The 457,312-nt window shown below is 61.0% G+C and carries 404 protein-coding genes, 3 tRNA genes, 7 pseudogenes and 2 riboswitches (1 of these 416 cut by a window edge); of the genes and pseudogenes, 220 read left to right on the forward strand and 194 right to left on the reverse strand.

What is annotated here, in order from left to right; translation table 11 throughout:
- Positions 1-259: 259 nt before the first annotated feature.
- From PspS04_RS10275 to PspS04_RS10290, 4 genes are read right to left on the reverse strand one after another with little or no spacing between them, the layout of a single operon-like run.
- The gene (locus PspS04_RS10275; protein ID WP_159994987.1) at positions 260-724 is read right to left on the reverse strand and encodes a response regulator; all 465 of its coding nucleotides are present in this window, start codon (positions 722-724) and stop codon (positions 260-262) included.
- Positions 721-3,048 (reverse strand): ATP-binding protein, encoded by a 2,328-nt coding sequence (locus tag PspS04_RS10280; RefSeq protein WP_159994989.1) that lies wholly within the window; start codon positions 3,046-3,048, stop codon positions 721-723. Before PspS04_RS10280 ends, PspS04_RS10275 begins: the two co-directional genes overlap by 4 nt.
- Positions 3,045-3,698 carry a response regulator gene (locus PspS04_RS10285; RefSeq protein ID WP_159994991.1) on the reverse strand — a complete coding sequence of 218 codons (654 nt, stop codon included), beginning with the start codon at positions 3,696-3,698 and terminating at the stop codon, positions 3,045-3,047. The genes PspS04_RS10280 and PspS04_RS10285 overlap by 4 nt, the downstream gene beginning before the upstream one ends.
- Entirely contained in the window at positions 3,695-4,882 is a 1,188-nt protein-coding gene (locus PspS04_RS10290; RefSeq protein ID WP_159994993.1) for a sensor histidine kinase, read from the reverse strand. The genes PspS04_RS10285 and PspS04_RS10290 overlap by 4 nt, the downstream gene beginning before the upstream one ends.
- 174 nt (positions 4,883-5,056) lie before the next feature.
- Between PspS04_RS10290 and PspS04_RS10295 the strand changes: the two genes are divergently transcribed.
- On the forward strand, positions 5,057-5,575 hold the full coding sequence (locus PspS04_RS10295) for an SgcJ/EcaC family oxidoreductase (protein WP_159994995.1): 519 nt from the start codon (positions 5,057-5,059) through the stop codon (positions 5,573-5,575).
- Between the two features lie 217 nt (positions 5,576-5,792).
- On the opposite strand, the gene PspS04_RS10300 is transcribed toward PspS04_RS10295, so the two are convergent.
- On the reverse strand, positions 5,793-6,089 hold the full coding sequence (locus PspS04_RS10300) for a hypothetical protein (RefSeq protein WP_178112608.1): 297 nt from the start codon (positions 6,087-6,089) through the stop codon (positions 5,793-5,795).
- Between the two features lie 650 nt (positions 6,090-6,739).
- Here PspS04_RS10300 and PspS04_RS10305 point away from each other — a divergent pair.
- The 7 genes from PspS04_RS10305 to hutH all read left to right on the forward strand — a co-directional run bounded on the left by PspS04_RS10305 (position 6,740) and on the right by hutH (position 14,193).
- On the forward strand, positions 6,740-7,522 hold the full coding sequence (locus tag PspS04_RS10305) for a transporter substrate-binding domain-containing protein (protein WP_159994997.1): 783 nt from the start codon (positions 6,740-6,742) through the stop codon (positions 7,520-7,522).
- Between the two features lie 55 nt (positions 7,523-7,577).
- A complete protein-coding gene (locus PspS04_RS10310; RefSeq protein ID WP_159994999.1) occupies positions 7,578-8,306 on the forward strand; it encodes an ABC transporter permease in 729 nt (242 codons plus the stop codon).
- Complete coding sequence (locus PspS04_RS10315) at positions 8,303-9,013, forward strand: ABC transporter permease (protein ID WP_149630897.1); 711 nt, start codon at positions 8,303-8,305, stop codon at positions 9,011-9,013. The genes PspS04_RS10310 and PspS04_RS10315 overlap by 4 nt, the downstream gene beginning before the upstream one ends.
- Positions 9,014-9,029: 16 nt before the next feature.
- A complete protein-coding gene (locus tag PspS04_RS10320) occupies positions 9,030-9,794 on the forward strand; it encodes an ABC transporter ATP-binding protein (RefSeq protein WP_159995001.1) in 765 nt (254 codons plus the stop codon).
- A gap of 119 nt (positions 9,795-9,913) precedes the next feature.
- Positions 9,914-10,669, forward strand: coding sequence for a histidine utilization repressor (gene hutC, locus PspS04_RS10325; RefSeq protein WP_257792323.1), 756 nt, complete (start codon positions 9,914-9,916; stop codon positions 10,667-10,669).
- Between the two features lie 303 nt (positions 10,670-10,972).
- Entirely contained in the window at positions 10,973-12,664 is a 1,692-nt protein-coding gene (gene hutU, locus PspS04_RS10330; protein WP_159995005.1) for a urocanate hydratase, read from the forward strand.
- Positions 12,661-14,193 (forward strand): histidine ammonia-lyase, encoded by a 1,533-nt coding sequence (gene hutH / locus PspS04_RS10335; RefSeq protein ID WP_159995007.1) that lies wholly within the window; start codon positions 12,661-12,663, stop codon positions 14,191-14,193. The genes hutU and hutH overlap by 4 nt, the downstream gene beginning before the upstream one ends.
- Positions 14,194-14,439: 246 nt before the next feature.
- On the opposite strand, the pseudogene PspS04_RS27740 reads toward hutH, so the two are convergent.
- From PspS04_RS27740 to hisC, 3 genes and pseudogenes are all read right to left on the reverse strand, one after another.
- Positions 14,440-15,369, reverse strand: a pseudogene (locus PspS04_RS27740) (hypothetical protein).
- Positions 15,370-15,448: 79 nt separating this feature from the next.
- Positions 15,449-16,186, reverse strand: coding sequence for a histidine utilization repressor (hutC, locus tag PspS04_RS10345; protein WP_159389959.1), 738 nt, complete (start codon positions 16,184-16,186; stop codon positions 15,449-15,451).
- On the reverse strand, positions 16,186-17,322 hold the full coding sequence (gene hisC / locus PspS04_RS10350; protein WP_159995011.1) for a histidinol-phosphate transaminase: 1,137 nt from the start codon (positions 17,320-17,322) through the stop codon (positions 16,186-16,188). The genes hutC (PspS04_RS10345) and hisC overlap by 1 nt, the downstream gene beginning before the upstream one ends.
- Positions 17,323-18,059: 737 nt before the next feature.
- Between hisC and PspS04_RS10355 the strand changes: the two genes are divergently transcribed.
- From PspS04_RS10355 to PspS04_RS28095, 4 genes and pseudogenes are all read left to right on the forward strand, one after another.
- The gene (locus PspS04_RS10355; RefSeq protein ID WP_149630891.1) at positions 18,060-18,407 is read left to right on the forward strand and encodes a RidA family protein; all 348 of its coding nucleotides are present in this window, start codon (positions 18,060-18,062) and stop codon (positions 18,405-18,407) included.
- Between the two features lie 12 nt (positions 18,408-18,419).
- Positions 18,420-19,655: an NAD(P)/FAD-dependent oxidoreductase gene (locus PspS04_RS10360; protein WP_159995013.1), complete on the forward strand. Its 1,236-nt coding sequence runs from the start codon at positions 18,420-18,422 to the stop codon at positions 19,653-19,655.
- Positions 19,656-19,866: 211 nt separating this feature from the next.
- A pseudogene (locus tag PspS04_RS28090) lies at positions 19,867-20,952 on the forward strand (cache domain-containing protein); the annotation flags it as partial.
- A gap of 93 nt (positions 20,953-21,045) precedes the next feature.
- Complete coding sequence (locus PspS04_RS28095) at positions 21,046-21,813, forward strand: methyl-accepting chemotaxis protein (protein WP_442966640.1); 768 nt, start codon at positions 21,046-21,048, stop codon at positions 21,811-21,813.
- Between the two features lie 243 nt (positions 21,814-22,056).
- Here PspS04_RS28095 and PspS04_RS10370 read toward each other — a convergent pair whose 3' ends face one another.
- From PspS04_RS10370 to tnpA, 8 genes are all read right to left on the reverse strand, one after another.
- Positions 22,057-22,725 (reverse strand): RraA family protein, encoded by a 669-nt coding sequence (locus PspS04_RS10370; protein ID WP_159995017.1) that lies wholly within the window; start codon positions 22,723-22,725, stop codon positions 22,057-22,059.
- Positions 22,726-22,762: 37 nt separating this feature from the next.
- Positions 22,763-23,542: an amino acid ABC transporter ATP-binding protein gene (locus PspS04_RS10375; protein ID WP_162530198.1), complete on the reverse strand. Its 780-nt coding sequence runs from the start codon at positions 23,540-23,542 to the stop codon at positions 22,763-22,765.
- Entirely contained in the window at positions 23,539-24,207 is a 669-nt protein-coding gene (locus tag PspS04_RS10380; protein WP_162530199.1) for an amino acid ABC transporter permease, read from the reverse strand. Before PspS04_RS10380 ends, PspS04_RS10375 begins: the two co-directional genes overlap by 4 nt.
- A 2-nt stretch (positions 24,208-24,209) precedes the next feature.
- Positions 24,210-24,602, reverse strand: coding sequence for an amino acid ABC transporter permease (locus PspS04_RS10385; protein ID WP_202982082.1), 393 nt, complete (start codon positions 24,600-24,602; stop codon positions 24,210-24,212).
- 95 nt (positions 24,603-24,697) lie between these two features.
- Complete coding sequence (gene ltrA, locus PspS04_RS10390; protein ID WP_342792459.1) at positions 24,698-26,464, reverse strand: group II intron reverse transcriptase/maturase; 1,767 nt, start codon at positions 26,462-26,464, stop codon at positions 24,698-24,700.
- A gap of 115 nt (positions 26,465-26,579) precedes the next feature.
- A complete protein-coding gene (gene tnpC / locus PspS04_RS10395) occupies positions 26,580-28,106 on the reverse strand; it encodes an IS66 family transposase (RefSeq protein WP_150762972.1) in 1,527 nt (508 codons plus the stop codon).
- 83 nt (positions 28,107-28,189) lie between these two features.
- Positions 28,190-28,525, reverse strand: coding sequence for an IS66 family insertion sequence element accessory protein TnpB (tnpB, locus tag PspS04_RS27745; protein ID WP_017279403.1), 336 nt, complete (start codon positions 28,523-28,525; stop codon positions 28,190-28,192).
- A complete protein-coding gene (tnpA, locus tag PspS04_RS10405) occupies positions 28,522-28,854 on the reverse strand; it encodes an IS66-like element accessory protein TnpA (RefSeq protein ID WP_223441328.1) in 333 nt (110 codons plus the stop codon). The genes tnpB and tnpA overlap by 4 nt, the downstream gene beginning before the upstream one ends.
- An 87-nt stretch (positions 28,855-28,941) precedes the next feature.
- Between tnpA and PspS04_RS10410 the strand changes: the two genes are divergently transcribed.
- Positions 28,942-29,331, forward strand: a complete 390-nt coding sequence (locus PspS04_RS10410; protein WP_237234983.1) for a DMT family transporter — start codon at positions 28,942-28,944, stop codon at positions 29,329-29,331.
- 28 nt (positions 29,332-29,359) lie between these two features.
- On the opposite strand, the gene PspS04_RS10415 is transcribed toward PspS04_RS10410, so the two are convergent.
- The 8 genes from PspS04_RS10415 to PspS04_RS10450 all read right to left on the reverse strand — a co-directional run bounded on the left by PspS04_RS10415 (position 29,360) and on the right by PspS04_RS10450 (position 39,073).
- Complete coding sequence (locus tag PspS04_RS10415) at positions 29,360-30,787, reverse strand: tyrosine-type recombinase/integrase (RefSeq protein ID WP_159995021.1); 1,428 nt, start codon at positions 30,785-30,787, stop codon at positions 29,360-29,362.
- Positions 30,788-31,289: 502 nt separating this feature from the next.
- Positions 31,290-31,679, reverse strand: a complete 390-nt coding sequence (locus PspS04_RS10420) for a hypothetical protein (protein ID WP_159995023.1) — start codon at positions 31,677-31,679, stop codon at positions 31,290-31,292.
- 64 nt (positions 31,680-31,743) lie between these two features.
- Complete coding sequence (locus tag PspS04_RS10425) at positions 31,744-32,538, reverse strand: SDR family NAD(P)-dependent oxidoreductase (RefSeq protein ID WP_159995024.1); 795 nt, start codon at positions 32,536-32,538, stop codon at positions 31,744-31,746.
- A 59-nt stretch (positions 32,539-32,597) separates the two neighbouring features.
- Positions 32,598-33,836, reverse strand: coding sequence for a thiolase family protein (locus PspS04_RS10430; protein ID WP_159995026.1), 1,239 nt, complete (start codon positions 33,834-33,836; stop codon positions 32,598-32,600).
- A 171-nt stretch (positions 33,837-34,007) separates the two neighbouring features.
- Positions 34,008-35,564 carry an AMP-binding protein gene (locus PspS04_RS10435; RefSeq protein WP_159995028.1) on the reverse strand — a complete coding sequence of 519 codons (1,557 nt, stop codon included), beginning with the start codon at positions 35,562-35,564 and terminating at the stop codon, positions 34,008-34,010.
- Between the two features lie 21 nt (positions 35,565-35,585).
- On the reverse strand, positions 35,586-36,716 hold the full coding sequence (locus tag PspS04_RS10440; RefSeq protein ID WP_159995030.1) for a saccharopine dehydrogenase family protein: 1,131 nt from the start codon (positions 36,714-36,716) through the stop codon (positions 35,586-35,588).
- 40 nt (positions 36,717-36,756) lie between these two features.
- The gene (locus tag PspS04_RS10445; protein WP_159995032.1) at positions 36,757-38,037 is read right to left on the reverse strand and encodes an acyl-CoA dehydrogenase family protein; all 1,281 of its coding nucleotides are present in this window, start codon (positions 38,035-38,037) and stop codon (positions 36,757-36,759) included.
- A gap of 61 nt (positions 38,038-38,098) precedes the next feature.
- Positions 38,099-39,073: an NmrA family NAD(P)-binding protein gene (locus PspS04_RS10450; RefSeq protein ID WP_159995034.1), complete on the reverse strand. Its 975-nt coding sequence runs from the start codon at positions 39,071-39,073 to the stop codon at positions 38,099-38,101.
- 161 nt (positions 39,074-39,234) lie between these two features.
- Here PspS04_RS10450 and PspS04_RS10455 point away from each other — a divergent pair, with 161 nt between their 5' ends.
- The 8 genes and pseudogenes from PspS04_RS10455 to PspS04_RS10490 all read left to right on the forward strand — a co-directional run bounded on the left by PspS04_RS10455 (position 39,235) and on the right by PspS04_RS10490 (position 52,800).
- Positions 39,235-40,089, forward strand: a complete 855-nt coding sequence (locus PspS04_RS10455) for a helix-turn-helix domain-containing protein (protein ID WP_159995036.1) — start codon at positions 39,235-39,237, stop codon at positions 40,087-40,089.
- Between the two features lie 182 nt (positions 40,090-40,271).
- On the forward strand, positions 40,272-42,938 hold the full coding sequence (locus PspS04_RS10460) for a helix-turn-helix transcriptional regulator (protein WP_159995038.1): 2,667 nt from the start codon (positions 40,272-40,274) through the stop codon (positions 42,936-42,938).
- A gap of 175 nt (positions 42,939-43,113) precedes the next feature.
- The gene (locus PspS04_RS10465; RefSeq protein WP_159995040.1) at positions 43,114-44,277 is read left to right on the forward strand and encodes a thiolase C-terminal domain-containing protein; all 1,164 of its coding nucleotides are present in this window, start codon (positions 43,114-43,116) and stop codon (positions 44,275-44,277) included.
- Positions 44,278-44,345: 68 nt separating this feature from the next.
- Positions 44,346-46,175: a DUF1302 domain-containing protein gene (locus PspS04_RS10470; protein WP_159995042.1), complete on the forward strand. Its 1,830-nt coding sequence runs from the start codon at positions 44,346-44,348 to the stop codon at positions 46,173-46,175.
- 33 nt (positions 46,176-46,208) lie between these two features.
- On the forward strand, positions 46,209-47,570 hold the full coding sequence (locus tag PspS04_RS10475) for a DUF1329 domain-containing protein (protein WP_159995044.1): 1,362 nt from the start codon (positions 46,209-46,211) through the stop codon (positions 47,568-47,570).
- Positions 47,571-47,647: 77 nt separating this feature from the next.
- The gene (locus tag PspS04_RS10480; RefSeq protein ID WP_159995046.1) at positions 47,648-48,712 is read left to right on the forward strand and encodes a WD40/YVTN/BNR-like repeat-containing protein; all 1,065 of its coding nucleotides are present in this window, start codon (positions 47,648-47,650) and stop codon (positions 48,710-48,712) included.
- A 38-nt stretch (positions 48,713-48,750) separates the two neighbouring features.
- Complete coding sequence (locus PspS04_RS10485) at positions 48,751-51,186, forward strand: efflux RND transporter permease subunit (RefSeq protein ID WP_159995048.1); 2,436 nt, start codon at positions 48,751-48,753, stop codon at positions 51,184-51,186.
- A 71-nt stretch (positions 51,187-51,257) separates the two neighbouring features.
- Positions 51,258-52,800: pseudogene (locus PspS04_RS10490) on the forward strand (AMP-binding protein).
- A gap of 4 nt (positions 52,801-52,804) precedes the next feature.
- Here PspS04_RS10490 and PspS04_RS10495 read toward each other — a convergent pair.
- From PspS04_RS10495 to PspS04_RS10560, 14 genes and pseudogenes are all read right to left on the reverse strand, one after another.
- A complete protein-coding gene (locus tag PspS04_RS10495; RefSeq protein WP_159995050.1) occupies positions 52,805-54,073 on the reverse strand; it encodes an anaerobic sulfatase maturase in 1,269 nt (422 codons plus the stop codon).
- Positions 54,074-54,131: 58 nt separating this feature from the next.
- Complete coding sequence (locus PspS04_RS10500; RefSeq protein ID WP_159995052.1) at positions 54,132-56,495, reverse strand: arylsulfatase; 2,364 nt, start codon at positions 56,493-56,495, stop codon at positions 54,132-54,134.
- Positions 56,496-56,574: 79 nt separating this feature from the next.
- Positions 56,575-57,051 carry a 2,4'-dihydroxyacetophenone dioxygenase family protein gene (locus PspS04_RS10505; RefSeq protein ID WP_159995054.1) on the reverse strand — a complete coding sequence of 159 codons (477 nt, stop codon included), beginning with the start codon at positions 57,049-57,051 and terminating at the stop codon, positions 56,575-56,577.
- A 291-nt stretch (positions 57,052-57,342) separates the two neighbouring features.
- Entirely contained in the window at positions 57,343-58,767 is a 1,425-nt protein-coding gene (locus tag PspS04_RS10510; protein ID WP_159995056.1) for a DUF1254 domain-containing protein, read from the reverse strand.
- Between the two features lie 74 nt (positions 58,768-58,841).
- Positions 58,842-59,654 (reverse strand): transporter, encoded by an 813-nt coding sequence (locus PspS04_RS10515; protein WP_159995058.1) that lies wholly within the window; start codon positions 59,652-59,654, stop codon positions 58,842-58,844.
- Positions 59,655-59,678: 24 nt separating this feature from the next.
- Positions 59,679-60,137, reverse strand: coding sequence for a glycine zipper 2TM domain-containing protein (locus tag PspS04_RS10520; RefSeq protein WP_159995060.1), 459 nt, complete (start codon positions 60,135-60,137; stop codon positions 59,679-59,681).
- Positions 60,138-60,199: 62 nt separating this feature from the next.
- Complete coding sequence (locus tag PspS04_RS10525) at positions 60,200-60,877, reverse strand: DUF3313 domain-containing protein (RefSeq protein ID WP_159995062.1); 678 nt, start codon at positions 60,875-60,877, stop codon at positions 60,200-60,202.
- A 151-nt stretch (positions 60,878-61,028) separates the two neighbouring features.
- Positions 61,029-62,507 (reverse strand): DUF1254 domain-containing protein, encoded by a 1,479-nt coding sequence (locus PspS04_RS10530; RefSeq protein ID WP_159998782.1) that lies wholly within the window; start codon positions 62,505-62,507, stop codon positions 61,029-61,031.
- 95 nt (positions 62,508-62,602) lie between these two features.
- Complete coding sequence (locus tag PspS04_RS10535) at positions 62,603-63,880, reverse strand: OmpP1/FadL family transporter (RefSeq protein WP_159995064.1); 1,278 nt, start codon at positions 63,878-63,880, stop codon at positions 62,603-62,605.
- A gap of 288 nt (positions 63,881-64,168) precedes the next feature.
- Positions 64,169-65,197: an AraC family transcriptional regulator gene (locus tag PspS04_RS10540; RefSeq protein ID WP_159995066.1), complete on the reverse strand. Its 1,029-nt coding sequence runs from the start codon at positions 65,195-65,197 to the stop codon at positions 64,169-64,171.
- A gap of 463 nt (positions 65,198-65,660) precedes the next feature.
- Positions 65,661-65,876, reverse strand: a pseudogene (locus tag PspS04_RS27750) (4-cresol dehydrogenase); the annotation flags it as partial.
- A 51-nt stretch (positions 65,877-65,927) separates the two neighbouring features.
- Complete coding sequence (locus tag PspS04_RS10550) at positions 65,928-66,470, reverse strand: histidine phosphatase family protein (protein WP_159998784.1); 543 nt, start codon at positions 66,468-66,470, stop codon at positions 65,928-65,930.
- Positions 66,471-66,539: 69 nt separating this feature from the next.
- Positions 66,540-67,595, reverse strand: coding sequence for an SDR family oxidoreductase (locus PspS04_RS10555; protein ID WP_159995068.1), 1,056 nt, complete (start codon positions 67,593-67,595; stop codon positions 66,540-66,542).
- A 3-nt stretch (positions 67,596-67,598) separates the two neighbouring features.
- A complete protein-coding gene (locus PspS04_RS10560; protein WP_159995070.1) occupies positions 67,599-68,018 on the reverse strand; it encodes an ester cyclase in 420 nt (139 codons plus the stop codon).
- A gap of 116 nt (positions 68,019-68,134) precedes the next feature.
- Here PspS04_RS10560 and PspS04_RS10565 point away from each other — a divergent pair, with 116 nt between their 5' ends.
- Positions 68,135-69,022 (forward strand): LysR family transcriptional regulator, encoded by an 888-nt coding sequence (locus PspS04_RS10565; RefSeq protein ID WP_095169178.1) that lies wholly within the window; start codon positions 68,135-68,137, stop codon positions 69,020-69,022.
- An 84-nt stretch (positions 69,023-69,106) separates the two neighbouring features.
- Here PspS04_RS10565 and PspS04_RS10575 read toward each other — a convergent pair whose 3' ends face one another.
- The 6 genes from PspS04_RS10575 to PspS04_RS10600 all read right to left on the reverse strand — a co-directional run bounded on the left by PspS04_RS10575 (position 69,107) and on the right by PspS04_RS10600 (position 75,976).
- Positions 69,107-70,135 (reverse strand): LacI family DNA-binding transcriptional regulator, encoded by a 1,029-nt coding sequence (locus PspS04_RS10575; protein ID WP_159995074.1) that lies wholly within the window; start codon positions 70,133-70,135, stop codon positions 69,107-69,109.
- Between the two features lie 75 nt (positions 70,136-70,210).
- Entirely contained in the window at positions 70,211-71,710 is a 1,500-nt protein-coding gene (locus PspS04_RS10580) for a glycoside hydrolase family 32 protein (protein WP_159995076.1), read from the reverse strand.
- Complete coding sequence (locus PspS04_RS10585; RefSeq protein ID WP_159995078.1) at positions 71,707-72,852, reverse strand: ABC transporter ATP-binding protein; 1,146 nt, start codon at positions 72,850-72,852, stop codon at positions 71,707-71,709. Before PspS04_RS10585 ends, PspS04_RS10580 begins: the two co-directional genes overlap by 4 nt.
- 27 nt (positions 72,853-72,879) lie before the next feature.
- Positions 72,880-73,722 (reverse strand): carbohydrate ABC transporter permease, encoded by an 843-nt coding sequence (locus PspS04_RS10590; RefSeq protein WP_095169173.1) that lies wholly within the window; start codon positions 73,720-73,722, stop codon positions 72,880-72,882.
- A complete protein-coding gene (locus PspS04_RS10595; RefSeq protein ID WP_095169172.1) occupies positions 73,719-74,681 on the reverse strand; it encodes a carbohydrate ABC transporter permease in 963 nt (320 codons plus the stop codon). Before PspS04_RS10595 ends, PspS04_RS10590 begins: the two co-directional genes overlap by 4 nt.
- A 20-nt stretch (positions 74,682-74,701) precedes the next feature.
- Complete coding sequence (locus tag PspS04_RS10600) at positions 74,702-75,976, reverse strand: ABC transporter substrate-binding protein (RefSeq protein WP_095169171.1); 1,275 nt, start codon at positions 75,974-75,976, stop codon at positions 74,702-74,704.
- Positions 75,977-76,145: 169 nt separating this feature from the next.
- Between PspS04_RS10600 and PspS04_RS10605 the strand changes: the two genes are divergently transcribed.
- Positions 76,146-77,711 carry a carbohydrate porin gene (locus PspS04_RS10605; protein WP_159995080.1) on the forward strand — a complete coding sequence of 522 codons (1,566 nt, stop codon included), beginning with the start codon at positions 76,146-76,148 and terminating at the stop codon, positions 77,709-77,711.
- A 104-nt stretch (positions 77,712-77,815) separates the two neighbouring features.
- Positions 77,816-78,733, forward strand: coding sequence for a carbohydrate kinase family protein (locus tag PspS04_RS10610; RefSeq protein ID WP_159995082.1), 918 nt, complete (start codon positions 77,816-77,818; stop codon positions 78,731-78,733).
- 64 nt (positions 78,734-78,797) lie between these two features.
- Here the strand turns inward: PspS04_RS10610 and PspS04_RS10615 are convergent, their stop codons facing one another.
- From PspS04_RS10615 to PspS04_RS10640, 6 genes are all read right to left on the reverse strand, one after another.
- A complete protein-coding gene (locus PspS04_RS10615; RefSeq protein ID WP_159995084.1) occupies positions 78,798-79,778 on the reverse strand; it encodes a peptide ABC transporter ATP-binding protein in 981 nt (326 codons plus the stop codon).
- Positions 79,778-80,746: an ABC transporter ATP-binding protein gene (locus PspS04_RS10620; protein ID WP_159995086.1), complete on the reverse strand. Its 969-nt coding sequence runs from the start codon at positions 80,744-80,746 to the stop codon at positions 79,778-79,780. The genes PspS04_RS10615 and PspS04_RS10620 overlap by 1 nt, the downstream gene beginning before the upstream one ends.
- Before the next feature lie 10 nt (positions 80,747-80,756).
- Positions 80,757-81,668 carry an ABC transporter permease subunit gene (locus tag PspS04_RS10625; protein WP_159993742.1) on the reverse strand — a complete coding sequence of 304 codons (912 nt, stop codon included), beginning with the start codon at positions 81,666-81,668 and terminating at the stop codon, positions 80,757-80,759.
- A gap of 11 nt (positions 81,669-81,679) precedes the next feature.
- On the reverse strand, positions 81,680-82,690 hold the full coding sequence (locus tag PspS04_RS10630; protein WP_159995088.1) for an ABC transporter permease subunit: 1,011 nt from the start codon (positions 82,688-82,690) through the stop codon (positions 81,680-81,682).
- Positions 82,691-82,896: 206 nt separating this feature from the next.
- Positions 82,897-84,498 carry an ABC transporter substrate-binding protein gene (locus PspS04_RS10635; protein WP_159995090.1) on the reverse strand — a complete coding sequence of 534 codons (1,602 nt, stop codon included), beginning with the start codon at positions 84,496-84,498 and terminating at the stop codon, positions 82,897-82,899.
- 261 nt (positions 84,499-84,759) lie between these two features.
- The gene (locus PspS04_RS10640) at positions 84,760-85,326 is read right to left on the reverse strand and encodes a helix-turn-helix domain-containing protein (RefSeq protein WP_095170098.1); all 567 of its coding nucleotides are present in this window, start codon (positions 85,324-85,326) and stop codon (positions 84,760-84,762) included.
- Between the two features lie 159 nt (positions 85,327-85,485).
- On the opposite strand from PspS04_RS10640, the gene PspS04_RS10645 reads away from it, so the two are divergent.
- Entirely contained in the window at positions 85,486-86,703 is a 1,218-nt protein-coding gene (locus PspS04_RS10645; protein ID WP_159995092.1) for a M24 family metallopeptidase, read from the forward strand.
- Positions 86,704-86,807: 104 nt separating this feature from the next.
- Here the strand turns inward: PspS04_RS10645 and PspS04_RS27755 are convergent.
- Positions 86,808-87,012, reverse strand: a pseudogene (locus PspS04_RS27755) (OprD family outer membrane porin); the annotation flags it as partial.
- Positions 87,013-87,261: 249 nt separating this feature from the next.
- Here PspS04_RS27755 and PspS04_RS10655 point away from each other — a divergent pair.
- Positions 87,262-88,320 carry an aromatic ring-hydroxylating oxygenase subunit alpha gene (locus PspS04_RS10655; RefSeq protein WP_159995094.1) on the forward strand — a complete coding sequence of 353 codons (1,059 nt, stop codon included), beginning with the start codon at positions 87,262-87,264 and terminating at the stop codon, positions 88,318-88,320.
- A gap of 87 nt (positions 88,321-88,407) precedes the next feature.
- Entirely contained in the window at positions 88,408-89,358 is a 951-nt protein-coding gene (locus PspS04_RS10660; protein ID WP_159995096.1) for a PDR/VanB family oxidoreductase, read from the forward strand.
- A 9-nt stretch (positions 89,359-89,367) separates the two neighbouring features.
- Here PspS04_RS10660 and PspS04_RS10665 read toward each other — a convergent pair whose 3' ends face one another.
- The 4 genes from PspS04_RS10665 to mhpT form a co-directional block, all read right to left on the reverse strand.
- Positions 89,368-90,084 carry a GntR family transcriptional regulator gene (locus tag PspS04_RS10665; RefSeq protein WP_095170102.1) on the reverse strand — a complete coding sequence of 239 codons (717 nt, stop codon included), beginning with the start codon at positions 90,082-90,084 and terminating at the stop codon, positions 89,368-89,370.
- An 86-nt stretch (positions 90,085-90,170) separates the two neighbouring features.
- Positions 90,171-91,421 carry an OprD family porin gene (locus PspS04_RS10670; RefSeq protein WP_095170103.1) on the reverse strand — a complete coding sequence of 417 codons (1,251 nt, stop codon included), beginning with the start codon at positions 91,419-91,421 and terminating at the stop codon, positions 90,171-90,173.
- A 66-nt stretch (positions 91,422-91,487) separates the two neighbouring features.
- Positions 91,488-92,822: an MFS transporter gene (locus tag PspS04_RS10675; protein WP_159995098.1), complete on the reverse strand. Its 1,335-nt coding sequence runs from the start codon at positions 92,820-92,822 to the stop codon at positions 91,488-91,490.
- 494 nt (positions 92,823-93,316) lie between these two features.
- Positions 93,317-94,534, reverse strand: a complete 1,218-nt coding sequence (mhpT, locus tag PspS04_RS10680) for a 3-(3-hydroxy-phenyl)propionate transporter MhpT (protein WP_095170105.1) — start codon at positions 94,532-94,534, stop codon at positions 93,317-93,319.
- A 332-nt stretch (positions 94,535-94,866) separates the two neighbouring features.
- Between mhpT and PspS04_RS10685 the strand changes: the two genes are divergently transcribed.
- A complete protein-coding gene (locus PspS04_RS10685) occupies positions 94,867-96,189 on the forward strand; it encodes an OprD family porin (protein ID WP_159995100.1) in 1,323 nt (440 codons plus the stop codon).
- A gap of 48 nt (positions 96,190-96,237) precedes the next feature.
- Here the strand turns inward: PspS04_RS10685 and PspS04_RS10690 are convergent, their stop codons facing one another.
- On the reverse strand, positions 96,238-96,726 hold the full coding sequence (locus PspS04_RS10690; RefSeq protein WP_095170107.1) for a MarR family winged helix-turn-helix transcriptional regulator: 489 nt from the start codon (positions 96,724-96,726) through the stop codon (positions 96,238-96,240).
- Between the two features lie 211 nt (positions 96,727-96,937).
- Between PspS04_RS10690 and PspS04_RS10695 the strand changes: the two genes are divergently transcribed.
- The 5 genes from PspS04_RS10695 (at position 96,938) to PspS04_RS10715 (ending at position 104,424) form a co-directional block, all read left to right on the forward strand.
- The gene (locus PspS04_RS10695; protein ID WP_095170108.1) at positions 96,938-97,768 is read left to right on the forward strand and encodes a p-hydroxycinnamoyl CoA hydratase/lyase; all 831 of its coding nucleotides are present in this window, start codon (positions 96,938-96,940) and stop codon (positions 97,766-97,768) included.
- A gap of 108 nt (positions 97,769-97,876) precedes the next feature.
- Positions 97,877-99,325 (forward strand): aldehyde dehydrogenase, encoded by a 1,449-nt coding sequence (locus tag PspS04_RS10700; protein WP_159995102.1) that lies wholly within the window; start codon positions 97,877-97,879, stop codon positions 99,323-99,325.
- Positions 99,326-99,474: 149 nt separating this feature from the next.
- The gene (locus PspS04_RS10705; RefSeq protein ID WP_159995104.1) at positions 99,475-101,358 is read left to right on the forward strand and encodes a feruloyl-CoA synthase; all 1,884 of its coding nucleotides are present in this window, start codon (positions 99,475-99,477) and stop codon (positions 101,356-101,358) included.
- 8 nt (positions 101,359-101,366) lie between these two features.
- Positions 101,367-102,608, forward strand: coding sequence for a thiolase family protein (locus tag PspS04_RS10710; RefSeq protein WP_159998786.1), 1,242 nt, complete (start codon positions 101,367-101,369; stop codon positions 102,606-102,608).
- Positions 102,609-102,669: 61 nt separating this feature from the next.
- Positions 102,670-104,424, forward strand: a complete 1,755-nt coding sequence (locus tag PspS04_RS10715; protein ID WP_159995106.1) for an acyl-CoA dehydrogenase family protein — start codon at positions 102,670-102,672, stop codon at positions 104,422-104,424.
- Between the two features lie 6 nt (positions 104,425-104,430).
- Here PspS04_RS10715 and PspS04_RS10720 read toward each other — a convergent pair whose 3' ends face one another.
- Positions 104,431-105,507, reverse strand: a complete 1,077-nt coding sequence (locus PspS04_RS10720) for an aromatic ring-hydroxylating dioxygenase subunit alpha (RefSeq protein WP_159995108.1) — start codon at positions 105,505-105,507, stop codon at positions 104,431-104,433.
- Between the two features lie 40 nt (positions 105,508-105,547).
- Entirely contained in the window at positions 105,548-106,501 is a 954-nt protein-coding gene (locus PspS04_RS10725; RefSeq protein ID WP_159995110.1) for a PDR/VanB family oxidoreductase, read from the reverse strand.
- Positions 106,502-106,773: 272 nt separating this feature from the next.
- On the opposite strand from PspS04_RS10725, the gene PspS04_RS10730 reads away from it, so the two are divergent.
- Together PspS04_RS10730 and PspS04_RS10735 are read left to right on the forward strand one after the other, a co-directional pair.
- The gene (locus PspS04_RS10730) at positions 106,774-107,244 is read left to right on the forward strand and encodes a MarR family winged helix-turn-helix transcriptional regulator (protein ID WP_159995112.1); all 471 of its coding nucleotides are present in this window, start codon (positions 106,774-106,776) and stop codon (positions 107,242-107,244) included.
- 137 nt (positions 107,245-107,381) lie between these two features.
- Positions 107,382-108,317, forward strand: a complete 936-nt coding sequence (locus PspS04_RS10735) for a LysR family transcriptional regulator (protein WP_159995114.1) — start codon at positions 107,382-107,384, stop codon at positions 108,315-108,317.
- On the opposite strand, the gene PspS04_RS10740 is transcribed toward PspS04_RS10735, so the two are convergent.
- Positions 108,302-108,748 (reverse strand): GlcG/HbpS family heme-binding protein, encoded by a 447-nt coding sequence (locus PspS04_RS10740; RefSeq protein ID WP_159998788.1) that lies wholly within the window; start codon positions 108,746-108,748, stop codon positions 108,302-108,304. The two genes, PspS04_RS10735 and PspS04_RS10740, sit on opposite strands and share 16 nt — an antisense overlap.
- Before the next feature lie 11 nt (positions 108,749-108,759).
- Positions 108,760-110,109, reverse strand: coding sequence for a metal-dependent hydrolase family protein (locus PspS04_RS10745; RefSeq protein WP_159995116.1), 1,350 nt, complete (start codon positions 110,107-110,109; stop codon positions 108,760-108,762).
- Between the two features lie 50 nt (positions 110,110-110,159).
- Between PspS04_RS10745 and PspS04_RS10750 the strand changes: the two genes are divergently transcribed.
- Positions 110,160-110,462 carry a nuclear transport factor 2 family protein gene (locus PspS04_RS10750; protein WP_159995118.1) on the forward strand — a complete coding sequence of 101 codons (303 nt, stop codon included), beginning with the start codon at positions 110,160-110,162 and terminating at the stop codon, positions 110,460-110,462.
- Here the strand turns inward: PspS04_RS10750 and PspS04_RS10755 are convergent.
- Positions 110,442-111,599 carry an alpha/beta hydrolase family protein gene (locus PspS04_RS10755; RefSeq protein WP_159995120.1) on the reverse strand — a complete coding sequence of 386 codons (1,158 nt, stop codon included), beginning with the start codon at positions 111,597-111,599 and terminating at the stop codon, positions 110,442-110,444. The two genes, PspS04_RS10750 and PspS04_RS10755, sit on opposite strands and share 21 nt — an antisense overlap.
- 59 nt (positions 111,600-111,658) lie before the next feature.
- On the reverse strand, positions 111,659-112,621 hold the full coding sequence (locus PspS04_RS10760; protein WP_159995122.1) for a LysR family transcriptional regulator: 963 nt from the start codon (positions 112,619-112,621) through the stop codon (positions 111,659-111,661).
- A 277-nt stretch (positions 112,622-112,898) separates the two neighbouring features.
- Between PspS04_RS10760 and PspS04_RS10765 the strand changes: the two genes are divergently transcribed.
- The 13 genes from PspS04_RS10765 to PspS04_RS10825 all read left to right on the forward strand — a co-directional run bounded on the left by PspS04_RS10765 (position 112,899) and on the right by PspS04_RS10825 (position 128,548).
- Complete coding sequence (locus tag PspS04_RS10765; protein ID WP_159995124.1) at positions 112,899-113,828, forward strand: VOC family protein; 930 nt, start codon at positions 112,899-112,901, stop codon at positions 113,826-113,828.
- Between the two features lie 9 nt (positions 113,829-113,837).
- On the forward strand, positions 113,838-114,179 hold the full coding sequence (locus PspS04_RS10770; RefSeq protein ID WP_159995126.1) for a Rieske (2Fe-2S) protein: 342 nt from the start codon (positions 113,838-113,840) through the stop codon (positions 114,177-114,179).
- A gap of 155 nt (positions 114,180-114,334) precedes the next feature.
- On the forward strand, positions 114,335-115,459 hold the full coding sequence (locus PspS04_RS10775) for an FAD-dependent oxidoreductase (RefSeq protein ID WP_159995128.1): 1,125 nt from the start codon (positions 114,335-114,337) through the stop codon (positions 115,457-115,459).
- Between the two features lie 56 nt (positions 115,460-115,515).
- Positions 115,516-117,213 (forward strand): DUF1302 domain-containing protein, encoded by a 1,698-nt coding sequence (locus tag PspS04_RS10780; RefSeq protein WP_159995130.1) that lies wholly within the window; start codon positions 115,516-115,518, stop codon positions 117,211-117,213.
- A 12-nt stretch (positions 117,214-117,225) separates the two neighbouring features.
- Complete coding sequence (locus tag PspS04_RS10785) at positions 117,226-118,614, forward strand: DUF1329 domain-containing protein (RefSeq protein WP_159995132.1); 1,389 nt, start codon at positions 117,226-117,228, stop codon at positions 118,612-118,614.
- 61 nt (positions 118,615-118,675) lie between these two features.
- On the forward strand, positions 118,676-119,770 hold the full coding sequence (locus tag PspS04_RS10790; RefSeq protein WP_159995134.1) for a YCF48-related protein: 1,095 nt from the start codon (positions 118,676-118,678) through the stop codon (positions 119,768-119,770).
- 4 nt (positions 119,771-119,774) lie between these two features.
- Complete coding sequence (locus PspS04_RS10795) at positions 119,775-122,249, forward strand: efflux RND transporter permease subunit (protein ID WP_159995136.1); 2,475 nt, start codon at positions 119,775-119,777, stop codon at positions 122,247-122,249.
- A complete protein-coding gene (locus tag PspS04_RS10800) occupies positions 122,239-123,486 on the forward strand; it encodes an MFS transporter (protein ID WP_159995138.1) in 1,248 nt (415 codons plus the stop codon). Before PspS04_RS10795 ends, PspS04_RS10800 begins: the two co-directional genes overlap by 11 nt.
- A 13-nt stretch (positions 123,487-123,499) precedes the next feature.
- Complete coding sequence (locus PspS04_RS10805) at positions 123,500-124,081, forward strand: cupin domain-containing protein (RefSeq protein ID WP_159995140.1); 582 nt, start codon at positions 123,500-123,502, stop codon at positions 124,079-124,081.
- The gene (locus PspS04_RS10810) at positions 124,078-125,061 is read left to right on the forward strand and encodes a fumarylacetoacetate hydrolase family protein (protein ID WP_159995142.1); all 984 of its coding nucleotides are present in this window, start codon (positions 124,078-124,080) and stop codon (positions 125,059-125,061) included. Before PspS04_RS10805 ends, PspS04_RS10810 begins: the two co-directional genes overlap by 4 nt.
- A gap of 10 nt (positions 125,062-125,071) precedes the next feature.
- A complete protein-coding gene (locus PspS04_RS10815) occupies positions 125,072-126,070 on the forward strand; it encodes an NAD-dependent epimerase/dehydratase family protein (RefSeq protein ID WP_159995144.1) in 999 nt (332 codons plus the stop codon).
- Positions 126,054-126,848 carry a cyclase family protein gene (locus PspS04_RS10820; RefSeq protein ID WP_159995146.1) on the forward strand — a complete coding sequence of 265 codons (795 nt, stop codon included), beginning with the start codon at positions 126,054-126,056 and terminating at the stop codon, positions 126,846-126,848. The genes PspS04_RS10815 and PspS04_RS10820 overlap by 17 nt, the downstream gene beginning before the upstream one ends.
- Before the next feature lie 56 nt (positions 126,849-126,904).
- On the forward strand, positions 126,905-128,548 hold the full coding sequence (locus PspS04_RS10825) for an arylsulfatase (protein ID WP_159995148.1): 1,644 nt from the start codon (positions 126,905-126,907) through the stop codon (positions 128,546-128,548).
- A gap of 33 nt (positions 128,549-128,581) precedes the next feature.
- Here PspS04_RS10825 and pobA read toward each other — a convergent pair whose 3' ends face one another.
- Positions 128,582-129,766, reverse strand: a complete 1,185-nt coding sequence (pobA, locus tag PspS04_RS10830; protein ID WP_095170112.1) for a 4-hydroxybenzoate 3-monooxygenase — start codon at positions 129,764-129,766, stop codon at positions 128,582-128,584.
- Positions 129,767-129,935: 169 nt separating this feature from the next.
- Between pobA and PspS04_RS10835 the strand changes: the two genes are divergently transcribed.
- The 7 genes from PspS04_RS10835 (at position 129,936) to pcaC (ending at position 136,427) form a co-directional block, all read left to right on the forward strand.
- Complete coding sequence (locus PspS04_RS10835) at positions 129,936-130,787, forward strand: helix-turn-helix domain-containing protein (RefSeq protein WP_095170113.1); 852 nt, start codon at positions 129,936-129,938, stop codon at positions 130,785-130,787.
- A gap of 32 nt (positions 130,788-130,819) precedes the next feature.
- Positions 130,820-131,749, forward strand: a complete 930-nt coding sequence (gene pcaQ / locus PspS04_RS10840) for a pca operon transcription factor PcaQ (protein WP_095170114.1) — start codon at positions 130,820-130,822, stop codon at positions 131,747-131,749.
- A gap of 116 nt (positions 131,750-131,865) precedes the next feature.
- A complete protein-coding gene (gene pcaH / locus PspS04_RS10845) occupies positions 131,866-132,585 on the forward strand; it encodes a protocatechuate 3,4-dioxygenase subunit beta (protein ID WP_095170115.1) in 720 nt (239 codons plus the stop codon).
- A gap of 12 nt (positions 132,586-132,597) precedes the next feature.
- On the forward strand, positions 132,598-133,200 hold the full coding sequence (gene pcaG / locus PspS04_RS10850; protein ID WP_159995150.1) for a protocatechuate 3,4-dioxygenase subunit alpha: 603 nt from the start codon (positions 132,598-132,600) through the stop codon (positions 133,198-133,200).
- Between the two features lie 65 nt (positions 133,201-133,265).
- Positions 133,266-134,615, forward strand: coding sequence for an MFS transporter (locus PspS04_RS10855; protein ID WP_159995152.1), 1,350 nt, complete (start codon positions 133,266-133,268; stop codon positions 134,613-134,615).
- Positions 134,616-134,652: 37 nt separating this feature from the next.
- On the forward strand, positions 134,653-136,014 hold the full coding sequence (locus PspS04_RS10860; protein ID WP_159995154.1) for a 3-carboxy-cis,cis-muconate cycloisomerase: 1,362 nt from the start codon (positions 134,653-134,655) through the stop codon (positions 136,012-136,014).
- A gap of 23 nt (positions 136,015-136,037) precedes the next feature.
- On the forward strand, positions 136,038-136,427 hold the full coding sequence (gene pcaC, locus PspS04_RS10865) for a 4-carboxymuconolactone decarboxylase (RefSeq protein ID WP_095170119.1): 390 nt from the start codon (positions 136,038-136,040) through the stop codon (positions 136,425-136,427).
- A gap of 16 nt (positions 136,428-136,443) precedes the next feature.
- Here the strand turns inward: pcaC and PspS04_RS10870 are convergent, their stop codons facing one another.
- Positions 136,444-137,667 (reverse strand): MFS transporter, encoded by a 1,224-nt coding sequence (locus PspS04_RS10870; RefSeq protein ID WP_159995156.1) that lies wholly within the window; start codon positions 137,665-137,667, stop codon positions 136,444-136,446.
- A gap of 155 nt (positions 137,668-137,822) precedes the next feature.
- On the opposite strand from PspS04_RS10870, the gene PspS04_RS10875 reads away from it, so the two are divergent.
- Complete coding sequence (locus PspS04_RS10875; protein WP_159995158.1) at positions 137,823-138,749, forward strand: LysR family transcriptional regulator; 927 nt, start codon at positions 137,823-137,825, stop codon at positions 138,747-138,749.
- A 122-nt stretch (positions 138,750-138,871) separates the two neighbouring features.
- On the opposite strand, the gene PspS04_RS10880 is transcribed toward PspS04_RS10875, so the two are convergent.
- A complete protein-coding gene (locus tag PspS04_RS10880; RefSeq protein ID WP_159995160.1) occupies positions 138,872-139,507 on the reverse strand; it encodes a TetR/AcrR family transcriptional regulator in 636 nt (211 codons plus the stop codon).
- A gap of 84 nt (positions 139,508-139,591) precedes the next feature.
- Between PspS04_RS10880 and PspS04_RS10885 the strand changes: the two genes are divergently transcribed.
- Positions 139,592-140,239: an NAD(P)H-dependent oxidoreductase gene (locus PspS04_RS10885; protein WP_095170139.1), complete on the forward strand. Its 648-nt coding sequence runs from the start codon at positions 139,592-139,594 to the stop codon at positions 140,237-140,239.
- On the opposite strand, the gene PspS04_RS10890 is transcribed toward PspS04_RS10885, so the two are convergent.
- The 3 genes from PspS04_RS10890 to PspS04_RS10900 form a co-directional block, all read right to left on the reverse strand.
- Positions 140,217-141,119 carry an amino acid ABC transporter substrate-binding protein gene (locus tag PspS04_RS10890; protein WP_159995162.1) on the reverse strand — a complete coding sequence of 301 codons (903 nt, stop codon included), beginning with the start codon at positions 141,117-141,119 and terminating at the stop codon, positions 140,217-140,219. The two genes, PspS04_RS10885 and PspS04_RS10890, sit on opposite strands and share 23 nt — an antisense overlap.
- A 45-nt stretch (positions 141,120-141,164) precedes the next feature.
- Positions 141,165-142,511 (reverse strand): putrescine-ornithine antiporter, encoded by a 1,347-nt coding sequence (potE, locus tag PspS04_RS10895; protein ID WP_095170141.1) that lies wholly within the window; start codon positions 142,509-142,511, stop codon positions 141,165-141,167.
- Positions 142,512-142,598: 87 nt separating this feature from the next.
- Positions 142,599-143,270: a class I SAM-dependent methyltransferase gene (locus PspS04_RS10900; RefSeq protein WP_095170142.1), complete on the reverse strand. Its 672-nt coding sequence runs from the start codon at positions 143,268-143,270 to the stop codon at positions 142,599-142,601.
- A gap of 153 nt (positions 143,271-143,423) precedes the next feature.
- Here PspS04_RS10900 and PspS04_RS10905 point away from each other — a divergent pair, with 153 nt between their 5' ends.
- On the forward strand, positions 143,424-144,086 hold the full coding sequence (locus tag PspS04_RS10905; protein ID WP_159995164.1) for a hypothetical protein: 663 nt from the start codon (positions 143,424-143,426) through the stop codon (positions 144,084-144,086).
- Between the two features lie 92 nt (positions 144,087-144,178).
- Positions 144,179-145,948 (forward strand): SulP family inorganic anion transporter, encoded by a 1,770-nt coding sequence (locus tag PspS04_RS10910; RefSeq protein ID WP_159995166.1) that lies wholly within the window; start codon positions 144,179-144,181, stop codon positions 145,946-145,948.
- A 21-nt stretch (positions 145,949-145,969) separates the two neighbouring features.
- On the opposite strand, the gene PspS04_RS10915 is transcribed toward PspS04_RS10910, so the two are convergent.
- Complete coding sequence (locus PspS04_RS10915) at positions 145,970-146,161, reverse strand: hypothetical protein (RefSeq protein WP_095170145.1); 192 nt, start codon at positions 146,159-146,161, stop codon at positions 145,970-145,972.
- A 213-nt stretch (positions 146,162-146,374) separates the two neighbouring features.
- Here PspS04_RS10915 and PspS04_RS10920 point away from each other — a divergent pair, with 213 nt between their 5' ends.
- Positions 146,375-147,385, forward strand: a complete 1,011-nt coding sequence (locus PspS04_RS10920; RefSeq protein WP_159995168.1) for a GlxA family transcriptional regulator — start codon at positions 146,375-146,377, stop codon at positions 147,383-147,385.
- 21 nt (positions 147,386-147,406) lie between these two features.
- On the opposite strand, the gene PspS04_RS10925 is transcribed toward PspS04_RS10920, so the two are convergent.
- The gene (locus PspS04_RS10925) at positions 147,407-148,150 is read right to left on the reverse strand and encodes an outer membrane beta-barrel protein (RefSeq protein WP_095170147.1); all 744 of its coding nucleotides are present in this window, start codon (positions 148,148-148,150) and stop codon (positions 147,407-147,409) included.
- A gap of 264 nt (positions 148,151-148,414) precedes the next feature.
- Positions 148,415-149,302, reverse strand: a complete 888-nt coding sequence (locus PspS04_RS10930) for a LysR family transcriptional regulator (protein ID WP_095170148.1) — start codon at positions 149,300-149,302, stop codon at positions 148,415-148,417.
- A 147-nt stretch (positions 149,303-149,449) separates the two neighbouring features.
- Between PspS04_RS10930 and PspS04_RS10935 the strand changes: the two genes are divergently transcribed.
- The gene (locus tag PspS04_RS10935) at positions 149,450-150,223 is read left to right on the forward strand and encodes an SDR family NAD(P)-dependent oxidoreductase (RefSeq protein ID WP_159995170.1); all 774 of its coding nucleotides are present in this window, start codon (positions 149,450-149,452) and stop codon (positions 150,221-150,223) included.
- Between the two features lie 42 nt (positions 150,224-150,265).
- A complete protein-coding gene (locus PspS04_RS10940) occupies positions 150,266-151,564 on the forward strand; it encodes an MFS transporter (protein ID WP_159995172.1) in 1,299 nt (432 codons plus the stop codon).
- A gap of 239 nt (positions 151,565-151,803) precedes the next feature.
- Here the strand turns inward: PspS04_RS10940 and PspS04_RS10945 are convergent, their stop codons facing one another.
- The 3 genes from PspS04_RS10945 to PspS04_RS10955 all read right to left on the reverse strand — a co-directional run bounded on the left by PspS04_RS10945 (position 151,804) and on the right by PspS04_RS10955 (position 154,494).
- Positions 151,804-152,865 (reverse strand): YkvI family membrane protein, encoded by a 1,062-nt coding sequence (locus tag PspS04_RS10945; protein ID WP_095170150.1) that lies wholly within the window; start codon positions 152,863-152,865, stop codon positions 151,804-151,806.
- A gap of 81 nt (positions 152,866-152,946) precedes the next feature.
- Positions 152,947-153,327 carry a RidA family protein gene (locus tag PspS04_RS10950; RefSeq protein WP_159995174.1) on the reverse strand — a complete coding sequence of 127 codons (381 nt, stop codon included), beginning with the start codon at positions 153,325-153,327 and terminating at the stop codon, positions 152,947-152,949.
- 30 nt (positions 153,328-153,357) lie between these two features.
- On the reverse strand, positions 153,358-154,494 hold the full coding sequence (locus PspS04_RS10955) for an NAD(P)/FAD-dependent oxidoreductase (RefSeq protein WP_159995176.1): 1,137 nt from the start codon (positions 154,492-154,494) through the stop codon (positions 153,358-153,360).
- Positions 154,495-154,680: 186 nt separating this feature from the next.
- Between PspS04_RS10955 and PspS04_RS10960 the strand changes: the two genes are divergently transcribed.
- Complete coding sequence (locus tag PspS04_RS10960) at positions 154,681-155,304, forward strand: helix-turn-helix domain-containing protein (protein WP_095170153.1); 624 nt, start codon at positions 154,681-154,683, stop codon at positions 155,302-155,304.
- A gap of 13 nt (positions 155,305-155,317) precedes the next feature.
- Here PspS04_RS10960 and PspS04_RS10965 read toward each other — a convergent pair whose 3' ends face one another.
- The 3 genes from PspS04_RS10965 to PspS04_RS10975 all read right to left on the reverse strand — a co-directional run bounded on the left by PspS04_RS10965 (position 155,318) and on the right by PspS04_RS10975 (position 158,609).
- On the reverse strand, positions 155,318-155,746 hold the full coding sequence (locus PspS04_RS10965; RefSeq protein WP_159995178.1) for an N-acetyltransferase: 429 nt from the start codon (positions 155,744-155,746) through the stop codon (positions 155,318-155,320).
- A gap of 1 nt (position 155,747) precedes the next feature.
- A complete protein-coding gene (locus PspS04_RS10970; RefSeq protein WP_159995180.1) occupies positions 155,748-156,467 on the reverse strand; it encodes an SDR family NAD(P)-dependent oxidoreductase in 720 nt (239 codons plus the stop codon).
- A gap of 249 nt (positions 156,468-156,716) precedes the next feature.
- Positions 156,717-158,609, reverse strand: a complete 1,893-nt coding sequence (locus tag PspS04_RS10975; protein ID WP_095170156.1) for a sigma-54-dependent Fis family transcriptional regulator — start codon at positions 158,607-158,609, stop codon at positions 156,717-156,719.
- 333 nt (positions 158,610-158,942) lie between these two features.
- Here PspS04_RS10975 and PspS04_RS10980 point away from each other — a divergent pair, with 333 nt between their 5' ends.
- From PspS04_RS10980 to PspS04_RS11000, 5 genes are all read left to right on the forward strand, one after another.
- Positions 158,943-160,019, forward strand: a complete 1,077-nt coding sequence (locus PspS04_RS10980; protein WP_159995182.1) for an ATP-NAD kinase family protein — start codon at positions 158,943-158,945, stop codon at positions 160,017-160,019.
- Between the two features lie 2 nt (positions 160,020-160,021).
- Positions 160,022-160,999 carry a thiamine pyrophosphate-dependent dehydrogenase E1 component subunit alpha gene (locus tag PspS04_RS10985; protein WP_159995184.1) on the forward strand — a complete coding sequence of 326 codons (978 nt, stop codon included), beginning with the start codon at positions 160,022-160,024 and terminating at the stop codon, positions 160,997-160,999.
- 34 nt (positions 161,000-161,033) lie between these two features.
- A complete protein-coding gene (locus tag PspS04_RS10990) occupies positions 161,034-162,053 on the forward strand; it encodes an alpha-ketoacid dehydrogenase subunit beta (protein ID WP_095170159.1) in 1,020 nt (339 codons plus the stop codon).
- The gene (locus PspS04_RS10995) at positions 162,050-163,162 is read left to right on the forward strand and encodes an acetoin dehydrogenase dihydrolipoyllysine-residue acetyltransferase subunit (RefSeq protein ID WP_159995186.1); all 1,113 of its coding nucleotides are present in this window, start codon (positions 162,050-162,052) and stop codon (positions 163,160-163,162) included. The genes PspS04_RS10990 and PspS04_RS10995 overlap by 4 nt, the downstream gene beginning before the upstream one ends.
- A gap of 90 nt (positions 163,163-163,252) precedes the next feature.
- Positions 163,253-164,317 (forward strand): 2,3-butanediol dehydrogenase, encoded by a 1,065-nt coding sequence (locus tag PspS04_RS11000; RefSeq protein WP_237235009.1) that lies wholly within the window; start codon positions 163,253-163,255, stop codon positions 164,315-164,317.
- Between the two features lie 18 nt (positions 164,318-164,335).
- Here the strand turns inward: PspS04_RS11000 and pdxR (PspS04_RS11005) are convergent, their stop codons facing one another.
- A complete protein-coding gene (gene pdxR / locus PspS04_RS11005; protein WP_159995188.1) occupies positions 164,336-165,832 on the reverse strand; it encodes a MocR-like pyridoxine biosynthesis transcription factor PdxR in 1,497 nt (498 codons plus the stop codon).
- 150 nt (positions 165,833-165,982) lie between these two features.
- Here pdxR (PspS04_RS11005) and PspS04_RS11010 point away from each other — a divergent pair, with 150 nt between their 5' ends.
- Complete coding sequence (locus tag PspS04_RS11010; protein WP_159995190.1) at positions 165,983-167,182, forward strand: benzoate/H(+) symporter BenE family transporter; 1,200 nt, start codon at positions 165,983-165,985, stop codon at positions 167,180-167,182.
- Positions 167,183-167,237: 55 nt separating this feature from the next.
- Here PspS04_RS11010 and PspS04_RS11015 read toward each other — a convergent pair whose 3' ends face one another.
- Both PspS04_RS11015 and metH read right to left on the reverse strand, forming a co-directional pair.
- Positions 167,238-167,669, reverse strand: a complete 432-nt coding sequence (locus tag PspS04_RS11015) for a glycine zipper domain-containing protein (protein WP_159995192.1) — start codon at positions 167,667-167,669, stop codon at positions 167,238-167,240.
- Positions 167,670-167,762: 93 nt separating this feature from the next.
- The gene (gene metH / locus PspS04_RS11020) at positions 167,763-171,473 is read right to left on the reverse strand and encodes a methionine synthase (protein WP_159995194.1); all 3,711 of its coding nucleotides are present in this window, start codon (positions 171,471-171,473) and stop codon (positions 167,763-167,765) included.
- 154 nt (positions 171,474-171,627) lie between these two features.
- Between metH and PspS04_RS11025 the strand changes: the two genes are divergently transcribed.
- Both PspS04_RS11025 and nfuA read left to right on the forward strand, forming a co-directional pair.
- Positions 171,628-173,919 carry a fatty acid cis/trans isomerase gene (locus PspS04_RS11025; RefSeq protein WP_159995196.1) on the forward strand — a complete coding sequence of 764 codons (2,292 nt, stop codon included), beginning with the start codon at positions 171,628-171,630 and terminating at the stop codon, positions 173,917-173,919.
- A 138-nt stretch (positions 173,920-174,057) separates the two neighbouring features.
- Positions 174,058-174,642 (forward strand): Fe-S biogenesis protein NfuA, encoded by a 585-nt coding sequence (gene nfuA / locus PspS04_RS11030; protein ID WP_045057579.1) that lies wholly within the window; start codon positions 174,058-174,060, stop codon positions 174,640-174,642.
- Positions 174,643-174,838: 196 nt separating this feature from the next.
- On the opposite strand, the gene cobM is transcribed toward nfuA, so the two are convergent.
- The 4 genes from cobM to PspS04_RS11050 form a co-directional block, all read right to left on the reverse strand.
- Positions 174,839-175,585 (reverse strand): precorrin-4 C(11)-methyltransferase, encoded by a 747-nt coding sequence (cobM, locus tag PspS04_RS11035; RefSeq protein WP_095170167.1) that lies wholly within the window; start codon positions 175,583-175,585, stop codon positions 174,839-174,841.
- An 82-nt stretch (positions 175,586-175,667) separates the two neighbouring features.
- The gene (locus PspS04_RS11040; protein WP_159995198.1) at positions 175,668-176,081 is read right to left on the reverse strand and encodes a cobalamin biosynthesis protein; all 414 of its coding nucleotides are present in this window, start codon (positions 176,079-176,081) and stop codon (positions 175,668-175,670) included.
- Complete coding sequence (locus tag PspS04_RS11045) at positions 176,078-176,782, reverse strand: CbtA family protein (protein ID WP_159995200.1); 705 nt, start codon at positions 176,780-176,782, stop codon at positions 176,078-176,080. Before PspS04_RS11045 ends, PspS04_RS11040 begins: the two co-directional genes overlap by 4 nt.
- Positions 176,783-176,793: 11 nt before the next feature.
- Positions 176,794-176,979, reverse strand: a complete 186-nt coding sequence (locus PspS04_RS11050; RefSeq protein WP_159995202.1) for a CbtB domain-containing protein — start codon at positions 176,977-176,979, stop codon at positions 176,794-176,796.
- Between the two features lie 99 nt (positions 176,980-177,078).
- A riboswitch (cobalamin riboswitch) is annotated at positions 177,079-177,304 on the reverse strand.
- Between the two features lie 1,065 nt (positions 177,305-178,369).
- Positions 178,370-178,580, forward strand: a riboswitch (cobalamin riboswitch).
- Between the two features lie 99 nt (positions 178,581-178,679).
- Between PspS04_RS11050 and cobW the strand changes: the two genes are divergently transcribed.
- The 4 genes from cobW (at position 178,680) to PspS04_RS11070 (ending at position 185,371) form a co-directional block, all read left to right on the forward strand.
- Complete coding sequence (gene cobW, locus PspS04_RS11055) at positions 178,680-179,747, forward strand: cobalamin biosynthesis protein CobW (RefSeq protein WP_095170367.1); 1,068 nt, start codon at positions 178,680-178,682, stop codon at positions 179,745-179,747.
- Positions 179,748-179,750: 3 nt separating this feature from the next.
- Complete coding sequence (gene cobN / locus PspS04_RS11060) at positions 179,751-183,581, forward strand: cobaltochelatase subunit CobN (protein ID WP_159995204.1); 3,831 nt, start codon at positions 179,751-179,753, stop codon at positions 183,579-183,581.
- A gap of 117 nt (positions 183,582-183,698) precedes the next feature.
- On the forward strand, positions 183,699-184,706 hold the full coding sequence (locus PspS04_RS11065) for an ATP-binding protein (protein WP_159995206.1): 1,008 nt from the start codon (positions 183,699-183,701) through the stop codon (positions 184,704-184,706).
- Positions 184,631-185,371: a vWA domain-containing protein gene (locus PspS04_RS11070; RefSeq protein WP_159995208.1), complete on the forward strand. Its 741-nt coding sequence runs from the start codon at positions 184,631-184,633 to the stop codon at positions 185,369-185,371. The genes PspS04_RS11065 and PspS04_RS11070 overlap by 76 nt, the downstream gene beginning before the upstream one ends.
- A 198-nt stretch (positions 185,372-185,569) precedes the next feature.
- Here the strand turns inward: PspS04_RS11070 and PspS04_RS11075 are convergent, their stop codons facing one another.
- Positions 185,570-186,646, reverse strand: coding sequence for a GGDEF domain-containing protein (locus tag PspS04_RS11075; protein WP_159995210.1), 1,077 nt, complete (start codon positions 186,644-186,646; stop codon positions 185,570-185,572).
- 234 nt (positions 186,647-186,880) lie between these two features.
- Between PspS04_RS11075 and PspS04_RS11080 the strand changes: the two genes are divergently transcribed.
- From PspS04_RS11080 to PspS04_RS11090, 3 genes are read left to right on the forward strand one after another with little or no spacing between them, the layout of a single operon-like run.
- The gene (locus tag PspS04_RS11080; protein WP_095170372.1) at positions 186,881-187,270 is read left to right on the forward strand and encodes a RidA family protein; all 390 of its coding nucleotides are present in this window, start codon (positions 186,881-186,883) and stop codon (positions 187,268-187,270) included.
- A gap of 20 nt (positions 187,271-187,290) precedes the next feature.
- Positions 187,291-188,055: an IclR family transcriptional regulator gene (locus tag PspS04_RS11085; protein WP_095170373.1), complete on the forward strand. Its 765-nt coding sequence runs from the start codon at positions 187,291-187,293 to the stop codon at positions 188,053-188,055.
- Between the two features lie 35 nt (positions 188,056-188,090).
- On the forward strand, positions 188,091-189,308 hold the full coding sequence (locus tag PspS04_RS11090; RefSeq protein ID WP_159995212.1) for an amino acid deaminase: 1,218 nt from the start codon (positions 188,091-188,093) through the stop codon (positions 189,306-189,308).
- Positions 189,309-189,487: 179 nt separating this feature from the next.
- Here the strand turns inward: PspS04_RS11090 and PspS04_RS11095 are convergent, their stop codons facing one another.
- The 13 genes from PspS04_RS11095 to PspS04_RS11155 form a co-directional block, all read right to left on the reverse strand.
- On the reverse strand, positions 189,488-189,763 hold the full coding sequence (locus PspS04_RS11095) for a peptidylprolyl isomerase (RefSeq protein WP_095170376.1): 276 nt from the start codon (positions 189,761-189,763) through the stop codon (positions 189,488-189,490).
- A gap of 41 nt (positions 189,764-189,804) precedes the next feature.
- Positions 189,805-192,351: a PAS domain-containing hybrid sensor histidine kinase/response regulator gene (locus tag PspS04_RS11100; RefSeq protein ID WP_159995214.1), complete on the reverse strand. Its 2,547-nt coding sequence runs from the start codon at positions 192,349-192,351 to the stop codon at positions 189,805-189,807.
- A gap of 96 nt (positions 192,352-192,447) precedes the next feature.
- On the reverse strand, positions 192,448-194,403 hold the full coding sequence (locus PspS04_RS11105) for an acetoacetate--CoA ligase (protein ID WP_159995216.1): 1,956 nt from the start codon (positions 194,401-194,403) through the stop codon (positions 192,448-192,450).
- Positions 194,404-194,449: 46 nt separating this feature from the next.
- On the reverse strand, positions 194,450-195,223 hold the full coding sequence (locus tag PspS04_RS11110) for a 3-hydroxybutyrate dehydrogenase (protein WP_159995218.1): 774 nt from the start codon (positions 195,221-195,223) through the stop codon (positions 194,450-194,452).
- 7 nt (positions 195,224-195,230) lie between these two features.
- On the reverse strand, positions 195,231-196,622 hold the full coding sequence (locus tag PspS04_RS11115; protein ID WP_095170380.1) for a GntP family permease: 1,392 nt from the start codon (positions 196,620-196,622) through the stop codon (positions 195,231-195,233).
- Positions 196,623-196,898: 276 nt separating this feature from the next.
- Positions 196,899-198,317 carry a sigma-54 interaction domain-containing protein gene (locus tag PspS04_RS11120; protein WP_095170381.1) on the reverse strand — a complete coding sequence of 473 codons (1,419 nt, stop codon included), beginning with the start codon at positions 198,315-198,317 and terminating at the stop codon, positions 196,899-196,901.
- A 139-nt stretch (positions 198,318-198,456) separates the two neighbouring features.
- Entirely contained in the window at positions 198,457-200,037 is a 1,581-nt protein-coding gene (locus PspS04_RS11125) for an ABC transporter ATP-binding protein (protein ID WP_095170422.1), read from the reverse strand.
- 92 nt (positions 200,038-200,129) lie between these two features.
- Positions 200,130-201,152: an ABC transporter permease gene (locus PspS04_RS11130; RefSeq protein WP_095170382.1), complete on the reverse strand. Its 1,023-nt coding sequence runs from the start codon at positions 201,150-201,152 to the stop codon at positions 200,130-200,132.
- Positions 201,152-202,213 carry a microcin C ABC transporter permease YejB gene (locus PspS04_RS11135; protein ID WP_095170383.1) on the reverse strand — a complete coding sequence of 354 codons (1,062 nt, stop codon included), beginning with the start codon at positions 202,211-202,213 and terminating at the stop codon, positions 201,152-201,154. Before PspS04_RS11135 ends, PspS04_RS11130 begins: the two co-directional genes overlap by 1 nt.
- Entirely contained in the window at positions 202,213-204,081 is a 1,869-nt protein-coding gene (locus PspS04_RS11140; RefSeq protein ID WP_159995220.1) for an extracellular solute-binding protein, read from the reverse strand. Before PspS04_RS11140 ends, PspS04_RS11135 begins: the two co-directional genes overlap by 1 nt.
- A gap of 135 nt (positions 204,082-204,216) precedes the next feature.
- Positions 204,217-204,498, reverse strand: coding sequence for a peptidylprolyl isomerase (locus PspS04_RS11145; RefSeq protein WP_008369704.1), 282 nt, complete (start codon positions 204,496-204,498; stop codon positions 204,217-204,219).
- Between the two features lie 129 nt (positions 204,499-204,627).
- On the reverse strand, positions 204,628-205,509 hold the full coding sequence (locus tag PspS04_RS11150) for an esterase/lipase family protein (protein ID WP_159995222.1): 882 nt from the start codon (positions 205,507-205,509) through the stop codon (positions 204,628-204,630).
- Positions 205,510-205,705: 196 nt separating this feature from the next.
- Positions 205,706-206,773 (reverse strand): 3-deoxy-7-phosphoheptulonate synthase, encoded by a 1,068-nt coding sequence (locus PspS04_RS11155; RefSeq protein ID WP_159995224.1) that lies wholly within the window; start codon positions 206,771-206,773, stop codon positions 205,706-205,708.
- A 629-nt stretch (positions 206,774-207,402) separates the two neighbouring features.
- Between PspS04_RS11155 and PspS04_RS11160 the strand changes: the two genes are divergently transcribed.
- From PspS04_RS11160 to PspS04_RS11185, 6 genes are all read left to right on the forward strand, one after another.
- Positions 207,403-208,161, forward strand: a complete 759-nt coding sequence (locus PspS04_RS11160; protein ID WP_159995226.1) for a carbon-nitrogen hydrolase family protein — start codon at positions 207,403-207,405, stop codon at positions 208,159-208,161.
- On the forward strand, positions 208,154-208,597 hold the full coding sequence (locus PspS04_RS11165) for a GNAT family N-acetyltransferase (protein ID WP_159995228.1): 444 nt from the start codon (positions 208,154-208,156) through the stop codon (positions 208,595-208,597). The genes PspS04_RS11160 and PspS04_RS11165 overlap by 8 nt, the downstream gene beginning before the upstream one ends.
- Positions 208,598-208,733: 136 nt before the next feature.
- The gene (gacA, locus tag PspS04_RS11170; protein ID WP_071555134.1) at positions 208,734-209,375 is read left to right on the forward strand and encodes a response regulator transcription factor GacA; all 642 of its coding nucleotides are present in this window, start codon (positions 208,734-208,736) and stop codon (positions 209,373-209,375) included.
- 1 nt (position 209,376) lies between these two features.
- Positions 209,377-211,200, forward strand: a complete 1,824-nt coding sequence (gene uvrC, locus PspS04_RS11175) for an excinuclease ABC subunit UvrC (protein WP_095170423.1) — start codon at positions 209,377-209,379, stop codon at positions 211,198-211,200.
- Positions 211,201-211,232: 32 nt separating this feature from the next.
- On the forward strand, positions 211,233-211,793 hold the full coding sequence (gene pgsA, locus PspS04_RS11180) for a CDP-diacylglycerol--glycerol-3-phosphate 3-phosphatidyltransferase (RefSeq protein ID WP_095170389.1): 561 nt from the start codon (positions 211,233-211,235) through the stop codon (positions 211,791-211,793).
- A gap of 63 nt (positions 211,794-211,856) precedes the next feature.
- Positions 211,857-211,932 (forward strand) — tRNA-Gly (locus PspS04_RS11185).
- Positions 211,933-212,025: 93 nt separating this feature from the next.
- Here the strand turns inward: PspS04_RS11185 and PspS04_RS11190 are convergent.
- The 3 genes from PspS04_RS11190 to PspS04_RS11200 form a co-directional block, all read right to left on the reverse strand.
- On the reverse strand, positions 212,026-212,484 hold the full coding sequence (locus tag PspS04_RS11190; RefSeq protein WP_159995230.1) for a GNAT family N-acetyltransferase: 459 nt from the start codon (positions 212,482-212,484) through the stop codon (positions 212,026-212,028).
- Positions 212,485-212,618: 134 nt separating this feature from the next.
- Complete coding sequence (locus tag PspS04_RS11195) at positions 212,619-214,358, reverse strand: dipeptidase (RefSeq protein ID WP_159995232.1); 1,740 nt, start codon at positions 214,356-214,358, stop codon at positions 212,619-212,621.
- 172 nt (positions 214,359-214,530) lie between these two features.
- Complete coding sequence (locus tag PspS04_RS11200; protein ID WP_159995234.1) at positions 214,531-216,849, reverse strand: glycoside hydrolase; 2,319 nt, start codon at positions 216,847-216,849, stop codon at positions 214,531-214,533.
- 214 nt (positions 216,850-217,063) lie between these two features.
- On the opposite strand from PspS04_RS11200, the gene PspS04_RS11205 reads away from it, so the two are divergent.
- Both PspS04_RS11205 and PspS04_RS27455 read left to right on the forward strand, forming a co-directional pair.
- Positions 217,064-217,534, forward strand: coding sequence for an anti-virulence regulator CigR family protein (locus PspS04_RS11205; protein WP_095170393.1), 471 nt, complete (start codon positions 217,064-217,066; stop codon positions 217,532-217,534).
- A gap of 99 nt (positions 217,535-217,633) precedes the next feature.
- Positions 217,634-218,143, forward strand: a complete 510-nt coding sequence (locus PspS04_RS27455; protein WP_162530189.1) for a hypothetical protein — start codon at positions 217,634-217,636, stop codon at positions 218,141-218,143.
- A gap of 104 nt (positions 218,144-218,247) precedes the next feature.
- Here the strand turns inward: PspS04_RS27455 and PspS04_RS11215 are convergent, their stop codons facing one another.
- The 9 genes from PspS04_RS11215 to PspS04_RS11255 all read right to left on the reverse strand — a co-directional run bounded on the left by PspS04_RS11215 (position 218,248) and on the right by PspS04_RS11255 (position 229,135).
- On the reverse strand, positions 218,248-218,475 hold the full coding sequence (locus PspS04_RS11215; RefSeq protein ID WP_095170395.1) for a hypothetical protein: 228 nt from the start codon (positions 218,473-218,475) through the stop codon (positions 218,248-218,250).
- Positions 218,476-218,601: 126 nt separating this feature from the next.
- Positions 218,602-219,588 (reverse strand): LysR family transcriptional regulator, encoded by a 987-nt coding sequence (locus PspS04_RS11220; protein WP_159995238.1) that lies wholly within the window; start codon positions 219,586-219,588, stop codon positions 218,602-218,604.
- Positions 219,589-219,637: 49 nt separating this feature from the next.
- The gene (locus PspS04_RS11225; protein ID WP_159995240.1) at positions 219,638-220,987 is read right to left on the reverse strand and encodes an amidohydrolase family protein; all 1,350 of its coding nucleotides are present in this window, start codon (positions 220,985-220,987) and stop codon (positions 219,638-219,640) included.
- Positions 220,988-221,170: 183 nt separating this feature from the next.
- Positions 221,171-222,571 carry an NCS2 family permease gene (locus PspS04_RS11230; RefSeq protein ID WP_095170398.1) on the reverse strand — a complete coding sequence of 467 codons (1,401 nt, stop codon included), beginning with the start codon at positions 222,569-222,571 and terminating at the stop codon, positions 221,171-221,173.
- Positions 222,572-222,649: 78 nt separating this feature from the next.
- On the reverse strand, positions 222,650-223,288 hold the full coding sequence (locus tag PspS04_RS11235) for a glutathione S-transferase family protein (RefSeq protein WP_159995242.1): 639 nt from the start codon (positions 223,286-223,288) through the stop codon (positions 222,650-222,652).
- Positions 223,289-223,300: 12 nt separating this feature from the next.
- On the reverse strand, positions 223,301-225,013 hold the full coding sequence (locus tag PspS04_RS11240; RefSeq protein ID WP_159995244.1) for a Rieske 2Fe-2S domain-containing protein: 1,713 nt from the start codon (positions 225,011-225,013) through the stop codon (positions 223,301-223,303).
- Complete coding sequence (locus PspS04_RS11245; protein WP_159995246.1) at positions 225,010-225,885, reverse strand: aromatic ring-hydroxylating oxygenase subunit alpha; 876 nt, start codon at positions 225,883-225,885, stop codon at positions 225,010-225,012. The genes PspS04_RS11240 and PspS04_RS11245 overlap by 4 nt, the downstream gene beginning before the upstream one ends.
- A 234-nt stretch (positions 225,886-226,119) precedes the next feature.
- Positions 226,120-227,904 (reverse strand): IlvD/Edd family dehydratase, encoded by a 1,785-nt coding sequence (locus PspS04_RS11250; RefSeq protein WP_095170402.1) that lies wholly within the window; start codon positions 227,902-227,904, stop codon positions 226,120-226,122.
- A gap of 49 nt (positions 227,905-227,953) precedes the next feature.
- The gene (locus tag PspS04_RS11255; RefSeq protein ID WP_159995248.1) at positions 227,954-229,135 is read right to left on the reverse strand and encodes a fumarylacetoacetate hydrolase family protein; all 1,182 of its coding nucleotides are present in this window, start codon (positions 229,133-229,135) and stop codon (positions 227,954-227,956) included.
- A 113-nt stretch (positions 229,136-229,248) separates the two neighbouring features.
- Between PspS04_RS11255 and PspS04_RS11260 the strand changes: the two genes are divergently transcribed.
- The 6 genes and pseudogenes from PspS04_RS11260 to PspS04_RS27760 form a co-directional block, all read left to right on the forward strand.
- The gene (locus PspS04_RS11260) at positions 229,249-230,229 is read left to right on the forward strand and encodes a LysR family transcriptional regulator (RefSeq protein WP_159995250.1); all 981 of its coding nucleotides are present in this window, start codon (positions 229,249-229,251) and stop codon (positions 230,227-230,229) included.
- A gap of 97 nt (positions 230,230-230,326) precedes the next feature.
- The gene (locus tag PspS04_RS11265; protein ID WP_159995252.1) at positions 230,327-231,907 is read left to right on the forward strand and encodes an aldehyde dehydrogenase (NADP(+)); all 1,581 of its coding nucleotides are present in this window, start codon (positions 230,327-230,329) and stop codon (positions 231,905-231,907) included.
- 91 nt (positions 231,908-231,998) lie between these two features.
- The gene (locus tag PspS04_RS11270; protein WP_159995254.1) at positions 231,999-233,381 is read left to right on the forward strand and encodes an MFS transporter; all 1,383 of its coding nucleotides are present in this window, start codon (positions 231,999-232,001) and stop codon (positions 233,379-233,381) included.
- On the forward strand, positions 233,378-234,118 hold the full coding sequence (locus tag PspS04_RS11275) for an SDR family oxidoreductase (RefSeq protein ID WP_159995256.1): 741 nt from the start codon (positions 233,378-233,380) through the stop codon (positions 234,116-234,118). Before PspS04_RS11270 ends, PspS04_RS11275 begins: the two co-directional genes overlap by 4 nt.
- 39 nt (positions 234,119-234,157) lie before the next feature.
- Positions 234,158-235,006 carry an ureidoglycolate lyase gene (locus PspS04_RS11280; RefSeq protein WP_095170408.1) on the forward strand — a complete coding sequence of 283 codons (849 nt, stop codon included), beginning with the start codon at positions 234,158-234,160 and terminating at the stop codon, positions 235,004-235,006.
- Between the two features lie 181 nt (positions 235,007-235,187).
- Positions 235,188-235,286: pseudogene (locus PspS04_RS27760) on the forward strand (GNAT family N-acetyltransferase); the annotation flags it as partial.
- 9 nt (positions 235,287-235,295) lie between these two features.
- Here PspS04_RS27760 and PspS04_RS11285 read toward each other — a convergent pair.
- The 6 genes from PspS04_RS11285 to PspS04_RS11310 all read right to left on the reverse strand — a co-directional run bounded on the left by PspS04_RS11285 (position 235,296) and on the right by PspS04_RS11310 (position 242,011).
- Complete coding sequence (locus PspS04_RS11285) at positions 235,296-236,030, reverse strand: UTRA domain-containing protein (RefSeq protein WP_159995258.1); 735 nt, start codon at positions 236,028-236,030, stop codon at positions 235,296-235,298.
- A 71-nt stretch (positions 236,031-236,101) separates the two neighbouring features.
- Complete coding sequence (gene pnuC / locus PspS04_RS11290) at positions 236,102-236,728, reverse strand: nicotinamide riboside transporter PnuC (RefSeq protein ID WP_095170411.1); 627 nt, start codon at positions 236,726-236,728, stop codon at positions 236,102-236,104.
- Between the two features lie 35 nt (positions 236,729-236,763).
- Positions 236,764-238,953 (reverse strand): TonB-dependent siderophore receptor, encoded by a 2,190-nt coding sequence (locus tag PspS04_RS11295; RefSeq protein WP_159995260.1) that lies wholly within the window; start codon positions 238,951-238,953, stop codon positions 236,764-236,766.
- Between the two features lie 126 nt (positions 238,954-239,079).
- On the reverse strand, positions 239,080-239,952 hold the full coding sequence (locus tag PspS04_RS11300; protein ID WP_159995262.1) for a sulfurtransferase: 873 nt from the start codon (positions 239,950-239,952) through the stop codon (positions 239,080-239,082).
- Positions 239,949-241,112, reverse strand: a complete 1,164-nt coding sequence (locus PspS04_RS11305) for a phosphotransferase enzyme family protein (protein ID WP_159995264.1) — start codon at positions 241,110-241,112, stop codon at positions 239,949-239,951. The genes PspS04_RS11300 and PspS04_RS11305 overlap by 4 nt, the downstream gene beginning before the upstream one ends.
- Positions 241,112-242,011 carry an ABC transporter substrate-binding protein gene (locus PspS04_RS11310; RefSeq protein ID WP_237234984.1) on the reverse strand — a complete coding sequence of 300 codons (900 nt, stop codon included), beginning with the start codon at positions 242,009-242,011 and terminating at the stop codon, positions 241,112-241,114. Before PspS04_RS11310 ends, PspS04_RS11305 begins: the two co-directional genes overlap by 1 nt.
- Before the next feature lie 428 nt (positions 242,012-242,439).
- Between PspS04_RS11310 and PspS04_RS11315 the strand changes: the two genes are divergently transcribed.
- Complete coding sequence (locus PspS04_RS11315) at positions 242,440-242,949, forward strand: hypothetical protein (RefSeq protein WP_162530200.1); 510 nt, start codon at positions 242,440-242,442, stop codon at positions 242,947-242,949.
- A 184-nt stretch (positions 242,950-243,133) separates the two neighbouring features.
- On the opposite strand, the gene PspS04_RS11320 is transcribed toward PspS04_RS11315, so the two are convergent.
- Positions 243,134-243,724, reverse strand: coding sequence for a helix-turn-helix domain-containing protein (locus tag PspS04_RS11320; RefSeq protein ID WP_371917607.1), 591 nt, complete (start codon positions 243,722-243,724; stop codon positions 243,134-243,136).
- 53 nt (positions 243,725-243,777) lie between these two features.
- Positions 243,778-243,939, reverse strand: coding sequence for a hypothetical protein (locus tag PspS04_RS27505; RefSeq protein ID WP_174244572.1), 162 nt, complete (start codon positions 243,937-243,939; stop codon positions 243,778-243,780).
- A 305-nt stretch (positions 243,940-244,244) separates the two neighbouring features.
- On the opposite strand from PspS04_RS27505, the gene PspS04_RS11325 reads away from it, so the two are divergent.
- The 7 genes and pseudogenes from PspS04_RS11325 to PspS04_RS11355 all read left to right on the forward strand — a co-directional run.
- Positions 244,245-246,296, forward strand: a complete 2,052-nt coding sequence (locus PspS04_RS11325) for an ATP-binding cassette domain-containing protein (protein WP_442966641.1) — start codon at positions 244,245-244,247, stop codon at positions 246,294-246,296.
- A 14-nt stretch (positions 246,297-246,310) separates the two neighbouring features.
- The gene (locus PspS04_RS11330) at positions 246,311-247,360 is read left to right on the forward strand and encodes an ABC transporter substrate-binding protein (RefSeq protein WP_401130464.1); all 1,050 of its coding nucleotides are present in this window, start codon (positions 246,311-246,313) and stop codon (positions 247,358-247,360) included.
- Complete coding sequence (locus tag PspS04_RS11335) at positions 247,357-248,277, forward strand: homocysteine S-methyltransferase family protein (protein ID WP_159995270.1); 921 nt, start codon at positions 247,357-247,359, stop codon at positions 248,275-248,277. The genes PspS04_RS11330 and PspS04_RS11335 overlap by 4 nt, the downstream gene beginning before the upstream one ends.
- On the forward strand, positions 248,274-248,741 hold the full coding sequence (msrA, locus tag PspS04_RS11340) for a peptide-methionine (S)-S-oxide reductase MsrA (protein ID WP_159995272.1): 468 nt from the start codon (positions 248,274-248,276) through the stop codon (positions 248,739-248,741). The genes PspS04_RS11335 and msrA overlap by 4 nt, the downstream gene beginning before the upstream one ends.
- A 1,325-nt stretch (positions 248,742-250,066) precedes the next feature.
- Positions 250,067-252,628, forward strand: a complete 2,562-nt coding sequence (gene nirB, locus PspS04_RS11345) for a nitrite reductase large subunit NirB (RefSeq protein ID WP_159995274.1) — start codon at positions 250,067-250,069, stop codon at positions 252,626-252,628.
- Positions 252,628-253,005: a nitrite reductase small subunit NirD gene (nirD, locus tag PspS04_RS11350; RefSeq protein ID WP_095169042.1), complete on the forward strand. Its 378-nt coding sequence runs from the start codon at positions 252,628-252,630 to the stop codon at positions 253,003-253,005. Before nirB ends, nirD begins: the two co-directional genes overlap by 1 nt.
- Positions 253,002-253,148, forward strand: a pseudogene (locus PspS04_RS11355) (CBS domain-containing protein); the annotation flags it as partial. The gene nirD and the pseudogene PspS04_RS11355, both read left to right, overlap by 4 nt.
- Positions 253,149-253,165: 17 nt before the next feature.
- Here PspS04_RS11355 and PspS04_RS11360 read toward each other — a convergent pair.
- The gene (locus tag PspS04_RS11360; RefSeq protein WP_159995276.1) at positions 253,166-254,512 is read right to left on the reverse strand and encodes an OprD family porin; all 1,347 of its coding nucleotides are present in this window, start codon (positions 254,510-254,512) and stop codon (positions 253,166-253,168) included.
- A gap of 157 nt (positions 254,513-254,669) precedes the next feature.
- Between PspS04_RS11360 and PspS04_RS11365 the strand changes: the two genes are divergently transcribed.
- The 4 genes from PspS04_RS11365 to PspS04_RS11380 all read left to right on the forward strand — a co-directional run bounded on the left by PspS04_RS11365 (position 254,670) and on the right by PspS04_RS11380 (position 262,052).
- Positions 254,670-255,833 (forward strand): DUF1624 domain-containing protein, encoded by a 1,164-nt coding sequence (locus PspS04_RS11365; RefSeq protein WP_159995278.1) that lies wholly within the window; start codon positions 254,670-254,672, stop codon positions 255,831-255,833.
- Between the two features lie 376 nt (positions 255,834-256,209).
- The gene (locus PspS04_RS11370) at positions 256,210-260,337 is read left to right on the forward strand and encodes a DUF1592 domain-containing protein (protein ID WP_159995280.1); all 4,128 of its coding nucleotides are present in this window, start codon (positions 256,210-256,212) and stop codon (positions 260,335-260,337) included.
- A 2-nt stretch (positions 260,338-260,339) separates the two neighbouring features.
- Positions 260,340-261,710, forward strand: coding sequence for a DUF1552 domain-containing protein (locus PspS04_RS11375; RefSeq protein ID WP_159995282.1), 1,371 nt, complete (start codon positions 260,340-260,342; stop codon positions 261,708-261,710).
- Positions 261,711-261,863: 153 nt separating this feature from the next.
- Complete coding sequence (locus tag PspS04_RS11380; RefSeq protein ID WP_237234985.1) at positions 261,864-262,052, forward strand: hypothetical protein; 189 nt, start codon at positions 261,864-261,866, stop codon at positions 262,050-262,052.
- A gap of 1,156 nt (positions 262,053-263,208) precedes the next feature.
- Here the strand turns inward: PspS04_RS11380 and PspS04_RS11385 are convergent.
- From PspS04_RS11385 to PspS04_RS11435, 11 genes are all read right to left on the reverse strand, one after another.
- On the reverse strand, positions 263,209-264,003 hold the full coding sequence (locus PspS04_RS11385) for an ABC transporter ATP-binding protein (RefSeq protein WP_095169047.1): 795 nt from the start codon (positions 264,001-264,003) through the stop codon (positions 263,209-263,211).
- An 11-nt stretch (positions 264,004-264,014) separates the two neighbouring features.
- Positions 264,015-264,776 carry an ABC transporter permease gene (locus tag PspS04_RS11390; RefSeq protein ID WP_159995283.1) on the reverse strand — a complete coding sequence of 254 codons (762 nt, stop codon included), beginning with the start codon at positions 264,774-264,776 and terminating at the stop codon, positions 264,015-264,017.
- A 9-nt stretch (positions 264,777-264,785) separates the two neighbouring features.
- Positions 264,786-265,547, reverse strand: a complete 762-nt coding sequence (locus PspS04_RS11395; RefSeq protein WP_159995284.1) for an ABC transporter permease — start codon at positions 265,545-265,547, stop codon at positions 264,786-264,788.
- A 285-nt stretch (positions 265,548-265,832) separates the two neighbouring features.
- Positions 265,833-268,304: a TonB-dependent receptor plug domain-containing protein gene (locus tag PspS04_RS11400; protein WP_159995285.1), complete on the reverse strand. Its 2,472-nt coding sequence runs from the start codon at positions 268,302-268,304 to the stop codon at positions 265,833-265,835.
- Positions 268,305-268,373: 69 nt separating this feature from the next.
- On the reverse strand, positions 268,374-270,650 hold the full coding sequence (locus tag PspS04_RS11405; protein WP_095169051.1) for a TonB-dependent receptor: 2,277 nt from the start codon (positions 270,648-270,650) through the stop codon (positions 268,374-268,376).
- 263 nt (positions 270,651-270,913) lie between these two features.
- Entirely contained in the window at positions 270,914-271,972 is a 1,059-nt protein-coding gene (locus tag PspS04_RS11410) for an ABC transporter substrate-binding protein (RefSeq protein WP_095169052.1), read from the reverse strand.
- A gap of 67 nt (positions 271,973-272,039) precedes the next feature.
- Positions 272,040-273,083, reverse strand: a complete 1,044-nt coding sequence (locus PspS04_RS11415) for an ABC transporter substrate-binding protein (RefSeq protein ID WP_159995286.1) — start codon at positions 273,081-273,083, stop codon at positions 272,040-272,042.
- Positions 273,084-273,103: 20 nt separating this feature from the next.
- Positions 273,104-274,264: an LLM class flavin-dependent oxidoreductase gene (locus PspS04_RS11420; RefSeq protein WP_159995287.1), complete on the reverse strand. Its 1,161-nt coding sequence runs from the start codon at positions 274,262-274,264 to the stop codon at positions 273,104-273,106.
- Positions 274,265-274,757: 493 nt separating this feature from the next.
- Positions 274,758-276,608 (reverse strand): ABC transporter ATP-binding protein, encoded by a 1,851-nt coding sequence (locus PspS04_RS11425; protein WP_159995288.1) that lies wholly within the window; start codon positions 276,606-276,608, stop codon positions 274,758-274,760.
- Positions 276,601-278,382, reverse strand: coding sequence for an ABC transporter ATP-binding protein (locus tag PspS04_RS11430; protein WP_159995289.1), 1,782 nt, complete (start codon positions 278,380-278,382; stop codon positions 276,601-276,603). The genes PspS04_RS11425 and PspS04_RS11430 overlap by 8 nt, the downstream gene beginning before the upstream one ends.
- A gap of 111 nt (positions 278,383-278,493) precedes the next feature.
- Positions 278,494-279,741, reverse strand: coding sequence for an acyl-CoA dehydrogenase family protein (locus PspS04_RS11435; RefSeq protein ID WP_159995290.1), 1,248 nt, complete (start codon positions 279,739-279,741; stop codon positions 278,494-278,496).
- A gap of 331 nt (positions 279,742-280,072) precedes the next feature.
- On the opposite strand from PspS04_RS11435, the gene PspS04_RS11440 reads away from it, so the two are divergent.
- From PspS04_RS11440 to PspS04_RS11470, 7 genes are all read left to right on the forward strand, one after another.
- Complete coding sequence (locus tag PspS04_RS11440) at positions 280,073-281,128, forward strand: ABC transporter substrate-binding protein (RefSeq protein WP_159998790.1); 1,056 nt, start codon at positions 280,073-280,075, stop codon at positions 281,126-281,128.
- A gap of 15 nt (positions 281,129-281,143) precedes the next feature.
- Positions 281,144-281,875 carry a class II aldolase/adducin family protein gene (locus tag PspS04_RS11445; RefSeq protein ID WP_095169058.1) on the forward strand — a complete coding sequence of 244 codons (732 nt, stop codon included), beginning with the start codon at positions 281,144-281,146 and terminating at the stop codon, positions 281,873-281,875.
- A gap of 109 nt (positions 281,876-281,984) precedes the next feature.
- The gene (locus PspS04_RS11450; RefSeq protein ID WP_159995291.1) at positions 281,985-283,178 is read left to right on the forward strand and encodes an LLM class flavin-dependent oxidoreductase; all 1,194 of its coding nucleotides are present in this window, start codon (positions 281,985-281,987) and stop codon (positions 283,176-283,178) included.
- 11 nt (positions 283,179-283,189) lie between these two features.
- Positions 283,190-284,755: an ABC transporter substrate-binding protein gene (locus PspS04_RS11455; RefSeq protein WP_159995293.1), complete on the forward strand. Its 1,566-nt coding sequence runs from the start codon at positions 283,190-283,192 to the stop codon at positions 284,753-284,755.
- Positions 284,748-285,806, forward strand: coding sequence for an ABC transporter permease (locus PspS04_RS11460; RefSeq protein WP_159995295.1), 1,059 nt, complete (start codon positions 284,748-284,750; stop codon positions 285,804-285,806). Before PspS04_RS11455 ends, PspS04_RS11460 begins: the two co-directional genes overlap by 8 nt.
- A gap of 10 nt (positions 285,807-285,816) precedes the next feature.
- Positions 285,817-286,656, forward strand: coding sequence for an ABC transporter permease (locus PspS04_RS11465; protein ID WP_095169062.1), 840 nt, complete (start codon positions 285,817-285,819; stop codon positions 286,654-286,656).
- Positions 286,653-288,461 (forward strand): dipeptide ABC transporter ATP-binding protein, encoded by a 1,809-nt coding sequence (locus PspS04_RS11470; protein ID WP_159995297.1) that lies wholly within the window; start codon positions 286,653-286,655, stop codon positions 288,459-288,461. Before PspS04_RS11465 ends, PspS04_RS11470 begins: the two co-directional genes overlap by 4 nt.
- A 1,673-nt stretch (positions 288,462-290,134) precedes the next feature.
- Here PspS04_RS11470 and PspS04_RS11475 read toward each other — a convergent pair.
- The 6 genes from PspS04_RS11475 to PspS04_RS11500 form a co-directional block, all read right to left on the reverse strand.
- On the reverse strand, positions 290,135-291,226 hold the full coding sequence (locus PspS04_RS11475; RefSeq protein ID WP_159995299.1) for an LLM class flavin-dependent oxidoreductase: 1,092 nt from the start codon (positions 291,224-291,226) through the stop codon (positions 290,135-290,137).
- A gap of 20 nt (positions 291,227-291,246) precedes the next feature.
- Complete coding sequence (locus PspS04_RS11480) at positions 291,247-293,829, reverse strand: TonB-dependent receptor (protein ID WP_159995301.1); 2,583 nt, start codon at positions 293,827-293,829, stop codon at positions 291,247-291,249.
- A gap of 120 nt (positions 293,830-293,949) precedes the next feature.
- Positions 293,950-295,533 (reverse strand): ABC transporter substrate-binding protein, encoded by a 1,584-nt coding sequence (locus PspS04_RS11485; RefSeq protein ID WP_159995303.1) that lies wholly within the window; start codon positions 295,531-295,533, stop codon positions 293,950-293,952.
- A gap of 4 nt (positions 295,534-295,537) precedes the next feature.
- Positions 295,538-296,746, reverse strand: coding sequence for an LLM class flavin-dependent oxidoreductase (locus PspS04_RS11490; protein WP_159995306.1), 1,209 nt, complete (start codon positions 296,744-296,746; stop codon positions 295,538-295,540).
- Between the two features lie 15 nt (positions 296,747-296,761).
- Positions 296,762-297,985, reverse strand: a complete 1,224-nt coding sequence (locus PspS04_RS11495; protein WP_159995308.1) for a lipase family protein — start codon at positions 297,983-297,985, stop codon at positions 296,762-296,764.
- 21 nt (positions 297,986-298,006) lie between these two features.
- A complete protein-coding gene (locus tag PspS04_RS11500) occupies positions 298,007-299,080 on the reverse strand; it encodes an ABC transporter substrate-binding protein (RefSeq protein ID WP_095169923.1) in 1,074 nt (357 codons plus the stop codon).
- A gap of 332 nt (positions 299,081-299,412) precedes the next feature.
- Here PspS04_RS11500 and PspS04_RS11505 point away from each other — a divergent pair, with 332 nt between their 5' ends.
- The 9 genes from PspS04_RS11505 (at position 299,413) to PspS04_RS11545 (ending at position 309,050) form a co-directional block, all read left to right on the forward strand.
- Entirely contained in the window at positions 299,413-300,486 is a 1,074-nt protein-coding gene (locus PspS04_RS11505; RefSeq protein WP_159995310.1) for a sigma-54 interaction domain-containing protein, read from the forward strand.
- 140 nt (positions 300,487-300,626) lie between these two features.
- Positions 300,627-301,217, forward strand: coding sequence for a peroxidase-related enzyme (locus PspS04_RS11510; protein ID WP_159995312.1), 591 nt, complete (start codon positions 300,627-300,629; stop codon positions 301,215-301,217).
- Between the two features lie 236 nt (positions 301,218-301,453).
- Entirely contained in the window at positions 301,454-302,230 is a 777-nt protein-coding gene (locus tag PspS04_RS11515) for an ABC transporter ATP-binding protein (protein WP_159995314.1), read from the forward strand.
- Complete coding sequence (locus tag PspS04_RS11520) at positions 302,227-302,949, forward strand: ABC transporter ATP-binding protein (protein ID WP_159995316.1); 723 nt, start codon at positions 302,227-302,229, stop codon at positions 302,947-302,949. Before PspS04_RS11515 ends, PspS04_RS11520 begins: the two co-directional genes overlap by 4 nt.
- Positions 302,950-303,057: 108 nt before the next feature.
- The gene (locus PspS04_RS11525; RefSeq protein WP_095169929.1) at positions 303,058-304,272 is read left to right on the forward strand and encodes an ABC transporter substrate-binding protein; all 1,215 of its coding nucleotides are present in this window, start codon (positions 303,058-303,060) and stop codon (positions 304,270-304,272) included.
- Positions 304,273-304,345: 73 nt separating this feature from the next.
- Positions 304,346-305,233 (forward strand): branched-chain amino acid ABC transporter permease, encoded by an 888-nt coding sequence (locus PspS04_RS11530; RefSeq protein ID WP_159995318.1) that lies wholly within the window; start codon positions 304,346-304,348, stop codon positions 305,231-305,233.
- Positions 305,234-305,235: 2 nt separating this feature from the next.
- On the forward strand, positions 305,236-306,240 hold the full coding sequence (locus PspS04_RS11535; RefSeq protein ID WP_095169931.1) for a branched-chain amino acid ABC transporter permease: 1,005 nt from the start codon (positions 305,236-305,238) through the stop codon (positions 306,238-306,240).
- Between the two features lie 86 nt (positions 306,241-306,326).
- Entirely contained in the window at positions 306,327-307,595 is a 1,269-nt protein-coding gene (locus tag PspS04_RS11540; RefSeq protein ID WP_159995320.1) for an OprD family porin, read from the forward strand.
- A gap of 279 nt (positions 307,596-307,874) precedes the next feature.
- Complete coding sequence (locus tag PspS04_RS11545) at positions 307,875-309,050, forward strand: integrase core domain-containing protein (protein ID WP_159993658.1); 1,176 nt, start codon at positions 307,875-307,877, stop codon at positions 309,048-309,050.
- Between the two features lie 832 nt (positions 309,051-309,882).
- On the opposite strand, the gene PspS04_RS11550 is transcribed toward PspS04_RS11545, so the two are convergent.
- From PspS04_RS11550 to PspS04_RS11560, 3 genes are read right to left on the reverse strand one after another with little or no spacing between them, the layout of a single operon-like run.
- Positions 309,883-310,491: a TetR/AcrR family transcriptional regulator gene (locus tag PspS04_RS11550; RefSeq protein ID WP_095169634.1), complete on the reverse strand. Its 609-nt coding sequence runs from the start codon at positions 310,489-310,491 to the stop codon at positions 309,883-309,885.
- Complete coding sequence (locus tag PspS04_RS11555) at positions 310,478-311,329, reverse strand: 3-hydroxybutyryl-CoA dehydrogenase (RefSeq protein WP_095169739.1); 852 nt, start codon at positions 311,327-311,329, stop codon at positions 310,478-310,480. Before PspS04_RS11555 ends, PspS04_RS11550 begins: the two co-directional genes overlap by 14 nt.
- Before the next feature lie 14 nt (positions 311,330-311,343).
- Positions 311,344-312,528, reverse strand: a complete 1,185-nt coding sequence (locus PspS04_RS11560) for an acetyl-CoA C-acyltransferase family protein (protein WP_159995322.1) — start codon at positions 312,526-312,528, stop codon at positions 311,344-311,346.
- Between the two features lie 176 nt (positions 312,529-312,704).
- Here PspS04_RS11560 and PspS04_RS11565 point away from each other — a divergent pair, with 176 nt between their 5' ends.
- The 7 genes from PspS04_RS11565 (at position 312,705) to PspS04_RS11595 (ending at position 320,636) form a co-directional block, all read left to right on the forward strand.
- The gene (locus PspS04_RS11565; RefSeq protein ID WP_159995324.1) at positions 312,705-313,748 is read left to right on the forward strand and encodes an AraC family transcriptional regulator; all 1,044 of its coding nucleotides are present in this window, start codon (positions 312,705-312,707) and stop codon (positions 313,746-313,748) included.
- A 90-nt stretch (positions 313,749-313,838) separates the two neighbouring features.
- The gene (locus PspS04_RS11570; RefSeq protein ID WP_159998792.1) at positions 313,839-315,677 is read left to right on the forward strand and encodes an amidohydrolase; all 1,839 of its coding nucleotides are present in this window, start codon (positions 313,839-313,841) and stop codon (positions 315,675-315,677) included.
- Between the two features lie 82 nt (positions 315,678-315,759).
- On the forward strand, positions 315,760-317,049 hold the full coding sequence (locus PspS04_RS11575) for an NAD(P)/FAD-dependent oxidoreductase (RefSeq protein WP_159995326.1): 1,290 nt from the start codon (positions 315,760-315,762) through the stop codon (positions 317,047-317,049).
- Positions 317,050-317,074: 25 nt separating this feature from the next.
- Positions 317,075-317,632, forward strand: a complete 558-nt coding sequence (locus PspS04_RS11580) for a helix-turn-helix domain-containing protein (RefSeq protein WP_095169638.1) — start codon at positions 317,075-317,077, stop codon at positions 317,630-317,632.
- Between the two features lie 23 nt (positions 317,633-317,655).
- Complete coding sequence (locus tag PspS04_RS11585; RefSeq protein WP_159995328.1) at positions 317,656-319,002, forward strand: glutamine synthetase family protein; 1,347 nt, start codon at positions 317,656-317,658, stop codon at positions 319,000-319,002.
- 225 nt (positions 319,003-319,227) lie between these two features.
- Positions 319,228-319,301 (forward strand) — tRNA-Cys (locus PspS04_RS11590).
- A 375-nt stretch (positions 319,302-319,676) separates the two neighbouring features.
- Positions 319,677-320,636, forward strand: a complete 960-nt coding sequence (locus PspS04_RS11595; protein ID WP_159995330.1) for a DUF4365 domain-containing protein — start codon at positions 319,677-319,679, stop codon at positions 320,634-320,636.
- Between the two features lie 340 nt (positions 320,637-320,976).
- On the opposite strand, the gene PspS04_RS11600 is transcribed toward PspS04_RS11595, so the two are convergent.
- From PspS04_RS11600 to PspS04_RS11640, 9 genes are all read right to left on the reverse strand, one after another.
- Positions 320,977-323,136 (reverse strand): KAP family NTPase, encoded by a 2,160-nt coding sequence (locus PspS04_RS11600; RefSeq protein ID WP_237235010.1) that lies wholly within the window; start codon positions 323,134-323,136, stop codon positions 320,977-320,979.
- Positions 323,137-323,370: 234 nt separating this feature from the next.
- Entirely contained in the window at positions 323,371-324,438 is a 1,068-nt protein-coding gene (locus PspS04_RS11605; protein WP_159995332.1) for a tyrosine-type recombinase/integrase, read from the reverse strand.
- Between the two features lie 2 nt (positions 324,439-324,440).
- Positions 324,441-324,707 carry a DUF4224 domain-containing protein gene (locus PspS04_RS11610; RefSeq protein ID WP_159995334.1) on the reverse strand — a complete coding sequence of 89 codons (267 nt, stop codon included), beginning with the start codon at positions 324,705-324,707 and terminating at the stop codon, positions 324,441-324,443.
- A gap of 159 nt (positions 324,708-324,866) precedes the next feature.
- On the reverse strand, positions 324,867-325,109 hold the full coding sequence (locus tag PspS04_RS11615; protein ID WP_159995336.1) for a pyocin activator PrtN family protein: 243 nt from the start codon (positions 325,107-325,109) through the stop codon (positions 324,867-324,869).
- The gene (locus tag PspS04_RS11620; protein ID WP_159995338.1) at positions 325,106-325,480 is read right to left on the reverse strand and encodes a hypothetical protein; all 375 of its coding nucleotides are present in this window, start codon (positions 325,478-325,480) and stop codon (positions 325,106-325,108) included. Before PspS04_RS11620 ends, PspS04_RS11615 begins: the two co-directional genes overlap by 4 nt.
- A complete protein-coding gene (locus tag PspS04_RS11625) occupies positions 325,477-325,752 on the reverse strand; it encodes a phage antirepressor KilAC domain-containing protein (RefSeq protein ID WP_159995340.1) in 276 nt (91 codons plus the stop codon). The genes PspS04_RS11620 and PspS04_RS11625 overlap by 4 nt, the downstream gene beginning before the upstream one ends.
- A gap of 10 nt (positions 325,753-325,762) precedes the next feature.
- Positions 325,763-326,137, reverse strand: a complete 375-nt coding sequence (locus tag PspS04_RS11630; protein WP_159995342.1) for a hypothetical protein — start codon at positions 326,135-326,137, stop codon at positions 325,763-325,765.
- Positions 326,134-326,334, reverse strand: coding sequence for a hypothetical protein (locus PspS04_RS11635; protein ID WP_159995344.1), 201 nt, complete (start codon positions 326,332-326,334; stop codon positions 326,134-326,136). Before PspS04_RS11635 ends, PspS04_RS11630 begins: the two co-directional genes overlap by 4 nt.
- Positions 326,335-326,471: 137 nt before the next feature.
- The gene (locus PspS04_RS11640; protein WP_237234986.1) at positions 326,472-327,263 is read right to left on the reverse strand and encodes a LexA family protein; all 792 of its coding nucleotides are present in this window, start codon (positions 327,261-327,263) and stop codon (positions 326,472-326,474) included.
- Between PspS04_RS11640 and PspS04_RS11645 the strand changes: the two genes are divergently transcribed.
- From PspS04_RS11645 to umuC, 37 genes are all read left to right on the forward strand, one after another.
- Positions 327,252-327,449: a hypothetical protein gene (locus PspS04_RS11645; protein WP_159995346.1), complete on the forward strand. Its 198-nt coding sequence runs from the start codon at positions 327,252-327,254 to the stop codon at positions 327,447-327,449. The genes PspS04_RS11640 and PspS04_RS11645 overlap by 12 nt on opposite strands.
- Before the next feature lie 140 nt (positions 327,450-327,589).
- Complete coding sequence (locus PspS04_RS11650) at positions 327,590-328,078, forward strand: phage regulatory CII family protein (protein WP_159998798.1); 489 nt, start codon at positions 327,590-327,592, stop codon at positions 328,076-328,078.
- Positions 328,071-328,277, forward strand: a complete 207-nt coding sequence (locus tag PspS04_RS11655) for a TraR/DksA C4-type zinc finger protein (RefSeq protein ID WP_159995348.1) — start codon at positions 328,071-328,073, stop codon at positions 328,275-328,277. Before PspS04_RS11650 ends, PspS04_RS11655 begins: the two co-directional genes overlap by 8 nt.
- Positions 328,274-330,976: a bifunctional DNA primase/polymerase gene (locus tag PspS04_RS11660; protein ID WP_159995350.1), complete on the forward strand. Its 2,703-nt coding sequence runs from the start codon at positions 328,274-328,276 to the stop codon at positions 330,974-330,976. The genes PspS04_RS11655 and PspS04_RS11660 overlap by 4 nt, the downstream gene beginning before the upstream one ends.
- Positions 330,977-331,304: 328 nt before the next feature.
- Entirely contained in the window at positions 331,305-331,781 is a 477-nt protein-coding gene (locus PspS04_RS11665; protein WP_237234987.1) for a hypothetical protein, read from the forward strand.
- A 176-nt stretch (positions 331,782-331,957) separates the two neighbouring features.
- Entirely contained in the window at positions 331,958-332,308 is a 351-nt protein-coding gene (locus tag PspS04_RS11670) for a phage holin family protein (protein ID WP_159995352.1), read from the forward strand.
- Between the two features lie 135 nt (positions 332,309-332,443).
- Positions 332,444-333,007, forward strand: coding sequence for a hypothetical protein (locus PspS04_RS11675; protein ID WP_159995354.1), 564 nt, complete (start codon positions 332,444-332,446; stop codon positions 333,005-333,007).
- A 4-nt stretch (positions 333,008-333,011) separates the two neighbouring features.
- Positions 333,012-335,036 (forward strand): phage terminase large subunit family protein, encoded by a 2,025-nt coding sequence (locus tag PspS04_RS11680; RefSeq protein ID WP_159995356.1) that lies wholly within the window; start codon positions 333,012-333,014, stop codon positions 335,034-335,036.
- Position 335,037: 1 nt separating this feature from the next.
- On the forward strand, positions 335,038-335,244 hold the full coding sequence (locus PspS04_RS11685) for a phage head-tail joining protein (protein WP_159995358.1): 207 nt from the start codon (positions 335,038-335,040) through the stop codon (positions 335,242-335,244).
- Positions 335,244-336,725: a phage portal protein gene (locus PspS04_RS11690; RefSeq protein WP_159995360.1), complete on the forward strand. Its 1,482-nt coding sequence runs from the start codon at positions 335,244-335,246 to the stop codon at positions 336,723-336,725. The genes PspS04_RS11685 and PspS04_RS11690 overlap by 1 nt, the downstream gene beginning before the upstream one ends.
- Positions 336,722-337,873, forward strand: coding sequence for a head maturation protease, ClpP-related (locus tag PspS04_RS11695; RefSeq protein WP_159995362.1), 1,152 nt, complete (start codon positions 336,722-336,724; stop codon positions 337,871-337,873). The genes PspS04_RS11690 and PspS04_RS11695 overlap by 4 nt, the downstream gene beginning before the upstream one ends.
- Positions 337,870-338,214 carry a head decoration protein gene (locus PspS04_RS11700; protein WP_159995364.1) on the forward strand — a complete coding sequence of 115 codons (345 nt, stop codon included), beginning with the start codon at positions 337,870-337,872 and terminating at the stop codon, positions 338,212-338,214. The genes PspS04_RS11695 and PspS04_RS11700 overlap by 4 nt, the downstream gene beginning before the upstream one ends.
- Before the next feature lie 61 nt (positions 338,215-338,275).
- Positions 338,276-339,271, forward strand: coding sequence for a major capsid protein (locus tag PspS04_RS11705; protein WP_159995366.1), 996 nt, complete (start codon positions 338,276-338,278; stop codon positions 339,269-339,271).
- A 2-nt stretch (positions 339,272-339,273) separates the two neighbouring features.
- Entirely contained in the window at positions 339,274-339,588 is a 315-nt protein-coding gene (locus PspS04_RS11710; protein WP_159995368.1) for a head-tail joining protein, read from the forward strand.
- Positions 339,585-340,247 carry a hypothetical protein gene (locus PspS04_RS11715; RefSeq protein WP_159995370.1) on the forward strand — a complete coding sequence of 221 codons (663 nt, stop codon included), beginning with the start codon at positions 339,585-339,587 and terminating at the stop codon, positions 340,245-340,247. Before PspS04_RS11710 ends, PspS04_RS11715 begins: the two co-directional genes overlap by 4 nt.
- Positions 340,240-340,770, forward strand: coding sequence for a hypothetical protein (locus tag PspS04_RS11720; RefSeq protein ID WP_159995372.1), 531 nt, complete (start codon positions 340,240-340,242; stop codon positions 340,768-340,770). The genes PspS04_RS11715 and PspS04_RS11720 overlap by 8 nt, the downstream gene beginning before the upstream one ends.
- On the forward strand, positions 340,767-341,369 hold the full coding sequence (locus tag PspS04_RS11725; protein WP_159995374.1) for a phage baseplate assembly protein V: 603 nt from the start codon (positions 340,767-340,769) through the stop codon (positions 341,367-341,369). Before PspS04_RS11720 ends, PspS04_RS11725 begins: the two co-directional genes overlap by 4 nt.
- A 43-nt stretch (positions 341,370-341,412) precedes the next feature.
- Positions 341,413-341,661: a hypothetical protein gene (locus PspS04_RS11730; RefSeq protein WP_159995376.1), complete on the forward strand. Its 249-nt coding sequence runs from the start codon at positions 341,413-341,415 to the stop codon at positions 341,659-341,661.
- Between the two features lie 2 nt (positions 341,662-341,663).
- Positions 341,664-341,990, forward strand: a complete 327-nt coding sequence (locus PspS04_RS11735; protein ID WP_159995378.1) for a GPW/gp25 family protein — start codon at positions 341,664-341,666, stop codon at positions 341,988-341,990.
- Positions 341,987-342,967 (forward strand): baseplate assembly protein, encoded by a 981-nt coding sequence (locus PspS04_RS11740; protein ID WP_159995380.1) that lies wholly within the window; start codon positions 341,987-341,989, stop codon positions 342,965-342,967. Before PspS04_RS11735 ends, PspS04_RS11740 begins: the two co-directional genes overlap by 4 nt.
- Positions 342,964-343,686: a phage tail protein I gene (locus PspS04_RS11745; protein ID WP_159995382.1), complete on the forward strand. Its 723-nt coding sequence runs from the start codon at positions 342,964-342,966 to the stop codon at positions 343,684-343,686. Before PspS04_RS11740 ends, PspS04_RS11745 begins: the two co-directional genes overlap by 4 nt.
- Positions 343,683-344,549 carry a phage tail-collar fiber domain-containing protein gene (locus PspS04_RS11750; RefSeq protein WP_159995384.1) on the forward strand — a complete coding sequence of 289 codons (867 nt, stop codon included), beginning with the start codon at positions 343,683-343,685 and terminating at the stop codon, positions 344,547-344,549. The genes PspS04_RS11745 and PspS04_RS11750 overlap by 4 nt, the downstream gene beginning before the upstream one ends.
- A 5-nt stretch (positions 344,550-344,554) precedes the next feature.
- Positions 344,555-345,304, forward strand: a complete 750-nt coding sequence (locus PspS04_RS11755; protein ID WP_159995386.1) for a hypothetical protein — start codon at positions 344,555-344,557, stop codon at positions 345,302-345,304.
- A gap of 8 nt (positions 345,305-345,312) precedes the next feature.
- Entirely contained in the window at positions 345,313-345,777 is a 465-nt protein-coding gene (locus PspS04_RS11760; RefSeq protein WP_159995388.1) for a hypothetical protein, read from the forward strand.
- 66 nt (positions 345,778-345,843) lie between these two features.
- On the forward strand, positions 345,844-346,167 hold the full coding sequence (locus PspS04_RS11765) for a hypothetical protein (protein ID WP_159995390.1): 324 nt from the start codon (positions 345,844-345,846) through the stop codon (positions 346,165-346,167).
- Positions 346,168-346,231: 64 nt separating this feature from the next.
- Positions 346,232-347,401 carry a phage tail sheath subtilisin-like domain-containing protein gene (locus PspS04_RS11770; RefSeq protein WP_159995392.1) on the forward strand — a complete coding sequence of 390 codons (1,170 nt, stop codon included), beginning with the start codon at positions 346,232-346,234 and terminating at the stop codon, positions 347,399-347,401.
- Positions 347,402-347,413: 12 nt separating this feature from the next.
- Positions 347,414-347,923: a phage major tail tube protein gene (locus tag PspS04_RS11775; RefSeq protein ID WP_159995394.1), complete on the forward strand. Its 510-nt coding sequence runs from the start codon at positions 347,414-347,416 to the stop codon at positions 347,921-347,923.
- 46 nt (positions 347,924-347,969) lie between these two features.
- Positions 347,970-348,266, forward strand: a complete 297-nt coding sequence (locus PspS04_RS11780; protein ID WP_159995396.1) for a phage tail assembly protein — start codon at positions 347,970-347,972, stop codon at positions 348,264-348,266.
- 130 nt (positions 348,267-348,396) lie between these two features.
- Complete coding sequence (locus PspS04_RS28000; protein WP_202982083.1) at positions 348,397-352,938, forward strand: phage tail tape measure protein; 4,542 nt, start codon at positions 348,397-348,399, stop codon at positions 352,936-352,938.
- Positions 352,939-352,947: 9 nt separating this feature from the next.
- Positions 352,948-353,793, forward strand: a complete 846-nt coding sequence (locus tag PspS04_RS11790; protein WP_159995398.1) for a phage tail protein — start codon at positions 352,948-352,950, stop codon at positions 353,791-353,793.
- Positions 353,768-353,974 carry a tail protein X gene (locus PspS04_RS11795; protein ID WP_159995400.1) on the forward strand — a complete coding sequence of 69 codons (207 nt, stop codon included), beginning with the start codon at positions 353,768-353,770 and terminating at the stop codon, positions 353,972-353,974. The genes PspS04_RS11790 and PspS04_RS11795 overlap by 26 nt, the downstream gene beginning before the upstream one ends.
- 60 nt (positions 353,975-354,034) lie before the next feature.
- Positions 354,035-355,078 (forward strand): phage late control D family protein, encoded by a 1,044-nt coding sequence (locus PspS04_RS11800; RefSeq protein ID WP_159995402.1) that lies wholly within the window; start codon positions 354,035-354,037, stop codon positions 355,076-355,078.
- Between the two features lie 37 nt (positions 355,079-355,115).
- Positions 355,116-355,664 (forward strand): glycoside hydrolase family 19 protein, encoded by a 549-nt coding sequence (locus tag PspS04_RS11805; protein ID WP_159995404.1) that lies wholly within the window; start codon positions 355,116-355,118, stop codon positions 355,662-355,664.
- Complete coding sequence (locus PspS04_RS11810) at positions 355,661-356,182, forward strand: lysis system i-spanin subunit Rz (RefSeq protein ID WP_159995406.1); 522 nt, start codon at positions 355,661-355,663, stop codon at positions 356,180-356,182. The genes PspS04_RS11805 and PspS04_RS11810 overlap by 4 nt, the downstream gene beginning before the upstream one ends.
- A 150-nt stretch (positions 356,183-356,332) precedes the next feature.
- The gene (locus tag PspS04_RS11815; protein ID WP_159995408.1) at positions 356,333-357,127 is read left to right on the forward strand and encodes a DNA adenine methylase; all 795 of its coding nucleotides are present in this window, start codon (positions 356,333-356,335) and stop codon (positions 357,125-357,127) included.
- 123 nt (positions 357,128-357,250) lie between these two features.
- Positions 357,251-357,676: a LexA family protein gene (locus PspS04_RS11820; RefSeq protein WP_159995410.1), complete on the forward strand. Its 426-nt coding sequence runs from the start codon at positions 357,251-357,253 to the stop codon at positions 357,674-357,676.
- Positions 357,669-358,946 (forward strand): translesion error-prone DNA polymerase V subunit UmuC, encoded by a 1,278-nt coding sequence (gene umuC, locus PspS04_RS11825; protein WP_159995412.1) that lies wholly within the window; start codon positions 357,669-357,671, stop codon positions 358,944-358,946. The genes PspS04_RS11820 and umuC overlap by 8 nt, the downstream gene beginning before the upstream one ends.
- Before the next feature lie 414 nt (positions 358,947-359,360).
- On the opposite strand, the gene PspS04_RS11830 is transcribed toward umuC, so the two are convergent.
- The 6 genes from PspS04_RS11830 to PspS04_RS11850 form a co-directional block, all read right to left on the reverse strand.
- The gene (locus PspS04_RS11830; protein ID WP_159995414.1) at positions 359,361-360,542 is read right to left on the reverse strand and encodes a hypothetical protein; all 1,182 of its coding nucleotides are present in this window, start codon (positions 360,540-360,542) and stop codon (positions 359,361-359,363) included.
- A 69-nt stretch (positions 360,543-360,611) separates the two neighbouring features.
- On the reverse strand, positions 360,612-360,821 hold the full coding sequence (locus PspS04_RS11835) for a hypothetical protein (RefSeq protein WP_159995416.1): 210 nt from the start codon (positions 360,819-360,821) through the stop codon (positions 360,612-360,614).
- 420 nt (positions 360,822-361,241) lie between these two features.
- A complete protein-coding gene (locus PspS04_RS27510) occupies positions 361,242-361,400 on the reverse strand; it encodes a hypothetical protein (protein WP_174244573.1) in 159 nt (52 codons plus the stop codon).
- Positions 361,401-361,439: 39 nt separating this feature from the next.
- Positions 361,440-361,976, reverse strand: a complete 537-nt coding sequence (locus PspS04_RS11840) for an N-acetyltransferase (protein WP_159995418.1) — start codon at positions 361,974-361,976, stop codon at positions 361,440-361,442.
- 484 nt (positions 361,977-362,460) lie between these two features.
- Entirely contained in the window at positions 362,461-363,606 is a 1,146-nt protein-coding gene (locus PspS04_RS11845; RefSeq protein WP_159995420.1) for an AlbA family DNA-binding domain-containing protein, read from the reverse strand.
- A gap of 535 nt (positions 363,607-364,141) precedes the next feature.
- Positions 364,142-364,351 carry a hypothetical protein gene (locus PspS04_RS11850; RefSeq protein ID WP_159995422.1) on the reverse strand — a complete coding sequence of 70 codons (210 nt, stop codon included), beginning with the start codon at positions 364,349-364,351 and terminating at the stop codon, positions 364,142-364,144.
- Between the two features lie 455 nt (positions 364,352-364,806).
- Here PspS04_RS11850 and PspS04_RS11855 point away from each other — a divergent pair.
- Positions 364,807-364,893: transfer RNA gene (locus PspS04_RS11855), tRNA-Leu, on the forward strand.
- 475 nt (positions 364,894-365,368) lie between these two features.
- Complete coding sequence (locus PspS04_RS11860) at positions 365,369-367,495, forward strand: TonB-dependent siderophore receptor (RefSeq protein ID WP_159995424.1); 2,127 nt, start codon at positions 365,369-365,371, stop codon at positions 367,493-367,495.
- Between the two features lie 467 nt (positions 367,496-367,962).
- Here PspS04_RS11860 and PspS04_RS11865 read toward each other — a convergent pair whose 3' ends face one another.
- Complete coding sequence (locus PspS04_RS11865) at positions 367,963-368,841, reverse strand: LysR family transcriptional regulator (RefSeq protein WP_095169714.1); 879 nt, start codon at positions 368,839-368,841, stop codon at positions 367,963-367,965.
- Positions 368,842-368,973: 132 nt separating this feature from the next.
- On the opposite strand from PspS04_RS11865, the gene PspS04_RS11870 reads away from it, so the two are divergent.
- From PspS04_RS11870 to PspS04_RS11920, 11 genes are all read left to right on the forward strand, one after another.
- Positions 368,974-369,852, forward strand: a complete 879-nt coding sequence (locus PspS04_RS11870) for an alpha/beta hydrolase (protein WP_159995426.1) — start codon at positions 368,974-368,976, stop codon at positions 369,850-369,852.
- 126 nt (positions 369,853-369,978) lie between these two features.
- Entirely contained in the window at positions 369,979-371,547 is a 1,569-nt protein-coding gene (locus tag PspS04_RS11875) for an ABC transporter substrate-binding protein (protein ID WP_159995428.1), read from the forward strand.
- An 11-nt stretch (positions 371,548-371,558) separates the two neighbouring features.
- Positions 371,559-372,500: an ABC transporter permease gene (locus tag PspS04_RS11880; protein WP_159995430.1), complete on the forward strand. Its 942-nt coding sequence runs from the start codon at positions 371,559-371,561 to the stop codon at positions 372,498-372,500.
- Positions 372,497-373,366 carry an ABC transporter permease gene (locus PspS04_RS11885; RefSeq protein WP_095169718.1) on the forward strand — a complete coding sequence of 290 codons (870 nt, stop codon included), beginning with the start codon at positions 372,497-372,499 and terminating at the stop codon, positions 373,364-373,366. Before PspS04_RS11880 ends, PspS04_RS11885 begins: the two co-directional genes overlap by 4 nt.
- Positions 373,367-373,368: 2 nt before the next feature.
- Positions 373,369-375,000 carry an ABC transporter ATP-binding protein gene (locus PspS04_RS11890; RefSeq protein ID WP_159995432.1) on the forward strand — a complete coding sequence of 544 codons (1,632 nt, stop codon included), beginning with the start codon at positions 373,369-373,371 and terminating at the stop codon, positions 374,998-375,000.
- A 130-nt stretch (positions 375,001-375,130) separates the two neighbouring features.
- Positions 375,131-376,411, forward strand: coding sequence for an OprD family porin (locus tag PspS04_RS11895; RefSeq protein WP_095169720.1), 1,281 nt, complete (start codon positions 375,131-375,133; stop codon positions 376,409-376,411).
- A gap of 67 nt (positions 376,412-376,478) precedes the next feature.
- A complete protein-coding gene (locus PspS04_RS11900) occupies positions 376,479-377,996 on the forward strand; it encodes a serine hydrolase domain-containing protein (RefSeq protein ID WP_159995434.1) in 1,518 nt (505 codons plus the stop codon).
- Positions 377,993-379,318: an aminotransferase class III-fold pyridoxal phosphate-dependent enzyme gene (locus PspS04_RS11905; protein WP_095169722.1), complete on the forward strand. Its 1,326-nt coding sequence runs from the start codon at positions 377,993-377,995 to the stop codon at positions 379,316-379,318. Before PspS04_RS11900 ends, PspS04_RS11905 begins: the two co-directional genes overlap by 4 nt.
- Positions 379,319-379,332: 14 nt before the next feature.
- Entirely contained in the window at positions 379,333-380,751 is a 1,419-nt protein-coding gene (locus PspS04_RS11910; RefSeq protein ID WP_159995436.1) for an aldehyde dehydrogenase family protein, read from the forward strand.
- 119 nt (positions 380,752-380,870) lie between these two features.
- Complete coding sequence (locus PspS04_RS11915) at positions 380,871-381,251, forward strand: hypothetical protein (RefSeq protein ID WP_237234988.1); 381 nt, start codon at positions 380,871-380,873, stop codon at positions 381,249-381,251.
- A 130-nt stretch (positions 381,252-381,381) separates the two neighbouring features.
- Entirely contained in the window at positions 381,382-382,113 is a 732-nt protein-coding gene (locus tag PspS04_RS11920; RefSeq protein ID WP_159995440.1) for a CPBP family intramembrane glutamic endopeptidase, read from the forward strand.
- Positions 382,114-382,186: 73 nt separating this feature from the next.
- Here PspS04_RS11920 and PspS04_RS11925 read toward each other — a convergent pair whose 3' ends face one another.
- Positions 382,187-382,591, reverse strand: a complete 405-nt coding sequence (locus PspS04_RS11925; RefSeq protein ID WP_159995442.1) for a MerR family transcriptional regulator — start codon at positions 382,589-382,591, stop codon at positions 382,187-382,189.
- 74 nt (positions 382,592-382,665) lie between these two features.
- Here PspS04_RS11925 and PspS04_RS11930 point away from each other — a divergent pair, with 74 nt between their 5' ends.
- Together PspS04_RS11930 and PspS04_RS11935 are read left to right on the forward strand one after the other, a co-directional pair.
- Positions 382,666-383,736, forward strand: a complete 1,071-nt coding sequence (locus PspS04_RS11930) for an SDR family oxidoreductase (protein WP_159995444.1) — start codon at positions 382,666-382,668, stop codon at positions 383,734-383,736.
- A 99-nt stretch (positions 383,737-383,835) separates the two neighbouring features.
- Positions 383,836-384,735 carry a DMT family transporter gene (locus tag PspS04_RS11935; RefSeq protein WP_159995446.1) on the forward strand — a complete coding sequence of 300 codons (900 nt, stop codon included), beginning with the start codon at positions 383,836-383,838 and terminating at the stop codon, positions 384,733-384,735.
- Positions 384,736-385,093: 358 nt separating this feature from the next.
- Here the strand turns inward: PspS04_RS11935 and PspS04_RS11940 are convergent, their stop codons facing one another.
- Positions 385,094-385,717, reverse strand: coding sequence for a glutathione S-transferase family protein (locus PspS04_RS11940; RefSeq protein WP_027618193.1), 624 nt, complete (start codon positions 385,715-385,717; stop codon positions 385,094-385,096).
- Between the two features lie 292 nt (positions 385,718-386,009).
- Here PspS04_RS11940 and PspS04_RS11945 point away from each other — a divergent pair, with 292 nt between their 5' ends.
- On the forward strand, positions 386,010-386,909 hold the full coding sequence (locus PspS04_RS11945) for an alpha/beta fold hydrolase (protein ID WP_095169726.1): 900 nt from the start codon (positions 386,010-386,012) through the stop codon (positions 386,907-386,909).
- Positions 386,910-387,015: 106 nt separating this feature from the next.
- Positions 387,016-388,230, forward strand: coding sequence for an aldose 1-epimerase family protein (locus tag PspS04_RS11950; protein ID WP_159995448.1), 1,215 nt, complete (start codon positions 387,016-387,018; stop codon positions 388,228-388,230).
- A 27-nt stretch (positions 388,231-388,257) separates the two neighbouring features.
- Here the strand turns inward: PspS04_RS11950 and PspS04_RS11955 are convergent, their stop codons facing one another.
- Positions 388,258-388,806, reverse strand: coding sequence for a YdeI/OmpD-associated family protein (locus PspS04_RS11955; protein ID WP_159995450.1), 549 nt, complete (start codon positions 388,804-388,806; stop codon positions 388,258-388,260).
- A gap of 223 nt (positions 388,807-389,029) precedes the next feature.
- On the opposite strand from PspS04_RS11955, the gene PspS04_RS11960 reads away from it, so the two are divergent.
- Positions 389,030-389,746 (forward strand): class I SAM-dependent methyltransferase, encoded by a 717-nt coding sequence (locus tag PspS04_RS11960; RefSeq protein WP_159995452.1) that lies wholly within the window; start codon positions 389,030-389,032, stop codon positions 389,744-389,746.
- Positions 389,747-389,850: 104 nt separating this feature from the next.
- Positions 389,851-390,075, forward strand: a complete 225-nt coding sequence (locus PspS04_RS11965; protein ID WP_095169730.1) for a hypothetical protein — start codon at positions 389,851-389,853, stop codon at positions 390,073-390,075.
- Positions 390,076-390,133: 58 nt separating this feature from the next.
- On the opposite strand, the gene pdxR (PspS04_RS11970) is transcribed toward PspS04_RS11965, so the two are convergent.
- Complete coding sequence (pdxR, locus tag PspS04_RS11970; protein WP_159995454.1) at positions 390,134-391,534, reverse strand: MocR-like pyridoxine biosynthesis transcription factor PdxR; 1,401 nt, start codon at positions 391,532-391,534, stop codon at positions 390,134-390,136.
- A gap of 87 nt (positions 391,535-391,621) precedes the next feature.
- Here pdxR (PspS04_RS11970) and PspS04_RS11975 point away from each other — a divergent pair, with 87 nt between their 5' ends.
- The 4 genes from PspS04_RS11975 to PspS04_RS11990 all read left to right on the forward strand — a co-directional run bounded on the left by PspS04_RS11975 (position 391,622) and on the right by PspS04_RS11990 (position 393,761).
- Positions 391,622-392,068: a GNAT family N-acetyltransferase gene (locus PspS04_RS11975; protein WP_159995456.1), complete on the forward strand. Its 447-nt coding sequence runs from the start codon at positions 391,622-391,624 to the stop codon at positions 392,066-392,068.
- Positions 392,065-392,685: an FMN-dependent NADH-azoreductase gene (locus PspS04_RS11980; protein WP_159995458.1), complete on the forward strand. Its 621-nt coding sequence runs from the start codon at positions 392,065-392,067 to the stop codon at positions 392,683-392,685. Before PspS04_RS11975 ends, PspS04_RS11980 begins: the two co-directional genes overlap by 4 nt.
- Before the next feature lie 28 nt (positions 392,686-392,713).
- Positions 392,714-393,145 (forward strand): carboxymuconolactone decarboxylase family protein, encoded by a 432-nt coding sequence (locus tag PspS04_RS11985; protein ID WP_159995460.1) that lies wholly within the window; start codon positions 392,714-392,716, stop codon positions 393,143-393,145.
- A gap of 115 nt (positions 393,146-393,260) precedes the next feature.
- Positions 393,261-393,761: a DUF2867 domain-containing protein gene (locus PspS04_RS11990; RefSeq protein WP_159995462.1), complete on the forward strand. Its 501-nt coding sequence runs from the start codon at positions 393,261-393,263 to the stop codon at positions 393,759-393,761.
- Positions 393,762-393,768: 7 nt separating this feature from the next.
- Here PspS04_RS11990 and PspS04_RS11995 read toward each other — a convergent pair whose 3' ends face one another.
- Positions 393,769-394,203: an Lrp/AsnC family transcriptional regulator gene (locus tag PspS04_RS11995; RefSeq protein WP_095169736.1), complete on the reverse strand. Its 435-nt coding sequence runs from the start codon at positions 394,201-394,203 to the stop codon at positions 393,769-393,771.
- Positions 394,204-394,342: 139 nt separating this feature from the next.
- On the opposite strand from PspS04_RS11995, the gene PspS04_RS12000 reads away from it, so the two are divergent.
- Positions 394,343-397,390, forward strand: a complete 3,048-nt coding sequence (locus tag PspS04_RS12000) for an aminotransferase class III-fold pyridoxal phosphate-dependent enzyme (RefSeq protein ID WP_159995464.1) — start codon at positions 394,343-394,345, stop codon at positions 397,388-397,390.
- A gap of 248 nt (positions 397,391-397,638) precedes the next feature.
- Entirely contained in the window at positions 397,639-398,169 is a 531-nt protein-coding gene (locus PspS04_RS12005) for a glyoxalase superfamily protein (protein ID WP_095169738.1), read from the forward strand.
- Between the two features lie 933 nt (positions 398,170-399,102).
- Here PspS04_RS12005 and PspS04_RS12010 read toward each other — a convergent pair.
- Positions 399,103-400,353, reverse strand: coding sequence for a 2-aminoadipate transaminase (locus tag PspS04_RS12010; RefSeq protein ID WP_159995466.1), 1,251 nt, complete (start codon positions 400,351-400,353; stop codon positions 399,103-399,105).
- Between the two features lie 370 nt (positions 400,354-400,723).
- Here PspS04_RS12010 and PspS04_RS12015 point away from each other — a divergent pair, with 370 nt between their 5' ends.
- The 4 genes from PspS04_RS12015 (at position 400,724) to PspS04_RS12030 (ending at position 403,657) form a co-directional block, all read left to right on the forward strand.
- Positions 400,724-401,512: an ABC transporter substrate-binding protein gene (locus PspS04_RS12015; RefSeq protein ID WP_095168529.1), complete on the forward strand. Its 789-nt coding sequence runs from the start codon at positions 400,724-400,726 to the stop codon at positions 401,510-401,512.
- 63 nt (positions 401,513-401,575) lie between these two features.
- Positions 401,576-402,223: an amino acid ABC transporter permease gene (locus tag PspS04_RS12020; RefSeq protein WP_159995468.1), complete on the forward strand. Its 648-nt coding sequence runs from the start codon at positions 401,576-401,578 to the stop codon at positions 402,221-402,223.
- Between the two features lie 10 nt (positions 402,224-402,233).
- The gene (locus tag PspS04_RS12025; protein ID WP_095168526.1) at positions 402,234-402,893 is read left to right on the forward strand and encodes an amino acid ABC transporter permease; all 660 of its coding nucleotides are present in this window, start codon (positions 402,234-402,236) and stop codon (positions 402,891-402,893) included.
- Complete coding sequence (locus PspS04_RS12030; protein WP_095168525.1) at positions 402,890-403,657, forward strand: amino acid ABC transporter ATP-binding protein; 768 nt, start codon at positions 402,890-402,892, stop codon at positions 403,655-403,657. The genes PspS04_RS12025 and PspS04_RS12030 overlap by 4 nt, the downstream gene beginning before the upstream one ends.
- A 91-nt stretch (positions 403,658-403,748) precedes the next feature.
- Here PspS04_RS12030 and PspS04_RS12035 read toward each other — a convergent pair whose 3' ends face one another.
- Positions 403,749-404,399, reverse strand: a complete 651-nt coding sequence (locus PspS04_RS12035; RefSeq protein WP_159995470.1) for a histidine phosphatase family protein — start codon at positions 404,397-404,399, stop codon at positions 403,749-403,751.
- Between the two features lie 114 nt (positions 404,400-404,513).
- Between PspS04_RS12035 and PspS04_RS12040 the strand changes: the two genes are divergently transcribed.
- Both PspS04_RS12040 and PspS04_RS12045 read left to right on the forward strand, forming a co-directional pair.
- Positions 404,514-405,254 carry an AzlC family ABC transporter permease gene (locus PspS04_RS12040; RefSeq protein ID WP_095168523.1) on the forward strand — a complete coding sequence of 247 codons (741 nt, stop codon included), beginning with the start codon at positions 404,514-404,516 and terminating at the stop codon, positions 405,252-405,254.
- The gene (locus PspS04_RS12045; RefSeq protein WP_095168521.1) at positions 405,251-405,577 is read left to right on the forward strand and encodes an AzlD domain-containing protein; all 327 of its coding nucleotides are present in this window, start codon (positions 405,251-405,253) and stop codon (positions 405,575-405,577) included. The genes PspS04_RS12040 and PspS04_RS12045 overlap by 4 nt, the downstream gene beginning before the upstream one ends.
- A 29-nt stretch (positions 405,578-405,606) precedes the next feature.
- Here PspS04_RS12045 and PspS04_RS12050 read toward each other — a convergent pair whose 3' ends face one another.
- The 6 genes from PspS04_RS12050 to PspS04_RS12075 form a co-directional block, all read right to left on the reverse strand.
- On the reverse strand, positions 405,607-405,816 hold the full coding sequence (locus PspS04_RS12050) for a hypothetical protein (RefSeq protein ID WP_159995472.1): 210 nt from the start codon (positions 405,814-405,816) through the stop codon (positions 405,607-405,609).
- A gap of 142 nt (positions 405,817-405,958) precedes the next feature.
- A complete protein-coding gene (locus PspS04_RS12055; RefSeq protein ID WP_159995474.1) occupies positions 405,959-407,233 on the reverse strand; it encodes an OprD family porin in 1,275 nt (424 codons plus the stop codon).
- A gap of 113 nt (positions 407,234-407,346) precedes the next feature.
- Positions 407,347-408,735, reverse strand: a complete 1,389-nt coding sequence (locus tag PspS04_RS12060) for a tripartite tricarboxylate transporter permease (RefSeq protein ID WP_159995476.1) — start codon at positions 408,733-408,735, stop codon at positions 407,347-407,349.
- The gene (locus tag PspS04_RS12065) at positions 408,732-409,202 is read right to left on the reverse strand and encodes a hypothetical protein (protein ID WP_159995478.1); all 471 of its coding nucleotides are present in this window, start codon (positions 409,200-409,202) and stop codon (positions 408,732-408,734) included. The genes PspS04_RS12060 and PspS04_RS12065 overlap by 4 nt, the downstream gene beginning before the upstream one ends.
- Before the next feature lie 58 nt (positions 409,203-409,260).
- Positions 409,261-410,178 (reverse strand): hydroxymethylglutaryl-CoA lyase, encoded by a 918-nt coding sequence (locus PspS04_RS12070; RefSeq protein WP_159995480.1) that lies wholly within the window; start codon positions 410,176-410,178, stop codon positions 409,261-409,263.
- A 2-nt stretch (positions 410,179-410,180) separates the two neighbouring features.
- Entirely contained in the window at positions 410,181-411,470 is a 1,290-nt protein-coding gene (locus PspS04_RS12075) for a hydroxymethylglutaryl-CoA reductase, degradative (RefSeq protein ID WP_159995482.1), read from the reverse strand.
- 136 nt (positions 411,471-411,606) lie between these two features.
- Between PspS04_RS12075 and PspS04_RS12080 the strand changes: the two genes are divergently transcribed.
- Together PspS04_RS12080 and PspS04_RS27770 are read left to right on the forward strand one after the other, a co-directional pair.
- Positions 411,607-412,977, forward strand: a complete 1,371-nt coding sequence (locus PspS04_RS12080; protein WP_159995484.1) for an aminotransferase-like domain-containing protein — start codon at positions 411,607-411,609, stop codon at positions 412,975-412,977.
- A 106-nt stretch (positions 412,978-413,083) separates the two neighbouring features.
- Positions 413,084-413,446, forward strand: coding sequence for a hypothetical protein (locus PspS04_RS27770; protein ID WP_237234989.1), 363 nt, complete (start codon positions 413,084-413,086; stop codon positions 413,444-413,446).
- A 28-nt stretch (positions 413,447-413,474) separates the two neighbouring features.
- Here PspS04_RS27770 and PspS04_RS12090 read toward each other — a convergent pair whose 3' ends face one another.
- The 3 genes from PspS04_RS12090 to PspS04_RS12100 form a co-directional block, all read right to left on the reverse strand.
- On the reverse strand, positions 413,475-413,675 hold the full coding sequence (locus PspS04_RS12090) for a hypothetical protein (RefSeq protein WP_159995486.1): 201 nt from the start codon (positions 413,673-413,675) through the stop codon (positions 413,475-413,477).
- A 285-nt stretch (positions 413,676-413,960) separates the two neighbouring features.
- Positions 413,961-414,437 carry a hemerythrin domain-containing protein gene (locus PspS04_RS12095; RefSeq protein ID WP_159995488.1) on the reverse strand — a complete coding sequence of 159 codons (477 nt, stop codon included), beginning with the start codon at positions 414,435-414,437 and terminating at the stop codon, positions 413,961-413,963.
- 236 nt (positions 414,438-414,673) lie between these two features.
- A complete protein-coding gene (locus PspS04_RS12100) occupies positions 414,674-416,011 on the reverse strand; it encodes an MFS transporter (RefSeq protein ID WP_095168505.1) in 1,338 nt (445 codons plus the stop codon).
- Between the two features lie 252 nt (positions 416,012-416,263).
- Here PspS04_RS12100 and PspS04_RS12105 point away from each other — a divergent pair, with 252 nt between their 5' ends.
- From PspS04_RS12105 to PspS04_RS12145, 9 genes are all read left to right on the forward strand, one after another.
- Positions 416,264-416,569 carry a hypothetical protein gene (locus PspS04_RS12105; RefSeq protein WP_143501192.1) on the forward strand — a complete coding sequence of 102 codons (306 nt, stop codon included), beginning with the start codon at positions 416,264-416,266 and terminating at the stop codon, positions 416,567-416,569.
- Between the two features lie 180 nt (positions 416,570-416,749).
- On the forward strand, positions 416,750-416,929 hold the full coding sequence (locus PspS04_RS12110; protein WP_159995489.1) for a ribbon-helix-helix protein, CopG family: 180 nt from the start codon (positions 416,750-416,752) through the stop codon (positions 416,927-416,929).
- Between the two features lie 643 nt (positions 416,930-417,572).
- Positions 417,573-417,806, forward strand: a complete 234-nt coding sequence (locus PspS04_RS12115) for a hypothetical protein (protein ID WP_159995491.1) — start codon at positions 417,573-417,575, stop codon at positions 417,804-417,806.
- Between the two features lie 95 nt (positions 417,807-417,901).
- Positions 417,902-418,135 carry a hypothetical protein gene (locus tag PspS04_RS12120; RefSeq protein ID WP_095168498.1) on the forward strand — a complete coding sequence of 78 codons (234 nt, stop codon included), beginning with the start codon at positions 417,902-417,904 and terminating at the stop codon, positions 418,133-418,135.
- Between the two features lie 14 nt (positions 418,136-418,149).
- A complete protein-coding gene (locus PspS04_RS12125) occupies positions 418,150-418,848 on the forward strand; it encodes an alpha/beta hydrolase (protein WP_095168497.1) in 699 nt (232 codons plus the stop codon).
- 279 nt (positions 418,849-419,127) lie between these two features.
- Positions 419,128-421,959: a xanthine dehydrogenase family protein molybdopterin-binding subunit gene (locus PspS04_RS12130; RefSeq protein WP_159995493.1), complete on the forward strand. Its 2,832-nt coding sequence runs from the start codon at positions 419,128-419,130 to the stop codon at positions 421,957-421,959.
- Positions 421,952-422,491, forward strand: a complete 540-nt coding sequence (locus PspS04_RS12135; protein ID WP_095168494.1) for a (2Fe-2S)-binding protein — start codon at positions 421,952-421,954, stop codon at positions 422,489-422,491. Before PspS04_RS12130 ends, PspS04_RS12135 begins: the two co-directional genes overlap by 8 nt.
- Before the next feature lie 2 nt (positions 422,492-422,493).
- Positions 422,494-423,741, forward strand: coding sequence for a c-type cytochrome (locus tag PspS04_RS12140; protein ID WP_095168493.1), 1,248 nt, complete (start codon positions 422,494-422,496; stop codon positions 423,739-423,741).
- A 1-nt stretch (position 423,742) separates the two neighbouring features.
- Positions 423,743-424,714, forward strand: coding sequence for an XdhC family protein (locus PspS04_RS12145; RefSeq protein WP_159995495.1), 972 nt, complete (start codon positions 423,743-423,745; stop codon positions 424,712-424,714).
- Between the two features lie 45 nt (positions 424,715-424,759).
- Here PspS04_RS12145 and PspS04_RS12150 read toward each other — a convergent pair whose 3' ends face one another.
- The 7 genes from PspS04_RS12150 to PspS04_RS12180 form a co-directional block, all read right to left on the reverse strand.
- On the reverse strand, positions 424,760-424,990 hold the full coding sequence (locus tag PspS04_RS12150; protein WP_095168489.1) for a hypothetical protein: 231 nt from the start codon (positions 424,988-424,990) through the stop codon (positions 424,760-424,762).
- 245 nt (positions 424,991-425,235) lie between these two features.
- A complete protein-coding gene (locus PspS04_RS12155) occupies positions 425,236-426,888 on the reverse strand; it encodes an ABC-F family ATP-binding cassette domain-containing protein (protein ID WP_159995497.1) in 1,653 nt (550 codons plus the stop codon).
- Positions 426,889-427,032: 144 nt separating this feature from the next.
- Positions 427,033-428,070, reverse strand: a complete 1,038-nt coding sequence (locus PspS04_RS12160; RefSeq protein WP_159995499.1) for a DNA topoisomerase IB — start codon at positions 428,068-428,070, stop codon at positions 427,033-427,035.
- A 67-nt stretch (positions 428,071-428,137) separates the two neighbouring features.
- Positions 428,138-429,226, reverse strand: a complete 1,089-nt coding sequence (gene modC / locus PspS04_RS12165; protein WP_159995501.1) for a molybdenum ABC transporter ATP-binding protein — start codon at positions 429,224-429,226, stop codon at positions 428,138-428,140.
- A gap of 3 nt (positions 429,227-429,229) precedes the next feature.
- Entirely contained in the window at positions 429,230-429,910 is a 681-nt protein-coding gene (gene modB / locus PspS04_RS12170) for a molybdate ABC transporter permease subunit (protein ID WP_159995503.1), read from the reverse strand.
- Positions 429,911-430,678, reverse strand: coding sequence for a molybdate ABC transporter substrate-binding protein (gene modA, locus PspS04_RS12175; RefSeq protein ID WP_095168480.1), 768 nt, complete (start codon positions 430,676-430,678; stop codon positions 429,911-429,913). It lies immediately after the preceding gene.
- Positions 430,679-430,925: 247 nt separating this feature from the next.
- Positions 430,926-431,990, reverse strand: coding sequence for an NAD(P)H-dependent flavin oxidoreductase (locus tag PspS04_RS12180; RefSeq protein WP_095168478.1), 1,065 nt, complete (start codon positions 431,988-431,990; stop codon positions 430,926-430,928).
- Positions 431,991-432,155: 165 nt separating this feature from the next.
- On the opposite strand from PspS04_RS12180, the gene PspS04_RS12185 reads away from it, so the two are divergent.
- Positions 432,156-432,614 carry a GyrI-like domain-containing protein gene (locus tag PspS04_RS12185; protein WP_159995505.1) on the forward strand — a complete coding sequence of 153 codons (459 nt, stop codon included), beginning with the start codon at positions 432,156-432,158 and terminating at the stop codon, positions 432,612-432,614.
- Here the strand turns inward: PspS04_RS12185 and ada are convergent.
- From ada to PspS04_RS12205, 5 genes are all read right to left on the reverse strand, one after another.
- Positions 432,611-433,672: a bifunctional DNA-binding transcriptional regulator/O6-methylguanine-DNA methyltransferase Ada gene (gene ada / locus PspS04_RS12190; protein ID WP_159995507.1), complete on the reverse strand. Its 1,062-nt coding sequence runs from the start codon at positions 433,670-433,672 to the stop codon at positions 432,611-432,613. The genes PspS04_RS12185 and ada overlap by 4 nt on opposite strands.
- An 85-nt stretch (positions 433,673-433,757) precedes the next feature.
- A complete protein-coding gene (gene alkB / locus PspS04_RS12195) occupies positions 433,758-434,435 on the reverse strand; it encodes a DNA oxidative demethylase AlkB (RefSeq protein ID WP_159995509.1) in 678 nt (225 codons plus the stop codon).
- Complete coding sequence (locus PspS04_RS12200) at positions 434,425-435,189, reverse strand: 2OG-Fe(II) oxygenase (protein ID WP_159995510.1); 765 nt, start codon at positions 435,187-435,189, stop codon at positions 434,425-434,427. Before PspS04_RS12200 ends, alkB begins: the two co-directional genes overlap by 11 nt.
- A gap of 110 nt (positions 435,190-435,299) precedes the next feature.
- Positions 435,300-435,470, reverse strand: coding sequence for a hypothetical protein (locus tag PspS04_RS27515; RefSeq protein WP_095168470.1), 171 nt, complete (start codon positions 435,468-435,470; stop codon positions 435,300-435,302).
- Positions 435,471-435,504: 34 nt separating this feature from the next.
- Positions 435,505-435,807: a DUF1883 domain-containing protein gene (locus PspS04_RS12205; protein WP_095168468.1), complete on the reverse strand. Its 303-nt coding sequence runs from the start codon at positions 435,805-435,807 to the stop codon at positions 435,505-435,507.
- A gap of 209 nt (positions 435,808-436,016) precedes the next feature.
- On the opposite strand from PspS04_RS12205, the gene PspS04_RS12210 reads away from it, so the two are divergent.
- The 4 genes from PspS04_RS12210 (at position 436,017) to PspS04_RS12225 (ending at position 438,497) form a co-directional block, all read left to right on the forward strand.
- Positions 436,017-436,367: a hypothetical protein gene (locus tag PspS04_RS12210; RefSeq protein WP_159995512.1), complete on the forward strand. Its 351-nt coding sequence runs from the start codon at positions 436,017-436,019 to the stop codon at positions 436,365-436,367.
- Positions 436,368-436,607: 240 nt separating this feature from the next.
- A complete protein-coding gene (locus PspS04_RS12215; RefSeq protein ID WP_095168465.1) occupies positions 436,608-437,255 on the forward strand; it encodes a c-type cytochrome in 648 nt (215 codons plus the stop codon).
- Entirely contained in the window at positions 437,252-438,175 is a 924-nt protein-coding gene (locus PspS04_RS12220) for a c-type cytochrome (protein WP_095168464.1), read from the forward strand. The genes PspS04_RS12215 and PspS04_RS12220 overlap by 4 nt, the downstream gene beginning before the upstream one ends.
- A gap of 91 nt (positions 438,176-438,266) precedes the next feature.
- Entirely contained in the window at positions 438,267-438,497 is a 231-nt protein-coding gene (locus PspS04_RS12225) for a hypothetical protein (RefSeq protein ID WP_095168462.1), read from the forward strand.
- Positions 438,498-438,508: 11 nt separating this feature from the next.
- Here PspS04_RS12225 and PspS04_RS12230 read toward each other — a convergent pair whose 3' ends face one another.
- Positions 438,509-438,790 (reverse strand): hypothetical protein, encoded by a 282-nt coding sequence (locus tag PspS04_RS12230; protein ID WP_159995514.1) that lies wholly within the window; start codon positions 438,788-438,790, stop codon positions 438,509-438,511.
- Positions 438,791-438,927: 137 nt separating this feature from the next.
- Positions 438,928-439,116 carry a hypothetical protein gene (locus tag PspS04_RS12235; protein ID WP_159995516.1) on the reverse strand — a complete coding sequence of 63 codons (189 nt, stop codon included), beginning with the start codon at positions 439,114-439,116 and terminating at the stop codon, positions 438,928-438,930.
- A gap of 211 nt (positions 439,117-439,327) precedes the next feature.
- On the opposite strand from PspS04_RS12235, the gene galU reads away from it, so the two are divergent.
- Positions 439,328-440,167 (forward strand): UTP--glucose-1-phosphate uridylyltransferase GalU, encoded by an 840-nt coding sequence (gene galU / locus PspS04_RS12240; RefSeq protein WP_095108460.1) that lies wholly within the window; start codon positions 439,328-439,330, stop codon positions 440,165-440,167.
- Between the two features lie 129 nt (positions 440,168-440,296).
- The gene (gene gorA, locus PspS04_RS12245) at positions 440,297-441,655 is read left to right on the forward strand and encodes a glutathione-disulfide reductase (protein ID WP_159995518.1); all 1,359 of its coding nucleotides are present in this window, start codon (positions 440,297-440,299) and stop codon (positions 441,653-441,655) included.
- Here the strand turns inward: gorA and PspS04_RS12250 are convergent.
- Positions 441,652-442,704 (reverse strand): DNA-binding protein, encoded by a 1,053-nt coding sequence (locus tag PspS04_RS12250; protein ID WP_159995520.1) that lies wholly within the window; start codon positions 442,702-442,704, stop codon positions 441,652-441,654. The genes gorA and PspS04_RS12250 overlap by 4 nt on opposite strands.
- A 260-nt stretch (positions 442,705-442,964) precedes the next feature.
- On the opposite strand from PspS04_RS12250, the gene ahpC reads away from it, so the two are divergent.
- Positions 442,965-443,528 carry an alkyl hydroperoxide reductase subunit C gene (gene ahpC, locus PspS04_RS12255; protein WP_095168453.1) on the forward strand — a complete coding sequence of 188 codons (564 nt, stop codon included), beginning with the start codon at positions 442,965-442,967 and terminating at the stop codon, positions 443,526-443,528.
- A 121-nt stretch (positions 443,529-443,649) separates the two neighbouring features.
- Positions 443,650-445,212, forward strand: coding sequence for an alkyl hydroperoxide reductase subunit F (gene ahpF, locus PspS04_RS12260; protein WP_095168451.1), 1,563 nt, complete (start codon positions 443,650-443,652; stop codon positions 445,210-445,212).
- A gap of 598 nt (positions 445,213-445,810) precedes the next feature.
- On the opposite strand, the gene gloA is transcribed toward ahpF, so the two are convergent.
- Complete coding sequence (gene gloA, locus PspS04_RS12265) at positions 445,811-446,338, reverse strand: lactoylglutathione lyase (RefSeq protein WP_095168449.1); 528 nt, start codon at positions 446,336-446,338, stop codon at positions 445,811-445,813.
- Positions 446,339-446,537: 199 nt separating this feature from the next.
- Here gloA and PspS04_RS12270 point away from each other — a divergent pair, with 199 nt between their 5' ends.
- On the forward strand, positions 446,538-447,098 hold the full coding sequence (locus tag PspS04_RS12270) for a DUF4946 domain-containing protein (RefSeq protein WP_159995522.1): 561 nt from the start codon (positions 446,538-446,540) through the stop codon (positions 447,096-447,098).
- Between the two features lie 162 nt (positions 447,099-447,260).
- On the opposite strand, the gene PspS04_RS12275 is transcribed toward PspS04_RS12270, so the two are convergent.
- Complete coding sequence (locus PspS04_RS12275; protein WP_237235012.1) at positions 447,261-448,457, reverse strand: ISL3 family transposase; 1,197 nt, start codon at positions 448,455-448,457, stop codon at positions 447,261-447,263.
- Between PspS04_RS12275 and PspS04_RS27775 the strand changes: the two genes are divergently transcribed.
- On the forward strand, positions 448,368-448,556 hold the full coding sequence (locus tag PspS04_RS27775) for a hypothetical protein (protein ID WP_237235034.1): 189 nt from the start codon (positions 448,368-448,370) through the stop codon (positions 448,554-448,556). The two genes, PspS04_RS12275 and PspS04_RS27775, sit on opposite strands and share 90 nt — an antisense overlap.
- 56 nt (positions 448,557-448,612) lie before the next feature.
- Here the strand turns inward: PspS04_RS27775 and PspS04_RS12280 are convergent, their stop codons facing one another.
- From PspS04_RS12280 to PspS04_RS12290, 3 genes are all read right to left on the reverse strand, one after another.
- Complete coding sequence (locus PspS04_RS12280) at positions 448,613-448,975, reverse strand: histone-like nucleoid-structuring protein, MvaT/MvaU family (RefSeq protein ID WP_095168446.1); 363 nt, start codon at positions 448,973-448,975, stop codon at positions 448,613-448,615.
- Between the two features lie 222 nt (positions 448,976-449,197).
- The gene (locus PspS04_RS12285) at positions 449,198-450,757 is read right to left on the reverse strand and encodes an EAL domain-containing protein (RefSeq protein WP_159995524.1); all 1,560 of its coding nucleotides are present in this window, start codon (positions 450,755-450,757) and stop codon (positions 449,198-449,200) included.
- A 115-nt stretch (positions 450,758-450,872) separates the two neighbouring features.
- The gene (locus PspS04_RS12290; protein ID WP_159995526.1) at positions 450,873-451,745 is read right to left on the reverse strand and encodes a LysR family transcriptional regulator; all 873 of its coding nucleotides are present in this window, start codon (positions 451,743-451,745) and stop codon (positions 450,873-450,875) included.
- 78 nt (positions 451,746-451,823) lie between these two features.
- Here PspS04_RS12290 and PspS04_RS12295 point away from each other — a divergent pair, with 78 nt between their 5' ends.
- On the forward strand, positions 451,824-452,765 hold the full coding sequence (locus PspS04_RS12295; protein WP_159995528.1) for a DMT family transporter: 942 nt from the start codon (positions 451,824-451,826) through the stop codon (positions 452,763-452,765).
- Between the two features lie 247 nt (positions 452,766-453,012).
- Complete coding sequence (hppD, locus tag PspS04_RS12300) at positions 453,013-454,089, forward strand: 4-hydroxyphenylpyruvate dioxygenase (protein ID WP_159995530.1); 1,077 nt, start codon at positions 453,013-453,015, stop codon at positions 454,087-454,089.
- A 63-nt stretch (positions 454,090-454,152) separates the two neighbouring features.
- Here hppD and rarD read toward each other — a convergent pair whose 3' ends face one another.
- The 3 genes from rarD to PspS04_RS12315 form a co-directional block, all read right to left on the reverse strand.
- On the reverse strand, positions 454,153-455,034 hold the full coding sequence (gene rarD / locus PspS04_RS12305; protein WP_159995532.1) for an EamA family transporter RarD: 882 nt from the start codon (positions 455,032-455,034) through the stop codon (positions 454,153-454,155).
- A 75-nt stretch (positions 455,035-455,109) separates the two neighbouring features.
- On the reverse strand, positions 455,110-456,123 hold the full coding sequence (locus PspS04_RS12310; RefSeq protein WP_159995534.1) for an aldo/keto reductase: 1,014 nt from the start codon (positions 456,121-456,123) through the stop codon (positions 455,110-455,112).
- A gap of 113 nt (positions 456,124-456,236) precedes the next feature.
- Positions 456,237-457,312, reverse strand: partial view of an MFS transporter gene (locus tag PspS04_RS12315; protein WP_095168434.1) — the 3' portion only. It continues 235 nt past the right edge of the window; the window shows 1,076 of its 1,311 coding nt (coding positions 236-1,311); the start codon falls outside the window, past its right edge — the gene reads right to left on this strand; its stop codon occupies positions 456,237-456,239.

The raw sequence follows: 457,312 nt of genomic DNA on the forward strand, positions 1-457,312 counted from the left end.
CTGTCTATTGAGCGTCCCTGGATCACTCGCACCGTTCAAGCGCAATATCTGTCCAGAGCACCCGAATCATCGTGCCACCCGCTCGAGTCTGAAGCGGCTGAAACGGGCGATAGCCCAGGCTGTGTGAAAACGCATACACCGTTTTGAAGTCTGCACTGCTACGTAAAGTCTGCCAGCGTTTGGTTGGAAACGTAGCTCAAGGATCGTCTGGTGCCGCTATCCCCTCTGCGATCCACAGGGCCCATCGCCGACGCGGCGTTCAGTTGGATGACTTTGAACTCCGCCTTTGCAGCAGATCGATCTGATCCGCTGGCACCAAGGTGCGCAAAGTCTTGTAGAGCACACGGGTTTCCAGCAAATTCCACACCCGCAGCATGGTTTCCAGAGCATCCAGTGGTTTGCTGATGAAGTCCTTGGCTCCCAGGGCCAGGGCGCGCAAGCGGGTGTCGCGGGTGGCGTCGGCGGTGAGCACCAGGATCGGCAAGTATTCACCGCTCGGGATGCGCCGGTTGAGTTGTTCCAGGACGGCAAAACCGTCGAACTCGGGCATGTGCAAGTCGAGAATCACCAGGTCCGGCTCGAAGCTGTTGAACAGCTCCAGAGTCCGCAGCGGCTGGGTGCTGCTCAGCACGTTGGTCAGTCCCTCGCGTACCAGCAGTTGCTCTACCAGATCGAGGTTGGGGCGTTGGTCGTCGATGATCAGAATGCGCAGGTCGGTGTTCACACGGGCTCCGGAAAGTACTGGTCGAGGTGTGCGAGAAACGAAGGAATGTGAATCGGTTTGGTTAGCACGGCTGTCGCGCCCGCGTCGCTCAAGGCCAGACGCGTGAGGTCGCTGGCGTCGGCGGTGATCATCAGCACCGGGGTGGTTCGGGTGATTGCGGACTGGCGCAAGCGCTGCAGAACGTTCAGCCCGTCGATGTCCGGCAGGGAGACATCCAGCAGGATAAGCTGTGGCGCATGTTGGGCGGCCAGATCCAGCCCCAGTTGCCCTTGCATGCTTGAGAGCAGTTTTATCCCCGGTCGCCGTTGCAGCACGGTTTCGATGAGCGCGAGGCTGGAGAGGTTGTCTTCGATGCACAACATCTTGCCCTGAACTTCGGGGCCTGCGAGTGCAGGGATTAGCGATCGGTTATCAATTGGCGCAGCGGCTGTCCCGGCGGTTTCCTGCAAGCGTACAGACGGTAGCTCCAGGGTAAATCGGGAACCGGCGCCGGGTTGGCTTTGCACGGTCAGGCTGCCATTCATCATTTCCAGCAGGCTTTTGCTCAACGCCAGGCCAAGGCCGCTGCCTTCCACATTCGGGTCGGTTTCAAGACGCTCAAACGGCTTGAACAGTTGACCCAGGCGATCAGCCGCAATGCCCTTGCCGGTATCGCTGACCGACACATGGATTCGTTGCTGATCAATCTTGACCTCGATGCTCACCTGACCCTCAGGCCGGTTGTACTTGATGGCGTTTGATAGCAGGTTCAGCAGCACCTGAGTCAGGCGTTGTCGATCGGCGACGATCCCGCTGTCAGCGGCCAGCATTGGCAGTGGCGTCAGATGAATGCCGGCGTCGGCGGCCATCGGCGAGACCAGTGTCAGGGCTTCTTGCAGGGCGATCGCGAGGGGCACGGATTCGATGTTCAGCGGCAGGCGTCCGGCTTCGATTTTGGCAATGTCCAGCACTTCGTTGATCAAAGTCAGCAGGTGCTGTCCGGCACGCAGGATGTGACTGATCTGCGCCTTTTGCCCGGGGAGCGAGTCCATGTCCAGAAGTTGCGCAAAGCCCAGGATCGAGTTGAGCGGGGTCCGCAGTTCGTGGCTCATGCGCGACAGGAATTCGCTTTTGGCCCGGCTGGCGCGCTCGGCTTCTTCGCGGGCGGTCCGCAACGCAATCTCGGCCGCGCGGCGATCGGTAATGTCTCGGGTGATCTTCGAGAACCCGCGCAACGCGCCGCTGCTGTCGTATTGCGCGGTGATCACCACGCTGGCCCAGAAGCGGCTGCCATTTTTGCGAATGCGCCATGCCTCTTCCATGTAGTGCCCGTTGCGAGTGGCCTCACGCAGGGCCATCTCGGGATGCTGCGGGCACTCTTGCGCCAGGTAAAACACCGAGAAGTGTTGGCCGATGATTTCCTGTTCCGTATAGCCTTTGATCCGCTCGGCGCCGGCGTTCCAACTGGTGACATAACCCTGGGTGTCGAGGGCAAAGATCCCGTAATCCTTCACGCCGTCGATGATCAGCCGCAAGCGTTCTTCATTGTCGCGCAACGCTCGCTCGCGTTCAGCCAGCAGTAAGCCGGCCTCCACCAGACGAGTGCCCAACTGACCAATCTCATCGTTCTCTGGCCGTTGCGGCCGCAACGGCTGCCCGAGAGCCAGGCGTTGGGCATTGCCCTGGACTTGCTGCACCCTGGCCACGATCCCTTTGGACAAAAACAGCACCGCCACGATGGCACCGAATAGTCCGCAGAGGGCGGCCAGCAAGGTTGAGAACAACAGCCGCTGGCGGGTCGCGTATGCCGCCGCAGTACGTTCCGCCAGCAACGTGTCCTCAAGGGTGAGCATGGTGCTGATGTGCTCGCGCAATTCATCGAGGATGTATTTGTTATTGATCAGGATGGTGGTGATCGACTCGGATTTTGCCTCGCTATCGCTGAGCATTTGCTCCAGGCCATCGATTTTGCTGTTGATTAGTGGCGTGATGGCGGTGAGTTGTGCACGTACCCGTTCATCACGAACGTTGCTATCGAGCCGGCGCAGGGCAGATTGGATCAGGGGCTTGGCTTTCAGATAACCCGGCAGGAAATCTTCCCGATGTGTCAGCAGATAACCGCGCACGCTGGCGGCCGCTTCGGCGAGCAATGTGTGCACGGTCTGGATATCACCTTGCACCAGCAATACCCGGCGCACGTCTTCTTCGGCACGGGCGGTCTGGCGCTCGGTGATGTAGATCAACACCAGTGACAGCAGCAGGACCACCAATGGCAGGGAAATCACCACCAGTGCCTTGCCCCGTAGCGGCAGGTCGGCCCAGCGTCTGGCGTAAAACACCCTCATTGTTGAGTCACCAGGCCCAGAGCAATGCCACGGACCGCCGCCTGGGTTCGATCAGCCGCCCCGAGTTTTCCGATGACCCGTTCGACGTGGGCTTTTGCCGTGCCGGTGGTAATTCCCAGTTTCTCGCCGATCAGACGGTTGCTCATGCCGTTGGCCACCAACCCAAGCACCTGGCGTTCTCGGGCAGTGAGGTTTTCGGTGGGGGTGCCGCCACTCGCATTACGCTCGGTCATGCGTCGTAGCAGACGGGCGCTGACGGAGCTATTGAGGGCTTCTTCACCGACGGCGACGCGCTGCAGGGCGTCGATCACTTCGGCGCGGCTGGCGTCTTTGAGCAGGTAACCGACGGCGCCGGCACTCATGGCCGCTTCCAAGTGGTCGGGGCTGTCGTCCATGGTGAATATCACCACTTTCAGGGCAGGCAGGCGTTGCTGAAGCAGGCGTGCGGCGCCCAGGCCGTTGAGCAACGGCATGCGGATGTCGAGGATCACGATGTCCGGCAGCAACCGTTCGCACAACTCGACTGCTTCCTGACCATCGCGGGCCTGACCGACCACTTCGAATTGCGGGTGACCCGCCAGCAAGGCGATGAAACCGGTGCGCGTGACTTCATGATCATCAGCGAGCACGAGACGTAAGACGTGGGTCATTGGGGTGTTCCATCGAGGTTCGCGGGCACGCCGACGTGCAGTTGGGTGCCGCAGTTGATTGCGCTGACGCAGGTGAGGCGTCCACCCAACAGGCTGGCGCGTTCCTGCATGGTGGAGAGGCCCAGATGTCGAGCGTTGTCGGTATCGAGTTGTAGTTCGGTGGAAGCAAAGCCTTTGCCGTTATCGTCCACCCGCAGCAAGGCCTGACCTTCGTGCAGTTCCAGCCCCAGCTGTACCTGTTTGGCGTGCGCATGTTTGAGGATGTTGTTGATCGCTTCCTGGGCGATCCTGAACAAACCGATCTCCACCTGACTGGGAAAACGCGCCTCGCAACGTGCGATCCAGTGCACGCTGATTCCGGCTTCGCGCAGCCGATCGGCTTCTTTGTCGACAGCCTTGAGCAATCCGAAATCGTCGAGCACCGTCGGGCGCAGGCCGCCGATCAGTTGCCGGCCTTCAACCACGCAATGCTGGGCCAGCGCCAGAATCGCCTGCAAGTCCGCCCCGAGGGTGTCCGGCAATGTCGGGCAACGGCCGGCAAAACCTTGCAGACGCTGGTGCAATCCGGCGAGGGTTTGGGCCAGGCCGTCGTGCAGGTCATAAGCAACGCGTTTACGTTCGTCTTCTTGTGCGCGAAACAACCGGTTGACCAGGTCCGACAGGGTGCGATCCCGGTTCTTCAGCGTCGTCAGCAATCGGTCGTTTTCAAGGTGCGCGGCCAGCAGGGTGGCGAGCAGTTGCAAGGATTCGCTGTCTTCATTGTCCGGCGCCCGCAGACGCAAGCTGTTGGCCAGCACCAGGGCGCCAAAGGCATTCCCATCGCCACCGCGTAACGGCACCCGCAGCACATTGGGCAAGGATTCCCCTGGACGGTCCTGCCAGTACGGCGTGCGCATTGCGCGGTCGGCGACGACCTCCAGGCTGTTCAGTCGATCACTACTGCCATGCCGGGCGGTGGTGCTGACAAGCCCGTCGGTATCCCACTCCAGCAGCAACCCGTGGTCCATCGCGAGGAAGGCGCAGGCCCGAGCCAACACTCTCTCGCGCATGGCGTCCGGGACCAGTCGGGTCAACTCCTGTCCGGTGTCCACCAACAGCCGCAGGCGCGCCGCGCGACTCTCGGATTGTCGATATTGGGTACGGATGGCCAAGGCGCTACCGGGGTCGTGTGGCGGGCTTTGCATGCTTCGACTCCGGCGTTGAGACAAGCGCCGCGGGCGCAGGGGAGGTCATTAAACCTTGTTAACCGTACCGGGCGCCATCTGCCAAATGGCATAGATAAATGACTCCGGTTGGCCGATGTCGGGTGGCTGGCGAATTGGCAAAGTGTGCTCAACGACCACCACTGGAGTATCGCAATGAAATTCAAAACCCCGGCCATCGCCCTGCTTTTTGCCTTGAGCGCACCGTTTGTTCAAGCAGCGGAGACGGCCCCGCATGTTTACCGCACTGTGGCAGAAGCGCCTGCCAACGTGAAGGACCGTGAGATTGCTGGTTTGTTTGACCGTTGGAACAGCGCGTTGCAGACCGGTAACGTTCAATCGGTGGTCGACCTCTATGCGCCGGACGCCGTGTTGCAGCCAACGGTGTCCAATCAGGTGCGCACCACGCCGGACCAGATCAAGGACTACTTCGATCACTTCATGGCGCTCAAGCCGGTGGGCCAAATCAACTACCGCGAAATCCGCCAGCTGGGTAGTAACGTGGCCATGGACAGCGGCGTCTATACCTTCAGCCTGACGGAGGCGAGCGGCAAGATCCGTCAGGTGCAGGCACGCTATACCTTCGTCTACGAACAGGTCGACGGTCAGTGGAAGATTCTCAATCACCATTCTTCGGCGATGCCTGAAGCGCAAGTGCAACACGCTAAGCAGTAAGCGGATCGATAGAGGGTTTATTCGCAAATGTCCACGCCCTGTGGGTGTGGATATTCAGCCCTTCGACCCGTCACGCGAGCTTGAAAGGCAAAATCCCATGTAGGTCAGAATGAGCCAACTCCTGACCTCCAAGTGTTGCGTCTTTTTCCCGCCCGATGATTACGCCACCGACGTTTGCAGTATCTCAATCCATAGCGCGCCTTTGCCCGACACCGTTTCACCGACAAGTTTCAAAACGCTGTTGTTGCTGACCGCGTAAGTGCCGACTTTTTCGCTTTTCTAGCCCGTCACTAGCAACCAGCGCCCGTTGGGTGAAAAAGGCGATATTGCGTGGCTGCTTCTCTTCCACCGGATAGTTCTCAAGAAAGCTCAAGCCGCCTGTTGAAGGGTTCACCGCGGATGCTGATGCCGAACTGCTGGTGCGCTCGGTAAGCCCCATGATGGCGGCTTCGAGAGCCAATTGATTTTGATTGATCTTGTACAGTAGGGAAGGGAGTAAGTTTGCGTTCGACATTGTGGTTCCTCCGTGGAAGAGGACAGCGTAGAAAAGGGTCTAGAAGGTCGTGCATGGCTCCGCAATCGTTAAGTCATGGACCAAGTGTTTTTTGTTTGAGTACATAAAAGGCCCGATAAGGGCCTTTTATGTTGCTGGTTAGTGTGCCCAGCCAAATTCCTATTGAAGGCATTAAGCTCGATAAAATGGAATATGCTGTCGCAGCCTTTCATCCCAGCAGCGATGAGAGCAAAGCCACGTAGATAGATGGCAGTAGGCCTTGCCTGGTGCTCACAGGCCAAACCTGGAGTCAAAGCGAATTCACCTACCTTCTTCAAGCTATCGCCTGGGAAGCCGCCCACTGACGATCGGGGCACTGAGGGGTAGTTGACCGTCAGGGTTTTGCTCGTGTCGAAGACGCTTCAATCAGCCGTATTCCCGGCACTATACGGCCTTCATCACGCGTCTTGAGGCAGTCGACCAGATAAATGGCTGCTTGATTGCCTATGCCTGTCTGTACAAGTATGTATTTGCGCGTTAGAGTCGACCACGCGTCTCGACACGTTTATCCGCAAATGGGGGGCTGTGTGTGTTCTGTGCAACGACACACGTGCTCCATAACTGTACTCGTGCGCCACAAGCGCTTCTGTTGGTTCTTAGGAATAAAAACAATGAAAAAATCTATTTTGACCCTTTCAGTATTGGCTCTATGCGTGGCTGCTGGCTCTGCCGTGGCCAAGGAGTACAAGGAGTTGCGCTTTGGTGTCGACCCCTCTTATGCGCCCTTCGAATCCAAGGCCGCCGACGGTAGCCTGGTGGGCTTTGATATTGATCTGGGTAACGCGATTTGCGCTGAACTGAAGGTCAAGTGCAAGTGGGTAGAAAGCGATTTCGACGGCATGATCCCCGGCCTGAAGGCCAACAAATTCGACGGCGTGATTTCTGCCATGACCGTGACCTCATCGCGGGAAAAAGTCATCGACTTCTCCAGCGAATTGTTTTCGGTGCCCACTTCGTTCGTGTTCAAGAAGGGCTCTGGCCTAAGCGAAGACATCACGACGCTGGCTGGCAAGACCGTGGGCTATGAACAAGGCACCACCGAGGAGGCCTACGCCAAGGCCGTGCTGAACAAGGCCGGGATCAAGACCCAGGCCTATTCCAACCAAGACCAAGTTTATTCTGACTTGGTGACTGGTCGCCTCGACGCCTCAATTCAGAACATGCTGCAAGCTGAAATGGGTTTCCTGAAGTCCCCGCAAGGCGCCGACTTTGAAGTCAGTAAGCCAGTCGATCACGAGCTGCTGCCAGCGAAAACGGCGATGGGTCTCCTCAAAGGCAGCACCGAGCTCAAAACCCTGGTGGACAAAGGTATAAAGGCGCTGCACGACGACGGCACCTACGCGGCCATCCAAAAGAAACACTTCGGTGATCAGAATATTTACAGCGGCAAATAACGACGCTGCGCCCATTCGCGGATGGGCGTTTTCCTGATTTACGAAGGGCTCCCCAATGTTAGAAAACATATTGCAGATGCTGGGGCTGTCAGGCTTCAGTCTCAAGGGCTTCGGCCCGCTGTTGCTGCAAGGCTCCTGGATGACTGTCAAGTTATCCTTCCTTTGCTTGCTGCTAAGCGTGGTCTTGGGCCTGATCGGTGCCAGTGCCAAGCTTTCAAGGTCGGCACTGTTTCGCGTCCCCGCGCAGGCTTACACCACGCTGATCCGTGGAGTGCCGGATCTGGTTCTGATGCTGTTGATCTTCTACAGCCTGCAAACCTGGCTGACCAATCTGACCGCTGCCATGGGTTGGGATTACATTGAGATCAATCCGTTCAGTGCCGGTGTGATAACTCTAGGCTTTATCTACGGGGCGTACTTCACCGAGACTTTCCGTGGGGCGATCCTCGCTGTGCCCCGTGGCCAGATGGAGGCGGCCACTGCTTACGGCCTGACCCGTGCCCAGCGTTTCCGCTTCGTGCTGTTCCCGCAGATGATGCGTTTTGCTTTGCCGGGTATTGGCAACAACTGGATGGTCATTCTCAAGGCTACCGCGCTGGTCTCGATCATTGGTCTGGCCGACTTGGTCAAGGTGGCTCAGGACGCGGGCAAGAGCTCCTATCAACTGTTCTTTTTCCTGGTGCTGGCTGCCTTGATTTATCTGGTCATCACCACCGCATCGAACTACGTCTTGCGCCGGCTGGAAATCTTCTACGCCGCAGGCACTCGGGAGGCCGTGCGATGATCGAGCTACTGCAGGAATACTGGAAACCCTTCCTCTATAACGATGGCTACCACATCACCGGGTTGGCGATGACGCTGTGGTTGCTCAGTGCCTCGCTCTTCTTCGGTTTCGTGATGTCGGTTCCGTTGTCGATTGCCAGGGTTTCGACCTGCGTTTGGGTGCGCTGGCCGGTGCAGTTCTATACCTATTTGTTCCGTGGCACGCCACTGTATATACAGCTGCTGATCTGCTACACCGGCATTTACAGCATCGCAGCGGTGCGTTCCCAGCCCATGCTCGACGCATTCTTCCGCGATGCATTGAACTGCACCATCCTGGCCTTCGCCCTGAACACTTGCGCCTACACCACGGAGATTTTCGCCGGGGCGATCCGCAACATGAACCACGGTGAAGTCGAAGCAGCCAAGGCCTTTGGACTGCGCGGCTGGAAGCTATATGCCTACATCATCATGCCGTCTGCACTGCGCCGTTCGCTGCCGAACTACAGCAACGAAGTGATACTGATGCTGCACTCGACCACCGTAGCGTTCACCGCCACTGTGCCGGACATTCTCAAGGTCGCAAGGGACGCCAACTCGGCAACGTTCCTGACTTTCCAGTCGTTCGGTATCGCCGCCGCGATTTACCTCGCAGTCACTTTCTCTCTGGTTGGCCTGTTCCGTCTGGCTGAACGCCGTTGGCTGTCTTTCCTCGGCCCGGCTCATTAATTCAGGATGTTTGAACATGTACAAATTGACCGTTGAAAACCTGCATAAAAGCTATGGCAACCACGAAGTGCTCAAGGGCGTTTCGCTCAATGCCAAGACAGGCGATGTGATCAGCCTGATCGGCGCCAGTGGATCGGGCAAGAGCACCTTCTTGCGTTGTATCAACTTTCTGGAAACGCCCAACGACGGTGCCATGGGCCTGGATAACCAGCCAATTCGCATGATCCATGACCGCCACGGCATGCATGTGGCCGACGCAGATGAACTGCAGCGTCTGCGCACGCGCCTTGCGATGGTGTTTCAGCATTTTAACCTGTGGAGCCACATGACAGTGCTCGACAACATCACGATGGCCCCGCGCCGGGTACTGGGTGTCAATAAGAAGGATGCAGAGGAACGGGCTCGGCGTTACCTGGACAAGGTAGGTTTGCCGTCCCGCGTCGCCGATCAATACCCGGCCTTTCTCTCCGGCGGGCAGCAACAGCGGGTTGCTATTGCCCGGGCGCTGTCCATGGAGCCGGAGATCATGTTGTTCGACGAGCCGACTTCGGCACTGGATCCGGAGTTGGTGGGCGAGGTGCTTAAGGTTATCCAGGGGTTGGCCGAAGAAGGCCGAACCATGATTATGGTGACCCATGAGATGAGCTTCGCGCGCAAGGTGTCGAACCAGGTTTTGTTCCTCCATCAAGGGCTCGTGGAAGAGCAGGGTTGCCCTGAAGATGTCCTGGGCAATCCCAAAAGCGAGCGCCTTCAGCAGTTCCTCAGTGGCAACCTGAAGTAACCGGAATGCCTTCGAGCGACTGTTGGGTTGCTCAGATGCTCCTTCGCATGCGCTCTGCCCACTCGGTCGTGCGTTTGCGGTGGGAGGAGGCCGCTGTCCAGTTTGAGGAGGAGAGCCACGTGCCGAAGAAATCCAGGATTTTTCCTTCGCGGGTCGATCAACTCAGTGATTCCCCCGCGCCGCTCTATGCACAAGTCAAGCAGATGATCACCCAATTGATCTTGAGTGGCACCTGGTCGGCTCACGAGCGTATACCTTCGGAAAGTGAACTGGCTCAGGAACTTGGATTGAGTCGCATGACCATAAGTCGCGCTCTTAGTGAGCTCACCGCCGATGGTGTGTTAGTGCGCATGCAAGGAGTGGGGACGTTCGTAGCCGAACGCAAAGGTCAATCGGCTTTATTTGCCGTCAACAACATTGCTGATGAAATCAGCGAGCGTGACCATTACCACCACTGCAAGGTGATTCTCCTATGCGAGGAGGGGGCTAGCGCTGACCACGCCTTGTCGCTGGAGATGCGCGAAGGGCAGCGGGTGTTTCATTCTCTGATCGTGCACTACGAGAATAATGTGGCGGTGCAATTGGAGGATCGCTATGTGAACGCGGCAGTGGCTCCGGATTATCTGCGGCAGAATTTCGTGATGCAGACGCCCTATGCCTATCTTTCGAAGGTCGCTCCTCTGACTGAGGGTGAGCATGTGGTCGAGGCGATCCTAGCCGACGAGGAGGAGGAGTGCAGGCTGTTGCAGATCACACGTCATGAGGCGTGCTTGTTGATTCGTCGGCGGACTTGGTCTGGCTATCAGTCTGTCACGTCTGCGCGCCTGATTTTCCCGGGTTCAAGGCACCGTCTGGTGGGGCGATTCGGTGCATGACTTGGGGCTGACCCTGTCGCGCTTAGCGGCCGCGCGCGTCAATTCCCTGCCATAACCTGCGACAGCGCAGGACTGTCTAATTGCTGAATCCCATTACTTCGCTGTCTAGCCACCTCTTCAAATAGCCTTGCCCTTCATCTGCAATAGGCACAACCCCGGTGGATGAACGGGTCACAAAAAGACCAATTACAGGTGAGTAAAATTTTGCTTGATTATGGTTGTATATACATGATTATATTTATGTGCAATCTGTAGCGCTAAACCAATAAATAGGCTGAGAAAGTCATTTCGAGAGGATTACCGGTGAGCAAGCCATCCCATTTCCGTAATGTCGAAATCCGCGCCGCGCGTGGTAATAAGCTGACCGCCAAAAGCTGGCTGACTGAAGCTCCACTGCGCATGTTGATGAACAACCTCGACCCGGAAGTGGCCGAGAACCCAAAAGAACTGGTGGTTTACGGTGGCATCGGTCGTGCGGCGCGTAACTGGGAGTGCTACGACAAGATCGTCGAGAGCCTGACCAACCTGAACGACGACGAGACCCTGCTGGTGCAATCCGGCAAGCCGGTCGGCGTGTTCAAGACCCACAGCAATGCCCCGCGCGTACTGATCGCCAACTCCAACCTGGTGCCACACTGGGCGAGCTGGGAGCACTTCAACGAACTCGACGCCAAAGGCCTGGCCATGTACGGCCAGATGACCGCCGGCAGTTGGATCTACATCGGCAGCCAGGGCATCGTCCAAGGCACCTACGAAACCTTCGTCGAAGCCGGTCGCCAGCACTATAACGATGACCTCAAGGGTCGTTGGGTGCTGACCGCAGGCCTCGGCGGTATGGGCGGTGCCCAGCCGCTAGCTGCGACCCTGGCCGGCGCTTGCTCGCTGAACATCGAATGCCAGCAAGTCAGCATCGATTTCCGTCTGAATAGCCGCTATGTCGACGAGCAAGCCACTGACCTCGACGACGCGCTGGCCCGCATCGCCAAATACACCAAGGAAGGCAAGGCGATTTCCATCGCGCTGCTGGGTAACGCGGCGGAGATCCTGCCGGAACTGGTCAAGCGTGGCGTGCGCCCGGACATGGTCACCGACCAGACCAGTGCCCACGACCCGCTCAACGGTTACCTGCCGGCCGGCTGGACCTGGGAAGAGTACCGCGCTCGCGCCAAGACCGAGCCGGCTGCCGTGGTCAAAGCCGCCAAGCAATCGATGGCGGTGCACGTCAAGGCGATGCTCGACTTCCAGAAAATGGGCATTCCGACCTTCGACTACGGCAACAATATCCGTCAAATGGCTCAGGAAGAGGGCGTCGAGAACGCATTCGACTTCCCGGGTTTCGTACCGGCTTACATCCGTCCGCTGTTCTGCCGTGGCATCGGCCCGTTCCGCTGGGCTGCACTGTCGGGCGACGCCGAAGACATCTACAAAACCGACACCAAGGTCCAAGAACTCATTCCGGACGACGCCCACCTGCACAACTGGCTGGACATGGCGCGCGAGCGCATCAGCTTCCAGGGTCTGCCGGCACGTATCTGCTGGGTGGGCCTGGGCCTGCGCGCCAAGCTCGGTCTGGCGTTCAACGAAATGGTGCGCAGCGGTGAATTGTCCGCGCCCATCGTGATCGGTCGCGACCACCTGGACTCCGGTTCGGTTGCCAGCCCGAACCGCGAAACCGAATCGATGCAGGATGGTTCCGATGCCGTGTCCGACTGGCCACTGCTCAACGCTCTGCTCAACACCGCGAGCGGCGCGACCTGGGTTTCCCTGCACCACGGCGGCGGCGTCGGCATGGGCTTCTCCCAGCACTCGGGCATGGTGATTGTCTGCGACGGTACTGACGAAGCGGCCGAGCGTATCGCTCGCGTCCTGCACAACGACCCGGCGACCGGTGTCATGCGTCACGCCGATGCGGGTTACCAGATCGCAATAGATTGCGCCAAAGAGCAAGGCTTAAACCTGCCAATGATCACCCCTGTTAAAGGAGCCAAAGCATGAACACACTCAACATTATCCCAGGCCAACTGAGCCTTGCCCAACTGCGTGATGTCTACCAGCACCCGGTGAAAATTACCCTCGACAACAGTGCTTCGGCCCAGATTGAAGCCAGCGTTGCCTGCGTGGAACAGATCCTCGCCGAGAACCGCACCGCCTACGGTATCAATACCGGTTTCGGCCTGCTGGCCTCGACCCGCATCGCCACCGACGACCTGGAAAACCTCCAGCGCTCGTTGGTTCTGTCCCACGCTGCCGGTGTTGGCGAGCCGATCAGCGATGCGCTAGTCCGACTGGTTATGGTGCTCAAGGTCAACAGCCTGAGCCGTGGCTTCTCCGGCATTCGCCGCGTCGTTATCGAAGCGCTGATCGCATTGATCAACGCCGAGGTTTATCCGCACATTCCGTTGAAAGGTTCGGTCGGCGCATCCGGCGACCTGGCGCCTTTGGCGCACATGTCGCTGGTGCTGCTGGGCGAAGGCAAGGCCCGCTACAAAGGCGAATGGCTGGAGGCGACCGAGGCGCTAAAAATCGCCGGTCTGACTCCACTGACACTGGCTGCCAAAGAAGGTCTGGCGTTGCTCAACGGCACGCAGGTGTCTACCGCATACGCATTGCGTGGTTTGTTCGAGGGCGAAGATCTGTTCGCTGGCGCACTGGCCATTGGTGGTTTGACAGTTGAAGCAGTCTTGGGCTCGCGCTCGCCGTTCGACGCTCGCATCCACGCCGCTCGTGGACAAAAAAGCCAGATCGACACCGCTAGCGCTTACCGTGACTTGCTGGGCGAGCGCAGTGAAGTCTCTGACTCGCACCAGAACTGCGGCAAGGTTCAGGATCCGTACTCCCTGCGTTGCCAGCCACAAGTCATGGGCGCGTGTCTGACACAGTTCCGTCAAGCCGCCGAAGTGTTGGTCGTCGAAGCTAACGCCGTCTCCGACAACCCGTTGGTGTTCGCTACCGAAGGCGATGTGATCTCCGGTGGTAACTTCCACGCCGAGCCTGTGGCCATGGCTGCTGACAACATGGCATTGGCCATCGCTGAAATCGGTTCCCTGAGCGAGCGCCGCATTTCGCTGATGATGGACAAGCATATGTCGCAACTGCCGCCGTTCCTGGTGGCTAATGGCGGCGTGAACTCCGGTTTCATGATCTCCCAAGTCACCGCAGCGGCGCTGGCCAGTGAGAACAAGGCACTGGCGCATCCGCATTCGGTAGATAGCCTGCCGACTTCCGCGAATCAGGAAGACCACGTGTCCATGGCTCCAGCAGCCGGCAAGCGATTGTGGGAAATGGCTGAAAACACTCGTGGCGTGCTCGCTGTAGAGTGGCTAGCTGCGTGCCAGGGCCTAGACTTGCGCGAAGGTCTGAAGACCTCGGCGAAGCTGGAGCTTGCCCGCACCAGTCTGCGCAGCAAAGTGGCCTACTACGAGAAAGATCGCTTCTTCGCGCCGGATATCAACGCGGCGAGCGAGCTGTTGGCTTCCCGTTGCTTGAACGAATTGGTGTTGCCGAAGTTGCTGCCAAGCTTGTAATCGTGGGGAGGGGCCTTTGGCCCCTGTCTCGGGTGAGCTGAATTGGTCGAGTCATTCCACACATTAGCTACAATGTTTATGCAGTTTTTGCTCTACAGCTATTGGCGACAGGCAGTCGTTGTAGCTGTGGAGCTTTTTTGCGTTTGTAGTACATGAAAATTCACGACAGCCATGGCCTGAGATTTTTGAGTCTCAGGGAGATGCCTATGACGGCCGCATTTTCGCTGAAGCGCTGTTACAGAATCTCTAAACGCCCGCCCGTTCCACCGGCAAACCTTGCGTCGGATTGTTGGCAGCAAGATCGAAGCTCTTGGCATTAGTTTCATCTGCCTGCTTGCCAAGCCTCCATCCCAGGCAGCCTCAGAGCAATGCGGGCACTCTACTGACAACTGCAAGCAGGCCGCCAACTTGGCCCAGCATATCAAGCGCACTATTGACCCAACCGCTAATGGCATCGACTGCGCGATAAACGACGGTATCGATGATGCTGTTGGCCTTGTATTTACTCTCGGCGTCGAGTGGCGCGAAGAGCATCTCCCGGCCCGGACGGGCGAAGGCATATTCGTCGATGCGACGCACGGTCATTAGGACAGTGAGGATGATACAGCTTGGCGCCAGCGCGAGCTCAATCAAGCCGATGCATATCAGCAGCGGCACGATCGCCAGAAGCATGCGCCCCCCAACCTCTCCGCCAAGCGGCCAGTCAGGAATAGCTGCGAGAATAGGGCGCCAGCCTGGACAATGAAGTCGATGATTCCGAATACGCGAATCTGAGTCAGCAGTATCTGACCTGTCTATCCCCGTTGGCCGACTAACAACGCGCTGAGTGTAGGCCCTACCAGACCGCCAACATTGGTGTCAGCCGCAATGAAGGCAGATGCGCGTCCGGCTTGCACGCCGTCGAATACGTCCGCATTAGGCTCCCGGCGACCGAGACGTAGACTCAGTCGACGGAGTGTGGCCGTGTCACTTGGGAATTGAGCCAGGCAAATATGGGAACTGCGGCGAGCATAATGAAGAGGGTCGTGGTAAGCAGCCATTGAAAATTCTTCTTTCCCCGCCTTTATGTCAATGGATTCGCGAATCCGGCGCAGAATGAAGTAGTCAGTGAGGAAGCAAAAAACAGCAGGAAGAGACTGAGGTTGCGTCGAGCAATTCTTGATATTCGGCGTTGATACCCTGGCTCAACGGAGCTGCAGGATTGACGTTTTCATCCCATATCAGGATGGTTCAAATCATCAAGAGCCTTCAAGCCTCAACTGTCTCTGTGCGCCCCATTTACTGGCAGGCGGCTGCCTAGTCGATAGCGTGAGGACGGATGTACTAAACGTACATAGGTGACGATTTTGCTCTGACTCCAGGTTCGGCGTATGAGCACGAGGCAAGGTTCATTAGCATCGATTTGCATGTGTTTGCTTTCTTCGTTGCTGGGGTGACAGGCTTCGACGATGTGTTCCATCTCGTCGGGCTTGATGACCCGCAACAGGTACTTGGCCGGTTGCAGGTGCTCGCCAAAATCTTGTTTCAGAAATTCTGGCACCAGCTCGGGATTGACGTAACGATCCTCGAGTTGCACGGGTACACCTTCTTCGCTGTGAACACAGATCAGGTGGAAAACTGAAGAACCGGTGGTCAGGCCCAATGCGGACGCCACCGGCATTGAGGCCGATTCGCGCCCCAGGTGCAGGACGCGGCAGGTATAACTGTGACCTCGAGCAAGGATCTCGTCGGCAATGTTGGTGATACGCAGCAAGTTTGATTGCGGTTTGCTTTCGGCTACGAACGTGCCAACGCCTGAAATCCTGACCAGATGACCTTCTTCGGTCAGTTCGCGTAAGGCCCGGTTGACGGTCATGCGCGAAATGCCCAGTTCTTGCACCAATTGGTTTTCTGAAGAAATCAGGTCACCAGGTTTCCAAACGCCCGCGCGAAGTTGGTCTTGCACATAATCCTTTGCACGCCGGTAGAGCGCCTGTGGTGCATTTTTGATCATTAGTCAGCCCGTGTTTCGAGTGCGGCAAGGACGCTTGCCAGTGCGTGTAGGAAAAGGTCGTTATCCTCACAGCTTCCGACAGAGACGCGCAAGTACTCAGTGTATCCAACTTCGCGCCACGGTTTGATAATAACCCCTTCACGCAGCAGTGCTTGGTTGATTACTTCGGCCGGATAAGGTGTGCTAAAAAACAGAAAGTTGGCCAAGGACGGTGCGGTCGTAATGCCTTGCTCGTGCAGTGCCACTTCCAGCCGCCGGCGTTCGCTGGCGACATGGGATAGGCAGGCGTTTAGATGACCATCATCTGCCAGCGCCGCAATCGCTGCAGCTTGTGCCACGCTGTTGACGTTGAACGGGGTGCGCAGGCGGTTAATAAGATCTGCCAGCAGTGGATCGCTGACGATACCGTAGCCGATGCGCAAACCTGCCAAGGAATAAGCCTTGGAGAAAGTCCGCAGCAGGATAAACGGTTTGCCACTGGTCTGAATCAAACCGAGGCAATCCGGGTACTCGGCCTCCCACTGCGCGTATTCGTAATAGGCCTCATCAAACACCAGTAGACACTTCGAGGGCAATGCGTCGAGCAGCTGCTGCAACTCGTCGGCGCTTAAGGTGCAGCCGACCGGATTTGACGGGCATGAAAACATCAGCACATGGGTGTGGGGGGTGAGTGCAGCGATCATTGCCGCTACGTCGAAGGTGCCTCTGTCGGTCATGGGAACACCTACCACCCGGGCACCGGCTGCCATTGGGTATATGAAGTGCAACCCGAAAGATGGCACCACGGTAACTACTTCGTCATCGTGGTCTAAAAACACCCGGCTGATGACGCTCAACAAATCTTCCGAGCCGTTGCCGAACACCAATTGATTCTCGGGTACGTCGAGCTTTTCCGAGAGTGCAGAGCGTAATGCCTGGCAGCCAGCATCGGGGTATAGCGCAATTTCGCTGCAAGCTCGAGCCGTTGCGGCGCTAACGGCGGGTGCTGTGCCCATCGGGTTTTCGTTGCTGCCTAGTTTGGCGACGCGAGTCAGGCCGAAACGCTTGCGCACAGTATCCGAGGCAAGGCCGGCGTTGTAACTGGCCAGTTCGCGCACTTCTGCGCGGGCAAGCAGGTTCAAGTCATTGGCATTCATACAGGGCTAACCTCATTAGTGTCTTGCTGGAAGGCATTACGATCTAGGTGGTTCTGCAGGAGTTGCTGCAGACGCGGCTATTCGGCGTTATGGCTGATCTCGTACGGCTGTTAGTTGAATGGGTCTGAGCGGTATCAGTACATTCATGAGTAACATCCTTGGGAATCAGGATGAGTACGCAGCAGACATCTGTGTGTGCCTGTATATACCAGTAAGGCAAAATGCAGGCCAAAATGTCTGAGCTGCTCTTGATTCCGCAGTACAGGCCTGTTCCTAGCGGAGTAGATCAGGCTGATGATCGCTGCCTTTTAGCCTTGTGTAACCAATGGTTGCGCTAGAGTGTTACCCATGATGCCTGGTGGGGGAAAACGAAACCTTGAGTATCGGAGCACCTAAGGTGTCCTAATCGCGAGAGGAGGGTAAGTCGCTCTACCTCAGGCCAATGACGTATTTTTGATCGAGCGGCATGGTAAATGCTTAATCTTGTATATACAGGATTGGTATTTCAGGCTAAAACATACATTCACCCCTCCTGAACGTATGAATCAACGAGTCGACATGATCTCAAGCAGCTGTTCGCTCCTGATCTATGTGTCCGGCGTCCGCGAGGGGGATTACATGCTCAAGCGTATGCATGACTCAATGGCCTACCGTAAAAACCGCAGAAGTCGAATCGATGATTCACAACCGGTGCTCGTTGATGGGCGCCTCCTTGAAATACCCAAGAGAGAACTGCCATGACCGTTAGCAATCTGCCCTTTTCCAAAGTCCGCCACAGCCAGGGCCTGGTTTTTTTGTCTGGCGAATTGCCGTTTGGTGAGGACGGTAGCTTTCCTGAAGGTATCGAAGCGCAAACGCGTTTGACCTTGACGCGTATTGCCCAGACGCTGGAAGCCGAATCGCTGTCGCTGGATGATGTTGTCAGCGTTACCGTGTACCTGACCGACCGGAGTAATTTTGCCGAATTCAATCGGGCTTATGCATCATTCTTCACGACCAACCTGCCAGTGCGCGCGACCGTCTGCGCCGGCCTTGTGGTCGATGCATTGGTCGAGATCAGTGTCATCGCGCAACAGCGTGCTTGATTAGGAGGTAGCGTGAACGAAAAACAAGTGGTGGTACTGGGGGCCGGCATTGTCGGCGTATGCACGGCGTTGCATTTGCAACGCCGTGGCTGCGCGGTGACGCTGGTGGACAAAGGTTTGCCGGGGCGTGAAACGTCGTTCGGCAACGCAGGCATCATTCAGCGTGAGGCCATTGAGCCCTATGCGTTCCCAAGGGATCTTGCCAGCCTGATAAACGTGGCAACTAAACGCGACATTGGCGTTAACTACCATCTGCGCGCAATGCCTGAATACGTGCCTGCCTTGGTCAGGTATTGGGCCAACTCCGCGCCTAGGCATTACCAGGCCATTGCAGATGCCTTTCGCACGCTGATTGAGCACTCGATCAGCGAGCACTCGGAGTTGATTGAGCAAAGCGGTTCGCAAAACCTGATCGTGCGCAAAGGGTGGATCCAGGCTTTTCGTAGCCCAAAGCAATTCGATGAGGCGGTGGAGCGTGCGGTACGCGTGAGTGCACACGGCGTGTTGTCCGAGCCTCTGGACGGTGTTGCGCTCAGACTGGCGGAACCAGCGTTAAGCGATGCGTTGGTGGGGGGCATTCATTGGCTGCAACCCTGGACGTGCATTGAGCCGGGTGAGTTGGTGCAGCGTTATGCCGATCTGTTCGTGCGTGAAGGTGGGGAAATTGTGCGCGGCGATGCGCGCTCGTTGCGTCAGTCGGGAGCCGGCTGGAGCGTCGCCACCGATTCTGGATCGGTCGGCGCGTCGCAGGTGGTTGTGGCGTTGGGCCCTTGGGCTCACGAACTGCTTGGCGAGTTGGGCTACCGCATTCCGTTGTTCGTCAAGCGTGGTTACCACGCTCACTTTGCCGATGGCGCAACATTGAGCCGCCCGGTGCTGGATACCGAACAAGGCTACATGCTGGCGCCGATGAAGCGCGGTGTCCGCCTGTCGACGGGGGCAGAGTTCGCCAGCCTAAGTGCGCCGCCAACACCGGTGCAGTTGGCCAAGGCCGAGCGGGCCGCACGGCAGGTATTAGCGTTAGGCCCCCAAGTGGAGCGCACGCCATGGAACGGCGCCCGACCCTGCACGGTAGACATGAAGCCGGTGATCGGCGCGGCGCCCTTGCATAAAGGGCTCTGGTTCAATTTCGGCCATGCTCATCAGGGGTTTACGCTAGGCCCGGTCAGCGGTCGACTGCTCGCAGAATTGATGATGTGTGAGACGCCAGTGGTCGATCCGGCACCCTTTGCTCCAGGGCGTTTCTGAGCTGAGTAGTGGTGCATGAGCCTTCTCGCCTATCTCCGTCGGAGTGACGGGCGAGAACATGCCTGTCGGGAAAATTAACACTGATTTTTATCTACGGACGCAGCACGTGCAGATTTCGTGGCAGTGGTCGTGGGCGCTGTTCTGATTTCAGTCGGTGTATCCGTTCCATCGGCTCGCCCTAAAATAATTATAAATACCCGCTGGAGAAGTCATGAACATCAAACAGAAGCTGACATGGGTATTTGCCGCCATCGCCTGCCTTCCGGTGATTCTGGTCGCGGTGCTCGTCGTATTGAACTTGCGCAGCGCAGCACAAGCGAATTTCCTGGATAGCAGCGGCCGTGAAATTCGTCAGATCGACAACGGCATGAAGCAGTTCTTTGAAAGCATCCGCCAAAACGTCGAATACCTTGCCAAGGATCCTCGGATTGCCACCGTCAAGGGATTGAAAAACTATACCGCTGCCAATGCTGAGCAAACCCCTGTGACCGAAGCCGATCAGCGACTCCAGGCTGTTTTCGATCAATTTGCCGAGACCCATCCGACCACCGCGTCCATTTCCTTGGGGCTCAACGACGGCGGTTTTGCCGGTTGGCCCGACGACCAGAAAATGGCCAGCTACGATCCCCGAGTGCGTCCTTGGTACAAGACCGCCATGGCGGCCGCGCCAGGCTCAACTGTGCGCACGGGCGCTTACTACTGGGCGCCTGATGACATGGTGCTGGTCAGCACGGTTCGCGCTTTCGCCGATGCCAGCGGCAACCCGGTGGGTGTTGTCGGCGTGGATGTCTCGCTCAAACAACTGACTGAACTGGTTAAAACCATCAAACTGGGCGACAGCGGATACCTGATGATGGTTGAAGCCAATGGTAACGTTCTGGTCGATCCCGCCAATGCCAAAAATAGTTTCAAGCCCCTAGCCGATCTGGGCCCTGGCTATACCGAGCTGGCAAATAGTGGCGATGGCATGACTCAGGTGGAGATCGATGGGGTGCCGTACATGGTTAATGTGGTCAGTTCCGAAAGCCTGGGCTGGCGCTTTATTGGTCTGATCAAGCGCGATGAAGTCATGGCTCAGGCCACCAGCCTGTCAGGGTTGATCGCGCTGATTGCCGCTGTGTTAGCCGTCATCTTTGCCATCGTCGGCGCGAGTTTCGCGAGCATGATTGTTCGACCGATACGTGGCGTTGCCGATGGCCTGCAAGAAATAGCCGAAGGGGAAGGCGACCTGACTCGCGAACTGGAAGTGCGGGGCAAGGATGAAACGGCGACATTGGCGGGTTTGTTCAACCAGTTCCTTGGAATGATTGCGCAACTGATGCGGCGAATCGGCAGCGCTTCTTCAGATCTGCAAGAGGTTGCGGCGGACACCAGTCAAGTGGCCAGCAACATGAACAACGCTGCCGTTCGACAACGCGAAGCGGTTGAGTTGGTAAGTACTGCGTTCAACGAGATGGTCGCGACCTCCAATGAAGTGGCGCGCTCTTGCAGTCAAGCGGCTTCAAGTGCGGACGTTGGTTATCGAGAAGTGCACGACGGACAAAAGCACATCGGCGAAGCCACGGGTAGCGTCCTTAAACTGAGCGATGATCTGCAACAGTCGGCGCGGACCATGCAGATGCTCGAGCAGGACAGCAAGAACATCAACACCATCCTCGATACCATTCGCTCTATCGCTGAACAAACCAACCTGTTGGCGCTCAATGCCGCCATTGAGGCTGCCCGCGCCGGCGATCAGGGTCGCGGATTTGCGGTGGTGGCCGACGAAGTACGTGCCCTTGCGCGACGTACTGCCGACTCAACTGGCGAGATCGACAGCTTGCTCGGCAATCTGGCGCGACGAACGCAGGAAGTGACACAACAGATGCAGAAGAGTCTACAGGCTTCTCAAGGCAGTGTTGAATCTATCCAGCAAGCGCGCGACAGCTTCGACAAGATTCTTGGTTCGGTGGACTTGATCCGTGACCAGAATGCTCAGATCGCCACGGCAGCAGAAGAACAGCATCAGGTGGCCGAAGACATCAACCGGCATATCGCGCAGATTCATGCCGATGCCCAACTGGTCGAAGAATTCGCACGCTCGGCGCATGCGGGATCGGGTCACTTGACGAATATTTCTGGTCAACTGAAGGGGCTGGTGGGGCGCTTCAAGTTCTAGCTTGTCTTAATTTGTGCGCAGCCACGACAAGTCATGCAAAGGGAAATATAAGGAGCTAAGAATAGGCAGGGAAGTTGGATATGGTCAGGAGACGATTCTCCGGCGTGCCTGCATGGGTTCAACATTGAGCTGTCACCGGTAGAGTTCGAACAGCACTCCGGAACGAAGATTTAGGGTGTCTAGAAATCCGGGACGATTCAATCTGAACCGCGATCTAAGCGCCCCTGAACGTAAACAAGTTAGCTACTCAATCGAACAGCCGTTACGAGTCAGTAATTCGTCTACCCACTTCCGGTCTGACATGCCGGCTTTGATCTGCGCCATCAACTCAACTTCATCATTATGTTTTTTCAGTGCCAACGCGTGTACTTCGACGTCGTGACGCGCCACGCTGACTACGCCGTCGGCATCACCACAAACCAAATCACCTGGGAGAATTACCATTCCGTTTAAGGCGATGGGTACATTGACCTCTCCAGGCCCATCCCTGAACGGCCCTCTATGGGTCACGCCCAAGGCGAAGACTGGAAAACTGCCAGCCAGCAGCTCTTCGCTGTCACGGATCGCACCTGAGATAACTAGCCCGCCGAGTTTGCGGTGTATTGCATGTGCGATCATCAGTTCGCCGATTAAAGCGTTGGTCAGGTCTCCACCGGCGTCTACCACCAAGATGTCGCCTGGTTCCGCCATGTCCAGTGCCTTGTGTACCAACAGATTGTCCCCCGGCCGTGTCTTGACGGTTAGCGCTGGGCCGACCATGCGTGGGCCTTTATAAAATGCCCGAAGATCAGCACTTCCGGCCGTCATACGCGCCATGCAATCGCTGATATTCGGGACGGGCAGGTTGCGAAAAGCCTCCACCCAATGCGGCGAGACTTTTTCGCCGCCTGCTTTGATTCTGAAACCGATCATGACTCGCTCCGCCAAAGTGGCTGACACAGGGTGCTTTTCAAAAATCGTTGCGCGCGTGATAACTTCGCAGAAATTGCTGTAAACGCGGCTCTTCGCTTTCCTTTAGCACCTGCTGCGGCGTACCGAACTGAACGATGCACCCTCCGTCCAAGAACGCGACTTTGTCGGCGGCTTTACCGGCGAAGCCCATCTCGTGTGTGACCACCACCATAGTCATACCTTCGTTGGCGAGATCGCGCATCACTTGTAGCACTTCGCCCACCAGCTCCGGATCGAGCGCCGAGGTGGGTTCGTCAAATAGCATCAAGGCCGGATCCATGGACAAAGCTCGCGCGATAGCGACACGTTGTTGTTGGCCGCCAGACAAAGCCGCTGGATAATTCTCGGCTTTTTGCGCCAAGCCTACTCGCTCAAGCATTCGCAGTGCCTTGGAGTGCGCATCGGTTGCATTCATTTTCTGAACGCGCAGCAACGGCTCTGCAACATTTTCTACTGCGGTCATGTGCGGCCAAAGGTTGAACTGCTGAAACACCATGCCTATGCTGCGGCGCATTTCCCGCAGCTCGCGGGCGGCCATGAGTTTGCGTTTACCGCCAGTATCTTGGTAGCCGATTATTTTGCCACCGATGGTGATTGTGCCTTTGTCATAAGTTTCGAGAAAATTGATACAGCGCAGGAGAGTGCTTTTGCCCGAACCACTTGGGCCGATCAGACAAATTACTTCGGAGCGCTGGACGTCCAGGCTGACATTCTTAAGCACTTCAAAATCGCCGTAGCTTTTGTGAACATTGGCGATGCTTATCAAGAAATCACTCATGCGCTTCTCTTCATATTCAGGTGCTGATTGATATGGCGTTCGGCACGTTGACCCAAGCGGGAAAAAATTTCGATCAGTAGCCAGTAGCCTAGGGCCAACTTCAGGATCGACTCGAACGAGGCAAAGGTTTCTATCGCCATTTTCTGAACCTCGAAAGTCAGGTCGGCCACAGTGATGATCGACAGCAGCGCAGTTTCCTTACATACGTTAATGATCATGTTTATCAGTGCGGGCGCCGCTGCTGTGAGAGCGCCGGGTAGGGTTACCCGACGTAGAATGGCGAATGGCGTCATAGCCAGACTTTGGGCGGCCTCGACTTGGCCTTTCGGAACCGCACTGAAGCCGCCTCGAAAAATTTCAGCGAAATAGGCGCTCCCGTGAACGATCAGCACCAGTATCCCGGCTGACAATGGATCAAGCATCAAGCCAATGGATGGGCCACCTGCGTACATGATGAAAATCATAACCAGCAAAGGTAAACAACGTAGCGAATCTACATAAACTTTGACTGCCGCGCGTACCGCGAACGAACTGGAACGCTGCAGTAGGGCGACACCTAGCCCGAGCAGCAAACCGCCGATGGAGGCAATGACCCAACTGGCTAAGGTGATCCATAGGCCATGGAGGATTGCAGGCAGATAGGAAAGAAAAGTCGCTAATTCCATAATTATCTCCTCGCCAGCTTGCGTTCCAGCAGCGAGCTGCAGAACGAAAGAATCAGGTTTGTAATCAGATAGAACGCACCCGCAGCGAGGTAGAACTCCATCGGACGATATGTGCTGGCGGCGAATGTCTGGCTAACTCTGGTAATTTCAGCCAGCCCCACCACTGACACTAGCGAAGATGCTTTAACCAGCATAATCAGCTCGTTGGTGATAGCCGGCATCGACAGCCGCAGCATTTGCGGAAGCAACAATCGTTGCCAGATCGACAACGGTGCGAAGCCCAATGCCAAGCCTGCTTCGACCTGCCCTTTGGGGATCGCGGCAAGTGCACCACGTAGAATTTCGGCGATGTATGCGCCCCCCACCATACCCAGGGCGCAGATCGCCGCGACCAAGGGCGAAAGATCAATTCCGGCGTAGGGGAGGAAGTTAGGTCGCGGTAGGGACGGCAGTTACCTGCCGCCCCCCGCACAGATCCGTACGTGCGGAACTACCGCATACGGCTCCTGCCTCGGGTATGTGACGCGAAGCGATCCTCAGGGTAAGGATGTGCATTTCTGGGTCTAGGTATGTAGAAGTCAGCAAGGCGTCCATAGCGTGACCATTGAAGCCTATTACGCTGGCTACGACGTGTGAGGGCTTGCCGCCATAGACGGCAGACCGCCGAACGAAAACCACCCAGACGTATCAGGTTTCCCGGCACCGCGTGGTAATTGAAGTAACCGCTCACCACCCGAGTGAGCCATTGCCCTTGAACCCGGATGGGTTCATGACGTCGACGTTTCAGCTCATCCCGAATGGCCAGCAGCGTCGCACGCATTCGCTTCTTGACCGTCAGTCGCAGTATTTGAAAGCCACCGTTTCTGTTGGTACTACAACAGTGTGTGAAGCCCAGGAAGTCAAAGGCCTGCGGTTTACCTAAACCTCGCTTCCTACGATTTCTCGCAGCAAAACGACCGAACTCAATCAGTCGTGTTTTCGAGGCGTTGAGCGATAAACCGAACTTGGCCAACCGTTCCTGCAACTGCACCAGAAACTGCTGAGCCTGCACTTTCGTCCTGAACCCCACCACGCTGTCGTCCGCGTAACGCACCACAATCACATCGCCACGGGCATGCCGCTGGCGCCACTGCCTTGCCCACAGATCCAACACGTAGTGCAGATAGATATTCGCCAACAATGGCGATATCACTGCGCCCTGGGGAGTCCCCTTGGTCGCAGCCACCCTACGGCCATCTTCCATAACACCCGCTTGAAGCCATTTGCAGATGAGCCCGAGCAGGCGCCGGTCTGCAATCCGGTGTCCCAGAAACATCAGCATCCATTCATGATCGATCTCATCAAAGAACGACGTGATATCCGCATCTAATATCCAGTTCACCTTCTGGCCTTTGAGCGCGACCGTTAAAGCATCCAGCGCATCGTGCTGGCTGCGTCCCGGCCGAAACCCGTACGAGAATCCTAGAAAGTCTTCTTCATAGATCGCATTCAGAACAGTAACAACTGCCTGCTGTACGATCTTGTCCTCCAGAGAGGCAATGCCCAGCGGGCGTTGCCTGCCATCGGCTTTGGGAATGTAGACCCGCCGCGATGGCGTTGCTCGATAGGCTCCACCGTGGAGCCTTGCGTGCAAATCGGTTACCCGCTGGAGAAGACCTTCCTCGTAATCCCGCCACGACATGCCGTCCACGCCTACCGCTGCATCGCGGCGCAGGGCATAGAAACTCTGCGCCAATAACTGCGGTGTGATGTGGTGCAGCAAAGCCGTGAACTGCATGCCCTTGTTCCTTCGGGCTGCTTCACGTACACCTTCAAGTCCCATCGACGCGCAACTGATCCGGCTCAGTGTCCGGGGCGCGGGAGGCTTGTTGGTGTTTCCCTTGGCTACGTCCCTTTCCTCCACTATCTCCGCAGGGCCAAGCCCTTTGTTCGATGGCTTCTCAGGTACTACGGACGTATCCGACTTCTCGGCGGCGTAGACAGCAGGGTTACGGCTTTTGGCCTTTCCTGCTCCGCCCGGTGCTTGCGCACCGGGCGCCGCTGAGATCTCCCAGTTTCCGTGCGAAGGACTTCCCGACGTGCACAGGGTCTCCGACCGCGCGGGATCAGAGCATGACTGGCGTATAACGCCATGCTCCGTATTGCCTTCTGCTTCGCTTAACAGCATCGGCATCCCGAATTCCTGATTACGCGGCTCAATGGCTGGCCCATCGGTTTCCCCTGTCAACGCTTCACCCCGCACCTCACGGTGCAACATGCATGACTCGGGGCCTGGTTGATTCGCCATTTCTTACCAGTATCGAACTTTCATCGACTATCCTCCGCCAGCTTTAACTGGCGCACTAAGCGTCCGCCAAACACACCTTGTGTGATTAAACGGGCGCCCACCTGTGCGGCAACAGCTCGGTTATCTCACTCGCACGCTGCGTCGGCAGGCGTGTAAGAACATCCTTCAAGTAAGCATACGGATCATGTCCGTTGAGCCGCGCCGACTGGATCAAACTCATGATCGCCGCCGCACGTTTACCGCTGCGTAACGAGCCCGCGAACAGCCAGTTCGAGCGCCCAAGAGCCCACGGCCGGATTTGATTCTCGCACCAGTTATTATCGATGGGCACAGCACCGTCATCGAGATAGCGCGTCAGCGCTATCCAGCGTTTGAGGCTGTAATCCAGGGCCTTGGCGATGGCCGAACCCTCAGGTACAAGCTGTCTTTGGGCGGTCATCCAGGTATGAAGTGCGTCGGCGATTGGCGCTGCTTTTTCCTGCCGTATTCGCTGTCGATCACCCGGTTCCAGCTCGCGGACTTCTCGTTCAACTTCGTACAAGGCCGCGATGTAGTGCAGCGCTTTTTCGGCGATCTGGCTCTTGTTGGTCGCATGCAAGTCGAAGAACTTTCGGCGGGCATGGGCCATGCAGCCGATCTCCGTAACGCCCAGTTCAAAGCCTGCCTTGTAGCCGGCAAAGTCATCGCAGACCAGCTTGCCGTTCCAACTGCCCAGGAAGGCTCGGGCATGTTCGCCAGCGCGGCTTGGGCTGAAGTCGTAAACGACCGCCGCCAGGTCGGAGAACTGACTGGTGGCATAGGCCCAGACATAAGCGCGATGAGTTTTTTTAGCGCCAGGCGTCAGCATTTGTACCGGCGTCTCGTCGGCGTGAACGATGCCGTGCGTCAGCACGGCTTCGCGCAGCGCATCGACTAGTGGTTGGAGTTGCACGCCGCAGTTGCCCACCCACTGCGCCAAGGTCGAACGGGCGATGGGCAGCCCGGCGCGACCGAAGATTTTTTCCTGACGATACAGCGGCAAATGATCAGCGAACTTGGCCACCATGACATGGGCCAGCAGGCCTGCGGTCGGTATGCCTTTGTCGATGACGTGCGCCGGTACCGGCGCCTGGATTAGCGTTTCGCACTGCTCGCAGGCCCATTTCCCACGGATGTGACGCTCGACGGTGAACACGCCGGGCGTGTAGTCGAGTTTTTCACTGGCATCTTCGCCGATGCGCTTGAGAGCACAGCCGCACTGGCAATGGCTGTTGTCCGGCTCGTGATGGATCAGCGTGCGAGGAAATTGCGGCGGCAGCGCTGCGCGCTTAGGTTGCTGGCGCACTTTGGCTTCGACGGGTGTCGGTTGCAGCGCCTCAAGCTCGGCTTCGATAGCGGCAATATCAGTATCGATCAAATCGTCGAGCAAGCTGGCCTGATCTGGACTTAGTTGCTCGCTGCGTTTGGCAAACTTGAAGCGCTTGAGCAGCGCGATCTCGTGGGCCAGCTTCTCGTTGACCGACTTTTGATGATTGATCTGCTTGTCCATCGTCTCGACGCGCTGGATCAACTGCGCCGCCAAAGCACGCAGTTCTTCAGGGTTTAATTGATCGAGATTCGGATGCGAAGTCATGCCGCCGATTTTGCCAGAGAGGGCTATGGGCGGCGATAGACTGATGCGCCAATTGCGCTGGCAAGCAGGCCATGGCAGGCGAGTTAGAGCACCGTGATGGCTCCTCCGGAACCGACGCGTTGCCAAGGTAAGCCGAGCACCAAGGCTTGAAGTTGCTCTGCATCCAGCTCGACTTCAGAACCGTGCCGCACGCCAGGCCAAAAGAAACGTCCTTGATTTAAGCGCCGGGCAGCAAGCCAAATCCCCAAGCCATCATGCACCAGCACTTTCATGCGATTGGCACGACGGTTGGCAAACAGATAAGCACAGTGCGGCTTCGCCGCACCGAACACCGCCACGACCCGCGCCAGCGCAGTTTCAGTGCCGGCGCGCATGTCCATGGGCTCGGTGGCGAGCCAGATGGAGTCGATGCGGATCATCGCAGCAGGTCTCGCAGGAAAGCAGAGCACGCCGCTGCATTTTCTGCCGGCCAACTCACCACGACTACGCCTTTTGAATGCGGCACTTCGATTCGGATCGTGGCAGGAAGGGCCTGATGCATCGGCAACGGCGGCGATGTCTTGACCGGGATGAAGGCGGTTTGAAGTGTCAGGCTTTTCTGCGCATGCACGCGTATCCATTTATGGACGAGGTTGGCGTTGAGGTTGTGGGTCAACGCGACATTGGCAATCGAGGTGTCAGGCTGCGCGCATTCGGCGATGACCTGGGCCTTGAAGGACTTTGAATAGGAACGGCGTTCTTGTGGCATAGGCGTCCGCTTAAAAAGGCTAAAAATGGTGTCCACTTAAATTTAGGTGGACACCATCGCCTCAAGCGACGGTGTCAGGAAGGTGTGTTGCCCGGACGGTTACGGATCTATTCACTGCTTGGCAAAACTGTCGCCGATCCGCTGGCAACCACAGCCGGCAATTTTCTGCGCTCGATTCCCCCGGTCTTGATTGCAAGTTTGCCGTTTCTCTCAGCGCTGCGTTGGGATCTGCTGGGGATATTTTATGCGGTTCTTTCCGGCGCGCTGGCGTCGGGCGTTGGCTACGCGGTCTGGTACGTCGCGGTGCGTTATCTTGCAGCGTTTCAAGCCGCGACGGTGCAGTTGAGCGTGCCCATCCTGGCTTCGCTGGCTGGTATCGTTTTTCTGGGGGAAAGCCTTAGCGTAAGGATGGTGTTGGCATCCGTCGCTGTGCTGGGGGGTGTTGCGTTGGTGTTGGGCGGCAAACAGCACGGCTAGTTGTCACCGGATGACGATGCCAGGAAAATCACTGCTGCTTTTCACCTGATGAGTATCCTAGTTCCTCTAAAGAGTCCTGGCCGATTATGATATCGGTGAGCTTCTCCCCCAGCAGATTCCAAGCTTCTTTTTTCTCTTCGGCATAATCATGGTGTAAGTAGTGACGGCGGACCCGGGAGCCTGCCAGCACGTGGTTCTGACAGCGGTCTATCACGTCAAGGCTTATGCCACAGGCTTGCATCATGGTCGCACCCGTTCGTCTCAAGTCATGGGGTGTCCATTCTCCATTGGCACCACCGGACAGCACCAGGGTGTCATCATGTCGGCGACGTGAAAGCGGCTTGCGATTTTTGAAGCGTGATTGGCGGTCTCCCACCTGTTTGCTGACGACCTTGAGATCGACATGACCATCATGATGCTTTGCGGGAAAGCACCATTGAGAGTTTCCTGTCAGCAGCCGAAGCTTGCTGAAATAGTGGATCGCAAACGCAGACAGGAACACGTGGTGGTCTTGTTTTCTCCCCCGGCTACCTTTGACGTTCGCCACAGGAATAAACCAGACACCAGTTTTCAAATCAATGTTTTTCCATTCGGCCTGAAGCAGTTCACCGATCCGGCATAACGTTCCCAAGCAGATCCAAAGCGCAAGTTGGGTCTCCGGCTTGAGTGGGCGAATCCCATCATACTTTTCGCCGGCAGGTAGTGCTGCATAGTCCGCAGTCATTTTTTGAAAGCGTTGGTTTAATTCTTGAAGTTCGATAGAGGAGAGGATCCGAGTTCGCTCCTCCTGATAGTCACTGGGTACAAGCTTGTTGATTTCGACCAAGTCTGCTGGGTTTCCATCAATCAGCAATGTTCGCCATGGCTGGCGTTTCTGCGCCCATCCAAACATCTGAACGATATCCGAAAAAAGACTGATGGCCTGACGAGTGGCGCCGCGAGCCATTACAGATCGCACCAGGCTCCGCAGGTCATGCTCATCAATTGAGCTGATGACTTTTGAGCCTAGGGCGGGGTAAAGATCTTTCGCGAATTTTCTCCGTAGCTCGGCATTACCATCCTTGCGCGCCACACCATCGCGAAGCCATTCTCCCGCGAGGTCTAGCAGCGTTAACTCCTTGGATTTTCGCTGGGCGGCTTCTGCGAGTTGCGCAGCCAGCTCCGCTTTCAGTCTGACCTTCTCTGCGCGTTTGTTCTCGTTTGGATTAATCCCTTTGGCTACAAGGTCTCGCGCTTCGTTGCGCTCCTTGCGGATCTCGGTCAACGACTTATTTGGCCAGGTACCGCACGAGAAACGGGTGTAAATCCCTTCCCAGCGAAACTGGAAGTAAAAGGGGATGGCGATACCTTTTTTGCGGAGTGAGACTCTGCCCGCGAGGCTGCCTTCGTCGCGTATCATGATTCCGACATCCTGCTCGGTCAGTGCTTCCAATTCCTTGGCAGTGAGCTTTACCATAATCAACCTCTTTATGAGTTTACTCCCACATTTACTCCCACCGATTCGTCAGCTAAAGGTAGATCAGGATAGAGGTCGTTGGAAGAATAAAGCGCTGAAAGGCCTTTTATTGCTGGGATTTAGGATTCTGTAGGAGAATGACGAGAGCCAAGGATGTCTAATGCTTAACTGAATGGGGTGCTAGGGGTCGAGTGTTCGAATCACTCCGTCCCGACCATATAATTCAAGGGGTTGCGAGACTTTATCTCGCGACCCCTTTTTATTTTACGGCGTTTTTACCCCTACAAAACGACTGGCTCTCAGTGGAATCCTCACTGCGTTCGCGTGAATTGATGCCTTATCTGGCAGTCGTCTCATGAGCAGGGCTGGAGAAAATTTACGCTATTTAGCCGTACCGGCGATGGATATGCATGCATGGATGATCGCCCAGCGTCATCTGGCGCCGACGCAGCGGGCGAGTGAAATCGATCAGTTACTGCCGGATCAGTGGCAACCGGTTTAGTTACGCAAGGCATGATGGCCGGATGCATACGTAATAACGCCAGAACAGTAATGCATAGACGATGTCACCCGATGCCACTACTGGCAATGGCCAGGGTATGCTGCCCGCCAGCCAGTGACCGTAAACCACCACAACAAACAGTACTTTCAGGATTATCCCGAGCAGGATATAGGGACGATACTGCAGCGGATCGCGAGCGATCATCCAATAGGCCCAGCCGAATATGATAACCAGGCACGTGGTGAGTTGAATGAAGAGGGTTGAGGTAGGGGTAATTTGCAGCCCCAACAGTGCAGCTACGGGTTGTAGGGCTACGAGTAATGGAAGACCTGCGAATACGTTGAAGCAGGCGGCAGAAATAAACAGCTTGCGTGTATAACTGTCGGTCATGGAATTGTTCCTGAGAGGTGGTGACGCTTCGCGTCGCGCTGAGACATCTTGTAACTTCCGGGTCTCAGCCAAGCAGCTTGAGTAATGCCGGATAGCTATTGGGGAACAGCCTGCTTATCCAGAACAAGGTGCTCGACTTGTTCCCTGTGATAATGCGTTTGGTTCCTTTGCGCAGCCCCTTGATGATGTCGCCGGCACAATCTGCCGCTGGCGTCAGTAGCATCTTGTCGGCAAGCGCTTTGAACCTTTCTTCTGTACTACCGGCGGCTTTACAGCGTCGTCCGGCCTTTTCAATATTGGTTTTGATTCCGCCAGGGTGCACACACACGGCGCGCACGCCGCTGCCCTCAAGTTCCGACCATAGTGCTTCGGTCAGACCCCGTACGGCGAACTTCGACATGTTGTAAGCGCTTTGCATCGGGAAACCTACCAGGCCAAATACGCTGGAAATGTTGACGATGCAGCCTTCCCGCTGGGCCTGCATCATCGGCAGGAACGCTTTGGTGCCGTACAGCACGCCCCACAGGTTGATACCGAGTTGCCACTCGTACTCATCGATGGAGGTGTTGGCAACTGTCCCGATGACTGCGGCACCTGCGTTATTGATGACGAAGTGCGCCGTGCCAAAATCTCGCTTTACCTCGTCGGCATGAGCCTGGAAGGCGTCCCAGGACGATACGTCCAAGAGGTAACCTTTGGCTTTACTGGCGTCAGGCAATAGCTTCATGGTTTTGTCGAGACCAACCTGGTTGATGTCCGACAGGGCGACGTGCGCGCCAGCTTCCGCCATCTGGATAGCCAACTCCCGACCAATGCCTGATCCTGCGCCGGTGATGACGACTACTTTGTTTTGGAACATGTTTTTTATCCTTCTTGTTTTGATTGGTTTGGCCACTACAAGTTTTTGGCTGACAACAATTATTTGCTGAGAATGTGGATCGCGACGGCTGCCTCCTCAATACCCTGCAAACCGCCGCCGTTCTCCTGGATTGCATGGCGTGCGCCATGTACCTGGCGTGTGCCAGCCTCCCCGCGCAGTTGCGTCACCAGTTCGTAGAGCTGGCCGATCCCGGTAGCGCCGAGTGGATGGCCTTTCGATTCCAGGCCACCTGAGGTATTGACCGGGATGCGCCCGCCCAGCGTGAATTCGCCACGTTCAGCCGCAGGTCCGCCCTGACCGAACGGGACCAGGCCCAGGTTTTCGACCTGAATGATTTCGCCCATCGCCGAGGCGTCATGGACTTCGGCGACATGCATGTCTTGCGGCCCCAGGCCCGCCTGTTCATAGGCCTGGTTAGCTGCCAGGTGACCGACGTTCAGTTCAGGCTGATCGAGCCGTCGATGGCTAAAGCTACGGATCACACTGGCCGCTACCTTGATGCAGCGGCTCTTGTCGGCACCGATGCGTGTGAGTCCTTCCTCGGTGCACAGGATGGCTGCTGCTGCGCCGTCCGACAGCGGCGCGCACATTGGCAGGGTGAGCGGGTAGGTGATCGGAGGGGCGGCAAGGATTTCGTCGATACCGAAGGCTTTGCGAAATTGCGAGTAGGGGTTATGGACCGAGTGAGTGTGGTTTTTTGCCGACACCGCTGCGATCTGCCGCTGCGTGGTGCCGTAGGTTTTCATATGCTGGCGGCACAATGCGGCATAGATGGCCATGAACTTACTGTAAGGCTTGTCCGATTCCGACCCGGCGGGCGGCACTACACCTTCGCCCATTTTTACCAGCGTCTGATAATTCTCTTCGGCGCGAGACACGTCCCAACCAGCCTCGAACAGCGAGAGGGCCTTCAGTTTATCCGGGATGTTCATCTTTTCCGCACCCAACGCCAGCGCGATACTGGCTGTACCGGCCTTGAGGCTTTGCACGGCCAAATTGAAGGCTGAGCTACCCGAAGCGCAGGCGTTCTCGATGTTATAGATAGGAATGCCTTCAATACCGATCTTGCTGAACACGACCTGACCTGGGATCGAGAGCTGACCTTGCAATGGGCCATTGGTCATGCCGGCATAAAACGCGATATCGAGATCGGCGGCAGTGCAGTGGGCGTCCTTCAATGCGCCCTGGAAAGCCTCACGTGCCAAGTCGTCGAGACTGCGTTCGATGTGGCGACCGAAGACGGTCATGGCGATGCCGGCGATATAGATATTGCTCATTGAAAATTCCTTATATTCAGTGGGTCAGTGTCCAGTTCGCACCCCACGGCGTGGTTGACGTTGGGTGCGCCTGGGCAGCGGCTTACTGAAGTTGCTGGTCGTTACCAGGTTCAGGTAGGCGTATCTCGGCCACGTGCAGACCGAGGTTGAGATCGACCTCGATTTTTCCCGTCAGATCTTCCGAGCTGATTTTTCCCAATAAGGCTGGCGCAGATCTTTCTTCAGCACCTTGCCCACCGGACTACGTGGCAGGCTGGTAGTGAAGTCGACCGACTTCGGTGCCATCACGCTGCCCAGCCTGGCCTTGCACAGCTCGATAAGCTCCTGCTCGGTGGTTTCCTGGCCTGGGTTGAGCTCGACCACGGCCTTGACGGCCTCACCCCATTTCTCATCGGGCACGCCAATCACGGCGCAGTCCTGAACGGCCGGATGTCCCCACAGCACTTGCTCGACCTGGCTGGGATAGACGTTGAAGCCGCCGGAAATGATCATGTCCTTTTTGCGATCGGTGAGGTGCAGATAGCCTTCGGCATCGATATGGCCGATGTCGCCGGTATGCAGCCAACCGTCGACGATGGTCTCGGCGGTCTTCTCCGGCTGCTTGTAGTAACCCTTCATGATCAGGTCGCCGCGCACGCATATTTCACCGGTTTCACCGCGCGGCAGGATCTGGTTGGTGTCGCTCATCACTTCGACGCGGACCAGCGGGTTAGGGCGGCCGACCGAGGACAGGCGTTCGTCGTCGGCGAATTGGTCGCCCACCAGATGCTCGTCAGGACGAAAGTTGGCGATGCTGGCCGGTGCTTCGGTCTGACCATAGCCGCCGGTCATGACCGGGCCGAAAATCTCGATAGCTTTCTTCAGCTTGTCTACCGACATGGGGGCCGCGCCGTACATCAGGTACTTCACCGAGGAGAAATCCAGCGTCTCGATACCGGGAATTTCCAACAGCCTGTAGATCACCGTTGGCGGCAGAAAGAGCTCGCTGACCCTGTGCTGCGCAATGGCGTTCAACATCAATGCCGGATCGGGTTTGGTAATGACCACTACAGTGCCACCTTGCGCCGTGCAGGGTACGGACAACAGGCCGGCAGTGTGGGTCATCGGTGCGGCGGCCATATTCACCGGCTTTTCACCATTGCGATAAGCACAGGTCAGCATGAAGTGGGCGATGAACGTCTGCACGCTGCGGTGGGTGTTCATCACGCCCTTTGGCGTGCCCGTAGTGCCACCAGTGGGTGAGACCGCCACCACGTCGTCCATGTCATAAGCGACTTCGGGACGGCTCGCCGGCTGGCCGGCACTCCATAGTTCCAACGAAGGTGCATCGACAGCATCGGCATCGATACAGATCCAGTGTTTGATCTTAGGCAGCCTGGACCGTAGCTCGGCGATGATTTGCGCGAAATCGTTCTGGTAGAACATCACCTCGCAGTCGAATGCGTCGAGGATGTAGTGATTCTCTTCGCTCGAGTTGCGCGCATTGACTGGAATCCAAGTCATGTTGGCGCGCCATAGACCCAGTGTGCAGGCCCAGGCGGTGACGTCGTTACCTGACCAGACGGCACCCTTGGTTTCCTTCGGCAAGCCCAGTGCGAGCAGCTTGTTGGCGATGCGACACGAGAGCTCGCCGATTTCGTTGAAGGTGTAAGAGCGCTCGCCCTGGATGTAGGCGACCCCGGCAGGGTTGATGCCCCAGCCGCGATCGTAAAAGTCGATGATGGCCATAAGTGGTTCCTGTGCCGGTAATCAGAGTTTGGTAACGGTGGCACGGGCCAGGCCGCGTTCTTCCAGGAAACCGAGCAGATAGCGGTGTCCAAAAGCCTTGGAACCGGAAGCGAAGCCGACCTTGTTGGTGTCGTCGTCGAGCAGCCTGATCGCCGCCGCGGCCTGTAGGGCACCGGTGGAAATATAGGGTGTGACGCCATGCACGGTAGCGCGCACGGCAGCCAGGTGACCGCGGCCGATAGCGATGTCGACGCTGCGTTGCAAGGTGGTGCGTTCGCGGGGCGGCATGCTCGGCGTGGTGGCCTCTACCAGGCTCTTCACCACCGCGTCCTGCTGCTCCTTGGACAGGTGCTTGTATTCCGCTTCCCACTTCTGGCTCAGGCCATGCACCATCGGCATCACATTGTTGTCGTAGAAACCGACCGCGGAGGTGCAGGCGCGCACGCGCGGATCATGCTCGAAGTAAATTGGCAGCGAGGTTCCCCCCCAAGGCAGGCAGAAAACCGGCTGCATGAAGTTGGGGTCGACAATGTTGAACGAAGCGGTGGCTGGGTGCTGCACCAGCTTGTTTTCCCACAGGTAGAACTGCTCCCGGTGGAACAATTCGAAAATCGAGGCCGCCGAGCCCAGGCTGACCCCGGCGACATCACGCGGGCCGCGGCATAGGGCGGCGGTTTCCAGTACGTCGATGCCGGGGGTTTCCAGCGCCAGTTCGGCGGCGATCTCGGAGAAGCTGAACATGTAGGACAGCGATGGCGAAACCAGCAGGCCAGCCTGACGATAGAGCTCGCCAAATTGCTCGCGAACCTGACGGACGTAGCTTTGCTCGCCGGTGGTATCTATGTGGTGGCAGCCGGCCTTGAGCGCGGCCTCGACGGTGGTCAAACCGAAGTTGACGAAGGGGCCAACGGTGTTGCAGACCACTTTGGCCCCCTTGAAGGCGGCGCTCAGCGATTCGACGTTGTGCTCGGCCTCGATGATTTCATAGGTCGCGGACTCCAGGCGTACCACACGTTGCGCCATCATTTCCTGCGCGCGCTTGGCATCGCGCGCCACAGCGGTGAAGGGGATGTTCTGGTCGATCAGCCAGTCCATGGTCAGCATGCCGGTGTAGCCACTGGCGCCATAGACAACTACGGGATACTTAGCCATTTCTATTGTCTCCAAAGTTTATTGTTAGTCGGGTTTGGGATCAGTACTGGGGCCAGCCGTCTTCGTAGAGCTCCTGGACAAGGAAGCCAAGGCGGGTGGTGAGCATCATGTTCTCGCCGTCTTCGATCAGCGCGGCGCGGGCATCGCGGAACAACTTCTCCATGGGGTACTCGCGGGTCAGGCCGTTGCCGCCGAACATCTGCAAGGCATCGCTGACTACGCGCATGGCCTCTTCGGTCACGGTGACCTTGCTGGAAGCCGTGGCACAGGGGTGCCCCTGCGGGGACAGGCGCGCATAGGCCAGGGAGCGGCGGGCGACAGCCCGGCAAAGCTCGACACGACGCATCATGTCGCCGATGCGGTAGCGGGTAAGCTGGTGGTTGATCAGCAGTTGGCCACCCTGCTTGCGCTCATGGCAGTAAGCCAGGGCCAGTTCGAAGGCGGAACGTGCCACGCCAGTGAACCATTGCGCCATGTGGGTGCCAGCGAACGACCAGGTCGAAACGACGTTGCCGTAGTACTCGTCCTGCAGGGCTACGGCGAAGCGCTTGGGAATCCGCACGTTGTCGAAATACACCTCGCCCTGGGGCAGGGCGCGCTGACCGATCTTCTCCAGTGGCTTGCCCTTGCTGACACCGGGCAAGTCCAGGGGCACGATTACAGAGATGCCATAGGGCAAGCCATTGGCATCGTAGAAGCCGTTGCCATAGTCGGCGGTCATGTAGGCCAGAGCCACCTGGGCCACCGCGCCGTTGGACACCCAGGCCGAGCACTGGCCGTTAATGACGATCTCGTGCTCGCCGACCTTGGCGAAGAGATTGCCCTTGTTGCCTAACTGCCCCGGCACCCAGTCGCGCTGCATGTCGAAGGCGCCGGCGTCAGTACCCTTGTCCGGATGGGTAATCATCCAGCAGCCGATTTTCCCGGCACTCAGATCGATCAGCTCCTGGTTCCCTACGGCTTTGGCCATCTCGTTCGGGAAGGTGCTGACGCCCAGGGAAACCGCCAGGCCGGCATCGCCCCAGCCCATTTCCTCGCCGATCATGGATTCGACGCGTACAGCCGTTTCCGGCGGCAGTTCGGCCAGCAGATCGGAATCCAGGCCCAGCTTGGCGGCTTCGCTGAACACGCTGTAGTACGGCGAGCCGGGGGCGACCACCTGCTCTGCGGTCATCTTGTCGAGTTCCTGACCCAGGGGGCGCATGAAATCCTTGGCAAAGCGATGCACGCTGTCCTGGATGCCGCGCTCGACCTCGTTCAGGGGCGTTTCAAAGCCGGTTATTGAAATGTCAGGCAGGTTGATCCGGTTACTTAGTTTCATGATGGGCCTCGTCATATCACTCGGTTTTTCTTATGGCCTGCACTTTGGTTTTCGAGATGCGTCAGGCGTCGGCCGGCAGTTCGCCGGCGGCGATCAGCGTGGCGCGCGTGGCCTCGACGAAGGGCTCAACGGTGTCGACGAACAGCTCTTGCAGCGGCGTCCCCTTGAACTCGGGGAGGAAGGTCTTGTTCCAGTGGCCGCACAGCGACATGCCCGCTGGGGTATCGACCATGGCGACGCCGATCGCCAGCAGGGTCTGGATGGCACCGGGACGGGAAGCCGCGTAGGCTGCGCGCCACTGCTCGGGCGTCAACTCGTTACGCTCGATCGGGCGCCCCATGGCTTGTTCGCGCGCGGCCAGCAGCTCGTTCCACGAACACCAGGCCGTGGCCGCGACTGGACAGATCGCATTGCGCGAGGCCGGGTGGGCCAGCACATGCGCAATGATGCGACCGACATCCGCGCCGGTCGACCAGGCCAGCTTGACGTCGGGATCGCCCATCACCATCACCGGCTCGAGCATGTAGTACTCGATCCAGGCACCAGCCGGAATGATGGTGTAGTCCATGCCGGCCAATTCGATCATGCGCCGGATGAACGCCTTCTGCCGGGCCATCAAGCGGTGCGTGGTGTCGGTTTGCCAGAACTGTTCGAATTCGTAGATCGCGCCGTACTCGGATGGCACGAAGCGTTCGACCCCGGCTTCCTTGGCGGCAAAGATCAGCGGCATCTGCGATTCGGTTGCATAGAGCGGCACGCAGGACACCAGGTAGTCGGTGCCGCGCAGCGCCGGGACCAGCGCTTCGGTAACGGTGACGTCGACCTCCTTGATGGTCACGCCCTGACGCGCCCATTCGGCGTACTGCAGCTGTTTTTGCGCCTCACTCTTGCTGATGCCCGACGATGAGCGTTCCACCTGGCCGGAGCGGCGCGCCAGCACATTGATATTGACCAGGCCCTGGCGAATGAACTCATTGACGCAAGCGACGCCGGCGGTCCCGGTGGCGCCGAATACAGTGACGGTCTTCTTGCTCATGCTGTTCTCCTGGCTGATATCAGTCATGCGGGCGAGCGGTTGTGCCTGCCTCGCATTAAGGCGAGTCGCGGAATATTTGGCCGATTATTGTTCTTCCCGACATCGACAACTCACCTGAAAAGCGGTCATATTTGTCAAAATATGCTCATCCCGAGATGCCCATGAATCCGCAGCAACAGGTCCATGAAACACTGGGATTGCCCTTGCTGGGCGGCCTGGTGTGCAGGGAAATCCCCTTGTATGCGGAGCGCTACTTCCTGCATACGACTGATCTATCCGTCCCGCCCGTTGACTTCATGGCCCTGTTGACCCAGTTCGGTGGCTCGCGGGCGGATGAGGGGGCAGGGGGCGAGTTGCGCTCAACCTCGATGCCCCGCTTGTCGATGCTGCTGCCTGCAGGTTGTGCCACTCAATGGCACTATTCCGGCAGCATTGATTTCGCGGTCTTTTATCTGCCCGAGCGCACTGATGGCGTGTTTCGACAATTGCGTGAACTATGCGCTGGCACGCAGGCACCATTGCCCGTCAGTGATGGCTTGGTGAGCGCAGCGGCCCGGCAATTGATGGATGAGCTAAGTCTTGGGAAAGGGGCTGATCAGGGGTTCATGACAAGATTGGCCATGGTCATGCTGGAGCAGGTGTATCGTGCGCTACGAGTTGACGCGAGCAGAGGTATTTATCCGCCGCATATTCATCTGGCGCGCCTGCATACAGTACTAGTCTTCATTCGCGAGCATCTGGGGCAGGAACTCTCGATCAGCACGCTGGCTGGCCAGGCGGGTGTCAGCCCGGCTCATTTCCGACGGCTGTTTCAGCGTGCCATGGGTATGCCGCCCCATCGCTATGTGATGAATCTACGACTGGAACATGCACGTGATCTGCTCATGCAGACCGATCTACCCATTTTGCATGTGGCACTGGAGTGTGGCTTCAGCTCCCAGAGCCACCTGACTGCAGCGTTCAAGGTTGCGCACGCCAGTACACCGGCCGAATACAGAGCCCTGGCTGGACGGTAGCGGGTTCTTTGGCGTAGCGAGCAGGTCACTGTGCCGAAAGTACGCAAGCGGCTTGTGTTGGATTGCACCGGTGTTCAAGTCATCGGACTATTCCATGGTAGTGTTCGGCCGTTTGGAACTGTATCCAGCGATCTTCAGACGCTCCTTGGGTAAGCGTCGCTCAACCACTCAGGTCTGAAACAATGGACTGCATAGAGCCCCAACTGATCCTCAAAACGACACCGCCGCGTAGTCAGAAATCAGCACGGATGCGAAACCGCCTGGGTCTCCATACCCAGGAACTGACCGACAAAGTGGTGATCGCCGTTCAAGCGCCGGCAGGCTTTGGCAAAACTTTTCTGCTGACCCAGTGGCGCCGTGAATGTTTATCTCACGGCGCCGTGGTGGCCTGGATGACGCTGGATGCACAGGATGATAGTGCGCGTTTTGTTCAGGGGCTGGGAGTTGCCATGGCAATTGGCAGCGGTCGGCCGTCGTTTGCCCGCGCATTCGAGCCTATTGCGGGACTGGGGCGTGACGAACAGGAAGGGCTGACGCAGTGGTTGGCGGAAGTGGCTGATCTGGGTAGTGAAACCGTGTTGATTCTGGATGAAGCGGATACCTTGCCCGAGCTGACGATCCGTCACTCCCTGACGTACCTGTTGCACAACGCGCCGGCCAATTTGCGCATCATCATGGCCTCTCGCGCACGGTTGAATCTGCAAGTGACGGACCTCGCGGCAAGAGGGCTTTTCACGACGATCATGACAGCAGCTTTACGACTGAATGTGGAAGAGGCGCTCGCCATCCTCAATGACCGTTTCGGTGCAAGGGTCGATGCCGACCTCTGCGTGCGGCTGCACGAGATAACCGAAGGTTGGCCGCTTGGCCTGCAATTAGCGATTTCGGCGTTGGAGAAGAGCCCGAATCGGAGTGCTGCAGTCGAAGAGTTGTCGACTTGTCTGGGGGATATCCAGCGTTATTTCGTCGACAGTCTGCTCGCACATCTTCGGGAGGAGCAGGTTCGCTTTCTGACCGGCATTGCATTGTTGGAAATAGTCCAGCCCTTGTTATGCGAAGCGCTGACGGGTAACGCTCGCTCGGGTGAATTGCTGAAGGAATTGTGTGCCTCGACACCGATTTTTGTTGAAAGTATCGACAGTGACTGGGTGCGCATCCATCCGTTGGCGCGGGAATTTCTGCTCGGCCGTTTTGCCGACTTGCCGTTGGAGGAGCGGCAGGGTTATCACCGGCGTGGCGCTGTGTGGCTGGAACAACACGGATTCCTGGAGCAGGCCGCCCGGCAATATCTGTTGGCCGGCATGCCCCAACCGGCCTATACGTTGATCGGCAAATGCCTGTACGAAGTCATGTTGCAAGGGCAGTTCAGCCGGGTGCTGGAGTGGGTCGAGGAGCTTGGCCCCGCTGACGTGTTGTCGCATCCGCGCATCTGCCTGGCGGCGGCCTGGACATTGGCATTGGGAGAACGTCAGGCAGAAGCGGCGCAATTGATTGCTGCTATTGAACAGCATCCGTCCGCCGACGAGGCGACACGTTGTGAAGCTGCCGCCATCGCTGCCGCAGCCGCCTACTTTGCGGATCGTCCGGATGAATCGCATGGACTCATCATGCCTTGGGTCGATCGATTGCCTTCGTTCTCGAGCAAGGTGCAAGCCATTGTCGCGACCCAGGTCGCCCGTCTGACGCTATTGCAGGGACAACCGGAGAAAGCCCGGCGAATCTTTCAGCGAGCAGCGCTTTACGCGGGTAGTCCTGGCCTTGATGCCGTACGCGGGTATGGCGAGTGGGTGGTCGGCCTTGCTTATTTATACGAGGGTCGAATGGTGTCGGCGCGCACGGCGTTGCACGACAGCCTGTTGCATGCCGAACGGGACATCGGTCGGCGCAGTCCGGTGGCGGTCATGTTAGCGAGCGCTCTGGCGACGGTGTTGCTGGAACAGGGGGAAGTCCAGGAGACCGCTACGGTGCTGGCGAACAGGCTGGATATCGTTGAGCGATTGGCCTCCCCCGATGCCATTGTGCAGGGTTTCCTCGCCGCCTCTCGACTGGCCTCGCTCCAGGGGCAGGGGCATCGCGGGCAGGATTTGCTCGAGGCGTTATTCGCCCTTGGAGAAGAGCGAAATATTCCACGATTTTGCATTGCCTCCCTGGGAGAGCAAATACGCCTGCATGCCTTGCAGGGACGCAGCGATACCTGCCAGGCATTATGGCGACGACTGGACAGTTTCACGCCGGTTATTGCCCGTGAGCGAGCAGGGTTGCTGGGTCCGGAGCTGGACTTGCTGGCCGGGGTAGCCAACGCTTATGCCTTACTGGCCCAACGTGACTGGGAGGCGATGCTGGCGGTGCTGGACAAGGTTGGCGAAACAGCCGAACACCTGCGTCGTGGGCGAGACATCGTACAGATCAAGCTGCTCAGGGCACTGGCACTGCGGGCGACGGGGCAGGGTGGCACTGACTATTTGCTGGAGGCTGTCAGCCTCGCGCAAGAAAACGGTATGTTACGCGTGGTGCAGGACACCCATCCGGACCTGATCAAATGGGAGCGGACGCTTCAGGGTGAAACGGTCCCATTGCTTACGGCGACCGCTACGCCCGCACCTGTTGCGCGACCGGAACCCACCCCATTGAGCGTGTCCGCGAGTCGTCTCCTGACGCCCAAGGAACGCGAGGTGTTGCAGCTATTGGCTCGCAACCTGTCCAACAAGCAAATCGCCCTGGCGCTGAATGTCGGCGAGGAAACCGTGAAGTGGCACTTGAAAAACCTGTTTGGAAAATTCCAGGCCGGTACCAGACAGCATGTTGTCGCGCGTGCATACATGCTGGGAATTCTCGAGACAGCGGGCTGATGCGAACTCACCACCCGAGGTGATCCGTTCGGATCATCTTTCAATCCCCCCCCCCGCCCCCCAAAAAAAATCGATTTCCTGCCGCCCCCCCAGTCAATGGGGGGGTTCGCTTTTCGACTTCGCAATAGTCTGACCCCACAAATGCGCCAACGTATCGGCGAGTGGGAGCAGGTTTATGTCTGAAAAAGTGCTGATCGCCGGTGCAGCAATGGTGCCGTTTCTACCGCTGGGTGGCTCTGACAGTCATGCGGCGTTGGCGGGGCAAGCCATCCGTGCGGCGCTGGCCGATGCGCGGATCGACTATGACCTGGTCGACCAGGTGTTTACTTCCTGCGTACACGCAGAAGCCGGTGTCGCCGAGCAAATGTTGTCGCAGATTGGCTACTCGGGCGTGCCGATTTTCAGCCTCGGCGATGGCTGTGCGTCGGCCAGCAGTGCTTTCCAGTTGGCCCGCAATAGCCTGCTGTGCGGCCAGGCTGAATGTGTCCTGTTGGTGGGTGTCGAGTGCATACCTGCAGGCATTTCCAATCGTGAGTTTTTCGGTTTGAAAGATCTCGCTCGCGATGATTTGGCGACAGTCAGGCAGGCTGAGAACCCCATCGGCTTTATCGAGCGTCGACAACAACCGGCCCTGTTGTTCGCTGCCCAAACCAGCTGGTTATTGACACGCATGGGCATTGCTCAAAGCAGCTTCGATCAAGTGCTTGAGCGGGCACGGGCCCAGGCCGGGCGCAATCCCTACGCCGTGTTGAACCGAGTGCCGGATCGCGACGGCTGGCTCCCGCCTTATCTGTGCCCGCCCGCCTGCGGTGCGGCGGCCATCCTGCTCTGTACCCCGGCCTTCGCCCTGCGTTTCGGCGCTCGGGCGGACGTCACCGTGTTGGCCAGTGTCAGGGGCAGTGACAGCGCTTCAGAGCAGGAAACGGGTTGCGTGCTGGATGTGCTCGGACAGGCGACCACCCGGCGAGTCGCGCAGTTGGCCTATCAGCAGGCGGGCCTCGGTGCGGAAGACATCGACGTGGTTGAACTGCACGACCAAAGCGTCGGCGACTTCATGGTCAATAGCGCCGCGCTGGGCTTTTGCCGGGAGGACGAGATCGATCGATTCGTGCAGCAAGGACACCGCCTGAAAGGACAGATGAATGCGGTGTGCCCATCGGGTGGCTTGCTGGGACGTGGTCACGCCCCGGGTGCCACCGGGTTGGCGCAACTGGTCGAGTTGGTCTGGCAACTGCGCGGCGTGGCCGACGGCAGGCAAATTGCTGGTGCCCGCACGGCTTTACAACATAGCACCGCCCTGGGCCGGGCGGTGTCGGTCACCCTTTTGCAGCGCACCTGAGAGGAGGCTCACTACGCCGTGATTCAACCCATGACTTTTCGTAAACCATAGAGCAGGTGGCAAGCTAGATGAACAAAAATAATAAGATCTGCCATGCAAACCTTCGCAAAGGGTTGTTGGCCTCCGCCATTCTCACCGGCCTGGGCATCGCGCCCGTAGGGGCTGTGGAGATCAACACGGGGAATGAAGACTTTGCGGTTCGCTTCGACAACACGCTGAAGTTCAACTACGCCCAGCGCGTGGAAGCCCCCAACAGCAAGTTGGCCAATTCGTGGAACAACAATGACGGGGATCGCAACTTCTCCTCCGGCAGTCCCGTTTCTCAACGACTGGATGTGCTGACCGAACTGGACGTGGTTTACAAAGAAAAAGTCGGTTTCCGTGTCAGCGCCAACACCTGGTACGACCACGCCTACGACGATATTGGCAGCGATAACGCCTCGACCAATCAGCTCAACAACGGTAAGCCGGACTCTCGTCATCAAAGCGGTTACGCCGATCGGTATTACAACGGTCCTTCTTCGGAAATCCTTGATGCCTTCGTGTTTGGCAGCACGGAAGTCGGCGATGAGTCACTGCTCAGCGGCAAGCTCGGCAAGCACACCGTTTACTGGGGTGAAAGCATCCTCGCCTTTGCCCATAGCAATAGTTATGGCCAGTCCGGTCTGGATATTTCCAAGTCGCTGGCGGTCCCGGGAACAGAAGCCAAAGAACTGTTCATTCCGCGTAATCAGTTGTCCACCAGCCTCACGGTCAACCCGGAACTGACCCTCGCCGCGCAGTATTTCCTGGACTGGGACGCCGCGCGGTTGCCGGAGTCGGGTACTTATCTGGGGTTCAACGACGGCATTCAAAATGGCGGGCACAACCTGTCGTTGATCGGCGGCCGAAACCCGCTGTTCGGTACACCTGGCCCACTGGGTGCCAACCAGTTTTTACGGCTGTCCAACGGGCATACGTTTACCCCGGACAACCAGGGTGACTTTGGCCTGATGGCCAAGTGGAGCCCGGAATGGCTGCAGGGTACGCTGGGTTTCTACTACCGCAAAACCTCCGACATTCTGCCCAACCTGGTGTTGCAGCCAACGGCGGTCGGCCCTGCGCAACTGATCTCCGGCAATGCCGGCAGCTACAACCAGTTCTATGTCGACGATATCGATATCTACGGCATCAGCCTGTCGAAAAGCATCGAAGGTGTCAGCGTCGGTCTCGACCTGAACTATCGTCACAACATGCCGCTGGCCAGCGTGCCGGCAACGGTCAATCCGGTAGCCGGTGCTGCCGGTTTGCCTGGCTTCATCAGCAGCTTTGATGGTGATAACGGCGTGGCCCGAGGCAACACCGTGCACGCGGTGCTCAACGGCTTGACCACGTTCGGTGCGACACCGGTCTGGGACAGTTCGACCTTGCTGGTTGAACTCGCCTACAGCCGCTGGCTGGACGTCACCGAGAACAAGCAGCTGTTCAAAGGCGAAGACTGGTATCGCGGTGTCGACAAGGTCACCAGGGACAACTACGTCCTGGGCGTCAACTTCAACCCGACCTGGTACCAGGTGTTCCCCGGCATCGATATGTACCTGCCGGCCAACTACAGCGTCGGCCTTGCGGGCAACTCGTCGGTTCAGCTCGGGGGTAACAAGGACTCCGGCAGTTACTCGGTGGGCGTTGGCATGGACGTGCACAACCAGTACCGGTTTGACCTGAAGTACGTGGACAACTTTGGTCCGTTCGACACCTGCGGCTCAGCCGGTGGTGCAGGTGCACAGGGCGAGGGTGCCGCACCAGGGGCCAACGGCCAATACAACTGCGTACCGGGGCAGACCACTGCTTTCGGCGGTACTCAGCCTCAGCTCAAGGATCGGGGTATGGTCACTTTTACCTTCAAAACGACCATTTGATCGAAGTCTTTGCTTGATAGCAGGAGTCACTCCATGAAGTTCGTCAATACGCTTTTGTCCACTGCCTTGACCGTTGCCATCGCGGGTGCGGCACACGCAGCCGTGTCCCCTGATGAAGCAAGCAAACTCGGCAACAGCCTGACAGGCGTCGGCGCTGAAAAGGCCGGCAATGCCGACAACACCATTCCGTCCTACACCGGCGGTCTCACCACGGCGCCGGCCAGTTTTCAACCCGGTAGTTCGTTCCGTCCGGACCCTTACGAGGCCGACAAGCCACGCGTCGTCGTCGAAGGCAAAAACCTCAGTCAATACACCGACAAACTGACCGCGACCACGCAAGAACTGCTCAAGCGTTACCCGACGTTCCGGGTCGATGTGTTTCCGACCCATCGCAGCGTTGCGCTACCTCAACGGTTGCTGGACAACACCGCAAAAAATGCCGTCGGCACCAAGACACTCGAAGGCGGGGTAGCACTGGAAAACGCGTTGCCGGGCGTTCCGTTCCCGATCCCGAAAGATGGCTATGAGGCCATGTGGAACCACCTGCTGCGTTATCAGGGTTATGCCACCAATATCAAATATGACTCCTGGAACGTCGACAGTTCCGGCCGGGCGATACTGGCCACGACCGGTAATGGCTATCTGGAGTACCCGCTATACGATCCGAAGCGTACGGAACCGGCGAAAGAGACGGATCTGTTCTTCAAGACCAAACTCTACTACCAGGCCCCGGCCCGTCGCGCAGGCGAAGCCATCCTGGTGCAGGATGCCGTCAACCCTCTGAAGATGGAGCGTCGTGGCTGGCAATACCTGCCTGGTCAGCGCCGCGTGAAACTCGCACCGGATATCGCCTACGACACACCAAACCCTGGCTCGGCCGGTGCTTCGACCTATGACGATGCCTGGGTATTCAACGGCGCAATGGACCGTTACGACTTCAAACTCGTCGGCAAGAAGGAAATGATCATTCCTTACAACACGTACAAGTTGAACTACCACAAGGTCGCTGCGGATATCACCACGCCGCATCACGTCAATCCGGACCTGGTGCGCTGGGAGTTGCACCGCGTGTGGGTGGTTGAAGCCACGCTGAAACCGGGCAAACGCCACATCTACAGCAAGCGCACCTTCTACCTCGACGAAGACAGCTGGATCGCCCTGGCCTCGGATGAATATGACGCCAGCGGCAAGCTGTACCGCGGGTCCTTTGCACACCTGGCATACAGCTATGACGTGCAGGCGCCGAATTCCGATAACCACATGATTTATGACCTGGTCTCTGGCAGCTACAACATCACCGGCATCTACGGCCCGTACGGCGGCGTCAAGTACATCGACCCGCTTTCGAAAGCGCAGTGGGCACCTGAGTCATTGGCCGGCACGGGTATTCGCTGAGCCATAACGCAGGTGTTTTTTTGTCGCCGACAGTGTGTATCGCACTGTTCGGCGGCTTTTTTTGCCGAGTAGACCTCATGAATACATTTAGATGGATTGCGCTCACTGCGCTAATTTTGGCGTTGGCTGCCCCATTCACCAGATCCGTCGTCGCCGCTGACTTTGTCGACGTGCTGTCGAGCCCTGCGATTGAGAGTGACAAGGCGATTGGCGGGGTGTTCACCGGGTTGACCCGTGCAGGTCAGCGCCTGGTCGCCGTGGGCCAACGCGGCCATATTTTTTATTCCGATGACAACGGCGTCCGCTGGCACCAGGCAGACGTGCCGGTGAGTTCCGATCTGGTGGCCGTGCATTTTCCGAGCCCGACGCAGGGGTGGGCGGTCGGGCACGACGGCATTGTGTTGCACAGCGACAACAGGGGTGAAACCTGGAAGCGTCAGCTCGATGGCCGTCAGCTGGGGCAGATCATGCTCGAACATTTTCAGAGGCATGAAGGGCAACAGCCCAATGAGGCGTTATTGGCCGAGGCTCAACGAATGGTCGATGAAGGGGCTGACAAACCTTTTCTGGACGTTTGGTTCGCCAATGATAAAACCGGCTATATCGTCGGCGCGTTCAATCTGATTTTCCGCACTGAAGACGGCGGCCGGAACTGGGTTCCGTTGATGGATCGCACCGACAATCCGGGAGCGCTGAATTTCTACGGGATACGAGCAATCGGCGATGACCTGTTCATTGTCGGCGAGCAAGGCCTGGTATTGAAACTGGACCCGGCAACGCAACGCTTCATCAACCTCCCGACGCCCTACGGCGGCAGCTATTTCGGCATCACCGGCAAGCCGGGCTCGGTGCTCGTTTATGGCCTGCGGGGCAATGTTTATCGCAGCGTCGATCACGGCGTGAACTGGGACAAGGTTGAACTGGGGCTGTCCTCAAGCATCACCGCGAGCACGATCACCGCCGACGGCCGAATCATCCTGGTCAGCCAGGCCGGGCATGTGCTTGTCAGCACCGACGACGGCGCCAGTTTTACGCTAAAGCCTCAAGACCGCCTGGGGCCCGCCGCTGCGGCGCAGGCCATCGCATCAGACGTCGTGGTGGTCGCGGGCGCACGGGGCTTGCGCCAGTTGCCCTTCGAATGAGCCCACATCCCACATAATAAAAAGAGACGAGCCATTTCATGGGTAACTACAACCTCGATACGATGCCGGTGATCCGAGAGCTGAAGGGCTTCGATGCACGCTCCGGCAATGTCCTTGAACGCCTGATTTTCAACAACCGCCTGCTGGTGGTGCTGACCTGCCTGATCGTGACGGTAGTGCTGAGCTATTTCGCGGCCTCTGGGCTGACGCTCAATGCCAGCTTCGAAAAGATGATTCCACAGAGTCAGCCGTACATCAAAAACTACCTTGAGAATCGCCAGTCGTTACGCGGGCTGGGCAATACGGTTCGGGTGGTGGTGGAAAACACCGACGGCGACATCTACGACCCGAAATACCTGGAGGTGCTCAAGCAGGTTAATGACACCTTGTTCCTGACCCCGGGCGTGGATCGGGCCTGGATAAAGTCATTGTGGACGCCTGCCGTGCGCTGGACCGAGGTCACGGAGGAGGGCTTCCGTGGTGGCCCGGTCATGCCGGACTCCTACAACGGCTCGGCCAGTGGGGTCGAGCAACTGCGCTTGAACATCGCCCGTTCCGGCATCATCGGCAGTCTTGTCGGCAATAATTTCAAATCGAGCATGATTGTGGTGCCGCTGCTGGAGAAGGATCCGGTCACGGGCGCAGCAATCGATTATCACCATTTTTCGCGGATGCTTGAAGAGCAGCTACGCGACAAGTTTGAGTTTGCCGGCAGTAGCGCGGTACACCTCGCCGGTGAAGAGGGCAAAGGCCCGATCAAGATCCGCGTGATCGGTTTCGCCAAACTGGTGGGCGATCTGATCGATGGCCTGATGCTGATCATGATGTACTTCGGCGCCGCAGCGCTGATCGCTACTGCCATCATCTTTGGCTTTACCCGTTGCGTGCGCAGCACCGCGCTAGTGATTCTGTGCTCGGTGGTTGCGGTGGTCTGGCAACTGGGCCTGATCACCTTGTTCGGTTATGCACTCGACCCGTTTTCGATTCTGGTGCCGTTTCTGGTATTCGCCATCGGCGTGTCCCACGGTGCGCAGAAAATGAACGGGATCATGCAGGACGTCGGACGCGGTACCCATCAGTTGGTCGCCGCGCGTTACACCTTCCGCCGTCTGTTCCTGGCCGGACTGACCGCATTGCTGGCCGATGCCGTAGGTTTTGCGGTGCTGATGCTGATCGACATTCCGGTGATCCAGGACCTGGCCGTCACCGCCAGCATTGGTGTGGCGGTCTTGATCTTTACCAACCTGGTGTTGCTGCCAGTGCTGCTGTCTTATTGGGGTGTCAGTCCCAAGGCGGCGGCGCGCAGCTTGCGTCAGGAAAGTCAGGAGCTGAAAGGGAAAGGGCTGGGCAGTGTGTGGAGCCTGCTTGACCGCTTTACCGAGCGTCGTTGGGCAACAGTGGCGGTGGTGGTGGCCGGGTTGCTGGCGGTAGGTGGCTTCATGGTCAGCACGCAGTTGAAGATTGGTGATCTCGATCCGGGCGCACCCGAGCTGCGCGCCGACTCACGTTACAACCGCGACAACGCCTACATCACTGCCAACTATTCGCTGTCCAGCGACCAGTTTGCGGTCATGGTCAAAACCGCCAGCGAAGGTTGCCTGAAGTACGAAACCCTGGTGGAAGCCGATCGTCTCGGCTGGCTGCTGCAACAGCAACCGGGTGTGCAGACTACCGTGTCGCTGGTCAACGCTGTGCGCCAGATCACGGCGGGTTCCTATGAAGGCAACCCGAAAATGCTGACCGTCGCGCGCAATCAGAACGTGTTGAACTACGGCGCGCAACAGGCCTCGGTGAACAACCCGGAACTGTTCGACAGTGATTGTTCAATGATGCCGGTGATCGCTTATCTCTCCGACCACAAGGCCGAAACCCTCGATCACGTGGTCAAAGTGGCCGATCAGTTCGCCCGTGAACACAGCAACGACGATCGGCAGTTCATGCTCGCCGCCGGTAGCGCCGGGATCGAAGCGGCGACCAATATCGTCGTGCGCGACGCCAATCGCACCATGTTGTTCTACGTGTATGGCGCGGTGATCGTGCTGTGCTTCATCACCTTCCGCAGCTGGCGAGCGGTGGTGGTGGCGGTCGTGCCGTTGATGCTGACGTCGATTCTCTGCGAGGCATTGATGGTCTGGCTGGGCATGGGCGTGAAGGTCGCGACCTTGCCGGTGATTGCCTTGGGTGTCGGTATCGGTGTCGATTACGCGCTGTACCTGCTCAGTGTTCAGTTGGCTCAGCAGCGTGCCGGTCTGTCGTTGACCGAAGCCTACAAAAACTCCGTGGCGTTCACCGGCAAAGTGGTGGCGCTGGTTGGCATCACCCTGGCGGCGGGCGTGATCACCTGGGCTTGGTCGCCGATCAAGTTCCAGGCCGACATGGGCATCCTGCTCACCTTCATGTTCATCTGGAACATGGTCGGCGCCTTGGTGCTGATCCCGGCGCTGTCGCATTTCTTGCTTCGTCGTGCCCCTTGAAACGGCTACCTGTGAGTCTCTGCCATTTCTGAAACATCGACATCAAACAAGAATAAAAGGAACACAAAACCATGCTGGGCTTGATGCAAGATCAACCGCTGTTGATTTCTTCCGTTCTGGAACATGCGCTGAAGGCGCATCCGCACACCGAAATTGCCTCACGCATGGCAGATGGATCGGTGCATCACTGCACTTATGCCGACATCGGCGAACGCGCTAAACAAGTGGCCAATGCGCTGGTTGCGTTGGGTGTACAACCCGGCGAGCGAATCGGCACCCTGGCCTGGAACGGTTACCGACACATGGAACTGTATTTCGGCGTGTCGGGCATGGGTGCGGTACTGCATACGATCAACCCACGGCTGTTCGCCGAGCAGATCGAATTCATCGCCAACCACGCCGAGGATCAGTACCTGCTTTTCGACCTGTCGTTCGCTGAGCTGGTCGAGCAGATCGCGCCGCGCCTGAAGACAGTCAAGGCGTTCATCGCTCTGTGTGACCGGGAGCAAATGCCGGCAATCAATGTGCTACACCTCGGGCACCACTGGCAATCCCAAGGGTGTGCTGTATTCGCACCGTTCTTCGATCCTGCATTCGCTGGCACTGTGTACCTCCGATGGCTTCGGTCTATCGGCGGCGGATTCAGCGTTGTTGGTCGTGCCGATGTTCCACGTCAATGCCTGGGGTATGCCGTATGCCGCCGCAATGTGTGGTGCCAAATTGGTGTTGCCGGGCGCCGCACTTGATGGCGAGAGCCTCTACACGCTGATGCGAGATGAACGGGTGACCCTGGCGCTGGGTGTGCCGACGGTGTGGATGATGCTGCAACAGCATGTTGAGGCGCAGGCTTTGCAACCGGCGACAGAGCTGTGCCTGAACCGGGTGGTGATCGGCGGAGCCGCCGCGCCGCGCAGCCAGGTCGATACGTTTGAAACCCGTTTCAATGCGCGTGTTTTGCATGCCTGGGGGATGACCGAGATGTCCCCGCTGGGCACCATCTGCAATCCGTTGCCCAAACACCGTGATGCTTCGCTGGAAGCAGTGCTCGACTTGCAGGCCAAACAAGGGCGGGCGTTGTTTGGGGTGTCAATGAAGATTGTCGATGAGCAAGGCGCTGAACTACCGCGAGACGGCAAGGCTAGCGGTCTTCTACTGGTCAAGGGACCGTGGATCGCCAGCCAGTATTACGGCGGCGAGGGAGGGCAGATTCTTGATAGCGAGGGCTGGCTCGATACCGGTGACATCGCAACGATCGACACTGACGGCTACATGCAGATCACCGACCGCGCCAAGGACGTTATCAAGTCGGGTGGCGAGTGGATTTCCTCGATTGATCTGGAAAACGCTGCCGTCAGTCACCCGGCCGTCGCCGAAGCGGCAGTGATCGGCATCCCTCATCCCAAATGGCAGGAACGGCCGTTGTTGGTGGTGGTGCTCAAACCTGGTAGAACCGCGAGCAAAGACGATCTGCTGAAGGTACTGCAAAGCCGCGTGGCGAAGTGGTGGCTGCCGGACGATGTGGCGTTCGTCGAAGCGCTGCCGCATACCGCCACCGGCAAATTGCAAAAGATGAAGCTTCGCGAACAGTTTCGCGACTTCAGCTTTCAGAGCTAAAAGGCTATTTATCCAGTGGCACGATCAGCGGGCCGGTGAAGGCCTGCATGATCAACGCCACGGGTTGCTTGTGGCTGACCAGTTGGGCCATGGCGTTCATGTAGGGCGTCAGGTGACGGAAGTATTTCTTGTAGCTCGGACACAGGTAGTTCAGGCCCAGCTCGCCGTTGGGCGCGTTCATGAAGCGGTTTTTCGGGCATTCGCCATGGCAGGCGAAGCGGTAATCGCACTGCTGGCAATACGTCGGCAGTGTCTCTTCCTTGGCGGCGCCAAAGGCTTGTTGCGCAGCAGAGGCGAGTAGCACGGCAGGATCATCGGTCTTCAGGTTGCCCAGCAGATACTCGGGATACATGTAGTGATCGCAGGAGTAGACATTGCCGTCGTGCTCCACGATCGCCGCTTTGCCGCAGCGCGGGCTGAACAGGCACACCGAGGCCGGCAGCTGACACCATGAGGCCAGTGCCCATTCGAAGTTCATGACATGAACCTCCCCGACATCCTGGCGCACCCACTCGTCAAAAATCGTGATGAGAAAATCGCCATAGGCCTCGGGGGCAACCGTTTGCTGCGTCACCATCGCGGGCTCCGGCACCACGTGCAAGCGCAATTCCGGCGGGATAGCGAAATGCAGACCCAGACTAACCTGTGAGGCGCTTGGTACGCGTTCCACCACGGGATTGAACTGAATATGACGAACGCCCTCAGACTTGAGGAATCGATAGATTTCCAAGGGGAATCTAGCGATATCGCGCGCCACGGTAACCAACACATTGAAGTCGACGCCATGCTGCTTGAGCAGTTCGAGACCGTGCATCACATCATCGAAACTTGAGCGTCCGCGCTTGTCGGGGCGATAGAGGTCGTGAACGAATCGCGGGCCATCGAGGCTGATCCCCACCATGAAGCGTTCACGGGCGAGGAACGCGCACCAGTCGTTATTGAGTAACGTGCCATTGGTCTGCAGCGTGTTGCGAATGACTTTGTTCCCCGCGACCTGGCGTTGATACAGGACCGCGCGTTGAAAAAAATCCAACCCCAGTAACGTCGGTTCGCCGCCTTGCCAGGTAAATTCGACCTCAGGCGTGGGCTGGGCCTCGATGTAGCGCTGCACATACAGACGCAGCACCTCGTCGGTCATGCTGAAGCGTTCCCTGGGCGGGTAAAGCTGTTCTTTTTCGAGATAGAAACAGTAGCTGCAATCGAGGTTGCAGATCGGCCCGACGGGTTTGGCCATGAGATGCAAGCCCTGGGGCGGGGATTCGTGGGTAGGCATGGGGGCAGGGTCCGGGAGTCATCGATCTGCCGCCCGGTTGTCCGGGCGGCATTGTGGGTCAAGGCAAATACGTCACGTGTACATCCTTGACCTTGCCATTGAATGCGAAGGGCGCACGCTCGAAATAGTCCAGGGTGACGGGGGAACCGAGGTCTTGAGCGACGTCGAAGGTTTCGCTGGCGGTGAACGTCAGTGCCGGAGTGAACGGTGTCACCCCTTTGGCGGCTTCCTGCCCGTCAAGTCGCAGGCTCAGATTGGCCGGCGCTCCGGGCTTGGCTGACGACAGGGTCGTCAGCACTTCGATACTGACTTTGCCTGCGGGTACTCGTTCGGCCGAACGCAGTTTGACTCGAGAGATAGCCAGCGCGTTGTACTCGTAGATCAGGAAACCGTCATCCATGTACAGGCTGACCCCACCACCGATACCGCCCAAGGCATACAGCACGCCGGTGGCGTTAGCTGGAACCTCGGCGTCGACGACAACTTTGCTGTTCTGATTGCGCAGGTTGGGGGCCGCAAACTCCGGAAAGCGCTGGACGCGATCACTGAAGTGCCATTCGCGTTGACTGCTGGAGATTCGTGCAGTCGGATCGAGGAAGGGGTAGAGACCGGCGCCAATCGGATAGACATGGTTAGCCTTGGCCTGCACGTCAAACTCGGACTTCAGCTCCGCAAGTTTTTGCGGATTGCTCGCGGCTACGTCGTTGGCCTGGGAGTAGTCGTTTTGCAGGTTGTAGAGCGACCATTGATCATTCGCCGGATTCCAGCCCATGAACTGCGCGAAGCCTTGCACCCAGGGTTTGCGCGGGCCAAAAACCGAGGCCATCCAGCCATCCTTGTAGACGCCGCGACTGCCGAAGACTTCGAAGTATTGCGCCGGTTTTTTCGACTTCACCTGAGCGTCGTTGAAGGTGTAGCGCAGGCTGACGCCATCCATTGGGTCCTGAGCGATACCGTTGACCTCTATGGGTGGCGTGATCGACAGCACGTCGTAGACCGTCGGGGCAATGTCGTTGACATGGTGGAATTGTCCGCGAACTCTGGCGTCGGCGTTGATCTGTTTCGGCCAGGAAACGGCCAGCGGCGTGCGCGTCCCGCCGAAGTAGCCGGCGACCAGTTTAGTGCCTACGAATGGCCCTGAACCTGCCCAGGCCCACGCGGCGTTGTACATGCTTTCAAGTTTAGGACCGCCGAGCGCGGACAAGCCGCCATACATCTCGTCGAGGACTTTCAACTGCTGCTCTTTGGGAACTGGAATCCCGTTTTGGGCCAGCAACTCATTAATCGTGCCTTCCATCCCCTCGGAAGAAGCGCCGTTGTCGCTGAAGACATAAAAGATCAGCGTGTTGTCGCGCTTACCTTCACGCTCCAGTTCGTCGAGGATCTTGCCGGCCTGCGTGTCGGCATGTTCCAGGAAGCCGGCATACACCTCCATCAACCGTGCCTGATACTGTTTCTGTTCGGAAGACAAGCTGTCCCAGGCTGGGAGTTCCGCCGGGCGCGGCGTGAGGACGGCGTCATGCGGGATAAAGCCCAGCGCTTTCTGGCGAGCAAACGTCTGCTCACGATAGGCGTCCCAACCACCGTCGAACTTGCCTTTGTATTTATCGGCCCATTGCGCATTCACTTGGTGCGGGCCATGCACGGCACCTGGTGTCCAATACATGAAAAATGGTTTTGCCGGCGCGTAGGTCTGATGGTCTTGCAACCAGTTTACGGCCTGATTGGCGAGGTCTTCGCTGAGGTGATATTGCGGATCTCGCGCCGGTTCGATTGGTGTTGTGCCGCGGTACAGGCGCGGTTCGTACTGAGAGGTTTCGCCGGCCAGGAAACCGTAGAAATGTTCAAAACCGTAGGCCGTCGGCCAAGTATCGAAAGGACCGGCCGCCGTGGTGTCCATGGGGGGGGTGTTATGCCATTTGCCGAACGCGGCGGTGCTGTAGCCATATTGCTTGAGCACCTCGGCCATGGTCGCCGAGCTTTTGGGGATCTTGCCGGTGTAGCCTTCCCAATCGGTGGCCAGCTCTGCGATGACGCCGTTGCCAACCCGGTGATGGTTGCGTCCGGTGAGCAACGCGGCGCGAGTTGCGGAGCTGATGGCCGCGGTATGAAAAGCGTTGTAGCGCACACCGCTGTCGGCGACTCGGCTCAGGGTCGGCGTATGGACTGCGCCGCCGACGGTGTCGGACTGCGCGAAGCCGGCGTCATCGAGCATGATCACCAGAATATTGGGGGCCTCGGCAGGAAGGTGAGATTGATACTGACGTTTCTGGTGCTTCGATTCTTGCAGCGTCGGTTTGGCGTCACTGGCCGAAGGCGTCGGGGGGAAGGGCAGTGAGTCTTGTGCGGATGCGACCGAGCTGGCCAACAGTGCGCAGAGTTTCAGGGTGAAACGTCCGGCGGGTTGCAGCTTCTGGGACATGGGTGTCTCCGTTTTTTATTCATTGCAACGGCGCAGCCGCCCGGTCGAACACCGGACGGCCGAGAGATTGGAAGGCTGGTCAGACCGTAAAGCTGGTGATGTCTTTGGGCTCGATATCATTGGCTTTGCAGAACGCCAGGTAACGATCCACGCTGGATTTCCAGTTCTCGATGGCCACGACGTTGTTGTTATCGTCGTAATACAGCAGGTCGCCCTGGGTGATGTTCAAGGTGATCAGTTCATCGCCATATTCAGTCAGCACGATCGGTGTATGGCTGGAACCTGCGGTTTCGAACACCACGCCGCCCTGTGTCGAGATCCAGTCATGCTCCAGGTATTTCCAGCCGCCCTTGACGGTGTAAACGATGACCGTGCCGGAGTGATGGTGCTTGGGCAGGGAAGACCCGGCCGGTGCCTTGAGCAGGGTGATGGTTTCCCCGCGAACCGGGTCGCATTTGATGTATTTGATGAAGATTTCATCGCTGTAGGGTGCGAACGGAACCCACGGCAGGTCCTCGTCGTTGATGGAGGAGGTGTCGATGTTTTCATAAAACATGCTTGTTGTTCTCTGCTGGACGGTGGAAGGATTTACACGGTGCGTCAAGAACATCGTGAACAGGCTGTGCTCACACCGCCCCCCTCTTGATGAGGGGTATCCACCCACTTGCGATGAATCGCGGCACGCGCAGTGCCGTGCAAATAACGCCCAAACAACAACCTATACGGTTTGCGGCCACCGTCGGCCTTCGGGTAATCACAGCGGACGGTCAAGGCCTCTGCGAAACCCTGACGCCCCGATTCAGCGGCGGCGCGCCAGCGCCGTCCGCTGCAAAAGGTCGTTAGGTACTCAATTGATTTTAACGATCGCGGGCGGACTCCACGTGCCTTTGCCAGGCGGCAGGACGGAAGGGTTTTGCGTCTTCGGCCAATACAGGCGCATCACCATGTAGATCAGATCATTCGGTGCGGGCAGCCAGTTGCTTTCCTTGTCCGCGCCGGGCGAGTCCTTCTGGACGTAGAGCGTCAGCGAGCCGTCTGCATTTTTCTTCATGTCGGGCAGCATTGGCGAGTTGATGAGGTAGCGATTGATCGGGTTTTTAATCAGCAGTTGCGACTTGCCGTCGTACATGGTCACCGACCAGAAGGCATTGACCGGCGGAAGCTGTCCGGCAGGAAAGGTGATGGTGTAGTTGTGCTTGCTGCCGTCAAGCGGCGTACCATCGGACAGGACCTTGGCCATCGGATACGTGGCCTCTTCGGCGTCGTTGGCGTAGATACCCGCTTGCGCGATGGCGGCACGCTTTAGCCAATCATCCTTGTAGAACGCCGCATCACCGCCGGAACTCACGATGTTCCAGCCATTGACCTGCGTGCCGAGATGATTGACCGCGTCCTGGACCTTCGCATGCCCAGCCTGCATGCCCTCAACCACTGCGGCCTTTTGCTCGGCGGACAGATCCTGGAAGTTGAAGTCCTTGCCGGCGCCAATGCCCAGGCGGGCCAGCTTCGCGCGGATCGCCGTTTCTTCCGGTGTAGCAGGGGCAAGCTGCATCACAACGCCCACATATTTGAAGAAATCGGTCTTCATCAGCTCCTTGTCGATCTTCGGCAAGTCGATCGCCGGCGCGGCAGGCGGCGCAGGCTGCTTGAGATAAGCCGATAACGGCCGCGCCGCATAACCGGACTGGATCTTCTCGACGTTTGGCATGTCCGCCGGGTTGTAGAGCTGGGTGCGAAAGATCACGAAGGGCAGTTGTGTGCTAGAACGAAACACCTTCTTGATGCCTGGCGGGGTCACGCCCTTCCAGTCTGGGCCGACCAGCATGTAATCGCCGGCTTCGTTGCCAGTGGTACGGCTGCCGATGTAACCGAAGTTGTTGGTGCTGTTATCGATGAGCTGCACCGAGTAGTACCGCGGTTTCTCTACCGCCGGTACCGAGAGCACGATCGGCTCGCTACGCAGGTCCATGAACATCAAGGAATACGGTGTGTCGCTGTTCGGCGAGACGATGGCCGTGTCCTTGTAGCTAAAGACTTTGTGCATGTTGTAAATGTGGTTGAACGGCGCCTTGTACTGGCTGGAACTTTTGTCCACGGCATACTCGTACATGGTCGCATAGTTCATCACGATGGGCAGACCGTAGATGTAGCCTTCCTCGGCGATGGCTTTCGTTTCGGCGGCAGTGATGTCCGCTGCTTGGGCGTGCGTAAGTCCAAAGGACGCGAGCAATGCCAACGCACAGCCAAATGTTCTCGGGAGTGTGGTTATCATGAACTTGAAACTCCATTTTTCGTATTGGATGAGTGAATCGGCCAGTTAGCTGCAGGTCCGGTGATATTCTAGTTTCACTTAGGAAAAAGTAGGGTGTACGCCACTCGAAAGCCCCAGCCGTGTGCACCCTCTTCAGGACTGTCCGCCCAGTATCGCGGTCCCACCTGAAGGCTCATGGGCTGCTTGCCGACTTTGAACAATTGCGTCACGAACAAGTTGATCGGCACATTCCACTCCTTGGCTTCCCAGTCGTAAGTGGATTCGGTATTAATCCCAAAACTGGTGTAGGACGTTGTCGTATAGACCAGGAAGGGTTGCAGATACGTCTGGTTGACCTTCTCCTTGTCATCGACCGGGTCGTTGTCCAGTGACCAGATATGGTTCGCCAGAATACCGGTCGTCCAACCGTTGGCTTGCTTCAACGCCACCGCTGTCGGTCCAATTCCCCATTGTTCGCTACTCAGAAGCTCATCACTGCCGGTCGGTAACAACAACGCGGGGCCTGCGCCCCAGATCCAGCCGCCCTCGGTGGGCTTTTTGGGCGAGAAAAAGAAGCTTTGCGAGGTGTCGCCCACTCCGCTTTTATCGGCGATACCCCTCGGTGCCAACCCGTGCTGATCAATGATCGGGAGGATCGTGCGAGAAATCAGATTCCAATCTTCATTAAGTGTGAAGGGTAATACCGGCTGGATATTGGTTACGCTCTGGATTCCATTACCGGAGGGCCCCATTTTCTGATTCCAGTTGTACTGAATGGGCAAGCTGTACAGTGCCGCGACTGGATTTAATGACTGCCTAGCCAGTTCCGCCTGATCGTCAGCCTGGCTGGAAACGGAAATACTTAAAACCAAAGGCGATAGCAAGAGTCGTTCAATGTACTTGGTCATGTCGAATTCCGTTTACAGTCAGCCTTAACTGCCTTGCGGCACAACGCGGGCATCATTGCCTGAGCCTTGGATATACACCTTCGAGCCCTTGGCCAGGGACGGATTGATCGGTTGGGTCACCGATACGAGCACGCCACTGCTGACCCGCACGATGATCTGTTGCGCTTCGACCGGTTGGTCATACTTTTTCTTCTCGGCGTAGTTACCGCCAGCAGCACCGGCGAGCGCGCCGGCAACCATGGCAACGTCACGCCCGGTGCCACCCCCGATCAAGCTGCCAAGCGCCAGACCGCCAAGGCCACCGAGTACGGCGCCGACACCACTGTCGTGGTTGGTCTGCATCTGCGTCAGCGATATCTGCTCGATCTTCCCTGAGCGAATCTCGATTTCACCAGCGCCGCCATCGGTTGAGCCGACGGCGGAACAGGCACTTATCAGCACCGCCATCAACATGACTGACAGCCAGGACAGGACTACTTTCATTGCGGTGCGCCTCGTTATTGGTAGTGTATTGAGCCAACGTTTGTTGGCAGTTCAATCAAGGTTTAACTGCGAATGAACGCCCAGAGATCGACATTCAACTTATCGATCGCCGCTTTGAAGTCCTGGGCGGTGATCTTCTGACTTTCGTTTTCCAGCGTTGTACCAAATACCTTGCGTACTACCTTGGCGACCGTCTGGTTGGTTCTCACATCGATAATCTCGGCCTCGATGAACAAAGTGCTGTCCTGATCACGGTGGCCGGTGGCGGCCTGTGTTGCTCCGACCACGGCGGCGATCGGCACCACTTCGTACCATTTCATCCCTTCGTTTTCAGCATTCACCCCGGTGATCGCCGCACGCATCAGCAGGGTGTTGGAACCCACCGGCGCGGCGCTGGTATTGGAAACCACACGGTATTTCTGACCCAGGGTGCCTTTGACCTTACTGGTCATGTAGTTCTGGATCTCGGTCAGCGTTTGCTGGTTGACCCGCTCATCGGGCTTGGGCGCGGGATAGAGCTCCAGCTTGTTGAACACTACCGTGTCATAGGCATTCGAGTTCCACGACGGACTGACCCAACGCATTGTTGTACCGCCGCTTGCCGTTTTGACTTCCTGCAAGTTGTTGTAGTTGGACAGGTAGCCCGAGTATTGCTCGGCTTCAGTGACTTTCGATACGCAGCCGGTCAATAACAAGCTGCTCAGTGCAGCACTCGCAATCCATTTGTGCGAAAAATTCATATATCGGTACTCCTTGAGGGATATGTTCCTGAATGTCTTTTATTCAAGGTCAGACCCTGTGGCCTTAGCCCCTTCGGAATAGGCCACACTGGATCTCAGCCTGAGCAATCGAACGACTGCTTGCCAACCGCAAGCAGTCGCAAGCGTCGCGTTACTTCGATGCCACCACTGCCGGCGGCTGCCAGCTGCCGCTGCCTGCGGGAAGAATTGAAGGCGGCGTGGCCTTCGGCCAATAGAGGCGCATCACTAGATAGGCCGTGTCGTCAGGCGCGGGCAACCAGTTGGACTCCTTGGTCTTGCCCGGCGAATCTTTCTGGATATACAGCGTCAGTGAACCGTCCGCGTTCTTTTTCATGGCCGACAGCATCGGCGAATTGATCAGGTAGCGGTTGATCGGATTCTTGATCAGCAGTTGGCTCTTGCCGTCGTACATGGTCACCGACCAGAAGGCATTGACGGGCGGCAGTTTGCCGGCGGGGAAGGTCAGCGTGTAGTTGTGCTTGCCGGTATCCAACGTCTGGCCGTTGCCATCGGTACGCGTAATGGGATACATCGCCTCGGCGGCGTCATTGCCGTACAGACCAGCCTTCGCGGCGCCAGCCCGCATCAGCCAGTCGCCTTTGTAGAACGCCTGGTCGCCGAAGAACGCACCGACGCTCCAGCCGTTGATATTTTTCATGCCGCTGGAGAGGAACTTGTCGACCTTTTCGTCGCCGGCTTTCATTCCGAGCAGGACCACGGCCTTGTGCTCGAGCGAGAGGTCCTTGAATTCGAAGCTGCGACCGGGGCCTACCCCGATGCTGGCCAGCTTCGCACGGATCGCCTTGTCCTCAGCCGATGGCGGCACATACTGCAGCGCCGCCGACAGGTACTCGAAGAAGTTGGCCTTGATGCCCTCCGTGGTGGCTGGCACGAAAGCGATCTTCGGCGCAGCGGGCGGCGCGGGTTGATGGAGGAAAGCGGACAGCGGCTGTACCTGGTAACCCGCCTGCACCTTCTCGACATTCGGCATATCGGCCGGATTGAACAGCTGGGTGCGGATCAGCGTCAGTGCGAAAGGGGTCGTGGAGCTGAACACCTTGTCGATGCCTGGAGGTGTCGCTCCCTTCCAGTCGGGGCCTGCAATCAAATAGCTCCCGGGTACGCTGGCCGTGGCCCGACTGCCGATGTAGCCGTAGTTATAGGTATTGCCGTCGATCAGTTGCACCGAGTAGTAGCGTTTTTTGGCAACGGCAGGCACGGTGATCACCAACGGCTCGGCGCGCAGGTCGGTCCAGAGAAAGGAGTACGGCGTGTCGCTGTTGGGGGTAATGATGGCTGTGTCAGCGGGGGTCGCGACTTTATGATCGTGGTGCAGTTGGTTGAAGGGGGCCTTGAACTGGCTGGACTTGGAGTCCACCGCGAATTCGTTCATTACGGCGTAGTTCATGACCAGCGGCAAGCCGTAGATAAAGCCTTCCTCGGCGATCGCCTTGGTTTGCTCCAGGCTCGGCGCGGGAACGCCCTTGGTCACATCGGCCTTGTCGGCCTGTGTGATCGGATCGAGCTTGCTCGTGCACCCGGTGAAAAGCGTTGAACCTACGACGACCGCCGCAGCCAATGTCCAGCCACTGTGAGACTTCCTGTTCATTTTCACCTCGTTAGTTTTGTACAAGCTGGCGTCGTGAGCGTTCATGCCCGCGGTTAGATACTAGGCATGACACCGGAGTCGCTCTTGGATCTTTCTCAGTAGCGCCAAGTCATATTGGCAGTCAGGGCTTGAATCCAGGCGTTGTCGAACTCGCCTGAGACACGATTGCCTGACAGCGTTTTTTGCTGATCGACGGACATGTCCCCCATCCACACCGTGACCCAACTGAAATTCACGTCTGTCTCTTTATTCAGTGAATAAGTAAAGCCCGTGGCGAAGCGCCAGGCGGCGCCCATGGGCACGGTGAGCGTACGATTACCGTCGGACACGGCGGACGTGTCATAGGCGACACCGAAATCCCAGACCCAGTCCTGGTTCATCTGGTATTGAGCGCCAAGCGCCAATTGATAGGTGTCTTTGTAATGCGCATCGATTGAAGCGGCCCGGGAACCGGTTCTGGACGTGTCTACGTCAATGCCGATGTCACCGAATTTCGACCAGTCCTGCCAATTGACCGAGGCCAGGACAGCCCATTGCGTATCCAGTTGCTGGTACAGGCTGAGGGTCGCCGTTTGCGGTACTTTCAGGTCGATTTTGGTGTTGAGGCTGTTGAGGCGACTCACCAACGGAGCACTGCTCTTCACATTCAGACGATCCTCGAAGTCGAGGTCAACCTGACTGGTGTAAGCCAAGCCAATCCGGGTACCGGGCTTTGGGGCATAAATCACGCCTGCGTTGGCGCCGTAACCCCAGGTGCTGTCCCGGTATTTGTATTGGCCGTCACCCCGTTGTGTCAGTCCGAGCGGCGCCTGATCGATGGCGGCTTCGCTTTTCAACGTCCCGTACATGGCTTTCAAACCGACGCCGACGGACCACTGATCGTTGAAGCGATAGGCGACACTGGGTACCAGTGACAGTCCCGCTATGCTCGCGTTCTGCACGAAATAACGGCCCGACCAGTCGTTGTCGTAGTTTTCAGCGAGACCGAAATCGCCATAGGAGCCGAAACCGACGGACCACCGGTCATCCAGTTGATGGCTGATGAAGAAACTGCCGCCCGGTATGGGATCAAGCGCGTTACCGCTGCCAGTGCCCGGCGCATTGGTTTCGCTGTCCCGATCGAACGATAAGTCACCAAAAAGAACCTGAGCGCCAGCGGAGATCTGTGTTCCGCTGAGGTAGCTCAAGCCGGCGGGGTTGCTGGCTATGGTCGAAGGACCCTGTGCCCGGGCCGCTGCACCGGCATTGGCCAGTCCGACGTTGTCGGTGGCGATTTCGTACAACATCAGGCCACCGGCAACACTGCGACCACTGGTAAAGAGTGTCAGCGCACCAAGAACAGTAATCGACAACACACTTTTATTTAATGGCATGAAATCCCTCTCTATCAGATCACTCAATCGATATGGCTTAGATCGCCCCAAGGTCGAGGTGCCGACTTTTATTCGTGCGGCTTTCTTGAGTGTCTGTACGGAACTCCAACCGCAGGTGCAACTAATCGCCAGCCTCATGAACAGCTCAAAAAACCGAAGATCAGCTTTGCAGCCAGCCTGTTGTCGCGTTCACTTTACGGCAATCATCAGAAAGGTATCTTGCATTTTCGGACACCGACGCGCGGTATCACGGGTGTATGGAAATTGTTGAATCACCCTCAACGGAGGCTACGCCAGCCCATTTCTCCAATGCTGTGGTGACGTATTTGTCCATGTTTTGAATGCACGGGAGAAGGCGTTTGGATCCTGGTACTGAAGGGTCTGAGAGATTGTGGATATCGGCAAATCCGTATCTTTCAAGAGCTGCCGCGCGAAGTTGCTTCTGGAGTCGGTGATCAGTTCTTTAAGGTGAGAACCTTCCGCATCCAGCCGGCGTCGCAGCGTTCTTTCATTCAATGAGAATTGACCGGCGATGTGCTTGGAATTTGCCTGGCCTTTCAATAATAGAGCGTATGTCTGGCTCTTTATTTGTTCTGAAATTGTCAAAGGTGACGTGGCGGTCGAAATAGCCAGTTTAAGTAGATGGTGTAAGCGTGGATTCGCCGTACATTGAATTTGTCGGAGTCTCTGATTGTTTATTACCAGTCCGGAAATGCTTGCATTGAACTGAATATTACAGCGAAATTTTCTGACGTACGGGGTGATGTCTGATGGCTTGCGATATGAAAACTGCACACGAACGGGCGTCCAGTTAGCGCCTAATAAGGCCCGCAGCATTTGCAGGCCAACCATGACGGCAGTGTCAACAAGTAATGATTGATTGGGCAGGTCGTGGCGATAAATCACATATCCCAACAAACTGTGTTGGCCCGCCAAGGGAAGAAGCAGTGGGGTCGCGCCGCGATCGTAGAGATTGGCATGCCCGACCAGGTCGTTCAATGCATCGCCTGGTGTAGTCGCAAGACGCATGAGCTGACCCACCGGCCCCAAATTTTCCAGCGAAAAGCGCTCACCGATCAACAGGCCAATATGGGGGCACTGAGTGTGTTCGAACGCCGTGTTGAACAGACGAGCAACGTCCATGTAGCCGAGATGGTTGTCTTCATATGCAAATTGCTCAAGGCTGATACCAGCGTCTTTGAAAACGCCTCGCGAGGAACCCCCTATCGCGTCAACTACTTCCGGGAACCTTCGGAATGGGCTTGTACTAATTTCTCCAGGCCCGCCCATTCTTAAAGATGATTTTTTGGAGGGCATATTAGCTCGCTATCATTCCTGAAACTGGCGCATTGGCCACGCTGGCGAACATCTGACACATGACGAGCAAAAAAGCGTAGCGCCCATGAGCCGGCGCCTGGCACCTCGCAGCCGTTCTGCGCTGCCAGTCCTTGGACCCAATCATCGAATACACGAATCGTTCGCATTAATTGAATCCAAAAATACATAATATTGAATACATTGGTTTAGCACGGATGCGCTTTTTTTCAAATGGTCCATAGAGACTCTGCTCCACCCTAATAGCCGCTTCCATATATCGACGAAGCTTGGTTGGAGGGCATTCTTCTGATGGTTTCGTTTCGAGTACTTGGTCAGAAATAAAAAATGAAGTGGAGCCAACAGAGGGAGTGGGCCCTCTTTTTCTGGATTAGCAAGACGACTGTCCGCCTCAAGGGTTGTCGCTTGCCGGCGCTTTGGGAACGCAGATGTGTCCGATGTCGTTTATCTGCGAAGCCAGCACCTGCTGTTTGTCGCACTCGCTGCCTCGGGCCTGGCTCACCGGTGCAAACCACATCGAGCCACCACCGCCGCGCCAGTTGTACAGGCCAAATTCCTGCAAGTTAGGCACCCCGGACATCAACTGGGCGCGGTACTTGAACGGCTGGGTTTCACCGGCCTCTTCCTGGGTGACGATTCGGCCCTTGCCCAGTTGCTTCAGGGGCCGACGGCGCGGAGAACGACAGCATCACTCTCGATCAACTAGCGCTACTTACACACCCACATGCCGGTACACCGCTGCGCTCCAATACTGGCTACCGTTACGCGTATGGCGAACCCAACCATCTTTCACCAACTGTTTGGCGATCATTCGATTCATGAAGCCATGACCGAGCAGCAGGACGGATCCTTCGCCAGTAAGTGACTGCAGTAGCTCAGCTGCGTTGCTGGCGCGCAGCCTCGCAGTGTTAGCCGATTCGACGCTGCCTGAGTAGCCACAAAGCCATAAGATTCTAAGGATAAATGCCCAGGTAAAGGGCGAGAGCCGTGGGCGTTTCCAATGACCAAAAGGTAGTTGGGCTTCGCAGAAAACGGCGTCGACCAGTACCGGCTTCAGCCCGAGCGCTTGCACGGAGCTAAGCGCACGAGGCGCGCTGCTTGAAGCAATGACCGTGGCGGATGCAGCGAGTCGTTGACTGGCATCCGGAACCGGCTGCTGGGTGATTTCGGATCGGTTGTAGTGTTCGATCCAGTCTTTCATCTCGAGTGCTGAGACTTTATCGACGTTTGCCAGTTGTGGCTGGCCATGTCGCATCAGAATTATTTCCCTGTTCACAGTGAATCTACGTCCTTGTTCTGGTGCGCTTTGAAGGTTTTTTCTCGACTATGTCGAACGAGCGTTTTTGTTCGAGGTCCGCGCATTGTGTTTTTCAAACCAGCCGTGATCGCGGTACCACGCTACGGTGTCAGTGATTGTCAGCTCTAGCGACCGGAAACTGAGGCCAAGTTCTTGTTCGCTCTTGCTGTGATTGAAGTGGGTGCGGTACTCCTCTCGTATCATCAGGCGTAAGGTGGCCATGCTCAACAGTATGGGCTTGCCGGTAAGACGCGCATAGATCTCCTGCACAGCCGCCAAGGTGTATAGAAGCACGAGCGGTAGTTCGCGCGAGGGTGTCTTGACCCCCGCTATACGGCCCAGGATAGGTACCAACTGGCGCATCGTCATGTGCCGGCCTGCCGCGAGATAGCGCTGGCCGCGCCGCCCATGTTCGGCGGCGGCTATCAGCGCCCGAGCGACATCACGTGCATCGACCACTGAGACGCTACCGGGGATCAATCCGGGCAATTTGCCGTTCACGACATCCTGTACCAACTGTCCCGAGGAGGTCGGACCGATGTCGGCGGGGCCCCACATCCAGCCAGGCAGCACCATGCAGGCATGCATATCAGGATGTGCTTCCAGGAACGATAGGATGCCTTGGTCGGCGAGTATCTTGCTGCGGTAGTAGTCGTCTGCGTCGGCGTCGGCGCGCAGACACGTCTCATCGATGGAGGTGCCAGGCGCACCGTCGAGCACGGCAATCGAAGAGGTGTGGATAAACTGTCGTATACCGGCGCGGTAGGCCTGATCAATCAGGTCCTGCGTACCAATGACATTGACCTTTTCCAGTTCTTTCCAGTGGCTACCGCCCTTGTAGTTGTCGCGAAAAAAGGCCGCGGTATGAAACACCACATTGCAACCTTGCAACGATGGTGCGAATGCGCTGACGTCGGCCATGTCCCCAATGACCAGTTCCACCTTCGGTAGTTTGTTGAACTGCTGTTCACCTTTGGCTCTGGAGCGGACCAGGGCTTTGACGGAGTAGCCACGAGCGATCAGTTCTCGTACCAGATTGTTGCCCAGCAAGCCGGTTGCGCCAGTAACAAATGCGTTGCGCATGGATTAACTCTCTCCCTGTTGGGCTAACGACATCAACACAGCACTGTCGAAGAACGCCTCCTCACGGATCACCAGCCCATCCTTGAAGGTGAAATGCGCAGCATAGTGGAGGGTGATAGGTCGGCCGTGGGGGGCAATCACCCGGCCAGGCAGCATCAGCGGGGCGGTGAAGGTACCGCTCAGCAAGGCCGTCAACGCCAAACGATCGTCCGCGACCATGAATGGGCTGAGAGTCACTTGCGCATCGGGCAGTGCGTCGAAAATCGCGGTCTCGCGTTTGCGCATGGATTGGCGACCGACTTGAATCCCCATGCTATCGAGGTAGATAAAGTCTTCATGCACCAATGCAAGCATTGTCTCTACATCGCGGCGATTGAAGGCTGCCGCGGCGCGTTGCGCATAGTCGTTGGGGCCAGTAGTCATACAGTCCATTCCCGTTGTTTCAAAGGCCAGTAGATATACCGTTGAGATCTCTCCTGAAAAACAACCACTACGGCATAATGGATTTGCATATCTGCAAACCAAGGAAGGAAGAGCGCATGGCGGTGCAAGCAAATTGGGATGATCTGCGGCTGTTGTTGGCAGTCTCGCGGCGTGGCAGCTTTCTTCAAGCGGGCCAGTTGCTAGGTATCGCGGCGTCTACCCTGTCTCGTCGCCTGAGCCAACTTGAGGCGGCTCTCGGCGAGCCACTCCTCGAACGTGGTGTCGAGGGATGTCGGTTGACCTCGCGGGGTTTATCTCTGGTGGATGTTGCACTCGCTGCGGAGGCAGGCTTGAGGCGTCAAGCAGTGGCTGATTTGTCCGGTGTTCAGACCGAGCTATCTGGCAGTGTTCTGGTCAGTGCGGGAGAGGGGTTCTCTTCTCGGGTATTGGAGGCTGCGCGTCGTTTCACCACTGCGCATCCGCTTTGCTCGGTGGAGTTGCTGGTCTCAGCCGACTTTCACAAGATTGTCCGCGGTGTGGCCGACATTGCTGTACGCACGGTACATCTGGGCGAGCCATCGCTGATTTATCGACCCATAGGCAAGCTTGCCTATGGCATCTTCGCTGCTGCAGGGTACCTGAAGCGCTTTCCTGAGTTGACCCCGGCCACAGCAGGCAATATCGCCTTGCTTCCTCCTCAAGACATGTTGCCGCAAATGCGTGCAGCAAAGGCGGCGGGTTTGGAGCGTACGCAGATCAGCGTGAGTTCATTCGCCGTGCAACTCGAGTCGGTGAGGGAGGGATTGGGAGTCGCCGTGCTGCCTCGAGTCCTGGCGAAAGACTTGATTGAGTTATTTGCGGATATCGATCTACCCGATATGGACGTCTACCTGGTGACCCGCCCTCAGGCATTGAAGCAGCCCCACATCAAATGCTTCTTCGCTATCTTGGAGCAGGTACTGCTCGAAGCCCTGTGCGTTGAAAGCGACCCAGTGCGACTCTGAAGTCGCCGGGTGTTTTCCCGCGACAGCCCCGAGTCACGGTCACCCAGATAACCATTGATCATGCCGAGAATCCCAGTCGCCAACTCATGCTTTTCCGGCAGGGGAGGGAAGTTGAGCTTCCTGGAGAGATGACCTGACCACCAATGGACAATCAACCGGCTGGGTTCCCGATACCTCAAGGGTCTCGATCAGGTGCCGGGCAGCCTGGCGACCGATCTCGTAGTAGGGTAGTTGCACCGTGGTCAGGGGCGGGATGAACAGCTCGGCGATACCGATCATGTTGTCGTAGCCGAGCACGGCGACATCGTCGGGGATTTTCAGGCCGCGGCCGAACAACAACTGATAGGCACAAAAGGCAATACGGTCGTTGCCACAGATCAGAATGTCGAATTGCGGGCGACCGTCGAGGATGTGCCGGTCGAGGATGGCTGCGGTTTCACCATAGGCGTCATGATCGGAAAGGTCGTATTGCAGGAGTGAGTCAGGCGCCAGGCCGAATGCCTCACAGGCACGCTGCAGGCCTTTCTGTCGCAGGCCCCAGGCCAGGCTTTGCTTGGGCAGATTGATACACAGCGGGCGCCGATAGCCCTGGCTCAACGCATGGTGTACGGCTCGATACTGGCCTGATTCGTCGTCCGGTACATAGCTCACCAGGTTACTGTCATCTGCCAGGCAATTGGCGAGTACCAGGGGTTTGCTCTTCAAACGCTCCGGAATGCTCACCTGGCGAAAGCCCATGGCGCTGAAGATCAAGCCGTCGGGACGGTGCGACAACATCAGGTCGATGTTCTGGTCGGTGGGCGGGTTGCTCAACAGGTTGAGGATAAAGACGTTCCAGCCGGCTTGCTGTGCGGTCTGTTCGATGGACAGCAGCAACTCGACCGCAAACGGTGTGGTCGCGGTGTCCAGCGCGAACACACCAATGGTTCGCGACTGCAGATTGTCGCCGCGCATTCTGCGCGCCGACAAACTCGGCACGAATTGCAGTTGATCAATCGCCTGGCGCACCCGCTGCAGGGTTTCGGGGCTCAACTTTTCCGGATTATTGAGCGCTCGAGAAACCGTCATCAGGGACACGCCGGCCAGCTGTGCAACGTCTTTCACTGAAGTCATGCGAGGCGAAACCTGTCAGGTTGACGCGCGATCATGCCACAGGGCCCGCGCTTCTCGCGACTCCAATGACGCGGCTCATAACCAGCCCGAGGCAAGAGGCCAAGCGTTGGGGATGGAGACGCGCCCGCCACTGCCACTGGCAAGCAGCTTCACGCCCAGACTGTCTGGCCGCGGATAAAGGCGACTGCTGAGGGTGAACTGACCGTTTTCGTCGAACACCTCGATGGACGAGCGATCGAGGAACACATGCAGTTCCAGGTGCTCTTGTGCAGGGTCTATCGCCACGCTGCGCTGCCCGCTGACTTGCGCACCCGAGCGGCTGCGGTCAAGCACCAGACGATGCAGGGCCGCATCGTAGTACAGCAGCGTTTCCTCCTGGCCGTCCTCACTGCAACGCAAGGCGACTCCCACCTGCCCGGTGCAGCCGAGCAGGTCCAGATGCACATGGATTTCCAGCATGTCGCCCTTCACTTCCGGCACCCAGCGGGTTCCCGATTCATCCCACCACGGCGTACCCGGCAATGGCGCTTGGCGCAGAGCGGTGAGTTCCCGCGCCGGATACATGTACAGGCGATCGGCACACAGTTCCAGCTCGCGCGGCAAACCGAGCATGCCGCACCAGTGATGGGCCTGGCTCGGCATCGGGCTTTCCCACATGTCGAGCCACGCCCACACCAGGCGTCGACCGTCGGCGGCGAGTAGGGTTTGTGCGGCATAGAAATCATGGCCGTGATCCAGCTCGATAAACGGCCCGCCCGTGAAGTGCCATTCGCTGTCGAGTCGGCCCACTCGATAACCGGTCTGGTACTTATTGAGCCGTTCGTAGCCCTGGGGATGCATGCCTTGCGGGGAGTACAGCAGCACATCGCGTCCGTTCAGGCGGAACAGGTCCGGGCACTCCCACATGTAGCCATCACCCTCGCTGCCGCGGGACACATAGTCGAGGAACTCCCAGGTATGCAGGTCCGTGGAACGGTACAGCGGGAGCAACGGCACATCGCCCAGGCGGGCGCCGGCAATCAGGTACCAGCAGTCATTCTCCTGCCAGACCTTGGGGTCGCGAAAGTGCATGATATCTTCTTGCGGCGCGCGCTCGATGACGACGCCATGCTTGACGAACCGGTTGCCGTCGCTGCTGGTGGCCAGGCACTGGACTTGACGGATGCAACGCTCGTCACCGACTTCCCCAAGCCAGGTATGCCCGGTGTAGATCAGCGCCAGGGTATCGCCACAGACTACCGCGCTACCGGAAAAACAACCGTCACGGTCGAACTCATCGCCGGGCGCCAATGCAATGGGCAGATGCTGCCAATGGACCAGGTCGGCACTCTTTGCATGCCCCCAATACATCGGCCCCCATTTCGCTTCGAAGGGGTAGTGCTGATAGAACACGTGATATTCGCCACGAAAGTACACCACTCCGTTAGGGTCGTTCATCCAGCCCACAGGGGGGGCAATGTGATACCCGGGTCGATAATCGTGGATGACGCGAGACAGGCCGTCACGCAGCGCATGCTGCGCAAGCTCGAGGGCGCCAGGCATGGGAGCGTTCATGGGATTCAAGGACTCAGTCATAGGGCGCCTGCTCGTGCCGAGCGCAACGGGACGCCATCCGATGGGGTTTCAATTGTCTGTGGGTAGCGCTTCAAGGCGCTGCCGTCGGCGTCGAACAGGTGCAGATGGGCGACCTCCAGTCGCAGCTCGACCCGATCGCCGACCTGCCAACCGGCGCTGACCTCGCAACGACAAACCAGCGGTTCGTCCTGCGCTGTCTTGAGGTGCACATAGGTTTCGCTGCCCAGGTATTCAACCCCGGTCACGGCGATGCCGCTGCTGCCCGTGGCTGCCTTGAGTGACATGTGTTCCGGGCGAATCCCCAGGCTCAGCGGCGTGCCCGGTGCCAGGTTCGAGCTGTCGAAGGGCAGGGACGTGGCGCCCCAGATACCGGTATCGACCTGGCTGTGTTCACCGGGTGCCTGCAGGAGCGCGGGCAGGAAATTCATCGTGGGCGAACCCAGGAAGCCGGCGACAAAGCGGCTGGCCGGGCGCTCATAGAGTTCGCGCGGCGAACCGACCTGTTCGACGTGCCCCCCATTGAGCACGACAATTTTGTCGGCCAGGGTCATCGCTTCAACCTGATCGTGGGTCACATAGATCATGGTCGAGCCCAGCCGATCATGCAGCCGGGCGATTTCGTTGCGCATCTGTACGCGCAAGGATGCATCCAGGTTGGAGAGCGGCTCATCGAACAACAGAATGTCCGGTTCCCGCGCCATGGCCCTGCCCATGGCCACACGCTGGCGTTGTCCTCCAGACAGTTCCCTTGGCTTGCGTTGCAGCAGTTTGTCCAATTGCAGGATCTGCGCGGTTTTCAGCACGCGTTCGCGCAGGCTGCTCTTTTGCGTCTTGGCCAATTTGAGACCAAAACTGATGTTGTCGTAGACGCTCATGTGCGGGTACAGCGCATACGACTGAAACACCATGCCGACCCCACGTTCGCGTGGCTCCAGGTCGTTGGCTCGCTGCCCATCGATCAGCAGATCGCCGCCGCAGATCGAATCCAGTCCGGCGATCAGTCGCAGCAGGGTCGACTTGCCGCAGCCCGAAGGACCGACGAACACCACGAATTCACCCGCCGCGATTTCGAGGCTGACGTCGCGCAGAATCCGCGCGCCGCCCAGTTGTTTGTTGACGTTGTCTAGTTTCAGTTTGATCACGATGCTGTTCCTTGTCTTTGTTGGGCATCAACCCTTTAACGCGCCGGCAGTGAGACCGGAAACGATTCGGCGCTGGAAGATCAACACCAGAATCACCAGTGGGACGGTGACTATCACCGAGGCCGCCATCAACAACCCCCAAGGCAACTCGTGGGGGCTGCCGCCGGAAATCAAGGCGATGGCGACCGGCACTGTGCGTTGCGTGTCGGTGAGAGTGAAGGTCAGGGCAAACAGGAACTCGTTCCACGCGGCAATGAACGCCAATAAGCCAGTGGTAACCAGTGCGGGCCAGAGCAGCGGCAACAGCACTCGGGTCAGCGTGACCCAGGGGGACGCGCCGTCCATGATTGCCGCTTCCTCCAGTTCATGGGGCAGTTGTCCCATGAACGTGGTCAGCACCCAGACAGTGAAGGGCAGGGTGAAAATCGTGTAGCTCAGGATCAACGCCCAGGACGTGTTGTACAGGCCCAGCGCGCGGATCACCTCGAACAGCCCGGACAGCACCGCGACCTGGGGAAACATCGACACCCCCAGGACCAGCATCAACACCGTGCCACGGCCACGGAACTTGACCCGGCCCAAGGCGTAGGCGGCGGTCAGGCTGAGGAATAGCGCCAGCGCCACCACGCACAGGGCAACCACCAGCGAATTGCCGATGGCCTGCAGGAATGAGGCTTGATGCAGGACCGCCGAATAATTGGAGAAGTCGGGGTTCTTGATCCAGTAGCTCACCTCGAACAAGGCGCTGGACGGCTTCAGCGACGTCACGATGGCGTAGTAGAAAGGGAAGACCGCATACAGCAGCAATATCCCGATCAGACACCAGAACCCGAGGCGCAACAGGGCTTTTTTCAGTAGACGCGGGCTCATGCGCGCACCTCCAATTGACGACGTCCGAGGTACAGGTAAAGCAGGGCGATGACCGCAACCACCAGGAACAGCAGCGTCGAAGCCGCGCTGCCGTAGCCAACGTCCTGGAACTCCACCAGATGCTGGCGGGCGTAGACCGACATGCTCATGGTGCTCGATGAGTTCGAGGTCAGCACATAGATAACGTCGAACACCCGCAGCGAATCGAGGATGCGGAAGATCGCCGCCACCAGCAGCGCGGGCATCAGCAGCGGCAGCGTGACACGCCAGAACACCTTCAGCGGGTGAATGCCATCGACCCTGGCAGCCTCGTAGCAATCGCTCGGCAACATCTGCAAGGCCGCCAGCATCAGCAGCGTGACAAAAGGTACGGTCTTCCAGACATCGACGATGATCACCGCCCACATCGACAGATCCGCATCGGCCGTCCAGGCCAGGGGCGCATCAATCAGGCCGAGGCTGAGCATCATGTGATTGATGATGCCGAACTGGTCGTTGAGCATCCATGACCAGATTTTCGCCGAGACAATGGTCGGAATCGCCCAGGGAATCAGAATCAACGCACGCACCATTGAGCGTCCGGTGAACTTGATGTTGAGCAGCAACGCCACCAGCAGCCCCAGGACGATTTCCAGGCCCACCGACACCACGGTGAAATGCAAGGTGTTACGCACCGCGTTCCACCATTGAGGATCGACCAGGATGCCCGACCAGGACGAACCGTTGTGGAACAGGTAATTGCTCAAGCCAACGAAGGATCCGCCATCGGTGTCCGCCAGGTTGGCGTCGGTCAGGCTGAACCAGAATGTGCGCAGCAGTGGCCAGGCTGCCACCAGGGCCAGACACAGCAGCATGGGTGTCAGGAACAACCAGGCGGCGCGCACTCGGCGACGTTGTACGGGCGTTTCCCGGGTGAGCAGGAGCTCGTCACCGGGGGCGTGGGTAGCAGAGACAGACATGCTGATTTCCTTCCTTTGACTTACCAGTTCCGGCGTTTGATGCGCGTGAGTTCGCTTTCCAGGTCGACCAGCGCCTGATCGACAGGCAACTCGTCCGCCAGTACGCCATGCACTCGATCGAAGAACGCATTGGAGACTCGTGGATAGCGATCGGCAGTGATCGAGGCGGGGCGCATCACTCCAGCGTTGAGAATGCTGTGCAGCTGGCTGTAGTAAGGCATTGCCGCGAGCAATTCAGGGTCTTGGTAGAGCGACTCGATAACCGGGTTATAGGCGCCGATCAGCGCACGACGTTTTTGTTCTTGGGCACTGCTCAGGTAGCTCACCAGCTCGGCGGCAAGTTTTGGCTGGGCGCTGTACCGCGACACCGCCAGGCCCCAACCACCGAGGGTCGATGCATGGCTGCCAGCGTCGCCGCCGCGGGGCAGGGGAGCGACGCCAACCTTGTCTTTTACTGCGCTGTCCTGGCTTTGTACCAAGGCCCAGACATACGGCCAGTTACGCATGAACAGCGCATTGCCCGACTGGAATACGCCGCGACCTTCTTCCTCGGTGTAATTGAGCACGCCCCGTGGGGAGATGTCGCCGACCCAGCTTTTGGCCAGGGTCAACGCCGTTCTCGAGGCCTGGCTGTTGACCACGATATCGCCTCGTGAATTGACCAGCCCGCCTTCCGGATGGCTGCTGATCCACTCCAGCGCATTGCAGGTCAGGCCTTCGTAGGCACGCCCTTGGAAGATGTAACCCCAGGCATTGGGATTCCCGGCCGTGCGCTCTGCCTGCTGGACACTCCTGGCGGTCGCGGTCATTTCCTCCCACGTCTGGGGAACCGGCAGGTGGTACTTCTCGAGCAAGTCCTTGCGGTAATACAGCAGGCCCGAGTCGGTGAACCACGGCATCGTCACCAGCCGTCCGTTCACCGTGGCGTTATCCACCTGTGCCTGGAAATAGCCTTGGGTGGCGTTGGCTGCAAGCACCTCGCGCAGATCCATCAGGTGTTTGGCCAACATCCCTGGCCAGACCATATCGATTTGAATGATGTCGATGTCGGCGGACTGCGCACTGAGGATCTGCTGGTAGAACGACAACCTTTCGGTTGCCGAATTAGGCGTAGAAACCACCTCGACGTGGTGACCGGTCTGTTTTGACCACGCCTCGACAGCCTCCTTGCACAGTTGCAACTCCGCACCCACGGCACCGCAGGAGATCGTCAGATCGGCTGCATTCGAGAGGGATGGAAGCCCGGCACAGAGGGTGAACAGTGCTGCTGGAAAGATCGATTTGAGCAGTTTCATAAAGGCCCCTTTATTTTTGTTTTTATAAAAGTTAACGTTAACATCGCCAAATGTAACAGCGAATTTGCGATGAGGCATCCTTTTTTTCGTGGTTTTTGACAAATCACCCTTCGCGAAAAAGAGCCCAGTCACGGCAGCAACGACAATAAAAACAACACAGGAAATCGACATGCAGAAAGCATCAAGCTGGCTACTCGCAGGTGTGCTTGGCACCTCGGCGGCAACCACCCAGGCCGCGACATTGGAACAACGCATGGCCGCGTTTGAAGCCCGTGCCAGCGCCGCGGAAAAACGCGCTGCCGCTGCCGAGCAGCAAACCCAGGCACTTGCCAGGGAATTGCAACAGCTAAAGCTTGCCACTCCCGCCTTGCAGCCAGCAGCGTCGACGGCTGCAGCCAGTTCGGCGCCGGCCCTGGACACCCGTGTGGCAAAACTCGAAGCCCGTCAGCAAAGCCTGGAAAAGCAGGGCAGCAGCGGACACCTCACCGACGGCTTCAGCTTCAAGGGCTATGCCCGTTCCGGATTGCTGGTCAACGATGGGCTCGGTGGTGGTCGCGGCGGTCCCTACACAACCCCAGCCGGTTCAGTCGGTGGTGCCGTCGGACGACTTGGCAACGAAGACGACACGTACATGCGCATAGACCTGTCGAAAGAGACCTATGCGCAAAACGGCACCCGGGCCAAATTCACCGTGTCCATCGCCGACGGTGTGGAGAGTTCCAATGACTGGACGGCCGACGAGAGCAACCTCAACGTGCGTCAGGTGTTCACCGAACTCGATCATCTCGCCGCCTTCAAGGGCAACTCAGTGTTCGAGAACTCCACCTTGTGGGCAGGCAAACGATTCGACCGGGATAACTTCGATATCCACTGGCTGGACTCGGACGTGGTCTTCCTGGCCGGCACCGGCGGTGGCATCTACGATGTGCAGATGAACCAGGACTGGCGTTCGAATTACTCCCTGGTCGGGCGTAACTACGGTGACTTCAGTGAGGGCGGTGTCGATGCCGATGTGGAAAGCTACATCCTGACCTCCAACCAGTTCTTCGACAGGGGTCAGTGGCAGTGGATGTTCAATGCGATTGGTGCAAAGAAAAACGACATTTCCATCCGCAGCAATGAAGCAGGTCTATCGCCTGCGGATTCCGGTTTGCAGAGCATGCTGGCCAATCACCAGAAAGACTTTTTCGGTCGGCAAGGCTTCTTCAAGACGGCGCTGCTCTACGGGCAAGGCCTGGGGGCAGAGGTCAAGAACATCGGCTCGGATGGCGAACTGATCGATGACGCCCGCGCTCTGCGACTGGCGGTTTACGGCGAGACGCCAATCGCACAAGGCTGGCGCATCGGCCCCAGCCTGTTGGCCGAGCAAAGCAAGGACCGGTACGTCAAGGGTGACGATTACCGCTGGATGACCCTGAACGTACGGTTGGCCAATGAAATCAACCGCAACTTCGAGATGGCTTACGAAGTGAGCTGGCAAACCATGGACCTCGACCCCAAGGGCTACCTGCAACGGAATGCGGTCGACGGTGACTTCTGGAAATTCACCATTGCCCCGACGTTCAAACCGGATGTTGGCGACCTGCTCACACGGCCCGAGTTGCGCGTGTTCGCCAGTGTCATGGACTGGTCGTCGGATCTGGACAGCTACAGTACCGCTGACTCCTTCGGCAAGTCGGACTTCAATGCAGGTGGCGTATGGCAGTACGGCATCCAGATGGAAACCTGGTTTTAATATCTGAACCCGTCCGGCCAACAGCAAGGCATAGTGCGTCAGTGATTAACGGTCCAAGCTAGTTGGCCAGCAGTTACCTACAACACAGCATTGAGGAAATGAGCATGGGATTGCCTCGCGCAGTCGTATTTGGCGAAGCGCTGACCGACCTTGTCCAGGGCACTCCTGGACAGTGGCAGGGCTACCCGGGTGGTGCGCCCTGGAACGTGGCACGCGCGCTCAGTCGCTTGGGTGTTAGCTGCGCTTTTGCAGGTTCGGTGAGCATGGATTCACTGGGTGACGAGATCGTGGCGCAGTCGCAAGCGGCAGGGCTGGATAGGCGGTTTATCCAACGGGTAGACCGCACGCCTTTGGTCGCCATCGTTCCATCCAGCCGCCCCCCACAGTATTTTTTTGCGGGAGAGGCCGATCTGTTTTTTGATCCGCAGTTGATGCCTGAAGGATGGATCGACCAGGCGCAACTGTGTCATTTCAGTTGCATCAGCCTGGCGCGACAGCCACTGGCCGGCAGGCTGGTGAACATAGCTCAGCAGGCCAAGGCAGCGGGCAAGCGGATCAGTTTTGACCCGAACTGGCGCAATTTGATGGACAGCCATTATCGCGAGCAGACCTTCCCGACGATGACCGCCCTTGCCGACATGATCAAGCTCTCCGACGAAGACCTTCGGCATATCTATCCAGGACTGTCCGAACAACAGGCAATGGATGAGCTGCGTGCGCTCAATCCTCAGGCGCAGATCCTGTTTACTCGAGGCGAGCACGGGATGATTCTCCACACCCCGGACAGCCAATTCGAGCAGCCGGCGATTGCCGTGAACGTGGCAGACACGGTGGGCGCAGGAGACGCGTGCATGGCCGGTTGGCTGGCGGCGCAGTTGCTGGGGATCTCCGACCTGCGCGCGCGCCTGCGATTTTCAGCGGCTTGCGCATCCATATCTTGCCGCCATGCCGGCGCCCATGCGCCAGCGCTGACGGATGTGCACAGTCTGCTGCAACTGCTCGACCGCAACGACTCACGGTGAACAGTCTGTCGGCAAGCTAGGACGCGTTGAGTGGCAGAGCTACAGATACCCGTGCAGCAGTTTGTCAGGCCGCCCCCTCGAGAAATTGCTCGGCGTAATGACACGCTACCTGGCGGCTGTCGAGCAAACGCAAGGCCGGCTCTTCGGTACTACAACGCTCGGTGGCGTACGGGCAGCGCTTGTGGAAGGCGCAGCCGGACGGTGGGTTCAGCGGGTTGGGCAGTTCGCCGACGATCTTGATTTTCGGTTTGTCCGGGTCCGGGTGGATGGTCGGTGTGGCCGACAGCAGGGCCTGGGTGTAGGGGTGCAGGGGGCGGGTGTAGATGTCCTCTTTCGGGCCCATTTCCACTGGCCGGCCGAGGTACATGACCATCACGTGGTCGGCCACATGGCGGACCACCGCCAGGTTGTGAGAGATGAACACGTAGGCGGTGTTGAATTCCTGCTGCAGGTCCATGAACAGGTTCAGCACCTGGGCCTGGATCGACACGTCCAGCGCCGAGGTCGGTTCGTCCGCCACCAGCACTTTCGGTTGCAGCATCATTGCCCGGGCGAGGGCGATCCGCTGGCGCTGGCCGCCGGAAAACATGTGCGGATAACGCTGGTAATGCTCGGGACGCAGGCCGACCTGCTTCATCATCGCCTGGACTTTGTCGCGCCGCTCGCTGGCCGAGAGGTTGGTGTTGATCAGCAGCGGCTCGGCCAATTGGTCACCGATTTTCTGCCGCGGGTTGAGCGACGCGTACGGGCTCTGGAACACCATCTGCACGTCTTTGCGCAACTGCTTGCGCTCGGCCTTGTTGGCCCCGGTGACTTCCTGGCCGGCGATTTTCAACGAGCCGGAAGACGGCTCTTCGATCAGCGTCAGGGCGCGGGCCAGGGTCGACTTGCCGCAACCGGATTCGCCGACCACGGCCAGGGTCTTGCCGGCTTCCAGTTCGAACGACACGCCGTTGAGCGCACGCACGGTGGCGTGGCCCTTGAACAGGCCGCGGGAGACTTCGTAGTGACGGGTCAGGTCGCGGGCGGTGAGAACGACGGCCATTACGCCACCTCCTGATTCAAAGGATAGAAGCAGCGAGCGAGGCTGTTGCTTTTCGGATCGAGGGCCGGGCGCTGGGCGCGGCAGTTGTCCTGCACGTAGGGGCAGCGTGGCGACAGCAGGCAACCCTGCGGACGGTCGTAACGGCCGGGAACGATACCCGGCAGCGTGGCCAGGCGCGATTCGCCCAGGCTGTGCTCCGGAATCGCCTTGAGCAGGGCTTCGCTGTACGGGTGCGCGGGAATGTCGAACAGCTGCGGCACCTGGCCGACTTCCACCGCTTGGCCGGCGTACATCACGCACACGCGCTGGGCGGTTTCGGCGACCACGGCGAGGTCGTGGGTGATCAGCACCAGGCCCATGTTCTGCTCTTTCTGCAGGGCCAGCAGCAGGTCCATGATCTGCGCCTGAATGGTCACGTCGAGGGCGGTGGTCGGTTCGTCGGCGATCAGCAGCTTGGGTTCGCCAGCAATTGCCATGGCAATCGCCACGCGTTGGCTCATGCCGCCGGAGAGCTGGTGCGGGTAGGCGTCCATGCGGCTGGCGGCCCCGGGAATCTCGACTTTTTCCAGCAGTTCGATGGCACGCTTGCGCGCCGCGCGGCCGGACATTTTCAGGTGCAGGCGCAGCACTTCTTCAATCTGGAAACCGACGGTGTAGCTCGGGTTCAGCGCGGTCATCGGGTCCTGGAAGACCATGGCCAGGTCTTTGCCGACGATCTGCCGCCGCTGGCGGTTGCTCAGCTTGAGCATGTTCTTGCCGTCGAAGTTCAGGGCGTCGGCGGTGACGATACCGGGGGGCTCGATCAGGCCCATCAGCGCCATCATGGTCACCGATTTACCCGACCCCGACTCGCCAACGATGGCCAGGACTTCGCCCTTGTCCACGCTAATGTCGAGGCCGTCGACCACCGGAACGGCGGTCTTGTCGCCGAAACGCACGTTGAGATTGTTGATTTCTAACAGTGACATGGGAATCTCCTCAGGCGGCGTTCTTGAGTTTCGGGTCCAGCGCATCGCGCAGGCCGTCGCCCATCAAGTTGATTGCCAGCACGCTGAGCAAAATGGTCAAGCCAGGCAGGCTTACCACCCACCAGGCGCGTTCGATGTAGTCGCGGGCCGAGGCCAGCATGGTGCCCCACTCCGGGGTTGGCGGTTGCACGCCGAGGCCGAGGAAGCCCAGGGCGGCGGCATCGAGAATTGCCGAGGAGAAACTCAGGGTCGCCTGGACGATCAGCGGAGCCATGCAGTTGGGCAGCACGGTGATGAACATCAGGCGGGGCAGGCCGGCACCGGCCAGGCGCGCGGCCGTCACGTAGTCACGGTTCAGCTCGCCCATCACCGCGGCGCGGGTCAGGCGCACGTAGGACGGCAGGGACACGATGGCGATGGCGATCACGGTGTTGATCAGGCCAGGGCCGAGGATGGCGACAATCGCCACGGCCAGCAGCAAGGAGGGCAGGGCCAGCATGATGTCCATCAGGCGCATGATGGTCGGGCCTAGAAGCCGCGGGAAGAAGCCGGCGAACAGGCCCAGCAGGATCCCCGGGATCAACGACATCACCACCGACGACAAGCCGATCATCAGCGACAGGCGCGAACCCTGGATCAAGCGCGACAGCAGGTCGCGCCCCAGTTCATCGGTACCGAGCAGGAACTGCAGTTGCCCGCCTTCGAGCCAGGCCGGCGGGGTCAGCAGGAAGTCGCGGTACTGCTCGCTGGGGTTATGCGGGGCAACCCAGGGCGCGAAGATCGCGCAGAAGATCACCAGCAACATGAACATCAGGCCGGCAACGGCGCCTTTGTTTTTGGAGAACGCTTGCCAGAATTCTTTGTACGGGGACGGATACAGCAGGCTTTGATCGACTGCTACCGAGGGTGTTGGAGTACTCATGGGTAATGATCTCAGCGCTGATGACGGATGCGTGGGTTGGCAAAGCCGTAGAGGATGTCCACCACGAAGTTGACCAGGATCACCAGGCAGGCGATTAACAGGATGCCGTTTTGTACGACGGGGTAGTCCCGGGCGCCGATGGCTTCGATCAGCCATTTGCCGATGCCGGGCCAGGAGAAGATGGTCTCGGTCAGGACTGCACCGGCCAGCAGCGTGCCGACCTGCAGGCCGACCACGGTCAGTACCGGAATCAGCGCGTTGCGCAGGCCGTGGACGAACACCACGCGCGACGGCGACAGGCCTTTGGCCCGTGCGGTGCGGATGTAGTCCTCGCGCAGCACTTCGAGCATCGAGGAGCGGGTCATCCGCGCGATCACCGCCAGCGGGATGGTGCCGAGCACGATGGCCGGCAGGATCAGGTGGTGCAGGGCGTCGAGGAATGCGCCCGTGTCATCGGCCAGCAGGGTGTCGATCAGCATGAAACCGGTGACCGGCTCGATGTCGTAGAGCAGGTCGATCCGTCCGGAAACCGGGGTCCAGCCCAGAGACACCGAGAAGAACATGATGAGGATCAGGCCCCACCAGAAGATCGGCATCGAATACCCGGCCAGGGAGATGCCCATCACCCCATGGTCGAACAGCGATCCGCGCTTGAGGGCCGCGATCACCCCGGCCAGCAAACCGAGGATCCCGGCGAACAGCAGGGCAGCCATGGACAGTTCGAGGGTCGCGGGGAACAGCGAAGTGAACTCGCTCCAGACACTTTCACGGGTGCGCAGCGATTCACCGAGGTCGCCCTGGGCCAGTTTGCCGATGTAGTCCAGGTACTGGGCATACAGCGGCTTGTTCAGGCCAAGGCGTTCCATTGCCTGAGCGTGCATTTCGGGGTCGACCCGGCGTTCGCCCATCATGACTTCCACAGGGTCGCCAGGAATCATGCGAATCAACGCGAAAGTCAGCAGGGTGATGCCGAAAAAGGTGGGGATCAACAACCCCAGTCGGCGGGCAATAAAACTCAGCATTTGGGCGACTCACTCCTTATCTTTTTTGTAATGCCGGTCATCGTGCTGGCCGTTCTCAGCAGTTCAGGCTGCATGGGTAAAGGCTTGGGCTCGACGTGTCCCGGTGTGGCGCTGGATATTTTTGGTTGTAGCAGGTGAGACCGTCCTCGCCGGTCTGGCGCCGGCTCGAGGAAGGCGAAGGGGGCCGTTTGGCCGGCCCCTGTTGCTCACTGCTGGTTGTAGACGCCGTAGAAGCTGCTGAGCCCGAAAGGGCTGATCTGGAAGTTTTGCACACTGGCGCGCATCGGCTGGTAGACCGTGGAGTGGGCGACCGGGGTCATCGGCACCTGCGCTTTCAGGAGGTGCTGCGCTTGTTTGTACAGCGCGGTGCGCTGCTCCACATCGGCGGTGGCCTTGGCGGCCCCTACCAACTTGTCGTAGCCATCATTGCACCACTTGGAGAAGTTGTTGCCGTTGACCGCGTTGCAGGTGTAGAGGGTGCCCAGCCAGTTGTCTGGGTCACCGTTATCGCCAGTGAAGCCAATCAACATGATGTCCTGCTCGCCGGCGTGGGCGCGCTTGATGTACTCGCCCCATTCGTAGCTGACGATGTTGGCCTTGATGCCGATTTTGGCCCAGTCGGCCTGGAGCATTTCGGCCATCAACCTGGCGTTGGGGTTGTAGGGGCGCTGCACCGGCATGGCCCAGAGGTTGAGTGCCGTGCCTTCTTTGACGCCTGCAGCCTTGAGCAACTCCTTGGCCTTTTGCGGGTTGTAGTCGGCATCCTTGATGGTCTCGTCGTAGGACCACTGGGTCGGCGGCAGGCCGTTGACGGCCAACTGGCCGGCGCCCTGGTAAACGGCGTCGATGATGGCTTGCTTGTTTACCGCCATGTCTAGCGCCTGGCGTACTTGGAGCTGGTCGAACGGCTTGCGGGTGAAGTTGTAGGCGATATAGCCAAGGTTGAAGCCTGGTTGGCTAGGCATCTTGAGGTTCTTGTCTTCCTGCAGCGGCTTGATATCGGCCGGGCGCGGGAAGGAGGTGATCTGGCATTCGTTCTTTTTCAGCTTTTGCATGCGCACCGAGGCGTCGGTGGTGATGGCGAAGATCAGATTGTCGATCTTCACGTCTTCAGGCTTCCAGTAATCCTTGTTGCCCTTGTAGCGAATCTGGGCGTCTTTCTGGTACTTGCTGAACACGAACGGGCCAGTGCCGATCGGCTTCTGGTTGATGTCCTGGGCCTTGCCTTGCTTGAGCAACTGGTCGGCATATTCGGCCGACTGGATCGAGGCGAAGCTCATGGCCATGTTCTGGATGAAGGCTGCGTCGACACCCTTGAGGGTGAACTTGACGGTATGGTCGTCGACTTTTTCGACCTGGGTGATGTTTTCGTGCATCCCCATGTCGGTGAAGTAGGGGAACTCGGTGGGGTAGGCCTTGCGGAACGGCATGTCCTTGTCGAGCATGCGCTTGAAGGTGAACAGCACGTCGTCGGCGTTGAAGTCGCGAGTCGGCTTGAAGTAGTCGGTGGTGTGGAACTTGACCCCATCACGCAGGTGGAAGGTGTAGGTCAGGCCGTCGGGAGAAACGTCCCAGCGGGTTGCCAGCCCCGGGATGACCTTGGTCCCGCCACGTTCAAATTGCGAAAGACGGTTGAAGACAGTTTCGGCTGAGGCGTCGAAGTCGGTCCCCGTGGTGTATTGGCCTGGGTCGAAGCCAGCAGGGCTACCTTCGGAACAGAACACCAGGTTGCTGGCGGCGTGGGTGAAGCCGGAGCCGAGGATCAGGCCGGCGGCAATCATGGTCTTGAGCGTGGTTGTTTTGCGCATGCGAACCTCATTGTTGTTATTTTTGAGGGCGGCAGATCAGGTCGTTCATTCCAGGGGAGGGGCACCTGACCCTGCGGCTTTACGGGCTGTAGGCTGCCCGTCATGTGCGACAGGGAGCCAAAGGCCGACGTGCTGGCTTGGGCGGTGACGCTGAAAGGGGAGAGGGAAACTCGCGCCGTCAGCGGCCGAGGCAAAACTTAAGTTATTCTAAAATTAAATACAACTTAAATTCAGTGACACTTACTTATTCGGCGCGACCGCTCAAGTCGCGGGGTGGTCGTCGAGCAGGCCGCCCATGGTGGTGACAACCAGCACTTCGGCAACATCGTCGCCAGAGTTGGCGATGGAATGGTGCTTGGTGGAGTCGAAATGCACCGATCCCCCCGGGCCGAGCGGGTAGGTGTGGCCTTCGATGGTGTAGACGATCTGCCCGGAGAGCACATAGGTAAACTCTGCGCCTTCGTGGGAGATGAGTTCGGACTGGTAGCCCACCGCCATGGTCATCTTCATCGCGTTGATCAGGTTACCGGGAAAGCTGCTGGACAGGCGCTCGTAGACCAACGGCTGGCTGCCCACCGTGTACCGCACACGCTGGCCCTGGTGGGAGTCAGGCTGGGGCTGGGGAGGCTGTTCGAACAGGGAATTGAGCGGAATGCCCAAGGCACTTGCGATTTTCGCCAGCGAGGAGATGGACACGCCAGTGAGGTTACGCTCCGCTTGGGACAGGAAGCTGGCGGTGAGGCCTGTTTCAGTGGCGACTTGGTTCAGGGTCTTGTTGGCGGCACGGCGGTAGCGGCGCAACCGTTCCCCGATCTGTTCTACGGTCATTGGCGTGGCTCGTATTCTGGAAGGCGCCAGTATAGCGGGCGACGCATCGCTGAGAAGGCTTTTCGCCTAACTGAAATTAAGTAGCACTGAAAATAGGCGTTGACTGGAGTTTAAGTCAGGCTTAAATTTCGAGCATTACACATAATTCAGGAGAACGAGATGACAGTCGGTGTTGGTGGCAAAACTGCGGAACAGGCGCTGGCCGGCCTGACGAAGATGACTGCGGGCATGCAGCCCATCGGCCTCGACGAATACCTGTCACGTATTGCCAAGGCCCAGAGCCTGATGCTTGAGCAGGGCATTGCTGCCCTCTATCTGAACGCCGGCAGCAACCTGTACTACTTCACCGGAGTGAAGTGGAATCCGAGCGAGCGCATGGTCGGTGCCGTGCTGCCCGCCAACGGCCCGCTGGCCTATATCGCCCCGGCTTTTGAAGAGGGCACCATCCGCGACTTCCGCGAAGTGGATGGGGTTATCCATGGTTGGCAGGAGCATGAGAGTCCTTACCGCCTGCTGCTCGACATGCTCGCTGGAATGGGCATCGCCGACGACGCAGTGGTGGGCCTATGCCCGTCCCTGGCGTTCTGCATGTTCGAGGCAATCCGCCGCCTCGAATCGCGCTTGGAGTTCATAGACGCTTCCTGCGTGATCAACCTGTGTCGCTATCACAAGAGCGCTACAGAATTGGCGCTGATGCAGCGCGCCAAAGACATGACCTTGCAAGTGCACAAGGCTGCCGCCAGCATCCTGCGCGCAGGTATCAGCACCACCGAGGTTGCCGAGTTCATCCGCGAGGCGCACCGCAAGGTGGGCGCGCCGGGTTCGACCTTCTGCATCGTGCTGTTCGGCGAGGCCAGCGCCTTCCCCCATGGGGTGAAACACGCGCAGGTGCTCAAGGACGGCGACATGGTGCTGATCGACACGGGCTGCCTGCTACACGGCTACCAGTCGGATATCACTCGCAGTTACGTGTTCGGCACCCCGAGCGACCGCCAGCGCGCGCTGTGGAACCTGGAAAAGGCCGCCCAGTTGGCTGCCTTCGACGCCGCCCGCCTGGGCGAACCCTGCCAGGCGGTGGATGCCGCCGCACGGCTTAGCCTGGAAGTCGCCGGTCTCGGCCCGGACTATCAGTTGCCCGGCCTGCCGCACCGCACCGGACATGGCATCGGCCTGGACATTCACGAGGGTCCCTACCTGGTGCGCGGTGATCAGACGCCGCTGGCCGAGGGCATGTGCTTCTCCAATGAACCGATGATTTGTGTGCCTGGCGAGTTCGGCATTCGCCTGGAGGACCATTTCTACATGACCGCCACTGGCCCGCGCTGGTTTACCCAGCCGAGCCACTCCGTGGACGACCCGTTCGGGTTGCAGGCCTGAGCAGGCGATTGTCCGAGGGGCTGGCTGCCTGAAGCGAAGGGGCGGCAGCGGCCCTTCACTTCAGGTAGTAATCGGCCTGAAGCAGCGTGAAGTCGTGACGAGCACTGCCAAGTGCGTTCCTGCGTGTTATCGAAACTAGAGTTGAAGCGGTCGTTGACCAAGGTGCCGCCACTGGCACCGTTAACCCGCACCCAGGCGGTATCTGCGGTGAGCTTCTGCAAGCCAGCATGTAACGTGCTGCTCCCCTGTTTTGTTGTCCATGTCGCCGGCCAAGCTGGCACCCTCTTCCTTGCCAATGAAGTAGCCCATGGTTAGCGGTTGCCCACTTGACGACGCAGCAGGCCGTCAACGGCACTGATTGCCTGGGAATAACCATCGCCCCCCAAGCTGAAGATCATCGCATCGACCACGCCAGGCATGGGGTTAATGCGCAGGATTAAAACACTGCAAGCGTATTAATGGATCCATTAAGTGATTAACAAGGCAAAATAGCTTGACTTGTTCCGGTCAAAATCGATCAAATGGATCCATAAGAATAAACCTGGCCTGGAGATCCCCATGTATCCGAAGAACACCTGGTATGTCGCCTGTACCCCCGACGAGATCGCCGAGAAGCCCCTGGGGCGGCAAATATGCGGTGAGAAAATCGTTTTCTATCGCGGCCATGAAGGGCGTGTTGCCGCCGTCGAGAATTTTTGCCCGCATCGCGGCGCTCCCTTATCGCTTGGCTATGTCGAGAACGGCAACCTGGTCTGCGGCTACCACGGCCTGGTGATGGGCTGTGACGGCAAGACCGTCGAAATGCCGGGGCAGCGCGTACGGGGCTTTCCGTGCAACAAGACCTATGCCGTTGAAGAGCGTTACGGTTTTATCTGGGTCTGGCCTGGGGAACAGGACAAGGCCGACCCTGCGCTGATCCACCATCTGCAATGGGCGGTCAGCGATGAGTGGGCCTATGGTGGTGGGCTGTTCCATATCGGCTGCGACTATCGCCTGATGATCGATAACCTGATGGACCTGACCCACGAAACCTACGTGCACGCTTCCAGCATTGGCCAGAAGGAAATCGATGAAGCGGCACCGGTCACCACCGTTCAGGGTGACGAAGTGGTCACCGCGCGGCACATGCAAAACATCATGGCGCCGCCGTTCTGGCGCATGGCCCTGCGGGGTAACAACCTGGCCGACGACGTGCTGGTGGACCGTTGGCAGATCTGCCGCTTCAGCCCGCCCAGTCACGTATTGATCGAGGTGGGGGTGGCCCATGCCGGCAAGGGCGGTTACGACGCCGAGCCGCAACACAAAGCCGCGAGCATCGTGGTCGACTTCATTACACCGGAAGCCGACACCTCGATCTGGTACTTCTGGGGTATGGCACGCAACTTCAATCCGCATGACGAAGCGCTGACCGCAAGCATCCGTGAGGGCCAGGGCAAGATCTTCAGCGAAGACCTCGACATGCTCGAGCAACAGCAGAAAAACCTGCTGGCCAACCCTGAGCGCAACTTGCTCAAGCTCAATATCGATGCCGGTGGCGTGCAGTCCAGGCGAGTGCTGGAGCGCATCATCGCCCGAGAGCGGACCCCGGCGGTCGAGCTGATCACCTCGGTCAAATAGCGACGACGAGCGCTCTCCAACATACCGCGGTCCACACCCATTCCCCTATTTCGCGGCCACTGCGGTGGCCGGTCTTGAAGGTGCGACATGATTGAAGTCGTCGTGACATCCCGCAACAACGAAGCGCTGGATATTTGTAGCTACGAGCTGACCTGTGCCCAGGGTGGGGAGCTGCCCGGCTTCACTGCCGGCGCCCACATCGATGTGCACTTGCCTGGCGGGCTGATCCGTCAGTACTCACTGTGCAATCACCCGCAAGAGCGCCATCGCTACCAGATCAGCGTACTCAAGGACGCAGCCTCGCGCGGTGGTTCCCAGTGCATGCATGAGCAGGTCAACAGCGGCGATCGGCTGTACATCAGCGAGCCGCGTAATCTATTCCCGTTGGTGGCTGAAGCGCGGCGCAGCCTGTTGTTCGCCGGCGGTATCGGCATCACCCCGATTCTCTGCATGGCCGAGCAACTGGCCGACAGCGGTGCCGATTTCGAATTGCATTACTGCGCGCGCGCCGGCGACCGTGCGGCTTTTGTCGAACGACTCAAGGGGTCACCCTTTGCCGACCGCGTGCACCTGCATTTTGATCAAGACCCCGATTCGCGCCTGGATGCGGCCAGCGTTCTCGCCGGTCCGGCACCGGACTTGCACCTGTATGTCTGTGGTCCTTCAGGCTTCATGCAGCATGTGCTCGACAGCGCCAGGCTCCAGGGCTGGAGTGAAGCGCAGTTACACCGTGAATATTTCGCCGCAGCGCCGGTGGATACCAGTGCCGATGGGTCGTTCCAGGTGAAGCTTGGCAGTAGCGGCCGGGTGTTCGACATTCCGGCCGACAAGACGGTGGTCCAGGTGCTGGAAAGTCACGGTGTCGAGATCGCGATCTCCTGTGAGCAGGGTGTTTGTGGAACCTGCCTGACCCGTGTGCTGGAAGGGGTGCCCGAGCACCGTGACCTGTTTCTCACCGAAGAGGAGCAAGCTGCCAATGATCAGTTCACACCCTGCTGTTCGAGATCCAGATCGGCGTTGCTGGTGCTGGACCTCTGAGCCAAACGATCATTCGCCGCGCGCGATCACTTTAATCCCTTCGCTACTGGTGCCGCTCGCACCGAACACCTCGGCATAACGCAGGGTCGCATTGGCATGTTCGCGCATGATGGCTTCGGCGCGAGCACCCTGGCGACTGACCAGCGCGTCGACCACCGAGTGGTGTTGCATATGCGCGAAATTGAAGCGCCGGTATTCGCGTGCCATGTCCTCGCGATCGAAAGCCAGCGCCGACACTGAAGCGAAGGGACGATGGTCATTGCGCGCCAGGGCTTCGGCGATGGCCGGGTTGGCGCTGCTTTCGACGATCACCTGGTGAAAGCGCATGTTGAGGTCATGAAACGCCTCAAGGTCTTCTTCTGTCACGTAGCCTTTGTCGAACAGTGCATCGCCTTGCACCAGGCATTCATGCAGTGCCGCCCGCGCTTGCTCGCTCAAGCCACGTTCGGCACTCTGCCGGGCGGCCAGCCCCTCCAGCACCCCACGCACTTCCACGGCGCCGGCAATATCGTCGGCACTCACCGAGCGCACCTGATAACCCCGTCCGCCGTGGCGTACCAGCAAGCCTTCCTGTTCGAGGGTCAGGAAAGCCATGCGTACCGGCATGCGCGAGACGCCGAAGCGATCCGCCGTCGGAATCTCCATCAGCCGTTCGCCCGCCGCCAGTTCGCCCGAGGCAATCATTTTGCGCAGTGCCACTAGCACCATTTGACCGGGTTTACTCATGCAGGCGACTTCCAGAGAGGGGGTTCGCCATAGTAACGCAAGGAGGGGGAGAGCTGCAGGGGCGACAAGCGCCCCTGCAGGGAGGATCAGAGTGACAGCGGGTAGTTGATGATGATGCGGGTCTGATCGAAGTCACTGTTGAAGCTGCGACGGTTGGTGGCGTTGTTGACGCGCACGCTCAGGCTTTTCAGTGGACCGCTCTGCAGGGTGTAGCTGACTTCAGTGTCGCGCTCCCATTCCTTGCCATCGGTGCCGGCCTTGGTGGTGGCGTTTTCGCCGTGACCGTAGCGGGTCATCAGCAACAGGCCGGGGATCCCGGCGGCAGCGAAATCGTAATCATATCGAGCCTGCCAGGAGCGTTCGTCGGCGTTGCTGAAATTACCGTTGAACATGTCATTGCCCAGGGTTCGCCCGCTACTGCCATATACCGACATCCAGGCGGTGTCACCGCTGACCTTCTGCAGGCCCAGGTACAGGGTGTGGCCGCCAAGTTTGGCTGAGAACAACCCGTAGGCGGTGTGGCTTTGCACATTGCCGATCCGTGCGCTGCCGTCTTCCTTGTCGATGAAATAGCCCAGGTTCGCGCCGAGGGTCCAGTCAGCGAACTGCTGTTTATGCAGCAGGTTCAGATAGCTTTGCTGATAGATGTCTTCGAGTTGCGAGTGCCAGGCGCCGACCAGGGTTTGTTGTTGGTTGAAGCGGTATTCGGCGCCCATGTAGTTGAAACCGTCCGACATCACGGTGGGGGCTGCCCACGCCGAGAGGTCTTGCATGTTCGAGGAATTGCGCAAGCTCACGTCGGTGTATTGACCTGCTTGCAGGTTCAGTCCCGGCAACTCTCGGGACACCAGCATGGTGCCCTGAAAGGTCTGTGGCAGCAGGCGGCCGTCATCGTAGCGCAGCAGCGGGATGTCCGGCATGAGCTCGCCGAGCATCAGTTCTGTGGCGGATAGGCGCATTTTGGCGGCCACGCCAATGCGCCCGTAATCGTCGGCGGAGCGTCCGTCGTCGTGCACCGGAAGCAGTTCCGAACCGCTGCGTTGTGGGCCGCTGTCGAGCTTGAGGCCAAGCATCGCGATACCGTCAAGGCCAAAACCGAGCACGCCAGGGGTATAGCCAGAATTGAACTTGAGGATAGCGCCTTGGGCCCATTCTTCTATCTTGCTCTTGCTGGCGCCCGGATCGTTGAAATCACGATTGAAGTAGTAATTTCGCAGCACCAGGCTGGTCTTGGAATCCTCGAAAAAGCCACCGTCCTCAGCATGCGCTGAAGGTAGGAGGGCGATCAGGATTGCACCGCCGAGCAAGGCCCGGGGAGGGAGGGGGGAGCGAGTCATTATTATTGTATTCCTGGAGGATGTAGTCAGTAGCGAGGGCGGCCCCTCGCTACTCTTGGCATAGGCTCAAGCCTGGCTGAATTGGGCGTCAGGTTGCTGTTTGGCTTCAGGTCGCAGTAGTAGCAGCACGGCTGCGGCGATGACGAAAACCACAGCAAACACCCCATACAGATGCAGTGGCTGCCAGCCGCTATCGAGCAACAGGCCGGCCACGGTCGGCGACAGAATCGCGCCGATCCGCCCGATACCGATGCCCCAGCCGACGCCAGTTGCTCGTACCGAAGCGTCATAGACAATCGGTGACAGCGCGTACAAGCCCGCCACGCAGCCATTGGCAAACAGCCCGATCAACAGACCCAGTCCGAGGGCCATGGATACTGATGAGGCCGAGTCAACGAACAGCACCAGCAAACCTGCCGTAGCCAGCATGAACAGCGACAGCACACGGGTCAGGCGCCAGCGCGAGGCCAGGGCACCAATCAGGGCTGCGCCGAAAATACCGCCGACGCTCAGCAACACGCCGCCGCTGATCCCTTGCTGTGCCGATAGCCCTGCCGATACCAGCAGCTTGGGTGTCCAGCTCATCACGAAATAGAAGCCGAACATCACCAGGAAGAACAGCAGCCAGATCAGCAGGGTCGTGCGCCGTGACGCCGGTGAGAGCAACTGCGCCAAGCGCCCGTGGCCTGAAGTCGGCGCCGAGAGGGCGGCGGGCAGCTCGCGCAGTGGTGGCTGACCGAGGCGGGCGGCCAGGCGATTGATACGTGCCAAGGCGTTGTCGGGGCGGCGGGCGAGCAGAAAGTCCAGCGATTCGGGCAAATACATCAGCACCAGCGGAATCACCGCCAGGGTTACGGCACCACCGAAGATGAATACCGAGCGCCAGCCAAAGTGCGTCAACAGCCATACTGAAAGCAGGCCACCGAAGGTCGCACCCAGGGCATAACCGGTGGATTGCAGGCTCACCGCTAACCCACGCCAGCGTTTGTTGGCGTATTCACTGGCAATCACGTTGCTGCTGGCCAGGATCCCGCCGATTCCCAGGCCGGTCAGCCCACGCAGTAGCGCCAGTTGCACGGGCGTCTGGCTCAGCGCTGACAACAGCATGCCGCCCCCCGAGAGCAGCAGGCAAAACAGAATCAATGGTCGACGACCAAAGCGATCCGCCCACGGTGCAATAAACAGAGAGCCGGCCGCCATGCCAAACAACCCGGCACTTAACAACAGCCCGATCTGCGCGCCGTTCAGACCCCATTCGGCAGAGACCGAGGAAGCCGTGAAGGCCATCACCAGCACGTCGAACCCATCGATCATGTTCAGGACAATACAGATACCCACGGCCAACCACTGGAACGACGCCATCGGCCGTTCATCTACCACGTTCTTCAGCGCGACAGTCATAGCTGCTGCCCCTTGAGACGAGGCTGCGTACAGGTAAAACGAGAAAGGCACACGAAGGTGGGTACAAGCCAAGACTTGAGCCCGATTGAGAAGTCACTCATCACGACACCCTTGTTATTTTTATGAGCGGGCAGGCGTTTACCTGACACCGTGTGGCGCCAGTCAATCGTTTTATGGATCCATTGAAAAGTGGCTGTTAGAGGGTTTTGCTCTGTTTCTTAATATGAGTTTATAAAAACGCTTAAAAAACAAATGCTTATAGTTTTGTAAAGTGTTCGATTATCGAACGTTTCGTGGATTTCATCGCAAAGGATCCAATAGAGGAGTGTAATGGGCTGATGGGGTAGAGCCTGGGACATGCTTTGCGATTCGGGACGTTGTAACTGCACGCGCCCAGTCCCAGTGCACGCTGGCACTGGGAGAGGACGGCGGTGGTGAAACCGCACCTTACTCGATTGGATTTTGCTGCAAGGTTGAAAACTTCGCAGTGATGCTCAGTTGGCGGTATTCAGCGGTGCTTCAGTAGTCGAACTGGAGCGGGCAATCACGGTGATGATCGACAAGGCGGCGATCACCAGCCCGGGTGAAGTCGCTAGCAGCACGCCAGTAGTGCCGGCACCGGCGGCAAGGATCTGCCCGGCGGCCAAGGGGCCTGCCACTGAGCCCAGGCGACCGATGGCCACGGCCGCACCGACGCCGGTGGCGCGCACTGCAGTCGGGTAGGACGGTGGCGCCAGGGCGTAGAGCACAAGTTGCGCAGCCATGACGAAAAGCCCGGCGGCAAACCCGGCGATGGACATTGGCACGATTCCGCTAGACAGGCCGACCCCGGCCAGCGCCGCCAGCAACCCGGCATACACGAACAGCACGACCTTGAGGCCGTTGCAACGGTCCAGAAGCAGGCCACCGAGCAGCGAGCCGAGGGCGCCACCGATGTTGAACAGCATCTGGATCATGCCCGCCTGGGGTTTGCTGAAGCCCTGTTCCAGCAGCAATGAAGGGAGCCAGTTGAGCAGCATGTACATCACGGTCAAGGTGAAGAAATAGCTCAGCCACAAGGCCAGGGTGTTGCGTGTCCGGCCTTCGCCGAACAGCGCCTGTGCGGTGGACGGCCGTGGGCTGCCAGTTGCTGAACGTTGCTGGCGGAAGGCAGTGGACTCGGGCAGCAGCAGGGCCATCAGCGGTACAACCAGCAAGGGCACCAGGCCGCCGATGATGAAGGTGGTTTGCCAGTGTTCACTGGAAAACATCGCCACCACTGCCGCGAGCGCACCGCCCAGGGGCACGCCGCAGTACATGACACTGATGGCGGTGCCGCGGTTGCGTTCGCTTACGGCCTCGGCGCACAGGGCTATCAGGTTGGGCAGGGCGGCACCCAGGCCCAACCCGGTCATGAAGCGCACCAGCAACAGGCTGGAGTAACTCTCGACATAGGCAGTGCAAAGGGAAAACAGGCCGAACAGCAGCACTGCACCGACGAGGATTTTCTTGCGGCCGATGCGATCGGCGACCCAGCCGCCAAAAAACGCCCCAGGCAGCAGGCCGATGATCCCGGCACTGAACACCCAACCCATCATTTTCGGGTCCAGGGCAAAACTCTGGCGCAGCCCGGCGGCAGCAGTGCCGGCGGCCTGCAGATCGAAACCCTCGATCAACGCAACGATAAAGCACAAAGCGATTGTCAGCGTCGAACGACGCGATGGGCTGTCCATGGGGGGAACCTCATTGTTGTTTTTGTTGTGGAGTCGAGCCGTCCCATCGCACGAGGTACGCTGAAGATGACTGCTGATTAATAAGATAACAAAGATAACTAAAAAATGAACTGGCCCATAAAAATCTATAAAAACAGGATAAAAGTTATATAAATCAATGGATAAAGAGATTATCGAAAGATCTGATGAAAAATAGATAACAATATTAATGTTCGATTATCGGTCAGTTACCATTGACAGGAGTCATGGGCAATTTCCATTCTCTGTCCGCGAAGCCGGCTGTGCTGCGCTCTCCTGGCAGCACAAACAATAATAAAAAATGGAAATCGAACATGCCCAATCTCCCCACGTACGACGTTGCGACGGCGTCAGCCACCTGTGTACCCGGTATCGGTCGCGGGTGGGTCCTGGCGCTGCTCGGCTTGAGCGTTCTGCCCACCCAGCTTCGCGCCGCGGGCTTTATCGAAGACAGCCATGGCACCTTGACCCTGCGTAATTACTACCTGGACCGCCAATACAAGGACGATGGGGCCAAGACCGCTGCCCAGGAGTGGGCCCAGGGTTTCATCATGAGCATGGAGTCGGGGTTTACCCAGGGGCCGCTGGGTTTTGGACTGGACGTCCGCGGGCTGCTGGGGGTCAAGCTCGACTCCGCGCCGGATCGCAGCGGCACTGAGTTGTTGCCGGTGTCGGCCAGCGACAATCGGGCGGCGGATGAGTACTCGCGCCTGGCCCCGACCGCCAAGCTGCGTTTTGCCCAGACCACGGTGAAGTCCGGGGACGTGTCGATCTTCCTGCCGTTTGCGTTTGCCAGCCCCTCGCGACTGCTGCCGCAAACCTTTCGCGGCACCATCCTGAGCTCCAGGGACATCGATGACCTGACGCTGAACACCGGGTACATCGATCGCATCGACAAGCGCAATTCCACCAACTATGAGGCGATGACCATCGCGTCGCCCAACCGGCGCTTCAACGCGACTGCCACGACCTCGCACATGGCCTATGTGGGGGGCGATTATCAGGTCAGCAAGACGCTGAGCCTGCGTGCCTACCACGCCGAGGTGGCCGACCTGTACCAACAGGATACCTTTGCCTTGCTGCATGACCTGCCGCTGGGCGGCGGGACATTGACCAGCGACCTGCGCAGTTTTTTCAGTCGCGAGGATGGCAGTGCCAAGGCCGGTGAAGTGGACAACCGCAACGTCTCGGGGCTGTTCAGCTACCGCTATGGCGGGCATCGCCTGGGCCTCGGCTACATGCATTCCAGTGGCGACTCGGCGACGCCCTACATCTCCGGGACAGAGTTGATGGGGATGAGTGAGCTGACCATGGCTTCGGACTTTCTCAACGCCAGGGAGCGCACGTGGCAGGCCATCTATGACTATGATTTCGCAGCGTCCGGAGTGCCCGGGCTAAGGGGGCGGTTGCGTTATTTGCGCGGTGACAATATCGAGCTGGCAGCCTTCAACGCCGAAGATCGCAAGGAGCGCGAGTTCCAGATGGAGCTGGGCTATGTGGTGCAGAGCGGGCCGCTGAAAAACGTTGGACTGGTGGCGCGCAAGGCGATTTATCGCAACGATTTCCCGGCCGGCGCAGCATTTCGCGATGAAAACCAGACCCGCTTCCTGGTGACCTACACCTTGCCGATCTGGTAACCCCGGGGACTGCAGGCTTCTCACCGACACGCCCGTTGGGGGCGTGCGTCACTCCTGATAAATCTTCTTCAGCAGTCGCAGCAGCTCTTCGCGTTCCTGATCGTCCAGTGCCGCGGTGGCATCCAGGTCGCTTTGCGCGGCGATCTGGTTGAGTTCCTTGAGCAGGGTCTCGCCGGTCTTGCTCAGGAAGATCCCATAGGAACGCTTGTCCGGCTTGCAACGCACGCGAACCGCCAGCGCACGGCTTTCCAGTTTATTGAGCAGAGGTACCACCTGGGGCGGCTCGATAGTCAGTGCCCGGGCCAGGTCGGCCTGCATCAGGCCGGGGTTCTGATTGATGATCGCCAGGGCCGAGAACTGGGCGGGTCGCAGATCGTGGGCCGAGAGGCGGCCAATCAGGTTCTGGAACAGTTTGAGTTGTGCGCGGCGCATGGCGTAGCCGATCAGGTCGTTCAACGCCGAATCGAGTGGTGCCTGCATCTCGACGTTGGTCGACGCTGCCTCGATCGACTCGGCGAGGGGGGAGGGCTTGGCCATTGCAGGTGAGTCCTGAAGGTTGGAGGTTAACAAGACTATCTATTTTGCCGGCGTTGACCGGTGATTGCTATGACCAATGTTGCCTGGCGTTTTGGGGATGGAAGCTTCCAGTGCGAGGAAATTGGTTAATTCTATTAATAGTTAATTGACATAACTAATTGGCTGATTTAATTTCCAGTCATCTTCAAACCAAGAACAAGAGAGCATCGTCATGAGCAATTACGAAGGTCGCTGGACAACGGTCAAAGTGGAAATCGAGGAAGGCATCGCGTGGGTCATCCTCAACCGCCCGGAAAAACGCAACGCCATGAGCCCGACCCTGAACCGCGAGATGATCGATGTTCTGGAGACCCTGGAGCAGGATCCGGACGCCGGTGTGCTGGTACTGACCGGTGCGGGCGAAGCCTGGACTGCGGGGATGGATCTCAAGGAATACTTTCGCGAAGTGGACGCTGGCCCGGAGATCCTCCAGGAAAAAATCCGCCGCGAAGCCTCGCAATGGCAGTGGAAGCTGTTGCGCATGTACGCCAAGCCGACCATTGCCATGGTCAACGGCTGGTGCTTCGGCGGCGGCTTCAGCCCCTTGGTGGCCTGCGACCTGGCGATCTGTGCCGACGAAGCGACCTTCGGCCTTTCGGAGATCAACTGGGGTATCCCGCCGGGCAACCTGGTCAGCAAGGCCATGGCCGACACCGTGGGCCATCGCCAGTCGCTGTACTACATCATGACCGGCAAGACCTTTGGCGGGCAGAAGGCCGCCGAGATGGGCCTGGTCAATGAAAGCGTACCCCTGGCACAACTGCGGGAAGTCACTGTGGCGCTGGCGCGTAACCTGCTGGAGAAAAACCCGGTGGTGCTGCGTGCGGCCAAGCATGGTTTCAAACGTTGCCGCGAACTGACGTGGGAGCAGAACGAGGATTACCTGTACGCCAAGCTCGATCAGTCACGCCTGCTGGACACCGAAGGCGGCCGTGAGCAGGGCATGAAACAATTCCTCGACGACAAGAGCATCAAGCCGGGCCTGCAAGCGTACAAACGCTGAGGTGCCGCGCCAGGCAGCCGGGCGCATCCTGCTACGGGCGGATGCGCCGGGAGCTGCGGTTACCTCGTTCCTACGTATTCCCGACAAAGACTATAAAGAGGAATCACCATGCTGGACGTGCCCCTGCTGATTGGCGGCCAGTCGTGCCCCGCCCGCGACGGTCGAACCTTCGAACGCCGTAACCCGGTGACTGGCGAGTTGGTGTCGCGGGTCGCCGCCGCTACCCTGGAAGATGCCGACGCCGCGGTGGCCGCTGCGCAGAAGGCGTTTCCCGTCTGGGCTGCCCTGGCCCCCAATGAACGCCGGAGCCGTTTGCTCAAGGCGGCGGAGCAATTGCAGGCACGCAGTGCCGAGTTCATCGAGGCGGCCGGCGAAACCGGCGCCATGGCCAACTGGTACGCGTTCAACGTGCGGCTGGCGGCCAACATGCTGCGTGAAGCGGCGTCGATGACCACGCAGATCAATGGCGAAGTCATCCCCTCGGATGTGCCTGGCAGTTTCGCCATGGCCCTGCGCCAACCCTGCGGCGTCGTCTTGGGTATCGCTCCCTGGAACGCCCCGGTGATTCTCGCCACCCGCGCGATCGCCATGCCATTGGCGTGCGGCAACACCGTGGTGCTCAAGGCCTCCGAGCTCAGTCCTGCGGTGCATCGCCTGATCGGTCAGGTATTGCAAGACGCCGGCCTGGGCGATGGCGTGGTCAATGTGATCAGCAACGCACCTGAGGATGCCGCGGCGATTGTCGAGCGGCTGATCGCCAACCCGGCGATACGCCGGGTCAATTTCACCGGATCGACCCATGTCGGACGTATCGTCGGTGAACTCGCCGCGCGCCACCTCAAGCCGGCGTTGCTGGAACTGGGCGGCAAGGCACCGTTGCTGGTGCTCGACGATGCCGACCTGGACGCCGCGGTAGAGGCGGCCGCCTTTGGCGCTTATTTCAACCAGGGGCAGATCTGCATGTCCACCGAGCGGCTGATCGTCGATGCCAAGGTTGCCGATGCCTTTGTCGACAAGTTGGCGGCCAAGGTCGCCACCCTGCGCGCGGGAGACCCTGCGGCTGCGGAGTCGGTGCTCGGTTCGCTGGTGGACGCAAGCGCCGGAACGCGCATCAAGGGCTTGATCGACGATGCCCTGGCCAAGGGCGCGCGGCTGGTGGTCGGCGGGCAACTGGACGGCAGCATCTTGCAGCCGACCCTGCTCGACGGCGTCAACGCAAGCATGCGCCTGTACCGCGAGGAGTCGTTCGGACCGGTGGCCGTGTTGCTGCGCGGTGACGGGGATGAAGCACTTCTGCACTTGGCCAACGACTCCGAGTTTGGTTTGTCGGCGGCGATTTTCAGCCGCGATAGCGGGCGTGCCCTGGCCTTGGCCCAACGGGTCGAGTCGGGCATCTGTCATATCAACGGCCCGACCGTGCACGACGAGGCGCAGATGCCCTTTGGCGGGGTCAAGTCCAGCGGCTACGGAAGTTTCGGTGGCAAGGCATCCATCGAGCACTTCACCCAGTTGCGTTGGGTCACCTTGCAGAATGGACCGCGGCACTACCCGATCTGAACAGGCGGGCATTGGCTTCCCCCGCAAGTCAAATGCCCGTGTGCAAGGCCGAAATAACAATAACAAGGCTGCAGCCAACGGCTGCCACGCTATCGCTGAGTCGCCTGTGTGTGGCTTGGGTTTAGCGTGCCTCGACGGAGAAGAAACAGGTGAGTTCCGAATTCAGTTTGCAACCCCATGTCCAAGCCAGCGCACCGCGCTATCGCCACGTGTCCATCGGTTGCGCGGCGGTCGAGGTTACCGAGCAGCACGGCGTATTGCACATGCGCTCCCTCGAACCGTTGGCCGAGATGCCCAGGCGGTTGCTCGACCGTCTGGTGCATTGGGCCCAGGTGCGTCCCGAGCAGACCTTTATCGCCGCCCGCCAGGACGACGGTGAATGGCGTCGGGTGAGTTACGCGCAAATGCTCGCCAGTGTCCGGGCTATCGCCCAATGCCTGCTGGGCCATGGCCTTTCGGCTGACAAACCCCTGGTGCTGCTTTCGGGTAATGACATCGAGCATTTGCAAGTCGCCTTCGGTGCCATGTATGCGGGCATTCCCTACTGCCCGGTATCGCCAGCCTATTCGCTGCTGTCCCAGGACTTCTCCAAGCTGCGCCACGTGTGCGACCTGCTGCAACCAGGCCTGGTGTTCGTCAGTGATGCCCCGGCGTACCAGCGCGCCATCGAGGCTGTGCTGCCGGCCGATACACCACTGATCAGCGTCCGTGGCCAGGTCGCGGGCCGCCGCCAGGTGAGCTTTTCCAGCCTGCTTGAGCAACCGGGCGGCGCCGAGGCTGAAGCCGCTTTTGCCGCCACCGGCCCGGACAGCATCGCCAAGTTTCTGTTCACTTCCGGCTCGACCAGGCTGCCCAAGGCCGTAATCACCACCCAGCGCATGCTCTGCGCCAACCAACAGATGTTGTTGCAGACTTTTCCAGTGTTCGGTCAAGAGCCTCCGGTGCTAGTGGATTGGCTGCCGTGGAACCACACGTTCGGCGGCAGCCATAACCTGGGCATCGTGCTCTACAACGGCGGCAGTTTTTACCTGGACGACGGCAAACCTACTGCTCAGGGCTTTGCCCAGACCCTGCGCAACCTCAAGGAGGTATCTCCCACTGCCTACCTGACCGTGCCCAAGGGTTGGGAAGAACTGGTCTCGGCCCTGGAACAGGACGCGGAGCTCCGGGAGTGTTTTTTCAAGCGCGTCAGCCTATTTTTCTTCGCCGCTGCCGGGCTGTCGCAAAGCGTCTGGGATCGCCTGGACCGGGTCGCCGAACAACACTGTGGCGAACGCATCCGGATGATGGCCGGGCTCGGCATGACCGAGGCCGCGCCTTCCTGCACCTTTACCACCGGGCCATTGTCCATGGCCGGTTATATCGGCTTGCCGGCGCCGGGTTGCGAGGTTCGGTTGGTACCCAAGGACGGCAAGCTGGAAGGGCGCTTCCGTGGGCCGCACATCATGCCCGGTTACTGGCGGTCACCGCAGCAGACCGCCGAGGTGTTCGACGAACAAGGCTTTTACTGCTCCGGGGATGCGCTCAAGCTGGCCAACGCGCATGACCCGCAACTGGGGCTGATGTTCGATGGGCGCATCGCCGAGGACTTCAAGCTGTCTTCAGGGGTGTTCGTCAGTGTCGGCCCGCTGCGCAATCGTGCGGTACTGGAGGGCTCGCCCTATGTCCAGGACCTGGTAGTGACCGCGCCGGATCGTCAATGCCTCGGCGCGCTGGTGTTCCCGAGATTGTACGAATGCCGACGCCTGGCGGGGCTGGCGGCCAGTGCCAGCGACGCCCAGGTGTTGGCAAGCGCGCCGGTACGCGAGTGGTTCGCCGATTGGTTGCAGCGGCTCAATCGCGAAGCCGGCGGCAATGCCAGTCGCCTGGAATGGATTGCCTTGCTCGACGAGCCGGCCTCCATTGATCGTGGGGAAATCACCGACAAGGGCTCGATCAATCAGCGTGCGGTGTTGCAGTGGCGCGCGGAGCAGGTCGAGGCCCTGTATCGCGGGCTCGATCCGACCATCCTGCGGGCCGGAGCGAAATCGTGAGCGAAGTGCTGAACACCGACGGGCAGTACTCGGCCTTTGCCGATGCAGCGATTTTCGATGCAGTGCGCACGCCGTGGGTGGACCTCGGTGGTGCACTGGCTGAAGTTTCGCCAATCGACCTGGGCATCAAGGTCGGGCGCGAAGTACTGGCTCGTGCGGGCGTCGATCCACTGGCGGTAGACAGCGTGCTGGCGGGCTCCATGGCCCAGGCCAGTTTCGATGCCTACCTGCTGCCACGGCATATCGGTCTGTATAGCGGCGTGGCGCAATCGGTTCCGGCACTGGGCGTACAGCGCATCTGTGCCACCGGATTCGAATTGCTGCGCCAGGCCGCCAGGCAACTGGATGACGGTGTGCAACTGGCGCTGTGCGTGGCCACCGAGTCGATGTCACGCAATCCGATTGCCGCCTATACCCATCGTGGCGGTTTCCGCCTTGGCGCCGAGGTACAGTTCAAGGACTTTCTCTGGGAAGCGTTGTACGACCCAGCGCCCGGGGTGGACATGATCGCCACTGCCGACAAGCTGGCACGGCGCTATGGGCTGAGTCGCGAAGCCGTGGACGTCTATGCCTGTGCCAGTCATCAGCAGGCGTTTGCAGCGCAGCAGACAGGGTGGCTGGCGCCGGAGATTGTTGCTGTGGCTCCACAGATCTTTGAACTTGAAGGCTATCAATCTCGCAGTATTCGCTTGCCGCGGGGCGTCGACTCAGTGAGTAAAGACAGCCACCCACGACCCGCAAATCTCGCCGCCCTGGCCCGGCTGCGCGCCGTGCACGAGGGCGGCGTACAAACCGCTGGAAACAGCTGTGCGGTAGCCGATGGTGCGGCGGCGGCGCTGGTCGGACCTGCTTCGGCTAGCCGCGGCACACCGTTAGCCTTGCTGCGGGCCAGCGCGGTGGTGGGAGTGGCACCGGAGTTCATGGGGATCGGACCTGCACCGGCGATTCGTCTGTTGGTGCAGCGCAGCGGCTTGAGCCTGGATCAGATCGACAGGTTTGAAATCAATGAAGCCCAAGCCGCCCAGGTCCTCGCCGTGGCTCAGGAGTTGCAGCTGGACCGCTGCCGTCTCAACGTCCAGGGGGGCTCGCTGGCCCTCGGTCACCCGTTGGCTGCCAGTGGCCTGCGCCTGGTATTGACCCTGTCCCGGCAACTGCGCGAACACAACCTGCGCTATGGGATTGCCGCGGCCTGTGTCGGCGGCGGGCAGGGCATGGCCCTGCTGATCGAGAACCCGACCTGGCGCGCCTGAGGCATCAGTAGCCCGCCCGTAGCGACGGATGTCACCTGTTCACTACCCTATGAGGTTTCACATGTGGAGCTATCAGGCGCCCTTGCGCGATATGCAATTTGTTCTTGAACACTGGCTGCAGGCACCCGAAGCGTGGCGTCGGAGTTCGGTATTCGAGGCGCTGGATTTGCCGCTGGCCGTGCAGGTACTGGAGCAAGCTGGGCGTTTCAGCAGTGGCATCCTGGCGCCGTTAAACAGCATTGGCGATCGTCAGGGTTGCCGTTTGGCTGAGGGGCGGGTCACCACTGCGGATGGCTTTGCCGACGCGTATCGGGCCTATGTCGAAGGCGGTTGGCCGGCCCTGGCCTGTGCCGAGGCGCTGGGCGGACAAGGCTTGCCGCAAGTGCTCGACGCGGCGCTGCAAGAGATGCTTTACGCCAGTAACCACGCGTGGGCCATGTACACCGGCATCGTCCACGGCGCCTACCTGTGTTTGAAGACCCACGCAGCCGCTTGGCTGCAGGAGCGCTATCTTCCCGGGATAATCAGTGGCGAAACCTTGGCCACCATGTGCCTGACTGAGCCCCAGGCTGGCAGTGATGTAGGCCTGCTACGCTGTCGCGCCGAACCTCAGGACGACGGCAGTTATCGGCTCAGTGGCAGCAAGCTGTTTATCTCAGGCGGCGAGCACGACCTCACCAACAACATCCTGCATCTGGTGCTGGCTCGCGTGCCGGGAGCGCCAACCGGCAGCCAAGGGGTTTCGCTGTTCCTGGTGCCGAAGTTATTGAATCAAGGGCAGGCCAACGGCGTGGCCTGCGACGGTATCGAGCACAAGATGGGGATCAGGGGCAGTGCCACCTGTTCCCTGGTGTTCGAGACGGCCCAGGGCTGGTTGATTGGCGAGGTCAATCGTGGCTTGAAGGCGATGTTCGTGATGATGAACTCGGCACGTCTTCACGTAGGCCTGCAAGGCCTGGGGCACTGTGAAGCGGCCTGGCAGAACTGCCGTAGCTACGCCAGTCAACGCCAGCAGATGCGTGCACCGTCAAGACCGGCCGGGGTCGTGGCGCAGGCAGCCGACCCGATCCACTACCATCCGGCAATACGCCGCGTCCTGCTCGAGTTACGCGCCACCAGCGAAGGCATGCGCGCTATTGGCTATTGGGTCGCACACCTGTTGGACCAGGCCGAACATGACCCGCAGCTGCTGGCTCGGCAACAAGCCGGGCAACTGGCGCAACTGCTAACGCCGATCATTAAGGCGTTTTTCACCGAACAGGGTTTTCGCCAGGCCAGCAACGCCTTGCAGGTGTTTGGCGGTTACGGTTACGTCACCGAATTTGCCATCGAGCAAACCCTGCGCGACAGCCGTATCGCCATGATCTACGAAGGTAGCAACGAGATTCAGGCCAACGACCTGCTGCTACGCAAAGTACTGGGCGACCAGGGCCAGGCTTTCGACCTGTTGTTGGCGCAATTGCGCGAGGAGTCCAGGCTGGGCGCCGAAATGCCACAGTGCGCCGACTTTGCTGCACAACTGGTGAACCTGTGTAGTGCGCTTCACGTGCTGGTTGGCGAGGTGCGTGAGCGATCACTCGAAGATGTCGAGTACCCCTATCGAGCTGCAGGGAGTTTTCTTCAGCTATGCGGCCTGACCTTGCTAGCGCTGGCCTGGGCACGGGCGGCTCGGGTCTCGCGGCAATTGCCTGAAGACGATCCGCTGCGCGCCGTCAAACTGGAAACCGCCGGGTTCTTTTTCAGCTACCTGCTGCCCCAGGCCGAGCAGCACATGGCTGCGGTGCGTGGGGCGCGAGCAAGGTTGGCGTTTATTTAACTGGATTCAACGATTGGATTGGCGAAGTTGCTCGATGATTCGGCGGGCGCGATTGGCGCCGACATCAACGTGGATGTCGATCATCGGACGCGCACCGAACCGGCACATGTTCTGATACTGGGCTTCAATCACTTCCTTGTCTTCATCGAAGGTCAGGATAGTTTGCTCGACGACCTTGGCCTTGATGGTTTCTGGATCACTCGCCGGGTTGGTGGCAATGGTCCAGAAGTAGTGACTGGTGGTGTCGGTTTCCGGCGTTACGCCGTGGAACCCGCGCATGTGGAAGCCACCGCGATCGGGGTCGTCCAGCGAGTCGGTGCCGGCATCCACCGCGCCGGTCCAGATCCGCAGATGACTGACGTGAAATTCGATTTCCTGCCAACGGTCCACGTTGCCTTTGAAGGGGTAGGCGGCGGTGTAAGTGGGCGGTGGAACAGAGTCCGGCATATGGCGCACCACCCGTACGACGTTGTCTTCGCTTTCCACACTCATCCGCGCATTCATGTGGATGCTGGCGTTACCGCCGATGGTGCGCAGGTGGACATACCCCAAATGGCTCAAGTCCATGAGGTTGTCGTGGATCAGCTGATAGGGCGCGTTGTAGTGGTACACGTTGCCGTCGAACAGGTATTTGCCACTGCTGTGCACGGCGTAGGCCGGTGGCTCACACATAGGCTCAGGTTGTGCCTCGCTGCCAAACCAGATCCAGACGATCTGGTCCTGCTCACACACGTGATACGCCGGCACTTTGGCTTTGCTCGGGATCTTGTCCTGGCCCGGGATCTCGATGCATTTTCCATGGTCATCGAACAGCAGGCCGTGATAACCGCAACGAATGCCCATTGCTTCGAGCGTGCCGTTCGACAGGGGGAGTGCCCTGTGGCAACAGCGGTCCTCCAATGCCGCGACCTCGCCGTTGGCCTTGCGAAACAGCACCACTGGCTTGTTGAGTAATGTTCGGCCCACAGGTTTGTCCTTCAACTCCCAACCCAGGGCAGCGACGTACCACTGGTTGAGGGGAAAGCTGGGCAAGGCAGGTGCCGGAATTTCTTCGGCAAGGGTTTGGAGAGTGGAGGTGTTCATGGTGTTCTCCAGGAGGCACGGTTGATGTTGTTGTTTGAATTCACAGGTCGAGCACCAGGCGTGATGATCTGGCGCGGGAGCAGCAGGGGGTAAAACGATCGTTTGCGGCGTGTTCGGCCAGGGTCAGGAACTTGTCCCGGTGTTCGGGAATACCCTTGAGGATGCGGGTGACGCACGTACCGCAGACGCCTTGCTCGCAGGATGACTCGATCGCTATGCCGGCCTCGTCGAGTACTTCAAACACCGTACGTTCGGCAGGAATATGAAAAACCTGGCCACTGCTTGCCAGTTCAACTTCGAACGCTGCATTGGCGCCTTGATCGATAGGGGCGGCGGCGAAGAACTCTTTGTGTACCCGCTCCTGCGGCCACCCGCCGTTCTGCGCCGAATCGAGGATGTAGTTGATGAAACCGCTCGGCCCGCACACATACAGATGGGTGCCAGCCTGGCAGGGTGTGAGCAAGGCGCGTGCATCCAGCTTCTGCATCTGGGGGCCGCTGTCGTCATGAAGCTTTATGCGGTCGGCGAAAGGGGTTTGCTCGAGCATCGCGACGAACGCTGCACGCTCGCTCGAACGGAAGCAGTAGTGCAGCTCGAAATCTGCTCCTTGATGCGACAGCTCCCAGGCCATGGCCAGCATGGGTGTGATACCGATTCCACCACCAAATAGCAGGTGTCGCTTGGCTGAGCGATCAAGCGGGAACAGATTGCGCGGAGCGCTGATGGTGATTGTTTGCCCAGACTTAATCTGCTCGTGCATGGCCCTGGAGCCGCCCCGTGAGTTCGGGTCCTTGAGCACGCTGATCAGGTAGCGGTGACGTTCCTTGGGATCGTTGCACAAGGAGTACTGGCGGGTGAGGCCATCGGCAAGATGAATGTCGATGTGGGCACCGGCCTCGAACGCCGGCAGCGGGCTGCCGTGCGCGGCGCATAACTCGAAACTGCAGATGCCTTCGGCTTCGTCTGTTTTGCGGGTGACGTTGACTTGAAGCATGACCTGTCCCTCCACACTGAAGTGGCTGCTGAAAAAAAGCGTCGGTTAGAGCACTGGCCGGGGACGGGTCAGCCGGGTGCTGGCACGAGAAAGACGAAGGCGATGAGATTGAAAGGGTGCATGACCAAAACCTGATAATTATTTTTATGAGGCAGGGCGACGGCCTATCATGCAGCGAATCGCCCGTAATGTTCGGTTGAGAAATCCTCCGATTATTTAGTTGCGGTGTCAACCAATATTCCAAGGCCCCGCCGATCCAAGGTGTTCGCTCAATGTCCGCAGAATCCCAACTGAACCTGACGCGTTATGTCCCTGCACTGTTGAATTTTTTGTCCAACAAGCTCTCTGCAGGGGCATCGCAGTGCTATCGCAAACACTTCGGTATCGGTGTGGTCGAGTGGCGAATGCTCTCGATGCTTGCCGTGGAAAATGACATCACGGCCAATCGAATCTGCCAGACGATCGGTCTGGACAAGAGCGCGGTCAGTCGCTCACTCCAGTCCCTGGAAACGGCAGGGCACATTCGCAGCCAAGTCGATTCAACCGATGCGCGGCGCTACACCGTCAGCCTGACGGACAGCGGCAAAGCCTTGCATGAACGGGTATTGAAGGTGGCACTGGAACGCGAGCGGCGCCTGCTCAGCGGGCTCTCTGCCTCGGAAGTGGACACCCTCGTCGAGTTGTTGGGCCGGCTGCATTCGCAGGTCACCAACGTCAACGAGTACGACCCGCTAGACGCTTGAGTTCACACCCAATGCGCCTGCGCGCCAGGTATCGTGATTGACGATAGGTTGCATCCCTGAACTCGATTAGTCAGCCTCCCTCAGTCACGGCAGTCTGGCTGTCATCAGAAAACTCCAGGGTGCGAGACAGGTACAACATGCGTTATCGACGCCTTGACTTGAACCTGCTGGTCGCGCTGGAAGCCTTGTTGAGCGAAGGCAGCGTCAGCAGGGCCGCCGAGCGATTGTGCCTGGGTCAGTCGGCAACCAGTTCGGCACTCGGGCGTTTGCGCGAGCATTTCAATGATCCGTTGCTGGTCCAGGTAGGACGGCGATTGGAAGCCACGGCACTGGGGGTGGCGCTGCTTCCCAAAGTGCGTGAAGCATTGGCACTGACGCGTGAAATCATCGATGCACCGGTCAACTTCGAGCCGGCCGACTGTTATCGCAACTTCACGTTGGTGGCGTCCGACTACGTGGCTGGCGTGTTGTTGCCGGCAGTCAGCCTTGAATTGGCTCGAGTCGCACCTGGCGTTCGCTTGAGTCTGCGGGATTTGCCCGTACCGCGCGACGGTGATGTGGTCAGCGAAGCGCTCGATTATCGACGCAGTGACTATGTGATTGTTCCCAAGCGGCGCTTGAACCCGGCTTACCCTCATGTACCACTGATGAGTGACCAGCTCTGTTGCATCGTCTGCGCGCGGGAGCCGCAGTTCGCCGACGGATTAAGCCTGGCCGACTACTGCAGCGCCGAGCACGTGGTTCGCGAGTTTGCCGAGGGTCAAAACCTGGCGATGGATGCTGTGCATCTGCATGAGTTGGGTATTCAACGTCGAGTGGCGGTGGCCCTGGAAAGTTTTGTGCTGATGCCCGAGTTCATCGTAGGAACTGCGCGGATCGCCACGGTGTTTCGCCGACAGGCACAGCGCTTCGCTCAACATTATCCGCTGCGTATTCACCCTACACCGTTGGCATTTCCCGACGCTGTGCAGGTGCTGCAATGGCATCCCTATCAAGACCATGACCCGGCAATGGCGTGGTTCCGCGGCCTGCTATCGGAGCAGGCCGCGTTGCTTGATCAAAGTGCCAACTGATCACCGGTGTCCGCCACCAGTGCCGCCTGCTCAATAGCCTGCAAAGCGCATCGTTCGTCATTGTCCGAAGTGTCGCCGCTGACACCCACGGCCCCCAGAATCAGGCCCTCGGCATTGCGAATCAGCACGCCGCCGGCTGCGGGAATGACCTCGCCGCCGGTCAGGCTGTTGATGGCGTCGTAAAACGCCGGCATCGCCTGTGCGCGCCGGGCCAGTTCACGCCCGCCGAAACCCATTCCCAGGCAACCGCGGGCCTTGCCGGTGGCAATTTGTGGTCGCAGGAAACTGGCACTTTCATCACGCAAGACTGCCAGCGGATGACCTGCAGCATCCAGCACGGCGACGGCCAGTGGCTTGATGCCCGTTTCCCGGGCGATACGGATCGCGCTACTGGCGATATGGGTGGCGGTCATCAGGTCGAGGTGTTGCATCGTGTCGGTTCTCATTGCGCCCACTTGCCCAATTGGGTAACGCGGTCCCTGGTGTACAGGTCAGTCCATTTCAGCGAGTTGAAATCAGAAACCTGCTTGGGGTTGTAAGGGCTGCGCTCCATGCGCGCAGGTTGGCCTGCCTTGTACACGGCTTTAAGGCGAGAGCGGTCTTGCAGGATGCGGATGTCGTGCAGCGGCGAACCGTCGAGCAACAGGAAGTCCGCTTGCTTGCCCACTTCGAGGGTGCCGATGGTTTCACCGCGTGGCATGCAACGTGCGCCGACGGCCGTGGCGGCGTACAACGCTTCTGCGGGTGAGAAGCCCAGGCGAGTGACCAACAACTCCAGTTCACGGGCATGCCATTCGCCATAAGGCGTTACTGCAAAACCACTGTCACTGCCGCAGGCGAAAGGCACGCCCGCGGCTTTGGCACGCTTGAGCACCGCTGAACCGATTTCCAGGGTGCGGGCACAATAGCCGGCGTAACCGGTGCTGATGGCCGGATCGTGGGGCTGGCAGAAGTCCACGGTGTTTTGCGGGAAGGTCATGGTCGGCGCGAGGATGCTGCCGGCTTCGAGCAAGGCCTCGATGCATGCGTCGTCCATGTAGAAGGCATGGAACACCAGATCGACACCGGCGCGCGCGGCATACATCACCGCCTCTCGACCATAGGCATGGGTCGCTACTTTGCAGCCCAGGCGATGGGCTTCCTGGACCATTTCATAGGTTTCTTCTGCGGTGAACGCGGCGATGATTTCGCCATTCGAGCGGCGGTGAGTACCGTCCATGGCGATCTTGATAAGGTCGACGCCATCCTTGGCTTGTTTGCGGATTTGCGCCAATGCTTCACTGCGGCTGGTGACCAGGTGCGCGGTGAAATATTCCGGAGCGCCTACGCGGCTCGGGAACCAGTCGTTGAGGCTCTGTCGATTGGTGATGACCCGGCTGCTGGCGGCGATGCGCGGGCCCTCGAACAAGCCGGCCGCGATTGCAGTGCGCACCGCGATGCTGAGTTGGCCGCTATCGCCAGGGCAGACCATGCTGGTCACGCCAGCGGCCAGTACATGTTGGGCGAAGAACATGCCGCGCAGGGCGCGGAACTCGTCACTGGTCCAGATATCAATGTCTTCTTCGCTCTGCGCGTTGCCAAAGGCCAGGTGGGTGTGCACATCCACCAGGCCGGGCATGACAAAGTTATCGCCGGCGTCCAGCAGCGTGTCTCCCGGTTGTGGCTGCGGTGCAGCAGCGGTCGGGCCGACATATGACAGCAGGCCGTTTTCCACGACCAGGGTTTGCTGTTGACGGGTGTGCAGACCGGTTCCGTCGAACAGCGTCTGGCATTTCAGGTGCAGGGCGGGCATGGCAATTTCACTTTGCTGATTGTTATGCAAAGCGAAGCTAGGGCAGAGCCTTGGATGCCACCAGCAACTTGTATCAATGCTCACGTATTGATGGCGTCGATAGCGGTCCGATGACCACCGCAACCGAAAAAACCGAACTCCGGGCACTTGAGCAAGCACGTCGCCGGGCATTGGTAGAGGAAGACTATTCGCGTGTCGCGCAGTTGTTCGCCGACGATCGGGTGTACTTACACACCGCGGGGGTGGTGCAAGGCAAGTCGGAGTATCTGGGGTATGCGAAAAACGCCGGAGAGCCCCAGGGCTGTCCGGCGTTTGTTGTCTTGCCAAGCGTTTTAAGCGGTGTGGCCGCCTAAGGTTTCGGCAATCCAGTCAGCGATGTAATGACCCGCGTTGATGCTGTTATCAAAGCTGGAATGCTGTACGCCGCCTTCGCGCTCGGTGAAGATTTTAAGCTCACGTTTAGGGCTGTTAACCAGTTGCTCGTAAGTACGCTGTGCCCACTTGAGCGGTATCTGCGAGTCCTTTTCACCGTGGGTGACCAGGAACGGAACCTTGATGCGGTCCAGTACGCCGTCCAGGTGCACATTTTCGGCGATGGTCATGAACTCATCCATATCCTTTGCCCCCCACACCCAGCACACGTGCGCCCAATAGTGCGGGACGGGGAAGCTACCTTCTTTTTCCAGGCGGCGTTTTTGCACGTCGCGCCAGTCATGGTTGGCGCCCCACACCACACCACAGGCAAACCGTGGTTCAAACGCCACCGCACGCGGGCAGTAATAACCGCCGAGTGAAACGCCTTCCAGGCCGATACGCTGGGCATCAACGTCACTTCGGGTTTGCAGCCAGTCGACCACGCGGCTGGCCCAATGCTCGCTGTCATATCGGGCAATCAGGTTATGCAAGCGCAGTGCTTCACCCGTTCCGGGTTGGTCGATAATCAACGATGACACTCCGCGTTTTGCCAACCACCCCGGCAGTCCGACGCGATATTTCATTTCTTTGGTCGAGTCCAGTCCATTGACCTGCACCAGGATCGGCGCTGGGCCGGTCACGCCTTCGGCACGCACCAGCAAGCCGGAAATATGTTTGCCCTCGTAGGGGATTTCAACGCGCTCGCAGTTCTCCCGTGACAGTTCGATACCGCGTTTGAATGTCTGAAGGAAGCGCTGGTAAAGCGCTGTACGACCAGGGGCCCCGTGGGCTTGAAGGCGCTCGCAGGTGAGGTAGTAAGTGGCGGCGCGGCTGTACTTCTCGCCGGCGGACAGCAGTCGTCCATGGCCTTCATCTTCTTCGGCCAGGCCGCAGAGCTTGTCAGCCATCTTCGCCCAGGTTTCGCGAAATGCTTTGGTTCCAGCGGCGTCAGGCTGCTGCGCGGCTTCCTGAAGCGGTGCACACATCTCCTCAATTTCGCCCATCCGGGCACCCATCTCGATGGCCAGGTCGACTGAGAGATTCCACACGTAATTGGTCGGGAAGTAGCGGAACATGATTGTTGTTGTCCTTATGGTTGCCTTGGCGTTTACAAGGCAAGGTAAGGACGCCCCGACTAATTGGCCAATCGTGAGTCGGGATGGGAGGTATCGCGAGCAGCGATATGATCGTGTTCAAGATGCTGGATGAATTCGCTAATGCGTTCGCGCAGCCAGCGGTGCATGGGGTCGCCGTCGACGCTGCGGTGCCAGAGCATGACCTCGCGCATCACCGGTATCTTCACCGGCGGATTGAGGATGCGCAGCGGCAGGTGTTCGGCATACAACCGCGCCAGACGCTGGTGCATGGTGGCGATGCGTTGGGTGCCAACGACTAGTTGTGGTAGGGTGTTGAAGTCGTTCGTGATGACCTCGATACGCCGATTGAAACCGTACTGGTTCATGAACCACTCTTCGATGCTCAAGTGCCGGCTACGGCCGAACCCGACAGAAACGTGGCCCATGCCCATGTACTGCTCAAGGGTCAGGCTGTCGCCGACCTGGGTATTGCCGTCCCACACCACGCAGACATGCTCCTCTTCAAACAGCAGCTTGTGAGGGTGACCGTCAATGATGTAACGCTCAGGCACGATCATCAGGTCGACCTCGCCGCGAACCAGTAACTCACCGGAATTGTCGCCAGGGCCAAGCATCTCGAAAGTGATGTTGGGCGCCTCTTGGTGAATCTTCTGAATCACCTGGGCAAACAGCACGCTGATCAGGTAGTCCGAGGTCACGAGGCGGAAATGACGTTTGCTGGTCGTGGGGTCGAACACCGGCTTGGCAGTGATCGACGACTGGATCGTCAACAGTACCTCGCGGATGGGTTTGGCCAGTTCCTGGGCATACGGTGTGGGCTGCATCTTACGCCCCACCTGTACCAGCAGTTCGTCTTCGAAATAAGTACGCAGGCGTCCCAATACACCGCTGGTGGCGGACTGAGTCATGTGCAGGCGTTCGGCGGCACGGGTGATGTTCTGCTCTTCTAGCAAAACATCGAGGGCGACCAGCAGGTTCAAATCCAGATGATTGAAACGCATTGGGCAGGTCCGTTTTTGTATTTATTTTCGCGATACATTCCGGTGAATTGAGCATCCCGTCAACCCCGCCTGTGCGCTGCCGTTCCGCGCACTCAGGTATCGCGTTTTCGGATAGGTCGCATCCCCACTCGCGATTAGTCAGCTGCCAAACCGCACGGCAATCTTCGCCGCAGTCGGACTTCTTGCCGACACCACCACCGGATTCCCTGCATCGCTCAACGGCCTGTCGAGCCGTCGGTGCCGGTTTGCGGATACTAATTTCAATGGAGTGGTAGCCATGAACATCATTGGCCTTGATGCCCTGATCTTTGGCGTCGATGACATCCAAGCCTGTACCGATTGCCTGCGTGATTACGGCCTGACGCCGGTTGACGTCGACAACACGGGTGGGCGTTTTGAAGCATTGGACGGCACGTCTGTGATCATTCGTCGAGCGGACGATCCAACGCTGCCGGTTGCCATCGGCCCGGCACCGTCGATTCGCGAAACCATTTACGGCGTTGCCAGCGCGGCAGACCTTGATGCAATCGAAGATGAGTTGGCGCGCGATCGTCAGGTCACCCGTGAAAACGGTCTGCTGCACAGCTTCGACGACATGGGGTTTGCCATCGCATTCCAGGTCACTGTTCGCAGGTCCTACAGCGCCCCGGATGACTTGACCAACGCCGCCGGCCATGCGCCACAGCGTCCGCTCAACCAACCCGGCATTACCCTCGACATGCGTGCGGTGCCACGTACCTTGTCCCATGTGGTGTATTTCGTCCCCGATGCCGCCAAGGCCGAGGCCTTCTACGCCGACCGCCTGGGTTTCAGAACCACTGACACCTTCATTGGGGCGGGGCCATTCATGCGTCCGGCGGGTTCCGATGATCACCATTGCCTGTTCATGATCCAGACCCCGCCGCACATGAAGGGCTGCGAGCACTTCACCTTCCACATGGGCAGCGGCACTGAAGTGTTGCTGGCCGGTACACGCTTCGAGCAAAAAGGCTGGACCAGTTTTTGGGGCCCTGGCCGTCACCTGTTTGGCTCCAACTGGTTCTGGTACTTCAACAGTCCGCTGGGCTGCCACATCGAATACGACGCCGACATGGACAAGCACGATGACGCCTGGGAGGCGCGCCGTGCCCCTCTGTCGGCGGATAACTCGCAGCTGTTCCTGTTCACTTCGAAAGAAAAATGGGCGCCAGGCGGCCCGCCGCGGTAGGTATCTGCCATGGACCGCAGCGATTTTCCCCTGTGCCGGATGGATGAACTGGTGGAAGGACAGGCACGCGGATTCGATCCGTTGCAGCGCGGCAAGGACAGTGTTTTTGCCTTGTTGCATGCGGGGCAGGTGCGGATTTATCGCAACAGTTGCCCGCATCTGGACGTGCGCCTGGAGTACCGCAAGGACCGGTTCTTGTCGGCTGATGGGCAGTTGATTGTCTGTTACGCCCACGGTGCGCAGTTCCTCCCGAGCACTGGCGAATGTGTCTACGGCCCGTGCCTGGGCCAAAAACTGGACGCCTTGCCTTGGCACCAGGAGGCCGGCTGGGTGGTGCTGGAAGGCCTGTAACAACAGCGTGCTCAGGGGCGATTGAGGTATTGCGTTTGGCGATACATCGCATCCCTACACGCGATTAGTCAAATCCTTGTTTTGACCGGAAGCTGGACCTACCGACGCAGTGCCCGGCGCTGCATCGAATCACAAGAATAAAAAGTGAGTAAGCCATGAGTGCAGTGAACAAAGTTCTGATCGTGGGCGGTGGTATTGGTGGCTTGTGTGCGGCCATAGCCCTACGACGCAAGGGCATTGAGGTCGATCTGGTCGAACTCAAGTCAGAATGGACCGTTTACGGTGTCGGGATCATCCAGCAAAGCAACGTGGTCCGCGAAATGGCCAAGCTGGGTGTGCTTGACGGTTATCTCGATGCGGCGTATGCCTTTGAAGACGTCGCGATCTACGGCCCGGCGGGTCAGCAGCTGGCGCGCATCCCGGGCCAGCGCCTGGCAGGGCCTGCGTACCCGGCCAACGTCGGCATCTCGCGTCTGGCGCTGCACAAAGTCCTCAGTGAAACGGCGCTGGAGCTGGGCGCCAAGGTCCGTTTGGGGCTTAGCGTTGAATCCCTGAACGACAATGGCGACAGCGTGGAAGTGCTGTTCACCGATGCCAGCAGCGCCGCCTACGACCTGGTGGTTGGAGCTGACGGCCTGTTCTCCAAGGTTCGAGATTTGCTGCTCGGCGACACCTACACGCCGCGCTTCACCGGCCAATCGGTGTGGCGCTACAACTTCGCGCGTGATCCGCAAATCGATCACCTCGCCAACTACCAGAGCGCCGAAGGCAACGCCGGCCTGGTACCGCTGGCCGGCGACTTGATGTACCTGTTCCTCACCTCCCATGAACCGTCCAATCCGCGGATGGACCCCGCGACGCTGGCCGAACAGATGCGGCAGCGCTTGCAAGGCTTCACCGGCCTCATCGGCCAATTGCGTGAACAGATCACCGACAGCAGCCAAGTGGTTTACAAGCCAATGGAAGTGGTCTTCGTCGACGAGCCCTGGTACCGCGGTCGCGTTCTGCTGATCGGTGACGCCGCGCACGCGACTACGCCGCACCTCGGGCAAGGGGCCGGCATGGCAATTGAAGATGCCATCGTGCTCAGCGAAGAGCTGACCCGCGACGGCAGCGTCGAGCAGCAGCTTCAACGCTTCATGACGCGCCGTTTCGAGCGCTGCAAGTACATCAGCGAAAGCTCGGTGCTGGCCGGCGACAAGGAAATGCAGCACGACCGGGACTTCGACCGCATCGGCCTGGTCAAGCAGATGCTTGCGCGCACGGCTGAGCCGATCTGATTCGACAGGGCCGTCACCCACAGCAGTTACCACTATAAAAACAAGAGGTTAACGCGATGGTTAGTTCCACGACTGCGACGCTTGCGCGCCGCCGGGTCTGCACGTCTGCACCCTTTGGTTTCAGTTTGGCCGCGGCGTTGGTGCTGTGCAGCCAGGCCGCCCATGCCTTTTCGGTGGATACCGGCAATCCGGATTTCAACCTGCGCTGGGATAACACCGTGAAGTACAGCGCCGCCTGGCGCACCCAGAATCCCAGCAGCAAGCTGACCGAGGGCCAGGTGGCACTCAACCAGGACGATGGCGATCGGGCGTTCAAAAAGGGTCTGATTTCCAACCGCACGGACATCCTCTCCGAGCTGGATATGTCGTTCAAAAACGTCGGCGCGCGCCTCAGTGGAGCCGCCTGGTACGACACCGCCTACCAGCACGACAACGATAACGACGATCCGGCGCGGGCCAACGCGCGTTCCGTGGGCTATGACGAATTCACCGACGACACCCGCCACCTGCATGGCGGCGACGGCGAATTGCTCGATGCGTTCGTGTACTGGAACGGCGAGCTGGCTGATCATTCCACGTCCGTGCGTGTCGGCCGCCACGGGTTGATCTGGGGCGAGAGCCTGTTCTTCGGCGCCAACGGCATTGCCGGTGGCATGGCGCCGGTCGACGTGGTGAAAGCGCAGTCCGTTCCCAACACCCAGTTCAAGGAAATCACCCGGCCGGTCAATCAGCTGTCGGGTACCTTCCAGCTGACCGACGATGTGTCGCTCGGCGCCTTCTACCAGTTGGAGTGGGAGGAGACACGCCTGCCGGGTGCCGGTAGTTATTTCTCCACCAGCGACACCATTGGTGAAGGCAATGAACGCTTGATCGTAGGGGCGCCGTTTCCTGCGTTCCTCGGTGGCAATCCCAGCAGTCCGGCGGCGTTCTTCCATGGCAACGACAAGGAAGCGAAAAGTTCAGGGCAGGGCGGCCTGCAGTTGAAATACAGCGCGGAAACGGTCGAGTACGGCCTGTACGCGATTCAATATCACGACAAGACCCCCAAGCTGTACCTCAAACCCTCTACCGGTGTGCCGAACTTCAGTACCGGCCAGATCGGCGAGTACTACTGGGTGTACCCGGAGGACATTCGCGCCTTTGGGGGCAGTTTTTCCACCACGGTCGACGAATACAGCTTCGCCGGTGAAGCCTCGATGCGCTGGAACATGCCGCTGGTTTCCAACGGGCAAACCGTCCTGCCGGGTGTCGTCGCCGACAACGATGACGATGCACTGTATGCAGTGGGCCGTACCGCTCACGTCAACCTAAACGTCCTGGCTTCATTCGGGCCGAACTTCCTTGCCAGGGAGTCGGGACTGGTCGGTGAGATCGCCTGGAACCGCCTGCTGAGCGTCACAAAAAACCGTGCCGCCCTTGACCCCAACGCTACCGATGACGGTCTCGGGTTCAAGGTGGTCTACACCCCGACCTACCGCCAGTTTTTCTCCGGCATCGATATCAGCATTCCGCTTGGCCTCAGCTACTTCCCGCTGGGTAAATCGGCCGTTGTCAGCTCGTTCGGTCCGGACAAAGGCGGCGATATGAACATCGGTATCACCGCCACCTACCTGGATCGCGTCACCGCCGGCCTGACCTACACGCATTACTACGGCGCCGAGGACACCAACCTCAACGCTGCCAGCCAGTTCAATTACAAGCAATCGCTCAAAGACCGGGACTACCTGGCCTTTTCCGTCAAGACCACGTTTTAAGAGGACTTGCGCATGACCCACAATAAGAAAACCGCAGCCTTCAAGCTCAAAGCCCTTTGCCTGGCGCTGCTCGGCGGCCTGGCCATTTGCAGCCAAGTGACATTGGCGGCGACGGCTGAAGAGGCGGCCAAACTGTCAAAGAACCTGACACCGTTCGGCGCCGAGCGCGCTGGTAACGCTGACGGCAGCATTCCCGCCTGGGACGGTGGTTACACCAAGGTGGATCCTTCGTACAAGGAGGGCGGCAAGCGCTCCGATCCATTCGCTGCCGACAAACCGCTGTTGAGCATTACCTCGAAAAACCTCGCGCAATACGCTGGCAAGCTCAGCGACGGCACCAAGGAAATGTTCAAGCGTTTCCCCGAGACTTATCGCATCGACGTTTACCCGACACGGCGCACCGCCGCCGCGCCGCAATGGGTGTATGACAACACCCTGAAAAACGCCACCCGCGCCAAATTAGTCGAGAGCAGCGCCGGTCCGGTTCCCGAAGGCGCTTTTGGCGGCATTCCGTTTCCGATCCCGAAAAACGGCGCCGAAGCCATGTGGAACCACGTGCTCAATTGGCGCGGGACCTCGGTGTCGATGCATTTTCGGCATTACCTGATGACGGCCGACGGCAAGCAGGTGATGACCACCGACGGCAAGGCCATTCAGGAGATGCCGTATTACTACCAGGAAGGGACACCAGAGTCGTTTGCCGGTGACTACTGGCTGTTCCGGCTGCTCAACGTCGGCCCACCATTGCGCGCTGGCGAGCAGATCATGGGCCGCACCAACATCAACGGCGACCTGTCCCAGGCGCACGTTTACCTGACCGGTCAGCGCCGTGTGCGCAAGCTGCCCAATGCCTGCTGCGATACGCCGACACCGGCGACAGCCGGGGTCATGTCGTTTGACGAATTGAGTGTGTTCCAGGGCCGCATGGACCGCTTCGACTGGAAGCTGATCGGCAAGCAGGAGATGTACATCCCCTACAACACCAACAAGGTGCAAGCCGCCGCCAAACCTGAAGACCTGTTCCTCGCTCACCACATGAACCCGGATTACGTGCGTTGGGAGCTACACCGGGTGTGGGTCGTGGAAGCGGACCTGGCACCGGGCAAACGTCACCAATTGCCGAAGGGCCGTTACTACCTCGATGAGGACACTTGGCAAGCCATGTTGGGCGACCGCTGGGATGCCAACGGCCAATTGGCCAAGACGCTGTGGTCGTTGCCGGCGGTACTTCCGGACCTGCCTGCGCAAGCGCAATTGTCCTCGGGTTTCTACGACCTGACCTCCGGCGCCTGGTTTATCCAGAACGTCTACACCGGCCAGCCTGAGCAGTACGGCATGGTGGATCGCTACAAGGCCTCCGAGTTTTCACCGGCGGCGATGGCGGGTGCCGGGGTTCGTTGAGCAAGGCCGGATCGCGGTTTACCAACCGTGATTCGGTTTCACAAGGGTTGTCGAGGTCGCAATGAACAGAATCTGTCAGGTGGTCGGTCGGCTGATGTGTCTTATGGCGTTGCCGTTGAGTCAGGCGCACGCCGCGGCGGTGGGCGACGCGCTCGCTACGCCGGCAATGCAGGCCCCACAAGCAAAATCCGCGGTGTTGCTGGACTTGGCCCGTGCAGGTGCGCGGCTGGTGGCGGTGGGCGAGCGGGGCATCGTGCTGCTTTCCGATGACAACGGTGTCAGCTGGCGTCAAGCGCAAGTGCCGGTGTCGGTCAGCCTCACGGCCGTGCAGTTTGTCGACGCCCATACGGGTTGGGCAGTCGGGCATGCGGGTGTGGTCTTGGTCTCGCATGACGCGGGTGAGCATTGGGTTACGCAACTGGATGGACTGCGAGCGGCACAGCTAGAGCTGGCAGACGCTCGCCGGCAACTGCCGTTGGCCAATGACCAGGAGGCTGCCGCGGCGCGGGTCCAAACAGCCGAGCGCCTGGTCGATGAGGGTGCTGACAAGCCGTTTCTGGCCGTGCACTTCGTGGACGCCCAGCGCGGTCTGATCGTGGGGGCGTACGGTCTGGCCTTGCGCACTCTCGATGGCGGCACAACCTGGCAATCGCTCATGGGCAACATCGATAACCCGATGGGCGCCCATCTGTCCGCCATCGCTCAGCAAGGAGAGCACTGGTTCCTGGCCGGCGAGCAGGGATACCTCGCGCGTTCGGACGATGCCGGCAAATCGTTCGCGCCATTGCAAAGCCCCTATGCGGGCAGCTTTTTCACCCTACAAATGCGCGATGACGGCGTCTTGCTGGTGGCTGGGTTAAAGGGCAATGCGTTTGTCTCCAGTGACCTGGGCGACAGTTTCAAACTTGCGCCGGTCTCGATGCCGGTGTCTTTCAGCGATGCCATTCGCACCGACGACGGCCAGTTGCTGCTGGTTAACCAGAGCGGCGCCTTGTTTCGCACCAACAGTCAGCCCGGCGCAATGCTCAAGCCCTTCGGCAAACCGCTCGGCAAGCCCGTCTCCAGTGTTATCCAGGCCGCCGATGGCAGCCTGACGCTGGCTGGTTTTACTGGATTGACGCGCGTATCGCCGTCAACCACTAGCGCTTCGGAGTGAGGTTATGAAGTCTTTCGACAACGCCACGGCTAGCCTGGCGAATTTCGATCCACGCTCCGGTTCAGTGGTCGAACGCACGCTGTTTAATCACCGCCTGTGGGTTCTGCTGGTGTGTGTACTGACGACGCTGGTGCTGGGTTATCAAGCCACCCGTATCGAGCTCAATGCCAGCTTCGAAAAAATGATCCCCACACAGCAACCCTACATTGCCAACTACCTTGAGCATCAGAAACAGCTCACGGGATTGGGCAACGCCCTGCGCATCGTGGTTGCGAACAGGCAAGGCGATATCTATGACGCCGAGTACCTCAAGACCCTGCAGGCCCTGAGCGACCGACTCTACCTTCTGCCGGGTGTCGACCGGGCATACATGAAGTCACTTTGGACACCGGCCACGCGCTGGGTCGCCGTGACCGAAGACGGCCTCGACGGCGGGCCGGTGATACCGGACGACTACAGCGGCACCGTCGCCAACCTGGATGCCTTGCGCCGCAATGTGCAGCGCTCCAACGAACTGGGGCAACTGGTGGCCCTGGACCAGACCTCCAGCATCATTTATGTGCCGTTGCTGGCGAGCACCGCTGATGGTAAACCGCTGGATTACTCGGTCTTGTCCGAGCAATTGGAAACCCTGCGCAGCACCTACCAAAGTGACAACATTGATATTCGCATCACCGGTTTCGCGAAAAAAGTCGGCGATCTTATTGCCGGCCTGAAGCAGATTCTGCTGTTCTTCGCCGTCGCGATCCTGATCACCACCGCTGTGCTGTTCTGGTACACCCGCTGCCTGCGCAGCACGGTGCTGGTGGTGCTGTGCTCGCTGGTGGCGGTGGTCTGGCAGCTTGGGTTGCTGCCATTGCTGAACTACCAGTTGGACCCGTATTCGGTGCTTGTGCCGTTTCTCGTGTTTGCCATCGGCATGAGCCACGGCGCGCAGAAAATGAACGGCATCATGCAGGACATCGGGCGTGGCATGCACCGGGTGGTGGCCGCACGATTTACCTTCCGACGCCTGTTCCTGGCGGGGCTGACAGCGCTGCTGTGCGATGCCGTGGGGTTCGCGGTGCTGATGCTGATCAAGATCCAGGTGATTCAAGACCTTGCGGTAATCGCCAGCATTGGCGTGGCCGTGTTGATTTTCACCAACTTGATCCTGCTGCCGGTTTTGCTCTCTTATGTTGGTGTTTCACCGCGTGCCGCCCAACTGAGCCTGAAGAGCGAGCAGGCCGAGCAAAGCGGTCAGACCCGCCATGGGTTCTGGCGTTTTCTGGATCTGTTCACCCATCGTCGTTGGGCCAGCCTGTGTATCGCCATCAGCCTTGCGTTGGCAGCCGTGGGCTTTTTGGTCAGCTTGCAACTGAAAATTGGTGACCTGGATGCCGGTGCGCCGGAACTGCGTGCAGACTCGCGTTACAACCAGGACGATGCCTTCCTGACCCGTCATTACGGTGCCAGCAGTGACCTGTTTGCGGTGATGGTGAAAACCCCAGCCAGCAGCTGTGCACGCTACGACATCCTGGCCAAAGTCGATGCGCTGGACTGGCAACTGCGTGCCTTGCCGGGCGTGGACTCGACCAACTCGCTGGCGTTGCTCAACCGGCGCATGCTGGTCGGGCTCAGTGAAGGCAACCCAAAATGGTACGAGCTGCAGAACAACCAGGCGATGCTCAACATGATCACCGCCAGCGCACCGCGCGGGTTGTACAACGAAGACTGCAGTCTGTTGACCCTTTATGCCTATCTCACCGACCACAAGGCCGAAACGCTGACCCGTCTGGTGGAGCACGTCGAGCAGTTCGCTGCCGAGAACAATACAGACGAAGTGCAATTTCTGTTGGCGGCCGGAAACGCTGGGATCGAAGCGGCCACCAACATTGTGGTCAAACAAGCCAACCGCGAGATGCTCGTCTGGGTCTACGGCGCGGTCATTGTGCTGTGCCTGATTACCTTCCGTTCCTGGCGCGCGACGCTGTGTGCGGTGATTCCGCTGATGCTCACGTCCATCCTCTGCGAAGCCTTGATGGTCTGGCTGAACATCGGTGTGAAAGTCGCCACGCTGCCGGTCATCGCCCTGGGCGTCGGTATCGGCGTCGATTATGCGTTGTACGTGATGAGCATTCTGTTGGGCCATCTGCGCCAAGGGGCGAGCCTGTCCGAAGCGTATTACCGTGCACTGGTTTCCACCGGCAAGGTGGTGATGCTGACCGGTATCACCCTGGCTATCGGCGTGGCGACCTGGACGTTTTCACCCATCAAGTTTCAGGCCGACATGGGTGTGCTGTTGGCCTTCATGTTTGTCTGGAACATGGTCGGTGCCTTGGTGTTGCTGCCGGCGCTGGCGTACTTTCTGTTACCTGCGCGGAACCAGCCGCAGGGTGCCGTTGTGCCGAGGTCGGTGACTCACGTGGTGGGTGCTGAGGCGGCGGTGGACGTGGACATTCAGCCCTTGCGCATCAAGGAGCTTTGTCATGGTCGCTGATACCTTCGTAAAACCCGAGCGCCAAGCCGGATCGATGCAATCGCTATTGCTCCTGCTGGGCAGCTGCCTGCCGGTGTTGGGCGCGGTGTTGCTGGCCCCGGTGCTGCCACGGATGCAGGCGCATTTTGCCGGCGTGGAGGGCAGCGCCGTGCTGGTTCCCATCGTTCTGACGTTGCCAGCGTTGGTGATCGCAGTGCTGGCGCCATTCGCCGGGCTGATCGCCGATCGCCTTGGGCGCAAGCCGTTGTTGCTGGCAAGCATGCTGCTGTACGTGATCTGCGGCGTGCTGCCGCTGTGGCTCGACTCACTGCAGGCCATCGTGCTCAGCCGAGCGGGCATTGGCTTGGCCGAGGCGGGCATCATGACCTGCTGCACCACACTGATGGGCGACTACTACAGCGGCGCCAGGCGCGAGCGTCTGTTTGCCTTGCAGATGGTCGCCACGTCGTTGTCGGCTGCGGTGTTCATCGCGTTGGGTGGCTTTCTGGGGCAAAACGACTGGCGTACGCCATTTTCGTTGTATGCCGTGGGTTTGATTTTCCTGCCGCTGATGGCCTGGAAATTGTGGGAACCGCAAGCCCGCACACAACCCGAGCAACCCACACAGTCGGTGCCGACCGGGAAGTTTCCGTGGCGTGCGCTCACGCCCATGTATGTGCTGTCGCTGTTGGCAGGTTTGAGCCTGTTTATCGTGCCGGTGCAGGCCGGTTACTTGCTCAACCTGCTGCACGTGGATGCTCCTCAACAAATCGGTATGACCATGGGCGCCAACCAGCTGGGCGTGCTCGTCGGGGCGCTGAGTTTTCGTTTGTTCAGTGGCATGCGTGGGCAGCACATGCTGCTGATTGCCTACGTGTTGGCGGGCGTCGGCGGGTTGTTGATGGCGGGTGCCGCGAGCCATCTGCAGGTTGTGGTCGCAGTGACGATCAATGGACTGGGCATCGGCTTGATGCTGCCAACACTGATCACCTGGATTATGGCGCAAGTCAATTTCCATCAGCGTGGGCGGGCGGCGGGGTGTTTCACTGCCGCGATCTTTGCCGGCGAATTTATCAGCCCCCTGGTGGTTCTGGGCCTGAGCCGAGGTGTCGCCACCGAGCTACCCCAGGCGTTGGCCATTGTCGGTGGGTTGCAACTGCTGGTCGCGCTGTTTTGCCTGGCCGTACCCAGGCTCGGCGGTCTGTTGCACGACGCAAATGCTGTACCCGGTGGCACGACCATCGGCGACGGAAACTGAACGAGGATTGTCCATGCAAGCGCTTCCTGAATTCAAACGAGTGGTCACCGGTCACGATCCGCATGGCCAGGCCATCGTCGCCAGCAACGGACCCACGCCGAACGTGTTCGCGCTATCAGCGGTGCCAGGTACGGTGTTTTATGAGCTGTGGAACAGCAGCACCAGCCCGGTTTTGCTCGACAACGCCGCTGACCCCAGCAGCAAGCCTCTGCAACTGAGCCCCGGGGCCCAGGGCAGTGTCATCCGGGTGGTGGACATTCCACCGGACAGCGTGCAGGACCAGGTCAGCGCTGAAGATGCAGCGGCGGTGTTCGCCGAAATCGGCGAGTCCCAAGCAGGCACCGGCCAACGCGACTCCAAACACAAGTTGATGCACCGCACCGAAACGCTCGACTACGGCATCGTCACCGAAGGCGAAGTCTGGCTGGTCCTGGATGAAGAGGAGGTGCATCTCAAACGCGGCGACGTGGTAGTTCAACGCGGTACCAATCACGCCTGGAGCAATCGCACCGAAGCGATGGCGCGCATGGTCTTCATCCTCCTCGACGGGCGCTATGGCGCTGAATTGAGCAACGACAAGGAAGCATCGGCATGAAACTCGCCACCCTGAAAAACGGTAGTCGCGATGGTCGACTCGTGGTGGTCTCGCGGGATCTCGCTTGGGCCTTGGATGCCGGCTCCGTGGCGCCCACCTTGCAACAGGCGATCGAGAGCTGGAGTAGCAGCCAGCCTCGCTTGCAGGTGCTGTCGAATCAGTTGAATGCGGGCGAGGCGGCGGATGCCTTTGTTTTTGACCCAAGCCAGGCCATGGCTCCATTGCCCCGCGCTTATCAATGGTGCGATGGCTCGGCATTTCTCAGTCACGGCGCCTTGATGCAGAAAGCGTTCAACCTCGATCCAATCGACGGCGTCGAACATACGCCGCTGATGTACCAGGGGGCAGGCGACGATTTCATTGGCGCACGCGACGATATCGCGTTGCCCAGCGAGAGCCTGGGCATCGACTTCGAAGGTGAGTTTGTCGTGTTGGTGGATGATGTACCCATGGGCTGCGCAGCGGGGCAGGCGCTGCAACACATCAAGCTGATCCTGCAAATCAACGACGTCAGTTTGCGCGCCTTGGCCCCCCGTGAAATGAGTACAGGTTTTGGGTTCTTGCAGGCCAAGCCGTCCTCCAGCTTCGCGCCGCTGGCCATTACCCCGGACGAACTGGGCGATGCCTGGCATGACGGTCGAGTGCATTTGCCTTTGCAGGTGCACTGGAACGGCCAATGGTTTGGTCATCCCCATGGCGGGCAGATGAACTTCAGTTTCGGCCAGTTGATCGCTCACGCTGCGCTCACCCGCAGGCTGCGAGCGGGGACGTTGATTGGCTCCGGTACGGTCTCCAATGCTGGAAGAAGTGCGGGGTCGGCGTGCATTGCCGAGCGTCGCGCCATCGAGATGATTGAGCATGGCGCCGCCCACACAGGTTACATGCGGTTTGGCGACCGCGTGCACATGGATGTCACAGGCAGCGATGGCCAGTCGCTGTTCGGTGCAATCGATCAATGTGTTGTTCAGGCCCAAGGCTGAGGGGCGCCCTATGCGTGTGTTGATTACCGGTGCCAATGGTTTTGTCGGGCGAGAGCTGGTGCGTTGCCTGCTGGCGCAGGGCAGCTTGCGCGGGCGGGCCATTGGCTCGTTGCTGGTGCTGGATAAAGACTTGCAGGCCTTGCCGGAGGACAAGCGTCTTCGGCGTCATTTCGGTAGCGTGACCGACCCGGCCTTGATGCGGCGGGTATTGGCCGACGGCGTTGATGTGGTGTTCCATTTGGTCAGTGTTCCAGGTGGCGCGGCGGAAGAGCATTACGAACTCGGCTATCAGGTCAACCTGTTGGCCAGCCTGGAATTGCTCAACCAACTGCGTAACGTAAATCAGCCACCGGTGCTGGTGTATGCCAGCAGCGTTGCGGTGTACGGCGGCGACCTCCCGGCGCGAATGAGCGAGACTGCCGAACTGCATCCCGAGTTGTCCTATGGCGCCCACAAAGCCATGGTGGAAAGTGCCATAAGCGATCTTGCCAGGCGCGGCGATGTCGATGGACGGGTGTTGCGCTTGCCGGGCATCGTCGCTCGGCCCCGCGAGCCCAATGGACTGCGTTCTGCATTCATGAGCGATCTGATGCGGGCCTTCGCTGAAGGTGAAGCCTATTGCTGCCCGGTATCTCCCGAGGCGACGGCATGGTGGATGTCAGCCCGTTGTTGCGTGAGCAACCTGATCCACGCTGCAGAACTGGACAGCGGCTTACTTGGGGCGCAACGGGTGTGGCAGTTGCCGGTATTGCATCTGTCGATCGCCCAGGTGGTCGACGCATTGGCCGATCGTTACGGCCAGGAGCGCCGCGCATTGATCAGCTATGCACCCGACGCCCGCCTGCAAGCATTGTTCGCCTGTATGCCGCCATTAAAAACACCACTGGCACGCGCCGCCGGCTTCAACCATGACCGCAACGCCGCCACGCTGGTGCGCAACGCCCTGAATCCTTCGCCCCGTCGACCCTTGCCACTGACCGGAGACACCTTGCATGTCGCAGCCAACTAAATCCAAACGTCGTCTCGTGGACCTCTCGGTCACCCTCGACAACAACCCCTACACCGATCCACCACCGTTGCTGCCCAAGATCGATTACATGGATCACCAGCAAGGCTGGCCGGAAATGGCCGCGATGTTTCCGGGCCTGCAACTTGAGCAGATGCCGGGCAACGAATCCTGGGCAGCCGAACGATTGCACATCACCACCCACAGCGGCACACACATGGATGCGCCCTGGCATTACGCTTCGACCACCGATGGCGGCCAGCCGGCTTTTGGTATTGATGAGCTGCCGCTCGATTGGTGTCTACAGCCGGGTGTGAAGCTGGATTTTCGACATCTGGCCGATGGTCATGTGGTGACTGCCGGCGAGATCGAAGCCGAGCTGGCGCGAATCGGCCATCAATTGCAGCCTCTGGAAATCGTACTGATCAACACCCGTGCCGGCGCCTTGTTCGGTCAACCGGGTTATCTGGATGCCGGTGTCGGAATCGGTCGCGAAGCCACGATGTATTTGCTGGAGCGTGGCGTGCGGGTCGTCGGCACCGATGCCTGGAGTTGGGATGCACCGTTCAAGTACACCCGTGAGCGTTTTGCCGCCAACGGTGATGCCTCGATTATTTGGGAAGGGCACAAGGCCGGGCGCGATATCGGTTATGGGCAAATGGAAAAGCTCGCCAACCTGCAATCCCTGCCGGCCAGTGGATTCGTGGTGTCGTGTTTCCCCTACAAGATCAAGCATGCATCGGCGGGTTTTGTTCGCGCGGTGGCGATATTCGAAGAGTAGGGCGCCTGCGGGAAAAGCAGAAAAAGCCCTCGGTCAAACATAACAAGAGAAAAAACATGGCTCTTTTGCGTCTGCCTCAAACCTTACGCACGACCGTTCTGGTCCTGGGCAGCAGTCTGGCCGTGGCGGCCAGTGCTGATCCGGCGCAGCCCAATATCCTGTTGATCGTGGCTGATGACCTGGGTTACTCGGACCTGGGCAGCTATGGCGGTGAAATCAGCACGCCAACCCTGGATCAACTGGCCAGGGAGGGTTTGCAGTTCACTAACATGTACGCCGCGCCGACCTGTTCGATCACGCGTTCGATGCTGATGTCCGGTACCGACAACCACCTGGCCGGACTCGGCACCATGGCTGAAGCCTTGCAACCGTTTCAACGCGGCAAGCCGGGTTACGAGGGGTATCTGAACCAGCGCTCGTATTCGATTGCCGAGCTGCTGAAACAAGGCGGCTACAGCACGCTGATGGTTGGTAAGTGGCACCTGGGGCTAGAGCCGGATCAAGGACCGGATCAGCGCGGATTCGGGCAATCGTTCACCCTACTGGAGGGCGGTGCCTCGCACTTCAAGCCGTCCAGTGTCGACCCAAGCAAGCTTGAACAAGTGCACTACCGCGAAAATGGCAAGGCCGTGGCGCTGCCGGATAACTTCTACTCCACGGATTTCTACACCGACAAGTTGATCGGTTACCTGCAAAACAGCCAAAAAGACGGGAAACCGTTTTTCGCCTACGCGGCTTTCACTTCGCCGCACTGGCCGCTGCAAGCCACCAGGGAATATCTGGACAAATACCGTGGGCGGTTTGATCGGGGGTACGACAGCGTGCGTCTGGCCCGCATTCAACGGATGAAAAGCCTCGGCCTCATGGCGAGCGATGCCCAGCCTGCGCAGCCGTTGCCGGCGAACCCCAAGCTGCCTGTGTGGGAGCAACTGAGTCCTGAACAACAACGAGTCGAAGCACGGAAAATGGAAATCTACGCCGCCATGGTCGATAACCTCGACCATAACATTGGCCGCTTGATCGACTACCTGCGCCAGAGCGGGCAGTACGACAACACGCTGATTGTGTTTATGTCGGACAACGGCGCAGCAGGCGAAAACCACACTCAGTTCTCTGCGTTGGGCGCGCACACCGACAATAGCTTGGCCAACCTCGGAAAAAAAGGCTCACAGATTGACTATGGCCTGCGCTGGGCTGAAGTCAGCGCGGCACCGTTCCATCTGTTCAAAGGCACCACCGCAGAAGGTGGGATCAGCGTCCCGGCGATTGTCCAGTTGCCCAAGACACTGCGTCGTCAGGGTGTGGAACGTGGCGTTGCGCGAGTGGATGACATAGCGCCGACGTTTCTGGAAATGGCCGGTATCGCATTGCCGAGCGATAGCGCTAAACACCCGATTACCGGCAAATCCATGCTGCCAATGCTCGCCGGCAAGGGCAGCGCGCACAGCAACCATAGCCTGGCCGCAGAGCTGTTTGGCAACGCTTATTACCGCGAGGGAAATCTCAAGCTGTTGGGTATGCGACCCCAGGCAGGCTTTGGCGATAACGCGCAGGCGCTGCAATGGCAATTGTTCGATGTGGCGCAGGATCGCGGCGAAACCACCGACCTGGCTGCCTCCCGGCCCGAGACGGTGCAACGGCTCAAGGCTGCATGGTTGCAGTATGCCGAGCAGGTCGGTGTGGTGTTTCCTGCACATTGACCTGAGCACCGGGCTCAGGTCACGACTTGCCCATTACTCTATGGCTTCGTAGGGCAGGCCGACGTAATTCTCGGCAATGCTCTGGCGCCCGGCGGGCGAACTAACGAAGTAGTCGAGCTCGGTTTGCTGCATGCGCAGGCCAAAGGCGTCGGTGTCTGGGAACCGGTGTAGCAGCGAGGTCATCCACCAGGAAAAACGCTCGGCTTTCCACACTCGGCGCAGGCAGATCTGCGAGTATTTCTCCAGCAGATCGGTGCGACCCTCGCCATAGACCTTGAGCAAAATTCGATACAGCGTGCTGACATCGCTGGCGGCGAGATTCAGGCCCTTGGCACCGGTCGGCGGGACGATGTGAGCCGCATCACCGAGCAGGAACAGGCGGCCATATTGCATGGGTTCGACGACGAAACTGCGCAGCGGCGCGATACTTTTTTCAATGGAGGGGCCGGTCACCAACTGGTCGGCGAGGTGCGCGGGCAGGCGCAGTTTGAGTTCGCCCCAGAAGCGCTCATCGGGCCAGTCCTCGAGTTTTTCCTCGGTTCCCACTTGCACGTAATAACGGGTGCGAGTTTTCGAGCGCATGCTGCACAGGGCGAAGCCGCGCTCATGGTTGGCGTAGACCAGCTCCTCGTGGACGGGTGGGGTGTCGGCGAGGATACCGAGCCAGCCAAAGGGATAGACGCGCTCGAACACCTTCAGGGTGTCTGCCGGTATTGACTGTCGCGAGACGCCATGGAAACCGTCGCAACCGGCAATGTAATCGCAGTCCAGGCGGACGATCTCGCCGTTACGCTCAAAGGTGACGTAAGGGCTGTCACTCTTCATGCCGTGAGGTTGCACGTTCTCGGCGTCGTAGACGGTCGTGGCACCGGCGCCAACGCGGGCCTCCATCAAGTCACGGGTGACTTCGGTCTGACCGTAGATCATCACGGTCTTGCCGCCGGTCAGCTGTTTGAGGTCAATGTGTTCACAACGTCCATCGAAGGCCAGTTCGAAACCGTCGTGTACCAGGCCATTGGCATCCATGCGTTCACTGACGCCAGCCTCGCGCAACAGATCGACCATGCCTTGCTCCAGCACACCCGCACGGATACGCGAAAGGATGTACGGCGGGTTCTTGCGTTCGATGATGACGTTGTCGATGCCGGCGCGATGCAGCAATTGACCGAGCAGCAAGCCGGAGGGGCCGGCGCCGATGATGGCGACTTGAGTTTTCATTGTTGTAGTCCTGTCTGTGCGGCTGAAGGCGTTACGCCTTACAGAACGCTGTTATTTTTGTCTCCTGTATTTTTGATGACTAAAGTACCGATAAGAAGGCACTATCCGGCAAGATCCATGGACTTTTCGTGGATCGTCGCCATTGGGGGGAAACGTGAAATCTTCTGCCATGTCTGTTCCAGTGTTCAAACTCTATGGTGAGACCACGGTCTGGCCGACTCCCGATCTGCTGCATTGCGAGTCCATTCCAGAGCGCAGTCAGCTGCACAGTTGGGAAATAAAACCGCACTGGCACAGCGATCTGGTCCAGCTGTTGTATGTGCAGGCGGGACAGGCGGTACTGGAAGTCGAAGACCTGAGCACGCAAGTTCAAGGCCCGGCGTTACAGGTGGTACCCGCATTGAGTGTGCACGCCTTCAGGTTTTCCGAGGATATCCAGGGCCATGTCATTACTCTGGCCGTGCCCTTGGTCGAGCAGCTCGGCGCTGCGCTGGACAGCACGGCGCTGAATACCCCGGGCTGTTATTTGCCAGGTCCTGAGTCTGCTTACCTGGACACGCTGTTCGCCGCGATCAGTCGGGAATATAGCCAGGACCAACCTGGCCGCGATCCTATGTTGCACTCGTTGATCACGTTGCTGGTTGTCTGGCTCAGTCGTCGCAGCCTGGCGCTTTCACCGCCCGACACCAAACTCCGTGAGCGTGGTCGAGAGCATCTGCAGGGGTTTACCCGAGCCTTGGAGTTACGCTTTCGCGAGCACCTGCCCATCGAGCACTATGCGACGGCGCTGGGGATCAGCGCTGCTCACCTCAATGCCCTGTGTCGGCGCTTGTGTGGGCAATCGGCATTGGCGATGATCAACCAGCGACTGCTGCTCGAAGCCAAGCGCAATCTGGTGTATACGGCGATGACCGTCAATCAGGTGTCGGACAGCCTGGGCTTTTCCGAGCCTGCCTACTTCTCGCGCTTCTTCAAACGCGGAACCGGGCAGTCACCGAAACAATTTCGCATCCCGCGTTAGCGGATGCCAGACCTGCAAGGCAGCCAACTGCGGTGAATATCGATACCCGGATAAAATTTCGTCATTTGCTGTGTTTTCTCGAAGTAGCGCGCCAGGGAAGCCTGGCCCGTGCCTCGGATAAATTGGCAATCAGCCAGCCAGCGCTTTCCAAAACCCTCAAGGAACTGGAAACCTTGCTGGCCACCCGCTTGTTCACACGCAGCAAGAGTGGCGCCGCGCTGACCGACGCTGGGGTGGCTTTTCTGCGCTATGCCGGACCGAGCGTGCAAGCCCTGCGCGAAGGGGTCAATAACCTGCGTTCTGGTGAACATGCGCCGATCACCGCAAGGCTCGGGGTGCTGTCCACAGTGGAAAGCCTGCTGGTACCGGAAGTCATCTGCCGCTTGCACGCCCGCCATCCGGCCTTGGTCGTGAGCGTGGTGACCGGACCCAGCGCGTACCTGCTGTCGCAACTGCGCGTCGGTGAGTTGGATCTGGTGGTCGGGCGGATGACCGATAGCCCACAGATTCTTGGCCTGGCATTCGAGCACCTGTACAGCGAATCCATGACCCTGGTGGTGCGTAGCGGCCATCCGCTGCTGAGCGATCCCCACGGTCACCAAAGTCTTGAAGACTATCCGCTGGTACTGCCATTGGCCGGGACGACGATCCGCAAGTTCGCCGACAGCCTGTTTGTGCAGCACGACATCAGCCCGCCGCGCCGGCGTCTTGAAACCTTGTCGCTGACCCTGAGTCGGCGTTACGTGGAGTGCAGTGAGGCGGTCTGGGTCGCGCCGTTGGATGCCGTCAGGCAAGACCTGAGCCGCGGTGCATTGGTCGAATTGGATTTGGGCATTCGTGAACCGGGCGGCTCGGTTGGCATGTGCAGCAACCCCGCGCTGCACATGCCCCTGGCGACCCAATGGTGCGTGGAGGTACTGCGCGAAGTGGGGGAGGAGTATCGCGAGGGACGCTATCCATAACCATTTGGATATGGATAGCGGCTGTTTTTTCAGTTTTGGATCAGCTCTTGCCAGGAGAGACTGGGCGACAGGCTGTTGCCTATCAGCCGTTACCCATAACAATCAAGGAGACTGATATGTCTGATGCGGACAATGCCCGCTTCGTCATTCGTGACCGCAATTGGCATCCCAAGGCCCTGACCCCGGATTACAAAACCTCGATCTTGCGTTCCCCCCGGCAGGCCCTGGTCAGCATTCCTCAGTCTCTCTCGGAAACCACCGGGCCGGACTTTTCCCACCTGAAAATGGGCCAGCACGATAACGATCTGCTGCTCAACTTCAACCACGGTGGGCTTCCCGTCGGCGAACGCATCATCGTCGCCGGACGGGTCTGTGACCAATACGGCAAGCCGATCCCCCATACCCTGGTCGAGATGTGGCAAGCCAATGCCGGTGGTCGCTACCGGCACAAGAAAGACAGCTACCTGGCAGCCATCGATCCGAATTTTGGTGGCGTTGGCCGGGCCTTGACCGACCGCGACGGCAACTACAGTTTCCGCACGGTCAAACCTGGCCCGTACCCATGGCGCAACGGCCCCAATGACTGGCGGCCTGCGCATATTCACTTCTCGATCAGTGGCCCGTCCATTGCGACCCGCTTGATCACTCAGCTGTACTTTGAAGGCGACCCGCTGATCCCCATGTGCCCGATCGTCAAGTCGATCGCCAATCCGGATGCGGTGCAGAGCTTGATCGCCAAGCTCGACATGAGCATGGCCAATCCGATGGACTGCCTGGCTTATCGCTTTGATATCGTTTTGCGCGGTCAACGCCAGACCCATTTCGAAAACTGCTGAGGAGGCTCGCGCATGCCCGTTCAACTTTTACCAGAAACCCCTTCGCAAACGGCTGGCCCTTACGTGCATATCGGCCTGGCGCTGGAGGCGGCTGGCAATCCACCCCGCGAGCAGGAAATCTGGAACGAGATGGCCAAACCCGGAGCCCCGGGCGAGCATATTCTGCTGCTGGGCAATGTCTATGACGGCAATGGCCACCTGATCCGTGACTCGTTCCTGGAGTTTTGGCAGGCCAACCACGAGGGTGTGTACGAGGTCGAATACAACCTTGAAAACCCCTTCAATAGTTTTGGCCGGACCGCCACCACGGATGTCGGCGAGTGGCGGTTGCATACCATCAAGCCGGGCGTCGTTCGCAACGCAGCCGGTGTGCCCATGGCGGCGCATATCAATCTGTCGTTGTTTGCCCGTGGCATCAACATTCACTTGCAGACCCGCCTGTACTTCGACGATGAGGCCGAGGCCAATTCCCGCGACCCGGTACTTAACCTGATCGAGCAGCCGCAACGTCGGGAAAGCTTGATCGCCAAGCGTTGCACCGTTGACGGCAAGCTGGCCTACCGCTTTGACATTCGTGTCCAAGGTGAGGCGGAAACAGTGTTCTTCGACTTCTAGGGTTGCAAGCCTGCGTGCGCTGTACCGGTTTTCCAAGCGTCTAATAAAAATAAAGGAAATTTTGCATGACTGTCTCCGTACCTGCGCCGGTGGCCGGCACGCTCGATGTCGAGGCGTTGATCAACACCAAGGCACTCTCCACCTACCAATGGCGGATCGTCTTGCTGTGCTTTCTGATCGTGTTCCTGGATGGTCTGGACACGGCCGCCATGGGCTTTATCGCACCGGCGCTGAGCCAGGACTGGGGCATTGATCGCGCCAGCCTGGGGCCGGTGATGAGTGCGGCATTGATTGGCATGGTCTTCGGCGCCCTGGGTTCCGGGCCACTGGCGGACCGTTTCGGGCGCAAAGTGGTGCTGGTGGTCTCGGTGTTTCTGTTCGGCTTGTTCAGCTTGCTCTCGGCCTACAGCAACAACGTCGAGCAGTTGCTGGCTTTGCGTCTGCTGACCGGCCTGGGGTTGGGCGCAGCGATGCCCAACGCCACCACATTGCTGTCCGAATACACCCCGGATCGACTCAAGTCACTGCTGGTGACCAGCATGTTCTGCGGTTTCAACCTGGGAATGGCGTGTGGCGGATTCATCTCGGCGAAGATGATTCCGTTGCTGGGCTGGCACAGCCTGTTGATGCTCGGCGGGATCTTGCCATTGGTGTTGTCCGTGGTGCTGTTGCTCTGGCTACCGGAGTCGGCGCGCTTTCTGGTGGTGCGTAATCACAGCGTAAAGCGGATTCGCCAGGTTCTGGCACCGATCGCCCCGCAGGAGGTCGCCTCGGCGGCGGGCTTCAGCGTGCCGGAGCAGGGCGTGGTGCAAAGCCGCAATGTGCTGAAAGTGATTTTCTCCGGTACTTACAGCGTCGGCACCTTGTTGCTCTGGCTCACCTACTTCATGGGGTTGGTGATCGTTTACCTGTTGACCAGTTGGCTGCCAACCCTGATGCGTGACAGCGGCGCGAGCATGGAGCAGTCGGCGTTCATCGGTGCATTGTTCCAGTTCGGTGGCGTGCTCAGTGCAGTGGGTGTGGGCTGGGCGATGGACAAGTTCAATCCACACAAGGTCATCGGCATCACCTACCTGTTGGCTGGCGTCTTTGTCTGGCTGGTCGGGCAGAGCCTGGGCAATGTCACCTTGCTTGCGACCCTGGTGCTGTTGGCGGGTATGTGCATCAACGGCGCACAATCGGCGATGCCATCGCTGGCGGCGCGTTTTTATCCGACCCAGGGGCGCGCCACGGGTGTGTCGTGGATGCTCGGCGTTGGCCGTTTTGGGGCAATCCTCGGTGCTTGGACTGGGGCGACATTACTGGGGCTGGGGTGGAACTTCGAGCAGGTGCTGAGCGCCTTGGTGGTGCCCGCGGCATTGGCCACCGTTGCGGTCGTGATCAAGGGGCTGGTGAGCCATGCGGACGCCACCTGAGATGACCTGACTGATTTCTGAATTCTGGAGTAATGGCGTGAATAGACCCACCAATCAACTCTTCGATAGCTATTTCACACAGTCGGCCATGCGCGAGATTTTTTCCGACCGGGGCCGGGTGCAGGGCATGCTGGATTTCGAAGCCGCGCTGGCCCGCGCCGAAGCCGGCATCAAGCTCATTCCCCCCGAAGTGGTGGCGGATATCGTCGCGGCCTGTCGCGCCGAACGCTACGATTTCGATGCGTTGGCCATTGCCATTGGCAGCGCGGGCAACTCGGCGATTCCCTTGGTCAAGGCGCTGGGCAAGGAGGTGGCGGGGCAAAATCCGGCGGCTGAACGTTACGTACACCTGGGCGCGACCAGCCAGGACGCGATGGACAGCGGCCTGGTGTTGCAATTGCGTGCAGCCATCGAGTTGTTGGAAGGCGATATGGCGCAACTGGCCGACGTGCTTGCGCAGCAGGCGCTGCGTTATGCGGGCACGCCGATGGTCGGACGTACGTGGTTGCAACAGGCAACGCCGGTGACCCTCGGTATGAAGATCGCTGGCTGGCTGGGCGCCATCACCCGTCATCGCCAACGCCTGGTTGAAATCAAGCCGCGTTTGCTCTGCCTGCAGTTTGGCGGTGCCTCCGGCAGCTTGGCGGCGCTAGGTGATCAAGCCTTTGTTGTGGCGCAAGCCCTGGCCACTGAACTGAAATTGAACCTGCCCGAGCAGCCCTGGCACACCCAGCGTGATCGCCTGGTGGAATTTGCCAGCCTGCTGGGAATGATCGCCGGCAGTCTGGGCAAGGTCGGCCGGGATCTGAGCCTGCTGATGCAGACCGAAGTGGGGGAAGTGTTCGAACCCACTGCGCAGGGCAAGGGTGGTTCTTCGACCATGCCGCACAAGCGCAATCCGGTTGGCGCAGCGGTGATGATCGGTGCGGCGACCCGTGCGCCGGGACTGGTGTCGACCATGTTTGCCGCCATGCCACAAGAACATGAACGTAGCCTCGGGCTCTGGCATGCCGAATGGGAAACCTTGCCGCAATTGTGCTGCCTGGTATCGGGCTCATTGCAACAGGCGCTGCAGGTGGTTCCCTGGCTGGAAGTCGATGCCGAGCGCATGCTGCACAACTTGCAGCTGAGCCAGGGGCTGGTGCTGGCAGAGGCCGTCAGTATCGCTCTTGCCCAGCGTATCGGTCGCGATGCTGCCCACCACCTGATAGAGCAATGCTGTCGCCGCGCCGTAGAGCAGGGCGTGCATTTACGTGAAGTACTCGACAGCGAACCGCAAGTCAGCGCGCAGCTGTCCGCGGATGAACTGGAGCGGCTGCTCGACCCCTCCCATTACCTGGGGCAAGCGCAGTGCTGGGTCGAGCGCGCGGTTGCCGATCATCAGGCTTTTACCCTTTGAACGCTTGGCAAGAGGATTGTGAAATGGACGAAAAGCAACGTTACGAAGCCGGCATGCAAGTGCGCCGCGAGGTGCTGGGCGATGCCCATGTTGATCGCAGCCTGGAACAGCTGACGCCCTTCAATGCGCAGTTCCAGGAAATGATCACTCGACATGCCTGGGGCGACATCTGGACCCGTCCCGGCCTGCCGCGCCATACCCGCAGCCTGATCACCATTGCCATGCTGATCGGGATGAACCGCGAAGGTGAGTTACGCCTGCATCTACGTGCGGCGAAGAACAATGGCGTGACCCGTGATGAGATCAAGGAAGTCTTGATGCAGAGTGCTATCTACTGCGGCATTCCTGCTGCCAACGCGAGCTTCCATCTTGCTGAGTCCATCTGGGACGAAGTGGGCGTGGAGTCGTTGTGAAGCTGCTCGCGCGGGCTTATTGACTGTGGGCCGGGGAGTCTGCAGTCAAGCGTTCACCTGTCACCAGGCCAGAAGCCCCGAGAAAGTAAAACACCCCACCGGCAACCACAAACACCCCAAGCATGTAGAAGATAAAGTGCGCAGGCTGGCTCGCCAGGACCATACCGCACAGCACCGGCCCCAGTGCCGCGCCGAGGTTGCTGAGGTTTTGTGCGCCGTAGTACAAACCGCGCAGAGGGGCTGGGGCAATGTGGTCGATGAACATGTATTCGGCGGGGAACACGATGATTTCGCCGAGGGTGAAAATGGCCATGGACAGCACCCAGAGCATGACGCTGGTCGAGAGGGCAAACCCGCCCAGCCCCAGCAGGAACATGCTCAAGCCCGCCGCCAGCCAGAGGTTCAGCTGGCGCTGGGAGATCCTCCGGCCGATCAGGTATTGCAGGCTGATCACCATGACCGCATTGGTCGTGACCAGGGCGCTGATGACCTGATAAGCGAACTCGGGCGTGGTCGTGACCACCAGATACTGCGAGAGGTAGGCCGTGAACTGACCAAAGACCACGGCACTGAGCAGCCCGCCCAGGGTGAAGCAGACCAGTCGCCGGTCCTTGAGCAGCAGTTTGCCCGTCGCCAGAAATGCGCCGGGCGCACGGCTCGTATCAAGCACCTGCAGCGTTCTGTCGCCCCACCGCCAATAGACCCCGAAGAAGCCTGCGCCGAGCCCCGCGGACAACAGGAAAGGCAAGCTGATATCCAGCCGGGCCATCCCGGCGCCCAGCAATGGGCCGACGGCGTAACCGATATTGCTCAGGGTGTACTTGATCGAAAACACCCGGCTGCGCTCGGCTGGTGCGAGCAGGCGGCCGAACCCGGATTTGACCGCGATATCGATTACCACAAATGCCAGGTTGATCACCACCAGGCAGAGGTAGAACAGCCACAGGTTGCGCGCCAGGAACGTGCCGAGAAAACCCAGGGCAAACACCGCGCTGCAAACCAGGATCAGGCGGTGGCTGCACACTCTGTCCACCAGGAAGCCGCCGTAGAGGCTCAACAGCGACCCGACGATCAGGCTGCTGCCAATCACCAGTCCGACATTCGCCACACTCAAGCCGAAGTTGGCGCTCAAGTAGATCACTAGATAGGGCAGGGTGACTGCCCGCGCCAGGGTCAAGACCAGGGAGGCACTGAGCAGTAGTTGTACTGTGCGTGGATAATTTTTCAGGGTGGCAAGCATCCGTTCCTCATCGTTCAACGGGGTGGATTCAGCAGCGTTGTCAGGCGCGGGGCATTGATAGATACGCTGGAATCCAGCTTACTGGGGAATGCTGTTCGGATTGGTGATGGTTTTTCCACTGCTACCGGAATCTGATTCATTAATGTGGGACGTGTATGTTTTCTTCAGAACGCTTGAAGGGCATCGATGTGTTTGTCTGTGTCGCGGACGCTGGCAGTTTCCGGGTTGCCGCCGAGCGGATGCACCTGACGGCCTCGGCCATCAGCAAAAGCATCGCTCGCCTGGAGGCGCGGCTGGGGTCTCGGCTGTTCCAGCGCACGACGCGGCGCCTGGCATTGACCGATGCTGGGATGACGTTCTATCGCACCTGTACCGCGGTACTGGCCGATCTGGAAGCGGCAGAGCTGTCGCTGCACAGCGAGCACACCGAGCTGCAGGGGCGAGTTCGGCTGGATCTTCCCGGTGCCTTCGGCCGGGTCCAGGCACTGCCGCTGATTCTGCGGTTTGCCCAGGAGCATCCGCGGTTGCTGCCACATATTTCCTTCTCCGACCGTTACAGCGACCCGATTGCCGAAGGAGTCGACATTGTGGTGCGCATTGGGGGCGCGGACATCTGGCCCGATACTCTGGGGCATCACTACCTGGGCAATGAGTGGCATGTCTTCTGCGCGTCACCCGCGTACTTGAGCCAGCATGGCACGCCCGTGTCCGAGGACGATCTGCAGCATCACCAGTGCATCGCCTACGGCTGGGTCGATGGCAACGTCAGCCCGTGGAGCTTTGCCGGTACCCGCGCCGGGGAAACCGAGCGTCGGCAGGTGCCTGCCACGCTGGTGGTGGGGGATGGCGAAGGATTGTTGGTCGCGGTACTGGCGGGGGGTGGAATTGCGCAACTACCGACGTGGTTGATCCAGCAGCACCTGGAAGCGGGGACCCTGGTCGAAGTGCTCCCTCGGTTGGCAACCGACGGCCAGGCGATCAACCTGGTCTGGCAAAAAAGCCGCCAGGCACTTCCCCGCATCAGTGCCTTGCTGGAGGTCCTCGCCACAGGCCTGAAGCCGTCCAGTGGCAACGGCGTGTGAGGCGGTCTGGCTGGGAACACCCCGTAGCAGCTGCCGAAGGCTGCGTTCGAGGACACAGTCCTCGCCTAGGGAGGGCACAATAAATTGCCGCAGGCGAGCTAACGCTCGGCCTGTTGCAACGTTTACTCAAGGCCTGCCGAGCTGCCACTGCGTTCGACCATCGCGACGATGGTTGCAAACAGTTCGTCTTGCGCCTCGGCAGGGGTGATTTCAGCCGTCGTGGCGGCGTGGGAGAGCGCCTCGGCGGCGCCGAGCATCGCTCGCAGGCCGGCGGCTGCAATCTGCCCACCCTTGGCGAAAGGGGCGAGGACGCTGCGGCATTTTTCGATGAAGATCGCCTGGTACTCAGCCTTGATTTTTTCCAGCTCCGGCGAGCTCGCCAGCGCTGCGATCACCCCTGGTATCTCGTTGCCCTGTAGCAAGACGCACTCGACATAGGAGCTGGCGATTACACTCGCCCGACTGGCCAGGGTCGGTTCGCTAGCCTCGAGCGCCGCGTCCATCAGTGACGTCTGGCGTCCGTCGAAATCCTGATAGAGCGCCGCCAGCAGCCCCGGCCGGGTGATGAAATGGTCATAGACCACGGGTTTGGTGACTCCGGCTGCTTCGGCCAGGCGTCCCAGGGTCAAGGCCTCGGTGCCTTCCTCCCGGACCAGTTGCCAGGCGACATCCAATAACTGACGCAGACGGTCTTCGCGAGACAGGCGGCGCCGCGCTGGGGCGGTGGGATCTGACTGAGGCGGTTGGCGACTTGACATGCTTATATACCAAACGTAACTTAGCGGCGTTAACTTACTAAAAGTATATAGCTCTCGTCCTCACCCGTCAGCAGGAGTTTTGCCATGCATGCACTCATCGTGGTCGCTCATCATGATCCCCGCTCGCTGAGCCAGAGTATCGCGGCGCAGATCGCCCAGGGCCTGGCCGATACTGGCAACACATTGGAAGTCGCTGACCTGTGGGCGGAAGGTTTCGACCCCAGGTTTGGCGCTGCCGATTTTGCCGTGCATCACCGCCAAGCCCCGGCGCCTGCCGAGGTGGCGGCCGAGCAGGCACGGATCGACCGCGCCGATGCCCTGGTGCTGGTGTATCCGGTGTTCTGGTGGTCGATGCCGGCGCTGCTCAAGGGCTGGATCGATCGAGTGTTCAGCAATGGCTGGGCGTTCGATTTCACCGCCGATGCGCCACTGCTGAAAAAACTCCAGCACCTGCAGGTGCACCTGATTGGGGTCGGTGGCGCGGACCGCGGCACCTACGAACGGCACGGCTATGGGCTGGCGATGAAGACCCAGATAGATCACGGGATCTTCGATTACTGCGGGGCCCAGGTCATGACGTCTGAGTTACTGCTGGAGTCGGAAACCCAAGACCCGCGAGCGCATCTGCAACTGGCGCGGCAGTTGGGGCGCAGTCTGTCCAGTGCAACGATCGCCGATCGCGCAGTGCGGGCTCCCGGCCCGGTCGCGCTCAAGGAATCGCATAGACCTTGAACAGCTTTTTCGCCGTCTCGCCGACACCGCCCAGGTGCTTGGCGTAGGCCTGCTCGATCTCGCCCGAGCGATACATCTCACTCAAGGCGGTGTCCACCAGCAGGCGCCAATCTTCATCCTCGCGCGCCAGCGCCATGGCCGTCGGCGAGTACTCGAACACTCGATCCAGCAGGACCAGGTTGGCGGCGGGTTGATTAGCGAGCAGGTTGCTCAGCAGCATGCGTTCGGCGAAGAAGGCATAGGCCTGGCCTTCGGCGACCAGCTTGAGGCCCGCCGCGGTGTCCGGCACGGTGACCAGGCTGGACACCACGCCCAGCAATTGCATTTGCTGGCGGATCCAGGCTTCGGTGATGCCGCCGGCGGTAGTGGCGTAGGTCTGGTTGGACAGCCCATGATTGACGGTCGCGCGCCAGGTCGGTCCGGTCCGAGCGACCTTGCCCTCCAGCACATTGAGCAGCGATTCGGATGCATCCTGGCGCACCACGGCCGACAGGCCGGCGGTATAGATCGGGATCGAGTAGCTCACCCGCTGGCGCCGCGCCAGGGTCGGTGGCGTCGGCGTACAGAGGATATCGACCTTGCCTGAGCTGACGGCCAGCATCTCGTCGTCGTTGGCCACCGGTTGGTAGCGCACCTGCAACGTTGGTAATCCCAGCTCGTTCTTGAGCTTGTCGGCGACTTTCAGGCACAGGTCGATGGCATAGCCGTTGGCGTTGTCGCCAGTCTGGACGCTAAAGGGGGCGAAATTCGCCAGGTAACCGAGGGTCAAGGTATGGCTCGCCCGCACGCGCTCCAGGGTACTGGCGCTGGCGATCATCGGCGCAATTGCCAGCAGGCAGGTAAAGAGCAGGTGGGTGGTTCTGGTGCGTTGTTGATTCATCGTCTGGCCCCGCAGTCGGCTGTCTGTGCGATCGGCAAATCAGTGCTAGGGATTACCGGTCCCGGTCCCGCTCGGGGCGGGTGCCTGGATGTCGACAAACCGCTTGGAGAGGAAACCGTAGAGCAAGTAACCGAATGCCAGGACAATCAGGCCGCCGAACACCGCATCCTTGCCGCAGGCATACAGGGCGTACAACGAGTAAGCCACGGCGATCAGCAACAGCAGGGTGTTGCGGGTGTAGATCGCCGTGCTGACCCGGGCTTTGTACATCATCACCATCAGCCCGGTGGCAGCTGTCACGTAGGGAATCAGGTTGGTCACCGCCGCCAGGCTCACCAGTTTGGCGAACTGGGCGCTGGCATTGGGCGAAATGGTCGACAGCGCCATCAAGGTCTGCAATACGCCGCACACCAGCATGCCGATGATGGGGGCATCCTGCGCACTGACCTTGCTGAAGAATTTCGGGAACATCCCTTGGTCAGCGGTCATCTTTGCGGTTTGCGCCAGGGTGAACTGCCAGCCCAGCAGTGAACCGACACACGCCATCACGGCCAGCGCCATGACGATGTTACCCACCATGGGGTTGAACATATGGGCATAGACGAGCGCGAAGGGCGCGGTCGAGTTGGCCAGTTCAGCGTTGGGGATCATGCCTTGGATCACCGTCGTCGACAGCACATAGACCACGGCCGCACCGAGGGTGCCGAACAGGCAGGCCAGAGGTACGTTGCGCTTGGGGTTCTCCACCGCATCGCTGGCCTGGGCCGCCGACTCCATGCCAAGAAACGCCCACAGGGTCAGGGGAATGGCCTTGCTGATGGCTTCGGAGATCGGCAGCTCATTGGGGTTCCAGGCGGCAATCAGCACCTCGGGCTTGAACCAGAACCAGCCGATGATACTCAAGCCGGCCACTGGGACAATTACCCCCCAGACGGTCAGCGCCCCGATCTTGCCGGTGATTCGCGGGCCACCGAAGTTGGCCACGGTGGTCAACCAGAGCAGGCCGACTGTACCGACGAACAGAGGAATGGCGCCACTGCCCAGCCAGGGCACGAACGCGGTCATGTAGCCCACCGCAGAGATGGCGACGGCCACATTGGCGATGCCCAGCGAGAGAAAGTACAGGTACGAACAGAGAAAGAAGCCCGATTTGGCGTGAGCCTCCTCGGTGTAGGCGGACAACCCGCCGGAACGCATGCAATAGATGCCGCACTGGGAAAAACAATAGGCGATGGCCATGGAGCCGATGGCCGTGACGATCCAGGACAGCAACGAGACGGCCCCCAGTTGGGCCATGCTCGTCGGCAGCAGGATGATGCCCGACCCCATCATGTTCACCGTCACCAGCGTGGTGAGCCCGGTGAGGCTCATTTTTTTGCTTGAGTCGGCCATCAACCACTCCTCGATCCACATTGCCCCCGGCAGGTGAAATCAGCGTAGCAGCGAGATTGGAAAAGCTACTGAGTACTCGCGGATCTTTTAGTCCTGGCGCTGGGCAATCAACAGCAGTGACTGCGGCACCGGGCTCTGTGGGTGCTGCGGTTCCTGCAGGGCGCTCAGGCGCAAACCAGCCATGTCCAGGGCGTTGAGCCAACTGGACAAGGTGCGCATGTACCACGGCATCGGTTGCCAGTCGCCCTTGAACCCGGCGAAGGTTTCTTCGCGCCAGCCGTCCTGATATTCGCCCGCCGCCGCTGTCCAGGGGTGCAGGGTCTGGATCAGCAGGGCGCCGCCAGGAGCGAGCAGGGCGTGCAGGGCGGCGAGCAGGGGGATGATGTCCTGGTGCAGCAGGGCGAAGTTGGCGCAGATCAGCGGGTACTGGTTCCCGATGTCGACCCGGGACTCGACCAGCGCCTCGTAGCTGGCCAGGTGTACGGGCGCCGAGCCTGCTGCCCGCGCGGCCTCCACCAGGGTTGGCGCGCCATCCACGCCGACCGCCTCGATCCCGCGTTTGCTCAGCTCACGCAACAGCCAGCCCTCGCCGCAACCGAGGTCGAGCACGCGTTCGGGCTGGCGCCCCAGCACCGCCAGCAGGATCGCCTGGTCGGTGACCTGCCGACGGCTTTCAATGCTGCCGCTGCGCACCGCCTCGATCCAGGATGAGGCGTTATGGTGCCAGCTTTGCAGCAGGGCGGATTCGGCAGTGGGCATCTCGACCTCCAGGCCTTTGACAGGCAGCGCGAACAATTTTTCACACTACACTGAATCTGGATTGGGCCCCAGAGGCTGGCGTTGTCCATGTTCTGGCCTAGGTATTTTGCACAACGCGCAGCAGATCGAATTAACAGTGATGAGGATCAGTGCATGGCCAACACCGACCACGCAAAGTGCGCCCGGGTCCTGGACCCCGTCGAACGAGTCACCGAAGTTATCTTCGGCCTGCTCATGGCAATGACCTTCACCGGCACTATCAGCGTCGCTACCGGCGGCCAGGAGGAAGAGCGCACGATGATGATCGCCGCGTTGGGATGCAACCTGGCCTGGGGCCTGGCCGATGCGGTGATGTATCTGCTGCGTAGCCTGATCGAACACAGCCGCAAGCGTTCCTTGCTCGACAGCCTGCGTGGCGGGGTGGACCCGGCTGCCGGGCGAGCGTTGATCGCGCAGGCATTGCCTGGGCGCCTGGTGGCCGCGGCCGGTACTGAGGAGCTGGAGGCGTTGCGCCAACGCTTGCTCCAGCACGCGACGACGGCGGTGCAGCCGCGCCTGGGCTGGGATGACTTCAAGGGAGCCGCCGGGGTTTTCCTGCTGGTGGTGTTGTCGACATTTCCCCTCGTGGTGCCGTTCCTGCTGCTCGACCAGACGGCGCTGGCGGTACGTCTGTCCAACCTGATCGGGCTGCTGGTGCTGTTCATTGCCGGTTGGGTACTGGCCAAGTATGCCGGTGGCAAACCCTGGCAAGGCGCCCTGACCACAGCCACCACCGGCGCTGCGCTGATTGCCGCGATCATCGCCCTCGGCGGCTGAGCGCCGCGCTGCGTACCTGGGCATCTGGGTGATAGCCAGTCCTGTTGCACGTTGATTTTTCCATTCGCTCTACAGTAGAAGGCCACCACCCCATGAGCCAGACGGATCCCTTGCCTCCCGCCCCGGAACCGGGGCGCATCGCCCATCGCCAGTCCAGCGACAGCCAGCCGGGCTGGGCCCGCTGGCTCCCCGGCCTGCAAACGCTGCGGCATTACCAGCTCGCCTGGTTGCGTCACGACATTGTCGCCGGGCTGGTGCTGACCACCATGCTGGTTCCCGTGGGCATTGCCTATGCGGTGGCGTCGGGCGTCCCCGGTATCTATGGGCTCTACGCGACCATCGTTCCACTGCTGGCCTATGCCTTGTTCGGCCCCAGCCGGATCCTGGTGCTGGGGCCGGACTCTTCCCTGGCAGCGGTGATCCTCGCCGTGGTCCTGCCCCTGTCCGGTGGCGATCCGCAACGGGCCATCGCCCTGGCAGGAATGATGGCGCTCGTCTCCGGAACCGTGTGCATCCTGGCGGGTATAGCGCGCCTGGGATTCATCACCGAACTGCTGTCCAAACCGATTCGTTATGGCTACATGAACGGGATCGCCGTGACCGTACTGATCAGCCAGTTGCCCAAGCTGTTCGGGTTTTCCATCGACTCCGATGGCCCGCTGCGTAACCTGTGGTCGATCGCCACCGGGGTGCTGGACGGCAGGAGCAACTGGACCACCTTTGCCGTGGGCGCTGCCACCCTGGCAGTGATCCTGCTGCTCAAGGGCAGCAAACGTGTGCCAGGCATCCTCATCGCCGTAGCCGGCGCGACAATCGCCGTGGGGGTGCTGGACCTTGGCGCGCGGGCCGGGGTGGCGGTGCTGGGCTCGCTGCCGCAAGGGTTGCCGGCATTTGCGCTGCCGTGGATCACCCGTGCCGATATTGTCCCGGTGCTGATCGGCGGTTGTGCCGTGGCCCTGGTGTCGTTCGCCGACACCAGCGTGTTGTCACGGGTCTATGCGGCGCGGACCCGCACTTATGTCGACCCGAACCAGGAAATGGCGGGGTTGGGTTTTGCCAATCTGGCCGCCGGGTTTTTCCAGGGTTTTCCCATCAGCAGCAGCTCTTCGCGCACCCCGGTAGCCGAAGCCGCCGGGGCCAAGACCCAACTCACCGGGGTGGTCGGTGCGCTGGCGGTGGCTGGGTTGTTGATGGTCGCGCCGAACCTGTTGCAGGACCTGCCCAGCAGTGCCCTGGCCGCCGTGGTAATTGCCTCCGCCATCGGTCTGATCGAGGTCAGTGACCTGCGCCGGATTTATCGTATCCAGCGCTGGGAGTTCTGGTTGTCGATCGTCTGCACCATCGGTGTCGCCGTATTGGGTGCGATCGAGGGCATCGGCCTGGCCATCGTGATCGCCATCATCGAGTTTCTGTGGGATGCCTGGCGCCCTTATTCCGCGGTGCTCGGGCAAGCTGCCGGGGTCAAGGGTTACCACGACCTGCAGCGTTACCCCAACGCGAGCCTGATCCCGGGGCTGGTGCTGTTTCGCTGGGATGCGCCGTTGTTTTTTGCCAATGGCGAGCTGTTCAACGACCGCGTGCTGCAAGCCGTAACAGCCTCGCCAACGCCGGTGCGCTGGCTGGTGGTTGCGGCGGAGCCAGTGACCAGTGTCGACGTGACGTCCGCCGACATGCTGGCCGAACTGTACGACACCCTGCATGCGGCAGGAATCAGATTGTGCGTGGCTGAGATGAAGGACCCGGTCAAGGACAAGCTCAAGCGCTTCGGACTGTTCGACCGGCTTGGTGAAGCGGCGTTCTTTGCAACCATCGACGACGCCGTCGACAGCTACCTGGCGCTCGCGGGGCAAGATCAGCGCTGAACACTTGGCTGCCGTTAATGGCTACATGCGGTGCATGCGCGGCTGGATCTGTTGGCGGGGCACAATCGCCGAGCCGGATCGATTGTTGCCCCCGTCCAGGGTGGCCGGGTTCTGTGGGGTGGCGGGGTCGGTACTGCTCTGGTCGTGGCAGGACGCGCCGCTGAGACAGATCGCGGCAGCGAGCAGGACAATCGGGCTCAATGACTTGAACATGCTTATCTCCGACGTTTGGCGGCCAGGCAAGAGGAGCCGGCACCCCGTACCTTGAGCGTAGTCGATTGCATCGCCGGCCAGGTCCGGGTCGACCAAGTGCCGAGACCGCCCCGTGACAGTACTAGGGCTTTGCCCGCATCTACAGTTACCATTGGCTTTTTCGCAACGCAGCAGACACCTGCCTGGTGCAGCTATTCGAGTGGATCGAACGTGATGGAGCGACGGCAATTCAGCGGTGGCATGAAGGGCAAGAATCTTCGGTACCTGAAGGAAACCCCCAACGCCATGCCGGCAACGGTTCGTACCGGGTTTGTGCTGCTCGAGCATTTCTCCTTGCCGGCATTCACCCAGGCGCTGGATACCCTGATCACCGCCAACCTGCTGCGCCCTGGGTTGTTCACCACCCGCACGTTCGGCCTGGGTGAGTCTGAGGTGATCAGTGACTTGGGGCTGGTCATTCGCCCGGATGCGCGACTTGATGCGGGTGCGCTCAACGACCTCGACCTGCTGGTGATTTGTGGCGGTTACCGCACCGAACTCAAGGTCAGCGATGAGTTTATCGGCTTGCTCAAGACCGCAGCCGAGCGGGGCACCCACCTCGCCGGACTGTGGAATGGTGCCTGGTTCCTGGGCAGGGCGGGCTTGCTGGACGGCTATCGTTGCGCGATTCACCCCGAACACCGTCCCGCGCTCACGGAAATCGCCCGGGCCACCCACGTCAGCAGTGAGCCCTACGTGATCGATCGTGACCGGCTCACCGCGTCCAGCCCTTCGGGGGCCTTCCACATGGCGCTGGACTGGATCAAGGGCCTGCACGACAAAGCCCTGGTCGAGGGCGTCGAGGACATCCTGGCGTTCGAGGAGTCGCGCTACCGACGCATCAAGCCAACGGAAAACGTCTGCCTCAGCGCGCCCTTGCGCGAAGTGGTGAAGCTCATGGATGCCAACCTCGAAGAGCCGCTGGAACTCGAGCAACTGGCGGTCTATGCCGGGCGTTCGCGGCGCCAGCTCGAGCGCTTGTTCAAGGAACAATTGGGCACCACGCCGCAACGTTATTACCTGGAACTGCGCATTACCGAAGCCCGTCGCTTGCTGCAGCACACCGAACTGTCCCAGGTGGACGTCCTGGTAGCGTGCGGGTTTGTCTCGCCGAGCCATTTCAGCAAGTGCTACAGCGCATACTTTGGGTATCGGCCGTCCAAGGAGAAGCGCCTGGTCAAGTAAGGCGAACGTCGTGAGCGGCAGTTAAAACACGATGCCCAGTTTTGCCCCGTATTCATTCCTGATCTGCTTGTCGTAATGAGTGAAGTCAAACTGACCCTCAGGGTCATAGTTGAAGCGGTTGTAATACAGGCTGGCGATAATCGGCAAGCTGCCTTGCTGGTTGAACAGCAGGCTTAATTCAACATAGGGGTCGGTACTGTCCTGCAAGTCCAGGGTCTGATTGGAAACGCCCTGGATATCCAGTTGCGCTTCACCCTGAAGGGATCTTCGCGCGCCGGCTTCAAGGCGCAGGACAGCAGTATCGAACTGATGGTTATAGCCAATCGCAACTTTGGCGAAGGGGCTGCGATTGGTCAGTTCAATATCGTATTTGTTATAGCCCGGATCAAATCGATTCCATTTGTAGCCAGCGCCAACCAGCAGGTCGAGAAAGTTGTTGGCATCCAGCGCCAGGCGCCAGCCCAGATCCAGGTCGGCCTGCAGGTCTTTGACTCGCTGCCCCTGTTTTTCCGAGTACTGGCCACTGATTTCGGCCTGAAACACCAGGCCGGCATGGCCGGTCAGCTTGTTGCCGTAGTTGAGGAACACTCCGCCTTCGGGCATGCGCTCGATGTCGTTGCTTTGCCCTTTGAACTCCAGTTCGCTGTAACTCCCGAGCAAGCCCACTGCAAAAACTGGCTCGGTACTTACGGCCGCAGTGGAGTTGGGCGCAGCAGTTGCCGCGATAACTGCGCAGGCAACAGCAAGCATATTTATTGTTTTCATAAGAACTCCAGCAGCGCGCCGCAGGTCCGTTATGGATTGCTCTTATGACGAATGTAGTTGTTTTGTTGGTGGTCATTTGTGGCGCGGAAGCGACTGGCGACGAATGGTTGGTTATATATGGATCCAAGTTGTCGAAGTATGCGTATTTGTTGGGTTTTGTGTTTTTAATTATTTTTCAGGGTGTTCGATTATGCGGATTGTAGTTGCGGATGATTTTCGTTAGTTGGACTTTTAATTGGCGTCAAAATTTAAAATTGGATGTTTTCAAGTAACGTTTTTGAACACTTTGTTTATCAGGTCGAATACGTTGCTTTTTACCGCGCTGTTCAAGTCGACCCAGGCCAGTCCAGTGGTGGCGCGGTAGTCGCCCAATTCCAGAGGACGGGACAGCACATTCGCCGGCAGTGCGCGTCCGGCATTGGCGGGCAACAGGCCGACGCCGAGTCCGGCGGAAACCAGGGCCAGCATGGTGGTGAACTCGCCCAGTTCGGCACTGATCTGCAGCTGGATGCCGTGGCTGGCCAGCGCTTGCATCAGGCCATCGTAAAAGCCGGGGGCGTAGCGTCTGGCGAGGATGTACACCGGCACCCCGGCAAGAGATGCCGGCGCCAGGCTGGCGCGTGTGGCCAGGGGATGGTCGCTGGGGAAGGCCAGCATCACGGTCTCGCGCAGCACTTCGAGGGTCTGGATGCCGGGAATCACCGCCGGCAAGCGCATCAGGCCAAAGTCCAGCTGGCCGCTTTTCAGGGCCGTGGCTTGCTCAGGTCCTGACATGTCCTTGAGTTCCAGTTCGATCCGCGGGAATTGCTCATGCAGCGAGCGCACCAGGGTGGGCAACAGCTGCGGCAGTACCGAGGAGACGAAACCTAGGCGCACCCGGCCGATTTCCCCGCGCCCCGACGCCTTCGCCACATCCACGGCGTGAGCCGCCTGATGCAGGGTCGCCAGCGCTTCCGGGAGGAACATCGCGCCGACCTCGGTCAGCGCCACCGAGTGGCGATTGCGCTCGAACAGGCGCACCCCGAGTTCATCCTCGAGCAACTTGATCTGCATGCTCAAGGCTGGCTGCACGATGGACAGCCGTTGTGCGGCGCGGCCGAAATGCAGCTCCTGGGCCAGGGTCACGAATGAGCGCAGCAGCTTGATTTCCATGCAGGGACTCCGGGAAGGCGGGCGCCAATGAGGTTGATCATAGAATTTGATCACCAGATCAGCAATCACCATTGGACGCTGTGGGTGGGCTGCGGTGAACTGCTGCCAAGGCCGTTCAACAACAAAGGGCCATTGACGGAGAACAGTATGGGATTTACCAATGACAGCTTTCGACTGGACGGGCGCAGGGCACTGATCACCGGTTCAGGCAAGGGCATTGGCCTGGAATTGGCCCGGGGGCTGGGTGCTGCGGGCGCCAGGGTGGTGATCAATGATCGCAATGCTGACAAGGCACGCTTGGTTGCCAGCCAACTGCGGGAGGAAGGAATCGAGGCCGAATTTGCCGTGTTCGACGTCACCGATCGGGTCCAGCTCCTGGAGGCGATCAACCACCTCGAAGCGAACAGCGGGGCCATCGATATCCTGGTCAACAACGCCGGGATCCAGCGCCGTGCACCGCTGGAGGATTTCGACCCCAACGACTGGCACGAGCTGATGCGGGTCAACCTGGACGGGGTATTCCATGTCTCCCAGGCCGTCGCCCGGCACATGATTGCCCGCGGTCGCGGCAAGATCATCAACATCTGCTCGGTGCAGAGCGAGCTGGCGCGGCCGACCATTGCGCCCTACGCCGCCTCCAAGGGCGCGGTGAAAATGCTCACCAAGGGCATGTGCGCCGAGTGGGCGCGCCACGGCATCCAGGCCAATGGCCTGGCCCCTGGTTACTTCGCCACCGAGATGAACCGCGCGCTGGTGGACAACCAGGAGTTCTCCCAGTGGCTGTGCAAACGCACGCCGGCCGGACGTTGGGGGCGGGTCGAGGAGTTGTGTGGCGCGGCGGTTTTCCTTGCTTCACCGGCTTCTGACTTCATCAATGGCCAGACGCTGTTCGTCGATGGTGGCTTGACCAGCGTGGTCTGAACCGAACACCCGTCGTTATAAAAACAACAACAGGGGACACCCATGAGTGCACTCAAAGAGTCGTTACTGCCGCTGACCGATAACAGCGTTCAGCAGACCAAGGTCCAGGGCTTTGCCAGCAAACGCTGGTGGTACCTGATTCCTCTGATATTCATCACCTATAGCCTGGCCTACCTGGACCGCGCCAATTATGGCTTTGCCAGTGCAGCCGGGATCGAGCAGGACCTGGGTATCACCAAGAGCACCTCGTCGTTGATCGGTGCCTTGTTCTTTCTCGGCTACTTTTTCTTCCAAGTGCCGGGGGCGATCTACGCGCAGAAATACAGCGTACGCAAGTTGGTGTTCTGGAGCCTGATCCTGTGGGGCTTCTGCGCCATGGCCACGGGGCTGGTGACCAATATACCGATGCTGATGATCATCCGGGTTTCGCTGGGCATCGTCGAAGCGGCGGTGATGCCGGCGATGCTGATTTTCATCAGCAACTGGTTCACCCGCAAGGAACGCTCGCGGGCCAATACCTTCCTGGTGCTGGGCAATCCGGTGACGGTGCTGTGGATGTCGGTGGTCTCGGGCTACCTGATCCACGCCTGGGGCTGGCGCGAAATGTTCGTCATCGAAGGCGCGCCTGCCGTGCTGTGGGCGTTTGTCTGGTGGCGCCTGGCGCGGGACAAGCCCGAGCAGGTCGACTGGCTGAGCCGTCAGGAAAAAGACCAGTTGGCCGCGACCCTGGCCGAAGAACAGAAAGGCATGCCAGTGGTGCGCAACTACCGCCAGGCGTTCACCAGCCCGGTCGTGATTCAGCTGTGCTGCGTCCATGCGCTGTGGAGCATCGGGGTCTATGGCTTCATCATGTGGCTGCCGACCATCATCAAGCAGGCGGCTGCGGCGGACATCGTCACGGTTGGCTGGTTGAGTGCGGTGCCCTATGTCGCGGCGGTCGGCACCATGCTGGCGGTGTCCTGGGCCTCGGATAAATCCCAGCAGCGCAAGCATTTCGTCTGGCCGCTGCTGGCCCTGGGGGCACTGGCTTTCTTCTGCTCCTACCTGCTGGGCTCCAGTCATTTCTGGTGGTCGTTTGCCTTGCTGACCCTTGCCGGTGCCGCGCTGTATGCCCCGTACGGTCCGTTCTTCGCGCTGATCCCGGAGATCCTGCCGGCCAACGTGTTCGGCGGGGCCATCGGCCTGATCAATGCGTGCGGCGCCCTGGGGGCCTTTATCGGCTCATGGATCGTCGGCTACCTGATCGGCCTGACCGGCAACCCCGGCGCGGCCTACATCTTCATGACGGCCGGGGTGCTGTCGTCGGCCCTGTTGATGGCCTGGGTGAAGGTCAAGCGCTAGGGCCGCGTTGTGGGAGCCTGCCGGCGATGGTCGTTAACGATATCGCATGCATTCAGGGTGCACGCGGTGTTCTCCAGGCCATCCCAGGCCAACACCAACCTCGGATACGCCGCAAACCCTGTGGGAGCCGGCTTGCCGGCGATGGTCGTTAACGATATCGCGTGCATTCAGGGTGCACGCGGTGTTCTCCAGGCCATCGCGAGCAGGCCGCAAGCGGGCACCCGCTCCTACAAAAGGCCTTACACCGCGGCCGCTGCGAGGCGGTCTCGGCGTAGCCAGCCGATCAGGACGGCGGCGATCAGCAGGAAGCCCAGGTAGCCGAACAGCGGGTACACCTGGCCCACCAGGCTGATGAAACCCACCAGGCTGCCCACGAAGGCCAGGGCGCCGGCCGCGGCCGAGCCGATGCGGAACTTGCGAGTGCCGGCAGGCAGCAGGCGGGCCGAGAAGGAGTAGAGCGTGCCGACGGCGGTGTTGAGGATCATGCAAAAAATGATCAACGCCATCAGCAGCCCGAGTGCCGGGGAGATCTCGGTGGCGATCGACAGCATCGGCATCGGCAGGTCCGCCACGCTGTCCAGGCGCGACAGCAGGCCCAGGCTCATCACCAGCATTAGCAGACCCAGCGCCGCACCACCAAGGATGCCGCCCCAGACCGCCTGCTTTTCGGTTTTCGCCGCGCCGCCCATGATCGCCAGGATCGGCACCCCCGCCACAATGTTGTACGACACATAGAGCAATGCCCCCAGCAACCAATGGCTGGCACCGGCCTGTTGCTGGCTGGCCAACTGATCGAGCTGGGCGAATTCCAGGTCGCGGCTGGCCACGCCATACAGTGCCACTGCCACTGCGGTGAGAATCAGAAAGGGCGTCGCAGCACCGATCATGCCGATCACCTTGTGCACGTCCAGGCACACCACCGCGACCACGATCAGGGTCACCAGAACACTGCCGAGCACCGCCGGAATGCCGAACTGCTGCTCCAGCAACGCCCCCCCGCCTGCCAGCATGACCACGGTCACGGCGAACATGAAGAAGGTGATCATCAGGTCGACAAAGGTCCCCAGGTAGCGGCCGCACAAGGCGTACACCACGTCTTTGTGGGAGGTCGCCTGCAAACGACTGCCCATGCCGGCCAGCGCCATGCCGAGGAAGGTGAACAGCGCGGCGCTGACCACCGCGCCGAGCAGGCCCCAGACGCCGAAGTCGACGAACATCAACAACAGCTCCCGGCCCGAGGCAAACCCCGCGCCGACGATGACACCGACAAATGCACCGGCGATTTTCAGACTTTCTTTCATGACCAATTCCCTCGATCTATTGTTGTTATGGGCTTCGTTGAGCCTCTACGGGGTATTGCACTGCTGCTTGGCCGGGGTGGTTCAGGCGGTTGCGCCGACCCAGGCCTGGACTTCGATTTCCACGTCGACGCCGAGCGCCAGGCCGGCGCTGACGGTGGAGCGCACCGGGAAGCCGTTGCTGAAGTGACGCTGGTACTCCTGGTTGAAACCGGCGAAATGCTGCATGTCCGACAGCCAGACCGTGGCCTTGACCACCTGGTCGAAGCCCACGCCGCATTCGGCCAGGGTTTCGCCGATGCGGGTCATCACGGCGGCGGTTTGCGTGGCGATATCGCCGCGCACCACTTGACCTTCGGCGGTCATCGGGATCTGCCCGGAAAGGAACAGTAAATCGCCAACCCGGATCGCCTTGGAGAAGGGGTAGGGCAGGGTGCTGGGGTAGCGCTGGAGAATGTTGGACATGGCACGGAACCTCGGTTGTTGGGTGAGTGATTAACGCAAGCGCGCCGGCGCCAGGCGCAGGGGATCGACGCCTTGCTGGTGCAGGTGGTCGGGCAAGGGTTGATCCAGCAGCAGGGCGCAGGCCAGTTGCGAGACCGCTGCCGCGGACTGGATGCCATAGCCGCCCTGGGCCGCCAGCCAGAAGAAGCCTGCGCATTGATCGTCCCAGCCGACCACCAGGTCGCCGTCGGCCACGAAGGAGCGCAAGCCGGCCCAGCTGTGGCGCGGGCGACGAATCTGCAAAGAGGTGGCGGCTTCGATGTGATAGATCCCGGTGGCGATGTCCAGCTCTTCGGGCATCACGTCCTGGGCGTGTACGGGGTCGGCGTTGGCCGGCGAGCCCAGCAACTGGCCGGCATCGGGCTTGAAGTAGAAACTCTCGTCGATGCCGATCACCGCGGGCCAGCGGGAGAAGTCGGTGTCTGTGGGGCCGTCGAAGGTAAAGGCGCTGCGCCGGCACGGCTGCAGGCCAATCGGGGCCACACCGCACTGCTGCGCCACCTGGTCAGCCCAGGCGCCGGCCGCGTTGACCAGGGTTCGCCCACGCACTTGACGGCCGTCGGCCAGGGTCAGGGCCCAGGCATCGCCTTCTCGATTGGCTGCACACAGTTCGGCATCACACATCAGTTCACCGCCGGCGCGGCGCATGGCCCGCAGAAAACCCTGGTGCAGGGCGTGCACATCGAGGTCTCGGGCATCGGTTTCGAGGATCGCCCCGCCGATTGCCTCGGCCCGCAGGCACGGCACCAGGGCCAGGGCTTGCTCGGCGTCGATCAAGGACACATTGGCCGCGCAGCTGCGCAGGCTGGCATAGGTTTGTTCGAGCAGGGGCTGTTGTTGCGGGCTGGCGATGTACAGGCAGCCCCGGGGTTCCAGCAACGGATGTTCCGTAAACCCTGCTGGTGGTTGTTCGTAGAACGCCCGGCTGGCACGGGTCAGCGCCTGGATCTGCGGGGTGCCGTAGGCTTCCATGAACATTGCGGCGGAGCGGCCGGTGGCGTGATAGCCGGGCTGCGACTCGCGTTCCAGGACCAGCACACTGGCCTGTCCCGCCAGGCGATAGGCCAGGGAGGCCCCTGCAATACCGCCGCCGATGATGACGAAATCGAAACAATCGCTGTCGTGCATGCCCAAGGACCTCCGTGGTGGGTGGGGGGAGAAATGACGACGCCCGCACCGGCTGGATAAATTCTCACATAAGAGAAATGTAAGATATGAGAATTTGCCAGTCAAGCCATTGCCTTGAGGTAATATCGCGCCACGCATCCGGCCCGGCTCCCCAGGGCCTGAAAATTGGTATGACAGAGAGACTGCATGAGTTCCAGCCGCCCACCGCTCGCCTCCAATACCCAGGCCCATCCGCTGATTGACCGAGCCCAGGTTGGCGCACGCCTGCGGGCGATCCGCAAACTCCAGAAGTTGACCCTCAAGCAATTGTCCGAACGTTCAGGCGTGGCCTTGTCGACCCTGTCGAAAATGGAGTTGGCCCAAGTCTCGGTGAGCTACGAAAAACTTGCGGCGGCGGCGCGTGCCCTGAGCGTCGACATTGCCCAGTTGTTCAGCCCGGCCAAGGACCGTACGGACCTGGTGCAACCGACAGTGGTCAGCACGGCCATCGACAGTGCCGCGGGCTACAGCACCGGCAACTACGACTACCACCCGATGGCCGGCGATTTCCCCGGGCGCAGCATGACGCCGATGTACGCGCGGATCTTTGCCCGGGAACTGACCCAGTTCGACGACTACATCCGCCACCCCGGGCAAGAGTTCGCCCTGGTGCTCAGCGGGCGGGTGCGCATCCAGTTCGAAACCGGCGAGTCCATCAGCATCGGCTGCCGCGAAACTGCCTATTTCAATAGCGCCATTGGTCATATCTACCTGGCGCAAAGCGACGACGGGGCGGATGCCGAAGTGATGGTGGTGATGTCGGAGCGCTGAGCCTGCCTGGCGGTTATTGGCCGCCGCTACGCATGCTGTATTCGCGGTGGCCGGTGTGTGCGTCCGTCTGCTCGCTGACCACGACGAAGCCCTGGGCCAGATAGAACCGACAACTCGCCTGGTTCTCCTGGTAAACCGACAGGTTCAGCACGGCTCTCTGGTTTTTCGCATGGGCGAGCAACTGGCTGCCAATGCCCTGGCCTTGCAATGCCGGCGCCACAAACAGGGCGGCCAAATTGTCACCGTGCAGCGCATGGAAGCCGACTACCCCACCGTAACGCTCGAACACGTAGACCTCTGAGGCTGGCAGGTACAGCGTGCGCATGGCGTCGACCTGGGATAACCAGAACGAGGCGTCGATAAAATCGTGGGCCTGGATAGAAGCTGACAGCCAGATATCCAGGACCGCGTCGGTGTCCTGCGGGGTACTGATCCTGATCATTTCAGAAGCGCTCATCCAGCAGGGCCGGCAGGGTAATGTCTTTGACGTAGCTGGCTGCGGACAGGCTCAGCACCATGCGCACTACCTGCACCACGTCGTGGACCGGAATCAACTGGCCTTCGCCACGCTGCTCGGCCAACTCGCGGGGCGTGCTGAGCGGGTCGTCGGTGTTCAAGTAGCCCAGGTTCAGGCAGGTGACCGCCAGGCGTTGCTGACGGTAGCCTTCGCGCAGTGCATCGGCGATCCCGTGCAGGGCAAACTTGGAGGCGCCGAAGGCTACTTCCGGACGACCACTTTGTGCCAGGCCGGAGGTCGAGCCGGTGAGGATGATCCGTGGGGTTGGGCTTTTCAGCAGCAGCGGCAGCAGGCGTTTGATCAGCAGGATAGGCGCGGTGATGTTGCAACTGACGATGGCTTGCAGTTGCTGGTCGTCATCGGCAAGGAAGCTGTAGGCCGGATCAAACGCGCGCTCTTCCCAGATGCCCAGGTTGTAGACCAGGGTGTCGAGGCCGTCGGCAGCCACCGCCTGCTCGATGACCCGGGCTGCCTCGGCCGGTTCGCCGAGGTTGGCTTCCAGCCAGCGCACCTGCACTCCAGCGAGGGGCAGCAGGTTTTCCGGGCGGCTGCGGGAAACCCCGATCAGCGTGTCCCCGGGCTCCCCCAGGCCCTCGATCAAGGCTCTGCCCAATCCTTTGCTAGCACCGACCACCAGGGTTTTCATCGATTGTCTCCTTGACCCGACTGACAGAATTGAGCGCGGATGCAAACAGAGGTGGGGGGTATTGGCAATTGACCGGATGTTTCCAGATATGACCAGGTGTCTGGGGCATGCAAAATCTGCAAGCCGCCACCCCCCCTGTAGGAGCGAGCTTGCTCGCGATGGGGCCAGTAGATTCAACATCAATGTCGCCTGACACACCGCCATCGCGAGCAAGCTCGCTCCCACAGGTTTGAACGCTGTATGCGGGATTCAGGCTGGGCTTCTCCCCGGCATCTCGATGCCATGCTGGTGCACCCGGCGGTACAGGGTTGCCCGGGAGATGCCGAGGGCCTTGGCGGTGGCTGTGGGTTTCCAGCGGTGACGGATCAGGGCGTCGATCAGGGCCTGGCGTTGCGGGCTGGGCTCGAGCTCCCGGGCATCCTCGAGCACCGGGCCGAGCAGGCCCTGGCTGTGCAGGGGTTCGGGCAGGTGGCCGGGCTGGATCAGCGGCCCTTCGCACACCGCGCAGGCGTAGCGCAGCACGTGGCGCAACTGCCGGACATTGCCTGGCCAGCGATAGCCGAGCAGGCACTCCAGGGCGGCGCTGCCCAGTTGCAGGGTAGTAGCGCAGTGGCTCGACTCTTCAGCGAGGATCCGGTTGATCAAGGCCAGGCGGTCACTGCGTTCGCGCAGCGGGGGCAACTGGAAACGCGCGCCCCCCAGGCGAAAGTACAGGTCCTCGCGGAACTCGCCGGCGGCCACCAGGCTTTCCAGGTCACGGTGACTGGCGCAGATCACCTGCAGGTCCACCGCCTTGCGCCGTGAAGCGCCCAGGGGGGCCACTTCGCCTTCCGCCAGCACCCGCAGCAGGCGGGTCTGCAGTGCCAGGGGCATGTCGCCGATCTCGTCGAGGAACAGCGTGCCGCCGTCGGCCTGTTGCAGCAGGCCGGGCATGCCCTTGTGCGAGGCCCCGGTAAAGGCCCCGGCGACGTAGCCGAACAACTCGCTCTCAATCAGGCTTTCCGGGATGGCCGCACAGTTGATCGCGACGAAGGGTTGCTCCCGGCGTTGGCTGGCCTGGTGCAATTGGCGGGCGAAGACTTCCTTGCCCGAGCCGGTCTCACCCTGGATCAGCACCGGCAGGTTGCGGTCCTTGACCCGTACCGCCAGGCGCAGGCTCTCGGCCAGGCGTGGGTCCAGTTCGGCCGGGCTCAACACCAGGCGCTGGCGGCTGCGGTTGCTGCGGCGGGGCGCGCTCAGGCGTCCGTGCAAGGCCTGGGTGCCCGCCTGGTGGTGCAACAGGCACAGCGATTCGTCGCGGGCGGCCTGCAGCTGTGCTTGATCGAACACTTGGCCGATGTGTTCCGGCAGCCGGCCAAAGCCGTGCAGCAGCCATTGGCGCGCCGCCGGGTTGAGCGCTTGCAGGCGACCGTCGTCGTCCCAGGCCAGCAGGTAATCGGGCTGGCTGTCGACGTACCCCGGGCTGCGGTGCGCGCGCAGCACCCAGTAGCCCTGGACGCTGTTCATGAAAAACGCTTGTTCGATTTCCCGCGCGCTCTGCACCACCATCTGCCGGATCAGGTGCTGGGAACGACGCTCGTCCGGCGAGCGCACGGCCGATACATCAAGTACCCCGAGCAACTCACCCTGAGGGTCGAACACCGGTGCCGCGGAGCAGGTGAGGCCGATAAAGGCCGCCCGAAAGTGGTCGCGCTTGTGCACCGTCACCGGGGTGCGGGCGGTGAGTACCGCGGCCACGCCGCAGGTGCCTTCTTCGCCCTCCGACCAGCAGGTACCCAGGTACAGGCCGGCTTTCTGGCAATCGTTGCGGATCGTGCTTTCGACCCGGTAGTCGATGGTCTGGCCCTGGGCATCGGTGAGCAGCACGCAGTAGTCGGCATCCCGCACGCGGCCGTGGAGGCGGGCGACTTCTTCGCTGGCGATGCGCAAGAACAGCTCCGAGCGCTCACGGCATTCCTGCAGCACGTTGTGCGAAAGGATCCGTGGCCCCTGCAGCGAGCCGGGGTCCAGATGGTGTTGCTCCATGGAGCGGCGCCAGGAGTCGAGGATCAGGTCGGGAACAGGCAACTGCGGCAAATGGGCAGCGTTCTTCAAGACCCGGCTGACGCAATCCACGTGCGCCTTCGAGTGTACGGAAAGCATTCAGGCCTCCGGTTCCAGCTTCTTGTCGTTGTGCGGCCATTAAGCGCCGATCAATGCCTGCAGACAAGCGCCAGGGGGAGCACGGCTGCGCGTGAGACGCGACGTCTCACGGTCTCGGTGCCACCCCGTGCAACCTGACATCCGACGTCTCAACCGGGCCTGGCCCGGCGTTGCGATCAGGCGGATGAAAAGCCTCTGCAACGGGCTTCTCCGGCGGTTATTGGAAAACTGGCACCAGGCTTGCTCTAGCCCTGGCAAGCCTGACAACAATAATTCGAGGTGCCTTATGTCCTGCCATTGCGGCTTTGTGCCTGAGCTGTCCCGGAGCGCGCCATGAGCCGCCCGCCGTTGACCGTGGGAATCATCGCCAACCCGGCGTCCGGGCGTGACGTGCGCCGCCTGACCGCCAATGCCGGGCTGTTTTCCAGCACCGACAAGGTCTCGGTGATCCAGCGCCTGCTCGCCGCCTTTGGGGCCACCGGCATCGAGCGGGTGCTGCTGCCCACCGACATGACCGGTATCGCCGCCGCCGTCCAGAAAAACAGCCACAGCCGCCAGGCCCGCGAGAGCCACTGGCCGGCGCTGGAGTTTCTCGACATCACCTTGCGCCAGAGCGTCGCCGACACCCGCCAGGCCGCGCGCCTGATGGCCGAGCGCGGCGTCAGCCTGATCGCCGTGCTCGGTGGCGACGGCACCCACAAGGCGGTGGCCGGCGAGATCGGCGACATCCCCATGCTGACCCTGTCCACCGGCACCAACAACGCTTTCCCGGAACTGCGCGAAGCCACCAGTGCCGGCCTGGCCGGTGGCTTGTACGCCAGCGGACGGATTCCCCCGGCCATCGCCCTGCGTCGCAACAAGCGGCTGGTGGTGCGGGAGCCGAACCGGGGCCTGTGCGAGATCGCCCTGGTGGATGTCGCGGTGTCCTCGTTGCCCTTCGTCGGCGCCCGGGCCATTAGCCGAGCCGCGGACCTGGCACAAGTCTTCGTGACTTTTGCCGAGCCGCAATCGATCGGCCTGTCGGCCCTCTGCGGGCTCTGGTTGCCGGTGTCGCGGCAGGCGCCGGGCGGGGCCTGGATGCGCCTCGATGGCCAATCCCCGGAGGCCCTGCTGGTGCCGCTGGCGCCCGGGCTGCTGCAAGGCTGCGGCGTGCTGGCGGCCGGCAGCCTGGAACCCGGCGTCGCCCATGGCCTGGCGCTCGCCAGCGGGACCCTGGCCCTGGACGGCGAGCGCGAGATCGAATTCAACGTCCACGACCGACCCACCGTCACCCTCGATGCCGACGGCCCGCTGAGCATCGATGTGCATGCGGCCCTGGCCTATGTCGCGCAAGAGCGCCTGTTGGCCATCGGTCGCGAACACCCGCAACACCCCGTGAACCTTCAGTCCCAAGACACTCCTGGAGAATAAAAATGTCGACACCGCTGACTGCTGAAAAATTGCTGCATGCCTACCAGGTGATGCGCACCATCCGCGCCTTCGAAGAGCGCCTGCACGTGGAATTCGCCACCGGCGAGATTCCCGGTTTTGTCCACCTGTACGCCGGCGAGGAAGCGTCGGCCGCCGGGGTCATGGCCCACCTGGGCGATGACGATTGCATTGCCTCCAACCACCGTGGCCACGGTCACTGCATCGCCAAGGGCGTTGATGTGTACGGGATGATGGCCGAGATCTACGGCAAGAAAACCGGGGTCTGCCAGGGCAAGGGCGGCTCCATGCACATCGCCGACTTCGAGAAGGGCATGCTCGGCGCCAACGGCATCGTCGGGGCCGGTGCACCGCTGGTGGTCGGCGCGGCGCTGGCCGCCCGGCTCAAGGGCACCGACAGCGTTGCGGTGGTGTTCTTCGGCGACGGCGGCTCCAACGAAGGGGCGGTGTTCGAAGCGATGAACATGGCCTCGGTGTGGAACCTGCCGTGCCTGTTCATTGCCGAGAACAACGGCTACGCCGAGGCCACTGCCTCCAACTGGTCGGTGGCCTGCGACCATATCGCCGACCGCGCCGCCGGTTTCGGCATGCCCGGGGTCACGGTGGATGGGTTCGACTTCTTTGCCGTCCACGAAGCCGCCGGCGCCGCCGTGGAGCGGGCCCGGGCCGGGGAGGGGCCGTCGCTGATCGAGGTCAAGCTGACCCGCTACTACGGACACTTCGAAGGTGATGCCCAGACCTATCGGGCGCCGGACGAGGTCAAGCATTTCCGTGAGCACAACGACTGCCTGATGCAGTTTCGCGAGCGCACCACCCGCGCCGGCTTGCTTGAGGCCAGCCAACTGGACCGCATCGACCAGGAGGTCGAGTCGTTGATCGAGAACGCCGTGCGCAAGGCCAAGTCCGACCCCAAGCCGAGCGCGGCCGACCTGCTGACCGACGTCTACGTCTCCTATCCCTGAACGCCCCCCTATAACAAGAATCGAGACTTTCATCATGGCGAGAAAAATCAGTTATCAGCAGGCAATCAACGAAGCCCTGGCCCAGGAAATGCGCCGCGATCCCAGCGTGTTCATCATGGGTGAGGACGTGGCCGGCGGTGCCGGTGCCCCTGGCGAAAACGATGCCTGGGGCGGCGTACTGGGCGTGACCAAGGGCCTCTATCACCAGTTTCCCGGGCGGGTGCTCGACACCCCGTTGTCGGAACTGGGGTATGTCGGCGCGGCGGTGGGGGCGGCGACCTGTGGCGTGCGTCCGGTGTGTGAGTTGATGTTCGTCGACTTCGCCGGTTGCTGCCTCGATCAGATCCTCAACCAGGCCGCCAAATTTCGCTACATGTTCGGCGGCAAGGCCGCCACGCCGCTGGTGATTCGCACCATGGTCGGCGCCGGGCTGCGCGCCGCTGCCCAGCACTCGCAAATGCTCACCTCCCTGTGGACCCACATCCCGGGCCTGAAAGTGGTCTGCCCCTCGTCCCCCTACGACGCCAAGGGCTTGCTGATCCAGGCCATTCGCGACAACGACCCGGTGATTTTCTGCGAGCACAAATTGCTCTACAGCATGCAGGGCGACGTGCCGGAAGAGCTCTACACGATCCCGTTTGGCGAGGCCAACTTCCTGCGCGATGGCAAGGACGTGACCCTGGTGTCCTACGGGCGCACCGTCAACACCGCGATGGACGCGGCCCGCAGCCTGGCCGGGCGCGGTATCGACTGCGAGGTGATCGACCTGCGCACCACCAGCCCGCTGGACGAAGACAGCATCCTCGAAAGCGTCGAGAAGACCGGGCGCCTGGTGGTGATCGACGAAGCCAACCCGCGCTGCTCGATGGCCACCGACATCTCGGCGCTGGTGGCGCAAAAGGCCTTCGGCGCACTCAAGGCGCCGATTGAAATGGTCACCGCGCCGCACACCCCGGTGCCGTTTTCCGATGCCCTGGAAGACCTCTACATCCCTGACGCGGCGAAGATCGAGAACGCCGTGCTCAAGCTGATTGAGTGGAGCAAGCGTTCATGAGCCAGATCCATACCCTGACCATGCCCAAGTGGGGCCTGTCGATGACCGAAGGCCGGGTGGATGCCTGGCTCAAGGAGCCGGGGCAAGCCATCAACAAGGGCGACGAAGTGCTGGACGTGGAGACCGACAAGATCTCCAGCAGCGTCGAGGCGCCGTTTTCCGGGGTGCTGCGACGCCAGGTCGCCCGCCAGGACGAAACCCTGGCCGTCGGTGCCTTGCTCGGGATTGTGGTCGAGGGCGACGCCAGCGAGGCCGAGATCGATGCCGTGGTCGAGCAGTTCCAGGCGGCGTTCGTGCCGGGTGCCGGCGCCGAGGAAGACCTGGGACCGAAACCGCAGAAGGTCGAGCTCGATGGCCGGGTGATCCGCTACTTCGAGCGCGGCACAGGCGGTATCCCATTGGTGCTGGTGCACGGCTTTGGTGGCGACCTGAACAACTGGCTGTTCAACCACCAGGCCCTGGCGGCCGAACGCCGGGTGATCGCCCTGGATCTGCCCGGCCATGGCGAGTCGAGCAAGCAACTGCAACGCGGCGACCTGGATGAGTTGAGCGGCGTGCTGCTGGCCTTGCTCGATCACCTGGATATCGCCCAGGTGCACTTGGTGGGCCATTCCATGGGCGGCGCGGTGTCCTTGAATGCGGCGCGCCTGGCGCCCCAGCGGGTGCGCTCGCTGAGCCTGATCGGCAGCGCCGGCCTGGGCCCGCAAATCAACGGCGACTACCTGCAAGGCTTCATCGAAGCAGGCAACCGCAATGCCCTCAAGGCGCCGCTGGTGCAACTGTTCTCCAACGCCGAGCTGGTCAACCGGCAGATGCTCGAAGACATGCTCAAGTACAAGCGCCTGGAAGGGGTCGACGATGCGCTGCGGCAACTGGCGGCCACGCTGTTTCACGCGGGTCGGCAACAGGTCGACCTGCGTGCCGTGGTGCAGGACGCCCGGCACCCGGTGTTGGTGATCTGGGGCAGCGACGACGCGATCATTCCGGCGGCCCATAGCCAAGGCCTGGCAGCCCAGATCGAGATCCTGCCGGGCCAGGCGCACATGGTGCAGATGGAAGCGGCGGAGCAGGTCAACTGCTTGCTCCTGGACTTCGTGCAGAGCCACTGAACGCGCTCCCGGTGACCCGCGACGGTCACCGGCAGCCTTTGTTTTCAAGGAGATTTCACCATGAGCCTGATCAATAACCCGCCCCGCAGCATGCGCGCCGCCGTCTGGCATGGCCGCCACGATATCCGGGTCGAAGACGTACCGTTGCCCGTGGCGCCTCCCGCCGGTTGGGTGCAGATCCGCGTCGAGTGGTGCGGCATCTGTGGTTCCGACCTGCACGAGTATGTGGCCGGGCCGGTGTTCATCCCGGTGGACGCGCCGCATCCGCTGACCGGGATCAAGGGCCAGTGCATCCTCGGTCACGAGTTCTGTGGCGAGATCGTCGAAATCGGCGCCGGGGTCGAGGGCTTCAGTGTTGGCGAACCGGTGGCCGCCGATGCCTGCCAGCATTGCGGCACCTGTTACTACTGCACCCACGGGATGTACAACATCTGCGAGAACCTGGCTTTCACCGGCCTGATGAACAACGGTGCCTTTGCCGAACTGGTCAACGTGCCGGCCAACCTGCTGTACAAGCTGCCGGCCAACTTTCCCGCCGAAGCCGGGGCGCTTATCGAGCCCTTGGCCGTGGGCATGCACGCGGTGAAAAAGGCCGGCAGCCTGCTGGGGCAGAACGTGGTGGTGGTCGGTGCCGGGACCATCGGCCTGTGCACCATCATGTGTGCCAAGGCCGCCGGAGCGGCACAGGTGATCGCCCTGGAAATGTCCGGAGCGCGCAAGGCCAAGGCGCTGGAGGTGGGCGCCAGTCATGTGCTCGATCCCCAGGAGTGTGATGCCCTGGCCGAGGTCCGGCGCCTGACCGGGGGCCTGGGGGCCGATGTCAGTTTCGAATGCATCGGCAACAAGCACACGGCCAAGCTGGCCATCGACCTGATCCGCAAGGCTGGCAAGTGCGTGTTGGTGGGCATCTTCGAGGAGCCCAGCGAATTCAACTTTTTCGAGCTGGTAGCCACCGAGAAGCAGGTGCTTGGCGCGCTGGCCTACAACGGCGAGTTCGCCGACGTGATCGCCTTTATCGCCGACGGCCGCCTGGACATCACGCCGCTGGTGACTGGGCGCATCCAGTTGGAGCAGATCGTCGGCCAGGGTTTCGAGGAGCTGGTCAACAACAAGGAGCACAACGTCAAGATCATCGTCTCACCCAGCCGTATCTAAAACCCCCCGGGCGGGCGCTTAATCGAGGGACCGCCCGGCGAGCTGGGCCTCAATCAGTTGGCACAGGCTGCGCACCGCTGCCGGCATGGCGTCTGCCGCGGTGTTGCCAAAACCCAGCAGGAGTCCATGGCGCGCCGCGCTCGGGCGCGTCACCCACAGGCTCGACAAGGACCCCGCGCCGATCTGTCGGCGGCGTGCGGCCAGGGTCAGCGCCTGGTCGTCACAGCCTTCAGGCAAGTACGCCAGCAGGTGCAAGCCGGTGGCCGCCGTCGCCACTGAAAGCAGGCCATCGGCGTGGCTGTCGAGGGCTGCGAGCAAGGCGGCGCGGCGCTCGCTATAGAGTGCCTTGGCGCGGCGAATATGACTGCCCAGGTGGCCGTTGCCAATGAAGTCGGCGGCCGTCGCCTGCAATGACTTAGGCACCCGATGCCCGCTGCCGTTGCGCACCCGTTGCAGGACATCCACCAAGCCCTCTGGCGCCACCAGGAACCCCAGGCGTAGGCCGGGGATCAACAGCTTGCTCAAGGTGCCCACATAAATCACCCGGCCGTTGTGGCCATCCAGTGCCTTGAGCGCAGGGGTCGGTCCACAGTCATAGCGGAACTCGCTGTCGTAGTCGTCTTCGAGGATCAGCGCATTGGCTTGGTCTGCCCATTGCAGCAGGGCCAGGCGCCGGGCCAGGCTCATGGTCACGCCGGTGGGGTATTGGTGCGAGGGCGACACCAGTGCCAGCCGGGCATCGGGGGCCAGGAGGCGGCCGGCCTGCACGTCCAGGCCCTCGGCATCCACCGGCACGCCGACGGTTTCCAGCCCGGCGAGGATCAGGCTGCGGTACGTCGCATCGTAGCCGGGGTTTTCGACCCAGGCCCGCTCGCCACGGTCGGTGAGGGCGAGCGCGGCGATCGAGACCGCGGCCTGGGCGCCGGGGGTGATGATGATCTGCTCGGCCGTGCAGACCACGCCACGGGCCACTCCCAGATACTCCGCCAGGGCCTGGCGCAAGGGCAGCGAGCCCTGGGGATCGCCGTAGGACGAGTGAGTCGGCAGCCGGCCACGCCAGAATCGCCCTTCGAGTCGGCCCCACAGGGCATAGGGAAAGGCATCCAGGGCGGGAAGGCCGGGGGTCAGCGGCCAGTCGGGATGCCCCAGCGACATGGAGTCCGGCCCGGCCAGTTGCCGGGCGCGCAAGGAGCCGCCCAGTAACCCCGGCGGCGCGGTGGGCGAGGGCGGTGGCCGGGCGTTGATCCGGCTCGCGACATAGGTGCCGGCCCCTTGCCGTGCCTCGCAGAACCCCTCGGCCAGCAGTTGCTCGTAGACCCCGGTCACGGTCATGCGCGACACCCCCAACTCCTGCGCCAGCAGGCGCGAGGCGGGCAGGCGGATGCCGGGCTTCAAGGTACCGTCGGCGACCCCCTTGCGGAAAAACCGCAGCAGTTGTTCGCGCAATGTCAGCGGGCTGTCGGGGCTGGGGACAAAGGCGTTCCAGACCGGGTAAGCGGTCGCGCGGGTCTTCATGGGCAAGGGACAGCCAAAGGGAAAGTGGTCTAATTTATCTGCTGGAAGTGGATATTTCAAACAGTCCATTTTGTCCCGATACTGGCGCCACTGTTAGCCCAGCTCCCCAGGCCAGGCCTGGTGGCGCGCACGTTTGAAGGTCAATCACGGATGAACCACAGCGCTGTTGCCTTACCCCTGAAGTCCAGCGATCTGCTGCACCCGATCGTGGCGGCCCTGATCTCGGTGATCGTCAATTACGGCGGCACTTTCATCCTGGTATTCCAGGGCGCCACGGCCGCCGGACTCAGTCCTGAGTTGACCGCCTCGTGGATCTGGTCGATCTCGATCGGGGTCGGCTTGACCGGGGCCTGGTTGAGCTACCGCTACCGCGAGCCGATCATCACAGCCTGGTCGACCCCCGGTGCGGCCTTTCTGATCACGGTGCTGCCCCACACGCCTTTTGCCGAAGTCATCGGAGCCTACCTGCTATCGGCCGCTGGTTTCGTGATACTGGGGTTGTCGGGCTACTTCGAGCGGCTGGTCAGGCTGATTCCGCCGGGGATTGCCGCAGGCCTGCTGGCGGGCATTCTGTTGCGTTTCGGTATGGGCGCGTTTGGTAGCGCGAGTGTCGATCCGCTGCTGGTGGGCGTGCTGATTGTCAGCTACGGCGTACTACGTCGTTTCACCGCCCGCTACGCAATAGTCGGCGTGCTGCTGATCGGCATCGCGCTACTGCTGGGGATGGGCCAGGTCAGTTTCGACCGTGTCGAGTTGAGCCTGGCAGCGCCGGTCTGGACCACGCCTGAGTTTTCCGTCAACGCGCTGCTCAGCGTCGCCTTGCCGCTGTTTCTGATCACCCTCACCGGGCAATACATGCCGGGCATGCTGGTGCTGCGCAACGACGGTTTCACCACCAGCGCCAACCCGATTATCACGGTGACGGGGCTGGGGTCATTGCTGATGGCGCCGTTCGGCTCCCATGCGTTCAACGTGGCGGCGATCACGGCTGCTATCTGCACCGGCCCGGAGTCCCACGAAGAGCCCGGCAAACGCTACATCGCCGGCCTCGCCTGCGGGCTGTTCTATGTGCTGGTGGGGGTATTCGGCACTACCCTGGCCACCTTGTTCGTGGTCCTGCCAGCCACCTTTATCAGCACGTTGGCCGGCCTGGCCTTGCTGGGGGCAATAGGGGGCAGCCTGGCGACGGCGGTGAGTGATGTGCGAGGACGGGAAACGGCGTTGATCACCTTTTTGGCGACCGCGGCCAATGTCACCCTGCTCGGGCTGGGCGGGGCATTCTGGGGGTTGTTGGTGGGGCTGGCGATGCATGGCTTGATCCATGCCGGGGTGCGGGTGAAGCGCGGGTAAAGGTTGCGGTGTGACCGTGGGAGCTGCCGCAAGGCAGCTCCCTCAAGGCGACCAATCAGTGGTTTTTGTTTTTGTGCTTGTTCTTGTGTTTGTGCTTATGGCTGTTGCCGCCAGAGCTGTGATGATCGTCGTCATCGGCCAGGTTGTTGCCGACCGCGCCGCCCGCGGCACCGCCAAGGCCGGCGCCGATGGTCGAGCCGGTGGAGCCGCCCAACTGGTTGCCGATCACCGAGCCACCGGCTGCGCCGAGGCCGCCACCAATCGCGGCTTCATTCTTGTTGCCTTTGGGGGCGGCGATGGCACCGCCCGCAGCACCGCCAACACCCGCGCCAATCGCCGCGCCAGTGCTGCCGCCGATCTGTTGGCCGAGGACGTTACCCAGCGCACCACCTATCCCGCCGCCGACGGCAGCAGTGCCATCTCCGGCAGCCATGGCGCTTTGGGTGATCAGAATGCCTAGAGCAAGAGTAGACAGGATCATTCGCATGATGGGGGTCTTCCGTGTGTTCACGCTGTGGGGGGAAACTTGAAGTTTAGAGGGCGCGGCGTCGATAAAGTTCGACCCGCACCCACTCAAGCCTCAGTTGTCATAGCCCAGGTTGGGTGCCAGCCAACGCTCACTCACGCTCAATTCCTGGCCTTTGCGGGCGGTGTAGCTCTGCACCTGATCCTTGTCGATCTTGCCCACGGCAAAATACTGCGCCTGCGGATGGGCGAAGTACCAGCCGCTGACCGCAGCCGCCGGGAACATCGCATAGTGTTCGGTGAGGAACACGCCGCTGCGGCCGGCCTTGAGCTCCGAGGCTTGCGGGTCGAGCAGCTTGAACAGGGTCGACTTCTCGGTGTGATCCGGGCAGGCCGGGTAGCCGGGGGCAGGGCGGATACCGCTGTACTGCTCCTTGATCAGCGCCTCGTTGTCCAGCACTTCGTCCTTGGCATACCCCCAGTGTTCCTTGCGCACCTGTTGGTGCAGCCACTCGGCGCAGGCCTCGGCCAGGCGGTCGGCCAGGGCCTTGACCATGATCGAGTTGTAGTCGTCGCCCGCGTCCTGGTAGGCCTTGGCCACTTCCTCGGCGCCGATCCCGGCGGTGGTGATGAAGCCGCCGACGTAGTCGGTGACGCCGCTGTCCTTGGGTGCAACGAAGTCGGCCAGGGAAAAGTTCGGCTTGCCGTCGGTCTTGATGATCTGCTGGCGCAGGTGGTGCAGGCGGGCGATTGGCTTGCCGTCGTCGCCGTAGACTTCCAGGTCGTCGTCGTGCACCTGGTTGGCCGGCCAGAAGCCGAACACCGCACGGGCGCTGATCAGTTTCTCGTCGATCAGCTTGGCGAGCATCTCCTGGGCATCGGCGTACAGCGCGGTAGCGGCTTCACCCACCACTTCGTCCTGCAGGATGCGCGGGAATTTGCCGGCCAGGTCCCAGGAAATGAAGAACGGCGTCCAGTCGATGTACTCGGCCAGGACCTTCAGGTCAATGTTGTCCAGGACCTTGGCGCCGGTGAAGGTCGGCTTCACCGGTGCGTAGCTGCTCCAGTCGAACTGCGGCTTCTTGGCAATCGCCGCTGGGTAGCTCAGGCGTTCGGTGCGGGCACTGCGGTTGGCGGTACGCTCGCGGACTTCGATGTATTCCTCGCGGGTTTTCGCGACGAATCCGGCCTTCAGTTCCTTGGACAGCAACTGCGTGGCCACGCCCACCGCACGGGAGGCGTCGGTGACGTAGACCACTGCGTCGTTGCTGTACTTGGGTTCGATCTTCACCGCCGTATGGGCCTTGGAGGTGGTCGCGCCACCGATCATCAGCGGCAGGTGGAAGTCCTGGCGCTGCATCTCGCGGGCGACGTGGACCATCTCGTCAAGCGACGGGGTGATCAGGCCGGACAGGCCGATGATGTCGCACTTCTGTTCCTTGGCCACCTGCAGGATCTTCTCCGCCGGGACCATCACGCCGAGGTCGACGATGTCGTAGCCGTTGCACCCCAGGACCACGCCGACGATGTTCTTGCCGATGTCGTGCACGTCGCCTTTCACGGTGGCCATGAGGATCTTGCCCTTGGCCTCCGGTTTGTCGCCTTTTTCCAGTTCGATGAACGGAATCAGGTGGGCTACGGCCTGCTTCATTACCCGGGCGGACTTCACCACCTGGGGCAGGAACATCTTGCCGGCGCCAAACAGGTCGCCGACGATGTTCATGCCGGACATCAACGGGCCTTCGATGACTTCGATCGGCCGGGCGAAGGACTGGCGCGACTCTTCGGTGTCTTCGACGATGTGGGTGGTGATGCCCTTGACCAACGCGTGTTCCAGGCGCTTGTTGACGGCCCAGCCGCGCCATTCCTCGGTCTCGGCTTCCTTGACGCTGCCATCGCCCTTGTACTTGTCGGCGATGGCAAGGAGGGCGTCGGTGCCGTTCGGGGTACGGTTGAGCACCACGTCTTCCACGGCGTCGCGCAGCTCGCTCGGGATCTGGTCGTAGATCTCCAGTTGGCCGGCGTTGACGATGCCCATGGTCAGGCCGTTGCGGATCGCGTACAGCAGGAACACCGAGTGGATCGCCTCGCGCACCGGGTTGTTGCCACGGAACGAGAACGACACGTTGGACACCCCGCCCGACGTCAGGGCGTAGGGCAGTTCGTCACGGATGTAGGCGCAGGCGTTGATGAAGTCGACCGCGTAGTTGTTGTGCTCCTCGATGCCGGTGGCGACGGCAAAGATGTTCGGGTCGAAGATGATGTCTTCCGGTGGGAAGTCCACTTCGTTGACCAGGATGTCGTAGGAGCGCTTGCAGATTTCTTTCTTGCGCGCTTCGGTGTCGGCCTGGCCGGCCTCGTCGAAGGCCATCACCACCACGGCGGCGCCGTAGCGCTTGCACAGCTTGGCGTGGTGAATGAACTGCTCGACGCCTTCCTTCATGCTGATGGAGTTGACGATGCCCTTGCCCTGGATGCACTTGAGGCCGGCTTCGATCACTTCCCATTTCGAGGAGTCGATCATGATGGGCACGCGGGAGATGTCCGGCTCGCCGGCAATCAGATTGAGGAAGGTGACCATGGCCTTCTTCGAATCGAGCATGCCCTCGTCCATGTTGATGTCGATCACCTGGGCGCCGGCTTCCACCTGCTGCAGGGCGACTTCGAGGGCTTCGGTGTAGTTGTCTTCGCGAATCAGCCGGGCGAACTTGGCGGAACCGGTGATGTTGGTCCGCTCGCCGACGTTGACGAACAGCGAGTTGCGATCGATGGTGAAGGGCTCCAGGCCCGACAACCGGCAAGCCTTGGGGATTTCTGGAATCTGCCGCGGGGCATAGCCGGCAACGGCCTTGGCGATGGCCTCGATGTGCCCCGGCGTGGTGCCGCAGCAACCGCCGACGATGTTGAGGAAGCCGCTTTGGGCGAATTCTTCGATGACCCTGGCGGTTTCCTCCGGCAGTTCGTCGTACTCGCCGAACTCGTTCGGCAGGCCGGCGTTGGGGTGCGCCGAGACATGGGTGTTGGCCTTGTTCGACAGCTCTTCGAGGTACGGACGCAGCTCACTGGCACCCAGGGCGCAGTTCAGGCCGACGGAAATCGGCTTGGCGTGGGCAATCGAGTTCCAGAAGGCTTCGGTGGTCTGCCCCGACAGGGTGCGACCGGAAGCATCGGTGATGGTCCCGGAAATCATGATCGGCAGTTCGAAACCCAGCTCCTCGAACACGCCTTGCACAGCGAAAATCGCCGCCTTGGCGTTGAGGGTGTCGAAAATGGTCTCGATCAGGATCAGGTCGGCGCCACCCTCGATCAGGCCCTTGGCGGCTTCGGTGTAGTTCTCCACCAACTCGTCGAAGGTCACGTTGCGGTAGCCGGGGTTGTTGACGTCTGGCGACAGCGAGCAGGTGCGGCTGGTCGGCCCGATCACGCCCGCGACGAAACGCGGCTTGTCCGGGGTTTCCAGGGTTTTGGCGTCGGCCACCTTGCGTGCCAGGCGCGCACCTTCTACGTTCAATTCGTAGGCCAGGCCCTGCATGCCGTAGTCGGCCAGGGATACCTGGGTGGCGTTGAAGGTGTTGGTTTCGAGAATGTCGGCGCCGGCATCCAGGTAGGCCTTCTCGATGGAGCCGATCACGTCCGGGCGAGTCAGGACCAGCAGGTCGTTGTTGCCCTTGACGTCGCTTGGCCAGTCGGCGAAGCGTTTGCCGCGATAATCCTGTTCCTCGAGCTTGTAGCTCTGGATCATCGTGCCCATGCCGCCATCGAGAATCAGGATACGTTCTTTGAGGGCTTGCTTGAGAACGTGGAGGCGAGCACTGCGATCGGACATGGGGACTACCTGGTCAGGCGATTACGAAGGGCCGGAATCATAACAAACCTGTGCGCTATTGGGGCATGAGCAGGATTTGCATGAATATCGCTCATGTTGGAGGTGGAGCCAGACCGGTAGAATCGCGGCGTTTTTCATGATCGGGACCAGGGACATGTCGTATCGCGTTTTCATCAGCCTTTTTGCGCTGCTCATCAGCAGTGCCGCCTTTGCCCAGGGACCGGCGCCGGCGATTTCCTATACCCGCGACATTCAACCGATCTTCACGCAAAAGTGCGTGGCCTGCCACGCCTGCTACGACTCCGCCTGCCAGCTCAACCTGGGCAGTGGCGAAGGCGCAGCGCGGGGCGCGACCAAGATCCCGGTGTACGCCGGCGACCGTAGCAAGGCTGCGAACCCGACGCGGCTTTATTATGACGCGTTCGGCAAGGCGGCCTGGCAACACAAGGACTTTTACTCGGTACTGGATGCCCAGGGCAGCCAGGCCGCGCTGATGGCGCGCATGCTCGAACTGGGCCATCAGACCCCGTTGCAACCCAACGCAAAGTTGCCGGAAGAGATCGTCCTGGGCCTGAACCGGGCCAACATGTGCCCGCAGCCAGGGGAGTTCGACGCCTATGCCAAACAGCACCCCAAGGAGGGCATGCCGCTGGCGGTGACCGGCCTGACCACGGCGCAGTACCAGACCCTGCAGCGCTGGCTGGCGTCCGGGGCGCCCATCGATGAACAAGGCCTGGCTCCCAGCGCCCAGGAAGCACTGCAGATCGTGCAGTGGGAAAATCTGCTCAATGCTCCCGGCGCCCGGGAAAGCCTGGTGGCGCGCTGGCTGTATGAGCACTTGTTCCTGGCCCACCTGTACTTCAAGGATGGCGAGCAGGGTCACTTCTTCCAGTGGGTGCGTTCGCGCACGCCCACCGGCCAGCCGATCGACCTGATCAACAGCCGGCGGCCCAACGATGACCCGGGGACCCAGGTGTATTACCGCCTGTGGCCAGTACAAGGGGTGATCGTGCACAAGACCCACATCACCTATCCCTTGAGCCCGGGGAAAATGGCCCGGATCAAGAGCCTGTTCTACAGCGGCAACTGGCAGGTCGACGCCTTGCCCGGCTATGGTCCGGAACGCCGTGCCAACCCGTTCGAGACCTTCCAGGCGATTCCGGCCCAGGCCCGCTACCAGTTCATGCTCGATAACGCCGAGTACTTTGTGCGCACTTTCATTCGTGGGCCGGTGTGCCGCGGACAGATCGCCACCGATGTGATCCGTGACCATTTCTGGGCCATGTTCCAGGCGCCGGAACATGACCTGTATATCGTCGACCCGAACTACCGCGGCCAGGCCACGCCGTTGCTGGCGATGCCCGGGCAGAACGACGACGTCGGCAGTGTGCTGAGCCTGTGGCACGCCTACCGCGACAAGCGCAACGAGTACGAAACCCTGCGCCAGGATGCCTACGCCGATGCCCCGGCGCCGAGTTGGTCGTCCTTGTGGGCGGGTAACGACAACGCCTTGCTGAGCATCTTTCGCCACTTCGACAGTGCCTCGGTGACCAAGGGCCTGATCGGCGACGTACCGCAGACCCTGTGGCTGTTCGACTTCCCGTTGCTGGAGCGCACCTATTACCAGTTGGCGGTAAATTTCGACGTGTTCGGCAACGTGTCCCACCAGGCCCAGACCCGCCTGTATTTCGACCTGATCAGGAATGGCGCCGAGCAGAATTTCCTGCGCTTGATGCCCGCCGACTCCCGCGCCGATTACCTCGACGATTGGTACCAGAACAGCGGCAAGTTCAAGATGTGGATGGATTACGCCAGCATCGACAACGACACGCCGACCGCGCTCAAACTTGCGCCGAAAGACCCCAAACGCGACTTCGTCCAGCAGTTGCTGGCCCGTTATGGCGACCTCAACGCCCGGCCGGATCCGATCAACCGCTGCAGTGGGGCCTACTGTTCCCGGCCGAACATCGACCCGGCCCTGCAGAATGCCGAGCAAACCCTGAGCCGCCTGACGTCACGCCCGGCGGCTGGGTTGAAGGTGATCGAGCAGATGCCGGAAGCGACCATGCTGCGCATCGAAACCAGCGATGGCAAGCGTGAGGTCTACAGCCTGCTGCGCAACCGCGCCCACAGCAACGTGGCGTTCATGCTCGGCGAGTCGCTGCGCTATCAGCCCGGATTGGACACCATGACCTTGTATCCGGGGGTGCTCAGCAGCTATCCGAACTTCATGTTCAACATCCCGGCCGACGAAGTGCCGGAATTCGTCGAAGACATGGAGAACGCCAAGGACGCCCAGCGTTTTGAACGAATCGTCGGGCGCTGGGGCATTCGCCGCAGCCACCCGCAGTTCTGGGTGTATTTCCACGATTTGAGCCAGTACCTCCATGAGACCGACCCGGTGGAAGAGGGCGTGCTGGACATGAACCGCTACGAGAACCTCTGACCCAAACCTGCTGCAGGAGTTGGCAAGCCGGCTCCTGCAGCAGCTGTTTCCGACAGGGCTTTATCCCGACAAAAATACTGGGACTTTGTCCGGCGCCATGATTGGCGTAAACTGCGCCCAAGCCTGCGAGGAATTTCCATGACCGCCATTACCATTACCGACGCCGCCCACGATTATCTGGCTGATCTGCTCTCCAAGCAGAACACCCCGGGGATCGGCATTCGGGTCTTTATCACCCAGCCTGGCACCCAGTACGCCGAAACCTGCATTGCCTACTGCAAGCCGGGCGAAGAAAAACCTGAAGACACCGCGCTGGGGCTCAAGAGCTTCACCGCCTACATCGACTCGTTCAGCGAGGCCTTCCTCGACGACGCCGTGGTCGACTACGCCACCGACCGCATGGGCGGCCAACTGACCATCAAGGCGCCGAACGCCAAAGTACCGATGGTCAACGCCGACAGTCCGATCAACGAGCGCATCAACTACTACCTGCAAACCGAAATCAACCCGGGGCTGGCCAGCCACGGCGGTCAGGTCAGCCTGATCGACGTCGTGGACGACGGCATTGCCGTGTTGAAGTTCGGTGGCGGCTGCCAGGGCTGCGGCCAGGCGGACGTGACCTTGCGCGAAGGCATCGAGCGCACCCTGCTGGAGCGCGTTCCCGAGCTCAAGGGCGTGCGCGACGTGACCGACCACACGCAGAAAGAAAACGCCTACTACTAAGGTGTTCGCTGCGAGATGAAAAAACGGCGCCCGTGAGCGCCGTTTTTTTATGCTCAACCCTTGTGGAACCTGTAGCAGCTGCCGAGCCCGCGAGGCTGCGTTCGGCTGCGAAGCAGCCGCCAAGGACCCGCACCAACCTGGCGAGGACTGCGTCCTCGAACGCAGCCTCGCGAGCTCGGCAGCTGCTACAAACCCCTCAGGGCCGGTACAGATGCGCGTGCCCGGCCCGGTACAGCGACGACTCGCTGAAGGTGTCCGCTGCCAGCACCCGGCCCACCAGGATCAGCGCCGTGCGTCGGAATCCCTTGGCCTGGACCTTGTCGACGATGTCGTCGAGGGTGCCCAGGACCCAGTCCTGATCCGGCCAACTGGCCTTGTGCACCACGGCAATCGGGCAATCGGCGCCGTAGTGGGGCAGCAGTTCGGCGACGATTTTCGCCAGGTGGTTGACCCCCAGGTGAATCGCCATGGTCGTGCCATGCCGGGCCAGGCTGGCGAACTCCTCACCGGCCGGCATCGTGGTTTTATCGGCGTAGCGGGTCAGGATCACGCTTTGCGCGATGTCCGGCAGGGTCAGTTCGACCCCCAGCAACGCCGCACAGGCCGCCGTGGCCGTGACGCCGGGGATGATTTCGAAGGGGATGCCCAGCGCGCGCAGATGGCGGATCTGCTCGCCAATCGCCCCGTACAGGCTCGGGTCGCCGGAATGCACGCGTGCCACGTCGTGACCCTGGGCGTGGGCTTGGCTGATCAACTCGATGATCTGTTCCAGGTGCAGTTCGGCACTGTTGACCACCTGGTGCGCCCGGTGCCCCTGGAGCACTGCTTCAGGCACCAGTGAGCCGGCGTAGATGATCACCGGGCAGCTGTGAATCAGCCGTTGGCCCTTGACGGTGATCAGTTCCGGGTCGCCGGGACCTGCGCCGATGAAGTAGACGGTCATGGCCGGCTCCTGTGAAAAAAAACGACAAGGCAAGGCTTCAGATGAAGTTTGCTCATGATCGAAAGGGTGGATTATCGGGATTTTACGAAGCGCAGGCCAATGCAAAGGTGGCCTGGGCGTATTTCTGCCGGCAAATCAGCAGGGTTGCCGGGGCCTGGGCCAGTTGTTCGGCCAGGGCCAGGGCGGCGCTTTCGGCCACGCCATAACAACCGGTGCGTTCGAAGGCGATCTGCGACTGGTGGCTGAGGCGGGCTTGATACTGGGCCAGTTGTACGCTGCTGAAGTACATCAGCGGCAGTCCCAGTTGGGCGGCCAGTTCAAGCAGTCCAGGCTCCTCGCGCTTGAGGTCGATGCTGGCCAGGGCCTTGATCGAGTGCAGGTCGATCTGGTTCGCCTGCAGGGCCTGATCGAGTAACGCGCGCAGCGTGCTCGCTGGGCAGCCACGCTGGCAGCCCAGGCCGACCACCAGGGTCGGCGCTGCGCGGGTGTCACTCATGCAGGCAACTGGTCTGCGCTTTTGCGGCGGAACAACCAGGCGCTGAGCACGCCCAGGGCCAGCCAGAAAGCCACGTTGGTCAGTTGCGAAGCGATTTTGAACTGCGTTTCCAGTTCTTCCGGCGCCAGCATCGAATGCACGGTCGGTTGGGGCGCGCCGATCACATGGGGTACCGCCAGGATCGCAACGCCCAGCAGCTTGAGCAGCCAGTTGCGGCCGAACGCGATCAGGGCAATGCCGGCGGCGGTCGAGGCCGCCGTAGCGATCCACCACATCTGCCGTTGGCCCAGGTCGGCCGCGGCGGTGCCCGGCAACTCGGGTGGCAGGCCGAGGGTCGGTGCCAGGACGAAGGAGGCATAACCGGCCAGGCCCCAGAGCAGACCCTGGGAAGTGCGGGTCGGCGCGCGCAGGGTGTAGAGGCCGGCCAGCATCAGGGCAAAACCGACGGCCACCACCAGGTTGCCGCCCGTGGTCGACAGCACGCGCTGCCAGCCGTCTTCCGGTTCCCAAGCTTCGCCGTCATGGCTGTGGGCCGCGGTGCCGGCGGCGTGTTCATGGACTTCTGCTGCCGCGGGTGCGGACTGTTCGTACGTCTCGGCCTGCAGAATCAGCGGGGCGACCCAGAAACTCTGCAACAGCGTCAGCAGCAGGGCAGCCAGCAGCCCGCTGAAACCTGCGGTTTGTGCAATACGCTTGATCATCTGGGCAGGTCTCAGTGGCACGGGAAGGCGGCGCTGTGGCGGGTATCGTGGGCGGCGTTATGCACGGCCTCGATATGGGAGAACCCGGCGAAGTACACCAGGCACACACCCAGGATCGATGCGCCGATGGCGGCAACGAGGCGGTGGCCCAGGGTGGTGCTGGCGGTGGCGTGGCGGGTGCTGGTGATGGTCGACATGGCGCTTCCCTCTGGTCAGTCAGGGGTGAAACGTGCGCATGCAAACCTCCGCGAGCCGGGCACGCAGAGACTTGAACAGCGCCCGCCCACCGCGGGTTTGTTAGCTATGTGTTGCGGGCCGGTCTCCGGGCTCACGAGGGGCGGGCTGTGGCCACACCTGCAAGAATCGCCTTCCCATGCCGTACGACTGGCACAGTGGATCTGACTCTTCGCTCGCTTACCGTTGCGGGGGCAGCACCGGACTGACATGGCTTTGCAGTAAAGCACATGATTCACCGGTTTCCCGTTTCACCCTGTGAAGGGCACCCGTAACAAGGTGTGTAGGAGAGCATGGGCGGGGGATTGGCGTCAATTGGCATGGGGTCTCAACTCGGGGTCTGAGTCGCCGCCATCGCGGCATAGGTATCTACACAACTGTGGTGCGACGTTGCACCTGTGGAGAGAGAACCTGCTTGGGTCGTGACCTCTGGGCCGACCAGGATGTTGGATCAGGCCGAGTACATATCCATTTCTTCGGTAACGGCCTCCTATGGTTCCGCCTGACGGCGGCTCACTTTTGAACAGCCGGAATGCCGGCCCAGGCAAAAGTAAGCAAAACGCTCTTACCCCACCACTCGGTGCCTCGCTTAGGCTCGGCATGCCCGTACTCCGACATTGATTTGGGGGGCCGCCGCAATGGGCCCTCCCTGGCCCAGTGCGGCTAAACCGGCGTCCTGCCGGTTTACCCCCCAAATCAATATCGGACTCCGGCCAGCGTGGTTAACGGGGCGCCTAAGATCAAAAACAAAGCGAGGCGGCCTAAAAGCCGACCTGATCGCTAGGGCATGCGCGGTGTAGCTTCTACTTCCTAAGACGCTGACGAAGTCAGCAATCTTTTGATCTGGCTCTGGCTCTGGCTCTGGCTCTGGCTTTTGATCCTGGGCGCCCCGTTAACCACGCTGGCCGAACGCAGGCTTGAAGCCGTGGGTAACCCGGCAGGACGCCGGGTTAGCCGCCCCGCGCCATGGATGGCGCGTGGCGGCGGCCCACGGATTCAAGCCGGAGTGAGGGAACACCGAGCCTAAGCGAGGTGCCGAGTGGTGGGGCAAGAGCCTTTTGCTTACTTTTGGGCTCCTCCAAAAGTGAGCCGCTGTAAAAGCGGAACCATAGGAGGCCATTACCGCAAAAATGGATATGTACTCGGTCTAATCCAACACCCCAGAGGCCGCCACACGAGCAAGCCCCCTCGCCACAGACCGCTACAAAGTTGTGTAGATACCTATGCCCATCGCGGGCAAACCCGCTGCCACCAGTGTTCCCACTCCCCTGTAGGAGCAAGGCTTGCCCGCGATGGCCGCATTCCTGGCACCACAGAACACGGCATGAACATTGACCCGCCCCGACGCGATGCGTAGCCTTGCGCCTTCGAGGTTCTTTGGCGCGTGCGCCGAAGCTAAGAAGGGAACGCGGTTGATGCCGCGGCTGCCCCCGCAACTGTGAACGGTGCTGTTTCTGCCAGGCCACTGCACGCTTGATCTCAAGCGGCGGGAAGGCGCAGGAACCGCCAGTCGAAAGACCGGCCCACCGTCAGCCAGGAGACCTGCCTCGATCCAGATTCTCACTACAACCGGGCGGGGTGATCCGGTGGCGAACGCTTTCCGCACGCCTGCGCGTTGTGGCTTCTCGTCCCGTATGCCCGCCACCTTGCCAAAGGGCATCCGATGAAAACACTGGCCAAACTCCCCGTCACCATCGTCACCGGCTTCCTCGGCTCGGGTAAAACCACCTTGCTTCGGCACATGCTCGACAACGCCCAGGGCCGTCGCATTGCGGTGATCGTCAACGAGTTCGGCGAGCTGGGCATCGACGGCGACATCCTCAAGCAGTGCACCATCGGTTGCACCGAAGAAGAAGCTACAGGCCGGGTGTATGAGCTGGCCAACGGCTGCCTGTGCTGCACCGTCCAGGAAGAGTTTTTCCCGGTGATGCGCGAACTGGTGGCCCGTCGCGGCGACCTCGACCACATCCTCATCGAAACCTCCGGCCTGGCCTTGCCCAAGCCGCTGGTCCAGGCCTTCCAGTGGCCGGAAATCCGCAGCGCCTGCACAGTCGACGCGGTGATCACCGTGGTCGACAGCCCGGCCGTGGCCGCTGGCACCTTCGCCGCCTTCCCGGACCAGGTCGACGCCCAGCGCAAACTCGACCCGAACCTGGACCACGAGTCGCCGCTGCACGAACTGTTCGCTGACCAACTGGCCAGTGCCGACCTGGTAATCCTCAACAAGGCCGACCTGATCAGCCCTGAAGACCTGGCCCGGGTACGCCTGGAAGTTGCCGAGGAGCTGCCGCCAGCGGTCAAGATCATCGAAGCCAGCAGCGGGCGCTTGCCGCTCGACGTGCTGATTGGCCTGGGTGCCGGTTCCGAAGAACACATCGACAGCCGCCACAGCCATCACGATCACCATCACGACGGTGATGATCACGATGACCACGATCACGACGCCTTTGACTCGATCTCCATCGAACTGCCGCAAGCCGACGAAAGCCTGCTGCTCGATGCCTTGACCCAACTGGTGGTCCAGCACGGCATCCTGCGGGTCAAGGGTTTCGCCGCGATCCCGAACAAGCCGATGCGCTTGCTGATCCAGGGCGTGGGCACGCGCTTCGACAAGCATTTCGACCGGCAGTGGGGCGCGGACGAAGCACGTACCACACGCCTGGTGCTGATCGGCCAGGCGCTGGATGCGTCCTTGCTCGAAGCGCAACTGCGCGCCGCGCTCAGCGTCTGACCCATGCACCTGCTCAGGACCCAGCCCGGCGGTTTTGTTGCCGACGACAACATTGCCGACCTCGGGCAAACCCCCGCCGACCTGGTGATCCTGTGCAGCGGCGACTCCAGCCTGGCACTGTTGGCCGAAGTGGCCCAGCAACTGCCGGATGACTACCCGAGCCTGCGCCTGGCCAACCCGATGCAGGTGCAGAACCATGCGTCGGTCGACCTCTACGTCGACCAGGTGCTGCGCCATGCCAAGGTCATCCTGATTTCGCTGCACGGTGGCATCAGCTATTGGCGCTACGGCGTCGAGCGTCTGGTGGAGCTGTCCAAGCGCGGGGTGCAACTGATCCTGGTGCCGGGCGATGACCGTCCCGATCCGGAGCTCAGCGACCTGAGTACGGTGCCGGTGCAGGACCGCGAGCGGCTGTGGCACTTCCTGCGCCAGGGCGGCAAAAGCAATGCCCTGGACCTGTACCGCTGCCTGGCCAGTCGCTGGCTCGGGCGCGACTACCCGTGGGCCGAACCGCAAGCCCTGCCGCGTACCGCGATCTATCACCCGCGGCACAGCCAGCCCGACCTGGCCACCTGGCAAACCGACTGGCAGGCCGGGCAGCCGGTGGCGGCAGTGCTGTTCTACCGTTCCCATTTGCAGGCGGCCAACACCGCCTTCATCGATATTTTCTGCCAGCGCTTGCAGGCGGCGGGGCTCAACCCGTTGCCGATTGCCCTGGCCAGCCTGAAAGAGCCCGGTTGCCTGGCGGTGGTCGAGGACTGGCTGGATCAAGTCCTGGCCTCGGTGATTCTCAATACCACCGGGTTTGCCCAATCCAGCCCGGAAGCGCCGCACCTGCGGCCGTTTCGCCGCAACATCCCGGTGATCCAGGCGATCTGCGCCCAGGACAACGAGCCGGGCTGGCGCGCCAGCGAACAGGGCCTGGGGCCGCGGGACCTGGCGATGCACATTGCCTTGCCGGAACTGGACGGGCGCATCATCAGCCGTCCCATCAGCTTCAAGGACCTGGCCTGGCGCAGCGAGCGCAGCCAGTGCGACGTGGTCTGCTACCGGGCGCAACCGGAGCGCATGGATTTTGTCGCCGAACTGGCGCGCCGCTGGAGCGAACTGGCGCGGGTGGAGAATGGGCAAAAACGCGTGGCGTTGATTCTCGCCAACTACCCAACCCGTGACGGCCGCATCGGCAATGGCGTTGGCCTGGACACCCCGGCCGCGGCCTTGAACATCCTGCGGGCGCTGCAGGCCGAAGGTTATCCGCTGCCTGGCGAGCTGCCGGACAGCGGCACCGAGCTGATCCGCCAACTGCTCGGCGGGGTCAGCAACGACCTGGACAGCATCGACCAGCGTCCCTGCCAGCAAAGCCTGGCGCTGGATGACTATCACGCGCTGTTCGGCGCCTTGCCCGCAGCCAATCGCGCTGCGGTGCTGGCGCGTTGGGGCGCGCCGCAGGACGACCCGATGTTCCGCGGCGGGCGCATGATGATCGCCGGGCTGCGCTTTGGCCTGACCTTCGTCGGCATCCAGCCGGCGCGGGGTTATCAGGTCGACCCGAGCGCGGTCTATCACGACCCGGACCTGGTGCCGCCCCACGGTTACCTGGCGTTCTATTTCTGGCTGCGCCAGGTCTACGGCGCCCATGCACTGGTTCACGTGGGCAAGCACGGCAACCTTGAATGGCTACCGGGCAAGGGCGTCGGCCTGTCTGAGAGTTGCTGGCCGGATGCGCTGCTGGGGCCGCTGCCGAACATCTATCCGTTTATCGTCAATGACCCGGGAGAGGGCGCCCAGGCCAAGCGCCGGACCCAGGCGGTGATCATCGATCACCTGATGCCACCGCTGACCCGCGCCGAAACCTACGGCCCGCTGCGCAACCTCGAGTTGCTGGCGGACGAATACTACGAAGCCCAGTTGCTCGACCCACGGCGCGCCCGTGAGCTACAGCGGGAGATTCTCGAACTGGTGCGCGAAACCCACATCGATCGGGAATTGCAACTGGACGGCAAACTCGACAGCCAGGCCGATGCGGCGATCTGGCTGCCGCGCCTGGACACCTACCTGTGCGACCTCAAGGAGTCGCAGATTCGCGATGGCCTGCATGTGTTCGGCGAATCGCCCAGCGGGCGCCTGCGCATCGACACCTTGCTGGCCCTGCTGCGCATCCCCCGGGGCGACGGGCGGGGCGCGCAGTCGAGCTTGCTGCGGGCCTTGGCCAAGGCGTTCGGCCTGGGTTTTGATCCGCTGGACTGTGAGTTGTCGGCACCGTGGAGCGGCCCCAAGCCGGACGAGTTGCAGGGTCTTGGCGAGGACGCCTGGCGCACTGCCGGTGACACCCGCGAGCGCCTTGAGCTGTTTGCCGCGCAGTTGATCGAGCAGGCAGTCACCCCGCTTGCGCCGCAGCCGTTCCCCCGTGGGAGCGAGCCTGCTCGCGAAGCGATTGACCCCAGCGGCTTGCTCCCTCAGGACCCATGCTGGGCTGAAGTCAACGCGATCATCGGCCACCTGCGCGAAGTCGTCGCACCGCGCCTGGATGCCTGTGGCCCGGCGGAAATGCGCGGCTTGCTCGACGCCCTGGCCGGGCGGTTTGTCCCGGCCGGCCCGAGTGGCGCGCCAAGTCGCGGGCGTCTCGACGTGCTGCCCACCGGCCGTAACTTCTACTCGGTGGACGTGCGCAACCTGCCAACCACCACCGCCTGGCGCATCGGTTTCCAGTCGGCCAATCTGATCCTCGAACGCCACCTGCAGGACCACGGCGATCACTTGCGCCAGCTCGGCCTGTCGGTATGGGGCACGGCCACCATGCGCACCGGCGGCGACGACATCGCCCAGGCCATGGCATTGATGGGCGTGCGTCCGGTCTGGGCCACGGGCAGCCAGCGGGTCGACGATTTCGAAATCCTGCCGCTGAGCCTGCTGGACCGCCCGCGAGTGGACGTGACCTTGCGTGTGTCGGGGTTCTTTCGCGATGCCTTCGCCAACCTGATCCGCCTGTTCGATGCCGCGGTGCAAGCCGTGGCTGCACTGGATGAACCGGATGACATGAACCCGCTGGCGGCCAAGGTCCGTGAGGAGCGTCAAGCCTTGCAGCACGCGGGGCTCGATAGCGACGCGGCGGCGCGCCAGGCCGGTTGGCGGATCTTCGGTGCCAAGCCGGGCGCCTATGGGGCGGGCGTGCAGGGCGCTATCGATGGCCGCTTGTGGCAAAGCCGCGAAGACCTGGCCGAGGTCTACCTGAACTGGGGTGGCTATGCCTACGGCGGCGCCGACGAGGGCACTGCCGCGCGCAGCCAGTTCGCCCAGCGCCTGGGCCAGGTCCAGGCGGTGTTGCAGAACCAGGACAACCGCGAGCACGACTTGCTCGATTCCAACGACTATTACCAGTTCCAGGGCGGCATGCTGGCCGCCGTGGAAACCCTCAGCGGTGCAGCGGCGGCGAGTTATCACGGCGATCACAGCCAGCCGGACCTGCCGAAGATCCGCACGCTGAAGGAAGAGCTGAACCGGGTCATCCGTTCCCGTGCCGCCAATCCGAAGTGGATCGAAGGGGTCAAGCGCCATGGCTACAAAGGTGCTTTCGAACTGGCGGCGACCGTGGACAACCTGTTTGCCTTCGACGCCACCACGCAGTTGATCGACGATCACCAGTACGCTTTGCTGGCCGACGCCTACCTGCTGGACCCCTCGACCCGCGAGTTCGTGCGCCAGCATAATCCCCATGCACTGCGTGACATGACCGAGCGCCTGCTCGAAGCGCAACAGCGCGGGCTGTGGCAAGCGCCTGGTGAGTACCGTGAGGCGCTGGAGCATTTGCTGCTGGATATTGAAGAAGATTCTTGAACCCATGTGCGATCGTTTCGCTGGCAAGCCAGCTCCCACAGGATCTACGCGGACTTGGGGGAGCTGGCTTGCCAGCGAAAGCGCTGTGACAGACAACCGTTGTAGTCGAGACCTGAGATGACCGACACCCCCCATTTCCCGCTGTCCGCCGTGGTCGGCGCCGACGCCCTGAAGCTGGCGCTGTGCCTGAGCGCCATCGACCCGAAAATCGGCGGCGTGCTGATCGAAGGGCCGCGCGGCATGGCCAAGTCGACCCTGGCCCGTGGCCTGGCCGACCTGCTGGCCAGCGGGCAGTTCGTCACCTTGCCCCTGGGCGCAACCGAAGAACGCCTGGTCGGCACCCTGGACCTGGATGCGGCATTGAGCGAGGGTCGCGCGCAGTTTTCCCCTGGGGTCCTGGCCAAGGCCGACGGTGGGGTGCTGTACGTCGATGAAGTCAATCTGCTGCCCGATCACCTGGTGGACCTGCTGCTCGATGTGGCAGCCAGCGGTACAAACCTGATCGAGCGCGACGGCATTTCCCACCGTCATCCGGCGCGGTTTGTGCTGATCGGCACCATGAACCCGGAAGAGGGCGAGCTGCGTCCGCAACTGCTCGATCGCTTTGGCCTGAATGTCGCACTCAGTGGCCACACTGCGCCGCTGGAGCGCGGGCAGATCATCCGCCGCCGCCTGGATTTCGACAGCGACCCGCAGGCGTTCTGTGGACACTGGGAAGCAGCCCAGTTGGCCCTGCGTGAACGTTGTCAGCAAGCGCGCCGGCTGCTGAGTGAGATCGCCCTCGACGATCAGGCGCTGGCACAGATTACCGAACGCTGTTTCGCCGCCGGGGTCGATGGCTTGCGTGCTGACCTGGTGTGGCTGCGTGCTGCCCGCGCCCATGCCGCGTGGCGCGGGGCAACGGCGATCGAGGACGGCGATATCGAGGCAGTCGCTGAGTTTGCCTTGCGCCATCGCCGTCGCCAGGCCCCGCCGCCCGCTTCGGACCCACAACCAGCGCCCCCGGCGTCTGCCCCGCAATCACCTGGCGTCGATTCAGGCCAGGGCCAGTGGGGCGAAATGCCGGCCCAGGCGCTGCCCACCGGTGCGCGCCGAGAAGTGCCGAGCTGGCCAAAAAAGCCCTAGGCATTCGCCCGCGCTGTGATGCGGGGGCGGATGCCAGGCCCCGGGCGGGGCGCTTGCACAATGGCCGGCAGGGGCCACGGCGGTCCGCTGGCAGCGGGTCGGTGGATTGGCCGGGGACGCTGCTCAAGGGCCGGCCGCGCAGCCGCGACGCGCTGTTGTTCCATTGGCGCAGCCGTGCGCCTCACGAACTGTGGCTGGTGATTGTCGATGCTTCGGCTTCGACCCGCCGGCATCAGGCGCTGGGGGATGCCAAGGGGCTGTTGGCGCAGGTGTTCGACGACGCCTACCGGCAACGTGCGCGCCTGGCCTTGCTTACCGTCAGCGGCCTGGCACCGAGCTGGCAGGTCCAGGGTTTAAAGGCTTCCGGCAGTCTGCGCGATTGGCTTGAGGGGTTGGGGGCCGGGGGAGGTACGCCGTTGTTGGCGGCCCTTGGCGAGGCGGGGCGGTGGTTGGGGCGGCGGCAAAAACGCTTTCCGGCGGAAGTTCAGCGAGTGTTGTTGGTGACTGATGGTCGTCTCAAGGCTTGGCCGAACCTGGTGGCGTTTGGTTGTCCGAGTTTGTTGGTGGATATTGAGCGTGGTCCGATTCGCCTGGGTCGGGCTCGGGATCTGGCTCGGGAGTTGGGGGCTGAGTATCGGCATATTGATGATCTTGGGGTGGGCTGAAGGGGTAGGCGGACCAAGAGCAAAAGCACGGCGACCTGGCAGTCGGCCTGAGTGGTAAGAGCGGGCGAGGCGGCCTACCGACCGACCTGCTTATTCCTGATGTACGAATTTCCCCCGTGGGAGCGGGCTTGCCCGCGATGACGATCTCCGTCGGCTCCCACAGGTTTCTTGACTGGCATCGTGAACACGCTCGTGACTTCACGCAGCAAATGTATAACGGTCCTTGCCGCTGTGTTTGGCCAGGTACAGTGCTTCGTCGGCCTTTCTCAGCGCCTGGTTCAACGAGTCGCTGTCGGCCACTCGGGTCAGGCCGATGCTGACGGTCACCGGGTACTCGCTCGGATCCTCGCGCACCACCCGGCATAGGCGTGCGGCCAGGTCTTCGACGTCGTCACGGCGGACTCCGGACAAGTAAACCGCAAATTCCTCGCCCCCCAGGCGCGCATATTCGTAATCGGCCATGACCGCCTTGATGGCGGCTGCGATGCGTTTGAGCACCTGGTCGCCAATGTCGTGCCCGTAGGTATCGTTGATCCTCTTGAAATTGTCGATATCGACCATCGCCAGGTAATGGTCGTGCTCACGCGGGTGCGCTCTCAGCTGCCGGGTGGCGGTGGTCATGAACGAGCGGCGATTGGGGATTTCAGTCAGCGTGTCGAGGTAGGCCTGGTCCAGCAGCAACTTCGCCATGATGTAGGCATAGAGCCTGGCCTGGCGCAGTTTCATAAAGCTGTAGAGGGTCAAGGCGCTGAGGAACACCGAGTAGCAGGCGGTCATCGTGCCCCTGAGGCCGAACAATTCTATGTCGGTGTTGTAGAAGGGGTTGAGCATCAGCCAGGTGATCAGCAGCGCGGCGTAGAACGAGCCGCGGCTCAACGGCAGTACCGAGGCGCTGTAGAGGATGCTGGAGGCGGCCAGCACCAGCCAGGCTGGCTGCAAGGTCATGGGCAAGCCGTGGATGACCATGCGGATACCCAGGGTCATGACCAGCACGAACAGCACATTGAGCCGATCAAAGTGCCGGGCCTTGTGGGTGAACCCCAGAATGATCGCGAGGATCGAGAGGGCCCCCAGGAACAGTGGTGAAAGGTAGGTAAAGCGCTGCCCGCCCAGGAAGCTGACGATCAGGTCGAAGACCAGCCAGATCACGATGCTGGCGATGTAGATCAACAGGCAGAAACGTTGTTGCCGCTCGAAGTGATACTGCGCAAATTCCCGTTGCAAGGCTGCCGGGGCAGCTTTTTTCAGCACTTCATCTTCAATGGTCTTGAACATCGCTCGCCTTGTTTCCCTGGAATACCCGGACGCACACGGATGTCGGCTGAAGCATGAATAAAAGCAGGCCAACGAGGTGTTGTCCAATGGCTCACCGGGCCTGCTGGCGGGTGAACAAATACGCAGGGATTTTCCGGGTGGGCTGTGGCACACTTTTGATCATCTGTTCCGCTATTTCATATTTTATTCCGCTGTAGCGGAATTATCCGCCACTTCCCAAGCAGGAGATCCACCATGAGCATCACTCGTTATGGCACCGGCAGTACCGCCGGTGGCGGTCAGCCGCGTCCTTTCGCCCGCGCCGTGGAAGCCGACGGCTGGCTGCATGTGTCCGGACAGGTGCCGGCGGTGGATGGTGAAATCATTGTTGGCGGGATTGTCGAGCAGACTCACCAGACCCTGCGCAACCTGGTGGCGATTCTCGAAGAAGCCGGGTATGGCCTCGAGGACGTGGTGCGCACTGGCGTCTGGCTGGCGGACCCGAGGGATTTCTGGAGCTTCAACAAGGTCTTCTCCGAGTACTTCAGCCCGGAACACGCGCCGGCCCGGGCCTGTGTGCAAGCGAACATGATGGTCGACTGCAAGGTCGAGATCGATTGCGTCGCGTACAAGAAAAAAGCCTGAAGCCCGGGGAGGCCGCAACCATGAGTGACGACACTATCAAGCGTCGGGCCCGCGGGTTGGACCGGGCGTTCGATATTCTCGACTTCCTCAAGGAAATCGGCGAGCCGCTGCGTCCCAACGATATCGCCAACGGCATCGGCAGCCCGAAGTCCACCGTCTATGAACTGGTGGCGGCCCTGCTGGAGCGGCGGATCCTGCAGCCGGTGGGCAAGGACGGGCATGTGTACCTGGGCCGCCAGCTGTACTTCCTGGGGCAGGCGCACTTGCGTCATTTCGACCTCACCCGCGAGGCCAGGCAGGCCCTGCAGGAGATTGTCAGCCAGACCGGCGAAACCGCGCAGATGTGCCTGCTCAACGGGCGCAAATACACGGTGGCGCTGATGCAGGAAGGCCAGCGGCATTTTCGTATTTCCTCGGATATCGGCGAGAACGCGCCGATCCCCTGGACCGCGTCCGGGCGCCTGCTGCTGGCGCACCTGAGCGACCAGCAGATTGTCGAGCTGATTGCCGCCGAGGACTTCATCCTGCCTGACGGCCAGCCACTGCCGTTGGCGCTTTTCCTGGCGCAGATTCGCCAGGCCGGGGTCGATGGGTTCTTCTCTTTCGACAGCGTGGCCGACACCTTCACCCATTGTTTTGCCGCCCCGGTAAAAGACCCGGATGGGGTGGCCATTGCCACCTTGTGCATCGTCGCCCCAAGGGCCGACGCCATTAACAACTACGACGCCTACCGTCGGGTGCTGATCGACAGCGCCAACCGCATGGCCCGGCGCCTCAACGAATAACCCTGGCCGCTGCCGGCCGTGCAAGGAGTGAAAGCATGTCTTCTACGTTGAATATCGCTGCCGTGGAAAAAGGCGCTGCGCCGGTGGGTGCGCACCTGGTGCGCGACGTCAGCCTGCCGGCGCTGGTGCTGCACCGCGCAGCGCTTGAGCACAACATCACCTGGATGCAGCAGTTCGTTACTGCCAGCGGCGCGCAACTGGCGCCCCACGGCAAGACCAGCATGACCCCGGCCCTGTTCCGTCGCCAACTGGCGGCCGGTGCCTGGGGCATTACCCTGGCCACCGCCGTGCAGACCCGAGCCGCCTACGCCCACGGCGTGCGTCGGGTGTTGATGGCCAACCAGTTGGTCGGCGCACCGAACATGGCGCTGATTGCCGAACTGTTGGCCGACCCGGACTTTGATTTCCACTGCATGGTCGACCACCCGGACAACGTCGCCGACCTCGGCGGTTTTTTTGCCGCACGTGGCCAGCGCTTGAACGTAATGATCGAGTACGGCGTGGTCGGCGGCCGTTGTGGTTGCCGCAGCGAAGCCGAAGTGCTGGCGCTGGCGGCGGCAATCGAGGCCCACCCGGGCCTGGCCTTGACCGGCATTGAAGGTTACGAAGGGGTGATCCACGGTGAGCAGGCGGTCAGTGGCATTCGTCAGTTCGCCGCCTCCCTGGTGCGCCTGGCCGTGCAGTTGCAAGGCAGCGGGGCGTTCGCCATCGAGCGACCGATCGTCACGGCATCGGGGTCGGCCTGGTACGACCTGATCGCCGAATCCTTCGCGGCGCAGAACGCGGCGGGGCGTTTCCTCAGTGTGTTGCGCCCAGGCAGTTATGTGGCCCACGACCATGGCATCTACAAAGAGGCGCAATGCTGCGTGCTGGATCGCCGTAGCGACCTGCACGAAGGTCTGCGCCCGGCACTGGAAGTCTGGGCCCACGTGCAGTCGTTGCCGGAACCGGGCTTCGCGGTGATTGCCCTGGGCAAGCGCGACGTGGCCTATGACGCCGGCTTGCCGGTGCCGTTGCGCCGCTACCCAGCCGGTGTGATACCGGCGTTGGGTGATGACGTGGCGGCGTGCAAGGTTACGGCGGTGATGGACCAGCACGCCTTCATGACGGTGGCCCCGGGCATTGAATTGCGGGTCGGCGACATCATTTCGTTCGGCACTTCGCACCCGTGCCTGACGTTCGATAAATGGCGCACTGGGTTGTTGGTGGATGAGCAGTTGCGGGTGATTGAAAGCATGCAAACCTGTTTCTAGACCCGCAAACGAGTTGCTGCCTTCGCGGGCAAGCCCACACCAAAAGCTCAGGATTCCCCAGGATAATGAAAACCTTCAGCGGCCCCAATCCACCACGCATTGCCCTGATCGGCGAGTGCATGATCGAGCTGCAACAGCGCGCCGACGGGGGCGTTGATTCCCAGGGTCTGAGGCCGGGCTCAGTCGCGGTAGAACACTTGCACCAGGTGATAGCCGAACTTGCTCTTGATTGGCCCGTGGACCACGCGCAATGGCTTCTTGAAAATCACCGCATCGATGGCGCCGACCATTTGCCCGGGCCGTACTTCGCCGAGGTCGCCGCCGCGCTTGCCGGACGGGCAGGTAGAGTATTTCTTGGCCAGCACATCGAACGCCTCGCCCTTGGCGATACGTTGCTTGAGCTGTTCGGCCTCATCGGCGGTTTTCACCAGAATATGGCGGGCTTGAGCTTTCATTCGGACAGTTACCCTGGAACGGTGGTGGCGGCGGGGCGCGATTATGCCTGATATCCGCCTGCGGGGCGGATCATCTGGCGAATCTTGCCGGCCAGTTGCTCGATGGTAAACGGCTTGGCCAGCAGGTCCATGCCCTCGTCGAGGAAGCCCTGGCGTTCGGCGGCCTGTTGCGCATAACCGGTCATGAACAGCACTTTCAGCTCGGGGCGATGCTGGCGGGCGATCTCCGCCAGTTGCCGGCCATTCATCCCGGGCAGGCCGACGTCGGTCACCAGCAGATCGATGCGCAACTCCGATTCCAGCAAGGGCAACGCGCTGTGGGCATCTTCGGCGGCCTGGGTGTTGTAGCCCAGTTCCGTGAGCACGTTGAGCACCAGCAGGCGCACCGCCGGATCGTCCTCCACCAGCACCACCGACTCACCGGCGACCGCGAAGGCGCCGCCCAGGTTCGGCGTGGGCACCGCCGCCAGCGCCGGGCTGTGCAGGCGCGGCAGGTACAAGCGCACGCAGGTGCCCTCGCCGGGTTCGCTGCTGAGGGTGGCGTGGCCGCCGGATTGCTGGGCAAAACCGTAGATCATCGACAAGCCCAGGCCGGTGCCCTGGCCAATGGGCTTGGTGGTGAAAAAGGGGTCGAAGGCCTTGGCCAGGACGCGTGGACTCATGCCTGAGCCATTGTCGCGCACGCCGAGCATTACGTAGTCGCCCGCCTTGACCGGTTCCAGGGTGCTGATGTCGCTGCCGTCGAGGTAGCTGTTGGCGGTTTCGATCAGTAATTCACCGCCGTCGGGCATGGCATCGCGGGCGTTGATCACCAGGTTGAGCAGGGCGTTTTCCAACTGCCCGGCATCGGTGTTGACCGGCCACACGCCGGGGGCCAGATCGAACTTCAATTCGATCTGTTCACCCTTGGTCCGGCGGATCAACTCTTCGAGCGAGCGCACCAGGCTGTTGGGGTCCAGCGGTTGGCGATCCAGCGATTGCCGGCGGGAGAAGGCCAGCAGGCGGTGGGTCAGGGCGGCGGCACGATTGGCCGAGGCCACGGCCGCCTCGGCGAAGCGCCCGATGTCCTCGGTACGGCCATCGTCGATGTAGCGCTGGATCAGGTCCAGGCTGCCGATGATGCCGGTCAGCATATTGTTGAAGTCATGGGCGATGCCACCTGTGAGCTGTCCCACGGCTTCCATCTTCTGCGCATGGCGCAAGGCATCCTCGGCCCGTTCGCGCTCGAACATTTCGTTCTGCAGGCGCTGGTTGACCTCGGCCAGCGCCTGGGTGCGCGCGGCTACCCGTTCCTCCAGGGTTTCATTGAGGTTGCGCAGGGCTTCCTCGGTCTGTTTGCGCTCGGTTTCGTCGATCACGAAAATGTAGAAACCATTCACCGAGCCATCCGGGCCGAAGCGCGGCAGGTACTTCATCAGCGCGTACCGCGGGCGACCGTCGCGGTGCGGGGAGTAGGCCTCGAAGCTGCAGGCCTTGCCGGCCAGCGCCGCCTGGATATGCTCCAGCCGCGTGGCATACATGTCCGCGCCGAGAATCTCGAGGATGGATTTGCCGTACAACTCCTGCGGGGTCATGCCGTACCAGTCGAGGTAGGCGCTGTTGTTCAGGCGAAAGCGTTGCTCGTGGTCGACATAGCCGATCAGCACCGGCATCGCGTTGATGATCAGTTGCAGTTCGGTCTGGCTTTGGCGCAGCGCCTGTTCGGTGTGCTTGCGCTCGGTCAGGTCGAGGGCGGCGCCGAGAAAGCGGATCGGCCGGCCGTGGTGATCCTTGTAGCAGCGGCCCCGGGCAAACACCCAGCGCACCTCGCCATTGGCCTGCAGCAGACGGTATTCCTCGGCGTATTCGCCGGCGTGGCTGATGCAGTGCTTGATGCTGCGCGTGACCATGGCCCGGTCTTCCGGGTGTACGCCGTGCAGGTACTCGCTGATGGGCAACTGGCTGGCGCGGCTCGGGTCGACGCCGTGCAACTGGGCGAAATGGGCATCGGCGAGAAACCGGTCGCTGCCGATATCCCAGTCCCAGGTGCCGACCGACTCGGTGGCGGCGAGGGCCAGTTGCAGGCGCTGCTCGCTGTCTTGCTGGGCCTTGAGGCTGGCGTCCGAGCGTTGCTTGAGCTCGAGGGCGATGCGCCGGCGTTCGTTGGTTTCGATGGCGGTGACCAGGATCCCGGCCACCAGCCCATGTTCGTCGCGTATCGGGCTGTAGGTCAGGTCCAGCCAGAATTCCTGTTCCTGGCCTTCGCGTTGCAGGCTGAACCGTTGCTCGCTGTAGGAGCGCACCTGGCCCTGCAGCACCGCGTGGTAGATCGGGGTGGTGAAATCTTCGAGCTCCGGCCACGTCAGGTGCGTTGGCTGGCCGAACGCCTCGGGGTGTTTGTTACCGGCCAGCAGGGCGAAGCCGTCGTTGTAGATCTGCGCCAGTTGCGGGCCCCAGAGCAGGAGCATGGGCATCGGCGAGTGAATCACGATGTCCACCGCGGTGCGCAGGCTCTGTGGCCACTGGCTGGCAGCCCCCAGCGGGCTTTGTGTCCAGTCGAGGCGGGCAATCAGGGCCTGGGCGTCGCCGCCGTTGGGGGAGTGATTCATCGCGGATTCCTGCGTCCTGTCATCGGGCATGTCGAGGATGTAGACGCCTGGCTGCCGAAAAAGTCTCGTCGCTGCCCGATTTCATTGCGACCAGCGCTACTCCCGCAGTTCCGGGCGTTGGCGAAATTGCTCCAGGGCCTCTGGATTGGCCAGGGCGTCGGTGTTTTTCACCGGCCGGCCGTGCACCACATTGCGCACCGCCAGCTCGACCACCTTACCGCTGATGGTGCGCGGGATGTCGCTGACCGCGAGGATTTTTGCCGGCACATGACGCGGTGTGGTGTTGGCACGGATCACCTGGCGAATCTGCTGCTCCAGGGCCTCGTCCAGTACCACGCCGTCGGCCAGGCGCACGAACAGCACCACGCGCACGTCGTCCTGCCACTGTTGGCCGATGGCGACGCAATCCTGCACCTGCGGGACCTTTTCCACCTGGCGGTAGATTTCCGCGGTACCGATGCGCACGCCGCCCGGGTTGAGCACGGCGTCGGAGCGGCCATGGATCATCCAGCTGCCATGGGGCAGTTCTTCGGCGTAGTCGCCCTGGGCCCAGACGCCGGGGAATTGGCTGAAGTAGGAGTCGTGGAGTTTTTCCTGCAACGGGTCATTCCACAGGCCAATGGGCATGGCCGGAAAGTGCCGGGTGCAGACCAGTTCGCCTTTCTCGCCAATCACCCGCTGGCCGGCGTCGTTCCACACTTCGATGGCCATGCCCAGGCCCTTGCCCTGCATTTCGCTGCGGCGCACCGGCAGCCACGGGTTGCCGGCAACAAAGCAGGAGATGATGTCGGTGCCACCGGACATCGAGGCCAGGCACAGGTCAGGCTTGATCTGCCGGTAAACGTAGTCGTAGCTGTGGGGCGACAGCGCCGAGCCGGTCGAGAGCAGGGTCTTGAGGCTGCTCAGGTCGTGGCTCAAGCGCGGCTGCAGGCCGTGGCTTTCCAGGGTGGCCAGGTATTTGGGGCTGGTGCCGAAGACGGTGATGCGCTCGTGCTCGATCAGGTCGAGCAAGCGTTGCGGTCCTGGGTGGAAGGGCGAGCCGTCGTACAACACGATGCTGCTGCCCACGGCGAGTGCCGAGACCAGCCAGTTCCACATCATCCAGCCGCAGGTGGTGTAGTAGAACAACCGGTCGGCGGCCCCGAGGTCGACATGCAGGCCGTGTTCCTTGACGTGTTGCAGAAGCACGCCACCGGTGCTGTGGATGATGCATTTGGGCACGCCGGTGGTGCCACTGGAATAGAGGATGTACAGCGGATGGGCGAAGGGCACGGCGACAAATTCAGGCTCGCCGCCGGGCCGATAAAAGTCCTGCCACAGGCTGACGCTGGCCTGGCTGAGATAGTCCTCGGTGCGCGCCTGGGGGCGGGCGTACGGCACGATGATCAGGTGTTCCAGGGATGGCAGGCGCTGGAGTATTTCGTTGAGCTTGGGGGTTTGGTCGATGGTCTTGCCGGCATAGTGATAACCGGCACAGGTAATCAGCACCTTGGGTTCGATCTGGCCGAACCGGTCGATCACCCCCTGGGTGCCGAAGTCCGGCGAAGAACAGGACCAGACCGCCCCCAGGCTGGTGGTGGCAAGCATGCCGACCAGGGTTTGCCAGGTGTTGGGCATGCACGCCGCGACCCGGTCGCCAAGGCCGACGCCGGCCGCTAGCAGGCTCTTCTGCAGGCCGGCCACGTGGCTGGCCAGCTCGGCAAAACTCAGCTGTTCGCGCTGGCCATCTTCGCCGATGGCGATCACCGCCACCGCGTCGTCGCGCCGGCGCAACAGGTGTTCGGCAAAATTCAGGGTGGCCCCGGGAAACCACTCGGCGCTGGGCATCTGCCGGCCTTCACGCAACACCGTTTCAGGGGGCTGGTGGAAGGTGATGCCGAAGTAGTCGACGATGGCCTGCCAGAAGTCTTCGCGCTGGTCGATGCTCCACTGGTGCAGGGCCGGGTAGTCGGCGATTGCCAGGGTGTGGCGCTGGTTGCACAGGCGCCGGAAGGCTTCCATGCGGGTCTGGGCGATGCGTTCGGGGCTGGGTTGCCAGAGGATTTCGGACATAAATTGCCTCTTGTTTTTAGGGGGGGCAGGTGGCGCTGTGTGTGGGTTACTGCGCCAGCCACCCGCCATCGATATTCCACGCCGCGCCACGCACCTGGCTGCCGGCGTCGCTGCAGAGGAACAGCACCAGTTCGCCCAGTTGCGGCGGGGTGACAAATTCCAGCGACGGTTGTTTCTCGGCCAGCAGGTCATGCTGCGCTTGCTGCGGCTCGACACCGGCGGCGGCGCGGTCATCGATCTGCTTCTGCACCAGCGGTGTCAGCACCCAGCCAGGGCAGATGGCGTTGCAGGTGATGTTGCTGGTGGCGGTTTCCAGGCCGACCACCTTGGTCAGGCCGATCACCCCATGCTTGGCGGCGACGTACGCGGCCTTGCCCACTGACCCGACCTGGCCATGCACCGAGGCGATATTGATGATCCGTCCCCAGCCTTTGGCGCGCATGCCCGGCAGGCTCAGGCGGGTGCTGTGGAACACCGAGGACAGGTTGATCGCGATGATCGAGTCCCAGCGCTCCACGGGGAAGTCCTCCACGGCGGACACATGCTGGATCCCGGCGTTGTTGACCAGGATGTCGATGCCACCGAACTCGCGCTCGGCGTAGGCGAGCATCTCGGCGATTTGCGCCGGATCGCTGACGTCGGCCGGGTGATGGCCGACCTTGCCGCCGAATTGCCCGACGTCGGCGATGACCTGGGAGGCGTCGCCAAAACCATTGAGGACCAGGTTGGCGCCGGCCTTGGCCAGGCTCAGCGCGATGCCCAGGCCGATGCCGCTGGTGGAGCCGGTGACCAGTGCGGTCTTGCCCGATAGAAATGTCATGAATGCCTCACACAATGCCGGTGGCGTAGAAGGTAGCGATAACGACGAAGACCGCCAGGGTCTTGATCAGCGTAATACAGAAAATGTCTTTGTAGGCTTCGCGGTGGGTCAGGCCCGTGACCGCCAGCAGGGTAATCACCGCGCCGTTGTGGGGCAGGGTGTCCATGCCGCCACTGGCCATGGCCGCCACCCGGTGCAGCACTTCCAGGGGGATGTTGGCGGCGTGGGCGGCAGCGATGAAGTCGTTGGCCATGGCGGCCAGCGCGATGCTCATGCCGCCCGAGGCGGAACCGGTGATGCCGGCCAGCAGGGTCACGGTAATTGCTTCATTGACCAGCGGGTTGGGGATGCTTTTGAGCCAGTCGGCCAGCACCAGGAAGCCCGGCAGGGAGGCGATGACCGCACCGAAGCCGTATTCCGAGGCGGTGTTCATGGCCGCCAGCAGGGCGCCGCTGACCGCACTCTTGCTGCCTTCGGCGAGCTTGCTGCGAATCGCCTGGAAGCCGAACACCAGCACCATCAGGATGCCTACCAGCAAGGCTGCCTGCACGGCCCAGATGGCGGTGAGCTTGGCGATTTCGGTGGTCACCGGCGCGGTCATGCCGGGCAGGCTGAGGCTGTGGGTCTTGCCGTACCACTGGGGAATCCAGTGGGTGAACAGCAGGTTCATGATGCCCACCGCCAGCAGCGGCGACAGGGCCAGCCAGGGGTTGGGCAGCTTGATATCCTCGGCGGTTTCCGGTTCGTTGCGCAGCACGCTGCCATAACCTTCACCGCTGCGCTGGGCCTTGTTGCGCTGGCGCTGGAGAAACAGCATGCCGGCGCAGAACACGAAAATCGTGCCAATTACTCCCAGCCACGGCGCAGCCCAGGCGGTGGTGTTGAAGAAGGTACTGGGGATGATGTTCTGGATTTGCGGGGTGCCCGGCAGGGCATCCATGGTGAACGAGAAAGCGCCGAGGGCGATGGTGGCCGGGATCAGCCGCTTGGGAATGTTGCTCTGCTTGAACATCTCGGCCGCGAAGGGGTACACCGCGAACACCACGACGAACAGCGAGACGCCGCCGTAGGTGAGCAAGGCGCAGACCAGCACGATCACCAGCATCGCCTGGCGGGTGCCCAACAGGCGGATGGCGGCGGCCACGATCGAGCGCGAGAAGCCCGACAGCTCGATCAGCTTGCCGAACACTGCACCGAGCAGGAAGACCGGGAAATACAGTTTGATGAAGCCGACCATTTTCTCCATGAACACCCCGGTAAAGGCGGGCGCAACGGCGGAGGGGTCGGTCAGCAGGACGGCGCCAAGGGCGGCAATCGGGGCAAAGAGGATAACGCTATAGCCACGGTAGGCTGCGAGCATCAGCAGCGCGAGGGCTGCCAAGGCAATGATCACACTCATGGTGTGTCTCCTTCGATTGTTATTTTTTTAGGGGGTAAAGCAGGTGTGGAAGGGGCTATAGCGGGTTTTGTGCCAGGTCTTTAAGTTATTGATTTATAAGGTTTATTTTCTTTGTTGGTAATATTTTTTAATAATTTGTCTCAGTATTGAGATGTTTGTCGACGGGGATAACGTCATCGCGGGCAAGCCTCGCTCCTACAGGGGAGGGTAAACGCCTGTAGGGGCAGGGCTTACTCGTGATAGCGCAGTACTTGTCTCTCTATAAAGACTAAAGTCTCAATAGGGAGACTCGACAATTCCCAGCGCCACCATCTTCTTGTACAAGGTCGACCGCCCCAGCCCCAGCCGAACCGCAGCTTGCGGCACCTTGCCCGCGCATTGGGCCAGGGTGTTCTGGATCAACTGCCGGTCGAAACGTTCGCGGGCGGCGCTGAAGGTTTCGTTCAGTTGGGGCTCGATCAGCACTGCTGCCGCGCGTTGCACGGGCACCAGGCTGCCGATTGCCGCGCGAATTTCGCTGGCGTCGAGGATCAAGTCGTCGCTGAGCAGTGCCGCCCGCTCCAGCACGTTGCGCAGTTCGCGGATGTTGCCCGGCCAGGCGTGTTGGCCCAGCAATTCCAGGGCCGGTTGGTCGAGTTCGTGCTGGCTGCGCAGTTCTTCGAGAATCGCTTCGCTCAAGGCGGGCAGGTCGTCGAGGCGCTCGCGCAGGGGCGGCACCTGGATCGGCAGGACGTTGAGGCGGTAATACAGGTCGGCGCGAAACTCGCCGCGTTTGATCGCCGCTTCAAGGTCGGTGGAGGTCGCGGCGATCACTCGCACGTCACTCTGGATCATTTCATTGGAGCCCACCGGCTCGAATTCCTTCTCCTGCAGCACCCGCAGCAATTTGCTTTGCAGGGGCAGGGGCATGTCGCCGATCTCATCGAGAAACAGCGTGCCGCCCTGGGCGATTTGCAGCTTGCCGGCGCGTCCCTTGCGATCGGCGCCGGTGAAGGCGCCGGGGGCCGTGCCGAAAAACTCGGCTTCCAGCAGCGCTTCGGGAATCGCCGCGCTGTTGATGCTGACAAAAGCTTTATGTGCCCGGGGCGAGGCGCTGTGAATTGCCTGGGCCAGCAGTTCCTTGCCGGTACCGGTTTCCCCCAGCAGCAACACCGGCGAGTCGGTGCTGGCGCTGCGTCGGGCACGGCGCTTGACCTCCAGGCTGGCGGCGCTGGTGCCGATGAAATGGGCAAAGGTGTACTTGGCCTGGCGGGCCCGCAGCAAGGAGCGGGTGGAGGCCAATTCTTCCTGCATGCTCAGGTAGCGCTTGAGCATCGGCGACAGGCTGCGCAGCTCATCGAACAGGGCAAAGCCGATGGCACCGATCACGGTCCCGGCATCGTCGTGGATCGGCAGGCGCATCACCACCAGTGGTTCCTTGGAGGTGTCCTGCATGTCCAGCAGGATCGGCCGGCCGCTGCGCACCACCTCACGCAGCAAACTGCCGGGGATCACGCTTTCGCAGGCCTTGCCGATGGCCACGGCGGCGGATTCCAGGCCAAAGCGCCGGGCATAGCGCTCGTTCATCCAGACGATGTTGGCGTCGCGGTCGACTATCACCGTGCCTTCGCTGGATTGCTCGATGATCTCGAACAGTGAGCGGATCGCCAGCGAGCGTACGCGTTGGTAGTCCTTGAGGTTTTCGCCGGTGTTCATCGGTTCATTTCCGAGAGGTGTGTGGGGTGTGGTGGCCTCATCGCGAGCAAGCTCGCTCCTACATTTTTCAACCACAGATCCAATGTGGGAGCGAGCTTGCTCGCGATGGGGGCAATACGGTCCGCCCGCAGACGCGCAATCATGACCACCCCGGATGCGCTGCAGCCAACAGCTCCTTGGTATAGGGATGCTGCGGCGCATCGAACACATCATGACTGGCGCCGCGTTCAACCACCTTGCCGTCCTTGATCACGATCATGTCGTGGGCCAGGGCGCGGACCACCGACAGGTCGTGGCTGATGAACAGGTAGGTCAGGCCATGTTTTTCCTGGAGTTGGCGGAGCAGGGCGACCACCTGTTTTTGCACGGTGCGGTCCAGCGCCGAGGTCGGTTCGTCGAGCAGGATCAGCGCCGGCTTGAGCACCAGGGCGCGAGCGATGGCGATGCGTTGGCGCTGGCCACCGGAAAACTCATGGGGGTAACGATGGCGGCTCTGTGGGTCCAGGCCGACTTCCTTGAGCACCTGGATCACCTGGGCTTCACACTCTTGGGCGGTGCATTGGCTGTGGACCTCCAGGCCTTCGCTGATGATCTGCGCCACCGACATCCGCGGGCTGAGGCTGCCGAAGGGGTCCTGGAACACCACCTGCATCTGTTTGCGCCAGGGCCGCAGTTGCTTCTGGTTGAGGCCGTCCAGTGCCTCGCCCTGGAAGCGGATGCTGCCCTCGGAGTCGAGCAGGCGCAGGATCGCCTGGCCGAGAGTCGACTTGCCTGAGCCGGATTCGCCGACGATGCCCAGGGTCTTGCCCCGTTGAATGCTCAGGCTGATACCGTCCACGGCATGCAGCCAGGTTTTGCGCTGGAACAGCCCGCCGCCGAGGGGGAAACGCACGTTCAGGTCGGCAACTTCCAGCACCGCCTCGCGTTCATCCCGGGGCAGCGCTTCACCTTCCGGCTCGGCGTTGAGCAGCACGCAACTGTAAGGGTGCTGGGGTGCGGTGAACAGGGTTTCACAGGCGGCCTGTTCGACGATCTCGCCGCCGCGCATCACGCAGACACGCTGGGCGATGCTGCGCACCAGGTTGAGGTCATGGCTGATCAGCAGCAGCGACATGCCCAGGCGTTGCTGCAGCGACTTGAGCAACAGCAGGATCTTGCGCTGCACCGTCACGTCCAGCGCGGTGGTGGGCTCGTCGGCGATCAGCAATTCCGGTTCGCAGGCCAGCGCCATGGCGATCATCACCCGTTGCCGCTGGCCGCCGGAGAGCTGGTGCGGGTAGGCCTTGAGGCGTTCCTTGGGTTTGGCGATGCCCACCAGGTCGAGTAATTCGAGGATCCGCCGTTGCGCCGCCTTGCCGCCCAGGCCCTTGTGCACCAGCAGGGTTTCGCCGATCTGCTTCTCGATGCTGTGCAGGGGATTGAGGGAGGTCATCGGCTCCTGGAAGATCATCGCGATCCGATTGCCGCGCAGGCTGCGCAAGGTGCCGGCCTCGGCGCCGAGCAATTGTTGGCCACGGTAGCGAATGCTGCCCGAGGACTGGGTGCCACACTCTGGCAGCAGTTGCAGGATCGAGTGGGCGGTCACTGACTTGCCCGAACCGGATTCACCGACCAGCGCCAGGCACTCGCCGGCACGGATGTCCAGGCACAGGTCGCGCACTGCCACCTGGCCGTTGAAGGCCACGTTGAGGTCACGGATTTCGATCAGGTTGTCACTCATGGCAATAGTCCGTTTCAGCATCGTGGATCAAGATCGTGGATCAAGATCGTGGATCAAGATCGTGGATCAAGATCGTGGATCAAGATCGTGGATCAAGATCGTGGATCAAACGCGTCGCGCAAGGCTTCGCCGATAAATACCAGCAGAGACAGAATCAGTGCCAGGGTGAAAAACGCCGTCAGCCCGAGCCACGGCGCTTGCAGGTTCTGTTTGCCCTGGCCGATCAGTTCGCCCAGCGATGCACTGCCGGCCGGCATGCCAAAACCGAGGAAGTCCAGGGCGGTCAGGGTCGAGATGGCTCCGGTAAGAATGAACGGCAGGTAACTCAGGGTCGCGTTCATGGCGTTGGGCAGGATGTGCCGCACGATCACCTTGCGGTCGTTCAGGCCCAGGGCCCGGGCGGCCTTGACGTACTCCAGGTTGCGCCCGCGCAGGAACTCGGCGCGCACCACGTCCACCAGGGCCAGCCAGGAAAACAGCGCCATGATCCCCAGCAGCCACCAGAAATTCGGTTCGACGAAGCCAGACAGGATGATCAGCAGGTACAGCACCGGCAGCCCCGACCAGACTTCCAGCAAGCGCTGGCCCAGCAGGTCGACCCAGCCACCGTAGTAACCCTGCAGCGCCCCGGCGGCGATGCCGATCAGCGCGCTGATGACGGTCAGCGCCAGGGCGAACAGGATCGACACCCGGGCGCCGAAGATCACCCGCGCCAGCACATCCCGCGCCTGGTCATCGGTGCCCAGCCAGTTGACCTTGGATGGCGGGCTCGGAGCGGGCTGGTTGAGGTCGTAGTTGGGCGTGTCGTCGCTGAACGGGATCGGCGGGAACAGCATCCAGCCGCCGCCCTGGTGGATCAGTTTCTGCACGTAGTCGCTGCGGTAGTCGGCCTGGAACGGTAGTTGACCGCCGAATTCCTGCTCGGTGTAGCGCTTGAATGCCGGGAAGTACAGGCTGTCCTGGTAGCTGAGGACCAGCGGTTTGTCGTTGGCGATCAGTTCACCGCCCAGGGTCAGCAGGAACAGGCCGATGAACAGCCACAGCGACCACCAGCCACGACGGTTTTTCTTGAAACGCTCGAAGCGTCGGCGCGCCAGGGGCGACAGATTGAGCATCAGGCGTTCCTCGCGGCAAAATCGATGCGCGGGTCGACCAGGGTGTAGCACAGGTCTCCGAGCAGTTTTATCAGCAGGCCGAACAGGGTGAAGATGAACAACGAGCCGAACACCACCGGGTAGTCCCGGGATACCGCAGCTTCATAGCTCATGCGCCCCAGGCCATCGAGGGAGAAGATCACCTCGATCAGCAGCGAGCCGGCGAAGAACACACTGATGAACGCCTGGGGAATCCCCGACACCACCAGCAGCATGGCGTTGCGAAACACGTGGCCGTACAGCACCCGGCGCTCGCTCAGGCCCTTGGCGCGGGCGGTGACCACGTATTGGCGGGTGATTTCGTTGAGGAAGGAGTTTTTGGTGAGGATGGTCAGGGTCGCGAAACCGCCGACCACCAGCGCCGTCACAGGCAGCACCAGGTGCCAGAAGTAGTCGGCGATTTTACCCAGGGTCGACAACTGCTCGAAGTTTTCCGAGACCAGTCCCCGCACCGGGAACCAGTTGAGCGAGGTGCCGCCGGCAAAAATCACGATCAGGAACATGGCAAACAGAAAGGCCGGCATGGCGTAGCCGATGATGATCGCGGTGCTGCTCCAGATGTCGAACTGGCTGCCGTGATGCACGGCCTTGCGGATGCCCAGCGGAATCGACACCAGGTAGGTGATCAGGGTCGCCCAGAGCCCGAGGGAAATGGTCACCGGCATTTTTTCCAGGATCAGTTCGGTGACCGTGGCCCCGCGAAAGAAGCTCTTGCCGAAGTCCAGTTGGGCGTAGCTCTTGAGCATCAGCCACAGGCGCTCATGGGCCGGCTTGTCGAAACCGTACTGTTTCTCGATGTCCTTGATCAGCTGTGGATCGAGGCCGCGACTGGCCCGCGAGCCATGGCTCAGGGCATCGCCAGACGCACCGAGGCTGCCACCCCCGCCAATCCCCTGCAGATGCGCGATGGCCTGTTCCACCGGGCCGCCGGGCGCGGCCTGGACGATCACAAAATTGACTAGCAGGATGATCACCAGGGTCGGGATGATCAGCAGCAAGCGGCGCAATACATAGGCCAGCATCAGCGCGGTCCTCCGGGCTGGCCACGCTTGATGCGTTCGGCGGCCATTTGTTCATTGGTCAGCGGCGTGGTGCTCACTTGCCACCAACTCTCGATGGCTTCGTCATTGCTGGCCGGTACCGCCGGCATGCCAAAGCGGTTCCACCACACCGTGGAGCTGCCCGGCGGGTAGTAGTTGGGAATCCAGTAGTAGTTCCATTGCAGCACCCGGTCCAGGGCGTGGGCATGGCGCAGCATGTCGGCCTGGGTGGTGGCCTTGACCAGGCCATCGAGCAGGCGGTCGACGGCGGGGTTCTGCAAGGCCATGTAGTTGTTGGCGCCGGGGTCGTTGGCCGCGGCCGAGCCGAAATAGTTGAACAGCTCACCACCCGGCGAGGTGCTGACCGGGTAGCCGGTGACGATCATGTCGTAGTCGCGGCTCATCAGGCGATTGACGTACTGCGAGGAGTCGATCAGGCGGATATTGAGGTGAATGCCGATCTGCGCCAGGGTGCGTTTGTAGGGCAACAACAGGCGATCCATGCCGTTCTGGCTGATCAGGAACGTGAACGCCAGCGGTTCCCCCTGGGCATTCACCAGCCGATCGCCGTCGGGTTTCCAGCCGGCCTGTTCCAGCAGGTCCAGGGCTTGCAGTTGCTTGTCGCGAATCAGCCCGCTGCCATCGGTTTTCGGCGCTTCGAAGACCTGCGTGAAGACCTCGTCGGGAATCTGTCCGCGCAGTGGTTCGAGAATCGCCAGTTCGTCGGCATCCGGCAGTTGGCGTGCGGCCAACTCGGTGTTGGAGAAGAAGCTCTGCTGGCGGATGTACAGGTCACGCATCATCTGCCGGTTGCTCCACTCGAAATCCCAGAGCATGGCCAGGGCCTGGCGCACGCGGCGGTCCTTGAACATCGGGTTCTGCAGGTTGAACACAAAACCCTGGGACGTTTGTGGAGCCTGCTTGGCCAGGTGGGCTTTCTGCAGGCGGCCGTCGTTCAGGGCTGGACCGTCGTAGCCGATGGAATAACCGGTGGCGGAGAACTCGCGGTTATAGTCGTAGGCGCCGCCGCGCAAGACCTGGCGCGCCACGTCGGTGTCGCCAAAGTACTCGATGCTGAAGCGGTCGAAATTGTACAGGCCGCGGCTGACGGGCAGGTCCTTGGCCCACCAGTCGGGGTTGCGCTCGAAGGTGATGCTGCGCCCGGAGTCGATCTTGCTGACGCGGTACGGGCCGCTGCCCAGGGGCGCTTCGTAGCCGCCACCATTGGCGAAGTCGCGGCTTTTCCACCAGTGTTCGGGGAACACCGGCAAGGTCGCGATATCCAGTGCCAGGGTGCGATTCTGGTTGTTCTTGAAGTCGAAGCGAATGGTCCGTGGCGACTCGACCTCGACGCCTTTGACGTCGGCAAACTGCGTGCGATAGCGCAGGCTGCCCTGGGTCATCAGCAGGTCGAAGGTGTAGCGCACGTCCTCAGCGGTGATGGCGCGGCCGTCGGCAAAGCGGGCTTTGGGGTTGAGGTAGAAGCGCAGCCACATACCGTCCTCGGCGCGCTCCATTTTTTCCGCCACCAGTCCGTAGACAGTGTAGGGCTCGTCCAGCGAGCGTTGGGCCAGGGGCGAATACACCATGCCATCGAGCTGGCTGACGCCGATGCCTTTGTCGATGTAGGGCGAGACGTGGTCAAAGCGCCCGATCTCAATGGCCGAACGGCGCATGCTGCCGCCCTTGGGGGCTTGTGGATTGGCATAGGCAAAATGGCTGAAATCGGCAGGGTACTTGGCCGGTTCGCCGTAGACGGTGAGGGCGTGCTGGGGAGCTGCATTCACGGTGGTCGCGCTCAGCAGCAAGGCCAGGACCGTGGAGATCAATGAGGAGAAAGCCAGTCGCATTGTCAGCCTTAAGAGCCGGGTGATCGATGGTTCGATTTGTACGCTAGCGGCGCAGGCCTGGCCAGCCAAAAACGTTCGGCACAAACACAACGGCCCACCAGAAGGCGGGCCGTTGTTCAAGCAGTCGGCTGTGGATCAGTCCTGACGGCTGGTCACTTCCAGCAGGTGGTAACCGAACTGGGTCTTGACTGGGCCTTGTACGGTGTTGACCGGGGCGCTGAAGACCACGGTGTCGAATTCCTTGACCATCTGGCCAGGACCGAACGAGCCCAGGTCGCCGCCTTGACGGCTGGACGGGCAGGTGGAGTTGGCTTTGGCAACTTCGGCGAAATCAGCGCCGCCTTCGATCTGGGCTTTCAGTTCGTTGCACTTGGCTTCGCTGGCAACCAGGATGTGACGGGCAGTGGCTTTGGCCATGGGAAGAATCTCCATTCAATGTTCAATAAAGTGCTGAGCCTACCGGATTCAGAGGGCTATTTCTCGTCAATCTGCTGCCTGATCCTGAGCCAAGGGGCCGCCGGTCGAAAATATTGCACCGCCCATGATTCAGACGCCGGCCTGCTTCAGGCGCTCGGCGTGCTCCAGGTACAGGGCCACGGGATTGATGCCCAGGCGCACCAGGCCAGTGGTCTGGTTGATGCTGTCCATGTGATCCAGCGGGTAGTCTGAGCGCAGGACCGTGCCCAGGTGCGAGCTGAAGCGCCCGACCATGCCGTCGTTCTGCTCGGCCTCGCGGATGAAAAAGCGCGAAAAGTTGCGGCAGAACAGGTGCAGCGGATCGAGGGCGTTAGGGCCCTCATCCCGCAGGCGCCCCTGCACAGTGCCACTCCAGGAGTAATAGCGAACGCCGTTGACCTGCTCTTCGCCGTTGCCGCCCCAGGTGTCGGGCAAGCCTTGTGGGTATTTGCCATTGAAGGCGGTGACGCCCTCGGTGGTCAGGGCGTTGAGGGCGGCGATGGCGTTCTGCGGGATTTTCGGACTGCCGCTGATAAATCTGAGGAACTCGACAAACAGCGTCGAGACCGCCGCCGCGACCTGCTCGGGCAGATGCCCGGGGGTCAGCGCCTGGCGCAGGCGGTCGGCCAGTTCCGAGCCATGGTTCGGCCCGCTGACCGAAGTAATCGAGGCCACATGCCCGGGTGCCAGCGCCGCCGCATAACGCGCCGCGAGGGCGCCTTGGCTATGGCCGATCAGGTTGACCTTGGCGGCACCGGTTCCGGCCCGCACCAGCTCGATCTGTGTCAGTAATTGCTGGCCGCGCAGTTCGTTGCTGTGGGTGGCGGAGAGATAGGGGATGAACACGTGGGCGCCGGCGTTGCGCAAGGCCTGTTTGACGCCGTGGAAGAGATCGAGATTGCCGATACTGTCGAACCCGAAGAGGCCGTGAACCAGCATGATCGGGTATTGGGTGCTTGCATTCCGTTGCATAAGCGTGCCTGTATTCCGTGGGGTCGGGAATTGTTTCGCGTTCTCACTCTAATCCAGGCCACACCGGGGCGATGTGCGAAAAAGCCGCTGTCGGTTGCTGAAGGCGGAATAGAAGTGGCAGGAGGAGTCGGTGGTGAACCTTGCCGTTGCGCGCCAAATCGGCGCAACGGCGTATTCAGTCAAGAGCCTGTGGGCTTCAGGTATTGCGCAGCTTGCGGCTGGCCTCTCGCAGGAGCTGCTCAGTCGCCTCCCAACCCAGGCAACCGTCCGTCACCGACACCCCGTAGCGCAGGGACGGCCCCAGCGCCTGGCACCCTTCGAACAGGTGGCTCTCTAGCATCATGCCGATCAGTGCGCGATTGCCGTTCAGGCGTTGCTCCAGCACGTCGTTGAACACCGCTGGCTGGCGCAGGGGATCCTTGCCGCTGTTGGCATGGCTGCAATCGACCATGATCCGCGACGCGATGTTCAGCCGCTGCAGGTCGTCCTCGATCCGGGCCACGTGGTGCTGGTCGTAGTTGGGGCCGCGATGGCCGCCGCGCAACACCAGGTGGGTGTCCGGGTTGCCCTGGGTCTGGATGATCGCCGGATGGCCCTGGCTGTCGACGCCGAAGTGGCGGTGCGGGTGGGCGGCCGAGCGCATGGCATCGGTGGCGACGCCCACGCCGCCGTCGGTGCCGTTCTTGAAGCCGACCGGCATGCCCAGGCCGCTGGCCATTTCCCGGTGGATCTGCGATTCGGTGGTACGTGCACCGATAGCCACCCAACTGAGCAGGTCATCGAAGTAGCTGGCGGCCATCGGTTGCAGCAACTCGGTGGCAACCGGCAGGCCGAGGCGCAGCATCTCGCGCATCAATTCCCGGGACAGGTTCAGGCCGCCGACCATGTCGTCACTGCCGTCCAGGTGCGGGTCGTAGGCCAGGCCTTTCCAGCCCACCGTGGTACGCGGTTTTTCGACATAGGCACGCATCACCAGGAGCATCTCGGCGCTGACTTCGTGGGCGAGTCGGGCGAGTTTGCCGGCGTATTCAAGGGCCGATTGCGGATCGTGGATCGAGCAGGGGCCGACGACAACCAGCAGACGCGAGTCTTCACCTTCAAGGATGGCGCGGATGGCTTGGCGATGGGCGGCGACCTGTTGGCTCAGGGCGAGGCTCAGGGGCAATTGTTGCTTGAGCTGCAATGAGCTGGGCAGACGCTGGGTCAGTGCTTCATTGGCAGGGTTGTGGGTGGACAGCGGCAGAGCGGATACGCGGGAGTTCATATTCAGGCTTCCTGGGCTGGCGGCGGGTTCGTGCCCGCGCGCTCGGCCCTACTGGGGTGTTCGACAATTGGCCGTGTTGGCTGGGTGTGTGCGCTTGCCACCTGTGGGTGACCGATCGGAGGCGGCAGGCTGTCCCGAGCGGAGGCTGGTAAATCGCCAGGCGGTAAAACTGTCGTGACGGTAATAAGTGGTGTAGTTCATGGGGTAATTCCTTGAAGTCAGTGATGTTGCTAAAAAGTTAGGGCCTTGAAAAAACAAAACCCCCGGTCGGGGAGCCGACCGGGGGTTGAGAATTCTCTGGCAGGCGACCCCTTGAGTAGTGGCCGCCGTGTAGGTATCAGGCGCGCCAGTGGCTAAACCAATACCCAAAATAAAAGTTTGCTGGAGCCCAGTTGCCATTCGCCCGCGCAGCCGCAGCCGAGCGCAGGGCGCTAGGGGTGCAAAGCTGGGAAGGGGTATGCGACATGCAGGTACGTCTCCGTTGAATGCCCCGAGCTTACTAGAGGCCGGGACGCAGTTTCAATCAGAAAATGCTATCGGGGTGAAGGTTGCTCGCTATGGCTTAAGTCGTGATGCGCTTTATGCCAGACTCGACGATTGCCTCCGAACCCTCATCAAGGAAAGCTGGGATGACCACACTGACTGTTGCAGCGGCTCAATCGATCTCGATTGCTGGCGATGTCCACGCCAATATTGCCCATCACCAGCGTTTCATCATGGCCGCGGCGAAGCAGGGTGTGCAGGTGCTGGTGTTTCCCGAGCTTTCCCTGAGCGGTTATGAGCGTGGCCTGGCGGCGCAATTGGCGATCGCCCCGGATGCGGCGTTGTTGCAACCCTTGCGGGACCTGGTGCGAGAAGTAGGCGTGACGGCTGTCGTCGGTATGCCGATTCGCCTGTCTGACGATTCCCCGGTGTTGATCGGCGCGCTGGTGCTGGCGGCCGACGGCTCGTTGGCCGTGTACAGCAAGCAGCACCTGCACCCCGGCGAAGAAGTGGCGTTCGCACCGGGGGCGGGCGGCGCACCCTTGATCGTGGGTGATGACACCATTGCGCTGGCGGTCTGTGCCGACTTTTCCCACGCCAGCCATGCGGCAGCAGCCGCTGAAGTGGGGGCGAACATCTATGCCGCCGGGGTGTTGATCACCGAAGGCGGATACGCCGCCGACAGCGCCTTGCTGCAAGGTTATGCGCGCGAACACGGGATGCTGGTACTGATGGCCAACCATGGTGGCGCGACCGGCGGCTGGGAGTCGGCGGGGCGCAGTGCTATCTGGGCAGCGGACGGCAGGCTGCTCGCCGCCGCTCCCGGGAAGGGCGATGCGCTGGTGATCGCTCGTCGCCAGGCGGCGTTATGGCGCGGTGAAGTGGTGCCGGTGCAGCATGCCTGAGCCCGGATTGGCGCTGCGTCTGGCCACCACCGAGGATTTGCCGTTCGCCCGGGCACTGGCCCGGCGCGGCATGCTCAGTTATTACGTGCGCCATGACCTGTTGTGGCTCGACGAGGGGTTCGACGTGGCCTGGGCCGGGCGGCAGAACTGGTTGATTTGCCAGGACGCGGCGGTGCTCGGCTTTACCAGCCTGAGTCGCGACGCTAATGCCCTGTACATTCGTGAGTTGCACGTGGTCGAGGCCGCGCAGGGGCGGGGCATTGGCAGTTGGACGATCGATCAGGTTTTTGCCCTGGCCAGCCAGGAGCGGCGTCCGGCCCTGCGTCTGACGGTGTTCACCGACAACCCGGCGCAAGCCCTTTACCTGCGCATGGGATTGCAGATTGTCGGGCAGGATGATTGCTTCTTGCGAATGCAACGCCAGTGTCCGCGTTGAAAGGTCTGTAAGGCGCGTAGTACAAGCGCTGCAAGATCTATTGAAACCATTTTAAATCTTGGGTTCTGCTAGGTCTGCCGGATGCTTTTTGCTAAGGTGGCGGGCAACCAACAAGACCATATCGCGGGGTGTCTGCTTGATTAGGGTGCTAGTAGTCGATGACCATGATCTCGTTCGTACAGGTATTACACGAATGCTGGCTGACATCGATGGCCTGCAAGTAGTCGGCCAGGCCGAGTCGGGAGAGGAATCCCTGCTCAAGGCGCGCGAACTGAAACCCGATGTGGTGCTGATGGACGTCAAGATGCCCGGCATCGGCGGCCTGGAAGCCACGCGCAAGTTGTTGCGCAGCCATCCGGACATCAAGGTCGTGGCGGTCACCGTGTGCGAGGAAGACCCGTTCCCGACGCGACTACTGCAAGCGGGCGCGGCAGGCTACCTGACCAAGGGCGCCGGCCTCAACGAAATGGTCCAGGCGATTCGCCTGGTGTTTGCCGGCCAGCGCTACATCAGCCCGCAAATTGCCCAGCAATTGGCAATCAAGTCATTCCAGCCGAGCAACGATTCGCCGTTCGATGCCCTTTCGGAACGCGAGATCCAGATCGCCCTGATGATTGTCGGCTGCCAGAAGGTGCAGATCATCTCCGACAAGCTCTGCCTGTCACCCAAGACCGTGAACACCTATCGCTATCGGATTTTCGAGAAGCTTTCGATCAGCAGTGACGTCGAGTTGACCCTGTTGGCGGTGCGTCACGGCATGGTCGATGCCAGCCTCTGAAATGACTCAAGCCTTTGATCCAAGCGCCTTTCTCGCCACCTGCAGTGGGCGCCCCGGGGTGTATCGCATGTTTGACAGCGATGCGCGCCTGCTCTACGTGGGCAAAGCCAAGAACCTGAAAAAACGCCTGGCCAGCTACTTTCGCAAGACCGGCCTGGCGCCCAAGACGGCGGCGCTGGTGGGCCGTATCGCGCAGGTCGAGACCACCATCACCGCCAACGAGACCGAAGCGCTGCTGCTGGAGCAGACGCTGATCAAGGAGTGGCGGCCGCCCTACAACATCCTGCTGCGCGACGATAAGTCCTACCCCTATGTGTTTCTTTCCGACGGCCAGTTTCCACGCCTGAGCATTCATCGCGGGGCAAAAAAGGCCAAGGGCAAGTATTTCGGTCCTTATCCCAGTGCCGGGGCGATTCGCGAAAGCCTCAGCCTGCTGCAAAAAACCTTTTTCGTCCGCCAGTGTGAAGACAGCTACTACAAGAACCGCACCCGGCCGTGCCTGCAATATCAGATCAAGCGCTGCAAGGCGCCCTGTGTCGGCCTGGTGGAGCCAGAGGTGTACGCCGAGGATGTGCGGCACTCGGTGATGTTTCTCGAGGGCCGCAGCAATGCCCTGACCGACGAACTGTCGGCAGGCATGGAGCAGGCAGCCAGCACCCTGGATTTCGAGCGCGCGGCCGAGTTGCGCGATCAGATTTCCCTGCTGCGCCGGGTCCAGGACCAACAGAGCATGGAAGGCGGCACGGGCGACGTCGATGTGGTCGCGGCATTCATCAACCCGGGTGGCGCCTGTGTGCACTTGATCAGTGTGCGTGGCGGGCGAGTGCTGGGCAGCAAGAACTTTTTCCCGCAGGTGGGTATTGAAGAGGACGTTGCCGAGGTCATGGCGGCGTTTCTCGGACAGTATTTCATCAGCAGTCCTGAGCGCGACCTGCCGAGTGAGCTGATCGTCAATGTGGTCCATGAGGACTTTCCCGCGCTCATCGAAGCCATTCACGAGCTGCGCGGTCGCGAGTTGACCATCAGTCACAGGGTCCGTGGCACCCGGGCGCGCTGGCAACAATTGGCAGTGACCAACGCCGAGCAGGCGCTGGGCGCGCGCCTGGCCAATCGTCAGCACGTTGCCGCGCGTTTTGACGCCCTGGCTGAAGTGCTGAATCTGGATGAACCGCCACAGCGCCTGGAGTGTTACGACATCAGCCACTCCAGCGGCGAAGCGACCGTGGCGTCCTGCGTGGTGTTCGGCCCGGAAGGGCCGTTGAAATCCGACTACCGCCGCTACAACATCGAAGGGGTGACCCCGGGGGATGACTACGCGGCGATGCATCAGGCGCTGACCCGGCGCTTCAGCAAACTCAAGGACGGCGAGGGCAAGCTGCCGGACATCCTGCTGGTGGACGGCGGCAAGGGCCAGTTGTCGATGGCGCGTGACGTGCTCAATGAACTGGCGGTGCCCGACCTGATTCTGCTGGGCGTGGCCAAGGGCGCGACCCGCAAGGCCGGCTTCGAAACCCTTTACCTGAATGATGCGGCCCATGAGTTCACCCTGCGCGGCGACTCCCCGGCGTTGCACCTGATCCAGCAGATCCGTGACGAGGCCCACCGTTTTGCGATTACCGGGCACCGCGCGCGACGTGGCAAAACCCGCCGCACCTCAACCCTGGAAGGGGTTGCCGGGGTAGGGCCGACCCGGCGTCGGGACCTGTTGAAACATTTTGGTGGATTGCAGGAGCTGTCTCGTGCAAGCATCGACGAAATCGCCAAAGCACCGGGGATCAGTAAAAAGCTCGCAGAGTTGATTTATGCAAACCTGCACAGCGAGTAGAATGCCCCCTCACCTCGTAGCCAGTTGTGCCGATGAATATCCCTAATCTGATCACCGTACTACGCGTTCTGCTTATCCCGATCTTTATTCTGCTGTTCTACATGCCGTATCACTGGAGCTACATGGCCGCCAGTTCGGTCTTTGCGTTCGCTGCGGCGACGGACTGGCTGGACGGTTACCTGGCCCGCCGGCTGGAGCAGAGCACCCCGTTCGGGGCGTTTCTCGATCCGGTGGCAGACAAGCTGATGGTCGCCGTGGCCCTGGTGCTGTTGGTCCAGGAGCACGCCAACCTGTGGCTGACCTTGCCGGCAGCCGTGATCATTGGCCGCGAGATCGTCATTTCCGCCCTCAGGGAGTGGATGGCCGAACTGGGCGCACGGGCCCAGGTGGCCGTGTCGAACCTGGGCAAATGGAAAACCGCCGCGCAAATGCTCGCGCTGGTGATCCTGCTGGCCAACCCGTCGGACTTCAGCTTCTGGGTACTGGTGGGCTATGCCTTGCTGCTGGTCTCGGCCGGCCTGACCTTGTGGTCCATGGTGCAATACCTGCGCGCCGCCTGGCCGCACCTGAAAACCGACGTGCAGAAAAAATAAAACTTTTTTGAATCAAAGGGTTGACGCGTATTCGAATTGCTATAGAATACGCCACACCAAGACGCGGGAATAGCTCAGTTGGTAGAGCACGACCTTGCCAAGGTCGGGGTCGCGAGTTCGAGTCTCGTTTCCCGCTCCAAATATAGACCTGCAAAAGTCACTGGCTTATGCAGGTCAACAAAAAAGACGCTTCGGCGTCTTTTTTCGTTTCAGTACTATCCGCCGACATCGATTATCCAACAAATTTGACATACACCAGTTCAGGGTCGTGTTCGTCAAGATTATCGATTCGCCCGCTCGGTACAAAACCCGCTTTCTTGAACAGTGACTGCGAAGCCGTGTTGGATGCATTGGTTGAAGCAAACAGCTTGGCTGTCTTGCACGCGGCTTCGGCTGCCGCTAGTAAATCGAGCGCTATGCCTTGCCGTTGCTGTGTCGGTGACACGACCACCAGCTCAACGAAGCCATGGCTGAAAAAATCATCGGTAAGTACCAGGTAACCTGCGCACTGATCGGCAGCGACGGCTACCAGGCATTGCTGGCGAACGACGGCATCATGGATAAAGTCGCGACGACTGGCGTGTTGCGTCGCATAGGTATCCAATGCGATCAGTGCGGGCACGTCCTCGGTCGTCCCGTGGCGGATGAGCCAGTTCAAGCTGATGGGGAACAGGGGGCTGCCGTGGGGCATTGGGATTATCCTTCAGCCGGTGCTGGTATCGAAGCTGTGTTTATAGACCTTGCCCGTATTGCCATTCAAGGGTTGTGAGCTGCCCCGCACGCTGCTGCGTGAATTCCTGGGGCAGCAGGTGCGGCGGCGATAGGTCAAAGCTTCGGCAACTGCCCGATACGCCCCATCATTTCCGTGACGATCTGCAGGTCCAGCATGAACTGTTCGACGGTCTTGAACTCGTTGTCGTTGTGCCCGGTGTACTTGACGTCGGGCATGGCCAGGCCGAATTGCACGCCGTTGGGCAGTTCATGTACCGAGGTGGCACCGGCGGAGGTGCCGAACTGGTGTTTCATGCCCAGGTTTTCGCTGGCCACGGCCAGCAGGGCCTTGACCCATTCACCTTCGGGGTTGCGGAACATCGGTTCGGCGATCGAGTAGTCGAAGGCTGGCGCGATCCCGGCCTTGTTGCTCCAGGCACTGAGCTTGTCGGCGATTTCGTTCTTGAGCACTTCGGGAGACTTGCCCTTCGGCACCCGCAGGTTGACTGCCAGCTTGAAGGTTTTGTCGTCCATGCCGACGTAGGTCAGGGAAGCGGTTAGCGGTCCCATGAAAGCATCGGCAAAGCCCACCCCCAGTTTGCTACCCAGGTAGTCCAGGCCCCAGTTGTCGGCGGCGTAGCGGGCTGCGTCGGTGATCTGGTTGTGCTTGAGCGCGACCTTACCGTCGAGGCCGTTGATGAAGTCGAGCATCCGGGCCACCGGGTTGACCCCAGACTCAGGCTCGGAGGAGTGAGCGGAAACGCCAGTGACGATCAGTTGCACGTCTTTGCCGACGACCTTGGCGGTCACAGTGAAATTGCCACCGTTGCGCTTGGCGTAGTCGGCGCCGGCTTGTTGCAGGCTGGCGGCCAGTTCGGCGGGTTGCTCGGTGAGCAGGGTGGCGACCGAGGTCGACGGAATCTGGTTGGTCGCCAGCCCGCCGGTCATGGTGCTGATTTCGGCGCCTTTGCCCTCGGCGGTGCGCCGGGTAAAACTGGCCATGACCGTGCCGTAGCCTTTCTCGGCGATCACCACCGGGTAGCCGCCATCCAGGGCCAGGTTGTAGTTGGGCGTCGGATTGCGCTCGAAGTAATAGGGGATGGCATCGCCGCTGGTTTCCTCGGTGGTGTCCACCAACAGCTTGAAATTGCGCGCCAGTGGCAGCTTCTCGTCCTTGATGATCTTCATCGCGTAGAGGGTCACCACGATGCCGTTTTTGTCATCCTCGGTGCCGCGGCCGTACATGCGGTCGCCAATCAGGGTGACCTTGAACGGGTCCAGCCGGGTGCCGTCTTCCAGTACCCAGTTCTCTGGCGTCACGGGCACCACATCGGCGTGGGCGTGGATGCCGACGACTTCATCGCCAGCGCCGTCGAGGGAGATTTCATAGACCCGGTTGTCGATGTTGCGAAATTTCAGATTGAAGGCCTCGGCCAGGCCCTTGATCTTGTCGGCGATCTTGAGGAACTGCGGATTCTCGTGCTGCGGTACGCCTTCGATCTCGAAGGTCGGGATGGCCACTAGTTCGCGCAGGGTCTCGGTGGCAGCGCTGCCATATTTGACTCGCGCGTAGAGGCCCAGCAGGCGATGGATTTCATTCTGCTGCTCGGCGTTCAGGCTCTGGTTGGCGAGGAAGGCATTGATGGCCGGGGCGAGGTCGTCGTTTTTCGCCAGCTCGCTTTTGGCCAGGCGCGTGAGGAACTGCCTGAAGTCCGTGACTGAGCTGTTGTTGAAGGTCTTGAGGATGGCCGCGCTTTGTTGCGGGGTGATATTGGCGTGGGCCGGCGTGGTGAACGACGCCAGGCTGGCCAGCATCAGGGTGGTTGCGGCCAGGTGCTTGAGGGAAAAATCCATGGTGGTGGGCATTCCTTTGCAGGGGTGTAGGGGAGATGAAACAAATCATTTCCAAATTAACACCACAAGGCTACGAAAGGGCAGCCCCTGAAGTGGGATCTGTCCCACAGAAATGTAAGTGCGCCCCACATGCCCAATCCTGAGCAAGGCGCCTGTACTTGCCAGCGCAGCCTTACGGTCTAGCGGGTTGTGGACGTTGATCGACAGGTGGCCAGATCTTTTCCATCTCGAGCACTTCAACCGATCCGCCGGGGGACTGGACCGTTGCCGACAGCGCTGGGAGCATTTTTTTGTCCTGAGTGCGGGGCTGGCGGTCAAAGTTGACGGTTACGCGAGTGCCGTCGGCGAATTGTGAGCGCTGTACCAGGCGGTCGCGGGACAGGGATTCAAAGTGAGTCATGGCCTGGGTGAACAAGCGCTGATGCAGGGGCGAAAAGACCCGGTCATAGGCTTGAATCAACGGCAGGTCGCGACGCAGCACCGGGTCGCTCAGGTGATACAGCGGTGGCACCATGTACAACAGTTGCAGCAATGCCGTCTGGTCGCGTTCGGTGGTGAACTTCAGCGAGCCATATTCCCAATGATGGGTGCTGACGATGCTGTCGTGCAGGGCAATTTCATACAGTGGCAGGCGAAACTGTGGACGCGTCACATAACGCGCTACCGAATCCGCCAGCGGTACGGGTTGAAAGTACAGTGAGGGTGCTTCCGGCGGCCAGTATCGGCCTCGGTAGTAAGGTGAGCGGGGATCCTGGATGGCGGGGTCCATCCAGGCAAAAGGCGGTGTCAGCACACCGTGGGCAAACGCCACCTGTGCGGCAAACATGGAAAGCACGCCCTCACTTCCGGTGACCAGGCCATGGGTCAGGGCAGGGTACTCCAGGCGCCGACGGTGGGCCTGGGCGTCGTCAGCCTGATTCATTTCCCGCCCAGGCGTGTAGTCCTCCAACATGGGGCCGGCGCCGTCGACGTCGAGAAAATAGCTGTTCAACTGCCCGGCCCCAGCGACGGCACTGATGCGCCGCTGGGCATAGGGCTCGACGACCTGAGGGTTGGCATACACCCCACGACCTGCAAAACCGACCGCAAGTTTACCGTCCTGGTCACGATAACCCGCGCCAGCCAGCGCATTGCCCATTTGCGCGGTTGGCCAGGTATTGGCCAGGTCCTCCCGATGGGCGCTGCCATAGCTGTCATATACCCCCACCAGATACCCTGCGGCTTTGGCAGCGGCCACGGCCTCGGGGCGCCAGAAACTCGATAGCCAGTTATCGGCGCCCAACCAGGCGCGCTGTAGTCCGGCTGTGCGCAAGGCATCGATGGTGCTGGTGGACAGTCCATCGCCCCATTGTGCCGGCGGCTGCAGGGTTTCACCGAAGGTCTCCAGCAGTTGTTCGCGAACCGTGCGCCCCCAGGCTACTTCGGCCATGGGGTCGTGCTTGCCCGGCAGCGGCGCCACTGGCATGCGGGGCACTGTCTGGCGCAGGCCGCTGTTGAGGGCGTGGATCAATGGCTGTCGCCGCCAGGTGCTGAGACTGCCGTTGACCGACTCGTTGAACGCCGCTTCGAATAGGTCCCGGGTCTGCGTGTCAAACAGCTGCCACACGCGAGCGGCCAGGCTCCCCGATACCTGTCGGCCCGCCTGCAGGCGCTGGAGAAAGCCAGGCCAGTCGGCGATGTCGGCGGCTTTCAACAACCCGCTGTCCCAGAGATAGATGTGGGCGGCACCGCCGAGTCTGGCGGTGGCAGGCAGGGTCTTGATCTTTTCGTCCAGCGAGACGAACTGGCCGGTTTGTTGCAACCAGTCTCGGTAACGCCGCGCCCCGGCCATGACGTCCGGGCCGGCAATGTGCAGGCGTACGATGTAGGGTGCGTCCGGGGCCAACCGGGTGAATGCATGGCGCAGTCGCATTTGCGGGCGCCCTCCGGTATCGACAATCGAAAATTCCGTGTTCAGCGGCGTCTCGACCATCCAGGTGAGCGAGTGCTTCTTGCGCAGTTCGGTCCAGAACGGCATCGACAATGCACCGGCGACACTTTCGTTTTGATAGCGGCGTACCAGCCAGTCCAGCCAGCCCGGATCGGTACTGGGTACGTAGTTGCCCTCGCCAAAGGGAAAGGCATAAGCGTCGATCGCAGAAGGTTGGGCCGAGATCGGCCAATCCAGCGTGGCGGGTTGTGCGGCGCGGATGCTGACCTGGAGGTCATTCTGGTCGCGCGTGACGGCGATATCGAAACGCTGTCGCCCCTGCTGGATCTTCCATCCTTCGGCAGTCAGGGGGGTGGTGTTTGCACCGCTGAAAGCGGGAGCCGCGAGGGGCAATGTGGGACCTGTAGGTGGCATGAGTTCGATGGCCAGGGTAGCCCGATCGATTCGCCAGGTACCGGCTGCCGTTGGCACTTCGTGCCAGTCCGTGACTGCGGCGAGGGCATTTACACTCAGGCCGCAGAGCAGCAACAGCAATATCCCACGAAGTACCTGCCAGGCCATGCCTCGACTCCTTGTCGTCGTCAATCACGCTAGCGCATGGGTTCGAGCAGTAAACAGCGGTCTTGCGCCGGTGACTGACTACCGTACTCATCGCCGTCGCCACTGCCAACGGGTTGTTGCGTGAAATGCATTCAACATGTAAGCGCCGGGATGGAACTAACCTTCACGTCAGCCTCTATATTTCAACGGCCCCCAAAAAAACAAGGAACGCTCCATGTCCAGATCTCGTGCGTTGATTGCAGCTGTTACGTCTCTTGCATTGGTTTGCGGCTCGGCGCTGGCATGGGCCGATCCAGGGAATGGCAAGGGCCAGGGGAACGGCAAGGGAAACCCGCCCAATAGCCAGGCGCATGGCAATCAAGGTGGGCATGGCAACCAGGGCAAAAACCCCGCAGGCGGTGATTGGGGTAACGGTCCGAGCATCAACCGCAGCAGTGTGCTGGGAATTGTCGGCGGCTACCGGGACTACTGGAGCCCCGGACCGGCCTTGCCGCCTGGGATTCAGAAGAACCTCGCACGGGGCAAGCCCCTGCCGCCCGGCATCGCCAAGAAGCTCGATGGCCGGCTGGTTGGCCACTTGCCCCATTACGATGGCTACGAGTGGCAGCAGGCGGGTACGGACTTGATTTTGGTGGCCTTGGCTACCGGGCTGATTTATGAAGTGCTCACGGGAGCCTTTGATTAACGCACCCGGCTGTGGGCCTCCATCCGTCGTGTGGCTTGAACTGGATGGGGTTTTTCGCGTCTGACCCTATGCGGTATCCACCCTTATCGGAAGCACATCATGCTTTTAAAGAACAAAAGTCTGTTTGCTGTTATGTCCTGCGCCCTGATGCTTGCAGCAGCGCCTTTACTCCCTGCTGACCTGTCCATCATGAACTCCGCCTATGCGAAGGAAGGTGGTGGTGGTGGTGGTGGTGGTGGTGGTGGTGGTGGTGGTGGTGGTGGCGGCGGTCACGGCGGTGGCGGTGGCGGTGGCGCAGGTGCTGGCCATGGTGGCGGCACCGGTGGCGGTCACGCCGGCTCGGGTCACTCGGGCAGCAATGGCCAGGGCAAGGGGTTGAGCAGCGATCACGCCGGCAAGGCCGTTCGCGATCATGGTGTCAGCGGCAATCAATACGGCAGTGAGCGTAACGATGACCGTGGGCATGGCACCACGACTTCGGGCATTGCCCAGTCCAAAGATACCCGTGGCGTGACTAAGGCCACTGCAATTTCGACTTCGACACCTGGCGATCACAACACCAAAGGCTTGAGCAAGGCCGGGCCATCGGCAACCAAAAAATCCTATTGATCGACCTTCGCTGCACCCACACGACACCTGTGCGCGTTGCGCGCAAGGGTGTCGTGGCACTTCAGCCGGGTCAGTGCGTCTTTGGCCGGTGAATCAGCAAGTGCTCAGTCGCCGTTGTACTTGTGCGCTGGCCGGCTACCTGGAACCGGACGAGCGCTGTGCCGGCCGAATGGCTCGGAGGCGCTGAGAATCGACAGTTCGATGCGTCCGCAGTGTGGGCACAGGGCCTTGATCTTGGCCTTGGCCGCGCTGTCGGTGTCGGCCATCACTTCGCCGTAGACCGCGTGCTGGGCGTGATCTTTCGGGTAAGCGGTGTAATCGTAGAGCCGCATGGTTCAAACCTGAGGTGGAGAGTCTGCCGCCGAACTCAAAGGTATAGGTCGCCAAGGCCGGTTCGTCCAGTGTCGGGTTTGAAAGGTGACTGGCGGTTCACCTTGCTACATCGGCTTTACGCTCAGTCACCCCGGCAGGGCAGGCTGCGAGTCCTTGAACTGGGCGAGCTCCAGGGTGATTTCCTTGGCCACCTGATTGATTTCGCCGCGCAGCCATTTGTGCGCGGGCGATGCGTGCAGGCGTTCGTGCCAGACCTGGGAGACGGTGAATCCCGCCACTGCTACTGGCGGTTCGAACAGTTGCAGGGGGACTTCCTTGGCGATGCGCAGGGCCGTCAGCTCGGCGATCATACCGATCATGTCGGTTTGCGAAATCAGGATGTGCGCCAGCAGGAAGTGCGGCACCGTCAGGGAGGTCTTGCAGCGGATGTCATGTTGTTCGTAGAGGCTGTCGATGGCCTCCTTGACCGCCCCATGGTTGCTGCTGATACGCAGGTGCTTGCCGTTGCGAAATTGCTCCAGGGAGAGGCTGCCGTTGATCTCTGGGTGGCCGACGCGCACCACTGACTTGAGCCGGTCGGAGAATAGTTTGCGCACGTGGAAGTTGGCCGGGGCAGTCTTCTCGTTCCAGATGATCAGGTCGAGCTTGCCGTCCTTGAGCAGCGGCAGATCCTCTTTGGGGCGCAGCGGCTGGATGTTCAGCTCGACCCCGGGCGCGACCTCGGCGAGGCGCACCATCAGGCGCGGCAAGAGGATAAAACCGATGTAGTCGGTGGTGGCGATTTCGAAGCTGCCCTGGAATTGCCCGGGGTCGAAAGCCTTGACCGGCTCGATCAGCTTGTTCAGCGCCGCCAGGCTCTGCTGCAACGGCTCCACCAGCTCCAGGGCGCGGCTGGTCGGCAGCATGCCACGGCCCATGGAGACGAACAGTGGATCGTTGAACAGCACGCGCAGGCGAGCCAGGGTATGGCTCACCGCCGACTGGGTCATGTTCAGTTGCTCGGCGGTGCGGGTGACGTTGCACTCGTTGAGCAGGCAAAAGAACACGTGCAAGGATTTCATATCGACGTTTTGCATGTGCCGGGCGCTGGCCTCGCGGTGAAGGATGGACAATACCGGCCGCCACTTTACCGAGGTTTGCGCCCGAAAGCTGGTCAACGCTTCAGACCATCGGCACCAGCGTATGGGCGAAGTCCTTGCGCCGCTCCATCAGTTGCAGGGTCTGGGCCTGCGCCGCCTGGAGCAAGGCCGTCTCGTCGACCAGGGTACTGCGGCCGTTTTCCAGGATCACCTTGCCGTCCACCAGCACGGTTTTCACGTTCGAGCCACGGGCCGAGTACACCAGGTTCCACAGCACGTTGGTCTGTGTCCCTTCCCAGACGATCGGGCACATGTTCGGCTGAGCCAGGTCGAGCAGCAGCAGGTCGGCACGCTTGCCGACTTCGATCGAGCCGATCTCCCGGTCCATGCCCAGTACCCGGGCACCCTCGATGGTTGCCATGCGCAAGGCGACATTCGCCGGCAGGGCGGCGGCATCCAGACGGTGGGCCTTTTGCAGCAGTGAGGCGAATTTCATTTCTTCGAACAGGTCGAGGCTGTTGTTGCAGACGTTGCCGTCGGTGCCCAGGCCGACGCGGATGCCGGCGGCGAGCATTTCCGGAACCCGGGCGATCCCGCTGGCCAGCTTGGCGTTGCTGCTGGGGCAGTGGGCGACCGCGGTGCCGGTGTCGGCCAGGCGCTTGATCTCTTCATCGTTGAGCCAGACGCAGTGGGCGATCAGGGTCTTTTCGCCGAGGATGCCCATCTGGTCCAGCATCGGGATCGAGCGTTTGCCGAAGTGCTGGAGCACCGCCTGTTCTTCCTCCTTCTGCTCGCAGGCGTGGGTGTGGATGCCGATCCCGTAGTCGCGCGCGCAGTCGCGGGCATGGGCGTAGGCCTTGGGTGAGCAATAGAACAGGTGCTCCAGCCCCATCCACACTCGCACGCGGCCGTCGTGGGCCATGTGATGGGTTTCGATCAGCTTGCGGTTGGCCTCCGGGCTTTCGAAGAAGTCTTTGCCGGGCAGGTCTGCGGCATAGGGCGCCAGATGTACTCGAATGCCGATTTCGCCGGCGGCGTCGGCGCAGCGGTGCATGAAGCGGTACATGTCCATGACGCAGGTGGTGCCGCTCTTCAGGGCTTCCAGGTAGCACAGGCGCGCGGCGTGGTAGGCGTCCTCGGCGTTCATGGCGCGGTGTTCGAGCTGGTAGTAGGGCAGCCATTGCATCAGCGGCATGTTTTCGGTGATGCCGCGCATCAGGCTGGAGTGCGAGTGGGCATCGACCAGGCCTGGCAGCAGGGCCATCTGGCCTTGGCAATCGATGACTTTGGCGTCGGCGGGCAGGGGCATGTGTTCGCCCTGGCCGATGGCTTCGATGACGCCGTCGCGGATGACCACGTGGCCGTTGGCGAGGACCTGGTCCTGGGGGTTGACGGTGAAGATGATGGCGTTGCGGATCACGGTGTAGGTCATGGGTGGGTCCTTGTTTTTTTATGGTTGGAGGGGGGGCGCACGAGGCGGCCTGCTGGGTTCTTACTGTAGGAGCGAGCACCCGCTTGCGGCGCCCGCTGCGGCGCCCGCTTGCGGCTAGCGGCTTGCTCGCGATGGCGACTTGCGCCACACCATAGATCTCGGCAATGCCCCCAATCCCCCCACCTAATACTGCACCCGCATCACCAAGAACACCGACAACGCCGCCACCCACCACATGATGGGCTTGACCGTGTGTGCCTTGCCGATCAGCAACTTGAGCAGGACAAAGACAATGAAGCCCAGGGCGATGCCCAGGGTGATGGAGTAGGTCAGGGGGATCAGCAGGATCACCAGGAATGCCGGGATCGCTTCTTCATAGGACTTCCAGTCGATTTTGCTGATGGTGTCCATCATGAACACGCCGATCATGATCAGCACCGGCGCGGTGGCGATTGCCGGGACCAGGGACAGCAGGGGGGAGAGGAACAGGAATGGCAGGAACAGCACGGCGGCGACCAGGGCGACCATGCCGGTGCGACCGCCCTGGGAAATGCCGGCGGCCGATTCAATGTAGGCCGTTGCCGGGCTGGTGCCCAGGGGCGCGGAGGCCAGGGCCGCGAGGGCGTCGACGTGCATTGACTGCTTGATGTTGCGCGGGTTGCCGTCGGCGTCCTTGAGGTCGCCCGCTTCGGAGATGCCGAGAAAGGTCGACAGCGACTCGAAGAAGTTGGTGAACACCAGCACGAAGATGTACGGCAGGTACTCGATGTGCAGCGAGCCCAGCAAGTCGACCTGGCCGAGGAAGCTGAAGTCCGGCGCGGCGAACAGGCCGCTCCAGTTGACCAGCGTGACCGTGCTAGCGCCCTCGGGCCAATAGGCTGTGGCATCGCCCCACAGGCGGCCGATCGGGATCGCCAGCAAGGTGGTGCAGATGATCCCCAGGATCAGCGCCCCCGGCACCTTGCGCGCCACCAGGGCAATGGTGATCACCAGGCCTGCGAGGAAGGTCAGGATGATCGGATTGAACGGTGCCGCGTGCACCACGGTGAACGGGTCGGCGCTGATGAACTTGGCGTTCACCAGGCCGATCAGTGCGATGAACAGGCCCATGCCACAGGAAATCGCATTGCGCAGGCTCGCCGGGATGCCGTCGATCACCGCCTGGCGCACGTTGAAGAATGCCAGCACAGTGAAGATCACACTGGCCCAGAGCACGCAGCCCAGGGCGATCTGCAGCGGGATCTTGGCCCCGACCACCATGGTGTAGGCGAACAGGATGTTGATCCCCATGCCGGGGGCGATGAGGATTGGGTTGCGCGCGTACAGGGCCATCGCCAGGGTGCCGAGAAAACTCACCAGCACAGTGGCAGTGACCCCGGCGGAGAAGGGGATGCCGGCCGCCGCGTTGATGTCCGGGTTGACCACGATCACGTAGGCCGCCGCGAGGAAGGTGGTGGCCCCGGCGATGATCTCGCGCCGCAGGGTCGAACCTTCGCGATGGATGCCGAAGTAGTTTTCCAGCCATAACCTGAGTCTTGCGATTAACCCGATGGGCGCATCGCGCAAACTGACCGGTTGGTTCATGTTGATCTCCTCAAAGCGGCAAGGCTCGGTTGTTTGTTGTTGTTATATTTTTTTGGTTTGATTCGAGTCGAACATGGGTCAGGCGGTTGCAGTGGCGAAAATCCCCGACATCACAGTGAAACCGGGCAAGCGTTTGATCCGGTCGGTCCAGCGCCGGATCGCGGGGTAGTCGATCAGGCTGATGCCAGCCTCGTCGGACAACATCACATAGGGAAAGCAGGCGATGTCGGCCACGGTCGGCAAAGGTCCGCTGCAGACCCATCCCTGGTGTTGCCGCTCGCTGAACCACAGTTGTTCGTCGAGGATGCGGAACAGGGCGTGGGCGCCGTCGCGGGCTTTTTCGGCGTCAAGATCATAGTTGAAAACATCCGCCAGGCGCGCGGCCGAGGCAGTGGCTGTGATGCCGTCGGCAAATGCCAGCCACATGTTGACCTCGCCCAGGCGGCGCGCGTCCTGCACCGGGTACCAGGTGCCGCTGGCATCGTAGCGGGCGGCCAGGTAGGTGAGGATCGCCTGGGCGTCGCGCAGGACATATCCGTGGTCGTCGAGCACCGGCAACTGGCCGAGGGGGTTGATGGCCAGGAAGGCCTCGCCCTTGTGCTCCTTGCCCGGGTAGAACTCCAGGTCCACCGTGCTGAAACTCACGCCCAGCAGGTTCATGAACAGGCGCAGCTTGTAGCAGTTTCCGGACAGCTCGTAGTTGTAGAGTGTGATCACCTGCCTGCTCCCTTAAAGATCGAGCACCAACAGCTCGGATTTGCTGCGCGATACGCAAGGCATCAGGCAGCGGTTGGCTTGCCGCTCTTCGCGGGTCAGATAGACGTCGCGGTGCTCCGGTTCGCCATCCACCACCGCAGTGCGGCAGGTCCCGCACACACCTTGTTCGCACGAGGTGTCCAGCGTTATCCCGCGGGCCTTGAGGCTGTCCGCCAGGCTGACGCCGGCCGCTACGGTAAATTCCTCGCCGCTGCGTTGCAGGCGTACACGGAAGGGGTGGTCGTGGTCGTGGCTGACCTCGTTGGCGAACAGTTCGAAGTGCACCTGGCTGTCGCTCCAGCCGGCTTCGCTGGCCAGGGTGCTGACCAGGTCGATCAGGGCCTTGGGGCCGCAGACATACAGGTGGGTGCCGGCACTCGCCTGTTGCAGCACGATGCGCAGGCGTTCGCGGGTCTGCTGCGGGTCCAGGCCGGTGTGGATGCAGTTGTGCCGCAGCTGATGCAGGCGCTCGGGGAACGCCACGTGGGATTCGCTGCGCACGAAATAATGCAACTCGTAGGGCCGTTCGGCGGCCTGCAGGGCCGCGCCCATGGCCAGCAGCGGGGTGATGCCGATCCCGCCGGCAATCAGAATCCCGGCGGTGCCTGGGACCAGGCGAAAATTATTCTTCGGCGCCGAGATGCGCAGGCGCTCGCCGGCTTTGAGGTCGTGGTGCATCGAACGAGAACCACCACGCGACTGCGCCTCCAGCTTGACCCCGATCACCAGGTGCTCACGCTCGTCGGGGGCGTTGACCAGCGAGTACTGGCGCACCAGCCCGCCGGGTGTATGCACATCGATGTGGGCACCTGCTTCGAAGCTGAAGCCGCCATCGGCGGGCAGGGCCAGCTTGAGGGCGACGATCTCGCTGGCGGTGGTCCAGTGCTGCAACACCTCGACTTCCAGGGTCTGCGCCGGACGGCGTACCACTGTGGCGGGCGCGATGCGCAGGCTGTCAGGGGGCCGGCTGCTGGCGATCAGTCCGGCCTGGTTTTCCAGGCGCTGGCGCAGCACGTTGAGGATCCGGTTATGCCAGCGCAGTGGGTCGATGCCGGGGCGCCCGACGAGGGTGCTGCTGTGCACGATGGTGCGCTCGGCACTCGCCGGCTGTAGCCAGAATTGCACCTGGCAGGGCTGCTCGGCGCTGCGCCAGGACAGTTGCAATGTGTTGTCGGTCTGTTGCAGTTGCACCGAGTCGAGCTGGCAGTCCGGATCCAGTTGGGCGTAACCGGCCAAGGCCTGGCGCACGTCGTCGAGGGCGGCCTGGAAGGGCAGGCTGCGCAGGTGCAAAGCCAGGGGTGGCAAAGCCGCTGCTGGCAGTTCTTGAGCCTGTTGCGCCTGCAGGTTGACCCAAATCATCCCGTGCGCTTCGCTCACCGCAAAGGTCCGCGCGCACACGCTGGCCGGCGGGGTGCTTTGCGAGGCCGCCGGAATCAGCGTGCAGCGGCCATCACCGCCCTGGTACTGCCAGCCGTGGTATTGGCAGCGCAGCCGGGAGCCGAGGTTGACGCCCAGGGTGAAACGCACGCTGCGGTGCGGGCAGCGGTTTTCCCAGGCGTTGACGCGCTGCTCGTCATCGCGCCAGAGCGCCAGTTCCACTCCCAGCAACTGACCGTGAAACACATGGCGTAGGGCAAGGTCGCTGCTCTGCGCCACCGGGTGCCAACGATTATCGGTCTGCTTCATGGCTGGCCTCCTGCAGCCTGTGTCGGCTGGTAAGTGCCGTAGCGAATGCCCTTGTCGCGCAACCAGCGGCGATAGGCACTGGACATCGCGTCGGCCCGGGTCGGGATCTCGAATTTCGGGTCCAGGGGCAGAGTCCGGGGCAGGTGGTTGGAGAGGATCATCAGGTCCTGGCTGAAAATGGTCTGCTGGAACAGGCGCAGATCGCGGTCGCTGCTGGTGGCGTCGACATAGGCCAGGACCACGTGGGCGATGCACCACTCTTCATCCAGCGGCTGGACAAACAGGCAGATGGCGTCGCGTCGCTCTGGCTGCTCGGGGCTGGTCTTGTACAGAATGGCGACGAAGGGGCGGGTCACGCGGTACACGTAGTGCGCCTCGATCGCTTGTTTCGACCCGGCGGCTGCCATGGGCTGGAATATGCGGCAGTCGGTGGCCAGGATCTCGTCCCGCTCCTGGTCGACCTCTACCTTATAAGTGCTGATATCGGTGTAGGGTTCGGCCCCGAGAAAGCCGGTATGGACGTAGGGGAAGTGCGCCATGTCGAGAAAGTTTTCCACCACGCGCAGGCCTGAGGCATGCACCTTCATCGAACCGGCCCCCAGCACCCGGCGGTCTGGTTCATCGAACTCCGCTATCTGGAAAAATTCCGCGTCAGGTTCGCCCAGGCAGACCCAATGGGTGTGATACAGGGTCGTGGTGCGACAAGGCGCGCCGCTGTCGTCGGCACGGATGGCGCTGAAGTGGCCCGCGCCGTCGCGACCAAAGCGGACCTCGTGGCCCAACAGCTGCGTACGGTAAATCCTGCCATCGACCAGGTCTTCCACGACGGCCAGTGGATACCACTGGTTCCAGATGCTCGATTCGATGCTCATAGGTTCCTCACCGGCGGATTTTTGTTTTTCCCCGACAGTAGAGAAATCCACGGCATGAAACTAACGAGTAATGCTAATGGCTGGTATGAAAAAAAATACTACCTGGAAAAATGACCGGGTAGGCACCGCCAACATCGCCGATGGCGGTGTGTCAGGCGCTATCAATGTTGAAAATTCCGGCCCCATCGCGAGCAAGCTCGCTCCTACAGCGATGGGGCCGGTCCAGTCTTCCCCTTAGTGAGAATGCCGTGGCTCGCCGCTGCGGGCGATGATGCGCAGGTGCAGGGTGGCCGGTTCCAGGCAGCCGCCGGTGGACAGTTGCCCGACCAGTTGCCGGTAGAGTTCCTGCCACGGGGTTTGCGAGGCCGGGATGTTTGGCTCCCAGGCTGCTCGGCGACGGGCCATTTCGGCTTCGTCGACCAGCAGGTTGACCGTCCGCGCATTGAGGTCGACGCTCAGCCGGTCATTGGTTTTCAGCAGGGCCAGGCCACCGCCCACGGCGGCTTCCGGGGACATGTTGAGGATCGACGGGCTGGCCGAAGTACCGCTCTGACGGCCGTCGCCCAGGCACGGCAGGGAGTCGATGCCTTGCTTGATCAGCGCCGCGGGTGGGGCCATGTTCACCACCTCGGCACTGCCGGGGTAACCCACGGTGCCGACGCCACGGATCACCAGGATGCAGCGCTCGTCGATTTCCAGCGCCGGGTCGTTGATCCGCGCGTGATAGTCCTCCGGCCCCTCGAACACGATGGCCCGGGCTTCGAAGCTGTTCTCCGCGCCGGGTTCCGACAGGTAGGTCTTGCGGAACGCTTCGCCCACCACCGACATCTTCATGATCGCGCTGTCGAAGAAGTTGCCGCTGAGCACGATGAAGCCGGCGCGGTGCTTGAGCGGAGTGTCGAAGGGGTGGATCACGTCGGTGTTGCTGGTCAGGGTGCTGCGCACGATCTCGCCGATGGTCTGGCCGCTGACGGAGGCGCAGTCCTCGTGCAGGCGACCGGCCTTTTGCAGTTCGTGCATCACCGCCGGTACGCCGCCGGCGCGGTGGAAACCTTCGCCCAGATACTTGCCGGCCGGCATGCAGTTGACCAGCAGCGGCACGTCTTCGCCAATCCGTTGCCAGTCATCCAGGCTCAGCTCGACGCCCATGTGCCGGGCGATGGCGATCAGGTGCGGTGGGCAATTGCTCGAGGCGCCCAGGGCCGAGGCCACGGCAATGGCGTTCTCGAAGGCTTCGCGGGTCATGATCTGCGACGGTCGCACATCCTGGCGCACCAGCTCGCAGATGCGCTTGCCGGTGGCATAGGCCATCTGGCCGCGCTCGCGATAGGGCGCCGGAATGCTCGCGCAGCCGGGCAGGGACATACCCAGTGCCTCGGCCAGGGCGTTCATCGACAAGGCCGTGCCCATGGTGTTGCAGTGACCCACCGAAGGCGACGCCGCGGTGGTCATTTCCATGAAGCCTTCGTAGTCGATATCGCCGGCGGCGAGCAGGTTGCGCGCATGCCAGAGCACGGTGCCGGAGCCGATCAGTTCACCCTTGTGGTGACCGTCGAGCATCGGCCCGCCCGACAGCACAATCGCCGGCAGGTCGGTGGTCGCGGCCGCCATCAGGCAGGCCGGCGTGGTCTTGTCGCACCCGGTGGTCAGTACTACGCCATCGAGTGGATAGCCGTGGAGGATTTCCACCAGCCCCAGGTAGGCCAGGTTGCGGTCCAGCGCGGCGGTGGGACGGCGAGTCTGCTCGGCAATCGGGTGCACCGGGAATTCCATGGGAATGCCGCCGGCATCACGGATCCCGGCCTTGACCCGTTGCGCCAGCTCCAGGTGGTGCCGGTTGCAGGGCGTCAGGTCGCTGCCGGTCTGGGCGATGCCGATGATCGGGCGACCCGATTGCAGCTCTTCACGGGTCATGCCGTAGTTCATGTAGCGCTCGACATACAGCGCCGTCATGTCGGCGTGGGCCGGGTCGTTGAACCATTGCTCGCTACGCAGCGGGCGTTTCGGGGTGTCACTCATGATTCATAGCTCTCTTATAATTGGATGAATCGACAACCGGCGTCGGGCTTTAGCGGGCGAGCAGGCCTCGGGACGCCAGGTTGCGCAACAAGGCGCCGACGCCAAAGGTCCAGGGCGTGGCGGCAGAACTGTGGGTCACGCGGTTGTGCAGGCTGCCGAGCAACGGGCTGCTGATGCGTACCTGGTCGCCCAGTTTGTGGGTGAAGCCGCTGCCGACGTGATCACGGTCCTCGGTCGGGGCGAACAGGGTACCGAGAAACAGCAGGAAACCGTCGGGATATTGGTGATTGGTGTTGAGGGTCTGCCCGGCCAAGTCCTCGGGATCACGGCTGATCTGGCTCATGGAGCTGGAACCGTGCATCCGGTAGCCGTCCGTGCCCTCGACCTGCAAGTCGACCACACAGGCGCGCACATCGTCCAGGCTGAACTGCTCGTCGAACAGGCGAATGAACGGGCCGATGGCGCAAGACGCGTTGTTGTCCTTGGCCTTGCTCAGCAACAGCGCGCTGCGACCCTCGAAATCCCGCAGGTTGACGTCGTTACCCAGGGTTGCGCCGTGGATCTGCCCGCGGCTGTTGACCGCCAGCACCACTTCCGGCTCCGGGTTGTTCCAGATCGAGCCGGGATGAATGCCGATCTGGCTGCCGCTGCCGACGGCGGCGAGCACCGGCGCCTTGGTGAAGATTTCCGCGTCCGGGCCGATGCCCACTTCCAGGTACTGCGACCACATGCCTTGTTCGATCAACAGTGCTTTCAACTGCGCCGCTTGTGCGGAGCCGGGCACGATCGAGCGCAGGTTGTCGCCAATCACCCCATGGACGATAGCCCGCACCTGCTCGGCCTTGCCAGCATCGCCACCGGCCTGCTCTTCGATGACGCGCTCGATCATGCTCGCGGCGAAGGTCACGCCAGCGGCCTTGATCACTTGCAGGTCCAGCGGTGGCAGCAGGTAGGGTTGGCTCGGGTCGGCATCAGGACCGGTATTGGCCAACAGGTTTTCGACGCTGGTCAGGAACGTGCCGGGGGTTTGGCGTACTTCGGCCAGGGGCGCGTCCGACTCCAGCAAGTCACTCAGGGTCGCGAAGCGCTGCGACAGATCGAACACGCCATCGGTCCGCAGGACAATCAGCGAAGGGCCGGCAATCGGCCCTGGAACCCAGGCGCGACCAATCAAGGTACCGGCCACGCCATCGACCGGCAGGGTGTTCTCGGGAGTAAGCAGTAACGACATGGCAAATCTTCCTGGTCCGTAAAGGCTTCACGCTATGACTGGCACTCGATAAACTCCAATGAGATATTTTCAGTAATCGATAACTCCTGGTTATTGTTTGACGAGGCACACCCATGTCCGAACTGTCATTCTCCAGCTTCTGCGGCTGGCTCAAATTCCGCCATCTGCTGCTGATCGACACCCTGGGCCGCACCCGCAACATGCACTTGGCGGCGCAGCAGATGAACCTCAGCCAGCCGGCTATCAGCAAGATGCTCAAGGAAATCGAAAGCCTGCTGGGGTTTGCCTTGTTCGAGCGCCAGCCGCGCAGCATGCCGCCCACGGCGCTGGGCGAGCATGTCTTGCGGTATGCGCAGATCGCTCTGAATGACGCACGTTCGTTCGTCGAGCAGATCGGCAGCCTGCGTGAGGGCGGCCATGGTCATCTCAAGGTCGGCGGGATTTTTGCCGCCACCGCCATCGCCCTGCCCGAGGCGATTCTGCAGATCAAGCAGCGCTGGCCGCTGTTGTCGATCGAGGTGGTGGAGCAGACCAGCAACCACCTGATGGAGATGCTCGAAGAGAAAAAACTCGACCTGGCGGTGGCCCGGTTCACCGAGCACAGCCAGGAGCAACGCTACGACTTCCAGCCGCTGGCCCCGGAACCGTTCTGCATCGTGGTCAACAGCCGCCACCCGCTGGCAGACGCCGGGCCGATCTCCTTGCAGCAGTTGGTGGACCTGCCGTGGATTCTGTACCCGGTGGGCACGCCGATTCGTGCGCGCATGGAACTGGCCTTCGCCGAGGCTGGGGTGGCGCTGCCGCGCAATACCGTCGACACCATCTCGATGCAGACCTTCCTCCAGGTCCTGCAGCGCGGGCCGATGATCGGCATGCTGCCGGATGCCATGGTCTATCCACTCCTGGAAAACGGCCAGTTGAAAGCCCTCGACACGCCCCTGCACCTGGCGCCACAGGACTACGGCATCCTCACCCGCAAGGGCGAGCAACTGGTGGGGGCGGCCCTGGAGTTCGCGCAGATCCTCACGGACAACGCCCGCCTGGCCAGGGACCAGGTGGCTGAAAGTGCGGCAGTCGCAGGTGAAACTCGATAACGCTTGGTTATCGGTTAATCCAAAAATGCCATTGGGAAAGAATCGATTCGCGGCAGTAGAGTACCGACCAGATTTCACTCTGGGTCAGGAGACTGTCATGCCCGAACTGTCTGGTCACAACTTCATCGCCGGTGGCCGTAGCGCCGCCGGCTCCGTGGTCCTGCACAGCGTTGATGCGACTACCGGGCAGCCGCTGCCCATCGCCTTTATCCAGGCCACGGCCGAGGAAGTGCACGCTGCTGCCACGGCGGCCCATCAGGCCAGCGCGATCTACAGCAATTTGCCGGCCGAGCGCCGGGCCGAATTCCTCGACACCATCGCCAGCGAGCTGGATGCCCTGGACGAGCAATTCGTCGCCCTGGTCTGCAGCGAAACCGCCTTGCCAGCGGCGCGCATCCAAGGCGAACGGGCCCGCACCAGCGGGCAGATGCGCCTGTTCGCCCAGACCTTGCGCCGTGGTGACTTCCTCGGTGCGCGGATCGATTTGCCGCTGCCCCAGCGCCAGCCTCTGCCACGGGTCGATCTGCGTCAGTGCCGCCTGGGCGTCGGCCCGGTCGCGGTGTTTGGTGCCAGCAACTTTCCCCTGGCCTTTTCCACCGCCGGTGGCGACACCGCTGCGGCCCTGGCCGCTGGCTGCCCGGTGGTGTTCAAGGCCCACAGCGGGCACATGGCGACGGCCGAGCAGGTGGCCTTGGCAATCATTCGCGCCGCGGAGAAGACCGGCATGCCGGCCGGGGTGTTCAACATGATCTTCGGTGCCGGCGTCGGTGAGGCGCTGGTCAAGCATCCGCTGATCCAGGCGGTCGGCTTCACCGGCTCGCTCAAGGGCGGCCGGGCGCTGTGCGACATGGCTGCTGCCCGGGCGCAACCGATCCCGGTGTTCGCCGAGATGAGCAGCATCAATCCGGTGCTGGTGCTGCCGCAGGCGCTGCAGGTGCGCGGCGAGCAGATCGCCCGCGAACTGGCCGCCTCGGTGGTGATGGGCGCCGGACAGTTCTGTACCAATCCGGGCCTGGTGATCGGCATACGTTCGCCAGCGTTCAGCGCTTTCCTGCAATCGCTCAGCGTGCTGATCGCCGAACAACCGGGGCAAACCATGCTCAACGCGGGCGGCCTGCGCAGTTACGTCGAAGGCTGCGCCACCTTGCGCGCCCATCCCCAGGTCACGCACCTGGCCGGGCAGGCGCAGGAGGGCAATCAAGCCCGGGCGCAACTGTTCCTGGCCGACGTCCAATTGCTGCTCAGTGGTGATGAACTGCTGCAGGAAGAAATCTTCGGGCCGGCCACCGTGGTGGTGGAAGTGGCTGATCGCGCTGAATTGCTGGCGGCCTTGCAGGGCCTGCGCGGGCAACTGACCGCCACCCTGCTGGGTGAGCCGGACGAGCTGGCACACGCTGCCGACCTGGTGGCGTTGCTGGCGCAGAAAGTCGGCCGGGTGCTGGTCAACGGTTACCCGACCGGCGTCGAGGTCTGTGACGCCATGGTCCACGGCGGCCCTTGGCCGGCGACTTCCGACGCCCGTGGCACCTCGGTGGGCACCCTGGCCATCGACCGTTTCCTGCGTCCGGTGTGCTACCAGAACTTCCCGGATGCCTTGCTTCCCGAAGCGCTGCGCAACAGCAATCCATTGGGGCTGACGCGCCTGGTCAACGGAGAAAAAACCACCCAGGCACTCTAGTCCACGCTGCATCGCCGGGTGAATTGCTCGCCCGGCGTGACCCATTCGATAAAAACAATCAGGCATGTCCACATGCCCAGGGGTTATCTCCATGCAAACGATATCCGAGCATCTGCCCGCGCAGGCGCAAGCCAGCGAACTCGACTTTGAAGACCGCACCTACCGCAAAGTGATCTGGCGCATCCTGCCGGTGCTGCTGCTGTGCTACATGGCCGCCTACCTGGACCGGGTCAATATCGGCTTCGCCAAGCTCGACATGCTCAACGAGTTGCAATTCAGCAACACCGTCTACGCCCTTGGCGCCAGCATGTTCTTCTGGGGCTACTTCCTCTTTGAAGTGCCCAGCAACCTGTTGCTGCATCGCTTCGGCGCGCGCTTCTGGATCGCGCGGATCATGCTCAGCTGGGCGGTGATCTCCATGGCAGTGGCCTACACGGTGCCGCTGGCGGGGTTCTTCGGGCTTGAGTCGAGCACCATGTTCTATGTGCTGCGATTCCTGCTGGGGATCTGTGAAGCGGGCTTCTTTCCCGGGGTGATCCTGTACCTCAACTACTGGTTCCCGACCCATCGCCAGAGCCGGGTGATGTCCGGGTTCCTGATGGCCATGCCGATCAGCCTGACCCTCGGCGGAATCCTCTCCGGCTGGCTGATGAACAGCATGCAAGGGGTGCATGGGCTGTCGGGCTGGCAGTGGATGCTGATCATCGAAGGCATTCCTTCGATCATCATGGCCTTCGTGGTCATCGTTTGCCTGGCCGATAACATCGACAAGGCCAAGTGGCTGTCAGCCGCCGAGAAAGCCATGCTCAAGGCCAACCTGCAGACCGACAACCAGGGCAAGGTGTCGCGTCTGGGCGAGGTGTTCTTCAACCCGCGCGTGTGGTTGCTGGTGCTGATCCTGCTGACCTTCAACACCGGCTTCTATGGCCTGGCGTTCTGGATGCCATCGATCATCAAGAGCACCGGCATCACCAACAGCCTGCACATTGGCCTGCTGACCGCGATTCCCTATGCGGTAGCCACGGTGGCGATGCTGCTCAACGCACGCCACTCCAACCGAACCGGCGAGCGCCGGCTGCATGCGGCGATTCCGGCCTTCATCGGCGGCGCCGGGCTGATCCTCAGCGCCTTTTTTGCCGACAACCTGATGCTCTCCGTGCTGTTCCTCAGCGTCGCCGCCTCGGGGATCCTCAGCCTGATGCCGATTTTCTGGACCTTGCCAGGCACCGTGCTGTCGGGTGTGGCGGCAGCAGCCGGGATCGGCATGATCAACGCCATCGGCAACCTGTCCGGCTTCACCGGCTCGATGATCACCGCCGTGGCCGAGAACCTCACGGGCAACATCAACAACGGTACTTACGTGCTGGCGGTGTGTCTGTTCATCAGCGGCGCGTTGATCCTGGCGATCCCTGCGGCGATGCTCGGCCGGACGGCGAAAACCGCGGCCAGCAGCGCTAACGTGGAGCGAGTATGAAGATGCACAACAAGCGGGTGCTGGTGACGGCGGCCGGGCAGGGCATCGGGCTGGCCAGTGCCATGGCCTTTGCCGAGGCGGGTGCGCAGGTGTTCGCCAGTGATATCGAGGTGCGCGGGCTGCAAGGGATTCCGGGTATCGAAGCCCTGACCCTGGACGTTACTTCGGCTGGCGCCATCAGCGAGGCCTGCCAGCGGATCGGTGGCCTGGATGTGCTGTTCAATTGCGCCGGGTATGTGCACAGCGGCAACATCCTGGAGTGCGATGAAGCGGCCTGGGCCCGGTCCATGGACATCAACGTGACCGCCATGTACCGGATGATCCGCGCGGTGCTGCCGGGCATGCTCGAGCGTGGCGGCGGTTCGATCATCAACATGTCGTCGGTGGTCTCCAGCGTCAAGGGTGTGCCCAAGCGTTTTGCCTATGCCGCGAGCAAGGCAGCGGTGGTGGGCCTGACCAAGGCGGTCGCCGCCGACTTTATCGGCCAGGGCATTCGTTGCAACGCAATATGCCCGGGCACCGTGGAATCGCCGTCGCTGCGCCAGCGGATCGCCGAGCAGGCGGCGCAGCAGGGCGTCACCGAGGCGCAGGTGTACCAGCAGTTCCTCGACCGCCAGCCCATGGGCCGTATCGGCAGCGCCGCGGAGATCGCCCAGTTGGCCGTGTACCTGGGCAGCGATGCCTCGGCCTACACCACCGGTGGCGTGCATGTCATCGATGGCGGCATGAGTATCTGAGCGCCACCCGGCACCTTTAATTAGCAGCAGGAGCGACACATGAAATTAGTGCGTTATGGCGACAAGGGTTCGGAAAAGCCGGGCCTGTTGGATGCCAACCAACAGCTTCGCGATCTCTCGGGCCACGTTGCCGACATCGCCGGGCAGACCCTGACTCCACAGGGCCTGGCGGCCCTGGCGGCGATCGACCCCGCCAGCCTGCCGCGGGTGCCAGGCCAGCCACGGATCGGCGCCTGCGTCGGCCAGGTGGGCAAGTTCATCTGCATCGGCCTGAACTACGCCGACCATGCCGCCGAGTCGAACATGGAAGTGCCCAAGGAGCCGATCATCTTCAGCAAATGGACCAGCGCCATCTGCGGCCCCAACGACAACATCGAGATCCCCCGTGGTTCGCTCAAGACCGACTGGGAAGTCGAACTGGGGGTGGTCATCGGCAAGGGCGGGCGCTACATCGATGAGGCTAATGCGATGGATCACGTCGCCGGTTACTGCGTGATCAACGATGTCTCCGAGCGCGCCTGGCAGTTGGAGCGCGGCGGCACCTGGGACAAGGGCAAGGGCTTCGACACCTTCGGCCCGATCGGCCCGTGGCTGGTCACCCGCGATGAAATCGCCGACCCCCATGCGCTGGACTTGTGGTTGGAGGTCGACGGTCACCGTTACCAGAAAGGCAACACCCGCACGCTGATCTTCAGCGTGCCGCAACTGATCGCCTACCTGAGCCGTTGCATGAGCCTGCAACCTGGCGACATCATCTCCACCGGCACCCCACCGGGCGTCGGCCTGGGCATCAAGCCCGACCCCGTCTACCTGCGCCCCGGCCAGACCATGCGCCTGGGCATCGCCGGCTTGGGCGAACAGCTGCAGGTGACGGTACAGGCGGATTGAGCCTCACCCCTCACCGCGGGATTGACAGGTGGGGGGCTGGGCCAACAGTATCGAGCCATGACCAGAACCCACCGCCTGAACATGATGTGCTGCTCCATGACCGCCGCTGGCGGGTCATGAGGTCAGGCGCGTTCAGGATATGACGTTATGACCCAAGGCCCCGCCAGCAATGGACGGGGCTTACCGGCGCTGCGGTTACCGGGGTGAGCAAACGTCCATCTACCATTCACCCTCGGGCCTGCAACTGGCTTGTGTGCCGATGGTGAAACAGCTGGGCTGAGCCCGGCCGTCAATCCTTGCCGGGATAACGCGTCTCCATCACCACCGACAGCGCGTCGGGGCGCCAGAATTCCTGGTCGAATTCCACCGGCTGGTCGGCCTCGCCGAAGTTCAGGCGCTCCAGGTAGACACTGGTGGAGCCCGGCGACAGTTGCAGCAGTTCGGCCTGTTGCTCATTGACCGTGCCGATGTGCATCTGCAATTCGCAGCGCGATTGCACCCGCGCAAAATGCTCGCGCAGGACCCGGGTCAGAGAGGTGTCGAGGTCGACGTCGAGCAGGCCCGGGCACCAACTGGCGAGCAGCGCGTTGAATTCCAGCAGCACCGGACGCCGGTCGATCCAGCGCCGGCGTTGAAGAAAAAACACCGGCTCTTGTGCCGACTCCAGCCCCATGCGTCGGGCCAGCCAACTGCCGGCCGGGCGCAATTCGGCCTGCAGGCATTCGGTGCGCGGTGTGCGCCCCTGGGCACTGACGTAGTCCATGAAGCCACTGATGCGCGTCGGGTCGTAGCGGATGCGCTGCGGGCTGACGAACCAGCCGCGACGATTCTCGCGGTACACCCGGCCTTCGGCTTCCAACTGCTGCAAGGCCTGGCGCAGGGTCACCCGGGTGCAGCCGAAACGTTCGATCATGTCCCGTTCGGAAGGGAACTTCTGGTCGGCCTGGGGGATGCCGTTGGCGAGGTCCTGGGCGATCTGCTCGCGGATCCGCTGGTAGTGCGGTGAGACTGGGTCAAAAGGCATGACGTGGGACGCCCGATGGCGGATCGAAGAGGACGATGGCGCCCGGGGACACCATCGACGGGTTACCTACACTAACCAATCGCCCGGCCAGCCGTCGAGGGCTGCGCGCCGCCGTCCGCAATCCCTGGCGCTGGCCGCTCCTGGCGCGCCAGGTCCTGCTGCCAGGCACGCAGGCCGTAGATCGCCAGCAGCACAAAACCGGCGTACAGCGCGGCGGTCAGGCGCAGGTCCTTGAACAGGAACAGGCCGACATACAGGCAGTCGAGGACGATCCACAACCACCAGCTGACCACGTACTTGCGTGCCGCCCAGACGCTGGCGACCAGGCTGAAGGCAGTGAGCGACGCGTCCATCCAGGGCACGGAAGCATCGGTGTAGGTGTGCATCAGGGCGCCGAGCAGCCCGGCACCGAGGGCCCCGCAGAGCAAGCCGAGCAGGCCTTCGCCCAGGGGCAGCCGCGCCACCCGTACCTTGCCTTGTTCCAGGTGGCCCTGGCTCCAGCGCCACCAACCGTAGCCTTGCAGCAGGGCGAAGATGCCCTGCAACAGGGTGTCGGAGTAGAGCTTGGCGTCGTAGAAAATCCAGGCATACAGCAGCACCGCCAGCACGCTGACCGGCCAGCACCAGCGGATGCGCCGGGCGGTCAGCCAGACGCCGAGGAGGTTGAGAATGACAGCGATGATTTCAAGATCGGACATAACGGTTTCCTCAAGCGTGGCCTTGGCGGGCCGGATCAGAAGTTGACCGATGCACTCAAGCGGGCGGTCAGTGGTGCACCCTGGAACACGTAGTTGTCGCCCATGTACTCCCCGACATCGCGCCAGTAGCGCTTGTCGAACAGGTTATCGACGGTCAGGCGGAACACCGTGTCGTAGCCGTCGATGCGCGTGCTGTAGCGGCTGCCGATGTTGAACACGGCGTAGGCGCTGGCCTCGACCTGGCCTTCCTGACTGGCGTATTTGCTGGCGCTGTATTGCACCCCACCGAGCAGCGCGAGGCCGTCGACCCACGGCAGGGCATAGTCGCCATAAAGACTGGCGCGCAGGTTCGGTACGTTGATGGTCTGGTGACCTTCGTAGGCCGGGGTGTCGCTGCCGCTGACTCGCGAGCGGATCGCCGCGACACTGGCGGAAATCTGCAGGCGCTGGCTGGCCCAGCCGTTGGCCGAGAGTTCCAGGCCAGTGTTCTTCTGCTCGCCCTGCTCGGTGTAGGTGAAACTGCCGTCGGCATTGGGCCGGGAATACTGATAACCCTGGCGGATCTGGAACAGCGCTGCGCCGAGGCTCATGCGTTGCCAGTCGTACTTGATCCCGGCCTCGATCTGCCGTGACACGGTCGGCGCGAGGATCTCGAAGTAATTGCTGGCAAACCACGGCGCCTCGCCACCCAGGGACAGGCCCTTGCTGTAGCGGCTGTACAACGCCAGGTTCGGCAGCGGTTTGTAGATCAGCGCGGCCTGGGGCAGGAACTCGTAACGCTGGGTGTGGCGGGTGGTGTCGCCCTCGCTGTCGAAGGTCTCTTCATCGAGGCGCACTTCGCGCCCGCCGAGCACGGTCTGCCATTGTTCGTTGAAGCTGATCCGGTCGTTGAAGAACAGCCCGTACTGGCGGCTGTCCAGGTGTCGATACGAATCATTGAGCGGCCCTGCGTAGCGCGGGAAATCGGCCGGCTCGCCGGCGATGTTGGCGCTGCCGATCCACTCGTTGATCGGTTCGCGCTTGTCGACGATCCGCCGAAACGCGCTGCTGCCGACGGTCAGTTCGTGGCCCAGGCCTGCCGTGTCGAAGGTGCCGCTGAGGGTGGCCTGGGCTTCGTCGTTGCGCCGGGTGTCGTCGGGGCTGCGGAAGTCGTAGATGTCGTAGTCACCCTCGGGACTGAAGTAGTTGGGCACCGCCGCCTCGGGACAACTCTTGATGGGGTCGCAGCCCCAGGCGAACGAGCTGTAGTCATCGATCACCACCCGGCTGCGCGAAGCGCTGAGGTTGCCTTTCCAGGTGTCGCTGAAGCGGTACTCGAAGTTGCCGTTGAGGTTCAGCGCATCGGTGGTCACCGGTTTCGTGCCGCTCTGATGCGCCAGCAACTGCTTGGGCGAGGCGTGGTGCGGCAACTCGGTGCCGCCGAGCAACTGGTAGCCCGGTGCCGAACGCTGTTGTTTGGTCTGGTACTCGACATCCAGTTGCAGCAGCGCGGCGTCGCTCAGGGTCCAGTCCAGCGCCAGGGAGGCAAAGTCGCGCTGGCCGTTGGTGTGCTCGACGTAGGAGTGCAGGTCTTCATGGGCCAGGTTGGCGCGCAGGCCGAACTGTTGTTCGCTGCCAAAAAAACCACCGACGTCGGTGGCCAGGTATCCGCTGCCGCGATCGTCGGTGGACACCGTGACCGAGTGCACATCGGTCGGCCGCTTGGTCACATAATTGATCAGCCCGCCGGGCTCGCTGACCCCACTTTGCAGGCCCGCCAGGCCCTTGAGCAGTTCCACCTGCTGTTTGTTTTCCAGGCCGACGTTCTGCTCGCCGGTGATGGTGCGGCCGTTGATCTTGTAGCTGCTGGCGGCGTTCAGGGAGAAGCCGCGTACCACGAAGTTCTCGTAGTAGCCGACCGGTGCGTAGCTTTCACCCACCGAGGCGTCGTTTTTCAACACTTCACTGAGCAGGCGTGCTTGCTGGTCCTTGATCAGGGCTTCGTTGATCACCGCAATCGAGGCCGGCGTGTCGAGCAAGGGCGCGGGGTCGAACCCACCGACAGCGGCCTCGGACACCTGGTAGCCGGAGTGGTCCTCGGCATTCACAGTCACGGCCGGCAGCAGGGTCTCGGCAGCGTGGACCGAGGGCAGGGCGCTGGCCAGCAACAGCCCGAGGGTCAGTTGATTGAAGGCAAAGCGCGGGGCGCAGCCGTCCTGGGGGGACGTCCGGTAAAGCCTATCCATGTGAAACTCCTTGATGACTGCGAGCCCGGGGCAGGCGAACACCGGGCATAGGGGCCCAGGTGCGCTCCAGGAAAGCGCTGTGCGGTAAAAACAGGAAATCAGGTTAAATACGTGCCCCTGAGGGCATCAGTCCGGAGTTGCTCCGGTGGTCATCGGCAAGTTTGAATCCGCGGCCCATTCTTGCAGCGAGCCATCATACAAGAGCACGTCGTCGCGGCCGACCAGGGTTAACGCCAGGGCCAGGGCCGCCGCAGAAATTGCGCCGCCACAATACAGCACCAAGGGCCCTGGCACGTCGAGCAGTAGCGCAGCGAGTTGCTGTTGCAACTGGTCGCGTGGCAGGTACCGGCCATCTGCGTCGAGCAATTGCCGCGCTGGCAGGTTGCGACTGCCGGGGATGTGCCCGCGCCGCGCGTAACGGCTCGCGGCACTGCCTTCGAACAATGCCTGGGACAGGGTGCACACCAGCAGCCCCGGTCGCTCGCCGGACACCATCGCCTGCACACCGTCACGCTCGATCCACAAGCCTGGCCGGGCTGACAGCGACATGGCGGCCACCGGCAGCACCGGTTCAATACCCTGTGCCTGGAGCAAACCCGCTGCGCACCAGGCCTTGAAACCACCGTCCAGCACCTGCGCCGCCAGCCCGACGCTGCGCAGCATCCACCACAGACGCGCGGCCCAGAAACCTTCGCTGCGATCGTAGATCACCACCTGGCGAGCGCCATCCAGCCCCAGCCGGGCCAGGGCGCTCGCCAGGTGTTCGACACCGGGCAGGGCAAAACTGAACGAGGCGTCGGGCAGGGCCAGGTCATACAGCAGGTCGGCGTGCAGGGCACCGGGGATGTGGGCCTGATACCAACCGTCGCGTCCGCTGGCGACCTGGTAGTCGCGGTCGAAACGCGGTGCCGGCAGTTCGACGCTGGCGTCGAGGATCAGCAGGTTGGCGTCTTCGGCCATCAGGCTGGCCAGTTGCTGGGGGCTGATCAGTGGGTTCATGAACCTTGACTCCGGGTGGCGGCACGACGCCGTAGATGTTCGAGCAGGCAGTGGCCGGCATCAGTCGAAAACCAGCGGGTGTGACCGATCAGGTAAGCCTTGTATGCGATGTCGGCACTCGCAGCGCAACCGACCACGCCGTTGAAGTAGGCGATCTCCGACAGGGCGAAATCCACATGCACCAGGGGCAGCAGGGCGGCCAGGGTCAGAAGCTCGGCCGCCGACAGCGGCAGGACACTGGCATAACCGGCCAGCAAGGCGTCGATGTCGTCGAGGGCCGCCGGGGCAGACCCGCCGCTGTCCAGTTCCAGCCAGGGAATGGCGTTGCGTTCGATGGCGGTGGCCAGGTCGAACAGGGCGAAGGTGCGGTCCGCCAGGCCAAAGTCCAGCACGCCGCTGACCTGGGCGTCGGCGGTGCTGGAACTCCACAGCAGGTTGGAGCCGTGCCAGTCGTTATGGGTCCATAACCCGGGTTGCCGGGCCAGCAGCGGTTGCAGTGGGCGATGCCAGGGCAGCAGCAGGGGCAGCAACTCGTCGCGCCATGGCTGGCGGTCCATATAGGCCGCCAGTGCCGGGTCGCGCTGGATGAACGTATGCAGGCTGGCGGCCAGGTCCGGACCGCTGCACAGCTTGAAGTTGGCCAGTAGCACCTGGGCCTGGCGCGGCGGGGCCTGGAAGTCCGCGGCGCCACGGTGCAAGCGGGCCAGCGATTGACCGGCCGACCAGGCCTGGTGCTGGTTGAGAAACGGCGTCCAGGACAAGGCGTCGCGATACAGGTCCTGACCTTCGGCCAGGGCATGCACCTCGTAGGTCCACTCGCCCTGAGCGGTCGCCGTGTCGCCGTCGCGGTTGGCCAGCACTTCGGTCACTGGCACCCCGCGTTGCCGCAGATGGGCCATGAAACGGTGTTCTTCGCGCAGCCAGGCGGGGTTGCGTACCTGTTGTGGGTGGCGCTTGACGAAGACCCGGGTGTTTTGGGTCTGGACCAGGCTGGCGGCCGAGAACGGCCGTGGGCTGTGCCAGTCCAGTTGCAGCGGCGCGCCGAGTTGCGGGTAGCCGCGCAGCAGTTGCGCGACATCGTCCGCCTGCAGCGGCGGCCACTGCGCCGCCACCGGTTCCAGGCCCAGGCCGTGGGCGCTGAAGGGTTCGTGTGCGGCCATCACAGCGGCTCCGGCAGGAAGGCGTTGCTGGTGGCCTGGCGCCAAGCCTGGGCATCGGACAGCACGTGGTTGGCGTGCAGCCAGTGGGCGTAGGGTTCGAGCAAGGCATCGCGTTGTTGGCCCCAGGTTCCCTGGTGCAGCCAGGTCGGCGCGATGGCGTGCAGCGATTGCGCCAGCAGCTCGCGGGGGAAGTACGGGGTGGCGCTTTCATAGGCCTGCAGCGCGCTGGCCGGGTCGGCGGCCGCAGCCAGGTAACCACGGGCGGTGGCGGCGAGAAAGGCGCGGGTCAGTTCGGGCTGGTCCAGCAGGGTCTGTTCGTGGGCTCCCAGCAGGTAGCTGTGATAGGCCGGGGCGCCAAGCTCGTCGACCGGCCAGACCACGCGCCGCTCGGCGGCGATCGGGCTGTCCATCAGTGCTTCCCAGGCCCAGTAGCCGCCAAAACTGGCATCGGCGAGGCCGGCGGCCAGTTGCTCGGGCCGCAACTCGCGGGTGCCGCTGTCCACCAGGATCAGCGCGTCGGGATCACCGCCATCGACCCGCATCAGATGCCGGACCATGGCCACGCCGCGGGGCGTCGGATTGAGCGCCAGGCGCCGACCCGCCAGGTCCCGTGGGCGCTGGATGCCGGAGTCGCTGAGGGTCTGGATCGATTCCAGGCCAGCATGGTTGATCGCCGCTACCCCCAGCAACGGTTGCCCCAGGGCGCGGCGTACCAGCAGGCGGTTGCTGGGGAACAATCCGAAGTGCACGGCCCCGGTCAACAGATGCTCGAGAGTGTCACCGCGCCAAGGGTCGTGCACTACCAGTTCGACATCCAACCCAGCCTCGGCGTACCAACCGCGTTCGCGGGCCAAGTACAGGCCTGCCGAATTAGGCCAGGGGTGAAAGTATTCGAGCATTACCCTTACACCAACCATCGATTTGCTACTCCAGTGCAAATGTTTAATGCGCCGATTTATAAGGTCTGAATCTGGTATATACCAATATCTTTTATCACTATGGATATACCCGATAATCCCGGTGAAGCCTGCACCAGAGCGGTTATCTGAAAATAATCGAGTCCTTGTTAGAACGATTATTTCTTTGGGTTATTTAGATAGTTGTCAGTCGAATATCCATGACCGCTGAACGGGTGCAGAGGTGGTGGTTATATCTGTGATTGCGTCGTTAAGTGGGTTGTAACAGCGGCATTGGCACTCGGTGCCGCACTAATGGAGTTGGCGCAGCGTTTTTCGCTGCTGTGGGGGCGTCTTGTCGTGGGAGAGCCAGTCCTTAGAATCGGCGCCATCGCTTCACCCAACTATTTAATCCTTGCGGGAGCTCCACCATGATGAATGCCATGCAGATGCCAATGTCGATGAACAGCAGCATGCCGATGATGCCGATGATGGGCATGCCGATGATGATGGCGACCATGAGCTGCGAAATGCTCGAAGACGGCATGATGTGCAAGATGATGCCGGCCGCTGGCATGGACATGGCGATGTTCAAGAACAGCGCGCAGATGATGCAGATGATGATGGACTGCGGCATGCCGATGATGATGCATTGCGCCAACATGAGCATGATGTGCATGTCCCAGGCGAGCATGGCCATGCCGATGATGGGCGCCATGATGCCGATGCCGGTGATGGGCATGCCGATGCCGTCGATGAAGTGCGTGATGGAGTGCAGCCTTCAGGCTGACAGCATGATGTGCAAGATCATGCCGATGGCGGGCATGAACATGGACATGATGAAGAACTGCTGTGGGTTGATGATGAAGATGATGAACGATTGCAGCATGCCGATGATGATGAGCTGCAATGGCATGCCGATGATGTGCTGCACTTGCTGATTGGGGGCTTTTGAGGGCGGGGGTGGATCCTCAGCATTCGCCCCTGGGTGTCTGCAAATCCTGCGAACACCTGGAGCCTCATTGTGGGAGCGAGCCTGCTCGCGATGGTCGTCAACGATGACGCGTGCTGCCTGGATGCACGCGTCGTACTTGAGGTTTTCGCGAGCAAGCCGCTGTTGGCCGGTCAGTCCAGGCGTTCCGGATATGTCACTACCAGATACGCCACTGCCTCACTGTCCGCTGGGTTTCGATAGCGGTGGGGCTGGTCGGCGTAGAACAGGATCGAGTCGCCGGTGGAGAGCAGGTAGCGTTCTTCGTTGACACTGATTTCCAGCACGCCCTGGGCCACGACCAGGTTTTCCTGCACGCCCGGGCCATGGCCTGCGGATTGGTCTTCACCCAAGGGGCTCAGGCGCAGTTCGTAGAATTCCGATTGGCGTGCCACGTCGAACGGGAACAGTGCGCGGCTGACGAAGGCGCCATTGGCGCTGACCAGGCGTTTGCTCTGGCTGGCCGACAAGACCGCGACCCCTTCGAACGCGCGGTGTTCGAGAAACGCCGCGACCGAGACTTTCAAGCCCTTGGCAATTTTGCACAGCACCTTGATCGACGGCACGCTGCGGCCGGATTCGATCTGCGCCAGCATCGCCCGACTCACGCCGCACTGGCGGGCCAGTGCGTCCAGGGACAGATGGCGCTTGCCCCGCAGGCGCTGCAGGTTTTGCGCGACCCGCTGACAAATCGGATCTTCTTCCTGGGGCTGCAAGTGGTTCAGATCGAGCACCGGTTCGTCGGCGCTGGCGAGAAAGCGCACGGGACCCTGGGCGTTCACGCGTGGCGGGTCTCGGTGCTGGCCGTCGGCCGGGCCGTGGTGAAGGTCTGCAGGCCGGCCTGCAGCGTGTACATATCCCACATGGCCCGTGCCCGTTGTTGAGCCTGTTTGCGTTTGCGGTAGCTGGCGAAGTCGATGAGGTTGTCAGTCGGATTCATGGGGCACTTCACTGTGGTGATGAATGACGGGATGGACTGAGCCTACGCGGAAATTGTTATATCGATAAATAATGATTTTCTATTTATTAATTCGTTTTGGTTCTTAAAGGTGTAAGCAAGAGAACGGGAAATAGATGCCTAAGCTAATTCCAAAAAAGTATTTATTTGTACTTTTTAAGATCGATTAGCTTTATGTCCCGGCGTCAGGCCATGCCTGCCGCCTCGTCCCTTTTTCCATCCCGGGTGCGCTGTGTCGCGCTCGGGCCTGCTTGTCGAGAACGCCTGTGACCCTTATCCAATCCTCTCTGGCCAGCGCCCGGATCGAGACCCCAGCCCCGGATGCGCCCGTACTCGAAGCGGACGTGGTGCTTGAGTTGCGCGACGTGACCAAGGCCTACGGGCAGAACGACGCAGCGCCGGCGGTCAGCAACGTCAACCTGAAAGTCCTGCGTGGTGAAGTGTTGTGTCTGATGGGCACTTCCGGCAGTGGCAAGTCGACCTTGCTGCGGCACATCAACCGCTTGATCGAGCCTTCCAGCGGCGAAGTGCTGATTGACGGCCAGGCGATCAGTGGCTTGAGCAACAAGGCCCTGCGTGAGTTGCGTTCGCGGCGCATTGGCATGGTGTTCCAGCATTTTGGCTTGTTGCCGCACCGCACGGTGCTGGACAACGTGGCCTTGCCCCTGGAATTGCGTGGCGAGCCCGAGGCGCAGCGGCATGCGGCGGCAGCCGTGCAGTTGCAGGCGGTCGGGCTGCAAGGCTGGGGCGAGCATTATCCCCATGAACTGTCGGGCGGCATGCGCCAGCGCGTCGGGCTGGCCCGGGCGCTGGTGACGGAGCCGGACATTCTGTTGATGGATGAGCCGTTCAGCGCCCTCGACCCGACCATCCGCCGCGACTTGCAGAGCCATTTCCTGGCTCTGGCCCGCGCACGCGGGATCAGCACTTTACTGGTTACCCACGACCCGGCCGAAGCCTTGCGCCTGGCAGACCGCATTGCGGTGTTGCGCCATGGCCGCCTGGTGCAACTGGGCACGCCTGAACAATTGCTGGAGCAGCCGGCCGACGCCGAAGTCGCGGACTTTTTCCGTGACTGCGCGCCGGCCAGCGCCCCTGCAAAAGCGTCGACCAAGGTCGCGGCCCGACTGCCTAGCCAACCACGCGCGCCTTCCTATAGTCCCGGTCTGTCGGCCTGGCAAGCGTTGTTGCTGGGGCCAGCGGCGTTGGCGGCGCGGGGTAGGGGCGGGCTGTTCTGGCTGGCTTTTGCCAGTGAACTGGGCGCCTTGGCAGCCCTCGGCCAAGGATTGCTTAGCTCGGCCTGGCTGACGGTGCTGCTGGCGACGCTGGTGCTGGTCGCCAGTCGCTACAGCGCGCTGACGCTCAGCGCCCGTCCGGTGCGCGGCGGTGGCTCGGATTGGGCGCTGCCGTTGACGCTGTTGTTGGTCAGCCAGGTCCTGGTGATCTGGCGGGTGATCACTGCCGACACCAGCAGCGCGTTGCTGCAGTTCCCGGCCAATCGCCAGTTGCTGCTGGTGACGGCGCAGAGCATTGACCAGTTCATCAGTTGGTCGCAGGTGACTTTCGAAGGCGCCTTTGTCGGGGTGATAGTCGCGGTGCGCACGGTCATCGAAGGCATCGAGAGCCTGCTGGGCTGGCTGCCCTGGCCGGTCTCGGCCCTGGCCCTGGTGTTGCTATCTTGGCGATCGGCCGGTCTGGCACTCGCGCTGACCAGCAGCGCCGCACTGCTGTACATCGGCCTTTTCGGCTTCTGGGAGCGCACCATTGCCACCCTGGCGCTGGTGGGGTCCTCGGTGCTGATTGCCCTGGTGATCGGCGTGCCCACCGGCATCCTGCTGGCGCGCCGACCATGGGTGCGCCGCGTGGTCACACCGCTGCTGGATGTGATGCAGACCCTGCCGACCTTCGTGTACCTGATCCCGGCCGTGGCGTTCTTTTCCGTGGGCAAGACCCCGGCGGTGATTGCCACGGTGATTTTCGCCCTGGCGCCGATGATCCGCCTGACCTCCCTGGGTATCCAGGAGGTGCCCAAGGATACCGTCGAAGCGGCTGTGGCTCATGGCGCCAGTAGCTGGCAGACCCTGGTCAAGGTGCAACTGCCACTGGCCCGGCGCTCGCTGTTGCTGGGGATCAACCAGACCCTGGTCATGAGCCTGTCGATGGTGGTCGTGGCCGCCCTGATCGGGGCCGGCGGGCTCGGTTACGACGTGATGACGGCGTTGCGCAACATCAAGGGTGGCGAAGGCATGCTCGCCGGTGCGGCGATTGTCCTGTGCGCGCTGATCCCGGATCGAATCATTCAATCGAGCTTGCGCAAGCAAGACCCGACCTACAACTGAACGTGAGGCTTATCGTGAACAAACCCTTATCGCGCACCCTGGGCGCAGTGGCATTGCTGGCCTCGCTGATTGCTCCACCGGCATTGCTGGCCAAGGAAAAAATCGTCATCGGCGAACAGAACTGGACCGGCGCCATTGCCATTCAGCACATCCTCGGCGAAGTCATCAGCAGCCGTCTCGATGGTGATGTCTCGTACCTGGCGGGGGACGTCGCGGTGCTGTTGAGCGCTGCGTCCAAGGGCGATGGATCGGTGGACGTGCTGACCGACATCTGGCTGCCGAACCAATCGGCCGCCTGGGCCAAATACGTCACCGGCGGCACCCGTTCGCTGGTGCCCAATGCCCACCCCTATGCTGGCGAGCAGGGCTTCTACATCCCCGGGTACTTGCAGGACAAGTACGGCGTCAAATCGGTGTATGACCTGAAAAAACCGGAAGTGGCGAAGTTCTTCGAACCCCTGGGCGGTGGCAAGGCGCAGTTGCTGGTGGGGCCGGCCGGTTGGGAGTCCACTTACATCGGCCAGATCAAGGCCAAGGATTACGGGTTTGCCGACAAGTTCGAGGCGGTCTCCACCGAGGCTTCGGTGACCTACGCCAAACTGGCTAGCGCCTACAAGGCCGAACGCGGCGTGGTGTTCTACGCCTACACCCCGGACTGGATTTTCTCCGCCTTCGATCTGCGCCGCCTGGAAGAACCGGCCTTCGATGGCTATGCCCAGGACAACAAAAAAGGCGATCCGCTGTACAAGGCCGATGGTTGCTGGAAATTCATCAGCCCGACCGTCGACCCGGATTGGCTGAACAAGAGTCAGATCACCTGCGCCTTCCCGGACGCCAAGGTCCACGTGCTGGCCTCGGCCGCGTTGCAGCAGCGGGCACCGAAAATTGCCGAGTTCCTGCGCAATGTCGCGATCGAACCGGCGCAACTCAACGAACTGATCCTGAAGATCGAGAAGGAACAGCAACCGGCTGACGTAGCGGCCAAGGCCTGGGTCCAGGCCCATGCCAGCACCGTGGACCAGTGGTTGCAGGCTTCGGCACCGACCGTGAGTGCGATCCCATGAGCCGGCCTTCCTTGCGATTGCTCGATGGTGGCATGGGGCGCGAGCTGCAGCGCATTGGCGCGCCGTTCCGGCAGCCGGAATGGTCGGCACTGGCGCTGATCGAGGCACCGCAGTATGTGCTGCGGGCCCACCAGGCGTTCATCGACGCCGGTGCGCGGGTCATCACCAGTAACAGCTACGCGGTGGTGCCTTTTCATATTGGCGAGGCGCGTTTTGCCGAGCATGGCCTGGCGCTTGCCGAGCGGGCCGGGCGCCTCGCGCGGCAGGCGGCGACGGCCAGTGGCGAAGCGGTCACGGTAGCCGGCTCGCTGCCGCCAGCCCTGGGCTCCTATCGACCGGACCTGTTCGATCACTCGCGCTCGGTGGCAATTCATCGCCAGTTGATCGCCGGCCTGCAGGCCCATGTCGACGTCTGGCTGGCGGAAACCCAGAGTTCCATTGCCGAAATCCAGGCGGTAGCCCAAGCCCTGGCCAGCGACAGCAAACCGTTGTGGCTATCGTTCACGCTGCTCGATGAAGTGGGCCAGCCGCCACGCCTGCGTTCCGCCGAACCGGTGGCCGAGGCGGTGCGCGTGGCGGCCGGACTGGGGGCACAAGCGGTACTGTTCAATTGCAGTCAGCCAGAAGTCATGGCCGCGGCATTGAGTGAGGCCGCCGACGTCATCCGCGGCCTGGGCCTGGCCATTGAGCTGGGGGTCTACGCCAATGCCTTCCCGGCGGTGGACGCCGAGGCGAAAGCCAATAGCACCCTGCTGGAGATTCGTCCCGACCTGGGACCCCAGGCGTACCTGCACTGGGCCAAGTCCTGGGTGGCCGCTGGCGCCAACATCGTCGGCGGCTGCTGTGGCATCGGCCCGGAACACATCGCCCAGTTGCACCAGCATTTGATCGAGCAGGAACAGGAGGTAGAAGCATGAGTGAGGTGGAGCAATCCGTGTTGTTGGAACAGGCGACCTTTGGCGCCGGTTGTTTCTGGGGCGCTGAGGCATACTTGCGGGCGCTGCCCGGGGTACTCGATAGCCGGGTCGGCTTCGCACGTTCGGCCGATGGCGAGCCGGCGTTGATTGAAGTGGTGCAGGTCGACTTCGATCCCCGGGTGATTTCCTATACGCACCTGATCGAACATTTCTGGACCCTGCACGACCCGACCTCGGTCGACCGCCAGGGGGCGGATATCGGGGTCAAATACCGCTCGGCGTTGTTTTTCAGCTCGGCGCAACAGGCGACCAGTGCCCAGGCCGCGAAACAGCTACTGGACACGTCCGGGCGCTTGGGCAAGCCATTGGCAACGGTGATAGTGCCTCTGGGGGAGTTCCAGTTGGCAGATGAAGCGCACCAGCGCTACCTGGAAAAACACGGTGCCAGCAGTTGTTCGATCTGAGGGTGGCCTTGAAAGCATGGTGGGTGTCAGGTGTCATCGATGTTGGTAGTGGCGGCGCCATCGTGGCATAGGTATCTACACAAGGTTGTAGCGGCCTGTGGCGAGGGAGCTTGCTCGTGTGGCGGCCTCTGGGCCTCTGGGGTGTTGGATTAGGCGGAGTACATATCCATTCTTGCGGTAACGGCCTCCTATGGTTCCGCCTGACGGCGGCTCACTTTTGAACAGCGCAAAAGTAAGCAAAACGCTCTTACCCCACCACTCGGTGCCTCGCTTAGGCTCGGCATGCCCGTACTCCGACATTGATTTGGGGGGCCGCCGCAATGGGCCCTCCCTGGCCCAGTGCGGCTAAACCGGCGTCCTGCCGGTTTACCCCCCAAATCAATATCGAATTACGGCCAGCGTGGTTAACGGGGCGCCTAAGATCAAAAACAACGCGAGGCGGCCTAAAAGCCGACCTGATCGCTAGGGCATGCGCGGTGTAGCTTCTACTTCCTAAGACGCTGACGAAGTCAGCCATCTTTTGATCTGGCTCTGGCTCTGGCTCTGGCTCTGGCTTTTGCTTTGGCTCTGGCTTTTGATCCTGGGCGCCCCGTTAACCACGCTGGCCGAACGCAGGCTTGAAGCCGTGGGTAACCCGGCAGGACGCCGGGTTAGCCGCCCCGCGCCATGGATGGCGCGTGGCGGCGGCCCACGGATTCAAGCCGGAGTGAGGGAACACCGAGCCTAAGCGAGGTGCCGAGTGGTGGGGCAAGAGCCTTTTGCTTACTTTTGGGCTCCTCCAAAAGTGAGCCGCTGTAAAAGCGGAACCATAGGTGGCCATTACCGCAAAAATGGATATGTACTCGGTCTAATCCAACACCCCAGAGGCCGCCACACGAGCAAGCCCCCTCGCCACAGACCGCTACAAAGTTGTGTAGATACCGATGCCCATCGCGGGCCAGCGGAGCGTCGCCCGGCGATGCACTGTTATAAAGCCCGCGCCACCCTCCGTGCACTAAGCCAAGTCACGCCGCAGGCTGGTCGAGCCAGTCCGGGCGCCGCCGTACATGGCCTGCAAGCGCCCTGAATCGCGGCTGTAGGGGGCTGACCGCGGTTCTGGCACAAAGGCTGCAATACATCTCGCAGGCCTGGCGCGCAGCAACACCGTCGTCCAGGCAGCCCCCTCGGTCAACGACGATCGATTGGCCGCACAGGTCGTGGGCAGCAGCGTTGAACCGGGCACAGCAGTCGGGTTTGCACAGCGCAAATGAACAGGCAAAGACGCCTGGAACCGTAAGGTTTCAGGCGTTTTTTTTTGCTTTTAGAACAGTGATCGGGTGCTACTTATGAACTCCAATGTTGCCGCGTTGAACACCTTGCAAACCCTGGTCGTGATCGGAAACGGCATGGTCGGCCATCATTGTGTCGAACAGTTGATCGAGCGCGGCGCCCTTGGGCGCTATCAGCTGCATGTCTTCAGCGAGGAACCGGTGCGGGCCTATGACCGGGTGCACCTGTCCGAATACTTCACGGGACGTGATGCCGAGTCACTGGCATTGTCCGACGCGGCGCTGTACCAGACGCCGGGGGTCACCTTGCACCTGGGAGTGCCGGTGCTGGAAATCGACCGTGCCCGGCGCCAGGTGATCACCGCCCAGGGCAGCGTCGCCTACGACACCCTGGTCCTGGCCACCGGATCCTATCCCTTTGTACCGGACATCGACGGCGCCGAAGGCGACTCGCGGCTGGTCTATCGCACCCTCGAAGACCTCGACGCCATCCGCCGCGCTGCCAGCAATGCACAGCGCGGTGTGGTGGTGGGCGGGGGGCTGCTCGGCCTGGAGGCGGCCAATGCCCTGAAAAGCCTCGGCCTGGAAGCCCATGTGGTGGAATTTGCCCCGCGCCTGATGCCGGTGCAACTGGACGAGCTGGGTGGCCTGGCGCTGAAGTCGCAAATCGAACGGCTGGGTGTCGGCGTGCACTTGTCCCGCGCTACGCAATCGATCAGTGCCGGCGAGCAGTACCGCTATCGGATGAACTTTGCCAACGAAGAAAGCCTGGAAACCGACCTGATCGTGTTCTCCGCCGGGATCCGCGCCCAGGATGCCCTGGCTCGCCAATGCGCATTGAACATCGGCCCGCGTGGCGGGGTGGTGATCGACGACCAGTGCCTGAGCAGCGACCCGCATATCTACGCCATCGGCGAGTGTGCCTCGTGGAACGGCAGCCTGTTCGGCCTGGTCGCGCCGGGCTACCAGATGGCCCGCAGTGTCGCCGCGCAGTTGTGCGAGCAGGACGCTGAGCCCTTCATCGGTGCGGACATGTCGACCAAGCTCAAGCTGCTGGGGGTCGACGTCGGCTCCATCGGCGATGCCCATGCCCACACCCCGGGCGCGCGCAGTTACCAGTTCATCGACGAGGCCAGCGCCAGCTACCGCCGGCTGGTGGTCGACGCGTCCGGCAAGCAGGTGCTGGGGGCGGTGCTGGTGGGCGACAACAGCTACTACGACACCTTGCTGCAGTACGCCCAGAACGGCATTGCCCTGCCGGCCGAACCGGCCAGCCTGATCCTGCCATCCTCGACCGGCGCGCCCACCCTGGGTCCGGGCGCCTTGCCCGAGTCGGCCATGGTCTGTTCGTGCCATAACGTCAGCAAGGGCGCGATCTGTTCGGCCATCGACGGCGGCTGCAGCGATCTTGCCCAGCTCAAGACGCAAACCAAGGCCTGCACCGGCTGTGGCGGTTGCGCTGGCCTGCTCAAGCAGGTGTTCGAGCACGAGTTGATCGCCCGTGGTGTGAGTGTTGACAAGAGTCTGTGCGAACACTTCGCCTTTACCCGGCAGGAGCTCTACGCCCTGGTGCGGGTCGAAGGGCTGCACAGTTTCGAAGAACTGTTGGCCCGGCATGGCCGTGGACACACCGGTTGCGATGTGTGCAAACCGGCCGTGGGCTCGATCCTCGCCTCGTGCTGGAACCAGCCGATCATGGACGCCTCGCTGGTGCCGTTGCAGGACACCAACGACACCTTCATGGCCAACATGCAGAAAAACGGCACCTATTCGGTGGTGCCACGTATCGCCGGGGGCGAGATCAGCGCCGAGAAGCTGATCGTGATCGGCCAGGTGGCGAAGAAGTACCAGCTGTACACCAAGATCACCGGTGGCCAGCGCATCGACCTGTTCGGCGCACAGTTGCACCAGTTGCCGCAGATCTGGGGCGAACTGATCGAAGCCGGTTTTGAAACCGGGCATGCCTATGGCAAGTCAACCCGCACGGTGAAGTCCTGCGTCGGCAGCACCTGGTGCCGCTACGGGGTGCAGGACAGCGTGGCCATGGCCTTGCTGATCGAGGACCGCTACAAGGGCCTGCGCGCACCGCACAAGCTCAAGTTCGCGGTCTCCGGCTGCACCCGTGAGTGCGCCGAGGCCCAGAGCAAGGACGTCGGTGTGATTGCCACCGAGAAGGGCTGGAACCTGTACCTGTGCGGCAACGGCGGCATGCGTCCGCGGCACGCCGAGTTGTTTGCCACCGATCTGGATGACGCGACCCTGATCCGCTACATCGACCGCTTCCTGATGTTCTACATCCGCACCGCCGACAAATTGCAGCGCACCTCGGTCTGGCGCGAGAGCCTGGAGGGCGGGCTGGATTACCTCAAGCAGGTGGTCATCGACGACAGCCTGGGGCTGGGCGAGGAGCTGGAATCGCAGATGCAACTGGTGGTCAACCGTTATGAGTGCGAGTGGGCCAATGCCCTCAAGGACCCGGACAAACTCAAGCGCTTCCGTACCTTCGTCAACGACGAGCGTCCCGACCCGAGCATTCATTTTGTCGAGGAACGTGGGCAACGCCGGCCCATCATGGCCGCCGAACTCAACCTTATCCCTGTCACCGAGGAGCTTGCCTGATGAACCTGTCCAATTCCCCGCGCGCCGCCGCCCGTTCACCCCTCTGGCAATCGGTGTGCAGCCAGCACGATCTGGTCGACAACTCGGGGGTGGTGGTGTGGCTCGACGGCGCACAAGTGGCGCTGTTCTACCTGCCGCAGGCCGAGGGCAAGACGCTGTATGCCATCGACAACCACGATCCGCAATCGGGCGCCTACGTCATCGGTCGCGGGCTGGTGGGCAGCCTCAAGGGCGAGTTGGTGGTGGCGTCGCCCCTGTACAAACAGCACTTTCGACTCGAGGACGGGTATTGCCTGGAGTATCCGCAACAGCGCCTGCGAGTCTGGCCGGTGCGCCTTGAAGGTGGGCAGGTGCAAGTGGACGTGGCCAACGATTGATCGACAGCCACCTGCGTCACCTGCCGGTGCTGGAGGCGGGGCAATTGATCGGGCTGCTGTCGATTGGCGATCTGGTCAAGCAGGCCATCGTCGAACAGGCCGATCTGATCCGCCAGTTGGAGCATTACATTCGCGGGCACTGAGCCTGTGATTGGCTGACTCAGAAGCGTCCGTTCAGGGGGTACTCGACGGCCAGGCGAATCTGCTCGGTGTCGAGTTCTGCCTGGGCGGTGTTGCCGCGGTGCAGGTTGTGCCGCAGTGACAGGGCCAGGTCCTTGGCCGGGCCGCTTTGCACCACATAGCGGGCTTCCAGGTCGCGCTCCCAATGCTTGCCGCCCTCACCGTAGCCCAGGTAGGCATAGCCGCCTGCCGGGTCGACGTGGCGCCCATCAATGTTGCTGCCGCGCACATAGGCGGCGCTGAGCACCAGGCCGGGCCAGCCGAGCGCCTGCAAGCCCAGGTCGTAACGGGCCTGCCAGGATTGCTCGTTGGGGGCGTTGAAGTCCGAGAGTTGCACGGCATTGGTGAGGTAGATCGCACCCCGGGTCACGTAGTCGAAGGGCGTATCGCCATCGACCTTCTGGTAGCCCAGGCTGAAGGTATGAGCACCGTTGCGGTAGCTGGAGAGCAGGCTCCAGGTGGTGTTGTCGATCTTGCCCGACCAGGCCTGTCCGGTGTCGAGGGTGCGATACAGGTTGAGGTTCAGCGTCAGCGTCTGGTCGAGCCCCAGGGCATGGCTGTAAGTGCTGCCCAGGTAATGCTGCCGCCAGCTGTCTTCGTAGTGTGCGCTGTACAGGCTGGTGGAAAGCCCTTCAATCCCGTCGTAGACCAGCCCGGCAAGGTCGAAATTGTTGCCTTGCCTGGCGTTGGAATAATTCACCACAAACCCCTGGTCGTGGCTGCTGGCGTTGCGGTCGGTGCTTTCGTTGAAGTGACCACCGAGCATTTTCCAGCCGGCGAACTCCTGGCTGTTGAGAAAGAACCCGGTGGCGGTTTCCGGCAGCAGGCGACTGTCGGATGAACTGAAGACCGGGGTCTTGACCCGTTGCTCACCGTAACTGAGGGTGGTCGAGGAGGCGCGCAGCTTGAGCGCCGCGCCGCCACGGCCGAACTGGTCCTTGGGGTGACCGTCGTTATCGAGCCCGAGCAAACGCGCCTTGCCGGCCCGACCGCCGCCACTGTCCAGCTGCCAGGCGGCATAGGCATGGGCATCGACGCCCACTCCGACCAGGCCCTGGGTAAACCCGGACTGCAGGCTGCCCATCAAGCCGTATCCCCACTCCTGGGCATTGCCACTGCGTTCGTTGCGCGGCTTGTAGGCATTGCGTGCGGCGTTGTTGCGCGCGCCGTGCTGGTATTCGCGGTGGTCCAGGACACTGCGGTTGAGCAGGCTCCAGCGACTGTCCTCGACCAGCCCGCGAGACTCTTCCTGGGCCGAGCCGGCCAGCAACGTGGTGGACTGCGCGGCGAGGGCGAAGGGCAGGGCGAGACGCTTGAATCTGATCATGTATGGGGTCCTTGCATACACCTTGGGCAGGCTGACAGTGCATGCCTGTGCAACGGGGTTTCGAACGGGTTGCGTAATGTAATACTATTACACAAAATATCAAGCCCGAAGGCCCAAGACAGGCCGTTTCCTCCACCCTCTGCGTTGCGAACCCCCCATGACAAATGCTGTTGTCCGACCCGCCGGCGCTGGCCGGTTGCTGTCCATCGATGCCCTGCGGGGCTTGGTGATTCTGTTCATGTTGCTCGACCATGTGCGCGAAACCTTTCTGCTGCACCGCCAGGTCAGCGACCCCATGGACATTGCCACGACCGAACCCGCGCTGTTCCTGAGCCGCACCCTGGCCCATCTGTGTGCGCCGATCTTTGTCCTGCTCACGGGCCTGTCTGCCTACCTGTATGGCGAAAAATACGCGGGCAAGACAGATGTCTGCGGCTTCCTGTTCAAGCGCGGGTTGTTCCTGGTGCTGCTGGAGATCACCCTGGTGAACTTCGCCTGGACTTTCCAGATTCCGCCGACTGTGATCTACCTGCAGGTGATCTGGGCCATCGGCCTGAGCATGCTGGCCCTGTCGGCGCTGGTTTGGCTGCCACGCCCGTTGTTGCTGGGCTTGAGCCTGCTGATCATCGCCGGGCACAACCTGCTGGACGGCCTGCACTTTGCGCTGGAGTCGGCGCTGCATGTGCCGTGGGCGGTGCTGCATGACCGCGGCTGGATCGAGTTCAGCGAAGGCCTGCGCCTGCGTACCTCCTACCCGGTGCTGCCGTGGATCGGCGTGATCGGCCTGGGATATGCCATCGGCCCCTGGTTCGCCCAGGCCAGTGATGCCGCCTGGCGCCAACGTGCACTCTGGATCGGCGGTATCGCCGCGCTGGCGGGTTTTGTCGGGTTGCGCTTGCTCAACGGCTACGGCGACAAACCCTGGGTCCAGGGCGAGAGTACCCTGCAGACGCTGATGAGCTTTTTCAACATCACCAAGTACCCGCCGTCCCTGCTGTTCATCACCCTGACCCTGAGCTTCGGCCTGCTGCTGTTGCGCGGGTTCGAACGGCGCCAGGGCAGCCGCTGGATCCTGGTGTTGAGCGTGTTCGGCTCGGCACCGATGTTCTTTTACCTGTTGCACCTGTACGTCTTGAAGTTCGCCTACCTGTTGGCAGTGGCGTGTTTTGGCCTGAATCAGGGCAGCTACTACGGGTTTGATTCCGTGTTGGCGGTGTGGTTGGCGGCGGGGCTGTTGGCGTTGGCCCTGTACCTGCCGGTGCGCTGGTTCTCAAGGCTCAAGAGCAGTCGCCGGGATTTGGTTTGGCTCAAGTATTTTTAGTCGCACTTGCTGATTTTCTGCTGGGGGCCGTCCCGCAGCGTGCAAGTCTGCGGGCGGCTAGAGAAGCAAGTACCTGTCAACTCTGACAGTAGACACGTCCAATCAATTGGCGCTTTGATAAAGCGTTTGTAGATCGCAGCGCCCGTACCCACGGGTGGCTGCGCAAGGATGAGTGTCTGTCAGTTCCTGTCTCTATGGCTGTCCAGCCATGTTGTGGTCATGCAGTGGAACCGCATTGGAAGACATTCCAATCACAACACCGGGCTAGACTCGTCATACCGTGGCGCCAGCCCTGGGTCAGGTGGTTCGCAGCGCAACTCGATCAGCAGATCTTGCGAGGCAACGAAGCACTTGGCTGACGCATGAGGCTTGAGTCATGGATAAGTCTGTCGGTGTGTGTCGCTGGCTGTTGATGCTGGGGCTGGTTGCTTTCGGTGTGATCATTGGCGTGGTTTTGTTTCCACTTACCGCCGAATCTTCCCCGGTACAGGCTCAGGCTTGTACCGCGCCGGCCTATGAAAAGGGCAAGGTCTATCAACAGGGGGACCAGGTCCAGCATAAAGACCAGCAATTCGAGTGCTGGAAAGATGAGGACGGTCCGCCGCTGGGGATAGGCAGTTGGGCGTGGTGCCAAGTACCTGCCTATGAGCCGTTGCTCCAGGGCGGTCCTTGGAAAGATGCCTGGAAAGAACTCGGTGAGTGCGGTGGTTTCGCAGGCAATCGCCTTACCCTGAGTTTCGCCACCTTGAGTGGCAAGGCCCCCTTGAAACCGGCAGTGCCCGGTGTCGTGCGAGCCGATGAGGTGCTGACCGGGGTCTTGCGCTGCAAGGCCGAAGAAATTCCGATCAGCGTCAAGGCCAGCGACACCCTCCACCTCGATAATTTGAAAGCCTGCGACTATCAACTGGTGATGAATTCCGCTGGCGGTTTTGTCCCGTTGAACACCCCGCGCATTATCTCGTTCAAGCAAGCAGAGGGAGACGAACAAGCGGTGACGGTGAAATACCGGCCACCGGTGGAGGTCGCCAAGCTCAGCGGCCTGCCTGGAATCAAGATCGAACTGTTCGCCCAGGGCCTGATCCAGCCTCGGCAAATGGCCATGGGCAAGAATGTGTTGTATGTGGGTTCCAGCGCCATTCCTTCGTATATCTATGAAGGCAAGATTGCCAACATGATTTATGCGTTGCCATTGGACGCTGCGGGTAAACCGACGGCCATCCATGTGCTCGCCAGCGGTCTGGAAGAGCCTCACGGCGTGGCCTGGCGCGACGGTGACCTGTATTACTCGACCACGGGCGGGCTGTATCGCTTGCGCGATGCCGATAACCATTACAAGGACCCCAAGCCGGAGCGGGTCTTCAATTTCCCGGCCGACGACAAGCTGTTTCCCCTGCCGCCCCTGGCCTCCGGTTCCAACACCCGGATCTGGCACATGAAGCATCCCTTGCGCTTCAACCCGCTGGACCCGACGGACAAGTGGCTGTACACGGCGGTCGGTATTCCCTGCAACCTGTGCATGATTCCCGCCGATCAGCGCTACGGGACGCTGTTGCGTTATTCACTGGAGACCGGTGAATCACAAGTTCTGGCCAAGGGCGTGCGCAACTCCGTAGGCTTCGACTGGAACCCGCAAAACGCCAGCCTGTGGTTCAGCGACAACAATCGCCAGGGTTTCCCCAACCCCGATGAGATCAACTGGATCAGTGGCCCCGGCCTGCATTTTGGGGTGCCGTACCGGTTTGGCAAGGGCACACCCGGGTTCACCCAGGAGGAGTACCAGAACCCAGGTGTGATCCAGCCGCCATTGGTGCCTGGCGCTATTGTCTCGGACAAATCCCCGGCCCAGGTCAATCCGGCGGACTATGTGCCCGCTGCGTTCGAGTTGGGAACCAACACCGCACCGCTTGGGGTCAAGTTCTGGCGGGGCTATCCCACCACCAGTGGAAGCCAGCGTTTGCTGGTGGCCGTGCACGGTGCCGGTTCTGCGGCAAGTCCAGGGATGGATGTGCAGATGCTGACGATCCAGGGCGGTACGCGGGTGGTCAATCAGATCCCTTTGATCAACGGATTTGTCCAGGACCCCGATCGTTTCGATGTGTACTGCCTGGATAACTCGTGTATTGGTCGGCCCGCGGAATTCCTTGAGTTGGCCGATGGCAGCCTGCTGATCAGCGACGACGTCGCCGGGGTGATTTATCGCGTGCGCTACGATGCCAGCGAGTTGCCGGCCACGCAGTTGGCGTTACGGCCCATGCTGCCTCCAGCGGGTTACGAAAAGAAAATGATCAGTGGCTTCCTGACTGCCCCCGACGGCAATCGTCGGTTGGTTCAGGTGTCGTGGAATCCCGAGGACAGTGACGCCGGATTGGTCCTCAACGGACTGCCCTATGGCGACTATCAGCTCAGGCTCAATGATGTAGAAGACTGGATTCCCCAGGTTCGCAACACGACCGTCACCCTGTCTGCCACCAACAAGGCCCAGACCATCAGCCTGCGCTACCGTGAGCGGCCGATAAAGCTTGAGGTCAAGGTGACGATCAAGGCACCGGGCAAACCGGCGTCAGTGACCGATGCGCAGTGGCATTTCAGCCTGGTCAACGAAGCGCAGAGCGGTGCCGAGCCGCAGGTGATCCAGGTGCCCTGGGGCGCCAGCACCACGCAGATCCTGGACTACGGCAAGTACAAGGTCATCTACCCGTTTTACGCGAAGGCCAAGCCTGAGCCGGAACTGGAGCAGGTGGTGATAGATGAGTCCAGCGAGGACGGGCAATTGCCAGCGGTCGCGTACCGTCCTGTCGAGAACCTGGGGGAGACGGTGCTGGCCCAGGCCTGTACCAAATGTCACGCGGTCGAGTATTTCGACAGCTTGCGCATGGCCCTGGCCTGGAGTGTGGCGGGGCAGGACGCGCTGGTCAAACAGATAAAAAGCATGCCGGTGTCCGGGCATTGCGACACCACGTGTGCCAGCGAAATCAGCAAGCACCTGATTAATGTGGTGTGGAAGCCTTACCTGGATCCGTCCGAATCCCATGGGGTGCGGCAGCTGCGCTTGCTGACCCCGGATGAATACGCCGCCAGCGTCAGGGACATCCTGGCAGTCGAGATCAATCCCGAGAAGCTACCGGCCGACAAGTCGGAGAAAGACTTCAAGTACCCCGGTGAGGCGGACAAGGGTATTGCGCAGGCAGAGGACGTCAAGCAGTTTTATGACATGGCGCTGTGGGTGGCCGACAAGGTTGCGCCGTCGCGCTTGAGCGTCCTGGCGCAATCGAAGCTAGGGTCGGATCTGGTGACATCGCTGGGGTATCAGCTGTTTCGCCGTCCAGTCAGTGATGCCGAGCGTCTGCGCTACCAGGCATTGTTCGACGAACAAGGTGCGACTGGACTGATCGCCGCGCTGCTGCTGTCGCCCCATTTCCTCTATCGCTCCGAGTTGGGGTTGGCGACGGAAGAGGGGGGCAGTGTGTTCAAGCTGACACCGTTCGAGTTGGCGACGGCGCTGTCCTATGGATTCCTGGGCACCACCCCGGACGCCGAACTGTTGGCCAAGGCCCAGCGCAACGAACTGCAAACTGCGCAACAGATCTCGGCAGAGATCGAGCGCATGATGCGCACGGACAAGGGCATCGAGCAGTTCAACCGGTTTGTCAGCTACTACGCCAAGACCATCCGCGGTGTCCAGGAAAAGCCGGGACTGAGTGCGCAAATGATCCAGCTCATGGCGCAGGAACAGTACCTGTTGAGCCGCAACCTGATGTTGAACGAAGGCACTTTCGAGGAGTTGTTCAATCCACGCTACACCTACCTCAACCAGGCCCTGGCCGCGCACTACGGGATCGATGGGGTTTCTGGCAGCACCTTGCAAAAGGTCGCGGTCGACGATAAACGCGGTGGGCTGCTGCATCTGGGGCTGACTCAGGCCGCTACCTCGGACTACCAGGCCACCTCATTGGTCAAGCGCGGCATCATGATCCGCGAGCAGATGTTTTGCCGCGATTTTGGTGCACCGGTGGAGGCGGACCCTACGCCACCTGCCTACCCGGCGCGGGCGATTACCACCCGCGAGCACTGGGACGCGTCCAACGGCGAGCAGGCGTCAGAGGGGCGTTGCTGGCGGTGTCATCAATACATGAACGACACCGGGTCCTCGATGGAGCACTACGACGCGGCGGGGCGCTATCGCCTCGAGGAAAAAGCCTACAACTTCAATCAGTACCCACAGATGGTGGCAATCAAGGCTTCCGGTCCATTCCTCATGGCGACTGGCACCGAGCCGATCAATGACGTACGCGATATCGCCAAAATCATTCCGCGCAACCCGGCATCGCAGTTCTGCATGGCCGACAGTTACTTCCGGTTTGTCTTCGGCAATAAATCCGATGTGTCGACGTCAGGAACCGTCAAGGCAGTGGCCGATGGATTGAAAACTTCGGGCTCGCTGGCCGACATACTGAAAACCTTGGGCACTTCCAAAGCGTTCACCTACAAGACTGAGAGGAACTGAGCATGGGCATCCTGAAGAGTCGTCGGCGTTTTCTCGCGGGCCTGGCTGCAGCGAGTGTCTATGGTCCGTTGACTCAGTTTGGCCTGGCGCGCATGGCGTTGGCGGGGCAAAGCCAGCAGGCCAAGTTGAAGATTGTGTTTGTGGTCGTGCCCGATGGCCTGGCGGTGGATTCCTATACCGGGGGCGGTTTTGGCGATGGTCGCGGATTGTGGCATCCACAGGTGCAAAGCAGTGATACCACGGCATTTACCTTGAATGAGGTGAGTGCCGAGCTGGCAGCCTATCGCAACCAATCACTCTACTTGCGTGGACTTATCCTGGGGCCGGAAGCCGCTAACGTAGGTCATCTGGGCTGGAAATTTGTGTTGCGCGACAGTGCGGGGAGCCAATCATCCATCGACATACTGCTGGGTCAGGCGCTGCCGGGCACCGAGCCGTCTCACCGCAGTCTGTTTGCCGGTCCCCATGCCGGCGTCGATGGTACGCCCTGGTTCGTGTCCTATCAGGGCGATGCGATCCGCACACCGTACCGCGATCCGGTGCTCATGGCGCAGGCGTTGTTCAAGGAATCTGCTCTTGCTTCATCGAGTCGGCAGCCTGGCGGCAGTACTCTATTGCAGACCTCCCTGGCGGATATCCAGGAAATCAAAGGCAAGCTATCCGGCGCTGAGCGGCAGAAACTCGATACCCATCTGGATTCAGTGGAACAGGTGATCAAGGACCTCGACCTGAGCCAGCCACCGATTGGCGAATGCAAGCCATTGACCGTGGAACCGCTGGATTACCGTTCGGCAAAGGACCGCACCCGAATTCAGGCCAACCATCACCAGGTAGTGGCAACGGCCTTGAGTTGCGGGATCACTCGGGTGGCGACGATTCAGATCGGCCGTTCGGCGGAGTCGCTGAACATCCTCGACGTCAGCCCGGGCAACAATCCCCACGAGTGTGCCCACCGACTTCACCAGAAGGAGTTGTGGAAGGGAACACGTCAATGGTATGTCCAGCGGGTCAAATTCCTGATGGATGAATTGGCCCGCTATCAGGACCCCCATGTGCCAGGCGACAGTCTGCTCGACCATACACTCGTGGTGCTGACCAGTGAAATGGCGGACGGCGCGCCGGAGCACATGATCGACATGCCGCTGCTGTTGATGGGCGGGGCGAGTGGATTGCTTAAAAGTGGTGATGGCGCCGGACGCTATCTTGATGTGACGTCGCAGGCCGATCGCAAGCACCACACGGGCAATCCGGTTATCGGTCAATACATGGTCGATATGCAACGCATATGGGCAACCATCGCCAAGGCCGCCGGAACCACTGTGCCTTATGGTGGGAACATCGAGCCGGTCAGCGGGATTTTCAGCAATGTGTGAAGGAGCGTTCGGCGGTTTTGAGGTTGCCGAGCAATTGGAAGTAGTATCTGGACGCCCTCTACTCGGACAGCCACGGCGGCTACCTGGTGCGGCGCGACGTGCTGGAGCAACTGCAGAAGTCGTGGGCACCTTAACGGACGCACCGACACCAGCGTGGACCTGACCTTCGCCGTTGCCGATGGGCTAATGCGCTATCGCATCGGGGCGCAGAAGGCCAACAACCCGATCACCCAGCGCAGCTTCGAAGGGTTCGCCTTGCCCAGGACACTGCTCGAAGCACGACGGGCAAACAAACCTGCAGGTGCGAGCTTGCTCGCCAAGCCCGCAAAAACGCCGGGTTGAGACCCTGAATGCACGTGTCATCGTTGACGACCATCGCGGGCAAGCCGCAAGCGGGCGCCCGCTCCCACACTGATTTTGGCTGTTCACAGATTCTGTATACACCACATCAAACCTGTGGGAGCGTGCTCGCCCGCGATGGCGGTGTGTCAGGCAGCATCGATGTTGACTGTGCTGGCCTCATCGCGACATAGGTATCTACACAACTGTGGTGCGACGTTGTACCTCTGGGCCGGGCGGGGTGTTGGATTAGACCGGGCACATATCCATTTCTTCGGTAACGGCCTCCTATGGTTCCGCCTGACGGCGGCTTACTTTTGAACAGCCGGAATGCCGGCCCAGGCAAAAGTAAGCAAAACGCTTTTATCCCACCACTCGGTGCCTCGCTTAGGCTCGGCATGCCCGTACTCCGACATTGATTTGGGGGGCCGCCGCAATGGGCCCTCCCTGGCCCAGTGCGGCTAAACCGGCGTCCTGCCGGTTTACCCCCCAAATCAATATCGGATTCCGGCCAGCGTGGTTAACGGGGCGCCCAGGATCAAAAACAAAGCGAGGCGGCCTAAAAGCCGACCTGATCGTTAGGGCATGCGCGGTGTAGCTTCTACTTCCTAAGACGCTGACGAAGTCAGCCATCTTTTGATCTGGCTCTGGCTCTGGCTCTGGCTCTGGCTCTGGCTCTGGCTCTGGCTCTGGCTCTGGCTCTGGCTCTGGCTTTTGATCCTGGGCGCCCCGTTAACCACGCTGGCCGAACGCAGGCTTGAATTCGTGGGTAACCCGGCAGGACGCCGGGTTAGCCGCCCCGCGCCATGGATGGCGCGTGGCGGCGGCCCACGGATTCAAGCCGGAGTGAGGGCACACCGAGCCCAAGCGAGGTGCCAAGTGGTGGGGAAAGAGCCTTTTGCTTACTTTTGGGCTGTTCAAAAGTGAGCCGCCGTCAGGCGGAACCATAGGAGGCCGTTACCGAAAAAATGGATATGTACTCGACCTAATCCAACACCCCGGTCGGCCCAGAGGCCGCCACAAAGTTGTGTAGATACCTATGCTCATCGCGAGCAAGCCGCAAGCGGGCACCCGCTCCTACAGAATTTGTGCAGGGTGCACGCTGGACCTTTGGCTGGATATGCCCACAAAACCAGGATCAAAAGATTGCATATCGCGCTCAATGCCCCACCAACTCCTCCAGCAGTTGCTCTTTGTAGCCCTGCAATACGGGCGAACTCCGGTCCCGGGGGTGGGGCAGGTTGACCTGGATCTGATGCTTGATCCGCCCCGGGTGGGCGTCCATGACGATCACCCGGTCGCCCAGGTACAGGGCCTCTTCGATGTCGTGGGTGACCATGATCACTGTGCAGCGTTGCTGCACCCAGATGCGCTGCAGTTCGTGTTGCAGGCGGACCCGGGTCAGGGCGTCGAGGGCGCCCAGGGGTTCGTCGAGCAGCAGCACCTTGGGGCGGTTGATCAGGGCGCGGGCGATGGCGGCCCGCTGGGCCATGCCACCAGACAGCTGGTGCGGGTAGGCGTTCTCGAATCCCTCGAGGTTGACCAGGGCGATGTGCTCGGCCACCAGGCGATCCTTTTCGACCTGGGACAGTGGGTGGTTTTTCAGGGCCAGGGCGATGTTCTTGCTCAGGGTCATCCAGGGAAACAGGCGGTGGTCCTGGAACACGATGCCGCGTTCCAGGCTGGTGCCGACCACGGGCTTGCCATCGAGCAGGATATCGCCCTGGTAGTCGCCCTCCAGGCCCACGATCAGCCGCAGCAGGGTCGACTTGCCGCAGCCGCTGGCGCCGACGATGCTGATGAATTCGCCAGGGCGGACCTTGAGGTTGATGTTGTCCAGTACGGGCAGCGGTTGGCCTTCGATCCGATAGGCCTTGCTCAGGCCGCGGACTTCCAGGGCGCCGCAGGGCAGTGTGGTGCTGTGGGGCAGAGCGTGATGGGCAATGGCGTTCATGGGGTGGCCTTTCAACGAATGTTGCGCCAGCGCAGCAGGTGGCGACTCAGAAGGGTAAACAGCAGGGTCATCAGGTAACCGCACAGACCGATGCACAGCACGCTCAGGACGATGATCTCCATGCGCGCGCCGGCTTCGGCGTTCATCATCAGGTTGCCGAGGCCGGCCCCGGACGACAAAAACAGTTCGCTGCCCACGGCGGTGACCCAGGCAAACGCCAGGGCGTGCAGCACGCCGGTGGCCAGGCTCGGCAGCGCCGCCGGCAGCAGCACATGGCAGAACTGTTGCCAGCGGCTGAGCACCAGCACCTGGCCGACTTCGCGGTAGCGTCCCTCGACGTGCGTGAAACCTTGATAGGTGTTGAGCACCATCGGGTAGAACGCCGCGAGCGTGACGATCAACACCTTGGAGAACTCGCCGTTGCCGAACCACATGGCAATCAGCGGGATCCAGCCGAGCATCGGCACCTGGCGAATCGAATGAAACAGCGGGCCGATCAATCGGTTGGCCACGCTCGACAGCGCCATCAGCACCCCCAGCGCGACCCCAAAGACGATACCCAGGGCCAGGCCGGTGCTGGTGCGCGCCAGGCTGGCCAGCAGGTTGACCAGCAACTCGCCATTGCCGAGCAGCTCGAGCAAGGCCTGGCCGATGGTCGACAGCGGCACGAAGGCATAGGCCCCGGCGGCATCCTGGCGCGACAGGTATTCCCAGCCGCCGATCAGTAACAGCGGCAGCAACAGGCCGCGGGATTTTCCGAGTAAAGGGGGCATGGCAGGCTCCTAGCGGGTTTGCCAGCGGAACAGGCGCTGTTCGAGTTGACGAAAGGAAAAGTCCAGGGCAAAGCCGATCACCCCGGTGACCACCACACCGACCATCACCACGTCGATGCGCAGCATCTGCCGGCTCATCTCGATCATCTGTCCCAGGCCGCTGTCGGCGGCGAGCAACTCGGTGGCCACCAGCACCACCCAGGCCCGGGTCAGGCTGATGCGAAAGCCGGTGATGATCGGTGGCGCAGCGGCAGGCAGGGCGATCTCGCGGACCAGGGTCGGCCAACGCAGGCGATACACGTCGGCGACTTCGAAATAGCTGCGCGGGATGGCCTTGACCCCCTCGCTGGCGGCCAGCGCCACCGGGAAGAACGCGGTCTTGGCGACAATGATGATCTTGAAGGTTTCATCGATGCCGAACAGCAACACGAACATCGGAATCAAGGCGATGCTGGGGATCTGCCGCAAGGTGTGGAACAGCGGCGCGCAGTAGATCTCGACCTGCCTGGACAGGGCCATCAGCACCCCGAAGGCCAGGCCGCACAGCGAGCCAATGGCAAACCCCAGCCCCAGGCGGGACAGGCTATTGCCCAGATGCTCCAGCAGCTCGCCGCTGGCCAAGAGTTCGGCGAAGGCTTGCACCACCTGGGCGGGTGGCACTAGCAGGTTACGTGGAAAAATCCCGGCCTCGGCCACCCCGGCCCAGAGCACCAGCAGGGCCAGGGGCGAGATAAGCCAGGTGAGAGCGGTCAGCAAGGAGTGTGGGCGCATGGCGGGTCTTATTTCGGCGAAGTACCCGAGGGCTATCGCAAGAGCTGTGCCATGTCCTCGTTGCAACCCCGCCGCCCCCCCTGTAGGAGCGAGCTTGCTCGCGATGGACGTCAACGATAACGCGCGCACCCAGGATGAACGCACTGTTCTTGAGCCCATCGCGGACAAGCCGCAATCCGCAAGCGGACACCGCAAGCAGGCGCCGCAATCGGGCGCCGCAAGCAGACACCTGCTCCTACAGACGCACCCGTTGCTGCCAGGGCAACACCCCGACAGCAGTGGCGGTCAGAACTCGTAGCTGACGCTGGTGTAGTAGAACGCGCCCTGGGCACCTTCAGGGCTGGTGATCGAGTACTTCGGCACGCCGTACAGCTGCGTACCATCGGCCTCGTCCGGGTGGGTGTCGAACAGGTTGATCGCGCCCACCGAGACTTTCAGCGCCTTGTCGAAGGTGTACGACAGGTCGAGGTCGGTGACCCACTGCGAGCTGTAGGTCTGGTCCAGGTCCGGGTTGCTCGCGTTCAGGCTCTTCCATTCGCCGTAGCGGCGCTGGGCAATGGTCACGCCCCAGTTGGCGTACAGCCAGTTGGCGCTGAGCACCAGCTTGTTCTCGGGAGTGCCTTCCTCGATCAGGCCCTGGGTCGCCCGGCCGACAATTTGCTCACCCTTGATGTTGCCAACGTCCCGCAGCTGGGTAACGTCCGTATGGTTCTTGCTGAAACCGCTGCTCAGGTTCAGCCGGCCCCATTGCGCCAGGTCGAACTGATAGTTGCCGGTCAGCTCGATGCCGTCGGTGCGAGTGTCGGCCACGTTGCTGTAGAACGCCGCGCTCTGGATATTGGCGTAAGGGGTACCGGCGAAGATCGGCGACACCACCGAGGCCGGTAACTGGTCGGAGAGGGTGATGCGGTTGTCGATGTTGATCCGGTACGCATCGATGGTCACCGATGCGTTGGGCAGCGGCCGCCATACCAGGCCCAGGGAGTAGTTGGTGGACTCTTCCGGTTTCAGCGAAGTACCGCCCAGCAGCGCCGCTTCCGGGCTGTTGGCGCGCAGGGTACGTTGCTGGACCTCGACATAGTTACCGCTGCCCGGCGGCTGTTCGACCACCTGTACGCTGAACGAGGACAGGCCGCTCTGCACCAGCGACGGTGCGCGGTAACCGGTGCTGGCGGTGGCCCGCGCGGCGATCTCTGGGGTGAAGTCGTAACGCAGCGACAACTTGCCGTTGGTGGTGTCGCCAAAGTCCGAATAGTGCTCGCTACGCAGCGCCACCCCGGCCTGGAATTGCTCGGTGAGCTGGGCTTCGACATCGACATAGGCACCCAGTACCCGGCGGTCCAGGGACGCCGCGTCGACCTGGGTGATGCCCGAGTAATACCCGGGAATCCGCCGGCTGGTGAAGGGGTCGACGGTGTTGAACAACGGCCCGTTCTGCCAACCGGCCGCTTCCCCGGCGCTCAGCTCGTAGTTCTCCTGGCGCCAGGCCAGGCCCGCCGACAGGGTCAGGGGCTTGAACAGCAGGTCGGTGGGAAAGTCGCGCACCCAGTCCAGGGTGGCGTTGGTCTGGTCGACCTGGCGCTTGCCGGTGTAGATGTTCTGCGGACTACCGGCGCCCCAGCTCGGGTTGATCGCATTGCGGTCGTCGGAGGTGAGGCGGTTGTCGCCGTAATTCAGTGCCAGGTCGAACTTGCCCAGTTGCTCGTCGTCCAGGCGCAGGCCACCGGTCACGGCATAGTCTTCCAGAGAGTAGCGGGTGACCGGCAAGCGACCATCGGGGAAGCGCTGCAAAGCGTTGCTCCCGTAATTGTTGCGCAAGGTCGTGGGCGGGTCGAAGAAGCCCTCGGCATCGGTGTTCTTGTGCGAGTAGGTGGCGAAGCCGTAGGCGGTCAAGCCTTCGCCGACCCCGATTTCGCTGTTGGCGACCAGGTTGTACTGGTCCGAGACGTTGCCCGAGCCCCAGCGCCAAGTGCGGTAGCGGTTGTTCTGTTCCTTGGCGGTGTTGATGCTGGTGGAACCGGGGTAGAAGATCCGGTTGTCTGGGTTGGTGTCGCTGGCCGGGTCCTGGCTGCCGGCGTCGAAACTCAGGGTCAGGAAGCCGTCGTTGGGCAGGGTAAAGCCTTTCCAGCCGCCCAGTTTGCGCTGGATGCCGTCACCCTTGTCGTAGCCACCGAAGCGGTAGCCGAGGTTGCCGCCGTCATCCTTCTCCTTGAGCACGATGTTGATCACCCCGGCGATGGCGTCGGAGCCGTACTGGGCCGCCGCGCCGTCACGCAGGATCTCCACGCGCTGGATCGCACCCAACGGAATCAGGCTGAGGTCGACCGCCGCCGCCCCCCGGCCGTTGACCAGGCCCTGGCGGGTGACGTTGGCGCTGGTGTGCCGGCGTTTGCCGTTGACCAGCACCAGCACCTGGTCGGAGGCCAGCCCGCGCAACGACGCGCCCTGGGCAATGGAGCCGGAGAACGCGCCCTGGGGCGATTGCGGGTAACTGAAGGACGGCGACAGTGCCGTCAGTGCGCCGGACAGGTCGCTGGCGCCGGTGTCCTGCAATTGCTCGCTGGACAGCACGTCCACCGGGGCGGCGCTTTGCAGGGCGGTGACGTCGCTGCGCCGAGTGCCGAGCACGACCACGGTGTCCAGGTGATCGTTGCTGGCACCGGTCGGGGCCGGGCGGGTTTCGGCGGACATGACAGGCAGGGCAAGGCTGCCAATGACCAGCGCCACGGCGCTGGCCAACGGGTTGTGGTGGAACATGGGCGGATTCCTTTCTAGGGCAAGAGGATCAACCGGTAGGAGCGAGCACCCGCTCCTACAGGTGGTGGGTCAGAATCGGCTGGTGACGCTCAGGCCCACCGTGCGGGGGTCGCCGTAGGTGATCACGTATTGGCCGAGGGTGCCGTTGGGCCGTCCGTGGACTTGGTAGCGGCGGTCGGTGAGGTTGTTGACGAAGCCGGTGACGCTGAGTTTTTCATCCGGGCTGAACCAGGTCAGGCGGCTGTTGGCCAAGGTGTAGTGCGCCTGGCTCAGGGTCTTGTCGGCGCTGCTCTGGCGGTCGGCGAGGAAGTATTCCTTGTCGCGGAAACTCACGTCGCCACCGGCCACCAGCTTGCCGCCGATCTCCAGTGGGAAGGTGTAGTCGCCGCCCAGCGAAACTACGTTGCGCGGCGAGCGCACGAAGCTGTTGCCGCTGTAGTCGCCGGTGACCGCACCCGTATTGGGGTTGGTGTTCTTGAAGTCGGTGTACTCGGTGTCGAGGAACGAGATCGCCGCCCGCAGGTGCAGGTACTCGGTGGGCTGGCCTTCGAGTTCCAGCTCGGCACCCTTGACCTTGCCCGCGGCGCCGTTGGTCAAGGCGGTGGTCAGCACGCCGTTGTTGACCGTCAGCAGGTTGACCTGAATATCCGAGTAGTCGTAGTAGAAAATGTTCGCGTTGGCCGTCAGGCGACGGTCGAACCACTCGGATTTGAGGCCGATTTCATAGGCGTCGAGTTGTTCCGGATCGACCGTGGTCAACTGCGCCAGGCTGGTCGACAAGCCGGTGTTGAAGCCGCCGGAACGGAAGCCGTGGGCGTAGCGGAAGAACACCCGCAGGTTGTCGTTGATCCGGTACTCCGGGGTCAGGTCGTAGGTCCAGGCTTCCCAGGTATTGGCTTCCTGGCGGTTGCCGTTGGTGCCGACGCCGCTCAGTGGAATCAGCGGGCCGTTGGCGCTGGCGCGGGTCAGTTGGGTCAGGTCGAGGTCGATGTCTTTCTTTTCCTGGGTGTAGCGCAGACCGCCGGTGACAGTGAAATTGTCGGTGAAGTCATAGGTCAGGTTGCCGAACAGGGCGTAGCTGTCGGTCTTGTGGTCGTAGTTGAGGTCACGCAGGTCAGTGACCCCGCCAATCTGGTTGGAGCCACTGCCATTGGGCGTCGGGCCCGGGGTAATAAAGCGCGTGGCCGAGCTGTCGAGGGTCTCGTGGAAGTAGTGGGCGCCGGCCAGCCAGCGCAGGGTTTCCTGCTGGGGCGAGGCCAGGCGCAGTTCCTGGGAGTACTGGCTGTACTTGTTGTCGGCCGTGGCGGCGCCGTTGACTTCGTATGGCGTGTAGTCGGCATCGCTGGTGGACTGGCCGCGGATGTAGTCGTAGGCGGTGATCGAGGTCAGGGTGTAGTCGCCCAGGTTCCAGTTGAAGGTCAGCGAGGTGCCGTCATGGTCGAGCTTGGCATCTTCATTGACGTTGAGTTCGATGTCGCGGCCGTTCGGGCGCTGGTAGCCGACGTTGTAGTAACGTCCCACCGGCAGCGAGCCGTTGCTGCCGTCGCCATTGTGCTGGCGGGCGTGGACCTTGAGCAGGGCTTCGAGGTCAGGGTTCAACTGGGCAAGGAACTGCACGCGCACGGCTTTCTTGTTGACGTCACCGTAGGTGTGGCCGTCGGTGAGGTTCTCGGCGAACCCGTCGCGCTCCTCGGAGTACAGAGCCACCCGCGCGGCGAGTTTTTCATCCACCAGCACACCACCCAGGGCGCCGCTGACGATGCGTTCATCCTTGCTGCCGACACCTAGCGTGCCGTAGCCGTTGGTCTGGGCATCGAGGCTCGGTTTTTGCGAGATGATGTTGACCGCGCCCGCCGTGGTGTTCTTGCCGTACAGGGTGCCCTGGGGCCCGCGCAGAATCTCGATGCGCTCCAGGTCATACAGCGGGCCGCCACCGGCAATGGGTGCGTTGAGGTAGACGTCGTCGGAGTAGATCCCCACCGGGTACACGGTGGCAGCGCCGGTATCGCCAGTGCCCAGGCCGCGGATGTACCAGCGGGGACGGCCGTCGCCGTCAGGGTTCTTCGCCGAGGCGTTGGGCACGAAGGTGGTGATGTCGCCCATCGACCGCACGCCGTCGGCCGTGATGCTGGTGCCCTGGATCGCCGACACCGCCACCGGGATCTCCTGCAGGGTTTCTTCCTTGTGCTGGGCGGTGACGGTCACGGTTTTCAGCGCCGGCTCGGTGCTGGTCTTGCCGGCGTCGCTTTCTGTTGTCTCGGCTGCCAGCAATCCCTCGCTGACGGCCCCCCCGGCCAGCAGCAAGGTGAGCCAGATACTCTTGGTGATTGGATTAAGCTTATGCATGTTGGTACTCCCCCGATAAAGTTTCACTAACAGGGGTAGAGCAGAGATCGTGCCAACAGCTTTGAGGGCTGTGCTGGTGGTTACTTACTTTTGCTAAGTAGCTGATTGATAAAGGATAAAATTGGTATTTTGTTTGTTGTTAAAGCCTCGAAAAGTTCGGGTAAAAGTTGCCGGGAAATCCCCTGTCGATTATTCAGCATGGGTTGCTGTGAGGCTGCTGCTGTAGCAACACAACTGCCAACCGTTGTGTTGCTACAGGGTCATCAGACCGCGACTCTCGAGGTCGAGCCAATTACCGTTTCCAGCACGCTGAAGTCGATCCACTCGCGTACATCGAACCGCCGTGGAATGAAGTCCCAGCGGTGCAGGAAATCGGTGAAGTCCTGCAGGGCGGTAATCGAGCGGCTGTCCAGAGTGGTGCGCAAACGCCGGTGTGCGTCTTCGCCATAGGCGGCGGCCACCCAGTACTCGCTGGTGTTAAGCTCGCGGGCGAGAAAGCGCCGGGTTTCATCCGGGTTGGCCCACGCCCATTGCTCGGTGCGCAGCACGGTGTCGACGATTTTCACACTGGCATCGAAGTGTTCGTGCAGCAGGTGGGTGTCGACGGTCAGGGTGCGCGGCGTGCCGTTGTTGGAGCGAATCAGTGGGTCGGGGTGCGAGCCGGTATCGACCACCACCTGCAAGCCGAATTCGTTGGCCAGGTGTACGGCGTGGGCGCCCTTGAGGAAAATCGCGTCGATGTCGCCGCGCAGCAGGCCGATCAGCTCGTTATTGCGCTGGCTGAAGCGGCTGGTGCCGAGGCTGACTTCCGAGCCATACACATGTTGCTTCTGATCGTCGCTGTAGGTGCCGCCGTAGGGGTAGTCCACCAGCTCGACATCGCTGACATTCAGGCCCTCCAACTTGAGTGCGTTCTCCAGTCCGCGCAACGCTTGGGCGCGGGTGAAGTCGATCTGCACGTTGGCCCATTTCGGTACGCCGAAGCGGCGGTTCTTCAGGTCGCGAATGCTCTTCACCCCGCTTTCGGCGGTGGTCAGGATCAGTTGCACCTCATCGCTCCAGGACAATCCCAGGACCCGGGTCTGCACTCCACTGGCGTAGGCCCAGATAGCCGGGATATTGCCGCCGTGACGCACCGAGTTTTTCAGGTGATGGTCATAGTGGGCCTCGCGAACTTCCCGCTCGCTGGACTCACGCAATGACTGGATATTGGTGCCGAATGGCTGGAAAGCCTCGGCCAGGCGCCCGGATTGCACCGCAATGCCAAGCCCGGTGGGCACCGGGCTGTGGGTGTACCAGAGGGTATCGAGTGGTTTGCTCATAAAGGGGTCTTCGTTCGAGTCCATGAAACCGATCACCCCGCCGCGCTAGGGTGATCGTGCGGTAGGGTTAGCCGGCGAGGGCGGTCTGCAGGGCTTGTAGCGGACGCGGGTCGATCCATTGGCGCACGTCAAAACTGTTCGGGATAAAGCGCCAGCGGTGCAGGAAGTGAGTGAAGTCCTGCAGGGCGTCGATGGCCTGTTCGTCGAGTGCGGTGTGCAGGCGCTGGTGGGCGTTGTCGCCGTAGGCGGCGCTGACCCAGTACTCGCTGCTGTTGGTTTCCCGCGCCAGGTAGCGGCGGGTTTCATCCGGATGGGTATGAGCCCACTGTTCGGCCCGCAGCACCGCGTCGAGAATGCCGCAAGCCACCTCAAAATGCTGCTCCAGCAGGTGCAGGTCGACCGCCAGGGTGCGTGGCGTGCCGTTGTTGCTGCGGATCAGCGGGTCGGGGTGGGCCCCCGTGTCGATCACCGTGTGCAGGCCGAAGTCGTGGGCGTACTGGGCGGCGCTGGCACCCTTGAGGAAAATCGCGTCGACTTCGCCGCGCAGCAGGCCGATCAGTTCCAGGTTGCGCCCCTCGACCCGTTGCGCCGCTACCGGCGTGCCATTGACGGTATGCACCTGCGGGTCGCTGAAGGTGCCGCCATACACAAAGTTCACCAGTCGCACGTCGCCCACCTGCAGGCCTTCGAGCTTGAGGGCGTTCTCCAGGCCACGCAGGGCCTGTGCCCGGGTGAAATCGATCTGCGCACCGGCCCAGTCCGGCAGGCCGAAGCTGCGGCCCTTGAGGTCCTTGACGGTTTTTATGCCGCTGTCAGGAAGGGTCAGGATCAGTTGCACTTCGTCGGCCCACGACAGGCCGATCACCCGGGTCTCGCGGCCCTGGGCGCGGGCCCAGATCGCCGGGATATTGCCGCCGTGGCGCACCGAATTCTGCAAGCTGTGATCGAAGTGCGACTCGCGCACCGCCTTGTCCGTGGACTCGCGCAGCGATTGCACCCGGGTGCCGAGGGCGCCTACGGTGTCCTGCAACCAGCCTTTTTGCACGGCGATCCCCAACCCCGTGGGGACCGGGCAGCGGGTGTACCAGAGCGTATCGAGTGGATGGGTCATCAAGTCGTCTCCCTCAGCGCTCAGGCGCTGGCTTTGAGTGCGGTTGCCGGGCTGGCAGCGGGGCGCTGGTGCACCAGCGGCAGGACTTCCTGGCCGATGCGCAAGGCCTCTTCGAGGTGCGGGTTGCCGGCGAGGATGAAGGTCGAGAAACCGGCATCGCGGTATTCCACCAGGCGTTCGGCGATGTTCTGGTGGCTGCCCACCAGGCCCACGGTCGGCCCTGGCTTGGCCTTGGCGAAACCGGCCCACAGGTTGGGGCCGATGATCAGGTCGTCGAAGCGATCGACATTCTGGTGGTAGGCGGTCTGCCGTGCGCCACCGACCGAGTCCGAGCCGCTGGTGAAGCCCTTGGCGACCACGCTGCTCTGGCCCTCGAGCTTGTCGAACTGGCGGCGCAGGTCGGCCCAGGCCTGTTCTTCGGTTTCCCGGGCGAACAGGTCGACCCGCAGCCCGAAGCGCACGCTACGCCCCTGTTTGTCGGCCAGCTCACGCACTCGTTCGATGTGCGGCTTGAGCTTGTCGATCGGCTCGGCCCAGTTCAGGTAGACGTCGGCGTGCTTGGCGGCGACGTCCAGCGCGGCGTCGGAGAAACCGGAGAAGTACACGCCGGGCTTGCGTTCCTGATGCAGGCCGTGGGGCAGGGCGCCGTTCTCCAGTTGATAGATATCGCCGTCGTAGGAGAACCGCTCGTTCTGCCACAGGCCCTGGATGATGTCGAGGAACTCGCCGGTGCGCTTGTAGCGCAGGTCGTGTTCGAGGAAGTCACCGTTGGCGCGTTGGCTGGCCGGGTTGCCGCCGGTGATGATGTTCCACTCCAGGCGGCCACGGCTGAGGTTCTGCAGGATGGCCGCCTGTTGCGCGGCGTAGGCCGGCAGGGTCCAGGTGGCCTGGAAGGCGATCAGGAACTTGATGCGCCGGGTATCCCGGGCCAGCGCCGCCGCGGCGATCCAGGGCTCCGGCCCGGTGGGTAGCAGCGCGCCTTCAAACCCGGCCAGCTCCGCGGCCTTGGCCACCTGGGCGATGTAGTCGATGTAGGTGAAGTCGTCCGGCTCGCCATTGGGCAAGCGCCCCGGAGCGATGTTGCCAGGGCGGTGGTGGGAGGTGCCGCGATTGTGTTTGTCGGTGCTCAACTGCGGCCCGTCGGTGCCCAGCGGTAGACGCCAGAAAAATTCAGTGCTCATGGGTGCTCCTGATTCAGTAACGCGTGCGAGGACGCCTTGCAGGGATGATTGCAACGGACATGCCATGGCGCCTGGAACGGCTTGCGGGCCGCAGGGGCTGGGGATTGGGCGCTGAAGGTGCGGACAGTTGCGCCAGGGCTGCGTCTGTAGCAGCAGCCCGTCAGCCGTGGTTGTTGAAGCGGCAACAGCCCGAGCGTGCGGCGACTGGCATTGTCTGCAGATTTGGCATGCGCCCGCTCAACTTGTGGGAGCTGGCGCCCGCTTGCGGCTTGCCAGCGATAGCGGTGGGTCAGGCGCCATCGATGTTGAACACCACTAGATCTGTGGGAGCGGGCTTGCCCGCGATGGCGGTGTGTCAGGCACCAGCGATGTTGAATGTGCTGGCCCCATCGCGAGCAAGCTCGCTCCCACAGTGATTTTGGCTGTTCGCAGATTTTGCGTTCTGGCCCCATCGCTAGCAGGCCGCAAGCGGGCGCTAGCTCCCCCAATCAATTCAGGCCGGCTGGCCCATCTCCTCGAGGGAGGCACTGCGCAAATAGGTCTGGTACAGCGCCGCATAGGCTCCACCCTGGGCAATCAACTGGCGGTGCGGGCCTTGTTCGACCAGGCGGCCGCGTTGAATCACCGCGATCCGGTCGGCGTCGCGAATGGTCGCCAGGCGGTGAGCGATGATGATCGCCGTACGGCCTTCGCACAGTCGCCGGAATGCCCGCTGAATACGCCGCTCGGTATGGATGTCGACCGCCGAGGTGGCCTCGTCCAGCACCAGCACCGCCGGGTCGGCGAGGTAGGCCCGCACCAGGCACACCAGTTGCCGCTGGCCATGGCTCAGGTGCCCGCCCAAAGGCCCGACTTCGCTGTGGTACTGGTGTGGCAGGCGCTCCAGCACCTCGTCGGCCCCCAGCTCGCGGGCCGCGGCGATCAGTGTTGCATCGCTGGCGTCGGGAGCGGCCAGGCGCAGGTTGTCGAGGATGGTGCCGCTGAACAACACGTTGTCCTGCAGCACCACGCCAACGTTGCGGCGCAGCGCCTGCTGGGTCAGTTCGCGCACGTCGATGCCGTCGAGTCGGACTGCCCCCGCCTGCACCTCGTAGAAGCGCGTCAACAACTGCACCAGGGTGCTCTTGCCATGGCCTGAAGGGCCGACGATCGCCAGCACTTCTCCCGCGCGAACCTGCAAATCCAACTGATCGATCACCGGCGTCGGGCTGTGGGGGTCGTAGGCGAAACTCACCTGCTCGAAGCTCACGTCGCCACGCGCCCGGTCCAGGAGGCGTGGGGTAGGGCTGTCGGTGATCTGCGGGCGGGTGTCGAGCAACAGGAAGATCCGCTGCGCCGACGCCGAACCGGTGGCGTAGCGCTCGAACAGGTCCGACAGTTCCTGCAAAGGCCCAAGAAACAGGAACACGTAGAACAGGCTTTCAGCGATCTGGCCCACACTGACATCCGCTTGCGCCAGGCCATAGGCCCCCACCAGCAACAGCAGCGCCATGCCGGCGGAACTGAGCAGCGCGGTGAACGGCGCGAACCAGCTGGAGCGCAGGCTGCCGCGGATCAGTGCCTGGTTGAAGTCCTCGAGCAGACCACGGTAGCGCCGCAGGTTCGGAGTCTGTTGCGCGCACTGTTGCAACATCCGCGCGCCGCTGACGCTTTCCACCAGGTGCGCGGTGAAGCGGCTGCGGTTCTCCGCGACCTTGGCCCAGTTGCGTTGGGAGATGCGCTTGAAGCTCCAGGTCGCCAGCACCAGCAAGGGCACGGTGGCGACCAGGCTGAGGAAGAAACGCGGGTCGATCCGCCACAGCATCACGGCCGCCAGCCCGCAGCGCAGCAGTGCGCCCAGCAGCTCCGGCGGGCCCTGGATCAGCAGCGGTTCGAGGCTGTCGACATCGCGGTCGGCGCGGGAAATGATGCGCCCGGCCTTGGTCCGGTCGAAGTAGCTGACACTCAGGCTCTGCACGTGGGCGAACACCCGCACTCGCAGGTCATTGAGTACACGGATCGCCGCGCCGCCGGCGACGAACTGCGAGACCCCGGCCAGCAGGAACCGACCAAGCCAGCTCGCCGCCAGGCCGAGACCCAGCCACAGCACCAGGCGCTCATCGAGCAACCAATGATCCTGCTGCTGGATCAGCCCACGGTCCAGCAGTTCGCGCACGAACCAGGGCCGCAGGAACACGGTGAACACCAGCAGCAGCTCGATGCCGATCACCGCGGCGATCGACCCGCGTATCGGTTTGAGCAGCGGCAGCAGGCGCGTCAACATGCTGCGGTCGAGAGCCTTTTTTGCCAGTGCTTCTTCAATTTCAATATCGCTCAAGGCTGTGCCGGCGATTGGATTAGCCATGGTCGATCCCTAGCAGGTCGCGGTAGTCGGGGTGGGTTTGCAGCAGTTCGCAGTGCTGGCCGCTGGCGACGATCCGGCCGTCCTGGAGCATCAGCACGCGGTCGGCGAGGAGGATGGTCGAGAGCTTGCTGGAGATCACCAACACGCTGGTGGCCCGGCCCTGGTCGCGGCGCAGTTGGCGAATGTTGTCCAGGACCTGGCGTTCGCTGATGGCATCGAGGGCGCTGGTGGCGTCGTCCAGGCACAGGATGTCGGGCTCGCCGAGCAGGGCGCGGGCCAGGCACAGACGCTGGCGCTGGCCGCCGGAGAGCGTCACGCCGCGATCACCCAGGGGCGTGGCCAGGCCATGGGGCAGGCGTTCGAGCACGTCTTCGGCGGCAGCCAGGCGCAAGCCCTGGCGCAACTGTTGTTCACTGGCCGTCGGCGCGCACAGGCGCAGGTTGGCGGCCAGGGTGTCGGAAAACAGAAAGCTCTCCTGGGGCACCACGTGCACCCGGCGCCGCAGTTGATTGAGGTCCAGTTGCCGAATGTCCTGCCAGCCGGCGGCGTCCGAGCCCAGCAGCAGACGTCCGCTCGTGACCTCACTGAGGCGCGGCAACAGGCTGGCCAGCAGGCTTTTGCCGGTGCCTGTCGCGCCCACCAGGGCGACGATTTCCCCTGGCTGCAGGGTCAGCGAGCAGTCGCGCAAAATGGCCTGGCCACCGCCGGGCGGGCTGACGCTGACGTGCTCCAGTTTCAGCCCCAGGGGCGTTTCGGGCAGGCTGGCCGGGCCGCTGCGGATCGCCGCTGGCTCGTCCAGCAGCTGCCAGATGCGCTCGGCGCTGGAGCGGGCGTCGGCGAAGGTCTGCATCACTCGACCGATGCCTTCGATCCGAAACACCAGGGTGGTGGCGATCAGCAGCGAGGTCACCAGCTCGCCGATCCCCAGCTGCGCGTTGGCCACCAGATGGGCGCCATACACCAGGATCCATACATGCCCCAGGGCGACCACGGCCTGGGGCAGGGGAATCCGCGAGCTGGAGTAGGCCAGGGCCAGCCGTGCGTGTTCGGCGAACAGCGCCACCTGTGCGGCGAAGCGCTGGGTGCGGCGGTGTTCGAGGCCGAACGACTTGATCACCCGCACACCACCGATGCCCTCGCTCAAGTCCTGGTTGACCCGGTCGTAGGCGGCGCCAACGGCCCGGTCGAGGCTGACCAGGCGCTCGGTCTGGCGCACGAAAATCCACAGTCCGAGGACCGTCAGCAACAGCGGCACCAGCCCCAGCAGCGGGTTGTACCAGCTCAACAGGCCGACCGTGGCCAGCACCACCAGCGGGGTTTCCACCACCTGGCGCCAGAAGCTGATGAGCGCGTCGCGAACCTTGTCGGCATCGCGGGTGGTGCGGGTAATCATCTCGCCCATGCCGTGCTGCCAGTGGTAGCCCAAGTGCAGGTCCTGGACCTGCTGCAGGATGCGCTCGCGCAGGCGCGTCAGCAGCTCCTGGCTGAGCACCAGCGACAGCACGCTGGCGGCGTACTGCAAGATGCCACGACCCAGGGCCACGGCCAGCATCAACCACAGCCAGTACCAGCCGAGGCTGGCGTCCAGGCTGCCATCGGCCTGGTGGACCACCGCGCGGCCGGTGCTGACGTCGTTCACTGCATGGCCGATCAGCCACTGCTGCCAGACCAGGCCGAGGTTGATTGCAACGTACAGCGCCGCCACCAGGGCGAAGCGCCAGGGCATTTCCCGGTAGATCGCCAGGCAGCGCAGAAGGGGGTGTTTTTCGATCATGGAGAGCTCATTAGCGTCACGGGGCTTGTGGGAGCAAGGCTTGCCCGCGATGGCGATCACCAGCACGCCATCGCGGGCAAGCCTTGCTCCTACGGGTATGGGGTGGGGGGGTTAGCGGCGGGTCGCGCCCTGTTGTTCCTTGGCATTGAGGATCGCGGTGTATTCGCCCGGGTCGACGCCGTTGAGGTAATAGTTGCCGACGTGGTGCAGGCGCCAGCGGATCGGGTCGTGGGTGGTGTGCACCCGGGCGTTGCGCCAGAAGCGGTCGAGGTTCCATTTGCTCAGGGACGAACTGGCGCCGAGCAGGGAGAAGATGTCGCTGGAGATCTGCAGCGATGCTCGGTCCGAATGGGCGCGGGCGGTGGCCACCGAGAGGATCAGTTCGTCCTGCAGCTCTTTATTGTCCGGGTCCAGTTCGTGTTGGTCGAACACCTGTGCGGCCTCGCGCAGCAGTGCTTCGGCGCCGCGCAGGGCCACCGCGTACTCGCCGATCTGCTTGATGATGTGCGGTTCCTCATTGGCGTGTTCGACGCCGCTTTCTACCCACGGCCGGGCATTGTGCTTGAGGTAGTCCACGGCAGCGGCCAGGGCGCCGGCGGCAATGCCGGTGTCGATGGCGGCGTGGAGGATCTGCGGGAAGGTCAGGCCGGTGCGCTTCATCGGTCCTTTGCGCTGGGACACGAAGCGTTCGTCGAGCTCAATGTTGTCGAAAATCACCGTGCCGCTGACTGAGTTTTTCTGGCCGAAGGCTTCCCAGTCATCCACCAGGGTCAAGCCCTCGGTGTTGCGATTGAGCAGCACCCCGGCACCGCCATCGTCGGAAGCTGCCGTCAGGGAGATCCACTCGGCGAGGTAGGAGCCGGTGGAGTAGAACTTGCTGCCATTGAGGATCAGCTTGCCGTCCGCACGGCGCTCGACCCGAGTCTTGAGGGCGAATTTGTTTTTGCCACCGACTTCCGCCAGGGCATTGCCAAAGCGCTTGCCGGCCAACACGTCGCTGACCAGGCGGTCGCGCACGGCGTCCGGGTAACCGGTGAAAATCCCCCGCAGCATCACGTTGTGAATCTGCAGTAACTGGCCGACCCCGCCATCGGCCACGGAAATCAGGCGCACGGTTTCGACGATGGTCTGCACCGATGCGCCCAGCCCGCCAAAGGCCTTGGGCACGCCGATGGCGGTGAGGCCGCTGTCCGACAGCAACTGCGCCTGGCGCCGGGGCAACTGGCCGTTCTGGCTGGCGTCGGCTGCGATCTCGGCGATTTCCCGGGCAATCTCCCGGGCCACGGCAATGGCCTCGGCCTCGCTGGTCAACTGGCGTACGGGGGCCAGCGTGTGGGGTAGGGGTTCGATCTTGCTCATAGCGATTCCTCGGCTAATGGATTGCCAGCTCCTGCAGGAGGGGGCGTGGTTGATAGGCGCTGGAACTGCCTTGAGCAAGTTGTGCGCCAAGGTCGGCAAACCCTTGCCCAGCGTGGCTTTGGTCGCGGGGGTGTTGCTGGGGCAGCAGTGCACGGAAGGCGACTGCGCGGCCAGCAGCAGTGCTCGCGCAATGCTGCTGACAGGCCAGCAATCAAACCCCGTGGTTAACCCGCTGCACGGCGCCAGCCCAGGTAAACCGGGGCTTGGCGCTCTTGGCACGGACGCTGCACTGGCCTTGGCAACTGACTCGCAAAACCCGATGGAGCTGCCCATGACGCTTGCTGCCCAACACCCCAGCCCGCTTGCCGAGACCGAGCTGGCGCAGATCTGGTTCACCCGCTGCCCGGTGCCGACCGCCTCGGGCATCGCCTACAAACTCGGCTGGCTCAGCGCAGAGTTTGCCGCCGACGGCCTGCCGGTCTCGACCTTGCAGGAGGCCCGGCAACTGGGCCGGCATCACTACGATCACCAACTGCCGGGGCTGTTTCGCGAAGGCGGTAACGTTCCGGCACTGGCGGCGCGTGCCGCTGGGGCGCCGAGCCGGTTGATCGGCCTGACCTGGATCGAGGAGTGGCAGACCATTCTGGTTCGCCCGGACTCCGGCATCCGTAGTGCGCAAGACCTCAAGGGCAAGCGCCTGGCCTTGCCGGCTTGGGGCGACAGTCGTCCCGGCAGCATCGCCCGGGCCATGAGCCTGCACGGCTACAAAGGCGCGTTGAGCCTGGCTGGCCTGGGCTTTGACGACGTCGAGCTGGTGGAGGTGGCGCTGCAGGACCAGGAGCAGGCGGCCAACCCGCAGGAAGGTTTGCAACGCCTGTGGTCGGGCCTGGATTACCTGGTGCGCGGCGAGGTCGATGCGGTCTACGTCAAGGGCGCTTCCGCAGCCGACGCCGCGCGCCGGCTGGGGCTCGTAGTGGGGATTGACCTGGACCAGATCACTGATCCGCGCTACCGCATCAACAACGGCACGCCACGACCGATCACCGTGCACCAGAGCCTGCTGGACAACCATTTCGAGCTGGTGGTGCGGTTCCTCGCGCAAGCCCTCAGTGCTGCCGACTGGGCCGCCGACAACCGCGAAGCCCTGCACGCCATTCTCGAAGAGGAGACCCGTGCCGGCAGCGCTGGTGTGGCCGAAGCCTATCGTGGCGATTTCCATACCACCCTGGCCCCGGACCTGTCGGCGCAACGCCTGGAGTTCCTGCAGATCCAGAAAAACTTCCTGTACCTGCACGGCTTCCTCGAAGGCGATTTCGACATCGCCGACTGGGTTGACCCGCGCCCCTTGCAAGCCGCCCATGAACTGTTGGCCAAGCGCCGCGCCTGAACCCGGAGAACTGCCATGACTGTACTCATCCACGAACAACTGATCAGCGAACAACTGCAAGCTTTCATCGACAAGGTGCTGCTGGAGGCCGAACAAGCCTTCAGTGTGTTCCGTGAAACCAACACCATCACCGCCAACGGTACCGTCGGCTTCATCGAGCGGGTGCCGGGCGAGGAATTGCTGGTCTCGGTCAACTACGGCGGGCCGTGGAACTACCGCCAACCGCTGCAGGCCACCGTCACCGACTTCGCTGGCAAGGTGATCTACGGCAAGGGCAAGGGTGGCCTGGGTCGCTACACCAAGTTGTTCCAGACCCACCCCGATGTCACCACCGTGTCCCACGTGCATTCGCCGTACCTCGGCGCCTGGGCCCAGACCCACCGCACGCTGCCGTTCCATTACGTGCCGGTGCAGCGCTATCAGCTGGCGCGCGAGCTGCCGGTGTACATCGACCGGCGTCAGCCGGAAGTGGATTTTATCCTCGACAAGATCGCCGAGAACCCCTTCAACCTGGCGATCCTCGAAGCCAACGGCGGTTCCACCGTGTGGGGCAAGCAGGGGCTGCGCGCCACCGCCGAGTTCATTCTGTTGCTGGAGGAGGGCGCACAACTGCAGTTGCTCGCCGACGCCCTGGGCGGATCGCGTGCCTACGGCCCGGGCGTACTGACCCAGCAATGGAAGATGAGCGGACTGTATGACCAGGCCACGGAATTGGGACTGGTGCCGGCGATTGATCGGCGTAGCTGAGCCGCTGATTACCCCTAACCCCTGTCTGCGCTGGCTTGCCCGCGATGCCGGGCTCGCGGGCGCCATCGCGGGCAAGCCTTGCTCCTACCTCATCGAAAGGAACACACCCATGGCAGTCAAGATTCTCTGGTACCTCACCACCCCCGACGGTCCCTATCCGTGGGAGCCCGAGGGCCGCTGGCAGACTGATTTCGAGCACCTCAAGCAATTGGCCGTGGCCAGCGATCGCCTGGGTTACTACGGCGCGTTGCTGGGCTCCAGTCCCAACGACAGCCTGGCGGTGTCCGCCGCCCTGATCGATGCGACCCAGCGCTTGCGCTTCCTCGTGGCGCAGCACCCGGGCGAGCTGTCGCCGGCGGTATTGGCCAAGTGGGCACTGACCTTCGACCAGTTCTCCAATGGTCGCTTGCTGTTCAACGTGGTCAACGGCAACGACGCTGGCCTGGCCACCCTCGGCGTGCATTACCCGCACGATCAGCGTTATGACTTCAGCCTGGAATACTGGCGCGCCTTCCAGGGTTTCTACGCCGGCGATACCAGCGGCTACGACGGCCAATACGTCAAGCTTGCGCCACGCGCGGCGGGCGCCGCCAACCATCCATTGGGCGGTTGGCATCCACCCCGGCAAAAGCCCGGTATTGCGTTGTGGGGCGCCGGGACATCCGGACCCGGCGTGGCTCACTCAGTGCAGTTGCTCGACGTCTACCTGAGCTTTGCCAACACCCCGCCAAAACTCGGCGACAAGTTCCGCAAGGTGGCCGCCGAAGCGGCGAAGATCGGCCGCGAACTGACCTTCGGCACCCGCCTGCAGATCATCGTCCGCGAAACCGAGGAGGAGGCCTGGGCCCACGCCGAGAAACTGCTGCAACGCACTTCGTTGCAGACCGCGCGCAACGCGGTCGAGCGCCAGTTGCCGGCCGGTGAAACCTTCGACAGCTTCCACAGCGACGACCCACAAACCCAACACAACCTGGATACCCTGCGTGCCGGGCGTCTGCCCAAGGCCCGGGACCTGGAGATCTACCCCAACGTCTGGCTCGGCCCCAGCCTGTTCGGTTTCAACATCCTCGGCCCGGCCGCCGGCACCTACCTGGTGGGCAGCGCCGAGCAAGTGGCCGAACGGATTCGCGAGTACGAGGCCCAGGGCACCTCGGCCTTCATCCTCTCGGGTTTCCCGCTGATCGACGAAGCCCATCGAGTGGCTGACCTGCTGTTCCCGCTGCTGGACCTGGACCACGGCTTCGACGTGCCGCGCCTGGGCGTCAGCCGCCGGGCAGCACCGCGCACCACCGAGCAGGCATAAGGAAGCGCGTCATGAATCAGGATTTTTCCCGCCGGGTGTTTCTCGGCAACAGTCTGGCGGTTGGCGGCGGTTTGCTGCTGGGCAGCAGTCTGCTCAGTGGCTGCGACAGCCCCGCGGATACGCCCAGCGTGCTTTCCAGCACCCCGGTGCGCGGCGGTCGGCTGCGGGTCGGCATCATCGATGGCGACCAGTCCGGCAACCTTGACGCGCACAAACCGGTGGGCGGCGGGATCATTCGTGGCTGGGCGCTGTACAGCAAGTTCTGGGAGTGGAACAGCGATGTCAGCACGCGCCTGGCCCTGGCCGAATTTGCCGAGCCGAATGCCGATGCCAGCGCCTGGACCATTCGTATCAAGCCAGGGCTGGAGTTCCACCACGGCAAGACCATCGGCGCCGACGACATGCTGTTCTCGCTGTTACGCCTGACCGATCCCAAGCTGGCTTCGCCGTTTGCCGGTCTGGTCGGGGCCATCGACCGCAATGCCTTGCGCAAGCTGGACGAGCGGACCATCGAGATCCGCTTCAAGGAAGGCCAGAGCTTCTTCCCGCTGGACGAAACCCTGATCAGCTTTGGCGGCATCGTGCCCACCGACTACCACCCGATCAGCAATCCGGTGGGCGCGGGCCCTTACAAGCTCAAGAGCTTCATCCCCGGCCAGCGCTCGCTCTACAGCCGGTTCGAGCACTACTACAAGCCCAATCAACCGTATGCCGACGAGCTGGAGATCATCGAGTTCAAGGACCAGGTGTCACGCTCGGCGGCGTTGCGTGCCGGGCAGATCGACCTCGCGAGCGGTGTGCAGGCTGAACACAGCGCGCTGCTCAAGGCCGACTCGCGGTTGCAGCTCTGCGTGTCGCCCAGCACCTCGTTTACCGGGTTCAACCTGAACCTGGCCAAGGCGCCGTTCCAGGACGTGCGTGTACGCCAGGCCTTTCGCCTGCTGGCCGACCGGCAGGAACTGGTGAACCGTGGCCTCAACGGATTCGGGCGGATCGCCAATGACCTGTACTCACCCCACGACCCGACCTACAACCACGCCATCGTCCAGCGTCCCCATGACCTGGAGCAGGCGCGTTCGCTGCTGCGCCAGGCTGGGCAGGATGACCTGCGGGTCGAACTGACCACCACGCCGGGGCCGGGGGTCAATGCGGCATTGGTGTTTGCCCAGCAGGCAAAACAGGCCGGGGTGCAGATCAAGGTCACCCAGGTCGACGGCTCGGTGTTCAACGGGCCGCAGCGCGAGAACTGGCTGCTGTCGCCGGGTTCGACCCCGGCCCGCGGCTTTCTCGCCTCGGCCTTGCACAACGATGCACCGCAGGCGATCTACAACCGCAGCAATTTCCATGACCAGCGTTTCAGTGCGCTGTACCAACAGGCGCTGGCGCAACCGGACCTGGCCCAGCGCAAAGTGCTGGTGCACGAAGCCCAGGGTATCCAGCACGAGCGCGGTGGCTTGTTGATCTGGGGTTTCAACGACGTGCTCGATGCGGCATCGACCCGGGTTGGCGGGCTGCTGCCCGAGCAAACCACGTTCGCCTCCTGGCGCTTTGACGAGCTGTGGTTGAACCATGGATAAATCCTCCAAGCAACCGCGTACACCGGCGTGGCTGGCCTGGTTCATCGGCCGGCTCGGCTATGGCCTGCTGACGGCCTGGGTGATCAGCCTGGTGGTGTTCATCGCCACGCAGGCGCTGCCCTCGGACCCGGCCCGGGTGATTCTCGGCCCGGATGCGCCGCTGGAAAGCATCCTCACCCTGCAACGCCAACTGGGCCTGGACCGGCCGATCCTCGAGCAGTACCTGGGCTGGCTGGGGCACGCCGTGCGCGGTGAGCTGGGGGTGTCGCTGGACTCCAATGCGCCGGTGGCGAGCATCCTTTTCACGCGTTTTGGCTACACCCTGGCGTTGTTGGCCGGGGTGATTGCCCTGGTGGTGCCGATGGCGCTGCTGTTGGGGGTGAGCCTGGCGTTGCGCCGCGACAGTCGCCTGGACCGCATTAGCCTGTCGTGGCTGATCTTCCTCAAGGCGACGCCGGGGTTTCTGTTGGCCATCGGCCTGGTGCTGCTGTTTTCCATGCCGCACATGGACGTGCTGCCGGCGGTGTCGCTGATCGACCCGGACCGTTCGCTGTGGCGGCAGTTGCAGTACCTGGTGTTGCCGGTGTTGGCCCTGAGCCTGTCGGCGCTGCCGTACCTGACGCGGATGGTGCGGGCCTCGATGATCGAGGCACTGGAGTCCGACTACGTGATCGCGGCCCGACTGCGCGGGATCGCCGAGTGGCGCATCGTCTGGCGCCACACTTTGCCCAATGCCCTGGTGCCGGCCATCCAGGGCGTGGCGCTGACCCTGCGCACGCTGATCGGCGGGGCGTTGCTGGCCGAGGTGATTTTCAGCTACCCCGGCATCGGCACCTCGCTGAATTCGGCGATCCAGATGCGCGATCTGCCGATGATCCAGGCCATCGTGTTGTTGATCACCCTGGGCGTGGTGCTGATCAACCTGTGTGCCGACCTGCTGACCGTGCTGCTCACCCCCAAGCTGCGCACGGCCCGGCGCGTGACCCTGATCCAGCGCAACCGTCGGGGCATCCAGCCCTGGTGGCGGCGCTCCACTCCCAAGGCTCCGTGAGAGGTGCTGCATGCGTGACTTATCCGCGACTCGCTGGCACTGGCTGGCACACACGCAAACCCGCAAAGGCGCGGTGATCACGCTGCTGGTGATTGCCCTCGCGCTGTGCGGCCCCTGGCTGGCGCCCCATGGGCCGACCGACATGCTCGGCACGGTCTATGGGGCGCCGACGGCCGGGGCGTGGCTGGGTTATGACTTCCTCGGGCACGATGTGCTGTCGCGCCTGCTCAATGGCGGTCGGTCGGTGCTGTGGATGTCCGTGGCCGCCGCTGCGATCGCCCTGCTGGTGGGCAGCACCCTGGGTTTGCTGGCGGGGTTTTCCCGGCGTCGGCTGGACCAGTTGATTACCTGGCTGGCGGATGTCTCGCTGGCGTTTCCGGACTTGATCCTGGTGCTGTTGATCGTCTCGATGCTCGGCCGCGCGCCGTGGCTGATCGTGCTTACCGTGGCGATTGCCTTCACCCCTGGGGTGATCCGTCTGGCCCGGGGCAGCGCGGTGGCGGTGGCCGGCCAGGAGTTTGTCGAGGCCGCGCAGATGATGGGCTATTCGCGTTGGCGGATCCTGTTCCGCGAGATCCTGCCGAACATCCTCACGCCGCTGCTGGTGCACTTCGGCAACATGCTGACCTGGGGCGTGGGCATGCTGTCGGGCCTGAGCTTCCTCGGTTACGGCGTGGCGCCGCCGACTGCCGACTGGGGCTTGATGATCAATGAAAATCAGGCCGGATTGCTGGTGCAGCCCTGGGCCGTACTGGCGCCGGCGGTGCTGATCGGGATCTTTGCCTATGGCACCAACATCCTGGCCGAGGGCATCGGCCGCAGCAGTTCACGGATTGGAGAAAAGCCATGAATGCGCTCGCAGGTTTTGCATCGCCAGACAAGCTCAGCACCCAGGTGCTGCAGGTGAGCGACTTGCGCGTCGAGCTGCAAGGGCAGGTCGATGTGCTGTCCGGGGTGTCGTTCAGTGTCCAGGCTGGGGAAATTCTTGGCCTGGTGGGGGAGTCGGGTTCCGGCAAGACCACCCTGGCCACGGCATTGCTGGCCCACGCCCGACGCGGTGCGCGGATTGTTGGCGGTCGGGTCGAGGTGGCGGGGCAGGCCTTGCTGACCTTGCAGGGCGATGCCTTGCGCCGGGCCCGGGGCAGCCTGATCGGCTATGTGGCGCAGGACCCGGCCACGGCGTTGAATCCGGCGTTGCGCGTCGGCAACCTGCTGCGCGAAACCCTCAGCGCCCACCAGGTGCAACTGGACCGCAGCGCGCAACGCCAGCGCATCAGCGAGACCTTGCGCGACGTCGGCCTACCGGATGATCCGGACTTCCTGCGGCGCTTTCCCCACCAACTGTCCGGCGGCCAGCAACAACGGGTGATGCTGGCGCTGGCGTTTGTCCTGCGCCCGAAGCTGATCGTACTGGATGAACCGACCACCGCCCTGGACGTCAGCACCCAGGCCCACATCCTCGCTACCCTGCGCCGGCTTTGCAAAAGCCTGGGGGTCGCGGCGGTGTATGTGTCCCACGACCTGGCGGTGATCAAGGACCTGGTGGACCGGGTGATGGTGATGTACGCCGGGCGCATCGTCGAGACCGCCAGCCGTGAGGCGCTGTTCAGCCGGCCGGCCCATCCCTATACCCGGGGCTTGCTGGCGGCGATTCCGGATGTGGCGCAGCGCCGCGAACTGGCGGCGATTGCCGGGCACGCCCCTGCGCCGGGGCAGCGGCCAGTCGGCTGTGGTTTCGCCGCACGCTGCCCGCGGCGCACTGCCGCCTGTGCGCTGGCCGAGCCAGCGTTGCACGAGGTCGCGCCAGGACAGCAGGTGGCGTGCCTGGACCCGCATCGGCAGGCGTTGCAGTTGATTGCCAGTCAGGGCGCGCAGCGGGTCGGGGAGGTGGTCGAGCGACCGGCGTTGCTCGACATTCAGGGGCTGAACGTGGCCTACGACCGCCAGGTGTTGTTCGATGTCTCGTTGCGCGTGGCGCCCGGGGAATGCCTGGCGTTGGTCGGCGAGTCCGGTTCCGGCAAGACCAGCCTGGCCCGCGCGGTAGCGGGTTTGGGGGAGAACGCCCAAGGCCGGATGTATTATGCCGGGCAGGAGTTGAGCCTGGCGGCGCGGCAGCGTGAGGCCGGGTCCCGGCACCAGATCCAGTACATCTTCCAGAACCCGTACCGGGCGTTGAACCCCCGGCAGACGGTACTACAGACCCTCAGCGGGCCCTTGGCGCACTTCTTCGGGATCAAGGGTGACGAGGCCCGTCAGCGGGTAGCGGCGGTGCTTGAGCGGGTGTCGCTGCCGGCTTCGGTCGGCGCGCTCTACCCCCATAGCCTGTCGGGCGGCGAACGGCAACGGGTGGCTATCGCCCGGGCGCTGATCTGCCAGCCGCGCCTGCTGATCTGCGACGAAATCACTTCGGCGCTGGATGTCTCGGTGCAGGCGTCGATCCTCGCGTTGTTGCGTCAGTTGCAGGCGCAAGGGCTGACTCTGTTGTTCGTTACCCATGACCTGGGCGTGGTCCGCGCCATCGCCGACCGGGTGGTGGTGCTCCAGCACGGGCGAGTGGTGGAACAGGGGTGGGTTGATGCGGTGCTGGACCAACCGCAGGCAGCCTACACCCGTACGCTGCTGGAAAACTCGCCGACGCTGGCGGGGGTGTTGTAGGCGTGGGCTTGGATACTGCCTGACCCACCGCCATCGCGAGCAAGCCGCAAGCAGGCGCCCGCTCCACAGGTTCTGTGGGTGCATGCGGGATCTGCAAGCACTGCAAAGTACTGTAGGAGCGCGCTTGCCCGCGATGGTCGTCAACGATGATGCGTACAGTCTGACACCCAGCAGCGTCCTCAGGCTTTTCGCGGGCAAGCCCGCTCCCACAGGTTCAGTGGGTGCATGCGGGATCTGCAAGCACTGCAAATTACTGTGGGAGCGGGCTTGCCCGCGATGGTCGTCAACGATGACGCGTGCAGCCTGACACCCAGCAGCGCCCTCAGGCTTTTCGCGGGCAAGCCCGCTCCCACAGGTTCAGTGGGTGCATGCGGGATCTGCAAGCACTGCAAATTACTGTGGGAGCGGGCTTGCCCGCGATGGTCGTCAACGATGACGCGTGCAGTCTGACACCCAGCGGCGCCCTCAGGCTTTTCGCGGGCAAGCCCGCTCCCACAGGTTCAGTGGGTGCATGCAGGATTTGCAAGCACTGCAAATTACTGTGGGAGCGGGCTTGCCCGCGATGGTCGTCAACGATGACGCGTGCAGCCTGATGCCCAGCGGCGCCCTCAGGCTTTTCGCGAGCAGGTTCTGTGGGTGCATGCGGGATCTGCAAGCACTGCAAATTACTGTGGGAGCCGGCCTGCCGGCGATGGTCGTCAACGATGACGCGTACAGTCTGATGCCCAGCGGCGCCCTCAGGTTTTTCGCGGGCAAGCCCGCTCCCACAGGTTCAGTGGGTGCATGCAGGATTTGCAAGCACTGCAAATTACTGTGGGAGCCGGCCTGCCGGCGATGGTCGTCAACGATGACGCGTACAGTCTGATGCCCAGCGGCGCCCTCAGGTTTTTCGCGGGCAAGCCCGCTCCCACAGGTTCAGTGGGTGCATGCAGGATTTGCAAGCACTGCAAATTACTGTGGGAGCGGGCTTGCCCGCGATGGTCGTCAACGATGACGCGTGCAGCCTGACACCCAGCGGCGCCCTCAGGCTTTTCGCGGGCAAGCCCGCTCCCACAGGTTCAGTGGGTGCATGCGGGATCTGCAAGCACTGCAAATTACTGTGGGAGCGGGCTTGCCCGCGATGGTCGTCAACGATGACGCGTACAGTCTGACACCCAGCGGCGCCCTCAGGCTTTTCGCGGGCAAGCCCGCTCCCACAGGTTCAGTGGGTGCATGCGGGATCTGCAAGCACTGCAAATTACTGTGGGAGCGGGCTTGCCCGCGATGGTCGTCAACGATGACGCGTGCAGCCTGACACCCAGCAGCGCCCTCAGGCTTTTCGCGGGCAAGCCCGCTCCCACAGGTTCAGTGGGTGCATGCAGGATCTGCAAGCACTGCAAATTACTGTGGGTGCGGGCTTGCCCGCGATGGTCGTCAACGATGACGCGTACAGTCTGACACCCAGCGGCGCCCTCAGGTTTTTCGCGGGCAAGCCCGCTCCCACAGGTTCAGTGGGTGCATGCAGGATTTGCAAGCACTGCAAAGTACTGTGGGAGCGGGCTTGCCCGCGATGGTCGTCAACGATGACGCGTACAGTCTGACACCCAGCGGCGCCCTCAGGTTTTTCGCGAGCAGGCCTCAAGCGGGCGCTCGCTCCCACAAAGGTTGGCGCAATTTCTACGGGGGAGCTTGGGTTATGCGCTGTTCGCTGCTGGATTGCGGCGGGCGGCGGCTTCGCGGACGGCGGGGATGATCCAGCGGCCGTAGTCGACGGTGTCGTAGAGCGGGTCGTAGCCGCGGTTGAGGAAGGTGGTGACGCCCAGGTCGACGTAGTCGAGCAGGGCCTGGGCCACGGTTTCCGGGGTGCCGACCAGGGCGGTGGTGTCGCCGTAGGCGCCGACGGCGGTGGCGGTGGGCATCCACAGGGCGCGGTCGTGGCGGTCGCCCAGGGCGGCGGCGGCCAGCAGGCGTTCGGAGCCGGTGCCCTTGAGGCGCTTTTGCCAGGGGCTGCCGGCGGCGAACTGTGGGTTGGCCTTGATCTGCGCCAGGATCTGCTCGGCCCGTTGCCAGGCCAGCGCTTCGGTGGCGCCGAGAATCAGGCGCACCGACAGGCTCACCCGCGGCGCCGTCACACCTGCCAACCGGGCCGCGGCCTTCAATTTGGCAATCTGCTCGGCCACGCCACTCAGCGGCTCACCCCACAAGGCGTACAAGTCCGCATGCTTGACCGCGATCTGGTAGGCGATATCGGAAGAGCCGCCAAAGGAGATCGGAATGTGTGGCTGTTGCAGCGGTTTGACCGGCGAGAACGCACCCTGGATGTTGAAGTACTCGCCAACGAAGTCGAAGGGTTCGTCCGAGGTCCAGGTGCGTCGGACAATCTCCAGGTACTCATCGGTGCGCCGGTAGCGCGCGGTCTTGTCCAGCAGGGTGTCGCCTTCCTGGGGCTCGGCGGTGATGCCGGTGATCGCGTGCAGGCGGATGCGCCCGCCACCGGTGGTGTGATCGAGGGTGGCAAACGCGCGCGCCGCCACCGTGGGGGCGCTCAGGGCGGGGCGGTGGGCGATCATGAACCCCAGGCGCTCAGTGTGGGCGGCAGCGTAGGCGGCGATCTGCAGGCTGTCGGCGCTGCCGGGTCCGCTGGCGATCAGTACCCGGTCAAACCCCGCGTGTTCGTGGGCGCGGGCGTGATGGCGGATGAATTCCAGGTCGAAATCGGCACTGCGCACGCCGCGGGTCTCGGACCACTGGCGGGGGAAAATCATGCCGACAAATTCAATGGACATAGGGTTACTCCAAGGTGAGGTCAGAACTGGTAGTCGACCTGGGCCAGCAGGGTGCGGCCAGGCATCGGTTGCAGGAAGGTGTTGGTGGAGCCGGCCAGGCCACTGACGAAATTCAGCTCGTCGGTGAGGTTGAGCACCCGTAGCGTGGTGCTCCATTGCGGCTGGCGGTAATACACCGCGAGGTCGAGGTTGTATTCGTCGGGGATCTTTACGGTCTTGCTCAGGTTCAGGTACCAACTGCTGGTCCACCAGCCGGACAGTTCGGCGCCGAAGCCGGAATCGAAGCGGTAGTCGAGATAGCCGCTGGCGGTGTACTCGGGAATCTGCACCGCATCGAAACGCCCGGACGGCCGCTGGTTGAGGCTGTTGTTGTCGCCGAATACGGTGCCGTTGTCGGCCACGAAACCAGCCGAGGCGAAGCCGGTCTGGGTGGTGAACTCGTTGTAGGCGGTGAGCTTGGTCAGGTTCAAGGCGCTGCGCAGGTGATCGTCCGGCTGGTAGCGCAGGGTCGACTCGACGCCCTTGATCACCAGTCGCGCGATGTTGTTGTTGCTGTCGGGGGACTGGTCACGTTCCTGCTTGAAGGCCGCCAGGGTCATGAACAGTTGGTCGGGCACGGCCTCGACTTTCAGCCCCACTTCATGCAGCACGCTGAGGCTTTCGAACGCCAGCGGATTGAGCTGGTTGGCCCCGGTGCCACTGCCCCAGCCCAGGCCGTTGGAGAAGAACCCGGTGTTGACTGCCAGCGAGCGGTCGAAGGTGTAGTACAGGGTGCTGTTTTCAGTGGGCTTGACGTAGGGGCTGACCTGGAACGAGAACAGCCGGTAGTTGTCGCTGTCCTTGCGCGAGTTGCCGCCGGCGAGGACGAAGGGGTTGTCGATCTCGGCGTCGATCCAGCTACGGCTGGCACCGATGTTCAAGCCCACGCGGTCGCCCAAGCGCAGGTTGTGCTGGCTGAACAGGGTCTGGGTGGTCCAGGTGCTTTCGGCGGTGTAGGGCGCCACCGATTCTGCGTACAGGCCATGCCCGGCCGGGTACATCGGCGGCAGGTTGAGCCAGCCGTAGTAGTTGGAGAACTGCGCTACCCCCGGCTGGCCGATCCACGCGGCGTTGCCGCCGGCGGGGTTGCGGTTGTCCAGACCGAGCAGGTCGCCGGGGTTTTTCCCGGAGGGGTCCTGGGTCAGGTCGTAGGCGTTGATGGTCGAGCCGAAGCTGTTGTTGGCGGCGATCGACTGGTTGAACTCGCGGCGGTAGATCAGCCCGCTGTTGCTCTCGTCGCTGAGGGTCCAGCCACCGAGGCTGAGCTCGTTGCGCGAGCGTAACTCGAAGCGGTTGTCGAACAGGTTGTCCTTGGATTGCACCTGGAACGCGCCGACGGCATCGGTATTGTCCCGCGAGCGCTGATAGAAGCTGCTGTTGGCCAGGGTCACGGTCGGCGACAGGTCGGCCTCGACATGCAACTGGGTGGTGAAGCGTCGCGAGCTGCTTTGGTCTTCGTCGCGTTGTCCGGTCTGCGACGACAGCGACTGGCGGCCGTTGCCCGCCAGGTTCGGGTCATAGACCCAGCCGCGCAGGCTGCCGGGGTTGGCCTGGGTGTTGGGCGAGGCGGCCTGGAAGCTGCCGTCGACCACGTTGTACTGCCCTTGGGCGTTGCGCTGGCGCTTGACCCAGCCGAGGGTCGGCGCATCGGCCGCGCCGGACGCCAGCACCGGCGACCACAAGTTGCTGCCGTTCTGGATGATCGGCGTCGCCCGGCCGGCAGAGTACTTGCCGTGGTCCACCAGGGCCTGGTTGGCGCGGTTCCAGCCGTGGGTGATGTTGTAGTCGTAGTAGTCGTCGTAGCTGGCGTTCCAGTCCACCCGCACGTTGTCGTTGCGCCAGGCGAGGGCGCCATAGAAGGCGTCGAAATTGTTGTCGACGTTGTCGTAGAAATCTTCCTGGCGCTGTTTGGTGATACTCAGCCGGTAGGCCAGGTTGTCGGCGAGGGGGCCGGTGTTGTCGACGCTGAACTTGCTTGAGTCGCGGGACTCGCCGTCCGGCACCCAACTGCCCAGTTCACCACTGAGGCGGGTCTTGAATTCGTTGAAGTTGGGTTTTTTGCTCAGGTAGTTGACGTAGCCCCCGCTGCCGGACACCGAGCCGTAGGTCACCGAGGAGGGCCCGGCAACGATGTCGGCACCTTCGTAGGCGTTGAAGTTGGCTGGGTGACGCACGCCGTAGGCGCGCTGGCCGTCCTGGAAAACCTCGGAGCCCTGGGCCCGGAACTGCGGGGCGATCCCGGCGTTCTGCCCGCCACCGCGGGTGATGCCCGGGGCGTACTTGACCAGGTCGTCGGCGCTGCGGATCGGGTCGTTGGCCAGTTGCTCGGGGTTGATCTGGGTGACCGAGCGCGGGGTGTCGATGATTTTGGTTTCGGTGCCACCGTAGACCGAGGTCGACGGCCGGGTGGGCAGGGCATCGTCCTCGGGGTCACTGGCGCTGGCTTGCACGGTGACGGTTTGCAACTGGGTGTCGGCGGCGAAGGCGGGCATCGACAGGGTCGACAGCACCGCGATGGCCAGGGCAGAGCGTTTTACCGGCAAACGAAAGGCGATAGAGGGCATGGCGAATGAGCCTGATTGAAATCCAAAGGGGGTGGTAGGAGCAAAGCTTGCTCGCGATAGCGACCTTGAGTACGCCATCGCGGGCAAGCCCCGCTCCCACAAGGCTTGTGCGGGGGAGCGTCAAGCGGTGTCGTTCAACCACAGCCGTTCAAAGCGCCAGGTGCTGAACAGAGACTCTTCCGGCGTGGCGCCACCGACCCGGGTCGAGACGCTGTCGAGCAGGTCGGCATAACCCCAGATCAGCATGCCGCCACGCTCGTACTGGATCTGCTGGACCTGGTGCACCAGGGCCTTGCGCTTCTCCAGGTCGGGCTGGGCCATGGCCTGCAGGAACAGCGCGCTGAACTGCGGGTCGTTGAAGTGGGTCTTGTTCGCCACGGCAAAGGGCGCGTCGGTGTGGATCGCGCTGGCCAGGAACGGCGCGCCGATGCTGCCGCCGGTGCTCAGGGTCCAGTCGCTGCGCTGGGGCCCCTGGAAGGTGGCCAGGTCGACCTGCCTGACCTTCAAGGTGACGCCTATGCGCTTGGCCTGTTCGGCTAGCACCAGTGCCGAGGTCAGCCCCGGTCCCGGGGTGGTTACCAGTTCCAGTTCCAGGTGTTCATGGCCGGCTTCCTTGAGCAATTGCGCCGCGCGTTGCGGGTCGTAGGGGCGCGGGCCGAGGCTGTGGTTGAAGGTCGGATCGCTCGGCGCGTACAGGTCGTTGGCCACCCGGCCCTGTCCGTTGAGGGCGCGGCGCACCAGTTCTTCGCGATCGGCCAGCAGGCGAAACGCCTCGCGCACCCTGGGGTCGTTGAACGGCGGCTTGTCGAGGTTCATGTCGAACGACAACCAGTTGCCGGTCACCGATTTCAGCACCCTGAGTCGCGGGTCGCGCTGCAGCACTTGCAACTGTTCGGTGGGCATCACGTTGGCCATGTCGATCTGCCCGGATCGCAGGGCCGCCAGGCGTGAGACCTGGTCCTTGAAGTCGATGATCTCCAGTTCGTCGGCGTAGGGCTTGCCCTCCTTGTAGTAGTTCTCGAAGCGGGTGAACAACGAGCGCTGGCCGGGGGTGAAGCTTTTCAGTTTGTAGGGGCCGGCGCCCACCGGGTTGCTGACCGGGTGATAGTCCACGGGCACGATGCCGCCGAAGTTGACCCAGGTTTCGGCCAACGGCATGTAGCTGCGGCCTTCACGGAAATTCAGGCGCACGGTGCGCTGGTCGAGCTTGACCAGGTTGTCGCGGTCGACCCAGTGCAGCAGCGCGGCGTAGGGCGACGCCAGCTGCGGATCGGTGAGGCGGCGGATGGAGAAGATCAGGTCGTCGGCATCGATGGTCTTGCCGTGGTGGAACTCCAGGCCCGGGCGCAGGCGCAGGGTCCAGCTGCTGGCGTCGGCATTCGGTTCGGCGAACTCGGCCAGGGCCAGGCGTGGCTGCATCTGTTCGTCCCACTCCCACAACTTGCTGTACAGGGCAAAGCCGCGAACGATGCCGCTGCCGATGGGTTTATGGGCGTCGAGGTTGCCGCTCTGGTTGCCGTCGAGAATGCCCAGGCGCAGGCGACCGCCATAGCGCGGTTGGTCACTGGCGGTGGTTGTGGCGGCGGGTTGACTGTCCGGGCCGCAGCCGCTCAGCAGGCCACCGCCCAACAGCAGACCGCCGCCGAGCAGGGCGCTGTGGCCGAGAAAGTCGCGGCGGCTGAGCCATGCATGATCGTTGTCCATGGCCTCAGGCTCCCGTCGGGCCGTTGGCCGAGCGCAGTTGCAGCAGTGGTTCGGGCGTGCGGCTCAGGGCGGCGCGTTCGTTGCGAAAGTGCGGCAGGATGTGCTCGCCCAGGCGATAGGCTTCTTCCAGGTGCGGGTAGCCGGCGAGGAAGAACAGGTCGATGCCCAGCGCGTGGTACTCGCGGATCCGCGCCACCACGTTTTCGTAGCTGCCGACCAGCGCGCAGCCCGGCGGGATGCCGATGTAGCCAAAGCCGGTCCAGACGTTGGGGTGAATGAAAAAGTCTTCGAAGTCCTGGGTCTGGGCTTTCTCTGCGAAGTCACTTTCATAGCTCAGCTTGCGCGCGGTGCGCAGCCCGGCATGGGCGGCCACGGCCTTGACCGCACCCTTGGCCAGGCCTTCGTCGAAGAAGCGCTTGGCCTCGGTGCGCGCCAGTTCTTCGGTCTCGCGGGTGATCACGTCGATCGACAGGCCGAAGCGAATGTCGCTGCGCCCGTACTGCAGTGCGCGTTGGCGAATGTCGGCGATCAGCGCGGCGATTTGATCCGGATGCTCGGCCCGCATCAGGTAGAAGTCCGCGTGTTTGGCGGCAAATTCGCGCGCGGCAATCGACGAGCCGGCGGTGCAGATCAGCGGCAGTTCGGCTTTCTTCAAAGGCCCGCGCAGGCCACCACCCTCGGCCTTGTAGAAGCGCCCGTCGTAGTGGAAGTTCTCGTTGTGCCAATAGCCCTTGACCACGTCCATGAACTCGATGGCCCGTGCATAACGCTCATCGTGATCGCTGAAGTCGCCGACCTGGCGCTGGATCGCATCCGAGCCGCCATTGATGATGTTCCACACCAGGCGATTGCCGGTGGCGCGCTGGTAGGTCGCGGCCTGCTGCACCGCGACCCAGGGCGTGTAGTGATAGGGCTGGAACGCGGTGACGAATTTCAACGTACGGGTCTCGCGGGCCAGCAGCGAGCAGACTGTCCATGGCTCTTCGCCGGACGGTGCGTTGACCATCAGTGCGCCGCCAAAGCCGTTGATCTCGGCGGCCTTGGCGATCTGCCCGAGGTAGTCGATGTAGGTGAAGTGATCACCGACACTGAACGCCGACACGGCACCGGTGCTCGGACCGCCGCGGTGCCAGTCGCCACGGTTGCGCGGGTCGCCGGGGAGGAATTGGGTTTCGCCATGCAGGGGCAGGCGGGTGAAGAATTCAATGCTCATGACGAAGGCTCCGGCTTACTGCACGCTGGGGTTGCAGATCGGGGTGACAGGCTGGTCGTTGATCACCTTGTGGGCGAAGGGCACCGAGTCCTTGAGCGACGCGTTGACTGTTTCGCTGTGGCCCAGGCCCTTGTACAGATGGCCCTCGACTACCGAGCCGGTCTTGCAGGCGTCTTGCATCAGTGCCACCTGGGTCGCGGCTGCCGGGGTCTTGTCCTCGGCGCCGGTGCCAATGAAGATCGGCTGGGCCAGTTTCAAGGTCGGGTAGGACACTTGCTTTTGCCAGGCGGCGAGTTGATCGCCCTGGTAGTCCTTCTTCGCATTGGCCGGGGTCAGGCCGACGCCGACCACGTCGCTGACCAGGGACGCCAGGCAACTGGTGCGCGCCTGTTCGAACAGCGGCAGGGCCTTGTCGGTGTAGAAGTCCTTGGGGTTGATGGCCGGGTCGTATTGCTGGGCCGCCAGCAGGGTGTAGAAACCGTAGGCCAGGGACGCATCGACTTTGTTGACGTCCTGCTCGCCGACGTTTTTCGCGCCGACGGTGTAGATCACCCCGGTACCGATGCTGCCCTTGACCCCCAGGTCCGGGGCGTAGGTCGGCGCATAGGCGGCCGAGGCAAAGGCCCCGGCGCCACCCTGGGATTGGCCGACGATCAACACCTTGTTGGCCAGCCCCGGCACGCCGGCGACCACCGCTTTGGCGGCGTCGAGGATGCCGTAGGCGGCCATGCGGTTGTTCAGCAGCGGATGCCCGCCGGGCACGCCGAGGCCCTGATAGTCGGTGGCGACAATCGCGTAGCCCTCATCCAGCCAGCGGCTCAGGTATTGCACGTCGCGGTAGGAACGGCCCTGCCAGGACGGCGCGCAGACATCGGCGATGCCCACGGTGCCGTGGCCCCAACTGGCCACCGGCCAACCACCGGCCGGGGCCTTGCCCTTGGGCAGGAACAGGGTGCCGGAGACCACGATCGGGGTCTTGTTGTCGATACCGTCGGTGGAGCTGTAGAGAATGCGCTGGGCGCTGGCGGCATTGGGCAGGCTCAGGGTTTTTTCCAGCGGCTCGCTGCGCAGTAACTTGCCGGGCGTGGCCGGGATCACTTCCTGCCAGGTGTAGAACGCCGAGACGCGGCCGTCGCCTTGCAGTGGATCGGGCTTGGGCACATGGGTGCCGGCGGCGAGGGCGCTCATGGACAGCGCCAGGACGCTGAGGCCGAAGGTGAAGCGGTGGCTGAGTTTCATCGGGATGTCCTTATCGAAGGTTCAAGGATTACGGGTGACCTGGCCGCGCAGCGCTGGCCAGTAGTCGGTGAGTTGCAGGTCGATCAGCGCCTGGTTGGTGAAGCCGGTGGCCAGCGATGAGCTGATGTCGTAGTTGTCGCGAATCAGCTGGTTGGCCAGGGCGTAGGCGGTGAGGGCCTGGTAGTGGGCCTTGAGTTGCTGGTCGCTTTTCGGCGCCCAGCGCTCTTTCCAGGCCACCGGGTCGTCCTGGTCGTCGCGGCGCAACACACTTTCGGCAGTGCCGGCGCGGGACGAGAGCTGGTAGTAGGCGTCCTGGTTCTGGGTCTGGGAGATCCACCAAGCGGCCTTGACCCAGGCGGTGGCGAGCAGTTGGGTGAGGTCCGGGTGCTGCTGCACGAACAGTTCGGTGCCCCAGAGGTCGGAGATCAGCCGCCAGTCGTTGGCGCCTTGTTTGCTCGACCAGAGAATCCTGCCGACGCCCTTGTCTTCCAGGGCATAGGCTTCGCTGAGCAGGACCGCCGCATCCACTTTGCCGGCGGAGACCGCGGCCGCGCCGACTTGCGGGTTGAGGTTGGCGATCTTGAAGTCGTTGAGCTTGAGGTCCTGGCTGGCGAGGAAGTTGCTGAAGGCGAACTCCCACGGACGGCCACGATGCAGGGCCAGGCGCTTGCCCTTGAGGTCCTCGATGCTCTTGGCGGGCGAGTTGGCCGGCACCACCAGGTAGATGTTGTTGCCGCTGCCGCCGGGCACGATCAATTTGCCCGGCACGCCGCCCGCACCGGCGATCACCGAGGGCAGGTCACCGCGCACGGCGAAGTCGATGCTGTTGTTGCTGAAGCCTTCGTTGATCTGCGGGCCGGCGCCGGCGTGGGGCAGGGCGATCCACTCCAGCTTGATCCCGCGTTGGCTCAGTTGCTGCTCAAGCCAGCCGTCCTCGATGACTCGCCCGGCGATGCCACCGAACACCGGCTTGCCACCCTGGGTGAACGCGACGATGGCGATTTTCACCGAAGCCGGCGCCTGTTCGGCCAAGGCCGTGGCGGTGAGTAGTAATCCGGTCAAGGCGACCAGGCTGTTGCGCCATAAACGTTTCATTGAATTTCCCCCTGAATGACCGCGCCAGCAACAGCGCCTGGCGGTTGCTGACCGGATGTCTGGAGGGACAGAGCAGATAGCATGCCACTGTCGGATAAATGCTCTGCAGCCCTTGCTGGGCAAGGCTTTCGCGGTTTGGCGCAAGGTTCTGGCGCCGGCGTGTTGCTGATGCACCAACAGGTCGGTGCGTGCCTGTTGCTGCTCCAGCAGCAGGGTAGGAGCAATGCTGCGGTATATTCTTTTGTGGAATATATAAAGATTAATTAATAATTTTTTAGTCTAACTATCTTCGTGCACTATTGAACCCGCGCTTTTACTGCCAGGAATGCACCATGTCGCTGATCACTCATCCCCACGCACGCGAATTGACCAAGTCGGTGCGCGCCACCGTGCTGGTCTTCAAGGACCCGCGCTCCCAGGAGTTGCTCAGCCGCATCGAGCGCCTGGCGCCCAGTGAAGCCAACACCCTGATCATCGGCGAGACTGGCACCGGCAAGGAGTTGGTCGCCCGCCACATCCATAACCTCAGCCGCCGTGGCCGCGAACCGTTCGTGGCGGTGAACTGCGGTGCCTTTGCCGAAACCCTGGTGGAGAGCGAACTGTTCGGCCATGAAAAGGGCGCGTTCACCGGCGCCACCAGCAACAAGGCCGGCTGGTTCGAAGCGGCCAACGGCGGCACGCTGTTTCTCGACGAGATTGGTGACTTGCCGCTGAACATGCAGGTGAAATTGCTGCGGGTATTGCAGGAGCGCGAAGTGGTGCGCCTGGGTTCGCGCACACCGATACCGATCAATGTGCGCCTGGTGGCAGCGACCAACGTCAACCTCGCGGACGCGGTGGTGGCGGGGCACTTTCGCGAAGACCTGTTCTACCGGTTGCACGTGGCGACCATCCGCCTGCCACCGCTGCGCGAACGTCCCGGCGACATCCTGCCGCTGGCCGAGTTTTTCCTCGAGGAGCACTGCCAGCGCCTGGGCTACAACCGCGCGACCCTGAGTATCGAGGCCGAACGCAAGCTGCTGGATCACAGTTGGCCAGGCAACATCCGCGAGCTGGAAAACTCCATCCACCATGCCTTGCTGGTGTGCCGTAACCAGCGTGTGGCGCCGGCCGACCTGCACCTGGTGGACATGCGCTCTTCGGGCATTCGCCAGGAGCAGGCGAGTCATGCCCACCCTGCGCTCAGCGGCCCGGTGGACCTGGAGTCGGCGTTGCAGGCGCTGTTCGAGCAGAACATCCCTGATCTCTACGAGCACATCGAAGAGACCATCTTTCGCGCCGCTTACCGTTACTGCCACGGTAACCAGTTGCAGACCGGACGCCTGCTGAACATCAGCCGCAACATCGTGCGCGCGCGGCTGGAGAAGATCGGCGAACTGAACAAGCCGGTGACCTTGGAGGAGTAACCTTGCGCCGAAGAAAAAGCCGGTTGTGGCTGCGTTACCTTTACGTTAACGTAAATGTCGCGTAGCACCCGGCTCGGGTTCTGATGTTCGTTGTGCGCCTGAGTCTTTCGCTCATCGTGGTCATCGATCAAGGACGTCCCATGTCTTCTGGCATCAGTCATTTCCCGGTTCCACATACCCTCGAGCAACTCCCCGCCGACCTGCGCGAGCGTATTCTCGCGGTGCAGGAGAAAGCCGGTTTTGTGCCAAACGTGTTCCTGATGCTGGCCCACCGGCCGGCGGAATTTCGCGCGTTTTTTGCCTACCACGATGCCCTGATGGATCGTGAGTCCGAGAGCCTCACGGCGGCGGAGAAGGAGATGATCGTGGTCGCCACCAGCGCGCGCCACGGTTGCCTGTATTGCGTGGTGGCCCATGGCGCGATCCTGCGCATCTACAGCAAGGACCCGCTGTTGGCCGATCAGTTGGCGATCAACCATCGCACCGCGCCGATTGGCGAGCGCCAGCGGCTGATGCTCGATTTTGCCTTTCACCTCGGCGCCGCTGGCGGCGCGCTCGACGATAGCTGGCGCGAGCGCCTGCAGGCAGTGGGCTTCAGTGACGAGGACATCTGGGACATCGGCGCGGTGACGGCCTTTTTCAGCCTTTCCAACCGCCTGGTGTCCTTGGCCGGAACGCCACCCAACCCGGAGTTCTACCTGATGGGCCGTGTGCCAAGAAGTGCGAAATGAACGTAGTACAAGGCCTTTATAAACGCGTTTATAGGGCCTCGATCAGCCCGCTGAGGCCCGCGCTTGAGCCTCTGGCCAGTACCTGTCGGAGCGCTGATACATTTGCTCACAAGTTGTTTCTGTAGTCCCTGTAGGACTTTTGTATATTCCATAACGTTTACGTAAGCGTAAACAAGCAGTAGAGTGTGCCAGCAGCGCCATAACCAATAAAAACAATCAAGGTTAGAGGGCTCCACATGTCACCAGAGTTTGTCTTGGAAACACGCGGCCTGACCAAGGAGTTTCGCGGTTTTACCGCCGTAGACTCAGTTGATCTGCGTGTGCAGAAGGGCCACATCCACGCCTTGATCGGTCCTAACGGGGCCGGTAAAACCACAGTGTTTAATCTGCTCACCAAGTTTCTCCCGCCGACTCGCGGTGAGATCCTCTACCTGGGCCAACCCATCACCCGCCTCAAGCCCAACGAGATTGCGCGCCTGGGCCTGGTGCGCTCGTTCCAGATCTCCGCGGTGTTCGGCCACATGAGTGTGGTGGAAAACGTGCGCGTGGCCCTGCAACGCAAGCGCGGCGACTCCTACCATTTCTGGAAAGCCGAAAGCAGCCTCGACTCCCTCAATGAGCGGGCCATGCAAATGCTCGACGAGGTGGGCCTGCTCGACTACGCCCACACCCAGACCATCGAACTGCCTTATGGCCGTAAACGCGCGCTGGAACTGGCCACCACCCTGGCGCTGGACCCCAGTGTGTTGTTGCTCGACGAACCGACCCAGGGCATGGGGCACGAGGATGTGAACATGGTAATTGAGCTGGTGCGGCGCGCAGCGGTGGGGCGTACGGTGTTGATGGTCGAGCACAACCTGAGCGTGGTCAGTGAGCTCTCCGACCGCATTACCGTGCTGGCCCGTGGCGCGATTCTGGCCGAGGGCGACTACGCCAGTGTCTCGGCCAACCCGCAGGTGCGCGAGGCGTACCTGGGCAGCGAGGCGGTGGCGGTTGAAGGGGCGCAAGCATGAACGCGCTGCACAGTCCTGAGTTCGAACAACTGCGGGTCAATGACCTGCATGCTTTCTACGGCGAGTCGCACATCCTGCATGGCATCGACCTGCAAGTGCGCCGTGGCGAGTTGGTCACGCTGCTGGGGCGCAACGGCTCCGGCCGCTCGACCACGCTGCGGGCGATCATGAACATGGTCGGGCGTCGGACCGGTTCCATCGTGGTCAACGGCACCGAGACCATCGGCCTGTCGGCCCACTTGATCCCGCGCCTGGGTGTCGGTTTCTGCCCGGAGGAACGGGGCATTTTCGCCAGTCTCAATGTCGAGGAAAACCTGCTGTTGCCGCCGACCGTGCGCAGCGACGGCATGAGCCTCGATGAAATCTACGAGATGTTCCCCAATCTCTATGAGCGCCGTTTCAGCCAGGGCACGCGCCTGTCTGGCGGCGAGCAGCAGATGCTGGCCATGGCGCGGATCCTGCGCACCGGCGCCAACCTGTTGCTGTTGGACGAGATAACCGAAGGCCTGGCCCCGGTGATCGTGCAGAAACTCGCCGAGGTGTTGATCAAGCTCAAGAACAAGGGCCTGACCATCGTCCTGGTGGAACAGAATTTCCGTTTTGCTGCGCCGTTGGCTGACCGCCATTACTTGATGGAGCACGGTCAGATCATCGAGCAGATCAGTGCCGCTGAACTGGACGCCAAGCAGGAACTGCTGCACCGCTGCCTGGGCGTCTGAACCCGTTTTACCCCGCGCATCACGCAGGTCGCCGAGTCTCACGGCTCGACGGCACGGGGCCGCTTTGCCTGGAACAATAAAAATAACTTCGGACAGTGGGTGAACTACATGAAGGTTTTTCAGCACACAGCAAGCGCCATCCTGGTTTCCAGCCTGATCGCCGGTGCGGCGCAGGCGCAGATCAGTGACGACGAAATTCGCATCGGTTACCTGGCGGACATGTCGGGCACCTATCGTGACCTGTCCGGCCCCGGTGGCCTGGAAGCCCTGAACATGGCCATCGAGGATTTCGGTGGGCAGGTCAACGGCAAGAAGATCGTGGTGTTCAGCGCCGATGACCTGAACAAGCCGGACGTCGGCGCCAACACCGTGCGCCAGTGGGTCGATGAGCGCAACGTCGACATGGTCACCGGCATGGTGGCGTCCTCGGTGGTGCTGGCTGCCAGCAAGGTGGTCGAGCAGTCCGGCAAGCTGGCGCTGATTTCCGGCGCAGCGGCTTCGAGCCTGACCAATGAGTACTGCTCGCCCAACCACATCCACTGGACCTATGACTCCTACGCGCTGGCCAACGGTACGGCCAAGTCGGTGCTGGCCGAAGGTGGCAAGAAGTGGTTCATCCTCACCGCCGACTATGCCTTCGGCCATGCGATGGAAGCGGACATCACCAAGGTGGTCGAAGCCGATGGCGGCCAGGTGGTCGGCAAGGTCCGCCACCCGTTCCCAAGCAGCGATTTTTCCTCCTACATTCTCCAGGCCCAGGGCTCCGGTGCGGACGTGATCGCCTTCGCCAACGCCGGCTCCGATACCGTCAACTCGCTGATGACCGCCAGCCAATTCGGCGTCGCGCAGTCTGGGCAGAAGCTGGCCGGCATGGTGGTGTTTCTCAACGATATCCATGCCATGGGCCTGGATGTCACCAAGGGCCTGATGCTGACCACCGGCTGGTACTGGGACATGAACGACGATAGCCGTGCCTGGGCGCAGCGCTACCACAAACGCTTCGGCAAAATGCCGGGCATGGTACCGGCGGGCATCTATTCGGCCACCACCAACTACCTCAATGCGATCAAGGCCACCGGCACCGACGAAGCCCAGGCTGTACGCAAGCAAATGATGGCGACGCCGGTCAACGACATGTTCGCCAAGAACGGCAAGGTCCGCGCCGATGGCCGCATGGTCCACGACATGTACCTGGCCCAGGTCAAGACCCCGGCCGAGTCCAAGGGCGAGTGGGACCTGTACAAGATCGTGCGCACCATTCCTGGCGATGAGGCCTATCGCCCGGAATCCGAAAGCAAGTGCAAGCTGCTGACCAAAGGCTGATCGCGGCGCTGCACATGCTTGTTGCCCGGCTGCTGGCAGCCGGGTGTCACGGATTTCCTGCGAGTGGTGAATCATGACTTTGATTTTTGGTATCCCCCTGAGCGTCATGTCCGGGCAGTTGCTCCTGGGGCTGATCAACGGTGCGTTCTACGCCTTGCTCAGCCTTGGCCTGGCGATCATTTTTGGCCTGCTGCGCATCATCAACTTCGCCCACGGCGCGCAGTACATGCTCGGCGCCTTCGCCGCGGTGATGGGGCTCAACTACCTGGGCGTCAACTACTGGATGGCGCTGGTACTGGCGCCGTTGCTGGTGGGGGTGGTCGGGGTGCTGATCGAGCGCTTCCTGCTGCGGCGCATCGCCGGTGAAGATCACCTGTACGGCTTGCTGCTGACCTTCGGCCTGGCGCTGATCCTCGAAGGTTCTTTCGTCAAGCTGTTCGGGGTGTCCGGTTCTTCCTACCCGATGCCGGAGCAACTCAAGGGCGGCTACAACCTGGGCTTCATGTTCCTGCCGACTTACCGCGCGTGGGTGATTGTCGCGGCGCTGACGGTGTGCCTGGTGACCTGGTTCATGATCGAGCGCACGCGGTTGGGTTCCTACCTGCGCGCCGGCACCGAGAACCCCAAGCTGATGCAGGCCTTCGGCATCAACGTGCCGCTGCTGATCACCCTGACCTATGGCTACGGTGCGGCCCTGGCGGCCTTCGCCGGAGTGCTGGCGGCGCCGATCTATTCGGTGACCCCGACCATGGGCGCCAACCTGTTGATCGTGGTGTTTGCGGTGGTGGTGATCGGCGGGATGGGCTCGATCATGGGCGCCATCGTCACCGGTTTGGCCATGGGCCTGATCGAAGGGCTGACCAAGGTGTTTTATCCAGAGGCGGCCAACACCGTGGTGTTCCTGGTGATGGTGCTGGTGCTGCTGGTACGTCCGGCAGGACTGTTCGGTAAGGAGGCGTGAAGATGACGAGTCTGCAGATCAAGACGGGCGCAACGCGCCTGCAACCCCAGGTGGTGCTGGAACGGCAGCAGGCGGCGACTCGCCGCAAGCGCTGGTTCTACCTGGCCCTGTTCGCTGTGGCACTGGTGGCGCCGATGGCGATCTACCCGGTGTTCCTGATGAAACTGCTGTGTTTTGCCCTGTTCGCCTGTGCCTTCAACCTGCTGCTGGGCTATGCCGGCCTGCTGTCGTTCGGGCATGCGGCGTTTCTCGCCACGGGTGGCTATGTCACCGGCTTTTTGCTCAGTCACTACAGTGGCCTGGGCACCGAGCTGGGGATTCTCGCCGGCACCCTGACCTCGGCGGTGCTGGGGCTGCTGTTCGGCTTGCTGGCGATCCGTCGACAGGGGATCTACTTCGCGATGATCACCCTGGCATTGGCCCAGTTGGTGTTCTTCATCTACGTCCAGGCGCCGTTCACCGGCGGCGAGAACGGCCTGCACGGGGTACCGCGCGGCCAGTTGTTCGGGCTGTTCGACCTGAACAACAACCTGACCCTGTACTACTTCGTGCTGGCGGTGTTCGTGTTCGGCTACGCGGTGATCCAGCGCACCATTCATTCGCCCTACGGCCAGGTGCTCAAGGCGATCCGCGAGAACGAGCCACGGGCGATTTCCCTGGGCTACAACGTCGATGCCCACAAGCTGCTGGCGTTCGTCATCTCGGCGGCGCTGACCGGCCTGGCTGGCTCGACCAAGACGGTGGTGTTCCAGCTGGCGTCATTGACTGATGCGCACTGGCACATGTCCGGCGAGGTGATCCTGATGACCCTGTTGGGCGGTGTCGGCACAGTACTCGGGCCGCTGGTGGGCGCCACTGTGGTGGTGACGCTGCAGAGCTATCTGTCCAACGGCCCGCTGGGGGAATGGGTGCACGTGATCCTGGGGCTGATTTTTGTCATCTGCGTGCTGCTGTTCCGGGTCGGCATTGTCGGCTGGGTACTCAAGCTCAGCCGCCGCAACTTCTAGTAGTAGCTGATTCGCCGCGATTGCTGTCTGGAGCCCGCGCAGGGTGCGCGGGTGCGCTTCACAACAACAATAAAAAAGAGAGCCTTATGTACGTCAAACGTTCTGTCCGTATCGTTCAGTTGTCTGGTATTGCTGGGGTCATCGGGGTGTGCGCGCCAGCATCGGCGGCCTTTGTCGACGACAGCAAGGCCAGTGTGGAAACCCGCAACTTCTACATGAACCGGGATTTCCGCCAGTCCGGCGCTCCGCAAAGCAAGGGCGAGGAGTGGGCCCAGGGGTTTATCCTGCGCATGGAGTCGGGGTACACCGAAGGGCCGGTGGGCGTCGGGATCGATGCCCTTGGGCAGTTGGGGATCAAGCTCGATTCCAGCCCGGATCGTGCCGGGGTCACCGGGCTGCTGCCCCAGGGACCGGTGTCCAAGCGGGCCCCGGATGATTACAGCGAGCTGGGTCTGACCGGCAAAGTCAAGGTTTCGAAAACCACCCTCAAGCTGGGCACCCTGATGCCCAAGTTGCCGGTGCTGGTACCCAACGAATCGCGCTTGTTGCCCCAGACCTTCCAGGGCGGGCAGTTGAGCTCGCTGGACGTGGAGAACCTGTCGTTCAACGGCGGCCGCCTGACTCAGGTCAGCCAGCGCAACTCCAGCAACCGCGAAGACATGACGCTGATGAAGGGGCCGCGGCGCAACATCATCACCGGTGCCAACCCCTTTACCGACCAGTTCGACTTCATCGGCGCCGACTACAAATGGAACAGCGCGCTGACCACCGGGTACCACTATGCGCATCTGGACGATTTGTACAAACAGCACTACCTGACGCTGACCCACACCTTGCCGGTGACGGAGGGGCAGTCGTTGAAGTCCGACCTGCGCTGGTCCAGCGCCACCGATGACGGCAACAGCAACGTCGACAACCGCATGCTGGGTGCCATGTTCACCTACTCGCTGGGGGCCCATGCGTTTGGCCTCTCCTATCAGGACATGAGCGGCGACACCGGCTTTGCCAACGTCAACGGTACTGACCCTTACCTGGTCAACCTGCTGCAGATCAACGACTTCGCCAACCAGGACGAACAGTCGTGGCAGGCGCGTTATGACTTCAACTTCGCCGGCCTCGGTATTCCCGGCCTGACCTTCATGACCCGTTACGTCAAGGGTGATGAAATCAACCTGGGCGCCGCCCCAGGGCAAGGCAAGGAGTGGGAGCGCAACACCGACATCGGTTATGTGATCCAGAGTGGCGCGCTGAAGAACGTCGGGCTCAAATGGCGTAACGCGACTTACCGGTCCAGCTTCGCCAGCGACATCGACGAGAACCGTTTGATCGTCAGCTATACCCTGGCGCTTTGGTAACAGAGGCTGGCGCCTGCAGGGCCTTGCGTATATTTGGCCCTGTAGGAGCAAAGCTTGCTCGCGTGGGGGGCTCTGGGGTGTTGGATCAGGCCGAGTACATATCCATTTCTTCGGTAACGGCCTCCTATGGTTCCGCCTGACGGCGGCTCACTTTTGAACAGCGCAAAAGTAAGCAAAACGCTCTTTCCCGGTATGACTCACCCACATGGGTTACAAATCAGTTCACGCACATAGGTAACAGTTATTAACTGGCATGGTCGATTTCGCGAGGATCTGACCATGCCCTGGAGAGAGCTGAAACCTATGGATCGAAAAGTGATGTTCATCGCTGCCTATCTGGCGGACAAACACACCTTCAGCAAGCTGTGCAGTGACTACGAGATCAGTCGAAAGACTGGCTATAAATGGGTCGAGCGATACAAAGCTGAAGGGCCTAGTGGGCTTGAGGAACGCAGCCGTTGCCGGCACAACCAGAGCTACGTGGTGCCTGTCGCTGTTAGGCAGGCAATCATCGAGCTTCGGTCTATCGGAGAAACAACTCCAGGGCCTAAGAAGATCCAAAATGACTTGCTCAAGCGCTTTCCCGATCAGGATCCGCCGTCAAAAACGACCATCTACAACATCCTTAAAGCAGCCGACTTAATTACGCCGCAGCGTGTACGACGGCGTGTCGCGGTCTATCCCAAACCTTTGAGCAAGGCAGAAAAACCTAATCAGCTCTTTAGCGCGGACTACAAGGGCCAGTTTCTGACGGGCGCCGGAGTTTGGTGCTATCCACTGACGATCATGGATCACGCCAGCCGTTTTCTACTGGCCTGCCAGAGTATGTCCAGTACCAATCTGAAGGAGACCCAACAGACCTTTGAGCGAGTTTTCCGCGAGTACGGGTTGCCGGAGCGTATTCGAACTGACAATGGTGTGCCATTTGCCAGTACCGGCCGTGCCGGGCTGTCGCAGCTGTCGATATGGTGGCTGCGACTAGGGATTATTCCTGAGCGAATTGAGCCTGGCCGTCCGGACCAGAATGGGCGTCACGAACGCATGCACCGAACGCTGAAAAGTACCTTGCCTCAACCGCCCGCCATTCCTTGGGAGGCTCAGCAGAGACAGTTTGACCGCTTTATGCAGCACTACAATTATGAGCGGGGGCACGAGGCGCTTGACCAGAAAACGCCTGCTTCCTGCTATTCACCCTCGACTCGGACTTACCCGGAAAAGTTGCCTGAAATGGGGTATGCGAGCCACGTGGAGTGTTACCTGGCTGATAGTAATGGAATCATTAATCGAGCAGGTCTGCGGATTTATATAGCCAATGTGCTTAAGCATCAGACCATTGGAATGGAGATGATCAGTGATGATGTGTGGGAGGTGATATTCGGTCCGGTAATCCTAGGCCGGGTCTATGCTAGAGAGGCAAAGAACGGGTACGTGTCGATAAAAGTGTTACCTATGTAAAGGTACTTTTTTGTAACCCATGTGGTTGTCCCGTACATTCCCCACCACTCGGTGCCTCGCTTAGGCTCGGCATGCCCGTACTCCGACATTGATTTGGGGGGCCGCCGCAATGGGCCCTCCCTGGCCCAGTGCGGCTAAACCGGCGTCCTGCCGGTTTACCCCCCAAATCAATATCGAAGTACGGCCAGCGTGGTTAACGGGGCGCCCAGGATCAAAAACAAAGCGAGGCGGCCTAAAAGCCGACCTGATCACTGCGGCATGCGCGGTGTGGCTTCTACTTCCTAAGACGCTGACGAAGTCAGCCATCTTTTGATCTGGCTCTGGCTCTGGCTCTGGCTCTGGCTTTTGATCCTGGGCGCCCCGTTAACCACGCTGGCCGAACGCAGGCTTGAATCCGTGGGTAACCCGGCAGGACGCCGGGTTAGCCGCCCCGCGCCATGGATGGCGCGTGGCGGCGGCCCACGGATTCAAGCCGGAGTGAGGGCACACCGAGCCCAAGCGAGGTGCCAAGTGGTGGGGCAAGAGCCTTTTGCTTACTTTTGGGCTCCTCCAAAAGTGAGCCGCTGTAAAAGCGGAACCATAGGTGGCCGTTACCGCAAAAATGGATATGTACTCCGCCTAATCCAACACCACCCCAGAGGCCGCCACGCAAGCAAGCTCCCTCGCCACAGGCCGCTACAAGGTTGTGTAGATACCTATGGCCATCGCGGGCAAGCCGCAAGCGGGCGCCGCAAGCAGGCGCCGCAAGCAGGCGCCGCAAGCGGGCGCCCGCTCTCACATTAATCCAGGTCGTTCGCAGATTATCCATACACCCGCCAAACCTGTGGAGCCGTCAGGCGACGTTGGCTTGTAGTGGGGTGTTGTCGGCCAGGATGCGTTCGATGGCGCCGACCAACAGGCTGTGCAGCAGGCGGTCGCGCTCGCGGGGGGGCAGGGGGTGTTGGCCCAGCCAGCCGGGGGCGCTGTTGAGCAGGGAGGCGATGGTGTGTCCGGCGGCCAGCAGGGCTTGGTCGCCGAGTCGGATCGCGGGGCAGAGCATGCGCATCAGTTGTTGCTCGTAGCGTTGCTGTAACTGACGGACGCGCACTTGCTGGTCATCGTTCAGGCAACTGCTGTCGCGCTCCACCAGGCGAAAGTGCCAGGGCATGTCCTGATGCAGTTTCAGGTGTGCCTGGATCAGCGGCAACAGGCGGTCCTGGGAGGTGCGCGAGCGCCGTTCGATGCGGGTGAGGGTGGCCAGCAGTTCTTCGTAGAATTCTTCGATCAAATCCAGCAGCAGGTGCTGTTTGCTCGGGTAGTGGTGATACAGCGAACCTGGGGTAAGCCCCAGGTACGCCGCCAGTTCACGCATGCCGACCTGGCCAAAGCCCTTGCTGGCGAACAGCTCCAGGGCCTTGTCCCGGCTTTGGGCAAAGCGCGAGCAGCGCTCAGTCGTAGACATGGAAGCCGCGTCCGGTCTTGCGACCCAGGTAGCCGGCCGCGACCATTTCCTTGAGCAACGGGGCCGGGCGGTACTTGCTGTCGTTGAAGCCGTCGTAGAAGGCTTGCATGATCGCCAGCAAGGTATCCAGGCCAATCAGGTCGGCCAGGGCCAACGGGCCGATCGGCTGGTTGCAGCCCAGGCGCATGCCGGCGTCGATGTCTTCGGCACTGGCCAGGCCTTCCTGCAGCACCAGCACTGCTTCGTTGATCATCGGTACCAGGATCCGGTTGACCACAAACCCCGGACGGTTGCCCGCGGTGATCGCGGTCTTGCCCAGGCGCTGGGCCATGTCCAGGGCCAGGGCGTGGGTCGCGTCGCTGGTCTGCAGGCCACGAATCACCTCGATCAGCGCCATCACCGGCACCGGATTGAAGAAGTGCAGGCCGATGAACCGCTCGGGGTGGCTGACGCTGGCCGCCAACTGGGTGATCGACAACGACGAGGTGTTGGAGGCAATCACGCACTCGGCGCTGACCTGGGCCGCAGCTTGTTGCAGCAGGCGCAGTTTCAGCTCTAGGTTCTCGGTCGCGGCCTCGATCACCATCTGCACGCCGTGCAGGCTGGCGTAGTCGGTGCTGGTGCGGATCTGCCCCAGGGCCGCGAGTTTCTGTTCCTGGCTCAGGCTGCCCTTGGCTACCTGGCGATCGAGGTTCTTGCCGACGGTGGCCAGGGCCTTTTGCAAGGCGCTCTCGGCGATGTCGATCAGGGTCACCTGCAAGCCTGCCACCGCGCAGACCTGCGCGATGCCGTTGCCCATGGTGCCGGCGCCGATCACGCCGATGTGCTGCAGATTCATGTCGATGTCCTTGCTCATACGCGTTCGAACAGCACGGCGATGCCTTGGCCGCCGCCGATGCACATGGTTGCCAGGGCGTAACGGCCCTGCACGCGGTGCAGTTCGTGAATGGCCTTGGTGGCGATGATCGCGCCGGTAGCGCCTACCGGGTGACCGAGGGAAATCCCCGAACCGTTAGGGTTGACCTTCGCAGGATCGAAGCCCAGTTCCTGCGCCACGGCACAGGCCTGGGCGGCGAATGCTTCGTTGGACTCGATCACGTCCAGGTCAGCCACGGTCAGGCCGGCGCGCTCGAGCACCAGGCGGGTCGCGGGAATCGGACCCAGGCCCATCATCGACGGCTCGACACCGGCGTGGGCGTAACCCACCAGCCGCGCCATCGGCTTGAGACCTTGTTCCTGCACGACTTTGCCGGTGGCCATGATCAGTGCGCCGGCACCGTCGTTGAGGCCCGAGGCGTTGCCGGCGGTGACGCTGCCGTCTTTCTTGAATGCCGGCTTCATGCGCTCCAGCTGTTCGCTGCTGACGTCGCCGCGCACGTGTTCATCGGTGGCAAAGGTCACGGTGCCTTTGCGGGTAGCGATCTCGATCGGCACGATCTGCCCCTCGAAACGCCCTTCGGCGATGGCGTGGGCAGCGCGCTGCTGGCTGAGCAGGGCCAGTTGGTCCTGGGCCTGGCGGCTGATGCCGAAATGCTCGGCGATGTTCTCCGCGGTGATGCCCATGTGGATCCCGGCGAATGGGTCATGCAAGGCGCCGAGCATGTAGTCGATGCCCTGGATATCGCCCATGCGCGCGCCCCAACGTGCCTGCGGCAGCAGGTAGGCGCCACGGCTCATGGATTCCACGCCACCGGCCATTGCCGCGCCGGCGTCACCGAGCATCAGGCTCTGGGCGGCACTGACGATTGCTTGCAGGCCGGAACCGCACAGGCGGTTGACGTTGAAGGCCGGGGTTTCCTTGGACAGGCCGGCGTTCATCGAAATCACCCGGGAGATGTAAGCGTCGCGGGCTTCGGTCGGGATCACGTGGCCCATCACGGTGTGGCCGATGTGCTCGGGAGCCAGGCCCGAGCGCTCGATGGCGGCGCGGCACACGGCGGTGCCCAGGTCGATCGGCGAAACGTCCTTGAGGGAACCACCAAAACCACCGATGGCGGAACGGACGGCGCTGAGGACAAAAATATCGGAAGGCTTCATGAATGTTCCCTGGGTATCGTGGGCAGCGCGCGGCTCACGTAATATGGGCGGCGCTGGAGGAGGCTGGTTTATGGCGCTGAGTCTAGAGTCAGCCGCGCCGCGGCGCCTATGCCAAAACTGCGCAAGGGTGGTGGCGTTTTTTGCCATGTTCAGATGATCGGGAGCCAGGGAAATACATGCGGGAGACGGATTCGGTAGCGGTGTACTTCGTGTACCCGATGATCCAGGCCTTGCGCGCGGACCCACAGCGCCTGCACGCGGTGCTGCGCCAAGTGGGGATCGATCCGCAACTGCTGGAGCAGCCGGCGGCGCGGGTCCCGGCCTCGGCGTTTGCCGCGTTGTGGCTGGCGCAGATTGGTGAGTTGCAGGACGAGTTCTTCGGCCTCGATTCCCACGGCATGCCACCCGGCAGCTTCGCCCTGATCTGCCGGGCGCTGATCCAGGAGCCGACCCTGGAAAAAGCCATGCGCCAGTGCCTGGCCAACTTTGCCCTGTTCCTGCGGGACTTTCGCGGCACCCTGACGGTGCGCGGCAAACGCGCGCTGATCAGCCTGCAGACCCAGGCGCAAAGCGTTGAGCTGGCGCGTTTTGGTGAAGAGACCTTCCTGGTGCTGATGATCAGCCTGCTGTGCTGGCTGGGCGGACGACGGATCGCCATCGACCGCGCCGACTTCCAGCACCCGCGTCTGTCCCTGGACGACGATGCCTTGCTCTGGGGCGCTAACCTGACCTTTGGCGCGGCACGCACGCAAATCGAGTTCGACAGCCGTTTCCTGCAACTGCCGGTGACCCAGGACCTGGCGTCGCTCAAGGCGTTTTTGCGCAGTGCCCCGCAATGGCTGGTGATTCGCTTCCGCAACCAGCACGGCCTGGCGGCGCAGGTCCATCAGCGGCTGCGCAACAGCGATTACAGCCAATGGCCGACTCTGGAAGCCTTTGCCCGCGAGCAACACCTGAGCCCCAGCACCGTGCGGCGCAAGCTCGAGCGCGAAGGCTGTGCGTTCCAGGAGATCAAGGACGAGGTGCGCCGCGCGGTGGCGATTGAACAATTGCGCCGCACCCAGGCCAGCATCACCACGATTGCCGAGCAGATCGGCTTCCAGGAGCCCAGCGCGTTTCACCGCGCCTTCAAGAAGTGGACGGGGGAAAGCCCGGGGCGTTATCGGGCACGGTTCCAGGGTGCGCAGGCGTTGCCGGCGGTGGACGAGCATGACCGGTGATCGTCTCGGCTGAGTAATCCAGCATGCCCTGGGCGTTGTTCAACTACTGTTGAAAGTCGCCATGATTGGGGAGTGCCTGTGATGAATAACGTGATTGCCGATCTGATTCTGCACAACGGTCGCCTGCACACAGTGGATCGGGCCAAGCCCCGGGCCAGCGCGGTGGCGATCAAGGACGGGCGGTTCGTGGTGGTCGGCAATGACGCCCAGGCCATGGCCTTGCGCGGCGCGGGCACCCAGGTGGTCGACCTGCTGGGGCGCACGGTGATCCCCGGGCTCAACGACTCGCACTTGCACTTGATCCGTGGCGGCCTGAACTACAACCTGGAATTGCGTTGGGAAGGGGTGCCGTCGCTGGTGGACGCCTTGCGCCTGCTCAAGGACCAGGCCGAACGCACACCAGCCCCGCAGTGGGTACGGGTGGTGGGTGGCTGGAACGAATTCCAGTTCGCCGAAAAACGCCTGCCGACCCTCGACGAATTGAACAAGGCCGCCCCCGATACGCCGGTGTTTGTCTTGCACCTCTACGACCGCGCCTTGCTCAACCGCGCGGCCTTGCGGGTGGTGGGCTACGACCGCAATACGCCGAACCCGCCCGGCGGCGAGATCGTGCGTGACGCCAATGGCGAGCCGAGCGGCATGCTGGTGGCTCGGCCCAACGCGATGATCCTCTATTCGACCCTGGCCAAGGGGCCGAAGCTGCCCATGGAATACCAGCTCAACTCGACCCGCCAGTTCATGCGCGAGCTCAACCGCCTCGGGGTCACCAGCGCGATCGATGCCGGCGGTGGTTTCCAGAACTACCCGGACGACTACGCGGTGATCAACGAGCTGGCGGCCAAGGATCAACTGACCATCCGCATCGCCTACAACCTGTTCACCCAGAAACCCAAGGAGGAGCTCAACGACTTCAAACACTGGACCGCCAGCGTCAGCCTGCACCAGGGCGATGATTACCTGCGCCACAACGGCGCCGGGGAAATGCTGGTGTTCTCGGCGGCTGATTTCGAGGACTTCCTCGAACCGCGCCCGGACCTGCCCTTGACCATGGAGCAGGAGCTGGAGCCGGTGGTGCGGCATCTGGTGGAGCAACGTTGGCCGTTCCGCCTGCACGCCACCTATGACGAATCGATATCGCGCATGCTCGACGTGTTCGAGAAGGTCAATCGGGATATACCGTTCAATGGCTTGCCGTGGTTCTTCGATCACGCCGAAACCATCAGCCCGAAAAACATCGAGCGGGTGCGGGCGCTCGGCGGCGGCATCGCGATCCAGGATCGCATGGCGTTCCAGGGCGAGTACTTCGTCGAACGCTACGGCGCCAAGGCCGCCGAGCTGACCCCGCCGATCCAGCGCATGCTCGCCGAAGGCGTGCCGGTGGGGGCGGGCACCGATGCCACGCGAGTGTCGAGCTACAACCCCTGGACCTCGCTGTACTGGATGGTCAGCGGGCGCACGGTGGGCGGGCTGGCGCTGTATCCGCAAGGGCTGCCCCGGGACACCGCGCTGGAGCTGTACACCCACGGCAGTGCCTGGTTCTCCTCGGAGCAGGGCAAGAAAGGGCAGATCAAGGTCGGGCAACTGGCGGACCTGGTGGCGCTGACGGCGGACTATTTCACGGTCGAGGACGAGGCGATCAAGTGGATCGAGTCGCTGCTGACGGTGGTCGGTGGCAAGGTGGTGCACGCGGCGGGGGATTTTCAGCGGCTCGCGCCACCCACCTTGCCGGTGACCCCGGACTGGTCGCCGGTGGTCAAGGTCCCGGGGCATTGGCGGCCCACTGCACCGCTGCAAACCCAGGTGCACCGGTGCAGCGGACCCTGTGGCGTGCATGCCCATGGCCACCAGCGCGCGCGGCTGTCGAACGTCCCGGTGAGTGATTTCCAGGGATTCTGGGGCGCCTTCGGTTGTTCGTGTTTTGCCTTTTGAGACGTGGCCAGCGATTGCGCTAATGAAAATTATGCTGTAGTTTTTCATGAAATTATAAAAATATAATTTCATGGGTAGACAAATGTTTCAGCAATCCACACAACATGTCGCCAGCTACTACGCCCACAGTTGCGCCGATCGATTGCTGGAACGACCGGTGTTTGCGGGCGAGCAGGACACCGAGGTGGTGATCATCGGTGCCGGTTTCAGCGGCCTGCACACCGCGTTGCGCCTGGCCCTGGCCGGCAAGCGCGTGACGGTGCTGGAAGCCAGCCGGGTGGCCTGGGCCGCGTCCGGACGCAATGGCGGCCAGGCGATTCTCGGCTGGTCCTGCGACATGCCACCCCTGGAAGCGGCGCTCGGCCATGAGCGCGCGCGCCGCCTGTGGGACAGCATGCGCTGGGCCGCCCGGGAGTTGCGTGAACTGCCAGCGCGCCACGGCTTCGACTGTGACTATCGCCCCGGGCATTTGTGGACCTCGGTCCTGCCCCGGCGGGTCAGCCTGTTGACCGAGTGGCAGCACGAGGCCAGCCACAAGTGGGGTCACGATGGCCTGCAATTCATCCCCCGCGAACAGTTGCCGCAGTGGGTCGCCAGTGAGCGTTACCAGGCCGGGTTGTTCGATCCCGAAGGCGGGCACCTGAACCCGTTGAAACTGGCCCTGGGCCTGGCCGCCGCCATCGAAAGCGCAGGCGGTCGCATCTACGAGCAAAGCAAGGCCCTGAGCTACCGCCAGGTGGGCGATCGTTACGTGGTCGAGACCGAGCAGGGCAGCTTGCGCGCCGATGTGCTGGTGCTGGCCTGCAATGCCTACCTCGATCGTCTCGATCCGCAGTTGGCCAGTTGCGTGTTGCCGGTGGGCACCTACCAGGTCGCCACCGCGCCGCTGGCGCCGGCACTGGCCAGGGCGTTGCTGCCGGGCAATGTGTGCGTCACCGACAACCAGTTTGTCCTCGATTATTTTCGTCGTACCCCGGACCACCGCCTGCTGTTCGGTGGCGGCTGCACCTACCTGGGCGGCATGCCCAGGGACATCGACGCGGCAACCCGGCCGTTTCTCGAGCGGGTGTTCCCGCAGTTGCAGGGCGTCGAGCTGGAGTACGCGTGGGGCGGGCACATCGACCTGACCCTCAAGCGCACCCCGGACATCGGCCGGCGCGGCGATCTCTACTGGCTGCAGGGCTATTCGGGACACGGCGTGTTGCCGACCCTGGCCGCCGCACGCGCGGTGTCGGCGGCCATCCTCGGCCAGACCGACGAGTTAGCCCTGTACCAAGGTCTGCAAAACGATAGCTTTCCCGGCGGAAAATACCTGGCCGCGCCGCTGGAAGCCATCGGCAAGGCCTGGTACCGACTGCGCGACAGCATTTGATCAATCCTCTTCCGGAATTCCAGGCATGAACAAGCAAGAAGAAATTGCCGCGCTGGCGATCCTGATCCACGACCTGCGCAAGCACAAGAAATTCACCCTCAAGGAGCTGGCGGACAAGATCGAGCGTTCCGTGGGTTTCCTTTCGCAAGTCGAGCGTGGCCTGTCCCGCCCGACCGTGGCTGACCTGACGGCGATCAGCGAGACCCTGGGGGTGCCGACCACCTATTTCTACAGCCTGCCCAAGCCCAAGGTCCTGCCGTGGGTCACCCGGCCGGATGAGCGCCGCACCCTGTACTACGCCAATGGCATCACCGACATCCTGGTCTCGCCGAAAATGCGCGCCACCTTCTCGATGCTCGAAAGCCGCCTGGAAGCCGGGGCCAATAGCGGTGAGCGGCACCTGAGCGACAGCTCGGAGCAGGGCGGTTACGTGCTCGAAGGCGAGTTGACCCTGTGGCTGGACGAGGACGACGAGCCCGTCACCTTGCTGGCCGGCGACAGTTTCCAGCTCGACAGCCACACCCGCTGCCGCTACGGCAACCTCACTGACCAACTCACGCGTGTGCTGTGGGTTTACACCTGATCACTACAACGGGAACCTTGAAGATGGACGCTGCCTGCTCTGATCTGTTGGCCGAAGTACGGGCTTTTCGCCAACGCTACCCTGAGGTGCGTTATGTCGACCTCATCTCCCTGGACATTCCGGGGCACTTCTACGGTAAGCGCTATCCGATCGACATGCTGGAAAAAGTCGCCGCCGGCACGGCCCTCAAGTTGCCGCAGAACTGCGTGCTGCTGGGTGTGCAGGGTGGTCTGTTCAAGATCGGTGACTACTGCTTCCACGACGGCGACCCGGATGCCGTGCGGCGCCTGGTACCGGGCACACTCAAACCCGTGACCTGGGAGTCCCAGCCGCTGGGGCAGATGCTGATCACCTCCGACGGCACCGCCAAGCCCATCGAATTCGAACCCCGGGAAGTCCTCGCCCAGGTGCTGCAGCGCCTGCGCGGCAAAGGCATTCACCCGGTGGTGGCCTTCGAGCTGGAGTTCTACCTGTTCGACAAGCAACTGCGTGACGGCCTGCCGCAGTTCCCCCGCGACGGCCTGACCGACGACACCGACGATCAACCGAACATGCACATCGAGCGCCTGTCGCGTTTCTCCCCGGTACTCGATGAAATGGTCGAGGCCGCCCGCATCCAGGGCATCGACACCACGGTGATCACCGCTGAACTGGGCCCAGGCCAGTTCGAAATCAACTTCGGCCACCTTGACGACGGCCTGCAAGCCGCTGACTGGGCCGCACTGTTCTGTCGCAGCACCCGGGGCGTGGCCCTCAAGCACGGCTATCGCGCCAGCTTCATGGCCAAGCCGTACCTGCAACATCCCGGCAGCGGCATGCATGTGCACGTCAGCCTGTACGACGTCGCTGGCCAGAACCTGCTGGCGGCCAACCAGCAACAGGCCCTGCGCCATGCCGTCGCCGGCTGCCTGGAACTGCTGCCGCACTGCATGCCGATCTTCGCCCCCAACCAGAACGCCTACCGCCGCCTGGGCGGCACCGTCAACGCGGCCACCCGCGCCAGTTGGGGCTTCGAGGACCGCGACGCCTGCGTGCGCATCCCTGAGTCCGACGCCAAGAACCTGCGCATCGAACACCGCCTGGCCGGTGCCGACGCCAACCCCTATCTGGTACTGGCCGCGATCCTGGTCGGCCTGGAGCAGGGCCTGGCCGCTGGCCGCGAACCCATCCCGCCGCTCAACGAAGACCGCAACAGTGGCATCGACTTCCCCCTGGACATGCTCGAGGCCGTACGCCACATGCAACACCAGCCACAACTGCGCGAAGGGTTGGGCGCCGAGTTCGTCGACGTCTACTGCGAAAACAAGCGCCAGGACCACTTGGCCTTCCAACAGGAAATAAGCGCACGGGAATACCGCTGGTACCTATAATCACCCCCTGGCCCGGCTCGCCCCGGGCCAGGGAATTGAAAACCTTGAGATTTTTTACTTTGCGTCCTTGACAGGACATCGGAAGCAGTCCAGAATTGCGTCCATTCCTGCTTAGGGAACGAGAAAAACCCTTTAGATTTCAAAGGGTTGGGAGTAGATGAAAATCTAGTTTCCTTCTCCAGTTTGTTTGCGTTTGGTGTTGTTTTTCAGGCATCCGACGTTTGAGGCCGAGTAGCAAAATGGTTATGCAGTGGATTGCAAATCCACCTACGCCGGTTCGATTCCGACCTCGGCCTCCACTCTTGAAAACCCCGTAGATCAATGATCTACGGGGTTTTTTATTGCCCTCAGGAAAGTGAAGTGTTCCGCAATTTTTAATAGGTGTTCCGCAACTGCGAACGATGGGGGCACCTGTGATCAGAGTAATGCCAAGCCGCAATCGGCCAAAAGAGACGTTTAGGGACGGGACAATCACTCGAACCTCGCGATAGACACTCTGCAAATGACTTCGTATCCTCCTTGCAGTGCTCGTCCTTTTTTCCTTTGTCTATGCCACGTATTTAACTGCGGCCCCGACGGGCTCCGGGAATACGCATGGATAAGGAGCGTTATGCAATACAAGTGGCGTAAACCATCCCATATTGTGGCCCACCTATTTATGTATAAGGATTTTCATGCCAAGAAAACAGAGGTCATTAAACCAAGTAAAGGAAGATATATCCGTTCGGGTTTTGCGAGAAAAGCTTCCAAAAGAGTGGGTTGTCCATAGCTATGGAGCTGACTACGGCATTGATTGTGTTGTTGAGCTTTTCGACTTTATCGATGAGGACAAAAATATAGCTGAAACGCTCGGCGAAAATTTTTTCGTTCAGTTAAAGTCATCCGACTGCATTGAGTACGCTACGAGAAAGGCATATGGCCGAGGAAATGTTGCTAAAGGAACCCTCATCGAGGACAAAGACGACTGCGTTGAAATCCCAGTAGCAAAATTTCAGTTGGATATGTCCGACATCCTAACCATCCAGTCAATTGGAATTGCAATCCCAGTTCTTCTGGTGCTAATTGACACAAACTCCGAAAGGGCTTTCTTTTTGTGCCTTAACGACTACATAGATAAAGTTCTTATCCCAGAAGACCCTAGCTATGCGTCAAAAGGATCAAAGACAATCTACATCCCAACTGCCAATGAAATATTAGATACAGAAGATGCGCTCGTGGCATTAAGAGCATATGGGAAGCGCTCAAAAATGTATGGCGCATTTGCTTTATTTAACTATCAATTAAAAGAAATTTTTCGGATGCAGGGCAAAACAACATCCCCACATTTCATACCACTTGCGCAAGCAACGGAAATGATTAAAACCTTCGTCGACATTTCACTACGGCAAGACATATGGACAGGTCATGAGTTCTGGAAGCCAGTTCTGTGGAGCCACAGTGAATTACTCGCACTCAAGGAAAAATTAAGCAGGGACGTAAAGCCTGAAGATCATGAACAGTTCTTAACTTACTGCTCGGATTATATTTGGCATCGCTTAACGAATTTGTCCAACATGTATGAGGAGTTAGTCAGGGAGTGGTTCATGCCTACATATCTGGCCATGCTAACATCTTATCCCGCCAAAGAAAGTTAATAAATAAACAGCTAAAACATTAACAATGCGCTCAACTATTATTCACTTCGTTCTCTGCACAACCAAAAAAAGTCGTTCCTGCGGCGGCCGCTGAACTCTCACCTTAGCGTCCACTTTGGATTGTGGCAGCTCTCACAGGCGTCAGCTTTCGGCCAGGAGCGGCCATTCGGAAACTTTTCAGAAAACAGGAGTTATTCTTTCACTCGCAGGCGCGATTGCTAGTTTACTGACTTCCATATATACCAATCGCTTTAGCACTTTTGTGTCACTCTCAGGGAGATGGATAGATTCTGATGATCACTCTAGAACCTAATTTTCGACATCCAATTCATCGCGCTCATCAAAAATCATCGTCATCTGGATTACTAAAATGCGGATCTCGACCGAGAAGAGCATCCCGGAAACGGCGAATTGATGAAGCCAGCCATTCATTTTCAGGAAAACCTTCGTCTCTAAGGAGCCCACGAGTCATTCCTAGTACCGCATCCGCATCGAACATCTGGTTAAGAGTGCCTCGATCAACAATCACGTTAGGAGGATTCAACAGGGCGGCGATTGTAGAGATTGCACTCATGCTATCTAGCTGTGCGGTCAGAGACTGCCTGAGTGCATCATCCCAGAAGCTGCAGTTGAGCATGCAATAAATCGCCTCAGTATCCGGAAGTTTTCGAATCGCGATGCCAGAAATTACGGCAGCGTAATAGCGAGGGAGTTCCAAATCTCGAAGTGCGATGGTCTCCTCGAGATCAAAAATTACCTCACCATGGTTTTGCCGACGATGTGACGTCAACCCGTGGGCAAAGAGGTGTTTTCTGAGTATCCAGGGAACGATGAGCAGATCTCCGTTCTCTTTCAACGACTGCACAATAGCTTTGACCCGCACTTTGGCGTTTGGCGTGGTTTGTGCAAACTTCCACAGTATCGCGCCTGCATCATCGACGACGCTGCCTGTATTCTCCTCACCTAAAATCCAGTCGTGCTCACGAACCAATAAGCGTGAAATCGCAATCCAAAAAATCTTGTCTCCAGAGCTTGATAAAGTCGGCAGAATATCGCCGATACGGTCGACAATCTGATCAAGCTGCCCAGAATTTAGCAGCGTTCCCAAGGCACTTAGCGTCTCGTCGACGCTTTGAAGTGTCCATACTTTTTCAATGTCGGCCCTGGACATCATGCCGGGCGGATTACCTAAGTAGAGCAGCCTAATCAGGTTTCTGCGCTTTGTGATCCTGTCATCGTCATCAACCGCTGTAGAAACCGCTCGATCGCCACCGAATCGAGGAAACAATAACCCAAGCATATCTGCGTGGTTTTCATCTATGGTGCCAAGCACATCGTTTAGCGTTTCAGCGGCATCGTTATTAGCCCTCCACTGTTGCTGTCTGAGCATTTCTGAAATACCTGGATCATCCACAAGCCTCTGAACGCTGTCCGCAATAAGCTGGCGAATACTAGGTGCTTTGGTGACTAACCAGCTGTATGCGAGGACATCATATGGACAGACTTCGCCATGGACGATTTCCTCCAGTACTGAATATGCGCCAATCAATCGCTTAATTTCTCGTGGTGTACGCACCACGCGAAGTAACTGTTCATAGATTTCAGTTTGATGCGGACGATCTGCTGTCGGCAACTCAACTCGGTTGTATTGCATAGCATTGTGTAGGAGTGCCTTTGCGTCGCCTTCGAGCAGTGGCCTCAGAGGGATAGGAAACTGGATGATTTTTTCTAGGTAGCTTTCTCCAGTTTTTCGCCGTTCCTCAGAACTGCTGCCTCTTCCCAAAGCTTGAGCTACGCGATCCGGATCGTAGGCTACTAAGTAGGAGATGCCCCTGATGTCCCCTACCGCTTTGACGAGTTGTGCGACCGCACGCACCTCGTCATCCTCAACTCTATCAAGTTCATCAATCAGTACAACAACGGCGACATTGACTTCGGCAAGCTTGCTCTCAAGAGCCTTGCGCTCTTGCATCGCAGTCAGATCCTTGGATTTGATCAACATGCCAACGCCTTTTACTAGCCACTTTTTCCAGAATACCGTGGCTGCCCCGCTCCCAATCAGAATATCGATGGCCGACGCACTCGTCGCTCCGACAAATTCTATCGACGCCTTATAACGCTCAAAGTGTCCCCGTAGACTTCGAACTTTCTCACTTGAGCTTTGGCCGAGTGCTTCTCGCAAGCTGTTGAAGTACGCTTGCACTAGCTCATCGCGGCCTTTAAACAGCCATGGGTTCAAAGTTGCTACGACAACATGCTCCATGACGTTAAGTTCTTCACCAAGCAAGTTAAGGACACTAGATTTGCCTAGCCCCCATTCACCCGTTAGCCCCACAACAAATCCAGTCGCTTTGCGTGACGAGACGGTACCGTCTTCGTTGTGTTCGGTATGGACAAGCGTTTTTACAAGGCTCGCAATGAATGGGCCTCGCTCCAAAGCGTCGGCTTCGGAGTTTTCAATCGCTCGGTCTTGTCTTGCTAGAAAATGAATGTTTTCCACGCCCAAGATTATCTTCCCTTTTTCCAACGGTTCAATTTTTTAGATGCTGGATGATGTCGACAAAAAATGGTAGGCGAAAGCCTTAATAAACCCCATATCCATGTGAATTGCCCCTGATAGTGTAGACGCTCGATGACGTTTTCTGGCCGACTTCAGCCTCTGGCCAACGGTAGCTTTGGGTCGATTTGTCCTTTCAGAGATAACCTACTGGTAGCGATCCATCGCGCCCATTAGTTATTTTGTGGGTCGCACAATTTCACCAACACGGCGATAAACCTTTTTCGTCATCTCCTGCGTTGAGTGGCCAAGCAGACGGCTAGCATGACTAATGTCGTCAATTTCGCTCGCAGCTTTTGGTCGGATGTCGCGGAATTGGAACTGGCGGATCGCGGCGGCAAGCGTTGCATCACCTTCGGCCGCGGCCTTCGCGGCTGCTTTTTCTCGGGCTTCATCCCACCGATTTCTCAGCATTGCGTAACTCATTCGCAGGCCCGCCTGGTTGGTGATCAGGCTTGAACTTCTAATGCCGGCCATGGCTTTGCGTTCGAGCAGGGCATCGAGGAAGGTGCTGAGTCCTGATGCGTCTAAGCCGTCGTGTAGGCGGATGCGCAGGCGTTTCTCAGTCTTGCCCTGGCCTACCATCAGGAACCCGTTGTTCAAGTCGGCAGTTGATGCTTTGAGCACATCGGCGGCGCGCTGGCCCGTCAGATAAGCCAGATCCATTGCGTCCTTGAGCTCGGGCGGTGCCTCTGCGTACACCGCGTCCCAAACGATTTGGCCTGCATAGAAGTCGCGGGGTGTCTCTTTGTTCCTGCGCAACCGGGCGCAAGGGTTTGCCTTTTCAGTGAGCCCCCATTCACGGGCAAATGTGAATATGGTCGAGAGGAGGGCGATCTCGCGGTTAGCACGCACCTTTGCCGTTCGTGCGTCGCGATACTGGGCGATCACCTGCGGGGTAAGGGCTTCGACGGGGGCTGATTCGAAGGCGTTGCGTAGCTGCTTCAAACCTTTGAGGTAGTCCTTTTGGGTGCCGGACTTCAACCCTGGGATGACTTTCTCTTCGTAGTCGTCGAATAGCCTGCCCATCAGGTGAGCAGGCTTAGGCGTGGCTTTCCGATCCAGGCGCGCCCATTCAACTTTAGCCTCATCGAGGTCGCCGCCGAGAGGGATCTCCACTCGGTTACCGTCGGCATCCCTGCCGTTGTAGTAATAACCCACCCAGATGCTCCCATTCTTTCTCTTCCGTATGCGCCGAATCATTCGTGGTGGAAGATCTCGGTTTACTGCTTTCTTCTGGCGCATTGTTAGCCTACGCGGGAGAGATCTAGGGACCAGATTTCAGCGACGGCATTGGTTGCTGAGGGTTTCAAACCGGCGAGTTTCAGGCGGGCATACACGCGGCCTACGACGGGGCGTTGTGCCGCGGTGAGTACGTGCTCCCATGCATTACGTTGCAGCCATTGACGTTGGCAAGAGGGAATTTTGTATCCGGTGATAGCGGCCAACTCATCTTCTGTGAGTGTTTCACTTGCTAGCTGGGAAAGGCTTTTTCTAGTGTCAAATACAGTCATATGCTATGTGCCTCAGTTGAGTCCGCTGCCGTGATTCGGTGAGAGGCTGCGGCCTTCGATATTGCCCAAATTTCCGGTAAAGGAACGTCCGTTACTCAGATGTTGTGCCTTATCGGTTATCTGTTGTATGCCCCTGATCGGCAGGGGCTACCGTTTGAATCAGGCCGCTTTCTTCGTCGCCAGGGCATCGAGGTACTCGGCCAGATCGTGTAGATAAACCACTGGCTTAGCGCGCGCCGAACAGTGCAAGCGCTTCACCTCCAGGGCGATTCGACCAGCCTTGATTTCGCTCAGCAGGTATCGGTCTGTGCGGATGTGCGTGAAATATTGCTCACGCACTGCAGTCAAGGTGGGGCAGGGCGTTGCGAACTGGCGCCGTAGTTGGTCGAGTGTGTGACTCATGCTACTTCCTCCCCGTGCCCCTCCAATGGGGGCAGCAACTTCATGCGGATCAGCTCAGCAAGGCCGTCTTTGCTTTTACCCATGGCTGCTGCACAGACGTGACCCTCTCGGTCAGCTACAACGGCGCCGTAGGGGTATTCCGGCGATTTGGTTGGGGTGACGTAGGCGATGTGGCCTTCACCAATGACCGCATCGACGCAGCGGAACACCTCGGCCAGTTCAGCGCTGACCGCTGGTAACGCCTCGAGCAACTGGACCGCTTCGGCGGATGCGCCAATCAGCGTGGCGCGACTGATGACGGTTGGATGATTGAGAAACATCGGAACCAGCTTCAGTGCGCCGATGGCTTGGGTGATAGCGTTCTGGCTCATGCTGCGGCTTCCTTGTGCGTGACAGTGATGTTCAGTTTTTTTGCGATCCACTTGACGCCTTCTTCCTTCACCATCACTACGACGTAGTGCCGATAGCGATTGGTTTTTCCGATCTGGACGCTGCGCGGATCCGAGAACAGGTAGCCCCGGTCGCGGTGATGGCTGGCCAGGTCCCCGTCATTGGTTAGGATGCGCAGTTCCCGCAACCTGGTGCGGAAGGCGCGGGGCTTGAGGCCGAGCACGGCGGCCGTTTGATCCAAGGTGCGGTTCATGGCGCTGTCCTCAGGCTGCGAGCAGTTCTCGAACGTTGTTCAGCAGTGCTTCCGACTCGGCCAGCATTTGCTGAATTTGTGCCGTGCGAGTGGGTTGTTCTGGCGGCGGCGCCGGCTCTGCCGACTCAATGCGACCGTTCGCAATGTCCTGGATGAAATCCCGGAGGTGCAGGTGATTGGCCCGATCTGAGCGCTTGAGGGTCAGTTCGCCTGTGTGGCCCCCAAAGTCCACGCTGATGACCGCGCTGTCGTCGGTGAGCTCTACTTCAAAGCTCGCATGGATGGTTTGCTCTGGCCGTAGAAGAGGGCAAACGGCGGTTCCTCCTGCCTGAAGCATCTGATGCAGCAACTCTTGTTTTGCGAGCGGGATACGGTAGTTGTTCATGCTGCGTCACCTCCCCAAGGGCCGGATTCGCCGGTGGCGAAAGGGCGAGCACGAAGGGTGGCGGCAAGGCGACCGATGTTGATGATCACCAACAGGCCGGTACGTTTTTGAATGGTTTCTACGGCAGCGGGGTTAGTGCTGGCTGCCGGATGTAAGTAAACCGGGCAGCGGGTGTTGCTGTGATGCGTGGTTTGCATGGCTCGTACTCTTTGGTGAGAGGTGTACGGCGCAAACGATACAAATGCGTATTGATCCAGTCAATACTCATTTGAATTGATTTTGTGGTCAAGCATAAAAAAGCCCGCGATGAGCGGGCTTCCTTCATGTCGCAGCTTCAGAAGATTTCAAGCTTGGAGAATACAACCCCGCAAATGATCGCGTCGTTTTCTAACTCGATGATTGGCTCCGGCCAGGCCGGATTCAAGGGTTTCAAGAACCTACGATTTCCCTCCATGACTAATTGCTTGAACGTTGCTTCTTGGCTGTTGACCAATTTGGCTATTACCAATGAGCCATTTTCGGCGTCCTTGGCTGGATCTACAAAGATGATATCGCCATCTCGAAAAGAGCGACGTTCGTGTTGGTTGAACATGGACAGACCACGAACCCTAAGTGCGTAGGTCTGACGGCTATGGGATGCAGCACACGGCAGCCAAATCTCGGCATCATCAAGCGTGCGCACATCTTCAATCTCGCACCAAGCTCCTGCTTGTACCCATGAAATCAATGGGACATATCCTTTAATTGCCGGCCCGGGTTCGACGTTTGACTCTGCAGATGGGTGGTGGATTTGGCTTGGATTGGGGTCCTTGTGTTCGCCTCCGTTCCAAAGCCAGTTGCTACTGACCTTAAGAGCCTTCGCAATTTTTTCAACGTTGTCGTGACGAGGGCTGGAAACCGCATTCGTCACGATCCTGTGAATGGTGGGCTGGGGTACGCCGGAGCGACGGCCTAGTTCCCCTTCGGATAAGTCTAGTTCCACCATGCGTTGAGCGATGCGGTCCCCAATCACTTTTCTTCTGCCTTGATTCAAAAACGTATCGGAGATTGTATTGAATCGTTCAATACGTTTGTGTATTGTTGCGGCCAATGCGAAAGCGCATCGGTGAACAATATGACTATCCAAGAAATGCTTGCGGTGCTTCTGCGGTCTGGCTTGTCCCAGCGCGTGATCGCCGAGCGTGTTGGTACAACACAGCCAACTATCAATCGTGCCGCTAAAGGTGCTGACGTTCGCTATGTGACGGGGAAGGCCATTGAGCGCCTATACACCGAAGAACAAGAAACCGCAGGCTTGAAGTCGGCGGCTTAAAAAGGGTGCCGGGCTGGGGCCTCTCACCAAAGATCCCCCAGCCCAGCTACGACGATACACAGCACATGCACATCGGTCGTGGTCGTAGGATAGGGTTTGCCCTGGTCTATGGCTACACCGTAAACGGGGTATTTACGGTTATGAGTCGCATCAATCAATCACCGGCCTCTGCGCCGGTTCTTTCCCTTCGCAAGGCAATCTACCGGGCAGCCCATGACTACAAAGGTGGTGTGACTGCCTTGGCGCTCGACATGGTCATGGATTACGACGGTCTGCAAAAGAAGGTCAAACACGACTTTGAACAACGCTGGCTGGATCCTGACGAGTTAGAGGAACTGATCCGCCTGACGGCAAATCCTTTGCTGCTGGACGCGCTTGTTCGGCCTGCCGGGATGGTCTGGTACAAGCCCGTAGCAGCTGCACCGACAAAAGATGCATTGCTCGCGGTCAGCAAGGTGCTGCACGAAACAGGTCTGTTTGTTTCCAGCATGCATGAAGGTGCAGCCGACAACATCTGGGAGCTGTCCGAAGTCCAGTTGCTGGAAAAACATGGTGCAGACGTGATCCGTGCCGTGCTGGGCATCATGGCTGGTGCCCGTCTGGCAATGGAGGACCGTCTCCATGGCTGATGATATCGACCGCGCTAACGACCAGGCGCAATACCTGCTCGACATGGCCATCCATCGGAGTCGGCAGGTGCCGACGAATCGAGTTAGTGCGCAGTTCTGTGATGATTGTGATGAGCCCATCCCGTTGCTTCGCCAGCAGACCATTGCAGGTTGCGAAACCTGTGTCAGCTGCCAGGAGTTGCGGGAGCGGCGCAGATGAGTGATCCGGGCAATGGAATGCCCACTGCTGAGTGGGCAAGGCGCTACATAGATACCTTCGGATTAGCCTTGGTTCCAATCGAGCCAGGGGAGAAGGGGCCGAAAGGTAGGGGTTGGAACAAGCCCGGCGGATACATCACGGACGCAGCGAAGGCAGTTGAGCTCTGGCAGAAGAAGCCCGGGCACAACCTAGGGGTGGTGCTTGGCCCTAGTCGGATCTGCTCGCTGGACGTCGATGATGTGCAGTGGACTCGGCATGTTCTTTATGACCAGCTGGAAATCGATCTGGATGCTATGGCGCTGGTGTTCCCGACTGTGGTCGGCAACCCGGCACGTTTTCGCATCATGTTTCGAGTTCCAGAGGGCGTTGAGCTGACCCGCCATTCGTTGGCGTGGCCGAACGAGAAGGATCCCGACGGTTCGATCCACAGGGCGCTGACTGCCAAGATCAAAGCAGCCAAGGACGCGGGTGATGTCGCTGGCGAAGTTGAGGCGCGAGCCGAGGCTGAGGAGTACCAGCGCATCACAGTGTTTGAACTGCGCGGCGGCTTGGTGCAGGACGTGTTGCCGCCTTCGATTCACCCAGGAACAGGGAAACCGTACACCTGGCGCACGCCACCGAGTGCTGCTGATGGGTTGCCAGAGCTCACTCCCGAACTGCTGGCGATCTGGAACAACTGGGACGCCTTCAAGCGTGACGCCGAGGCCGCGTGCCCTTGGGCACCGAAACTGGCTCTTGCGCCGGGCAAGCCGATTACTCGGATGGCGCCGGTGAAGGGCAAGCAGCCCTCAGTGATCGATGAGTTCAATCGCGGCCATGATGTGCAAGAGCTGCTGCGCAGCCATGGCTATATCAAACGCGGTAGCAAGTGGCTTTATCCTCAAAGCAGTACGGGCTTACCGGGCATCACGGTGAGCGACGAGGGGAGGGTCTATTCGCACCATGGAGCTGATCCGCTGGCCAACGGGCATCAGAACGATGCCTTTGAGGTGTTCTGCTTACTCGAGCACGGCGGTGATCAGTCCCAAGCGGTCAAGGCTGCGGCGCGTATGTTGGGTATGCAGCATTCATCGGCTCCAGACTCGCGTGATCTTCCCCCCACCCCATCTGCTGAACCGAGCGGGCAGAGCCAAGTGGGTGAGGGCGCGTCCAGTGATGTTGCTCCGGCTACTGACGGGGGCGCGGGGGAGGCATTGACGCTTGAACAGGTGCTCCGTCGCTTTGCGCTGGTCGAGGGCACCACGCAAGTGTGGGATTGCGACCAGTCTCGGGTGATGAAGAAGGCCGCATTTGAAGCGCGTGTGGGCAAGCCTCTGGCCAAAGCGTGGCTGGATGACATGGACAAACGGTTGATTGCAGATGATCACGTCCGCGACATCGAGCAAGCGCGGCGGATGGCGAGCAAGAAGGGCGGGGCGTTGGGTATGCCACCGACTGACCGTTATGTGTACATCGACGGGACCAAGGATGTTTGGGATCGGGAGAAAAAGCGGCGTATTGCTGAAGGCGCGGTGAAGATGGCGCTCGGCGACACCTATCCGCTGTGGCTCAACAGTAGTGAGCGGCGCACAGTGGATGTCGAACACATCGTGTTTGATCCGACCATGAGCAAAGACCCTGTCGTGTACATTAATACCTTTGATGGTCTGCCGCTCGAGCCAATCCGGGATGACGAAGCCTGCGCCAATCTGCGTTGGCTGATTTCCTTTTTGTGCAACCACGACGAAGCGGCGGCTCAATGGCTGATCCGTTGGCTGGCGTTCCCGTTGCAGCACTTGGGCGCCAAAATGGACACCGCCGTGCTGATGCACTCGATCATGGAGGGCTCGGGTAAAAGCCTGCTGTTCGCCGATGCGCTGGGCATGCTGTATGGCCAGTACGCTGCCACGGTTGGCCAGACGCAGTTGGAGAGCAACTTCAACGCCTGGCAAAGCCGCAAGTTGTGGTCCGTCTTCGAAGAGGTTGTCAGTCGTGATCAGCGTTACAACCAGGTGGGCAAGATCAAGCACCTGATCACCGGCAAGACGGTGCGGATGGAATCGAAGTTCATCAACGGTTGGGAGGAAGCCAACCACATGAACGCGGTGTTCCTGAGCAACGAAATCTTGCCGTGGCCGATCAGTGAAAGCGACCGGCGGATGCTGGTGATGTGGCCTATGGAAACCTTGCCGGTCGAGCGGCAAAAGGCGATCGGTAGAGAGCTGGAACAGGGCGGCGTCGCGGCGCTGTACGGCTGGTTGTTGTCGGTCGATCTGGGTGACTTCAACCAGCGGACGCGACCACCCTCGACGGATGCCCGTGAACGCTTGGTGGCCTTGAGTCGGGCCGGGTGGCAGACGTTCTTGCATCTGTGGAAGTACAGCGAATTGGGCCACGGACTTTGGGGGCCGTGCCTGTCGACCGACCTCTATTCGCTGTTCCTCGAATGGTGCCAGCGCAATAAAGAGCATGTGATGAGTCAGACGAAGTTCTCTCTGTTCATCAGCTCCGAGGTCGATAAAACGCGTGCCATTCCCTGGACCGATGGTAACAACCGGCGCTTTGGCGCGTTCTTCTTTCCCGTTGATCAGGACGCTTCCCCGCCCCCATCACTGAAGGCGGCCGAGCTGGGCAAGCAGGTCGAAAACTGGCGGGCCAAAGCGAAGCTTGCGGGTTGGCATGTCGACAGCTGGGACCACATTAAGGCGGCTGCCGCATGACTACAGCTAAAAGTGTGTTGGGTGTGTCGGGTGTGTGTTGGGTTGATTTCAGATACCCCACACAGATTGGAGCCTTATATTTCGGCGGTTTGCCGGCTTTGTGTCGGGTGTGTTGGGTTTCGCTACGCGTGTGCGCATGCGTGACGTTAGAGGGTCGGTTTCTGATGGCTGATTATTTTCTTCATGCGAGAACAGAAATACCCAACAAACCCAACACACTAAACACAATTCGATTGAAGCTATTGATTTTAAAGGTTTTTGTGTGTGTTGGGTTTGTGTTGGGTGTGGTGTTTTTTGTGTTGGGTTCGGTTGTCGGAGGGATTCAGGGATGATTGACGATATCGAGAGCTTGATGCGGCATTGGGGCGAGCAGTTGGGCCAGTACGGCCATGAGGCCAGCTTGGGCAGCCAGATGGGCACAATCATGGATTGGAAAGGTAGCGCACCGCGTGGAACGCCTGGGACTCGGCCGCTCATCGGTGGCGGTTCAGGGATGGACTACGCCGCCGCCCAGGTCGACGCGGCCATCATGGAGCTTGAAAACCGCGACGAACGTGGGCTGAAGTTAGCGAGTCTGGCTCGACTGCGTTATGGCCATAGCGTTCCGGTGCGCCAACAGATGCAGGAAATTGGCTTGGCGGAAGGCGCTGACCGTACCTATCGCAATTGGGTCCATGCACTACATCAGCAAGTGATGGTGATCCTGATGGCACGCATGGGGGTCGCCCGTGCCCATCCCGTTCGTCGGGGTGGCTTACCTCAAGCCTGCGTCAAAGTTGCGTCAAAGTCGCGTCGAAACGAATGACCGAAAATACCCCCTTTTCGGTTTTTCCGGAGGAGGGTAAAAAGTCTCCACGATCTGGAATCTGCGCCTTGGTGCTGACCTCGCACGTGCTGTGCAGCTTCATCCGGCCCTCCCTGAGCCGGTCACCTAACCCCGCTTCGGCGGGGTTTTTCATTCCAATGCCGAGGAGGCAACGCATGTCGACTGAACAGGAGGTCCAGCAGTCGCTGGCCGATCTTCCTACCTGGCTGCTGATTCTGGTGGCGCTCGCGGGTTTAACCGGGGAGATGTGGCGTGCTGATGCGGCAGGGATGGCGGTGCCGGTGTTGGTGAAGCGGGTGCTGTTGCGCTTCGGTGCTTCTGCCGTTTTTGGTCTCGCGACGGTGATGCTCGCCACGGCACTGGGGTGCAGTTTGATGACTGCCGCTGCAATAGGCAGCGTTGTGGCTTGTCTCGGTGCCGATATGGCCAGCGGGCTGTACGCTCGTTGGTTGGCAAAGCGGGCAGGGATCTGCGAGGCACCGTCGACCGGTGGCGGACAGGCATGAATTCGCCGGGGACCCTGGGAATATTCGTGGGGTACGGGGTAGGAAACCCGCGGGAAAGTGTTAGCGGCTAGGTTTACCACGTTGGTTGACAGAGGTTGACGGTGGTTGACAGCCCTAGGTTGACAGGAGGTTTACATGACCATTTTGAGTCGCACGGAATATGCGGCAAGTAAGGGCTGGTCCCGCCAGTACGTTGGTAAATTGGCACAGCGTGGCCGTCTTGTTCTGACGCTGGACGGAAAGGTGGACGTTGAGGCAAGCGAGCAATACCTCGCGATGACCAGCGATCCTTCCCGCAGTAATTCCCTTGGCAACACTCCGCTGGTCATCGGCCACCAAGAGCAAGAGCCCACGTTCCCACATACATCGCCGGGCGCGATTCCCACGGCTGCGCCGGACTACCAAAAAGCCCGAACCCGGCTTGCGCTGGCCCAGGCTGAAAAGGCCGAGGGCGAAGTACTCAAGGCGAACGGTGAGTTGGTGGAGCGATCAGTTGTCGATGAGGCGGCTTTCGCATCGGGTCGGATGGTTCGCGATCTTCTCTTGGCGCTGCCGCCCAAGCTCGCCCCAGAACTGTCAGCAATGAATGATCCTTGGGATATCGAAAAGCACCTGATGAAAGAGCTCCGTAGTGTGCTTGAGGATGCCGAGCGCATTTCCACAGAAGACTTTATTCACGCTGTAACGACTACGAGCTAAACCTATGCCTGCCGAATATGCCAACGGTGCAGAGGTGTACCGCGAGGCGTATTACCGTGGGCTGCGTCCAGAGCCAGCGCTTTGGGTTGATGAGTGGGCCGATGAGTACATGCGTATCCCGCGTGATACCGGTGCTGCCGAACCAGGAAAATACCGTACATCGCGAACACCCTACGCTCGCGAGCCGATGCAATGCTTGTCGCCATCGCATCGGTGCAAACGTGTGGTCACTATGGTGGCCTCGCAACTTATGAAAACGCAGATTGCCTTGAATTGGATTGGTGGTCTGATCCACATGGCGCCTTCCAACATCCTCACCTTGTTGCCGAGTTTGGGGCTGGCCAAGCGGGTGTCCTCGCGGATTAGCAAGACGATCAAGGCAACGCCCGTATTGCGGGAGCGTGTCGCCTCCAGTCGTTCGCGTGATGCGCGCAACACCATGGACACCAAAGAGTTTGAGGGTGGTTCGTTGTACGTCACCACCGCCGGCTCGGCAGCGAACCTGTCGGAGCTGTCGGCACGCTACATTTACGGCGACGAGATCGACCGATGGGAGGTAGACATCGGCGAGGAGGGCGATCCCATCGAACTCGCGGAAACCCGGGGCAGTACCTTCGGCCGCAACGCCAAGTTCTACTTCTCCAGCTCACCGACCATCAAGGGCGCCTCGCGGATCTCCGACCTGTTCGAGGGCAGCGACCAGCGTTATTACTACGTGCCATGTCCGACCTGCGGGCACATGCAGACCTTGGAATGGGAGCGCCTTCACTACTCCAAGGACTACAGCGTGGTGCACTACCAGTGTGCGGAGCCTGAATGTGACGTGTTGATCGAGGAATTCAACAAGGGCGAAATGCTCGCCAAAGGCGAGTGGCGCGCCCATGCCGAGGGCGACGGCGAGACGGTCGGGTTTCACCTCAACGCGCTGTACTCGCCGCTGGGCTGGATGGACTGGAAGTCCCTGGCCAAGCAATTCGAGAAGGCAAAAAAGGCCCAGGCCAAGGGTGATCTTGAGCCCATGCAGGTGTTCTACAACACCCGTCTCGCCAAAGTCTGGGACAGTGCGCAGGAGCAAACCAAGGCCGAAGTGCTGATTGCTCGGGCGCGGTTGGAGGCTTACACCCTCGGCACGATGCCGGCCGGTGTGCTGATGCTGACTGGCGCCGTCGACGTCCAGGCCAACCGCCTGGAGCTGATGGTGATGGGCTATGGCGTTGGCATGGAACGTTGGGTCGTTGACCACCAGGTGATCTGGGGCGATCCGGCGGACGAGCGCACATGGGCGGTACTGGACGAAAAGCTCAAGGTTCGTTATCGGCATCCTTGCGGTGTCGGGTTGGCGATCCTCGCCACCGGTGTTGACTCCGGCGGTCACCACACCGATGAGGTCTATCAGTTCTGCCGCGTCCGTCGCTGGCGAAACATCTTCGCCATCAAGGGCGCGAGTAAGCCTGGCAGGCCGGTGATTGCGCAGCGCCCGTCCATGGTCGACGTGACCTGGAAGGGCCAGACCGAACGTAACGGTGCCGAACTTTGGTTCGTGGGTACCGACACCGCGAAGGACTGGATCTACAACCGATACCCGTTCGAGTCCGGGCCGGGCGTGTTGCACTTCGCCAACGACCTGCCGGACGACTTCTTTGTCCAGTGTGTTGCAGAGCGCAAGGTCGCCCGCTATGTGCACGGTCACAAACGCATCGAGTGGGTCAAGGGCAAGGCCGAGCGTAACGAAGCGCTCGATCTGATGGTGTATTGCCTGGCCATGGCGCACTACTTGGGCATCAACCGGTATCAGGAACATGACTGGGACCGGGTCCGGCAGTCGTTGGCGCAGTCGGGGTTGTTCGACGAGGCGCTGGATATCAAACCCGTTCAGGGCGAGCGCGTCACCACCGCAATATCAACATCGCCGGTTGCTGCCACCGTGCAACCAACACCAACACCTGCTGCTCCAGTCGCGCCATCGCGGCCCGTAGCAACGCCACCCCAACGGCGCAGCTCCGCCAGCGGTTACCTGAAGAGACGCTGATATGTCATTTACTCAGAAGCACCTCGACGCGGTTGAGGGGGCTATCGCTCGCGGTGAAAAAACCGTGCGCTATGGCGACCGCACCGTGGAATACCGATCCATTGACGAGCTGCTCAAGGCTCGCGATGAGATCCGCACCTCGCTGGTCAACTCAGCCGGCCCGCGCTCTCGAGTGGTCCGGCTATACCACGGAGGCAAAGGCATCTAATGGCTCGACATTATCCGACGCTGACCCGTAATGGATTCTTGTTGCCGTCGAACATCAAGGCCAGTTACGAAGGCGCCGGGGAGGGCCGTCGGTCCACTGGCTGGGATGCGCCGGATAACGGGATCAACAGCATCAACACCCCGGCATTGCGTAACCTGCGCTCCCGTTCTCGTGCGGCAGTACGCAATGACCCCTATGCCTTCAACGTCATCGAAAAGCGCGTCAGCAATCTGATCGGCACCGGGATCAACCCTCGGCCGAAAACCGACGACGATGCGTTACGCAAAGTGTTGCAGGAGCTCTGGGAGGACTGGGTCGATGAATCGGATGCCGATGAGCGCACCGACTTTTACGGCCAGCAGGCGTTGATCGCTCGCACGGTCGAAACCTCGGGTGAGTGTTTTGTCCGGTTGCGACCACGCGGCTTGGATGAGGGGCTCGCGGTGCCCTTGCAGCTTCAGGTGCTGGCACCGGAGTTCGTGCCGCATGACAAGTTCGAGACCACCAAAACCGGCAACTTCATCCGTGCCGGGATCGAGTTCACGCCGGGCGGCAAGCGGGTGGCGTACTGGATGTACCTGGCGCACCCGCGAGATGCGTCGTCGCTGAACGCAGGTTACAACCAGTTGGTGCGGGTGCCAGCTGCCCAGGTATTGCACATCTTCGAACCAGTCGAACCCGGTCAGTTGCGCGGCGTGCCGCGCTTGTCGCCAGTGCTCAAACGCCTGCGCAGTCTCGACAACTACGACGACGCAGTGTTGTTCCGCCAAGAGGTGGCCAACCTGTTTGCCGGTTTCATCAGTCGCCCGGCACCGGACTCCGGACAGACGCCCAGAGATCCGGTCACCGGCCAACTGCTGAGCACCGACCGCGATGGCTTCACACCGATGGTCGCGTTGGAGCCCGGCACCATGCAGGAGCTGGGGCCAGGTGAAGAGGTCGAGTTCTCCAAGCCGCCGGATGCGGGCAACAACTACCCGGACTTTATGCGGCAGCAGTTGATGGCCGCCGCAGCGGGGACTGGTACGCCTTACGAGATCCTTACCGGCGACATGCGCGAGGTCAACGACCGGGCGTTACGCGTGGTGCTCAACGAATTTCGGCGCCGGCTGGAACAGCTGCAATTCAGCGTGTACGTGCACCAGTTGTGTCGCCCAGTCCGTGCCGCGTGGATGGACATGGCGGTGCTGTCGGGTGTCCTAGTGCTGGACGGTTACGCGCAACGTCGCCGCGAATACCTGCGCACGCGTTGGGTGCCGCAAGGCTGGGCCTATATTCAGCCGGTGCAGGACGTCCAGGCGCGCCGGATGGAAGTGCAAGCGGGCTTCGCCTCGCGCAGCGAGATGGTCTTGCGCACCGGCTACGACGCCGAAACGGTCGACGCGGAAAACGCGGCGGATCTCGCCAGAGCCACAGGCCTTGGCCTCAATTACACCACTCTCGACGCCGTCGTTTCCCTCGACGACAAGGAGCAACCATGAGCAAAAAAGCGCTCCCGCGCATCTACGACAAGGCCGGCAAGCGCGTGCCGGTCCAGGACAAAAGCTGGTACGCCGTGCAAGCCAGCGGCGAAGCCGAACAACGCACCATCGAAGTCTTTGTGTATGGCGAGATCGGTTACTGGGGCGTCACGGCCAATCAGTTCGTGCTGGATCTGCAGACGATGGACGACGGTGTGTCGCCAGTCATCGTCGCCTTCAACAGCATCGGCGGTGACTTGTTCGACGGCCTGGCCATTCACAACGCGCTGTCGCGTCTCGGTGAGCGTTGCACCGGTCGTGTTGATGCCTTGGCGGCCAGTGCGGCCAGCGTGGCGGTCTGCGGCGCGCACCGGGTGGTGATCGCGGCCAACGCCATGCTGATGATTCACAACCCCTGGACCTACGCCTCGGGCGATGCCGAGGACTTCCGCAAGGTGGCCCAGGTGCTGGACCAAACCATGGAAGCGATTATCGCTGCCTACAAGTCCAAGGCGCCGGACATCGACGAAGCCGAGCTACGGCGGATGGTTGATGCTGAAACCTGGCTCACCGCCAATGAAGCGGTGGCACTGGGCCTGGCCGATGAAGTGGGCGAGGGCGTGAAGGTCAAGGCCTGCCTCGGCCAGGGTGGGGTGTTGCAGCGCTACCAGCATGCACCGGCAGATCTGCTGGCCCAGCTCGACGAACCACCCGAGTCAGATCCTGAATTGGAGCCTGTCGACCCACCGGCGCCGCCCGTGGTCGACTCGGCCAAGCTGGCGCTGATGATCACCCAGCGTTGCGCTGAGGGTGGCATCAGCAACCTGGTCGAACCGCTGCTCAGTTCGACCAAGCTTGAAAGCGAGTCCATCGTCCTGGCCGGGTTGACCCGCGCCAAGGCCGTGCACGATCTCTGTGTCGCGGCGAGGTTGCCAGAGTTCAGCGCCGAGTACGTCGCGGCGGGGCTGGACGCACCGGCGGTCCGTGCGCGTCTGTTCGACAAGATCGTCGGCAGCGGCAAGGGCTTCGAAATCGACAACAGCCTGCCACTGGACAACGACCCACCGGCGAAGGTGCAGGCGAAGCAAATCGATCAGCCTTCCATCTGGTCCGCCCGACACGCCGCGCATTCCGGCAAACCCCAATCCGCTACAGGAGCAAGAACATGACCATTCAACGCGAGCCCATGCATGCAGGCGAGTTTCTCCTGTCCGAAGCAGCCGGCACCATTTCCCGTGAGGCTATCAACGTCGCTGCTGGTCCCGCACTGGAACCGGGGCAGATCCTTGGCCTGGTCAGCGCTACCAGCGAGTTTGCCCCGTACAACCCGACCGCGGAAGACGGTAGCGAGAATGCGTTGGCCATTCTTTATGGCCCGTTGGGCGAGTCGGATGTGGTGCGTCGCGGTCGCGCCGTGGTGCGTTTGGCTGAAGTCAGCGAGGCGCACCTCACCGGTCTCGATCCCGCCGCTGAAAAGGCCCTGGCCACTCATTTCTTGATCGTCCGCTAAGACGACCACCCTGATGATCGAATCCGCCGAGTGCGGGTTTTTGCTTTTTGGAGATTGATTCATGGCTGATATTGAAATCTTTAACGATGACGCGTTCTCGGTTTCGTCGCTGACCGCCGCCATCAACGAGCAGGAATACCTGCCGGGTCGCATCAGCAGCCTCGGCCTGTTCCAGGAAGAGGGCATCACCACCCTGACCGTACAGATCGAAAAGGACGGCGACACGCTGGCCCTGGTCCCTGCGGGTGAACGTGGTACCTCCGGTTTGGTGGTGGCGGGCACCAAGCGCAACCTGATCCCGTTCAACACCGTGCACCTGCCTCAGCGTTTTTCGATCAAGGCCGATGAGATTCAGGGTATTCGTGCGTTCGGCACTCGCTCCGAGCTGCAGTCCGTCCAAGATGTGGTCAACAAGCGCTTGGCCAAATGCCGGCGGCAGCTGGACGCCACGCACGAGTTTCAGCGCATGGGTGCGTTGAATGGTCAGATCCTTGATGCAGACGGTACGACCGTCCTGCTGGACATCTACAAGACCTTCGGTGTGACCCGCAAGAAAATGTCCATGGGGCTGAACAGCCCCGACACCGAGATCCGTGTCAAATGTGGTGACGCATTGGACCTGCAGGAGGAAGCGCTGGGCAGCATTACCAGCAGCGGTTCCCGGGCGCTCTGCGGCAAGAACTTTTGGAACAAGCTGGTCGTTCACAAGTCGATCAAGGATACCTTCCTCAACAGCCAGCAGGCAGCGGCGCTGCGTGGAGATGCTCGTGAGAGCTTCGAGTTCGGCGGCATCGTCTGGGAACGTTATCGCGGCAAGATCGCGGGCGTGAGCTTTATCCATGATGACAAGGCACTGCTGATTCCTGAGGGCGTACCTGACCTCTATATTTCGGTGTTTGCACCGGCTGACTACATGGAGACAGTCAACACCGAGGGTGTTCCGTACTACAGCAAGATCGAGCCGCTGCCGTTCAACAAGGGAATGGCCGGAGAAGCCCAATCCAACCCGTTGCACCTGTGCACGCGCCCCCTGGCGCAGATCCTGCTGGAACTCTGACCATGGCTTTTCGCGACCTGATCGACGACATCGACGACGTGGTGTTTGAAGTTCTGGGTGATACGGCATACATCAATGACAAGGAGGTGCTGGGGATGTTCTCGGCACCTTGGCTGCAGCCGAAGCTAGGCCGGATCAACACCGGGTTGCGCGAGCCGCACCTGGTGATCCGCGTGGTGGACTCCGATGGTGTGCGGGAGCGTCAGCAGGTGCGTATCGATTTGCCTGTTCATGATGGTGGTGGTCACTACACCCTGGTTCGGGTTGAACCAGGTGGTGACGGTCTGTTGACCTTGGTACTGAGGAAAACTCCATGAGTGTCGGCAGCTACGTTAAGCAATCAGCCAAGAGCGGCATGATCACCCTGCAGGCCGATCGGTCTGACCTGAAGGCCTTCACCGATTTCGCGGCATTGGTACCCAAGGCACTAGCAGCGGCTCAACGTCGAGCCATCAACAAGACCTTGCGCTGGCTGCGCACCCAGATTGCCCGTGCGGTTAGTCGGCAGGAGCGCATTGCGGTCACTGCGGTAAGGCAGCGCTTGCGTGCTTATCCGGCCGGCAGTAACAGCCAGGGCAAGCTGTGGTTCGGCATCAACCCGATAGAAGCCAGCCGGGCAGGTCGACCTCGGCAGACTCGAACAGGTGTGTCGGTGGCAGGACGACGCTATCAAGGGGCGTTCTTCAAGAAGGTCTACGGTGGTCAGCCCGATATCTGGATTCGCACGGCCAGCAAGCACTTCGATGCAAGCAATTACCCGGAAAGCGACGTATCCGGTGGCAGCGGTCGCCGCTCAGGTTGGATCTCGGAAAACGACAGTCGCTTCCCGCTGGCCAAGGCGAAGATTTCGCTGGATGACGTTCGTCCGCACTTCGAGGAATGGACCAATCGTGCTCATCAGCGGTTGCTGGTGGTGATGGAGCAAGAGTTGAACTTTGAACTGCAGAAGTACTTGCGGAGAACAGGCAATGGTTGATGACCCAATTCCCCTCGGTCAGGTTTATGCCGCGATTGAACAGCACATCAGGGACGCGATCCCTGGACTAGCTTATGTCGGGACCATGCCGGATGGGATCGAAGTGGTGCCGCCTCCGGCAGTAGTGCTTGAGCTGGCCGGATTCGAAAACGCAGACAAGGATCCAGGCACAGGCGAAACCGCAGTTGAGGCTCGCTTCGAGGCTCGTGTGATCGTTGCAGCCGAGGAAGAAAACTGCCTGCATGTGGCGGCTTTTGTCGCGGCTCAATTGGCAGTGCTGCTACGTATGCAGTCGTGGGGCTTGGCCGTTGAGTTTGCCGAGTTCGTGCGAGCAGAAAGAGACTGGAGTCGACCCGAGCTGGATAGTTACGCGGTTTGGGTAGTTGAGTGGACCCAGGTCATTTATCTCGGTGAGGAGGAGTGGCCGTGGCCCGAGGCCAATGGCCAGTTGGTAGTCGCTTTTGATCCGGACACTGGTCCGGGTAACGAGCGCCATTATCAGGCCCCGGAGACCCTGGAGTGAGCTACGCGACCGCCGAGCACGACCGCATGCTGGCTGGTCTGGTGATCCCCTGTCGCGTTGTGGCGGTGGATCTGGTGGCCGCTAAGGTAAGGGTGTCGGATGGCGGCACCTGGGTCAGCGCTTGGGTGCGTTGGCATGCTCTGGCCGCTGGCAAGGCCCGCCACTGGCGAGCGCCGAGCATGGGCGAGCAAGGCGCACTGGTGAGCCCTAGCGGCGATCCTGCGCAGGGCACTTTCATGCCGGGGCTGTATGGCAATGCCGGCGCCCAGCCGGACAACCGCGACCATGTCGAGGTGTGGCGCTTCGATGATGGTGGTTCCTTGGTCTACGACTGGAGGGCCAAGAGCTACACCATCAAGGTGCCTACCGGCACGGTCAACATCGAGGTTGGCAGCAGCTCGGCGGTTCTGACCGACGATGCGATCAACGCCAAGTCAACCGCGATCACTGCTGAGGCTCAAACCATCACAGCCAAGGCGTCCACGATCACCTTGCAGGGCAACGTGCAGATCAGTGGGCAGCTAGTAGTCGCGGGCAACATCCTCGGTGGCGGCAGCATCATTGATACCACCGGAAATACGCCGAACCACAAACACTGACAGCCCGCCCTCGCGGGCTTTGTCATATCTGGAGCATTGCCTTATGGCTAGCAAGAAACCCGCTGTGGACGACGCGGCAACGGACGCGGCCGCCTCCGCAGTTGTACCTGTTACGTCGGCGGGCGTGACCTTCACCGACACCGCCTATACCTCGCGCTCGTTGTTCCTGCAGATGGAAGCCGGGTTGCGCGACTTGAAGGTGGTTGGCCATCGCGTGACCGTCCAGGCAGACGACGCCGAGGCGCTGGCATTCCTGGCCGGCCACGCTGATCTGCAGCGTCTGGACGGTTAATCATGATTGGCCTGGACCGCCGCACTGGCCAGCAAACCACCGGCCTCGATCATTTGCGGCAGTCGATCGAGGACATTTTGACCACGCCCACTGGCAGCCGGCGCATGCGGCCGGACTACGGCAGCAATTTGCGTCGTTACGTCGACCTTCCAGTTAACGAGGGCTGGAAAAGCGCCGTGCAGGCAGAAGTGGCCCGTGCCCTGGTGCGCTGGGAGCCGCGCTTGAAGCTTGAGCGCGTCCGCGTGACGGCTGTTGTAGGCGGCCAAATCACCCTGCAGCTGACGGGTGAGTACCTGGGCAATTCTGCCGTACTGGAGGTAAGCGCATGATCGATCTTTCTTTGCTGCCGTCGCCGGACGTGGTGGAGACGCTGGAATTCGAGGTGCTGTATCAGGAAACCCTCGGCAACTTCCGCGAGCATATGGGCGATCAATGGACTGCGGTTTTGGAGTCCGACCCCGTGGTCAAGCTGCTGGAGGTGGCGGCCTACCAGAAATTGTTGGGCCGGGCACGGGTCAATTCGGCGGCCAAGGCCAGCTTGCTGGCTTATGCCACTGGCGCGGACCTAGTTAATCGTGCGGCTGACTACGGCGTTGAGCCGCTGGTAATCAGGCCGGCCGACCCTGACGCAGTGCCGCCTGTGGCGTTGGTGATGGAGAGCGACGAGGCATTGCGTTACCGCGCGCGCCTGTCGCTTGAAGCGCTGTCAGTAGCTGGCAGCCGTGGTGCCTACGAGTACCACGGGCTGAGCGCGTCGGCCGAGCTGGTCAACGTGTCGGTCGACTCACCCCGGTTTTCCGGGGTTGAGTTGAGTGCTGAGGTCCGGGCGCAACTGCCGCCCGGGGCGATTGTGGTGGTCTGCGACTATGACGCGGGCTTGACCAATCCGCTGCCCGGCGACGTTTCCCTGGCCATTCTGCCGAGACGGGACAGCACTACGCCGGCGGCGCAGCTGGTGGCCACGGTGCAGACGGCGCTATCAGCCGAGAGTGTGCGGCCATTGACTGACCGCCCACGCGTCCAGGCCGGTGCTGCCGCTGAGTTCAAGGTGCAGGCCGTCCTGCAGGTAGAGGCGGGGCCAGATCCTGAAGTGGTCAAGGCCACGGCGCGCAAAGGCCTGGATGCAGCCATTGCCGAGGCCCGGCGGCTAGAGGGCCAGTTGCCACTGTCGGCGATCTACGCGGCGTTACACGTAACGGGCATCAGCCGTGTGGACTTGCTCCACCCAGTTGAAGGGTTGGTATGTGATAAGCGGCATTTCCCCAGTTGCACGTCGATATCGCTGACAACGCAGGTGGTGGGATGAGCTTGCTGCCGATCAACTCCACGCTGCTGGAGCTCTCGCTGGAGGCGGCCAGTGAACAAGGCATCGACCCCGATATTATCCGGGGCGTTGCCGACTCGGCGCGCTGTCCACCCAACTTCCTCCCCTGGCTTGGCTGGGCTTGGAAGGTCGAGGGGTGGGAGGCGGCCAACACCGACGCCCAGCGTCGTGAGCTGATCCGCGAGGCGATCCCGGTTCACAAGACCAAAGGCACCGTCGGCGCGATCCGGCGGGTGCTCAAGGCGGTGCGGGTTAACGCGGACTTCAAGGAGTGGCACCAGATACCGAACGCGGCCCCGTACACGTTCCAGGTCACGGCCTGGGCGAACGAGAATCGCGAGGGTGAGGGTTCGATTATTTCGCCGCAGTTAGGGGAGCGCCTGCGCGCCCTGATCGATGCGGCGAAGAACGAGCGCAGCCACTACGAGTTTCGCCTGGGGGCGCGTTTCGATGGCGGCCTGTTGTTGGCCAACGCTTCACGCGGTCGGGCGCTACAGCGGCGCACGGTAGAGGCTCTGCCGATACCCATGCCGCTTTCCGAGCAAGGTCTGTTACTGGCCAATGCCGCCAATACGCGGTGCCTGTTTCGGCGGTTTGCCGAGGCGCAGGGCATCCCCATAAACGCTGAATCGGGCCTGCAGGTCGCGTGTGCTACCCGTGCGCGGGCGGTGCTGCGGGTGCCGATGGAGGCAGTTCAATGAGCACACCGTTACAACCTGTGATCACCAAGGCTGGCTTGGCGGCCATCCTGCGTGCCGACAACACCGGTATCTCGGCGCAGATCACCCATATCGCCCTGGGTAGCACCGGTTACAGGCCAGACAATGGGCAGAAAAGCCTCGTTAACCAGGTGGCCAAGTTCCCTATCAGTGGCGGCGAGCGGTTGAGCAGTACGCTGTTGCACCTGACCGCCTTGGCGGATGGAACTGCAGCGTATTGGGTGCGGGAGGTCGGCTTTCTGCTGAGCGACGGCACCTTGCTGGCCGTCTGGTCGCACCCCACCGAGGCGCTGACCTACAAGTCGGCCAATACCGACCTGTTGCTGGCCTACGACCTGTCGCTGGCCGCGCTGCCGGCCAATAGCGTGACCATCGTTAGCGGTGAGGCGGGCTTGAGTTTGAGCCTTGCCGAGCCGCTAGCCGCCCAGGCGGCCGCCCTGATTGCCGAGCAACTACGCGGCCTGAAGCGTAGCGATGCTGTCGATCAGGAGACTGAAAAGCTGCGCATCGTCGGTGAGCGGATCAACGACCTGTCACCGCGTATGAAGGCCGCCGAGCTGCGACAGGACGCTGACCGCGAGATGTTCGCCGAAGTGCATGCCGCTCAGGCCGGCTCGCTGATTGCCGAGCAACTGCGCGGCCTGAAACAGCAGGACCTGGCCGAGGCTGAGGCCGAAGCCCAGCGGGTCGCTGGCGAGCAGATCTACAACCTGTTGTCGCGCATGAAGGTCGCCGAACAGCGTCAAGACGCTGATCGGTCCGGCCTGCTAAGCGCAGTCGTATCCAATGCTGCGGCCACTGTTGCGCTGCAGACCCTTATCGCTTCCCAAATCCACGGAGCCTAATCCCCATGAGTCTCGAATCCGAAGTTGCCAACCTCGTTAGCGAAACCCGCTCGCTTCTTAACTACTTCAACGCCAAAAAGGCCGGCATCGAATCAGCGGTATCCGCTGCCATCGCTGCTGTTCCTGAAACCACTCGTAGCTGGTTTGTCGACCAGATTGCTGGCCTGGACACCAACCCTGGCACCTCAGCTGCGCCGTTCAAGACCATTGAAAAGGCCGTGGTATCCACGCCGAACTCTGGCGTTTGTGGTGTGTACCTGTTGAAGGACTACGATCTGCTGTCGCAAATCGACATCACCTGTTCTCTGCTGGTAATCAGGGGGGGGTCAGGTGCTGAAAAGTTGCGACCCAAGTATTACACCCAAGCAAACGGCGGGGTGTCTGAGTCGCGCTTGGGCGGCTTTGCTTTCCAACGTCAAGGGGCAAACATCGAGCTTCGGGAGCTGACCCTGGTGTTGCCTTCTCCGGCAGGGGTAAACCCGGCAGTCGTGGGCAATCGTCCAAACAGCTTCTTGCGTACCTTTGGCAGCTACTCGGTGCCCCCGGTCATGGGTGTTCAGATGAATGCTTTGGTTGTGCAGAAGGCCGATGACTTCGCCGGTTACCTCATCAGTGCCTCTGCGTCCTGTGTTGCTCTGGGCTGCGGCAGCGTGAGTTTCCCGACCGACTTCGCGGGTCGCTATATCGACGGTATCGCCGCCGGTACTGACACCAAGACCATCAGCCGCGTTCTCACCAACCTCGCCACTCTGTAAGGGCCACCATGAAAACCACCGATATCAACGTTATCTACAACGGCCAGCAGTATGTCGGCTTTGACTTCGCGATCCTGCCCCTGGGTGCCGCCCTGGCGGTCGCTTGCCAGCAGATCGACCTGTCTGCTGATACGGCACGCCGCGCCCTGGTCAGCGACGCCCTGCGCGCCCAGGAGCATCAGACCGCCGCCGAAGAGGCCAAGGCCTTCGCCCAGGCCGACTACGTCGGCGAGGCACCGCCCAGCGTGCGAGCGTGGATGGTCGCCGCTGACCTCGATGCTCAGGCCGCGACCGACAGCATTCTGGTCAAGGCTCAGGTGTGGCAGACGGCGATGTACGCTATTCGTGCCGCGCGCCTCAAGGGTAAGCAGGACGTGCTCAAGTCGACCACCCATGCAGCGATCGAGGTGATTGCTGACCAAGCCGTTGCCGCCATCCTGGCCAGCATCGAAGGCGTCGACGGTCCAGTCTGACGCGCCTGTTAACCAACTTTTCACCCGAGGCCGCTATGCGGCTTTTTTTGTGCCTGGAGGGCACGTATGAACCGAACTCACTTTGAGCACGCCGTTGTAGCGCTGCTGATCATGGGCGTCCTGTGGGGCGTCCTGGCCCTGCTCGGCGTCCCGGCCGGACATTGGGCCGGCGCCGCTGCCGGCGTCGCCTTCTTCGCGGGCCGCGAGTACACCCAGGGCGAGCGCAACCTGGCGCACGTCGAGGCGGTACATCTGGCCAATCTGCGCTGGTATGACGGCCTGCGCTTCTGGCGTTGGACGCCAGACGGGCGCCTCGATCTGCTCTTTCCCCTGGTGGCGTGCCTGGTCGTGGCGCTGCTGATTCAGTGGCTGCAATTGCTGAAGCACTGACCGAACCCCTCTTTCATCCCCTGGGCCGCGCATGACGCGGCCTTGTGCTTTCTGGAGCTTCACCATGCCTACTAGCTTCTTTCACGGCGTTACCGTAACGAGCGTCGACACTGGCGCGCGCAATATCTCGCTGCCGTCCTCCTCGATCATTGGCCTGGTCGACACCTTCACCGAGGGTTCGAACGCCACGGCCAAGGTCGGCGACGTGGTGTTGATCACCAGCGATAGCGAGGCAATTGCTGCGTTCGGCGCCGCTTCTGCCATTACCAAGGCGTGCCTGGCCATCTATGCCCGCTCCAAGGCCGTGATCGTCGCGTCTGGCGTGGCCAAGGCCGTCGACGCAGCGGCACAGACCTCGGCGATTATTGGCGGCGTGCAGGCCAGCGGTAAGCGTACCGGTCTGCAGGCGTTACTCGATGGCAAGAGCCTTTTCAACGCTAAGCCGCGAATCATCATCGCGCCCAAGCACAGCGCAACCCAGGCGGTAGCGACTGCCATGGATTCGATTGCTGGCAAGCTGCGTGCTATCGCCATCATCGACGGCCCCGGCACCACCGACGAAGCGGCCACGACTTACGCCAAGCTGTTCGGCTCCAAGCGCTTGTACATGGTTGATCCGGGCGTGCAGCTGTGGGACACCACCACCAGTGCCACCGTCGATGCACCGGCCTCGGCCTGGGCGGCGGGCGTGTTTGCCTACACCGACAGCGAATACGGTTTCTGGTGCTCGCCATCGAACAAAGACTTCATGGGCATTACCGGCACCGGCCGCGCGATCGACTTCTTGGACGGCGACGAGACGTGCCGGGCCAACCTGCTCAACAACGCCAATATTGCGACGATCATTCGCGACGATGGTTTCCGCCTGTGGGGCAACCGCACCCTGTCGAGCGATGTCAAGTGGGCGTTTGTCACCCGCGTGCGCACCATGGACATCGTCATGGACGCGATTCTTGCTGGCCACAAGTGGGCAGTCGACCGGGGCATTACCTCGACCTATATCCGCGACGTAACCGAAGGTCTGCAGGCCTTTATGCGCGACCTGAAAGCTCAGGGCGCAATCATCAACTTCGAGGTCTACGCCGACCCGGTGCTCAACTCGGCCAGCGCGCTGGAGCAGGGCAAGGTGTACTGGAACATTCGCTTTACGGACGTTCCGCCGGCTGAGAACCCAAATTTCCGTATCGAAGTCACCAACCAGTGGCTGACCGAAGTCCTCGACCAAGCCGCTTAAGGAGCGCATGACATGGCAATGATTCCCGAAACTCTGGCCAACCTGAACCTGTTTGTGGACGGCCAAAGCTTCAATGGCGACGTACCCAACCTGACCCTGCCAAAGCTCACGCTCAAGACTGAAGAACACCGTGCCGGCGGCATGGATATCCCTATTGAGCTGGACATGGGCATGGAGAAGATGGAAGCCAACTTCACCACCACCGGCCAACGCAAAGAGTCGTTGAAGTTCTTCGGCCTGGCCGATGGCAACGCTTTCAACGGCGTATTTCGTGGCTCCTACAAGATCCAGAAAGGCGAGACCAAAGCGGTCATCGTCACTCTGCGTGGCACGCTCAAAGAAATCGATATGGGCGACTGGAAGGCCGGTGACAAGGCCGAGGTCAAGCACGCCATCGGCGTGACGTACTACAAGCTCGAAGTCGGCGGCGTGGTGATCTATGAGATCGACCCGGTCGGCATGAGACGCGTCATCAACGGCGTCGACCAACTGGCCGGCCAGCGAAACGACCTCGGCCTGTAATCCCCCAACCCTTTCGCATTCCATTCAAAATCAAGGACACATCCTCATGAACAAGCCACTACCGAAGTACCTTAAGCTGACCACCGAAAGCGTCACCATCAACCTGTCCAAGCCCACCGAAATGAACGGTATCAAGGTTGACACCATCACCCTGCGGGCCCCGACCGTGCGCGATATTCGCAACTCTACCCAGACCTCGGGTGGCGATGATGAGCAACGTGAAATGAATCTGTTCGCGTCGCTGGCCGAGGTCCACGTCAAGGACCTGGAAGGCCTTGCTTACAAGGACTATAACCGCCTGGCGACCGGCTACACGTTTCTGGTGCGAGACGACGAGCTTTAATCCCACCACGCAAAAGCGCGCTGCCAAGCGACTCGCGGCCGAGCTGAATTTCTCGGCCGCTGAAATCGCTACCATGTCCTACGCGGACATGGTCTGGTGGCTCACGGATTAGCTTGCATAGGGGGTTCCGATGGCAAGCAGGCTAGCGTTGTCACTGGTGATTGGGGGTGCCGTCGCCTCATCGGTCGGCGCCGCGTTTAACACGGTCGAAGGCCGTATAAAAAAGCTCGAGGACAAGGGCAACAAGGCCAAGGTGCTCAAAAGCACCATTGGCGAAACCATCAAACTGCGCGACGAGTGGAAGCGCGCGCACGACGTCGGGGCCGCTGGCGCCGACAAGCTGCTACGCAAGCTCGACGGCAACCTGGAGGCCTTGCGTAAGCAGGGTGTCGAGGTCGGCCGCCTCGGTCGGGAGTACCAGCGCCTTGGCCGAGAGGCGAAGGCCGCCGATCTGCAGATGAAGGGCCACCAGCAGCTGCAGGCGGGCAAGTCCTCACTTAAGTCGAACATCGGGCAGTCCGTGGTCGCCACGGGCATGGCCGCCGTGCCAACGATGATCAGCGCGAACTATCAAGCGGTCATCCGTGACATTGCGATCAAGGCTGATGTCGTCAACAAGACCGAGGAAAGGCAGCTAACTCGGACCGTGATCGACACGTCGCAAGAAACCGGCATGTCGCGCAATGACGTGGCCGACCTGGTCAACCAGTTGGTCGGCGCCGGCATGGAGCTGAACAAGGCGCTGTCTTATGCGCCGACGGCCGCCAAGTTCGCAATTGGCCAGGGCGCCTCGGGCGTCGACACCGCGTCGATGATTATGGCGCTGCAGCAGAACGCCAAGATCAACGATCCGAAGGTTATGCAGCAGGCCCTGGAGGCCATCGCCTACCAAGGCCAGGCGGGCAGCTTCGAGGCCAGCGATATGGCCAAGTGGTTCCCGCAACTGCTGGCCGGCATGGAAAAGAACGGCATCACCGGCATGGAGTCGGTCACGTCCCTGGGCGCGATGCTGCAAGTGCAAATGAAGACCGCCGGCAGCTCGGACGAAGCCGCGAACAACTTCAAAAACTGGATGGAAAAGATCGGCTCTGGCGACGTGGTCAAGGCCTACAACGACGTAGGTATTGATTACCAAGCTTCGCTGAACACTGGCCTGCAGAAGGGCATGAGCGTCATTGAGTCGTCCATGGCCTTGGCCATGAAGTACGTCCAAGCGACCGATCCGGCCAAGGCCAAAAAGATCAAGGATGCTCAGGCCGGTATCGACAAGGAAGTTGATCCGGAGAAAGCCAAGGCCGCGTTGGAGGCGCTGGAGAAGACCCTGCGCACCGGCGACCTGTTCGCCGACATGCAGGTTAAGGCCGCGCTCACGGCCTACGCGCAGAACCGAGGTCTGTACAACGAGCTGAAAGCTGATTCGCAGAAGGCTTCGGGGATTCTCGACAAAAACCTGGCCGAGCGCCGCGAGACCTCGGCGCAGCAGTGGGCTGAGTTAGGCCAGGCGGTCGATGACTCGATGCGCAGCATCGGGGACGCCATCCGCCCGGCCACGGATTTGGCGGCCAAGGGACTGACCAAGCTCGCCCGGGGCATTACCTCGCTATCGGACAACTTCCAGCCGGTTGTGCTGGGTATTGCCGGCATTACCGCTGCGGTGTTGGCGTTCAAGACCGCATCCAGCGCGCTGAAAATCGGTCGAGGGGTGTACAACATCGCCCGCGGCCGAGGCCTTGAGCATCTGGCCGGCCGAGCTGGCCGTGCCGATCGCGCTCCGATCGAGTTACCCAAGACCGGCAACAAGGTCGTGGACACCGGCCTTAGCGTGCTGGGCAAGGTGTTTTCTGCCCGTACGACCGAGGCCGTTCCGGCTGACGATCCCGAGGCGGGTGGAAACGTCCTGCAGCGCGTGTTCGTGGTGAATGCAAATGCGTTTGCCGGGGTCGGCAGTGGCGTTGCAAATAGCGCCCCTGCAGGAGCTGCTAGGGGCAGTCGGAGAAGTCGCCGGCGGGAGCGTAGGCGCGCGGCGAAGCAGGGGCCTGTGGCGCAGCCAGCAGCGAAGGTGGATGCGCCCGCCGCGCCACCTGCCAAGCGCCGGATGTTTAAGGCGGTGCCAGCGGCGTTAACTGGTGGCGACGAACTGGGTAAGGTGGCGCGCTCGATGCGAGGCGTTACGCGCCTGGCCAAGCGTTTGCCAGGTGGTAATTTCATGGATGCCGGCACGGCCGCGCTCGATGTTGCGCTGAATGCCAAGACCCAAGACGAAAAGGCCGAGGGTTACGGCGCCGCCGGCGGCAGTCTCGCGGGCACGCTCGCGGGTGCTGCTGCCGGCGCGGCCATTGGTTCGGTCGTGCCGGTCATTGGTACCGCCGTCGGCGGTGCAGTCGGTGCCGTCCTGGGCGGCATGGGTGGTGAGTCGGTCGGCGCCTGGCTGGGCAAGCACTGGTTTGGTGATGAGCAGCCTGAAGGGGAGGCTAAGCCCCTGACGGAAACACCGTCGTTACCAGGTGAGGCGTTACGCGTAACGCTGGAGCCTGGCCAGGAGGCCAAGTCGGCACCGATGCCTGCCCTGGGCCTGACTGTGCGCGAGCCGGTCAAAGCCGTTGCGCCGGCACCGACAGTGGTTAAGCCGGTCATCCCGCCGTCGAAGCCCGAGCCGGTGCTGCAGGCACCGGTGGCGGTCCCTGCAGCAGTCGACAGCCGGGAGCGTGTGCCGGTTGCCGAGCCTGTGCCGGTAGCGCTGGGCCAAACCGTGCGCGAGCCGGTTAAAGCCGTTGCGCCGGCGCCGACAGTGGTTAAGCCGGTCATCAAGCCGGCGAAACCCGAGCCGGAGCCCCAGGCGCCGGTGGCGGTCCCTGCAGCAGTCGACAGCCGGGAGCGTGTGTCGGTTGCCGAGCCTATGCAGGCACCGGTACCTGCCCTGGGCCAGACCGTGCGCGAGCCGGTCAAAGCCGTTGCGCCGGCGCCGACAGTGGTTAAGCCGGTCATCACACCGGCGAAACCCGAGCCGGTGCCCCGGGCGCCGGTGGTGGTCCTTGCAGCAGTCGACAACCGGGAGCGTGTGCCGGTCGCCGAGCCTATGCCAGCAGCGGTGCCTGCCCTGGGCCAGACCTTGCGCGAGCCGGTCAAAGCCGTTGCGCCAGCGCCGACAGTGGTTAAGCCGGTCATCACGCCGGCGAAGCCCGAGCCGGTGGCCCAGGCGCCGGTGGTGGTCCCTGCAGCGGTCGACAACCGGGAGCGTGTGGTGGTTGCCGAGCCTGTGCCGGCAGCAGTGCCCGCTCTGGGTCAGACCGTGCGCGAGCCGGTTAAAGCCGTTGCGCCGGCGCCGACAGTGGTTAAGCCGGTCATCAAGCCGGCGAAACCCGAGCCGGTGCCCCAGGCGCCGGTGGCGCTCCCTGAAGCGGTCGACAGCCGGGAGCGTGTGCCAGTTGCCCAGCCTGTGCCGGCACCGGTGCCTGCCCTGGGCCAGACCGTGCGCGAGCCGGTCAAAGCCGTTGCGCCGGCGCCGACAGTGGTTAAGCCGGTCATCACGCCGGCGAAGCCCGAGCCGGTGCCCCAGGCGCCGGTGGCGGTCCCTGTAGCGGCCGACAACCGGGAGCGTGAGCCGGTTGCTGAGCCTATGTCGGCACCGGTACCCGCTCTGGGCCAGACCATGCGCGAGCCGGTCAAAGCCGTTGCGCCGGCGTCGACAGTGGTTAAGCCGGTCATTACGCCGGCGGCGCCCGAGTCGGTGCCCCGGGCGCCGGTGGTGGTCCTTGCAGCGGTCGACAACCGGGAGCGTGTGCCGGTTGCTGAGCCGGTGTCGGCACCCGCACCCGCCCTGGGCCAGACTGTGCGCGAGCCGTTCAAAGCCATTGCGCCGGCGCCGACAGTGGTTAAGCCGGTCATCATGCCGGCAGCGCCCGAGCCGGAGCCCCAAGTACCGGTCGTACCTGCAGCGGGCGACAACCCGGAGCGTGTGCCGGTTGTAGAGCCTATGCCGACACCGGTAGTTGCCCTTGGCCAGACCGTGCGCGAGCCGGTCAAAACCGTTGCGCCTGTGCCGACAGTGGTTCAGCCGGTCATCACGCCGGCGGCGCCCGAGCCGGTGCCCCAGGCGCCGCTGGCGGTCCCTGCAGCAGCCGACAACCGGGAGCGTGTGCCGGTTGCCGAGCCTATGCCGGCACCTCCCCTGGGCACTGCCATGCGCGACCTGGTCAAGGCCATGCCGGCCGCTCCGGCACCGGTGCTGGTCAAGCCGCTGGTAATGCTTGCGCAGCAGCCTGCGGCACTCGTGCCGCTCGTGCCGCCGGTGGTGGTCGACAACCGGGAGCGTCAGCCAGTCGTTGAGCGAGTATCGCCTGATACCCGGCCTACAGCACCGGTACCGGCCGGACCACCTTCCTTCGGGGAGGTGGTGCGCGAAATGGCCAAGTCGGCTCCGTCGGTGCCACGGCTGCCCGAACAGGCCAAGCCAGCCAAGGCGCCCGAGCCGGCGAAGTTGCCAGCGCCGAAGGTCGAGCAGTCGTTTACTTTCGCGCCGGTTATCAAGCTCGACGTGCATGGCGATGTGAAGGACCCCGAGCAAGTGGTGCGCGAACTGGAGTCACCCCTGCGTCGCCTGTTTGAGGCCTTCCAGCGTGATGTATCGGCGCGCATGTCCTCGGCTCAACTGTTTGATCAACCACATATCTAAGGAGGGCCTATGGCCTACATGGAGCTGCTGGAATCGTCCCTGTCGGGATTGGTTTCAGCGGGGGAGGCTGGGCGCAAAGACCTAGACGGCATGCTCGGGCCGATTCACGGTGCCGTTGGTAGCATCACCGGTGCTGCCTCGGAGCTGGAAAACATCCCGTTCGTGCCGCCCGAAGTCGGGGCCAAGCTGGGGCGCATGGTGCGCAGTATCAACGTGGCACAGTCCCGTGTGGGGCAGGTGGCCGCGACCTATGGCCGTGTCGCTTCAGGCGCGGCCCAGATGCAGGAACGGCTCGGCACGTTCAAGCGGATGGCGTCCAAGGTCTCGGCCGAGGCCGGTCGGGTGGCGGGGATGGTAAGCCCTTCGCTGTCCAACATCCTGCCCACCGGTGGACTGATGGCCACGGCCACGCCAAAGTTTGAGGCGATTGCGCCTTTCCCGCACTTGCTGATCATTCAGCCGCATGACCCTAAGGCGCAGCCGTACTACTTCAACCTCGACACCACTGCCTTTGACGAGCTGCGCCGGCAGGCGTCGTTTCGCTGGGCTGGCCAGGAACGCCTACGTCGTAGCGTGGCGCAGCAAGCCGTGGGCTTGGGGGAGGAAAAGATTACCCTCAAGGGTGCGATCTATCCCCACCACAAGGGCGGAATCAAGCAATTGAACGTGCTGCGCAGCATCGGCCGAAACCTGCAGCCGCTGAATCTGGTGACGGGTTATGGCGAGGTGCTGGGCAACTGGTGCCTGGTCAGCGTCGAGGAAGAGCAAAGCCACCTTCTGGCAGGTGGCATCCCTCGAAAACAAGGCTTCAACCTGGAGTTTGTGAGCTATGGCAACGATCTGCAGAACGTCTGACGGGGATCTGCTCGATGTGATCTGCAATCACCATTATGGGCATCTCAACGGCACCGTCGAGGCCGTGCTCGATGCCAACCCGGATCTGGCCAGGGAGGTACAGCCCTACGGTGCCGGCCTGCTGATTCGCTTACCTGATCTGTCTGCGCCGGCGGTCGAGCTGCTGCAGCTGTTCGATTGACCCCGCGTTACGCGTAACGAAGCCCCGCCCAGTGCGGGGCTTCGCCTTTCTGGAGCACGTATGAAACCAACGTATCGAATCATTGCGGACGGCAAGGACATTACCGCGATGATCAATGACCGCCTGTTGCTGCTGCGTATTTCGGACAAGCCCGGCATGGAGTCGGACGAGTTCGAGCTGCGCATTGACGACCGCGACCAGGCTGTCGCATTGCCGGCGCGTGGTGGGCGGGTAGAGGTATTCCTGGGCTATGAGGGGAAGCCGATTAAGCGCATGGGTGCCTACACGGTCGACGAGGTGCAAGTGTCCGGCCCGCCCGATGAGCTGACCATTCGCGGCAAGGCCAGCGACATGCGTGGCAGCGGCAAGACGATTCGCAGCGGTAGTTGGGAAAACGTGCCGTTGTCGCAGATCGTCGGCGATATCGCCAAGCGCAACGGCTGGGAAGTGGTCTGTCCGGTCACGATTAAGGTTGAGCGCATCGACCAGCGCAATGAGTCGGATTTCAACTTTTTTACGCGTCTGGCTCGGCAGTACGACTGCACCGCTAAGGTGGCCGAAGGCAAGCTGCTGATCATGCCTCGGCAGGGCGGAAAGAGTACTTCCGGCAAATCGCTGCAGGTCATCACCATAAACAAAACAGACGTCCCCCGTTACCAATTTCGCCTGGGTGATCGCAGCACGCAGAAAGCTGTGAAGACCCGGCATCAGGACCAGAAAAGCGGCGAGCTGAAAGTGGTTGAGTTAACCAATGGCGAGGCGCCTGACGGTCTGCCCCCAGTTCACACCGACCGCCACATCTACCCCAATAAGACCGCCGCCGAGCAGGCCGCCAAGGCGCGGCTAAATGCGTTTAACCGCAGCACCGCCGCCGTGCGCCTGGAAATGGCCGGGCGTACCGACCTGTTTGCCGAATGCACAATCAATGCCCAGGGCTTCAAGGTCGGGCTTGATGGTGAGTACCTGGTGGACGGTGTTGAGCAGGTTTTCACCGCGTCCGGGTGGACGACCACCGTCGAGTGCAACGGCGGCAAGAAGGGCAAGGCGAAGGCCGCCGGCAAGAAGAAAAAAGAACAGCGGCCGCTCAGAGTCGAGCAGCTGTAACCCATACGGCCGAACGCGGCCATCACTGGAGTAAACAATGGCTATCACGGTTCAACAACTGCAGAAAATTCTCCCGAACGCCGGCCCTAACGCCGGCGTTTTTGCACCTGTGCTGAATGCTGCCATGGGTAAGTTTGGCATCGTCACGCCGGCGCGGCAGGCGGCGTTTATCGCGCAGATCGGTCACGAGTCCGGTCAGTTCCGTTACGTGCGTGAGCTGGGCAACAATACTTACCTTGCCAAGTACGACACTGGTGCGCTGGCTGCGCGCCTGGGCAACACCCTCGAGGCCGACGGCGACGGCCAGAAATATCGCGGCCGGGGTCTGATCCAGATCACAGGCCACGACAACTACCAGCGCTGTGGCGAGGCCCTGGGCCTGGATCTGCTTAGCCAGCCCGAGTTGCTTGAGTTGCCGCAACACGCGGCCACTTCGGCGGCCTGGTTCTGGAAGCAAGCGGGTCTCAACCCCCTGGCAGATCGCGGCGAGTTCAACGCCATCACTCGCAAGATCAATGGTGGCCTCAATGGCCTGGCCGACCGCCTGGCGCTGTGGGCGAAGGCGCGCGAGGCCCTGGGCGTATGACTGCCATCAATTGGCGCTTGGCAGCGCTGATGTTGCTGCTGGGCTTGGCTGTTGGTGGTCGAGTGGCTTGGCTTTGGCAGGCGAACAGCTATGGCAAGGCGATGGCCGACAAGGCCGGTGACTATCAGAACGAGCGCGAGGCCGCCGCCAGTGCGGCGATTGAGTGGCAGGCGGCTGAACAGTCCAGGCGTCGAGATCTGGAGGTTCGCCTACGGGCAGATGACGAAACTCACTACAAGGAACTACGCGATGCTCAACAGACTCAGGATCGCTTGCGTGACCGCCTCGCTACTGCTGATCTCCGGCTGTCAGTCCTACTCGACATCAGCGCCGAGGGTAGTAGCTGTGGGTTGTCAACCGCCGCCGGTGGCCCCGGCGTGGTTCATGGAGGCGCGCGAGCCCAACTTGACCCAGCGCATGCTCAACGAATTATCGGCATCACCGATGTCGGCGACCAAGGATTGATCGCTCTCGCGGCTTGTCAGGCCTATGTCAAAGCCGTGTCAGCAACACAGTAAAAAAGAGCGACCGGGGTGGATGCGTCAACATCCATTCCGGTCGCCGTCCCTGCAGATGGTTCCTGCAAGTCCAGCCTAGGCTCTTGCTCCGTGCACAAAGCGCGGCGAGCCTAGCACCTGTTTATACATACAGTAAAGGTCTTGCTAATTATGTCTTCTCCTATTATTCCTTGGATGGGCGGCAAACGCCGCCTGGCCGATCGCCTTATTCCTCTCTTCCCACCACACGAATGCTATGTCGAAGTCTTTGCCGGTGGTGCCGCGCTCTACTTTATGCGGCCCCAGGCAGCTCCCGTTGAAGTTCTGAACGATATCAACGGCGACCTGGTCACGCTTTATCGGGTCGTGCAGAACCACCTCGAGGAGTTCGTGCGCCAGTTCAAATGGGCGCTGAGCTCACGCCAGGTGTTCGAGTGGCAGAAGATGACCCGCCCTGAGACCCTCACAGACATCCAGCGTGCCGCCCGATTTTTTTACCTGCAACATCACGCCTTCGCCGGCAAGGTCACGGGTCAGACCTTCGGTACCGCAACGACCGGTCCGGCCATCAACCTCCTGCGGATCGAGGAAAATCTCTCTGCGGCCTGGCAGCGCCTTTCTGGTACCTACGTCGAAAACCTATCCTGGCTTGATTGTGCTGAACGCTATGACCGTGCTCATACCTTCCAATACATGGACCCGCCTTATTGGCAGACCGCTGGCTATGGGGTGGATTTTCCCTTCGAGAACTATGAACACATGGCTGACTTCATGCGTCGGTGCAAGGGGAGGGTGATGGTCAGCATCAACGATCACCCCGACATTCGACGGGTGTTCGCAGGCTTCCATATGGAGACGCTGGACATTCGCTACAGCAACACGAACCAGCGACAAGGTAAGGCCGAGATCAGCGGTGAGTTGATCATCATGAACTGGGAGCCGGCTGCTTTGGGTGGATTGTTCTAATTGGGTTGGGGAGGGGGCTTTTGACGCTCCCCCCCTTCTGTCGAAATATCCAGGAAGAAATTGACTGAAAGGTGCCTACACAGTTAACTGTATGTATATACAGATTTTGCGAGTGGCATCAACATGAGCTTTACCATACTAGGCCAGCTTTTCGAGGGTGGTGCGAAGCTTCCGCTGTGCTCGTTTCGGGTCCCGGCAGGGTTTCCATCACCGGCTGCGGACCATATTGAGCAGCACATTTCTCTGGATGAAGTGCTGAACATCCGGGCACCGCATGTCTATCTGATTACGATCACTGGCGAGAGCATGCAAGGGGCAGGAATATTCGAGGGGGACCTGGCGGTGGTGGACAGGTCTATCGAACCTATTCACGGGCACATTGTGGTGGCCCTGCTAAACAACGATCCGATCTGCAAGCGACTGTGCAAGCGCGGAAACGAAGTGATCCTGCTGTCGGAAAACCCGAAATACCCAGCCCGCTATATCCTTGAAGGTGACGAGTTATCGATCTGGGGTGTGATCACCAGCACAGTGCGCAGCCATGTCTAAGCCCGTGCCGGTTTTCGGGCTGATCGATTGCAACTCGTTCTATGCGAGCTGCGAGCGGGTATTTCGGCCCGACCTGGCCAAGGTCCCAATCGTGGTGCTGAGCAACAACGATGGCTGTGTCATTGCTCGCAGCTACGACGCCAAACCTTTCGTGAAGATGGGCGAGCCATACTTCCAGATCAAGCACAAGCTCAAGCAACACGGCATTGTTCCGTTCTCGTCCAACTATGCGCTTTATGGCGACATGAGCGAGCGTGTGATGACGCTGATTGAGTCGATAGTTCCGGCGGTCGAGGTCTATAGCATCGACGAAGCCTTCGCAGACCTGACAGGCATTGATGACCTGGATGTACTTGGCCGGCAGATCCGCAGCCAGGTATTGCGATGTACCGGTATCCCGGTCGGCGTCGGTATAGCCCAAACCAAGACCCTGGCCAAACTGGCCAACCACACAGCAAAGCGCCTGCAGGCTCAAACTGGAGGTGTGGTGAACGTCTGCGATCCAATCAAGCGCGATTGGGTATTGCGCAATACCGACGTTGCCGAGGTCTGGGGTGTTGGCCGGCGGATGAAAATGCACTTGGACGCGATGGGTATCAAGAGCGCTATGGATCTGGCCAGCGCTGACCCTTGGACATTGCGCAAGAACTTCAGCGTGGTCATCGAAAAGACGGCCCGTGAACTGGCCGGCACGCCATGCCTGGAGCTGGATGATCCCGACCCGCCAAAGCAAGAGATTTGCTGCAGCCGGATGTTTGGCAAGCGCTTGAAGGAGTTACCGCCAATCAAGGAGGCGGTGGCCACCTACATGATGCGCGCCTCAGAAAAGCTACGGGCGCAGGGCTCACTGTGTAAAAAAATTCGGGTCAGTATTCGCACTGGATTCTTCAATCCCGATGAGGCCAAGTACGCCAACGGTGTGGTGGTTGATCTTCCATACCCGACTGACGATGTGAGACTACTTACAAAGGCAGCCGTAGATGCGCTCGATCACGTCTACCGGGTTGGGTTCAATTACAGCAAGGCCGAGGTGATGTTGCTGAATCTTTGTCAGCCTGGCGAGTACACCGAAGACTTATTTGCAGAGTCTCAACCAGGTGCTGCTACAAAGCTGATGGGCGTTTTGGACGAGATCAACCAGCGCTGGGGAAGGGGAACGCTTCGCTCAGCGAGTGTGCCAAGTAATCCCGATTGGGTGATGCGGCGCGAAATGATGAGTCAAAGCTATACAACGCGCCTTGATCAGCTCTGGCGAGTGTCTTGTTCTTAGGTGAATAAGTAGTAGTTCGGATGGTGTTGAAGTAGTGCAAAGCTGCGCAATACATGGCCTACAGGGCGATCAGTGAAAAACGAACCTTCCTAACCTCTTTCCCATAGGGCAAGCTGAAAAGCCGGAATACGCGATTTTCATTGCATTCGCACCAACAAGCGTGTGTTCAAAGATACATCGACGATCGCTCTAGCGAAGACGGGTGGAACCTGCGCCCAGATGGAGGTGGCCGAGATCGGCTATGTGTGTAGGATGGGTACCTAAGGCGACGCAGGGGAGTGTAAAGCCCCCCCCCTCCCTGTAATAAGTTTTTTTAAATCATTAAATGGGAGAGGGTGAGTAGTTATATGATCGTCGAGGGGTTGATACTAATGTTTTATTATATTGTCAGTGGTTCAGCGAGTTGATTGCTTGCTATTTCTCGTTTGGAATGGTGTACATCCAATTTTTTATTGAGTTTTGTGCGATCGATACTAGAAGGTCATAGCTAGGCAATAGTTTGTCGGGTTTCCCTGTAAAGTATTCATGAAGGGTTTCGAAATAGTGGTTGAAAGGAGTTGGTGAGCGATGAGGTGGCTGTTCTCCTCTGTGCACAAAACAGGATCTATATGTATAAGAGTCGGAAAGCAGCGTACTGATTTCATCGATCGTCAAATCTGATGGGTAAATTTCACCATGTTTTTTTTCTAAGATTTTGGGCAGCTCTTCGTCGTCAGGAGAGCACTCTATATAGGTGTCATAGTGATCTTGCCAAGGATGAGGTACTAGGCCTTCCCAAGTGGATGGCGGTGCGAACGTTTTTATAAAGTCTATGTATTGTTTTTTGATATTTCCAGCTTTATTGGCATTGTTGCGTAGGGCTCTATATTCTTGCAGTAAGTCCGAAAGTATACGTTTGTCGTCTACTATTTTTTTCCACTCTTTTTCTTTTTCTTTTTCTTTTGGGTTTTTGTTCGACGTTATCTTTATGGCTTGTTGGGCTGCGGATTCTATAGCAGATACAATCAATAGGTGTGCAAGTCCGAAGTCTTCTCTCTTGTTTGAAAGCGAGAGGTGTACAAGGCGAATGGCTTGCATGACGATTACATATTTGTTATATGGGATTTGGTGTAGTTTGGTAATTAGTGCTATGGTTTCTTCTTCGTACTTGCTTAAGGTTTTTTTAGTTAGTTGTGTTGTTGAGCTGCCAGGCCCGGTATAAAGTATTGGGTGGTGAATTGCAAGTTGTATAATTTCATCTCCCTGTGGCTCATGCTGCCACATGAGGTCGTCACGGGTTGACTTTATAATTTTTCCCGAAACGAAAGATATAATTGATGCCAGTGCAATTCCATAGAGTTGGCTGTTGTGCGTGCCTACACGTTCAGGATTTTTTACTTTGCAGATGAATGATCTATAAGGTCCGTGTAGGTTTACTGTGATTGACGGATTAACAGTGCAGTGCGGTAGATTCCATGCTATTGGCAACTGGAAGCTTGTGAGTAAGTATGAGTGGTTGGGGCCGAAGTTGTGGGCACTGTCTTTTACTTCGTTCGGTCGGAAAGCGCTAATGCATTCATCGAAAAGAACGTGATCAGCTGTTACAGCTCGGGACATACAAATTTCCTTCAACTTGAATGCTTATGATTTAGGTTGTGACTGGCAGCAATCGACATCCGATCAGCGTCATTCGGGTGTTATCAACACCGCGCGAGTCATTTTGATAAACTCTTCGTTTCGATCGATTGCAACCAGGGCACCACGTACATTTTTGGCGACATCCCCAGACCCGCGCTGCTCGACCCACAAAGTAAGCTCCATGATGGCAGCTTCTAGAGCGAGTTGGTTTTCGTTGATTTTGTGTAGCAGGGAAGGGAGCAGCTCTGAATTTGGCATCGCAATTCCTCCGTGAGCTCGAAAGCGTAGCAGCTTAAGAATTTCATGGGGGATGAAGGCCGGTTCTAATGACAGGCATATTGAGTTTGCATTGACAGTGCACGAGGTTGCGGCCAATAGCGGTTACTTAGGTTTCGCAACAAGGGATGAGGGTGAAGATGGCTGGCGAAAGTGAATTGTTCGTCTTCCCGCTCACCATGCACGTATTTATGACCTGATCGAAGCCTCTTCGGGAGGTATGCAGCTCAAGCAAGGTTTGCGTCTGTAGACCGATGGCGAGCGCGCTGAGTCGACAGGAAAGACTGGCCGGGAAGAGACGCTTCGCTGACAGTTGGATTAACAGTTACGACAGTGATGGAAAGGGGTATCACCAGGCACAAAAAACCGCCAATGAAGGCGGCTTTTGGGAAATCCTATAAGCTATGTGCGGCCAGCCATCACGCCAGTAGGCTCAATCTGCTTGCCACGCTTGGCGGCGGCCATGAAACGACGCTGATTCGCAGAAACCGATCCGCCCAGGCGCTGGGCTTCCGCGGCGTACGCGGCAACCAACATTGGTTTTGCTGTCTGCTTTTTCATCGCATGCATCCCTGAGGGTGATGATTGAATGAGGTCATGTTATTCGCCCTCTACAGAAATGACAAGGCGCCGCTCATCGTCGAACTCGAAGCCGTTCTCGCAGTACCAGGGGATCGCGCCTGAGGCTGGATCCTGAACCTCAATCCACTTCAACTTCAGCATGCGTGCGAACGCGTCGATCGCAGTTAGAGCAATGGGTAGCACGTATCCCTTCAGTGGGTGGCTCGAGTCTGGCTTTCCCTCGAGGAGGATAAGCTTGATAGTGAGCTTGCTGTCTCGGGCATTCGCGTATGCCATGCCGCATAGCTCTACGTCATACCACAGCGCCAGGTCGATCCCCTTGGGCCATTTCTGCTTCCAATTGGATACTTCCTCCCAGGAAAGCAAAGCGCCGTCTTCGCCCCAATTGTAGCTTGCCTCAACTGCCGCGTGGTTGATGGGCTCTAGTCGGACGCGCGAAACATCGAGATCGGGTGGGTCTAACGAGGCCTGCTCTTCGGCTAACAGCCCGAGGGCTTGCCGGTAAGCCTCTCCCCGATACACCTGGTATTTCAGGTGGTCGTTACGTGGTGCCATCAATAATCCTTAGATTCTTAGCTACCCCACCCTCTACCACTGGGGCGGCCTCACTATAACAGTGGATACGAAAACCACCAGATCGCCGTCGCCGTTGACGGCTTGACCGATTCTGTTGAAAAAGTCGGCCATGGTTTGCGCATCAGAAAAGTACGCGTCCGAGATTGAAATCTTTACTTTTGGCAGGGACTTCCAGACTCGGATTTCACGTGGCAGCGTGCAAAAAAGGCGTTTTCACCAGTCAATGATCAGGCAGTTTGGGCAGACCGACTTTTTCAACAGAATCGACCCAAAGGAACCGCTCAATTGGCATTGAAACTTCGGTAACTAAAAGCCTGTTGTTACCACGATGCGGAAGGGCTGGCCTAAGTCGGATTGTCCGCTTCAGTTGTCGCTCATTCCGAAGTAGCTTGTTCAAACTCACCAAGCTCTAGCTGACACCACGATCTGCACTGAAGCCATCAGTGGAGAGGGTATCTTAATTTTAAAAATGCTCGAGGTCGTTAAATGTATAATGGACATCTTGTTTGTTTATAACCACAGGGATGTTTAATTCGATGGGTTCGCGCAATTGATCTGATAGAATTCGTACAGTAATGGATGTTAAATTTTGTGGCGGTCTTACGAGATAAACGCAATCTGTAGTTAGAGTTTCTCCAGATTGAATTTTCCCCATGCGAAACACCGCAGTGTGAAGCTCACGCTCTGTTGTTATTGAAACGCCGCAGCGTGAAAGATTTATCGGCGTTACTCTCTTCATCGCATCAAGAATGCTGCTTTTTCTCTTCGGTCTGTCAAGTATTTGACGCTCTTCTAGTAGCTGTAAGTCGTTTGCAATTGGAATGGTAAGGTAAATTCTGACGTCGTCAGCAAAATTGGTTCCAGAGTTGGTTAGTTGTAGGCGAAAACCCGAAATTCCTTCAAGCTGTTGAATGTATTGAGCAAGCTCGCGGTAATATGCTTGGTTGGTATGCGCCATATCGTAGCTTGCACCAGTATCGAACATTCCGTAAGGAGTCCGCTTCTCCATCAGGTCCGGAAGTTCATCTTGATTTTCAATGATTACATTATTATAATTTAAATATAAAGAATCTAGATTAGTGTCATCTGATCCTAAGAGTTGTAGAGAAAGATTCGGAGAAAATGTTTGCGATTTTTCGACACGATCCGCGCCCATTTTTGCAATTTCTTCGGGTTTTGCTATTGCCGTAGATGAGCCGCGTCGTACATAAACAGTATCAGCCAATACCTTGCCGAAGGCTTGCTTTGCATAGATAGGCCGGTCTTGGGTGTCGATGGTATACAGCCCCAGCTGGAACCCTTTGAATGTTAACGATCTGTATGAAAAGTGAACCGGGGTGTTTGTTTTTCCATTGATGAACTGTTGAAGTCGTGCATCGTCCAGGTCTATATCAAGTCCGACAAGCTCTCCTAAGTCACTAACGCCGACTAAAATGTGCGCGTCTTCCTGTCGCCAAGCGTTGGCGAATGCTAGTACATCTTTAAGTAGCTCACCTTTAGCTTCTGGTGTAGCGCCATCGTGTGGGTATTGCTGCACTTTATAGTCCAGTGTTGTGCCTTCGCCTTTATAAAGTAGTGTTTCTATTAACGATTGGTCATCCATTTTCATAATCCACACCTTGATTTCCCGCAACGCTACTGTTTTGGTGTCGACCTGTCTAGCTGCAAGGGTTGGGACGTCGGGTACAGATCCGCGATCAGCATTTAGTCGTGCATCTTCCGCATACCAACGCCCGGAAGAGCGACTAAAGAGTCGACGTCCGTTAAGGCGAGGTCTCGGCGCAAAAGGGCATTCCCAGTTTCGTCGGGCTTGCGTTTGGCGAGATCGCTGACGGCCAACCTTCGGCACGCTGGTCTACGGTCATTATGGCGAAGCTGGAAAGAGGCTTCGTACTCTGGAGCTAATGGAAATAAGTGGACAATACCTCTACAGCGTAATGTCTGCTTATGGCCGATTCTGTTGAAAAAGTCGGTCATGGTTTCCGCGGCAGAAAGTACGCGCTTGAGATTGAAATTTTTACTTTTAGCAGAGGATGCCAGGCTTAGGTTTCGCGGAGCTGAGTGCAAAAAAAAAGGCGTTTTCAGCAGTCAGTACGCGAGTAGCTTGGAAGGACCGACTTTTCAACAGAATCGGCCGATTGCGGTCATTCTGGCGTCATCAGCACGGCGAGCGTCAGCTTGATGAACTCTTCATTCCGGTCGATCGTGTCCAGGGCGCCACGCACGTTGCTCGCAACGTCTGCGGAGCCGCGCTGCTCGACCCAGTTCGAAAGTTCCATGACGGCGGCCTCAAGCGCGAGTTGGTTCTCGTTGATTTTGTAGAGCAGGGCAGGAAGCAGGTCTGAATTTGGCATCACGACTCCTCCGTGGAGCTTTCAGTTTAGCAGCATCAGATTTTTAAGGGATGGAAGGTCGCTTTCGGGTCGGTATTGCACGCGGGGAGTGTTCAAAAATCCGTTCCGCAACCGAAAATGTAGCCCCCGAAAACCGTGGGCGGCAGGCCTTTAAAAATCAGTAGCTTGCGGAACGCTATGCGTGCTAACCTATTGAAATTCAGGGCTTTATAGATGGATTGCAAATCCACCTACGCCGGTTCGATTCCGACCTCGGCCTCCACTATAAATAGCCCTGTAGATCAACGATCTACAGGGCTTTTTTATTTAAGCTGGTGCGCAATGTTTTGTCCTGGAATTGCCTTGGATGAACTTGCTTAGCAGGGTAGGGGTGTATATATTTCCTCCCCTGTCGCACTAGTAGCAAAAACGACTGGTTGGCTTCAGGTCGTGATTGACCGCGACACCGCGCTACCGCCCGAATGGCGAAATTGGTAGACGCATGGGACTTAAAATCCCCCGCTCGTAAGGGCGTGCCGGTTCGATTCCGGCTTCGGGCACCATATATATCAAGGGCTTGCGTGATTTTATCGCGCAGGCCCTTGTTCGTTTCTGGTTGAGAAAAAAGCTCATTAAAACTTTTTGATGCCTTCTGCGACCGTCAAGTCCTGGCTGACCAAGTAAGTCTGAAACGACTTCCAAAGGGCTCTTTGAGGGTAATGCTGATCAGTTAAGCGACGCAGTTCATTGTGGGAGCGGGCGCCCGCTTGCGGCTTGCTCGCGATGGACTTGAAAGCGCCGCGTATTTATCTACTTACGCGTTATCGTTCACGTCCATCGCGAGCAAGCTCGCTCCCACATAGGGTCTGCAAGCGAGGTGTTCTGGAATTCCTTGATCAGCGATGTGTGCAACCGTAGGTAGCATCCAGAAAATACAAATGCGAATACGTATCAATATATTGCTGTTAGGTATACCATACGCCGCGATTTATTGGCATGTATGCCCTCCCATTTGGCTATTTTCTCAAGGTTTACTAGATGCGTCGTACTCTGGTGTCCATCTGCGTGCTTCAGGCATTCTCCGTGTCCTCCTGGGCAGAAGAAGCCACAACTGAAAAAGCCAGTCTGGAGTTGCAAGCGACTGACATCGTTGGCACAGCAGATTTTGAAACCGCCCTTGGGCCAGTTGACGGTTATCGCGCGACGCGGTCGGCCAGCGCTACGCGCACCGACACTTCGATCCACGAAACGCCACAGTCCATCAGCGTGGTCACCAGGGATGTCGTCGAGGACATCAGTGCGACAAGGTTGCAGGACGCTCTCGATTACGCCGGTGGTGTGGGGCGGGCCAACAATTTCGGCGGACAGGGGCTGACTACCTTTACCGTGCGCGGCTTTACCACCGGGGAGTTCTATCGCAACGGGTTCCCGATCAACCGTGGTTATCCGAACATGCCCGATGCCAACATCATCGAGCGACTGGAAGTGCTGCGAGGGCCGGCGACCATGCTCTATGGCCGAGGCGATCCAGGTGGCACCTTCAACGTCATCTCCAAGCAGCCCCTGGCCGTGCCCACTGTGACCCTGGGGAGCCAACTCGACGACCAGGGCATGCAGCGCGGCACGCTGGACGCCTCCGGCCCGTTGGACGAAGAGGGCCGCCTGGCCTATCGCCTGAACGTGGTGGGTGAGGGCGGTGATACCTTCCGCGATCATGTCGAAACCGAACGCTACGGCGTGACCCCGGTGCTGTCCTGGCAGGCCACCGACGAGACCAAGGTGATTTTCGAAGGCGATTTCATGCGCAACAATCACCCGCTCGACCGTGGCCTGACGCGCTATCCAAACCAGATCGGCACCGCCTCGCGCGACACCTTCTTCGGCGAAAAAGACGTTGGCAAACTGCACAACGACAACAACATGGCGCAGCTGCGGTTCGAGCATCTGCTGAGCGATAACTGGACGTTGGGCGGTGGATTCCAATGGCTCGACGGGACCCTGGCGGGGAATGCGGTCGAAGCCAACGGTGTGGCTTCGGACGGGCGCACCCTGGGCCGTAACTTCAATTACCGCAAGCTGGAGTGGACGGACAAGGACACCCAACTCAACCTCACCGGACATTTCACCGCAGGCGGTTTAGATCACACCCTGCTGACCGGCGTCGAGTACGAGGATTACGACTACCAGTCGATCATCCAGCGCTCCAGCGGAGACGCCAGTGCCTATCCGATCGATATCTTCAATCCGGTGTATGGCCAGCCGCGTCCAGCCTTGACCCGCACCCCGACCAACGACAAGGAAAACCTCAAGACCTACGCCGCGTTCATCCAGGATCAGGTGGCCGTGACCGAGCGCTTGCGCGTCCTGGCCGGAGCCCGTTTCGAACGCTTCGAGCATGCCTACCAAACCTTCGTGCCGGCCGGCAGAAGCTGGGAGGCCAGCGACAATGCCGTGACCCCGCGCGTTGGTGTGACCTATGACCTAACCGATACCGTGGCGATTTATGCCGACACGGCGCGCTCGTTCAAGCCCAATACCGGTGCCAGTCGCCAGGGCGGTGGTTTCGAACCGGAAAAGGGCAAGTCCTATGAGCTGGGTATCAAGTGGGAAGCGCTGGACAGTCAATTGAGTGTCGACGCGGCGATCTACCAGATCGAAAAGCGCAACGTACTCACCACCGATCCTGTGGACTCGACGTTCAGCGTGGCGGCAGGCGAGGTGCGCAGCCGTGGTTTGGACCTGAACATCGCCGGCAACCTGACCCCGCAATGGCGGGTGATCGGCGGCTACGCCTATGTCGATGCGCAAGTGACCAAGGACAACGTCATCGAATCCGGCACCCGGCTGATGAACATCCCGCAGAGCAGCTTCAGCCTGCTCAATGTCTACGAGTTCCAGGATGGCGCGCTCAAGGGTCTGGGGCTTGGCACCGGGCTCAAGTACGTCGATGAGCGCGCAGGGCAGACCGCCAACACAGCGTTTTCGATGGGTAGCTACACGGTGGTCGACCTGCTGAGCTACTACAAGGTGAACGACAGGGTCAGGCTCAATCTGGATGTGAAAAACCTGGCGGATGAAGATTATGAGGAGGGGGCGTTCGGCAACGTTTACGCTTATCCAGGGGCGCCGAGAACAGTGCAGGTCGGTATTTCCTACACGTTGTGATTCGATTGAATGGGCGGTCTTGCGAATTGTGAAAGCTCAGCACGCAGCACGTCCTGCAGCTAATCGGGCAAAAGCCCCGCTGGCCCTGGCCTGGCGGGGCTTGTTCGTTCTCCTCAGTTCTCATTATTTTTAGTACATTGGCCAGCACATCTGAGTTCGACTCGATCCACGGTTGCCGGTCAGGATGGTCCTGAATCAGATCCGCAAGTTACCCGCCCTGATGAATTCGATGAGTGCTTTCAAGGCAGGTGGCATATGGCGTCGGCTGGAGTAATAAAGAATGAGAAAATGCGAGAAAATGGGCACGGATTTATTTTCAAGATCAGCAGAAAATGCAGAGTCAAATAAATCTGTCCCCTTTTGCTCGTCCCCTTTTGCTCCCTGCGGGAAAAGCCGGATAACCAAACACCTCAGGCTTGGGCGTCATCATAGCGCCCGATTGAAGTGTCCAAAATCGTCAGGCCAGTTCACTTCGCCACCGCCGTCATCAGCAGCTTGCGAATCTCCCCGGTAATCGCGCTTTTGGTGCCTTGCTCCAATATCCCCACCCGGCGTACCGCCAAGTCGCCGGGCAGCGGCAGCACTCGCAGGCTGGGGTCCTTGTGCCAGTCGAAGTTCTTCAGCAAGGGCACGATTGCCACGCCGACTTGTTGGCGAACCAGGTCGGCGATGCCGATGATGGAGTTCAGTTCGAGAATTTCCAACGGCTCGACGGACTCACTCTTGATGATTGCCTGTACCTTGCGCCCGACTGCCGTGGACCTGTCGTAGCGAATAAACGGCTGGGTTCTCAGCAGTTCCACGGCGTCGTCAATGCCGGCGGTTTGCGTGGCATTGGCGAGCATGACGATCGGTTCGTTGTAGAGCAGGGTCCAGCTCAATCCATCGAAGTTTTGCCGCGCGGTCTCGATCAACAGCGCGGCGTCGAGCTTGGCGGCATGCACCAGGTTGACCACTTCGTCGGAGCGGGCAGTCATCAAGTTGACCGATATCCTCGGGTGCAGTTTTTTCAGTTGCACCAGGCAATTGGCGAGCAGGCCCATGCCGGAGGTAATGCCGCCGATGGACACTTCACCTTCCATTGCCACGCCTTCGGGCGCTTCGGCGATCATTTGCTCGTAGTCCGCCAGCAGGCGCTTGGCTTTGGGCAGCAACAACACCCCGTCGCGGCTCAGTTTGATCTGCCGATGACTGCGGTCGAACAGCGGTCGGCGCATCTCTTCTTCGAGTGCGCGCATTTGCTGGCCGACCGCGGCATTGGTCAGGGCCACGCGGTCGGCGGCGGCGGCAAAGCTGCCGTATTCGGCGACGGCGATAAAGGTCTTGAAAAAACGAATACTGCTCATGGAAAGGGCCGTAGTCAGGGGGTATCGCTGCATCGTAAAGGGTTTGTTTACTCAAACTAAAGTTTAATTAGTTTTTCTTTTTATAGCCTCCGCCCAATACTCATTCCCGAACTGACTCGGCGAACTTTCCACATGAGCAATTTAGACACCACTTCAGATAACAACCCCGAACAACTGGCCCTGCGTGCTGCCAAGAGCGTGTATCACCTCGGTGCTACCACCGTGTATTCACACACCGAAGACAGCCGTTTTGCCTACACCCTCTACGTGCCTGAGGCGATTGAAGACAGCAGCCGGCCAGTGGACCTGGTGGTCTCGCTGCACGGCTCGACCCGGGCGATGGAGATCTATCGCAATGGCTTCGCGGAATTTGGCCGTTGGAACGATTGCGTGATTCTGTCCCCACTGTTCCCGGTCGGCGTCCTGGGTGACAACAATGGGGACGGCTACAAGCAGTTGGTCGAGGGCGATATCCGCTACGACCAGGTCCTGCTCGACATGATCGCCGGCGTCGGTAAACGTTATGGTCGGCGCTTCGATACCTTCGCGCTGTTTGGTTATTCCGGCGGCGGGCAATTCACTCATCGATTCTGCTACTTGCACCCCGAGAAACTCTGGGCAGCGTCCATCGGTGCGCCGGGATCGGTGACTTTGCTGGATGCCGATCAGGATTGGTGGGTAGGGGTGCGGGACTTCGCGGCGCGATTCGGCAAACCGCTGAACCTGCAAGCCTTGCAGCAACTGCCGGTGCACATGGTGGTGGGTGACTCGGACCTCGAGACCTGGGAGATCACCCACCGCGAAGGTGGCAAACACTACATGGCCGGTGCCAACGCCGCCGGACGTACACGCCCGGAACGCCTGGCCAGCTTGCAGGCAAGTTTCCAAGCCGCCGGCGTACAGGTGCACTTCGACCTGTTACCCAACGTGGCTCACCAGGGCATCAAGGCGATGCCGGCGGCCCAGGACTTTTTCGCCAAGGTGCTGCGGCACAAGCGCAGCCTTGGCTGATACACCACTGCCAGATGCACTCAGAACAGGCCGTATAACAATAACTAAGGATTCACTCATTCTGATGCCGGTCCTGCCTTGGCCTTCGCCACTGACCGGAATACTTCTTCAAGGAGTCGTTCTCCCGTGAATAATTACGTAAAGACCGCGCTCGTCGTCGCGATGTCGACATGCACAGTGTCCCTTGCCGTTGCGCAAGACAAGGTCATCAATGTGGGCCTCAATGGCGATATCCGCAGCACCGACCCAGGCGTCAACCGCGACGACAATACCGATGCGGTCATGATGCATATCGTCGAAGGGCTGGTGGCGTATCGCGAAGACACCAGCATCGCGCCGATGCTGGCCAGCGCGGTGGATGTCTCGCCGGACGGCCTGCGCTACACCTTCACCCTGCGCGATGGGGTGCACTTTCAAAATGGCCAGTTGTTGACGGCCAAGGACGTGCAATGGACCTGGCAGCGCTACCTTGACCCCAAGACCCAGTGGCGCTGCCTGGCGGAGTTCGATGGCCGTGGCGCGGCCAAGATCGTCGATGTCTCCACCCCCGACGCGCAGACCGTGGTGTTCCAACTGGACCAGGCCAATGGCTTGTTCCTGGCTGCGATGGCCCGCCCGGATTGCACCGGCAGCGGCATTCTGCATCCGGACTCCCTGGCGGCCGATGGCAGTTGGCGCGCCCCGATTGGTACCGGTCCATTCACCTTGGGCAAATGGCAAAAGGGCCAGTACGTCGAGCTGGATCGCTTCAAGGATTACTCCCCGCGGGCCGAGGCCGAGGCGGACGGGTACACCGGCAACAAGCAGGCGTTTGTCGACAAGGTGCGTTTCGAGGTGATCCCCGATTCGGCGTCGGCCAAGGCTGCGCTGCTGTCGGGTGGCGTGGACCTGCTGCCGGACGTGACGGCGATGGATGCCGCAGAACTCAAGAAGGTCAAGAACCTGCAGATCCAGGTCAGCCCGATCATGACCATCAGCGGCCTGTTGTTCCAGACCCGTGACCCACTGCTCAAGGACGTGCGCATTCGTCGTGCGGTGGCGCTGTCCCTGGATTACGCGCAGATGGTGGCGGCGTTGTCCGATGGTTTGTCGGTGGTCAACAACTCGGTGATTCCGACCGCCAGCCCGTACTACGACGCCACTGCGCACCAGGGTTACAGCTACAACCTCGACGAGGCCCGGCGCCTGTTGAAAGAGGCGGGTTACGCCGGTGAAAAGATCCGCATGCTGGTCAACAAGCGCTACCCGCAGATGTTCGACATGGGCTTGCTCAGCCAGGCCATGACCCAGGCGGCGGGGCTCAATATCGAGATGGAGACCCTGGAGTGGGGCACGCAGTTGGAGCGCTACCAGACCGGCAGCTACCAGATGATGTCGTTCTCTTATTCGGGGCGTTTCGACGCGGCGCAAAGCTATGAATCGGTGATCGGCGACAAGCACAAGGAGCCGCGCAAAGTCTGGGACAACCCCGAGGCCCTGGCGATATTGCGTGAGGTCCAGCGCGAGGTTGACCCCGCCAAGCGCCAACCGTTGTTCGACAAGCTGCATACCTTGATGCTCAAGGATGTGCCAATGGTGGCCATCTACAACGGTACCGCCATCGGCGCGATGGGCAAGCGCGTTGAAGGGTACCGCTCCTGGCCCGTTGCCAAGCCGCGCCTGTGGGGCGTGAAGCTGGCCGACACTTCCAAGTAAGGCGTACCACTATGTTTCGATTCATCTTGCACAGGCTCGGCATGGCGGTGCCGACCCTGCTGCTGATCTCGGTGATTGTGTTTGCCTTGATCCGCCTGATTCCCGGCGACCCCGCGTTGCTGATGCTGGGCGACATGGCCGACCCGCAAAGCCTCGCCGACATGCGCAGCAGCCTGGGGCTGGACCACTCGGTGCCGACCCAGTACCTGATCTGGATCAAGTCGGTGCTCAGTGGCGACCTTGGGGTGTCCATCAGCAGTCGCCAGCCCGTGTTGGAGTTGCTGGTCGAGCGTTTCAGCGTCAGCGCCACGGTGGTGCTCGTCGCGGTGTTGCTGGCGACCCTGCTCGCGGTACCGGTGGGCTTGCTCGCGGCCTGGAAGCAAAACAGCGCGATGGACCTGGGCCTGGTGGCAACGGCGACCTTGCTGTTGTCGGTGCCAAGCTTCTGGCTGGGCTTGTTGCTGCTGTATGTGTTCGGCATCCAGTTGGGTTGGTTGCCGGTGATCGGCTACGTTGGCTTCGCCAGCGATCCCATGAAGGCGGTGACCTATGTGGTGCTGCCGATCATTACCCTGACCCTGGTGGAATTCGGCGCCATTGCGCGGATGGCACGGGCCAGCACCATTGAAGTGTTGCGCCTGGAGTACATCGCCCATGCACGGGCCAAGGGATTGTCAGAGGGCGCGGTGCTGTGGAATCACGCCCTGCGCAATGCGTTTGCGCCGACCTGGACCCTGATCGGCCTGATCCTGGGCAATCTGCTCGGCGGCATTGCAGTCCTGGAAACCGTGTTCACCTTGCCCGGCATCGGCCGGTTGATGGTCGATGCGATCTTCTCCCGCGACTATCCGGTGCTGCAGGGTTGCCTGCTGCTGATCACCTGCATCTATGTGTTGGTCAACCTGTTGGTGGATCTGGTGTATCCGCTGTTCGATCCAAGGGTGAAGCTATGAACCTCAAGACTCCTGCCTTGCCGAGCGGGCTGGATACCCAGCCTCGACGGAGCTGGCGTTACCCGCCGTTGAATGCCTTGATCGGCGGCAGTTTACTCGCGGCACTGGTATTGCTGGCGTTGCTCGGCGTGGTGTGGACACCTTATGACCCGCTCAAGCTGGACTTGTTGTCGCGCCTGCACGCGCCGAGCGCTGCACACTGGCTGGGCACCGACGAGTTCGGCCGTGACGTGTTCAGTCGCTTGATCATTGGGGCACGCACCAGCCTGTGGATCAGCCTGCTCTCGGTGAGCGTGGCGGTTATCTGCGGCACGGTGATCGGCATGCTCGCCGGTTACCTGCGCGGCTGGACCGACCGCGTGCTGATGATGCTCAACGATGCGCTGCTGGCGTTTCCCGGGATCCTCATGGCCCTGGGTATCATGGCGATCGTGGGTGCCAGCCAGTACGGAATCGTGCTCGCCCTGGGTATCGCCTACACCCCCTCGGTGGTCCGGGTGGTGCGTGGCAGCGTGTTGTCGTTGCGTGAGCTGGAGTTCATCGAGGCCTCACGGGTGATCGGCAACTCAGAGCTGTACACCATGTTCCGCCACATCACCCCCAACTGCCTGGCGCCGTTGTGTGTGTTGGCCACCAGCATGTTCGGCTGGGCCTTGCTCTCGGAGAGCGCGCTGAGCTTCCTTGGCCTGGGCGTGCCACCGCCGGCTGCCACCTGGGGCAGCATGCTCTCGGCAAGCCGCACCTACATCTCGACGGCACCGTGGCTGGGGATCTTCCCGGGCATCTTTATCAGCCTGACGTTGCTGGCTATCAATCTGTTCGGCGATGCCTTGCGCGATCGTCTCGACCCGCGCATGAGGAAATGAGCATGAGCGTTTCAGTGCCACTACTGGCCGTTGAAAATCTACAGATTCGTGTCGGTACAGACGGTCCGCTGGCTGTCGACGACTTCAGCTTCACCATGGCTCCCGGGGAAATCGTTGCACTGGTGGGCGAGTCCGGCAGTGGCAAGACCATGGCTGCACGCGCGGCCATTGGCTTGCTGCCAGCGCCGATGAACGTGTGTGGCGGGCAAATCATCTTCCAGGGTGAACCGTTGGAGCCCGGCAATGCCAAGGCGATGCGTGGGGTGCGCGGCGCGCGGATCGGCATGGTGTTCCAGGAACCGATGGTCTCGCTCAACCCCGCGCTGACCATTGGCCGGCAGATGAGCGAGGCGCTCAAGTTGCACACCGAGTTGGACGCGGCGACGATCCGTCAGCGTTGCAGCGATATGCTGCAGCGCATCGGTATCAAGGACGCCGAGAAATGCCTGGCATCCTATCCGCACCAGTTCTCCGGTGGCATGCGCCAACGCATTATGCTCGCCTCGGTGATGCTGCTGCGCCCGGCGCTGTTGATTGCTGACGAGCCGACCACGGCACTCGATTGCCTGGCACAACTGGACGTGATCGAGTTGATGCTGGAGCTGACCCGCGAGCAGGGCACCGCCATTCTGTTCATCAGCCATGACCTCTCCCTGGTCGCGCGTTATGCCCACAAGGTGGTGGTGATGCGTGCGGGCAAGGCGGTGGAGCAGGGCCGAATCGAAGACATCCTGTTCGCGCCGAAGGCCGACTACACCCGCCAGTTGCTTGAAGCGCTGCCACGGCGCGGCGCGCTGGTGCCATTGCCAGCGGCCGAAAGTGCGCTGTTGCAGGTCCAGGATGTGTGCATCGAACATCCGGGGCCGCGCAGCTTTTGGGGGCGCAGCGTGCCCAAGCGGGTGGTGCATTCGGTGAACCTGAGCATCGCACCGGGCGAGACCCTGGCGTTGGTCGGTGGCAGTGGTTCGGGCAAGACCACCCTCGGCCGTGCCGTGGTCGGGTTGGTTACGCCATGCGCCGGGTCGATCCTGTTCCAGGGCGTGGATATCCTCAAGGCCGCCAACCGTGCGCACCGCCTGCAATGCCAGATGATTTTCCAGGACCCGTATTCATCCCTCGATCCGCGCATGACCGTGGGCCAGATCATCGCCGAGCCGCTGCGCCATGAACCGGGCCTGACGGCTGCGCAAAAACGCCAGCGGGTCACCGACACACTGCTCGATGTGGGCTTGCCCGAGCAGTTCCGTGAGCGCTTTGCCCATCAACTCTCGGGTGGCCAGCGCCAGCGCGTGGCAATTGGCCGAGCGCTGGTCCGGCGGCCGAAACTGGTGATTGCCGACGAGCCGATTTCGGCGTTGGACATGACCATTCAAAAGCAGATTCTGGAGTTGTTCGAACGCCTGCAGCGCCAATACGGGTTCGCCTGCCTGTTCATCTCCCACGACCTGTCGGCGGTGGAGCGCATTGCCCATCGCGTGGCAGTGATGAACCAGGGTGAGGTGGTGGAAATGGGCCCGCGCGAGAGGATTTTCGACACTCCACAACACCCTTACACCCGCCGGCTGCTCGCGGCGGCCAGCCCCTTGGAAAAACGTGCGGATGGCAGTTACCGCCTCCGTGCCAGCGTGATTTAGGTACTGCAACACCCCAGGCCTGTGCTTTGCAAACCCACCCTTCGTCAATCGCTGATTGGCGAAGCAGGCGAAGCCATGGTCGAAGAAAACAAAAACAACTCCACTCAACCTGTCTGCCAGGAACCTACACATGAATATCCGCTTCAACACAGTCCTCGCCAGTGCCAGTGTCATGGGCGCCGGTTTCATGCCCTTGTTTGCCCAGGCTGACTTCGTCGCCGACAGCAAGGCTGCGCTTGAACTGAAGAACTATTACTTCAACCGCGACTATCGCGAGTCCAGCGGCCAGAGCAAGCGCGCCGAGTGGGCACAGGGGTTCACCCTCAACGTCCAATCGGGTTTTACCGAAGGCACTGTCGGTTTTGGCCTCGACGCGGTCGGCATGTTCGGGATGAAGCTCGATTCGAGCCCGGACAACTCGGGCACCGGGCTGTTGTCCCGCTCAAGCGTCGCCGAACCGGGTGCTCCCAGCTATGCCCGCCGTGCCCACGACAACTACTCCAAGCTCGGCGTCACCGGCAAGGCGCGCCTGGCGCAAAGCGAGCTGCGTGTGGGCTATATGGTGCCTGACCTGCCCACCCTGCAACCGAACCTCAGTCGTCTGTTCCCGCAGAGTTTCAGCGGCACCGCGCTGACCTCCAGGGACATCGACCAGTTGACCCTGACCGTGGGGCAACTGGACCAGGTCAAGCAGCGCGATTCGACCAACTACGAAGACATGGGCCTCACCAGCCAGTACGGCGCGTACAAAAGCAGCGCCAAAAGCGATGAGTTCCGCTACGCCGGCGGTGAGTACAAGCTGACGCCTAACACCATCGCCACCTACCAGTTCGCGCAATTGGAGAGCTTGTACCGCCAGCACTACCTGGGCTTGAAAAACAGCTTCAAGTGGGGCCCCGGCACGTTCAAGACGGACGTCCGCTACTTCGACGCGAGCGAAGATGCCGCAGGGCTGGCCGGCAAAGTCGATAACCGTGCGTTGAGTACGCGTGTGGGCTATGGCCTGCATGGCCACAACCTGAGTGGCGGTTACCAGGAGCAGTACGGTTCGACGCCGTTCACCTATGTCGACGGCACCAACACGTACCTGTTCACCGAGTACCAACTGGCGAACTTCTCCCAGACCGGCGAGCGCGTCTGGCACGCCCGCTATGACTATGACTTCGCCACGCTGGGCATTCCCGGCCTGCTGTTCTCGACCCGTTATGCCAAGGGCGACAACGCCAAGGTCATTGGCTTCGACGGCGAAGGGCGCGAGTGGGAACGCGATCTGAGTCTTGGCTATGTGGTGCAGAGCGGCACTTTCAAGGACGTGTCGCTGCGTTGGCAGAACGCTAGCGCCACCAGCAACTTCGCCCGTGACACCAATGAAAACCGAGTGATCGTCGGCTACACCGTGGCGCTCTGGTAGCAGTGACGGCGTGCAGCAGGGGCAGCCTGTTGCACGCCCAGGCAATGGAAATGAGGGGATAGATCAGATGACGAGTTTGCCGTTGCGGCGGGCATTGCCCAGCCAACAACGCGTATCGGCGCGTGGCGTGAGTGATTTCATCGATGCGGTGAACGCTGCGTGCCTTCAGTTGCACAGTTTCATGCTGTACCGCGACGGTGCGGTGGTGGCTGAAGCATTTTGGGCGCCTTACCGTGCCGACCGACTCCATGTGCAGCATTCGGCAACCAAGAGCTGGGTGTCCATGGCCATTGGGCTATTGGTTGATGACGGCGTGCTGTCACTGGAGGCCAAGGTGGTGGATTTTTTCGCCGCCGACTGCCCGAAACCGGTCAGCGCCAACCTGGCCGCCATGACCGTGGGCGATTTGCTGACCATGCGCACCGGGCATCGCCAGGGTATTTCTGGCGGGGCCTGGCGGGGGCGCAGTGAAAGTTGGGTGAAGTTGTTCCTCAATGAGCCGGTTGCAGACCTGCCAGGGCAGCACTTCATCTACAGCAGCGCGTCGAGCTTCATGCTCTCGGCCATTGTCAGCGTGGTCAGCGGCCAAACGGCGTTCGAGTTGTGCAACACCCGTCTGTTCCAACCCATGGGCATGGGCCGCATCGAGTGGGACCTGGCACCGGGTGGCTTCAACACGGGTGGCAATGGCTTGAGTTGCAGCACCGAGGACTTGCTCAAGTTCGGCGTGCTGCACTTGCAGCAAGGTAACTGGGAGGGGCAACAATTACTGTCCAGAGAGTGGGTGGCGCAGGCCACGCGCGGGCACGTCGACGATGTATGGATGGGTGCCTTCGATGGCAAGCGCTACCTGGGTCGCGACGAGTCGAGCAACGCAGCTGTGACGCGCCGCGAGGGCTATGGCTACCAGTGGTGGATGACCCTGCACGGCGGCTATTACGCCTCCGGGGTGTTTGGCCAGCAGTGCATTGTGCTGCCGCAACACAACGCGGTGATTGCGTTTACCGCAGGGCTGCCATTGGGTGAAAGGCGCCTGCATAGCCTGCTGTGGGAGCACCTGTTGCCGGCGTTGGGCGTGCCCGGCGACTGCGCGGCAGATGCCGATCTTGCCGCGCAGTTGGCCAATCAACGGCGGCCGGTTATGACAGGTGCGTCGACCTCGCCGCATCAGGCGCAGTTCAGCGGCACGTTTGTGATGGAGGCCAATGAAGATCAGGTCAGCACGATACGCCTGGAGTTTGGCCCCGACCATTGCGATTTTTACCTCACCGACCCGCGTGGCACCCACTGCATTCGCGCAGGCCTGGCCGACGGTATCGAAAGCCAGACCAGCATGACCGGACACTATCTACATCACCAATACCAGCCGCAAATCACCCCGGTGGTGGCGCAGGCGCGCTGGACCGAGGACGGCGCGTTGAGCATGACCTGGCAATTTGTCGAAACCGCCTTTTGTGACCACGTCACTTGCCGCATCGAGCGCGGCAGCTTGTCTGTGGACCGCCGCGTCAACGTTAACGCTGGCCCGTTGCAGCGCCCGACGCTGACCGGCCATCCAACCAGTACTTTGCAGGAGTCGCTATGAACGATCTATCCAACCCATCAGGTTCCCGGTCCAGCGCGTTCTGGGCACCGTTTACCCCGATGCGCCAGTTCCAGCAGCAACCGATGATGTTCGCCAGCGCCGACGGCATGTACTACACCACCACCGACGGCCGACGGGTACTCGATGCGATGGCGGGGTTGTGGTGCGTCAACGCCGGACATGGCCAGGCCAAAATCGTCGAGGCGATTCGCGAAGCGGCGGGGCGCCTGGACTTTGTCTCCTCATTCAAGATGAGCCATCCCCACGCCCTGGAGATGGCCGAGCGTTTGATCGAGATCAGCCCGGCCGGCATCGAGCAGGTGTTCTTCACCAACTCAGGTTCCGAGGCGGTCGACACTTCGCTGAAAATTGCTCGGGCCTATCACCAGGCCCGGGGCGACAGCCGCCGGACCAAGTTTATCGGGCGGGCCAAGGGTTACCACGGCATGGGCTTTGGCGGGCTGTCGGTGTCGGGTATCGGCCGGCAGAAACGTGAGTTTGGCCCGCTGCTGGGGGAGGTGTCACACCTGCCGCTGCCTTATGACGCGCAGATGCGTTTCAGCGCGGGACTGCCACAGCACGGCGCCAGTTACGCCGATGCGTTGTCACAACTGCTGGAGATCCAGGACCCGAGCAGCGTGGCCGCGGTGATCGTTGAGCCAGTGACAGGCTCCGGCGGTGTCTACCCGCCGCCCCAGGGGTACTTGCAACGCCTGCGCGAGATTTGCACCCGGCACGGCGTGCTGTTGATTTTCGACGAAGTGATTACCGGCTTTGGCCGTGTCGGGGCCAGCTTCGCCGCGCAAGCCTTCGGCGTGACACCGGACCTGATCACCACGGCGAAAGGCCTGACCAACGGCGCCGTACCCATGGGCGGTGTGCTGGTCAGCGGCGCGGTGTATGAAGCGTTCATGGCCGGGCCAACCAATGTCATCGAGCTGATGCACGGCTACACCTATTCGGCGCATCCATTGGCGTGTGCGGCCGGGTTGGCGACCATCGAGTTGCATCGTGAATTGGGCATCAATCAACACGTCAACGCGGTCAGCGGGCTCTGGCAGTCCGCCGCGCTGACGCTGCGCGGTGTTGGCCCGGTGCTCGACGTCCGCACCGTCGGTTTGCTCTGCGCCGTCGAACTCGAACCGCGCCCCGGTGCCGCCGGCGCACGGGGCAGCGAAGTGGCGCAGTGGTGCTTCGAGCACGGCGTACTGGTGCGCGGCTCGGGCGATACCATCGTGATTTCGCCGCCGCTGGTGATCAGCCCGCAGGAGATCGCCCAGGTGTTCGACACCTTGGCGGATGCGTTGCAACAGGTCGCCTGATGGGAGTCGATGGCATGTCCGATTTGTTTGAGTTCTACATCGACGGCGCCTGGGTCAAACCCCATGGCGAAACCGTCGAAACAGTGGTGAACCCGTCCACCGAGCAGGCGGTGGCGCGCATCATCCTCGGTGACGCGCAGGATGTGGACCGTGCAGTCAGTGCGGCCCGCCAGGCGTTCCCGGCGTTTGCCGCGAGTTCGCTGCAAGCGCGTATCGACCTGCTGCAGCGCATTATCGAAGGCTACCAACGCCACAGCGAAGCGTTGATCGAAGCGGTTCACCTGGAGATGGGCGCGCCGCTGTCCCTGGCCCGCAGCGCCCATGTGCCGGCGGGACTGGGCCATCTGACGCAGGCGCTGCAGGTGTTGCGCGAGTACCGCTTCGAACGGTGCCTGGGCAATACGCTGGTGGTGCGTGAGCCGATTGGCGTATGCGCCTTGATCACGCCCTGGAACTGGCCGCTCAATCAACTCACCTGCAAGCTCGCGCCAGCCCTCGCGGTGGGTTGCACCGTGGTCCTCAAGCCGAGTGAGCGCGCGCCGCTGTCGGCGCTGATCCTCGCGCAAATCCTGCATGAGGCCGGGGTGCCCAAAGGCGTGTTCAACCTGGTCAACGGCGACGGCCCTGGCGTGGGTACCGCGCTGGCACGCCATGCCGACGTGGACATGGTCTCATTTACCGGCTCGACCGGCGCTGGTATTGCCGTGGCGAAGGCGGCGGCCGATACGGTCAAGCGGGTGTCCCAGGAGCTGGGCGGCAAATCGGCGAACATCCTGCTGGACGATGCGGTCCTGCCCGACGCGGTGCGTCACGGGGTCTTGGGGTGTATCCGCAACAGTGGCCAGTCGTGCAATGCGCCGACGCGGCTGCTGGTGCCCCGCGCCCAGCAACAGGCGGTGATTGATCTCGCCAGGGACGTGCTGGCGCAGGTGTGCTTCGACGACAGTAACCCGGCGTCAGCCCTCGGCCCGGTGGCGAACGCCGTGCAGTTCGAGCGTGTACAGGCGATGATCGCGCAGGCGATGACCGAGGGGTCGCGGTTGGTCGCCGGAGGGCTGGGCCGGCCGCAAGGCATTGAGCGCGGCTACTATGTACAACCGACGATATTTGCCGACGTCACCGCGGATATGCGAGTGGCGCGTGAAGAAATCTTCGGCCCGGTCCTGGCGATCATGCCTTACGACAGCGAAGCCGAGGCCATAGCCATTGCCAACGACAGCCTTTACGGTTTGTCGGGGTACGTCACCTCGGCGAGCCTGGATCGCAGTCGCGCGGTGGCCCGCCAACTGCGTACCGGGATGGTCCACATCAACGGCGCGCGTGCTGACCAGGCCGCGCCGTTTGGCGGATACAAACAGTCGGGCAATGGACGTGAGTGGGGTGAGCAGGGGTTTGACGAGTACCTGGAGAGCAAGTCGATGTTCGGCTACTAGCGGCTTGAGGCGTGTGCCAAGGGGGGACTATCAAGGTCCTGATTAACCTTCTTGCTTGCAACCCTTGTGGTTAAATGGCAAGTCCAGGCCATCGTTAGTAGGGATAGAGTTGTATGGGAATGGAAAGCACCGTCTTGGCATTCTTGAGGCGCTATCGGTACTGGTTACTGGCGTTGATGATCGCGGCCGCACTGGTAAACGCCTTTGTGCGTTTTGCCGGGGATGGACCGAATTTCTTTGGCGCGCTGCTGGTGCACGGATGGCTTATCCAGGCAGTCTTTGCGTACTGTCGCGGCGGTTGGGTCGCGCTTGGCCCAGGTGGATTATCCAAAGATGCGAACCCCATGGGCCGAGCCGCGTTAGCCGCAACCGCATTTGCATTTTACTTGCTGACGTTCACCTACGATGGCGCGCTGCGCGATGACTCGGTGCATGAAAGAACAGCCGAGGACTGGACGATGCCTACCCGGGAGGAGTTCCGGCAGGCGAAGGAGCAATAGCCAGCTGGTACCTCGTCGACAAACGCTGCGACGGTTCACTCCGTTAATAACCAGGCAGGGATAAACACAGTCTCAGCTTGCTGCGCAGCGCCTACCCTCAGCATTTGCTTCGCATCCCATGGACGGCCAAATGATCGCAGAAGGACTTTCGCTACTCATCGACTACGGTATTTACCTGCTTCCAGGTCTTTGCCTCTGTGCCCTGTGGTTCTGGCTGACACCGAAGACGCAGCCAGGTCTACGCATTGTGATCCTGCTGCTGACCTTCGTACTGATGCGCGATGTGATGACCCCGCTGCGCTTATGGTCCCTGAGTGGCGGCGTGCAGATCGGCTTTATTTCAAATCCATTGGTCCTGGCCACGCTAGGCGTTCTGTCGCTGGCGATCATCGCCGCTCTGGCACGGATCGCCCCCGAGTTATGGAAACTCGTGGTCTGGCGCAAGTGCAACCTGGCCGCGGGACTTGCCCTGGGCATCGCTGCCGGCTGTGCGATCGGTGTCCCGCTGCGGCTCTATCAAGGCACCGATGTCGGCGAGATAGCAGGGTACTGGCCTTGGTTGCTGGGCATGGTCGTGCTGGCCTACGGCGGCAACGCGCTGGAAGAGGTGCTGTTTCGCGGGTTCCTGCAAGGACACCTCGAACAGCACACTTGTGCACTACGAGCAGCCCTGATCAGTGCTATCGCCTTCGCCGCCTGCCATTCGTTCCTGGCACTGAGCGTTACCCGGATTGGCTGGCCGATTTTACTGTTCACGCTGGTTGAGGGGCTGGTCTGCGCTTTGGTGCGCATGCGCTATGGGGTAAGTGCTGCCATAGCCGCACATGGGACGGCGATAGTGCTGATTGCCGTGCCCATGTAGTGGCCTAACGGCCATGATCCGTATGCATATTTGAAGGGCGTGCTCACGCGACTGCCGATGCAGCTTCGGTTTCTCAGATGCTGACAGTTCGGTTGGAAGGGTTACTCAGTTGCTGAAGTTCAAGCTGCTTGGCAGCACTGGCTTCGAGGTTTGCACGCTCTTGATCCAGATACTGATAGATGCTTTGGAAGCTGGCGATTTTCTGTTTGATTTCTGCCATCTTTTTTTCAATTAACTTAGCGCCGTCAGCACAATCGATCAGCTTGTTGCGCTGCGCATCCAGAATCTCGCCTATTTCCCCCAGGGAAAACCCCATGCTTTGCGCGCGCTGGATAAAGTCCAGATCCTGCAGCGTTTGCGTGGTGTAAACGCGATAGTTGTTAGTTTGTCGCAGCGGTGAGATCAGGCCGATTTGTTCGTAGTAACGCAGCGTATGGCGGCTGGCGCCGCTGCGGGCTTCGAGTTCGCCGATTTTCATGAAAACACCGCTTGACTGTGGAGTTGGGTCGATAGTTTACGCTTGATTTCTCACCTTAAACAAGGAACAGGGAAATGAGCGTGGAGTGCTTTGTCACGGGGGGTACCGGCTTTATCGGTCAACATTTAGTGGCGTACCTGAGTGCAAAAGGTCACACCGTTCGGGTGTTGATGCGTCGCCCGGATCGACTGGTTGCACTGCGCGAGCAAGTCGACAATTTGAGAGGCTGCGCAGCCCGGGTATTTGCCGTTGCTGGCGATCTGGAACAAGACAATCTCGGGCTGAGTCTTGCTGACCGAGAAGTGCTAAGGCGCGCCAGCGTCATATTCCACCTGGGCGCCCACTTCGCATGGGGGCTTTCAGTGGAGCATTCTCGTGCGGTGAATGTGGAAGGGGCAAAGCGCGTGGCGCTGTTGGCGGCTGAGCAAAAGAGCCGGTTAGTGATGATCGGCGGCTACATGCTGAAAAATCATGAACATCTGCAGCGCATCGGAATTGATCCTCGTTATCCGCAGCTGACGAATTGGCCTGCTGTCTACCGACGTGTCGGTGGTTACGAGGGGAGCAAGCTGGAGGCGCATTTTGCGACCCTGGAGGTCATGTCCGCCAAGGGCGGGGAGATTACCGTTGTCCATCCCGCGACGGTTTGTGGCCACAGCCGTACGGGGCATATCCTTGATGGTCAGCCGCTGGTGGAGCTGATACGCAACCTTGTGCAGGGAAAGCTGACTGCAGTGCCTGGTACCACCGAGCACTGGCTGCCACTGGTTACCGTGGATTACCTGGTTGAACTGGTGGCGGTGTGTGCTTTTGATCCTGCCATGGTGGGTCAGGAACTGCTGGCGCTCGATGACCAAACGCCCAACTTACGAGAACTGCTGGTACAGGCGGCACAACCTTTGGGCTTAAAGTCTCCCAAGCATTACATTTCACTCCGATTGCTGAAGTTGCTACTGAGTATTCCTCCCGTTGCGCGGTTTTTGAATTCAAAACCCGAAGCCTTGGACTTCATCCAGACCACTCGTTTTGATACCGCGGCGGTCGAGCAGTTTGCCAACAGGCATGGAATAGCCAAGCCGGATATACGACAGTCTTTGCAGCACACTGCAAGGTTCGTCAACTCATATTGCATAGCCAAGGGCTAGGCCCTCTGACTTCTCCCTTGCGGGCATCCTCAAACTTTTCGCCGTCGATGTAGGACGGCACTCTATCGAACGACAATTCAGCGACAGGGATCGTCAACAATGCAATCTACTTTCAGCAAAGGCGTCATGTTTGCACTCTGCGCTGCGGCACTGAACGCAACGATCGGTGTGCTCAGTAAAGTGCTCATGAGTAATGGTTTCACCGCCAGCAGTGTCGCTGTCATCAAGACCGTACTTGGTTGCGTGCTTCTCTCGATCTTACTGTTTCTCCTCAAGCGCCCGGCGGTGTCGACCAAATGGATTCAAGCGGCTATCTGCGCATTCCTTGGCATCTTCGTGCTGTTCCATTTCGAAACGTCCGCTTATCGACACTATGCTGCGGCAGGTGTGGTGGTGGTGCTGATGGCCAGCGCCTCAATCTCCTCGATCATTCTGGGGCGCATTTTCCTCAAGGATGCCATCACCGCCAACGCAACCGTTGGCGCCGCACTGGCTATCGCTGGGATCTCGGTGATCTTCGGCGGCGACCTGCAGCAGGGTTTTAACCTGCAAGGCGCTGCGCTCGCCTGCATGGCCGGCTGCGGCTATGGGGCCTTTTCAGTTGCCATGAAGCGTATGGGTGTTTCGGGAGGGCTGCACTTCACCCGGCAATTGTTGTTCTTTGGCAGCCTGTACCTGCTGATGCCGGCTGCGGCCGATGGTTTTGCGATGGGCGAGCTGTCGCCGCTGGCGATCGCTGCGCTGCTGGCGCTGGCCACGCTGCCGACAATCCTGGGCTTCTTCTGCACCACCAAGGCCATCGAGTATCTCAAGCCATCCCAAGTGCAAGCGCTGGAGCTGACCGAGCCATTGTTCGCCGCGCTGCTGGCGTTTGTGGCGCTCAATGAAGTGCCGCGCGAAAGCCTGTATGCGGGAGCAGCACTGATTATCGTCGGCCTGTGTTTCTCCAATGAACTAATCCGCTTGGGCAGCAAAGCGTCCGTCTCTTCGACCGAGTGAGCTAGTTTCGGATCCTGATGATTTCAGCAATCTGTGGTTTTTGAGAGTTTTGAGCGATTTGCCGCTTCTAGCCGATTTCTGTCTGTCGTCACCGGCTGAAAACGACCGATTCTGTTGAAAAAGTCGTTTCGCCCAGATTGCCCCAATACTGACCGCTGAAAACGTCTTTATTGCGCATAGCTACGCGAAATCTGAGCCCCGAACCCTCTGCTCGAAGTAAAGATTTCAATCTCAAACGCGTACTTTTCTACCGTGGAAACCATGACCGACTTTTTCAACAGAATCGACCCAATGCGGACATCTGGAATGAGTAGTAACCGATCTGCCTGAACTGCGATCAAACAACTCTGCTACAGCGTTATGGCGTTCCATTCCTTCCGTACAGCCGGTAGCTTTGTCGCCGACTCAGACGTTCGTAATAGTCGCTCACTGCAGGAAAGTTCGGATGAGCGAAGGGTGTTTCAAACCATCGATTAACCGAGAGTCCAATCGGTATGTCTGCAAGAGAAAACTTGTCACCAATGACGTAGGCCCCGGTTGAGTCGAGCTGTCTATCGAGAATCTCCATGTGCCTCGACCAGTCATCGCATGAGGTTGCTAATGCATGGCTGTCTTGATGCCCATGCGAATGCCTGACCAGCGACATAAAGGCATAACTCCACGATTTGTTGAGATCCGACGCTTGCCAATCGATCCATTGATCCACACGCGCTTTGGCCCTTGCTTCGATCGGGTACAAACCGGTGTCGTCGTAGCGAGACGCCAGGTAGCGAATAATCGAGTTTGACTCCCAGAGGATGAAATCGTCATCCTGGATGACCGGCACCATGGCATTGGGATTCAACGCCATGAATTCGGGCGTTTGCGTCGACCTGAATCCAGAACCCCAATCCTCCCGCTCAAAGGGGATTCCAATCTCAGCGCAGGCCCAGAGTACTTTTCGTACATTGATCGATGATGCCTTACCCAGTACGCGCAACATTCCTTGTCCTTACAGTGATGGCTGGTCGTGTCGACAATATCGCCTAGTAGAGTCGGGTGTCCAGCGACCGTTTTTAGCCGATTTCTGCCGATCGCGACCGGCAGCTGTCGACCCAAAACGGACGCTAAGGATTGCATGAGAGGATAGTTTCCCGGCGCCTTCGTGCACCGTATAGTGGCGATATTTTGTCGGTCAAAGGAATGGCTATGTACCCCTCAAGCTGCCTACTCGTCGGTGTGATTGGCGACTGTGATATCGCTTATTTTTCGCATTGCGCTAAAAGGGCAACGCCATGCGTTTGAGAATGATCCTTGCCGGGATCGGCACAACGTTGGCGCTGGTGTCTGCATCGCCAGCCCAGGCTGCGCCCCTGCCGCCAGGAGCGATCAAACAGGGTGGTATTTCGGTGCTGGTCCAAGGCTCGGGACCAGACATCATATTGATTCCGGGATTGGCGTCGTCTTACGAAGTGTGGGCTGATTTGGCCTCCAGACTACAGCAGAGCCACCGTCTTCATCTGGTACAGGTAGCTGGCTTTGCCGGCTCGCCTGCCGTATCCGATCCAGGCGGGAAAGTAGTAGCGCCCACGGCCGAGGCGATCGCTGAATATATCCGCAGCCAGCGCATCGAGGCCCCGGCCATCATTGGCCATTCGTTGGGCGGTGAGGTGGCACTGATGCTAGGTGCTCGTCATCCCGACCAAGTTGGACGCCTGATGATTGTCGATGCGCTGCCCTTTTATGCGTTGCTGTTTGACCCTTCGGCGACCAGTGAAGCGGCGACCCCGCAGGCTGCTGCGATGCGCGATGCAATGTTAGCGGCAACGGCTGAACAGGCGGAAGTCATGCAGCATGCATCCATCGCCCGTCTCGCCAAAACTGAAGCGGTCAGGCCTGGCTTGGCCGCGGCGGGAACAAGCTCGGACCGCAAGACCGTGGCCGATGCCATGCATGAGCTGATGGTCACCGACCTGCGGCCTGAGCTTGGACGCATCAGGGTGCCGGTCGAGGTCGTCTATGCCTACGACTTGCTTTACGGCGTAGATGCGACCCAGGTTGATGCAATGTTCCGTAACGCCTATGTCTCGACCCCAAACATCAGTTTCAGGCGCATTGATGGCAGCTTTCACTTCGTCATGCTTGACCAGCCAGAACTGTTCGCCAGTGCTGTCTTCAAGTTCCTGGACCAGTAAGCGGCGGCAGTGGGTTGTCAGGGATAATAAATCTGTCCCTTTTTAAGCTTGCTGAAACGATTCATCAAGTTTATAAAAAGGCACAACTCCAAGAAAGGCTGCCGCCATGACCCCGCTCAAACTCGTTGTTGCCCTCAGCGCACTGTCCGCTGCCTCCCACGCCATGGCCTGGGATTACGTTCTGCTCGACACCGACAAAGCCGCCCAGAACTGGCAGATCACCAGCCAGCAACTCGGCATAAAAACCGACAAACCCTTCAGCGTTACCCTGCGCACCTTGCACGGCGGTCGGCAGGAGGGCGTCAGCATCGTCGACATCGATAACGGCACGATGAAACTCTCGGTAGTACCAACTCGCGGCATGAACGTCTTGCAGGCCTCGGTCGGTGATGTGCGCATGGGCTGGGATTCGCCGGTCAAGGAGGTGGTCAATCCGTCCTTCATCGAACTCAATGGCCGCGGTGGCCTGGGCTGGCTGGAAGGTTTCAATGAACTGGTCACCCGCTGTGGATACGAATGGGTCGGCCACCCCGGCGTCGACAACGGTGAACTGCTGACCCTGCACGGTCGGGCCGCGAACATTCCTGCGAACAAAGTCACCCTGCACATCGATGAGAAACCACCGTACGCCATCACCCTGCGCGGTGAACTGAAAGAGCAGGCGTTCAAGAAGGTCGACTTCTCGGTCGCGACCGAACTGGTTACCGAACCCGCCAGCGTAGTGTTCGCCCTCAACGACACTCTGACCAACAACGGCGACTATCCCAAGGAATACCAGGCGCTGTATCACAGTAACTTCAGTACGCCGTTCCTGGAGCAGGGCGCTCGTTTCGCCGCGCCGGTAAAACAGGTGTCGCCGTTCAACGACAAGGCCAAGGGCGATCTGCCCGATTGGCAAACCTACCGCGCACCAACCAAGGACTACGACGAAACGGTTTACAACGTGGTGCCGTATGCCGATGCCAAGGGCGATACGTTGACGGTGTTGCATAACAAGGCCGGTAGCCTGGGCGTTGCGGTCGGCTTCAATACTCAGACACTGCCGGTGTTTTCCCTGTGGAAAAACACCGATACCCAGGGCCAGGGCTATGTCACGGGGCTGGAACCGGGGACAAGTTTTTCCTACAACCGTCGTTATCAGCGGCCACTGAACCTGGTCCCGACAATTGCGCCGAAGGAGCACAAGCAGTTCCGCATCAGCTACAGCTTGTTGGCGGATAAGGCGGCAGTGGACAAGGCCTTGAAGCAAGTGAGCGAGATCCAGGGTGGGCGGGAGACTGAGGTGCGGCAGACGCCGTTGGTTGATCTGACCAAGGGCTGACGCCAGGGATAATAAATCCGTCCCCTTTTAGACGGCCTCGGGCGCGCGGAAGGCCTTACTGTAATAGCCGGACTGGTCGAAACAGCAAACGTGCTTCTTGCCGGACGCGAGCATGTCGCAGGCATCACTGATTCGTTTTGCGCGCGTCTTGAGTTGCTTGGCTGAAGAAATCCAGTGTATCCAGTCGACTCGGGCGATGGTCGTCGTATTTTTCCAGACTTTATGAGCCTCTGGAGCGGCTGCCAGTGCCTCCTGAAGATCTGGCGGGATGTCAGGCTCGGGTTCCTTCTTCACAGGAGTTAGCTCGAGTGTAACGACATCCCCAATGGCCGCGCCGGCGGCTTCGAGTAACGCTCCGCTGACCTGCAGCCAATGGCTCAGCTGACCATCCGGCTCAAGGGTTGCCTGGAAAGGGTATCCATTGATCGTGCCTTCAACTGTCGTCCTTCCTCGCCTCGGCAGCTGTTCACTCGCGTCTCTTGGCAGTACCAAGAACGCCCAAGACGTATCATTGCCAGGCTTCGCCGGACGAAGAAGCGTTGCTTCGAATCGGGATTTCACATCGACTGTTGTCATTGCCACGCCTCCAACTGATACGTCTGGAAGGTCGACGCTACCGACTCGCCACGAGGCTGTCCAGCGGCTGCTGGTGGCCGCTGGTTGTCCTTCGCATCGTGCAACTAACGCCTCACAAGAACCCGTCCCGAACATTCCTTTGAGGAATGCCTCTTATAAAATTAATGAATTTTTCTTATCGGATTATCTGGCGTAGCTTGATTCAAGGACACGGAGAACCGCCTTGAAATCATCCCCTCTGAACTCAGCTGAAAAATTCGATACTTCACGGGCTAATGAGTACGCACGCCAGAGCCGTATCGCATTAGCCGGGTATGACGCCTGCCAGGATCTTGCTGCGTGCATGCTGGCGGCAAGCCTGGGCGATGCGCGCTCGGCGAAAGTGCTGGTGGTTGGCGCGGGTGGTACGGCTCAGGAGATTATTGCGATGGCAGCGCTGGAGCCGACCTGGCGCTTCACTGCCGTTGATCCATCCGAGCCGATGCTCGAGGCTGCGGCGCAGCAGTTGCAGGCAAACAATCTGCTTGAGCGAACCAGCCTGCATCTCGGCCATGTTGAAGACCTGGTTGCGGATGAGTCATACGACGCAGCGACCTTGATCGGGGTGCTCCATCATCTCGAGGGGGATGCTGCGAAGCGACAGATTTTACGCTCCATTCGGGTTCATCTAAAGCCGGGTGCGCCGTTGATTGTCGCCGGCAATCAATATGCTTATGCCAGCCAACCGTTATTGCTTGCGGCCTGGGGGCAACGGTGGCGACAGCATGGCGCCAGCGCGGATGAAGTGAAGGCCAAGCTGGGGAAAATCCTTCAGGGTGCCGACCCACCCCATTCCGAGGCGGCGGTTCAACAATTGATGTTTGACGCTGGATTCGCAGACGCTACGCGCTTTTTCAGTAGTCTGTTCTGGGGTGCCTGGCTAACGCGTAAAACCATTTGAACGGCAGCGATAGGTTGTGGTTTCTTGCCAATCGACGGAGCCTGCGCCTTGGTGTGTCAGTGGGGCTTGGGTTAGGATTGCCGGGTTTTTCAAGGATGAAACCGATGAAGTACCTCAAGGCCCTGAACGCCGCCGCAGAGCGTTTTCTAAGCAGGTTTACGCGTAAGCAGTTTCTCTTTGCCGCCATTGCGGTGACGGCACTCAATTATTTGCTGGCCTATACCGTCCCAGGGTACAGGTCCATCTATCTAGCCATGATCGGTGGCTGGCTGTTCGGCATGATTTTCGCGGGATTCCATTCTGCCAAGAGCGCCGAGAGCGAGTCATGAATGGCTGGCACTGCGCACGCTCAACGTCGGCGACGCCGCTGCTTTTGACTCCATCCTTCTAGATAATTTGCGCCAGGCGCAGCGCCACCGCTGTTGCCTGTTCGGCACTGGTGATGTTGGTGAAACCAAGCACCAGGCCATGCCTCGGCTCGGCTTCCAGGTACCACTGCGATAGCGGCTCGACGGCGATGCCAACGGACCGGGCACGCTGTGCCAACTGGTTGTCATCACCTTCGCGAAGGCCCACCACCAGGTGCATGCCGCCGGCCTGGGGGTTGATCAGCAGGCGGTCTCCCATTTGTTGTTGCAGCGCCTCCACCAGCCATTGGCGGCGGTGGGCGTAGAGGCTGCGCATTTTTTTCAGGTGCCGGGCGAAGTGCCCCTCGTTGAGGAATGCCGTGACGGTTGCCTGCAGGAGGTGCGGGCAGTGGTTATGCAGTCGGTCTGCCTGGCGGGCGAACGCTTCGCTCTGGTCGGCCGGTACCACCAGGTAGGCCAGGCGCAGGCCTGGAAACAGCACTTTACTGAAGGTCCCGGTGTAGAGCACGCGACCCTGTTGGTCGAGGCTCTTGAGGGCGGGCAGGGGTTTGCCCTGGTAGCGGTATTCGCTGTCGTAATCGTCCTCGATGATCCAACTGCCCCGGCTGTTGGCCCAGTCCAGCAGGGCCAGGCGCCGTGGCAGTGACAGCGACACTCCCAGCGGGCTCTGGTGGGTCGGCGTGACCACGGCGAAGCGGGCATCCGGGGCGCGGCGGATGCCTTGTGCGACGTCCAGTCCCTGGTCATCCACGGGCACCGGCACCAACTGTGCGCCGGCTTCCAGCAGGGCGTTGCGGGCCATGAAGTAGCCGGGTTCTTCCAGCCAGCAGCTATCGCCAGGCTGCATGAGGGTGTGGCTGATCAGGTCCAGGCACGCGCGATAGCCGGCGCAGACGAATATCTGCTCAGGGCGGCAGGTGATGCCGCGGGAGATGCCCAGGTAGGTGGCGATGGCCGCGCGCAACGGCGCATGGCCGCGTGGGTCCGGGTAGACCAGCCCCTCGAGGCCGGCCTGGCGCAACTGGCGGCCCGCCAGCCGGGTCCAGAGCTTGCGCGGAAAGGCATCCAGCGCTGGCAGGCCCATCTGCAGGGCGAGCGGCTGCGTCCCACTGTGGGTGGCCAGGTACGTGGTTGATGCCAGCGGGGGCTGATGGATGGGCGAGGAAACGGCTGCCAGGTGAGGGGTGACCACCGTCCCTGCGGCCCCGCGAGCTGTCAGGTAACCTTCGCCAATCAGTAGCTGGTACGCCGCTTCGACGGTGCCGCGCGCCAGGTTCAGCTCCGCCGCCAGTGCGCGAACGGCAGGCACCCGGTCTCCCGGGCGCAGGCGACCGTCGGCGATCGATTCACGAAATCGCTGATACAGCTGGCGATAGATGGGGGCTGGTTGGCAGCGATCCAGTTGGAAGGGCGGAATCATGGCCTAGTCATTTATGCATTTTTCGGCCCTGTAGCTTAAGCCATTACCGCCCTAAAGTGAGCCATCTGTTCACGGCGGACAACGCACATGCCTTACACCTTTCAACACCTCGACGACCCGCAGGCCTTGGCGGCCAGCTTTGCGCTGATGGGCGTGTTGCGCCCGCACCTCAATGACCAGGACCGCTATGTGGCGCAACTGGTTCGGCAGGCGGAGCAGGGCTACCGTTTGCTGGCCGCGCAGGAGGGCGAACGCCTGGTCGGCCTGGCCGGTTACCGCGAGTTGGAAAACCTGCTCTACGGGCGTTTCATCTACGTTGATGATCTGGTGGTCAGTCCCGAGCTGCAGCGCAGCGGCGTGGGCGCGCAACTGTTGAACGCGGTTCGCGAGCAGGCCGTGCAGCGCGATTGTGATCACCTGGTGCTGGATACCGGCCTGCATATGCCGTTGGCCCAACGCTTCTATTTTCGCCAGGGGCTGTTGGCCCGTGGCATGCATTTCACCCAGAGCCTGCGGGCAGGAAATCCGGCATGAATAATCTGTTGTTGCTCAATGCCAGCCCGCAGGGGCAGGTGTCCCACGCCAACCAGTTGGCACTGGAGCTGGTGGCCTCCCTGCGCAACCGCTATCCGCAGCTCGAACTGGCCGAGCGCGACCTCGGCGCGCAGCCGTTGCCCCCGCTGGATATGGACTATGCCCGTGCGCTGACCACGGCCACGCCCTTCGACTCGCCAACGTTCGAGTTGTCCGAGGCGTTGATCAGCGAATTGGAGCGCAGCGATATGCTGCTGATAGCCACGCCGATGCACAACTTTACCCTGCCGGCCGCGCTCAAGCTGTGGATCGACTACGTCCTGCGCATTCACCGCACATTCAGCTCGGGCCCCGAGGGCAAGACCGGCCTGCTGTGCGATCGCCCGGTGTACGTGATTGTCGGTTCCGGTGGTTTTCACCAGGGTGAGCGGGCCCGGCAAGCGGATTTCCTGAGTTCGTACCTGCGCCATGTGCTGAATACCCTTGGGCTGTTCGACCTGCACTTTTCTTATCTTCAGGGCTTGGTGTTGGGTGAGGAGGCCGTCCGCGCAACGCTCGACGATAGCCGCGCCCGGCTGGCGCTGGAGCCGCTGTTCAATCATCTCGTTTGTGCCTGAGCCATTTTTTCTACCGAGGAGTTTCACCATGAGCCAACTCAGACTGCCGTTTCCGTCCCTGTCGCCTGCCGCCTACCAGGGCCTGCTCGCCACCAACACGGCGCTGGCCGACAGCTCCCTGGGCTTGCCGCTGCTGGAGCTGGTGTACTTGCGCATCTCGCAGATCAACGGCTGCGCGTTCTGCCTGGGCAAACATGCGCAGACCTTGCGCGACAGTGAGGTGGCGCAAGAGAAGCTGGATTGCCTGGCGGGCTGGCGCATCAGCGAACTGTTCAACGCCCGCGAACGCGCCGCACTGGCCTGGGCCGAGACACTCACCTACGTCAGTGAGAAGGGCGCGCCAGACGAATTGTACGAGCCATTGAAAGCGCACTTCAGCGATGTCGAGATTAGCGACCTGACGTTGGCCGCGGCCTTGATGAATGCGTTTAACCGGCTGGCGGTGGGGATGAAGCTCTAAGGGCAAAAATCCTATTCTCAAAACCCAGGGCGAGCCTGATAATCCGCGCAACCGCGCGCACTGTAGGAGCGGGTGCCTGCTCCTACAACTTTTCACCCAGGTTGAGGGATTATCCTTGGTTAGCACATCAGCTGTTCACACCCTGCGTCCGCTGTCCGAACTGGATTACTACGACTGTCGCTCGGCCGCGCTGGCTGCGGATGTCAGTGTGCTTGAGGCATGGAACATCATTACCGCGCAAACGGGGTGGTTCATGCGCCTGGCGTTCCGGGTGAGGGACCGGATTTCCTCGCTGTTCGGGGTGAAGCGCATCGGCGGTTTTTCCGCTACCCAGCGCGAGACAGTCAGTGTGGGGGACTACCTGGATTTTTTCCGGGTGGAGCATTGTGCCCCCGACGTGTTGGTTTTGACCGAGCGGGACCGGCACCTGGATGTGATGATTTGCCTGTCGATAAGCGCTCGAGTGATGACGATCACCTCATCGGTGATCACCCACAACGCCTTCGGCCGCGCCTACATGGTGCCGGTCGGTCCAGCGCACAAGGTGATCATCAAGCGCAATCTGCGGCAACTGCAGCGCACGCTGGCAGAGCGCGCATCAGCGCTCACGGACTAGCAGCGGATCACTGCCGATCAATGTCGCGCCGCAGGACCACTGCGGTGGTGATGTCTTCAACGGATTCGTGAATCGCGACGGCGTCCCTGACTCGATTGAGGTCATCGATGGTGCGCGATTCAACCTCGATCACCAGGTCGAGCTGGCCACTGACCGAGGAGACGCGCCGTACCTGGGAGTTCTGGGCCAGGAGGTCGAGCAGGCCGATGGCGGGGGTGCGTTTCAGGCTGACCAGCAAGATGGCGCGAATCACGTGGGCGTCGATTTCGCCGATGTCGGCGCGGTAGCCGCGGATCACGCCGTTGCGTTCCAGGTTGATCACGCGCTCGCTGGTAGCACTGCGTGAGAGGCCAATCCTCGCGGCCAGGGCCTTCAGGGCGATGCGTGCTTCTTTCGACAGGATTTCCAGGATTTCGCGGTCTTTGGTGTCCAGGTCGCGCATATCAACTCCCCATTTTTGCTGCCGATTTTGTGCCGGTCGATTCCGACAATATGCAGGCCAAAGCCGACCGTATACTTACTGCCTTCCCTGGTTTCGCGTGCCAAGCTATCTGAAAAAAATGGCTTGGAAAACAATTACTATGACTAATCTTTCGCATCCTGCCCCGCAGTTCTCGACAGGCGATGCCGAAAAGCTGGGCGCGCAGCTTTTCAACGTAATCGGTACCGCCACGCCGCTGGACGGTGAGCGAGATCGCAACTATCGGTTGCAGACCCAAAGCGATGCAGGGTGGATCCTGAAAGTCGTCAACTCCACCGAGCCACGGGTTGAAAGCGAGTTCCAGACGGCCATTCTCAGCCACCTCGCCAGGCACAATCCCGAGCTGACCGTGCCGTTCCTGAAGAAGAGCCTGGCCGGCGATTTCCTCGCCACGGCAGTGGCGGCCTCCGGCGAGACCCATGCGGTGCGCCTGGTCAGCTGGCTGCACGGCACGCCGATGGCCGAGGTCGAGCGTACCTTCGAATTGATGCGCAGCCTTGGCCAGTCCTTCGGTGAGATCGATCGGGCGCTGCAGGGCTTTATGCACCCCGGCGCGGTCCGCGATCTGGACTGGGATCTGCGCCACGCCGCCCGTTCGCGGGCACGCCTGCACTTCGTCAAGGACCCGGCCAAAAGGGCGATTCTGCAGCGCTTCATCGAGACCTTCGAACAACAGGTCCAGCCCCGGCTTGCGCGCCTGCGTGCCCAGGTGATTCACAATGACGGCAACGACTGGAACATCCTCGTCGATTCCGGCGATCACCAAAAAGTCTCGGGCATCATCGATTTTGGCGATGCGGTGCACACGATTCTGATCGCCGAAGTAGCCATCACCTGCGCCTATTCGATTCTCGACATGCAGGACCCCATCGGCGCGGCCGCCGCCCTGGCTGCCGGGTTCCATGAGAAGTACCCGCTGCAGCCGGAGGAACTGGACGTCCTGTTCAACCTGATCGCCATGCGCCTGGTGACCAGCGTGACCTTGTCGGCCTCGCGCCACGACCAGACGCAAGACAACCCTTACCTTGCCATCAGCGAAGCACCGGCCTGGCGCCTGCTGGAGCGGATGGACGCGATGAACCCGCGCCTGGCGACAGCAATCCTGCGCAAGGCCTGTGGGTTTGACGCGGTCGAAGGCGCGGGGGCGATTCGCCGCTGGGTGGCGCAGAATAGCCAGTCCTTCGCGGATATCGTGCGGCCTTCGGCGGCGAGCATGAACAAGGCCATTGCGCCGTTCGGCGATGCCGCCCATGTGATGACTGTCGCTTCCGCCGAGCAGCGTCCGGCAGAGGCCACCCAGTGGTGGGAAGACTTTGCGGCCGAGCACAAGGTGCCGCTGGGCATCGGGCCGTGGGGCGAGGAAAGAACCATCTACACCGACGCTGCGTTCGAGTCGCGCTTCATCCAGGGGCAACGGCGCATCGTGCACGTCGGTGTCGACCTGATCATGCCCGCTGGCACGCCGCTCTATACGCCGGTCGCCGGGGTGGTGCAGAGCGTCGAGGTCGAGTGGGAGCCGTTGGGCTACGGCGGCCTGATCATGCTCAAGCACTCCCCTGAAGGATGCCCGCCATTCCTGACCCTGTGGGGCCACATGGCCCATGAAGCGCTAAGTCGCCTGAAGCCCGGTGATCAGCTGGAAGCGGGGGCGCTGGTCGGGCACATGGGGGCGGATCAGGAAAACGGCGGGTGGATTCCCCACGTGCATTTCCAGATGTCCACGGACATCGGCCTGAAAGCGAGCGAGTTCATCGGGGTCGGTGAACGGGCCTATCGTGAGGTCTGGGCCGATGTGTTCCCCGACACCTCGACGCTGGCCGGGATCCCGCCAGAAACCTACAGCCAGGATGGACGCACCAAGGCTGAGATTGTCGCCAAGCGCAAGGAGCTGCTGCTGCCCAACCTGTCGATTTCCTATTCTGACCCGATCAAGTTCGTGCGCGGCGATGGGGTCTGGTTGATCGATAACTTTGGCCGGGCCTATCTGGACTGCTTCAATAACGTGTGCCACCTCGGCCACTCCCATCCGGATGTGGTGCAAGCACTGGCGCGCCAGGCAGGACGCCTGAACACCAACACCCGCTACCTGCACGACAATATCGTGGAGTATGCCGAGCGGCTCACCGCGACCTTGCCGGAAGGCTTGGCGGTGGCGTCCTTTGGCTGTTCCGGCAGTGAAGCCAACAGCCTCATGCTGCGCATGGCGCGCAACCACACCGGGCGCAACGATGCCATCGTGCTGGATTGGGCTTACCACGGCACCACTCAGGAACTGATTGACCTCAGCCCCTACAAGTACAAGCGCAAGGCCGGTAAGGGCCGGGCCGAACATGTGTTTGAAGCGACCGTGCCGGATGCCTACCGTGCGCCGGACGATTGGCCGTTCGAGGAGCTGGGCAAGCGTTTTGCGCAAAGCGTGGCGGAGCAGATTGACTGCATGCGCAAGCAGGGCAGGGCCCCGGCATTTTTCTTGGCAGAGTCGATTCCCAGCGTCGCCGGGCAATTGTTCTTCCCTGAAAACTACCTCAAGGAAGTCTATGCCATGGTTCGCGCCGAGGGCGGCCTGTGCCTGGCTGACGAGGTCCAGGTCGGCTTTGGTCGGGTCGGCAGTCACTGGTGGGCGTTTGAAACCCAGGGCGTGGTGCCCGACGCAGTGACCATGGGCAAACCGATTGGCAACGGCCATCCGATGTCGGCGGTGGTGACCACCCGGGAGATCGCCGACAGCTTCAACAACGGTATGGAGTACTTCAATACCTTTGCCGGCAGTCCGGTGTCTTGTGCGGTGGGGCTTTCGGTACTGGAGGTGATTGAGCGCGATAACCTCAAGCTCAATGCGTTGACCATGGGTAACTATCTGCTCGACGGTTTCCGCAAGCTGCAGCAGCGCTACGAGGTGATCGGCGACGTGCGCGGACAGGGCCTGTTCCTTGGGATTGAACTGGTCACCGACCGCAAGACCAAGGTGCCCGCCACGCACATGGCCAAGCTGGTCGCCGATGGTGCCCGCGAGCGAGGCATCCTGATCGGTACCGAAGGTCCGTATGACAACGTGCTGAAAATGCGTCCCTCGATGATTTTCAGCCAGGCCAATGCGGACTTCCTGCTGGAAGTGCTGGACGACAGCTTCCGGGCAGCACTCCAGTAAATCCCCGCAAACGGCGTGCGACAACCACGGTGTCGCACGCCGTTTGCGGCTGGTGCAAAGCCTGGGAGTGATCAAGCGGTTGGCAGCTTCACGAGCGGTTGTGTACTATCGGCGCTGGCCGCTGCTGCCCGCCGCTCGCTCCCGTTGGGAAAGGTGAAAGCAGGTTTTTTTCAAACTCTCCTGTATCACTCTTGATAGTCGAGATTTGGCAACGCGAGCACCAGAATGCTTCGACTCCGGGAGTCACAATGCTGTCTATCCTCAAAGCCAAGCAAATGGCCAAGCACCTGCGTGCTTCGCTCGAGCAGCACCATCAACCAGTGTCCCACTCCACCGCGCTTGAACTGGTCGCCCAGCAGTTGGGCTACAAGGACTGGAACACCGCCTCGGCACTGCTGCCAGAAGAAAATCCCCAGCCCGCTGTGACCTTCGACAAAGCCATTCCAATCCTGCGAATGTTCGACGAAGCCAAGGCGCGGGAGTTTTATCTGGATTTCCTGGGGTTCAGCGTCGAATTCGAACATCGCTTCGAAGCGGATCTGCCGCTGTACCTGGGCATCAGCCGTAACGGCCTGCAACTGCACCTGTCTGAACACCATGGCGATGCGAGCCCCGGGGCGACGATATTCGTGCCGATGCACAACATCGACATGCTCCGCGATGAGTTGCAGGGCAAACGCTACGGTTACGGACGTCCGGAGATAGTCGAGCAGGGCTGGGGCAAGGTTCTGGAAGTGTACGACCCGTTCGGCAACCGGATTCGCTTCTGCCAAAGCTGATGGGGTGATGGGGTGATGGGCACGGCGCTTTAGCCAGGGCCCAGCATAGGTTTCTACACAACTTTGTAGTGGCCTGTGGCGAGGGAACTTGCTGCCGTGGCGGTCTCTGGGGTGTTGGATTAGGCGGAGTACATATCCATTTCTTCGGTAACGGCCTCCTATGGTTCCGCCTGACGGCGGCTCACTTTTGAACAGCCCAAAAGTAAGCAAAAGGCTCTTGCCCCACCACTTGGCACCTCGCTTGGGCTCGGTGTGCCCTCACTCCGGCTTGAATCCGTGGGCCGCCGCCACGCGCCATCCATGGCGCGGGGCGGCTAACCCGGCGTCCTGCCGGGTTACCCACGGCTTCAAGCCTGCGTTCGGCCAGCGTGGTTAACGGGGCGCCCAGGATCAAAAGCCAGAGCCAGAGCCAGAGCCAGAGCGAGATCAAAAGATTGCTGACTTCGTCAGCGTCTTAGGAAGTAGAAGCCACACCGCGCATGCCCTAGCGATCAGGTCGGCTCTAAGGCCGCCTCGCTTTGTTTTTGATCCTGAGCGCCCCGTTAACCACGCTGGCCGGAGTCCGATATTGATTTGGGGGGTAAACCGGCAGGACGCCGGTTTAGCCGCACTGGGCCAGGGAGGGCCCATTGCGGCGGCCCCCCAAATCAATGTCGGAGTACGGGCATGCCGAGCCTAAGCGAGGCACCGAGTGGTGGGGTAAAAGCGTTTTGCTTACTTTTGCGCTGTTCAAAAGTGAGCCGCCGTCAGGCGGAACCATAGGAGGCCGTTACCGCAAAAATGGATATGTACTCGGTCTAATCCCACATCCCGGTCCGCCCACAGGTGCAACGTCGCACCACAGTTGTGTAGATACCTATGCAGGGCCCAGGCACCTACCCGAATCCACGCACGTGGTCAGATAGGTGCCTGGGCCTTGCCGGCCAGCGCGTTTTAGCGAATGGCCGCCAGGCAGCTTTCGAAAATATCCAGGCCTGCTTCCAGGACGTCTGGCTCGATCGTCAGCGGTGGCAGCAGGCGGATGATGTGCCGGGATTTTCCGCTGGGCATTAGCAAAAGTCCCTGCTGCCTGGCGCTTTCCAGTAGCTGTGCCAATACCGCAGTGGCGGGCGCGCCTTCGGGTGTGAGTAGCTCAATGCCGCGCATGGCCCCGACACCCGTCAACTTACCGAGATAGGGCGACAGCTTGTCTTGCTGCCAGGCCTGATAGCGGCTGAGGATGGCCTGTTCCTGCGACTCGCCCCAGGCCGCCAGGTTGGCATCGGTCATCTGGTCCAGGGTGGCCAGCGCCGCTGCGCAGGCAATCGGGTTGCCGGAGTAAGTGCCGCCCAGTCCGCCTTTGGGCAAGGTGTCGAGCAGTGCTTTTTTACCCACCACCGCGCCCAGCGGCAGACCGCCGGCAATGCTTTTGCCCAGCAAGATCAAATCCGGTTCGATGCCCAGTCGGGTGAAGGCAAAACGTTGCCCGGTACGCCCGAATCCAGACTGGATTTCATCGGCGATGAGCAGGATGCCGTGGTCATCGCAAAACTTGCGCAGTGCTAGTGCAAAGGGCGGCTCGAGCGCCAGGAACCCACCTTCGCCCTGCACCGGTTCGAGAATGAAACAGGCCACTTCATTAACGTCGATCTCGACGCTGAACAGCCGGTCCAGGGCCTTGAGTGCTTCCTCAGTCGTGACCCCGTTGTCTTTACTGGGGTAGGGCAGGTGATAGACCGGGCCTGGCAAGGTGCCGACCCGCTGTTTGTAGGGCGCGACTTTGCCGTTCAGGTTCAGGGTGGCCAAGGTCCGTCCATGGAAGCCGCCATCAAAGGCTATGACCGCCGTACGACCGGTCGCCGCGCGGACGATTTTCAGCGCGTTTTCTGCCGCCTCCGCGCCGCTGTTGGTCAGCATGCCGCTGACCGCATAAGACACCGGGATGAACCTGGCCAGGCGCTCCATAAACTGCTTGTACGGTTCGTGCGGCGCGGCGTTAAAGGCGTAGTGGGTCAGCCGGCTGGCTTGCGTGCACACCGCCTCGACAATCGGTGGGTTGCAATGACCCAGGTTGAGCACGCCGATGCCACCGACGAAGTCGATGTAGCGCTTGCCGTCCGTGTCCCAGACATGGGCATTGAGACCGTGGCTCAAGGTTATGGGGTGGACAATGGCGATGGACTCGCTGATGGATGACGCGGTCATTGGGTGGCCCCTGGCTGCATGGATTTTCTCCAATGAAAGCGAGGATCGCCTGGCTACCACAAGCGAAAAGAAATGCCGCGGTCATTCCATAAACTCTTGAAGTATTTCGGCGCCGGATTTTTCAACCCGGCGCAACGCTGCGTCGACCTCGCATTCAGCAGCCACGGCGCTGTGCCATGGCGCGCGAGGCAGAGGTTTGCAGCGAGCGTTTCGCGCTCCACCCGGCATAGTGTCGGCCAACTCCGGCAATGTGTCAGGCAGGCTGACACCTTGCCTGGTGCATTCCAAAATTGCCTATGCAAGACTTTTCGTGAAGGCTGGGTGAACAACCCCTGAAAAATAAATAATAATTCTTCGAAGGTGCCAACCGATGCTAACCAGAAAGCTCAAAGGCTTGATTGTCGCTTCCACCGTGGCGGCCGCGGCGCTACTTTCCACCTCCTCTGTTCTGGCTGACGATCTGCAGAAGATCCAGGAGGCCAAGGAGATCCGGATCGCCATGAGCGGTCAGTACTCTCCCTTCAGCTTTGCCAATGAACAGAACCAGATTGTCGGCTTCGACGCCTCCATCAGCGAGGCCCTGGCCGAGCGCATGGGGGTCAAGGTGACAATCGTCACCACGCCATTCGACGGGATCATCGCCGGTCTCCTGGCGAAGAAATACGACGCCATCATCGCCTCCATGACCATTACCCCGGAACGCCAGAAGGCCGTGGATTTTGTCGGGCCCTATTACCATGCGGGCCGCACGATCGTGGTCAAGGAAGACTCACCCATCAAGAGCCTGGATGACCTCAAGGATGTGACCGTCGGCGTCACGCTCGGCGATGCCCACGACAAGTGGGCCCGGGCGCGTGGCAACCTCAAGGTCAGGACCTACAAAGGGCTGCCGGAAATGCTGGTCGACCTCGAGGCCGGGCGGATCAACGCGCTGGTGATGGACAGTGTTCCGGTGCTGGTGGCCGTCAAGGAAACCGGGCAGAAGGTGCGCATCATTACCCCGCCCGAGAGCGACGGTGGCATTGAAGGCATGGGCATTGCGCTGCGCAAGAACAACCCTGAGCTCAAGGCGACGATGCAGCAGGCCCTGCAGGACATGCTCGCCGACGGCACCTACGAAAAGATCTCGATGAAGTGGATTGGCAACGATATCCGCTGATTCATCGCAGGCCTGGCTCGACCTCGGGTCGGGCCAGTCAATCCGACTTTTCCGAGGGTTCCCATGGATCTGACACTCATACAGCGCACATTCCCGTTTTTCCTCGAAGCGGCGTGGATTACCGTGCAAATCTCGGTGTTGGCTCTGCTCCTGGGTTTGCTGGTGGCTTTCGTGCTGGTGGCTGCGCGGTTGTCCACGGTGTTCCTGTTCCGGTGCCTGGCAAGAATCTACGTCAGCGTTTTTCGCGGCACGCCGTGCCTGGTTCAATTGTTCATCATTTACTTCGGCGGGCCGCAGATCGGCCTTGAGCTGGAGCCGTTCGCCGCAGGGGTGATTGGCCTGGGCCTGAACATTGCGGCCTACATGGCCGAGTCCATTCGCGGCGCCATCAGCAACGTCGACCCGGGCCAGGAAGAAGCCGCTCGCTCCATTGGGTTCGGGCGCCGCCAGACGTTGTGGCTGGTCACGCTGCCCCAGGCTGCCAAGTTGATGATTCGCCCGCTGGGGGTCAACGCGGTCGCACTGATCAAAGGCTCGGCCCTGGTATCGACTATTTCGGTGGTTGAACTTTCCTATACCGCGCAACGTTTTATCAGCTCGACCTACAAACCCTTTGAAATTTTCATGGTGTCAGCGTTGCTGTACATCGTGATGGTCTACTCGGTTCGATTTGTCGTCGACTATCTCGATAATCGTTTCGCGGCAAGGTGAGTACATACCCATGCAAGGTCTGGATCTAAGCATAGTTACACCTTATTCCGAGTTGCTGGCGACGGGTCTGTGGTGGACGGTCGTGATGTTCGTCAGTTCCAGCATCTTGAGTTTGCTGGCGGGGATCGCCTTCGCGCTGATCGTGCTGTATGCGCCGAAACTGATGGCGCTGCCTGTGCGTTTTATTACCTGGCTACTGATGGGTACGCCACTGCTGCTGCAGTTGTACGTGATTTATTACGGCCTGGTGCAGGTCGGTATCGACATTCCCGCATTGGGGGCGGGCATCATTGGTTTAAGCCTGCACTTTGCGGTCTACAACGCCGACGTGATTCGCGCCGGCGTGGTGTCAGTGGACCCTGGGCAGATCGAAGGGGCTCGCTCCATTGGCCTGAGCCGTGGCCAGACCCAGCGTTACGTCATCGTCCCACAAGCGCTGCGCAGCACCATTGCCCCCCTGGGCAATAACCTGATTGTCCTGCTGAAGGACACGTCGCTGGTTTCCATCATCGGTATTGCCGAGTTGGTGTATAGCGCCCAGCTTGCCGTGAGTGAAACCTACAGCCCGTTTGAGTTCTATCTGACTGTTGCGGTTATTTACTATGCAGCCAATCTGGTTCTGGAAGTCGGCCTGCACCTTCTCGAAAAAAAGGTAGAGATGTCACGATGAACAGTGAAAAATTCATGGTTGAGGTCAAGGGTGCACGTAAGGCTTACGGCGCACTCGAAGTACTCAAGGGCATCGATCTTTCGGTCTCGCGCGGACAAATCGTCGCCATCATCGGCCCTAGTGGTTCGGGTAAAAGCACGCTGTTGCGGTCAATCAATCAGTTGGAAGTGCTTAACGATGGCGAGATCTGGCTGGAGGGTGAACAAGTCAATCGGCCTTTGAAAGGCCGCGCTTATGAGCAGCATATCAACGCGGTGCGCCAGCAGATGGGCATGGTGTTCCAGCACTTCAACCTGTTTCCGCACCTGACCGTGTTTGAAAACATTGCCCTTGGCCCGATCAAGCTCAAAGGCCTTTCGAAAAAAGCCTCGCGTGAACTGGCAATGGAATATTTGTCAAAAGTGGGCTTGGCCAACAAGTTCGATGAGTATCCTTCGCGGCTGTCGGGCGGCCAGAAGCAGCGCGTGGCGATTGCCAGGGCGCTGGCGATGCAGCCTAAGGTGATGCTCTTCGATGAGGCGACATCGGCACTCGACCCAGAGCTTGTCGAAGAGGTCAACCAGGTCATGAAGCAGCTCGCTGCCGAGCATATGACCATGTTGATCGTCACCCACGAAATGCGGTTTGCCGGCGAAGTGGCGGATCGGATTGTGTTTATGGACGGAGGGGTGGTAGTGGAGGAGGGTGCACCGCAGGACATCCTGCAAAACCCCGTCCACGAGCGGACTCGGTCATTCCTGAAAAAGCATCTGCACGATCGGTAGCGTGTACGGGTTCTCTCTGTAGGAGCGGGCGCCCGCTTGCGGCTTGCTCGCGATGGACGTAAGGACGCCGCGTTGAGTCAGGCGTGGCGGGTCATCGTTGACGTTCATCGCGAGCAAGCTCGCTCCTACAAAATACACCTGCGCTCGACCAGCGCATTCCATCAAAGGTGAAGCAAACCGCTTCACCATTAACGATGGGATTGACCTCATCGAATCCGCGAAACGAGCCCATGGCAGCTGCATCGATTCGCTGCGGCGCCAGCAGAATCAGCCAGCGTACGACTTGCATGAATTGCCCATGGCCGAATACCAGTACCGAGCCGGTCTTGCCCTGCAGTTGCTGCAGCGCTGTTTGCGCGCGCAGCACCAGGCCATGGAATGACTCTGTCCCGGGTCCGTTGCTGTGATCCGGTTCGCCGGCCTGCCAATACGCCTGAACCCATGGACGTCTTTGCGCCGCCGTTGTATTCATGCAGTCCGCGGGCGAGAGGTAGGTGAATTCCTCGACCGGCCACACCTGCACCGGGGTCGCCGGGAATTTCCGGAGGGTGGGGGCCGCGGTATCCTGGGCTCGGGTAAACGGCGACATAACGATCAAGTCCGGTGCGGCCTCAATAGACTCGGCAATGGCCTGGGCCTGGGCTCTACCGCGCTCGGTGAGGGGAATCAGGGCCGGGTCCGATGATGCTCCGCCAGCATTGGCGGCGCTCTCGCCATGTCTTATCCACGTTACGGTCAGCACCAGGTCCCACCTCTCACTCAATAATCCATCCGCACACGATAAATCCCCCGGCAAGGCTTTGTAAGCTTTATGGTCTCGATACCTGGCGGCGCGAACACAATAGAAGGAGTCCAAATGTCTTACCGCACAGCAAGGGAAGCGTTCATGCACGGTGTGCGGGCACTCATGCCATTGAGTCCCGGGGTCGTGCCCTTTGGTTTGTTGACGGGGGTCATGGCGATCAGCCTGGGCCTGTCGCCCGGCACGACCATGGGCATGACGCTGCTGTTCTACTCGGGATCGGCGCAGATGGTCGCGCTGCAATTGCTGCATACCGGTGTTATGCCGGTGGCGATTGTGGTCACGGCCCTGGTGATCAACTTGCGCTTCATCATGTACAGCGCGTCACTGGCGCCCCATCTGCATCATTTGCCCCGACGCTGGACCTGGCCATTGTCGTACATGCTTTCCGACCAGTCTTACGCCCTGTGCAGCCTCAAGCTGGCGTCCGGTGAACTCGGGCGGTTTGCCCAGTATTACTATGCCGGCACCGCCGTCGCGATGTGGCTGGTATGGCAGCTGTCGGTATTGGCGGGCATTTACCTGGGCGCCAATATCCCTGAAAGCTGGTCGCTGAGTTTTGCCATACCGCTGTCGTTTCTCGCGCTGCTGGTTCCCGGTATACGCAGTGCACCGAGTCTGGGTGCCGCCACGGTGGGCGGATTGATCGCGGTGTTTGCGGTGGATATGCCCTACAACCTGGGGCTGGTCAGTGCATCCATTGGTGGTGTGGTGGCGGGTGTGTTGCTCGAGAGTATGCGCAAGCGGTCATCGAGCGAAGCGCCGGTCGCTGATGCCGAGGGGCAACCACGATGAGCGACCTGAGCTTGTGGGGGCTGTTCCTGGCGGTCGGGCTGGGCACGTTCGTGATGCGTCTTTCCTTTGTCGAACTGTATGGCCGTTTGCGCATCCCGGCGCTGCTCAGGCGAGCCTTGCTCTACGTGCCGGCGAGTGTGCTGGCGGCCCTGGTGCTGCCCGCCGTGGTCTACCCCGGTGGCCAGGGTGAATTTGTCCTGGCTAATGCGCAGATCCCCGCGGCCATCCTGGCGGCCTGGGTCGCCTGGAAGACGCGCAACACGCTCCTGACGTTGGCGGTCGGGATGGGGGCGTTGTGGTTGTTGAAGTATTTTGCCGGGTAGCGGCACCTGTGCCGGGGGCAGGCACTGGGTCACTCGGGCGTCATCAGCACCGCCAGCGTCAGGCTGATGAATTCCTCGTTGTGGTCGATGGTGTCCAGGGCGCTGCGCACGTGGTCGGCGACATCGGCCGAGCCGCTCAGTTCGACCCAGTTCGACAACTCCAGGATGGCCGCTTCGAGGGCGAGCTGGTTTTCGTTGAGCTTGAAGAGCAGGGAAGGCAGCAGGTCGGAATTGGGCATGGTGAATCCTCCGTGGTGGTTTCAGCGTAGCAGCCACATCAGCGGGAGGAGGCCGGACGCGTGTGCGTCGGCAGGGGCGCAGCGCAATTTTTTTGCGCTGCGCCGATTGCAGGCGTTGGCTTGCCGACGCAGGGGCCTGCGACTACAGGAACTTGATGGGGTAGTTGAAGATCAGGCGGTTTTCATCAATGTCGTAGTTGCTGAAGTCCCGGCGCAGGGTGGAGTTGCGCCAGCGCACGGAGAGGTCCTTGAACGGGCCGCTCTGGATGACATAGGCCAGCTCGGACTCTCTGCCCCATTCCTTGCCTTGGCGGGTGTTGGCGGTCTGGACATGGTCGCCGGACAGGTAGCGATTCATCATCGTCAGCCCTGGTACCCCCAGCGCCGCGAAATCGAAGTCGTGACGCAGTTGCCAGGAGCGCTCCCGGGCATTGTCATAGCTCGAGTTGTAGGTGTCGTTGGCCAAGGGGTAGCCGGCGGTGCCGTTGACCCGCATCCAGCCGGTCTCGCCGTAGACGCGCTGCAGTCCCAGGTAAAAGGTGTTGGCGCCGGTCTTGGCGGACAGCAGCAGTGACACGGTCTTGTTGTCCATCTCGCCGGCCTTGGCCGCGCCATCCTCGTCGCCCAGGAACAGCCCAAGGTTACCCCCCAATTTCCAACTTCCCAGCACCTGGCTATGCAGCACATTCAGGTATTGCTGCTGGTAGATATCCTCCAGTTGGGCATGCCACAGGCCCACCTGGGTGGCCTTGTCATTGAACTGGTATTCACCCCCGGCGAAGTTGAAGCGATCCGAGGTCGCGCTGGGCCGCCCGGCCATGAACATGCGCTCCATGCTGGCGTCGTTGCGCGGGCTGTTGCCGCGAAACTGCCCGGTGTAGAGGGTCAGGTCGGTAATTTCCCTTGAAGTCAGCTGTGCGCCGCGAAAGGTCTGGGGCAAGGAGCGGCCATCATCGGAGCGCAGGATCGGCAGCAGGGGCATCCATTCTCCGACCTTCAGTTCGGTGGCCGAGAACCTGGCTTTGAGCGCCACGCCGAAGCGGCCGAAATCGTCTGCGGGCCTGCCGCTGTCATGGGTCGGCAGCAATTGGGTGCCGGCAGTCCCGCGCCCGCCATCGAGCTTGAGCGAGTACAGGCCCAACACATCGACCCCAAGGCCGACTGCGCCGGCGGTATAGCCTGAGCGCATGTCGAGGATGAAACTTTGCGTCCACTCTTCGGCTTTGCCTTGCGGATAGGTCGGGTCGACAAAGTTGCGGTTGTGGTAGAAGTTGCGCAGGTTGAGGGTGGCGTTGGCGTCGTCGACAAAACCTTCGGCCGATGCCCCGGCCGCAGCGGTCGAGCACACAATCCCCAGCGCTGCAGGTCGCAAAAGGGTGGCCAGGCGGGGTGCGCTTGAGCGTGCAAGGATCTTCATTATTGTTATTTCCTTTTTTTAAAGCGCAGGACTCCCCCGCAGGGCGAGGCCTGCGCAAAAACTGCGCTGTTTGAGTAGTGGTGGCTTACGACGGGACGAGGTGCCGCCAAGCCCTAGCTGTGCAACAGGGCAACCAGGGCCGGGACCGTGAGCACGGCGGTGTAGTAGCCCATGAACTGCACCCCGATGTTGAAGCCCAGGAAGCGTGAGAGAAAACCGCCCAGCAGGCCGATGGTGACGATCACCGCCAAGCCCAGGAGGCCGCCCTCCCAGATGCCGATCACCAGGATCAGGCCAACGAAGGTCGAGATCACTGCCTCGTGGCTGATCTTGCGCGACACATAGGACGCCGCCCTGTGGGCGTAATTCATGGTGAACGGGTAAGCGATCAGGATCGCCACCACCACCGCCAACATGCCGTAGCCGAGGAACTCCCAGGTGTTGAGCAGGGTGTGCAGGTTGTTGACCTGGCCCGTTGCGGTGTCGACGCTAAAACGCGGAGGCGCATTGAACAATGGCGCAGCCGGGCCCGCAGCGACGGGACTCAGGGGCAGTCCAAAGGCGATCAGCGGGATCAGTGCCTCGGCAAGGTAGGTGGATTCGGTCACCCCGTTGCGCGCGGTAATGACCGTGGTCAGGCGATGGTAGACGTGCTTGATCCGCGAGCCGACGACCTCGCCCATGATCACGGTCATGGCCACCGGGCTGAACACAAAGGTGGCGCTGGAGACGACCGCGGTAATCGCCGTCCACATGCTCTGTTTGCTGTCCAGCACCTTGAGGGGATTGGGGAAGAACCCGCCCCAGCTTTTGACGTCGGGCGACAGCGAGAACGTGCGCACTTCCTCACGGCGCATGGTCGCCCGCTCGGCCGGTGCGAGCATGGAGAACAGCGCGGCGATCAGCGGCCCGATGGCTATGCCCAGGAAGTAACTGACGCTGAGCTTGACCCCGTACTGCCCGGTAATGCTTTGCAGGCCGACAATCACCATGACGAAGGGGATCAGCGTCAGCACGGCCGCCAGGCGACCTTTGGAGAACCAGGCGATGGCGATTGCCGCCAGCAGGAACACCCAGGGGGCGGCATGCTTGATCATGTCACCGAAGGGCGCGAGCATCAGGGCGAACAGCACGGCCATCGGCACCGCGATCAACGCCGCAATCACTGCACCGGAAATCATCTTGCGCAGGGCAATGTGCGGAACGCCCAGGTTACGCAGGAAGTTGGCTTCGCGCATCAGTGGCGTGGCCATGGTGTCGCCCGGAATCCCCAGCAGCGCCGTGGGCACGGCATGGGTCATGTGCTTGGCCACCGCTCCCGCGAGGAAGAAGGTCAGCACCCCGGCGGCGGGCACGCCCAGCAGCACCACGAGCAAGGTCAAGGGGGCGAGGGTAGTGGTTTCATCGCTGCCGGAGATGAGTCCGATCCCGGCAAAAATCACTGCGCCGAGGATGCCCATGCCCAAGGCGATGAGAATCTGATCCAACAGGGGAGCGATCATGACCGACTCCCATGGCTGCGTACTGCGCTGATGGATGCGCCGGGGGCTGCCGGGACATCTGGCGCGGCAAGGCCTTTCTCGTAATCGGCAAACAACTCGTAGAGGTCCATTTCCCGCAGTTCCGCGATCGTCGCCGGCGGCAGGTCGGACAGGCGGCCGAGGGGGTCGTACTCGTTCTGCAATTCAATGAGGATTTTTGCTCGCCATGCCGGATCCGCCACGTGTTCGATCACATGCCGCTTGGGCTTGAACAGCCGCGCGCTGATGGCGCCACCGGCCAGGCAGCCAAGGATCCCTACCAGCATCGCGTAGGCGCGGGCCATCTGTGCCGACTCGACCCAGCCCACCAGCAGGTGTTGCGCGATGAAGAAGGTGCCGAGGCTGACGGTGGCGCCAATACCAATGGCGTAGACCAGGTGACGGGCGTCGACCGTGTCGCCCCAGACTTCGTAGAGCTCTTGTTTCATGGAGGTTCTCCCACTGCCCTTGCGGGCTTTTATTGTTATGAACGTGAAGAGATGCGGCTTACTGGATGTGCAACCTGCCACGCTTCGCCAGCAGCGCGCGGGACACACGGGATGCGGTCTCCCGGCCGAGCTCGGCATTGATGAATTCACCGACTTCGATCAGCGCATCCAGATCGACGCCATGGCTCATGCCCAGGCCGTCCAGCAGGTAAATCACGTCCTCGGTCGCCACATTGCCGGTGGCCCCTGGCGAATACGGACAGCCGCCCAGGCCGGCAACCGAGCTGTCGAATGTCCGGACTCCGCTTGCCAGTGCTGCATGGATATTGGCGATCGCCATGCCATAGGTGTCATGAAAGTGCCCGGCCAGCGCGCTGACCGGCACCACCTGGCTACAGGCTTCGATCAAGCGAGTTGTCGCCGCGGGCGTGCCGGTACCGATAGTGTCGCCCAGGCTGATCTCATAACAGCCCATGCCAAACAGTGCCGCGCTGACGGCCGCGACAGCCTCGGGTTTGACCTGGCCAGTGAAAGGGCAGCCCATGACACACGACACGTAGCCGCGGACCCGGACGCCGGCATCCCGGGCACGCACGATCACTTCCTGATAACGGCGCAGGCTTTGCTCGATAGAACAGTTGATGTTCTGCTGCGAGAACGCCTCTGAAGCTGCGGCGAACACCGCGACTTCGCGACAGCCTGCGGCGATGGCGGCTTCCAGCCCCTGGACGTTGGGCACCAGCGCGGTCCAGCTGACACCGGCGCGCGAAGGCAGGGCCTTGAGCACCTGGTCGGTGCCCGCCATCTGCGGTACCCAGCGCGTTGATACAAACGCGCCGGCTTCCAGGGTCCGCAAACCAGCGTCGGCCAGGCGCTCCAGCAACTGCACCCGGACCGACGCCGGCAAAGTGCGTCGCTCATTCTGCAGGCCGTCCCTGGCGCCGACTTCCACCAGGCGTACATGATCCAAGGGCATGCTCAGCACTGCCCACGCTTTTGTTCGAGCAGGCGCGCCGCGTTGTCGGCACGTACATCGCGGGACTCGACCATTTGCTTGACCAGCCAGCTGACTTCCTCGCCCTTGGCGCCTGCCGAGAGTGCAATGTTGCGGGCATGCAGGGCCATGTGGCCGCGTTGAATGCCCTCGGTGGACAACGCCCGCAACGCTCCCAGATTTTGCGCCAGGCCAACGGCGACGGCGATCTCCGCCAGCTCCTGGGCGGTCTTCACACCGAGGATGCGCAGCGACAGTTGTGCCAGCGGGTGAGTCTTGGTGGCGCCGCCGACCAGTCCGACCGGCATCGGCATTTCCAGGGTCCCGACCAGATGGCCCTGGCGGTCTTTTTCCCAGGTGGTCAGGGAGCCGTAATGGCCGTTACGGCAGGCATAGGCGTGAGCCCCGGCTTCCACGGCGCGCCAGTCGTTGCCGGTGGCGACGATCAGCGGGTCGATGCCATTCATGATGCCTTTATTGTGGGTGGCGGCGCGGTAGGGATCGATCACGGCGAAGTTGTAGGCGTCGAGAATGCCTTCGATGACTTCCTCGCCCTGATAGGCGGCGGTTGTCAGCAGTTCGGGGGCAATGCGCACCTGGGCCCGGGCCAGGCGCAGGTCCGCCAGGTTGGAGAGAATCCGCAGGCGCACCTTGCCGCCGGTGATTTCTTCCAGCAGCGGCGCCACCGCCTCGGCCATGGTGTTGACGGTGTTGGCCCCCATGGCATCACGCACGTCGACAATCAGGTGTGCCACCAGCATCGGCCCGCGTGGGCTCTGGGCGAAGGTGTGCACTTCAATGTCGCGGCAGCCGCCACCGAGCTGGTTGAGCAGTTGGTCCTTGCGGTTGGCCAGCTCGATGATTTGCTCTTTGTGGCGCAACAGGCTCAGGCGGGCGTTGAACGGATCGGCGATGTCGACGATCTGCACCTGGGCGCGCATCAGCGGCAGCGAACTGGAGGTCTGGAATCCACCGGCCTCGCGGGCCAGCTTGGCCATGAACGATGCGGCGGCGACCACCGAAGGTTCTTCCACCACCAGCGGCACTATCACGTCGCGGCCATTGATCTGGAAATTGCTCGCCACGGCGTAGGGCAGTTCGAACTTGCCGATCACGTTTTCAATCATGCCGTCGGCGATGTCCAGGGGCAGGGCGCCGGCATCGCGCAGCAGGGTCACATCATCCTCGCCAAGCCCGAGCAGCTCTTGCAAATGCTCCAGGCGCGCGGCCGGCGACATGCTGCGGAACATGGGGAGACGGGAGTCGATACTCATGGGAGGAGGCCTCTTGCAGTTATTGTTTTTAAGTTGCCGTCACCCTAAGCGCATGTGTTCCGGTAAAAAAGGTACAGTTTGGACAGACAGTACCTAAGCTGTACCCTCGGTGATCATTGATGGCGGATGAGCGACTATGGCGCGACTGACACTGGCTGAACAACTGAGCGCATCGCTGGTCGAGCAGATCGGCAATGGCACCTACCGCGAGGGGGATCGCTTGCCTTCGCTGCGCGAGTGCATGCGCTTGTTCGGTCATTCGAAAAACACGGTGATCAACGCCTATGAAGCGCTGGCCTCGCAAGGCTTGGTCGAGGCCCGGCACGGCCAGGGGTTTTTCGTCAAACAGGGCGCAACCAGCAGCAGCGAGCCGGAAGAACCCCTGCCGTTCACGCGGGCGATGGACACCATCTGGCTGATGCGCCAGCAGTTCGTGCGGGAACCGGGACACTCACCGCTGGGTGAGGGGTTTCCACCGGTGGAGTGGTTGATGGACATGCGCCTGGACAAGTTCACCCGGCAAATCATGCGCACCGGAGTCACCACGCTGTTTCGCTATGGCAACCGCCTGGGTAATGCCAGTCTGCGCCAGCACCTGGTACAGAAGCTGGCGAGCTATTCGATCGGCGCCAGTGCGCGGCAGATTGTCACCACCCACGGCGCCAATCACGCACTGGACCTGATCATCCGCCGCTTCATTGCCCCGGGCGATGGCGTGCTGGTCGAGGACCCAGGCTACTACCCGCTGTTCGGCAAGTTGCAGTTGCAAGGCGCGCGGATGTTATCGGTGCCCAGGTTGGCGGATGGGCCGGACATGGACGTGCTGGAGCAACACCTGCTCCTGCACAAGCCCAAGTTGTTTTTCATCCAGTCGCTTGGGCACAACCCCACTGGCTCCGATATTTCCCCTGGCAAGGCTCATCGGCTGGTGCAGCTGGCGCAACAACACCAGTTTATTCTGGTGGACGACGACGCCCTGGCCGACTTCAAACCGGCGTCGGCGATCCGGGTGTCTGCGCTGGATCAGTTGCAACGCTCGTTGTACGTGGGCAGCTTTTCCAAGTCGGTATCGGCGGCATTGAGGGTTGGCTTTATCGCCGGGAGCAAAGAGGTGATCGACGAACTGGGCGACCTGAAAATGCTCCTGCACACCAGCACTTCGGAGCTGTGTGAGCGCACCGTCGACGTGATCCTGACGGAAGGGCATTTCCTGCGGCATCTGATTCGACTCCAGGAACGCTTGAAAAACGCCACCGCTGCGGGCTTGCAGATGCTGGAGGAGATCGGCGCCGAGGTCTTCGTCTGCCCAGAGCAGAGCCTGTATCTGTGGGTCAGGTTTCCCCACATCGAGGACGCCCGGGAGTTGACTCGGCAACTGCTGCCCAAGGGCTTCATGATCGCCCCGGGGCACATTTTTTCCGCAGAGCAGTCGCGCATCAATCCATGGACCCGATTGAACGTTGCGTATCTGAATGATCCGTTGCTCAAGGCTGTACTGCGGGGCTGAGTGCGGGCGGGCAGGTTTTTTTTGTCGAGGGTGATGGCGTATTGATATTGCTGTCGGCATACTCTCGAGCGGCACATCAGCGTGCCGCCACGCCGTCGGGACAGGGATGTTTGCACTTGATAAAACAAAAAATCTTCGCGGCATTGATCTTGATGGCTGCCACGGCCTATACGGTTTTCAATCTGTTCAGCATGCTGACCTTCGGCTAGTCGCGACCGGTACAGGCAATTTAGGGGAGCCTATGAAAGATGACCTGAGGAACCAGGCGCTGACCAATTGGCGCAGGTTGTTCCTGATGCCGCCAAGCCTGATCAACGCCGAGGATCGTTACGACAAACTGCTGCTCGCCGCCGACCACATGGAGCGCACCCAACTGATCAGCAGTGATGAGTGGCGTGCTTTAGTCCAGCAGGCGGGCACTTCCTTTGCTAGCACCGCGCAATGCATGGGGGGTTCGGATCAGGACTGAAAAGCACCTGATTGCTGACGCCTGTGCGTCAGTAGCTGGCGGCCTGACCGAGCGTGTTGTCCTGTGCGCCGGCCATGAGGTGCAGCGGTATCGGCGGTTGCTCATCGGTGCAGGTAATTTCCAGATTGCCCACCACCTGGGGCGCGCGCTCACTCAGTCGGGTCGACTCTTGTTCCAGTTCCTTGGCCATTTTCGCGTGGTTCGCTGCGATTTCAGAAAGAGTTGACACGATACATCTCCGATGACTGACCAAGCGTTTCGCTGGTGTCCTTGAACGTTAGATTGAATTAGCCCTGCGCGTCAGAATTCCGACGTTGTGCGGCGCTAGTGCGGGCCTGTGCAATCCCTAAGCCAGACAGTATAGGGCTAACCCCATGACTTATCGCTACGCGACGAATGGTGGGGGAGTTGCGTTAAACAATTGTGACTGAATTGCATGCAGTCCTATTAACTGTTCGCGCACAGAGGGGCAGTCTGGCCCAACGCATGACGGCTGGGCCAGCACTGCCGGCGGTCAGGCGGCGATTTTGCCGGCGCTTAGGTCTTTTTTGTACTGGGCCTTCATGGCTTCCATCTGTTTACCCAGTTCTTCGAGTGTGGCCTTGCCCAAGAGTTTTTTCGCCTGGGGAAACATCTCGGTTTCTTCCTCCTCGATGTGATGCTCCAGCAGCTCCTTGACCACCTTGGCCCGACCGGCGAATTGCGGGGTGGTGGGGTCGGTCAGCTTGAGGTCGGGCAATACCAGGGAATCGACTGTGCGGTGTTCTTCCTTGGCTTCGTAGTACATTTCGTCCTGCTCCTTGCCCCCGGCTTTCTTGAACGCGGGGTACAGGATCTCCTCTTCCAGGCGGGTGTGGATGGCGATCTCCATCTCCAGCTTGGCCACCAGTTCGGTGCGTTTTTTCACGGCGCGATCGGTCGACTCACTGAGTTGGGTGAGAATGGCTTTGACGCGTTCGTGGTCAGCTTGCAACAGGTCAATGGCGTTCATGCAGGTCACCTCTTTGGTCACGGGGGCATTGCGGTAGGTCTGTGCCTAGCGCGCAAACTCCCAATAGAGGTTGCAGGGCCTGTGCCAGCGGGATGAATTAATTAGTCATGTAAAATCAAAGGTTTATGTGTCGGCTGGGCGCGCGATGCCATGCAGCTTGCACGAAATAGTGGGTTGCGCCATGCAAATAGCCCACCTGTCGTCTGGGACTGGATGTTCGTCACGCCCTACGTCAGTCAGTGTGACACTGGCGAATGAGCGGGCACGGCCTGGGGTTGGCTGCGGATGATCAGCAACCCGGCGGTTGCGATCACCAGTGGCACGATCAGCGCACTGTAGTAGCCCGATGGACCGCCATGTTCGAGAAACCAGCCGCCACTCGCCGAGCCAATGATGGCGCCGACCCGACCCAGGGCAATCGCCCAGCCGGTGGCGGTGGCCCGCAAGGCGGTGGGGTAGGCCTGGGCGACCATGTAGTTGAGCACGATCTGCTGCCCGCCGATGCCCAGGCCTGCGGCGCCGGCGAGGATGAACACCAGCGACCAGTTGGTGCCGCTATTGGCAAGGCCCCAACTGATGGCGATGCCGAACAGGAACAGCGCCAGCAGCAACAGGCGAGCGTTGATTTTCGGCAGGATGATAGCCAGCGGAATCGCGCAGACCACGAACACCGTGTTCACCGCCACAGTGCCCATGGGCGCCTGTTCGGCGGGGAGTCCGGTGGCCTTGAGCACGGTCGGCAACCAGGACAGGAACATGAACCAGGCGACCCAGTTGAACAGGTAGATGGTCCAGATGCCGCAGGTGGTGCGCGCCAGGCCGCCGCTGAACAATGAGTTGACGCTGGTCTTGACCTCGACTTCGGGCACGCTGAAGGTGCTGTCTGCCGGCGTTTGACGTCCGCTGATGGTGGCGACAATACGTTCGATCCGCGCGCGCTGGCTGCCAAGGCGATGGCGGGTGAGAAAGTGCAGCGACTCCGGCAGCCAGATCATCAGCACCGCCAGCAGCACCAGCGGGGTGATTCCACCGACCAGGAAAATCCCCTGCCAGCCAATCACCGGGAGCATTTTGGCCGCGAGCAATCCACCGAGAATCGCGCCGGCAGGCAGGCCGAGCAGGACGGTGGTCATGATGGTGCCGCGGTTTTTCGCCGGCCCGTATTCCGCCGCCAGCGACAGCACCACTGGGGTCGCACCGCCCATGCCGAGACCGGCGATAAAGCGCAGAACCAGGATCTGCTCGGTGGTTTGCGCGAATGCGGTTGCCAGGGTGGCGCAGCCAAAGAGCGCCACGGCGCCGATGATGGTCGGGCGTCGGCCCAGCTTGTCGCCGAGCAGCCCCAGCGACATGGCGCCCAGCACCATGCCGACGATGCCCGCGGTGAGAATCGGCGCCAGAGCCCCGGGACCTAGTCCAAAGGCCTGGATAATCGACGGCCCGGTGAAGGCAATGGCCTGGGTATCAAATCCATCGAGGATCGCCACCAGGAAGCACAGGGTGAAAATCCGCCACTGAAAGGCGCTGAGGCGCGAGTCATCGATCAGTTCGGGTATTGAGTAGTGACTGCTCATGGGGGGCTCCGAGTGCTTTCTAGTTGTAGTTTTTTCAGGCGCACCTGCTGAGCATCACGCTAAAGCCCGAGGGGGCGGGCGTCTAATATCAAATGGGTGCAGTACCATACCCTGTGGGTATGACGCTGTTTTGGTTGAATAATGCCTGGTTACTCTACTTTGTCAGTTAGTAGCAAAGTTAGTGGGTGGAAATTAACCGCGAAGTCGCGCTACTGTTGGCAACTAGTGGGTGGTTGAGCCAGGAGTTGTTAGATGTATATAAGATCCAATGTGTATCAGCTGTTCATGCAGCAATACCCGGATGCGCATTTTGTGACGGTTTACCATGAAAATGGCCGTGTTTCGGAAATTGCCTCTGGCAAGCGCGAGGGCAAAGTCGAGGTGGTTTTTGTCGGGACCTACGAAGCCACTGGCTGCCTGGTGGTCGAAAGCCGTATCACTGAAGACCCTTGGGGCCTGCCGGAAACGCTCTGCAGCGCAGGTCCCATGCATTACTACAGCATGGGTGCCGAACGCGCGATGACTCACGCCAACAGTCCGATCTGCACCAAGCGTTGAAGCCACAGCGCGTCTGAGGGTGCGGGCACCGGTCCGGTGTTTCGCGCAGAAAGTTGGGCAATACCCGAGGTTTTGACTATGGTCCACTGGGCTTAAGAATATTGTATTTATCATTTAAACCAGGAACTGGAATTCCGCTCGCAGCCTTCACATCGCTGCGCAGGTCACAAGGATCGTAAAATGCCCAATAGAACTGCACGCCTGACCATATTGATTGACCAGCCGACCAAGAAAGAACTTGAAGATCTCGCTGCGCTCTCTGACCTGACCACTTCGCAAGTCATTCGTAAGCTCATAAAAGACTATCTGGAAGCGTCCAGCAGCCATCCGGTAACAACACCGAGACATTCTATCCAGTAGTTCGTTGGGTTCGACGTACAGCCGTGGCCGCGGTCTTGTCTTGACCGCCGAGCCGGTGCCCGGCGTTGCGTGTCCCTGGCATTTTTGAAGATCGGCAATCCGTCTTTTACGTAAAAAAAGTGTGGTTATTTAAGCACTTAGCTAAAAATTATTTCATTTTTCTACATGTAAATATCTTGTTACAAGTCGTCAGGTCGGGTTAATATCGCCCCGCGTTCACCACCACGGTTTATGCATTTTTAAGCCCCAAGTTTCCATCAGCTACTTGGGCTTTTTTTTGCCTGAAATTTGACCTTCAAACCCGTTGGTTGATATTCCCAGGCTCCATAAGGCCAGGACAAAAGGTTATTAGACCGTCCCATGGGCCTCTGCTAAAAAAGTAGCTGCACGGCAGTCGCCCCGCACACAGTGGGTCGACTCGCGACGTGCACTGCATGTCCATTTGCTCAAATGGAAATCGCCCAACATTGTGCTGGGCAACGATCAATGAGTCCGATGCCACCCTTCGGGTCAATTGCTGCGCCTCTGGCCAACTGCTCGCGCAACGCGCAAAGGGCTCATTGATCACTTTCTCTCCCGTCGCCCTTCCTCAACCAGCTCTCCCGTTAGAATGACCGCACTTGAACAGGTGGATGGGTCATTGATGCGCAGAGAAATTGGCTATTGGCACCGGGAAGGGCGCGAGCTGTTCTATTACCTGGAATTCGACCCGCAGACTGCGCAGTTCTTCCTCACCTGCGAGCACAGGCCCGCCGGTGCTGAGATGAGCGTCAGGCGCGTACCCTTGAGCGAAGCCCGCGGCGAGCGGTACTACGAGGATGCCCTGTTGATCATCAAGGAAGAGTTGTTCCGCGATTTCCGAATCCAAGCGCAATGACACGCGTATCCAGCCGCGATCAAGTCGGGCGATTAAGGTGCTACAGTTTTCCCGTGCACCTTATCCAGTCGTACCCAGAGACGGAGGTCATTGTCATGTTACTCAACAAGCCGGAACAGCAACTGCGGCGCGACCTGCAAGGCATTGCATCGGACCTGCGCTGGTCAGCGGTGGACATCAAGGCCATTGCCGAGCGACTGCACCAGGCCGGCAACCCGGTGGATGCGCAGGCGTTGCTGAGGATGTGCGAGGTATTCGAGAAAACCGAGGCGCGGCTCGTCAGCTACGCCAATGAAGTCAAGGCTCACAAAATCAATCTGAGCACCTGAGCGGGAGTTACCTGATGAGCGCTAAACCGACGATTGTGCTGGTCCATGGTTTTTGGGGTGGTGCGGCACATTGGAACAAAGTCATTGGCGAGCTGTTGCGCCTGGGGCATACGCGGATTCGCGCGGTGGAACTGCCGCTGACGTCACTGGCCGACGATGCCGAGCGCACTCGCAAGATGATCGCGCAGGAGCCGGGACCGGTGTTGCTGGTGGGTCACTCCTACGGCGGCGCAGTGATTTCCCAGGCGGGCAACCAGCCGAATGTCGCCGGCCTGGTGTTTATCGCCGCCTTTGCCCCGCAGGCGGGTGAGAGCCCCGGCGGCATCACCCAGGAACACTTGCCAGAGGCTGCGGCCAACCTGGCCCCCGACAGCGATGGCTACCTGTGGGTCAAGCCCGAGCTGTATCACCAGAGCTTCTGCCAGGACCTGCCGGCCAGCGAAGGCCTGGTCATGGGCATCACGCAGAAGGCCCCGTTGGCCAGTACCTTCGGCGACACCGTCACTGATCCGGCCTGGCAACACAAGCCCTCGTGGTATCAGATTTCCAGCGAGGACCGGATGATCTCGCCGCAAAACCAGACGCGCATGGCGGCGCGTTTGAACGCCAAGGCAGTGATCACCCTCAAGGCCAGTCACGCCTCGCTGGCCTCGATGCCAGTCGAAGTAGCCGCGTTGATCGACCAGGCCGCCAGCACCATCAGTCAAGACTGAGACTTCCCCCGCAGGAGTGGTCCTCCGCTTGCGGTGCCTGCTTGCGGTGCCCGCTTGCGGCGGCCGACTGCTCCCCCATGTCCCACGCCCGGACAAATTTCAGCTTGCAACTACTATTACTTTTGCCCAGGCCGGACAAATTCGATAAAGTTAACCATTAGGTCAACTTTTTCGGTTTGTCGGCCCTTCGCATCTTCAGGAAGGGTTTCTGTATGACCTGAATTTTCCAGAACACCATAACGACATGGACGGATTTCATAGCCGTCCAGAGGATGATCCATGTCCAACCGTGACATATCCCGGCGCTCCTTCCTGCAGGGCGGGTTGATCGCTGGCGTCAGCGTGACGCTGACACCGCTCAGCTCCCAGGCGCTGGCTGCCTTGATGGAAAACAGCGTGACCGTGCCGTCCGAGCAATGGCTTGGCAACAACGGCAAGGCCCGCATGCGCAACGACTCGCTGTCCAAGGTCTGCGGCAGCAAGGTTTTTGCCCGCGACATCCGTGCCAAGGATATGCCGGGCTGGCCCCAGCAGCAGGGCCACGCGATGCTGCTCAAGACCATTCGTGCCGACCGCATCTATGAAGGGTTCGACCTGGCGCTGCTGGGCGCCGACCTGCAACCCGATCGCATCGTCACCGCCCAGGACCTGGAGCAGGACGGCATTGTCTTCCCGGAAGACCACGCCCCCGATCCATTGTTGCCGACGGGCAAGGTGCCGATGTTCATCGGCCATCCGGTGGCGATCCTGATCTGGAACGACTTCGAGCGTTTCCGCCAGGCCAAGAACAAGCTCAAGTTCAATGACAAAGCAATCCGCTACGGTGCCCAGGCGCCGCTTTATACCCGCGACCCCTATGGCAGCTTCCGCTACGTGCGGGTGGGCGGTGCGACTTCGGCCGACGAAGACGAATTCGCCAGCCTCAAGGACTCGATCCTGTTCCCGATGATTCGCGAACGCCGCCCGGTATGGAATGCCCAGCCCAACGTGCACGGCAACCTGACCGAGCGCGGGCTGTTTTATGCCGACCGCATGCAGCAGCAACTGCAAACCCCGCCGGACGGCTGGATGGTCTTTGACGAGCGCTACAAGACGCCGTCCATCGAGCCTGCGGCCCTGGAACCGGACAACGGCAACGGCTGGTACGACCCGGCGACCAAGACCCTGCATTTTGTGGTCGCGACCCAGTGCCCGCTGGAAGCCGCCTCGGAAACCGCGAAGATGATCGCGCCGTCGCGTTTCGGCCTTGCCGCGCTGAACATGCACCCCGGCTACACCGTGGGTTATGGCTCCAAGGACCACAACATCTTTGTCTACTACGCGGCCCTGGCAGCGTTGTATGGCAACGGTGTGCCGGTGCGCCTGGCAAACGACCGCTACGAGCAGTTCCAGAGCGGGATCAAGCGCCACCCGTTCGACATCCGCTACCAACTGGCGGTCGACAAGCAGGATCACAGCTTCAAGATTTTCCGCGCCGACATGACCGTCGACGGTGGCGGTCGGATCAACTACAGCCCTTCAGTGGCGGCGGTCGGTGCCACGGCGGCGCAGTCGATCTATTACATGCCACAGAACGACCTGCAAGTGACCGCCTACCACTCGCGCGGCGTTGAAGCCGGCTCCATGCGCGGCTACGGCACCTTGCAGAGCATGGCCGCGACCGAAATGATGGTCGACGAAATCGCCGATCGCCTCGGCATCGATGCCATCGACCTGCGCAAGAAAAACGTGTTGCTCTCGGGCATGAAAAACACCCAGGGCGCAGTGCCGGCCGGGGCCTTGCGCCTGCACGAGATTCTCGAGAAGGCTGCTGGTTTCGACCTGTGGAAAAACCGCAAGGCCTTGAAACTGGCCGAAGATGCCAAGGACCCCGACAACTGGTACGGGATCGGCTTTGCCATCTGCCAGAAAGACTTCGGCACCGGTTCGGAAGCGCCGATGGCCAGCATCGAGTTCACCGCCCAAGGGCATATCACCCTGCGCCACATCGGCATCGAGATCGGCACTGGCATGTCCACCTCCCAGGCCCTGGTGGTCGCCGACTTCCTCGGCAGCCCGGCCAGCGAAGTGAAGACCGGTGAAACCGAGTGGGACGAGCTGCAGCTGACCAGCAGCGGCAACCCCTACATCATGAGCCAGGCCGAGCAGGATAGCGTGCTGCGCAACCCACGCTGGGTTGGCAAGATTGCCTCGGCATCGTCGGCCACCAACTCGGCCTACTACTTCAGCCACGCCACCCGCGAAGCGGCGCGCGTGCTGTTCAACCACGGCCTGTGGCCTGCCGCCGTGGAAATCTGGCGCCAGGGGCCGTTTGGCGGCCAGGCCAACCCCTACGTGGTCCGTCGTGAAGACGCCCACTGGGTCGACGGCAAGCTGACGGCCAACGGCATGGAACCGCTGCCATTGGCAGTGCTGGCCAAGCGTGCCCATGAACGTGGGCTGGTGACCGGCGCCACGGTGCATGGTTTCAACCGCTGGAGCTGGGCCGAGGCCGAGTACAACATCAACGGTGTGCGCGAACGCCTGCCGCTTGATGCGCTGGCCGTAAAGTACGGCGATGGTGCGCCGCAGGCGATCAAGGCGCAGATGAAGACCGCTGGTTTCCACCTGCTGGACCGCCAGAACGTGGTGTACCCGGCCACGCAATTGAACAACGCCGCCGTTACCTATTACAGCCCGGTGGCGACCATCGTCGAGCTGAAAGTCAACAAAGGTTCGGGCGAGGTGCAAGTGCTCAACCATCACTCCTGGCTGGAATGCGGCCGGGTGCTGGTGCCTGAACTGGTCAAGGGCCAGCTCGAGGGTGGGATCGCCATGGGCATCGGCCACGCGTTGCTGGAAGAAATGCCGTTGTACGAAGGTGGGCCAGGGGAGGGTGACTGGAACTTCAACCGTTACCGTCTGCCGCGGGCCAAGGATGTCGCGGTGTGGAAACAGACCTCGGAAATCCTCCCACCGTTGTCGCCGAGCGACCCCTCCAAGGGCATCGCCGAGGTGGTGATGATCCCGGTAGTGGGCGCCATCGCCAACGCCGTGGCCCACGCCATCGGCAAACGGGTCCGTGACCTGCCTATCACTCCAGCGCGCATCAAGGAGGCCCTCAATGGCTAACCGTCCGCTCCAAATGACCCTCAATGGTCAAACCGTCGGTCCCGTCGAGGTCCCTGATGATCTGCCGATGATCGACTACCTGCACGAATACCGAAACCTTACCGGCTCGCGCCTGGGTTGCGGCCAGGGCATCTGCCACGCCTGTGTGGTGATCGTCGACAACCCCGACGGCACCAGCGAGGAAGTGCGCACCTGCATCACCGGCGCGCACTACTTCGAGGGTAAGAAGATCCGCACTATCGAGGGCCATGCGACCCGCGACGAGGCGGGCAAGGTCACTGAGCTGAACCCGATCCAGCAGCGCTTCGTCGACGAATTCGCGTTCCAGTGCAGCTACTGCGCGCCGGGGTTCGTCAATGCCGCGACAGTGCTGGTGGAAAAACTGCAGCGCCAGCCGATCAAGCAAAGCCAGCTGGAAGCGGTGATCGAGGACAGCCTCGGTCACCACATCTGCCGCTGCACCGGCTACGTGCGCTATTACAGCGCCACGCGCAACGTGCTCAACGATCTTGGCCTGGTCAAGGAGGGTTGAGCATGAACCGACTACTTAGCGGCGTTGCCAGTGCCGTGGGCCTGGCGGTTGCGCTGCTGGCCAGCCAAGCGGTCCTGGCAGCAGACCCACAGCAGGTCAAGCAGGGCGAATACCTGGCGCGGGCGGCCGACTGCATGGCCTGCCACACCGCACCCGGTGGCGCGCCGTATGCCGGCGGCCTGCCAATCGTCTCGCCGTTCGGCACCATTTATGGCACCAACATCACGCCGGACAAAGAGCACGGTATCGGCCTGTACAGCGATGACGAGTTCTTCGCCGCCTTGACCGAAGGCAAGCGGCGCGACGGTGCCAACCTGTACCCGGCAATGCCGTACACCTCCTATCACCTGATGCCCCGTGCCGATTCCGACGCGATCCACGCGTACCTCAAGACCATCGCACCGATCAATCGCGCGGCACCGGTTACCAGCCTGAGCTTTCCGTTCAACGTGCGCCTGGGCCTGATGGGCTGGAACATGCTCTATGGCAAGGACGTCAAGTTGGCCCCGGCCGAAGGCAAGGGCGAGGCGTGGCAGCGCGGCCAGTACATGGTCGACGTGCTCGGTCACTGTGGCGAATGCCACACCCCGCGCGGCTTGCCCGGCGCCATGCAGCAGGACAAACGCATGACCGGCGGCCTGCTCAACGGCTACCTGGCGCCGAGCCTGCTGGCCGATGACCTGGCGGCTCGCGGCTGGAACCACCAGGACCTGAGCTCGTTCCTCAAGCACGGCATGAGCGCCCAGGGCACGATGTTCAACGAGATGTTCCCGGTGTTCCACAACAGCACCCAGCACCTCAGCGACCCGGACCTGAAGGCCATGGCCACCTTCCTGCTGGGCGAGTTGCCACCGCAACCCAAGGTGCTCAGCGAGGTCACGCCGGACCAGCTCACTGCCAGCGCCCAGCGCGGTCGCCAGGACTACCTGAACGTCTGCGCCGGCTGCCACGGCGGCAATGGTGAAGGTAAACCGCACATCGCCGTAGCGATGCAAGGCAACACCACCTTGCGCCTGGAAGATCCACGCAACCTGTTGCGGGTGATCGAGGATGGGATTGGCGAGCAGCAGTTCTCGGGTTTCGAGCGCATGCAGCCGATGCCGGGCTTTGCCGACAAGTTGAGCACGCAGCAATCCACCGACCTGATCAACTACCTGCGTCAGGCCTGGGGCGGGCAACCGGCTGACCTGCTGATCAGTCAGATCGAACAACTGAAGGCAGAGGCTCCCGCGGAGCACAAGGCGCACTGACATGCAGCATCTTGACCTGCAAGTGATACGGCGCGCGCTGGCCTGGTCCAGCGCGGGCCAGCGTGTGTGGTTGTGCAGCGTGCTCAGCACCTACGGTTCGGCGCCTCGCGCGCCGGGCTCGATGCTGGCGGTCAACGACAGCGGGCACTGGATCGGTTCGCTGTCCGGTGGCTGCGTCGAGGACGATTTTCTCGAGCGCATGGCCGAAGGCTTGTTTGCCGAGGCCGTGAGCGTGGTGCGCTACGGCGAGGGCGATGATCCGCGCTCCCAGGTCAAACTGCCCTGTGGCGGACTGCTGGATGTACTGGTGGAAAGGCTCGAACCCGATTGCGAAGTCCAGGCGCACCTGCGTGAACTGGAATCCGCGCTATTGGGCCAGCGCCGGCTGATCCGTGAAGTCGACCTGCAAAGTGGTGCCCGCGACCTGTTGGTCGACCGCGAGCACGGACCACGCATCGAGCGCGAAATCGATCGGGTGCGGTTGCGTGTCGGGGCGGCTCAACGGCTGCTGCTCGCCGGTTACTCGAGCGTCGCGCATGCGTGCGCCGAGTTCGGGGTCGGCCTGGGATTCGAGGTGATCCTCTGTGATCCGCGCGAGGAAGTGCTGGAGGGAGTGGTGCTGGAGCATGTGGAGATTCGCCGTCAGTTGCCATCGGTGTTCATTGCCCAGGGCGGTTGCCACAGCGACACGGCGGTGGTCGCCTTGACCCATGATCCGCGTATCGACGACCTGGCCATGATGGAAGCCGTACGCACCGAGGCGTTTTACATCGGGGTCATGGGTTCCCTGCAAACCTCGCAGAAACGCTTCGAGCGCCTGCGCCGGATCGGTGGTCTGGGGGAGGCCGAGCTGGCGCGGATTCACGCACCCATCGGCCTGAACCTGGGCAGCAAGACTCCGGCGGAGATCGCCTTGGCGGTGCTGGCCGACATTCTGCGGATTCGCAGCGGTATTGCCCGCGATCAACTCTGATCAAGGGCAGTCAGCCAACGACACACGGCCCTCAAAGCGCTCGGCTCAGCGGAAGCGTGGCAGGGGCCGATCCAGCGGTTTGAGCGAGGTCAGCGCGTTCTGGATCAGCGGCGCGTCCTTCTCGATATCTTGCAGGCGGTCGCGGATTTTCATCGCCGTCGGATGGCCGTCATGTTTGTCGACCCAATCGGCGATTTCCTTGCACGCCGCCGTCAGGCGCGTTTGGCGCGAGTCGAGCAACGTCAGCAGGGTGGTGATGGACTCTTTTTCGGACATGGAAAACACCTCCATTAGTCGAGAAGGTTGGCAAAGGACAACACAACCCCTGTAGGAGCGAGCGCCCGCTTGCGGCCTGCTCGCGATGGACGTCAACGATGACGCGCGGCATCTGGTCCACCGCGTTGTCATCGTGTTCATCGCTCCAAGTATAGACCCCGCCCTGGAACTGGATCGTTGCCCCCATCAACTATAGATCCGGTTGCCAAACCTGCAAAAACCCCACGTGCTGTTCGTCGCCTGATTCAGCCCGGCAGCACCGGGCCGCCGTCTTGCAACTGCCAGCCGTGCGCGGTCCAGTGCAGGTGGTGGGTGGGTTGCAGGGCCTGGAGAAACTCGGCGTCATGGGAGGCGGCGATGAGCGCTCCGACAAAACCGCGCAAGGCCTGTTCCAAGGCCTGCACGGAGTCCAGGTCGAGGTGATTGGTGGGTTCGTCGAGCAGCAGCAATTGCGCGGGGGTATTGCCCCACGACGCGATCGCCAGGGCGGCCTTGAGGCGCTCGCCACCGCTGAGCTGGCCCGTGGGCAGGTGCACGCGTCGGGCATCCAGCTGCAAGTGAGCCAGGCGGCTGCGCACCGCCCCTTCGGACAGCGGGGTGTCCAGCAGATTCAACTGCTCGACCACCGAGCGCTCGGGATCCAGCAACGCCAGGTGTTGATCCAGGTAGGCGCTGGGTACGTGGGTCTGGCACTCGCCGCTGACGGCGGCGCAGTGCCCGGCGAGCATTTTCAGCAGGGTCGATTTACCGCAACCGTTGGGGCCACTGAGCGCCACCCGCACCGGCCCTGCCAGCGTCAGGTCGAGCCGGCTGCCCGGCGTTTGCCGGGGTAGCCATGGCAACTGCGCAGCCACCAGGGTAATGACTCGTCGGCTGTTGGGCAGCGCGGTGCCCGGCAAGGGGATCAGCACTGGCTCATCGTGAATCACTCGGGCATGGGCCTCGCGGACCTGCGCGTTGAGCTCGGTTTTGCAGGCTTGGTGGGCCTGTCGCACATGGCCCATGATCTCGCTGGCACGGCCTTTCATGGTGGCCCGTTCGAAGCGTGAGACGTTGGCGGTCTGCGCATGCTTGCGCGACCCGGCGGCGTGCCGCGAAATCGTGTCGTGTTCGCGCTGCAGGCGTTGCAGTTCTCGGCGGCGCTGGTTGCGACTGTGCTCCAGTGCCGCGTGCGCCGCCGCTTGCAGCACCGTGCGCTGTTGCAGGTAGGCCGTGTAGTTGCCACTGAATACCTGTACCCCCAAGGGCGACAGTTCGACGATGCGTTGCACGCTGTCGAGCAGGCTTCGGTCGTGACTGACCAGGATCAGGCCGCCGCGCCAGGCCGCCAGTTGCGCCATCAACCAGCGCCGTCCGGAAGCGTCCAGGTGGTTGCTCGGTTCATCCAGCACCAGCAACTCGGCCTGGCTGACCAAGGTGCCGATCAGGGCGATCCGTGCACGTTGACCACCACTGAGGGCGGCCATCGGCTGTTGCGCAGTCAGCCCGCTGAGGCCGGCCTGGGCGAGCATGGAGGCAAAGCGCTCGGCCAGGTCCCAGCGCTCGGCGACGTCGTCCAGGTCCTGGGCGCAGGCATTGCCGGCAGCCAGGCGGGCCAGCGCATCGAGTGTACTGGCTATGCCTGCTGCTTGGGCGACGGTCTGGCCGTCGACGCACAGGGGTTCCTGCGCCACATAGGCGACGCTGGCGTGGCAGTTCAAGGTTCCGGCGCTGGGTTGCAGCAGGCCGCTGATTAATCGGGCGAGTACCGATTTGCCGCTGCCGTTACGGCCGACAATGGCCGTCGGGCGTTGGTCGAGGGATAAATCCAGGGCGTCGAACAGGTGCTCGCCATCGGCGAACTGGAAGCTGAGTTGGTTCAGGGTAACGAGTGCAGGCAGACGCGTGACGTGAGTCATAGCACCTCCAAAAAATGTCGAAAAAGGCCAACAAGTGCCCGAGGCGGCTTGTTGCGCATACATTTTTGAAAGGCTTAGTTGTTCACGGCGAACGATCGTCCTGCTGTAGGAAAGGTGGCCAGCCTAGCGTAGAACGGCAAGGCCTTACAAGTCTTGTGGCTTTTTCGAGAGGGTTTGCAGGAACATCATCAGCCCGACCTCTTCGCGGCTCAGACGCTTGCGTTGGCGCGGCTTGGGCAGTTGCGCCAGGGTGCCGAGCAGGAAACTGTCGAGCACGGCGGGGTGGATGTAGCACTTGCGGCACACGGCTGGGGTGTTGCCGAGCTCCTTGGCGATGCGCTTGACTATCTCGACGATGTGTTGCTTGGCGTCGGTCACCGACTCCCAAGGCAACTCGCGCAGCGCTGACAGGGCCAGGCTGCTGCCGGCCCAGGTGCGGTAATCCTTGGCGGTGAAGTCGCCCGCTGTCAGTTGATGCAGGTAGGCGTTGATGTCCGAGGAGGTCACGGTGCGCCGTTGCCCCTGTTCGTCCAGGTACTGGAACAGGTCTTGCCCGGGGAGTTCCAGGCAGCGCTTGATGATCCGTGCCAGGCGCCGGTCCTTGACGGTGATCTGGTGTTCGATGCCGCTCTTGCCGCGAAACTGGAAGGCGATCGCGCTGCCGTTCAGCGACACGTGCCGGGTGCGCATGGTGGTCAGGCCGTAGGAGCGGTTCTGCCGCGCATATTGGCTGTTGCCAACGCGGATCAGGGTGGTGTCGAGCAGGCTGATGACCGTGGCCATGACCTTGTCGCGGCCATGGCCGGGGCTTGCCAGTTGCGCCTCCAGCTGGCGGCGCAGCTTGGGCAGTGCCAGGCCGAACTCCAGCAGGCGCGAATACTTGTCGCCATCGCGCACTTCGCGCCAGCGCGGGTGATAGCGGTATTGCTTGCGCCCCCGTGCATCGCGGCCGGTGGCCTGCAGATGGCCCTGGGGATCGGCACAGATCCACACGTCGGTGTAGGCGGGAGGCACGGCGAGGGCGTTGAGGCGCTTGATTTGCGCGGGGTCGGTAATGCGCTGGCCAGCCACATCGAGATAACAGAACTTGCCGCGCAGGATTTTGCGGCGGATGCCCGGCTGCGTGTCATCGACATAGTGCAGGTCCGGTGGCAGCGAGTCGGCTGGGGTGAGATCCGGCATGGCGCAGGGTCCTTGGGCGGGCTGGTATAGCCATTGACCGCAGGCGTCGGCGGTCGTGCCAAAGGGTTTACGCCAGTACGGCCACGGCCTTGATCTGCGCCCACAACGCCTGGCCGGGATGCAGCTGCAGGTGGTCCCGGGAAAAGCGTGTGATGCGCGCCAGCAGGGGTGTGCCGGCGACGTCCAGGCGCACCAGCACATGGGCGGCGTTGTCGGCGGCAATTTCGCTGACCACCGTCACCGGCAGGCGATTGAGGATGCTGCTCTGTTCGCCGGCGTGCAGGCTCAGGCTGACGTCGCGGGCCTGGACCTTGAAGCGCAGTTGCTTGCCCAGGGCCAGCGGTAGATGGGCCACGCGCACGCTCAATTGACTGTTGGGCAGTTGCAGGGTCAGCAGTTGATAGTCGAGGTTGTAATCGCTGACCTGGCCGTCGATCACCACGCCGGCATCGTCGCCCAGGGCCAGCGGCAGGTCGAGCCGCGCCAGGGTTTCGCCCACAGGGCCACTGGCCAGGGCCTTGCCGGCACTGAGCAGGACGATATGGTCGGCCAGGCGCGCGACCTCATCCTGGGAATGGCTGACGTAGAGCACCGGGATTTCCAGTTCGTCGTGCAGCCGTTCGAGGTACGGCAGGATTTCGCTTTTGCGCTGGGAATCCAGGGCCGCCAGGGGCTCGTCCATCAGCAGCAACCGCGGGCTGGTGAGCAACGCCCGGGCGATGCCGACGCGCTGGCGCTCACCGCCGGAGAGGTGTTGCGGATGGCGATCGAGCAGGTGGCCGATCCCCAGCAACTCAGTGGCGTGGGCCATGTCGACCCGGCGTTGCGCACGAGGAATGCGCCGCCAGCCGAACTCCAGGTTGGCCAGCACCGATAGGTGGGGAAACAGGCTGGCTTCCTGGAACACATAACCCAGCGCGCGCTTGTGGGGTGGCACGAACCGTTTGTTGTGGCTGTCTTGCCAGACTTCGTCGTTGATCTGCACAAAGCCCTGTTCGGCGCGTTCCAGCCCGGCGATGCAACGCAGGCAGGTGGTCTTGCCGGAACCCGAGTGGCCATACAGTGCAGTCACGCCGCGCCCGGGCAGGTCGAGGTCGACATCCAGGGAAAAGTCCGGGTAGTGCAGTTGCAGGCGTACGTGAATCGCGTCGCTCATCGGTCAGCTCCAGCCGGCTTTGGTCTTGCGACTGGAATACAGCGCCAGCAACACCAGGAACGAGAACACCAGCATTGCCCCGGCGAGCCAATGGGCCTGGGCATACTCCATGGCCTCGACGTGGTCGTAGATCTGCACCGACACCACCCGGGTCTTGTCCGGGATGTTGCCGCCGATCATCAGCACCACGCCGAACTCACCCACGGTGTGGGCAAAACCCAGTATTGCGGCGGTGATGAAGCCGGGGCGCGCCAGGGGCAGGATCACCGTGAAAAAGGTATCCCAAGGGTTGGCGCGCAAGGTCGCCGCCACCTCCAGCGGGCGAGTGCCGATCGCTGAAAAGGCATTTTGCAGCGGCTGGACCACGAAGGGCATGGAATAGATCACCGAGCCGATCACCAGGCCGGTAAAACTGAAGGTCAGTGTGCCCAGGCCCAGGGCCTGGGTGAACTGGCCGAGAAAGCCGTTGGGGCCCAGGGTCAGCAGCAGGTAGAAGCCGATGACGGTGGGGGGCAGCACCAGGGGCAGGGCGACGATTGCCCCGACCGGGCCGCGCAACCAGGAGCGGGTGCGCGACAGCCATAACGCGATGGGAGTGCCGATGATCAGCAAAATCACGGTCGTCAGGGACGCCAGCTTGAAGGTCAGCCAGATGGCGGCGAAATCGGCACTCGATAAGGTCATTTAGAGCTGGTAACCATAGGACTGGATGATGGCCGCGGCTTTAGGGCCCTTGAGGTAGTCAACCAGGGCCTTGGCGGCCGGGTTGTCCTTGCCTTTGTTGAGGATGACTGCGTCCTGCTTGATCGGATCATGCATCTCGGCCGGCACGATCCACGCCGAACCGCCGGTGACTTTGCCGTCTTTATAGATCTGCGACAAGGCGACGAAGCCGATTTGTGCATTGCCGGTGGAGACGAACTGGTAGGCCTGGGTGATGTTCTGGCCTTCGACGATCTTGGCCTTGACCTTGTCGGTCAGGCCCAGCTTGGCCAGGACCTGGGTCGCGGCCAGGCCGTAGGGCGCGGCTTTCGGGTTGGCGATGGACAGGTGCTGGTACTGGTTGTCGGCGAGCACCTGGCCCTTGGCGTCGACGTAACCCGCTTTGGCTGACCACAGCGCCAGGGTGCCAATGGCGTAGGTGAAACGCGAGCCCTTGACGATGTCGCCTTCGTTTTCGAGTTTTTGCGCAGTGCTGTCGTCCGCCGCCAGGAACACCTCAAACGGCGCGCCGTTCTTGATCTGGGTATAGAACTGGCCCGTGGCGCCATAAGCGGCCACCAGCTTGTGCCCGGTGTCTTTCTCGAAGTCGGCGGCAATTGCCTGGATCGGCGCGGTGAAGTTGGCCGCCACCGCCACCTGGACCTCATCGGCGTGTGCCGAACCCAGGGCCAACACGGCGATCAGGGACGCCAGGCAAGTAGGTGCGAAACGTGAGACACGAATAGTCATGAAGCGGCTCCGAGAGGGGGTGGTGAAACGCTGTATAGCGGAATATATAGCGAATCAGCGACGAACGGAACTCTCCCAGGCGCGATGGTCACGAAGTTGTATACAATTTTCTTGCCGCGCCGCGCCTTTAGCAGCTGCCGTGCCCGCGAGGCTGCGTTAACGGTCGCAGGCCGTTCGTTGGAGTTGGCAATACCCGCTGGGGGTCGCTGCGCAACCCAACGCAGCCTGCGGCAGCTGCTACGGGACCTTAGCGGCGGGTCAGCAGGGCCAACGCTTCTTCGGCCAGGCGCCGGGTCAGTTCGCCGGTGGGCAGTTCGATGCCCAGGTGCACGGCTTGGCCGGCCCACAGGTTGCTGAAGTCCGCTTCGCCCTGGGCGCGCAACGGCAGCAACGCGCCACCGGCCAGCGGGAAGGCCGGGGCTTGAGCGCAGATGGGGCCGAGTTCGCGCATCACCCGATTGATAATGCCGCGGGCCGGGCGCCCGGTGAAAATGTTGGTGAGCGCGGTGTCGCTGTCCTTGGCGGTCCGCAAGGCGCGGTAGTGCGAGGCGCTGACCTTGGCTTGCGGGGTGAACAGGTAGGCGGTGCCCAGTTGCACGGCCGAGGCGCCGAGGGCGAACGCCGCCGCAATGGCGCGGGCATCGCCAATGCCGCCGGCAGCGATCACCGGCACGCTGACCGCGTCGACCACCTGCGGCACCAGGGCCAAGGTACCGACCTGGCTGCTCAGGTCCTCGCTGAGGAACATCCCGCGATGGCCGCCGGCCTCGTAGCCCATGGCGATGATCGCGTCGCAGCCATGCTGTTGCAACCAGATTGCCTCATCCACCGTGGTCGCCGACGACAGCACTTTGGCGCCGGTGGCCTTGACCCGTTCGAGCAGGGATTTTTCCGGCAGGCCGAAGTGAAAGCTCACCACTTTCGGGCGAAATTCCTCGACCACCGCACACGCGGCAGCGTCGAAGGGCGCGCGGTTGGAGACCGGCGTCGGCGCCTCGAAATCCACCCCGAGTTCACGGTAGTAGGGTTCCAGCAGCTGTTTCCATTGCTGCGCGCGTAACTCGTCGGCTACCGGCGGTTGATGACAGAAGAAGTTCACATTGAACGGACGCTGGCTGTGTTGGCCGATGATCGTCAGTTCTTCGCGCAACTGCTCGACACTCAGCATCGCGGCCGGCATCGAGCCCAGACCGCCGGCGTTGCTGGCCTCGATGACCATGGCCGAGCCGGTCGCGCCGGCCATGGGGGCCTGGATGATCGGCAACTCGATGCCGAGCAGGTCAAGAATGCGAGTGTCTGGCCATTGGCTCATCAGCAGTGCGCTCCGGTTGAAAATCGGGTGGGAGGGCTTGGCATCTTCAACTGCCAGCCATTGGCGGTCTTTGGGTAGAAGCCGTCGCCGAGGGCGAAAATCATAAACTTCTCGTGTAACGTCGGTGATGAATTTTTTAACAGTTTGATCAAGGAGGATGGGTTCATGAGCATCAAACAACTGGAAGTGCTGCCGTTTAATGTGTCGGGTTTGCGCGTGCGCACGCTCAACGCGGCCGAGCAACAGACGGCAACTGCGCGTATCGGACCGATGTGGGGGCGTTTTTTTAGCGAAGGCCTGTACGAAAAAATACCGGGTAAAACCCCCGACTCCCTGGTGTATGGCGTGTACAGCAACTATGAGTCGGACGCGAGCGGCTCGTTTGATGTGCTGGCCGGGGTCAGGGTCAATGAGCCCGCGACTGAATACCCAAGCATCGAGGTGCAAGGCGGGCAATACCTGGTGTTCGATGCCCAGGGTGCGATGCCGGGCGCAGTGATCGAGGCCTGGGGCCGGGTGTGGGAGTACTTTGAGGCGCATCCACAGATCAAGCGCCGCTTCGCCACTGACTTCGAGGCCTACACCGGTCCCGACAGCGTGGCGGTGCACATCGGGATTTTCTAGGGCTGGTTTTCCCGCGCGAGCAATTGCCGCTTGCGCTCCACTCCCCAGCGGTAGCCCGAGAGCTCGCCGTCGCTGCGTACCACCCGGTGGCAGGGAATCGCCACCGCCAGGTGGTTGGCGCCGCAGGCCTGGGCCACCGCGCGAAAGGCCTTGGGCGCTCCGATCCGCTGGGCGATTTCGGCGTAGCTGGCGGTACTGCCCGGCGGAATCTCGCGCAGGGCCATCCATACTCGCTCCTGAAAGGCCGTGCCACGCACATCCAGCGGCAAGTCCAGGCCGAGGGCAGGCGCTTCGATAAACCCGACGACTTGGGCCACCCAATGCTCGAAGTCCGGCTCGGCGCCGATCAACGTTGCCTGGCTAAAGCGCTGCTGCAGGTCTTCGACCAGTGCGTTGGGGTCGTCGCCGAGGAGAATCGCACACACCCCACGTTCACTGCGCGCCACCAGGATTGCTCCCAGGGAGCATTGGCCGACGGCAAAGCGGATCTCGGTGTTCTGCCCCGAGGCGCGGAAGTCGCGGGGTTTCATGCCGAGCAGATGGTCGGCAGTTTCATAAAAGCGGCTGTTGGAGTTGAAGCCGGCGTCGTACAGCGCCGCGGTCACGGAGTCGGCGGACTCCAGCCGTTCACGCACCCGCCGCGAACGCTGGGCGGTGGCGTAGCCCTTGGGCGTGAGACCGGTGACGGCCTTGAACACCCGATGAAAATGAAACGGGCTCAGGTTTGCGCTGGCCGCCAGCTCGCCGAGGCTGGGTGGGCTCTCGGCCTGCTCGATCTGCCGGCACGCAGCAGCCACCAGGGTCGCATGCTGGGTGGCGACCAGGGACTGGTCCGCCGCCGCCCGCTTGCTCGCGCGAAAACCCGCGGCCAGGGCTTGCTCCTCAGTGTCGAAGAACACCACGTTCTGTGGTTTGGGCAGGCGCGCCAGGCTGCTGGGACGACAGTAGATCCCGGTGGTCTTGACCCCGTAGACGAACTGCCCGTCGGCGCGCGGGTCGCGGGCCACGACCGCTGCCCAGCGCGGGTCTTGCTCGATACTGTGTTTGGCTTGGGACATCACGCGCCACCCTGTGAAGATTTGCCTCAGGGTAACCGCTGCGACGACACAGGGCACCCGGCGGCTTGCGCTCGAATTCGCGGTTTCAGCCGGCAGTGCGCAGGGTGAAGTTGATGCGCTGGGCACCCAGTTGCGGATGCAGTCCGTCCTTGAGCGGCAGCACCCCGTGATAACGCAAACGATCGACGCCGCCCCAGACCACAATGTCGCCGTGAAACAACGGCACCCGCTGGCTCCTGTCGCTGCGTTGCATGCCGCCGAACAGGAACATCGCCGGCAGGCCCAGGGAGATCGAGACGATGGGCGGCTCGTAGGAAGCTTCGTTACGGTCCTGATGCAACGACATCTTCGCCCCTGGCAGGTAGCGGTTGATCAGGCAGGCATCGGGGGCAAAATCGGCAAAACCGGCCTCGCTCGCGGCGCATTGTGCCAACTCCCGGAACACCTCCGGCATCGGTGGCCAGGGCCGGCCGGTGACAGGGTCGAGCGGGGTGTAGCGGTAGCCGCTGCGATCGGTGGTCCAGCCGAGTGCGCCGCAATTGCTCAAGCCGACCGACATGGTGAAGCCGCCGGGGGTGAGCATGTTGCGAAACGGCGCTGCCTTCAGCGTTTGCTCCAGTGCCGCGAGCAGCCGCGGCACCCAGGGCAGGGCGAAGCCGCGCAGCACGAATGCCTGGGAGCCGAGCTGTTCGGTTCGCGCCGGTTGCTGGTCGGCGTCGGCAAACAGGTCGAGGGTGGTCGGGCCCAAGGGCTCACTGTGCATCGTGGAAGATCACTCCCAAGGTATGTCGTTGACCGCTGTGCAGGCGACTGACGCCATGGCGCAGGTTGACCCGGCAGTCGCCGCGAGCCCCGGCCACGGGTCGTTGATGCACCGCAAAAATCAGCGCATCACCTTGTTCCAGGTGCATCACCATGGGGCGTGACTGCATCCGCGGGCGTTGTTCAGTGAGCACCAGCTCGCCTCCCGTGAAGTCTAGCTCGGGCGCTGACAGCAGAATCGCCACTTGCAGGGGAAATACATGCTCGCCGTACAGGTCCTGGTGCAAACAGTTGTAGTCCCCTGCAGCGTATTGCAGCAACAGCGGTGTCGGACGTCGCTGGCCGGCGTCATGGCAGCGTTGCAGGAAGGCCGGATGTGCCTGGGGAAAGCGGCCGGGCAAGCCCATGCGCACCTGCCAACGATTGGCCAAAGGCACCAGTCGCGCATACAGGGCGCTGCGCAATGGCTGCACCGGCTCGGGCAACGGGTAGTCGAAGTATTGATACTCGCCACGGCCGAAACCGTGCCTGGCCATCACCACCCGGGAGCGAAACAACCCGGGCTTGTCGTACATCGCCCGCAGGTCCTGGCATTCCCGGGTACCCAGCAGGCCGGGGACGATGGCACAGCCGTCCTGATCGAGACTGTGCTCCAGTGAGGGCCAGGGCAGGTTGTCGATACGTTCGAGCAGCGACGGTTGGTGCGCTGCGGCGAGGTCGTTGGGCAAAGGGGGATGCAGGGAAGATGCGCGCATTGCCGGCTCCAGGGCCTAGGTCGAGGAGGGCCAGTCTGGGCCGCTCGACACGAGGCAACACTCCGCAGCTTGCGGTCAAATTGTGCAGGTATTGCCGAGCGCCGGGCGGCTTACAGCGCCTTGCTCACGCTGATATCGCTGATCACGTCCGGGCTGTCGCCATGGATCGCGGCCAGCGCGGCCTTGGCCTCGTCTTCGGTGCCATTTACCAGTTGGGCGAACTCGAAGCGACGCTCGCCGTTGAGTTTGTACTTGATGACGTACTTGGTCGTTGGAGTCACGGGTGTACCTGTCTGTCGCGGAGCGGGCGGGGTGTCAGCTGAACTTGGAGCTGGACCGGCGAACGATCTTGATCGAGTGGGTCAGCGTTGGCTTGCGGGTCACGCTGATCGCCCGGCTGGTGACCGTGTCGATGGTGATGTTCCAGAAACCGGTGCTGGGTGCGGTGATTCTCGCCGGGAAGGTGTCGAATGCGCCGCCGTGGTAAGAGTGACGACCGCCGTTCTTGAAGCTGCGGAAGTTGGCGTCGCTCATCAGGCGGATGTTGCAGGTTTGCGAGCATTGAATGACGACGATGTCATCTTCGTTGAGGTGCTCGCGCTGGTGGATAAATTTCATGGGCGCCTCCAGAAGGGCTTTTTCTAGCAAATCAAAACGATAGCATGGACGATGGCCCAGTTTATCAGCGAAGGCTGTGCAAAAGCGGACCGCTGAGAGCCGGTTTGACAATTAAAAACAGTTATCCGCAATTATTTGCGCCATAAAGTACGGCAGGCCGGAGAAAAAGCGCATTTGCGCTGTCCGAGGGTCTTTATTGGAGGATTTGTATGAAGCAGGGCGTTTTGTTGCTGGCATTGGTGATGAGTGGATGTGCGACAGTCTCGGACATCAATCAGACCCCGCCCACCATGAACGTGATTTCAGGGAAGAAGCCGCAGGAATATGCCAACTGTGTCGCCGAGAAGCTGGCCAAGAGCCGGGGCGCGGTGCAAATGGAACCCCACAAGGATGGCATGCGGGTCATCGTCCCCGGCAAGCTGTCGACCGACCCGGCAGCGGTGTTCGACATCGAAGAGCGGTCCGGCGGCAGTAGCATCAAGCTGCATGAGAGCTTGTCCAATGTGCCGATGCGTCCGGGTGACATCGGGGTTGCCGCCAACGAGTGCATTTCCGGCTAAGGCCAGGCAACCAGCGGCCACGCCACTCACAAGCCCGCCCCGGACCTTCCCGGCTCGGGCTTTTTTATGCCCGGACATAATTGACGGACACCGAACACCCTGTGGAATGAGGCTGCTCGCGATGATCGTCAACGATGACGCACATTGCCTGGGCGGTTGAGATAGCCGTCACAATCACTTACTCTTTATATGCTTATGCAAACTAAGTCTAAGCTTATAACTAGAAAAAGAGGGTTAGAGATGGATTTCAAACCGACCGTATTGGGCAGCCTGATGCTCATTGCTGTCAGCGTCGTGAATGCCGACGACGGACAGAAAATCTATACCCAGGGTGGTGCGTTGCCTGCCGCTACTGCCTGCTTTGCCTGCCATGGTGCCGATGGCATGGGCATGCCGGCCGCCGGATTTCCCCGGCTGGCCGGTTTGTCGGCGGGGTACCTGAGTAAACAACTGGCGGACTTTCGCAGTGGCTCGCGGGTCAGCCCGGTGATGCAGCCGCTGGCCAAGGCGCTGAGCGAAGGCGAGATCCAGGCGGTTACCAGCACCCTGGCGGCCATGCCCGCGCCGGCCACCCCGCAAGTGACACGCAACACCACGCCGACAGAACCGGGCGCGCGGCTGGCCTTGCGCGGTGCCTGGGATCGGCAGATTCCCGAGTGCGTGATGTGTCACGGCCCCGGTGGGGTGGGCGTGGGCACGGCGTTTCCGCCACTGGCCGGGCAGTCGGCCAGTTACCTGGTCGGGCAATTGAACGCCTGGCGTGACGGCACCCGGCACAACGACCCCAATGATCTGATGGGGCACATCGCCAAATCCCTGACCCCGGACGAAATCAAGGCGGTCGCCGACTACTTTGCGACACTGGGCAGCCAGGAGGCCAAGCCATGAAATTCCTATCCTTCGCCCCATTGGCCCTGGCACTGGCCAGTCTCAACGGGTATGCCGCCCAGACCGTGATGGACGATCAGTCCGAACTGAAGATCCCGGCAGCCACTAGCGCAAAAGTCGAGTATTTCCAGGCACCGGCCGAGCATGAGTTGCCGGACAACGCCTTTGGCAAGCTGGTGCGTCAGGGCCACAGCCTGTTTGTCGACACCAAGCGCCAGGCCCCGGCGTATGTCGGCAATGGCCTCAATTGCAGCAACTGCCACTTGGACCAGGGCCGTTTACCCAACTCTGCGCCGTTGTGGGGGGCTTACCCGATGTACCCGGCGTATCGCAAGAAAAACGACAAGGTCAATACCTTCGCCGAGCGCCTGCAAGGCTGTTTCGAGTTCAGCATGAACGGCAAGCCGCCAGCGGCCGACGGCCCGGAAATCAGCGCGTTGTCGGCTTATGCCTACTGGCTGGCGACCAAGGCACCGATTGGCGTCGAACTGCCGGGGCGCGGTTATCCGGAAGTCAAGCAACCGGCCAAGGGCTACGACATCGCCCAGGGCGCACAGGTCTACAAGGCCCAGTGTGCGGTGTGCCACGGTGACAGCGGCCAGGGACAGAAAGTCGGCGAGGACTACGTGATGCCGCCGCTCTGGGGTAAGGACTCCTACAACTGGGGAGCGGGCATGCACCGCATCAATACCGCGGCGTCGTTCATTCAATACAACATGCCCCTGGGCAAGGCGCAGAGCCTCAGCGATCAGCAGGCGTGGGACGTGGCGGCGTTCATCAACAGCCATGAACGGCCTCAGGACCCACGGCTGATCGACGGCTCCGTAGAGAAGACCCGAGTGAAGTTCCATGCCAACGATGGGGTCAATCTGTATGGGCAAACCGTTGATGGCGTACTGATTGGCCAAGGCATCCGGTAAACTGTCGTCCAACGACACAATGCCGTCCTGGGCGCGATGCCGGTTGAGCAGCATCGGGCCCTGGGCGGCATTGTCATCAATGGAGCAGGCAATGAAGCGTGAGCAAGTCCGAGAGCGGCATGCAGAGGGTCACATCTCTGCCACCCATGTGATCCAGAATCCGGCGACCCCGGGGGAATGGATCGTGTTTTTCAAGAAAAGTGCAGGACGCAGTTTTTTCCTGGTGGACGACAACGACGAGGTCGAGTCCTTCACCCATCTGGATGACCTGGTCGAGACCGTACGCGGCCTGGGCATCAAGTTCGCGGAAATTCACATGTAACGGCCCAGAGCCTAGTTACACACCACCACTACGCTGCGACTCTTGTAGTTGCCGACATCCGCACCCAGGGTCTTGTCGCTTTCCTTGAGCGCTGGCGTACCCTCGGTGCCGACAATCTTGTAGCCAGTACCGGCGCAGGACGCATCGGCTTTTTCGTAGCAGGTGGCCCAGGAATTGGCTTCGCCCGAACAATCGATCGACAAGCCTTGCTGGCCATCGTCCAGATACGTCTTGGACGCCGTGGCACAACCACTCAAGACCAGTACCGCCATCACAGCCAGGGTTATTTTCATCGGATCGTTGCCATCAGGGGGGGAGGGGCGTCAGGCGCAGAGAAGGCCTGGTAGCGAGAGGTTATAGCGAATGGCCATTTCGGTACAGACAAACACAAAAAAGCCCTGCACAGGGCAGGGCTGTTTGACCAGGCACCTTACTCGGGCTTGGCCCCTCGACGCTTGGGAGCGGGCGGGGTGTCTTGCAGCACCGACGCCACTTCAATGGCCATGGCTTCAGTGGGGAAAGGCCCGGCGATGTTTTCGCCACCGGCGCTGTCGACCCACCATTGACCGTCTTTGGCCTTGTTGATCAGGTAACCGTTCACGCTTTTTGCTGCCGACATCTATCTGCCTCGTTGGCTGGTTCAATTGCTCAATGATAGCGGTAAATGTGCCTGAGGGTCTTCCCTGGTCTAAAGTGAAGCCTTTGCGGAACTATCCTCAAGATTATTTCTCTATGATGGCATCGGTTAGCCAGTGCGGGGCATTGTAAGGTGCACGCCGCCTGATTAGACTGCGCCGAAACTCGTACACACAGCCCTTTCAAGGACTTTTATGATCAAGAAATGCTTGTTCCCAGCAGCCGGTTACGGTACTCGCTTCCTGCCAGCGACGAAGGCCATGCCTAAAGAAATGCTGCCGGTGGTGAACAAGCCACTGATCCAGTACGGCGTCGAAGAAGCATTGGACGCTGGCCTGACCGAAATCTCGATCGTCACCGGTCGCGGCAAGCGCGCCCTGGAAGACCACTTCGACATCAGCTACGAGCTGGAAAACCAGATCAAGGGCACTGACAAAGAGAAGTACCTGGTCGGTATCCGTAAACTGCTAGACGAATGTTCGTTCTCCTACACCCGTCAGACCGAAATGAAGGGCCTGGGCCACGCGATCCTTACCGGTCGTCCATTGATCGGCGACGAACCCTTCGCCGTAGTGCTGGCGGACGACTTGTGCGTCAACCTGGAAGGTGACGGCGTCCTGACCCAGATGGTCAAGCTGTACAAGCAGTACCGCTGCACCATCGTCGCGATCCAGGAAGTCGACCCGCAGGAAACCCACAAGTACGGGGTGATCGCCGGTGACCTGATCGGTGACGACCTGTACCGCGTGCGCAACATGGTGGAAAAACCAAAACCTGAAGATGCGCCGTCGAACCTGGCCATCATCGGTCGTTACATCCTGACCCCGGACATCTTCAAGCTGATCGAAGAAACCGAGCCGGGCAAGGGTGGCGAGATCCAGATCACCGACGCCCTGATGAAACAGGCGCAAGACGGTTGCGTGATTGCCTACAAGTTCAAGGGCACCCGTTTTGACTGCGGCGGCGCCGAAGGCTACATCGAAGCCACCAACTTCTGCTTCGAGCACTTCTACAAGACGGGCAAGGCGTACTGATAACGTCTGGGCGTCCCGTTCTGAAAAGCCACCTTCGGGTGGCTTTTTCATTTTTCAAGCGCGTATTGTTCGCGGCGCTGACCCGCACTGCGCCAGCAGGTATGCTGGTGCCCTGCCGAGGAGATAGAAATGGCCTACGATTTTGACCTGTATGTGATTGGCGCCGGTTCCGGCGGTGTACGCGCGGCACGCTTCGCCGCCGGTTTTGGCGCGAAAGTCGGCGTGGCCGAGAGCCGCTATCTGGGCGGCACCTGCGTCAACGTGGGGTGCGTGCCGAAGAAATTGCTGGTGTACGGCGCACACTTTGCCGAAGACTTCGAGCAGGCTGCGGGCTTCGGCTGGAGTCTGGACCAGGCGCAGTTCGACTGGGCGACGCTGATCGCCAACAAGGACCGCGAGATCAACCGTCTCAACGGTATCTATCGCAATCTGCTGGTCAACAGCGGCGTGACCCTGCATGAAGGCCACGCCCGGATCGTCGCGCCCCATACCGTAGAGATCAATGGTGAGCGCTTCAGTGCCAAGCATATCCTGATCGCGACCGGCGGCTGGCCGCAGATCCCGCAGATCCCCGGGGCCGAGCACGCCATCAGTTCCAACGAGGCGTTTTTCCTCAAGACCCTGCCCAAGCGTGTGCTGGTGGTGGGTGGCGGTTACATCGCCGTCGAGTTCGCCGGGATCTTCCACGGCCTGGGCGCGTCGACGTCCTTGCTGTATCGCGGTGACCTGTTCCTGCGCGGCTTCGACGGTGCGGTGCGCAAGCACCTGCAAGAGGAGCTGACCAAGCGTGGCATGGACCTGCAGTTCAATGCCGACATCGAGCGCATCGACCGGCAAGCCGATGGCAGCCTGAGCGTGACCCTTAAGGATGGCCGCAAGTTGGAAACCGATTGCGTGTTCTACGCCACAGGCCGGCGGCCGATGCTGGATAACCTGGGGCTGGAAAATACCGCGGTCAAGCTCGACCAGAAAGGCTTCGTCGAGGTCGACGAGCTGTACCAGACCGCTGAGCCGTCGATCCTGGCGATTGGCGATGTCATCGGTCGCGTGCAACTGACGCCGGTGGCCCTGGCCGAGGGCATGGCTGTTGCGCGTCGTCTGTTCAAGCCCGAGCAGTATCGCCTGGTGGATTACCAGATGATCCCGACCGCCGTGTTCAGCTTGCCGAACATCGGCACTGTTGGCCTCACGGAAGAACAGGCCCGCGAGGCAGGCCATGAGGTGCAGATTTTTGAAAGCCGGTTCCGGCCGATGAAGCTGACCCTGACCGAGTGTCAGGAGCGCACGCTGATGAAGCTGGTGGTCGACGCCAAGACCGACAAGGTCCTGGGTTGCCATATGGTCGGTCCGGAGGCGGGCGAAATCGTCCAGGGCCTGGCGATTGCCTTGAAGGCCGGCGCCACCAAGCGCGACTTCGACGAAACCATCGGCGTGCACCCGACGGCCGCCGAAGAGTTCGTCACCATGCGCACGCCAGTGGCCGGTTAAGGTTTTTTCGACTGCTTAGAAGCCGGGCTTGGGACCGGGACCGGGACCGGCGCCGGCTCCAGCGCAGCTTGCGTGGCCACCGCCAGATGCAGTGCCTGCAGGCTGGCTTCGGCGCTAGCGGCTCGCAGTTCCAGCTCCGCGTTGGCGTGCAGTTGCTCGGCGGCTGCCTGCTTGGCACTGGTGCTTTCCAGCACTGCGACCCGCAGGCGTTCCTGCAACAGGGTGGCTTCGGCTTCGTGGCGGCGGATCTGTTCCTGGGCTTGGGCCTGGCGGGTCTCGCTGTGCTTGAGTTGATCCTGCAACAGGTGCAACTCACGCACGGTGCCGCGGTTCTCGGTCAGCAGGCGTTCGTTATCGCGGTTGAGCTGGGTGATCTCATCCTGGCGGACCATGGCGCTTTGCTGGGCCTGGCGCAGTTCCATCTGGATCTGCTGCACTTGGCCTTCATGGCGCCGCTGTTCCTGCTCGCGCTGGTCCTTGATAGCCTCGCGATAGTGCTCCAGGGCGTCGCGAGCGTGCAGGTGTTTTTCTTCCAGTGAGCGGATCTGCTCATCCTTGTCATTCAAGCGCAGTTCAAAATCGCTGAGGGCCTGGCTCAAGCTGGCATTGCGAGTCTGTTCGCCCTGTAGCGACGCACGGGTGTCTTGCAAGGCTGCGGACTCACTGGCCAGGGTCGCGCCTTGGGTCTCCAATTGGCGAGTCAGTTGTGCCTGCAGTTGCAGGGCTTCGGCCAATTGGCTTTCGAGCGCCTTGCGCGCTTGCTCGAAACCTTCCTGGGCGTGATCGATGCGCTCCTGGCCCTGTTCCCTCAGGCGTTGCGCCAGGCGTGCTACCAGCCCGGTCAGTTCGTCATCGATCTGTTCCTGTGGCTCGCTCTGGCGGGCCGCAACCTCGTCATCCAGCTCCTTGAGGTAGCGATGAATAGTGGTTTTCGAACCGGTATTGCCCATCTCGATACGTACTGCATCAATGCTGGGGTTGTCGCCGCGCGCCAGGATCGCCAAGCGTGCCGCCTGTACTACAGCCTTGTTTATACCGCCCCGAGCCATGTTTTCTCCTGCCATTGCGTAATGTAGTACGTACTTTGTATGGGGGCGGAGTGTATCACGCGGCTAGGTACCGATTGGCGGCGCCGGATCTCGGTGTGGCGGGTCGAGGGCATTTCGTCGCTGAGACGGTTTTCTTCTATTAAGAGTGGTGGCTAATAGCGAAAACCAATGAGCGGCATCAGGTTTGCCAATGAGCCATCAGGCGATCGGTTGGGTAGGATTCACCTCATCAACTTTTCAACCCTGACGGAGAGTCAACGATGCCTATCATCAACAGCCAAGTTAAACCCTTCACCGCTACCGCTTACAAAAATGGCGATTTCGTACAAGTGTCGGACGCCGATCTGAAAGGCAAATGGTCTGTCGTATTCTTCTACCCGGCTGACTTCACCTTCGTTTGCCCAACCGAGCTGGAAGACCTGGCCGACAACTATGCCGAATTCCAGAAGCTGGGCGTCGAGATCTACAGCGTGTCCACCGACACCCACTTTGCCCACGCAGCCTGGCACAACACTTCGCCAGCCATCGGCAAGATCCAGTACACCATGATCGGCGACCCGACCCACGTCATCTCCCGCAACTTTGACGTGCTGATCGAAGAAGCTGGCCTGGCAGACCGTGGCACCTTCGTGATCAACCCTGAAGGCCAGATCAAAATCGTCGAGCTCAACGATGGCGGTGTAGGTCGTGACGCTTCCGAGTTGCTGCGCAAAATCAAGGCTGCCCAGTACGTCGCCGCTCACCCGGGCCAAGTCTGCCCAGCCAAGTGGAAAGAAGGCGAGGCCACCCTGGCACCGTCCCTGGACCTGGTCGGCAAGATCTGAGTCAGTGACTCGCGATACCCGGGCGGTACGCCGCACCTAAGTCAGCTGCACCGCCCTCAAGACGCCCGGGCGAGATTCGCTCGGGCGTTTTTTTTAGAATTGAACAAAGGAGATCGCCCGTATGTTGGACGCCAATCTTAAAGCCCAGTTGAAGTCATACCTGGAACGGGTCACCCAGCCGATCGAGATCGTTGCCTCCCTCGATGACGGTGCGAAATCCCAGGAAATGCTCGCATTGCTGCAAGACGTTGCCAGTCTTTCCAGCCAAATTACCTTGCTCGACAACGGTGCCGATGCACGCACGCCTTCGTTCTCGATCAACCGCCCAGGGGCCGATATCAGCCTGCGTTTTGCCGGCATCCCGATGGGCCACGAATTCACCTCCCTGGTGCTGGCCCTGCTGCAAGTCGGCGGCCACCCTTCGAAGGCCAGTGCCGAAGTGATCGAACAGATCCGCTCGCTCAAGGGTGAGTTCCACTTCGAGACCTACTTTTCGCTGTCCTGCCAGAACTGCCCGGACGTGGTCCAGGCGTTGAACCTGATGGCAGTGCTCAACCCCAATATTCATCACGTCGCCATCGACGGCGCGCTGTTCCAGGCCGAAGTCGACGAGCGCCAGATCATGGCCGTGCCCAGCGTTTACCTCAATGGTGTGAATTTCGGCCAGGGCCGCATGGGCCTGGAAGAAATCCTCGCGAAAATCGACACCAGCGGCATTGAGCGCCAGGCCGAGAAAATCAGCGCCAAGCCAGCCTTTGATGTGTTGGTGGTGGGCGGTGGCCCAGCCGGCGCGTCGGCCGCGATCTATGCGGCCCGTAAAGGCATTCGCACCGGCGTTGCCGCCGAGCGTTTCGGCGGTCAGGTGCTGGACACCATGGCGATTGAAAACTTCATTTCCGTACAGGAAACCGAAGGACCAAAACTGGCGGTGGCCCTGGAAGAACACGTCAAGCAGTACGACGTCGACATCATGAACCTGCAGCGGGCCGATGCCCTGGTGCCAGGCCAGAACGGCGAACCGCATCAGGTCAAATTCGCCAGTGGCGCTACCCTCAAGGCCAAGACGGTCATTCTGGCCACCGGCGCCCGTTGGCGCGAAATGAACGTGCCGGGCGAACAGCAATACCGCAACAAGGGCGTGGCCTACTGCCCGCACTGCGACGGCCCCTTGTTCAAGGGCAAGCGCGTGGCCGTGATCGGCGGCGGCAACTCCGGGGTCGAGGCAGCCATTGACCTGGCAGGGATCGTTGCCCACGTGACACTGCTGGAATTTGACGTGCAGTTGCGCGCCGATGCGGTCTTGCAACGCAAGTTGCACAGCTTGCCGAACGTCACCGTGATCACCAGTGCGCAAACCACTGAAGTCACTGGCGACGGCCAGAAGGTCAACGGCTTGCGTTACAAGGATCGTCAGTCTGGTGAGACCTTGAATGTCGAGCTCGAAGGTATCTTCGTGCAGATCGGCCTGCTGCCTAATACCGATTGGCTCAAAGGCACTGTCGAGCTGTCACCACGAGGCGAGATCATCGTCGATAACCGCGGTGAAACCTCGATTCCCGGGGTGTTTGCCGCCGGTGACGTGACCACCGTGCCGTACAAGCAGATCGTGATTGCAGTAGGCGAGGGCGCCAAGGCTTCGTTGAGCGCCTTCGACCACCTGATCCGCACCTCGGCCCCGGCTTAAACCACAGCGCTGCCCCTCTGTCTTTTGCGAGTGAGCCCGTCCAAAATCGATGTTGCCTGACCCACTGCCATCGCGGGCAAGCCCGCTCCCACAGGTTTGATGTGGGTGTATACAAAATCTGTGAGCAACCAAGTTCACTGTAGGAGCGAGCTTGCTCGCGATGAGGCCAGCACAGCCAACATTGATGTTGCCTGACACACCGCCATCGCGGGCGAGCCCGCTCCCACAGGTTTGATGTGGGTGTATACAAAATCTGTGAGCAACCAAGTTCACTGTAGGAGCGAGCTTGCTCGCGATGAGGCCAGCACAGCCAACATTGATGTTGCCTGACACACCGCCATCGCGGGCAAGCCCGCTCCCACAGGTTTGATGTGGTGTATACAGAATCTGTGAACAGCCAAAACCACTGTGGGAGCGGGCTTGATGTGGTGTATACAGAATCTGTGAGTAGCCAAAATCAGTGTGGGAGCGAGCGCCCGCTTGCGGCTTGCTCGCGATGAGGCCAGCTCACAGCCCGCGATGGCGGCAGCCTCAATGTTGGATGTACCGACCTCCATCGCGAGCAGACTTCCCTTACACCCCATGCTTGAGCTTGTTCCTACGCCAGCAGTGGCGCTGGCTGGATGATTTCGACCCAATAGGCATCCGGGTCCTTGATGAAGGCCAGGCTCTTCATGCGGCCGTCATTCAGGCGTTTCTGGAAATCACAGCCCAGGGCTTCGAAGCGTTCACAGGCGGCGCGGATGTCCGGTACCGAAATGCAGATGTGGCCAAAACCGCGCGGGTCGGTGTTGCCATTGTGGTAGGCGAAATCCGGGTCGTTCTCAGTACCGTGGTTGTGGGTCAACTCGAGAATCCCCGGGATCGACTTCATCCACTCGGTACGAGCCGCCGCGTCGGCCGGGATCTGGTTTTTGTCGACCAGGGCCAGGAAGTACAGGCTGAACTCGGCTTCCGGGAAATCGCGTTTTTCCACCAGGCTGAAGCCGAGGATACGAGTGTAGAAGTCCAGGGACTTGGTGATGTCCTTGACCCGCAGCATGGTGTGGTTGAACACAAATTGCTGGGTGGCAGTGTCAGGTTGGGCAGTGACGCCGGGGAAGGTGTTCAGGTCGTGCAGGCTCATGGGCCCTCCGGAAAATAAGTGGGGCAAACGACGCTCCAGCAGATAGAGCTGTCCTTGGGCTTGCGGTGCTCGAGGCTTCCATGCAGTGGGCCAATGATACGCAAGGGGCGGTGCCGGGCCAATGCACAAAGCTCCGGCTATTGCCTGCGGGCCCGGTCGGGGTCAGACTTTGGGCCTTTCCTCGCCAGTGTCTTGCCTGATGATCCGAACCATTCGATCCCTGTTGCTGTTAACCGGTCTGTTTGCCGCCGCTGCTGCTGCGCAACCCCAGCTCGCCGAGATCACCTGGCCTGATGGATGGCAGGCCCAGGCCCTGGAGCCAGAAGCCGCGCCGGAACCCGCGCCGGAAACCGCGCCGAGCGAGGCGCCGGCGAAGGTTTCACGCCAGCGCGCAGTGAAAAACGATGAGAACGGTGACACGATACTGGTCATGGAGTTGACCATGACCCAGGTTGAGGTCGGGCATGTGGTCAACTTGCAGGGGGTGTTGCTGGAAATGCGCAAGTCGATCCAGAAGGACTTCTTTCAGGGCGGCTACCAGAGTGTGTGCAACAAGATTCATCCGGCTACATTGAGTCGCCTGGCTGCCCTGGAAACCACCTGTACCATTACCCAGAACGGGCGTCATGTATTGTCGCAAACACTAGTGGCCGCGGTAGAGGCAGATAAAGCCTATGTTTTTTCCTACGCCGGACAAGCCGATGCGTACGCAGCAAGTCAGAAAGAAATACAGGCGCTGCGTGAAAGTTTGAAACTTTAGTTCCCGATTGCAGTGTTCACGACGCAATGGCGGGTGGCCAGTTCTTTGGCCGTAAGGACTAACTACAAAGTTAATTGTGTCGCCCCATGGTAGTTAGCGGTTTTTTTCGCTAGATCGGCGAGCTTCGTTACTTAAAATTCGTGTGGCATAAAAAAAGGTTCTTCACGGATTACCGGGAAAGACGCTCTTGATCTTCATGAAAAAGAATTCGCTGTCCCGGTAACCGTACGCCATCCGCTTGATGACCTTTATTCGATTGTTTATTCCTTCCAACTGACCGGTGTGCATCGGCCAGCGAACCCGGCTGACGATGCCCCGCCAGTAACCCTTTAGCCGTTTGGCGAACTGGATCAGAGCTGGTATTTCGCTTTCGTGCGCATGGCGCAGCCATTGCTTCCAGGCCGATCGCCAACCCCAGGCAGTACTCGGGGTCCAGAGTGTTTTGAGTTCAGCCTTCATCAAGTAGACCGTCATCAACGCTTGGTTGGCCGCCAGTAGATCCTCCAGGCGGACCTGTTGTTCCGGCGTTTTCAAGTTCTGCGGATTGCGCAGCAACAGCCATCGCGCCTGCTTGATGACCTTGCGGGCAGGCTTGTCGTGACGCAACCGGTTAGCCTCGTCGACGCGGACCCGATCAATCACCTCTCGGCCATATTTGGCCACCACATGGAAGAGGTCGTAGACCACTCGCGCGTTGGGACAGTGCTGACGAACCTCCAGGTCAAAAGCGGTGTTCATGTCCATCGCCACCGCTTCGATTCGAGCACAACCCTCTGGCCCCAGTTCTTCGAAGAAAGGCCTGATCGCTGCTCGGCTGCGACCTTCACCGATCCACAGCACTCGTCGTGTATCCGCATCCAGCACCACGCTGGCGTAACGATGACCTTTGAACAGGGCGAACTCGTCCATCACCAGACGTCGCGGTTGCGCCTTTGGCAAAACGCTCAACGCCGCTTGCAAGGCTCGACGCTCCAGCAACCGAACGGTGTCCCAGTGCAGCCCAAACAGTTGAGCCACGTGCAGTGTGGGAAGGCGCTCGCAGGCTTGAATGACCGCCTCGGCCAGACGCCGCGTCATGCGGGCATAGCGGTCCAGCCAACTGACGGCCTCCATACGTTTACCGCAGTCACGACAGCCAACACGCCTGAGCAACACGCTGAGGCGCACCGCACGGCCGAGAATCGGTAAATCGCGGACGGTCCGCTCGCAATACTCATGCGTGGTTGAACAGGGTTTTTGGCAGCCGCTACAGGAAGGGAACCGGGTGGCGTGGGGAATCAGGTCGATCTGAAGCGCGTCGCCATCAGGCTTGATGGTGACGACAGAAAAGCCCTCCCAAAAAGGAAGGAAAGTATTAATATCGCGCATAAGAACGCCGTTTTGTTAGATGTGTTTGCTCGCACGAACATCATCAATCAAATCGGCGTTCTTGTTTCTGTGTTTCCCGGGATTCCGTGAAGAACCTAAAAAAAGCCCTGCGTTGGCAGGGCTTTTCAAGGTGAGGTTCATGGCCCTCAAGCACGCAGCCAGGAATCAACGGTGCTGGCGCCGTATTGTTCCTTCCAGGCTTTCAGGCCGCGGTGATTGCCGCCTTTGGTTTCGATCAGTTCGCCAGTGTGCGGGTTTTGGTACACCTTGACCACGCGGGCGCGGCGGGTCTTGGGTGCCGCGGCTGGCTGCAGGCTAGCCTTGGCGTTGGGGTCGAGGATGGCGATAATGTCGCGCAGGCTCTTGCCATAGGTTTTCATCAAGCCCTGAAGCTTCTCTTCGAATTCGATTTCTTTCTTCAGCCCGGCGTCGTTCTTCAGTGATTCCAGCTGCGCAAGCTGCTCTTGAAGGGCCTTTTCAGCTGCACGAAATTCAGCGAGTCTGGACAATATCTTTACTCCAATAGTGTGTTTGGCTGAGACCAACCGCAAACAAAGCTATAAGCCAAGAGCCTTGAAGCGACTCGGTGAGAGTGGCGCACCTGGCAATCTTGCGCAGGCAGGAAAAATTGTAGTAGTTAATTCACTCCGAGTAAATCATGTCTTTTTATTTATGTAACGCAGCTCCGCTGTTTGATGCAATTTGGTGCGCCGACCGCTCAGTAATGGTTTTTACAGGGCGTTTTGCTCAACCGCCAAGTGTTTGTTCAGTTCGATAATGAATTCGCCAGCGGGCATCGGTCGGCCATACAGGTAGCCCTGCAGGAAGTTCACCCCATGACCTGCAAGATATTCACTCTGTTCTAGTGTTTCGACCCCTTCGGCGACTATCCCCAAGTCGAGTTTGCCGGAGAGTTCGATGATGCTGTCCAGAATATGCCGCGACAGCGCGTCCACGCCGATCATTGCGACAAAACTCTGGTCGATTTTCAGGAAGTCCACATTGAACTGGCGCAAGTAACCCAGGCTGGAGTGGCCGGTACCAAAATCATCGATGGCGATCATCACGCCCAGTCCATGCAACTGTTCGAACAGTTGGTGGGTGATGGCCGTGGGTTCGATCAGCTCGCGTTCGGTGAGCTCCAGGACCAGCGCGACCTTGCCGGGCGGGAAAGCCGCCAGGAACTCGCGGCAGTCAGCCACCAGGTCAAGGTCCTGGCAATGGCTGGCGGTGATGTTGATGCCGATATGAAAGCGTTCGCCGAAATGACGGGCCTGCGGGCCGAGCACTGCGGCGGTCTGCTGCATCAACGAGCGCGTCATCGGCACGATCAGCCCCGAGTGCTCGGCAAAGGGAATGAACAGGTCCGGGCGTACCAGGCCATCCTTGGGGTGGTTCCAGCGCATCAGCACCTCGGTGCCGGCCCAACCCTTGCTGTCACCATGCACCACCGGTTGAAAGTACGGCACAAACTCCCTGGCCTCCATGGCCCGCTGCAACTCCAGGCTGGGTGATGTCGAGCGTTTTTGCAGCCAGTGGGCGAGGGTGCCGGCGATGGCGCCAAAAAATATCAGCAGGCTGAACAGTGGTGGGTACTCGCTGACCATGTAGCGCCAGGTTTCCCCCTCGGGGAATCCGGCCTCCACTTTAAAGGCATAGCGTGACGATTCCAGGTAATTGCGTGCCACCGGCAGTTCGGGCAGGGCGCCCTCATGGACCTGGCCGTCGGCCGACAACCAATTGTCACCGACCTGCAGCAACAACAGGGTCTGGCGCCCGATCAGGCGCAGCACGTTGCTCAGGTGGTAGCCATCGAGCGTGGTCAGTGCGCCTTGTCGGCCCTCGCTCTGGCGGAACACCAACAGGGCGGTGTTGGGCGTTACCGGATTGCCGTTCATCAACCACAACTTGCCGTGGGTGTACTCGCCCGGGTCGACCTTCTCCTCGAACTCGCCAAACAACGAGCTGCAGTACAGATTGTTGTCCCACACCAGGTTGGTGGAGCGCACGAAGGGCCGGCGGGTCACTTGCTCACGCAGGGCCAGCTTGACGTCCGCACAGGGCTGCCCGGCCAGCGGCAGCAGGAGCTGGGCCGCGTGGGCGGTGTTGTCGAGCATCAGGTCAAACTGGCGAACGGCTTCCTCGGCGGTCTGGTGCGTGCTCTGGCTCAGTCGGCTTTCGGCTTGCATGTACAAAATGGCGCCGCCCAGCACCACGGGCACCAGGGCCACCAGCACGGTGATGGCGTTACGGTAGGCGCTTTTACGCCGGCGCTTTAAGGTCAATGGCATTGGGCAAACCTGGGACTGCGGGGATGGGCTCTCAAATGCAGGTGCGGCAACGCCTTGCCTTCCATGAAGAGATTGCATAGCGGGGATGATAGATGGCACTGGGCGATTGTGTTGTTCAACTCAAGGACAATCCCGTTGCCAGTTTGATGAACGCCAGGGTGGCGGGCGAGCATTGGCGTTGATCCAGCACCGCCAGACCCACCTGGCGCTTGACCATCGGAGACAGCGGCCGCTTCACGTAATGCGCCTGCGGGGTGTCGGGTAGCGAGCGTTCGGCAACCAGGGTCAGTGCTTCACCCCGACTCACGGTTGCCAGGGTGCTGAGCAATTGCGAACAGCGATAACGGATGTCGGGGCTCAGCCGTGCCGCGCTGAACAGGCGTGTCACCAGTTCTGCAGAACCGGCCTCGGTGAGGATGAACGGATCGTCGCACAGCTCGCGCAGCGTCAGGCTGTCACGGCGGGCCAGGGCATGTCCGACGGGGATAAGCGCGACCATCTGGTCCTCGACCAAGGGGAAGGTGTCGAAACGCTCTTCGGGCAGCACCACGAAACCGACATCGATCCGCCGCTCATCCAGCCACTGCAACACCTGCCGGTCGGGGCCTTCATCGATGTGCACCTCGATACCGGGATAGGCCGCCCGGTACTGCGGCAGGATTTTCGGCAGCAGGCCGATCGACGCCGTCGGGCCAAAAGAACCGATGCGCAGCGTGCCACTTTTCATTCCGCGGGCGTCGGCGGCCTCCTGGCGCAGGGTGCTGGCGAGGCCGAGCATGGCGCGGGCACGCACCAGTAACTGCTGGCCGATGTCGCTGAGTTCGACCTGGGACTGCTGGCGCCTGAGCAGCTCGACACCCAGTTCCTGCTCCAGGGCCTTGATGGCATGGGACACCGCCGACTGGCTGATGCCCAGGCGGTGGGCTGCGCTGGTGAAGCCTTGCAGCTCGGCGACCAGGGAAAAGATCTCGAGTTGGCTCAGGGTCATGAGTAAAGACTCATTTTACGATGATCGATCATGACGGGAAGAATAAGCCATCAACCCTGTCATGTCCCAGGAGCCTGCATGAAAAGTCTTGTCCAGAGTGGTTGGCGTGGTGCGGATGTCCCGGTGTACCTGAAGCTCGCCAGCGTCACCATGCTCTGGGGCGGAACTTTTGTCGCCGGACGCTACCTGGCGGGTTCGCTGAGCCCATTGTTTGCCGCGAGTTTGCGCTTTGCGCTGGCGAGCCTGGCGCTGCTGCTGTTCATGGGGTTGGCCCGCATCCCCCTGGCTCGGCCGAGCGGCCGGCAATGGCTGCAATTGGGACTGTTGGGGTTCTTCGGCATCTACGTCTACAACCTGTGTTTCTTTTACGGTCTGCAGTATATCCACGCGTCCCGCGCATCGCTGATTGTCGCCTTGAACCCGGCAGTGATCGGGCTGGCGTCCTGGTTGCTGTTCAAGGAGCGCCTTAGTGCCAGCAAGGTCGTCGGCATCCTCCTGTGTCTCGGCGGTGCGGGGCTGGTGATCGTCAGTGGCGATCAGTCGGTGTTCACCGGCGGGGCTTGGCTTGGCGACCTGCTGCTGCTCGGCTGCGTGCTGGGCTGGGGTGTCTATTCGTTGTTCTCCAGGGGGCTGAACCAAGCGCTGGGCCCGCTGCACACCGTGACTTACTCGGTGGTCCTGGGCACCTTGATGTTATGGCTGACCTGCGCGGTGCGCGGCGAAGTCCAGTGGCAGGTCCTTGCGCAGTTGCCCCCGGGGCAAGTGATCAGCCTGCTGTACTTGGGTGTGCTGGGTTCGGCGCTGGCCTATATCTGGTATTACGACGGCATTCGCCGGATTGGCGCCACCCGCAGTGGCGCGTTTATCGCGTTGAACCCACTGACCGCGGTGATCCTCGGCGCGCTGCTGCTCGGCGAACCGATGACGGGTGCGATGTACCTGGGCGGGGCGGTCATCCTGCTGGGTATCTACCTGTGCAACAAAGCCTTTGCAGCGACGGCAAAAAGGCGGATTTTATAGAGAAGGCGGACAAATTGTTTTACGCTGTGTAGAATCGGTTTACGCATATAAGAATAAGTCTTCTGACAGCAGAAGCCTCGCCCACAAAAGCCTTGGGTCGACAATGAAGATATTTGGGTTCCAATTGATCTACGGTGATTTTCTCGCCCGCAGTGTGCGAGGCATCTCCTGCGCGCCACCCGCGCGTCTCAGCAGTGCTCACGACTAACGATCAGTTAATTATTAAAAGCATGATGAGGCGTCAACCATGGCAGATTTATACGAAAACCCAATGGGCCTGATGGGCTTCGAGTTCATCGAATTCGCATCGCCAACCCCGAACACCCTTGAGCCGATCTTCGAGATCATGGGCTTCACCAAGGTCGCTACCCACCGCTCCAAGAACGTGCACCTGTATCGCCAGGGCGCGATCAACCTGATCCTCAACAACGAACCCAACAGCGTCGCCTCGTACTTCGCCGCCGAACACGGTCCGTCCGTGTGTGGCATGGCGTTCCGCGTCAAGGATTCGCAACTGGCCTACAACCGGGCCCTGGAACTCGGCGCCCAGCCGATCCACATCGAGACCGGCCCGATGGAGCTGAACCTGCCGGCCATCAAGGGCATCGGCGGCGCGCCGCTGTACCTGATCGACCGTTTTGGTGAAGGCAGCTCGATCTACGACATCGACTTCGTGTTCATCGAAGGTGTCGACCGCAACCCGGTCGGTGCCGGCCTGAAGATCATCGACCACCTGACTCACAACGTGTACCGCGGCCGCATGGCCTACTGGGCGAACTTCTACGAGAAGCTGTTCAACTTCCGCGAGATCCGCTACTTCGACATCAAGGGCGAATACACCGGTCTGACCTCCAAGGCCATGACCGCTCCCGATGGCATGATCCGCATCCCGCTGAACGAAGAGTCCTCCAAGGGTGCCGGGCAGATCGAAGAGTTCCTGATGCAGTTCAACGGCGAAGGCATCCAGCACGTTGCTTTCCTGGCCGATGACCTGATCAAGACTTGGGATCACCTGAAAAGCATCGGCATGCGCTTCATGACTGCGCCGCCAGATACCTACTACGAAATGCTCGAAGGCCGTCTGCCGAACCACGGCGAACCGGTCGGCGAGTTGCAGGCCCGCGGGATCCTGCTGGACGGTTCGTCCGAGGCCGGCGACAAGCGCCTGCTGTTGCAGATCTTCTCGGAAACCCTGATGGGCCCGGTGTTCTTCGAATTCATCCAGCGTAAAGGCGACGATGGTTTTGGTGAAGGCAACTTCAAGGCGCTGTTCGAGTCGATCGAACGTGACCAGGTGCGCCGTGGTGTTCTCTCCACGGACTAAGCCCTTACACCGATAAAACTGTGGGAGCGAGCAAGCTCGCTCCCACATTTGTTTCAGGTGTGCTTAAGGCCTGCGTTGGCGCACCAGGTGCTTGAAGCCCTCGAACACCAGGACCAGCACCGCCAGCCAGATCGGGATGTAGGTCAGCCATTCCCCCGCCTTGATGCTTTCTCCCAGCAGCAGTGCCACCCCCAGCAACAGCACCGGCTCGACATAGCTGAGCAGCCCGAACAGGCTGAACGGCAGCAGGCGGCTGGCGATGATGTAGACCACCAGGGCCGAGGCACTGATGATCCCGAGCACGGGAATCAGCAGCGTTAGCCAAGGGTACTGGTCGAACACGCCGAAGCCTTGTGCGCCGTTGTGCACGAACCAGTACGCCACTGGCAGCAGCAGCGCCATGTCCAGCCACAGGCCGCCGAGGTTGTCAGCCGCCAGGCGTCGGCGCAACACGAAGTAAGTCGGGTAACCGATGGCCACCAGCATGGTCGCCCAGGAAAAGCTGCCCACCTGGTACAACTCATTGAGCACGCCCAGGGTCGCCAGGCTCGCGGCAATTTTCTGCAGGTACGACAGGCGCTCGCCGTAGACGATGCGGCCGGTCAGCACCATGGTCAGTGGCAGCAGGAAATACCCCAGGGACACATCCAGGCTATGGCCGTTCAACGGTGCCCACATGAATAGCCACAGTTGGACGCCCAGCAGGGCAGAGGACACCAGCAAGCCACCGAGCAGCAGCGGTTTGGCTGCCAGCCGCCGCAGGATCTCCACGACCCGCTGCCACTCACCGGATACCAGCATGAACACCGTCATGCACGGCACCGTCAGCAGCATGCGCCAGCCGAAAATTTCCACACCGTCGAGCGGCGATAGCAGTGAGGTGTAGAAATACATGACGGCAAACAGCACCGAGGCCGACACCGATAGAGCAATTCCTTTAGACAAGCTGTCCTCGCGACACTGAACATAAACAGAGGGGAAGGATACGTGGTTTGAGCGACGAATATCGTTGCAATGGCCTCAGCTACTCAGTGCCTTGCGCCCCGAGACAAAATGGCTCACATCATTGAACCCCGGTGTCGAGGCATGCCCTGGGGTCACCAGTGAATCGATGAAGGCTTCGTCCTCGGCGCTGATCTTCACGTCCTGGGCCTTGGTGTAGGCGTCCCACTGTTCTTCGGTGCGTGGGCCGACGATGGCCGAGGTCACCGCGGCGTTGTTCAGGACCCAGGCAATGGCGAACTCGACCATGCCGACGCCACGTTGCTCGGTGTAGGCCTGGATCTGCTGGGCGATGCGCAGCGACTCGACCCGCCATTCGGTCTCCAGGATACGTTTGTCCTGGCGGCCGGCGCGGCTGTTGGCGTCGGGGCGAATGTCGGGGGCGTACTTGCCGCTGAGCACGCCACGAGCCAGCGGGCTGTAGGGCACGACCCCAAGGCCGTAGGCGTTGGCGGCGGTGATCTGTTCGGTTTCGGCCTGGCGGTTGACGATGTTGTACAGCGGCTGGCTGATCACCGGCCGGTCGACGCCCAGTTGCTCGGCCACGCGAATCACCTCGGCGATGCGCCAGCCACGATAATTGGACAGACCCCAATAGCGGATCTTGCCCTGGCGAATCAGGTCGCCAATGGCCGACACCGTGACGTGCAGCGGGGTGTTGTGGTCTTCGCGGTGCAGGTAATAGATGTCCAGGTAGTCGGTGTCCAGGCGGGTCAGGCTGGCATCGATCCCGTTGAAAATGTGCTTGCGGCTCAGGCCGCTGCGATTCGGCAGGCCGTCCACCGGGCCAAAGCCGACCTTGGACGCCACCACCCACTCATGCCGGTTGCCGGCAATCGCCTCACCGACGATTTCCTCGGAGCGACCATTGGTGTAGACGTCGGCGGTGTCGATGAAATTGATGCCTTGATCCCAGGCTTTGTCGATGATTCGCAGCGAGTCTTCGGTGCTGGTCTGCTCGCCAAACATCATGGTGCCCAGGGTCAGCGTAGACACTTGCAGTCCGGAATGGCCCAGTGTGCGGTAGCTCATGACGAATTCCTTTTACCGGTGGGAAAGGCTCAATCAAATACCAGAAGGGCGATGTGGGCAACCGCAATTATCCAATGGTGGGTGCGGGCAACCCGCTCCCACCGTGGACGGGGTCAGACGCGCAGGGTGCGGGTCATGCGTAACGCCAGCAGGCTACCGCCGACAATCACCGCGGCCAGCACATACAGCGCGGCATCGGTGGAGCCACTGGTGTCCTTGACCCAGCCCACCAGGTACGGGCTGAGGAAGCCGGCCATCTGCCCCATGGAGTTGATCAGCGCCAGACCACCGGCGGCGGCACCGGCGCTGAGCATGGCGGTTGGCACGGGCCAGAACATTGGCAGGCCGGTGAGGGCGCCCATGGTGGCGATGGTCAGGCCGAGAATCGCGATGGCCGGGTGAGCGGCAAAGTTGACCGCGATCAGCAAGCCCAGCGCGCCCATCAGCATCGGCACCACCAAGTGCCAGCGGCGCTCCTTGTGCAGGTCCGCCGAGCGTCCGACCAGCAGCATGAACACCGCCGCCAGCAGGTAGGGAATCGCACTGAGCCAACCGATCACCAGGTTGTCGCTGAAACCGAGGTTCTTGATGATCGACGGCAGCCAGAAGTTGATCGCGTAAACGCCGCTCTGGATGCAGAAGTAGATCAGGCCGAACGCCCAGATCGCCGGATTCTTGAACACGGCCAGCAGCGAGTCGGTGGCCGTCTTCGGCTTGTTGGCGCGGTCGATTGCCTGGTCCGCCTCAAGCACCGCACGCTCGTGCGGCTTGAGCCATTTGGCGCTGGCGAAGTCGTCACTGAGCAGAAAGTACGCCAGTGCACCGAGGATTACCGTCGGAATGCCCTGCAGCAGGAACATCCACTGCCAGCCGGCGAGGCCACCTTGGCCCGCGGCGAAGTGGTTGAGGATCCAGCCGGAGAACGGGCTGCCGAGCAGACCCGAGACCGGGATCGCCGACATGAACAGCGCCATGATGCGGCCACGACGGAAGGTCGGGAACCACTGCGAGAGGTACAGCACCACGCCCGGGAAGAACCCGGCTTCGGCGGCGCCGGTGAACAGGCGCAGGGTATAAAACTCGGTGGGCGTGGTGACGAACAGCAGGCAGGTGGACAACGTGCCCCAGGTGATCATCATCAGCGCAATCCAGCGCCGTGGGCCGAAGCGGGTCAGCGCCAGGTTGCTCG

Origin of the sequence: Pseudomonas sp. S04 (assembly GCF_009834545.1) — a bacterium.
Taxonomy (GTDB): Bacteria; Pseudomonadota; Gammaproteobacteria; order Pseudomonadales; family Pseudomonadaceae; genus Aquipseudomonas.

Bases quoted from the DNA above. Each gene is read 5' to 3' on its own strand.
- PspS04_RS10455 (WP_159995036.1), top strand. From the start codon at position 39,235: ATGAATCCGCAGCAACAGGTCCATGAAACACTGGGATTGCCCTTGCTG.
- PspS04_RS10920 (WP_159995168.1), top strand. From the start codon at position 146,375: ATGGAGCGACGGCAATTCAGCGGTGGCATGAAGGGCAAGAATCTTCGG.
- PspS04_RS11305 (WP_159995264.1), bottom strand. From the start codon at position 241,112: ATGGCCGCACACGAACCCTTCAGCGCCCACGGCCTGGGCCTGGAACCG.
- PspS04_RS11415 (WP_159995286.1), bottom strand. From the start codon at position 273,083: ATGACCCATCCACTCGATACGCTCTGGTACACCCGCTGCCCGGTCCCC.
- PspS04_RS10950 (WP_159995174.1), bottom strand. From the start codon at position 153,327: ATGTCCAACATTCTCCAGCGCTACCCCAGCACCCTGCCCTACCCCTTC.
- PspS04_RS10675 (WP_159995098.1), bottom strand. From the start codon at position 92,822: ATGACTGTCGCGCTGAAGAACGTGGTAGATGAACGGCCGATGGCGTCG.
- PspS04_RS11080 (WP_095170372.1), top strand. From the start codon at position 186,881: ATGAGCATCACTCGTTATGGCACCGGCAGTACCGCCGGTGGCGGTCAG.
- PspS04_RS12230 (WP_159995514.1), bottom strand. From the start codon at position 438,790: ATGAAAATAACCCTGGCTGTGATGGCGGTACTGGTCTTGAGTGGTTGT.
- PspS04_RS11895 (WP_095169720.1), top strand. From the start codon at position 375,131: ATGAATATCCGCTTCAACACAGTCCTCGCCAGTGCCAGTGTCATGGGC.
- PspS04_RS12105 (WP_143501192.1), top strand. From the start codon at position 416,264: ATGTATATAAGATCCAATGTGTATCAGCTGTTCATGCAGCAATACCCG.
- PspS04_RS10940 (WP_159995172.1), top strand. From the start codon at position 150,266: ATGAGTGCACTCAAAGAGTCGTTACTGCCGCTGACCGATAACAGCGTT.
- PspS04_RS11100 (WP_159995214.1), bottom strand. From the start codon at position 192,351: ATGAATCACTCCCCCAACGGCGGCGACGCCCAGGCCCTGATTGCCCGC.
- PspS04_RS12050 (WP_159995472.1), bottom strand. From the start codon at position 405,816: ATGCCCAATTCCGACCTGCTGCCTTCCCTGCTCTTCAAGCTCAACGAA.
- hutH (WP_159995007.1), top strand. From the start codon at position 12,661: ATGAACACACTCAACATTATCCCAGGCCAACTGAGCCTTGCCCAACTG.
- PspS04_RS10960 (WP_095170153.1), top strand. From the start codon at position 154,681: ATGAGTTCCAGCCGCCCACCGCTCGCCTCCAATACCCAGGCCCATCCG.
- PspS04_RS10760 (WP_159995122.1), bottom strand. From the start codon at position 112,621: ATGCGTTTCAATCATCTGGATTTGAACCTGCTGGTCGCCCTCGATGTT.
- PspS04_RS12135 (WP_095168494.1), top strand. From the start codon at position 421,952: ATGGCTAACCGTCCGCTCCAAATGACCCTCAATGGTCAAACCGTCGGT.
- PspS04_RS11025 (WP_159995196.1), top strand. From the start codon at position 171,628: ATGTCGTATCGCGTTTTCATCAGCCTTTTTGCGCTGCTCATCAGCAGT.
- PspS04_RS11275 (WP_159995256.1), top strand. From the start codon at position 233,378: ATGAAGATGCACAACAAGCGGGTGCTGGTGACGGCGGCCGGGCAGGGC.
- PspS04_RS11950 (WP_159995448.1), top strand. From the start codon at position 387,016: ATGACCCCGCTCAAACTCGTTGTTGCCCTCAGCGCACTGTCCGCTGCC.
- PspS04_RS11295 (WP_159995260.1), bottom strand. From the start codon at position 238,953: ATGGATAGGCTTTACCGGACGTCCCCCCAGGACGGCTGCGCCCCGCGC.
- PspS04_RS11885 (WP_095169718.1), top strand. From the start codon at position 372,497: ATGAACCTCAAGACTCCTGCCTTGCCGAGCGGGCTGGATACCCAGCCT.
- PspS04_RS10715 (WP_159995106.1), top strand. From the start codon at position 102,670: ATGTGGAGCTATCAGGCGCCCTTGCGCGATATGCAATTTGTTCTTGAA.
- PspS04_RS11125 (WP_095170422.1), bottom strand. From the start codon at position 200,037: ATGAGTGACAACCTGATCGAAATCCGTGACCTCAACGTGGCCTTCAAC.
- PspS04_RS11200 (WP_159995234.1), bottom strand. From the start codon at position 216,849: ATGGCCTGGCAGGTACTTCGTGGGATATTGCTGTTGCTGCTCTGCGGC.
- hutC (WP_159389959.1), bottom strand. From the start codon at position 16,186: ATGATCAAAAATGCACCACAGGCGCTCTACCGGCGTGCAAAGGATTAT.
- PspS04_RS11140 (WP_159995220.1), bottom strand. From the start codon at position 204,081: ATGCGACTGGCTTTCTCCTCATTGATCTCCACGGTCCTGGCCTTGCTG.
- PspS04_RS12110 (WP_159995489.1), top strand. From the start codon at position 416,750: ATGCCCAATAGAACTGCACGCCTGACCATATTGATTGACCAGCCGACC.
- PspS04_RS11730 (WP_159995376.1), top strand. From the start codon at position 341,413: ATGGCTAGCAAGAAACCCGCTGTGGACGACGCGGCAACGGACGCGGCC.
- modA (WP_095168480.1), bottom strand. From the start codon at position 430,678: ATGACTATTCGTGTCTCACGTTTCGCACCTACTTGCCTGGCGTCCCTG.
- PspS04_RS10955 (WP_159995176.1), bottom strand. From the start codon at position 154,494: ATGCACGACAGCGATTGTTTCGATTTCGTCATCATCGGCGGCGGTATT.
- PspS04_RS11965 (WP_095169730.1), top strand. From the start codon at position 389,851: ATGAAGTACCTCAAGGCCCTGAACGCCGCCGCAGAGCGTTTTCTAAGC.
- PspS04_RS12205 (WP_095168468.1), bottom strand. From the start codon at position 435,807: ATGAAATTTATCCACCAGCGCGAGCACCTCAACGAAGATGACATCGTC.
- PspS04_RS10990 (WP_095170159.1), top strand. From the start codon at position 161,034: ATGGCGAGAAAAATCAGTTATCAGCAGGCAATCAACGAAGCCCTGGCC.
- PspS04_RS10290 (WP_159994993.1), bottom strand. From the start codon at position 4,882: ATGCAAAGCCCGCCACACGACCCCGGTAGCGCCTTGGCCATCCGTACC.
- pcaG (WP_159995150.1), top strand. From the start codon at position 132,598: ATGCCCGTTCAACTTTTACCAGAAACCCCTTCGCAAACGGCTGGCCCT.
- PspS04_RS11405 (WP_095169051.1), bottom strand. From the start codon at position 270,650: ATGCATAAGCTTAATCCAATCACCAAGAGTATCTGGCTCACCTTGCTG.
- PspS04_RS12145 (WP_159995495.1), top strand. From the start codon at position 423,743: ATGCAGCATCTTGACCTGCAAGTGATACGGCGCGCGCTGGCCTGGTCC.
- PspS04_RS11525 (WP_095169929.1), top strand. From the start codon at position 303,058: ATGAAGGTTTTTCAGCACACAGCAAGCGCCATCCTGGTTTCCAGCCTG.
- PspS04_RS11480 (WP_159995301.1), bottom strand. From the start codon at position 293,829: ATGCCCTCTATCGCCTTTCGTTTGCCGGTAAAACGCTCTGCCCTGGCC.
- PspS04_RS11695 (WP_159995362.1), top strand. From the start codon at position 336,722: ATGAGCAAAAAAGCGCTCCCGCGCATCTACGACAAGGCCGGCAAGCGC.
- PspS04_RS28095 (WP_442966640.1), top strand. From the start codon at position 21,046: ATGAACAACGCTGCCGTTCGACAACGCGAAGCGGTTGAGTTGGTAAGT.
- PspS04_RS11610 (WP_159995334.1), bottom strand. From the start codon at position 324,707: ATGACTGTATTTGACACTAGAAAAAGCCTTTCCCAGCTAGCAAGTGAA.
- PspS04_RS10685 (WP_159995100.1), top strand. From the start codon at position 94,867: ATGCCCAATCTCCCCACGTACGACGTTGCGACGGCGTCAGCCACCTGT.
- PspS04_RS11680 (WP_159995356.1), top strand. From the start codon at position 333,012: ATGCCTGCCGAATATGCCAACGGTGCAGAGGTGTACCGCGAGGCGTAT.
- PspS04_RS10745 (WP_159995116.1), bottom strand. From the start codon at position 110,109: ATGCCCGCCCTGCACCTGAAATGCCAGACGCTGTTCGACGGAACCGGT.
- PspS04_RS11225 (WP_159995240.1), bottom strand. From the start codon at position 220,987: ATGACCTACACCGTGATCCGCAACGCCATCATCTTCACCGTCAACCCC.
- PspS04_RS11815 (WP_159995408.1), top strand. From the start codon at position 356,333: ATGTCTTCTCCTATTATTCCTTGGATGGGCGGCAAACGCCGCCTGGCC.
- PspS04_RS11050 (WP_159995202.1), bottom strand. From the start codon at position 176,979: ATGTCGACCATCACCAGCACCCGCCACGCCACCGCCAGCACCACCCTG.
- PspS04_RS11120 (WP_095170381.1), bottom strand. From the start codon at position 198,317: ATGAACACCGGCGAAAACCTCAAGGACTACCAACGCGTACGCTCGCTG.
- PspS04_RS11165 (WP_159995228.1), top strand. From the start codon at position 208,154: ATGCCTGAGCCCGGATTGGCGCTGCGTCTGGCCACCACCGAGGATTTG.
- PspS04_RS12120 (WP_095168498.1), top strand. From the start codon at position 417,902: ATGTTACTCAACAAGCCGGAACAGCAACTGCGGCGCGACCTGCAAGGC.
- PspS04_RS12130 (WP_159995493.1), top strand. From the start codon at position 419,128: ATGTCCAACCGTGACATATCCCGGCGCTCCTTCCTGCAGGGCGGGTTG.
- PspS04_RS12235 (WP_159995516.1), bottom strand. From the start codon at position 439,116: ATGTCGGCAGCAAAAAGCGTGAACGGTTACCTGATCAACAAGGCCAAA.
- PspS04_RS10820 (WP_159995146.1), top strand. From the start codon at position 126,054: ATGTCGCAGCCAACTAAATCCAAACGTCGTCTCGTGGACCTCTCGGTC.
- PspS04_RS11195 (WP_159995232.1), bottom strand. From the start codon at position 214,358: ATGGATTTTTCCCTCAAGCACCTGGCCGCAACCACCCTGATGCTGGCC.
- PspS04_RS10795 (WP_159995136.1), top strand. From the start codon at position 119,775: ATGAAGTCTTTCGACAACGCCACGGCTAGCCTGGCGAATTTCGATCCA.
- PspS04_RS10945 (WP_095170150.1), bottom strand. From the start codon at position 152,865: ATGAAAGAAAGTCTGAAAATCGCCGGTGCATTTGTCGGTGTCATCGTC.
- PspS04_RS11775 (WP_159995394.1), top strand. From the start codon at position 347,414: ATGGCAATGATTCCCGAAACTCTGGCCAACCTGAACCTGTTTGTGGAC.
- PspS04_RS10370 (WP_159995017.1), bottom strand. From the start codon at position 22,725: ATGATCGGTTTCAGAATCAAAGCAGGCGGCGAAAAAGTCTCGCCGCAT.
- PspS04_RS11270 (WP_159995254.1), top strand. From the start codon at position 231,999: ATGCAAACGATATCCGAGCATCTGCCCGCGCAGGCGCAAGCCAGCGAA.
- PspS04_RS10530 (WP_159998782.1), bottom strand. From the start codon at position 62,507: ATGAACAGGAAGTCTCACAGTGGCTGGACATTGGCTGCGGCGGTCGTC.
- PspS04_RS10800 (WP_159995138.1), top strand. From the start codon at position 122,239: ATGGTCGCTGATACCTTCGTAAAACCCGAGCGCCAAGCCGGATCGATG.
- PspS04_RS11940 (WP_027618193.1), bottom strand. From the start codon at position 385,717: ATGTTGCGCGTACTGGGTAAGGCATCATCGATCAATGTACGAAAAGTA.
- PspS04_RS11800 (WP_159995402.1), top strand. From the start codon at position 354,035: ATGAAACCAACGTATCGAATCATTGCGGACGGCAAGGACATTACCGCG.
- PspS04_RS10555 (WP_159995068.1), bottom strand. From the start codon at position 67,595: ATGCGCAACGCATTTGTTACTGGCGCAACCGGCTTGCTGGGCAACAAT.
- PspS04_RS12020 (WP_159995468.1), top strand. From the start codon at position 401,576: ATGGATCTGACACTCATACAGCGCACATTCCCGTTTTTCCTCGAAGCG.
- tnpB (WP_017279403.1), bottom strand. From the start codon at position 28,525: ATGATCCGCATCGACTCCATCTGGCTCGCCACCGAGCCCATGGACATG.
- PspS04_RS11930 (WP_159995444.1), top strand. From the start codon at position 382,666: ATGAGCGTGGAGTGCTTTGTCACGGGGGGTACCGGCTTTATCGGTCAA.
- PspS04_RS11945 (WP_095169726.1), top strand. From the start codon at position 386,010: ATGCGTTTGAGAATGATCCTTGCCGGGATCGGCACAACGTTGGCGCTG.
- PspS04_RS10560 (WP_159995070.1), bottom strand. From the start codon at position 68,018: ATGACTACTGGCCCCAACGACTATGCGCAACGCGCCGCGGCAGCCTTC.
- PspS04_RS11705 (WP_159995366.1), top strand. From the start codon at position 338,276: ATGGCTGATATTGAAATCTTTAACGATGACGCGTTCTCGGTTTCGTCG.
- PspS04_RS11755 (WP_159995386.1), top strand. From the start codon at position 344,555: ATGAGTCTCGAATCCGAAGTTGCCAACCTCGTTAGCGAAACCCGCTCG.
- PspS04_RS12005 (WP_095169738.1), top strand. From the start codon at position 397,639: ATGCTGTCTATCCTCAAAGCCAAGCAAATGGCCAAGCACCTGCGTGCT.
- PspS04_RS10480 (WP_159995046.1), top strand. From the start codon at position 47,648: ATGAATACATTTAGATGGATTGCGCTCACTGCGCTAATTTTGGCGTTG.
- PspS04_RS27505 (WP_174244572.1), bottom strand. From the start codon at position 243,939: ATGAATCCGACTGACAACCTCATCGACTTCGCCAGCTACCGCAAACGC.
- PspS04_RS11605 (WP_159995332.1), bottom strand. From the start codon at position 324,438: ATGCGCCAGAAGAAAGCAGTAAACCGAGATCTTCCACCACGAATGATT.
- PspS04_RS11280 (WP_095170408.1), top strand. From the start codon at position 234,158: ATGAAATTAGTGCGTTATGGCGACAAGGGTTCGGAAAAGCCGGGCCTG.
- PspS04_RS12000 (WP_159995464.1), top strand. From the start codon at position 394,343: ATGACTAATCTTTCGCATCCTGCCCCGCAGTTCTCGACAGGCGATGCC.
- PspS04_RS11995 (WP_095169736.1), bottom strand. From the start codon at position 394,203: ATGCGCGACCTGGACACCAAAGACCGCGAAATCCTGGAAATCCTGTCG.
- PspS04_RS12140 (WP_095168493.1), top strand. From the start codon at position 422,494: ATGAACCGACTACTTAGCGGCGTTGCCAGTGCCGTGGGCCTGGCGGTT.
- PspS04_RS10610 (WP_159995082.1), top strand. From the start codon at position 77,816: ATGGGATTGCCTCGCGCAGTCGTATTTGGCGAAGCGCTGACCGACCTT.
- PspS04_RS10975 (WP_095170156.1), bottom strand. From the start codon at position 158,609: ATGCTTTCCGTACACTCGAAGGCGCACGTGGATTGCGTCAGCCGGGTC.
- cobN (WP_159995204.1), top strand. From the start codon at position 179,751: ATGCACCTGCTCAGGACCCAGCCCGGCGGTTTTGTTGCCGACGACAAC.
- PspS04_RS10535 (WP_159995064.1), bottom strand. From the start codon at position 63,880: ATGCCATTAAATAAAAGTGTGTTGTCGATTACTGTTCTTGGTGCGCTG.
- PspS04_RS10450 (WP_159995034.1), bottom strand. From the start codon at position 39,073: ATGAGCAAGAAGACCGTCACTGTATTCGGCGCCACCGGGACCGCCGGC.
- PspS04_RS12250 (WP_159995520.1), bottom strand. From the start codon at position 442,704: ATGGCTCGGGGCGGTATAAACAAGGCTGTAGTACAGGCGGCACGCTTG.
- PspS04_RS10980 (WP_159995182.1), top strand. From the start codon at position 158,943: ATGAGCCGCCCGCCGTTGACCGTGGGAATCATCGCCAACCCGGCGTCC.
- PspS04_RS10720 (WP_159995108.1), bottom strand. From the start codon at position 105,507: ATGAACACCTCCACTCTCCAAACCCTTGCCGAAGAAATTCCGGCACCT.
- PspS04_RS11975 (WP_159995456.1), top strand. From the start codon at position 391,622: ATGCCTTACACCTTTCAACACCTCGACGACCCGCAGGCCTTGGCGGCC.
- PspS04_RS11890 (WP_159995432.1), top strand. From the start codon at position 373,369: ATGAGCGTTTCAGTGCCACTACTGGCCGTTGAAAATCTACAGATTCGT.
- PspS04_RS10280 (WP_159994989.1), bottom strand. From the start codon at position 3,048: ATGAGGGTGTTTTACGCCAGACGCTGGGCCGACCTGCCGCTACGGGGC.
- PspS04_RS11900 (WP_159995434.1), top strand. From the start codon at position 376,479: ATGACGAGTTTGCCGTTGCGGCGGGCATTGCCCAGCCAACAACGCGTA.
- PspS04_RS11430 (WP_159995289.1), bottom strand. From the start codon at position 278,382: ATGATCGAAAAACACCCCCTTCTGCGCTGCCTGGCGATCTACCGGGAA.
- ahpF (WP_095168451.1), top strand. From the start codon at position 443,650: ATGTTGGACGCCAATCTTAAAGCCCAGTTGAAGTCATACCTGGAACGG.
- PspS04_RS11980 (WP_159995458.1), top strand. From the start codon at position 392,065: ATGAATAATCTGTTGTTGCTCAATGCCAGCCCGCAGGGGCAGGTGTCC.
- gloA (WP_095168449.1), bottom strand. From the start codon at position 446,338: ATGAGCCTGCACGACCTGAACACCTTCCCCGGCGTCACTGCCCAACCT.
- PspS04_RS11385 (WP_095169047.1), bottom strand. From the start codon at position 264,003: ATGAACGCCATTGCCCATCACGCTCTGCCCCACAGCACCACACTGCCC.
- PspS04_RS10550 (WP_159998784.1), bottom strand. From the start codon at position 66,470: ATGCGACATGGCCAGCCACAACTGGCAAACGTCGATAAAGTCTCAGCA.
- PspS04_RS12055 (WP_159995474.1), bottom strand. From the start codon at position 407,233: ATGAAGATCCTTGCACGCTCAAGCGCACCCCGCCTGGCCACCCTTTTG.
- PspS04_RS11315 (WP_162530200.1), top strand. From the start codon at position 242,440: ATGATGAATGCCATGCAGATGCCAATGTCGATGAACAGCAGCATGCCG.
- galU (WP_095108460.1), top strand. From the start codon at position 439,328: ATGATCAAGAAATGCTTGTTCCCAGCAGCCGGTTACGGTACTCGCTTC.
- ahpC (WP_095168453.1), top strand. From the start codon at position 442,965: ATGCCTATCATCAACAGCCAAGTTAAACCCTTCACCGCTACCGCTTAC.
- PspS04_RS10300 (WP_178112608.1), bottom strand. From the start codon at position 6,089: ATGTCGAACGCAAACTTACTCCCTTCCCTACTGTACAAGATCAATCAA.
- PspS04_RS12225 (WP_095168462.1), top strand. From the start codon at position 438,267: ATGAAGCGTGAGCAAGTCCGAGAGCGGCATGCAGAGGGTCACATCTCT.
- PspS04_RS11370 (WP_159995280.1), top strand. From the start codon at position 256,210: ATGGATAAGTCTGTCGGTGTGTGTCGCTGGCTGTTGATGCTGGGGCTG.
- PspS04_RS11770 (WP_159995392.1), top strand. From the start codon at position 346,232: ATGCCTACTAGCTTCTTTCACGGCGTTACCGTAACGAGCGTCGACACT.
- PspS04_RS10890 (WP_159995162.1), bottom strand. From the start codon at position 141,119: ATGAATCAACAACGCACCAGAACCACCCACCTGCTCTTTACCTGCCTG.
- PspS04_RS12045 (WP_095168521.1), top strand. From the start codon at position 405,251: ATGAGCGACCTGAGCTTGTGGGGGCTGTTCCTGGCGGTCGGGCTGGGC.
- PspS04_RS28000 (WP_202982083.1), top strand. From the start codon at position 348,397: ATGGCAAGCAGGCTAGCGTTGTCACTGGTGATTGGGGGTGCCGTCGCC.
- PspS04_RS10630 (WP_159995088.1), bottom strand. From the start codon at position 82,690: ATGCTGAGTTTTATTGCCCGCCGACTGGGGTTGTTGATCCCCACCTTT.
- PspS04_RS11675 (WP_159995354.1), top strand. From the start codon at position 332,444: ATGACCATTTTGAGTCGCACGGAATATGCGGCAAGTAAGGGCTGGTCC.
- PspS04_RS11440 (WP_159998790.1), top strand. From the start codon at position 280,073: ATGACGCTTGCTGCCCAACACCCCAGCCCGCTTGCCGAGACCGAGCTG.
- PspS04_RS10725 (WP_159995110.1), bottom strand. From the start codon at position 106,501: ATGCTTCAAGTCAACGTCACCCGCAAAACAGACGAAGCCGAAGGCATC.
- PspS04_RS11065 (WP_159995206.1), top strand. From the start codon at position 183,699: ATGACCGACACCCCCCATTTCCCGCTGTCCGCCGTGGTCGGCGCCGAC.
- PspS04_RS11540 (WP_159995320.1), top strand. From the start codon at position 306,327: ATGTACGTCAAACGTTCTGTCCGTATCGTTCAGTTGTCTGGTATTGCT.
- ltrA (WP_342792459.1), bottom strand. From the start codon at position 26,464: ATGTTGCACCGTGAGGTGCGGGGTGAAGCGTTGACAGGGGAAACCGAT.
- PspS04_RS11135 (WP_095170383.1), bottom strand. From the start codon at position 202,213: ATGCTGGCCTATGTATTGCGCCGCTTGCTGCTGATCATCCCGACCCTG.
- cobM (WP_095170167.1), bottom strand. From the start codon at position 175,585: ATGACCGTCTACTTCATCGGCGCAGGTCCCGGCGACCCGGAACTGATC.
- PspS04_RS11665 (WP_237234987.1), top strand. From the start codon at position 331,305: ATGATTGACGATATCGAGAGCTTGATGCGGCATTGGGGCGAGCAGTTG.
- PspS04_RS11360 (WP_159995276.1), bottom strand. From the start codon at position 254,512: ATGATCAGATTCAAGCGTCTCGCCCTGCCCTTCGCCCTCGCCGCGCAG.
- pdxR (WP_159995188.1), bottom strand. From the start codon at position 165,832: ATGAAGACCCGCGCGACCGCTTACCCGGTCTGGAACGCCTTTGTCCCC.
- PspS04_RS11820 (WP_159995410.1), top strand. From the start codon at position 357,251: ATGAGCTTTACCATACTAGGCCAGCTTTTCGAGGGTGGTGCGAAGCTT.
- PspS04_RS11230 (WP_095170398.1), bottom strand. From the start codon at position 222,571: ATGAACCAACCGGTCAGTTTGCGCGATGCGCCCATCGGGTTAATCGCA.
- nfuA (WP_045057579.1), top strand. From the start codon at position 174,058: ATGACCGCCATTACCATTACCGACGCCGCCCACGATTATCTGGCTGAT.
- PspS04_RS10935 (WP_159995170.1), top strand. From the start codon at position 149,450: ATGGGATTTACCAATGACAGCTTTCGACTGGACGGGCGCAGGGCACTG.
- PspS04_RS10910 (WP_159995166.1), top strand. From the start codon at position 144,179: ATGAGCCAGACGGATCCCTTGCCTCCCGCCCCGGAACCGGGGCGCATC.
- PspS04_RS11700 (WP_159995364.1), top strand. From the start codon at position 337,870: ATGACCATTCAACGCGAGCCCATGCATGCAGGCGAGTTTCTCCTGTCC.
- PspS04_RS10740 (WP_159998788.1), bottom strand. From the start codon at position 108,748: ATGCAACACCTCGACCTGATGACCGCCACCCATATCGCCAGTAGCGCG.
- PspS04_RS10495 (WP_159995050.1), bottom strand. From the start codon at position 54,073: ATGCCTACCCACGAATCCCCGCCCCAGGGCTTGCATCTCATGGCCAAA.
- PspS04_RS10305 (WP_159994997.1), top strand. From the start codon at position 6,740: ATGAAAAAATCTATTTTGACCCTTTCAGTATTGGCTCTATGCGTGGCT.
- PspS04_RS11395 (WP_159995284.1), bottom strand. From the start codon at position 265,547: ATGCGCCCACACTCCTTGCTGACCGCTCTCACCTGGCTTATCTCGCCC.
- pdxR (WP_159995454.1), bottom strand. From the start codon at position 391,534: ATGATTCCGCCCTTCCAACTGGATCGCTGCCAACCAGCCCCCATCTAT.
- nirB (WP_159995274.1), top strand. From the start codon at position 250,067: ATGAACTCCAATGTTGCCGCGTTGAACACCTTGCAAACCCTGGTCGTG.
- PspS04_RS11375 (WP_159995282.1), top strand. From the start codon at position 260,340: ATGGGCATCCTGAAGAGTCGTCGGCGTTTTCTCGCGGGCCTGGCTGCA.
- PspS04_RS11645 (WP_159995346.1), top strand. From the start codon at position 327,252: ATGACTATCCAAGAAATGCTTGCGGTGCTTCTGCGGTCTGGCTTGTCC.
- PspS04_RS11760 (WP_159995388.1), top strand. From the start codon at position 345,313: ATGAAAACCACCGATATCAACGTTATCTACAACGGCCAGCAGTATGTC.
- PspS04_RS11805 (WP_159995404.1), top strand. From the start codon at position 355,116: ATGGCTATCACGGTTCAACAACTGCAGAAAATTCTCCCGAACGCCGGC.
- PspS04_RS11560 (WP_159995322.1), bottom strand. From the start codon at position 312,528: ATGAAGCCTTCCGATATTTTTGTCCTCAGCGCCGTCCGTTCCGCCATC.
- PspS04_RS10445 (WP_159995032.1), bottom strand. From the start codon at position 38,037: ATGAAACTAAGTAACCGGATCAACCTGCCTGACATTTCAATAACCGGC.
- PspS04_RS12100 (WP_095168505.1), bottom strand. From the start codon at position 416,011: ATGAGCAGTCACTACTCAATACCCGAACTGATCGATGACTCGCGCCTC.
- PspS04_RS11095 (WP_095170376.1), bottom strand. From the start codon at position 189,763: ATGAAAGCTCAAGCCCGCCATATTCTGGTGAAAACCGCCGATGAGGCC.
- potE (WP_095170141.1), bottom strand. From the start codon at position 142,511: ATGGCCGACTCAAGCAAAAAAATGAGCCTCACCGGGCTCACCACGCTG.
- PspS04_RS10815 (WP_159995144.1), top strand. From the start codon at position 125,072: ATGCGTGTGTTGATTACCGGTGCCAATGGTTTTGTCGGGCGAGAGCTG.
- PspS04_RS10590 (WP_095169173.1), bottom strand. From the start codon at position 73,722: ATGAGCCCGCGTCTACTGAAAAAAGCCCTGTTGCGCCTCGGGTTCTGG.
- PspS04_RS11870 (WP_159995426.1), top strand. From the start codon at position 368,974: ATGAGCAATTTAGACACCACTTCAGATAACAACCCCGAACAACTGGCC.
- PspS04_RS10430 (WP_159995026.1), bottom strand. From the start codon at position 33,836: ATGAGCAATATCTATATCGCCGGCATCGCCATGACCGTCTTCGGTCGC.
- PspS04_RS11450 (WP_159995291.1), top strand. From the start codon at position 281,985: ATGGCAGTCAAGATTCTCTGGTACCTCACCACCCCCGACGGTCCCTAT.
- PspS04_RS10310 (WP_159994999.1), top strand. From the start codon at position 7,578: ATGTTAGAAAACATATTGCAGATGCTGGGGCTGTCAGGCTTCAGTCTC.
- PspS04_RS11155 (WP_159995224.1), bottom strand. From the start codon at position 206,773: ATGAACTCCCGCGTATCCGCTCTGCCGCTGTCCACCCACAACCCTGCC.
- pcaC (WP_095170119.1), top strand. From the start codon at position 136,038: ATGGACGAAAAGCAACGTTACGAAGCCGGCATGCAAGTGCGCCGCGAG.
- PspS04_RS11105 (WP_159995216.1), bottom strand. From the start codon at position 194,403: ATGTCCGAAATCCTCTGGCAACCCAGCCCCGAACGCATCGCCCAGACC.
- PspS04_RS12095 (WP_159995488.1), bottom strand. From the start codon at position 414,437: ATGAACGCCATTGACCTGTTGCAAGCTGACCACGAACGCGTCAAAGCC.
- PspS04_RS11475 (WP_159995299.1), bottom strand. From the start codon at position 291,226: ATGTCCATTGAATTTGTCGGCATGATTTTCCCCCGCCAGTGGTCCGAG.
- PspS04_RS11110 (WP_159995218.1), bottom strand. From the start codon at position 195,223: ATGACATTTCTATCGGGCAAGACCGCACTGGTCACCGGCTCCACCAGC.
- PspS04_RS10660 (WP_159995096.1), top strand. From the start codon at position 88,408: ATGATTGAAGTCGTCGTGACATCCCGCAACAACGAAGCGCTGGATATT.
- PspS04_RS11660 (WP_159995350.1), top strand. From the start codon at position 328,274: ATGAGTGATCCGGGCAATGGAATGCCCACTGCTGAGTGGGCAAGGCGC.
- PspS04_RS10515 (WP_159995058.1), bottom strand. From the start codon at position 59,654: ATGACCAAGTACATTGAACGACTCTTGCTATCGCCTTTGGTTTTAAGT.
- PspS04_RS11650 (WP_159998798.1), top strand. From the start codon at position 327,590: ATGAGTCGCATCAATCAATCACCGGCCTCTGCGCCGGTTCTTTCCCTT.
- PspS04_RS10670 (WP_095170103.1), bottom strand. From the start codon at position 91,421: ATGACTCGCTCCCCCCTCCCTCCCCGGGCCTTGCTCGGCGGTGCAATC.
- PspS04_RS10605 (WP_159995080.1), top strand. From the start codon at position 76,146: ATGCAGAAAGCATCAAGCTGGCTACTCGCAGGTGTGCTTGGCACCTCG.
- PspS04_RS11880 (WP_159995430.1), top strand. From the start codon at position 371,559: ATGTTTCGATTCATCTTGCACAGGCTCGGCATGGCGGTGCCGACCCTG.
- PspS04_RS10645 (WP_159995092.1), top strand. From the start codon at position 85,486: ATGACAGTCGGTGTTGGTGGCAAAACTGCGGAACAGGCGCTGGCCGGC.
- PspS04_RS11935 (WP_159995446.1), top strand. From the start codon at position 383,836: ATGCAATCTACTTTCAGCAAAGGCGTCATGTTTGCACTCTGCGCTGCG.
- PspS04_RS11010 (WP_159995190.1), top strand. From the start codon at position 165,983: ATGAACCACAGCGCTGTTGCCTTACCCCTGAAGTCCAGCGATCTGCTG.
- PspS04_RS11365 (WP_159995278.1), top strand. From the start codon at position 254,670: ATGACAAATGCTGTTGTCCGACCCGCCGGCGCTGGCCGGTTGCTGTCC.
- PspS04_RS11520 (WP_159995316.1), top strand. From the start codon at position 302,227: ATGAACGCGCTGCACAGTCCTGAGTTCGAACAACTGCGGGTCAATGAC.
- PspS04_RS12075 (WP_159995482.1), bottom strand. From the start codon at position 411,470: ATGAGTATCGACTCCCGTCTCCCCATGTTCCGCAGCATGTCGCCGGCC.
- PspS04_RS12155 (WP_159995497.1), bottom strand. From the start codon at position 426,888: ATGACTCACGTCACGCGTCTGCCTGCACTCGTTACCCTGAACCAACTC.
- PspS04_RS10905 (WP_159995164.1), top strand. From the start codon at position 143,424: ATGGCCAACACCGACCACGCAAAGTGCGCCCGGGTCCTGGACCCCGTC.
- PspS04_RS12295 (WP_159995528.1), top strand. From the start codon at position 451,824: ATGAAAAGTCTTGTCCAGAGTGGTTGGCGTGGTGCGGATGTCCCGGTG.
- PspS04_RS10770 (WP_159995126.1), top strand. From the start codon at position 113,838: ATGGACCGCAGCGATTTTCCCCTGTGCCGGATGGATGAACTGGTGGAA.
- modC (WP_159995501.1), bottom strand. From the start codon at position 429,226: ATGAGCGACGCGATTCACGTACGCCTGCAACTGCACTACCCGGACTTT.
- PspS04_RS11335 (WP_159995270.1), top strand. From the start codon at position 247,357: ATGAGCCGGCCTTCCTTGCGATTGCTCGATGGTGGCATGGGGCGCGAG.
- PspS04_RS11285 (WP_159995258.1), bottom strand. From the start codon at position 236,030: ATGCCTTTTGACCCAGTCTCACCGCACTACCAGCGGATCCGCGAGCAG.
- ada (WP_159995507.1), bottom strand. From the start codon at position 433,672: ATGTCCCAAGCCAAACACAGTATCGAGCAAGACCCGCGCTGGGCAGCG.
- PspS04_RS11400 (WP_159995285.1), bottom strand. From the start codon at position 268,304: ATGTTCCACCACAACCCGTTGGCCAGCGCCGTGGCGCTGGTCATTGGC.
- PspS04_RS10735 (WP_159995114.1), top strand. From the start codon at position 107,382: ATGCGTTATCGACGCCTTGACTTGAACCTGCTGGTCGCGCTGGAAGCC.
- PspS04_RS12160 (WP_159995499.1), bottom strand. From the start codon at position 428,070: ATGCCGGATCTCACCCCAGCCGACTCGCTGCCACCGGACCTGCACTAT.
- PspS04_RS10655 (WP_159995094.1), top strand. From the start codon at position 87,262: ATGTATCCGAAGAACACCTGGTATGTCGCCTGTACCCCCGACGAGATC.
- PspS04_RS27455 (WP_162530189.1), top strand. From the start codon at position 217,634: ATGCTTTTAAAGAACAAAAGTCTGTTTGCTGTTATGTCCTGCGCCCTG.
- PspS04_RS11955 (WP_159995450.1), bottom strand. From the start codon at position 388,806: ATGACAACAGTCGATGTGAAATCCCGATTCGAAGCAACGCTTCTTCGT.
- PspS04_RS11555 (WP_095169739.1), bottom strand. From the start codon at position 311,329: ATGAATCTGCAGCACATCGGCGTGATCGGCGCCGGCACCATGGGCAAC.
- PspS04_RS10295 (WP_159994995.1), top strand. From the start codon at position 5,057: ATGAAATTCAAAACCCCGGCCATCGCCCTGCTTTTTGCCTTGAGCGCA.
- PspS04_RS12125 (WP_095168497.1), top strand. From the start codon at position 418,150: ATGAGCGCTAAACCGACGATTGTGCTGGTCCATGGTTTTTGGGGTGGT.
- PspS04_RS10420 (WP_159995023.1), bottom strand. From the start codon at position 31,679: ATGACCGACAGTTATACACGCAAGCTGTTTATTTCTGCCGCCTGCTTC.
- PspS04_RS11215 (WP_095170395.1), bottom strand. From the start codon at position 218,475: ATGCGGCTCTACGATTACACCGCTTACCCGAAAGATCACGCCCAGCAC.
- PspS04_RS10730 (WP_159995112.1), top strand. From the start codon at position 106,774: ATGTCCGCAGAATCCCAACTGAACCTGACGCGTTATGTCCCTGCACTG.
- PspS04_RS11790 (WP_159995398.1), top strand. From the start codon at position 352,948: ATGGCCTACATGGAGCTGCTGGAATCGTCCCTGTCGGGATTGGTTTCA.
- PspS04_RS11765 (WP_159995390.1), top strand. From the start codon at position 345,844: ATGAACCGAACTCACTTTGAGCACGCCGTTGTAGCGCTGCTGATCATG.
- PspS04_RS10640 (WP_095170098.1), bottom strand. From the start codon at position 85,326: ATGACCGTAGAACAGATCGGGGAACGGTTGCGCCGCTACCGCCGTGCC.
- PspS04_RS10785 (WP_159995132.1), top strand. From the start codon at position 117,226: ATGACCCACAATAAGAAAACCGCAGCCTTCAAGCTCAAAGCCCTTTGC.
- PspS04_RS11420 (WP_159995287.1), bottom strand. From the start codon at position 274,264: ATGAGCACTGAATTTTTCTGGCGTCTACCGCTGGGCACCGACGGGCCG.
- PspS04_RS10475 (WP_159995044.1), top strand. From the start codon at position 46,209: ATGAAGTTCGTCAATACGCTTTTGTCCACTGCCTTGACCGTTGCCATC.
- PspS04_RS11310 (WP_237234984.1), bottom strand. From the start codon at position 242,011: ATGCTCGAATACTTTCACCCCTGGCCTAATTCGGCAGGCCTGTACTTG.
- PspS04_RS11845 (WP_159995420.1), bottom strand. From the start codon at position 363,606: ATGAAAATGGATGACCAATCGTTAATAGAAACACTACTTTATAAAGGC.
- PspS04_RS10900 (WP_095170142.1), bottom strand. From the start codon at position 143,270: ATGCCCACTGCCGAATCCGCCCTGCTGCAAAGCTGGCACCATAACGCC.
- PspS04_RS11410 (WP_095169052.1), bottom strand. From the start codon at position 271,972: ATGAGCAAACCACTCGATACCCTCTGGTACACCCACAGCCCGGTGCCC.
- PspS04_RS11685 (WP_159995358.1), top strand. From the start codon at position 335,038: ATGTCATTTACTCAGAAGCACCTCGACGCGGTTGAGGGGGCTATCGCT.
- PspS04_RS11915 (WP_237234988.1), top strand. From the start codon at position 380,871: ATGGAAAGCACCGTCTTGGCATTCTTGAGGCGCTATCGGTACTGGTTA.
- PspS04_RS11150 (WP_159995222.1), bottom strand. From the start codon at position 205,509: ATGCAACGGAATGCAAGCACCCAATACCCGATCATGCTGGTTCACGGC.
- PspS04_RS11585 (WP_159995328.1), top strand. From the start codon at position 317,656: ATGGACGCTGCCTGCTCTGATCTGTTGGCCGAAGTACGGGCTTTTCGC.
- PspS04_RS11720 (WP_159995372.1), top strand. From the start codon at position 340,240: ATGGTTGATGACCCAATTCCCCTCGGTCAGGTTTATGCCGCGATTGAA.
- PspS04_RS10790 (WP_159995134.1), top strand. From the start codon at position 118,676: ATGAACAGAATCTGTCAGGTGGTCGGTCGGCTGATGTGTCTTATGGCG.
- PspS04_RS10870 (WP_159995156.1), bottom strand. From the start codon at position 137,667: ATGCTTGCCACCCTGAAAAATTATCCACGCACAGTACAACTACTGCTC.
- pgsA (WP_095170389.1), top strand. From the start codon at position 211,233: ATGAATATCCCTAATCTGATCACCGTACTACGCGTTCTGCTTATCCCG.
- PspS04_RS11925 (WP_159995442.1), bottom strand. From the start codon at position 382,591: ATGAAAATCGGCGAACTCGAAGCCCGCAGCGGCGCCAGCCGCCATACG.
- PspS04_RS11745 (WP_159995382.1), top strand. From the start codon at position 342,964: ATGAGCTTGCTGCCGATCAACTCCACGCTGCTGGAGCTCTCGCTGGAG.
- PspS04_RS11015 (WP_159995192.1), bottom strand. From the start codon at position 167,669: ATGCGAATGATCCTGTCTACTCTTGCTCTAGGCATTCTGATCACCCAA.
- PspS04_RS11190 (WP_159995230.1), bottom strand. From the start codon at position 212,484: ATGCCCCACGGCAGCCCCCTGTTCCCCATCAGCTTGAACTGGCTCATC.
- PspS04_RS11390 (WP_159995283.1), bottom strand. From the start codon at position 264,776: ATGCCCCCTTTACTCGGAAAATCCCGCGGCCTGTTGCTGCCGCTGTTA.
- PspS04_RS12290 (WP_159995526.1), bottom strand. From the start codon at position 451,745: ATGACCCTGAGCCAACTCGAGATCTTTTCCCTGGTCGCCGAGCTGCAA.
- PspS04_RS10415 (WP_159995021.1), bottom strand. From the start codon at position 30,787: ATGGTAAAGCTCACTGCCAAGGAATTGGAAGCACTGACCGAGCAGGAT.
- PspS04_RS11515 (WP_159995314.1), top strand. From the start codon at position 301,454: ATGTCACCAGAGTTTGTCTTGGAAACACGCGGCCTGACCAAGGAGTTT.
- PspS04_RS10375 (WP_162530198.1), bottom strand. From the start codon at position 23,542: ATGAGTGATTTCTTGATAAGCATCGCCAATGTTCACAAAAGCTACGGC.
- PspS04_RS10320 (WP_159995001.1), top strand. From the start codon at position 9,030: ATGTACAAATTGACCGTTGAAAACCTGCATAAAAGCTATGGCAACCAC.
- PspS04_RS11495 (WP_159995308.1), bottom strand. From the start codon at position 297,985: ATGAAACTCAGCCACCGCTTCACCTTCGGCCTCAGCGTCCTGGCGCTG.
- PspS04_RS11085 (WP_095170373.1), top strand. From the start codon at position 187,291: ATGAGTGACGACACTATCAAGCGTCGGGCCCGCGGGTTGGACCGGGCG.
- PspS04_RS10875 (WP_159995158.1), top strand. From the start codon at position 137,823: ATGTTTTCTTCAGAACGCTTGAAGGGCATCGATGTGTTTGTCTGTGTC.
- PspS04_RS11460 (WP_159995295.1), top strand. From the start codon at position 284,748: ATGGATAAATCCTCCAAGCAACCGCGTACACCGGCGTGGCTGGCCTGG.
- PspS04_RS11260 (WP_159995250.1), top strand. From the start codon at position 229,249: ATGTCCGAACTGTCATTCTCCAGCTTCTGCGGCTGGCTCAAATTCCGC.
- PspS04_RS11580 (WP_095169638.1), top strand. From the start codon at position 317,075: ATGAACAAGCAAGAAGAAATTGCCGCGCTGGCGATCCTGATCCACGAC.
- PspS04_RS11575 (WP_159995326.1), top strand. From the start codon at position 315,760: ATGTTTCAGCAATCCACACAACATGTCGCCAGCTACTACGCCCACAGT.
- PspS04_RS11530 (WP_159995318.1), top strand. From the start codon at position 304,346: ATGACTTTGATTTTTGGTATCCCCCTGAGCGTCATGTCCGGGCAGTTG.
- PspS04_RS11090 (WP_159995212.1), top strand. From the start codon at position 188,091: ATGTCTTCTACGTTGAATATCGCTGCCGTGGAAAAAGGCGCTGCGCCG.
- PspS04_RS12285 (WP_159995524.1), bottom strand. From the start codon at position 450,757: ATGCCATTGACCTTAAAGCGCCGGCGTAAAAGCGCCTACCGTAACGCC.
- PspS04_RS10575 (WP_159995074.1), bottom strand. From the start codon at position 70,135: ATGACTTCAGTGAAAGACGTTGCACAGCTGGCCGGCGTGTCCCTGATG.
- PspS04_RS11000 (WP_237235009.1), top strand. From the start codon at position 163,253: ATGCGCGCCGCCGTCTGGCATGGCCGCCACGATATCCGGGTCGAAGAC.
- PspS04_RS11500 (WP_095169923.1), bottom strand. From the start codon at position 299,080: ATGAAACGTTTATGGCGCAACAGCCTGGTCGCCTTGACCGGATTACTA.
- PspS04_RS10470 (WP_159995042.1), top strand. From the start codon at position 44,346: ATGAACAAAAATAATAAGATCTGCCATGCAAACCTTCGCAAAGGGTTG.
- PspS04_RS10855 (WP_159995152.1), top strand. From the start codon at position 133,266: ATGACTGTCTCCGTACCTGCGCCGGTGGCCGGCACGCTCGATGTCGAG.
- PspS04_RS10885 (WP_095170139.1), top strand. From the start codon at position 139,592: ATGCATGCACTCATCGTGGTCGCTCATCATGATCCCCGCTCGCTGAGC.
- PspS04_RS11620 (WP_159995338.1), bottom strand. From the start codon at position 325,480: ATGAGCCAGAACGCTATCACCCAAGCCATCGGCGCACTGAAGCTGGTT.
- PspS04_RS10510 (WP_159995056.1), bottom strand. From the start codon at position 58,767: ATGATAACCACACTCCCGAGAACATTTGGCTGTGCGTTGGCATTGCTC.
- PspS04_RS10755 (WP_159995120.1), bottom strand. From the start codon at position 111,599: ATGTTCCGCTACTTCCCGACCAATTACGTGTGGAATCTCTCAGTCGAC.
- PspS04_RS10965 (WP_159995178.1), bottom strand. From the start codon at position 155,746: ATGATCAGGATCAGTACCCCGCAGGACACCGACGCGGTCCTGGATATC.
- PspS04_RS11075 (WP_159995210.1), bottom strand. From the start codon at position 186,646: ATGTTCAAGACCATTGAAGATGAAGTGCTGAAAAAAGCTGCCCCGGCA.
- PspS04_RS11545 (WP_159993658.1), top strand. From the start codon at position 307,875: ATGCCCTGGAGAGAGCTGAAACCTATGGATCGAAAAGTGATGTTCATC.
- PspS04_RS11550 (WP_095169634.1), bottom strand. From the start codon at position 310,491: ATGTCTACGACTGAGCGCTGCTCGCGCTTTGCCCAAAGCCGGGACAAG.
- PspS04_RS11795 (WP_159995400.1), top strand. From the start codon at position 353,768: ATGGCAACGATCTGCAGAACGTCTGACGGGGATCTGCTCGATGTGATC.
- PspS04_RS10615 (WP_159995084.1), bottom strand. From the start codon at position 79,778: ATGGCCGTCGTTCTCACCGCCCGCGACCTGACCCGTCACTACGAAGTC.
- PspS04_RS11255 (WP_159995248.1), bottom strand. From the start codon at position 229,135: ATGTCGTTACTGCTTACTCCCGAGAACACCCTGCCGGTCGATGGCGTG.
- PspS04_RS11735 (WP_159995378.1), top strand. From the start codon at position 341,664: ATGATTGGCCTGGACCGCCGCACTGGCCAGCAAACCACCGGCCTCGAT.
- PspS04_RS10625 (WP_159993742.1), bottom strand. From the start codon at position 81,668: ATGAGTACTCCAACACCCTCGGTAGCAGTCGATCAAAGCCTGCTGTAT.
- PspS04_RS12060 (WP_159995476.1), bottom strand. From the start codon at position 408,735: ATGATCGCTCCCCTGTTGGATCAGATTCTCATCGCCTTGGGCATGGGC.
- PspS04_RS10460 (WP_159995038.1), top strand. From the start codon at position 40,272: ATGGACTGCATAGAGCCCCAACTGATCCTCAAAACGACACCGCCGCGT.
- umuC (WP_159995412.1), top strand. From the start codon at position 357,669: ATGTCTAAGCCCGTGCCGGTTTTCGGGCTGATCGATTGCAACTCGTTC.
- pobA (WP_095170112.1), bottom strand. From the start codon at position 129,766: ATGAAAACTCAAGTCGCCATCATCGGCGCCGGCCCCTCCGGCTTGCTG.
- PspS04_RS11910 (WP_159995436.1), top strand. From the start codon at position 379,333: ATGTCCGATTTGTTTGAGTTCTACATCGACGGCGCCTGGGTCAAACCC.
- PspS04_RS11205 (WP_095170393.1), top strand. From the start codon at position 217,064: ATGTCCAGATCTCGTGCGTTGATTGCAGCTGTTACGTCTCTTGCATTG.
- PspS04_RS27770 (WP_237234989.1), top strand. From the start codon at position 413,084: ATGTTTGCACTTGATAAAACAAAAAATCTTCGCGGCATTGATCTTGAT.
- PspS04_RS12210 (WP_159995512.1), top strand. From the start codon at position 436,017: ATGAAGCAGGGCGTTTTGTTGCTGGCATTGGTGATGAGTGGATGTGCG.
- PspS04_RS12030 (WP_095168525.1), top strand. From the start codon at position 402,890: ATGAACAGTGAAAAATTCATGGTTGAGGTCAAGGGTGCACGTAAGGCT.
- PspS04_RS12310 (WP_159995534.1), bottom strand. From the start codon at position 456,123: ATGAGCTACCGCACACTGGGCCATTCCGGACTGCAAGTGTCTACGCTG.
- PspS04_RS11240 (WP_159995244.1), bottom strand. From the start codon at position 225,013: ATGAAGCAGACCGATAATCGTTGGCACCCGGTGGCGCAGAGCAGCGAC.
- PspS04_RS11425 (WP_159995288.1), bottom strand. From the start codon at position 276,608: ATGGCTAATCCAATCGCCGGCACAGCCTTGAGCGATATTGAAATTGAA.
- PspS04_RS11830 (WP_159995414.1), bottom strand. From the start codon at position 360,542: ATGTCCCGAGCTGTAACAGCTGATCACGTTCTTTTCGATGAATGCATT.
- PspS04_RS10835 (WP_095170113.1), top strand. From the start codon at position 129,936: ATGTCTGTTCCAGTGTTCAAACTCTATGGTGAGACCACGGTCTGGCCG.
- PspS04_RS12115 (WP_159995491.1), top strand. From the start codon at position 417,573: ATGCGCAGAGAAATTGGCTATTGGCACCGGGAAGGGCGCGAGCTGTTC.
- PspS04_RS12065 (WP_159995478.1), bottom strand. From the start codon at position 409,202: ATGAAACAAGAGCTCTACGAAGTCTGGGGCGACACGGTCGACGCCCGT.
- PspS04_RS11465 (WP_095169062.1), top strand. From the start codon at position 285,817: ATGCGTGACTTATCCGCGACTCGCTGGCACTGGCTGGCACACACGCAA.
- PspS04_RS10985 (WP_159995184.1), top strand. From the start codon at position 160,022: ATGTCGACACCGCTGACTGCTGAAAAATTGCTGCATGCCTACCAGGTG.
- PspS04_RS12185 (WP_159995505.1), top strand. From the start codon at position 432,156: ATGAGCATCAAACAACTGGAAGTGCTGCCGTTTAATGTGTCGGGTTTG.
- PspS04_RS11445 (WP_095169058.1), top strand. From the start codon at position 281,144: ATGACTGTACTCATCCACGAACAACTGATCAGCGAACAACTGCAAGCT.
- pcaH (WP_095170115.1), top strand. From the start codon at position 131,866: ATGTCTGATGCGGACAATGCCCGCTTCGTCATTCGTGACCGCAATTGG.
- PspS04_RS11250 (WP_095170402.1), bottom strand. From the start codon at position 227,904: ATGAGTGACACCCCGAAACGCCCGCTGCGTAGCGAGCAATGGTTCAAC.
- PspS04_RS10380 (WP_162530199.1), bottom strand. From the start codon at position 24,207: ATGGAATTAGCGACTTTTCTTTCCTATCTGCCTGCAATCCTCCATGGC.
- PspS04_RS11485 (WP_159995303.1), bottom strand. From the start codon at position 295,533: ATGGACAACGATCATGCATGGCTCAGCCGCCGCGACTTTCTCGGCCAC.
- PspS04_RS11740 (WP_159995380.1), top strand. From the start codon at position 341,987: ATGATCGATCTTTCTTTGCTGCCGTCGCCGGACGTGGTGGAGACGCTG.
- PspS04_RS10440 (WP_159995030.1), bottom strand. From the start codon at position 36,716: ATGGCTAAGTATCCCGTAGTTGTCTATGGCGCCAGTGGCTACACCGGC.
- PspS04_RS11985 (WP_159995460.1), top strand. From the start codon at position 392,714: ATGAGCCAACTCAGACTGCCGTTTCCGTCCCTGTCGCCTGCCGCCTAC.
- PspS04_RS10580 (WP_159995076.1), bottom strand. From the start codon at position 71,710: ATGACTGAGTCCTTGAATCCCATGAACGCTCCCATGCCTGGCGCCCTC.
- PspS04_RS11595 (WP_159995330.1), top strand. From the start codon at position 319,677: ATGCCAAGAAAACAGAGGTCATTAAACCAAGTAAAGGAAGATATATCC.
- PspS04_RS11505 (WP_159995310.1), top strand. From the start codon at position 299,413: ATGTCGCTGATCACTCATCCCCACGCACGCGAATTGACCAAGTCGGTG.
- PspS04_RS12220 (WP_095168464.1), top strand. From the start codon at position 437,252: ATGAAATTCCTATCCTTCGCCCCATTGGCCCTGGCACTGGCCAGTCTC.
- PspS04_RS11115 (WP_095170380.1), bottom strand. From the start codon at position 196,622: ATGAGTGTGATCATTGCCTTGGCAGCCCTCGCGCTGCTGATGCTCGCA.
- PspS04_RS11130 (WP_095170382.1), bottom strand. From the start codon at position 201,152: ATGCTCAATCTGTCGCCCCTGGCGCGCCGACGCTTCGAGCGTTTCAAG.
- PspS04_RS10970 (WP_159995180.1), bottom strand. From the start codon at position 156,467: ATGAAAACCCTGGTGGTCGGTGCTAGCAAAGGATTGGGCAGAGCCTTG.
- PspS04_RS10635 (WP_159995090.1), bottom strand. From the start codon at position 84,498: ATGCGCAAAACAACCACGCTCAAGACCATGATTGCCGCCGGCCTGATC.
- PspS04_RS11535 (WP_095169931.1), top strand. From the start codon at position 305,236: ATGACGAGTCTGCAGATCAAGACGGGCGCAACGCGCCTGCAACCCCAG.
- PspS04_RS11840 (WP_159995418.1), bottom strand. From the start codon at position 361,976: ATGGCACCACGTAACGACCACCTGAAATACCAGGTGTATCGGGGAGAG.
- hppD (WP_159995530.1), top strand. From the start codon at position 453,013: ATGGCAGATTTATACGAAAACCCAATGGGCCTGATGGGCTTCGAGTTC.
- PspS04_RS10700 (WP_159995102.1), top strand. From the start codon at position 97,877: ATGCTGGACGTGCCCCTGCTGATTGGCGGCCAGTCGTGCCCCGCCCGC.
- PspS04_RS10765 (WP_159995124.1), top strand. From the start codon at position 112,899: ATGAACATCATTGGCCTTGATGCCCTGATCTTTGGCGTCGATGACATC.
- PspS04_RS12270 (WP_159995522.1), top strand. From the start codon at position 446,538: ATGATCCGAACCATTCGATCCCTGTTGCTGTTAACCGGTCTGTTTGCC.
- PspS04_RS12070 (WP_159995480.1), bottom strand. From the start codon at position 410,178: ATGCCCTTGGATCATGTACGCCTGGTGGAAGTCGGCGCCAGGGACGGC.
- PspS04_RS10825 (WP_159995148.1), top strand. From the start codon at position 126,905: ATGGCTCTTTTGCGTCTGCCTCAAACCTTACGCACGACCGTTCTGGTC.
- PspS04_RS10285 (WP_159994991.1), bottom strand. From the start codon at position 3,698: ATGACCCACGTCTTACGTCTCGTGCTCGCTGATGATCATGAAGTCACG.
- PspS04_RS10520 (WP_159995060.1), bottom strand. From the start codon at position 60,137: ATGAAAGTAGTCCTGTCCTGGCTGTCAGTCATGTTGATGGCGGTGCTG.
- PspS04_RS10435 (WP_159995028.1), bottom strand. From the start codon at position 35,564: ATGGCCATCATCGACTTTTACGATCGCGGCTGGGGCATCAACCCTGCC.
- pnuC (WP_095170411.1), bottom strand. From the start codon at position 236,728: ATGTCCGATCTTGAAATCATCGCTGTCATTCTCAACCTCCTCGGCGTC.
- PspS04_RS10690 (WP_095170107.1), bottom strand. From the start codon at position 96,726: ATGGCCAAGCCCTCCCCCCTCGCCGAGTCGATCGAGGCAGCGTCGACC.
- PspS04_RS11565 (WP_159995324.1), top strand. From the start codon at position 312,705: ATGCGGGAGACGGATTCGGTAGCGGTGTACTTCGTGTACCCGATGATC.
- PspS04_RS11810 (WP_159995406.1), top strand. From the start codon at position 355,661: ATGACTGCCATCAATTGGCGCTTGGCAGCGCTGATGTTGCTGCTGGGC.
- PspS04_RS27510 (WP_174244573.1), bottom strand. From the start codon at position 361,400: ATGAAAAAGCAGACAGCAAAACCAATGTTGGTTGCCGCGTACGCCGCG.
- PspS04_RS10595 (WP_095169172.1), bottom strand. From the start codon at position 74,681: ATGTCTGTCTCTGCTACCCACGCCCCCGGTGACGAGCTCCTGCTCACC.
- PspS04_RS10620 (WP_159995086.1), bottom strand. From the start codon at position 80,746: ATGTCACTGTTAGAAATCAACAATCTCAACGTGCGTTTCGGCGACAAG.
- PspS04_RS11850 (WP_159995422.1), bottom strand. From the start codon at position 364,351: ATGCCAAATTCAGACCTGCTTCCTGCCCTGCTCTACAAAATCAACGAG.
- hisC (WP_159995011.1), bottom strand. From the start codon at position 17,322: ATGAATGCCAATGACTTGAACCTGCTTGCCCGCGCAGAAGTGCGCGAA.
- PspS04_RS11045 (WP_159995200.1), bottom strand. From the start codon at position 176,782: ATGATCAAGCGTATTGCACAAACCGCAGGTTTCAGCGGGCTGCTGGCT.
- PspS04_RS10880 (WP_159995160.1), bottom strand. From the start codon at position 139,507: ATGTCAAGTCGCCAACCGCCTCAGTCAGATCCCACCGCCCCAGCGCGG.
- PspS04_RS11490 (WP_159995306.1), bottom strand. From the start codon at position 296,746: ATGAGCATTGAATTCTTCACCCGCCTGCCCCTGCATGGCGAAACCCAA.
- PspS04_RS10695 (WP_095170108.1), top strand. From the start codon at position 96,938: ATGAGCAATTACGAAGGTCGCTGGACAACGGTCAAAGTGGAAATCGAG.
- PspS04_RS10805 (WP_159995140.1), top strand. From the start codon at position 123,500: ATGCAAGCGCTTCCTGAATTCAAACGAGTGGTCACCGGTCACGATCCG.
- PspS04_RS12080 (WP_159995484.1), top strand. From the start codon at position 411,607: ATGGCGCGACTGACACTGGCTGAACAACTGAGCGCATCGCTGGTCGAG.
- PspS04_RS10525 (WP_159995062.1), bottom strand. From the start codon at position 60,877: ATGAATTTTTCGCACAAATGGATTGCGAGTGCTGCACTGAGCAGCTTG.
- PspS04_RS11470 (WP_159995297.1), top strand. From the start codon at position 286,653: ATGAATGCGCTCGCAGGTTTTGCATCGCCAGACAAGCTCAGCACCCAG.
- PspS04_RS10780 (WP_159995130.1), top strand. From the start codon at position 115,516: ATGGTTAGTTCCACGACTGCGACGCTTGCGCGCCGCCGGGTCTGCACG.
- nirD (WP_095169042.1), top strand. From the start codon at position 252,628: ATGAACCTGTCCAATTCCCCGCGCGCCGCCGCCCGTTCACCCCTCTGG.
- PspS04_RS11265 (WP_159995252.1), top strand. From the start codon at position 230,327: ATGCCCGAACTGTCTGGTCACAACTTCATCGCCGGTGGCCGTAGCGCC.
- PspS04_RS11920 (WP_159995440.1), top strand. From the start codon at position 381,382: ATGATCGCAGAAGGACTTTCGCTACTCATCGACTACGGTATTTACCTG.
- tnpA (WP_223441328.1), bottom strand. From the start codon at position 28,854: ATGCCACAAGAACGCCGTTCCTATTCAAAGTCCTTCAAGGCCCAGGTC.
- PspS04_RS11635 (WP_159995344.1), bottom strand. From the start codon at position 326,334: ATGCAAACCACGCATCACAGCAACACCCGCTGCCCGGTTTACTTACAT.
- PspS04_RS10500 (WP_159995052.1), bottom strand. From the start codon at position 56,495: ATGTCCCAGAAGCTGCAACCCGCCGGACGTTTCACCCTGAAACTCTGC.
- PspS04_RS11710 (WP_159995368.1), top strand. From the start codon at position 339,274: ATGGCTTTTCGCGACCTGATCGACGACATCGACGACGTGGTGTTTGAA.
- PspS04_RS12025 (WP_095168526.1), top strand. From the start codon at position 402,234: ATGCAAGGTCTGGATCTAAGCATAGTTACACCTTATTCCGAGTTGCTG.
- PspS04_RS10505 (WP_159995054.1), bottom strand. From the start codon at position 57,051: ATGTTTTATGAAAACATCGACACCTCCTCCATCAACGACGAGGACCTG.
- PspS04_RS10915 (WP_095170145.1), bottom strand. From the start codon at position 146,161: ATGTTCAAGTCATTGAGCCCGATTGTCCTGCTCGCTGCCGCGATCTGT.
- mhpT (WP_095170105.1), bottom strand. From the start codon at position 94,534: ATGGACAGCCCATCGCGTCGTTCGACGCTGACAATCGCTTTGTGCTTT.
- PspS04_RS10425 (WP_159995024.1), bottom strand. From the start codon at position 32,538: ATGTTCCAAAACAAAGTAGTCGTCATCACCGGCGCAGGATCAGGCATT.
- cobW (WP_095170367.1), top strand. From the start codon at position 178,680: ATGAAAACACTGGCCAAACTCCCCGTCACCATCGTCACCGGCTTCCTC.
- PspS04_RS10665 (WP_095170102.1), bottom strand. From the start codon at position 90,084: ATGAGTAAACCCGGTCAAATGGTGCTAGTGGCACTGCGCAAAATGATT.
- PspS04_RS11780 (WP_159995396.1), top strand. From the start codon at position 347,970: ATGAACAAGCCACTACCGAAGTACCTTAAGCTGACCACCGAAAGCGTC.
- PspS04_RS10465 (WP_159995040.1), top strand. From the start codon at position 43,114: ATGTCTGAAAAAGTGCTGATCGCCGGTGCAGCAATGGTGCCGTTTCTA.
- PspS04_RS11160 (WP_159995226.1), top strand. From the start codon at position 207,403: ATGACCACACTGACTGTTGCAGCGGCTCAATCGATCTCGATTGCTGGC.
- metH (WP_159995194.1), bottom strand. From the start codon at position 171,473: ATGTCCGATCGCAGTGCTCGCCTCCACGTTCTCAAGCAAGCCCTCAAA.
- PspS04_RS10995 (WP_159995186.1), top strand. From the start codon at position 162,050: ATGAGCCAGATCCATACCCTGACCATGCCCAAGTGGGGCCTGTCGATG.
- PspS04_RS10355 (WP_149630891.1), top strand. From the start codon at position 18,060: ATGACCGTTAGCAATCTGCCCTTTTCCAAAGTCCGCCACAGCCAGGGC.
- PspS04_RS11835 (WP_159995416.1), bottom strand. From the start codon at position 360,821: ATGCCAAATTCAGAGCTGCTCCCTTCCCTGCTACACAAAATCAACGAA.
- PspS04_RS11905 (WP_095169722.1), top strand. From the start codon at position 377,993: ATGAACGATCTATCCAACCCATCAGGTTCCCGGTCCAGCGCGTTCTGG.
- PspS04_RS10600 (WP_095169171.1), bottom strand. From the start codon at position 75,976: ATGAAACTGCTCAAATCGATCTTTCCAGCAGCACTGTTCACCCTCTGT.
- PspS04_RS11510 (WP_159995312.1), top strand. From the start codon at position 300,627: ATGTCTTCTGGCATCAGTCATTTCCCGGTTCCACATACCCTCGAGCAA.
- PspS04_RS10810 (WP_159995142.1), top strand. From the start codon at position 124,078: ATGAAACTCGCCACCCTGAAAAACGGTAGTCGCGATGGTCGACTCGTG.
- PspS04_RS11455 (WP_159995293.1), top strand. From the start codon at position 283,190: ATGAATCAGGATTTTTCCCGCCGGGTGTTTCTCGGCAACAGTCTGGCG.
- PspS04_RS10485 (WP_159995048.1), top strand. From the start codon at position 48,751: ATGGGTAACTACAACCTCGATACGATGCCGGTGATCCGAGAGCTGAAG.
- PspS04_RS12015 (WP_095168529.1), top strand. From the start codon at position 400,724: ATGCTAACCAGAAAGCTCAAAGGCTTGATTGTCGCTTCCACCGTGGCG.
- PspS04_RS10565 (WP_095169178.1), top strand. From the start codon at position 68,135: ATGGCGGTGCAAGCAAATTGGGATGATCTGCGGCTGTTGTTGGCAGTC.
- PspS04_RS11715 (WP_159995370.1), top strand. From the start codon at position 339,585: ATGAGTGTCGGCAGCTACGTTAAGCAATCAGCCAAGAGCGGCATGATC.
- PspS04_RS12010 (WP_159995466.1), bottom strand. From the start codon at position 400,353: ATGACCGCGTCATCCATCAGCGAGTCCATCGCCATTGTCCACCCCATA.
- PspS04_RS11630 (WP_159995342.1), bottom strand. From the start codon at position 326,137: ATGAACAACTACCGTATCCCGCTCGCAAAACAAGAGTTGCTGCATCAG.
- PspS04_RS10930 (WP_095170148.1), bottom strand. From the start codon at position 149,302: ATGGAAATCAAGCTGCTGCGCTCATTCGTGACCCTGGCCCAGGAGCTG.
- PspS04_RS11670 (WP_159995352.1), top strand. From the start codon at position 331,958: ATGTCGACTGAACAGGAGGTCCAGCAGTCGCTGGCCGATCTTCCTACC.
- PspS04_RS11615 (WP_159995336.1), bottom strand. From the start codon at position 325,109: ATGAGTCACACACTCGACCAACTACGGCGCCAGTTCGCAACGCCCTGC.
- PspS04_RS12200 (WP_159995510.1), bottom strand. From the start codon at position 435,189: ATGCGCGCATCTTCCCTGCATCCCCCTTTGCCCAACGACCTCGCCGCA.
- PspS04_RS11300 (WP_159995262.1), bottom strand. From the start codon at position 239,952: ATGAACCCACTGATCAGCCCCCAGCAACTGGCCAGCCTGATGGCCGAA.
- PspS04_RS11690 (WP_159995360.1), top strand. From the start codon at position 335,244: ATGGCTCGACATTATCCGACGCTGACCCGTAATGGATTCTTGTTGCCG.
- tnpC (WP_150762972.1), bottom strand. From the start codon at position 28,106: ATGACTTCGCATCCGAATCTCGATCAATTAAACCCTGAAGAACTGCGT.
- PspS04_RS10775 (WP_159995128.1), top strand. From the start codon at position 114,335: ATGAGTGCAGTGAACAAAGTTCTGATCGTGGGCGGTGGTATTGGTGGC.
- gorA (WP_159995518.1), top strand. From the start codon at position 440,297: ATGGCCTACGATTTTGACCTGTATGTGATTGGCGCCGGTTCCGGCGGT.
- msrA (WP_159995272.1), top strand. From the start codon at position 248,274: ATGAGTGAGGTGGAGCAATCCGTGTTGTTGGAACAGGCGACCTTTGGC.
- PspS04_RS11655 (WP_159995348.1), top strand. From the start codon at position 328,071: ATGGCTGATGATATCGACCGCGCTAACGACCAGGCGCAATACCTGCTC.
- alkB (WP_159995509.1), bottom strand. From the start codon at position 434,435: ATGCACAGTGAGCCCTTGGGCCCGACCACCCTCGACCTGTTTGCCGAC.
- PspS04_RS10540 (WP_159995066.1), bottom strand. From the start codon at position 65,197: ATGCCCTCCAAAAAATCATCTTTAAGAATGGGCGGGCCTGGAGAAATT.
- uvrC (WP_095170423.1), top strand. From the start codon at position 209,377: ATGACTCAAGCCTTTGATCCAAGCGCCTTTCTCGCCACCTGCAGTGGG.
- PspS04_RS11865 (WP_095169714.1), bottom strand. From the start codon at position 368,841: ATGAGCAGTATTCGTTTTTTCAAGACCTTTATCGCCGTCGCCGAATAC.
- PspS04_RS12180 (WP_095168478.1), bottom strand. From the start codon at position 431,990: ATGAGCCAATGGCCAGACACTCGCATTCTTGACCTGCTCGGCATCGAG.
- PspS04_RS11040 (WP_159995198.1), bottom strand. From the start codon at position 176,081: ATGAGTGACACCCGCGCAGCGCCGACCCTGGTGGTCGGCCTGGGCTGC.
- PspS04_RS12150 (WP_095168489.1), bottom strand. From the start codon at position 424,990: ATGTCCGAAAAAGAGTCCATCACCACCCTGCTGACGTTGCTCGACTCG.
- PspS04_RS11145 (WP_008369704.1), bottom strand. From the start codon at position 204,498: ATGGCCAAAGCCACTGCCCGTCACATCCTGGTTGCCAGCGAAGCCAAG.
- modB (WP_159995503.1), bottom strand. From the start codon at position 429,910: ATGACCTTATCGAGTGCCGATTTCGCCGCCATCTGGCTGACCTTCAAG.
- PspS04_RS11860 (WP_159995424.1), top strand. From the start codon at position 365,369: ATGCGTCGTACTCTGGTGTCCATCTGCGTGCTTCAGGCATTCTCCGTG.
- PspS04_RS10315 (WP_149630897.1), top strand. From the start codon at position 8,303: ATGATCGAGCTACTGCAGGAATACTGGAAACCCTTCCTCTATAACGAT.
- PspS04_RS12040 (WP_095168523.1), top strand. From the start codon at position 404,514: ATGTCTTACCGCACAGCAAGGGAAGCGTTCATGCACGGTGTGCGGGCA.
- PspS04_RS11245 (WP_159995246.1), bottom strand. From the start codon at position 225,885: ATGAGCATCGAATCGAGCATCTGGAACCAGTGGTATCCACTGGCCGTC.
- PspS04_RS11435 (WP_159995290.1), bottom strand. From the start codon at position 279,741: ATGAGCAAGATCGAACCCCTACCCCACACGCTGGCCCCCGTACGCCAG.
- PspS04_RS11750 (WP_159995384.1), top strand. From the start codon at position 343,683: ATGAGCACACCGTTACAACCTGTGATCACCAAGGCTGGCTTGGCGGCC.
- PspS04_RS11625 (WP_159995340.1), bottom strand. From the start codon at position 325,752: ATGAACCGCACCTTGGATCAAACGGCCGCCGTGCTCGGCCTCAAGCCC.
- PspS04_RS12215 (WP_095168465.1), top strand. From the start codon at position 436,608: ATGGATTTCAAACCGACCGTATTGGGCAGCCTGATGCTCATTGCTGTC.
- PspS04_RS10925 (WP_095170147.1), bottom strand. From the start codon at position 148,150: ATGAAAACAATAAATATGCTTGCTGTTGCCTGCGCAGTTATCGCGGCA.